462 protein-coding genes, 6 tRNA genes, 7 pseudogenes, 3 riboswitches and 2 other annotated features (2 of these 480 running past the window's edge) are annotated in these 461373 nt (G+C 45.9%); of the genes and pseudogenes, 371 read left to right on the top strand and 104 right to left on the bottom strand.

Annotation, left to right across the window (positions count from 1 at the left end; genetic code table 11):
* Both gltB and BLS69_RS32175 read left to right on the top strand, forming a co-directional pair.
* Positions 1 to 485 carry the 3' end of a glutamate synthase large subunit gene (gltB, locus tag BLS69_RS17425; RefSeq protein ID WP_091033861.1) on the top strand. It extends 4114 nt beyond the left edge of the window, so only the last 485 of its 4599 coding nucleotides appear in the window; the start codon falls outside the window, past its left edge; the stop codon is at positions 483 to 485.
* A 232-nt stretch (positions 486 to 717) separates the two neighbouring features.
* Positions 718 to 873 carry a hypothetical protein gene (locus tag BLS69_RS32175; protein ID WP_017690128.1) on the top strand — a complete coding sequence of 52 codons (156 nt, stop codon included), beginning with the start codon at positions 718 to 720 and terminating at the stop codon, positions 871 to 873.
* Between the two features lie 97 nt (positions 874 to 970).
* Here the strand turns inward: BLS69_RS32175 and BLS69_RS17415 are convergent, their stop codons facing one another.
* Positions 971 to 1339 carry a helix-turn-helix domain-containing protein gene (locus tag BLS69_RS17415; RefSeq protein WP_017690127.1) on the bottom strand — a complete coding sequence of 123 codons (369 nt, stop codon included), beginning with the start codon at positions 1337 to 1339 and terminating at the stop codon, positions 971 to 973.
* Between the two features lie 378 nt (positions 1340 to 1717).
* Between BLS69_RS17415 and BLS69_RS17410 the strand changes: the two genes are divergently transcribed.
* From BLS69_RS17410 to BLS69_RS17275, 28 genes are all read left to right on the top strand, one after another.
* A complete protein-coding gene (locus BLS69_RS17410) occupies positions 1718 to 2122 on the top strand; it encodes a hypothetical protein (RefSeq protein WP_133386711.1) in 405 nt (134 codons plus the stop codon).
* Positions 2123 to 2276: 154 nt separating this feature from the next.
* Positions 2277 to 3035, top strand: coding sequence for a tyrosine-protein phosphatase (locus BLS69_RS17405; protein ID WP_036611338.1), 759 nt, complete (start codon positions 2277 to 2279; stop codon positions 3033 to 3035).
* A gap of 37 nt (positions 3036 to 3072) precedes the next feature.
* On the top strand, positions 3073 to 3822 hold the full coding sequence (locus BLS69_RS17400) for a YveK family protein (protein ID WP_036611336.1): 750 nt from the start codon (positions 3073 to 3075) through the stop codon (positions 3820 to 3822).
* Complete coding sequence (locus tag BLS69_RS17395; RefSeq protein ID WP_091033856.1) at positions 3803 to 4480, top strand: CpsD/CapB family tyrosine-protein kinase; 678 nt, start codon at positions 3803 to 3805, stop codon at positions 4478 to 4480. The genes BLS69_RS17400 and BLS69_RS17395 overlap by 20 nt, the downstream gene beginning before the upstream one ends.
* A 187-nt stretch (positions 4481 to 4667) precedes the next feature.
* A complete protein-coding gene (gene galU, locus BLS69_RS17390) occupies positions 4668 to 5570 on the top strand; it encodes a UTP--glucose-1-phosphate uridylyltransferase GalU (protein WP_091035105.1) in 903 nt (300 codons plus the stop codon).
* On the top strand, positions 5567 to 6265 hold the full coding sequence (locus BLS69_RS17385; protein ID WP_091033853.1) for a sugar transferase: 699 nt from the start codon (positions 5567 to 5569) through the stop codon (positions 6263 to 6265). The genes galU and BLS69_RS17385 overlap by 4 nt, the downstream gene beginning before the upstream one ends.
* A 34-nt stretch (positions 6266 to 6299) precedes the next feature.
* A complete protein-coding gene (locus BLS69_RS17380; RefSeq protein ID WP_091033850.1) occupies positions 6300 to 7676 on the top strand; it encodes an O-antigen ligase family protein in 1377 nt (458 codons plus the stop codon).
* Positions 7673 to 8131 carry a PssD/Cps14F family polysaccharide biosynthesis glycosyltransferase gene (pssD, locus tag BLS69_RS17375; RefSeq protein ID WP_091033847.1) on the top strand — a complete coding sequence of 153 codons (459 nt, stop codon included), beginning with the start codon at positions 7673 to 7675 and terminating at the stop codon, positions 8129 to 8131. Before BLS69_RS17380 ends, pssD begins: the two co-directional genes overlap by 4 nt.
* Positions 8128 to 8607, top strand: coding sequence for a PssE/Cps14G family polysaccharide biosynthesis glycosyltransferase (gene pssE, locus BLS69_RS17370; protein ID WP_091033844.1), 480 nt, complete (start codon positions 8128 to 8130; stop codon positions 8605 to 8607). Before pssD ends, pssE begins: the two co-directional genes overlap by 4 nt.
* A 37-nt stretch (positions 8608 to 8644) precedes the next feature.
* Complete coding sequence (locus tag BLS69_RS17365; protein WP_091033842.1) at positions 8645 to 9712, top strand: glycosyltransferase family 4 protein; 1068 nt, start codon at positions 8645 to 8647, stop codon at positions 9710 to 9712.
* 21 nt (positions 9713 to 9733) lie between these two features.
* On the top strand, positions 9734 to 10678 hold the full coding sequence (locus BLS69_RS17360) for a glycosyltransferase family 2 protein (RefSeq protein ID WP_091033839.1): 945 nt from the start codon (positions 9734 to 9736) through the stop codon (positions 10676 to 10678).
* 11 nt (positions 10679 to 10689) lie between these two features.
* A complete protein-coding gene (locus BLS69_RS17355; protein WP_076209611.1) occupies positions 10690 to 11712 on the top strand; it encodes a glycosyltransferase in 1023 nt (340 codons plus the stop codon).
* A gap of 43 nt (positions 11713 to 11755) precedes the next feature.
* On the top strand, positions 11756 to 12661 hold the full coding sequence (locus tag BLS69_RS17350) for a glycosyltransferase (RefSeq protein WP_249911545.1): 906 nt from the start codon (positions 11756 to 11758) through the stop codon (positions 12659 to 12661).
* 8 nt (positions 12662 to 12669) lie between these two features.
* Positions 12670 to 14046, top strand: coding sequence for a lipopolysaccharide biosynthesis protein (locus BLS69_RS17345; protein ID WP_091033833.1), 1377 nt, complete (start codon positions 12670 to 12672; stop codon positions 14044 to 14046).
* A complete protein-coding gene (locus tag BLS69_RS17340) occupies positions 14033 to 15061 on the top strand; it encodes a polysaccharide pyruvyl transferase family protein (RefSeq protein ID WP_091033831.1) in 1029 nt (342 codons plus the stop codon). Before BLS69_RS17345 ends, BLS69_RS17340 begins: the two co-directional genes overlap by 14 nt.
* Positions 15058 to 16440, top strand: coding sequence for a sugar phosphate nucleotidyltransferase (locus BLS69_RS17335; RefSeq protein ID WP_091033828.1), 1383 nt, complete (start codon positions 15058 to 15060; stop codon positions 16438 to 16440). The genes BLS69_RS17340 and BLS69_RS17335 overlap by 4 nt, the downstream gene beginning before the upstream one ends.
* A gap of 32 nt (positions 16441 to 16472) precedes the next feature.
* Complete coding sequence (locus BLS69_RS17330) at positions 16473 to 17804, top strand: UDP-glucose dehydrogenase family protein (protein WP_091033824.1); 1332 nt, start codon at positions 16473 to 16475, stop codon at positions 17802 to 17804.
* A 13-nt stretch (positions 17805 to 17817) separates the two neighbouring features.
* The gene (locus BLS69_RS17325; protein ID WP_091033821.1) at positions 17818 to 18738 is read left to right on the top strand and encodes an LCP family glycopolymer transferase; all 921 of its coding nucleotides are present in this window, start codon (positions 17818 to 17820) and stop codon (positions 18736 to 18738) included.
* A 21-nt stretch (positions 18739 to 18759) separates the two neighbouring features.
* Entirely contained in the window at positions 18760 to 20919 is a 2160-nt protein-coding gene (locus tag BLS69_RS17320; RefSeq protein WP_091033819.1) for a WD40/YVTN/BNR-like repeat-containing protein, read from the top strand.
* Between the two features lie 31 nt (positions 20920 to 20950).
* Positions 20951 to 21514 (top strand): VanZ family protein, encoded by a 564-nt coding sequence (locus BLS69_RS17315; RefSeq protein WP_176872754.1) that lies wholly within the window; start codon positions 20951 to 20953, stop codon positions 21512 to 21514.
* An 84-nt stretch (positions 21515 to 21598) separates the two neighbouring features.
* The gene (locus BLS69_RS17310) at positions 21599 to 22120 is read left to right on the top strand and encodes a hypothetical protein (protein WP_091033814.1); all 522 of its coding nucleotides are present in this window, start codon (positions 21599 to 21601) and stop codon (positions 22118 to 22120) included.
* Between the two features lie 296 nt (positions 22121 to 22416).
* Positions 22417 to 22668, top strand: coding sequence for a hypothetical protein (locus BLS69_RS17305; protein ID WP_143023589.1), 252 nt, complete (start codon positions 22417 to 22419; stop codon positions 22666 to 22668).
* Between the two features lie 32 nt (positions 22669 to 22700).
* Positions 22701 to 23609, top strand: coding sequence for an ABC transporter ATP-binding protein (locus tag BLS69_RS17300; protein WP_091033811.1), 909 nt, complete (start codon positions 22701 to 22703; stop codon positions 23607 to 23609).
* On the top strand, positions 23602 to 24381 hold the full coding sequence (locus BLS69_RS17295; RefSeq protein WP_091033808.1) for an ABC transporter permease: 780 nt from the start codon (positions 23602 to 23604) through the stop codon (positions 24379 to 24381). Before BLS69_RS17300 ends, BLS69_RS17295 begins: the two co-directional genes overlap by 8 nt.
* A 175-nt stretch (positions 24382 to 24556) precedes the next feature.
* A complete protein-coding gene (locus BLS69_RS17290; RefSeq protein ID WP_091033806.1) occupies positions 24557 to 25630 on the top strand; it encodes an AI-2E family transporter in 1074 nt (357 codons plus the stop codon).
* Positions 25631 to 25851: 221 nt separating this feature from the next.
* Positions 25852 to 26247 carry a GntR family transcriptional regulator gene (locus tag BLS69_RS17285; protein ID WP_036611299.1) on the top strand — a complete coding sequence of 132 codons (396 nt, stop codon included), beginning with the start codon at positions 25852 to 25854 and terminating at the stop codon, positions 26245 to 26247.
* Positions 26248 to 26271: 24 nt separating this feature from the next.
* Positions 26272 to 27372, top strand: a complete 1101-nt coding sequence (locus BLS69_RS17280) for a DUF1648 domain-containing protein (RefSeq protein ID WP_091033803.1) — start codon at positions 26272 to 26274, stop codon at positions 27370 to 27372.
* A gap of 52 nt (positions 27373 to 27424) precedes the next feature.
* The gene (locus BLS69_RS17275) at positions 27425 to 29014 is read left to right on the top strand and encodes an alpha/beta hydrolase family protein (protein WP_091033800.1); all 1590 of its coding nucleotides are present in this window, start codon (positions 27425 to 27427) and stop codon (positions 29012 to 29014) included.
* Positions 29015 to 29134: 120 nt separating this feature from the next.
* Here BLS69_RS17275 and BLS69_RS17270 read toward each other — a convergent pair whose 3' ends face one another.
* Complete coding sequence (locus tag BLS69_RS17270) at positions 29135 to 30493, bottom strand: hemolysin family protein (protein WP_091033797.1); 1359 nt, start codon at positions 30491 to 30493, stop codon at positions 29135 to 29137.
* A gap of 376 nt (positions 30494 to 30869) precedes the next feature.
* On the opposite strand from BLS69_RS17270, the gene cls reads away from it, so the two are divergent.
* Positions 30870 to 32309, top strand: a complete 1440-nt coding sequence (gene cls, locus BLS69_RS17265) for a cardiolipin synthase (protein WP_091033795.1) — start codon at positions 30870 to 30872, stop codon at positions 32307 to 32309.
* Between the two features lie 348 nt (positions 32310 to 32657).
* Positions 32658 to 33569 carry a YitT family protein gene (locus tag BLS69_RS17260; protein WP_091033792.1) on the top strand — a complete coding sequence of 304 codons (912 nt, stop codon included), beginning with the start codon at positions 32658 to 32660 and terminating at the stop codon, positions 33567 to 33569.
* A 55-nt stretch (positions 33570 to 33624) separates the two neighbouring features.
* On the opposite strand, the gene ligD is transcribed toward BLS69_RS17260, so the two are convergent.
* The 5 genes from ligD to BLS69_RS17235 all read right to left on the bottom strand — a co-directional run bounded on the left by ligD (position 33625) and on the right by BLS69_RS17235 (position 38964).
* On the bottom strand, positions 33625 to 34515 hold the full coding sequence (ligD, locus tag BLS69_RS17255; RefSeq protein WP_091033789.1) for a non-homologous end-joining DNA ligase: 891 nt from the start codon (positions 34513 to 34515) through the stop codon (positions 33625 to 33627).
* Positions 34516 to 34586: 71 nt separating this feature from the next.
* Positions 34587 to 35537, bottom strand: a complete 951-nt coding sequence (locus BLS69_RS17250) for an ATP-dependent DNA ligase (protein ID WP_091033787.1) — start codon at positions 35535 to 35537, stop codon at positions 34587 to 34589.
* A 35-nt stretch (positions 35538 to 35572) separates the two neighbouring features.
* A complete protein-coding gene (locus BLS69_RS17245) occupies positions 35573 to 36685 on the bottom strand; it encodes a GerAB/ArcD/ProY family transporter (RefSeq protein ID WP_176872752.1) in 1113 nt (370 codons plus the stop codon).
* A 177-nt stretch (positions 36686 to 36862) separates the two neighbouring features.
* Positions 36863 to 37732 carry a VOC family protein gene (locus tag BLS69_RS17240; protein ID WP_076327296.1) on the bottom strand — a complete coding sequence of 290 codons (870 nt, stop codon included), beginning with the start codon at positions 37730 to 37732 and terminating at the stop codon, positions 36863 to 36865.
* Positions 37733 to 38049: 317 nt separating this feature from the next.
* Positions 38050 to 38964 carry a non-homologous end joining protein Ku gene (locus BLS69_RS17235; RefSeq protein WP_091033781.1) on the bottom strand — a complete coding sequence of 305 codons (915 nt, stop codon included), beginning with the start codon at positions 38962 to 38964 and terminating at the stop codon, positions 38050 to 38052.
* Between the two features lie 264 nt (positions 38965 to 39228).
* Here BLS69_RS17235 and BLS69_RS17230 point away from each other — a divergent pair, with 264 nt between their 5' ends.
* The 7 genes from BLS69_RS17230 (at position 39229) to BLS69_RS17195 (ending at position 45826) form a co-directional block, all read left to right on the top strand.
* Positions 39229 to 39525 (top strand): hypothetical protein, encoded by a 297-nt coding sequence (locus BLS69_RS17230; protein WP_091033779.1) that lies wholly within the window; start codon positions 39229 to 39231, stop codon positions 39523 to 39525.
* A gap of 4 nt (positions 39526 to 39529) precedes the next feature.
* Entirely contained in the window at positions 39530 to 39706 is a 177-nt protein-coding gene (locus BLS69_RS17225; RefSeq protein ID WP_026081228.1) for an H-type small acid-soluble spore protein, read from the top strand.
* Between the two features lie 266 nt (positions 39707 to 39972).
* A complete protein-coding gene (gene tsaE / locus BLS69_RS17220; RefSeq protein WP_091033777.1) occupies positions 39973 to 40455 on the top strand; it encodes a tRNA (adenosine(37)-N6)-threonylcarbamoyltransferase complex ATPase subunit type 1 TsaE in 483 nt (160 codons plus the stop codon).
* 2 nt (positions 40456 to 40457) lie between these two features.
* Positions 40458 to 41306: a tRNA (adenosine(37)-N6)-threonylcarbamoyltransferase complex dimerization subunit type 1 TsaB gene (tsaB, locus tag BLS69_RS17215; RefSeq protein ID WP_091035102.1), complete on the top strand. Its 849-nt coding sequence runs from the start codon at positions 40458 to 40460 to the stop codon at positions 41304 to 41306.
* Positions 41307 to 41504: 198 nt separating this feature from the next.
* Complete coding sequence (gene rimI, locus BLS69_RS17210; protein ID WP_036668955.1) at positions 41505 to 42026, top strand: ribosomal protein S18-alanine N-acetyltransferase; 522 nt, start codon at positions 41505 to 41507, stop codon at positions 42024 to 42026.
* Positions 42023 to 43078, top strand: a complete 1056-nt coding sequence (gene tsaD / locus BLS69_RS17205; protein WP_091033774.1) for a tRNA (adenosine(37)-N6)-threonylcarbamoyltransferase complex transferase subunit TsaD — start codon at positions 42023 to 42025, stop codon at positions 43076 to 43078. The genes rimI and tsaD overlap by 4 nt, the downstream gene beginning before the upstream one ends.
* A 91-nt stretch (positions 43079 to 43169) precedes the next feature.
* Positions 43170 to 43528, top strand: a binding site (T-box leader).
* A gap of 67 nt (positions 43529 to 43595) precedes the next feature.
* Positions 43596 to 43935, top strand: a binding site (T-box leader).
* Between the two features lie 331 nt (positions 43936 to 44266).
* Positions 44267 to 45826, top strand: a complete 1560-nt coding sequence (locus tag BLS69_RS17195) for a 2-isopropylmalate synthase (protein ID WP_091033768.1) — start codon at positions 44267 to 44269, stop codon at positions 45824 to 45826.
* A 651-nt stretch (positions 45827 to 46477) separates the two neighbouring features.
* On the opposite strand, the gene BLS69_RS17190 is transcribed toward BLS69_RS17195, so the two are convergent.
* Positions 46478 to 48436, bottom strand: coding sequence for an ABC-F family ATP-binding cassette domain-containing protein (locus BLS69_RS17190; protein WP_091033765.1), 1959 nt, complete (start codon positions 48434 to 48436; stop codon positions 46478 to 46480).
* A gap of 279 nt (positions 48437 to 48715) precedes the next feature.
* Between BLS69_RS17190 and BLS69_RS17185 the strand changes: the two genes are divergently transcribed.
* The 10 genes from BLS69_RS17185 to BLS69_RS17140 all read left to right on the top strand — a co-directional run bounded on the left by BLS69_RS17185 (position 48716) and on the right by BLS69_RS17140 (position 55521).
* On the top strand, positions 48716 to 49354 hold the full coding sequence (locus BLS69_RS17185; RefSeq protein ID WP_091033763.1) for a 5-formyltetrahydrofolate cyclo-ligase: 639 nt from the start codon (positions 48716 to 48718) through the stop codon (positions 49352 to 49354).
* Positions 49355 to 49369: 15 nt separating this feature from the next.
* The gene (moaC, locus tag BLS69_RS17180) at positions 49370 to 49873 is read left to right on the top strand and encodes a cyclic pyranopterin monophosphate synthase MoaC (RefSeq protein ID WP_223869015.1); all 504 of its coding nucleotides are present in this window, start codon (positions 49370 to 49372) and stop codon (positions 49871 to 49873) included.
* 37 nt (positions 49874 to 49910) lie between these two features.
* On the top strand, positions 49911 to 50396 hold the full coding sequence (locus BLS69_RS17175; protein ID WP_017690080.1) for a MogA/MoaB family molybdenum cofactor biosynthesis protein: 486 nt from the start codon (positions 49911 to 49913) through the stop codon (positions 50394 to 50396).
* 208 nt (positions 50397 to 50604) lie between these two features.
* A complete protein-coding gene (tatA, locus tag BLS69_RS17170; protein ID WP_036668966.1) occupies positions 50605 to 50853 on the top strand; it encodes a twin-arginine translocase TatA/TatE family subunit in 249 nt (82 codons plus the stop codon).
* A 78-nt stretch (positions 50854 to 50931) separates the two neighbouring features.
* On the top strand, positions 50932 to 51714 hold the full coding sequence (tatC, locus tag BLS69_RS17165; protein ID WP_091033760.1) for a twin-arginine translocase subunit TatC: 783 nt from the start codon (positions 50932 to 50934) through the stop codon (positions 51712 to 51714).
* 400 nt (positions 51715 to 52114) lie between these two features.
* On the top strand, positions 52115 to 52396 hold the full coding sequence (gene groES / locus BLS69_RS17160; protein ID WP_017690077.1) for a co-chaperone GroES: 282 nt from the start codon (positions 52115 to 52117) through the stop codon (positions 52394 to 52396).
* A 73-nt stretch (positions 52397 to 52469) separates the two neighbouring features.
* On the top strand, positions 52470 to 54104 hold the full coding sequence (gene groL, locus BLS69_RS17155) for a chaperonin GroEL (protein WP_036611259.1): 1635 nt from the start codon (positions 52470 to 52472) through the stop codon (positions 54102 to 54104).
* Positions 54105 to 54330: 226 nt separating this feature from the next.
* Positions 54331 to 54762 carry a hypothetical protein gene (locus tag BLS69_RS17150; protein WP_091033757.1) on the top strand — a complete coding sequence of 144 codons (432 nt, stop codon included), beginning with the start codon at positions 54331 to 54333 and terminating at the stop codon, positions 54760 to 54762.
* Between the two features lie 47 nt (positions 54763 to 54809).
* Complete coding sequence (locus tag BLS69_RS17145; protein ID WP_091033755.1) at positions 54810 to 55046, top strand: hypothetical protein; 237 nt, start codon at positions 54810 to 54812, stop codon at positions 55044 to 55046.
* Positions 55047 to 55173: 127 nt separating this feature from the next.
* On the top strand, positions 55174 to 55521 hold the full coding sequence (locus tag BLS69_RS17140; protein WP_091033752.1) for a hypothetical protein: 348 nt from the start codon (positions 55174 to 55176) through the stop codon (positions 55519 to 55521).
* A 117-nt stretch (positions 55522 to 55638) separates the two neighbouring features.
* Here the strand turns inward: BLS69_RS17140 and BLS69_RS17135 are convergent, their stop codons facing one another.
* From BLS69_RS17135 to BLS69_RS17125, 3 genes are all read right to left on the bottom strand, one after another.
* On the bottom strand, positions 55639 to 56325 hold the full coding sequence (locus BLS69_RS17135; RefSeq protein ID WP_091033750.1) for a hypothetical protein: 687 nt from the start codon (positions 56323 to 56325) through the stop codon (positions 55639 to 55641).
* A 107-nt stretch (positions 56326 to 56432) separates the two neighbouring features.
* Positions 56433 to 57860 carry a VanZ family protein gene (locus BLS69_RS17130; protein ID WP_176872750.1) on the bottom strand — a complete coding sequence of 476 codons (1428 nt, stop codon included), beginning with the start codon at positions 57858 to 57860 and terminating at the stop codon, positions 56433 to 56435.
* A gap of 177 nt (positions 57861 to 58037) precedes the next feature.
* Positions 58038 to 61157 (bottom strand): beta-galactosidase, LacZ type, encoded by a 3120-nt coding sequence (locus BLS69_RS17125; protein ID WP_091033744.1) that lies wholly within the window; start codon positions 61155 to 61157, stop codon positions 58038 to 58040.
* A gap of 105 nt (positions 61158 to 61262) precedes the next feature.
* Between BLS69_RS17125 and BLS69_RS17120 the strand changes: the two genes are divergently transcribed.
* From BLS69_RS17120 to BLS69_RS17060, 13 genes are all read left to right on the top strand, one after another.
* On the top strand, positions 61263 to 62117 hold the full coding sequence (locus BLS69_RS17120; RefSeq protein WP_235431527.1) for a helix-turn-helix transcriptional regulator: 855 nt from the start codon (positions 61263 to 61265) through the stop codon (positions 62115 to 62117).
* Between the two features lie 240 nt (positions 62118 to 62357).
* Complete coding sequence (locus BLS69_RS17115; RefSeq protein ID WP_091033741.1) at positions 62358 to 63293, top strand: helix-turn-helix domain-containing protein; 936 nt, start codon at positions 62358 to 62360, stop codon at positions 63291 to 63293.
* A 27-nt stretch (positions 63294 to 63320) separates the two neighbouring features.
* Positions 63321 to 63809, top strand: a complete 489-nt coding sequence (locus tag BLS69_RS17110; protein ID WP_091033740.1) for a DinB family protein — start codon at positions 63321 to 63323, stop codon at positions 63807 to 63809.
* A gap of 189 nt (positions 63810 to 63998) precedes the next feature.
* The gene (locus tag BLS69_RS17105) at positions 63999 to 64286 is read left to right on the top strand and encodes a hypothetical protein (protein WP_091033737.1); all 288 of its coding nucleotides are present in this window, start codon (positions 63999 to 64001) and stop codon (positions 64284 to 64286) included.
* Between the two features lie 275 nt (positions 64287 to 64561).
* Entirely contained in the window at positions 64562 to 65086 is a 525-nt protein-coding gene (locus BLS69_RS17100; RefSeq protein WP_091033733.1) for a GNAT family N-acetyltransferase, read from the top strand.
* A 382-nt stretch (positions 65087 to 65468) separates the two neighbouring features.
* A complete protein-coding gene (gene rhaD, locus BLS69_RS17095) occupies positions 65469 to 66314 on the top strand; it encodes a rhamnulose-1-phosphate aldolase (protein ID WP_091033730.1) in 846 nt (281 codons plus the stop codon).
* A gap of 261 nt (positions 66315 to 66575) precedes the next feature.
* A complete protein-coding gene (locus tag BLS69_RS17090; protein ID WP_091033728.1) occupies positions 66576 to 68393 on the top strand; it encodes an APC family permease in 1818 nt (605 codons plus the stop codon).
* Between the two features lie 344 nt (positions 68394 to 68737).
* Complete coding sequence (locus BLS69_RS17085; protein ID WP_091033725.1) at positions 68738 to 69700, top strand: carbohydrate ABC transporter permease; 963 nt, start codon at positions 68738 to 68740, stop codon at positions 69698 to 69700.
* On the top strand, positions 69697 to 70518 hold the full coding sequence (locus tag BLS69_RS17080) for a carbohydrate ABC transporter permease (RefSeq protein WP_091033722.1): 822 nt from the start codon (positions 69697 to 69699) through the stop codon (positions 70516 to 70518). The genes BLS69_RS17085 and BLS69_RS17080 overlap by 4 nt, the downstream gene beginning before the upstream one ends.
* Before the next feature lie 389 nt (positions 70519 to 70907).
* The gene (locus tag BLS69_RS17075) at positions 70908 to 72266 is read left to right on the top strand and encodes an ABC transporter substrate-binding protein (protein WP_091033720.1); all 1359 of its coding nucleotides are present in this window, start codon (positions 70908 to 70910) and stop codon (positions 72264 to 72266) included.
* Positions 72267 to 72453: 187 nt separating this feature from the next.
* Positions 72454 to 73608 (top strand): copper amine oxidase N-terminal domain-containing protein, encoded by a 1155-nt coding sequence (locus BLS69_RS17070; RefSeq protein ID WP_091033717.1) that lies wholly within the window; start codon positions 72454 to 72456, stop codon positions 73606 to 73608.
* A 609-nt stretch (positions 73609 to 74217) separates the two neighbouring features.
* Positions 74218 to 79383 (top strand): S-layer homology domain-containing protein, encoded by a 5166-nt coding sequence (locus BLS69_RS17065; protein WP_176872749.1) that lies wholly within the window; start codon positions 74218 to 74220, stop codon positions 79381 to 79383.
* Between the two features lie 294 nt (positions 79384 to 79677).
* On the top strand, positions 79678 to 79890 hold the full coding sequence (locus BLS69_RS17060) for an immunity 17 family protein (protein ID WP_091033710.1): 213 nt from the start codon (positions 79678 to 79680) through the stop codon (positions 79888 to 79890).
* 255 nt (positions 79891 to 80145) lie between these two features.
* Here BLS69_RS17060 and BLS69_RS17055 read toward each other — a convergent pair whose 3' ends face one another.
* Together BLS69_RS17055 and BLS69_RS17050 are read right to left on the bottom strand one after the other, a co-directional pair.
* The gene (locus tag BLS69_RS17055; protein ID WP_091033707.1) at positions 80146 to 82734 is read right to left on the bottom strand and encodes a glycine betaine ABC transporter substrate-binding protein; all 2589 of its coding nucleotides are present in this window, start codon (positions 82732 to 82734) and stop codon (positions 80146 to 80148) included.
* Complete coding sequence (locus BLS69_RS17050) at positions 82700 to 83929, bottom strand: quaternary amine ABC transporter ATP-binding protein (protein WP_076331983.1); 1230 nt, start codon at positions 83927 to 83929, stop codon at positions 82700 to 82702. The genes BLS69_RS17055 and BLS69_RS17050 overlap by 35 nt, the downstream gene beginning before the upstream one ends.
* Before the next feature lie 501 nt (positions 83930 to 84430).
* Here BLS69_RS17050 and BLS69_RS17045 point away from each other — a divergent pair.
* Positions 84431 to 85006 (top strand): GbsR/MarR family transcriptional regulator, encoded by a 576-nt coding sequence (locus tag BLS69_RS17045; RefSeq protein WP_091033703.1) that lies wholly within the window; start codon positions 84431 to 84433, stop codon positions 85004 to 85006.
* Between the two features lie 128 nt (positions 85007 to 85134).
* On the opposite strand, the gene BLS69_RS17040 is transcribed toward BLS69_RS17045, so the two are convergent.
* Together BLS69_RS17040 and BLS69_RS17035 are read right to left on the bottom strand one after the other, a co-directional pair.
* The gene (locus BLS69_RS17040; RefSeq protein ID WP_176872747.1) at positions 85135 to 86766 is read right to left on the bottom strand and encodes a helix-turn-helix domain-containing protein; all 1632 of its coding nucleotides are present in this window, start codon (positions 86764 to 86766) and stop codon (positions 85135 to 85137) included.
* 186 nt (positions 86767 to 86952) lie between these two features.
* On the bottom strand, positions 86953 to 88239 hold the full coding sequence (locus BLS69_RS17035; RefSeq protein ID WP_091033697.1) for a hypothetical protein: 1287 nt from the start codon (positions 88237 to 88239) through the stop codon (positions 86953 to 86955).
* Positions 88240 to 88482: 243 nt separating this feature from the next.
* On the opposite strand from BLS69_RS17035, the gene BLS69_RS17030 reads away from it, so the two are divergent.
* Positions 88483 to 89529 (top strand): Gfo/Idh/MocA family oxidoreductase, encoded by a 1047-nt coding sequence (locus BLS69_RS17030; protein ID WP_176872745.1) that lies wholly within the window; start codon positions 88483 to 88485, stop codon positions 89527 to 89529.
* Entirely contained in the window at positions 89529 to 90515 is a 987-nt protein-coding gene (locus tag BLS69_RS17025; RefSeq protein ID WP_176872862.1) for a Gfo/Idh/MocA family protein, read from the top strand. The genes BLS69_RS17030 and BLS69_RS17025 overlap by 1 nt, the downstream gene beginning before the upstream one ends.
* Before the next feature lie 3 nt (positions 90516 to 90518).
* On the opposite strand, the gene BLS69_RS17020 is transcribed toward BLS69_RS17025, so the two are convergent.
* The 3 genes from BLS69_RS17020 to BLS69_RS17010 all read right to left on the bottom strand — a co-directional run bounded on the left by BLS69_RS17020 (position 90519) and on the right by BLS69_RS17010 (position 93179).
* Positions 90519 to 91313: a MurR/RpiR family transcriptional regulator gene (locus BLS69_RS17020; RefSeq protein ID WP_091033692.1), complete on the bottom strand. Its 795-nt coding sequence runs from the start codon at positions 91311 to 91313 to the stop codon at positions 90519 to 90521.
* A gap of 134 nt (positions 91314 to 91447) precedes the next feature.
* The gene (locus BLS69_RS17015) at positions 91448 to 92281 is read right to left on the bottom strand and encodes an ABC transporter permease subunit (RefSeq protein ID WP_091033690.1); all 834 of its coding nucleotides are present in this window, start codon (positions 92279 to 92281) and stop codon (positions 91448 to 91450) included.
* Positions 92274 to 93179: an ABC transporter ATP-binding protein gene (locus tag BLS69_RS17010; RefSeq protein ID WP_091033687.1), complete on the bottom strand. Its 906-nt coding sequence runs from the start codon at positions 93177 to 93179 to the stop codon at positions 92274 to 92276. Before BLS69_RS17010 ends, BLS69_RS17015 begins: the two co-directional genes overlap by 8 nt.
* Positions 93180 to 93623: 444 nt before the next feature.
* Between BLS69_RS17010 and BLS69_RS17005 the strand changes: the two genes are divergently transcribed.
* The gene (locus BLS69_RS17005; RefSeq protein ID WP_091033685.1) at positions 93624 to 95459 is read left to right on the top strand and encodes an HSP90 family protein; all 1836 of its coding nucleotides are present in this window, start codon (positions 93624 to 93626) and stop codon (positions 95457 to 95459) included.
* Positions 95459 to 96508 carry a hypothetical protein gene (locus tag BLS69_RS17000; protein WP_091033682.1) on the top strand — a complete coding sequence of 350 codons (1050 nt, stop codon included), beginning with the start codon at positions 95459 to 95461 and terminating at the stop codon, positions 96506 to 96508. Before BLS69_RS17005 ends, BLS69_RS17000 begins: the two co-directional genes overlap by 1 nt.
* Before the next feature lie 152 nt (positions 96509 to 96660).
* On the opposite strand, the gene BLS69_RS16995 is transcribed toward BLS69_RS17000, so the two are convergent.
* The 4 genes from BLS69_RS16995 to BLS69_RS16980 form a co-directional block, all read right to left on the bottom strand.
* On the bottom strand, positions 96661 to 98868 hold the full coding sequence (locus BLS69_RS16995) for a serine hydrolase domain-containing protein (protein WP_091033678.1): 2208 nt from the start codon (positions 98866 to 98868) through the stop codon (positions 96661 to 96663).
* Positions 98869 to 98918: 50 nt separating this feature from the next.
* Complete coding sequence (locus BLS69_RS16990) at positions 98919 to 99689, bottom strand: DUF3169 family protein (RefSeq protein ID WP_091033675.1); 771 nt, start codon at positions 99687 to 99689, stop codon at positions 98919 to 98921.
* A 1-nt stretch (position 99690) separates the two neighbouring features.
* Positions 99691 to 99900: a helix-turn-helix transcriptional regulator gene (locus tag BLS69_RS16985; protein WP_017690042.1), complete on the bottom strand. Its 210-nt coding sequence runs from the start codon at positions 99898 to 99900 to the stop codon at positions 99691 to 99693.
* A gap of 174 nt (positions 99901 to 100074) precedes the next feature.
* Complete coding sequence (locus BLS69_RS16980; RefSeq protein ID WP_176872743.1) at positions 100075 to 101370, bottom strand: MFS transporter; 1296 nt, start codon at positions 101368 to 101370, stop codon at positions 100075 to 100077.
* Positions 101371 to 101493: 123 nt separating this feature from the next.
* Between BLS69_RS16980 and BLS69_RS16975 the strand changes: the two genes are divergently transcribed.
* The gene (locus BLS69_RS16975) at positions 101494 to 103380 is read left to right on the top strand and encodes an ABC transporter substrate-binding protein (RefSeq protein ID WP_091033670.1); all 1887 of its coding nucleotides are present in this window, start codon (positions 101494 to 101496) and stop codon (positions 103378 to 103380) included.
* 241 nt (positions 103381 to 103621) lie between these two features.
* On the opposite strand, the gene BLS69_RS16970 is transcribed toward BLS69_RS16975, so the two are convergent.
* Entirely contained in the window at positions 103622 to 105115 is a 1494-nt protein-coding gene (locus tag BLS69_RS16970) for a serine hydrolase (RefSeq protein ID WP_091033668.1), read from the bottom strand.
* A 249-nt stretch (positions 105116 to 105364) separates the two neighbouring features.
* Between BLS69_RS16970 and BLS69_RS16965 the strand changes: the two genes are divergently transcribed.
* The 6 genes from BLS69_RS16965 to BLS69_RS16940 all read left to right on the top strand — a co-directional run bounded on the left by BLS69_RS16965 (position 105365) and on the right by BLS69_RS16940 (position 114198).
* Positions 105365 to 106564: a DUF4367 domain-containing protein gene (locus tag BLS69_RS16965; protein ID WP_091033664.1), complete on the top strand. Its 1200-nt coding sequence runs from the start codon at positions 105365 to 105367 to the stop codon at positions 106562 to 106564.
* 395 nt (positions 106565 to 106959) lie between these two features.
* Positions 106960 to 108147: an alanine racemase gene (gene alr / locus BLS69_RS16960; protein ID WP_091033662.1), complete on the top strand. Its 1188-nt coding sequence runs from the start codon at positions 106960 to 106962 to the stop codon at positions 108145 to 108147.
* Positions 108148 to 108407: 260 nt separating this feature from the next.
* Positions 108408 to 108689 (top strand): CopG family ribbon-helix-helix protein, encoded by a 282-nt coding sequence (locus tag BLS69_RS16955; protein ID WP_017690037.1) that lies wholly within the window; start codon positions 108408 to 108410, stop codon positions 108687 to 108689.
* 3 nt (positions 108690 to 108692) lie between these two features.
* Complete coding sequence (locus BLS69_RS16950; RefSeq protein WP_024630714.1) at positions 108693 to 109043, top strand: type II toxin-antitoxin system PemK/MazF family toxin; 351 nt, start codon at positions 108693 to 108695, stop codon at positions 109041 to 109043.
* A 237-nt stretch (positions 109044 to 109280) separates the two neighbouring features.
* Positions 109281 to 111470, top strand: a complete 2190-nt coding sequence (locus BLS69_RS16945) for an alpha-galactosidase (protein WP_091033659.1) — start codon at positions 109281 to 109283, stop codon at positions 111468 to 111470.
* 505 nt (positions 111471 to 111975) lie between these two features.
* Entirely contained in the window at positions 111976 to 114198 is a 2223-nt protein-coding gene (locus BLS69_RS16940; protein ID WP_256332319.1) for a Tex family protein, read from the top strand.
* A 180-nt stretch (positions 114199 to 114378) separates the two neighbouring features.
* On the opposite strand, the gene cmpA is transcribed toward BLS69_RS16940, so the two are convergent.
* Positions 114379 to 114522: a cortex morphogenetic protein CmpA gene (gene cmpA / locus BLS69_RS16935; RefSeq protein ID WP_017690033.1), complete on the bottom strand. Its 144-nt coding sequence runs from the start codon at positions 114520 to 114522 to the stop codon at positions 114379 to 114381.
* Positions 114523 to 114708: 186 nt separating this feature from the next.
* Complete coding sequence (locus BLS69_RS16930) at positions 114709 to 115065, bottom strand: hypothetical protein (protein ID WP_017690032.1); 357 nt, start codon at positions 115063 to 115065, stop codon at positions 114709 to 114711.
* Positions 115066 to 115183: 118 nt separating this feature from the next.
* Between BLS69_RS16930 and BLS69_RS16925 the strand changes: the two genes are divergently transcribed.
* The 3 genes from BLS69_RS16925 to BLS69_RS16915 all read left to right on the top strand — a co-directional run bounded on the left by BLS69_RS16925 (position 115184) and on the right by BLS69_RS16915 (position 115909).
* A complete protein-coding gene (locus tag BLS69_RS16925) occupies positions 115184 to 115645 on the top strand; it encodes a SprT family protein (protein ID WP_036669054.1) in 462 nt (153 codons plus the stop codon).
* Positions 115646 to 115738: 93 nt separating this feature from the next.
* Positions 115739 to 115814: transfer RNA gene (locus BLS69_RS16920), tRNA-Asn, on the top strand.
* A 6-nt stretch (positions 115815 to 115820) separates the two neighbouring features.
* Positions 115821 to 115909, top strand: a tRNA-Ser gene (locus BLS69_RS16915).
* 222 nt (positions 115910 to 116131) lie between these two features.
* On the opposite strand, the gene BLS69_RS16910 is transcribed toward BLS69_RS16915, so the two are convergent.
* On the bottom strand, positions 116132 to 116830 hold the full coding sequence (locus BLS69_RS16910; RefSeq protein WP_091033655.1) for an ArsR/SmtB family transcription factor: 699 nt from the start codon (positions 116828 to 116830) through the stop codon (positions 116132 to 116134).
* Positions 116831 to 116937: 107 nt separating this feature from the next.
* On the opposite strand from BLS69_RS16910, the gene BLS69_RS16905 reads away from it, so the two are divergent.
* Positions 116938 to 117597, top strand: a complete 660-nt coding sequence (locus BLS69_RS16905; RefSeq protein ID WP_091033652.1) for a flavin reductase family protein — start codon at positions 116938 to 116940, stop codon at positions 117595 to 117597.
* 93 nt (positions 117598 to 117690) lie between these two features.
* A complete protein-coding gene (locus BLS69_RS16900) occupies positions 117691 to 118362 on the top strand; it encodes an MgtC/SapB family protein (protein WP_091033649.1) in 672 nt (223 codons plus the stop codon).
* Between the two features lie 64 nt (positions 118363 to 118426).
* On the opposite strand, the gene BLS69_RS16895 is transcribed toward BLS69_RS16900, so the two are convergent.
* Together BLS69_RS16895 and BLS69_RS16890 are read right to left on the bottom strand one after the other, a co-directional pair.
* Complete coding sequence (locus BLS69_RS16895; protein WP_091033645.1) at positions 118427 to 119323, bottom strand: Cof-type HAD-IIB family hydrolase; 897 nt, start codon at positions 119321 to 119323, stop codon at positions 118427 to 118429.
* A 4-nt stretch (positions 119324 to 119327) separates the two neighbouring features.
* Positions 119328 to 120104: a DeoR/GlpR family DNA-binding transcription regulator gene (locus BLS69_RS16890; RefSeq protein ID WP_076251528.1), complete on the bottom strand. Its 777-nt coding sequence runs from the start codon at positions 120102 to 120104 to the stop codon at positions 119328 to 119330.
* Between the two features lie 314 nt (positions 120105 to 120418).
* Between BLS69_RS16890 and BLS69_RS16885 the strand changes: the two genes are divergently transcribed.
* The 4 genes from BLS69_RS16885 (at position 120419) to BLS69_RS16870 (ending at position 121367) form a co-directional block, all read left to right on the top strand.
* Positions 120419 to 120490 (top strand) — tRNA-Glu (locus BLS69_RS16885).
* Positions 120491 to 120596: 106 nt separating this feature from the next.
* Positions 120597 to 120672, top strand: a tRNA-Lys gene (locus BLS69_RS16880).
* Between the two features lie 17 nt (positions 120673 to 120689).
* Positions 120690 to 120772: transfer RNA gene (locus BLS69_RS16875), tRNA-Leu, on the top strand.
* 169 nt (positions 120773 to 120941) lie between these two features.
* Positions 120942 to 121367 (top strand): helix-turn-helix domain-containing protein, encoded by a 426-nt coding sequence (locus tag BLS69_RS16870; RefSeq protein ID WP_036610863.1) that lies wholly within the window; start codon positions 120942 to 120944, stop codon positions 121365 to 121367.
* A 112-nt stretch (positions 121368 to 121479) separates the two neighbouring features.
* On the opposite strand, the gene BLS69_RS16865 is transcribed toward BLS69_RS16870, so the two are convergent.
* From BLS69_RS16865 to BLS69_RS16840, 6 genes are read right to left on the bottom strand one after another with little or no spacing between them, the layout of a single operon-like run.
* Positions 121480 to 122451 carry an urease accessory protein UreD gene (locus BLS69_RS16865; protein ID WP_143023588.1) on the bottom strand — a complete coding sequence of 324 codons (972 nt, stop codon included), beginning with the start codon at positions 122449 to 122451 and terminating at the stop codon, positions 121480 to 121482.
* A complete protein-coding gene (gene ureG / locus BLS69_RS16860; protein ID WP_017690021.1) occupies positions 122357 to 123076 on the bottom strand; it encodes an urease accessory protein UreG in 720 nt (239 codons plus the stop codon). Before ureG ends, BLS69_RS16865 begins: the two co-directional genes overlap by 95 nt.
* 33 nt (positions 123077 to 123109) lie before the next feature.
* Positions 123110 to 123805, bottom strand: a complete 696-nt coding sequence (locus tag BLS69_RS16855) for an urease accessory protein UreF (RefSeq protein ID WP_082219012.1) — start codon at positions 123803 to 123805, stop codon at positions 123110 to 123112.
* Between the two features lie 33 nt (positions 123806 to 123838).
* A complete protein-coding gene (ureC, locus tag BLS69_RS16850) occupies positions 123839 to 125557 on the bottom strand; it encodes an urease subunit alpha (RefSeq protein ID WP_091033640.1) in 1719 nt (572 codons plus the stop codon).
* On the bottom strand, positions 125554 to 125943 hold the full coding sequence (locus tag BLS69_RS16845) for an urease subunit beta (RefSeq protein ID WP_091033638.1): 390 nt from the start codon (positions 125941 to 125943) through the stop codon (positions 125554 to 125556). Before BLS69_RS16845 ends, ureC begins: the two co-directional genes overlap by 4 nt.
* Before the next feature lie 17 nt (positions 125944 to 125960).
* Positions 125961 to 126263, bottom strand: a complete 303-nt coding sequence (locus BLS69_RS16840) for an urease subunit gamma (RefSeq protein WP_076209470.1) — start codon at positions 126261 to 126263, stop codon at positions 125961 to 125963.
* A 261-nt stretch (positions 126264 to 126524) separates the two neighbouring features.
* Here BLS69_RS16840 and urtA point away from each other — a divergent pair, with 261 nt between their 5' ends.
* The 5 genes from urtA to urtE all read left to right on the top strand — a co-directional run bounded on the left by urtA (position 126525) and on the right by urtE (position 131421).
* Positions 126525 to 127775, top strand: a complete 1251-nt coding sequence (urtA, locus tag BLS69_RS16835; protein ID WP_091033636.1) for an urea ABC transporter substrate-binding protein — start codon at positions 126525 to 126527, stop codon at positions 127773 to 127775.
* Positions 127776 to 127957: 182 nt separating this feature from the next.
* Positions 127958 to 128863: an urea ABC transporter permease subunit UrtB gene (urtB, locus tag BLS69_RS16830; protein ID WP_036610830.1), complete on the top strand. Its 906-nt coding sequence runs from the start codon at positions 127958 to 127960 to the stop codon at positions 128861 to 128863.
* Between the two features lie 21 nt (positions 128864 to 128884).
* Positions 128885 to 129976, top strand: a complete 1092-nt coding sequence (urtC, locus tag BLS69_RS16825; RefSeq protein ID WP_091033633.1) for an urea ABC transporter permease subunit UrtC — start codon at positions 128885 to 128887, stop codon at positions 129974 to 129976.
* Positions 129939 to 130748, top strand: coding sequence for an urea ABC transporter ATP-binding protein UrtD (urtD, locus tag BLS69_RS16820; protein WP_091033631.1), 810 nt, complete (start codon positions 129939 to 129941; stop codon positions 130746 to 130748). The genes urtC and urtD overlap by 38 nt, the downstream gene beginning before the upstream one ends.
* Positions 130726 to 131421, top strand: coding sequence for an urea ABC transporter ATP-binding subunit UrtE (urtE, locus tag BLS69_RS16815; protein WP_091033628.1), 696 nt, complete (start codon positions 130726 to 130728; stop codon positions 131419 to 131421). The genes urtD and urtE overlap by 23 nt, the downstream gene beginning before the upstream one ends.
* A 30-nt stretch (positions 131422 to 131451) precedes the next feature.
* Here the strand turns inward: urtE and BLS69_RS16810 are convergent, their stop codons facing one another.
* The 3 genes from BLS69_RS16810 to BLS69_RS16800 all read right to left on the bottom strand — a co-directional run bounded on the left by BLS69_RS16810 (position 131452) and on the right by BLS69_RS16800 (position 133286).
* Positions 131452 to 132087, bottom strand: a complete 636-nt coding sequence (locus BLS69_RS16810) for a hypothetical protein (RefSeq protein WP_091033625.1) — start codon at positions 132085 to 132087, stop codon at positions 131452 to 131454.
* A 27-nt stretch (positions 132088 to 132114) separates the two neighbouring features.
* Positions 132115 to 132318, bottom strand: a complete 204-nt coding sequence (locus tag BLS69_RS16805) for a hypothetical protein (protein WP_017690011.1) — start codon at positions 132316 to 132318, stop codon at positions 132115 to 132117.
* A 266-nt stretch (positions 132319 to 132584) separates the two neighbouring features.
* The gene (locus BLS69_RS16800; RefSeq protein ID WP_162158974.1) at positions 132585 to 133286 is read right to left on the bottom strand and encodes an urease accessory protein UreF; all 702 of its coding nucleotides are present in this window, start codon (positions 133284 to 133286) and stop codon (positions 132585 to 132587) included.
* 426 nt (positions 133287 to 133712) lie between these two features.
* Between BLS69_RS16800 and BLS69_RS16795 the strand changes: the two genes are divergently transcribed.
* A tRNA-Leu gene (locus BLS69_RS16795) sits at positions 133713 to 133795 on the top strand.
* Between the two features lie 147 nt (positions 133796 to 133942).
* Here the strand turns inward: BLS69_RS16795 and BLS69_RS16790 are convergent.
* Complete coding sequence (locus BLS69_RS16790; protein ID WP_091033621.1) at positions 133943 to 134422, bottom strand: glutathione peroxidase; 480 nt, start codon at positions 134420 to 134422, stop codon at positions 133943 to 133945.
* A 370-nt stretch (positions 134423 to 134792) separates the two neighbouring features.
* Positions 134793 to 134968, top strand: a riboswitch (cyclic di-AMP (ydaO/yuaA leader).
* A gap of 115 nt (positions 134969 to 135083) precedes the next feature.
* Here BLS69_RS16790 and BLS69_RS16785 point away from each other — a divergent pair.
* Both BLS69_RS16785 and BLS69_RS16780 read left to right on the top strand, forming a co-directional pair.
* A complete protein-coding gene (locus BLS69_RS16785) occupies positions 135084 to 135482 on the top strand; it encodes an HAD family hydrolase (protein ID WP_235193755.1) in 399 nt (132 codons plus the stop codon).
* 193 nt (positions 135483 to 135675) lie between these two features.
* Positions 135676 to 136359: an HAD family hydrolase gene (locus BLS69_RS16780; protein WP_165980370.1), complete on the top strand. Its 684-nt coding sequence runs from the start codon at positions 135676 to 135678 to the stop codon at positions 136357 to 136359.
* A gap of 137 nt (positions 136360 to 136496) precedes the next feature.
* Here BLS69_RS16780 and BLS69_RS16775 read toward each other — a convergent pair whose 3' ends face one another.
* Positions 136497 to 137792, bottom strand: coding sequence for an Nramp family divalent metal transporter (locus tag BLS69_RS16775; RefSeq protein ID WP_036669231.1), 1296 nt, complete (start codon positions 137790 to 137792; stop codon positions 136497 to 136499).
* A gap of 399 nt (positions 137793 to 138191) precedes the next feature.
* Here BLS69_RS16775 and BLS69_RS16770 point away from each other — a divergent pair, with 399 nt between their 5' ends.
* The 16 genes from BLS69_RS16770 to BLS69_RS16695 all read left to right on the top strand — a co-directional run bounded on the left by BLS69_RS16770 (position 138192) and on the right by BLS69_RS16695 (position 152631).
* Complete coding sequence (locus tag BLS69_RS16770; protein ID WP_091033615.1) at positions 138192 to 138611, top strand: organic hydroperoxide resistance protein; 420 nt, start codon at positions 138192 to 138194, stop codon at positions 138609 to 138611.
* A 213-nt stretch (positions 138612 to 138824) separates the two neighbouring features.
* Entirely contained in the window at positions 138825 to 139070 is a 246-nt protein-coding gene (locus tag BLS69_RS16765) for a zinc ribbon domain-containing protein (RefSeq protein WP_036610816.1), read from the top strand.
* A gap of 99 nt (positions 139071 to 139169) precedes the next feature.
* Positions 139170 to 139448: a hypothetical protein gene (locus BLS69_RS16760; RefSeq protein WP_017690003.1), complete on the top strand. Its 279-nt coding sequence runs from the start codon at positions 139170 to 139172 to the stop codon at positions 139446 to 139448.
* Between the two features lie 188 nt (positions 139449 to 139636).
* Entirely contained in the window at positions 139637 to 140059 is a 423-nt protein-coding gene (locus BLS69_RS16755; RefSeq protein WP_091033612.1) for a thiol-disulfide oxidoreductase DCC family protein, read from the top strand.
* A gap of 67 nt (positions 140060 to 140126) precedes the next feature.
* A complete protein-coding gene (locus BLS69_RS16750) occupies positions 140127 to 140990 on the top strand; it encodes a DUF6612 family protein (protein WP_091033609.1) in 864 nt (287 codons plus the stop codon).
* Between the two features lie 144 nt (positions 140991 to 141134).
* Positions 141135 to 141518 (top strand): VOC family protein, encoded by a 384-nt coding sequence (locus tag BLS69_RS16745; RefSeq protein WP_091033607.1) that lies wholly within the window; start codon positions 141135 to 141137, stop codon positions 141516 to 141518.
* Between the two features lie 162 nt (positions 141519 to 141680).
* Positions 141681 to 142898: a nucleotide-binding protein gene (locus BLS69_RS16740; protein ID WP_091033604.1), complete on the top strand. Its 1218-nt coding sequence runs from the start codon at positions 141681 to 141683 to the stop codon at positions 142896 to 142898.
* The gene (locus BLS69_RS16735) at positions 142895 to 144199 is read left to right on the top strand and encodes a TadA family conjugal transfer-associated ATPase (RefSeq protein WP_091033602.1); all 1305 of its coding nucleotides are present in this window, start codon (positions 142895 to 142897) and stop codon (positions 144197 to 144199) included. The genes BLS69_RS16740 and BLS69_RS16735 overlap by 4 nt, the downstream gene beginning before the upstream one ends.
* A 40-nt stretch (positions 144200 to 144239) precedes the next feature.
* The gene (locus BLS69_RS16730) at positions 144240 to 144983 is read left to right on the top strand and encodes a type II secretion system F family protein (protein WP_091035094.1); all 744 of its coding nucleotides are present in this window, start codon (positions 144240 to 144242) and stop codon (positions 144981 to 144983) included.
* A gap of 12 nt (positions 144984 to 144995) precedes the next feature.
* Positions 144996 to 145865, top strand: a complete 870-nt coding sequence (locus BLS69_RS16725) for a type II secretion system F family protein (RefSeq protein WP_091033600.1) — start codon at positions 144996 to 144998, stop codon at positions 145863 to 145865.
* Between the two features lie 11 nt (positions 145866 to 145876).
* Positions 145877 to 146065, top strand: a complete 189-nt coding sequence (locus tag BLS69_RS16720) for a Flp1 family type IVb pilin (RefSeq protein ID WP_091033599.1) — start codon at positions 145877 to 145879, stop codon at positions 146063 to 146065.
* On the top strand, positions 146049 to 146723 hold the full coding sequence (locus BLS69_RS16715; RefSeq protein ID WP_091033596.1) for a TadE/TadG family type IV pilus assembly protein: 675 nt from the start codon (positions 146049 to 146051) through the stop codon (positions 146721 to 146723). The genes BLS69_RS16720 and BLS69_RS16715 overlap by 17 nt, the downstream gene beginning before the upstream one ends.
* 91 nt (positions 146724 to 146814) lie before the next feature.
* Positions 146815 to 148932 carry a hypothetical protein gene (locus BLS69_RS16710; RefSeq protein ID WP_256332318.1) on the top strand — a complete coding sequence of 706 codons (2118 nt, stop codon included), beginning with the start codon at positions 146815 to 146817 and terminating at the stop codon, positions 148930 to 148932.
* A gap of 29 nt (positions 148933 to 148961) precedes the next feature.
* Positions 148962 to 149993, top strand: coding sequence for a hypothetical protein (locus BLS69_RS16705; protein WP_091035091.1), 1032 nt, complete (start codon positions 148962 to 148964; stop codon positions 149991 to 149993).
* Between the two features lie 11 nt (positions 149994 to 150004).
* Positions 150005 to 150520: an A24 family peptidase gene (locus tag BLS69_RS16700; protein ID WP_091033592.1), complete on the top strand. Its 516-nt coding sequence runs from the start codon at positions 150005 to 150007 to the stop codon at positions 150518 to 150520.
* A 338-nt stretch (positions 150521 to 150858) separates the two neighbouring features.
* Entirely contained in the window at positions 150859 to 152631 is a 1773-nt protein-coding gene (locus BLS69_RS16695; protein ID WP_091033589.1) for a DUF6382 domain-containing protein, read from the top strand.
* A 12-nt stretch (positions 152632 to 152643) separates the two neighbouring features.
* On the opposite strand, the gene BLS69_RS16690 is transcribed toward BLS69_RS16695, so the two are convergent.
* Positions 152644 to 153555, bottom strand: coding sequence for a TIGR01777 family oxidoreductase (locus tag BLS69_RS16690; protein ID WP_091033587.1), 912 nt, complete (start codon positions 153553 to 153555; stop codon positions 152644 to 152646).
* A 157-nt stretch (positions 153556 to 153712) separates the two neighbouring features.
* Positions 153713 to 154180 carry a DUF2621 domain-containing protein gene (locus BLS69_RS16685; RefSeq protein WP_176872741.1) on the bottom strand — a complete coding sequence of 156 codons (468 nt, stop codon included), beginning with the start codon at positions 154178 to 154180 and terminating at the stop codon, positions 153713 to 153715.
* A gap of 170 nt (positions 154181 to 154350) precedes the next feature.
* On the opposite strand from BLS69_RS16685, the gene BLS69_RS16680 reads away from it, so the two are divergent.
* Positions 154351 to 155457 carry a deoxyribonuclease IV gene (locus BLS69_RS16680; protein ID WP_091033584.1) on the top strand — a complete coding sequence of 369 codons (1107 nt, stop codon included), beginning with the start codon at positions 154351 to 154353 and terminating at the stop codon, positions 155455 to 155457.
* Between the two features lie 42 nt (positions 155458 to 155499).
* Positions 155500 to 156393 (top strand): formyltetrahydrofolate deformylase, encoded by an 894-nt coding sequence (purU, locus tag BLS69_RS16675; RefSeq protein WP_091033582.1) that lies wholly within the window; start codon positions 155500 to 155502, stop codon positions 156391 to 156393.
* A 74-nt stretch (positions 156394 to 156467) separates the two neighbouring features.
* Here purU and BLS69_RS16670 read toward each other — a convergent pair whose 3' ends face one another.
* A complete protein-coding gene (locus tag BLS69_RS16670; RefSeq protein ID WP_091033579.1) occupies positions 156468 to 156947 on the bottom strand; it encodes a hypothetical protein in 480 nt (159 codons plus the stop codon).
* 433 nt (positions 156948 to 157380) lie between these two features.
* On the opposite strand from BLS69_RS16670, the gene tkt reads away from it, so the two are divergent.
* The 5 genes from tkt to BLS69_RS16645 all read left to right on the top strand — a co-directional run bounded on the left by tkt (position 157381) and on the right by BLS69_RS16645 (position 163120).
* Positions 157381 to 159423 (top strand): transketolase, encoded by a 2043-nt coding sequence (tkt, locus tag BLS69_RS16665; protein ID WP_062833145.1) that lies wholly within the window; start codon positions 157381 to 157383, stop codon positions 159421 to 159423.
* Between the two features lie 370 nt (positions 159424 to 159793).
* Positions 159794 to 160111 (top strand): pyrimidine/purine nucleoside phosphorylase, encoded by a 318-nt coding sequence (locus tag BLS69_RS16660; RefSeq protein WP_017689983.1) that lies wholly within the window; start codon positions 159794 to 159796, stop codon positions 160109 to 160111.
* A 236-nt stretch (positions 160112 to 160347) separates the two neighbouring features.
* On the top strand, positions 160348 to 161703 hold the full coding sequence (locus BLS69_RS16655) for a glucose-6-phosphate isomerase (protein ID WP_017689982.1): 1356 nt from the start codon (positions 160348 to 160350) through the stop codon (positions 161701 to 161703).
* A 176-nt stretch (positions 161704 to 161879) separates the two neighbouring features.
* The gene (locus tag BLS69_RS16650; protein WP_036669098.1) at positions 161880 to 162512 is read left to right on the top strand and encodes a YigZ family protein; all 633 of its coding nucleotides are present in this window, start codon (positions 161880 to 161882) and stop codon (positions 162510 to 162512) included.
* Between the two features lie 5 nt (positions 162513 to 162517).
* Positions 162518 to 163120 carry a TetR/AcrR family transcriptional regulator gene (locus BLS69_RS16645; protein ID WP_017689980.1) on the top strand — a complete coding sequence of 201 codons (603 nt, stop codon included), beginning with the start codon at positions 162518 to 162520 and terminating at the stop codon, positions 163118 to 163120.
* Positions 163121 to 163309: 189 nt separating this feature from the next.
* Here BLS69_RS16645 and BLS69_RS16640 read toward each other — a convergent pair whose 3' ends face one another.
* The gene (locus tag BLS69_RS16640; RefSeq protein WP_091033577.1) at positions 163310 to 163711 is read right to left on the bottom strand and encodes a secondary thiamine-phosphate synthase enzyme YjbQ; all 402 of its coding nucleotides are present in this window, start codon (positions 163709 to 163711) and stop codon (positions 163310 to 163312) included.
* Between the two features lie 346 nt (positions 163712 to 164057).
* Here BLS69_RS16640 and cysT point away from each other — a divergent pair, with 346 nt between their 5' ends.
* The 11 genes from cysT to BLS69_RS16585 all read left to right on the top strand — a co-directional run bounded on the left by cysT (position 164058) and on the right by BLS69_RS16585 (position 173208).
* Complete coding sequence (cysT, locus tag BLS69_RS16635) at positions 164058 to 164873, top strand: sulfate ABC transporter permease subunit CysT (protein WP_017689978.1); 816 nt, start codon at positions 164058 to 164060, stop codon at positions 164871 to 164873.
* Positions 164870 to 165667 (top strand): sulfate ABC transporter permease subunit, encoded by a 798-nt coding sequence (locus BLS69_RS16630; protein WP_047842044.1) that lies wholly within the window; start codon positions 164870 to 164872, stop codon positions 165665 to 165667. The genes cysT and BLS69_RS16630 overlap by 4 nt, the downstream gene beginning before the upstream one ends.
* 1 nt (position 165668) lies before the next feature.
* A complete protein-coding gene (locus BLS69_RS16625; protein WP_091033574.1) occupies positions 165669 to 166733 on the top strand; it encodes a sulfate/molybdate ABC transporter ATP-binding protein in 1065 nt (354 codons plus the stop codon).
* A gap of 25 nt (positions 166734 to 166758) precedes the next feature.
* Complete coding sequence (locus BLS69_RS16620; RefSeq protein ID WP_091033572.1) at positions 166759 to 167823, top strand: sulfate ABC transporter substrate-binding protein; 1065 nt, start codon at positions 166759 to 166761, stop codon at positions 167821 to 167823.
* 162 nt (positions 167824 to 167985) lie between these two features.
* On the top strand, positions 167986 to 168432 hold the full coding sequence (locus BLS69_RS16615; protein ID WP_091033569.1) for a hypothetical protein: 447 nt from the start codon (positions 167986 to 167988) through the stop codon (positions 168430 to 168432).
* A 283-nt stretch (positions 168433 to 168715) separates the two neighbouring features.
* Entirely contained in the window at positions 168716 to 169522 is an 807-nt protein-coding gene (locus BLS69_RS16610) for an MBL fold metallo-hydrolase (protein ID WP_091033566.1), read from the top strand.
* Between the two features lie 117 nt (positions 169523 to 169639).
* On the top strand, positions 169640 to 170512 hold the full coding sequence (locus BLS69_RS16605; RefSeq protein WP_091033563.1) for an RNA polymerase sigma factor: 873 nt from the start codon (positions 169640 to 169642) through the stop codon (positions 170510 to 170512).
* A gap of 18 nt (positions 170513 to 170530) precedes the next feature.
* Positions 170531 to 171112 carry an ATP-dependent Clp endopeptidase proteolytic subunit ClpP gene (clpP, locus tag BLS69_RS16600; RefSeq protein WP_017689971.1) on the top strand — a complete coding sequence of 194 codons (582 nt, stop codon included), beginning with the start codon at positions 170531 to 170533 and terminating at the stop codon, positions 171110 to 171112.
* Between the two features lie 228 nt (positions 171113 to 171340).
* On the top strand, positions 171341 to 171715 hold the full coding sequence (locus BLS69_RS16595; RefSeq protein ID WP_036610760.1) for a GntR family transcriptional regulator: 375 nt from the start codon (positions 171341 to 171343) through the stop codon (positions 171713 to 171715).
* Between the two features lie 5 nt (positions 171716 to 171720).
* Positions 171721 to 172587, top strand: a complete 867-nt coding sequence (locus BLS69_RS16590; protein WP_091033560.1) for an ABC transporter ATP-binding protein — start codon at positions 171721 to 171723, stop codon at positions 172585 to 172587.
* A 63-nt stretch (positions 172588 to 172650) separates the two neighbouring features.
* Positions 172651 to 173208 carry an ABC-2 transporter permease gene (locus BLS69_RS16585; protein WP_371129052.1) on the top strand — a complete coding sequence of 186 codons (558 nt, stop codon included), beginning with the start codon at positions 172651 to 172653 and terminating at the stop codon, positions 173206 to 173208.
* A gap of 140 nt (positions 173209 to 173348) precedes the next feature.
* On the opposite strand, the gene BLS69_RS16580 is transcribed toward BLS69_RS16585, so the two are convergent.
* The gene (locus BLS69_RS16580; protein ID WP_240768264.1) at positions 173349 to 174770 is read right to left on the bottom strand and encodes an aminotransferase-like domain-containing protein; all 1422 of its coding nucleotides are present in this window, start codon (positions 174768 to 174770) and stop codon (positions 173349 to 173351) included.
* A 120-nt stretch (positions 174771 to 174890) separates the two neighbouring features.
* On the opposite strand from BLS69_RS16580, the gene BLS69_RS16575 reads away from it, so the two are divergent.
* Entirely contained in the window at positions 174891 to 175829 is a 939-nt protein-coding gene (locus BLS69_RS16575; protein WP_091033558.1) for a DMT family transporter, read from the top strand.
* Between the two features lie 64 nt (positions 175830 to 175893).
* Here the strand turns inward: BLS69_RS16575 and BLS69_RS16570 are convergent, their stop codons facing one another.
* Positions 175894 to 176463: a TetR/AcrR family transcriptional regulator gene (locus tag BLS69_RS16570; protein WP_091033555.1), complete on the bottom strand. Its 570-nt coding sequence runs from the start codon at positions 176461 to 176463 to the stop codon at positions 175894 to 175896.
* Positions 176464 to 176619: 156 nt separating this feature from the next.
* Here BLS69_RS16570 and BLS69_RS16565 point away from each other — a divergent pair, with 156 nt between their 5' ends.
* Entirely contained in the window at positions 176620 to 178146 is a 1527-nt protein-coding gene (locus tag BLS69_RS16565) for an NAD(P)/FAD-dependent oxidoreductase (protein WP_091033553.1), read from the top strand.
* A gap of 330 nt (positions 178147 to 178476) precedes the next feature.
* Here BLS69_RS16565 and BLS69_RS16560 read toward each other — a convergent pair whose 3' ends face one another.
* A complete protein-coding gene (locus BLS69_RS16560; protein WP_062833159.1) occupies positions 178477 to 179280 on the bottom strand; it encodes a Cof-type HAD-IIB family hydrolase in 804 nt (267 codons plus the stop codon).
* Positions 179281 to 179570: 290 nt separating this feature from the next.
* Positions 179571 to 180575: a lipoate--protein ligase gene (locus BLS69_RS16555; RefSeq protein ID WP_091033548.1), complete on the bottom strand. Its 1005-nt coding sequence runs from the start codon at positions 180573 to 180575 to the stop codon at positions 179571 to 179573.
* A gap of 189 nt (positions 180576 to 180764) precedes the next feature.
* Between BLS69_RS16555 and cobD the strand changes: the two genes are divergently transcribed.
* From cobD to BLS69_RS16500, 11 genes are all read left to right on the top strand, one after another.
* Complete coding sequence (gene cobD / locus BLS69_RS16550; protein WP_091033545.1) at positions 180765 to 181955, top strand: threonine-phosphate decarboxylase CobD; 1191 nt, start codon at positions 180765 to 180767, stop codon at positions 181953 to 181955.
* On the top strand, positions 181952 to 182782 hold the full coding sequence (locus BLS69_RS16545) for an adenosylcobinamide amidohydrolase (protein ID WP_091033541.1): 831 nt from the start codon (positions 181952 to 181954) through the stop codon (positions 182780 to 182782). Before cobD ends, BLS69_RS16545 begins: the two co-directional genes overlap by 4 nt.
* Positions 182783 to 182826: 44 nt before the next feature.
* Positions 182827 to 183807, top strand: coding sequence for an adenosylcobinamide-phosphate synthase CbiB (cbiB, locus tag BLS69_RS16540; RefSeq protein WP_091035083.1), 981 nt, complete (start codon positions 182827 to 182829; stop codon positions 183805 to 183807).
* Positions 183798 to 184478: a histidine phosphatase family protein gene (locus BLS69_RS16535; RefSeq protein WP_143023587.1), complete on the top strand. Its 681-nt coding sequence runs from the start codon at positions 183798 to 183800 to the stop codon at positions 184476 to 184478. The genes cbiB and BLS69_RS16535 overlap by 10 nt, the downstream gene beginning before the upstream one ends.
* A gap of 160 nt (positions 184479 to 184638) precedes the next feature.
* Positions 184639 to 184775: riboswitch (cobalamin riboswitch) on the top strand.
* 409 nt (positions 184776 to 185184) lie between these two features.
* Positions 185185 to 186183 (top strand): ABC transporter substrate-binding protein, encoded by a 999-nt coding sequence (locus tag BLS69_RS16530; RefSeq protein ID WP_091033535.1) that lies wholly within the window; start codon positions 185185 to 185187, stop codon positions 186181 to 186183.
* The gene (locus BLS69_RS16525) at positions 186180 to 187226 is read left to right on the top strand and encodes a FecCD family ABC transporter permease (RefSeq protein ID WP_091033533.1); all 1047 of its coding nucleotides are present in this window, start codon (positions 186180 to 186182) and stop codon (positions 187224 to 187226) included. The genes BLS69_RS16530 and BLS69_RS16525 overlap by 4 nt, the downstream gene beginning before the upstream one ends.
* Positions 187223 to 188035: an ABC transporter ATP-binding protein gene (locus BLS69_RS16520; protein ID WP_091033530.1), complete on the top strand. Its 813-nt coding sequence runs from the start codon at positions 187223 to 187225 to the stop codon at positions 188033 to 188035. Before BLS69_RS16525 ends, BLS69_RS16520 begins: the two co-directional genes overlap by 4 nt.
* A 45-nt stretch (positions 188036 to 188080) precedes the next feature.
* Entirely contained in the window at positions 188081 to 189202 is a 1122-nt protein-coding gene (cobT, locus tag BLS69_RS16515) for a nicotinate-nucleotide--dimethylbenzimidazole phosphoribosyltransferase (protein WP_091033527.1), read from the top strand.
* On the top strand, positions 189199 to 189759 hold the full coding sequence (gene cobU / locus BLS69_RS16510) for a bifunctional adenosylcobinamide kinase/adenosylcobinamide-phosphate guanylyltransferase (protein ID WP_091033520.1): 561 nt from the start codon (positions 189199 to 189201) through the stop codon (positions 189757 to 189759). Before cobT ends, cobU begins: the two co-directional genes overlap by 4 nt.
* On the top strand, positions 189756 to 190646 hold the full coding sequence (gene cobS, locus BLS69_RS16505; RefSeq protein ID WP_091033517.1) for an adenosylcobinamide-GDP ribazoletransferase: 891 nt from the start codon (positions 189756 to 189758) through the stop codon (positions 190644 to 190646). The genes cobU and cobS overlap by 4 nt, the downstream gene beginning before the upstream one ends.
* 125 nt (positions 190647 to 190771) lie before the next feature.
* Positions 190772 to 192316 (top strand): cobyric acid synthase, encoded by a 1545-nt coding sequence (locus tag BLS69_RS16500; protein ID WP_091035081.1) that lies wholly within the window; start codon positions 190772 to 190774, stop codon positions 192314 to 192316.
* Between the two features lie 127 nt (positions 192317 to 192443).
* On the opposite strand, the gene BLS69_RS16495 is transcribed toward BLS69_RS16500, so the two are convergent.
* Positions 192444 to 194144 (bottom strand): methyl-accepting chemotaxis protein, encoded by a 1701-nt coding sequence (locus BLS69_RS16495; protein ID WP_091033515.1) that lies wholly within the window; start codon positions 194142 to 194144, stop codon positions 192444 to 192446.
* A gap of 352 nt (positions 194145 to 194496) precedes the next feature.
* Between BLS69_RS16495 and BLS69_RS16490 the strand changes: the two genes are divergently transcribed.
* The 3 genes from BLS69_RS16490 to BLS69_RS16480 all read left to right on the top strand — a co-directional run bounded on the left by BLS69_RS16490 (position 194497) and on the right by BLS69_RS16480 (position 197515).
* Positions 194497 to 195894: an L-cystine transporter gene (locus tag BLS69_RS16490; RefSeq protein WP_091033512.1), complete on the top strand. Its 1398-nt coding sequence runs from the start codon at positions 194497 to 194499 to the stop codon at positions 195892 to 195894.
* 381 nt (positions 195895 to 196275) lie between these two features.
* A complete protein-coding gene (locus tag BLS69_RS16485) occupies positions 196276 to 196959 on the top strand; it encodes a queuosine precursor transporter (protein ID WP_091033509.1) in 684 nt (227 codons plus the stop codon).
* A gap of 202 nt (positions 196960 to 197161) precedes the next feature.
* On the top strand, positions 197162 to 197515 hold the full coding sequence (locus BLS69_RS16480) for a hypothetical protein (protein WP_091033506.1): 354 nt from the start codon (positions 197162 to 197164) through the stop codon (positions 197513 to 197515).
* A 247-nt stretch (positions 197516 to 197762) separates the two neighbouring features.
* On the opposite strand, the gene BLS69_RS16475 is transcribed toward BLS69_RS16480, so the two are convergent.
* Entirely contained in the window at positions 197763 to 198851 is a 1089-nt protein-coding gene (locus BLS69_RS16475; RefSeq protein WP_091033504.1) for a M24 family metallopeptidase, read from the bottom strand.
* A 261-nt stretch (positions 198852 to 199112) separates the two neighbouring features.
* On the opposite strand from BLS69_RS16475, the gene BLS69_RS16470 reads away from it, so the two are divergent.
* Positions 199113 to 200324: a PQQ-dependent sugar dehydrogenase gene (locus BLS69_RS16470; protein ID WP_091033501.1), complete on the top strand. Its 1212-nt coding sequence runs from the start codon at positions 199113 to 199115 to the stop codon at positions 200322 to 200324.
* A 761-nt stretch (positions 200325 to 201085) separates the two neighbouring features.
* Here the strand turns inward: BLS69_RS16470 and BLS69_RS16465 are convergent.
* Together BLS69_RS16465 and BLS69_RS16460 are read right to left on the bottom strand one after the other, a co-directional pair.
* Entirely contained in the window at positions 201086 to 201844 is a 759-nt protein-coding gene (locus tag BLS69_RS16465; RefSeq protein ID WP_371129051.1) for an MBL fold metallo-hydrolase, read from the bottom strand.
* A gap of 29 nt (positions 201845 to 201873) precedes the next feature.
* Positions 201874 to 202416: a hypothetical protein gene (locus BLS69_RS16460; RefSeq protein WP_091033496.1), complete on the bottom strand. Its 543-nt coding sequence runs from the start codon at positions 202414 to 202416 to the stop codon at positions 201874 to 201876.
* Between the two features lie 104 nt (positions 202417 to 202520).
* On the opposite strand from BLS69_RS16460, the gene BLS69_RS16455 reads away from it, so the two are divergent.
* Positions 202521 to 203384: an SDR family oxidoreductase gene (locus BLS69_RS16455; RefSeq protein ID WP_091033492.1), complete on the top strand. Its 864-nt coding sequence runs from the start codon at positions 202521 to 202523 to the stop codon at positions 203382 to 203384.
* Positions 203385 to 203396: 12 nt separating this feature from the next.
* Here the strand turns inward: BLS69_RS16455 and thrS are convergent, their stop codons facing one another.
* From thrS to BLS69_RS16440, 3 genes are all read right to left on the bottom strand, one after another.
* Positions 203397 to 205397 (bottom strand): threonine--tRNA ligase, encoded by a 2001-nt coding sequence (gene thrS, locus BLS69_RS16450; protein WP_091033489.1) that lies wholly within the window; start codon positions 205395 to 205397, stop codon positions 203397 to 203399.
* 472 nt (positions 205398 to 205869) lie between these two features.
* Positions 205870 to 207630, bottom strand: coding sequence for a sensor histidine kinase (locus tag BLS69_RS16445; RefSeq protein ID WP_091033486.1), 1761 nt, complete (start codon positions 207628 to 207630; stop codon positions 205870 to 205872).
* On the bottom strand, positions 207627 to 208388 hold the full coding sequence (locus BLS69_RS16440) for a response regulator transcription factor (RefSeq protein WP_091033483.1): 762 nt from the start codon (positions 208386 to 208388) through the stop codon (positions 207627 to 207629). The genes BLS69_RS16445 and BLS69_RS16440 overlap by 4 nt, the downstream gene beginning before the upstream one ends.
* 220 nt (positions 208389 to 208608) lie before the next feature.
* On the opposite strand from BLS69_RS16440, the gene BLS69_RS16435 reads away from it, so the two are divergent.
* Both BLS69_RS16435 and BLS69_RS16430 read left to right on the top strand, forming a co-directional pair.
* A complete protein-coding gene (locus BLS69_RS16435; protein WP_176872739.1) occupies positions 208609 to 209709 on the top strand; it encodes a peptidoglycan DD-metalloendopeptidase family protein in 1101 nt (366 codons plus the stop codon).
* A gap of 107 nt (positions 209710 to 209816) precedes the next feature.
* Positions 209817 to 210320 (top strand): GNAT family N-acetyltransferase, encoded by a 504-nt coding sequence (locus BLS69_RS16430; protein ID WP_091033476.1) that lies wholly within the window; start codon positions 209817 to 209819, stop codon positions 210318 to 210320.
* 114 nt (positions 210321 to 210434) lie between these two features.
* Here the strand turns inward: BLS69_RS16430 and BLS69_RS16425 are convergent, their stop codons facing one another.
* Complete coding sequence (locus BLS69_RS16425; protein WP_091033474.1) at positions 210435 to 210926, bottom strand: DinB family protein; 492 nt, start codon at positions 210924 to 210926, stop codon at positions 210435 to 210437.
* Positions 210927 to 211213: 287 nt separating this feature from the next.
* On the opposite strand from BLS69_RS16425, the gene BLS69_RS16420 reads away from it, so the two are divergent.
* The 10 genes from BLS69_RS16420 to BLS69_RS16375 all read left to right on the top strand — a co-directional run bounded on the left by BLS69_RS16420 (position 211214) and on the right by BLS69_RS16375 (position 221233).
* The gene (locus tag BLS69_RS16420; RefSeq protein WP_091033471.1) at positions 211214 to 211633 is read left to right on the top strand and encodes a hypothetical protein; all 420 of its coding nucleotides are present in this window, start codon (positions 211214 to 211216) and stop codon (positions 211631 to 211633) included.
* A complete protein-coding gene (locus tag BLS69_RS16415; protein ID WP_036610695.1) occupies positions 211630 to 212919 on the top strand; it encodes an ammonium transporter in 1290 nt (429 codons plus the stop codon). The genes BLS69_RS16420 and BLS69_RS16415 overlap by 4 nt, the downstream gene beginning before the upstream one ends.
* A gap of 382 nt (positions 212920 to 213301) precedes the next feature.
* Positions 213302 to 214243 (top strand): DUF1963 domain-containing protein, encoded by a 942-nt coding sequence (locus BLS69_RS16410; protein WP_091033469.1) that lies wholly within the window; start codon positions 213302 to 213304, stop codon positions 214241 to 214243.
* 184 nt (positions 214244 to 214427) lie between these two features.
* Positions 214428 to 214886 (top strand): DinB family protein, encoded by a 459-nt coding sequence (locus tag BLS69_RS16405; protein ID WP_091033466.1) that lies wholly within the window; start codon positions 214428 to 214430, stop codon positions 214884 to 214886.
* A 106-nt stretch (positions 214887 to 214992) separates the two neighbouring features.
* Complete coding sequence (locus BLS69_RS16400; protein WP_091033464.1) at positions 214993 to 215946, top strand: aminoglycoside phosphotransferase family protein; 954 nt, start codon at positions 214993 to 214995, stop codon at positions 215944 to 215946.
* 29 nt (positions 215947 to 215975) lie between these two features.
* Positions 215976 to 216680 carry a response regulator transcription factor gene (locus BLS69_RS16395; RefSeq protein WP_026081203.1) on the top strand — a complete coding sequence of 235 codons (705 nt, stop codon included), beginning with the start codon at positions 215976 to 215978 and terminating at the stop codon, positions 216678 to 216680.
* A gap of 55 nt (positions 216681 to 216735) precedes the next feature.
* A complete protein-coding gene (locus tag BLS69_RS16390; RefSeq protein WP_091033461.1) occupies positions 216736 to 217866 on the top strand; it encodes a sensor histidine kinase in 1131 nt (376 codons plus the stop codon).
* A 100-nt stretch (positions 217867 to 217966) separates the two neighbouring features.
* A complete protein-coding gene (locus BLS69_RS16385) occupies positions 217967 to 218707 on the top strand; it encodes a HAMP domain-containing protein (RefSeq protein WP_091033458.1) in 741 nt (246 codons plus the stop codon).
* A 20-nt stretch (positions 218708 to 218727) separates the two neighbouring features.
* Complete coding sequence (locus tag BLS69_RS16380) at positions 218728 to 220569, top strand: transglycosylase domain-containing protein (RefSeq protein WP_256332316.1); 1842 nt, start codon at positions 218728 to 218730, stop codon at positions 220567 to 220569.
* 112 nt (positions 220570 to 220681) lie between these two features.
* Entirely contained in the window at positions 220682 to 221233 is a 552-nt protein-coding gene (locus BLS69_RS16375; protein WP_091033454.1) for a DUF2569 domain-containing protein, read from the top strand.
* Between the two features lie 130 nt (positions 221234 to 221363).
* On the opposite strand, the gene BLS69_RS16370 is transcribed toward BLS69_RS16375, so the two are convergent.
* From BLS69_RS16370 to BLS69_RS16305, 14 genes and pseudogenes are all read right to left on the bottom strand, one after another.
* Positions 221364 to 221822, bottom strand: a complete 459-nt coding sequence (locus BLS69_RS16370; protein WP_036610676.1) for a threonine/serine exporter family protein — start codon at positions 221820 to 221822, stop codon at positions 221364 to 221366.
* A gap of 18 nt (positions 221823 to 221840) precedes the next feature.
* Positions 221841 to 222602: a threonine/serine exporter family protein gene (locus BLS69_RS16365; protein ID WP_091035078.1), complete on the bottom strand. Its 762-nt coding sequence runs from the start codon at positions 222600 to 222602 to the stop codon at positions 221841 to 221843.
* A 235-nt stretch (positions 222603 to 222837) separates the two neighbouring features.
* Positions 222838 to 223143, bottom strand: coding sequence for a hypothetical protein (locus BLS69_RS16360; RefSeq protein WP_091033448.1), 306 nt, complete (start codon positions 223141 to 223143; stop codon positions 222838 to 222840).
* Between the two features lie 64 nt (positions 223144 to 223207).
* Entirely contained in the window at positions 223208 to 224251 is a 1044-nt protein-coding gene (locus tag BLS69_RS16355; protein WP_091033445.1) for a S66 family peptidase, read from the bottom strand.
* 111 nt (positions 224252 to 224362) lie between these two features.
* The gene (locus BLS69_RS16350; RefSeq protein WP_091033442.1) at positions 224363 to 225679 is read right to left on the bottom strand and encodes a DUF4179 domain-containing protein; all 1317 of its coding nucleotides are present in this window, start codon (positions 225677 to 225679) and stop codon (positions 224363 to 224365) included.
* On the bottom strand, positions 225676 to 226191 hold the full coding sequence (locus BLS69_RS16345) for an RNA polymerase sigma factor (protein ID WP_091033440.1): 516 nt from the start codon (positions 226189 to 226191) through the stop codon (positions 225676 to 225678). The genes BLS69_RS16350 and BLS69_RS16345 overlap by 4 nt, the downstream gene beginning before the upstream one ends.
* A gap of 225 nt (positions 226192 to 226416) precedes the next feature.
* Positions 226417 to 226938 carry an ankyrin repeat domain-containing protein gene (locus BLS69_RS16340; RefSeq protein WP_091033437.1) on the bottom strand — a complete coding sequence of 174 codons (522 nt, stop codon included), beginning with the start codon at positions 226936 to 226938 and terminating at the stop codon, positions 226417 to 226419.
* On the bottom strand, positions 226935 to 227870 hold the full coding sequence (locus tag BLS69_RS16335; protein WP_091033434.1) for a helix-turn-helix domain-containing protein: 936 nt from the start codon (positions 227868 to 227870) through the stop codon (positions 226935 to 226937). The genes BLS69_RS16340 and BLS69_RS16335 overlap by 4 nt, the downstream gene beginning before the upstream one ends.
* 18 nt (positions 227871 to 227888) lie before the next feature.
* Positions 227889 to 228290, bottom strand: coding sequence for an NUDIX domain-containing protein (locus tag BLS69_RS16330; RefSeq protein ID WP_256332353.1), 402 nt, complete (start codon positions 228288 to 228290; stop codon positions 227889 to 227891).
* Positions 228291 to 228500: 210 nt separating this feature from the next.
* A pseudogene (locus tag BLS69_RS16325) lies at positions 228501 to 228989 on the bottom strand (GNAT family N-acetyltransferase); the annotation flags it as partial.
* A gap of 149 nt (positions 228990 to 229138) precedes the next feature.
* Positions 229139 to 229549, bottom strand: coding sequence for a flagellar basal body rod protein FlgB (gene flgB, locus BLS69_RS16320; protein WP_091033431.1), 411 nt, complete (start codon positions 229547 to 229549; stop codon positions 229139 to 229141).
* 183 nt (positions 229550 to 229732) lie between these two features.
* Entirely contained in the window at positions 229733 to 230548 is an 816-nt protein-coding gene (speD, locus tag BLS69_RS16315) for an adenosylmethionine decarboxylase (protein WP_036610662.1), read from the bottom strand.
* A 157-nt stretch (positions 230549 to 230705) separates the two neighbouring features.
* Positions 230706 to 231284 (bottom strand): SLOG family protein, encoded by a 579-nt coding sequence (locus tag BLS69_RS16310; RefSeq protein ID WP_091033429.1) that lies wholly within the window; start codon positions 231282 to 231284, stop codon positions 230706 to 230708.
* A gap of 36 nt (positions 231285 to 231320) precedes the next feature.
* Positions 231321 to 232469, bottom strand: a complete 1149-nt coding sequence (locus tag BLS69_RS16305; RefSeq protein ID WP_091033426.1) for an RluA family pseudouridine synthase — start codon at positions 232467 to 232469, stop codon at positions 231321 to 231323.
* 190 nt (positions 232470 to 232659) lie between these two features.
* On the opposite strand from BLS69_RS16305, the gene BLS69_RS16300 reads away from it, so the two are divergent.
* Complete coding sequence (locus BLS69_RS16300) at positions 232660 to 233067, top strand: hypothetical protein (RefSeq protein ID WP_091033422.1); 408 nt, start codon at positions 232660 to 232662, stop codon at positions 233065 to 233067.
* Positions 233068 to 233284: 217 nt separating this feature from the next.
* Here the strand turns inward: BLS69_RS16300 and BLS69_RS16295 are convergent, their stop codons facing one another.
* The gene (locus BLS69_RS16295; protein ID WP_091033419.1) at positions 233285 to 233995 is read right to left on the bottom strand and encodes a GT-D fold domain-containing glycosyltransferase; all 711 of its coding nucleotides are present in this window, start codon (positions 233993 to 233995) and stop codon (positions 233285 to 233287) included.
* Positions 233996 to 234307: 312 nt separating this feature from the next.
* On the opposite strand from BLS69_RS16295, the gene BLS69_RS16290 reads away from it, so the two are divergent.
* From BLS69_RS16290 to BLS69_RS32170, 6 genes are all read left to right on the top strand, one after another.
* Positions 234308 to 234997: a glycosyltransferase gene (locus tag BLS69_RS16290; RefSeq protein WP_091033417.1), complete on the top strand. Its 690-nt coding sequence runs from the start codon at positions 234308 to 234310 to the stop codon at positions 234995 to 234997.
* Positions 234998 to 235015: 18 nt separating this feature from the next.
* The gene (locus BLS69_RS16285; protein WP_091033414.1) at positions 235016 to 236005 is read left to right on the top strand and encodes an SDR family NAD(P)-dependent oxidoreductase; all 990 of its coding nucleotides are present in this window, start codon (positions 235016 to 235018) and stop codon (positions 236003 to 236005) included.
* Between the two features lie 65 nt (positions 236006 to 236070).
* Positions 236071 to 237600, top strand: coding sequence for a nucleotide sugar dehydrogenase (locus BLS69_RS16280; protein WP_256332352.1), 1530 nt, complete (start codon positions 236071 to 236073; stop codon positions 237598 to 237600).
* Complete coding sequence (locus tag BLS69_RS16275; protein WP_091033411.1) at positions 237587 to 238333, top strand: class I SAM-dependent methyltransferase; 747 nt, start codon at positions 237587 to 237589, stop codon at positions 238331 to 238333. Before BLS69_RS16280 ends, BLS69_RS16275 begins: the two co-directional genes overlap by 14 nt.
* Positions 238334 to 238918: 585 nt before the next feature.
* Positions 238919 to 240049, top strand: coding sequence for a glycosyltransferase family 2 protein (locus tag BLS69_RS16270; protein WP_091033408.1), 1131 nt, complete (start codon positions 238919 to 238921; stop codon positions 240047 to 240049).
* 145 nt (positions 240050 to 240194) lie between these two features.
* Positions 240195 to 240392 (top strand): hypothetical protein, encoded by a 198-nt coding sequence (locus BLS69_RS32170; protein WP_091033405.1) that lies wholly within the window; start codon positions 240195 to 240197, stop codon positions 240390 to 240392.
* Positions 240393 to 240706: 314 nt separating this feature from the next.
* Here the strand turns inward: BLS69_RS32170 and BLS69_RS16260 are convergent, their stop codons facing one another.
* A complete protein-coding gene (locus BLS69_RS16260; protein ID WP_091033402.1) occupies positions 240707 to 241231 on the bottom strand; it encodes a DUF5412 family protein in 525 nt (174 codons plus the stop codon).
* Between the two features lie 17 nt (positions 241232 to 241248).
* Positions 241249 to 242142, bottom strand: a complete 894-nt coding sequence (locus BLS69_RS16255) for an AraC family transcriptional regulator (RefSeq protein WP_091033399.1) — start codon at positions 242140 to 242142, stop codon at positions 241249 to 241251.
* Between the two features lie 114 nt (positions 242143 to 242256).
* Here BLS69_RS16255 and BLS69_RS16250 point away from each other — a divergent pair, with 114 nt between their 5' ends.
* From BLS69_RS16250 to BLS69_RS16215, 8 genes and pseudogenes are all read left to right on the top strand, one after another.
* The gene (locus BLS69_RS16250) at positions 242257 to 244077 is read left to right on the top strand and encodes an ABC transporter ATP-binding protein (protein WP_176872737.1); all 1821 of its coding nucleotides are present in this window, start codon (positions 242257 to 242259) and stop codon (positions 244075 to 244077) included.
* Entirely contained in the window at positions 244070 to 246031 is a 1962-nt protein-coding gene (locus BLS69_RS16245) for an ABC transporter ATP-binding protein (protein ID WP_091033394.1), read from the top strand. The genes BLS69_RS16250 and BLS69_RS16245 overlap by 8 nt, the downstream gene beginning before the upstream one ends.
* Positions 246028 to 246296: pseudogene (locus tag BLS69_RS16240) on the top strand (Rpn family recombination-promoting nuclease/putative transposase); the annotation flags it as partial. The gene BLS69_RS16245 and the pseudogene BLS69_RS16240, both read left to right, overlap by 4 nt.
* A gap of 346 nt (positions 246297 to 246642) precedes the next feature.
* Positions 246643 to 248523 carry a DNA helicase RecQ gene (gene recQ / locus BLS69_RS16235; protein ID WP_091033392.1) on the top strand — a complete coding sequence of 627 codons (1881 nt, stop codon included), beginning with the start codon at positions 246643 to 246645 and terminating at the stop codon, positions 248521 to 248523.
* Positions 248524 to 248917: 394 nt separating this feature from the next.
* Positions 248918 to 250960: a B12-binding domain-containing radical SAM protein gene (locus BLS69_RS16230; RefSeq protein ID WP_091033389.1), complete on the top strand. Its 2043-nt coding sequence runs from the start codon at positions 248918 to 248920 to the stop codon at positions 250958 to 250960.
* Positions 250961 to 251360: 400 nt separating this feature from the next.
* Entirely contained in the window at positions 251361 to 252470 is a 1110-nt protein-coding gene (locus tag BLS69_RS16225) for a zinc metalloprotease (protein WP_091033386.1), read from the top strand.
* Positions 252471 to 252527: 57 nt separating this feature from the next.
* Positions 252528 to 252884, top strand: a complete 357-nt coding sequence (locus BLS69_RS16220; protein ID WP_091033383.1) for a hypothetical protein — start codon at positions 252528 to 252530, stop codon at positions 252882 to 252884.
* A gap of 191 nt (positions 252885 to 253075) precedes the next feature.
* Positions 253076 to 253408: pseudogene (locus BLS69_RS16215) on the top strand (DUF4080 domain-containing protein); the annotation flags it as partial.
* A gap of 303 nt (positions 253409 to 253711) precedes the next feature.
* On the opposite strand, the pseudogene BLS69_RS31905 reads toward BLS69_RS16215, so the two are convergent.
* Positions 253712 to 253856, bottom strand: a pseudogene (locus tag BLS69_RS31905) (transposase); the annotation flags it as partial.
* 57 nt (positions 253857 to 253913) lie between these two features.
* On the opposite strand from BLS69_RS31905, the gene BLS69_RS16210 reads away from it, so the two are divergent.
* The 6 genes from BLS69_RS16210 to BLS69_RS16185 all read left to right on the top strand — a co-directional run bounded on the left by BLS69_RS16210 (position 253914) and on the right by BLS69_RS16185 (position 260273).
* Positions 253914 to 255038, top strand: coding sequence for a GntR family transcriptional regulator (locus tag BLS69_RS16210; RefSeq protein WP_091033377.1), 1125 nt, complete (start codon positions 253914 to 253916; stop codon positions 255036 to 255038).
* A gap of 410 nt (positions 255039 to 255448) precedes the next feature.
* Positions 255449 to 256750: an ABC transporter substrate-binding protein gene (locus tag BLS69_RS16205; RefSeq protein ID WP_091033375.1), complete on the top strand. Its 1302-nt coding sequence runs from the start codon at positions 255449 to 255451 to the stop codon at positions 256748 to 256750.
* Between the two features lie 70 nt (positions 256751 to 256820).
* Positions 256821 to 257756 (top strand): carbohydrate ABC transporter permease, encoded by a 936-nt coding sequence (locus BLS69_RS16200; protein WP_091033373.1) that lies wholly within the window; start codon positions 256821 to 256823, stop codon positions 257754 to 257756.
* Positions 257757 to 257773: 17 nt separating this feature from the next.
* Positions 257774 to 258610 carry a carbohydrate ABC transporter permease gene (locus tag BLS69_RS16195; RefSeq protein ID WP_091033370.1) on the top strand — a complete coding sequence of 279 codons (837 nt, stop codon included), beginning with the start codon at positions 257774 to 257776 and terminating at the stop codon, positions 258608 to 258610.
* Between the two features lie 665 nt (positions 258611 to 259275).
* Positions 259276 to 259488, top strand: a complete 213-nt coding sequence (locus tag BLS69_RS16190) for a DUF3024 domain-containing protein (protein WP_091033368.1) — start codon at positions 259276 to 259278, stop codon at positions 259486 to 259488.
* Between the two features lie 137 nt (positions 259489 to 259625).
* Complete coding sequence (locus BLS69_RS16185) at positions 259626 to 260273, top strand: DUF3885 domain-containing protein (RefSeq protein WP_091033365.1); 648 nt, start codon at positions 259626 to 259628, stop codon at positions 260271 to 260273.
* A 262-nt stretch (positions 260274 to 260535) separates the two neighbouring features.
* Here BLS69_RS16185 and BLS69_RS16180 read toward each other — a convergent pair whose 3' ends face one another.
* Positions 260536 to 261066: a hypothetical protein gene (locus BLS69_RS16180; RefSeq protein ID WP_091033362.1), complete on the bottom strand. Its 531-nt coding sequence runs from the start codon at positions 261064 to 261066 to the stop codon at positions 260536 to 260538.
* Positions 261067 to 261298: 232 nt separating this feature from the next.
* Between BLS69_RS16180 and BLS69_RS16175 the strand changes: the two genes are divergently transcribed.
* Entirely contained in the window at positions 261299 to 261778 is a 480-nt protein-coding gene (locus tag BLS69_RS16175; RefSeq protein ID WP_091033360.1) for a hypothetical protein, read from the top strand.
* Between the two features lie 51 nt (positions 261779 to 261829).
* On the opposite strand, the gene BLS69_RS16170 is transcribed toward BLS69_RS16175, so the two are convergent.
* Positions 261830 to 262432, bottom strand: coding sequence for a hypothetical protein (locus BLS69_RS16170; protein WP_091033357.1), 603 nt, complete (start codon positions 262430 to 262432; stop codon positions 261830 to 261832).
* A 238-nt stretch (positions 262433 to 262670) separates the two neighbouring features.
* Between BLS69_RS16170 and BLS69_RS16165 the strand changes: the two genes are divergently transcribed.
* The 3 genes from BLS69_RS16165 to BLS69_RS16155 all read left to right on the top strand — a co-directional run bounded on the left by BLS69_RS16165 (position 262671) and on the right by BLS69_RS16155 (position 264304).
* The gene (locus BLS69_RS16165; RefSeq protein ID WP_091033354.1) at positions 262671 to 263237 is read left to right on the top strand and encodes a histidine phosphatase family protein; all 567 of its coding nucleotides are present in this window, start codon (positions 262671 to 262673) and stop codon (positions 263235 to 263237) included.
* A gap of 89 nt (positions 263238 to 263326) precedes the next feature.
* The gene (locus BLS69_RS16160; protein ID WP_091033351.1) at positions 263327 to 263674 is read left to right on the top strand and encodes a hypothetical protein; all 348 of its coding nucleotides are present in this window, start codon (positions 263327 to 263329) and stop codon (positions 263672 to 263674) included.
* Between the two features lie 45 nt (positions 263675 to 263719).
* Entirely contained in the window at positions 263720 to 264304 is a 585-nt protein-coding gene (locus BLS69_RS16155) for a chloramphenicol phosphotransferase CPT family protein (RefSeq protein ID WP_091033348.1), read from the top strand.
* Positions 264305 to 264346: 42 nt separating this feature from the next.
* Here BLS69_RS16155 and BLS69_RS16150 read toward each other — a convergent pair whose 3' ends face one another.
* Positions 264347 to 264718 carry a hypothetical protein gene (locus BLS69_RS16150; RefSeq protein WP_091033347.1) on the bottom strand — a complete coding sequence of 124 codons (372 nt, stop codon included), beginning with the start codon at positions 264716 to 264718 and terminating at the stop codon, positions 264347 to 264349.
* Positions 264719 to 264878: 160 nt separating this feature from the next.
* On the opposite strand from BLS69_RS16150, the gene BLS69_RS16145 reads away from it, so the two are divergent.
* The 30 genes and pseudogenes from BLS69_RS16145 (at position 264879) to BLS69_RS16015 (ending at position 286384) form a co-directional block, all read left to right on the top strand.
* Positions 264879 to 265172, top strand: coding sequence for a hypothetical protein (locus BLS69_RS16145; RefSeq protein WP_091033345.1), 294 nt, complete (start codon positions 264879 to 264881; stop codon positions 265170 to 265172).
* 135 nt (positions 265173 to 265307) lie between these two features.
* Positions 265308 to 266348 (top strand): ABC transporter substrate-binding protein, encoded by a 1041-nt coding sequence (locus tag BLS69_RS16140; protein ID WP_091033342.1) that lies wholly within the window; start codon positions 265308 to 265310, stop codon positions 266346 to 266348.
* Between the two features lies 1 nt (position 266349).
* Positions 266350 to 267126: an IucA/IucC family C-terminal-domain containing protein gene (locus tag BLS69_RS16135; protein ID WP_091033339.1), complete on the top strand. Its 777-nt coding sequence runs from the start codon at positions 266350 to 266352 to the stop codon at positions 267124 to 267126.
* Between the two features lie 45 nt (positions 267127 to 267171).
* Positions 267172 to 268893, top strand: coding sequence for a helix-turn-helix domain-containing protein (locus BLS69_RS16130; RefSeq protein WP_091033336.1), 1722 nt, complete (start codon positions 267172 to 267174; stop codon positions 268891 to 268893).
* Between the two features lie 393 nt (positions 268894 to 269286).
* The gene (locus BLS69_RS16125; RefSeq protein WP_091033334.1) at positions 269287 to 269892 is read left to right on the top strand and encodes an oxidoreductase; all 606 of its coding nucleotides are present in this window, start codon (positions 269287 to 269289) and stop codon (positions 269890 to 269892) included.
* Positions 269893 to 270113: 221 nt separating this feature from the next.
* Positions 270114 to 270530 (top strand): hypothetical protein, encoded by a 417-nt coding sequence (locus BLS69_RS16120; RefSeq protein ID WP_091033331.1) that lies wholly within the window; start codon positions 270114 to 270116, stop codon positions 270528 to 270530.
* A 37-nt stretch (positions 270531 to 270567) separates the two neighbouring features.
* Entirely contained in the window at positions 270568 to 271254 is a 687-nt protein-coding gene (locus BLS69_RS16115; protein ID WP_091033329.1) for a hypothetical protein, read from the top strand.
* A 112-nt stretch (positions 271255 to 271366) separates the two neighbouring features.
* Positions 271367 to 271675, top strand: coding sequence for a hypothetical protein (locus tag BLS69_RS16110; protein WP_091033326.1), 309 nt, complete (start codon positions 271367 to 271369; stop codon positions 271673 to 271675).
* 26 nt (positions 271676 to 271701) lie between these two features.
* Positions 271702 to 272091 carry a hypothetical protein gene (locus BLS69_RS16105; protein ID WP_091033324.1) on the top strand — a complete coding sequence of 130 codons (390 nt, stop codon included), beginning with the start codon at positions 271702 to 271704 and terminating at the stop codon, positions 272089 to 272091.
* Between the two features lie 844 nt (positions 272092 to 272935).
* Complete coding sequence (locus BLS69_RS16095) at positions 272936 to 273316, top strand: hypothetical protein (RefSeq protein ID WP_176872735.1); 381 nt, start codon at positions 272936 to 272938, stop codon at positions 273314 to 273316.
* Positions 273300 to 273785: a hypothetical protein gene (locus tag BLS69_RS16090; RefSeq protein WP_091033320.1), complete on the top strand. Its 486-nt coding sequence runs from the start codon at positions 273300 to 273302 to the stop codon at positions 273783 to 273785. Before BLS69_RS16095 ends, BLS69_RS16090 begins: the two co-directional genes overlap by 17 nt.
* A 47-nt stretch (positions 273786 to 273832) precedes the next feature.
* Positions 273833 to 274288 carry a hypothetical protein gene (locus BLS69_RS16085; protein ID WP_076209375.1) on the top strand — a complete coding sequence of 152 codons (456 nt, stop codon included), beginning with the start codon at positions 273833 to 273835 and terminating at the stop codon, positions 274286 to 274288.
* Positions 274289 to 274403: 115 nt separating this feature from the next.
* Positions 274404 to 274778: a hypothetical protein gene (locus BLS69_RS16080; RefSeq protein ID WP_091033318.1), complete on the top strand. Its 375-nt coding sequence runs from the start codon at positions 274404 to 274406 to the stop codon at positions 274776 to 274778.
* Positions 274779 to 274889: 111 nt separating this feature from the next.
* On the top strand, positions 274890 to 276467 hold the full coding sequence (locus BLS69_RS16075) for a serine hydrolase domain-containing protein (RefSeq protein ID WP_091033315.1): 1578 nt from the start codon (positions 274890 to 274892) through the stop codon (positions 276465 to 276467).
* 354 nt (positions 276468 to 276821) lie between these two features.
* Positions 276822 to 276986, top strand: a complete 165-nt coding sequence (locus BLS69_RS32165; protein ID WP_165980127.1) for a hypothetical protein — start codon at positions 276822 to 276824, stop codon at positions 276984 to 276986.
* A 336-nt stretch (positions 276987 to 277322) separates the two neighbouring features.
* Entirely contained in the window at positions 277323 to 277454 is a 132-nt protein-coding gene (locus tag BLS69_RS32600) for a hypothetical protein (protein WP_256332359.1), read from the top strand.
* Positions 277405 to 277635, top strand: coding sequence for a tyrosine-type recombinase/integrase (locus BLS69_RS32595; protein ID WP_240767951.1), 231 nt, complete (start codon positions 277405 to 277407; stop codon positions 277633 to 277635). Before BLS69_RS32600 ends, BLS69_RS32595 begins: the two co-directional genes overlap by 50 nt.
* Before the next feature lie 110 nt (positions 277636 to 277745).
* Positions 277746 to 277940: a tyrosine-type recombinase/integrase gene (locus BLS69_RS32590; protein ID WP_091033314.1), complete on the top strand. Its 195-nt coding sequence runs from the start codon at positions 277746 to 277748 to the stop codon at positions 277938 to 277940.
* Between the two features lie 215 nt (positions 277941 to 278155).
* A pseudogene (locus BLS69_RS32585) lies at positions 278156 to 278617 on the top strand (NUDIX hydrolase); the annotation flags it as partial.
* Positions 278603 to 279178, top strand: a complete 576-nt coding sequence (locus BLS69_RS32580; protein ID WP_249911840.1) for a nucleoside-triphosphatase — start codon at positions 278603 to 278605, stop codon at positions 279176 to 279178. The pseudogene BLS69_RS32585 and the gene BLS69_RS32580, both read left to right, overlap by 15 nt.
* 93 nt (positions 279179 to 279271) lie before the next feature.
* A complete protein-coding gene (locus BLS69_RS16055; protein WP_091033309.1) occupies positions 279272 to 279469 on the top strand; it encodes a hypothetical protein in 198 nt (65 codons plus the stop codon).
* Complete coding sequence (locus tag BLS69_RS16050) at positions 279444 to 279950, top strand: HIT family protein (protein WP_091033306.1); 507 nt, start codon at positions 279444 to 279446, stop codon at positions 279948 to 279950. Before BLS69_RS16055 ends, BLS69_RS16050 begins: the two co-directional genes overlap by 26 nt.
* Before the next feature lie 194 nt (positions 279951 to 280144).
* Positions 280145 to 280762, top strand: a complete 618-nt coding sequence (gene yqeK, locus BLS69_RS16045; protein ID WP_091033303.1) for a bis(5'-nucleosyl)-tetraphosphatase (symmetrical) YqeK — start codon at positions 280145 to 280147, stop codon at positions 280760 to 280762.
* Position 280763: 1 nt separating this feature from the next.
* Entirely contained in the window at positions 280764 to 280943 is a 180-nt protein-coding gene (locus tag BLS69_RS31900; protein ID WP_133383990.1) for a hypothetical protein, read from the top strand.
* 40 nt (positions 280944 to 280983) lie between these two features.
* Positions 280984 to 281487, top strand: a complete 504-nt coding sequence (locus BLS69_RS16040) for an NUDIX domain-containing protein (protein WP_091033301.1) — start codon at positions 280984 to 280986, stop codon at positions 281485 to 281487.
* 208 nt (positions 281488 to 281695) lie between these two features.
* Positions 281696 to 282091, top strand: a complete 396-nt coding sequence (locus BLS69_RS16035; RefSeq protein WP_091033298.1) for a contact-dependent growth inhibition system immunity protein — start codon at positions 281696 to 281698, stop codon at positions 282089 to 282091.
* Positions 282092 to 282251: 160 nt separating this feature from the next.
* Positions 282252 to 282653 (top strand): DUF4279 domain-containing protein, encoded by a 402-nt coding sequence (locus BLS69_RS16030; protein WP_091033295.1) that lies wholly within the window; start codon positions 282252 to 282254, stop codon positions 282651 to 282653.
* A gap of 208 nt (positions 282654 to 282861) precedes the next feature.
* On the top strand, positions 282862 to 284667 hold the full coding sequence (locus BLS69_RS16025; protein ID WP_091033293.1) for a serine hydrolase: 1806 nt from the start codon (positions 282862 to 282864) through the stop codon (positions 284665 to 284667).
* A gap of 502 nt (positions 284668 to 285169) precedes the next feature.
* The gene (locus tag BLS69_RS16020; RefSeq protein ID WP_133385904.1) at positions 285170 to 285934 is read left to right on the top strand and encodes a DeoR/GlpR family DNA-binding transcription regulator; all 765 of its coding nucleotides are present in this window, start codon (positions 285170 to 285172) and stop codon (positions 285932 to 285934) included.
* Between the two features lie 63 nt (positions 285935 to 285997).
* Positions 285998 to 286384 (top strand): NIPSNAP family protein, encoded by a 387-nt coding sequence (locus tag BLS69_RS16015; RefSeq protein WP_091033289.1) that lies wholly within the window; start codon positions 285998 to 286000, stop codon positions 286382 to 286384.
* 712 nt (positions 286385 to 287096) lie between these two features.
* On the opposite strand, the gene BLS69_RS16010 is transcribed toward BLS69_RS16015, so the two are convergent.
* Positions 287097 to 287348, bottom strand: coding sequence for a helix-turn-helix domain-containing protein (locus tag BLS69_RS16010; RefSeq protein WP_091033286.1), 252 nt, complete (start codon positions 287346 to 287348; stop codon positions 287097 to 287099).
* Positions 287349 to 287512: 164 nt separating this feature from the next.
* On the opposite strand from BLS69_RS16010, the gene BLS69_RS16005 reads away from it, so the two are divergent.
* Both BLS69_RS16005 and BLS69_RS16000 read left to right on the top strand, forming a co-directional pair.
* A complete protein-coding gene (locus BLS69_RS16005) occupies positions 287513 to 287698 on the top strand; it encodes a hypothetical protein (protein ID WP_091033284.1) in 186 nt (61 codons plus the stop codon).
* Between the two features lie 36 nt (positions 287699 to 287734).
* Complete coding sequence (locus BLS69_RS16000; protein WP_091033280.1) at positions 287735 to 288037, top strand: hypothetical protein; 303 nt, start codon at positions 287735 to 287737, stop codon at positions 288035 to 288037.
* A 125-nt stretch (positions 288038 to 288162) separates the two neighbouring features.
* Here the strand turns inward: BLS69_RS16000 and BLS69_RS15995 are convergent, their stop codons facing one another.
* From BLS69_RS15995 to BLS69_RS15985, 3 genes are all read right to left on the bottom strand, one after another.
* The gene (locus BLS69_RS15995; RefSeq protein WP_091033277.1) at positions 288163 to 289842 is read right to left on the bottom strand and encodes a type 2 periplasmic-binding domain-containing protein; all 1680 of its coding nucleotides are present in this window, start codon (positions 289840 to 289842) and stop codon (positions 288163 to 288165) included.
* Between the two features lie 103 nt (positions 289843 to 289945).
* Positions 289946 to 291556 (bottom strand): response regulator transcription factor, encoded by a 1611-nt coding sequence (locus BLS69_RS15990; RefSeq protein ID WP_091033273.1) that lies wholly within the window; start codon positions 291554 to 291556, stop codon positions 289946 to 289948.
* A gap of 308 nt (positions 291557 to 291864) precedes the next feature.
* Complete coding sequence (locus BLS69_RS15985) at positions 291865 to 293676, bottom strand: sensor histidine kinase (RefSeq protein ID WP_091033270.1); 1812 nt, start codon at positions 293674 to 293676, stop codon at positions 291865 to 291867.
* 170 nt (positions 293677 to 293846) lie between these two features.
* On the opposite strand from BLS69_RS15985, the gene BLS69_RS15980 reads away from it, so the two are divergent.
* From BLS69_RS15980 to BLS69_RS15960, 5 genes and pseudogenes are all read left to right on the top strand, one after another.
* A complete protein-coding gene (locus tag BLS69_RS15980) occupies positions 293847 to 294809 on the top strand; it encodes an ABC transporter permease (RefSeq protein WP_370511435.1) in 963 nt (320 codons plus the stop codon).
* A 16-nt stretch (positions 294810 to 294825) separates the two neighbouring features.
* Positions 294826 to 295698 (top strand): carbohydrate ABC transporter permease, encoded by an 873-nt coding sequence (locus tag BLS69_RS15975; protein WP_091033268.1) that lies wholly within the window; start codon positions 294826 to 294828, stop codon positions 295696 to 295698.
* A 306-nt stretch (positions 295699 to 296004) separates the two neighbouring features.
* Positions 296005 to 296472: a GNAT family N-acetyltransferase gene (locus BLS69_RS15970; RefSeq protein ID WP_091033266.1), complete on the top strand. Its 468-nt coding sequence runs from the start codon at positions 296005 to 296007 to the stop codon at positions 296470 to 296472.
* A 119-nt stretch (positions 296473 to 296591) separates the two neighbouring features.
* Positions 296592 to 298212: pseudogene (locus BLS69_RS15965) on the top strand (xylulokinase).
* Positions 298213 to 298508: 296 nt separating this feature from the next.
* Positions 298509 to 299150, top strand: a complete 642-nt coding sequence (locus BLS69_RS15960; protein WP_091033264.1) for a FusB/FusC family EF-G-binding protein — start codon at positions 298509 to 298511, stop codon at positions 299148 to 299150.
* A gap of 131 nt (positions 299151 to 299281) precedes the next feature.
* Here the strand turns inward: BLS69_RS15960 and BLS69_RS15955 are convergent, their stop codons facing one another.
* Positions 299282 to 299869 (bottom strand): NAD(P)H oxidoreductase, encoded by a 588-nt coding sequence (locus BLS69_RS15955; RefSeq protein ID WP_091033261.1) that lies wholly within the window; start codon positions 299867 to 299869, stop codon positions 299282 to 299284.
* 245 nt (positions 299870 to 300114) lie between these two features.
* Between BLS69_RS15955 and BLS69_RS15950 the strand changes: the two genes are divergently transcribed.
* From BLS69_RS15950 to BLS69_RS15880, 15 genes are all read left to right on the top strand, one after another.
* Positions 300115 to 300513: a winged helix-turn-helix transcriptional regulator gene (locus tag BLS69_RS15950; RefSeq protein ID WP_047842123.1), complete on the top strand. Its 399-nt coding sequence runs from the start codon at positions 300115 to 300117 to the stop codon at positions 300511 to 300513.
* A complete protein-coding gene (locus BLS69_RS15945) occupies positions 300510 to 300698 on the top strand; it encodes an NUDIX hydrolase (RefSeq protein WP_176872732.1) in 189 nt (62 codons plus the stop codon). The genes BLS69_RS15950 and BLS69_RS15945 overlap by 4 nt, the downstream gene beginning before the upstream one ends.
* A gap of 69 nt (positions 300699 to 300767) precedes the next feature.
* On the top strand, positions 300768 to 301157 hold the full coding sequence (locus BLS69_RS15940; RefSeq protein WP_091033259.1) for a hypothetical protein: 390 nt from the start codon (positions 300768 to 300770) through the stop codon (positions 301155 to 301157).
* A 121-nt stretch (positions 301158 to 301278) separates the two neighbouring features.
* Entirely contained in the window at positions 301279 to 302142 is an 864-nt protein-coding gene (locus tag BLS69_RS15935; protein WP_091033256.1) for a DUF4085 family protein, read from the top strand.
* 31 nt (positions 302143 to 302173) lie between these two features.
* Entirely contained in the window at positions 302174 to 302614 is a 441-nt protein-coding gene (locus tag BLS69_RS15930) for an oxidoreductase (protein WP_091033252.1), read from the top strand.
* Between the two features lie 12 nt (positions 302615 to 302626).
* Complete coding sequence (locus BLS69_RS15925; RefSeq protein ID WP_091033249.1) at positions 302627 to 302914, top strand: hypothetical protein; 288 nt, start codon at positions 302627 to 302629, stop codon at positions 302912 to 302914.
* Between the two features lie 22 nt (positions 302915 to 302936).
* Positions 302937 to 303152: a hypothetical protein gene (locus tag BLS69_RS15920; protein WP_143023585.1), complete on the top strand. Its 216-nt coding sequence runs from the start codon at positions 302937 to 302939 to the stop codon at positions 303150 to 303152.
* A gap of 43 nt (positions 303153 to 303195) precedes the next feature.
* A complete protein-coding gene (locus BLS69_RS15915) occupies positions 303196 to 303759 on the top strand; it encodes an HAD-IIIA family hydrolase (protein ID WP_091033243.1) in 564 nt (187 codons plus the stop codon).
* A 6-nt stretch (positions 303760 to 303765) separates the two neighbouring features.
* Complete coding sequence (locus BLS69_RS32955) at positions 303766 to 304026, top strand: NUDIX domain-containing protein (RefSeq protein ID WP_371129050.1); 261 nt, start codon at positions 303766 to 303768, stop codon at positions 304024 to 304026.
* A gap of 292 nt (positions 304027 to 304318) precedes the next feature.
* Positions 304319 to 305182 carry a phosphotransferase gene (locus tag BLS69_RS15905; protein ID WP_091033238.1) on the top strand — a complete coding sequence of 288 codons (864 nt, stop codon included), beginning with the start codon at positions 304319 to 304321 and terminating at the stop codon, positions 305180 to 305182.
* Positions 305183 to 305324: 142 nt separating this feature from the next.
* Complete coding sequence (locus BLS69_RS15900; RefSeq protein WP_256332315.1) at positions 305325 to 305528, top strand: MepB family protein; 204 nt, start codon at positions 305325 to 305327, stop codon at positions 305526 to 305528.
* Between the two features lie 258 nt (positions 305529 to 305786).
* Positions 305787 to 306203, top strand: coding sequence for a MerR family transcriptional regulator (locus tag BLS69_RS15895; protein ID WP_091033235.1), 417 nt, complete (start codon positions 305787 to 305789; stop codon positions 306201 to 306203).
* A 25-nt stretch (positions 306204 to 306228) separates the two neighbouring features.
* Positions 306229 to 307200 carry an aldo/keto reductase gene (locus tag BLS69_RS15890; protein WP_091033232.1) on the top strand — a complete coding sequence of 324 codons (972 nt, stop codon included), beginning with the start codon at positions 306229 to 306231 and terminating at the stop codon, positions 307198 to 307200.
* Positions 307201 to 307517: 317 nt separating this feature from the next.
* Entirely contained in the window at positions 307518 to 307901 is a 384-nt protein-coding gene (locus BLS69_RS15885) for a hypothetical protein (protein ID WP_091033230.1), read from the top strand.
* A gap of 142 nt (positions 307902 to 308043) precedes the next feature.
* On the top strand, positions 308044 to 309069 hold the full coding sequence (locus tag BLS69_RS15880; RefSeq protein ID WP_091033228.1) for a glycine-rich domain-containing protein: 1026 nt from the start codon (positions 308044 to 308046) through the stop codon (positions 309067 to 309069).
* A gap of 137 nt (positions 309070 to 309206) precedes the next feature.
* Here BLS69_RS15880 and BLS69_RS15875 read toward each other — a convergent pair whose 3' ends face one another.
* Positions 309207 to 310190 carry a cation diffusion facilitator family transporter gene (locus BLS69_RS15875; protein ID WP_091033225.1) on the bottom strand — a complete coding sequence of 328 codons (984 nt, stop codon included), beginning with the start codon at positions 310188 to 310190 and terminating at the stop codon, positions 309207 to 309209.
* 290 nt (positions 310191 to 310480) lie between these two features.
* On the opposite strand from BLS69_RS15875, the gene BLS69_RS15870 reads away from it, so the two are divergent.
* From BLS69_RS15870 to BLS69_RS15830, 9 genes are all read left to right on the top strand, one after another.
* Positions 310481 to 311158 (top strand): response regulator transcription factor, encoded by a 678-nt coding sequence (locus BLS69_RS15870; RefSeq protein ID WP_091035073.1) that lies wholly within the window; start codon positions 310481 to 310483, stop codon positions 311156 to 311158.
* Positions 311155 to 312531 carry a sensor histidine kinase gene (locus tag BLS69_RS15865; RefSeq protein WP_091033222.1) on the top strand — a complete coding sequence of 459 codons (1377 nt, stop codon included), beginning with the start codon at positions 311155 to 311157 and terminating at the stop codon, positions 312529 to 312531. The genes BLS69_RS15870 and BLS69_RS15865 overlap by 4 nt, the downstream gene beginning before the upstream one ends.
* A 67-nt stretch (positions 312532 to 312598) precedes the next feature.
* The gene (locus BLS69_RS15860) at positions 312599 to 313729 is read left to right on the top strand and encodes an ABC transporter permease (RefSeq protein WP_091033216.1); all 1131 of its coding nucleotides are present in this window, start codon (positions 312599 to 312601) and stop codon (positions 313727 to 313729) included.
* A complete protein-coding gene (locus tag BLS69_RS15855; RefSeq protein ID WP_091033213.1) occupies positions 313726 to 314403 on the top strand; it encodes an ABC transporter ATP-binding protein in 678 nt (225 codons plus the stop codon). The genes BLS69_RS15860 and BLS69_RS15855 overlap by 4 nt, the downstream gene beginning before the upstream one ends.
* A 164-nt stretch (positions 314404 to 314567) precedes the next feature.
* On the top strand, positions 314568 to 315128 hold the full coding sequence (locus BLS69_RS15850; protein ID WP_091033209.1) for an NUDIX hydrolase: 561 nt from the start codon (positions 314568 to 314570) through the stop codon (positions 315126 to 315128).
* Positions 315129 to 315150: 22 nt separating this feature from the next.
* Positions 315151 to 315663: a DUF4275 family protein gene (locus tag BLS69_RS15845; protein WP_243391489.1), complete on the top strand. Its 513-nt coding sequence runs from the start codon at positions 315151 to 315153 to the stop codon at positions 315661 to 315663.
* 58 nt (positions 315664 to 315721) lie between these two features.
* Positions 315722 to 316315, top strand: a complete 594-nt coding sequence (locus BLS69_RS15840) for a DUF4304 domain-containing protein (RefSeq protein ID WP_036610462.1) — start codon at positions 315722 to 315724, stop codon at positions 316313 to 316315.
* A 42-nt stretch (positions 316316 to 316357) separates the two neighbouring features.
* Positions 316358 to 317365, top strand: coding sequence for a phosphotransferase (locus tag BLS69_RS15835; protein ID WP_091033205.1), 1008 nt, complete (start codon positions 316358 to 316360; stop codon positions 317363 to 317365).
* 19 nt (positions 317366 to 317384) lie between these two features.
* The gene (locus BLS69_RS15830; RefSeq protein WP_091033202.1) at positions 317385 to 317678 is read left to right on the top strand and encodes an RNA polymerase alpha subunit C-terminal domain-containing protein; all 294 of its coding nucleotides are present in this window, start codon (positions 317385 to 317387) and stop codon (positions 317676 to 317678) included.
* Positions 317679 to 317697: 19 nt separating this feature from the next.
* Here BLS69_RS15830 and BLS69_RS15825 read toward each other — a convergent pair whose 3' ends face one another.
* The gene (locus tag BLS69_RS15825; RefSeq protein WP_091033199.1) at positions 317698 to 318642 is read right to left on the bottom strand and encodes a hypothetical protein; all 945 of its coding nucleotides are present in this window, start codon (positions 318640 to 318642) and stop codon (positions 317698 to 317700) included.
* A gap of 354 nt (positions 318643 to 318996) precedes the next feature.
* On the opposite strand from BLS69_RS15825, the gene BLS69_RS15820 reads away from it, so the two are divergent.
* The 7 genes from BLS69_RS15820 to BLS69_RS15790 all read left to right on the top strand — a co-directional run bounded on the left by BLS69_RS15820 (position 318997) and on the right by BLS69_RS15790 (position 325334).
* Complete coding sequence (locus BLS69_RS15820; protein ID WP_165980128.1) at positions 318997 to 319503, top strand: DUF2569 domain-containing protein; 507 nt, start codon at positions 318997 to 318999, stop codon at positions 319501 to 319503.
* Positions 319504 to 319621: 118 nt separating this feature from the next.
* On the top strand, positions 319622 to 320236 hold the full coding sequence (locus BLS69_RS15815) for a histidine phosphatase family protein (RefSeq protein ID WP_091033191.1): 615 nt from the start codon (positions 319622 to 319624) through the stop codon (positions 320234 to 320236).
* 260 nt (positions 320237 to 320496) lie between these two features.
* Positions 320497 to 321153 carry a pyridoxine/pyridoxamine 5'-phosphate oxidase gene (locus BLS69_RS15810; RefSeq protein WP_091033189.1) on the top strand — a complete coding sequence of 219 codons (657 nt, stop codon included), beginning with the start codon at positions 320497 to 320499 and terminating at the stop codon, positions 321151 to 321153.
* A gap of 81 nt (positions 321154 to 321234) precedes the next feature.
* Complete coding sequence (locus BLS69_RS15805) at positions 321235 to 321810, top strand: GNAT family N-acetyltransferase (protein ID WP_091033186.1); 576 nt, start codon at positions 321235 to 321237, stop codon at positions 321808 to 321810.
* Between the two features lie 334 nt (positions 321811 to 322144).
* Positions 322145 to 323101: a radical SAM protein gene (locus tag BLS69_RS15800; RefSeq protein WP_091033184.1), complete on the top strand. Its 957-nt coding sequence runs from the start codon at positions 322145 to 322147 to the stop codon at positions 323099 to 323101.
* Between the two features lie 209 nt (positions 323102 to 323310).
* Complete coding sequence (locus BLS69_RS15795; protein ID WP_091033181.1) at positions 323311 to 324324, top strand: phosphodiester glycosidase family protein; 1014 nt, start codon at positions 323311 to 323313, stop codon at positions 324322 to 324324.
* Entirely contained in the window at positions 324321 to 325334 is a 1014-nt protein-coding gene (locus BLS69_RS15790) for a bifunctional glycosyltransferase family 2/GtrA family protein (protein ID WP_091033179.1), read from the top strand. Before BLS69_RS15795 ends, BLS69_RS15790 begins: the two co-directional genes overlap by 4 nt.
* A gap of 151 nt (positions 325335 to 325485) precedes the next feature.
* Here the strand turns inward: BLS69_RS15790 and BLS69_RS15785 are convergent, their stop codons facing one another.
* Genes BLS69_RS15785 through BLS69_RS15775 form a run of 3 tightly spaced genes read right to left on the bottom strand, consistent with a single transcriptional unit; the run spans position 325486 to position 328357 of the window.
* Positions 325486 to 326940 (bottom strand): PTS transporter subunit EIIC, encoded by a 1455-nt coding sequence (locus tag BLS69_RS15785; protein WP_091033176.1) that lies wholly within the window; start codon positions 326938 to 326940, stop codon positions 325486 to 325488.
* Positions 326941 to 326969: 29 nt separating this feature from the next.
* On the bottom strand, positions 326970 to 327476 hold the full coding sequence (locus BLS69_RS15780; protein ID WP_091033173.1) for a PTS sugar transporter subunit IIA: 507 nt from the start codon (positions 327474 to 327476) through the stop codon (positions 326970 to 326972).
* Positions 327473 to 328357 (bottom strand): PRD domain-containing protein, encoded by an 885-nt coding sequence (locus tag BLS69_RS15775; RefSeq protein ID WP_256332314.1) that lies wholly within the window; start codon positions 328355 to 328357, stop codon positions 327473 to 327475. The genes BLS69_RS15780 and BLS69_RS15775 overlap by 4 nt, the downstream gene beginning before the upstream one ends.
* A 297-nt stretch (positions 328358 to 328654) precedes the next feature.
* Between BLS69_RS15775 and BLS69_RS15770 the strand changes: the two genes are divergently transcribed.
* The 41 genes from BLS69_RS15770 to BLS69_RS15575 all read left to right on the top strand — a co-directional run bounded on the left by BLS69_RS15770 (position 328655) and on the right by BLS69_RS15575 (position 354959).
* Positions 328655 to 329365, top strand: a complete 711-nt coding sequence (locus BLS69_RS15770; protein WP_091033171.1) for an AAA family ATPase — start codon at positions 328655 to 328657, stop codon at positions 329363 to 329365.
* A gap of 50 nt (positions 329366 to 329415) precedes the next feature.
* Complete coding sequence (locus BLS69_RS15765) at positions 329416 to 329910, top strand: cysteine hydrolase family protein (protein ID WP_091033168.1); 495 nt, start codon at positions 329416 to 329418, stop codon at positions 329908 to 329910.
* Between the two features lie 482 nt (positions 329911 to 330392).
* The gene (locus tag BLS69_RS15760; protein WP_256332313.1) at positions 330393 to 330914 is read left to right on the top strand and encodes a GNAT family N-acetyltransferase; all 522 of its coding nucleotides are present in this window, start codon (positions 330393 to 330395) and stop codon (positions 330912 to 330914) included.
* Positions 330915 to 330968: 54 nt separating this feature from the next.
* Positions 330969 to 331349, top strand: coding sequence for a hypothetical protein (locus tag BLS69_RS15755; protein WP_143023584.1), 381 nt, complete (start codon positions 330969 to 330971; stop codon positions 331347 to 331349).
* 149 nt (positions 331350 to 331498) lie between these two features.
* Complete coding sequence (locus tag BLS69_RS15750; RefSeq protein WP_091033162.1) at positions 331499 to 331981, top strand: hypothetical protein; 483 nt, start codon at positions 331499 to 331501, stop codon at positions 331979 to 331981.
* 71 nt (positions 331982 to 332052) lie between these two features.
* Positions 332053 to 332517 (top strand): NUDIX domain-containing protein, encoded by a 465-nt coding sequence (locus BLS69_RS15745; RefSeq protein WP_091033160.1) that lies wholly within the window; start codon positions 332053 to 332055, stop codon positions 332515 to 332517.
* A gap of 42 nt (positions 332518 to 332559) precedes the next feature.
* Positions 332560 to 332937, top strand: coding sequence for a hypothetical protein (locus BLS69_RS15740; protein WP_091033157.1), 378 nt, complete (start codon positions 332560 to 332562; stop codon positions 332935 to 332937).
* Between the two features lie 50 nt (positions 332938 to 332987).
* On the top strand, positions 332988 to 333656 hold the full coding sequence (locus BLS69_RS15735; RefSeq protein ID WP_091033154.1) for a hypothetical protein: 669 nt from the start codon (positions 332988 to 332990) through the stop codon (positions 333654 to 333656).
* A 148-nt stretch (positions 333657 to 333804) separates the two neighbouring features.
* Positions 333805 to 334287 carry a GNAT family N-acetyltransferase gene (locus tag BLS69_RS15730; protein WP_176872728.1) on the top strand — a complete coding sequence of 161 codons (483 nt, stop codon included), beginning with the start codon at positions 333805 to 333807 and terminating at the stop codon, positions 334285 to 334287.
* 135 nt (positions 334288 to 334422) lie between these two features.
* Positions 334423 to 334926, top strand: a complete 504-nt coding sequence (locus tag BLS69_RS15725) for a DUF4188 domain-containing protein (protein ID WP_091033146.1) — start codon at positions 334423 to 334425, stop codon at positions 334924 to 334926.
* Positions 334927 to 334951: 25 nt separating this feature from the next.
* Positions 334952 to 335452: a hypothetical protein gene (locus BLS69_RS15720; RefSeq protein ID WP_091033143.1), complete on the top strand. Its 501-nt coding sequence runs from the start codon at positions 334952 to 334954 to the stop codon at positions 335450 to 335452.
* A 162-nt stretch (positions 335453 to 335614) separates the two neighbouring features.
* The gene (locus tag BLS69_RS32155) at positions 335615 to 336013 is read left to right on the top strand and encodes a hypothetical protein (RefSeq protein WP_176872726.1); all 399 of its coding nucleotides are present in this window, start codon (positions 335615 to 335617) and stop codon (positions 336011 to 336013) included.
* Between the two features lie 29 nt (positions 336014 to 336042).
* The gene (locus tag BLS69_RS15710) at positions 336043 to 336435 is read left to right on the top strand and encodes a hypothetical protein (protein ID WP_091033140.1); all 393 of its coding nucleotides are present in this window, start codon (positions 336043 to 336045) and stop codon (positions 336433 to 336435) included.
* A 5-nt stretch (positions 336436 to 336440) separates the two neighbouring features.
* Positions 336441 to 336788 carry a hypothetical protein gene (locus tag BLS69_RS15705; RefSeq protein WP_091033138.1) on the top strand — a complete coding sequence of 116 codons (348 nt, stop codon included), beginning with the start codon at positions 336441 to 336443 and terminating at the stop codon, positions 336786 to 336788.
* 273 nt (positions 336789 to 337061) lie between these two features.
* The gene (locus tag BLS69_RS15700; protein WP_143023583.1) at positions 337062 to 337574 is read left to right on the top strand and encodes a hypothetical protein; all 513 of its coding nucleotides are present in this window, start codon (positions 337062 to 337064) and stop codon (positions 337572 to 337574) included.
* Between the two features lie 59 nt (positions 337575 to 337633).
* Positions 337634 to 338473: an adenylyl-sulfate kinase gene (locus tag BLS69_RS15695; protein ID WP_256332312.1), complete on the top strand. Its 840-nt coding sequence runs from the start codon at positions 337634 to 337636 to the stop codon at positions 338471 to 338473.
* Positions 338474 to 338514: 41 nt separating this feature from the next.
* Entirely contained in the window at positions 338515 to 338700 is a 186-nt protein-coding gene (locus BLS69_RS15690) for a hypothetical protein (protein WP_091033127.1), read from the top strand.
* On the top strand, positions 338697 to 339188 hold the full coding sequence (locus BLS69_RS15685; protein ID WP_091033124.1) for an NUDIX hydrolase: 492 nt from the start codon (positions 338697 to 338699) through the stop codon (positions 339186 to 339188). Before BLS69_RS15690 ends, BLS69_RS15685 begins: the two co-directional genes overlap by 4 nt.
* Positions 339189 to 339202: 14 nt before the next feature.
* The gene (locus BLS69_RS15680; RefSeq protein WP_091033122.1) at positions 339203 to 339769 is read left to right on the top strand and encodes a phosphoglycerate mutase family protein; all 567 of its coding nucleotides are present in this window, start codon (positions 339203 to 339205) and stop codon (positions 339767 to 339769) included.
* A gap of 92 nt (positions 339770 to 339861) precedes the next feature.
* Entirely contained in the window at positions 339862 to 340377 is a 516-nt protein-coding gene (locus BLS69_RS15675; RefSeq protein ID WP_091033118.1) for a nucleoside deaminase, read from the top strand.
* A 26-nt stretch (positions 340378 to 340403) separates the two neighbouring features.
* Positions 340404 to 340946, top strand: coding sequence for a GNAT family N-acetyltransferase (locus BLS69_RS15670; RefSeq protein ID WP_091033113.1), 543 nt, complete (start codon positions 340404 to 340406; stop codon positions 340944 to 340946).
* Positions 340947 to 340966: 20 nt separating this feature from the next.
* Positions 340967 to 341632: a Type 1 glutamine amidotransferase-like domain-containing protein gene (locus BLS69_RS15665; protein ID WP_091033110.1), complete on the top strand. Its 666-nt coding sequence runs from the start codon at positions 340967 to 340969 to the stop codon at positions 341630 to 341632.
* On the top strand, positions 341625 to 342518 hold the full coding sequence (locus tag BLS69_RS15660) for a PhzF family phenazine biosynthesis protein (RefSeq protein WP_091033107.1): 894 nt from the start codon (positions 341625 to 341627) through the stop codon (positions 342516 to 342518). Before BLS69_RS15665 ends, BLS69_RS15660 begins: the two co-directional genes overlap by 8 nt.
* A 26-nt stretch (positions 342519 to 342544) precedes the next feature.
* Positions 342545 to 343306: an aminoglycoside adenylyltransferase domain-containing protein gene (locus BLS69_RS15655; RefSeq protein ID WP_091033106.1), complete on the top strand. Its 762-nt coding sequence runs from the start codon at positions 342545 to 342547 to the stop codon at positions 343304 to 343306.
* Between the two features lie 224 nt (positions 343307 to 343530).
* Positions 343531 to 344370, top strand: coding sequence for a GNAT family N-acetyltransferase (locus BLS69_RS15650; protein WP_091033104.1), 840 nt, complete (start codon positions 343531 to 343533; stop codon positions 344368 to 344370).
* A 30-nt stretch (positions 344371 to 344400) separates the two neighbouring features.
* The gene (locus BLS69_RS15645) at positions 344401 to 344991 is read left to right on the top strand and encodes an HD domain-containing protein (RefSeq protein WP_091033103.1); all 591 of its coding nucleotides are present in this window, start codon (positions 344401 to 344403) and stop codon (positions 344989 to 344991) included.
* A 45-nt stretch (positions 344992 to 345036) separates the two neighbouring features.
* Complete coding sequence (locus BLS69_RS15640; protein ID WP_091033102.1) at positions 345037 to 345489, top strand: NUDIX hydrolase; 453 nt, start codon at positions 345037 to 345039, stop codon at positions 345487 to 345489.
* A 19-nt stretch (positions 345490 to 345508) separates the two neighbouring features.
* Positions 345509 to 345838, top strand: a complete 330-nt coding sequence (locus BLS69_RS15635) for an HIT domain-containing protein (RefSeq protein ID WP_176872724.1) — start codon at positions 345509 to 345511, stop codon at positions 345836 to 345838.
* A 178-nt stretch (positions 345839 to 346016) separates the two neighbouring features.
* On the top strand, positions 346017 to 346160 hold the full coding sequence (locus BLS69_RS32150) for a hypothetical protein (protein ID WP_165790066.1): 144 nt from the start codon (positions 346017 to 346019) through the stop codon (positions 346158 to 346160).
* A 108-nt stretch (positions 346161 to 346268) separates the two neighbouring features.
* Positions 346269 to 347048 carry a hypothetical protein gene (locus tag BLS69_RS15630; RefSeq protein WP_091033098.1) on the top strand — a complete coding sequence of 260 codons (780 nt, stop codon included), beginning with the start codon at positions 346269 to 346271 and terminating at the stop codon, positions 347046 to 347048.
* A 132-nt stretch (positions 347049 to 347180) separates the two neighbouring features.
* Positions 347181 to 347861 carry a zinc dependent phospholipase C family protein gene (locus BLS69_RS15625; RefSeq protein ID WP_091033096.1) on the top strand — a complete coding sequence of 227 codons (681 nt, stop codon included), beginning with the start codon at positions 347181 to 347183 and terminating at the stop codon, positions 347859 to 347861.
* Positions 347862 to 347959: 98 nt separating this feature from the next.
* Positions 347960 to 348382: a YhfM domain-containing protein gene (locus tag BLS69_RS15620; RefSeq protein WP_091033094.1), complete on the top strand. Its 423-nt coding sequence runs from the start codon at positions 347960 to 347962 to the stop codon at positions 348380 to 348382.
* 27 nt (positions 348383 to 348409) lie between these two features.
* Entirely contained in the window at positions 348410 to 348970 is a 561-nt protein-coding gene (locus BLS69_RS15615; RefSeq protein WP_091033090.1) for a GNAT family N-acetyltransferase, read from the top strand.
* A 132-nt stretch (positions 348971 to 349102) separates the two neighbouring features.
* Entirely contained in the window at positions 349103 to 349600 is a 498-nt protein-coding gene (locus BLS69_RS15610; protein WP_047842183.1) for a PH domain-containing protein, read from the top strand.
* The gene (locus BLS69_RS15605) at positions 349597 to 351159 is read left to right on the top strand and encodes a PH domain-containing protein (RefSeq protein WP_091033085.1); all 1563 of its coding nucleotides are present in this window, start codon (positions 349597 to 349599) and stop codon (positions 351157 to 351159) included. The genes BLS69_RS15610 and BLS69_RS15605 overlap by 4 nt, the downstream gene beginning before the upstream one ends.
* Before the next feature lie 94 nt (positions 351160 to 351253).
* A complete protein-coding gene (locus BLS69_RS15600) occupies positions 351254 to 352030 on the top strand; it encodes a Cof-type HAD-IIB family hydrolase (RefSeq protein ID WP_091033082.1) in 777 nt (258 codons plus the stop codon).
* Positions 352031 to 352139: 109 nt separating this feature from the next.
* Positions 352140 to 352310: a YHYH domain-containing protein gene (locus BLS69_RS15595; RefSeq protein WP_094030640.1), complete on the top strand. Its 171-nt coding sequence runs from the start codon at positions 352140 to 352142 to the stop codon at positions 352308 to 352310.
* A gap of 95 nt (positions 352311 to 352405) precedes the next feature.
* The gene (locus BLS69_RS15590; RefSeq protein ID WP_091033080.1) at positions 352406 to 352867 is read left to right on the top strand and encodes a GNAT family N-acetyltransferase; all 462 of its coding nucleotides are present in this window, start codon (positions 352406 to 352408) and stop codon (positions 352865 to 352867) included.
* Positions 352854 to 353516, top strand: coding sequence for an HAD family hydrolase (locus tag BLS69_RS15585; protein WP_091033077.1), 663 nt, complete (start codon positions 352854 to 352856; stop codon positions 353514 to 353516). Before BLS69_RS15590 ends, BLS69_RS15585 begins: the two co-directional genes overlap by 14 nt.
* A 260-nt stretch (positions 353517 to 353776) precedes the next feature.
* Positions 353777 to 354301, top strand: coding sequence for an NUDIX domain-containing protein (locus tag BLS69_RS15580; protein WP_091033074.1), 525 nt, complete (start codon positions 353777 to 353779; stop codon positions 354299 to 354301).
* Positions 354288 to 354959, top strand: coding sequence for a DUF3298 and DUF4163 domain-containing protein (locus BLS69_RS15575; RefSeq protein ID WP_091033072.1), 672 nt, complete (start codon positions 354288 to 354290; stop codon positions 354957 to 354959). Before BLS69_RS15580 ends, BLS69_RS15575 begins: the two co-directional genes overlap by 14 nt.
* 295 nt (positions 354960 to 355254) lie before the next feature.
* Here BLS69_RS15575 and BLS69_RS15570 read toward each other — a convergent pair whose 3' ends face one another.
* Entirely contained in the window at positions 355255 to 356415 is a 1161-nt protein-coding gene (locus tag BLS69_RS15570) for a glycosyltransferase family 4 protein (RefSeq protein ID WP_256332311.1), read from the bottom strand.
* A 207-nt stretch (positions 356416 to 356622) separates the two neighbouring features.
* Here BLS69_RS15570 and BLS69_RS15565 point away from each other — a divergent pair, with 207 nt between their 5' ends.
* The 7 genes from BLS69_RS15565 to BLS69_RS15535 all read left to right on the top strand — a co-directional run bounded on the left by BLS69_RS15565 (position 356623) and on the right by BLS69_RS15535 (position 364411).
* The gene (locus BLS69_RS15565) at positions 356623 to 357192 is read left to right on the top strand and encodes a DMP19 family protein (RefSeq protein ID WP_091033065.1); all 570 of its coding nucleotides are present in this window, start codon (positions 356623 to 356625) and stop codon (positions 357190 to 357192) included.
* Between the two features lie 63 nt (positions 357193 to 357255).
* A complete protein-coding gene (locus BLS69_RS15560) occupies positions 357256 to 357540 on the top strand; it encodes a hypothetical protein (RefSeq protein WP_091033063.1) in 285 nt (94 codons plus the stop codon).
* Between the two features lie 224 nt (positions 357541 to 357764).
* The gene (locus BLS69_RS15555; RefSeq protein WP_091033061.1) at positions 357765 to 358220 is read left to right on the top strand and encodes a PTS sugar transporter subunit IIA; all 456 of its coding nucleotides are present in this window, start codon (positions 357765 to 357767) and stop codon (positions 358218 to 358220) included.
* A complete protein-coding gene (locus tag BLS69_RS15550) occupies positions 358220 to 358537 on the top strand; it encodes a PTS fructose transporter subunit IIB (protein WP_091033059.1) in 318 nt (105 codons plus the stop codon). The genes BLS69_RS15555 and BLS69_RS15550 overlap by 1 nt, the downstream gene beginning before the upstream one ends.
* Positions 358538 to 358566: 29 nt before the next feature.
* Positions 358567 to 359685, top strand: a complete 1119-nt coding sequence (locus BLS69_RS15545) for a PTS fructose transporter subunit IIC (RefSeq protein ID WP_091033056.1) — start codon at positions 358567 to 358569, stop codon at positions 359683 to 359685.
* A 27-nt stretch (positions 359686 to 359712) separates the two neighbouring features.
* Positions 359713 to 362391: a mannosylglycerate hydrolase gene (gene mngB / locus BLS69_RS15540; RefSeq protein ID WP_256332310.1), complete on the top strand. Its 2679-nt coding sequence runs from the start codon at positions 359713 to 359715 to the stop codon at positions 362389 to 362391.
* A 52-nt stretch (positions 362392 to 362443) separates the two neighbouring features.
* Positions 362444 to 364411 carry a BglG family transcription antiterminator gene (locus BLS69_RS15535; protein ID WP_091033051.1) on the top strand — a complete coding sequence of 656 codons (1968 nt, stop codon included), beginning with the start codon at positions 362444 to 362446 and terminating at the stop codon, positions 364409 to 364411.
* Between the two features lie 167 nt (positions 364412 to 364578).
* On the opposite strand, the gene BLS69_RS15530 is transcribed toward BLS69_RS15535, so the two are convergent.
* Complete coding sequence (locus BLS69_RS15530) at positions 364579 to 365352, bottom strand: sporulation protein (RefSeq protein ID WP_091033048.1); 774 nt, start codon at positions 365350 to 365352, stop codon at positions 364579 to 364581.
* 185 nt (positions 365353 to 365537) lie between these two features.
* Here BLS69_RS15530 and BLS69_RS15525 point away from each other — a divergent pair, with 185 nt between their 5' ends.
* The 20 genes from BLS69_RS15525 (at position 365538) to BLS69_RS15430 (ending at position 383565) form a co-directional block, all read left to right on the top strand.
* Positions 365538 to 365978 carry a cupin domain-containing protein gene (locus BLS69_RS15525; RefSeq protein WP_091033045.1) on the top strand — a complete coding sequence of 147 codons (441 nt, stop codon included), beginning with the start codon at positions 365538 to 365540 and terminating at the stop codon, positions 365976 to 365978.
* Between the two features lie 21 nt (positions 365979 to 365999).
* Complete coding sequence (locus BLS69_RS15520; protein ID WP_091033043.1) at positions 366000 to 366539, top strand: hypothetical protein; 540 nt, start codon at positions 366000 to 366002, stop codon at positions 366537 to 366539.
* 8 nt (positions 366540 to 366547) lie between these two features.
* A complete protein-coding gene (locus tag BLS69_RS15515; RefSeq protein ID WP_091035065.1) occupies positions 366548 to 367087 on the top strand; it encodes a GNAT family N-acetyltransferase in 540 nt (179 codons plus the stop codon).
* A gap of 47 nt (positions 367088 to 367134) precedes the next feature.
* Positions 367135 to 367659, top strand: coding sequence for a YfiT family bacillithiol transferase (locus tag BLS69_RS15510; RefSeq protein WP_091033040.1), 525 nt, complete (start codon positions 367135 to 367137; stop codon positions 367657 to 367659).
* A gap of 34 nt (positions 367660 to 367693) precedes the next feature.
* Positions 367694 to 368209 (top strand): GNAT family N-acetyltransferase, encoded by a 516-nt coding sequence (locus tag BLS69_RS15505; RefSeq protein ID WP_091033036.1) that lies wholly within the window; start codon positions 367694 to 367696, stop codon positions 368207 to 368209.
* A gap of 55 nt (positions 368210 to 368264) precedes the next feature.
* A riboswitch (ZMP/ZTP riboswitch) is annotated at positions 368265 to 368346 on the top strand.
* 51 nt (positions 368347 to 368397) lie between these two features.
* Positions 368398 to 368676 carry a DJ-1/PfpI family protein gene (locus tag BLS69_RS15500; protein WP_240767958.1) on the top strand — a complete coding sequence of 93 codons (279 nt, stop codon included), beginning with the start codon at positions 368398 to 368400 and terminating at the stop codon, positions 368674 to 368676.
* 11 nt (positions 368677 to 368687) lie between these two features.
* Positions 368688 to 369161, top strand: a complete 474-nt coding sequence (locus tag BLS69_RS15495; protein ID WP_091033030.1) for a GNAT family N-acetyltransferase — start codon at positions 368688 to 368690, stop codon at positions 369159 to 369161.
* Between the two features lie 175 nt (positions 369162 to 369336).
* A complete protein-coding gene (locus BLS69_RS15490) occupies positions 369337 to 369720 on the top strand; it encodes a VOC family protein (RefSeq protein ID WP_091033028.1) in 384 nt (127 codons plus the stop codon).
* A 259-nt stretch (positions 369721 to 369979) separates the two neighbouring features.
* Entirely contained in the window at positions 369980 to 370660 is a 681-nt protein-coding gene (locus BLS69_RS15485) for a class I SAM-dependent methyltransferase (protein ID WP_165980260.1), read from the top strand.
* A gap of 50 nt (positions 370661 to 370710) precedes the next feature.
* The gene (locus BLS69_RS15480) at positions 370711 to 371475 is read left to right on the top strand and encodes an SDR family NAD(P)-dependent oxidoreductase (RefSeq protein ID WP_091033023.1); all 765 of its coding nucleotides are present in this window, start codon (positions 370711 to 370713) and stop codon (positions 371473 to 371475) included.
* Positions 371476 to 371659: 184 nt separating this feature from the next.
* Positions 371660 to 372349, top strand: a complete 690-nt coding sequence (locus BLS69_RS15475) for a response regulator transcription factor (RefSeq protein WP_091033021.1) — start codon at positions 371660 to 371662, stop codon at positions 372347 to 372349.
* Complete coding sequence (locus BLS69_RS15470; RefSeq protein ID WP_091033019.1) at positions 372346 to 373350, top strand: sensor histidine kinase; 1005 nt, start codon at positions 372346 to 372348, stop codon at positions 373348 to 373350. Before BLS69_RS15475 ends, BLS69_RS15470 begins: the two co-directional genes overlap by 4 nt.
* Positions 373351 to 373466: 116 nt before the next feature.
* Positions 373467 to 374222, top strand: a complete 756-nt coding sequence (locus BLS69_RS15465) for an ABC transporter ATP-binding protein (protein WP_036610294.1) — start codon at positions 373467 to 373469, stop codon at positions 374220 to 374222.
* Positions 374219 to 376144, top strand: coding sequence for an ABC transporter permease (locus tag BLS69_RS15460; RefSeq protein ID WP_091033016.1), 1926 nt, complete (start codon positions 374219 to 374221; stop codon positions 376142 to 376144). The genes BLS69_RS15465 and BLS69_RS15460 overlap by 4 nt, the downstream gene beginning before the upstream one ends.
* 199 nt (positions 376145 to 376343) lie before the next feature.
* Complete coding sequence (locus tag BLS69_RS15455) at positions 376344 to 376889, top strand: ClbS/DfsB family four-helix bundle protein (protein ID WP_091033013.1); 546 nt, start codon at positions 376344 to 376346, stop codon at positions 376887 to 376889.
* Complete coding sequence (gene pgsA, locus BLS69_RS15450; protein ID WP_091033012.1) at positions 376889 to 377428, top strand: CDP-diacylglycerol--glycerol-3-phosphate 3-phosphatidyltransferase; 540 nt, start codon at positions 376889 to 376891, stop codon at positions 377426 to 377428. The genes BLS69_RS15455 and pgsA overlap by 1 nt, the downstream gene beginning before the upstream one ends.
* 192 nt (positions 377429 to 377620) lie before the next feature.
* Positions 377621 to 380290 (top strand): winged helix-turn-helix domain-containing protein, encoded by a 2670-nt coding sequence (locus BLS69_RS15445; protein WP_176872722.1) that lies wholly within the window; start codon positions 377621 to 377623, stop codon positions 380288 to 380290.
* A gap of 136 nt (positions 380291 to 380426) precedes the next feature.
* Positions 380427 to 382505 carry an S-layer homology domain-containing protein gene (locus BLS69_RS15440; RefSeq protein ID WP_091033007.1) on the top strand — a complete coding sequence of 693 codons (2079 nt, stop codon included), beginning with the start codon at positions 380427 to 380429 and terminating at the stop codon, positions 382503 to 382505.
* 156 nt (positions 382506 to 382661) lie between these two features.
* Positions 382662 to 383087 (top strand): GNAT family N-acetyltransferase, encoded by a 426-nt coding sequence (locus BLS69_RS15435; RefSeq protein WP_091033004.1) that lies wholly within the window; start codon positions 382662 to 382664, stop codon positions 383085 to 383087.
* A gap of 40 nt (positions 383088 to 383127) precedes the next feature.
* A complete protein-coding gene (locus BLS69_RS15430) occupies positions 383128 to 383565 on the top strand; it encodes a GNAT family N-acetyltransferase (protein WP_091033000.1) in 438 nt (145 codons plus the stop codon).
* Between the two features lie 55 nt (positions 383566 to 383620).
* Here BLS69_RS15430 and BLS69_RS15425 read toward each other — a convergent pair whose 3' ends face one another.
* Positions 383621 to 385063: an erythromycin esterase family protein gene (locus BLS69_RS15425; RefSeq protein WP_091032998.1), complete on the bottom strand. Its 1443-nt coding sequence runs from the start codon at positions 385061 to 385063 to the stop codon at positions 383621 to 383623.
* 312 nt (positions 385064 to 385375) lie between these two features.
* On the opposite strand from BLS69_RS15425, the gene BLS69_RS15420 reads away from it, so the two are divergent.
* Together BLS69_RS15420 and BLS69_RS15415 are read left to right on the top strand one after the other, a co-directional pair.
* Positions 385376 to 386596 carry an RtcB family protein gene (locus BLS69_RS15420; protein WP_091032995.1) on the top strand — a complete coding sequence of 407 codons (1221 nt, stop codon included), beginning with the start codon at positions 385376 to 385378 and terminating at the stop codon, positions 386594 to 386596.
* Between the two features lie 249 nt (positions 386597 to 386845).
* Positions 386846 to 388024, top strand: coding sequence for a DUF4272 domain-containing protein (locus tag BLS69_RS15415; RefSeq protein ID WP_091032992.1), 1179 nt, complete (start codon positions 386846 to 386848; stop codon positions 388022 to 388024).
* Between the two features lie 147 nt (positions 388025 to 388171).
* Here the strand turns inward: BLS69_RS15415 and BLS69_RS15410 are convergent, their stop codons facing one another.
* On the bottom strand, positions 388172 to 389212 hold the full coding sequence (locus BLS69_RS15410; RefSeq protein WP_249911317.1) for a LacI family DNA-binding transcriptional regulator: 1041 nt from the start codon (positions 389210 to 389212) through the stop codon (positions 388172 to 388174).
* A 529-nt stretch (positions 389213 to 389741) separates the two neighbouring features.
* On the opposite strand from BLS69_RS15410, the gene BLS69_RS15405 reads away from it, so the two are divergent.
* The 10 genes from BLS69_RS15405 (at position 389742) to BLS69_RS15360 (ending at position 403698) form a co-directional block, all read left to right on the top strand.
* Complete coding sequence (locus BLS69_RS15405) at positions 389742 to 391118, top strand: ABC transporter substrate-binding protein (protein ID WP_091035063.1); 1377 nt, start codon at positions 389742 to 389744, stop codon at positions 391116 to 391118.
* A gap of 127 nt (positions 391119 to 391245) precedes the next feature.
* Positions 391246 to 394173 (top strand): extracellular solute-binding protein, encoded by a 2928-nt coding sequence (locus BLS69_RS15400; protein ID WP_091032987.1) that lies wholly within the window; start codon positions 391246 to 391248, stop codon positions 394171 to 394173.
* 75 nt (positions 394174 to 394248) lie between these two features.
* Complete coding sequence (locus BLS69_RS15395) at positions 394249 to 395160, top strand: carbohydrate ABC transporter permease (protein ID WP_091032984.1); 912 nt, start codon at positions 394249 to 394251, stop codon at positions 395158 to 395160.
* A 2-nt stretch (positions 395161 to 395162) separates the two neighbouring features.
* Positions 395163 to 396026, top strand: a complete 864-nt coding sequence (locus BLS69_RS15390) for a carbohydrate ABC transporter permease (protein ID WP_017689719.1) — start codon at positions 395163 to 395165, stop codon at positions 396024 to 396026.
* Positions 396027 to 396037: 11 nt separating this feature from the next.
* The gene (locus BLS69_RS15385; RefSeq protein ID WP_091032981.1) at positions 396038 to 397504 is read left to right on the top strand and encodes an NHL repeat-containing protein; all 1467 of its coding nucleotides are present in this window, start codon (positions 396038 to 396040) and stop codon (positions 397502 to 397504) included.
* Positions 397485 to 398105 (top strand): YIP1 family protein, encoded by a 621-nt coding sequence (locus BLS69_RS15380; RefSeq protein WP_091032979.1) that lies wholly within the window; start codon positions 397485 to 397487, stop codon positions 398103 to 398105. The genes BLS69_RS15385 and BLS69_RS15380 overlap by 20 nt, the downstream gene beginning before the upstream one ends.
* Before the next feature lie 14 nt (positions 398106 to 398119).
* On the top strand, positions 398120 to 400705 hold the full coding sequence (locus tag BLS69_RS15375) for a DUF5696 domain-containing protein (RefSeq protein ID WP_091032973.1): 2586 nt from the start codon (positions 398120 to 398122) through the stop codon (positions 400703 to 400705).
* Positions 400702 to 401601 (top strand): carbohydrate ABC transporter permease, encoded by a 900-nt coding sequence (locus BLS69_RS15370; protein ID WP_091032970.1) that lies wholly within the window; start codon positions 400702 to 400704, stop codon positions 401599 to 401601. Before BLS69_RS15375 ends, BLS69_RS15370 begins: the two co-directional genes overlap by 4 nt.
* Before the next feature lie 28 nt (positions 401602 to 401629).
* Positions 401630 to 402640 carry a carbohydrate ABC transporter permease gene (locus BLS69_RS15365; RefSeq protein WP_176872719.1) on the top strand — a complete coding sequence of 337 codons (1011 nt, stop codon included), beginning with the start codon at positions 401630 to 401632 and terminating at the stop codon, positions 402638 to 402640.
* A gap of 95 nt (positions 402641 to 402735) precedes the next feature.
* Positions 402736 to 403698 carry a glycosyl hydrolase gene (locus BLS69_RS15360; RefSeq protein WP_091032967.1) on the top strand — a complete coding sequence of 321 codons (963 nt, stop codon included), beginning with the start codon at positions 402736 to 402738 and terminating at the stop codon, positions 403696 to 403698.
* A 126-nt stretch (positions 403699 to 403824) separates the two neighbouring features.
* On the opposite strand, the gene BLS69_RS15355 is transcribed toward BLS69_RS15360, so the two are convergent.
* On the bottom strand, positions 403825 to 404094 hold the full coding sequence (locus tag BLS69_RS15355; protein WP_091032964.1) for a SunI/YnzG family protein: 270 nt from the start codon (positions 404092 to 404094) through the stop codon (positions 403825 to 403827).
* A 232-nt stretch (positions 404095 to 404326) separates the two neighbouring features.
* On the opposite strand from BLS69_RS15355, the gene BLS69_RS15350 reads away from it, so the two are divergent.
* The 9 genes from BLS69_RS15350 (at position 404327) to BLS69_RS15310 (ending at position 416516) form a co-directional block, all read left to right on the top strand.
* Positions 404327 to 404863, top strand: coding sequence for a hypothetical protein (locus tag BLS69_RS15350; protein WP_091032962.1), 537 nt, complete (start codon positions 404327 to 404329; stop codon positions 404861 to 404863).
* Between the two features lie 205 nt (positions 404864 to 405068).
* Positions 405069 to 406646 (top strand): extracellular solute-binding protein, encoded by a 1578-nt coding sequence (locus BLS69_RS15345; RefSeq protein ID WP_256332309.1) that lies wholly within the window; start codon positions 405069 to 405071, stop codon positions 406644 to 406646.
* A 44-nt stretch (positions 406647 to 406690) separates the two neighbouring features.
* Positions 406691 to 407638 (top strand): ABC transporter permease, encoded by a 948-nt coding sequence (locus BLS69_RS15340; protein ID WP_091035058.1) that lies wholly within the window; start codon positions 406691 to 406693, stop codon positions 407636 to 407638.
* 59 nt (positions 407639 to 407697) lie between these two features.
* A complete protein-coding gene (locus BLS69_RS15335; RefSeq protein WP_371129049.1) occupies positions 407698 to 408570 on the top strand; it encodes a carbohydrate ABC transporter permease in 873 nt (290 codons plus the stop codon).
* 43 nt (positions 408571 to 408613) lie between these two features.
* Positions 408614 to 411031 carry an AraC family transcriptional regulator gene (locus tag BLS69_RS15330; RefSeq protein ID WP_091032955.1) on the top strand — a complete coding sequence of 806 codons (2418 nt, stop codon included), beginning with the start codon at positions 408614 to 408616 and terminating at the stop codon, positions 411029 to 411031.
* Positions 411032 to 411073: 42 nt separating this feature from the next.
* Positions 411074 to 412591, top strand: coding sequence for a sulfatase family protein (locus BLS69_RS15325; RefSeq protein WP_091032953.1), 1518 nt, complete (start codon positions 411074 to 411076; stop codon positions 412589 to 412591).
* Between the two features lie 150 nt (positions 412592 to 412741).
* Positions 412742 to 414640 (top strand): rhamnogalacturonan lyase family protein, encoded by a 1899-nt coding sequence (locus BLS69_RS15320; protein WP_091032951.1) that lies wholly within the window; start codon positions 412742 to 412744, stop codon positions 414638 to 414640.
* Between the two features lie 86 nt (positions 414641 to 414726).
* Entirely contained in the window at positions 414727 to 415737 is a 1011-nt protein-coding gene (locus BLS69_RS15315; protein ID WP_091035052.1) for a formylglycine-generating enzyme family protein, read from the top strand.
* 170 nt (positions 415738 to 415907) lie between these two features.
* Positions 415908 to 416516 carry a DUF1349 domain-containing protein gene (locus BLS69_RS15310; protein WP_091032948.1) on the top strand — a complete coding sequence of 203 codons (609 nt, stop codon included), beginning with the start codon at positions 415908 to 415910 and terminating at the stop codon, positions 416514 to 416516.
* Positions 416517 to 416542: 26 nt separating this feature from the next.
* Here the strand turns inward: BLS69_RS15310 and BLS69_RS15305 are convergent, their stop codons facing one another.
* Together BLS69_RS15305 and BLS69_RS15300 are read right to left on the bottom strand one after the other, a co-directional pair.
* Positions 416543 to 417649, bottom strand: a complete 1107-nt coding sequence (locus BLS69_RS15305) for an MFS transporter (protein ID WP_091032945.1) — start codon at positions 417647 to 417649, stop codon at positions 416543 to 416545.
* Positions 417650 to 417737: 88 nt separating this feature from the next.
* Positions 417738 to 418268, bottom strand: a complete 531-nt coding sequence (locus tag BLS69_RS15300; protein ID WP_091032943.1) for a TetR/AcrR family transcriptional regulator — start codon at positions 418266 to 418268, stop codon at positions 417738 to 417740.
* A 235-nt stretch (positions 418269 to 418503) separates the two neighbouring features.
* Here BLS69_RS15300 and BLS69_RS15295 point away from each other — a divergent pair, with 235 nt between their 5' ends.
* The 3 genes from BLS69_RS15295 to BLS69_RS15285 all read left to right on the top strand — a co-directional run bounded on the left by BLS69_RS15295 (position 418504) and on the right by BLS69_RS15285 (position 420900).
* Positions 418504 to 419349: an AraC family transcriptional regulator gene (locus BLS69_RS15295; protein WP_091032940.1), complete on the top strand. Its 846-nt coding sequence runs from the start codon at positions 418504 to 418506 to the stop codon at positions 419347 to 419349.
* Between the two features lie 214 nt (positions 419350 to 419563).
* On the top strand, positions 419564 to 420115 hold the full coding sequence (locus tag BLS69_RS15290) for a nucleotidyltransferase family protein (protein ID WP_091032938.1): 552 nt from the start codon (positions 419564 to 419566) through the stop codon (positions 420113 to 420115).
* Between the two features lie 50 nt (positions 420116 to 420165).
* Positions 420166 to 420900 carry a YdcF family protein gene (locus tag BLS69_RS15285; protein WP_091032937.1) on the top strand — a complete coding sequence of 245 codons (735 nt, stop codon included), beginning with the start codon at positions 420166 to 420168 and terminating at the stop codon, positions 420898 to 420900.
* Positions 420901 to 420999: 99 nt separating this feature from the next.
* Here BLS69_RS15285 and BLS69_RS15280 read toward each other — a convergent pair whose 3' ends face one another.
* A complete protein-coding gene (locus tag BLS69_RS15280) occupies positions 421000 to 422334 on the bottom strand; it encodes a M56 family metallopeptidase (RefSeq protein ID WP_256332308.1) in 1335 nt (444 codons plus the stop codon).
* Between the two features lie 6 nt (positions 422335 to 422340).
* Positions 422341 to 422715, bottom strand: coding sequence for a BlaI/MecI/CopY family transcriptional regulator (locus BLS69_RS15275; protein ID WP_076209251.1), 375 nt, complete (start codon positions 422713 to 422715; stop codon positions 422341 to 422343).
* A 167-nt stretch (positions 422716 to 422882) separates the two neighbouring features.
* Here BLS69_RS15275 and BLS69_RS15270 point away from each other — a divergent pair, with 167 nt between their 5' ends.
* The 17 genes and pseudogenes from BLS69_RS15270 to BLS69_RS15190 all read left to right on the top strand — a co-directional run bounded on the left by BLS69_RS15270 (position 422883) and on the right by BLS69_RS15190 (position 436832).
* Positions 422883 to 423404, top strand: a complete 522-nt coding sequence (locus BLS69_RS15270) for a hypothetical protein (RefSeq protein ID WP_091032932.1) — start codon at positions 422883 to 422885, stop codon at positions 423402 to 423404.
* Positions 423405 to 423521: 117 nt separating this feature from the next.
* Positions 423522 to 424412: a TIGR01777 family oxidoreductase gene (locus BLS69_RS15265; protein ID WP_091032930.1), complete on the top strand. Its 891-nt coding sequence runs from the start codon at positions 423522 to 423524 to the stop codon at positions 424410 to 424412.
* Between the two features lie 152 nt (positions 424413 to 424564).
* Positions 424565 to 425566, top strand: a complete 1002-nt coding sequence (locus BLS69_RS15260) for a beta-ketoacyl-ACP synthase III (protein WP_091035051.1) — start codon at positions 424565 to 424567, stop codon at positions 425564 to 425566.
* Positions 425556 to 426848, top strand: coding sequence for an ATP-grasp domain-containing protein (locus BLS69_RS15255; protein ID WP_091032928.1), 1293 nt, complete (start codon positions 425556 to 425558; stop codon positions 426846 to 426848). The genes BLS69_RS15260 and BLS69_RS15255 overlap by 11 nt, the downstream gene beginning before the upstream one ends.
* A complete protein-coding gene (locus BLS69_RS15250; protein WP_091032925.1) occupies positions 426845 to 427840 on the top strand; it encodes an NAD-dependent epimerase/dehydratase family protein in 996 nt (331 codons plus the stop codon). The genes BLS69_RS15255 and BLS69_RS15250 overlap by 4 nt, the downstream gene beginning before the upstream one ends.
* Entirely contained in the window at positions 427834 to 428694 is an 861-nt protein-coding gene (locus BLS69_RS15245) for an MBL fold metallo-hydrolase (protein ID WP_091032922.1), read from the top strand. The genes BLS69_RS15250 and BLS69_RS15245 overlap by 7 nt, the downstream gene beginning before the upstream one ends.
* Positions 428691 to 430019 (top strand): F390 synthetase-related protein, encoded by a 1329-nt coding sequence (locus BLS69_RS15240; RefSeq protein WP_091032920.1) that lies wholly within the window; start codon positions 428691 to 428693, stop codon positions 430017 to 430019. Before BLS69_RS15245 ends, BLS69_RS15240 begins: the two co-directional genes overlap by 4 nt.
* A gap of 68 nt (positions 430020 to 430087) precedes the next feature.
* A complete protein-coding gene (locus tag BLS69_RS15235) occupies positions 430088 to 431008 on the top strand; it encodes an SDR family oxidoreductase (protein ID WP_091032917.1) in 921 nt (306 codons plus the stop codon).
* Between the two features lie 214 nt (positions 431009 to 431222).
* Positions 431223 to 431803 (top strand): annotated as a pseudogene (locus tag BLS69_RS15230) (DJ-1/PfpI family protein).
* A complete protein-coding gene (locus tag BLS69_RS15225) occupies positions 431800 to 432378 on the top strand; it encodes a GNAT family N-acetyltransferase (RefSeq protein ID WP_091032914.1) in 579 nt (192 codons plus the stop codon). Before BLS69_RS15230 ends, BLS69_RS15225 begins: the two are co-directional and overlap by 4 nt.
* Positions 432375 to 433259, top strand: a complete 885-nt coding sequence (locus tag BLS69_RS15220; RefSeq protein WP_091032912.1) for a serine/threonine-protein kinase — start codon at positions 432375 to 432377, stop codon at positions 433257 to 433259. Before BLS69_RS15225 ends, BLS69_RS15220 begins: the two co-directional genes overlap by 4 nt.
* Before the next feature lie 92 nt (positions 433260 to 433351).
* The gene (locus tag BLS69_RS15215) at positions 433352 to 433714 is read left to right on the top strand and encodes a hypothetical protein (RefSeq protein ID WP_091032909.1); all 363 of its coding nucleotides are present in this window, start codon (positions 433352 to 433354) and stop codon (positions 433712 to 433714) included.
* A gap of 59 nt (positions 433715 to 433773) precedes the next feature.
* A complete protein-coding gene (locus BLS69_RS15210) occupies positions 433774 to 434433 on the top strand; it encodes a GNAT family N-acetyltransferase (protein ID WP_143023582.1) in 660 nt (219 codons plus the stop codon).
* Positions 434433 to 434903 (top strand): GNAT family N-acetyltransferase, encoded by a 471-nt coding sequence (locus BLS69_RS15205; protein ID WP_091032904.1) that lies wholly within the window; start codon positions 434433 to 434435, stop codon positions 434901 to 434903. Before BLS69_RS15210 ends, BLS69_RS15205 begins: the two co-directional genes overlap by 1 nt.
* Positions 434904 to 434970: 67 nt before the next feature.
* The gene (locus BLS69_RS15200) at positions 434971 to 435357 is read left to right on the top strand and encodes a hypothetical protein (RefSeq protein ID WP_091032902.1); all 387 of its coding nucleotides are present in this window, start codon (positions 434971 to 434973) and stop codon (positions 435355 to 435357) included.
* A 116-nt stretch (positions 435358 to 435473) separates the two neighbouring features.
* Positions 435474 to 436256 carry a glutamate racemase gene (gene murI / locus BLS69_RS15195; protein WP_091032899.1) on the top strand — a complete coding sequence of 261 codons (783 nt, stop codon included), beginning with the start codon at positions 435474 to 435476 and terminating at the stop codon, positions 436254 to 436256.
* 24 nt (positions 436257 to 436280) lie between these two features.
* Positions 436281 to 436832 carry a histidine phosphatase family protein gene (locus BLS69_RS15190; protein WP_091032896.1) on the top strand — a complete coding sequence of 184 codons (552 nt, stop codon included), beginning with the start codon at positions 436281 to 436283 and terminating at the stop codon, positions 436830 to 436832.
* A 69-nt stretch (positions 436833 to 436901) separates the two neighbouring features.
* On the opposite strand, the gene BLS69_RS15185 is transcribed toward BLS69_RS15190, so the two are convergent.
* Positions 436902 to 437264, bottom strand: coding sequence for a DUF423 domain-containing protein (locus BLS69_RS15185; RefSeq protein ID WP_017689687.1), 363 nt, complete (start codon positions 437262 to 437264; stop codon positions 436902 to 436904).
* A gap of 64 nt (positions 437265 to 437328) precedes the next feature.
* Positions 437329 to 438258, bottom strand: coding sequence for a type I pantothenate kinase (gene coaA / locus BLS69_RS15180; RefSeq protein WP_062833405.1), 930 nt, complete (start codon positions 438256 to 438258; stop codon positions 437329 to 437331).
* Between the two features lie 195 nt (positions 438259 to 438453).
* On the opposite strand from coaA, the gene BLS69_RS15175 reads away from it, so the two are divergent.
* The 8 genes from BLS69_RS15175 (at position 438454) to odhB (ending at position 446342) form a co-directional block, all read left to right on the top strand.
* Positions 438454 to 439242 (top strand): DUF3891 family protein, encoded by a 789-nt coding sequence (locus tag BLS69_RS15175; protein ID WP_091032893.1) that lies wholly within the window; start codon positions 438454 to 438456, stop codon positions 439240 to 439242.
* Positions 439243 to 439479: 237 nt separating this feature from the next.
* The gene (locus BLS69_RS15170; protein WP_091032890.1) at positions 439480 to 439989 is read left to right on the top strand and encodes an 8-oxo-dGTP diphosphatase; all 510 of its coding nucleotides are present in this window, start codon (positions 439480 to 439482) and stop codon (positions 439987 to 439989) included.
* A 27-nt stretch (positions 439990 to 440016) separates the two neighbouring features.
* Entirely contained in the window at positions 440017 to 440382 is a 366-nt protein-coding gene (locus BLS69_RS15165) for a YybH family protein (protein ID WP_091032887.1), read from the top strand.
* A 243-nt stretch (positions 440383 to 440625) separates the two neighbouring features.
* Positions 440626 to 441123, top strand: coding sequence for a GNAT family N-acetyltransferase (locus BLS69_RS15160; RefSeq protein WP_036610208.1), 498 nt, complete (start codon positions 440626 to 440628; stop codon positions 441121 to 441123).
* Positions 441124 to 441363, top strand: coding sequence for an NUDIX domain-containing protein (locus BLS69_RS32575; protein ID WP_256332307.1), 240 nt, complete (start codon positions 441124 to 441126; stop codon positions 441361 to 441363).
* Positions 441364 to 441411: 48 nt separating this feature from the next.
* Positions 441412 to 441558, top strand: a complete 147-nt coding sequence (locus BLS69_RS32570) for a hypothetical protein (protein WP_256332306.1) — start codon at positions 441412 to 441414, stop codon at positions 441556 to 441558.
* Positions 441559 to 442191: 633 nt separating this feature from the next.
* Positions 442192 to 445065: a 2-oxoglutarate dehydrogenase E1 component gene (locus tag BLS69_RS15150; RefSeq protein WP_091032885.1), complete on the top strand. Its 2874-nt coding sequence runs from the start codon at positions 442192 to 442194 to the stop codon at positions 445063 to 445065.
* Positions 445066 to 445070: 5 nt separating this feature from the next.
* Complete coding sequence (odhB, locus tag BLS69_RS15145) at positions 445071 to 446342, top strand: 2-oxoglutarate dehydrogenase complex dihydrolipoyllysine-residue succinyltransferase (protein ID WP_091032882.1); 1272 nt, start codon at positions 445071 to 445073, stop codon at positions 446340 to 446342.
* Between the two features lie 134 nt (positions 446343 to 446476).
* Here odhB and BLS69_RS15140 read toward each other — a convergent pair whose 3' ends face one another.
* From BLS69_RS15140 to BLS69_RS15125, 4 genes are all read right to left on the bottom strand, one after another.
* The gene (locus BLS69_RS15140) at positions 446477 to 447457 is read right to left on the bottom strand and encodes an alpha/beta fold hydrolase (protein WP_091032880.1); all 981 of its coding nucleotides are present in this window, start codon (positions 447455 to 447457) and stop codon (positions 446477 to 446479) included.
* A gap of 41 nt (positions 447458 to 447498) precedes the next feature.
* The gene (locus BLS69_RS15135) at positions 447499 to 448476 is read right to left on the bottom strand and encodes a type I phosphomannose isomerase catalytic subunit (protein ID WP_091032877.1); all 978 of its coding nucleotides are present in this window, start codon (positions 448474 to 448476) and stop codon (positions 447499 to 447501) included.
* A gap of 189 nt (positions 448477 to 448665) precedes the next feature.
* On the bottom strand, positions 448666 to 449250 hold the full coding sequence (locus BLS69_RS15130; protein WP_091032874.1) for a tRNA 5-(aminomethyl)-2-thiouridylate-methyltransferase MnmM: 585 nt from the start codon (positions 449248 to 449250) through the stop codon (positions 448666 to 448668).
* The gene (locus BLS69_RS15125; protein ID WP_036610193.1) at positions 449251 to 450204 is read right to left on the bottom strand and encodes a tRNA modification radical SAM protein MnmL/YtqA; all 954 of its coding nucleotides are present in this window, start codon (positions 450202 to 450204) and stop codon (positions 449251 to 449253) included.
* A 318-nt stretch (positions 450205 to 450522) separates the two neighbouring features.
* Between BLS69_RS15125 and BLS69_RS15120 the strand changes: the two genes are divergently transcribed.
* Positions 450523 to 450723 (top strand): hypothetical protein, encoded by a 201-nt coding sequence (locus BLS69_RS15120; protein ID WP_036610190.1) that lies wholly within the window; start codon positions 450523 to 450525, stop codon positions 450721 to 450723.
* Positions 450724 to 450875: 152 nt separating this feature from the next.
* Positions 450876 to 451631 carry a tRNA (guanosine(46)-N7)-methyltransferase TrmB gene (gene trmB, locus BLS69_RS15115; protein ID WP_091032872.1) on the top strand — a complete coding sequence of 252 codons (756 nt, stop codon included), beginning with the start codon at positions 450876 to 450878 and terminating at the stop codon, positions 451629 to 451631.
* Positions 451632 to 451762: 131 nt separating this feature from the next.
* On the opposite strand, the gene BLS69_RS15110 is transcribed toward trmB, so the two are convergent.
* The gene (locus tag BLS69_RS15110; protein WP_165980132.1) at positions 451763 to 454015 is read right to left on the bottom strand and encodes an AraC family transcriptional regulator; all 2253 of its coding nucleotides are present in this window, start codon (positions 454013 to 454015) and stop codon (positions 451763 to 451765) included.
* 407 nt (positions 454016 to 454422) lie between these two features.
* Between BLS69_RS15110 and BLS69_RS15105 the strand changes: the two genes are divergently transcribed.
* The 3 genes from BLS69_RS15105 (at position 454423) to BLS69_RS15095 (ending at position 457942) form a co-directional block, all read left to right on the top strand.
* On the top strand, positions 454423 to 455328 hold the full coding sequence (locus tag BLS69_RS15105; protein WP_017689672.1) for an ABC transporter permease: 906 nt from the start codon (positions 454423 to 454425) through the stop codon (positions 455326 to 455328).
* 96 nt (positions 455329 to 455424) lie between these two features.
* Positions 455425 to 456288, top strand: coding sequence for a carbohydrate ABC transporter permease (locus BLS69_RS15100; RefSeq protein ID WP_370511436.1), 864 nt, complete (start codon positions 455425 to 455427; stop codon positions 456286 to 456288).
* Between the two features lie 100 nt (positions 456289 to 456388).
* Positions 456389 to 457942: an ABC transporter substrate-binding protein gene (locus tag BLS69_RS15095; RefSeq protein ID WP_371129048.1), complete on the top strand. Its 1554-nt coding sequence runs from the start codon at positions 456389 to 456391 to the stop codon at positions 457940 to 457942.
* A gap of 139 nt (positions 457943 to 458081) precedes the next feature.
* On the opposite strand, the gene BLS69_RS15090 is transcribed toward BLS69_RS15095, so the two are convergent.
* On the bottom strand, positions 458082 to 459233 hold the full coding sequence (locus tag BLS69_RS15090; RefSeq protein WP_091032863.1) for an MGDG synthase family glycosyltransferase: 1152 nt from the start codon (positions 459231 to 459233) through the stop codon (positions 458082 to 458084).
* 50 nt (positions 459234 to 459283) lie between these two features.
* Positions 459284 to 459811: a phosphatase PAP2 family protein gene (locus tag BLS69_RS15085; protein ID WP_091032860.1), complete on the bottom strand. Its 528-nt coding sequence runs from the start codon at positions 459809 to 459811 to the stop codon at positions 459284 to 459286.
* A 710-nt stretch (positions 459812 to 460521) separates the two neighbouring features.
* On the opposite strand from BLS69_RS15085, the gene BLS69_RS15080 reads away from it, so the two are divergent.
* A protein-coding gene (locus tag BLS69_RS15080) for a glycosyltransferase family 2 protein (RefSeq protein ID WP_036610177.1) crosses the window boundary here: on the top strand, positions 460522 to 461373 show its 5' portion. 387 nt of this gene lie beyond the right edge of the window; only the first 852 of its 1239 coding nucleotides appear in the window; it begins with the start codon at positions 460522 to 460524; its stop codon lies beyond the right edge, outside the window.

Below are 461373 nucleotides of genomic sequence, written 5' to 3'. Positions count from 1 at the left end.
GTGGTATTGCGGGTGAGCGATTTGCTGTACGTAACTCGGGCGCCAAAGTAGTCGTTGAAGGTGTAGGCGACCATGGTTGTGAGTATATGACAGGTGGACGTGTCGTTGTACTGGGCGATACAGGTCGTAACTTTGCAGCAGGGATGTCCGGAGGTATTGCCTATGTATATGATCCAGAAGGCACATTCCTGAAACGTTGTAATCTGGAAATGGTTCTTTTGGAGCGTATCGAAGATGTGGCCGAAAGTGCAGATCTGCGAGGCATGATTCAACGTCATGTTGCTAATACAGGAAGTGCTGTCGGTCAGCGCGTTCTGGATAACTGGCAAGATGCGCTGAATCAGTTCGTTCGGGTTATTCCGAAGGACTTCAAACGTATGACAGAACAGATCGAACGGATTCAAGCAACAGGTTTGACGGGAGAAGCAGCGCTGCTCGCAGCGTTTGAAGCGAATATGCGTGAACTTGCACGTGCTGGAGGTTAATAAAACTTCCTTGTTCAAAGGTGGAAGTGCATGAACAGGTTGTATTAAGAATAATAGGAGCAATATGGTTGCCATTCCGGCACCATATTGCTCCTATTTTGCTTTCGACAAAATTAGAACCCCTTCAAAAAACGTTATCGCCATGAGACGACAACATCGAGGAACATTCTCAAGTATAATAAGGCTAGTTTTGGAGGGCAGGGAAAGTATAAAGATAAGAGAGGTTAGCGGAATGAATATGAAGCATCCAAACAGGGACGATCGTAGGCCGACAGGTAAACAAGTCGAAGCAACCCAGATGGACATCATGAAGGTTTTACTGCAATGCGGAATCGACCCGGAGCGTTGGAACCATTTCGTATCCTCCGTCAACAACAAGCGTCCTTGACACAATAGACAAGCATGGAATGAAAGGGAATTAAGACACAAAAAAAGCCCAGAAGCCAGAGATGTTATCTCTCGGAAACTGGGTCCTCTTTTCGGGTTTAGTCCATACTGCGTTCCATTCGGACAAACGCAATAAAACGACGTGCCTCTTCTTCTGTTAAGGACTTCCCATCAATCATCAGATCGAAGCGTTCTAACACTTCTTTATCCGACAACTCCAAGGTATCCACGAATTCACGTACATCTTCATCCATCACGACATCGCTTTGCTTTGTACGTCCTATAAGATAATCAATAGACACCTCAAAGATGTCAGCAAGTCTCGTTAACACTTCGAAATCCGGTTTACGACGGTTCTTCTCGTAGTGGGAGAGAGCAGCTCTGGTAATATGAATGGAGCTCGCAAGTTCTTCTTGAGTAAGTCCCCGCTGTTCCCGTAATTCAGCAATGCGATTTCCGTAGCTCATAAGCTATTTCCCCCTGAACGACATCAAATATATATTGAAACAATCCTGAGCCAAGTGTTTGATCAGGGCAGCTTTCCTGCAAAAGAGTAACTCCTCATGTGTTTCCTTTAACCCATTTCCATTTGTAAATAGGTCTGTCTAAGGACATCTCAAATTGTCGTAAATCAAAAGAACCATGTCCAAATACCGCTTGACATGATACGTATTGTATCGTAAATTGGACGTATGGAGTTACAAAATGTATCATTTGGAATATTTTAAGTATCTCCTTGTTGCCTGGACCATATACCTGTGAGAAGGAAGTGGAGGCAGTCCATCTAGGCTAATCCATTCTAAAGGAATGAAATCATGTATTCAATAATTCAGGAATGGGCTGATATGAAATTAAATGTCCATATGTACATTCAGGAGTTTCATGGGAAAATGATAGACCGCAAAAGACGCCCTGTTCTGTTACTTGGAATGGACACTCAAGCAATCACCTTCCTGAGCGACCTGAAGTTGCCGGTATCATCAGAAATGCTCATTGGTTTGGATGTTGAAGATCAACATGTATGTGTACGACTTCACGCAAGGTTGCAATGGAAACAGCCCTTCGGAGAGCTCACAATGTATCATTCAAACTTGCATATTCAGCACGAACAGAAACTATATATAACTGGACAGTTAAACACAATGCTTACTGAAGTTCAGTTTCCCGCGGTTTCCCGTTTTCAGTATGAAAAGGCAACAGAACAAAAGGCTCTGCAGGAACCCTATCATTACATTGATTTCACCATATAATTCCAAGCGATTCTTAACATTTTCTGAACAAAACATGTACTTAACGCCATTTTACTATATTTCATAGCGTTATGCATTAGTTCTTTAACACCAAAAGCATTTGCGCAATGAATAAAGGGGCGAGGGGGCTCATACTATTTCAGGAAGTTTGGATATGGTTGAAATGCACTGCCACATATTATCCGGCCTAGATGATGGTCCTGTTCGAATGGAGCAGTCCGTTGCGATGGCTGAGAAGGCGGCAGCCTCAGGAATTACCTCCATTATTGCTACTCCGCATCACCTGAACGGGCAATACAACAATGAACCGATGGTGGTCAATCAGGCCGTGAACCTGCTTCATGCAGAACTTCGCAAACGTAACATTCGCCTGGAGATCCGTCCCGGACAGGAGATCAGGGTGCATGACAACCTGATTGGAGACTTATATGCAGGAAAGTGCTGCACACTCGCCGGAAGTCGTTACATGTTGCTGGAACTGCCCTTTGGTCATATTCCCTCACAGTTCCCCAGGATACTGCATGAATTACGAATAGCGGGAATTACCCCTATTATTGCTCATCCGGAACGCAATCGTGTCATTTTGAAGAAGCCAAAGTTGTTGGCTGATTACTTGAGTCAAGGCGGACTATGTCAGCTCACAGCTCAATCTTTCACTGGGCTTTTCGGACGGAAAGTTCGGCAGTGGTGTTTTCATTTTTGCAAAGAAAACGGGTTTCATTTCATTTCATCAGATGCACATGATACGTGCAAAAGGACATTTGCCATAAGTGAAGGAGAGCGGGCCATCGAGCGTCGATTTGGAGCTGAAGCCGTTAAAAGGCTGGCAGAGAATGCGTCGCACATTCTATCGAATTCGTGTCTGGTCACAGAACGCTGGAAACCTCGCAAATGGCTGCTGTCCATCTGGTAGTTACATAGATAGATCACAACGTATAGGAGGAATGAAAGTGGAACTGAAAGGATATTTTCGACTCTTACAAAAGAAACTGTGGTTGATTGTTGCAATTGCTTTGATAGCCGGTGTGGGTGCAGGGGTCAAAAGCATTTTCTTCACCCAGCCCATCTATGAGGCTAGTTCCAAACTGATCGTGAACCAGACCTCTAACGTTCAAGGCCAGGCGATGATGGACTTCAGCATGATTCAAACCAATATCAAACTCATTAACTCATACAGAGAAATTATTAAATCTTCCGCCATTATGGATAAAGTCGCTACCACGTATCCAGACCTAGGCTTAACCTCTGCTCAGCTCATGAATAGCACCTCCGTCTCTACAGCCAGCGAATCCCAAGTGATGAGCATAACTGTACAAGGGACTACCTACGAAAAAGCCGCAAAAACGGTCAATGCCATCTCCAACGTGTTCCAATCTCAAATCCCCCTAATCATGAAAATCGATAATGTGGCTATCCTCAGTGAAGCAAAAGTGGATAGTAACGCATCTCCAATCAATATGAAAACCACATTAAGCATCATTGTCAGTCTGTTCGCAGGTCTTGTGCTCGCGATTGCACTTGTATTCCTGATGGATTATCTGGATGACACATTCAAATCCGAAACTGAACTTGAAAAAGAGCTGGGCCTGCCTGTGCTTACAGTGATATCCAAAATGAAAAAAGATGATCTGAAAAATACGAAAAATTACGTATCTCAACAGAAAGTGGGGGATGGCAAATATGTCGCGGCTAACCAATGAAAATAACAGTCTGGTGACCTATTTTAACTCCAAATCTCAGATCTCGGAGGGATACCGTAAATTACGGACGAACATTCAGTTCTCCTCAATCGACAGTCATATCAAAAAAATCATGGTCGCTTCCGCTGAATCCGGCGAAGGCAAGACAACAACCATTAGCAACCTGGCGGTAACCTATGCCCAGGAAGGCAAGAAAGTTCTGCTGATCGATGCGGATCTGCGGAATCCTTCCTTGCATCAGGTATTTTCTGTACCGAATCATATCGGTCTTAGTAGTGTGCTGTCTAATCAGTACAGTGTTGAAGACGTGCTTAGAGAGAGCTATATCGATAATCTCCAATTGTTCACTTCTGGCCCAATTCCGCCGAACCCTTCCGAGATGATTGGTTCCAACCGGATGAAAAGGCTGATTGAGAAGTTAGAGGATCAATATGATGTCATCATGTTTGATACACCGCCGGTGCTCGCGGTAACGGATGCACTCATTGTGAGCTCGCTGTGTGATGGTGTGCTGCTGGTCGTGAACTCGGGCAAGGTCAAGAAGGAATTGGTGAAGAAGACCAAGGCTGCTCTGGAGCATGTGAATGCACGAATCCTGGGCGCAATTCTGAACAATATCAAAAACGTTGCAGTTCCGGTGGGCTACGGAGAGAAGTAAACCTTCCATCCAATGCTCCCAAGTAAACAGGTAATGTCTACTGCACCTTTATCACTGTAGGCACTCGGTCATGCTGTGGGTTCAATGAACCTTAGACGTTAATCGTCGAAGGTATGACGTGAGGACGGGTTAGATGCCCTGGTTCAACTTTTATCAAACTAAAAAAAAAGAGGATAGGGTGGTATTTATGAAAAAAGTGAGAAAAGCAATCATTCCTGCAGCTGGACTAGGTACACGATTTTTGCCAGCCACAAAAGCGATGCCCAAAGAAATGCTCCCTATTGTGGACAAACCAACTATACAGTATATCGTTGAGGAAGCCATTGCCTCTGGAATCGAAGACATCATCATCGTAACCGGTAAAGGGAAGCGGGCAATTGAAGATCATTTCGACAACGCTTTTGAACTGGAGCACAACTTGCTGGAAAAAGGGAAACTGGGCTTGCTTGAAGAGGTTCGCAAATCTTCTAACGTGGATATCCACTACATAAGACAAAAAGAGGCCAAAGGACTTGGTCATGCTGTCTGGTGTGCACGTAACTTTATCGGTGACGAACCTTTTGCCGTGTTGCTCGGAGATGATATCGTCGTATCGGAAGTTCCATGCACCAAACAATTGATTGATCAATATGATCAGGTTCAACATTCCATTGTTGGCGTACAGACCGTACTTGCTGAACAAACAGACAGATACGGCATTGTGGACCCGCTTCAATCGGATGGCCGTTTGACAGAGGTTCTCAGGTTCGTAGAGAAACCTGCCCAAGGCACAGCGCCTTCCAACCTGGCGATTATGGGGAGATACGTACTGAGTCCAGAGATTTTCGAACATCTGGAGCAACAAGAGATTGGTCAAGGCGGAGAGATTCAATTAACAGATGCGATTCAGCGTTTAAATGAGACACAAGGAGTGTATGCTTACGATTTCGAGGGAGTGCGTTATGACGTGGGCGAGAAACTGGGATTCATTTTGACAACCATCGACTTCGCTCTGCAAAAACAGGAACTTAGAATTCCAATGCTGCAAGCTCTGCAACAGATTCTGGAAAAAGAGTCGGTAGAACATGCAGCCGGGGGGGAGTTTGAATGAGTCCATCTCCCCAATCGAAGGAAGCGGAGATTGTTATGGACCCAAGTCTGGGGTACAATGCATCAACGATGTCAGGACAAAATGCGGATAAAGTGTATCTATTTATGAAAAGAATGCTCGATTTGCTGGGTTCTTTCATAGGTTTGATCATTTTGTGCCCCTTGTTTGCGGTCATCGGATTACTGATCAAAATCGAGGCCCCGCAGGGGTCTGTTTTTTTTCGTCAGGTACGGGTCGGACAGAATGGAAAAGAGTTTCACATGTACAAATTCAGGTCCATGGTTGCGAATGCAGAAGATCTGCTGGAACAATTGATTGATCAGAATGAAGTGAATGGAAATATGTTCAAAATGAAAAATGATCCCCGCATTACCCGAATTGGCAAGTTCATTCGGAAAACCAGTCTGGATGAGCTGCCTCAGTTGTGGAACGTGTTCAGAGGAGAGATGAGTCTCGTTGGACCCAGACCGGCTCTGCCCAGAGAAGTTAAGAACTACACTTCCTATGACAGACAACGCCTTCAGATGATCCCGGGATGTACGGGATTATGGCAAGTCAGCGGTCGAAATAGTGTTGGTTTTGAGGAAATGGTGGAGCTGGATCTGACGTATGCCCGTGAGCGCAGCATGATGGTGGATATCAAAATTATCTTCAGAACGTTCAAGGTGCTGATAGGTTCGAAGGATGCGTTTTGAAACACGATTCTGGCTTTGAGGTGGCATAGCAGATATGCAAAAGACCGGTATACTTGCTGCATTGAATATGAAGTCGTTTAATATCATTCTTTTTTCGCTGGTAATTGTCTTCGCAGCAATCTATCTTCCGTTAGTTTCGGTTGTTGCACTTATAGCTGTGATTCTGCTGGGCGTTTATATTAAACAGCCCAGCTGGATTTTTATGATTCTCATTGTAAGTTTTTCATTGTCCATTGATAAAATATTTAGCATTCATCTGGCAGGACTGGATTCGCTGTCCTTCTACAAGCTGGCGATTCTGGGTTTTGTGGTCTCTCTTTTTTTACGTTTTGGTATTCGCAAAGATCTGATCTATCCTGCACTGGCGATTGGGTTTTTATTTGTGGAAAGTTATTTTCTATCTGATCTGCCCAGCAAGGTTAGTCCGCTCGATCCATTTAAGGCCTTTCTAGGAGTAATTGTTCCTTTTTTGTTGCTGATGCCCCATTTTTCAAGAGAGATCAGTCAACGTATTATACGTGTACTCGCATGGTTGCCACTATTCAGTCTTGCTGGTGGTTATATTCTGCAACTCGCCGGCATATTGTCCATTACTAACCTGGAGATGTCGGGTGTAACCCGGTTACAGGGAGCTAACATCGCCGCGCATCTGGCCATGTTGTGTTTTATCTCCATCTGTGTCTGTCTGATTCAGATCAAGCAAGGCCATCAGGTTGTTCTGTATTACATGCTTACCTTGACACATCTGGTCATTCTGGTCCAGACGGGAACAAGGGGGCCGCTTATTGCGCTTATTCCGATTATTCTGGTCTATCTATTTGATCAACTGAAAGCCTTCATCAAAGGCAGAGTCAGTGCCATTATTCCTCTCATTCTGTTTGTTGTCGCTGTGGCCTATATGGTGATAGCGCAGTGGGACAATTATGAGATGAGGTCAGAGAGCAAAGGCTTGTCGGGAAGGGATGTAGCCTGGAATTATTTTATTGGCAAAGCAAATGAGTATCCGATATTTGGACGCGGACTCGGCTCAACTCTCGTAGCGAATGATGGAAGTATCTTTTCTGGATTCGTCGTTCCGCATAATGAATACATTCGTTTTTATTACGATGGCGGTTTAGTTGGAGCCATCCTGTTGTTTCTATCGCTGCTGCTGGTGTTCCGGGCCGTGTACTTCCGGTTGAGCGGCATGATCCGGTTGTATTTTGCCGGAATGATTATCGGTTTCCTGACCTATTCCTTTTTTGACAATACCCTGTCCACGGTTCATCTGATTGCTCCATTCTGTATCTTCCTGAACGCGTTATATGCTACGGGAAATGGAGTTCATTCCAAGTCAGGGGCTGAAGCAGAAGTGGATATACAGATACAGCGAGCCAAGGACGTATCCTTTTCAAAGGAGATTAGAACATGAAGGTCTGTTTGATCAGTTCTACAGGCGGTCATTTTGATGAATTAACCAAAATTATTCCTGCGGTTGAAGAACATGATTATTTCCTGATTACCGAGAAGAACAAAAGCAGAAAAGTAGATTCGTCTCAGGGTAAAGTATACTTCTTAATGCAGCAAGAGCGTAAAAATGCGATGTTCTTGCTAATCTTTGTGGCTAATATTATCAAGTCGTTCTTTCTATATCTGCGTGAGCGTCCAAAGGTGATCATTACAACAGGGGCGGGAGCCACATATCCTTTTTGCCTTATCGGTAAAATCTTCGGCGCCAAGCTGATCTACATCGAAAGTTATGCCAAAATCTATTCCTCCAGCGCAACCGGGAGATTGATGTACAAAATCTCGGATGAGTTCTTCATCCAATGGGAAACGTTGCAGGATAGCTATCCCAATGCGAAGTACAGGGGGGCTTTATTTTGATATTTGCTATCGTTGGAACCCAGCGTTTTCCCTTCAATCGGATGTTTGAGCTTATTGATGAGGCGATTGAGGCAGGAATTATTGAAGAAGAGGTTGTTGCCCAATCCGGATATACCGAGTATCAGCCGCGGAATTTCACTGTGATTCCCTTCCTCACGCAGGAAGAGATGAATGAATATGTGGAGCGCAGCAGATGCATTATTTCTCATGCGGGTGTTGGCTCCATTACAAATTGTCTTGAACGTGGCAAGCCGGTTATTGTCATTCCACGCCGGAAAGAATGGGGCGAACATGTGGATGACCATCAGCTTGAGATCTCCAAGGTTTTTCAGGATAACGGCTATGTGGCCGTCGCGGAGAGTCAGGCTGAATTGCAAAACTTGGTTCCTTGCATAGAGGAGCTGACGTTCCAGCCCTATGTAAGAAAACAGTCTGATCTGATCTCATCCATTAAAAATTACGTGAATAGTCTGTAAGTGGTCTGAAGATTAACCATGAAAAAAGGAGTCTATCATGAAACCAAAAGTATTGGTTGTTGGATCATCCTTGAAGGATATGGGTGGAATTGTGAGTGTCATCAAAAACATTGAGGATTCCTCCATCTCGGAAATGTATGCTATGCAGCGGGTCGAGACATATATCACGGGCAGCGTATTCTCACGGCTGCTTATTTTTATACGGGGATTCATTCAATTCTGGATGAAACTGTACACGTTCAAGCCGGATATCGTGCATATTCATATGGCGAACAACGGGAGCTTTTATCGGAAGTCTCTATTTCTGCTAACGGCACGAAAGTTGTTTCGAAAGTCAGTTATTCTGCATATTCATGCGGCCAGCTTTGATGATTTCTACAATCAATTTGCTCTGCAGCGCAAGTATTGTCACTACATTCTGAATCAGGCAGATAAGTTGATTGTCTTGTCCCAGACGTGGAAAGAATACTTTGCTACGATTGTGCCGGAGACAGCGATTGAGGTTCTTTATAACGGGGTCTTTGTCAAAGAACCGTTTGTGAGAGAACAACAGGCAGCCGTTAATGCTCTCTTCATGGGCAGACTGGGTGAGCGAAAAGGAGTCTACGATCTGCTTCAGTCCATTCAGCAATTGAAGGCGCTGGGCGTTACAGCTACCTTTAATCTGGCAGGGGATGGCGAAGTCGAAGAAGTCAAAGCGATCGTGCAGCAGTATGGAATAGAGGATCGTGTCAATGTACTCGGCTGGATTAACGGAGAGCAAAAGGAAAAGCTGATGCGGGAAGCGGATCTACTGGTCCTGCCTTCTTATCATGAGGGATTACCTATGGCCATACTTGAAGCAATGAATTGTGGCTTGCCCATTATATCGACCACCGTCGGAGGCATCCCCGAAGTGATTACATCCGGTCATAATGGGCTGTTAATCGAGCCGGGAGATGTGCACGGGCTGACATCAGCGCTGGAATATCTCATCATGGATGAAGAGGTTAGAGCAAGAATGGGTTCACATAACAGAGAGATTATATCGGATAAGTTCGATATGAATCTTCTCGTAGGCAGATTGTCAGGAATATATGATGCACTTCAAGTGAAGGTATCCTAGTGAACAGGAAAAGGTGATGAAATGAACCCCTTGGTATCTTGCATCATTACGACCCATAACCGGGCCGAGTTATTGAAGAATGCGTTGAGAAGTGTACGGGAGCAAACACATCCGTATCTGGAGATTTTCATTGTGGATGATGGTTCAGAAGATCAGACGCCAGAGATCTGTCAGGCTTGGACCCGGGAAGATTCACGGATTCGGTACATCCGGGTTCCATATCCCAAAGGAGCCAACCATGCACGGAATGTAGGGATATCCCAAGCCAATGGCAAGTACATTGCCTTCCTGGATGATGATGATGAATGGATGCCTGACAAAATAAAAACCCAGGCGGAAGTGCTGGAGCGTACACAGGAATCATTCACCTTTTGTAGCAAGTATCTCGCATACACGAATGAGCAGCATCAGGTGGTCAAACGGAAATTGTCGGTGGAACCTCGCGATGTTATTCGGTATGAGGATCTGCTTACATTCAACTGGATCGGGGAAACGTCCAAAATCATGGTACTTACCTCACTGGCCCGTGAAGTTCGATTCGATGAAAATCTGACATCCGCTCAGGATTATGACTTTTATCTACGCATATTGAAACGAGGCTACATCGCCGTGAATGTGAAAGAACCGCTGGTGGATATCAACATCCACAGTGGTCCACGAATTTCAACCTCTACAACGGCCAAGTACAAGGGCCAACGCAAGATTATTTTGAAATACTACAATGACATGTCCAAGGAACAGAAGCGCCGTCAATTACACCATTATCGAATGCTCGAATGGTCGAGAAATACGCTTCGCAATAACGTTTATTTGAAAAAAGCACTGTCGCTGTATCCCTGGTGGAAAGATTGGGTGCTGCTCAAGCGTAATACCAAAATTATGATGCAAGGATTTCTAATGAGATTTCATGCAAGGCGCGCAGTTGGAACGTATGCAGAGGAACCTGTGCGAATGAAACTAAAGTAAGAGGTGCCTGGATGGAAAATCCGACGGTGTATATGCTGCCCAAGATGATTGAGAACAATAAATTCAATGAGCTGTTATCCGATTCCATTGAGAACAAGGGATGGGAAGTGAAACAGTTTACCAAAAGAGATCTAATCAAACTGAAAAAAAATGATGTGCTGCATTTTCATTGGCCCAGCTTCTATTACAGAGGTTCATCCGTGCTGACAACAGTGATCAAGTCCATTCTGTATGTATTGATGATTTGTTTTGCACGCTTGCGCGGGGCCAAATTGTTTTGGACGGTGCATAACATCTGGCCTCACAACAGCGGCAAGACGCGGTTTGATTATTGGATGAGAAAAATACTGGTCCAAAATTGCTCCAAGCTGATTGTCATGGGTAAACCCTTGATCTCCGAGATCTGTTCGACGTTTGGGATTGATTCCAGCCGGATCGAGGTTATTCCGCATGGACATTACAAGGGAGTGTATCAGGGGAAAGGCGTGAATATCCGCTCCCGGTTTGGCATCCCGGAGGATAGTTATGTGTATGCGTTCTTCGGTCAGGTGTCGCCGTATAAGGGCGTGGATGATTTGCTGGAGGCATTCAAGGATCTGGATTCCGAACAAGCCCATCTGTTGATTGCCGGTAAAAAGGTAAAGGATTATGACCTTGGAGATGAATTTCTCAAGAGTGGACATATTCATACCCATTTTCATTTCATCGAAGATGATGAATATTCGGATTATTTTGATGCAGTCGATTCGATCATTCTTCCATACAAGCAAATTGCTACTTCAGGCAGTGCAATTCTGGCATTGACCTTCTGTAAACCTGTGGTGGCACCACGGATTGGCTTGTTGGAGGAATACCTGCCCGAAGATTGTGCGGTCCTCTACGAACCTTCTGATCCGGATGGATTGCTTAAAGCGATGAATATGATCCGATTAAAACAATCGGAGTTTCAGGAAGGCAGTGGTTTTGTCAAAGCGTTGGAGCGGCTGGATTGGCCAGTGATTGCCCAAAGGACACTTACCCTGTACTCCAGTTAGTGCAGATGAACGGGTGGACCTAATTGAAAAATATGGGGATGAAATGATGAAAGTAACCGTCGCGATCTGTACGTATAACCGTGCACAGGATGCGGTAGAGGCTATACGAAGTGCCGTACAACAGAATTACGCAAGCAGCGACTATGAGATCATACTCATTGATAACAATTCAAAAGACAACACACGGGAAATCGTGCTCCAAACCATCTTGCAGCATGAGAACCATTCGATCCGGTATGTGTTGGAAGAAAAGCAAGGCTTGTCTGTAGCCCGTAACCGGGCCATTCACGAGGCGCGCGGCGAGTATATCCTGTTCCTTGACGATGATGCCTTTGCTTGCAGGGATTGGATTCGCCAGATCGTTAGCGTGTTTGAGATGAATGAAAATATCGGTTGTGTCGGTGGCAAGATTGACCCGATCTGGGAAGTGCCTGAGCCAATGTGGATTCCACCAGAGAACAGGTCGCTGTTCACCATTCTGGATTTTGCAGATGAAGTCACTGAGATGAAAAGTCCTTATATTCCATTTGGTGCAAATGTGGCTTTTCGTTTATCCGTCTTTGATCAACTGGCTCCCTTCCGTGAAGACCTTGGAAGAGTGGGGAACAATCTTCTCTCTAGTGAAGAGAGTGAGTTAATTGCAAGAATACGGACAAAGTTCAAGGTATATTACACGCCGTATGGTGCGGTACAACATAAAGTAGCCAAAGAGCGAACAACGAAGAACTGGTTTCTGCGCCGAATCTATTGGCAAGGTGTGAGTGATGCCATTCGTGATCAGGACCGTGGTGTTGTGCGTACGGCCAAACATGGGATCAAGCTTGCACAGGGGATCACAACCTCACTGATCTACATTTATAATGCAGATCGGTTCACACGTCAGCTTGCCAAAGTATGTTACCGAAACGGCATGATCGTTGGGTCGCTTCGTCAAAACAGTAAGGGATGAGGATCGCTATGGCGCAAGTTGCACTTCGCAAAGTATTCAGAGGAAACGGCTTAATGAGTGCCATATTTCAGACAAGTGGAACCAATCTGCTGGTCATGACACTGACGATGTTGTCTTCCATTTTGACGTCACGCATGTTCGGGGTAGAGGGAAAGGGCGCATTCTCGGCCATTCTATTCTGGCCTGCGCTCTTAACCGGATTGGTCGGATTCGGACTACCAACTTCTATCATTTATAACATCAAACAGAGCGCAACCGAGAAGAGTGCACAGTATGTTCGGTTAAGCTTTCTTTTTCAAGTTCCGGTGTGCATCATCATTGGTATTGTGGCCTGGTTTGGATTACCTTTCTGGCTCTCCAGCTTTCCGCCGGAGGTCGTGCAGATATCCAGATGGTATACGATTGCTACTGTTCCTGTACTTATTGTCATCAATCTCATATCAGCACTCTCGCAGAGTCGGGAGAAATTCGCTGTATATAATGGTATCCGGTTAATGATCCCCCTGTTTAATGTAGGCGGGCTTTTTGTGTTATGGGGCCTGGGCATGCTGAGCATTCAGCTCGCGGCTGCGATCTATTTTGTAACCAGCTTCTCCGTGGTGGCGTGGGCTATCTATGCCAACCGTAATGAATTGAGACTGAGATGGTTCAAGGATCGGGTGGACCAGAGTTCGGCGAAAAAGCTTTTTGGTTATGGCAGCAAGGTGTATGGTGTTGAATTGTTAGGAACGTTGTATACCCAGTTTGATAAAATCATTATTTTGGCTTTGCTCACCCCGCGTGACTTTGGACTGTATTCCGTCGTATTTGCGTTATCCCGAATCTATAACGCAGTTCAGACGGCGATTAGCAATGTTGTTTTCCCAAAAGTGACCGGATTGCCCCAAGAGCAGATTATTCGAACAGTTGGCAGAGCCTTCCGCATCTCGCTCATGGTCATGATGATCATTGTAATACCCACCATGTTTGTGGGGAACTACCTGATGGGTCTTCTGTTTGGCTCCGAATTTTTGGAGGCGAGCGTAGCATTTTATATTTTGGCTGTGGAATGCATTATTGGTGGTGGCTCCTGGATTCTGGCATCCGCGTTTAATGCACTTGGTCGGCCTGGACTTGTGATGATCAGACAGCTCATTGCACTCTCGGTGACGGTGGCTTTGTTCTTTGTATTCACCCCGCTGTGGGGGCTCAACGGAATTGCGATTGCCTTATTGATCGGGTCCATTGTGCGAATGGTGGTTACTGTGGCCGCGATGAAGATTGTATTTAAGGTGAAGTTTGCCGCCATGTTCTATGACAAGGAAGATATACCGTTTCTCTATGAACGGTTAAACAAAAAAAGAAGAAGAGTCACCCAAGGAGGAGATGGAGATGCTGGGCACTAACAATATTCATCCAATGGAAGAGTTGAAGGGACATTTACGTCAGATTTTGAAGGTCATTCCACCGCGTACCGAAATCTATTATTTGGATTACCCGGTGCATAGCAATGGTGGCGACTTGTTGATTATGAAAGGTACTGAGGCTTTCTTCCGGGACAATGATATTCAAGTACGTGCCAGATACAGCATTCTGGATTGCCCTTTGTCCCTCAAGGTTCCGGAAGGTATAACGATCGTGTTGCACGGGGGAGGTAACTTTGGTGATCTGTACCCTGCCCATCAGAAATTGAGAGAACGAATGATTGCACAACATCCGAATCACCGGATTGTCATTCTGCCACAGACGATGTTTTACAAGAGTGATATTGAATTGAAAAAGACAGCCCAAGTATTCAATCGTCATAAGGATGTGCACTTTTTTGTCCGGGACACCTTATCTTATGAGATAGCCAGTAAAGAATTTCAACAAACCAATGTGTACCTTTCTCCGGATATGGCGCATCAGTTGTGGCCTCTTAAGTCCAAGAGCAAGCCTAGTGCAGAGATGTTGTATTTCTTCCGTAAAGACATTGAGAAAACTCAGAATCAGGTGCATTACGAATCCGTCAGTGGACCCAAGGCCACGTTTAAAGACTGGGAGACATTGTACAACCGGGTAGACCGGAAGATCATTCGCATGATTACATCCCGGTTAAAGTCAGGGAAAGGCAGCTCTTTTGCCCGCTGGTTGTGGTACAAATACTCTGATCGGATGGTACATACGGCCATTAAGGAATTCAATCAATACCAGACCATCACGACATCCCGTCTGCATGGACATATTCTGGCCTGTCTCCTGGATCAACCGAACATCCTGCTGGATAATTCATACGGCAAGAACTCGAATTATTATGCAGCTTGGACCAAGAGCAATCCGGCAGGCAGACTGGAATCCAATCAGACCAGCACATATAACAAGCCAACCGAGACCAGCAAGGGAGCGAGTACGGTTGTGCTGTCGGATGGTGCAGCGCTATGAGAAGTATTCTGTTATCCGGCGGTTCTGGCAAGCGTCTCTGGCCGTTATCCAACGATTCCAGATCCAAGCAATTTCTTAAAGTACTCCATGGGCCTGGGGGGAATCCGGAATCCATGGTACAGCGGGTATGGCGACAGCTGAATCATGCCGGACTTGCATCAAAGGCGCTTATCGCAACCAGTTTGCCACAGGTCGAGATTCTGACTTCTCAGTTGGGAGACGATGTCAGACTGGTCGTGGAGCCTGAGCGCAGAGATACGTTTCCAGCCATTGCACTCGCAGCTTCCTATCTGTATTCCGTAGAGAGTGTGAGTTTGAATGAGACAATTGCAGTGTTGCCTGTAGATCCCTTTGTTGAAAAAGAATTCTTCGAAGTGCTGGCAACCTTGCCGGAGATGCTCGATAAGTCAGGTGCCGATCTGGCCTTAATGGGAGTTGTGCCGACCTATCCGTCAGAGAAGTACGGATACATCATTCCGCAATCCCTTTCTTCCAGTGAAAATAACAATGAATACGTGAATGTAGCGAAGTTCCAGGAGAAACCCTGCGAATCCGATGCGGTCCTTATGATGGAGCAGGCCGCATTATGGAATTGCGGGGTTTTTGCTTTTAAGCTGGGTTATTTGATCAATCTGCTGATTGAGATGGAACTGCCGATCCAGTATGACGAAATGCTGAAGCAATACGGAAGATTGAACAAGATCAGTTTTGATTACCAGGTTGTCGAGAAGGCAAATCAGATTATCGCTATTCCGTATAACGGCTTCTGGAAAGATCTAGGCACGTGGAACACACTCACGGAAGAGATGGGAAGCTCGGTTGTAGGAAAAGGGTGGATTACGGGAGATTCCCTGAATACCCACCTGGTCAATGAATTGAACATTCCGGTTGCCATATTGGGGTTGTCGGATGTGGTGGTCGCCGTGAGTCCGGATGGCATTCTGGTCAGTGACAAAGAAGCCAGCCCACGGATCAAGGAAATCTTGAAGAACGAGGATCAACGCCCCATGTATGAGGAGCGTAGGTGGGGTTGCTACCGGGTTCTGGATTACACAAAAAACGAAGCTGGCGGCGAGGTTCTCACCAAACGAATCTGCATCAGTGCCGGGAAAAACCTGAGTTATCAATACCATTTGCTTCGCAATGAGGTATGGACGGTTGTATCGGGAACAGGGGAATTGATTCTGGATGGGCAGAGCCGAATGATCGGGCAAGGAGATACGGTGATCATTGACCGGAGTATGCTTCATTCCGTCAGAGCCGTTACGGAACTGGAGATCATTGAAGTACAGATCGGCAGCCAGCTGATTGAGGAAGATATCGTTAGAGTGTCTACCAAATGGCAGGACATTGTTCAGACATATGTGAAGCACGCGTAACCAACACATTAGAACATGGGGGAGATTATGGAATGAATATTACGGTGATTGGCACAGGGTATGTGGGTTTGGTATCGGGCGTATGTTTTTCGGAACTGGGAAATAACGTGATCTGTGTCGACAACAATGTGGAAAAAGTGAATATGTTAACGGACGGTCATGTTCCGATCTATGAACCGGGTCTGAAGGATATCATGAATGCCAATATGAAAGCAGGAAGGCTGTCCTTCACCACCAACATTCAGGATGCTATTAGTCGTTCGGATATCATCATTATCGCGGTGGGTACGCCATCCCTGCCTAATGGCGAAGCAAATCTGAGTTTTATTGAGCTTGTCGCGCGAGAAATAGGTTCTTATATGGATAATTATAAAATAATAATGACTAAAAGCACTGTTCCTGTCGGAACCAACGATCGTATTCAGGAATGGATCAGCAGTTTGACGAATCATCCATTCGACATGGCATCGGTACCGGAGTTCCTGCGAGAAGGTACCGCTGTACAGGATACGCTCTATCCTGACCGGATAGTCATTGGGACACATAGTGAGCGGGCAGTCGCCACGTTGAAAGAGCTGCATCAGCCATTAACCGATCAGATTATTGTTACGGATATTCGCTCGGCCGAAATGATTAAATATGCATCCAACGCTTTCCTGGCAACCAAGATCTCATTTATCAACGAAATCTCTAACATCTGTGAAAAAGTAGGAGCAGATGTCAGCCGCGTTGCCGAAGGCATGGGCTATGACAGACGAATCGGTGCCTCCTTTCTCAAGGCAGGCATTGGTTACGGAGGTTCCTGTTTCCCTAAGGATACACAGGCTCTGATTCAAATTGCAGGTAATGTGGATTATGACTTCAAACTGCTGAAGTCCGTGGTGGAAGTGAACAAAGATCAACGCTTCAACGTCATTCGTAAACTGGAAGATGCACTAGGCTCACTCGAAGGGAAGGAGATTGCCATCTGGGGGCTCGCTTTCAAACCGGATACCGATGATGTTCGTGATGCTCCGGCGATTGAGATCATTCAACGTTTGCTTGAGCAGGGAGCAGTGATTCGGGCATATGACCCCATCGCTACCGAGAACTTCCGCAAAGAGGTGGATTCCCCATCCATTACATGGGAAGAGCGGGCCATGAAAGCGGCGGAAGGTGCTGATGCACTCTGTGTTCTGACGGAATGGAAAGAGTTCATGGAGGTTAATCTGACTGATTTGGCAGCGCATATGAATCAACCCATCCTGATTGATGGAAGAAACATCTACGGAGAAGATCAGATTAAAGATACGTCCTTCCAATACTACTCCGTTGGTCGTCCAGGTCTAACCAATATTGATGGAAGAAAAACGGCAGTCATCTGACGGAGGCCATAACATGAGACGCGGGATCAAAATAACATTAGGTGCCATTTCCCTTGTTGCAGTTGTCATGATTGGATATTCTGTGTATCTGTATTCGCATGTTAAATCAGCGGCGGATCAAATGTATGAACCCCGGGAACCCATCAAGCAGGTATCTATTGTAGACCAGCGGGGTGGGGGAGATTTCCCTGTGGACATGGAGAATGAAGAACCTTTTAATGCTTTGATTCTGGGTGTGGATGAACGTTCCAATGATCGGGGGCGCTCCGACACCATGATTGTATTAAGTGTTAATCCTGCAAAAAAATCCGTACTTATGTTTAACATCCCCCGAGATACCAGAACGAATATTGTTGGTCACGGCACGGAGGATAAGATCAACCATGCCTATGCTTTTGGGGGCGTTAACATGTCTGTGCAAACGGTGGAACAATTGCTTGACGTTCCCATACATTACTACATGAAAGTGAATATGGAGGGCTTTGCACAAGTCATCGACATGGTGGGTGGAGTAAATGTGAATAACCCGTTTGCATTTGACTATGAGGGTTACCGGTTCGAGCAAGGGAATATTCATCTGGATGGTGAAGCTGCTTTGGGATTTTCGCGGATGCGTTATGATGATCCGAAGGGAGATCTCGGGCGGAATGACCGTCAGCGGGAGATCATCAAACAAGTGCTGAAGAATACGGTCCAGGTATCCAACATGTTGCAACTGGAGACGTTGCTGGACGAAGTCAGTGCTCACGTCAGAACCGACGTTACCTTTGATGAGATGAAGCAGATGTTCTCCAAATATCGTTCGGTACTGGATCATATTGAATCCGTTGAGATTAAAGGCACGGGCAAAAAAATAGACGGAGTGTATTATTATATCGTGGATCAGTCGGAACGAGACAGGATACATCAGATGATTGAAGAACATACAAAATGATCGGATAGGGCGGTGAACCAGATGCGTATCTCCAGGCTAATGAAATTGTCCCTGATTGTGCTCCTAATGTATATGCTCATGATACCGGCAAGTACAAATTATGTTCAATCAGCTCAAAACTATCAATGGAAGAATATACCTATTGGTGGTGGGGGGTACGTTACGGGGGTGGTCATTCATCCGACTGAGCCTGATCTGGTTTACGCTCGAACTGACGTTGGAGGAGCTTACCGTCTGGATGTAACCTCAGGAGATTGGGTTCCACTACTGGATCATTTTGGAGATGAGGACAGCAATCTGTACGGCGTAGATGGAATTGCGCTGGATCAGCAAAACCCCAATGTCGTGTATATCGCTGCTGGGAAGTACGGTAACGTGGGGCCGAGTGATATTCTGAAATCCACAGATCGGGGAGAAACCTGGATTCGAACCGGACTTAATCTTCGGAATGAATCGAATGGAAATATCCATCGAGCCATGGGAGAGAGCATCGCGGTTAATCCCACGAACTCCAATTACCTGCACGTGGGTACACGATATGATGGATTGTACACTTCCAGTGATGGTGCAGCCACGTGGAGTAAGGTATGGGATGTACCTAGTGGGCTGTCCGGTGAGGGAATTCGAAGTGTAGCTTATGGATTGAATCCCGTGACGAAGCAAGGTCAAGTTGTGTATGCGGGGGTTCGCGGCATTGGTGTGTATAGCAAAGCACCAAGAAGCAATGGGCAGACCACTTGGCAACTTACCGGGAGAAGTCCCGAATATCCTGCACGTATGACTGTGGCGAAGAACGGGACGTTGTATGTGACAACGGATAATCAGGGCGTTTACAAGTTCAATGGTGTGCAGTGGACGAATATAACACCCAGCACTAGTTACTCATCTTATTATGGAATCACGATTGATCCCAATAATGATAATCACATCCTGGCAGCCGTTCGAACAGGTGGAGATAATCTGCCACTGTATCGTTCCGTTAATGGCGGACAGAGTTGGACAACAGTGAGCAAAACGTTGGTATCCAAACCGTCATGGTGGACACCCAACATGTTTTTCTCAGCGACATCCAGTATCAAGTTTGATCCGCATAATCCGGGCACCGTATACGCTACAGACTGGTTTGGCGTGTACAAGACGGAAAATATCAATGGTACCAATGGATTGACTGGCAGTACTGCGAGTACTTGGGAAGCTATTACCGATGGTCATGAAGAAGTCGTCGCACTCACGGCATCCACACCACCTCAGGGTGTTTCATTCTTTAGTGGTTTAACGGATCAAGTCGGATTTAGACATGCAAATGTAACCGATGTTCCTCTTAATAAAATCCCGCTCTCAGGTATGCGAGAAATTGTAAGTATTGACTATCACGAGGCAAATCCGAATTATATGATATTTCTGGGAAGCAGTGACTGGTATGGTACGACCACACGCTTATTTGTCTCTTCCAATAACGGAGTTACAGTAACCCCGGTAAACGTTCCGGCAGGCTCTACACTGGGGCGGGTGGCCTATTCAGCCATTAATCCAAATGTAATTGTTTATTACCCCCAGACCGGTAATCCGGTCAGAAGCACGAATCGTGGCGCAACATGGCAAAATATGAATGGTGCCCCATTTCAGGCCATTGGGGGGAATATGGTCTTTGCCTATAATCATCCACTGGCTGCGGATCGCATCAATGGATATAAATTTTATATGTATGCTGCTGGTTATCTGTATCGGTCTACGGATGCAGGAGCCAACTGGTCCAAAGCGAATGCGGTTCGCCTTCCTATTAATACGGATATCAATACAAGCTTCATTAAAGTCGAGGCTGCACCTGGCGTGGCGAATAATGTATGGGTGAGTCTGGGAACCGATGGATTATATGCATCAACGAACTCGGGAAATACATTTTCCAAGATCCAGGGTGTGCAGAATTCCAAATTATTTGCCTTTGGTAAAGCGAAGCCAGGTAATTTAGTTCCAGCTGTCTATGTATATGGCACCGTAAATAACGTGAATGGATTCTTCCGTTCCGATGATATGGGGGCAACCTGGAACAATATAGGTCCTTTAGGTACTGGAATCGGGCTGGGCAATGAACCGCAAATTATGGCAGCAGACCGTCAAATCTATGGTCAGGTATATGTAGGTACAAATGGCAGAGGCATGTATGTTGGATCAATAGAATAACGAGTGAGATATGAAAGTGGTGAAGATTAAAATGATGGAGGAGGGCTCCGGGCGCACGAGACAAAAGCATGTACGAAGAACGTACGGATTTCTCATTGCTCTGCTGTTGATTGTGATTTGGATTCTGGTCATCTGGTCCATGTCCACGCAATCCTCTCAACAGCAAGACATTCAGCCGTGGCTTCATAAATGGTCTCAAAAATTGCACATCGGTTTTACACTTCCTGATGTGCAATTCACTTATGGGGAGTATGAGTATTCGCTGAAGCAGCGGCCGTATGATTTTGCAGAGTTCGTCTTTCGCAAGAGTGCGCACTTATTTGTATACGCTGTGCTCGCCGTGCTTGTGTATGGCGGGCTGCGGTACAGAAGAACATCCCTTATGACCAGTATCGTTTATGCTCTGGCTGTGGTGTTTGTTATAGCCTCCATTGATGAGTATATTCAGCAGTTCAGCCCGGACCGGACAAGCTCGATACGTGATGTGGGAGTAGACTTGCTCGGCGGCGGCTGTGGGATTGCCATATATGCAGGACTTCAGTCCATTATCCGAAGGATTAGAAAGGGAAAGCGTACTTCCATTCACAGTGAGTGATTTCCCAGGAAATTAGATGTATCGTTCAACTTCTACTTGTCTGCCATCCATCATAAGTATGGAGTAGGACAAGGAGGACTGGACATGCTGCGAAGAAGGAACCGGAATGCTTTGCTCAAAAAGATCGGCTTCATCGCGATCATTGTATTATTGCTGTGGTTGATTGCCAGAACCATTCCGTATTTGTTTCAGGCAGATACATCGGATGAAGCTGCTGCTGTTGCCGAAGAGTTTTACAAATATGAGCAGACGGGTGACTTCGGCAGTTCATGGGAACTCTTTCATCCCCTGATGAAAGAGCGGTTTCCCAAGAGTGCTTACGTACAGAACAGAGCACATATATTTATGCAGCACTTTGGCGTGGAAACGTTTGAGTTGGAGATGGAAAAGCCGGAGCGTGAGTTCGATGTAACCGTGATTGATGGCATTAAGCCATTTTCTGAAGCCTACAGAATTCGGGTCACCCAGAAGTACTCAGGTACCTTTGGCCAATTCGATATTGTGCAGACCTGTTATCTGGTAGAGGATGGCGATGAGTGGACCTTACTCTGGTATTATCCAAATCAGAAAAATGAGGATACCTCGCAGGTCGGGAATAGTGATTGATCAGGCATCACATCGTGGGCATCGTTGTGAAAGAGACTGGAACTCCGATATGATGATATTAACCCATACATTGAACCGGATTGTATCATTTACCTAACATCAGGCTCCAAAAATGCGAGACTTTTGTCGCATTTTTGGAGCTTTTTTTGTGTTTTGCTTGTTTTTATGGCTGTAAAGCCTTGACATTAGTCCCGGTGTCAAGTAAATTACGAGATAGATACAAAATGTATCAATTTTCAGCGTCTAACGACAAATAACAAGGACTTCTAAGCTCCTTGTGAGGGGAAGGAATATCATTGATCGAAACGGGCCGCTTTTACTGTGTCAGTTGTGGGATGATTGTGTCGGTCGCTAGAAGCTCTGTCGAAATGAAGGAAGAGGGCAATGGAGGCAATCACGTATTTCGCACCGGATTCTACCGGAGTGAAATGCCGCTTGGATGCTGTGAAGCGTGTGTAGTTGAAGCGAAACGTCAGGGGAAATCCCAGTTTGCGGGACAATATACTAAAGATTATGATACACTATGTGCATATGAGAAACGGGCATGAGGTATGTGCTCGTCCATGAAGGAGGGGATTGAATGCAGCAGGAGCCGGTCGTCCGGATTCAGGGCGTCAGCAAAATCATATCCTCCCGATCATTGGTCAGCGACCTGACTCTGGATATTTCTCCGGGGCAGGTTTTTGGTTTTTTAGGACCTAATGGCGCGGGGAAAACAACAACGATTCGGATGATGGTTGGACTGATGTCCATCAGTAAAGGTGACATTTTGATCTCGGGACACAGTGTGAAGAATGAATTTGAGAAGGCGGTAGCCCAGGTAGGAGCTATTGTAGAAAATCCGGAAATGTACAAGTTTCTGACCGGGTACCAGAATCTCGTTCACTTTGCCCGCATGTCGCCGGGAGTCACGAAAGAACGTATTGCGGAAACGATTGAACGTGTGGGGCTTACGGCCCGTATTCACGATAAGGTCAAAACCTATTCACTGGGCATGCGCCAGCGTCTGGGTGTCGCGCAAGCGATATTACATAAACCGAAGCTGCTTGTACTGGATGAGCCAACCAATGGACTGGACCCGCAGGGCATACGGGAACTGAGAGACTATTTGCGTGAGCTCACTCAAGAGGAAGGCATTACGGTCTTCGTCTCAAGCCATTTGCTGTCGGAGATGGAACTGATGTGTGATACGGTGGCTATTATCCAGAACGGCAAGTTAATCGATGTAAGAAACCTTCGAGCTGAAACGGGTGCGGATGCATTAATTGAAGTTGCTTTTGAAGTGAATGATGCAGAACGCGCTGCGGATCTGATTCAGGGTGCTGTCGTACAGGGCAATGTCCTGGTGGCACGGGTGTCTCGTGAGCAGATTCCAGATATCAATGCCAAGCTGGTTAGCGAAGGGTTTCAAGTATACGGTATTCGTAACGTGACTCACACCCTGGAAGAACAATTCTTGCAAGTCACTGGGGGTGGAGGCATTGGGTAGTTTTGGTAATCTGATATTGAATGAAAATATGAAAATATTCCGTCGTCCCCGTACCTGGATCATGTTAGCCATTCTGGTACTGATCTCGCTGTTAATGCCAGTTTTACTGCGAGAAGGAATGGGGTCGGCTGGTGTTCCATTCTGGGAAGCGGCTGTAACAACTGTGCAAATTGTATTCTTTCTGAATACGATCTTCTGTGTTGTGATTGCAGCGGAAGCGGTAGCTGGAGAATTTACTTGGGGAACAATCAAACTGCTGCTTATTCGTCCATGGTCTCGAAGCAAAATTCTAGCTTCCAAATACCTCACCGTGATCATCTTCAGTATTTTGAGTACTCTGGTTGTCATTGTAATGGCAACAGGTATGTCCTATCTACTGTTCTCGCATGATGGTCCTTCGGGAAGTGGTAATGCTCTGACGTTATGGGGATATTTGTATGTTGATCTGTTCATTACACTTGCGATTGCCTTTATGGTGTCCTCCGTATTTCGTTCAGGTGCACTTGCGATTGGATTATCCCTGTTCATTATGTTCTCACAGAGTATCTTCTCACTCATATTCAATCCGGTCCGTTATGAATGGGCCAAGTATGTTCTGTTCAACAACATGGATCTTAGCAAATACATGACCTCCGGGGCGGATTTTGCGCTAATGGGTGGTCCGAGTGCAGGAATGACACTGGGATTCTCCATTGCAGTTCTGGCGGTGTATTACGTTATTTTCATGGTGATTTCCTGGGTTGTATTCAGCAAAAGAGATGTGGCAGGCTAACGCCTGCTTCTTTTTTTTGCTCCAATGCTGTTTTGGAAAGAAAAAAGGGTATATTCAACATCGCCTGTGGCATGACTGTCATTTAAGGGTACTTAGTATCATAAGTAAATGACTAGATATACATATGAACGCCGCAGTCACTTTGGCAGAGCAGCGCATGGAGGGATCACGTTTCTTGATAAATAACAAGTTCTACCGCATATGCACAGCGATTATTCTGCTGCTGCTCATCGTGTATTTGGGGGATAAAGTGAACTTTATTTTCAGCCCCCTGACCTCACTGATTCACATCATCATCATCCCGCTGCTGATTGCCGGTTTCTTCTATTATCTGCTGCGCCCGCTTGTCGATTATATGGAAAGGCATAAGATCAAACGTGCATTGTCAGTTCTGATTATTTATGTCGTAATTGCATTAATACTTGCAGGTTTTAGTGTGCTTGTATGGCCTTCCCTGCGTGAACAATTAATGAATTTTGTGGAGAATGCTCCAGCGTTGGTTACTTCACTCAGCGATCAGTTGAATGCACTTGAAAAGAGCAATGTTGTATCCAGATACCTGCCTGATGATTCCAATCTATTCTCACGATTATCCGATGTTCTGAGCCAAGGGATCACTCAGGCAACCAATTATGTCTCCGGGTTATTCTCCGTGGTATCCAATCTGGTTATTATTCTGGCAACGTTCCCGATCATGTTGTATTACATGCTCAAGGAAGGCAGCAAGTTTGGAACGAATCTAACCTTATTGTTGCCAAGACATTATCGGAAGGATGGGGAAGAAACCGTCCATGAGATCGATGAAGCACTAAGTAACTATATTGTTGGGCGGGTTATTGTTAATGTAGCCCTAGGGATTCTGATGTACATCGGTTTTCTAATCTTAGGTTTGCCTTACGCTTTGCTGCTGACTGTTGTATCCATTATTCTAAACTTCATCCCTTATGTGGGTGCTTTGCTGGCAGCTATTCCGGTTGTCATTGTTGCGTTTATCGAATCACCTTCGATGGCGATCTGGTCACTGGTCATCATTGTAATCGCACAGCAAATTCAGGATAATCTGATCTCACCTTACGTCTATGGCAAACAGCTCGATATTCATCCACTGACTACCGTTATCCTTTTGCTCGTGGGTGCTGACCTGGGAAATATCTTGGGTATGATCATCGTGATTCCGCTGTATATGATTCTGAAAATTATAGTTCGCAAAATCCATTATCGGATTGTCGAAGATAAGACTGAACTTTAAATGGAATCTGAAATACCACTCTGTCATGTGCCACTACTAATGTTTGTTATTGAATCACATCGATAAGCTCATAGGATAAGCCGCATATCCATGGTGAAGGGTCAGGTAAGTTTGCCCTCGCGATGGATATGCGGCTTTATTTTTATTTTCATTTTTATTGCTCACTCATGTTATAGCTGTTATACTTGATATATAACAGATAACAAAAAGAAGGTGAACCCTTGATTATTCAACTGGATATGCAATCCGAACTTCCCATCTATTCGCAACTTGTTTATCAAATTATTGAAGGCATTGCTAGTGGTGAGTTACAGCTAGGTGAGGCGTTACCTTCGGTTCGGAATTTAGCCGCAGATATTGGTGTTAACCTTCACACCGTCAACAAGGCTTATACACTACTCAAGCAAGATGGATACATTCTGGTTCATAGGCAAAAGGGAGTCGTAGTGAACCCTGATGGAATGCCTGGTTTAACGGATGATTTTTTGAAAAAGCAGCAAAGAGAATTAAGACCGATTATTGCCGAAGCGATCTGTCGCGGAATGACCAAAGAGGAACTATCTGCGGTGTTAGACCAAATGTATGATGATGTGAAGATGGGTCACAACAAAGAATAAAGGAATCGAGGGGGTGTGTTATGTATGCAACTATTTAGTATATTACCTATCATTTTAATCTTTGCTCCATTAGCCGTATTTCTATCTTTTGCACCTTATGTGACAAGGGAAACAATCAGCTTTGGGGTTACGGTAAGTGAGTATAATTACTACACACCCATCTTGCGTAAGCTGCGGAGTACGTTTGCTACCGTAAGTCTGATCGGAAACGGGATGATTATACTTGTCTGTCTGTATGTACTCCCATCTGCTAATGAAAAGTCTACGGCAATGATCACCGGTGTTTGCACAGTGCTGTTTATTGTATACTGGGCAGCACTACACATCTTATTTCATTTCAAGATGAAAAAGATAAAAGGAACACTTACAACTGTAGACGCACCTCAACGGGTTAAAATCGATACCACCTTCCGTCAAAATAAACTCACCTATTCCAACTATTGGTTTCTCATTCACATTGCTATTATTGTAGCCATTGGAATCATTTCAATCCTGAATTATAAGGCACTCCCTAACGTCATTCCAATGAAATATGATCTTCAGGGCCATGTCATTTCCAGTGCGCCTAAAACCTACCTCTCGGTACTGGCTATTAATCTTGTGCAGCTAGGCATCATTGCACTTATGATGTTGGTGAACTGGAGTATCAAAACAAGCAAACAACAGCTTACCGCGTCTAATCCTGCCCAATTTGCTGCTGAAAATATTCAATTCCGCCGTAAATGGTCCCTATTTACGATCATAACGGGGTTGCTTCTTACCATTTTATTTGCCTTCATTCAGATGAATATGTTCGTCCCGAATCTCGTCTTGTTAAAAGGTATTATCTTCATTACCCCTGTGCTGATCTTGTTAGGCGCGGTAGGGCTATCTCTCACAGGCAGACAAGGCGGTGGGAAAATTCGGAACCATCAAGAGGATCGTGAACGATCCAAGGAGCAGCCTGTGAATGACGATGAACATTGGAAGCTTGGTTTTATTTACTTCAATGCCAATGATCCTTCTTTTACCGTAGAAAAGCGTTATGGAATAGGCTGGACGATTAACTTCGCTCGTCCACTATCTTGGGTCCTGTTGGTATTCATCATTGCTATTGTTGTTATAAGCAGAGTTCTGAGCCAATAAATGCTCATAGATCTATGCATAACATAAAAACTGATTAGGAGGAGTTATTACAATGAACAATTGGAAAAAGCTATTACTTTCTCTTACTTTCGTAGGTCTCATTCTTCCGGTGACATCCATCTCAGAAGCTGCTGAAAAATCCGCTGGTAGTGAAAATCTTGTTCCTGTTCGTGAGATTGCAGAAAAGAATGGGGCAGAGGTATCTTGGCAACAAAAGACAGGAGAAATCACAATACGAAAAAGTGAGCTTACTATTGTAGTTAAGGTAGGAGAGAAACAGGCGATGGTGAATGGGCAAGCCATATCCTTAGACAATCCTGTTCAGTTAACGAAAGGAGTTACCTATATGGATGGGACATTTCTTACCGAGACGCTGAAGGCAGAACCTGAGGATATATTCATTTCCCTTATTAGTGAGGGCGATGGCAAGGAGGCAGCCAAGTATGTTCATACCTCTGTGAGTGGAGTGTTGTCACCCACGTTGTTGAGCCAGCTGTGGGGAGCTTTAGAAGGACAAAATGGCAAAATTACAAGTGAAGCCATAGCTAAGCATGTAGAAAATAATACAGTGCATCGCAATGTTACCTATACGTTCAAAACAGAGCTGACTCGTTTAAATATTACGGTCAGAATGAATCATAACGGACTTGTGGATGATTTGCATATTGCCGCCGCTACGCCAGATATGTATCAAAAACCAAGCTACGACGACCCATCTGCCTATACAGAACAAGACATTACGGTTGGTCAGGGTGATTTAGCTTTGCCAGGGACATTAACTTTGCCCAAGGGAGAGGGACCTTTCCCGGTTGTCATTCTGGTACACGGATCCGGGCCTAGCAATCAAGATGCTGCCATTGGTGGTGCAAAGCCGTTTCGCGATCTTGCGGTAGGTTTGGCTTCACAAGGAGTTGCTGTATTAAGATACGATAAGGTTACGTATGAGCATACCTATAAGGTGGCTTCACAGCCTAAATTCACATTAAAACAAGAGAGCGTAGATCAGGTAAACGATGCAGTGGAATTGCTTAAAAAGAATGCACATATTGATTCTACAGCGATTTTTGTAGCTGGACATAGTCAAGGCGGGTTTGCAATGCCGTTAATTATTGCTGAGGATAAACAACATGATATTGCAGGAAGTATTCTGCTTGCTGCACCAAGTAGTAGCTTTGTGGATGTGCTTACCGAGCAGCAGGACGAATTGGTAGAGCGGATGAAGCAGCTTGGTTTAGACACGGATGTCATTCAAGGGCAAGCTGATTTTTATAAAAATGTGGCTGCGATGGTTAAAGATCCAAAATATTCTGTAGATCATCTTCCTGAGGCGTTTCCACTTCAACCTGCTTATTGGTGGTTTGAGCAGAGAGATTATGTACCTGCGGAACTGGCTAAATCACAAAATACACCTATGCTTGTTATACAAGGCGAAAACGATGTGCAAGTGTCTATGAATCAATTCCAAACCTGGAAATCGTCTCTGCAAGGTCATTCCAATGTAACGTACAATAGCTATCCAAAGGTAAATCATCTGTTATCCAGCTATGATGGACTTTCAATCGGTCAAGAGTACGCTGAGCCATCTAATGTCTCCAAAGCCATTATCGATGATATTGCGAAGTGGGTATTAAAATCAAACTAAAACGGGAGTTCCAATCTTGGTTGAGTGATAACAATGGGAAGTGACACATGGGGCGAGATATAAAAAGAGGAACACTTACCAATATAGGCAAGTGTTCCTCTTTTTATTTATAAATTTGCTTTATTTAGACCAATTGGACTCTTTCTCGTCTTCATCGGTATAATCAGACATGGTCAGTGGTTCCTTGGGAACAACGGCCACTTTGTAGAACCGATTCTTGTCTTTTTCCAGCAAAACAAAGATTAGATTCTCGAACTCATATTCTTCCTGTTCGTTCATCTCGGGACGATGGCTGTAGAGCCATCCACCAATGGTGTCCCACTCATCTGCATCCAGGCTGGACATAAACATGTCGTTCACCTTTGATAAGGAAACCTTACCGTCCATAATGACATAGTTCTCATTGATGACTTGAATATCTTCCACTTCGTCTGCGTCGAACTCGTCGCGGATCTCACCAACAATCTGCTCAAGCACATCCTCAATGGTTACAATTCCGGAAGTTCCTCCATATTCGTCGACAAGTACGGCGATATGGACGCCATCCTTCTGCATTTTCTTGAGCAAGTCCTTCACAGGAGTTGTTTCGTGAACAGCCGATACAGGCTGAATCAGGGAGGATAGATCAACAGGTTCATCGTTTCCGTAAAGTTCCAGGAAGAATTGTTTCGTATTAATGATACCGATGATATCGTCTTTACTCTCATTCACTACTGGAAAACGTGTATATTGTTCTTCACGAATGATCTCCAGGTTTTCCTCGTTTGTTCTATTCACATAAAGGCAGACCATATCGGTCCGGGGTACCATAATTTCTTTGGCTAACATCTCATCAAAAGCAAAGATCCGGCTTACATAACCGAATTCAGCTTGGTTGATTTTACCACTTTCAAAGCTTTCATTAATGATGATCTGCAACTCTTCTTCGGAGTGTGCATCTTCATGTTCAGAAGCAGGTTTGATTCCGAACAGTTTCACCAGTTGGTTCGCTGAGCCGTTTAACAGCCAGATAAAAGGATACATAATTCGGTTAAACCAGATGATAGGTGTAGACGTCAGCAGTGCAACAGTCTCGGCTTTCCGGATTGCAATCGTTTTTGGAGCGAGTTCACCAACCACAACATGCAGATACGTGATGGAAGCAAACGCGATTACAAACGATAAGAATGAAGAAACCGCCTCAGGAATTTGCATGCTTTCGAACACAGGGTGGAGAATTTTCTCTACCGTTGGTTCACCCAGCCAGCCCAGTCCCAGAGATGTAATCGTGATTCCAAGCTGGCAGGCGGACAAATAGCCATCCAGATTGGCAACGGCTTGTTTAACAGCCAGCGCACGCTTGTTTCCTTCTGCAATCATTTGGTCGATCCGGCTCGGTCTAACCCGTACCAGAGCGAATTCCACTGCGACAAAAAACGCCGAAAGTCCTATCAAAATCGCAACCAATACTAAATTTAACGCATACCTCTCACTGTCCATTCACTACTGTTCTCCTTTAAGTAATAAGTTTTTAACGATTATTATATCTAATTTTACGTAAGAAGACCACCTCCAGACAAAGAAATGAGGAAGAGTCTGGAAGGTGGAATGAGCAGATTGGCGTCACAATGCGAATCTGTTCCATCATTAAACTGATATGTAGAAGGTAACACAGTCAGAATATACAATGAACAAAGTAGAAATTTGAATTTCCAGAATGAAGTATTCCGTCTGCTTATGTAAAGTTTTATCTAAGCAAACGTTACGAATAGGGGGTACATTGGGTATCTATGATTAGCTGTATACAGAATCGTCAAAGCTGTGTAGGTGAGAGAAGGGCAAGGTCATGAAGCTTGCCACTTGAGGAGGAAGCCGAATGTTCTGGCTGGTCATTATATTACTCGTATTTATTTTCCAGGCAGCCACAATTCTTTTGTTGGAATTTCGTAATCCGGCTAAAGCTGTGGCTTGGCTGTTTATTTTGTTCTGTGTGCCTTTGATCGGTTTTGTAGTGTACTATTTCGTGGCGCAGGATTATAACAAACGAAAAAAACTCCGCAAGGGTGGATCGCGCATCTTCCGTGAAATGAAGGAAACGATCTGGGAACAAGCCCACATCATTGGAGATGTCGAACAGATGCCTGGCGATCGTTTCAGTCACCAGCATCGATTGTTTAACCTGTTATCCCATCTGTCGGAGAGCCCGATTACAGGTTGTAACCACAGTACGGTGCTCACAAATGGTGAAGAGGCGTTTGCGGCAATGCTGAGGGAAATGGAAAAAGCAAAGCACCATCTGCATGTGGAATTTTACATTTTCCGTGATGATGTCATCAGTACGAAGTTTCAGGATGTCATGATTCGCAAGGCACAGGAGGGCGTGAAGGTTCGGTTTATTTGTGACGGTCTCGGCAGTCACAAGATGAGCTGGAGTTTTATCCGCAAACTGCAGGATGCAGGTGTGGAGTTTCATTATTTTCTACCGCCACTGATTGCCACGATTGACCGAAGAGTCAACTACCGGAATCACCGTAAAATTGTTGTTGTGGATGGACAGGTTGGTTTCGTGGGTGGCATCAATGTAGGCGATGATTACCTTGGACAATATCCGGAGGTGGGTTTCTGGCGGGATACACATGTACAGATTGAGGGAGATGCCGTATATTTCCTGCAAAGTACGTTCCTGAACGACTGGAAATTGGCTTCCGGTGAGCGAATTACCGAACCCCAGCTTGCGGAATTATTTCCACCCCACATCTGTAGCGGGGGAGAACGAATTCAGATTCTGGCCAGTGGGCCGGATCAGGACTGGGATGCCATTCAGGAAATGTGTTTTGGGGCCATTTCGGTAGCTTGTGACCGGATTTACATTACCACACCTTATTTTATTCCTGATCCTGCCCTGTATGAGGCACTCAAAACAGCTGCTGTCAGTGGCGTTGATGTGAAAATTATCATTCCGTATCAATCTGATTCAAAGCTTGTTCATTTGGCATCCCTTTCATATGTAGAGGAACTTCTGCGAGCAGGTGTTGAGTTCTTCCAATATCGCAAAGGTTTTGTACATGCCAAAGTGATGATTGTGGATGAGTTGCTTGCAACGGTAGGCACGGCCAATATGGATATGCGCAGTTTTTTTTGCAATTTTGAGTTAACGGCTGTCCTGTTCGAGTCCTCTCCGATTCGTCGTTTGATCACTGACTTTGAACGTGATCTCGGGGAATGCAGTCAGATCGATGGGGAGGTATTTCAGAAGCGTTCACGACGGCAAAAAGGCGCAGAAATGCTTTCTCGGATGCTTTCTCCGCTTCTTTAGCCGATTTAGGGCAGATTTCTGAAGATAAGTTCACTTTTTGTGAATTTATCTTCTTTTTGCTAAGTATTTTGCGCAAATTTGATCTTTTATGATATAATAGATATATAAATCATGTCTTGGCGAAGGAGGGGAGTCTGCGGGAAAACAGGCTCCCTTTTGCTCTCTTTTGAAAGTGCAAACCGGGATGAATAACATTTTGAATCCATTTTATATCGCTTTTAGATGCTTGCGCTGTATAGCCAGGGTACATATAGAACGCAGTTTGCTGTTCTTCATATGTAGATTCACCCTGAGTATTTAAATGATTTATAAAATGGATTCACACACTGATTTAACGGGGGGGATACCATGTCCAATGTAACGGTGAAAGAACTAACAGCCAAGCAAGCTGACCGCGGGGTCAAAAGCTCGGTGTTTACATTAAAGCTGCTGCAACGTATTGTGATGATTCTGATCGGTGCTGCACTAATGGCTGTATCGCTTGAAGTGTTTCTCGTACCGAATGGTGTTATTGATGGTGGGATTACGGGGATTTCAATTATGGTGTCAGAACTTACAAATTTGCCACTCGGAGTATTCCTGACCTTGCTCAACTTGCCTTTCCTGATTCTTGGTTACAAGCAGATTGGTAAAACATTTGCGTTATCCACGCTGCTGGGGATTGTGGTCATGTCCATCGGGACATCATTATTGCACCACGTTCCTGCATTAACACCAGGGGAGCCTTTGCTCGGAGCTGTATTTGGCGGATTGATCCTGGGTGTGGGAGTTGGACTTGTCATTCGGTCTGGCGGTTCACTGGATGGTACGGAGATTGTGGCCATTTTGCTTAGTGAGAAGTCACCTTTGTCTGTAGGACAGATCGTGTTGTTCATTAACGTGTTTATTTTCGCAGGTGCAGGATTTGTATTCGGCTGGCCGAATGCCCTGTATTCCATGATTGCATATTATATTGCGATGAAGATGATTGATATTGTGAATGAAGGACTTGACCAGTCCAAATCGGTATGGATCATTAGTGAGAAATATCGTGATATCGGTTCAGCCCTGACAGACCGTCTTGGTCGTGGTGTAACTTTCCTGGATGGAGAGGGCGGATTCAGCGGGGACGAGAAAAAGATCATTTTTGTGGTGATCACCCGTTTGGAAGAAGCGAAGCTGAAGACCATCGTTGAAGATTGGGACCCGCATGCCTTTGTGGCTATCGGTAACATTCATGACGTGAAGGGCGGACGTTTCAAGAAAAAAGGTATCCATTAGCGATTGATATACGCATGAATGATAATAGCCGACACCCTTATGATGAGGGAGTCGGCTATTTTTTCTTCAAATGTTTGAGAATGTGTTCAACGGGTTGGGGTTCAACAGCTGCGATTAAATCACCGGTTTGGTTCAAGCGTTCAATAATGTTCATCAGATGGTAATCCTGGATGGAGACGTTACTTCTAACCTCATCCCAGGTAAGGGGTGTAGAGACAGTGGCGCCAGATTTGGCACGTGGTGTATAGGGAGCGGCAAGGGTCTTGCCTCCATAATGCTGGAGATAGTCAAAATAAATGCGGTCTCCACGGTCCTTTTTGAGTCGTTCCAGTGTGAACAGATCCGGGTGCTTTTGAGTGACATATTTGCCTACAAAATAACCAACCTCTCTCAATTCATCAAAGGTTACCCCTTGCACAATGGGAACGATGATCTGAACTCCTGTTGCGCCCGAAGTTTTGGGAATGGACCTCAGACCAAGGGAAGTCAGGGTTTCGCCAACGATGAGTGCAGCTTGCATGATCCGCGGCTCATGTTCCTGAGAGGGGTCCAGATCAATCATCCATTCACTGGGCAGATGGCTTCCCACAGTATGCAGAGAAGGATGAAATTCAAGTGCAGCCAGATTGCCAAGCCATAACAATTCGGGAAGTCCATTCATGACCACATAGCGGATGCCGTCGTGAACTTCAGTGTGTACATAATCTGGTACAGGCTCAGGAGCATTCTTTTGATAGAAAAATGTTCCTCCGGCGCCGTGGGGATATCTTATCGTGGTGAGAAGTCGATTGCTCGTATACGTGAGCAGATAAGGAGCCAGAGCGGCCAGCTTTTGCAGATAGATGGCTTTGGTAACACCTGCTTCCGGCCATAAGAGCTTATCCGGGTTTGTGACCGTCAGCTCAGTGCCTTCTATTATGATGGTTCCCTGGATCTTGGGGGCCATATGGAACACCTCCTATATGCTTAATGAATTATTGAAACATGGGCCGAAACACGAGTGCAGCGAACTCTTCATCATTGAAGAAGCTGGTTCGCCAGACAATCCTCACGGGTTACATCCGCGAAGGTCTGAATACTGGGATGGCGTAGAGTGTTATGATGAGTCAGCTCCATATATTGCACTTTGACTCCTATTCGCGGTTCCACCCAGGTGGTCTCTGCACTGCGCTCGGGTACATTATGGAACGGTCTGTCCTGCCTGATCAGAGGCTCGACTTGATGTGTGAGTTCCCGCCACGTATTGGAGTTCAATTTGCCAGTCCCAACATGACCAATATAGACAAAGTTTGGCCCATCATATACACCAACCGCGACGGCATTCACAATACCGCTCCGGTACGTGACTCCCCCGATCATGGCATATACATCATGCATGATTTTGACCTTCTGCCAGCGTTGATCCTTGCCCTGTATGCCATAACTGCTGGTGAGATCCTTGCAGACAATGCCTTCCATCTGATGTTGTCTCATGACCGTAAGCAGGGAAGAGGCATCAAGTGTATTGGTGACCTCCTGAACATGGGGAGCGGTGTTAAGGACCTCGTGCAACAGGCGCTGTCGATCTGCCAAAGGCTGATCCGTCACCCATTTCCCCTCATAAAACAGGATATCAAATACCATATATGTGACTGGAATCTGATGTATGGCTTGGGCGATACCTTCGGGTCTGCTCATCCGATCCCGCCGCAGAACGTGATAAAACGAAGGTTTTCCGGTGTCTGGGTCCAGCGCAATAACTTCTCCATCCAAGATATAAGAGGTTCCTGAACATAAATTGCGTGGTGTTACCAGCTCGGGATACTGTGCGGTTCGATCATGTAATCTGCGATTCACCAGGCGCAGCTCATGCCCGTCCTCATAGGCAAGCATGCGGACTCCATCCCACTTGACCTGGGCAATCCATTGCGGACCTGTGGGCAAAGTATCTCTGGAGATAGGTTCGAACGGAATCAACGGTTTGAACATGGGGAACTCCTCTCTCGTACACCAATTAGCGCAGGTTAATTCGGAATTTTACTATATCTTTTGAAGCGGGACTTCATATGATGCACCAGAATTAGAAGTAACGGAAGTGCTATGCCACAGGTCAGATCCCAATCAATCCAATAGGGAATAACAACCTTGAGATAAAAGTTCTCGTTCGGAGAGATTAGAATAGACATGGCGAGAATAAGCATGGCACCCGGCAGGATCAGAGAACGGTGACTGGACAAGCGAAACAGGTGAGCGACGCCCAGGACAAAACCATAGAAGAACAGAGCGGCTTTGAAGAAAACAGCGATAATCCAGACCGATGCTATGAAGGCTTCGATGCGTTGCATAAAGTTTCCGATATTGATTTTCTGTGAAAGGATGAATGAAGCGAACCAGTGATGCTGGGTCATCCATGGTCCCATAACGAGCAGACACATACTGAGCGTCAGTGTGAGTAACAAACCGCCGATCATCCCTGCTAACAGGATGTCCTTCTCCAGATGGGGTTCTTTTTTTGTGTAGGGAAAAAGCATCATGAAGATGCATAGTTCACAGTAGGGATATGTGAGTACAGCAACAAAACCTTTGAATGGATCAAGAAATCCTTGTGCAAGCACAGGTTGGATGTTGGCCAAATGTACATGGGGGATTAGACATACCGTCAGAATAAGCAGAAACAACACGATCAGAGGAAGAAAGACCTCAGCAGTTTTACCAATGCTCTCCAGACCCGACAGAAGCCCCCAGACAAGCGCACACATAAAAACTAAATGCAGAATCAGTAATGGAGATTCCGGCAAGATTTGGGTAGACATAAAATCGCCAATCTCCCTAATGAACGTTGAGGTACTGATCAGGAAATAAAAGAGATAAAAAGAGCCAAACAAGGTTCCGATCCAGGGTCCCAGTGTTCGAAGGGCATTTTGAATCAGATTCAACCGGGGATGCAGTTTGTAGGCAACAAGCATAATGAAGAGTATGCCAAGGCCCCCTGCGACTCCCAACAAGGCTGATAACCAGGCATCCTGATGAGCGTAGGATGTGATCATGGAAGGGAAGACCAGAATCTGCTCCCCAATTGTGCACAGGAACATGAGTGAAGCGAGCTGTCTAACAGTCAAACGTCCCTTTTCGATCATGAGGTATCTCCTTAACATATCTTGTCTCTGTATTGGTTAGAATGCACCAATTGTGCCAGTTTTATAAAAGCCAACTCAAAAAGCCCGTGCAGCCGATCTCTCTGAGATGTAGAGAAATCAGTTACCCGGGCTTAATAAAATGAGGTTAAGCAAACATATTGTAACGCCTAAACAAAATCAGTTCGCAGTTGTCAGACGGATACGAATATTTTGTGGGTCTACCGTAAACCAGGTACCTTCCACTTGTGTAACGACTGTACCGGATTGACGCAATTGTTCAAGTGCCTGATCCAATTGTTCCTTTGTGGCGTACACAATGGTGAAGTAGTCAATTCCTGTAGCGTTATCTGGATTGACAGGTGCATTCACTCCTGCCCAGATATTAAGTCCCAGATGATGATGATAGCCGCCTGCGGATACAAATAGTGCTGACATGTTCGCAAAGTTACCCACGATATCAAAACCGAGTATGCCGGCGTAATAGTTGCGGGCTTCTTCCAGGCTGCGGACGTGGAAATGTACATGACCAATAACGGTGCCAGCAGGCAGACCCTGCCAAGGTTCATTCTCCGATATGGCAAACAAGCTTTCCACATCAACAGGATCACTTGCCATTACGTAGTTATTGTCGCTATCCCGTTTCCAGGTATCACGTGCACGGTCAGCATAGATCTCAATCCCGTTCTGATCGGGATCGGAGATATAGAAGGCTTCGCTGACCAAGTGATCGCCTTGGCCGATATCGATACCGGATGCAGCCAGATTACGAAGAGCAAGACCCAGGGACTTGCGGTCGGGCAGCAGGATGGCGAAATGATACAAGCCAGCGTGTGAGCGTTCCGGCAGGGTAATTCCATCCGTGAGCTCTTCCAATCGCAGCAGGGACTGTTTTCCGTCTGCTGTCAACGTAGCCACTTTGTCACTACGCTCCAGTAATTTCAATCCAACCACTTCGGTATAGAACTTAATTGAACGATCTAGGTTCATAATTCGCAGACTCACTTCACCCAGATGGGTTGTGGCAGGGATTTGATACGTTGTATTCATGATTGTTTCCTCCTGATCATAGATAATATGGGTTCTCGTTTGATTGTGTATATGCGTTGAAAACGGATTATTTAATTGCATACTGTTAAAGCAGAATTACAGCGTGACTGTATATTTATAAATAAGTTACTTTTCATAAGTTAATATAAAATATAAATCAGCTTTCGTCAATCGTATTTTACGATTATAGCTGGAGTTTTACTGACAAGAACTGTTTCCATAGTTCTGTAAAACAAAAAAATCCGACTGTGAAGCCGGATCGGAGTAAACCTCATTACATGAGTTATATAACGGAATCGGTCTTGCCTTAGCGACATTCAAACTTTTGGTTTGGGTGTCGCCTTTTTTCTTTTGGCTGGTGTCGCAGGTGTATCGGATTCTCCTCCGGCAACCGCTTGAGCAGGCGTTCTTCGCGGTGCATGTTTCTTAGGCTTGGCCGTTGTTGTCCCAGGGTCAGCCGGAATAGGCTTCACGGCCTCGATACTAGCCTGTAAGGCAGCCATCAAATCCATTACATTGGCTTCAGGTTTGGCTGGAGCAATCTTGATTTCTTCGCCTGCCACTTTGTGCTGAATGAGATCCAGCAGTTTGCTGCGGTAGTCATCGGTGTATTTACCGGGTTCAAAAGGCGTGGACAATTGGTCAATCAGCAGCTTTGCCATCGTGAGTTCCTTCTCATTCACGTTCTGTACTTCCGGCAAGTTGGGCACCTGGGAGACAGGGCGAATCTCGTCCGGGTAGAAAATTGTCTCCATGGAGAGGCAATCTTCCAGCACACGTATGGCAGCCAGACTGCTCTTCGAGCGAATGGAGATTTTGGCGATGCCAATTTTGCCGGTATCCCGCATCGCGTTCATCAAGAGCTGGTAGGCATTTCCACCAGCCTGATCGGGCGATAGGTAATATGTTTTCTGAAAATAAATCGGGTCAATCTCAGTCAAGTCGACAAAATCCAGTATGGTAATGGTTTTGCCGGTGGAATCATTTAACGCTTCCAATTCATCTTTCTCGAAGAGTACAAACTTTCCTTTTTCATATTCATAGCCTTTGGTAATCTCTTCCCACTTGACGTCCACTTCACAGGAGGGACATTGACGAACATAAGCGAGCGGGCTGCCGCAGACTTTATGGATATAGCGCATGGAGATGTCTTTGTCTTCGGTAGCCGAGAACATTTTGACAGGGACATGCACAAGGCCAAAACTGATTGCACCTTTCCAGACGGTATGCATAGATCGGCTCCTTTCATTGAGGTACCTTTTAGAGGTTGTTCAAAAATTCCATCTTCTCGGTACTGAAAACTGGACTTTTTGAACACGGATTTATATTTAATAGTATGGGCATCTGGCGCAAGGGATAATCGTCTAATGGACGAACGAATTCGTATGGTTCGGCGAGACTCGGGGATGATAACAGAAACATGCTTGAATTCCGACAGGAAGATGGGCATGGGATAGGTAGTTATTCTCGCAGCACATATGCCGGGAGGTGCAATATTGAAGAACAGACGTGATGAGGAAGAAGCACACAAGCATGCATTTTCGCCATATCCTCTTGCGGAAGCCGAAAGCGCTGAAGAATTCTATACACCTGCTACAGCTGTAAACTGGGAAGCGGTCACTTCTGAAAAATTGCCCCTTGATCGGGAGTCGTTCATGCTCGACATTGACCGGATGGTGAATGAAGGGTTAGGCGGTGGACAGGTTACGGAAGATAACGGTTATATTGGTGAAAGTACAACAGACAGCATGGTTCGAGAATCACATGATGATCCGGAAGGGGAGTATGAATAAGATGATGGATGCAAAGCGCGCCAAAGCGATCTATGATTCCAAGGATACCATTGCCGTTACCTTGGAGGGAGATCCAGTCTGGATCGAAAACGTGGATGAAGCCAATGGCATGGCGACCGTTCAGGTTGGCAGCAGACCGGGAAATACCCAGACGGTACGTGTGGATCGCTTGGAGGAGTAGATACAAGTAGCATATAGTTATTGAGGGATTCGAGAATGAATAAAAGCTGAAATATATGCATAACACGGCCGGTACCGAGAGGTGCCGGTTTTTGGTTTTTCCCAGTAGGTGTTTGAAACTTCGAAGGAAGCGAGTTTTGAGACACGTCTAATAATGCATGTTATACTTCCGCTTGCCTCCTTGGATGTTGCGGGGGAAGAAAGGGACCGATATAATAAGGTTCAAAGTGAACTCAGGCGGCTGGACCGCCAAAGGTGGGGCGAATATTGAATCAGACGCACGAGCAGTGGGTGTATCAATCCCATGGCATTGCAGATACAGAAGCACTCGCTTCCGCACTCGCCAGACAGGCAAACGCCGGCATGGTGATTGCTTTGGATGGTGATCTGGGCGCGGGAAAAACGGCATTTTCACAGAAATTTGCCTGGCATTTGGGTGTACGTGATGTGGTAAGCAGTCCCACATTCACGCTAATCAAGGAGTACGAAGGGCGTCTGCCTTTATATCACATGGATGTATATCGCATATCGCTGGAAGAAGCGGATGAGCTTGGACTTGATGAATATTTCTATGGAGCCGGAGTCAGTCTGGTGGAGTGGTCGAGTATCATTCCCGAATTGCTGCCGCAAGAGCATTTGCATGTGCAGATTGAAACAACGAGCCTGGAGGATCGAACGATTACACTGGATGGGTACGGCGAGACTTATGCAGCCATGTGCCGACAGTTCAGACAGAATGGGGTCAAATGATGATGGAAGATTTACAAAAAGAGCCGCGTCAGCGGTTTTTGGCGTTGGATACATCCACCGCAGTGATGGCAGCTGCGATGATGGAAGATCATGCGCTTCTGCAAGAACGCAATGAACGGGCTGAGCGCAACCATTCGGTACACGTTGTACCGGTGATGGAGCAGCTGCTGGCCGCCAGCAACACACAGCCTGGCCAACTGGACGGCATTGCCGTTGGCGTTGGCCCAGGCTCGTACACGGGCATCCGCATTGCGGTGACCGCGGCGAAGACACTGGCCTGGGCGTGGGACATCCCCGTAGCCGGGGTGTCCAGCCTTCAGGCCATCGCCTGGGGCGGCTGGCACAGCGGCCTCGCCGCCAAGGCGGAAGCTGCGGCAGAGGATGCCGCAGCAGGGGCTGGCGGAACGCCATCCGCGGACCAGGGCAGCACAAGTGCTGCCCCTGTCCACTGGATCGTTCCGCTTGTGGATGCACGGCGCGGTCAAGCGTGCACCGCGCTGTTTGCCTCCGCCGGGAGCGATGCGCCCCGGCGTCTGGCGCCTGATGCCATCCGCAAGATGGACGGATGGCTGGAAGCCCTCGCCGCCCGCATGGCGGAGGCGGCGCCGGAAGAGCGGCCCGCAGCCGTCTGGATCGTCGGCGAGACGGGCCCTCATGCTGCGGCAGCGGCGGAGCTTCGCTGCCCCGCAGGAACGGCGCTCCAGCTCGTACCTTATGAGCTGGAAGGCCGCTGGGTTGGGCGCCTTGGCGCCGCCGCGCTGCTTGCAGGTCAGCGTGATGACGTGCATGCGCTGGTGCCAAACTACACCCAGCTGTCTGAAGCGGAAGCCAATCTTCTGCGCAAAGGCTGAAAGAGGTTGTTCAAAAAGTCCGCTTTTGATTACGAAGGATGCCTGGTGGCATCATCAGCATCGATTATGGAATTCAGCCGAAATGTCCGTTGCTCACGTAGTTTTCCCTACGCTCCGCTACTCCATTTCTAGCTTCATCCCATCTTCTCGGTACTGAAAACCGGTCTTTTTGAACACGCACTAAAGGGGGGAAAGCAGATGGACAACGTGGCGAATAATAAGCAGGAAGCAACGCTTCAGTTCAGGTTCATGACACTCGCGGATATTCCCGATGTGATGGAGATTGAACATGAGGCCTTTACCCTGCCCTGGACGGAAGAAGCATTTCAAAATGAATTGACACACAATCATTTTGCTAAATATATGGTGATGGAATTAGAAGGAAAAGCCATTGGCTATGCAGGTATGTGGACAATCATGGATGAAGCCCATATTACCAATATTGCAGTCAGAGGCGCGTATCGTGGACGCAAGCTTGGCGAAAAGTTACTGGATGAATTAATGAGCACAGCGGCTTATCTCGGGATGGAACGAATGACGCTGGAGGTCAGAGTCTCGAACAGCATTGCACAGCGTTTATATCAGAAAAAAGGGTTTGAATCGGCGGGTCTTCGTAAAGGGTATTACTCCGATAATGGGGAAGATGCGATGATTATGTGGGCGAACTTGCCGTCTGCAGGCCGGAGCGGCGAAGAGGAAGGAAGCGTACTGGATTCATGAACGAACTCAATGAAAAAATAAATTCTGCACCATCCTACATTTTGGCGGTGGAGACAAGCTGTGATGAAACATCGGTAGCAGTAGTCAAAGATGGACGGGAAGTGCTGTCCAATCTGATCTCAAGTCAGATCGAGACGCATAAGGCATTTGGTGGTGTTGTACCTGAAGTGGCTTCACGCAAACACGTTGAAGTCATTACGTTGATGCTGGAACAGGCGATCGAACAGTCCGGCATTCGTCCACGTGATCTAAGTGCAATTGCCGTGACGCAAGGTCCGGGGCTGGTCGGTGCACTGCTGGTGGGTATTGTTGCGGCCAAAACGCTGGCCATGGCACTGGGCAAACCGCTCATCGGCACACATCATATTGCCGGGCATATCTATGCCAACCGACTTACTCATGAACTGCAATATCCAGCGATGGCACTGGTCGTATCTGGTGGACATACAGAACTTGTGCATATGGAATCCGAGGGTAAGTTCAAACTGATTGGTCGTACACGTGATGATGCTGTAGGCGAAGCGTATGACAAAGTAGCACGTGCATTGGGTTGTCCTTATCCGGGTGGCCCGCATGTGGACCGGATGGCATCTGAAGCGGAGGACGTAGTGCCATTACCACGGGTATGGCTGGAAGCAGGTTCGTACGATTTCAGTCTCAGTGGTCTGAAGTCTGCTGTACTGAATGCGCTCAACCAGGCCAAAATGCGCGGAGAAACCTTGGAGCCGTCTGCTGTTGCACGTGGTTTCCAGGAAGCTGTTGTTGAAGTGTTGGTGGAGAAAGCCGTTAGAGCAGTTCGTGAGTATGGTTCACGTCAACTGTTATTATGTGGTGGTGTTGCAGCTAACCGGGGGTTGCGCTCGGCATTACAGGAGCGATGCACGAAGGAAGGGCTTGAACTGTTAATCCCGCCAATGGAATATTGTACGGATAACGCGGCCATGATTGGAGCGGCTGCGTATCTGAAATGGCAGCGGGGAGAAATTGCTGAATTTGATGCGAAGGCAGATCCAGGACTTTCCCTGGAGGAATGGTCCGTTCAATCCGTATAGTCAGGCAGTTTGAGATTAAGAGTTGACAGCAGGGATGTAAAGAATGTATATTTAGTTACAAATTTAAACAGGAATTCAGATTCCTGAACTGATAAACGCGATGAACAGGAATAGTAAGGTCATTCCCGGTCTTAGAGAGCTGCGGTATGGTGCAACGCAGTCGAAGGAAACCTGAAACTCACCTGGAAGCGGAACGATGGAACACGGTGACTCCCCGGGAGAATCCGAAGGCCGATCATGGCCCAAAGTACATGGTTACGGGTTGCCTCCGTGAATGGGCCGTTGTCGGTAGGACCGTTATTACAAGGATCAACTGACGATAACTGAGGGGGCTTTCAGGCTGCTTCAAGGGATCCGGATATGCGAAAGCATTCAGGGGTTGTCTTGAATGAACAGGAAGTAAGTCAACAAGAGTGGTACCGCGAAGGTGAACAGCCTGTCGTCTCTTGCATTATTGCATGAGGTGGCAGGCTTTTTTTGATTTTCAAAATAAGGATAAATGAAGATAGGTCATATTATAAATGTGATGAACGGGAGCAGTAGAACGATAAAGCGCTCAGAGAGCTGCGGGGTGGTGCGACGCAGTGGCTGGAATCATTCGAATCTCGCCCGGGAACGGAGCTGTGGAAGCGTGGGGACGATATCAATCGCCCAGTTGTCCTGATGGACAATAACATGTGTTACATAGCAACGGTTAACCCCCGTTATAGGGTGTTTCTCCGAATTCCAGTGGTGTCGTGTGCACATGCACAATCCATTGGATCTCGGAGACGACGAGGTGGATGGAGTCTGGCGCAAGCCTGGCCCATCAAGCGAGAGTGGTACCGCGGAGGGGATAATAACCCGCCGTCTCTTATATGAGATGGCGGGTTATTTGTGTTTGCTGCCGGCAGCAGGGTGGGCATGGGAAGAACCATATGGAGATTGAAAAGTCAGAAGGTCAGGGTGTAAGTCGACGTACACTCTGTTATGAGGGTAAGCAGGATATGTAACGAGTAATGAACATCGAACATCAAGTATAGGCACTAAAAATTCAACAGGCTTTAATGATTACCAAGGACTAAGCTACAAACAACATACGCGTTTACAAACAAAATATATAACAACAGTGACGGCGATTAGCGGGTGTTCTGTGGCTCATGGATCGTAACGAAAATATTTATAAAAATTTGATGGAGGTTGATGGATATGACAACAACTAATAACAAACGCATGATTGAGATTTTTGATACAACACTGCGCGATGGAGAACAGGCACCAGGAGCAAGTCTGCAACCCGAGCAAAAGATTGAACTGGCACACCAACTGGCTTCTCTGGGTATCGACGTCATTGAGCCTGGATTCCCGATCTCCAGTCCAGGTGAGTTCGCGGCGGTTCAGGCGATTTCGAGACAGTTGCAGAACGTGGAGATCTGTGGATTCGCGCGTGCGGTCAAAGGTGATATCGATGCTGCAGTTCAAGCAACAGCGGATGCAGCACGGCGCCGAATTCACCTGTTTATCTCTTCCTCGGATATTCATATTGAGCATCAACTACGCCGTCCGCGCAGTGAAGTGGTAGCTACCGCTCGTGAGATGGTATCTTATGCACGTCAGTTCACGGACATCGTAGAGTTCACAGCCATGGACGCTGCCCGTACCAAAATGGACGATTTGATTGAAATGGTTGAAGTCGCCATTGAAGCTGGAGCGAGCATTATTAATCTGCCGGATACGGTCGGTTATGCTCTGCCACATGAGTATGGTGAGATGTTCCGCCGGGTGCGTGAGGGTGCAAGAGGCGGCGATCAGGTTCGCTATAGTGCTCATTGTCATAATGATCTGGGCTTGGCCGTAGCCAATAGTTTGGCTGCGATTGCCAATGGAGCTACCCAGATTGAAGTGACCATTAATGGTATCGGAGAACGGACGGGGAACTGTGCACTGGAAGAGCTGATTATGGCGCTGGAGACTCGGGGAGACGCGATTGGTGCAACGACGAACATTAAGCTGAATCAGCTATATGAAACTTCACGTCAGATTAGCCGGGCGATGCACTTCCCGATTGCATACAATAAACCGGTGGTGGGACGTAATGCGTTCCAGCATGAATCAGGCATCCATCAGGATGGTCTGCTGAAGAATCGGAATACCTATGAGATTATGGACCCGGAAGCGCTGGGTATTCCGCGCAGCATGATTATTTTGGGCAAACACTCCGGTCGTCACGCCCTGAAGGATCGGGTTCGCAAATACGGTTTTGAACCGGATGAGCAACAGATGGAGCAATTGTATGAGGTGTTCAAAGAAACCGCAGACCAGCAAAAAGTGGTCAGTGATGACCAGTTATTACAGATGGTTAGCCAGACCATGAATATTCCTGCACAGGACTATGAACTGGTTGAATTGCAGGTGACGGCGGGCAGCATGACGGATCGAATGGCCGCCGTTCGCATTCGCACAAGCGCTGGAGAACAATCTTACTCCGCTGTTGGCGGTGGACCCGTGGATGCGACCATTCGTGCGATTGGTCAGAGCATTTCCGATGATATTGCATTTGTTGATATGGAGATGCATGCCTTGAGTGGGGGAGAAGGTGCAAGTGCAGAAGCTGTAGTTACCGTGGAGCGTGCAGGGCGTGAGTTCCGGGGAACGGCAACACATAATGATATCGTCATGGCTGCCGGTCTTGCGTATGTAGCGGCTTGTAATGCTGCTGGGCTGAAGGCCGAGTCTTCCGAACATCATGAACAAGAAGCGCATGCGTAAAACATCTTTGCCAGATCGCATCTACAGCGGCAATAGTAGCAAGTGCGATTTGATGTAAATATGCATGGCATATAGTAAATAAATGACGGGCAGGCCTTGAACGACAAAGGTCTGCTTTTGTCTTATTATGGAGGAACATTGAGGAGCGGGAGAATGCATTTGTCAAGGTGTGACTATAGTTATCCACATATCCAGTGTAATTTGTGGGTAACTACCGCAAAGTCAAACCAGTATAGTTTTCGAAACGAAAAGGGTTTAGGGGATAGAATGACTCCTTACTATCCACAAAGTTGTGGATAAAGTGGATAACTTAGTGGATAAATATGGTTTTTGTGTGTAAAAGGCTATTCTACCGCTGTATAATTAAGCTTATTAATGTGCTTGCTATCTTGCTTTCTTGTGGATAAGTGTGAGGGGAAGGGGGATAAAAATATTTCTCTTCATTCGAGTAAATTTGACAAAAGCCAAAACAGCTCTCCCAACCTCCGTTTGTTAGAGTTCAATCTCATGGAACATAAAAAACATAAGGTGCATACCTTCAATACTCATCCTTAACAAACAAAAAGCTGATCCCAATAAGGAATCAGCCGATGGTACAACTATACTTGTTCGGACGCGATCAAACCATGTTATGAGTCTGTACTATTGGTACTATTCCATAGCTAGTTCTTCCCAGTCCTCGTATGCCTTGATGAGTTCTGCTTTGTGTTCCTCCGTTTGTTGCTGGAGTTCTTGCAGCTTCATATAATCCTGATAGATTTCAGGCAGAGCCATCTGTGCCTCAAGATCTGTAATCTTCGTTTCCAACTCCGCAATCTGTTGTTCCAGAGCTTCCTGCTTGCGTTGCCGGTTACGTTCTTCACGTTTCGCCTGTTTTTCCGCTTCGAATGAAGCCGCTCCGGATTTTTCGGTTGTGGCTGTGTTCAGATCGGATTTGGACGAGTTCTTGGCTGAAGCCTGACGTGCCTCAGCTGCTTCACGTGCGATGTCCTCAAGCTCCTGTTTCTTCTCCACATAATCATCATAATTACCGAGATAGTGTTCCGTGCCGCCTGGATGAAGCTCGACAATGCGCTCAGCCATTTTGTTGAGGAAGTACCGGTCATGGGAGATGAACAGCAGAGTGCCTTCATAATCCATTAACGCCGCTTCCAGCACTTCTTTGGCAAACAGGTCGAGATGGTTCGTAGGCTCATCCAGAATGAGCATATTCGCTTCCTTCAGCATCAGCTTGGAGAGAGAGACACGTGCTTTCTCACCGCCGCTGAGGGAGGAGATCTTCTTGAGCACATCGTCACCGCTGAACAAAAAGTTCCCCAGTACGGTCCGAATGCGTGCTTCTTCCATCCCGGGATAGGCACTCCACAGTTCTTCCAGAACCGTATTGGACGGATTGAGCCCAGTCTGCTCCTGATCATAATAGCCAATCTGCACTTTTGTTCCCCATTGGATATCCCCGGTTACCGGACGCAAACTTCCGGTGAGGCACTTCAGCATGGTGGATTTACCAATACCGTTTGGACCAATCAGAGCAACCGTTTCCCCGCGCCGCAGATCGAAGGATACATTGCGGAACAATGGAGAAGCCTCATCATAAGCGACAGACAGCTGATCCACTCGAAGCACTTCTTTGCCGGACATAACGGCGGTTTCGAAGGAAAAATGAGCTTTTTTCAGATCACCCATCGGTTTATCGAGGCGCTCCATTTTGTCGAGGGCCTTGCGGCGGCTTTGAGCCCGCTTGGTCGTCGAGGCACGCACGATATTTTTCTGGACAAAATCTTCCATCTTGGAGATTTCACCCTGTTGTTTCTCATATTGCTTCATCTGAGTTTCATATTCGGCAGCTTTGAGTTCCATATAACGGCTGTAATTGCCCGTGTATTTTTTGGAGCGGTGACGTTCGATCTCCACGATGGTTGTTACGAGTCGATCAAGGAAGTACCGGTCATGGGATACCACGAGTAGTGCGCCTGAATAACCTCTCAGATAATCTTCCAACCAAGTAAGGGTGGCGATATCGAGATAGTTGGTAGGCTCGTCGAGCATGAGCAGATCGGGTGCCTGAAGCAAAATACGAGCTAGCGCAAGGCGTGTCTTCTGCCCGCCGCTTAGAGTAGCAATAGGGGTGTCTGGCGAAAATTCGCCGAATCCCATCCCGTGCAGTACGCTGCGAATGCGGGTTTCCATCTCATAACCGCCATGGTCCTTGAACCAATCGGAGCGTTTCGCATAACGTTCCAGCAGGTCCGCGTACTTTTTCTCATCTTCCATCTGGGCAGGGTCGGCAATATCGCGTTCCATCTGACGCAAATCTGCTTCAGCCTGTGTCAGGTGAGCGAAGACGTTCATCATTTCTTCCCAGATGGTACGGTCGGACTGCAGCCCGCTGTTCTGAGCCAGGTAACCGAGCGTTGTTTCTTTGGATTTGAAAATCTGTCCCCCGTCATAGGACATTTCACCCGCCACAATTTTGAGCAAAGTGGATTTTCCTGCACCGTTTACACCAACGAGGCCGATGCGCTCGCGTTCCAATATTTGTAAGTTCACGCCGTCCAGGATTGGATCGACACCAAAACGTTTGATAATTCCGGATACTTGCAGCAGCATAAAATTAAGTTCCTCCATAGGTCCAGTTCTTGATATGACAACTATATCCCAGTTTACATGAAATACAGAGCAATTGCACCGATTGGGAACGCATGGGGCATGTAGTCTTTTTGATCAATCAATGATAAACTGAAAGAAGACATGTTATTACATGAGGATTTTGCAGAAAATGAATCATTTTAACCATTTCAACAAGATGACAACTGGTCATAACATATAAATTGTTTTTAATGAGAGCTTTTTTCTACCTTCCCTATCAACAGGAGGTTATTCAAGGATATGCAGGATCATGCGGAACTGAAAAGTCAGCTTCGATCCAGACTGAGACAGAGCCGTGATCTGATGGATGCAGGCATGCGTCAGCAGGCAATGACTAAGATTAACGCTGGAGTGAAGCGGGAGCTGGAACGCCTTAGACAGGCCAAGAGTAAGGTCGTGAACAGACCACTCGTCATATTCAGTTATTTGTCCTATGGAAGCGAAGCGTCCACAGCTTTTCTGTTTCAAGAGGGCTGGAAACATGGAGATGTGATGCTTGCACCAAAAGTATTGGCGAATCCACCCCGAATGGAGCTACGGCGAGTGACCGGAGAACAGGATCTGGAGCCAGGCATATGGGGGATACCCGAACCTAAGGATTCCTGTGAAGTCCTGACAACTGATGATTGGCCGGATATCGATCTCGTATTGGTACCGGGGCTTGGTTATGATCACCATGGAGGGCGTATTGGTTATGGTGGCGGTTATTATGATCGTTTTGCCGAGACGCTTGCAGCAACATGTGTGATGACGGGCAAGAAACCGTTGATGGCTGCGATGGTATTGCCGGGTCAGCTACAAGAGGAGATCCCAATGGACCTGCTCGATCTGCGGATTGATCTGTTGATAACAACCGAAGGTATATTACATATCGAATAAAGGGTTGTGATGTGATTGAGTTCAGAAGTGAACAACGGCCAGGCTTCGGGTGGCAAACTGACCCATTTTAATGAACAAGGGCGGGCCCGGATGGTTGATATTTCGGGTAAGGAAATTACCGTACGTACGGCTGTGGCCGTAACCAAGGTGACGATGAATCCAGATACACTGGAAGCGATTCGGGAGGGCCGAATCGGTAAAGGTGATGTTCTGGCTGTGGCTCAGATTGCCGGGATTCAAGGCGCGAAGAAAACGTCGGACTGGATTCCGATGTGCCATCCGCTGGCACTGACGGGTGTGGATATTCGTTTTCATGATAACGGAGTGGATGAATTACACATTGAAGTTACTGTCAAAACTGAAGGCAAAACGGGTGTTGAGATGGAGGCGCTCACGGCTGCCTCAGCTGCAGCACTGACGGTCTATGACATGTGCAAGGCCATGCAAAAAGATATGATTATCGGTCCAACCATGCTGAATTCCAAGAGTGGTGGCAAAAACGGCGATTACAGCCGATAGGCAATATTTATTTTCATAGAGGAGAAGGGTGATCTTTATGGTGTGGAGAACAGCAATCCTGACAGCCAGTGACAAAGGAGCCCGCGGGGAACGTGAGGATACGAGTGCACAAGTCATTCGGGAGCTGGTGGAAGAAGAGCTGGGTGGTCAAATCGTGGAGTACCGTATCGTTCCGGATGAACCCGATGAGATTATTGCGGCTTTGATTGAGATGACGGATTATTTTCACGCCGATCTGGTGCTGACTACCGGTGGCACGGAGCTGGCCATTCGTGATATTACTCCGGAAGCGACCCGGCGCGTAATTGAGCGGGAAGTTCCCGGGATGGCAGAGGCCATGCGGTACAGTGTAATGAGCAAAAACCGTTCTGCAATGCTGTTCCGCGGGGTATGTGGCATTCGTGGACGCACGCTGATTGTTAATCTGCCAGGTACACCAAAGGGTGTGCATGAACATCTGGCTGCCATTATGGATCAGCTTCCGGAAGCGCTGCTGATGGTTACGGGTCAGTTCAAGCAATAATCGAGCATGGACTCTGGGGCAAGATATCCGATTAGCCATGACTGTTGTTAGATTGTTCTAGTGACATCTCTTATTTGTGAATTTTGCGGGTTATGTAAGTGGTTACATCTATGGTATGATGGGCTTAAATTAAGAACGCAGCAGAGACATCTATGAACATCTGGCCGAATATGCGCATCTTCGAAGCTTGAGACGAGGAGGAATATCAATGTTTAGTTCCATTGGACCAACGGGGTTTATTTTGCTGGCCGTGATTGCATTGTTGTTGTTTGGACCCAACAAACTTCCGGAACTGGGACGTGCAGTTGGGCGTACCTTCCGTGAATTCAAAGAGGGCGCTCGCGAGATTATCTCTGAGGATGACTCGTCCAATCGCAAAGAGCAGGAGAAGGCGAAACCGCTGGCGGCTGAGAGCACACCTGCAGACAAGCCTGCTGATAAACGCCTGCCGGAATAATCTTGACGGCAATGAAAGAGAAATCCCTTCCTGCCGGAAGGGTTTTGTATTTTAAGCTGGCAATAATGGGGGGCAGGCATGACGCAGCAAATGGAAGAAATGTCGATTACGGAACATCTGAGTGAGCTGCGGAAGCGGCTGATTTATGTACTAAGCATTTTTGTGCTGGGACTGATTGCAGGATTTTTTGTGGCGGACCCGGTATACCAATATCTGACCAAGGCAGAGTCGGCAAAAGGTTTTGTATTACATGCCTTCTCGTTCTGGGACGGGATTGGCATCTATATGAAGATTGCAGGGTTGTTCTCACTTATTATTACATTGCCGTTTACGGTGTATCAGATCTGGAAGTTTGTTAGTCCGGGGCTGAAACCGCGCGAGCGAAAAGCAACGCTGAAGTATGTGCCCTATGTGTTTCTTTTATTTCTGACAGGTATGGCTTTCTCGTATTATGTTATTTTTCCGATGGCACTTGCCTTTACAACAGCGATAACAGAGAAGATGGGGCTTGTGGAGACCTACGGGATGAAACAGTATTTCAGCTTCCTGTTTGGAATCGTGTTGCCTGTGTCCCTGCTATTTGAACTTCCTTTACTTATTATGTTTCTGACAGGACTGCGGATTCTGAATCCAATTCGCCTTCGCAAGATGCGCAGAGTTGCTTATTTTGTTCTGATCTTCATTGCAGTGGTTATTACACCTCCAGACTTTATATCTGATCTGCTGGTGATGATTCCCTTGCTCCTGTTATATGAGATCAGTGTGTTATTATCCGCAATCGTATATCGCAAGCAGCTTGCAGCCGATGAAGAGATCGAATCCCGCTATGTTCGTGCCGAGGATAAGAAACATGCGGGTTGAATGAGGATAAGCTGTAATGTGCCCGGAAAAGACGGTATGTTCTTATCCGGGCTATTTCTGTAGACTGCCGACCAACACGACAGGACAAGCAGGCATATTATGTTCAACAATGGATACAATGGGAAAGGGACTGTCCGCTAACGTTGCAGAAGGGCTAAACAATTTCGTAGAATAAGATTAGTGAATTGCAACATAGAACCAGGCACAGCGGGTGTAATTTGGCTATGTTTGTGTAAATTCAACGTAAATTCTCGCAGGAATTCGTCAAAAGGACTTGAAATCATGCTTCAAGTTGAGTATCATAAAGTTGGTTGTTAGCACTGAACACTGTCGAGTGCTAATACATATGGCTACAACCTACAATGTAACGTTATATAATTTCAAAAGGAGGCTATTTTTCATGATCAGACCTTTAGGTGAACGCGTATTGGTAGAACCACTGGAGCAAGAACAAACAACTTCTTTCGGGATCGTACTCCCGGACTCCGCCAAAGAAAAACCGCAAGAGGGTAGAATCATTGCAGTTGGTGCTGGAGTATTGAAAGACGGCGTACGTGTAGCTCTGGAAGTGAAAGAAGGAGATCGCGTTATTTTCTCCAAATATGCCGGTACAGAAATCAAATTCGAAGGTAAAGAATATTTGATTATGAAAGAAAGCGATATTCACGCGATTCTCGACTAATTCAAATTTAATCGGATAACCGAACCATATAGCACGACCATTTTCCAACAAAAACTAGGGAGGTTTTCTTAACATGGCTAAAGACATTAAATTCAGTGAAGACGCTCGTCGCTCCATGCTTCGTGGTGTGGATGCATTGGCTAATGCAGTAAAAGTAACACTCGGTCCTAAAGGCCGTAACGTGGTTCTGGAGAAAAAATTCGGAAGCCCGCTCATCACAAACGATGGTGTAACCATTGCTAAAGAAATCGAACTGGAAGATGCATTCGAGAACATGGGTGCACAACTGGTTAAAGAAGTAGCAACGAAAACCAACGATGTTGCCGGTGACGGTACTACAACAGCAACTGTATTGGCGCAAGCGCTGATCACAGAAGGTCTGAAAAACGTAACTGCAGGCGCTAGCCCAATCGGTATCCGTAAAGGGATCGACAAAGCGGTTAAAGCTGCGGTTGCAGAATTGCAATCCATCTCTAAACCAATCGATTCCAAACAATCCATCGCACAAGTTGCAGCAATCTCTGCAGCTGACGAAGAAGTAGGCGAACTGATCGCTGAAGCTATGGAAAAAGTAGGTAAAGATGGCGTGATCACAGTAGAAGAATCCAAAGGATTCGCTACAGAGCTTGAAGTGGTTGAAGGTATGCAATTCGACCGTGGATACATCTCTCCTTACATGATCACTGATACGGACAAAATGGAAGCTGTTTTGGACAATCCGTACATCTTGATCACAGACAAAAAAATCTCCAGCACGCAAGATATCTTGCCATTGCTTGAGAAAATCGTTCAACAAGGCAAACCGCTGGTATTGATCGCTGAAGATATCGAAGGCGAAGCACTGGCTATGCTGGTTGTGAACAAATTGCGTGGTACATTCAATGCTGTAGCTGTTAAAGCTCCAGGATTCGGTGACCGTCGTAAAGCAATGCTGCAAGACATCGCTGCCCTCACTGGTGGCCAATTGATCACGGAAGAACTGGGTCTGGACCTGAAATCCGCTGTTGTGGAACAACTGGGTACAGCTCGTCAAATCCGCGTAACAAAAGAAAACACAATCATCGTTGACGGTGCTGGTAACAAATCCGATATCGATGCACGTGTTAGCCAAATCCGTACACAACTGGAAGAAACAACTTCCGAGTTCGACAAAGAGAAACTGCAAGAGCGTCTGGCTAAATTGTCCGGCGGTGTAGCAGTAATCAAAGTTGGTGCGGCTACTGAAACAGAATTGAAAGAACGCAAACTTCGCATCGAAGATGCCCTGAACGCAACTCGCGCAGCGGTTGAAGAAGGTATCGTATCCGGTGGTGGTACAGCGCTCATGAACGTATATAGCGCGGTTGCGGCTGTAGCTCTGTCCGGTGACGAGCAAACAGGCGTAAACATCGTCCTGCGTGCTCTGGAAGCACCAATCCGCACAATCGCAGCTAACGCTGGCGAAGAAGGTTCCGTAATCGTGGAACGTCTGAAAAAAGAACAAACAGGAATCGGCTTCAACGCTGCAACTGGCGAGTGGGTTAACATGATCGAAGCAGGTATCGTTGACCCTGCAAAAGTAACTCGTTATGCATTGCAAAACGCTGCTTCCGTAGCAGCAATGTTCCTGACGACTGAAGCGGTTATCGCTGACAAACCAGAACCAGCAGGTGCTGGTGGCGGAATGCCTGACATGGGCGGTATGGGTGGAATGGGCGGCATGATGTAATAAAGGTGTAAAAACCTTTAAAGCATCATGTGCCTGGCAGAGTGGATTCTCGTTACGATGTGACAAGAATTTGTGAAGCGGCCACTGTTACAAATCATAAATAAAAACCACTCCTTAGTAATTATTAAGGAGTGGTTTTTATTTTATTGAGTATTTTATAATCAAAGTCACAATGTGGGGGATTTCCCCTTTTTCCTTTAGTAATGAGATATGGAGGTCATACATCATGAAACCTGGTAGAAAAATAATAGTGGCAGGTTTGGTGTCTGCTGTTATTATCATCTTAATTTATAATTTCACTTCCAATTCTGAAGAGAGATTAGTAAAAGCAAATGAACCTAGAAGTACTCCAGCAACGACATTAACAGTAATCAATAATGAAGATTTCGTAGGTACTACAAATACACATCGGTTTGATATTCCGGCAGGATTTAGTTATGTTAAAGTGAGTTTTAAAAACACGGGTTCGAAACACTTCACGTTCACGATCAATGAAGGATCTACAAGTGGAACCGCAATAAAGTCTGGCATTGTCTCAGCAGATGGAGAAGAGCATACATATTTTATTGACAAAGCATTGTCCACGGGTTGGTATTATGTGAGTACCTCTTCTGCGCAAGGGATGTCTGGCGCATTAGATGTTTCTCTGGGGAACTGATGCTTATAAATGATTTGGGAATTTATTCTAAAGGAGGAGGAAATGTTTTGAGAAAGGGTACAAAGTGGACATTGTGGATTCTGGGCTTGATGCTCGCTGCAATATTTATCAACTTTTTTATGAATCTATATAGCTTTGCTTATGCACTGATTACCGTGCTTTTACTTGCCTTTATGGGATGGGGATTCTTAGCAAAGTTAAAGAACGACGTCCGTCAGCATGAAGATCATCATAGAAGAGAGCACCAATCTGCGAACGATGACATTAATCGATACACAAGATAGATTATACATGATTATCACACGTAACGTAGCTTAGCTCTGATCTGATAATCTAGCCAATTGATTTATCAGCCGTTTATGGAGATTGATTTTTCAATTTTTGGTTATTTTATTATATTGGAGGGATTTTATGAAATTATTTAAATTGCCATTGATTCTTTGTACTGTATTACTTTTATCTATTTTGTCAGCTTGTGGTGCGGATGATAGGCTACACGGAAAGAGCGATAACTGGGATGTGTCTCTTCAGAGATCAACAGGGATCTATAGTATTACTTATATAGGTGATGAAAAGCGTATAAAGGATTTTGTGTTTGACCTTACCGGCAATAATATAAAACAACAGGGGAAAGCGCTTGAGGAACAAGGGGTACCGTTCAGTATGTCGGGAACGGTTACTGAGGCGGAGAAAACGAAAGACCCGATTACCTTTAAAATGAATTGGAACAATCAGAGTGAGATTGTAACTTTTGAGTAAGTCTCGCGTGGTGGAGGTGTTCATCATTGGTTTGGTGGCAACTACTGAATCATTATATAGTATATTCCACACGTTAGGCCGTTCCTTCATGGAGCGGCCTTTTCACACAATGGGGTCTCATTTCGCAACAGTTATTTCAAAAGTCGAGTGATCATGATCCTGAATGCTGAAGCGATATTCCAATCCATTTCGAACTGTCGCCCCATCAAAATCAGACTGATTCACATCGCGATCCAATAGACCGATATCCTGGATGACATCTTGTGCATCGTTATACGTGTACTCACTATTGGTTGTAAGAATGAGTGTGGCGATAGTAGTCAAAAAAATTCCACCCGTTGGTTTACGCGTATCACCAGTTCCATATAACCTGACTTCCTGTACGCTCTCATCTGCATTCACTACACCAACCAAGCGCAATTCATCATTGAATATATACTCGAAAGCGCTAGTGCCCTGCTCAGAAGAGTTATTCATATCCAAGCGGGTAATACTCAGCCCGTTCAGTCGGTATTTGCCTACGGCACCATTAAACTTGTTTTTAAATTCATCGGTAGTCATATGGAGGCCAGAAAGTTCGATTTGGGATGAAGGGGGCTGATCTATTTCAGACTGATTAGAGTTCGAAGATAAAGTCAGCATGCCATACAACCCAATTGAAGCAATCGCAAAACAGGCCGTTGTTAGAATAATGTATTTGATCGGCAACCTATTACCTTTGCGAATAGATAAGATCATCAGAACAAGAAATCCCAAGAAAGCAATGAAACCAAGAATGAAGAGAGCGGTAAACAGATATTGCAAATTCTCACCTCGTAATCAAAATAATTTCATCGTTCGAGCACCTCATTTATTATAATGTTCTCATGAAAAACTTCAAACTCATACATCAAGGCAGGCAGAAGCTGAAATCAATTCATTACTGCTGGGATCAAGGCATCCCAATTCTCTCCATTGATCTCTCCTTCAAATCGATAAACTGGCTGATAATAACCTTTTGAATCATAGGTGTAAGTCAGTTCATACTTGTTCACACTTAGTTTGTCTCCTTTCTTTAAGTTGTTATAGATCGAAAAGTTTCCCTTGGGAATTTCTTCGTATGCCTCAGCCGGACTGATAATATCAACCACTCGCACATAAATATTTTTATTCATAGAGTATAATAAATTCTGAGGAATCATAGGTTCTGCTGATGGGACAATCATAACTAGTCCGGTATCATAATCGCGGTCACCCTTCGCGATATCTGTAACTGTTTTTTCGATATCCCATCGGACCGTGTCTCCATTTTGCGTGCTGAATATCGCTTTCTTAGGCAATAAGTCATTCTCAATCAACCAACTGCCATACTCTTGTCCTTGTTTGATTAAATCTTCCGGCTCTACTGGAGTGCTTGCTTCAATATTAGATGCCAGCCACCATGTGCCTCGACTGACGTCATAATTAAAGGTATATTCTGTTCCCGTATTGTCAAGAAAACTCCAAATTCGGTTGTATCCATCAATAGATATGCTACCTTTCTGATGTAATTCAAAATAATCCTTCATTAGAGAGGCAACTCGTTTGGCATATTCCAGGTTGTGAATTTCACTACTGCGATAAAGAGATACTTTCTCGGCCTCATCCGGTAACCTTGTGTTAAGCGTTACTTCGACTTGATTCATATTTTGAGAAATAGCTGGACGTATGGAGAGATTACCAAGTTCTTTGTTGTGATAAATGATAAAAGCACTGGAAAAAAGCATCGTAAAAACTAGTGGGATGCAGAGTGCCTTCCATAGTGACCTTAAGGTGATCTTTCTTTGCTCAACACTGTCGAGGATCGCTCTCATCAACAAATATCCTGCCATACTACCTAGTGTATTATGTAGAATATCATCAAGTTCAAATATTCCCCTGCCGGTGCTCATTTGTAAAATTTCGATACCCAATGTTACCAACAGCGATATGAGTAGCACGGGCTTAAAGTGACGCGTTTTCATTCCGATATGCGGAAGTATAAAACCGAATGGTGCGAACATCAACATGTTAAAAATGATGAGCTGGAATTCGCTCAACGACCATTGATTCCATGCATTTATATAGCCACTGAATAGCTCTAAATTGATCCAACCCTCATAATTAGCTCCTCTGCTAAATGTGGTTAAAGTCATAACAATGACAAACCAACCCAAGATCAAAAATGACGCTATAAATTGCCTGTTAGTTATGCTTCTTTTACCCCCTCTTTTCCTATATGCAATATATACTGAATAAGTAATACCGATTACAACAACTCCTGCGGCCAATGCAATAGCTAAGATAGGCAATATTCTGCCTATAACTTGTATTAAATCCATTTGTAACTCCTCCATTTATTTTGTGTTCATTGTCAGCATCTTGTTTGTTTAAAGTATAATCAATGGTGGTTGTAACTCCTATGTATCTATCTTTCACGAATCTTTCAAAAATGTAAGATTAGATTGTATGAATAAAAAAAGCACTGCCGGCATATTGCCAGCAGTGCTTGCTTGATGTTATACAGGTCTTACCGTAAAGGTGAAGTGATACGCGCGGTTGGCTGGCAAGGTGTATTCAGCGTGGGTACGTGCACCCCAGCTGTCATCTCCGCCAACACCCATTTGTTTGTAATTGATGCGAGCGACAGTTTGTGTGCTCTGAGGTAATTTGTACACATGGTCGTTTGCTTCCAGTTCCTCGGGTGTCCAAGGCAACGCATTGATTTCAAATGGTATGGTGGCTTCTACATGCAGGCCACTTTGACCATCCGTTGACGTTATTTCAGCGAAGCGTACATCCGTTTTGTTACCACACTCTTGTGGTTTCAGATATGGAACAAATTGATCTCGAACCGCACCTGTGTAATAGCCGAGACGTGCACTGGTTAGACGGTCTGCATAATTGTCATGCGGGCCTCTGCCGTACCAAGAGATGGTATCCAAGCTGTTATTCAGTTGCAGAAGCATACCGAATTCCGGTAGATCGGGTAGGCCTTCGCCTGGAATAAGGGTTTGACTGATTTCGAGCACGCCATCCGGATCGATTCGGTACGTAATAGACAGCGTACATCCCGGATGTTGATCCCACGTATAATTGCTCGTCACGAGAATGCCTTGTTCGTCTGCATGGTGTTCGAAACGAATTAATCTGTTGGTAGCGTGAGCATCTCTCCAGAAGGCAGAACGCTCATTCAGGCGGTTCCCCATATCATTGTCTGTCATGGCTCTCCAGAAATTCGGCCGGACAGGTGCGAGCAATTGCTCTTGATTGTTGATTTGATAAGACGTTAAAGCGCCAGTAGCTGGATTGAAGCTCAAGGTTACTATATCCGTTGCCACTCTAAGTTCATCTTGCAGATTCTGAACATGTAGCGCATTGCCTTGCCCTTGATGTACCGGTTGAACTGGACGCAATCGTGGAGATACCACGAACTGATCCCAGGCGATTTCATGACCTGTTCCTGCCCATTTTGTTGCTACTTTGGTAACCAGAGATACAGTCAGCACCGCTTCCTTGAACAGATCGGATGATGGCGTGTATGGGATTCGAACTTCAACCGATTCGCCAGGAGGTACCGCGATATCCAACGAGCCGTTCTCTACGGATACACCATCGTGTGTTACTGTCCATACGAGCGAATATTCGCTCAGATCCGTGAACAGGAACTGGTTTTTGAGGCGCAGCAGGCCGTCTTTGACATCAATGGTTTCCATACGAACGTTCTGATAACATTTCTTCACTTCTTCCAGCTTCGGTGTAACCGTCTTATCAGCCAGAATGAGTCCGTTCCCGCAGAAATTGCCATCATGAGGGGATTCACCGAAATCTCCGCCATAAGCGAAATATTCTACACCGTCTGCCGTAGTGGTACGAATGGACTGATCGACCCAGTCCCAGATGAATGCACCCTGCAACACATCATATTTATCGAACAAATCCCAATACAGATGCAGACCTCCACAGGAGTTACCCATGGCATGGCTGTATTCGCAGATAATATAAGGTTTCTTCGGACCTTTCATGCGCGCGTATTGCTCCACATCTTGTGGGCTGATATACATCGTCGATTCAATGTCGCTTGCCGAATCGGAAGGACGATAATGGAAAGTCCCTTCATAATGAACGAGACGGGTTGGATCGACTTGTTTCAGATAATCGTACATGGCGATGAAATTATCGCCGCCGAAGGATTCATTACCCAGAGACCAGATAATAACGGACGGATGGTTTTTGTCCCGTTGGAACATCGAGTTACAGCGATCGATTACATTATTACGCCATTCCGGCTTGCTTGCGGGAATGTTATTTTCATTCATTTCCTTTTGCCCATAATACCATGTGCCGTGAGTTTCCAGATTCGTTTCGTCAATGACATAGAGGCCGTATTCATCACACAGTTCGTACCAGAGTGACTGATTCGGATAATGGGATGTGCGCACCGCGTTAACGTTATAGGACTTCATCAGCTCGATGTCACGGATCATGTCTTCCCGCCCAATGGCTCGACCCTTATCCGGGGAAAATTCATGACGATTCACGCCTTTGAACACAATGCGTTTGCCATTGATTTGCATCAGGCCGTCCTTCAGTTCAAACTTGCGGAATCCAATCCGGCTGCGAACAGCCTCCAGTGTTTCGCCCGATTCATTCTGAATGGACAGCACAAGTGTATATAGATGAGGGAACTCGGCACTCCATAGAAGCGGCTTTATAACCTCTGTTGACAACTGGAATGAAAGTTCATCCTCACCTTGGAACGTAACGGCCGCAGTAAGTGGCTGCTTCAGTACAGTATGTTGCTGTGCATCATAGAGCTGTGCCTGAACGGACAATCCGGCAGTGTTCTGCGCGGCATTATGATTAAATAATTTTAAATCCAGCTGTAGCTCCGCATCCTGATAGGCATCATCCAGTTCAGTGCGAACAAAGAAATCGGCGATCTGAACTGGGGAAGGGGAATGCAGGTATACACCACGGAAGATGCCACTTAACCGCCAGAAATCCTGGTTCTCCAGCCAACTCGCATCACACCAGCGATATACCTCCACAGCCAGCTTGTTCTCACCTTCCGTTAGATACGAAGTAATATCGAATTCTGCGGGTGTGAACGTGTCTTCGCTATAACCGACCAGCTCTCCGTTCACCCATACATAAAAGGCAGATTCAACGCCCTCAAAGTGCAGCAGAACAGGACGGTCTTTCCAGTCAGCAGGAACCGTAAACGTACGGATATACGAACCCACCGGATTATAAGTTGTTGGTGCAAATGGTGGCTTCAATTCAGGCTCACGTTCGACCCACGGATAGGTCATATTCGTATATTGGGGATAATCGTAACTTTGTAGCTGCCAGTTGGAAGGAACGGCGATCTCGTCCCAGTCACTGGCATCATAGTTGTTCTCATAAAAGGATGTAATCCGTTGCTCCGGTGTCTCCGCAAAGGCAAACTTCCACTGACCATTCAGTGATTCGTACCATGGTGATGCGCTGGATTCATTGGATAACGCTTCTGCTACAGATGGAAACGCTACCATAGACGCATGTGCAGGTAGACGTCCTACTTGAAAAGTCTCGGGATTGTTGTTCCATTCCGGGTATCCATTTGCCGGAGGGGTGTGTACCAGTTTCTTTCGCATAACAGCAACTCCTTCTGAAATGTTATAATATTGTCATTATAGAATTGAATGATGACTTAGAGAATAAAGAATATTGCCCATATATATCACAATATGAAACTAACGATGAAGAAAGTGGTGTACTGGATGGATACCCGGATTTTTTTTGGTAAAACAGAAGAAGCTGCTCGCCTGCCGATCTATATGACCACGGTTGGTTACTGGGAACACCAATATGAAACCGAGCGTCCAGAGGGATTCCCGGATTATCAGATCCATCAGATTATTCATGGTCAGGGGAGGCTGATTATACAAGAAGACGAGTATATTGTCGGACCGGGTGACGTTTTCTTTCTGTATCCCGATGTTCCGCATCGATATATGCCCATCAGTGACCGCTGGGAGCTGGCTTGGGTCTCATTTCAGGGGAGAGAAGCCAGCCAGTTATTATCTTATGCGGGGATAACCGGTTCACGCGTATGCAGACTCAGGACAGCAACGCTGCTGCGTGGCCTGGAGCAACTTCTGGTTAGAGGAGAGAATGGCGGTGATACGGATTACGCAGATTACGATGTGGAATGCTCCAAACAATTATATGCCCTGCTGCTGGATCTGAAGCCACTGCTCATCGCATCCGCCAATTATAATGATGAACTGGAGCGCTTGAAGCCTGTGCTGCGTTATATCGCAGAGCATCTGGATCGTTCACTTTCCCTGAAGGAACTTGCCGATGTGGCTGTGGTATCTCCCCAATATTTGTGCAGGCTGTTTCAGAGAGCACTCCATACCAGACCTGTATTTTACGTGAACCAGGAACGGATCAATCGAAGCAAACAACTTATGTTCAGTGAGAGAGAGCTTCGAATATATGAAGTTGCTGATCGGGTGGGTTACGAGAATGCCAGTTATTTCTGTGCGATGTTCAAAAGGCATACAGGCATGAGTCCAGAGCGTTTTCGCAAACTGCACGGACTGAATTGAAAGTCTGAATGCTGTTATTCATTTTGAATTTTGATCTGTTATTCATCCCAATTTCAGTTTCCATTAAGGTTGGGAAGGTAAGATAAGTCTTGTAAACCCCTTCTCGTGTTAAATAGATGTGTGACTGGCCCTATCGGATTGTCCTCCGGTAGGGCACTTTTTTTCTTCATTTCTTCGGTTGGTGGTATGATAGATGAATACATAATGTGTAACCAACTCTAGTGACCGGAGGATGGAATTGTGGATCACAGCCTGCACCCGTTGTTTAAGCCTATTCAGATAAATGGAACGTACCCTAACAGTTATTATGTTGAGAAAATACCTGCTGCCGGCTTGATGGCTTATGTGGCCTGTTATTGGGAATCAGGATCTCTTCCGAACACGCATGCAGATGTTGCTAATAGAGAAGGTCCAGAGCGATCGATGACGACGGCACCTGCCCGGGTATTGCCGGATGGTTGCACGGACATGCTGATTACATACGACCCAGTCTGTTCAGAGCACTCCTATGCTTACTGTGGCAATTATACACAGCCATTCGCTGTACCTGAGCCATCCGATGATGGTCCCCCTGCTGGAGACTACACCTTTGGTGTCCGGTTCTTCCCGGGTGGAGCGCATGTCTTCCATGGCATGCCTCTGGAGTGGTTTACGGATAAGCGAATTGCCCTTCAGGAATGTTGGCCGGAGAAGCTTAACGAGCTTCAGGAACGGATGGCCGAAACGAATAGTTTTGCAGAGCGAGTAGAGGTTATGAATGCGTACTTGAGTCCGTTGCCCGTGCAGGCAAGCACATCTGAGAACAATTTGATGAAAAACGTGCTGCACCGCATCTTTATAGATGGGGGACGTATGACTGTCCAAGAGCTGGCGATGCGTGAAGTGATTAGTGAACGGCAGTTGCATCGCAAGTTCTCGGAATGGGTCGGAATCAGCCCCAAACGATTCAGTGAGGTGGTTCGTTTTCATCGTGTGTTGAGAGATATTCATCAGGGAAACACGGCAGACTGGGCAATGCTTGCCCAGAATCATGGATTTTTTGACCAAGCCCATCTGATTCGGCAATTTCGCAAGTTTTATGGAGAGACTCCATTGACGGCAGCCAGAGAGCATGGCAGGATGTTGTCCGATTTGTACAATAGATCTGTAGAAACGTCGGTTATACTTAAATCGTGAGAATAAAAGGTAAGGGAGACATCATATATGAATGGAACATTGCAGATTCGGGATCACTTGTTAAATGAATTGGAAACAGGCGTACGTACGGGGGCTTCGTTAATTCGCTTGATCCGTTCGGAGGATTGGTCTTATCGTCCACAGGAGAATATGCGTTCATTGGTGGAGCTAGTGCATCATTTTATCCAGATTACCGCATCCGATCTTGCCATTATGCAGGAAAAAGGTGAAGCTGAGGTTGGGCTGGTAGAGAATAGCCTGTCGGGGATTGAGGATATCGAGAAGCTTGAAGCAACATTATGGAGCAATTTCGAATCCTACAAAGCCTATATCACGGGATTGAGCGAAGATGACTTTTTGAATCGTTCAACGAAAGCTTTTTATATGGAACATGGTCATTTGCAGGTTCAATGGCAGATTGAAACGGTAACGCATGTATTCCATCACCGTTCGCAGCTGTATAACTATCTCAAGCAGCAGGGCCATGAACTGAACTTTTTCATGCTGTATGCGTAATTAAACCTGTAATAATAAAGTAAGCTTAGTTAGCCCCACCGGATGGTCCGGTGGGGCTTTTTTTGCGTACAGTCGTCTATCAATCTATGAAGTCTATCAAAATTGGACATTATGACGCTGGTAATTCACCGTTGCTTTAATAGATTTCAAGCATAGAATACCGTATCACAGCAAAAGGAGGTGATTTCGATGGCCATCCTTTTACCGCAACAGTTTTACAATCTTCCAGCCGGTGTAGGCAAGTCTTACTACGAAAACTTGGCTGGAGGCACCAATGCCAGCGCTACAGTGAACAACTTTGGACCATTTCCAGTATCTCTCGTAATAACACGTGTTAATGAACCTGTAGTCACTTACGTTATTCCTGTAAACAGCAGTCTTACCATTTCTGCAGGTGGAGTTCTGGTTTTTGCCTTGTTAGCTAACCTTGGAGGCGCAGCTTCCGGAACAATTCAATTTGCCGTAGCAGATTTGTAATTGGTGTGGACTGAAATGGAATACCTCTGTCGGACATCTTGTCGACGGGGGTCTTCTTTTTTTATGGATATACATAGATTTAAATTAATTAAGTGGCTGGTTTACGATTACATCTGTATTCAATGCTTTTAAAATTTTTCTTGGTAAATAATAAATACGTATTACCCTTAAAATTTAACAGCGCCTTTATACAGGTTTGTTTACTTTGGCGGTCATTCGATTAATTTAAGGTAAAGCGGCACGCAGACTTGTGTTGGCATACAGGAGGTTAGTCGATGATGAACAGAACAATCTTATTTGAAACTGAACGGTTGGAATGTGCGACTTGGAACGAAGGAGATCGTGCGCTGGCGTTTGCATTGTGGGGCGATCATGAGGTTGCCAAATGGATTAGCAGCAAGGGGTTCCTGAGCGAGGATGAAGTAGAAGCGCGATTGACACAGGAGATTCAAAGGCAGAAGGAAGCGGGTGTGCAATATTGGCCCCTTTTTGAGAAAGAGTCGGAGGTGTTTGTCGGTTGCTGTGGCCTGCGTCCGTATTCTCCAGAAGAGGAGATCTATGAATTGGGATTTCATCTAACCCGGGATCACTGGGGCAAAGGGTATGCGCAGGAAGCGGCGCGGGCGGTAATTGGTTATGCCTTTGACAAAATGAATGTGAAGGCACTGTTTGCCGGGCATCATCCGGATAATGAAGTGTCACGTCACATCTTGTTGAAGCTGGGATTTGAGTATACAGGTGATGAACGTTATGAACCGACAGGAAAGATGCACCCATCATATGTGCTGAAAAAACCGTAAATATGCTTCGAATAGGGACAGGCCATAGGCTATCCTAATGAAGTGAATTCATTTATATGAGAAATGTGGTCTACTGTATATCAACCTGGTTTTCATGCTTTTTTTATTTCGCTTTCAGCTTGTATTAAGGTAGCAGAGGTAAGATAACTCTTGTAAACCCCTTCTCGTGTTAAATAGATGTGTGACTGACCCCGCCGGGCGCCGGTGGGGTATTTTTTTGTTTGATTTTCAAATAAACAAAACTAAACAAAAATAAGTAAAAGTATATTTCTGTGTTTTTTATTGACTATCAAAGATAAACAAAGATATAATGAATGTGAAATAAGGAACTTACTATGTACGTAGCAAGCCATTTGATTTTCAATATAAGGAGAGATTGATCATGAACGTGACCCTTACCAATGAAACAACGCAGGCTGCAGGTTTCCATATTCCATTTGTCCGTGAGATGGCTGAGATTACACAACATATGTGGAAAAATGGCTGGGATGAGCGTAATGGCGGTAATGTCAGCTATCTGCTGGAGGAAGAGGAAGTTGCCCAATATATCGATATCCATCATGTGATTCGCAAGATCAAACCGGCATTTTCGGTGCAGGAGCTGGCAGGCAAGTATTTTATCGTGACCGCATCGGGTAAATATTTCAAAAATGTACTCGCTGATCCCGAGAGCAATCTGGGGGTGCTGCGTGTATCGCAAGATGGACAGGAGTTGGAAGTGCTCTGGGGATTGAAGTCGGGGGCCAACCCAACAAGTGAGTTGCCTACACATTTCATGAGCCATATCGAACGTCTGAAATTAGACCCCAACCACCGGGTTGTCATGCACAACCATGCCACTCATGTATTGGCTATGACGTTTATCCACGAATTGGATGAAGCAAAATTCACCAAGACCCTCTGGCAGATGTGCACGGAGTGTGTGGTTGTATTCCCGGATGGGATTGGTATTATTCCATGGATGATTCCTGGATCGAATGAGATTGGCCGCGAAACGGCTGAGAAAATGAAAGAATACCACGCGGTCATCTGGCCGCAACATGGCATCTTTGGAACAGGAACCACGATTGACGAGGCATTTGGTCTGATTGAGACCATTGAGAAGGCAGCCCAAGTATATATGCTGGTTGCTGGTCACGAGATCCGGCAGAGAATTACGGATGAGCAGCTAACCACGCTTGCGCAAGCGTTTGGTGTTACCCCTCGTCCCGGCATTCTGGGCAGTTAAAATAGTCAACGCATAGATCAAGGAAGTGGCTTTTGGTTCATTGAACCAAAGGCTATTTCCTTTTTTTTGACGAACAATCGTCATTTTGGTTCAAAAAAGTTCAAATTGCTGAACAAGAATGGCTTTGTTATCGATTATTGAATCGTAGAATGCATTATCACGCGCTGGCGAATTTCGGGTGAAATGACGTATTGTCAATGGCTCTGCGATTTTGCATAATAACTATGCTTCACAGATGAGAGACGGAAGGAAGTTATGATCATGCTTGGCAAAATGAAGAGAATCTTAATAGGCAAGCCCATGAAATCGGCTGAACTGGATGGAGAAAAATTGGGGAAATGGAAGGCACTCGCCATCCTGTCCTCGGATGCCCTATCGTCCGTTGCCTACGGTACGGAACAGATTTTGCTGGTGCTCGTTGCGGCCGGATTCGCCGCCCTGTGGTATTCTGTTCCGATTTCCATCGCCGTACTGGGATTACTCGTCATTTTAATTTTTTCCTATCGCCAGACGATATTTGCTTATCCAACAGGGGGCGGCGCTTATATCGTAGCCAAGGATAACCTGGGTACAACATCCAGTCTGATTGCCGGAGGATCTCTGCTGGTCGATTATATTCTGACCGTTGCGGTAAGTTCGTCCGCAGGGACGGATGCGATTACGTCGGCTTTTCCAATGCTGCATGACTACAGTGTTGTGATTGCTCTGATTATGATTGTTTTTCTAACCATTATGAATTTGCGGGGAGTGACGGAGTCAGCGTCTGTGCTGGCGATCCCCATCTATCTGTTTATCTTTTCGATTGCGGTTCTGATTATCTCGGGCGGAATCAAATTTCTTGCCGGGGGAATGGAAGCAGCTGCACCTGAATTCGGAACAAGTCTATCCCATGTAAGTATGTTTCTGTTATTGAAAGCATTCAGCTCCGGATGTTCGGCCTTGACTGGTGTGGAAGCGGTAAGTAACGCGATCCCAAACTTCAAGCAGCCTGCCGAGAAAAATGCCGCGGGTACATTACTGCTTATGGGTTGTATATTAGGAGCCATGTTCATTGGCATCACGTTGCTGGCTTTCGGTTATGGAGTGAAGCCTGATCCCAAAGCAACGGTCATTTCCCAGATTGCTGAAGCGACGTTTGGCAGGGGCACGATGTATTTTATCATCCAGGGTGTAACGGCACTGATCCTGTTCCTGGCAGCCAACACAGCATATTCGGCTTTTCCGCTGCTATCCTTCATGATGGCGAAAGACAAATACATGCCGCATGCATTTATGGTCAGAGGAGACCGCCTTGGTTTCTCGAACGGGATCATTTTTCTTAGTGTGATGTCTGCGCTGCTGGTGGTCGGGTTCAAAGGAAATACGGAGAGCCTGATTCCGCTCTATGCGGTAGGGGTGTTCATTCCATTTACCCTGTCACAGCTCGGTATGATGATTCGCTGGATCAAAGTCAAACCGTCTGGCTGGCAGATGAAGTTGCTGGTCAATACCGTCGGTATGCTGACTACGTTATCCATTACCCTGATCTTTATTTTCACCAAGTTCACACAGACATGGGTCATCTTTATCTTTTTGCCGCTCGTTGTTTATGTGTTCATGCGTATTCACCGTCACTATTGCAACATTGCCGATGAGCTGCGGATTGATATTCAGGTCGATAAGCCAGCCAAAAAAGGCAATACGATAGTCATTCCTGTTGCGGGCATTACCCGGGTCGTCATGAATACGATCAGTTACGCCCAGACGATGTCGGATCATGTGGTCGCGCTGTACATTGGATTCGATGATGAGGCCATACGCAAGATGGAGCAGAAGTGGGAGGAGTGGAATCCAGGTGTTCGTCTGGTCGTGATCAAATCGAGATACCGTAGCATTATGGGGCCGCTAAAGAAATTCATTGATACCGTAGAGTGGAAAACGGCCGAGACCGATCACATCACCGTATTGATTCCACAATTCATCACCAAGCACTGGTGGCAAAATGTACTGCACAACCAGACCAGCTTCATGATCCGGGCCTATCTGATCAATTACAAAGACGTGATTGTCACCACGGTGCCATATCATCTTAATCGTTAACTCGAACGGTTAATCGCTTTACCTCGTGTGGGAGATTTACAGATTATTGTAAAATGAGTCAAGTTCTTTAACAGACAAACGTTCATATTCCATTTACACATCAAACCGCAGGGATATCTCCAAAAAGGGGAGTTCTTGCGGTTTTTTTGTCATGAGATCCGGTCTGGATACCGCTTTCGAATGGATGCACATTTGCGTAAAGTCCCTTGTCCATGATTAACGTTACGTTGATTCAGAATGAATTTTGCTGTGACATTCGACTCTTACACTAGATAACGTGGTGCTGAAGTTGATATAACATTCCACACACACTGAATGCGTGAAACAAGGGGGAAGAAAATCCGATGAGTGAGCTTGATAACCGGATCAGCTTGCCCGCCGCCAAACGGCGCGTATCCGGTACGAGTGAGCGCCGGACAGCCTCGCTGCGTGTGCAGCGAATGCGGGAGAATATGCTGGCCTATGGTTTCCTGGCACCATCGCTGCTTTTGTTTGCAGTGTTTCTGTTTTACCCGATGTTTAAGTCCGTGTACCTCAGTCTGCATTCCACAGATCCGACGGGACAGATTGCGGCTTATGTAGGACTGGATAACTTCAAGGCCGTGTTCCAATCAGGACTGTTTATGCAAGGGATGAAAGTGACATTACTATTTGTCCTGTTTACAGTGCCTACGGGCATGCTGGCTGCTCTGATTCTGGCTGCACTGACTCACAACCGATTCAAGGGAATGCGTGTGTTCCAATTTGTGTTCTCTCTGCCCGTGGTGTTATCCGTTGGTTCGTCAGCGGTCATCTGGAAGTTTCTATTCCATCCCACCCTGGGCATGCTGAATTATCTGCTTGGCAAAGTAGGCATCGATCCAATTCCCTGGCTCACCAGCCCGGATTGGGCATTGATCTCGATCTCCATCATGACGATCTGGATGAACCTCGGATTCAACTACATTATTCTATCCAGTGGTTTGGCAGGCATCCCGGATGAGATCTACGAGAGCGCCAAGATTGACGGTGCAGGACCATTGCTGACGTTTCGCAAAATTTCGATGCCGCTACTGTCACCCACGTTATTCTTTGTTACGGTCGTATCGATCATTGGTGCTTTTCAATCGTTTGGTCAGATCAACATTTTAACCCGGGGTGGCCCGATGGACAGTACAAATGTTTTTGTCTATTCCATCTATCAGGAAGCCTTTGTTAATTTCCGCTTTGGTACAGGTAGTGCGCAGGCACTGATCCTGTTTGTGGTGATTATGCTGCTGACCCTGATCCAGTTCAAATGGGTAGAAAGGAAAGTGCATTACCAATGAGGGCGACATGGACCAAAACGCTGTTGTATGGATTACTGACGATCTGTGCAGCACTTGTGCTGTATCCGGTGATGTACACCTTTTTCATGGCCGTCATGACGCCGGAAGATGCGAGCGCTTATCCGCCGCATATCATTCCAAATTCCATCGATCTGTCCAACTTTAGCGAAGTATTTGATATTGTTCCGATCGGCCGATTTATCGGCAATACCTTTCTTGTCGCAGGACTGACAACGCTTGGTCAATTAATTACAGCGAGTATGGCAGCCTATGCTTTTGCGAAAATGCAGTTCAAAGGCAAAAACGTCATCTTCAGCATGTTTGTCGCAACGATGATGATTCCTTGGGAAGTAACCATGATCCCCAACTACCTGACGGTTCGCAGCTGGGGTTGGCTGGATAGTTACCAGGGGCTTATGGTGCCTTTTCTGGCAACGGCGTTTGGAACATTCCTGCTAAGACAGTTCTTCATGCAGTTACCCAAGGAACTGTTCGAGGCGGCGAGGATCGACGGTTGTGGTCATATTCGTTATTTCATATCGCACGTCTTGCCTTTGTCCCGTCCGGCACTGGGTACACTGGCAATCTATTCATTCTTAAGCATGTACAATTCATATCTCTGGCCGCTGCTGGTGACCAATACACCGGAAATGAGAACCGCACAGATCGGGATCTCGATGCTGGAGTTCCAGGAATCCACCGCGTGGAATCTGGTATTTGCCGGGACAGCAATGGTGATTCTACCGTCCTTGCTGCTATTGGTCTTCGGGTTGAAACAGCTTGTCCGCGGAATGGCCGCAGGCGCGCTGAAGGGGTAAGGTGAGAAAGTTTTAAAACTATTTAATTGAAGTGGAAGCTCTGAAGGTTTTGATCTAAAGATTTTGATTTAGAGGTTTTGAATAGAGGTTTTAAATTAAACCTTGTATCTTCGTACAAGGTCTAAGGTTTGGATACCAGGAGCGAATAAAATGAGGCTCGTGCTTCAAATAAAATGTTGAAATGAACGACGGTAGTAGTGGAGGGGACGAAATCGATTCTGAAGAAGCGAAGCGTTCGCCTTTATCCCCGGATTTCCCCCTTTGAAAGGGGATGAAAGAAATCCGGGGGTAACAGCGATCAAAAGAACGATTCGTAACCGTAACGGCCACACCGCGTCATCCCCAAGATTTTATTGTACGCGAGCCATATAAAAGGAGAGCGATTTCGTTTGAAAAAAAGAGGAACATTTGCATTAATGCTGGCTGCACTCATGTTGGTCATTTCCGCTTGCGGAACAAAAACGGAAACAAGCAGCCCGGCAAGTGGAGCACAAGCAGAAGCGGCCGCAGCCGAAACAACACAATTGACGTGGTGGCACTCCATGTCTGGCGCTGGGGAGAAAGCCATTAATCAACTCGCTTCTGACTTTAATGCTAGCCATCCCGACATTCAGGTGAAACCCATCTATCAAGGGAAGTACGATGAGAGCTTGAACAAACTCAAAGCTTCCATGGGCTCAGACAGCGGTCCAGACATTATCCAGGTCTATGAGATCGGCAGCAAGTTCATGATCGATTCGGGCATGATTACGCCAGTACAACAGTTCATCGACAAGGACCAGTTCGACCTTTCCCAACTGGAGCCAAACATCATCCGATATTACACCATCGATGGCAAGTTGAACGCGATGCCGTTTAACACATCGAACCCGATCCTGTACTACAACAAGGATATGTTCAAAGCAGCAGGTCTGGACCCGGAGAACCCGCCGAAGACGTATGAAGAGTTTGAGCAAGCGGCAAAAGCACTGGCAAAAGACGGTAAGCCAGGTGCATCCATGGCGATCTATGGCTGGTTTATGGAACAGTTCTTTGCAAACCAGAATGCAGATTATGTAAACAATGGAAACGGAAGAACTGAGGCAGCTACAGAGTCTCTGCTGAACTCCGAAGCTGGAGTGAAGACATTAACGTGGTGGAAAAAGATGATTGACGAGAAAACCCTCTCCAATCTGGGACGTAGCACAGACGATACAACAGCAGCATTTACAGCTCAGCAAATCGGTATGACCCTTGATTCCACGGCTGGCCTGCGTAAAATCGTAGAAGGTTCAGGTGGCAAGTTTGAACTGGGAACAGGCTTCCTGCCTCGTCCAGCGGATGCCAAAGAAGGCGGCGTTGTGGTGGGTGGAGCGAGTTTGTACATTATGAATAACAAATCGGAAGCACAACAACAAGCGGCATGGGAATTCATCAAGTATTTGGCTACACCAGAGGTACAAGCGAATTGGAGTGTTGCGACAGGATACTTCCCTATTACGACAGCAGCCTACAATGAGCAAGTATTAAAGGATAATATGGCGAAGTACCCGCAATTCCAGACAGCAGTCGATCAATTGCACGCTTCCGCGGATTCGACAGCAACATCCGGGGCATTGATGGGTGTATTCCCAGAAGCCAGACAACTTGTCGAAGGAGCGATTGAAACGGTCCTGAATGGACAAGGTACACCACAGGAAGCATTGGATGCAGCAGCCAAACAAATTACAGACAAGATTGCGCAGTATAACAGCACGGTGAAGAAATAATCTAATTTATATCCATGTTGAATGCAGTGATTAAGCTGCATTCAATTTTTTTGTTTTACTAAAGAAAAAGACTAACATTTTTTGTTAATGCATCCGAAAATAGAATAGGAAGCTGAAAGGGGTATCCCAATACATGGATTCATGAAAAGCAATGGACAATATTAAAAATAAGAAGGAGTACAAGTGAATGAAAAGAGTAACGGTTCTAATGATGGCATTTATGTTGTTGTTTGTTTCAAGTGTTTATGCGGAGGAACTTAAAGTTAAAGATATTGAACTCATCCCTAATACTTCAGTTTCGGTCGGTGGTAAGATTAATCTTAATATAGTTGTTGTGTATGATGACGAAAATTCAATACATAGCGATAACGATCCATACTACAGAAGAAATACAGGTCTTACAAAAACAGATTATACGATCAGTGAACCTCATATACTTCAAGTGCTGAGCACTGGGATGGTAAAGGTAATAGGTGTAGGTTCTTCAACAATTACTGTTAAAGTCGAAAATGTTGAAAGATCAGTTACTATTTCAGGTAGCTTGGATGAAGCAATTGATGGAGGATACATAAAAAATGGTGTGACTCTTGTTCCGATGAAAGAGGTATTCAAGGCACTGGGAGGGAGTGTTAGTTACATTGCTCAACAGGACGCCTTCGAGATTAAAGTTGGTTCTACCCAACTAACTCTCCCGAAAACGGGAACAAAAGCAACGTTAAATGGAGAGCCATTAACTCTCAAGTCCCCGCTGCTTGTTCAAAATGGCGTAACTTTGTTTCCTGCTTCTGTTCTCTCAGATGCTCTGGATGGAACTGTGACTTATAACTCTAAAGCTAAGCAGATGCAAGTATCCATTGGTAAAGGTAAAATGACTATTAATATTGAACAACCTCAAAAACAAAACAGTGTAACAGGAACAACTCAAACAAAAGGGAAACTTTATGCTGTGCCAGCTACTGGAGATATGAAAGGGTGGAGCGTTCTCAAGGGTCATCCTTACGAAAAAAGCATCCGTGTGTACTTCAAAGTCAATGGGTCAACTGTACAAATATATACTAAGGATATAAGGAAGGTAGATCTGAATAAAAAAGTAACATGGACCGATTTAGAGGGGAAAAAACACACGAATACGGTAAAACAGTTATATACTGTTTTTGGGGAATTAAGTAATGAATATACTAGTGACATACTATATAAAATGTTTGGAAAAACATATTCAGACTGGATCGGGTCAACTTCACTGAATGCAGATCGATACGTTGACCAGTACTTGGAGCAACAAGGATTAATTGAACCCTATGGAAGTAATATTACATTGACACCAGACACAGAAGTGTATTGAAGACCGTCTGTAACATTTCGAAAAAGTGAAATTATTATCATTTTTCATATTTTATATTATCCCACAAGAAAGTCTCTGAGAGTAATTGGAGATGTTCTTGTGGTTTTTTTGTTGTGGTTATATGTTTTGTTTATTATCAGGTAATAATTAACATTCTATTAACTCATACTGATTTTGCGCTTAATAGTTCTCTTTTATACTCAGTTAATGTGGTGAACTAAAGTGATCCGTGCATATCGTTTTATCATGTGAAAATGCATGTCTCAAGACTCAGGTTTTAGTGGGTTTAAAGAAATGAGGACTGTCACTAAATGTCGAATTCGTATTTATATTCATTATAAATGTTAAGTTAATTGACGTTAATTAACCGTTTATCTAACGTTTATATAACTTCAATAGGCTTAATAACGTGTTTTTATTTAAAATTTAGTACTATTTATTCATTATTATAGAGATTAGTTTAGAAAATGTGATATAAGTGTTCTATTTTCTTTCATATCGAAGAAATATTGTTTACACCAACCTGTTATTCAGTTATCTTATATTTGAACTAATGTACAAACTGGCTGAACAAATGATTGCCAAGTTGAAAACATGGGGGTAGGACGAATGAACAACAAGCAAGTGAAACGTTGGGCACAAGGGTTTCTGGTTTTCGTTCTTGTCGTTACAGGTGCGGCACCAATAGGTGGATTAAGTAGTATCGCATATGCTGATGAGGAAAGTGTAGTAACGGAACAGCCGCAAACAAGTGATAAGGAGACCTCCACACCGGATGCTGTTTCAACGGAAGAATCGTCAGATCTAGAGGGAACAGAGTCGCCGAGCAACGAAGATGGTGTTCTTGATGGAACTGAAAGTGAGGAACCAGCTGAGACCGATAATTCAGAAGTGCAGGAAGCAGACGGGACTGGAATCATATCCATTGCTGATGCGCGAGTCCTTGCACCAAATACAAATGTAGCCGTTTCAGGTGTCGTAACGTACAGTGAACTCTCCGGAGAATTCACGAATTATTATATTCAAGACGAAGAAGCTGGCATTGTAGTCCGAGCGAAGAATCAAGTTGACGTGGGGGATCGCATTGAAGTGTATGGCCCAATTACCCACTACAGTGGACTCGTCCAGATCGAGAAGGATAAGTCAGGTTTTACCGAAGGATACATGAAGGTCACTGAGCAAAATGTAACACTCCCCGGACCCAAAAATATGGTGTCCACAGACTTTGTCAGACCAGCAGACCAAAGTAACAAAGGTCCGGGCGAAAAGTATGAGGGAATGTTTGTCGAAGTAAGAGATATTCAGGTAACACGGGGCAGTAGTTCGACGTTCTACGCTACGGATAGTCATGGTGCTGAGATGACGATTTATGCCAAAAACTCTCCTACCGCGCTAACTGTCGGCAAAACCTACGAATATGTGCAGGGTGTTCTCACGTTCCATACAAACTATGGTTTAGAACTGATTCCGCGAACAGCAGCGGATGTTGTAGAAAATAGCATGTCTGTGATGGCAAGTGTTCCATCCGGCGGGATTCCCCGAAACAATGAAGTCACATTAACCTCTCCAGCCAAGGGTGCGATTGTACACTTCACAACGGATAATACAGACCCTACTTCTTCTTCCACCGTGTATAGTGGCCCATTAGAGATTGATCAAGACATCGTAATCAAGGCTGTTGCAATTCTTAATGGACAATCCAGTGCAGTGTACACCTTTACGTATCAAGTACTTCCTGATAAAGAAAACTTGCGTATCCATGATATTCAGGGCGCAGGACATACCTCTGTTTTTAACGGATACGATGTTAAGGATATCGAAGGTATTGTTACTTCCGTCAGTACAAGCAGTTTTTACATGCAAGAGCTTCCAGGTGAGATTGACGATGATGTTCGAACCTCCGAAGCCATTCAAGTATATAAACCCAGTCATGGGGTTATCGTTGGCAACCAGGTGAAGGTATCCGGCAAAGTTACGGAGTATGGGGCGGTTAACGAATTAACCACCACGCAAATTACGGCAAATACCATTGTAAAAGTGTTAGATAAAGTTGATCTACCTGTTCCTGTGAAGTTGGGTGTCAATGGGCGTATTATTCCCTCAGTCATTGACTCGGACTCTTTTGCAGAATTTAATCCGGAGACGGATGCTATAGACTTCTATGAAAGTCTGGAAGGCATGCGTGTTGAACTGGAAAAGCCTGAAATTATAGGTCCTTACTCCAGTCAGCCAGGTCTGGCCGTTGTTGTGGATAATGGTGAGAATAATCCACTTCGCACACCTAATGGTGGTGTTATTCTGACTGATAACAAGAAAGATATGAATGAGAGTGATCTCAATCCGCAGCGTCTGTTTATTGGCAAGAAACCTTCCAAAGCAGTAAAAACAGGTGACAAATTGGATGGCAATGTGATCGGAGTAATGACATATTCTTCCGGTAATTTCAAGGTGAGTCCTGAAGGGAATTTACCAGCAGTCATCCCGGGAGAAACGAAACAAGCGGTTACTTCCATTGAGAAAGCAGCAGATAAACTGACCATTGCTACGTTTAATGTGGAGAATTTCAGCAAAAAGGATGCATCACGAGCAACTAAAATCGGCAAAATCATCGTGGATAATCTGAACACGCCAGACATCATTGGTATTATGGAAGTTCAAGATAACGATGGTGATGCCGACACGGGCACAACAGCGGCCAATGAGAGTTTTCAGACTCTAATTGATGCAATCAAAACGAACAACGGACCAACATATCGATATAGTGAGATTTCTCCGGAAAATAACAAGGATGGAGGGGCACCTGGTGCCAATATTCGTGTAGGATTCCTTTATCAACCGAACCGTGTATCGTTGGCTACTGGTATCGGAAAAGGAAATGCTACGACAGCGATCACAGTCAAAGCAGACGGTAGCTTATCCAATAATCCGGGTCGTATTGCACCGGGGGATGAGGCGTTCGCCAGCTCCCGCAAACCACTTGCCGCTGAATTCGAATTCAATGGTGAACGTGTAGTGGTGATTGCCAACCACTTCAATTCCAAAGGTGGAGACCTGAAACCTTTTGGAAATATACAGCCTGCCACTCGGAGCAGTGAAGTTCAACGGGCGAAACAAGCTGCATTGGTGAATGGATTTGTGAAAGAGTTACTGAACAAAGACCCTGACGTAAATGTCGCCGTTCTCGGTGATTTTAATGACTTCCAATTCTCAGAAACATTGAACATTGTCGAAGGTAATGAACTGGACAATCTGGTAAACGAACTACCAGAGAACCAACGCTATTCCTACATCTATGATGGAAACTCTCAGACACTGGATCACATTCTGGTGAGCAAAAACCTGACTAAGACAGCAGCCATCGAAGTCGTACATGTAAATGCCGATTTTGAGACAGCGGATGGACGAGTGAGCGATCATGATCCACTACTCGCACAATTGAGTATTGGAGATCCAGTGCAAGAAGGGGACTTCAACCTTCGCGTGCTGCATACGAATGATACGCATGCGCATCTGGATAACATCCCTCGCCGAGTAACGGCAATTAAGGAAGCACGCAATGATAATACCCTGGTGCTGGATGCTGGGGACGTGTTCTCGGGTACATTGTACTTCAATCTGTTTAACGGTCTGGCTGATCTGGAATTCATGAACATGATCGGATATGATGCCATGACCTTTGGTAATCATGAGTTTGATAAAGGTCCAAGCGTACTGAAAGCATTTATTGAAAAAGCAGAGTTCCCGTTTGTGAGTGCCAATATTGATTATTCAAAGGATGCGAGCTTGAGTGGTTTGTACAACAATCACATCGGGAATCCGGGTGAGAAAGCCGAAATCTATCCGGCGATTATTACGGAGGTGAATGGTGAGCGAGTCGGTATTTTCGGACTGACGACACCGGACACGGTATCTCTTTCCTCACCAGGGGATGACTTGAAGTTTGTGGATTATAAAGCAAGTGCACAGGCAACTGTAGAGATGCTGCAAAATGAAGGCATCAATAAAATCATTGCTTTGACTCACCTGGGCTACTCAGAGGATCTCAAATTGGCTGAAGCCGTAGAAGGAATCGACATTGTGGTAGGTGGTCATTCACACACCATTCTGAACGCACCAGTTTTGGTGGATACCCATGCGGACCCAACTTTGGTTGTGCAGACTGGGGAATATGACGTTTCTCTTGGTCAACTGGATGTTACGTTTGATGAAGCAGGCGTATTGAAAAAGTGGAACGGCAAATTGTTGAGTCTGGATGCCAAAGATGCAAACGGCCAATTCGTCTATGCTGATGATATGGAAGCCGCAAACAAGCTGAAAGAATATGCGCCTCAGCTGGAACAATTCAAGAAAAAAGTTATTGGTAAAACGAATGTCTTCCTGGATGGAGAACGTGGCACTGTGCGGAAACAGGAAACCAATTTAGGAAACCTGATGACAGACGGTATGCTGGAGAAAGTGAAATCCATTGTGCAGGAAAATGACGTCAAAGGATACGTGGCGATCCAGAACGGCGGTGGCATTCGAGCTTCATTCCAGACAGGGGATATTACGCTGGGCAATCTCCTGTCTGTGATGCCATTCGGTAATAATCTGTCTGCTTTGAAAATGACAGGCAAGGAAATCACAGCCGCGCTGGAAAATGGCGTTAGTGGTGTGGAAACGGGAGAAGGGCGCTTCCCGCAAGTGGCAGGCATGCGTTTCTATTACGATTCCACGAAACCAGGCGAGAAAATTGATGCAACGACCAACACCGTAACCCAAGTTGGTCAACGTATGGTCAAAGTTCAGATTAAGAATGCAGATGGTACGTACTCGGATATCGATCCGAACGGGTATTATATCGTCGCTACCAATTCATTCATGGCTAACGGTGGAGACTTCTATCGTGCTATGAGAATGGCGAAAGATGATAATCGATTCTACGAATTAAATCTGGTCGATTATGAAATCTTCCATGAACATCTGGACCGTGTAGGTACAGTCGATCAAAAGACGGAAGGACGCAGTACGGATCTGAAAGGCACGCCACTTCCCGGGGATGGTAATGGAAGCAATCCTGGTAATGGTGGCGGCAATAATGGAAGTAATCCGGGCAGTGGTAACAGTGGTGGAGGGTCTACAACACCTACTCAGCCTGTAACTCCAACAACACCGACGACACCAACCAATCCTACGAACCCAACTACGCCAACCGTTCCTGGTAATGGAGGAGGTACGAATCCAACCCCTCCTGTTGTGGACCTGAAAGATATCGGAAATCACTGGGCGGCTGCTGCCATTGAGCAGGCCATTTCCCGGGGAATTGTGAACGGATATCAGGATGGCAATTTCCGTCCGAATGCACCAGCCACACGTGCTGAATTCATTGTTATGTTGGGAAGAGCATTTGAACTTCCAGCCAGCAATAAGGCATTGACGTTTAGGGATGCGGCTGGGATACCTGCATGGGCACAATCCTTTGTTGCTCAGGCAGTCGATCAAGGCATCATTAGTGGGTATACGGATGATACGTTCCGTTCAACGGGGAAAGTATCACGGGTAGAGATGACGGTTATGCTCGTCAGAGCACTCGGCCTTCCGGTACAGTCCAATTCGTCACTGAGTTTTGCGGACGCAGATAAAGTACCGGCGTGGGCTGTTCCATATATCGCTGCTGCATATGATGCAGGACTGGTAAAGGGAACAGGGAAAAATATGTTTAACCCCCTCGCTGAAGCCACACGTGCTGAAGTAGTGACCTTGTTATTGTCGGCAAGCGAGTTGCAAAAGCAATAAAACGCATGATACAGACGGTGTAGAACAGCTTGCAGACTTACATCTGCAAGCTGTTTTTTTACTAGGGCGTGTCTGAAACTCCGAAGGAAGTAGATTTTGCCGAATTTTCGTTCCAAGCAAGGAAGTTTTCTGCAGGCGTGCCGGGGCACGTCAAGGGAAAGTGACGCAGCAGGGGGCGAAAAGGCGGTGAAAGATGCACTTCAGCGAGTTTTGAGATACGCCCAATTAATGCCTGTTAATTTTCACCAAGTGAAGGTATAGTAGACAGGATTATATTGAAGGAGTGTTGACGAAATGCAAGATCACCCCGTTTTAATCGCACTAATTGCCATAGCGGCAGGAATTTTTAGTTTGCTCGGTGGTATCAACAATTGGGACTGGTTTATGAAGAGCTTCAGAGCAGGGATTTTTGTGAAGACTATTGGACGGCAGGGCGCAAGAGTGGTATATGGTATTCTCGGTGTAGTTATGATTGTCATTGGTGTACTACTGTTACTGATCGGATAGTTATTGGGAAATAAACGAACTCACCAAGTATCATCTACATACGATGTTCATGAGCGAAGGCAAAGTAAGAGGATATGTGAGAAGAGTCAAATGGAAAAAGCGTGTGAATACTTAAAGTAGCAGTATGCAGTATGACCAAGATAGAATATCAAATCAAATAGCATGCCTGAAAAAAATCATAGCCAAAACAAAAAGACCACCGAAAAATTTCGGTGGTCTTTTTACCAAATTCAGGTTTATCCATCTCAATCTGGTTTAATTATCTTTTAAGTCTTCAACAGAGTTGATATCCATGTACGTTGGAACAACCAGACCTTGTTTGACTCCAGTCATACTGACAGCTATGTCTTCAATCTGGTCTCCATAAGTCTCCCAATAATCACCATGTGTAAGCGGGAGCCATACGGCTGGGGAAGCATCAATATCACCTGCTGCCAAACCTGCCCACATGGGTCCAGCTTCGACTTGTAGTGCTTTGACGGTATAACCGAGATCCGTCTCCAGCACATACTTCATCAGGTTGGTACTCGCAATTTCAGAGTCCCATGCAACATAACCGAGACGTAAATTGTCACCTTTAACAGGGGTTAACCCCTTGGTCCACTCTTCAATTTGGTCCGGATGCTTTTCTGCATAAGTCTTGGCAGCTTCTTCAGGCGAAACGCCCTTTTGAATGTCTACCATGATTTCACTCATCTGATCCGCAGTCCAATTAAAGCGAGAGAAGAACTCGTAGGCAACGGGATGATCTTCCTTGATTCCCTTACGTCCAACCGTGTGAACTTCCTCTGCATCGCCGAAAATTAAGTCGGGATCGTCCAAATACTTCAGATCATACTGATTGAACATCCAGTGCGGCGTCCAACCCGTAACGATGATTGGTTCTTCATTTTTATAAGCTTTGTCCAATGATGCAGTCATTGCTGCTCCGGAACCTTCAATCAGATTCCAGTTAGACAAATCATAATGTTTAATGGCGTTTGCCGTAGCTTTCATCAGACCTGCACCTGGATCAATACCAACAATCTGGTGATTAACCTCTTCGCCCACATTAGCACTTGCCGATGGAGTGGAAGAAGCGGCACCTGTCTCCAGATCTGCAATCGAATTGACTTCAGTCATGTAACTAGGAACCACGAGGCCTGTACGTACACCTGTCATGTTGGCACCCAGATCGTCCACCTGGTCTTTGTAACGTTCCCAGTAGTCTGCGTGTGTCAATGGCAGCCAAGCTGCTGGAGAGGCATCTACGTCGCCTGAGGCAACACCCGTCCACATTGGTCCGGCTTCGACTTGCAGAGCGTTAACTTTATAACCCAATTCGTTTTCCATCACATATTTCAGCAAGTTCGTACTTGCGATTTCCGAATCCCAAGCCACATAGCTCAGTTTGAACGCATCACCGTTCACTGGGGTCAGACCTTTGGTCCACTCAGCAATCTGATCGGCATGTTTCTCAGCATAAGCTTTAGCTGCTTCTTCTGCGGATGTCCCATCCTGGATAGCAGTCATCATTTCACCCATTTCATCCGATGTCCATTGGAAACGGGACAGGAATTCAAACGCAACAGGGTGATCTTCTTTCAGACCTTTACGGGCGATGGTATGAATTTCTTCAGCATCACCGAAAGATTTCTCAGGGTCTTCCAGATATTTCAGATCATATTTGTTGAACATCCAGTGCGGAGTCCAACCTGTAATAATGATTGGTTCTTCATTTTTGATCGCTTTGTCCAGCGTGGCCGTCATGGCTGCACCAGAGCCTTCAATCAGAGTCCAGTCAGTCAGTTTATAGTCTTCGATCGCTTTTGCAGCGGACTTCATGATACCAGCCCCTGGATCGATACCAATAATCTGATAGTTCACTTCTTCACCCACAGCATTGGCTCCTGAGTTGTTGCCACCAGCAGAAGTTGTGCCACCAACGAAGTATTGTGAGAAACCAGCTACAAGCACAAGGAATGTTGCCGCAGCAGTGATCCAAGCTTTTTGCTTCGTTGTAATGCGGGAGGTCTTTTTGCGACCTGGCATAAACAGATTTTGTGTAAAACGGTCCAGTACAATCGCGAGTACAACAACAGCGAGACCGGCTTCGAAACCTTTACCGATTTGCAACTGTGTTACTGCACGATATACTTCCGCACCAATACCCTGCGCACCGATCATGGATGCAATAACAACCATGGACAGCGACAGCATGATGGTCTGGTTAATACCGGACATCACAGTAGGCAAAGCGAGTGGAAGTTGTACTTTGAACAACTTTTGCATGGAAGTTGAGCCGAATGCATCGGCTGCTTCAACCAATTCGCCAGATACCTGTTTGATACCCAGGTGAGTCAGTCGAATCGTTGGTGGAATCGCAAATATAACCGATGCGATAACACCTGGAACGACACCGAGGCTAAAGAATGTAACCGCAGGCAGCAAGTAGACAAATGCAGGCATTGTCTGCATGAAGTCAAGCAACGGTGTGACAATACGCGCCGCAGTTTTACTGTATGCGAGCCAGATTCCGACAGGCACACCAAGCAGGATCGAAACCAATCCTGAAGTGATAACCAGACCGAGTGTGTCCATGGATTGGGACCAGTATCCCAAGTTATCTACGAGCAAGAACCCGATAACCGTGAACAGTGTCAGTGGGAGTCGACCTACGAGGAACGCAAGAACACCCAATATCGCAATGAACAGGAGTGGATGGGGCAGCATGAACAGCCCGGAGAAGAATCCGACCACTTCCTGAATAACAACAGAGATAACTTTAAACAATCCGGAGAGCGAGGAGCTCATCCAGTCAACGATGGATTCAATCCACGATGCGAGTGGTATTTTGGGAATCATTCACAAGTTCCTCCTTTACTGCAACTTCACCGCTAAGCGCACCCAGCAGGGCACCGCGGACGATAACACCTTGCAGACGGCCATTCTCACCAACAACAGCGAGCGGCACATGGGCAGAACTTACGATTTCAAACAATTCATGAATCAGGGTCTCAGGCGAAACCGTCGGCCCGTCCGTGATCAGAATATCGTTCAATACTTTGTTTTCGCGCATGGCACGGGTTGCATCTTCAGCTGTAATAACACCAAGCAGTTTTTTCGATCGGTCAATGACAAACAGGTTGGAAATACCACGTTCGCGCATTAATTCGAGGGCAACACGAGGACCACGATCAAGCGTAATTGTTTCAGGGCGACGCATTACGTGAGATGCTGTAAGGACCTTGGACAGATCCACGTCTTCGACGAAGCGGGCCACATATGAGTTGGCCGGTTGAATCATGATTTCTTCCGGTGTACCGATCTGCACAACTGCGCCGTCTTTCATGAGGGCAATACGATCGCCGATGCGCAGCGCTTCGTCCAAGTCATGGGTAATGAAAATAATGGTCTTTTTCATCTTATCCTGAAGCTCGATCAACTCATCTTGCATATCACGGCGAATCAATGGATCAAGTGCACTGAAGGCTTCATCCATCAGTAGTACTTCCGGGTCATTGGCAAGTGCACGCGCCAAGCCGACACGTTGCTGCATCCCACCACTGAGTTCATCTGGCATTTTGTCTTCCCAGCCTTTAAGGCCAACCAGCTCCAGTGAAGTTTTTGCCTTCTCCCGGCGTACTTCCTTATCTACTTTTTGTATTTCCAATCCATACTCCACATTATCAAGAACGGTACGGTGCGGGAACAACGCAAACTTCTGGAAGACCATGCTGATCGTTTTCCGGCGCACTTCGCGCAATTGTTCTTTGTTCATCTTGCGTAGATCCTTACCATGGACCAGAATTTCTCCGGATGTTGGTTCAATCAAACGGTTGAACATCCGAACCAGTGTGGATTTACCACTCCCGGACAGTCCCATAATAACGAAAATCTCGCCTTCTTTAATGTCCATGTTGACCCGGTTGACACCAACCGTTATCTGTTTTTCTTTGGCCAACTTTTCTTTACCCCAACCTTGCTCCAGTAATTGCAGACCTTGCTCGGTTTGGGGGCCAAACAATTTACTTACGTTTTTCACTTCAAGTATGGTCATGTTTTCACCCCTTCTGATGTGTTGTGCACTTCGAACGGCTTTCAGCATCCATAAGCCCATACACTTATGCGCCCAGCCACGAAATCCGGTAGTTGTTGCTTCGCTTCCCGTCTTTCTGGGTAACGTTTTGTATTCTAACAATACTTACCCTGTATAGCAACCGAATAAACAGTACATAATGTTTGTACAGTAAAAACTGTACAAAGTTTTCCTCCCATATGCTCCGTCATTCTCCTTATTCTGCCTAATAAGGTTCCTTTACATTTGATATCGCTTTTTCTACAATAGAAAATGAGCTGAATTGAAGCTGAATTTTTTGGTTAAAAGATAGTCATAGGCAATTGTAGCCTGGTAAAGTTCCCATTTTCATACATTGGGTGAATGAAAGCCCTCTGGCATATATGATGTCCGGCCGAGTGCTTTCCCATGTAAGCAGGACTTTTAAAGTGTTGCAATTATTTCGCCAAAGACTGTGGAATGTTCAGAATGGAGGTTGCAAGCATGGGCTTGGACCATTTACAAGAGGAACAGCAGGCAACCGTGCTGAAGATTCGTAAGCGCGTCATTGAAGCCATTGGACGTAATATGGATCTTTACGGGGTTACGCTGTCTACGGGACACTTATATGGATTGCTATTTTTTGCAGACAAACCAATGACCCTTGACGATATGGGACGGGAAATGGAAATGAGCAAAACGAGTATGAGTACAGGTGTACGAACACTGCTGGATTTGAAAATGGTAAATAAAGTGTGGAGCAAGGGCTCCAGAAAAGACCTATATGAAGTGGAATATGACTGGCATCAGACGTTTACGGATTATTTTGCGATTAAGTGGAGAAAAGCCGTGGAGAGTAACCTTCAGGTGCTACGCAAATCAATTGAAGAACTGAATCGATTAGTCGAAGATCTGGATGAAGAGGCGGATGCTGAACTTATCCACATCCTGATGGAAGACAAACACAAAGTTTTGCAAGCGGAAGCATATTACAAATGGTTGGATCGTTTGATTGATACCATGGAAGATGAAGAGATATACAAGCTGGTTCCGAAGGAAGAGATTAAGGAACATTCATAATTACATGCAAAGGGCCCTTTCCGTTATAGGAGAGGGCCCTTTGGCCTGTGCAGTATCTTACTGAATTATAATGAAGGAACACGATGTAAAAGATAATCTTGCCCATCGTATCGACCTATGTTCACCGTCTAATGTCCGATCAGACCTGCCTGAGGAAAGACTACAGATTGCTGAGCAATCTGTTCCAGTTCGTTCAGAATCTGCAACCGGCCAGCCGGGGCCCAGCATAACCGTTGCCAGTTCGAGATATCGTGAACGTGACCATACAATACAGCAGGGGATCGATTCCACGATGCCGTTTGTTTCATGCGTCGGAACAGCTTTTCACTGGCAGGCTGAAGCGAAGCACGATGGATCAACAGGTAATCCGTGTCCAGCACGGGAATACTATCCGCAACATACTCATTTCTGGAACTTTCGGGAGATACAAGCTGAGCAGGCTGGAGTCCCAATTCAGCATACAACAAGTGATTTAATGGATGCTCGCCAGTCCCTTGTAAGCGGATGAACTGACTCGTAATCTCCATCAGAGCAAACCGTTTTTGTCCGAAATAGGGTTGCAGGTTCAGGCTTGCTTCAAGCTTGCGAAACTCAAGTTCTTTGAAATTCAGCAACGCTTGTTTCTCACGTCCGACCAGTTCAGCGATGCGCATATGGTTCTCTTTCCAGTCATCAGTGGACTCCAAGATGATGGTGGGTGCAATACTTTTCAGGTGATCGTAATAGGGCTTGTGGTAAAAGTCACCGATGATCAAGTCTGGCTTCGCCTGCCGAAGTTGATCTAATTGTCTGGTTAATCGGCGTTCTTGTTCATATTCATCCGATTCTCGGTCAAACACACCTTCACCTTCCAGCACAGCTACCGGGTGCAGTCCAAGCGAGGCCAAGTTCTCATGGAATCCCATAATGGATGCTGTAGCTACGCGAAGTTGATCTCTTTTCATATATACGCTGGGAGCAATCCCCAAGGTTTGTTTGAATTTGCGGCTAAAATAATACTCATTGCCATACCCGACAGATACCGCGACGTCTTTGAGGACACAGGATTCCTCTGTCAGCTGTTTTTTGGCTTCGTCTATACGTAAACGATTGAGGTAATCGGTCGGTGACATGCCTTTGGCCTTCTTGAAACTGCGTGAATAAGAGCTGGGTGTGAGTCCAGCAATCTTGGCAAGCTGATCCATACTGATTCCTTCACTCATGTAACGTCGCATATACATAATACTGCGTTCCAAGGCAGGGTCTACTTTCTCATGATTGGCTTCCAGCCGGTTCTCTGAGAGAAATTGCAACAGTTCATGCAGCTGGCTATGTATGCTGATAAAGTGATCCGGTTGAAGACCGCGATAGGTTTCATACAGTTGTTCCAAACGTGATACAGCCTGCTGCTCATGACGAACCAGCAACCTGCCTGTCTGCCAATCCAGCGGGAAGGCGGGTGAAGAGGTCATTTTCCATTCACCGCGCACTTGCTGCAAACAAACCGTATCCATGCTTAGCAATATACATTCGGTCACATTCGAGCGTGCAGCGGCCTCAATGGTTGTTCCTGGCTTCAGTACAAACAAGCTGCCCGCTTGCGCCGTATAGACTGTATCATTCAGGACCAGAATACCGTCTCCTTGCAAAATAAGACAGAGCATGGGCCGTGACACCGTCTTGCCTTGCACACGGAAATTCTCCCCACGACGCACACGGCACATAGAGGAGAGGAGCGGTAGAGATGAGATTTCAGCAATGAAGGGAAAATGTTCAGTCATACGGACCATCCTTTTGTCTTATTTTCTTAATGATAACAATTATCATTCTCATATGGAAGATGTTTTTGAAAAATAGTTTTCGACAACCAAAAAAGGACTACCAAGAGCCGTTATGGCTACCAGGTAATCCTTTTTATTATGGACAAGTCCGTTGAATGGGCTACATGTTTGAATCAACAGGATATGTTAGTACGGTGTCACCAATAGAATATTGTCGAGAAAAACGTCACTCATTACTTTTTTCCCTGTTCCACCCGTTTGCACGTGATACAAGCGATATTGATCTTTGGCATTGATGTAGAAGAGGCCCGCAACATCATCTCTGATATGGAATGCATCCCACTCGTCCCCGGTAAGTTTCGTTACCTTGAGAGCTGTATTGACCGAATAGAGACCGTTGTTGCCCGAGATGTATGCAGCCGTAGGTGTGCCGTTGGTCAATTGATTCGCAACGTACGTTACATTGTTCAAATTCAGGTTGGCGGATTTGGTCACTTTGTTGCCCGAGACCGTTTTGGCATAAGCCTTTTTGTCTGCATCAATAAGGACAACCTTGTCTGTACCTAAAGCACTTACTTCCCGAACGCTTTTGTTATGAAGTTGAAGTGTTTTGGCTGAAGTTGTTAACGCAAACGCTTTGCCTTTGCCATAATTGTAATCTTTGTTGCTGTCGAGATCGATTCCTTTGTTATACACGTAAAGATTGTTTCCCCAACCACCGGAATATACAGCATTCACATCCAGTTTGGCTTTGGGATTAACAGCGGTCGCTTTACCAGTGTTGTAATTCACCTTATACATGACAACAGCATTGGTGGAATAGAAATCCTCGTACGGGTCTGTATTTACCATCAGTTGCAGTTCGTTTTTGGCTTGGTTCGTAAAATAACGTCCTTCCACTGCGCCTGCGGCAATCCGCTGCACAGCTCCAGAACCGTTGGACGTTTTGGACACGATCCACGTGTTTCCATTAACCAACGCATTATAGTAGGCACGCCCTTTGGTTACCAGGAGGAATGGGAAGTCGGTATCAGCCTTGTCAGCAATTTTGGTGACAGATGAAGCATTACTATTGCCATTCGCGCGATAAATGGTACCTGTAGCATCCAGATAATAGATGAATCCGTTATCCGTATAATAGCTGAGTACATCTGTAGCAAATGTCTCTGCCGCATCGCTGGACCCGTCATTTGGAACCCGAAGCAATGTTGTGGAAGAAGCAGTCTGCGTGTAGTAGAGATAAGAGCCTGCCGCGTGCAAGTCCACCCCTTGGAAATCAATTAATACTTCTGTTGTATTGCTGCCATCAGCGGATACTTTGTACAGGACGCCATCTGACTCATAATACACTGTGGATTGGCTGAGTGAAGCTGCCTGGGCTGCGGTTCCACCTCCCAATGTCACTGCTGCAATGAGTGTAAATAACAGCAATGTACAGATGGTGCGCTGTAAGTATGTATACCCTGTTTTCATTTGTTCATCGTCCCCTTCGTTCTTCTATATGTATGTCGTTAATTCCTTATGTTATATCGGTAAACTATGGAAGATATGTTAGATCTCAAACATGAAAAAAAGAAGAGGATGAAATTCAATTTCATAGTCATTCAAACCTGAAATCAAATTGCGCATGATGCTGCCAATCCCGTCCCAAAGCCTTCTCCGCCTGACTTGATCGTGATAACATTACACTCAACCAGAGCAGAGGAGTGAGCGATCATGTTCATGAATGTGGCGATCATCGGATTTGGGAATGCGGTGGTGAATTATCGTTTGCCTTATCTGGACAAAAAGGAAAATATCAAGGTGAAGACGATATACCGTCGCGAGGAAGATCGGGTTGGCGATACAGAGGGTGAATTACTTTATCCCGAGCTTGCTTTTTCAACCAATTTTGAAGACATATTGCAGGATGATGAGATTGAGTTGATTGTTGTTGCTACCCATGTGGATAGCCATGTAGAATACGCCAAGCAGGCGTTGGAACATGGGAAACATGTGCTGGTCGAGAAACCTTTTGCCTCCACTTCTGCGGAAGCCAAAGCTGTCTTTGAACTAGCGAGCCGTAAAAATCTCAATGCCATGGCAAATCAAAATCGCAGATTTGATGGTGACTTTCTGACATTGAAAAAAGTGATTGAGAGCGGCAAACTGGGGAATATTGTTGAAATCCAGTCCCACTATGATTATTTTCACCCACAGTATACGAGAAGTGGATTTGGATTGTTGCATGGCTTGGCCGTGCATACCATCGATCAGTTAATCTCCATCTATGGCGTAGCTGACCGAATTGATTATGATGTTCGGAGTTTGATCGCGCCGGGTGAATCCGATGATTACATCGATATTGATTTTCGATATGGAAGAATGAAGGCCACGATTAAGTGCAGTCTGCTTGTGAAGATCGAGCATCCAAAATTCATTGTCCACGGTGATCGAGGGAGCTTTGTTAAATATAGCAGTGGGCATCAAACGAAAAATGGAGATGGACGAACCCGGGTATCCATTCAAGCTGAACCGGAGGATAACTGGGGTACGATTAGTTATGTGGACGATGAGGGAACATCACATACGGAGAAAGTTCCTTCGGAAGCGACGGACTATGGCATTTTATATGATCAACTGCTTCATGCCATTCGACATAGCGGTGATAAACCGGTCAAGGATGAAGAGGTTTTATATGTATTGGATATTTTACATGACGGAATCGAAGCAGCGAAGAGAGCAAACCGACAAACAACCAACGACAGGAGCGAAACGATATGATGAATATAGCAACGATTGGTACAGGGTTCATTGTGGATGCCATTTTATCTGCGATCAATGAACTGGATGATGTTACGTGTACAGCGATGTACTCCCGAAAGAGAGAGACAGCACAGGAGCTTGCGGGTAAGTATGGGGTCGATACCATCTATACGGACCTGGAATCCCTATTTTCAGATACAAATGTAGATCTCGTATATATTGCTTCACCAAACAGCATGCACTACGAACAGGCCTATCAGGCACTTCAACATGGCAAACATGTCGTCTGCGAAAAACCGTTCACGTCCACGCTTCAGGAAGCAGAAACGCTGATTGCACTTGCAAAAGAAAAGAATCTGTTGCTGTTTGAAGCTATCTCCAACATTCATCTGCCCAATATTAAAGTCATACAGGAGCAGCTACCAAAGCTTGGTCCGATCAAACTCATCCAGTGTAACTACAGTCAATACTCGCGCAAATACAATGATCTGCTTGCAGGGGAAACGCCGAACGTATTTAATCCACAATTCTCTGGCGGAGCGCTGATGGATATCAATATTTATAATCTTCATCTGGTCATGAATCTGTTTGGGAGTCCAAATACCGTATCGTATACCGCGAATCAGCATGCAAATGGCATTGATACGTCAGGTGTAGTGGTTCTCCAATATCCGGAGTTTATTGCAGAATGTGTAGGTGCCAAAGACACAAACGGCATGAACTTTGTGCTCATTCAGGGCGAGAAAGGTTATCTTCAGGTTGTGGGAGGAGCAAACGGTTGCCGGGAGATCAAGCTTCAAATCGGGAATGAGCCTGCTGAGGGGTATAATGAGCAGACCAAATCCAATTGGCTGTACTATGAGTGGGAAGCGTTCAGGGACATCCATGCAAATGGGGATTACAAACGGTGTTACGAACTACTCGAACACAGCCAGTCTGTGATGAGTGTACTCATGAGTGCGCGCAAGAATGCCGGGATTGTATTTGCAGCGGACCAGCTTTAATCGTTAATACGTATCGCTAATGCTCCCCATGTATAACATGTCGAAAATGTAGAGTACCGAGACCATCGAAGACATTTTGGATAGCCTTAATTGTTCATTGTATCCATAAGCCAGCAGCGTTTCATCACAATGTCTGGACAGGGTTGAATGGTTGTTGCCCGTGACCGCGATGACTTTCATCTGTTTGCTATTGAGCACTTTGGCGGCTTCAATCATGGATTGGTTCTCCCCTGTGTGTGAGATAACAAAAGACAGCGTCAGGCTATTGGGATTCATCGTGTTCAAATAATGCATGTTGGGACTATTATGAGCAATGGCAGATATGCCGAGTTCATTCCACTTGGCACAAGCCTGTTGAGCCAGATAATAATTCATATCACTGCCATAGATATCAATGCGTACGGATTCTTTAACCCAGCTAGCGATTCGTAGCAAAACAGGAGCGTTTAACATCCGGCGGGTATCCTCCAGCGCCTGCTGGTACAGGTAAGGAACCGAGTCGATGGCAGCCAGCACATTGCCTTGTTCTGCAATTGCATGATCCTGCGTTTGCATCGCGGAAGGCATCTGTTGATATTCAAGAGCAAGCTTTAACTGAAAGTCTGGGTACCCCTTGGTACCCAGCTTTTTGCATAAGCGAACAATGGTGGATGAGCTTGTATAGGTCTGCTGTGCCAGTTCATGGGCTGTAGAATCAAATACAACTTCGGGATTGTTCAGGATATAGTCCACAATATGTTTCTCCTGTGCCGTTAATTGTGAAGCATATTTTAATTTTTGAAGTAGTTTGGATTCCATACAGTTGTTCCATCCTCTCTAGAATCATCCCATAGCATATATCTCGACATCATAACCCGCGTATATTTATTTCTCAATCTGTATAGCGGAGCGACAGTGTGATCTGTCGAATTTCCTCGTTACACGCACATCATTCAGATCTGACTTTCCGCCAGTTGCTGACGACCATTCCACGCCGTGACCAGACGAAGAAGAATCAAACTTATGAGCAGGAGCACTGCTCCAATCATGAGTAACATCCAAGGACCAATGAGCAGCATGCCACTGGCTTGACCAGCGACTAAGGCGATGAGGGGAAGGACAATTAATCCGCCGAGCTGATAGGCTTCCTGGAACCCACGGACCTTGGCCGAGATCAGGACGTTCAATAAAATGACCATAAGACTGCAAGCGGGAACAACCCACACCACAAGTATTATCCAGTTCAGATTGGGAAACATCAACGTTCCAAACATGGGGTACATCAGAATATTGGCAATGATTCCGTAGATCAGGAAAGTAACCCAGGATAATAGAAGGGAAGGGATCAGGGCCGCTAGCACTTTGCCTTTAAAAAGAGTGTTCATACTGATCGGTGTGAACAACAATCCTTCCAGCGTCTTACGTTCCTTCTCACCAGCGAAACTATTGGCCGTCAGAATACTGGAGGCCATCACCGGAATGATGAGAAACAAGGGAGCGAACATATACATGGCCAAGTAATAGACAATACGATGATTATCTGTAGGCATGGAAGCAAGCTGAGGAATCTGTCCACCATGGGTTAACGCATCCAATGATTCGAGTAGAAAGCTGATGTTGCCCAGAGAACGAAGTTCCATTCTGGAGGCCGCCCACAGGAGGGCAGAGGGCATAATGATTCCGATAATCAGTGGGACGATCAACATGGGCAACCAGAGCTGAACGCTGGCTGTGACGGACCGGATATCTTTACGTACCAGTGCACGTATGGCTTGGCGGTTATTCATGGTGGTGTGCCTCCCTTATGGCAAAATAGATACTTTCCAGATCACTGCCCGTGATGCGGGCCTGATAGACTTGACCATGCTCCGTTAATTGCCTTAGGAGTAATGGAATGTCTTCACGCGATGTAAGCTGAAATACTGCTTGATGTGCGGAGATTATTTCAGGCGTGAAGTCGGTTGCCGTGTGCCATCCATTGGGCATGTCGGCTTCTACTTCGAGCTTCGGCGTGGACAGGTACCGGCTAACAATCTCCTGCTCTGTGCCTTCCTCCACGATGTGCCCCTTTTCCATGAAAATATAATGATCACAGACGGCTGACAGCTGGGACAGCACATGGGATGAGACCAGAATCGTCATCTTTTCTTCCTTATTTAACTGACGGATAATGCGCAGCACCATCTGAATTCCATCCGGATCAAGGCCATTGGTGGGCTCATCCAGAAACAGGATGGAAGGACGGTGCAAGAGTACTCGTGCAAGGCCCAAGCGTTTCTTCATGCCTGTGCTATAGGTGCCGACTTTTCGATGCTGATAATCCTGCAACTCGAACAGAGTTACAAGCTCGTCGATTCGTTTCTTGGCATGCTTCAGGCCAAAAACCTCTGCGAAGAAAGTCAGATTGTCACGCCCGCTCATATTTTCATATAATCCACTTTGCTCGGTAAGGGTGCCACACATGGCCAGTACTTTCTCCGCCTCACGAGCGGCGTCCAATCCGTTAATGGTCACCTGTCCACCGGAAGCGCCCAAGACCCCATTCATGATACGGATCAGTGTGGTTTTGCCCGAACCGTTGGGTCCAATCAACCCGGTGACACTGCCTTGTTTAACTGTGAAACTGACATCATGCAGTGCTTGATGCTCCTTGAATTGCTTGGATATGTTGCGTACTTCGATCATGTATATTCACCGTCCGATCTGAGTTTGGAGATTATACGTGTGGTAGGCTGATATCGTTCAAATGGACGATAAAAAAGATATTTTCCTCCTTCAATAGTCCCGAATGTAGGATGCATATTTACCCTGAAGTCTGTCTGAAATCGGGTCTCAGGTTTGTTTTTTCTCTGCCGTGTAACATGTATCCTTATTTTAGGGTAGAACATCCGTTTCATTGCCATTCATAATGTGGTAATGAAAGATAAGGCCATACGTCTCATGAATGCCTGTAATATTCATCTAACGCCGGTCTTGGTTATCCAGGAGCGGCTTGACGTGATGTTTAGGCGTGCCTGTCACGGGAACGTCTGTTTTTAACGATTACATAATGAATTCGTCTAACACATCCATATGATTACATCGTATGGGTACATATTGTGTTTGGACTTAGAGGAAGGTGAGTGAGTCATGACAGCATCCAATGAATATCGTTTTCAAGTGAACCTGAGCGGGATGATCCAGATTTTATCCAACCATCTATATAGCAGTCCGAAAGTGTTCTTGCGAGAACTGATGCAGAATGCGACGGATGCGATTACTGCACGAACGGAGGCCGAGCCAGGGTATCAGGGCAAAGTTCGTGTGGAACTGACAGGGACAGGTGAACAATTGACCATGATGGTGGAGGACAACGGCATCGGCTTGACTGAAGCTGATATCCATGAATTCCTGGCGATGATTGGACAATCCTCGAAGAGGGGGCAGCAAGCGCTGCTGGATGGAGAGACTTCGTTTATCGGACGTTTCGGGATTGGGTTGTTATCCTGTTTCATGGTGAGTCACGAAATCGTCATGTTGACGCAATCGGCCAAGGGTGGCCCTTCGATGGAGTGGCGGGGCAAGCCGGATGGTACCTATACGATTCGACAGTTGGACACACAGCTGTCCCCGGGGACCAAAGTATATCTGCGTTGCATACCGGACGCGGCGCACTATTTTGAACCAGAGTATGTGAAAGAAGCTCTGTTCTATTACGGAGCGTTATTGCCGTATCCAGTCACGCTGGATCATGACGGCGCCCAACATGTAGTGAATAGCGAGACACCGATCTGGCTGATGGACCCTGCACTCGCACGTTCACGCAGATCAGAGGTATTGGCATTTGGTGAACGTCTGCTTGGCGAGCAGTTCCAGGACTTCATTCCGTTGACAACGGCTTCAGGCCGTACCGGGGGTATTGCTTTTGTACTGCCACACGCGGTTAATCTGAATGCCAAGCGTTCTCACCGGGTTTACCTGAAGCGAATGCTGATTTCGGAGAAGGCTGAGAACATTTTGCCAGAGTGGGCTTTCTTCGTGAAATGCCTGATCTGGACAGATGAGCTTCAACCGACGGCATCACGTGAACATTTTTATGAAAATGAAAAGCTGGAGGAAGTTCGCTCCGAACTTGGAGACGCACTTCGCCAGGGACTGGCCGACATGGCTGAGAGCCAGACGGAACGGCTGCAGAAGCTGATTCGCCTGCATGCTCTGTCCATGAAGGCACTGGCTGTGCAGGATCAGGCATTCTACGCGATGATTCATCGCTGGCTGCCTTTTGAGAGTACGAGGGGGCACCGTGAACTGGGTGAGCTAATCGATGAAGGAGAGACGTTGTATTTCACGTCTTCTGTGGATGAGTACCGTCAGATCCATCATGTGGCATCCGCACAATCGATGCTGGTGATTAACGGTGGGTACATCTATGACAGCGAGTTGATGACGACATTGCCGATGGCTGTACACAATGTACAGACGGAGCGTCTACAACCGGACCAGGTCTCGATGAGTTTCACCGATGTACCTCCCGCTGAACGTAATCAATATTATGATGCATTGCGACTAGCCGATTCTGCCTTACAGCGCTTCCGTTGCCGGGCTGAGGTGAAAGGTTTCAAGCCAGCGGATCTGCCGGTGTTGTTCACGCTGTCTCAAGAATCTTCAACACTTCGTGCACTTGAAAAAGCAAGCGAGGAGAGCACGGAATTGTTCTCGTCTGTTCTGGGTTCATTGTCTTCTGGCATGAGTTCAGCAGGGTACTCAACTTTGTATCTGAACGTGAGTAATCCGATCATTCAGCGGGTACTGACATCACCGGATGATCAGATGACGCCGATTGCCATCGAAATGTTATACGTCAATGCACTGATGATGGGGCATTATGCCATGAGCAAACAGGAGCTTGAAGTGTTAAATCAGGGCATTGTTCGTTTTATAGATTGGGGTTTGCGTGCAAATACAGATCGTAAGGGGGATGCGTGATGAAGACAGAGATGGATTTTGAAGAATTGATGGACGAGGCCTATGGCTTACCCAATGGTCCGGCGAAGCTTGGTATGCTGGAGGAAGCAGCGCGGGTGGCCGATGTCAATGGTATGGTTATGGAAGCGTACGAAGCACGCTCAGAGATTGTGGATGTAGCCACCTTCTGTGGATATCCGATGAAAGCTTTGATTGCTTTTTCCTGGCAGCTGGGCAAGTTCGACCAACAGCCCGAAGAATATGATGAAGAAACATTAATGTGGTCGTACAAATGGATATTGGGCAAGATGCCCGACTTCCCGGAAATATCACGTGAGAAGATCATGGAGTTGTTGGAGGATTTCGGACGGCGTTTCAAGTCGTACGGTTACAGCGAACGCTCCTACTGGTATTATCGATTCCGGATCTTTATGGATTTTGGGGAGCTGGAGGAAGCGGGACGCAGTTATGATCGATTCAGAACGATGGATCGTGACTTTATGAGTGACTGCGAAGCCTGTGAGCAGGATGAGATTATGCGATATTTCCTGTTAAAAGGAGACGATGAGAAGGTGTTGGAGGCGGCACAGCCTATCCTGAAAGGGCGTATGAGCTGTGCGGAGATTCCACATCTGACTTTGTCTGAAATTTTGATGCCGTTATATCGGTTGGGACGGACTGCCGAAGCAGATAAACATCAGACCAAGGGATATCGCCTGATCAAAGGCCAGAACGATTTTGTGCAGAGTTTTGCGGAACAGATGGATTATCTCACACGTACGAACCCTGCAAAAGGCATTGATGTGCTGGAGGAAACACTGGTGTTCGCTGCTGATCATGAAGATCCTTACGCCAAAATGTTGTTTTATGCCAGAGCAGCATCGTTGCTTCGCCGCTGGGCGGAAGAATCTCCAGAATACCGATTGCGCCTGCCAGCGTCCTTCCCGTATGAAGGCGACCCGGGCGACCTGCTCAAGCTGGCCGATTACTTTGCGGAGCATGCTCAGACCGCTGCAGCCAAGTTTGATCAGCGCAACGGGAATCGTCATGTATCTTCGTTGATCGAATAGAGACGGATATAACTCAATAACAGATCGCTATAATAAGTTATGAAAAGTAACGAAACAGGCTTGTTCGAGAAGGATCTTACCCTTCTGAACAAGCCTGTTTTTTCTTGCCTCATAAGCATGATGAATCTAAACGGTATGAAGATATTTTATTTTTATTGTGCTGAAGTCGCAGAAGGGACCGGCGCTGGTGATGGAATCGGTGCAGTTTCAGATGTCTCCTCTGCAGCTTCGGCTTCTTCAGCAGGTTCTGCTTGCGGCTGCTGAGCAGCCATCAGTTCAGCGACGATTTGATCTGTTGGTTGGGTAAGCAGCGCATACATGATCGCAGCCTCTTCCTGACGAATCAGAGGTTTGCGGGAAAGTAAATCAATGGATCCATCTTCCAGCACTTTTACCTCAGGTCCATGGATACCAAGCTTCGCCATCATCTGAACGGCTGGTACAGCCCATGGGTCCGTGTGTCCCGCAAGTTTGACATCCGTGAACAGTTCACTAGGATATTGCAGTTGCAGAATTCTCCACATCATGACCATGGCTTCCTGTCGGATAATTACTTGATCCGGCTTAAACTGCTGTTCGTCCTTGCCAGTAATCATACCCATTTCATATCCAAGTTGAATATATCCGGCTGCTTCATGGTCTGCCCAGTCGGTGCCTGCAGGAGGTGTTGTTTTGCTGGGCTTCAATCCACTCAGTTTAAGCGTGTTCTCAATAAATTCAGCTCGTGTCACAGCTGATTTCGGTTGGAAAGACTTGTTAGCATCATTCTCATAATATCCAAGAGATTGTATGGCATAGATTGCTTCAGCATAAGGACTGTTCTCACGAACATCCCGGAAGCCCATAGGCTTTTGTCCTTTTTTCTCATAACCCATAGGGTTGAGGTAAGGTTCCTTCATGTATGTGGTGCCATCTGTATATTCTTTGAATGCTGTGAATTGACCGGTCAATTCATCTTTGAAGAGATTATCTTCCACTTGAATCAGGTTGCGTTGACCGAGAAAAACGTCCGAAATGCTCAGTTGTCCAGGCTCTGTACCAGCATTTTTCAAAGAGCTGACGATCGTGCTAATTCGTAGATCCGCGTACAATCCGGTGAAGCGTTGCAGCCCAGCTGCAGATTGCGGCGTGTATTCCTTGAACTGTACAGGCTCTGCATATTGCGGGAAGAAACTTTGAATGAATGCCGGGTAGAACAGATTACGAAGTGCTCCATTTTGATTATACGTCAGGAAAACGCCTGTATTTTGCTCGGGAATAAGGAAGAGATAAGAGCTGAATCCGGTCAGGTCGCCTCCTTTTGTAATGATACTTGGATTACTTCCTGCTCCGGGAAGCTGAAATGCAGCTTCGAATCCATACGTGGTGTTTGGTAACAGTGGATGAATGGAAGACCGGTACTGTTCCATGCTTTTCACCGTGGATTCCTTGAAAATTCGCTTATTGTCCTTCACACCATCATTCAGGAACGCAATCATGAACTTCCCGATGTCCTCAGCGGTAGACAACATGCCACCTTGAGGCATTGGTGTTGGAGAGATGGTGTACAGATCAAGCGGATTGTGTGCCGCATCATAGCCTGTAGCTAGCTGCTTTTGGAACTTTTTGTCCAGCATGAAACTGCTGTTACCCATTCCTAGCGGTTTGAAGATATGTTGTTGCATGTAGGATTCAAAAGGCTCGCCGCTTACATTTTCAACAATCATGCCAAGAAGCAAAAACGAGAAGTTATCGTACATGTAGGCGCTACCAGGCTCCCGAACGACAGGAGGCATATGTTGCTGTGCGTAATCCTCCATCGCTATGTACTTGTCAAAATCAGTATGGATGTCTTCCTGCTGCGGATCACGGATCTCGAATCCGGTCGTATGGGTGAGCAGGTTCTCCACAGTTACAGGTTTGTCAAAAGGATTATCGAATTCGAGCCCTTTCACATAGGTCTGAAAATCAGCTTGCAGATCAACCTTGCCTTGCTCGACCAGCTGCATAACAGCTGCTGACGTGAACGTTTTGGAGACAGAGGCTACACGGAAGGCCGTATTTTTCGGATCGATCGCTGTTTTACTCTCCACATCGGAGAAGCCATATCCTTTTTCCGCCAGTACTTTGCCATCTTTCACAACAACCACGGAGGCTCCCACATAATGGGGCTTTGCCTCAGGTGAATCGAAGAAAGAATCCAGAAATGCTGTAGCCGATTCAGTTGTCAGCGCTTTCGTCTTTCCTTGTTCAGCAGCTACTGGAGTCGCTGTCTCCGCCTGGACTGCGGGTACCCATAGACTGAGAGACAGAACCACAGCCATGAAAGCTCCTGTTAGGGAGGTGAACCTGAAACGGGTCTTTCGTTTGGATAAATGCATGCAAACACTCCTTTATGAAAATATTTACAAAATAGTTACTTACCCATGTATTACTGATTACTCGCACGATAGGTTTCACGATAATAGATTCCAATGTTGGCAATCCAGATCACAGAGAGCATTACAATTGGGAATGGAGCAAAGGTAAAGAGCATCGAATATAGAACCATAGAGACCATTCCGACACCAAGAAGTACATTCATCATCTGAAAAGAACGATAGGCTGCGCGATACACAAGCCATTTCTCGCCTTCATCCAGCTTCTCAAAATGATCCTTCTTCATATTGCGCGAGTTCAGATCCAGAGTGCGTTCAGGATAATAACGGTTGTATCGCTTCACAGTCAGAGTTTGCACGACCACAACGATGATAATGGAGATACACGAAGCAACGAGATTCAAGAGGTTAAACAGTTCTGGAGAATTCGGCATGGTTCGGTTGGATGCATATAAGGACAAGGCGAGTGCTGCCCAGGTAAACGTAAGAATAACGCTGAATCCGCTGAGGATCATCGCTTTCCCAAGGGAGCGCTCTGCGGGAGAGATGAGTGAATCGGAATCTCCATAAGCATCATCTTCCATGGGAGGGACAGATGGCGTGCGGGAGAGACTGAAGATGTTCCACACCGTCATAACTACCACAAGAGCCGCCAGTATTGCGAATAAAAGATCATAGTCATAATACACGGACAGCGTCCAGTTCAAGTCAGAAGGGAGTTTACTGACTCCGCTAGCTCCCAGAAAACCAACTACAGCGCCACCTGCTGCATACAAGGGAAGACGCAACCGCTTTTTGATGGACGAGGATGATGAATTTTTCATTTTAATCTCCACCTTTCAGTTCAAAGATTTTTTCGACAGGTTCACGGAATACATGTGCTATTTTTAGTGCCAGAACGACCGACGGAGAGTAATCTCCACGCTCAATCAGGGCAATGGTTTGACGGGATGCACCAATGAGTTTGGCCAGTTCCGCTTGGGATAGCCGGTCTCTGGCTCGTAACTCCCGAACGTGATTGTGTAATTCTTCCACTTGCTCACCTCCATGAACCTAATGTACATGATATTTTACTAAATGTAAACTATAATATACAAAATGTTAATAATAATTTACCTGTATGCGATGAGGTTGGTCATGAAAAAGAGAGCCTGCTGGGCTCCCTAGGATGATTATTTTGTTGTCCGAAAAGTTTCCAAAAAAGTGAAATCAAGATGCATCTGCACACGGCAGATGTTGATTCTGTTCCTCTGCCTTCCGAAGTAACATTCGGAAAAAGATGAGCGCTCCAAGCCCCATCAGGATATACAGACCAGCCATCGCATAGGAGGGCAGAAAGGCTCCAATAGTTAACCCAATACTGCCGAGGAGGGCAGCAACGTTATAACTCAACCCGTCAGCAGCCATATAGGCAGCACGGTCCGAATCTGGAATCATGCCCGCGAGCATGACCAGACGAACAGGGGCGTACATCAATTCTCCAATGGTCAGCAATATAGCGGAGAAGATAAGTAACCAGGCCCAGTTGCTGAAAGCAAGTACGGTGAAACCTGCGGTATAGAGGAGCATACCGACAGTCATGATAGACCGGGACTGGAAGCGACCTATCCATTTGGAGAATGGAATGGCAACCAAGGCGACCAGTACGGTGTTGATGACCATGATTAGGCTGAACATATGCAGACCTGAGATATCTGAGCCGAACAGTTGAGCGGTGAATTCTTTTTTTAGACGAACAGCGATGTATTTATCCAACTGAAATTCCAGGGAGACTGCAAGTACCGTAGCCGTGAAAAATATCATGAAACGTTTGTCCTGAAAGACGGCCCAGTACGTTTTCAGTATGTTCCTCTGGATGGGAGCATCGGCCTCCAATGCTCTGGTGGATGGGCCGGAATTATTGGATTGATCTTCACAATCGTACACGCGTTTATACATTGTTTCACGAATCATAAAGACCAAAATAAACAGGGTAGCTATACTTTCTAGGCATACCAGACTGAACAATAGGAAACGAAATGATTCGAATAATAGCCCGCCCATCAGTGCGCCAAAGGTTACAGCAACGTTTGTTGTCCAATATTGCAACCCATATACATAATGACGTTCATGTTCACTGCTCACGTCAACAATCATGGCATTAGCTATCGGCACTGTGATCCCTGAACTGAGACTGCTGAGCAGAAACATGAGGCAGGTGACGATGATTGAATCCATCCACGGCGAATTGGCGATGGCCAAGCCGAGTAGAGCCATGACTTGGAGACTTTGTGCGATCACCATCAATTTCTTCCGTCCAATTCGATCAGACCAATATCCTGCCCACAATCCAACAATCATGGAAGCCACAATATTGACCGTCAGTAATAACCCTGCTAAACCTGCGCCAATCTGAATACTCAGATAGATCGCCATGAATGGAATGATGGACTTCTGGGTCAGATCGGTGAAAAAATCAGTGATGATACGTATCCTGATGTTAGGGTGCAAATCGGCGTATTTCATAAATCGTTTTTCTTCCTTCCCACTGGTCATGTTGATGTTACTGAGTATAATGGAGGAAAACCTGAAGAAAAACTGTAGAAGCATCCGGATGGATTTCGTATTTTAGCAGAAGGTGGGGCATATATGGACGTATCAGAACATTACATTCAACTGCGATTAAACTTTCCACATGTGCATGATGAACAAGAAGTACATACAACGGTAGGTGAACTTGCCGATCTTTTATGTTGTACCATGCGCAACATGAACCTCATTATGAACAAATTCAAGGAGAACGGATGGGTCAGGTGGAACCCTCAGCGTGGCAGAGGCAAAAAATCGATGCTGGTATTTTACGTCCCGTTGCTTGAAGTGGCGCATGAACGGTTCGACTATCTACTGAATGGCAACAGGATGGAGGATGCCTATGAACTGGCCGCTACCTTGCCAATACCGATGCGAGAACATCTGATGCAACAAATGCAGCATCAATTCGGTCTGCGTTCGAATGAAGGGGACAGAGGCCGAGTGGATACATTGCGAATTCCGCAGAATACACCTTTTAAGACTCTCGACCCAACGCAGACGGGGATGTGGGGAGAAGTATTCATTATTGCAGAGGTCTTTGATCGTTTGGTTCGTTATAATGCTGAACGCGAAGTCTGTGAGCCGGGCCTGGCTATGGCATGGGAGAGTCAAGCGGGTGGAAGGGAATGGACCTTTTATCTGCACAAAGGCATACCTTTTCATCATGGAAGGATACTGGATGCCGAGGACGTCAAGTTTACCTTTGATCGTATTATCTCTGACAAGAGTAATCCGTGCAGGCCTCTGTTTGGTTCCATTGAGAGCATAGAAGCGTATGACCAGTTGACTGTACGTTTTGTGTTGAATAAACCCAACTTCATGTTCCCGGATCTGATGAGTAGTATGTCTGCATCGATCTTGCCGAGAGATGTGGAGATGAACCCGCTTCATCCGATTGGCACTGGACCTTATCGATTGACTCGTCATGATTCGAAGCTGCTTGTGCTTGAGGTGTTCCTTGCTTATTTCAAAGGGCGGGCTTATGTGGATCGTGTTGAAGTGTGGCAGCTCCCCCACTCGGGCAAAGCGGAGTCCATCATCAAGCATGATTTATTTCCGGATGCACAACCTCGTGCTGTACAGCATGAGATGCAGGGCGGTGTGTATATGACGTTTAATATGCAAAAGGAAGGGCCGCAGCATGATGTGAATTTTCGCCGGGCTGTTCAACAGCTATTGAATGTGCAGGAGTTGTGGGAAGCACTCGGAAGCACGAACACACAGCCTGCTTATAGTTTAATTCGAGGAAGAGCACAGCAACGGCATCTAACGGAGCATGTGGATCAAGGGGAGCCATGGAAACAACATTCGGAACAACCGGATGGTTCGGTCACACCTGAAACAGTACTTTCTGTCGAGACCTCACTGGCGCGGGCCTCAGCATTATTACGTCGTAGCTCTTACCAAGGGCAAAGTTTAAGTCTGTGGGTGGAAGAAGGAGAAAAGATGGAGGCAGACATGGTCTGGTTTGCAGAGAGATGTAACCAGATTGGCCTACATATTAACATTATGCCGGGAGACCCGGTCCATGCAGTCTATCAAGATGGATTCAGGGATTGTGATCTGATCTATACGGGAGAAGTGTTCGATGATCATATCGTGCTGAGTCTGGTGACGATGTATACCTTTCAGAACACATTATTCCTGATTGCGATGAATAATTACTGGAGATATGAACTGGAACAGGAATGTGGACGAGTGGTCATGATCCAGGAACCTGCGGAGCGGTTGAATAGATTGATTCGGCTAGAAGATCGACTGATTCAGGAGGCATTGCTTCTGCCCACGTACAGCTTCAAGGAAGAACACACCCATCATGATTCGCTGAGAGATTATCGTGTTGCGGGTTATGGTCTGCCTGATCTGCGCCGATTGTGGGTGAAGAGAAGACCAGGTGCCGAGGAAGAGGATGCGAGTTATCCGGTGTATATTCCGTTGTGGTAGGACTAGCTACCACAACGGAAATGAAGCAAGTGTTCTCTATACAAATTGAATTAAACATTTATACAAAACGGAGAGGACAGAAATAACCTGAAGAAGCAGAGCGTTCGCCTTTATCCCCGGATTTTCCCTTTATGAAAAGAAATCAAAGAAATCTGGGGATAACAGCGATCAGAAGGTTGTTCTGTCATCGGAGTGACCAGTGTAAACATTCATTAGTTTAATTTATATAGGTTCTGATCATTTACGAAACCCTAATGAATTCAATAGGCTTTGTACCCGGTTCAAGCAACAAAGGAATGGAGATGGATTGAGCAACTTCTGAAGATTCATTGAGGGTAAACGTATACGTGATCTTCAGACCGAATAACACAAATTCGACGGAGAACGTATCTTTCCCGGTGTATTCCATGGGCATTTCAATGGCGTTAAAGGTTGCTTGTAACCCTTCCGATGTTTCCTTAATAGACATCTCGCCATAACCAGGATGCGTGTAAATACCCGCATAAGTGGTGAGAGGACGATCACAAGGAGCGACAGGAGGTTCTTCAACTTTTTCCTCGACGGCAGTGTCTGGCTGAATAGGTATTTCCAGAGGATTCTCCGGATTTGCCTCCGTTTCTGCTGATTCTTTCCCCATTAATTTGCTCAATTTGGAACTCCAATTGACAGGCTCCAATCCAAGCAGTTGATCCATGATATGAAAAGCAACCGTATACGGAATTATACTTCCGTGGGTGTTGCTCAGAACCACGATTCCAATCTGTTCCTCTGGCAAAAAGGCAACTTGCGATGCAAAGCCATCAATAGCCCCACCATGATGAATCATGGCATGTCCACGATAAGGCTCAATCATCCAACCCAGACCATAGGTACTCACAGGCAGTTCTTGGCTTATGAACGGCGAATCACTGGGCATCTGAGGACTATGCATAATCTTCATCTGTTCCTTAGATATCAATGACGTTCCTTCCCATTGACCTTGATGCAATTGGAATTGAAGCCATGCAATCATATCGACTAGATTGCTGTTAATGGAACCAGCAGGTCCTATGGCATCAATGGCTCGAAAAGGTATTCTCGTATTCTGACCATCCTTCTCCATATAAGGGTAAGCATAGTCAGGCTGAAGTTGCATTTTTTCAACAGAGAACAGACTTGAGTTCATACCCAGCGGATTAAATAGGGTCTTCTGAACCATCTGCTCCCACGAAGTTTCATTGAGCTGTCCAACCAGATAACCTGCCGTCATGTACATTAGGTTCTGATACTGCCATTTGTTTCGGAAATCCTGATTTGGCTCCAGATACTGTAATGTACGAACAAGTTCTTCTCTTGTACGTGGGGAGTTGTACCATACCAACTCATGCCTTGGAAGACCCGAACGATGACACAGCATGTCGCGAATAGTTATACGTTCTGTTGCGATCGGATCGAACATCTGAAAATCTTTCATATACGACTTCACAGGGGTATCCCAGTCGAGTATCCCCTGATCCACAAGCAGAGCAGCGGTTGCTGCGGTAAAGGCTTTGGTACTTGAACCGATGGCAAACAACGTATTAGGGGTAACTTCAAGTTTGGACTCCAGGTCACGATAACCGTAGCCTTTTTGCCAGACGACTTCATCCTTATGGATCACAGCCACCGCTGTGCCGACACCATTCCATAATTGAAGCTGCTCGTTGATGAATTCATCCAGTCCTTCCAGTGATGTGCGAAGCTTTGTTTTCGTCATACCTTTTCCCTCCCAATATTCAACAAAACGAATAATATCCTACAATTCACTATGCCTTTTCTGGATAAAGTTAACATCCTCCCCGAGACTGATTTTGCGTAGCAATGCCGTATTAACGGACTTCACCGATTGCTTGTCAAACTAGTCCGCATATATCGAACAAGTCCCTCATAACATGTACTAATCAAGTAGGGGTTCTGCTGCAAGCACAATCCTGAAGTGAAAACATGTGCTAAAGGGGATGATGTCATGCGCCGAATATCATGGATGCTTGCCATGGTATTGGTCTTATCGGCCTTACTTGCCGCCTGCGGGAAGAAGGATGCGGCAGCTGTGGTCAAAGATCTGAACGAAGTCGTAGGAGAGATGGAAAGTTACCAGGGGGCAGGCGTGATGACGCTGCATACCGGAGATACGCCGCAGCAGTACAAGGTCGAGGTATGGCATCAGAAGCCTTCCTATTATCGTATTGCGTTAACGAATGCCAAAAAGGATGTAACACAGATTGTACTGCGTAACGATGAAGGTGTATTTGTTTTGACGCCGAGCCAGAACAAAAGCTTCCGTTTTCAGAGCAATTGGCCAGATAACCAAGGACAGGTATATCTCTATGAAACATTGATTCGGAGCATTACGGGAGATACAACCCGTCAGTTTGCGGATGAGAAGGAGAGCTATGTTTTTGATGTAGCTGCCAATTATAATACACATGCACTCGTCAGACAGAAGATCTGGCTGAACAAAAGCGATTATGCACCTAAACAGGTGGAAGTATCCGACTCCAATGCCAATGTTGTGGTCGATGTGAAATTTGACTCCTTCAAATTTGGGACTGAATTTGAGAAAGATGCCTTTGACATGCAGCGTAACATGTCAGCAGCTACAGAAGAAGGTGGCAAAACAGGAACGGACTCCGGTGTGACTCCCGTGGAGCAAACCGGTAATGAGGGTGGTAAAGAACCTGCCAATCCTCAGACTGCGCCTGAACCTGACGGGGCTGCCACTGATGGACAGACAGGTGTAGGTGGTGACACAGAGCAGCAAGGTACAGAAGGTGCTGCAACAGGTCAGGAAGGCGAAGAGCCAACCCTTGCAGAACCGGAAGGCTCAGACAGTTTCGGCGTAATTCAGCCGACCTATGCGCCGGAAGGCGTGCAGCTCAAGGATGATCAGATTCTGGAAGAGGCGGGAGACTATTCGGTTATGCTTCGTTATGAAGGAATATATAATTACACCATATTCGAAGCCAGACCGCAGGATCGAGCTGTGTCGCTTGCTCCATCCAGTGTAGTGGATCTTGGATTCACACTGGGGATGATCAGCGGAGATGCATTGAAGACACTGACATGGATGACAGATGGTATAGAATATCGGATCACCAGTGCAGACCTGCCTCAGAACGAAATGGTACGCATTGCAACTTCGATGCAGGAAGAGTCAGGCAAATGATTTTTGAACAAATGAACGAATAGTAGCATAAACATAAGGAATGCTAAGAAGCATCGGAGACCCGTTCTCCGGTGCTTTGCTTTGATGTAAGACAGGTATTCATCTGGCGCCGTTTTTCTTACTCGATACACCCAATAATGCAAAATGCGCTTCTACGCAGAGGGAACCGGGTAAATAATCGATATAAGCAGATTTTGCTGGGGTGGAAAAGTGGAATTTAGCCCTGCCAATCTCGCTTATTGGTCTTCTTCTGTGATCGCATTTGTTCCTCAAACGGCGCACCTTACATCTGTTTTTGAATGCGAAACTTCGGTTCATTTGACAGTCACATGCTGGAGCATTACGATGGAGTCTGACGTGAGCCGGATTAAGATGATTAGAGAAGGTGACTTAACGTGCAAGGACAATATCGGCCGACCCAAGCGGACATCAATTTGGATCATTTGTGTACTAACGTAGAAGCTTTCCGCGAGGCATTGCCTCAGGGCATGAAATTCCTCGCCTGTGTGAAGGCCAATGCCTATGGACATGGAGCGGTGGAGACGGCTAGAGAACTGGAACGAGTGGGTGTGGATTACTTAAGTGTGGCTTTTCTTGACGAAGCTCTGGAACTGCGACAACATGGGATTACGATTCCAATCCTGGTACTGGGTTATACGCCGCCTGAAGGGATCGCTGTTGCATGGCAACATGATGTGACCGTCACACTGTTCAGCAGGGAAGTGCTTGACGCCATTCGACATCTGGATGCGAGCACATTCGCTAACCAACTGAAGGTTCATATTAAAATCGACAGCGGCATGGGCCGATTAGGTCTGTTGCCTGGCGATGAGGCATTGGCTTTCATTCAGGAAGTAGCTTCGCTCAATCAGGTGATGCTGGAAGGCATGTTTACCCATTTTGCCAGAGCAGATGAAGAAGACAAAACCTATACACTGGAGCAGTATAGACGGTTCCAAAGCGTGGTTCATGCGCTCAGGGATCAGGGATGTTCCATCCCGATTATACATACGGCGAACAGCGCCGCTGCCATTGATACACCGGAATTGTCCTATGACATGGTACGTGTGGGAATAAGCCTGTACGGACTGTATCCTTCGGCTGAGGTGAATCATCAGGTGGTGAAGCTGTCCCCGGTATTGACGCTGAAGACAAAAGCGGTTCTGGTCAAAACACTGCCACCCCATTGGGGGATCAGTTACGGAACCCGTTATTTTACGCAAGGGTACGAACGAATAGCGACCCTGCCGCTCGGATATGCAGACGGATTCTCCAGAATGCTGACAGGTAAAGCACAAGTGCTTGTACGCGGCCGCCGCGTCCCTGTCGTCGGTACGATCTGCATGGATCAGTGTATGGTGTCGTTACAATCTTTCGCGGAAGAGGCGGAAGAAATTCAAGTCGGCGAAGAGGTTGTCCTCATCGGTCATCAGTCTGGTGGCGTAATAACCGCAGACGAGGTGGCATCCCAGCTCGGTACGATTGCTTATGAAGTGATCTGCATGATGGCGCACCGCATTCCGCGGGTATATACCCGCGGGGGAGCAGTAGTCGCCAAAATTAATCCACTTTTGACATCCTGACAGGTAAACTGGACGTCATTCCCAATAAACTTTTTTTCAGAACAGAAGGAAAACTGTCGGAGCATCTCGAATTATGTATGACGGTAAGGATTTAATTCCTGAATTGAGATGTTTGGTCTGTACGAATATTGTTCCCCGTGTTTATAATGGAGTACAGCATACTTGATATACTCGGGGCATATATATTCCTTTGTATAAAAGTTCTGGAAAAACGTAATACTGGTTCACAATGGCGAAAGGTTTGTGGGGGTGGAAGAAAGGTGGCCAACTTGCAGAACACCAAGCGGATCATGATCAGTTTACCTGATTATCTTTTGCAGGAAGTGGATGGCATCGTAGCGCTGGAGAATTCCAACCGCAGCGAATTGATTAGGCAGGCTATGAAGCTGTATTTAACGGAGCGTAAGAAACGTTACATCCGTGAAACGATGCAGCGAGGGTACATGGAGATGGCAAAAATTAATCTGACCATGGCATCCGAAGCCTTTCATGCGGAGGAAGATGCGGACAGCACTCTGGACCGCTTAGTTAGCGGGGTGTAGACATTGATCGTAAAACGTGGTGACGTTTTTTTTGCGGATCTTTCTCCCGTTGTCGGTTCCGAGCAAGGTGGAGTCAGGCCGGTTCTGGTGATCCAGAATGATATCGGCAACCGGTTCAGTCCAACTTGTATTGTGGCGGCTATCACCGCCCAAATCCAGAAGGCAAAGCTGCCAACGCATGTTGAAATTGATGCGGCGGCACACGGCTTTGACCGGGACTCGGTTATTTTGCTCGAACAAATACGGACGATTGATAAACAGAGGCTGACTGACAAGATTACCCATCTGGACGAGGAGACCATGAAACTGGTCAACGAAGCCTTACAGATCAGCCTTGGTTTAATCGATTTTTAAGGCAGCAACCAGTGTCTTGTACGCTGCCCTGCCGTCCGTTGGCAATGGATGTTCCTGTAAGGGAACACACTGAATTCAGACTGTAACCAAAAGAGCGTATGACAACCTTCGGGCTGTTATGCGCTCTTTTGATTAAAGCTTGATGAAAGCGTAGAACATTGGCGATCTTTTCGCTATAATGAAACCTGAGAAACCGTTTACCCGAAAGACCTATATATATAGAGGTGGAGGAGACATATGAGCATTTACATCAATCAGGAGAAACTTCAATTTCATTTACAGACCCGCGAGGCCAGTTACGTATTTCAGGTACTGCCTTCAGGATATTTGGTGCATTTGTATTATGGCAAAAAATTACGTGACACCGATCTGAGCTGGTTGCATGTTCGTACAGAACGAGCATCTTTCAGTCCGAACCCGGTACCAGAGGATCGTACAATCTCGTTCGATACGTTGCCAGTAGAATTACCAGTGTATGGCACGAGTGATTTCCGTAATCCTGCAATCCAATTGGAACTTGAGAATGGCTCAACGGTTTCGGAGTTTACGTATACAGGCCATCGATTGGTCAAAGGAAAGATAGCGCTTACTGGATTGCCAGCAACGTATGTTGAATCCGATGACGAAGCAGAGACACTGGTTATTGAGTTGGAAGACCGCGTCGCTGGTATCAAAATCGAGCTTTCTTATACAGCCTTTACGGCATTTAATGCGATTACACGCTCCATGCGTATCGTTAATGAGAGCGCTACCTCAGTGAATGTGGTGCGTGCGCTCAGTTCTTCTGTTGATTTCCCGCATGCTGATTATGAACTGCTGCAATTGTCAGGGGCTTGGACACGTGAACGTGATATCGTTCGCAGACCGCTTGCGTCAGGCCTGCAAGGGATTGAGAGCCGTCGCGGTTCAAGCAGTCACCAACAGAATCCATTCATTGCGCTGATGACACCAGGCACGGATGAAGACCAAGGTGAAGTTTACGGATTCAGTCTCGTTTATAGTGGCAGCTTCACTGCACAGGCTGAAGTGGATCAGTTCCACACCACCCGTGTATCGCTCGGGATCAACCCGTTTGAGTTCAGCTGGAAATTGGAGCCACAGGAAGCGTTCCAGACACCTGAAACGGTTATGGTATACTCGGATGCAGGTCTGGATGGTATGTCTCAGTCTTACCACGAATTGTATCGGGAGCGTCTTGCGCGTGGTAAGTTCCGTAATGCGGAACGTCCGGTTCTGGTCAATAACTGGGAAGCAACCTACTTTGGATTCAATGCAGATAAGATTGAACAGATCGCTCGTGCTGGACAGAAGCTGGGTATTGAGCTGTTTGTCTTGGATGATGGTTGGTTTGGACACCGGGACAGTGACAACTCCTCGCTGGGTGACTGGATTGTAGATAAAAACAAATTGCCACAGGGACTGGATGATCTGGCTAACCGCGTAACAGGTCTGGACATGCAGTTCGGACTGTGGTTTGAGCCTGAGATGATCTCGCCAGACAGTGAGTTATATCGTGCGCATCCGGACTGGTGTCTGCATGTGCCTGATCGTCGCCGGACAGAAGGACGTCAACAATTGGTACTCGATTTCTCTCGTCAGGATGTACGTGATGAGATCGTGCGCATGTTAACAGACGTACTTGGTTCTGCACCAATTACTTATGTGAAATGGGATATGAACCGGAATATGACGGAAGTGGGTTCCGCGTTGCTTCCGGCAGATAGACAGCGTGAGACCGCGCATCGTTACATGTTGGGATTGTATGACGTCATGGAACGAATCACTTCGGCGTTCCCCAATATTCTGTTCGAGAGTTGTTCAGGTGGTGGTGGCCGCTTCGATCCAGGTATGCTGTATTACATGCCACAGACGTGGACAAGTGATAACACGGATGCTATATCCCGTCTGCGGATTCAGTACGGTACCAGTCTTGTGTACCCGGTGAGTTCCATGGGATCGCATATCTCAGCTGTACCAAATCATCAGGTGAACCGGATCACTTCGCTTGAGATTCGGGGACATGTTGCGATGTCGGGCAACTTCGGTTACGAGCTGGACCTGACGAAATTCACTGAGAAAGAGAACGAGATCGTGAAAGCACAGGTAGAGCTGTACAAGGAGATCCGTGGAACAGTTCAATATGGAACATTCCGTCGCTTGCTCAGTCCGTTTGAAGGCAATGAGACAGCGTGGATGTTTATTGCACCGGACGGAAGCGAAGCCGTTGTATTCTACTTCCGCGTGCTCTCTGAGCCTAATGCGCCACTTCAGCGCCTGAAGCTGAAAGGATTGGACCCGAATGCGGATTACCGTCTGAAAGGCGGATCGGAGACCTTTACCGGCGATGCCTTGATGTATGGCGGTATTTCGGTAGGCAGTGCATCAGGAGACTATCTGAGCGAAATGTTCCGGTTTGAACGCATCTAGATAAGTGAACTACATTTTATTTACACGGATACTACGATGGATGACAGAACAACCTTCCAATCGCTGTTATCCCCAGATTTTTCGATTCCCTTTTCTCAAAGGGAAAATCCGGAGATAGCGTATGCTTCCGATGTAGCTTTCTTTCAGAAAGCTTTTAGGCGAACACTTCGCTTTTTCAGGTTTTTTCTGTCCTCTCCGTTATCGTGTAAATGAGCAGTTTCACTTATTAGATTGCTATTGTATTTAAAGTTTTGAATAAGGAAAGACCGAGGAGCGTCGTATTGACGTTTTTCGGTCTTTTTTTGACGTATTGGGGAAGGCTGGAGGATGACATCGTTCTGTCAGAACTTGTATGCTTGCGGATTGATGGAAATCTGGACGTGATTCTGTGATAATATAGGGTAGAGTGGAAGAAACAAATGGTTCAACTATACTGTAATTACAGCAGCAAAGCTGCCCTGAAATGATTGTAACGAACGATTCAGGAAGGAAAGAGGGATTTATTTTGTCTGAACAGGAAACGGTTCTGGAACCCAATGAAGAAACAATAAAGGCAGAACGCCATGAACGAATCATCAAACAGGTAGCCAAGGAACTGTCACTGTCCTTGAAGCAGGTCCGCACAACGTCGGAGCTTCTGGACGAAGGCAATACGATTCCATTTATCGCCCGCTACCGTAAAGAAATGACTGGAGAGCTGGATGAGAACCAGCTGCGATCGATTGAAGAACGCATTGTTTATCTGCGCAATCTTGAGGATCGCAAATTGGAAGTCATCCGTATTATAGAGGAACAGGGCAAACTGACCGGAGAACTGAAGCAATCCATTACCCAGGCTGTGAAGCTGCAGGAAGTGGAAGACTTGTATCGTCCGTTCCGTCAGAAGCGGAAAACACGTGCCAGTGTGGCCAAGGAAAAAGGTCTTGAGCCCCTTGCTGTATGGATCTGGGGTCAACCGAAACAAGGAGATGCACTCCAGGAAGCTGCGAAATATATCAATGCTGAACTGGGTGTAGAAGATGCGGAGGCTGCGCTTCAGGGAGCCAAAGACATTCTCGCGGAGAACATCGCAGACGATGCTGCCATTCGTGCCTGGATTCGTCGGTACACCTTGGATCACGGCATGCTGACTTCGGAAGCGAAGGATGCTCAAGAGGAGTCCGTGTACGAGAATTATTATGATTACCGCGAATTAGCCAAAAAGATGCCTCCACACCGTATTCTCGCGATTAATCGCGGTGAACGTGAGAGTATTCTGAAAGTCGGCCTGGACGTACAGGCAGAACCGGCCCATCGCCATATGGAAGGACAGATCATTCGTGGTGCTTCTGCCGTGCAGGATATCCTGCGTGATGTGATTGAAGATGCATACAAGCGGCTGATTGCGCCTTCCATCGAGCGCGAAGTTCGTGGAGAGCTCACGGAAAAAGGTGAAAATCAAGCCATTTCAGTATTCTCGGCCAATCTGCGTAATCTGTTGCTTCAACCGCCGATTCATGGCAAACGTGTGCTGGGTGTCGATCCTGCCTATCGTACGGGTTGTAAACTGGCTGTAGTAGATGACACGGGCAAGCTGCTGGAAGTGGCTGTGACCTACCCAACGCCACCACACAATAAGAAACGTGAAGCTGCGGAAGTATTCCACCGGATGATCAAGCAATATGATATCGGACTGATCGTCATTGGTAATGGTACCGGATCACGTGAAACGGAGCAATTTGTTGCCGAGATCATTCAGGAGAACGGTGATGAAAGTCTTGTATATCTGATCGTTAACGAAGCAGGCGCGAGTGTATATTCTGCATCCAAGCTGGCCCAGGAAGAGTTCCCTGATCTGGATGTTGCGGAGCGCAGTGCAGCTTCCATTGCACGTCGTGTACAAGACCCGCTGGCGGAGTTGGTTAAGATTGATCCAAAAGCCATTGGCGTGGGTCAATATCAGCATGACGTATCCCAGAAGATTCTGGAAGAAAGCCTGAAGGCTGTCGTGGAATCCGCAGTTAACCATGTGGGTGTGGACGTGAATACGGCATCACCTTCGTTGCTGTCATATGTTGCCGGAGTTAACGCTACGATTGCCAAAAACATTGTGAAGTACCGCGAAGAGAATGGCCGGTTTACGAACCGTCGTCAGCTTCAGAAGGTGCCCCGTCTGGGTGCCAAAACCTATGAGCAGTGCGTAGGATTTATGCGTATTGGTGAGGGTGAGAATCCATTGGATCGTACACCGATTCACCCAGAGTCCTATAAGGTTGTGGATCAGCTGTTCAAGGAGCTTCAGGTTGCACTGGACAAGCTGGGAAGCAAGGAACTGTCGGTATTACTGTCAGAGCAACAGCCAGAGCAATTGGCTGTGAAACTGGACGTAGGTGTGCCTACATTGCGGGACATTCTGGACAGCTTACAGCGTCCGGGTCGTGACCCGCGTGAAGAAATGCCGTTGCCAATCTTCCGTACAGATGTATTGAAAATTGAGGATCTGGTAGAAGGCATGGAGTTGCAAGGTACGGTTCGGAACGTAATTGATTTTGGTGCCTTTGTTGATATTGGAATTAAGAGTGATGGGCTTGTCCATATCTCACAGCTCAGCAACGGGTATGTTAAACATCCGATGGATGTTGTATCTGTCGGGGATAATGTAACGGTCTGGGTTATGAATGTGGATACCAAAAAAGGCCGTGTCGGCCTTACGATGAAGAAGCCTGCTTCTGCGCAACAGTCTTCTTAAGTAATAGGATTGGAGAACAGCCTTCCCTGACCAGGAAGGCTGTTTGTTGTCGACAGGAATAGTCCCGTTGTCCGTTCTAATTCCTCTAGTAAGTACGGTGGGCAATATGTGCATTTTCTTAAAGTACGTGTTCAAAAGGCCATCCTTCGTAATCCAATGCAGACTTTTATGAACAACCTCTTAAAGTTCGTTCTCCGCGCTGCGTGGTGTGCCATTTGCTGGTTTGTTACGATAAAAGAACCAGCATTCGTTCAGCAACTTGATTTGCCGGCTGTCCTTTTTGTGAAATGCACGCATCAGTTGATTGCAAAGCCATTGAGGCAAGGGTATCTCCTCCTCTTGCATAATTCATCTGTACGTTAGCATATGTGGCAATAGCCTGGACTGTGCGGGATAAGTGGAGGCCACGGGCAAATCAATCTTGTTCACTCAAAACAAAAAAAGCACAAATCCCAATTCAGGGAGATGTGCTTTTCGTTCTCATCATTATAAAATGATACCTGCGGTGAATTAGAGAGCTTCCATCTCTTCTTCATACCATTGTTCCAATTGGGCCTGAAGAGCCCGGATTTCGGTAAGCAGAGAAATCAAAGGATAATGGCTTTCACGTAGGGCTGCAAAAGATTCTTCAAGCGCATTGATATAATCAAGGCCGCCGATGATAGTAAGATTTTCGTTAAGGAGATCGAGGCTGTCACATTCGGCGATCGCCCAAGGCAGGACAGGGACATCTGCTGCAGTGAGTTTATCAATTTCCTTGTGCAGGCGCAGATTGAGCGCACTGAGTTGATAGGCGTAATCTGCCGGCATTTCCACGAACTGCAATTGTTGTTCCTGCTGCAGGATGACATAGCGCATTGTAGGCATAACGAGTAATAATCTCCCCTCATACATTCTACTTGACAGTGTAGCCTACGAAACGGTTAAAATTCAAGTATTATGCCGGAAAAACAAATGCTCCGAGGGGGTGCAAGGAGAGATACCGATGGAAAATGAGGAATTGCAACAATGGATTGAACAGGTATCACTGGATCATTTCGGAGTACCGTTCACCCATGAAGCGTTGTTTAACAGTCGCCTGACCACGACGGGTGGGCGTTATATGCTCAAAAGTCACCGGATTGAGATCAATCCGCATCAACTCGAAGCCTATGGGCGAGATGAGGTTGAGAAAATCATCAAACATGAGCTGTGTCACTATCATCTGCATATTCGTGGGCGCGGCTATCAGCATCGTGACCCGGAATTCAAGGCTTTATTGCAGAAGGTAGGCGGCTCGCGTTACTGCCAATCACTTCCTGACGGTAAAGGCAGAAAGCCGCTGCCATATCGTTATAAGCTGGTGTGCAAGAGCTGTGGTACGGAATATTTGCGGAAGCGGAAAATAGATCCGAAGCGTTACCGTTGTGGTCGTTGCGCGGGAAAACTGGGCCTTCAGAATATCTGATGTGTGTATCATTCAATGTATTAAAGAAAGTGATGGTAGGGATGTTGACTTGGATTATTAATCATGATAAATTAATCTTATTCAAGTTAATTTTCCCTGATAGCTCAGTTGGTAGAGCACTCGACTGTTAATCGAGTTGTCACAGGTTCGAGCCCTGTTCGGGGAGCCATTTCTTGGAGAGATACCCAAGTGGCTATAAGGGGACCCTCTGCTAAGGGGTTAGACTGCGTAAGCGGTGCGAGGGTTCGAATCCCTCTCTCTCCGTTCTGAATTAAACTTCTCTGCAAAGGGATGAGAACCCTAAAGGTTCGTCGGAGCATAAGCTTCGTTAGCAATACTTCGCAGTCTCGAACGAAGTGAGAGTATCCCTCTCTCTCCGTTCTGATTCACCAAAAAATCCTCTTCACATTAGACCGGTTAACGGTCAGTGTGAAGGGGATTTTTTACGTTTATTCATCTTTGCTTATCCCTTGTATACGCTTCTGCTTAAAGTGAAATGCTCAACACCTCGTATAAACCTTTCTTGCCTGCTTCCGTCACTTCGACAGAGCGACTTCCTGTTTTTTGACGAATCCAGTCCAGTTCTGATAATCGATGTCTGAGTTGTTCCCCAAGCATACCTGAGAGATGATGACGGCGTTCGCTCCAATCCAGACATTTGCGAGCGATGGCCCGGCGTGATCCTGGCTGCATCTGAAGTTTAATTCCAAACGTAGTGAACCACTGTATTCCTTTCTCTGTAACTTGATAATCCTTGCTATGTGCCTCTTCGGGCTCTGAAAGATAACCCTTCTGTACTAAGGCTTCACAGAGCGAGATTCCCAATTTTCCGGCCAGATGACCATAACAGGTCCGTGCATAACTCAGTTGTTGAAGCTGGTCGGATTGTTTGAGAGAGCGGATCTGAACAGGCGGGGCAATACTGGCCATCGTTTCAATCAGATTAGCAATTTCTTTGTTTGCAAGACGGTAGTATCGATGGCGTCCTTGTTGTTCAACTTCAAGTAATCCTCCCTCTACGAGTTTAGCTAGATGGCTGCTTGCCGTCTGGGGAGTGACACTTGCCATATGAGCAAGCTCACCTGCGGGCAACGCCCGGCCATCCAGTAAGGATGACAGAAAAATAGCGCGGCTTGGATCAGCGATTAACGACGCAATAACAGTAATATTCGGATATACATTCATACTTCGATCATATCTGAACTATTACTGTATTACAATCCAGTTGTATCGTCCCATATGGGTCAGATTGAGCTTATAAATCATTGGAATGGGAACAGGAGAGGTACAGGATGAAAAAGATAACGAAACAGGACTTTTCTACAGGGCAGTTGTCCGAGAGTCCAGCAGTGATTCAACATGAAACGATTAATCCCAGTATTTTATATTATGGTACGCCTGTATTGCTGCTAAGCACATTAAATGAGGATGGGTCAACCAACCTGTCACCATTATCTTCGTCTTGGGCGCTTGGAGACTGTCTGGTTCTCGGTCTAGGTACTCAAGGCAAAGCCTATGAAAATCTGAGTCGACATCCGGAGTGTGTGATTAATTTACCAGATGCGACCATGTGGAGACAGGTTGAGGCATTGGGTCGTTATACGGGAGTTAACCCGGTTCCTGAGGAGAAAAGGCAGATGGGCTATGAATATTGTCATGATAAATTCACTGTAGCTGGACTGACATCCGAATGCTCGGTTCAGGTGGCACCAGATAAAATAGTTGAATGTCCACTCCAGATTGAAGCGGCTGTACAACACATACGTGTTTCCGAACATACACCGTTCATGGCGATTGTCGAAGTGAAAGCGTTGAAGGTGCACGCGCACACAAGGCTAATATCTGGACCGAACAAGATTAATCCAGAGGAATGGCATCCGCTGATATATAATTTCAGACATTATTACGGATTGGGAGAGAGACAAGGGGAAAATTTCCGGGCAGAGAATTGACCTGGACGGAAGTTCTTTATTAGTCATGTAAAGATTGGGTAATAGTAAAGATAGACTAATGTAAGCATATACATAATGAAAGAGGTGATGTGCATGGAAGTGGAATATTTGATGCGTGTACTCATAGCTGGAATATGTGGTGTGCTAATCGGATATGAGCGCAAGAATCGAATGAAAGAGGCGGGAATTCGTACTCATTTTGTGGTCGCTGTCGGTGCTGCCCTGATGATGATTGTGTCCAAATATGGATTCCAGGATCAGGCAGGCTGGGCCAATCTGTCTCTTGATCCCTCAAGGATCGCTGCACAGGTTGTTAGCGGTGTGGGGTTCATTGGAGCGGGCATGATCTTCACACAGCGTCACACGGTCAGGGGATTGACCACAGCGGCTGGCATATGGGCTACGGCAGGCATGGGACTTGCTGTGGGTTCAGGTCTGTATTGGACGGGTGCAGGCGTGACACTTCTTATTGTCGTGGCACAGATGTTACTGCATAGACCCACACGCTGGCTGGTATCCGCCCGAACAGAGACGTTAACCATCCATCTGCAAAATGAGGGAGAGGCCCTGAAGACTGTTTTGGCACTGCTGGGGCAGGAGAAGATCTCGGTCATCGGATTTAAGACAGAACAGCAAACAAGCACAGACTCCGTGGAAGAGACTGTGCTTGAGTTCACGTTGCAACTGCCGGGTTCATACCGGGGCGAGCAACTGATTATTTTGTTACAGGACGTGCCTCACGTTCGATCTGCGGAGTTAAAATGAAGCGAACCTGCATGGCTCAACAGGCGACCATGCAGGTTCAGTGCTTAATTCAGTATGGGTTCAATTACTGACCCTCTCCGACAATCGTTTCTGGACGGGACACCGGTTTACCTTCAAGCAGGCACTCGATGGCATGGGCAACACCGTGCTCCACATTGGTTAGCGTTATCGCTTTGGCTAATGCCTGGATTTCGGGTTCCCCATTACCCATGGCGATGCCGAGTCCTGCCATTTTTAACATGGAGACATCGTTGAAGTTATCACCGATCGCTACTGTATCTTCCATGGAGATGTTCAGGTGAGCCGCCAGTTTGGTGAGGGCATTACCTTTGGATACGTCCGGGTGCTGCATTTCGAAGTTATGCTCAAAGGATACAACCATGGCGACATCGGATCGGGATGCGAAGTATTCTCGTCCTGTCTTTACTTTGTCCGGATTCATGGAGAAGGCCATAATATTATAGACGTAGGCTTCTGCCGGAATTTCCAGATGGCTGTTTACGCGGTGGTAGTCTTTTTTGTCATAGTGTTTCTTGATGGAGCGAATCATGCGTGCAATGTCCTCACCAGGGTTCGAACCAAGAACACGTTCCATCTCGGCGAGCAAGGTCTCATGACTGCTACGCGGGGCATAGATGCCTTGTTGCGTTGAAGCCTCATAATAGACATCATGATCTTCCAGCCACTGCATGACGGAAGCTGCTGTATCACGCTCAAGCGGAAGATGGAATAAACGTTCACCGTCTGCATCATGAATTGTCGCTCCGTTAGAGCCGATAATTGGGGTTTTGATTCCGCCTTCGCGGCTGATGGTCACAACATCGGAATAGACACGTCCTGTAGCAATGGTAACCTTCATACCGGATTGCTGGGCCTTTTGGATGGCTGCGGCGTTCTCCGGGCTAATCTGGCTATCTATGTTCAACAAAGTTCCATCTAAATCTGTGGCAAATAATTTCATATATTTACAACTCCTTATCATCTGTTGGTTCAGGAATGAGAATCTCAACCTGTTGTTCGGCTAGAAAAACAAGCCATTCTTTGGTTGGCCATTGATCCGTAATCAATACATCCACCAATGACCAGTCGGCAAAACGATAACCATAACGTCTATCAAACTTGGATTGATCTGCAAGAACAACAACCTTCTTGGCAGCTTTCATCATTTGGTGTTTAATTTTCCCTTCCTCTTCGGAAGCGCTGAAGCCATCCATGGTGATACCGCCAATACCGATAAAGGCTTTATCTACATAATAGTGGGAGAGGGTCTCAATAACAGAGGTACCGTAGACATAACGTTGTTCCTTATCTACTTTGCCTCCGAGCAAACGAATCTGGACAGCAGTGTGATTGGAGAGAAGATCAGCGGAATGAATCGAATTAGTAATGACGGTACAGGATTTGCCGTCTAAGTTCTCGGCACAGGCCTGCACAGTCGTGGAAGAGTCCAGAATAATGATCTCGCCTTGCCTTACAATGGCCGCAGCGAGTTTGCCGATGGCCCTCTTTTCCTCAGATACATCGAGTAAACGGTCTTTGTAGGATCTGAATTCTTGCGGAGGAGGGGGGAGAATCGCGCCGCCACGTGTTCGGATAATGGCATCCTGTTCCTCGAGCTTAATCAGATCCCTGCGTGCAGTATCCCGTGATACATCAAACAAGGCGACAATATCATCGGCTGAGATGCGATTGTGTTTGCGTAGATGTTCAACAATGAGCTGCATTCGTTCTTCTTGAAACAAACATGTCACCTCCGAGTGTATGGATGACCGTACTTATACTTATACTGATACTTTAATTATAAGTATTCTTAATGTGATTTGCAATATTATAAGTGAACGTAAGTTTTTATAAGTGTTTTAATGAATAGTTAACATTGTTCCTGCACGGGGATGACACTGGCATGAATGGGGAAATGGCTAATATTAGGGATCTGAAGAGCCGTGTACCAAAGACAAAAAACGCTTGAAAAATAAATTTTTAAAAAAGTATTGCAAGTTCAAATTGCCCTGTGGTATACTCATTCTTGTCGCCAAGAAAGACAACTTGTTATTAAGGCCCGTTGGTCAAGGGGTTAAGACACCTCCCTTTCACGGAGGTAACAGGGGTTCGAATCCCCTACGGGTCATATCTTCACCACCTCATGAGATCTACATTTTCGATGAGTAATCCTCAAAGTCATTGCTCTTATAGACAAGAATGAAGCATGGCACATCCGGTGAAGTTTACAGCAAGAGCCATTAGCTCAGTTGGTAGAGCACCTGACTTTTAATCAGGGTGTCGAAGGTTCGAGCCCTTCATGGCTCACCATTTTTACAATTGAATATGCGGTCGTGGTGGAATGGCAGACACGCTATCTTGAGGGGGTAGTGGGTGTATACCCGTGGAGGTTCGAGTCCTCTCGACCGCATCACAGCAACAATATAAGATAGACTTCTATGATCATTCATGGGAGTCTATCTTTGTGTTATACGATATACCTCATCCTGTTCCAGGCATATAAAGGCTGAGCATTCAGGAATAATGTGGTATAATTCAAGCAGATGAGTTGATTATTACGGTTGGAAGGCGGTTCTTGTATGCAGTCGATCTATGAGCGAATTGAACACCTGATTGCCGAACGAGGAATGACCAAGAAGGCTTTCTGCCAACAGCTGAAGATTAGCACAGGCAATCTGGGTGATTGGAAACGTGGCAAGTCTATTCCGAGTACGAATAAATTAATTGAGATTGCTTCGTTTTTTGATGTGAGCCTCGACTGGCTCATGATTGGACGTCCATCGAAGGAAGCGATGGTTCGGGAAAAACGGGAGGATTATTTTTTTGACGTTTTGCGGCAATTGAATTGCCAAGAAAGTGAATTATCGACTGTGGAACAGTCTTTTATCAGCGAATATATTGAGTTCACCCGTTACCGCAAATCCAAGGAAAGCAAGGATGCAGGCGACTATCGCTATAAACCTGAGAACAAATCAGAGAACGATTCTGAGGAAAACGAAGCTTAAGTGATATGAGCAGCATCCATAGACTGAATGTTCAAAAACCTCTGGACTAATCCGAACACACTCGGAGACAGTTCAGAGGTTTTTTTGTATTAACCATGCATGCTTCAAGCCCTTATTTTCGGAAGACAAGAGTTTCTTTGCCCAGCAGATGGGGGCGGAGTGTGTTCCAGATCTGAAGACACTGCTCCTGAAGCTCCCAAGCTGCCATGCCAAGGAGTCGAACGCCGATGCCTCCGGTTGCCAGCAAACTTGCACCTGCGAGCATCCGTCCATCTGGTGGCAGCGCGGATCTGACTTGCTCCAACTCCGCAGTACCAAGCCCCGGTGCGATCATCCACAACGCAGCGGTATGGGTATAGTGAAGGAGAGACGCGGAGTGTTTGGGATCATCGGTATCCGGTTCGAGTCCGAATCGATCCCAGACAGCCAGTTGTTCACCTTGCCATATCTCCGTCAAGCTGCGGTAACGCTCGAATTGGAAAGCTTCTCCCCGATGAATCCGTCCGGCAGACCAGATATCTGCATAGGCCAGGATTGCCCTTTCTTCCAGCTCAAAGGTTACAGCGAGCGAAGAAGAACTTCCTTTGAAGGGAATGACGCATTCAGGGAAGTATTCCAGCGTGGCCCCCTTTCCCAACCGAAAGTGATGATTAACGGATGAGGGAATGGAAGGTGTAGGATGAAGTCTGGTAGCAGATGTGCTGCTCAGCATGACATGGGTGCCTTCACCTAATTCCCACTCGGAATGATAGTGATCCCCGTTAAGGACTCCGGGCGAGACGTCGGACGTGTACACACATAATTCGGTTCCGCCTCCGGGAGGTCGAAAGGATCGGCTAAACCGGAGTGGTGCGCTGTAATAACGATCAGTCATGACAGTTCGGTCGCCTTGAAAGGCAAAGGTGGCCCGAAGCTCGCTGCGGCGTGTGACGGGCGCACCTGCACTTTCTTTCCCATTTAGCTCTGTCCCCGTGGGGACAGAAGATGAATTAATGCGAGTGAGTGCCATGTTCATGGCTGTGTGAATGCAGATGTGCAGCGGAAGCATCGTCATCCATATATTGATGTTCGAGCCAGTGGACAATCTCGGATACACCTTCACCGCTCATTAGATTAGACATGACATAAGGGCGGCCTTCGCGTACCCGCTCGGTATCATTTTTCATAACTTCCAGGCTTGCTCCAACGTAAGGGGCAAGGTCGGTTTTGTTGATTAACAACAGATCTGAACGCGTGATGCCAGGACCGCCTTTGCGAGGGAGTTTCTCCCCTTGGGCAACGTCGATAATGTAGATGAACACATCAGCGAGTTCCGGACTGAATGCAGCAGAGAGATTGTCACCACCGCTCTCGATAAAGATCAGTTGCAGATCCGGGAAACGTTCAATTAACTCGTCAACTGCTTCGAAATTCATTGAGGCATCCTCACGAATAGCGGTGTGCGGGCATCCGCCTGTCTCTACGCCGATAATGCGCTCTGGTGCCAGTGCATTCTGACGCAGCAAGATTTCGGCATCTTCCTTGGTATAAATGTCATTCGTGATGACAGCAAGGCTATAACGTGTACGCAGTGCCTTGGACAGCTTCTCCACCAGGGCTGTTTTACCTGAGCCTACCGGTCCACCAATTCCAATTCGCATCGGACGACTCCGATCAAATGCCTTACGTTCCCACTCCGGATGATGCGTATGATTAGCTCCTCCACACATAACAATTCCTCCTAAGTTAGATAAAAGTTGTAGTTAAGACATAAACAGCCGCGCGGGTAAGGTCTCATGCCGCATGGCGTAGATTTCCTGGGCGATTCCGAAGCTGTGCATATCTTCCGGGTCGTTTTCCCGAATGAGAGCCCATTCCGCTTCGATATCGTCAAGCAGTTTTTGAATCAACATCTGCGCTTCGGTTTGTCCGATGGGCAGCAGGCGAAGTGCGCTGTTCACATAAGCGTTCACCGAGGTATACAGATGCCCGGTAACGGCTTCATCCAATTCAATCTCCAACTGATAGTTGATATAACCGTGAATGGTCGTGATGCCGCAATACGCGCCATGTTCCCGGATGGCCTTATCAATTAGGGAAAAGTCCATCCATGGATAGAGTGAACGGGCCAGCTTGAGCAGTCGTTTTCCCATTTTGTGGCCGCTTTCCCTGAGTTCCCGAGGGGAGCGCTGGGCGTGGACACGTTTATCATACAGGGCAAGTAGAGCGGCATCTTGCTGTTTTATCGCCTGATAGACGCCTTTGATGGCAAGACCATCTAGTCGTACAAGACTGGAATGAAGTTGGCTGCGAATAAACTGTTCAAGCTGCGCGGTATTTTGCACGGTGCCATCATGCGTGTAAGCTTCCAGACCGAAGGAATGGGAGAAACCACCGATGGGCAGGGCCGAATCCAGCAGCTGAACATAACGGAGTAGCTTCGTGCCACTGTTCATCATGAGTGCCCCCTTATCAGCTAATCCGTATTTCTATCAAAACATAAAGTACCGCTGTGCCATAGGCAACTCGTCTGCGGGTTCACAGGTGAGAAGCTCGCCGTCGGCGCGTACCTCATAGGTTTCGGGATCGACTTCAATGACAGGGGTGACGTCGTTATGAATCATGTCTTTTTTACTGACCGAGCGACAGCCCTTGACGGGTTCAACCCGCTTTTTCAGGCCCAATGACTCTTTGATCCCCGTATCTGCTGCGGCTTGGGAGACAAAGGTGATCGATCCGCTGGCAATGGCGCTACCATAAGCTCCGAACATGGGTCTGCCAAATACGGGCTGAGGTGTCGGGATGGACGCATTGGGATCGCCCATCTGGGCAAATGTAATCATGCCACCCTTGATGACAATCTCGGGTTTAACTCCGAAGTAAGCTGGTTTCCATATGATTAGATCGGCCAGCTTTCCAACTTCCACCGAACCGACGAGATGACCGATTCCGTGTGCGATAGCTGGATTGATGGTGTACTTGGCGACATATCGCTTGATCCGATCGTTATCGGAGGGGGAATTCGGGTTGAGCTCAAGTTTACCACGCTGTTTTTTCATTTTGTCGGCTGTCTGCCAGGTGCGGATAATGACTTCGCCCACTCGGCCCATGGCTTGAGAATCGGAACTAATGATGCTGAACACGCCAAGATCATGCAAAATGTCTTCGGCTGCGATGGTTTCGGGACGAATCCGCGAATCGGCGAAAGCCACATCTTCCGGGATGGAAGGGTCCAGGTGATGACACACCATCAACATATCGAGATGCTCTTCTACAGTGTTGCGTGTGTACGGTCGTGTTGGGTTGGTTGATGAGGGGATAACGTAGGACTCCCCAGCGGCCCGGATGATATCCGGTGCGTGTCCGCCACCAGCGCCTTCCGTATGGTACGTGTGGATCGTCCGGCCGTTGATCGCAGCCAGGGTATTTTCAAGAAATCCGGTTTCGTTCAATGTATCGGTATGGATAGCGACTTGAACATCATGTTCCCCGGCGGCAGTCAGGCAGGCATCGATAGCGCTCGGGGTAGTGCCCCAATCTTCATGCAGCTTCAGGCCGATTACACCCGCTTCAATCTGTTCGATTAAAGGTGCGGTACTGGAACTGTTGCCTTTGCCAAGGTAACCGATGTTCATGGGAAAAGCCTCTGCCGATTCTAACATCCGGTGGATGTGCCAGGCTCCTGGTGTGCAGGTGGTGGCTTTGGTTCCTGTTGCTGGTCCTGTTCCGCCGCCGATCATGGTCGTGACCCCGGAGGATAATGCAGTCTGAATCTGCTGTGGGCAGATGAAATGAATATGGGTATCAATGCCGCCAGCAGTTACAATCATGCCTTCACCGGCGATAATTTCGGTGGAAGCACCGATGACCAGAGCGGGATGAACACCATCCATTGTATCCGGGTTACCGGATTTGCCAATGGCGCAGATGTGACCATCCCGAATGCCGATATCCGCTTTTACAATGCCCCAATGATCGATAATAATAGCGTTGGTGATAACAGTATCAGGAGTGCCGTCACTTCGCAAAGCAGTCGTAGACTGGCCCATGCCGTCGCGGATAACCTTGCCGCCCCCGAATTTGCTCTCATCTCCGTATACGGCATAATCATGTTCAATCTCTGCCCATAGTTCGGTATCCGCAAGTCTTACGGCATCACCGGTTGTCGGTCCAAACATGGACGCGTACTGTTCACGGCTCATTCGTTTCATGAAGGTTCACCTCCATCTTGTATTGGAGGGGAGAACGTCTTCAGGAATGTCTCCAGTTTCTGTGGATCAGGAGCTTGATCCGCAGAGCCTTCGGTTAATCCGTTGAACCCGTGAATCTGACGTTTGCCGCCAAAGGTTGTGAGTTCAACAGGTTTCTCTTCACCAGGTTCGAAGCGGACTGCGGTACCTGCCGGAATATGCAGGCGATGTCCAAAAGCTGAGGTGCGATCAAAGTCCAGTGCTGCATTAACTTCATAGAAGTGAACGTGAGAGCCGACCTGGACGGGGCGGTCGCCGCGGTTAAGGACAATGAGTCGTAGGGTTAAACGATCCGGATGACAGATGATATCGTCATCTGGCTTCAAACGGTATTCACCAGGAATCATGGTTTCTCCTGCCTTTCTCAGCGTATAGGTTCATGTACGGTAACCAGTTTTGTACCGTCAGGAAATGTGGCTTCTACCTGTACTTCAGGAATCATATCGGGAACACCATCCATACAGTCTTCACGTGTCAGGATGGTGCCTCCGTATCTCATTAATTCGGCAACACTCATTCCATCCCGTGCTCGTTCCATCAGTTCGGAGGTCAACAAGGCGATGGCTTCGGGAACATTCAACTTAAGTCCGCGTGCTCTTCGTTCACGGGCGAGGTTAGCGGCCACGGTAATCAGGAGTTTTTCCTTTTCCTGCTCAGTCCAGTGCAAGGCAATCCGACCTTTCGCTTATAATGTCTGATATGTTCATGGATCATGTTATATGTTAAATATACTCACACAGGGTGAATCCTTTGTCAATAAGCTTCAAAGCTTATTAGCAGTATGCATGAAACGAGTAGGCATGAAATAAAATTATGTAAGCTATATTGACATGAAGAGTGTAACCCTCCATAATTTGGATCAACGAACATTTCGGACGCAAATGACCTTAATGTTCGTCAATAGACTAAAAAAAGGGAGTGTAGGCTATTGAAGAAGAGGTCGGTCAAGTTATGGAGTATTTTGCTCGGTGTGGTCATTGTGATGACAGGGTGTGTGGAGGGCACTGCGCCGCCTGAAGCTTCGGGTTCAGGTGGTACAGGAGAGCCGGCTGCCTCCGGTGATACGATTAAAGTTGGCATTCTTCACTCTCTCAGCGGAACGATGGCGATTAGTGAGGTATCTGTTAAAGATGCCGAGATGCTTGCTATTGAAGAGATCAACGCCGCGGGCGGAGTTTTGGGTAAACAGATCGAGCCTGTAATTGAGGATGGCGCTTCGGATTGGCCTACTTTTGCGGAGAAGGCTGGGAAGCTACTACAACAGGATAAGGTCGCTGCAGTATTTGGCGGATGGACCTCTGCGAGTCGGAAGGCTATGCTCCCGGTGTTCGAACAGAACAAAGGTCTATTGTTTTATCCGGTGCAATATGAAGGATTGGAATCATCGCCAAATATTTTTTATACAGGAGCAACAACGAATCAGCAGATCGTTCCATCTGTAACCTGGTTACTGGAGAACAGGGGCAAGACGTTTTATCTGCTCGGTTCAGATTATGTATTCCCAAAAACGGCCAATCAGGTCATTAAGGCACAACTCGCAGCAGAAGGCGGCGAAGTAGTGGGTGAGGAGTACACACCGCTGGGCCATACCGATTATAGTACCATCATTAGCAAAATCAAAGCTGCGAAGCCGGATATTGTATATAATACGCTGAACGGAGATAGCAATGTGGCCTTCTTCAAACAATTGAAGGATGCCGGAATCTCCTCGGATCAGATGACAACCCTCTCGGTGAGTGTGGCGGAGGAAGAAATCCGTGGTATTGGCGCAGACGTATTGAAGGGGCATCTGGCTTCATGGAATTATTATCAGACAACCGATACACCTGAAAATGCTACATTTGTTGCCAAGTACAAAGAAAAATACGGTGCTGATCGAGTGACAGCTGATCCGATTGAAGCGGGATATGTGGCGGTTTATCTCTGGAAGGCGGCGGTGGAAAAAGCAGGATCAACCGACGTAGAGAAGGTGAAGGCAGCTGCCAAGGGTCTGGAGTTTGATGCCCCGGAAGGTAAGGTAACCGTGGATGGAGAGAATCAGCATATCTACAAAACCGTACGGATCGGTGAGGTGCAGGAAGATGGGCAGTTCAAGGAATTGTGGAATTCTGGTGAGCCTGTCAAGCCGGACCCTTATCTGAAAACGTATGAATGGGGAGCTTCCCTCAGCGCTAAATAACATAGAAACCTCGCAATAAAACAGGTAACTCGCTTCAAAGCAGCCGAAACATAAACGAGGGTGTGACAACACATCCTCTCACCGTATCGCGGTAAAGCGTTACTGCGGTGTGGGAAATGTTGTTGCCGCTAATTGAAGTCATGTGAAATATCGAGAGTCACGGTATGGAGGAGGGGATAGCGATGGATATGTTTATCCTGCAGATGTTCAACGGTCTGAGTATCAGTTCAATTCTGTTGTTGATTGCATTGGGGCTTGCAGTAACGTTTGGGCTGATGAATGTCATCAATATGGCTCACGGTGAACTGATCATGATCGGTGCATATGCAACGTATGTAACACAAAATCTGTTCATGTCCTATGCTCCAGCGGCGTGGTTTGGTGCCTACTTTGTTGTGGCTCTACCGATTGCGTTCATTGTAGCTGCTCTGATTGGCTGGTTGCTTGAAGTGGTGTTGATCAGGCATCTATATGGCAGGCCGCTGGACAGTCTGCTTGCGACATGGGGTGTAGGCATGATGCTGCAACAACTGGCCCGTACAATATTCGGAGCACCAAATGTGGGAGTATCCAGTCCGGCTTGGCTCAATGGGGGATTGGCGATCTCGGATGGTATTGTATTTCCGTATAAACGAATTTTCATTATCGCACTGGTTGCGGTTGTGCTGTTGTGTATGTATCTCTATATCTATCGAACATCTTCCGGAAGACGAATGAGGGCTGTAATGCAAAATCGGAGCATGGCGGGGTGTCTTGGGATTTCGACCAGGCGGGTAGATGGCATGACCTTTGCGATTGGTTCGGGCATTGCCGGAATTGCTGGCTGTGCATTAACGCTCATTGGTCCGATTGGTCCTTCACTTGGTACGTATTATATTGTGGATGCGTTCATGGTCGTTGTTCTGGGTGGGGTAGGGAAATTGGTTGGAACCGTGTGCGGTGCACTGGGGATTGGTATGTTCAACACGCTGTTCGAAACCTATACCTCGGCCTCCATTGGCAAGGTGCTTGTGTTTGTATGTATCGTTGCTTTCCTGCAATGGAAACCACGCGGTTTGGTCGCGATGCGCACACGGAGTCTCGATTAACGTGAAGAAGGGGGTTAGTTCATGTCGGCATTACTCAAGACTGGCAGTCTGAAAATGAGGATTATCTGGGCGGTTGTACTCATCATGATGTGTCTTGCTCCACTAATCTCCACGGAGTTTCGTCTGAGTCTGTTAGCCAAGTTTTTGGCGCTGGCGATCCTGGCCATTGGTCTCGATCTGATCTGGGGTTATGGCGGTGTGTTGAGTCTTGGGCATGGTGTGTTCTTTGGGCTAGGTGGATACGCGATGGCGATGTATCTGAAGCTTCAGGCCAGTGGAGCAACACTTCCTGACTTCATGGGATGGAGTGGTCTCAGTGGTCTGCCATGGTTCTGGGAGCCGTTTCGTTCTTTCCCGGTGGCGCTGTTATTGGGGATAGCCCTTCCGGCATTGCTCGCCTTTGCCCTGGGGTGGTTTACGTTCCGTAACCGGATCACCGGTGTATATTTTACCATCCTGACTCAAGCCTTGGTTCTTATTACGGTAACACTCTTTGTTGGTAAACAGGAATGGACGGGTGGGACAAATGGCATTACCGGATATAATTCGATCTTTGGTTTCACACTTCATTCCGCAGGAACAACAATTGTTCTCTACTATATAACGCTTGCTGTTCTGGTGATCGCGTATGTGCTCTGTCGTCGAATGGTGAACAGTCGGTTTGGTCAAGTGCTAGAAGCTGCGCGTGATGGAGAGAATCGGGTGCGATTCCTCGGATATGATCCGGCAGGATATAAAACGCTGGCTTTTGCTTTTTCCGGTGCGCTTGCAGGCATCGCGGGCATGTTGTTTGTTCTTCAGGTGGGTATTATCTCGCCATCGATGATGGGGATTGTGCCTTCCATTGAGATGGTCCTGTGGGTTGCATTGGGTGGTCGCGGTACGCTTATTGGAGCGGTCATCGGAGCGGTGGTGCTGAATGCAGCCAAAACAGGCATAAGTGAGGCTTATCCCGAAGGGTGGCTGTTCGTCATTGGTGGGCTCTTTGTAACGGTAGTTTTGTTCATGCCAAACGGTATTGTAGGTGTATATCGTCATGTCGTTCGCTTGCTGAAGCGGAGAGGAGAGAGTGCGCATGTCCAAGTCACTCGGGAAAAACCTAAAGTCTACTGAGGAATCAGCGGTGTTAGTAGCCGAGGACATTACGGTGGCCTTTGGTGGGTTCGTTGCTGTCAAAGGCATGAATCTGAAGCTGCATGAACATGACCTGCATTTTCTGATTGGACCGAATGGTGCGGGGAAAACCACGATGCTGGATGTGATATGTGGCAAAACCAAACCGATGTCCGGCTCGGTAAAGATGGCGGATGGTACGGAATTAACAAGACTGAAGGAGCACCAGATTGTTCGCAAAGGGGTGGGACGCAAATTCCAGGCGCCATCGATCTTCGCGGGTCTGACGGTACAGGAGAATCTGACGCTGGCGGCGGAGACTCGCCGTTCTCCTCTACAGGCCATCGGTATTCGTCGATATGGAAAAATGAGTGCTGCCATGGAGCATGTTACTCTCCAGATTGCTCTGCAAGACCGCATTAACGCCCGTGCAGGAGCATTATCCCACGGGGAGAAGCAGTGGCTGGAGATCGGTATGTTGCTCTTGCAGGAGCCTCGTGTGTTGTTGCTGGACGAACCAGCGGCGGGCATGACGGATGAAGAGACACACAAGACCGGACGACTTCTGCAAGAAATTGCGCGTGAGCGCTCGGTTGTGGTGGTGGAGCATGATATGGAGTTTGTGCGAGAGTTTGCAGCCAAGGTGACCGTGATGCATGAAGGCAAATTGTTGAAGGAAGGTACGATGGCGGAAGTGCAGGCGGATCCGAAAGTGGCAGAAGTGTATCTGGGCAAAAGGAGGGATGACCATGCTGTCGCTGCAACGAATTGAATCCGGCTACGGGGAAAGCAATGTGCTTCGTGGTGTGAACCTGGATGTACAGCCTGGACAGGTGGTGTGTCTGATGGGCCGTAACGGTGTAGGGAAAACAACGTTGATGAAAACATTAATGGGGCTTCTCAAAACACGTAAGGGCAGTGTTCAGTGGCAAAATCAGGAGTTATCCACCTTGGACACAGCCAAGCGGGCAAGGGCAGGGATTGGTTATGTACCGCAGGGGCGGGAAATTTTCCCGCAGCTTACGGTGAAAGAAAACTTATTGCTTGGTCTGGAGACAAGTGCGCCGGGAGTAAAAACGTTCCCGGAGGATGTGCTGGCGATGTTTCCAGTGCTTGCGACGATGTATGGACGGCAGGGCGGGGATCTGAGTGGTGGACAGCAGCAACAGTTGGCATTCGCCCGGGCATTGGCTTCGCGTCCGGGGTTGTTGCTCCTTGATGAGCCGACAGAAGGCATCCAGCCTTCTATCGTGGAGGACATTCGGCAGGTTATTTTGCAGCTCAAGGCAAAGGGGAACCTCTCGGTTCTGCTGGTAGAGCAGAGTATCGATTTTGTACGAAGTGCCGCAGATTACATCTATATCATGGACAAAGGAACCATAACCCTGCATGGGACACCGCAAGAACTGGATATGTCGCAGTTTGAACATCATCTCTCCGTATAGTTGTAGTTAGTCGGCGAGTGGAGGAAGGTTTCAGGAACGCTTGTCCAGGATATTCGAGTATTTGGGATATAACCGCCGGATGCATTCCGGACAGATGTCATGGGTAAATTCGGCGTGGGTATGCTTCTCTAGATAACTCTCAACGGAGTTCCAGTGTTCCTCTTCGTCCTTGATTTGTTTGCAGACGGCGCAAATAGGCAGCAGTCCGCGCAATGTGCGCACTTCAGACAATGCCTTCTTCAATTGGTGTTCTGTCTTTCTCTGTTCGGTAATATCCATGTGTGCAATCAAAGCGAGATCGGTATCCTGAATTGAATTTGCATAAGATAGAGGGGTGAGTTCTACACGAAACCACCTCTTTTCGTTGTATACAGTATACACGCAGATGTCATATGTATGATTTCGATTAAAGGGTATTCCGCGTTCTTTCAAATTCTGTGCGACAAGTGCCATGTTAGCGTTCTTGCCTCGTTTTGCCCAGGTTTCCGTCAGATGCAGGTAATGTCTATGATTACTGTGTGTATCCGGGGATGGTGAGCATTGACCGAGTCCCTGTTGCCAGGCACGGTTACAACTTTGGATAATCCAATTGTGATCAACGATGATGAGCTGGTGACGTATGGACTGGAACGACAGCCTCTCCAGATCGGATGTAACATGTCTCATGGATGGGACCCTCCTTTGGCAGAAATCTTATCTCAGTTCATCTGGAATATCCAAAATATCAGCGACCAGGTGCCTGAATCGGGTTGCTTTGCGTGTGCCGTGAATAAGATTGGATAAACGATAGGGTGGGATGCCATGCTGTTCACAAAAGGTCTTCTGGTCCACTTGAAGTTCGGTTAGCCGTCGTTTGATGGCCCATCCGAACGGTGTAACTGGTTTTTTCTTGTTCAAAAGGGTTCACCCCTGGTTAGAATGTAGTATTCAGCCGCCCTTTCTTCATGTAAAATATATAGAAATGCGAGCTGTATGTTTCATTATATACGTAAATTCGTCATCTAACAATTAAAAAAGACGGAAAAAAGTGTATTTTGTGATGATAAATGGCGTAAATACGTAAATAAAACAAATAAAATGACAAAAAACACGTCGGCAAGGAGGTTGCCGCGTGTTTTTTAGTTTGTCTGAATAAAGGGGAGCAGGTATGAGGAGGAAGAGGATTAGGCCCTGTAGGCATGAAGTCCAGCTCCAAGCATATGGAAACTGGGGAAAAATGATTTCATGGACATCGAGGTTGGCTGTGCCAGTCCATCCGCAGCCGAGGCGCTGACGGTCTTCCATTCATTCTCCAGATCTGTGGCCAGGCGGACCATCAGATCCTTGGTTGTATCGTTGTTCAGGGGAATGACTTTGGAGGCTTCGGTTATGCAGGCATTCATGGCTGAATGCAGGTAACCAAGGACCGCCTCCTCGACCGGGATGTCGAGGTGGTGGTTAATCCAGGCGTGAACAGTGGAGAGGCAGCCAACCGAATCGTATTTGGCAAAGATCTGTTCGAGCTGGCTGAATTCAATCCAGGGGTGCAGAGCGCGTGCAAGTCTGATCAATCGTTTACCCATGGCGGCAGCTTGTTCTCTGAGATCTCCAGGGGTTCGCTGAACATGGACGAGCTTGTCGATTAGAGCTATCCGCCATGTATCCTTGTGATCTGCTGCGGTATAGATGCCTTTGATGGCCATACCTTCTAGACGAACGATGCTCGGATGCAACTGACAACGCATGAATGATTCGAGATCTTCAGCATTACGAATGGTACCCTCCCTGATATGGATATCCATGCCGAAGGAATGGGTGAACCCTCCAACCTGAATAGAGGAATCAAGCAGTTTGACATAATCGAGCAGCTTATTCCCACGGTTCACAATCATTCGCCTCCTGTGTTCGTTAAATGTCACTTAAAGTAACATTTATATTCCTTTTTGTTTACTTTGTGTTTAAAAATCCGAATTATATGATAGTTATCATCCCATAAATGTCCGCTTTTTGTCAATAGTATCAGTTGAATTTAATGTATTTAAATCTGAAATTCAATATATGTGTTATTTTATATAACATATAAGGTTAAATATCTGCGAAGTGCAGGGAGGACTAGATATAAATGAATCAATAAGATCAGCTCAATCCGGAAAGGAGGGGATCAAATCTAATGTATGCAGTTCATGGGTAAAGATGACGAGATTATGCGATTTTTGATGAAAATGCCTAGCTGAAAAAGAAGTATTAAAAAATACTTTACTTTTGGTTCTGAACCCGGTATAATCAATTCTGTTGCCGATTATTTACGACATGCGGTCGTGGTGGAATGGCAGACACGCTATCTTGAGGGGGTAGTGGGCGTATGCCCGTGGAGGTTCGAGTCCTCTCGACCGCATCATATGAACGATTAAAAAGAAGCTTTCCATTAATGGAAGGCTTCTTTTTTTGTCTTTTTGAACAGTTTGACATCAAAGTTGATAAAAAAGGCCATCCATTACCGGGGCAATGCTGCTCTACCTTCCGGCTACGGGTGGCCAATGTATTATTTTTGCAGCAAGTTCTTGATATCTTCTTCAATCTTGTCCGGTGTTGTTTTGGGAGCATAACGTTTAATTACCTGTCCGTTCTGATCCACAAGAAATTTGGTGAAATTCCATTTGATTGCTTTGGAGCCGAGCAGGCCAGGAGCTTCTGTGCTAAGGTGCTGGAAGAGAGGGTGAGCGCTTGAGCCGTTCACATCAATTTTCTCAAACATAGGGAAGCTCACGCCATAATTCATCTGACAGAACTCGGCGATATCGTCGGAAGATCCTTTTTCCTGGGCAAACTGGTTGCTTGGAAAACCAAGGACTTCAAATGGCGCATCCTTGAACTTGTCTTGCAATTCTTGCAGACCTTTGAATTGAGGTGTAAGGCCGCATGAGCTTGCCGTATTCACAATCAGTAACACTTTGTCACGGTAGTCGGACATTTCAACTTCTTGACCGCGAAGGGTATTCACTTTGTAATCGTAGACTGTCATCTAAATCGCCTCCATGATATCATCTGATACCTCTTATTATATTGGTTACAATTAAATAATGCAAAACTAATATGGTGTTAAATGAATCAAAAGAGGCAAGTTGTGCAGAATGCGTGAATGAAATGCGTAGTGATTTTCGTCAGAGTGAGAATTAGATAGATTTAAAGAGATGGATAGAGTATGACCTTGTTGTAAGCGCTATTATATGTGAGTATTGCCGAAAATCTGTCGATTCGGTGATCTGTGCGGACTTTACACCGACATGGCGCGGGTGTATGATTCATAACGTAATTTCAATTTAAACTAAATTGTACCTGAAAAACGAAACAAACGATAATATCGCTCGATCTTATTTTAAGATATACGAACGATGTTTTAATCGCTGAGTTTCCATTCATTGATGAGTGGGAAACGGGGGAACCAACAGAATGCGCTGTCCAGGACAGTAGGCATTCATGGGGTGAATTTTCCGGTGACAGCCGGAAATAGGGCGACTCTCGCGCCCGAATCCGTCAGCTAACCTCGTAAGCGTTAAAGGGAGAGGCAACAAGCCGTACGCTGGTTCATGGCGTTTTCGCCATGGGTTCTTTAAGAAGCGTTCGGGAGGCCTTGGTCCCCCACGCTTCTTTTTTGTTGTCTTTTCACGCCAAGGGAGGAACGAATGATGGATACTGAGATGATCTTAGTGACTGCTCCAAATGAAGCAGGACGCAAATTTATCAAATTGCTGATGTACAAAAAAATGCCGTTTGCCGTTCTAACCAACAGTGCAGGGGAAGAGCGCAGACTCCGTAGAATCGGAGTAGAACATGTCATTCGCATGAATACGGCTGCAGCTCAAAAATGGTTTTTGCCGCAGGGCAGCGTAGGCAACGTGTTTATTTTCGAGAACAGCCTGAATCTGACCTGTCGTTATTTACAGATCTGCCGTTCATGGACATCGAAATCCCTGTGCGTCATTACAGAGCAGAGTCATCCTAAGGGCATCTATCGGGGCATGGGCGCAGACCGGATTGTATATTCGCTCAATGGGGAAGTTGGCTTTCTCCTCAATGGGTAATGCCATAGCTTGTGATTGCTCAGGTGTAAGGTGCCTGTTATAATTGAATGTATCGATAAACGGAAATTTGAGGAGACTCATGCATGATGGTGAGTCTTCTTTTTTATGGTTTTAAAGGTAGTTCAAGACTTTTTGAACACGAACTTTTAGATTTGGATCAGGAATCACCTGTGGCTTACAAGGAGGAATTGGCGTGCCGGATGTAGGTGGATTGAAATGGTTGTTTTTTGATGTTGGAGATACGCTGGTGGATGAATGGGAGCCGGTTGATGATATTATCGGACAGTTCGTCCGTGAAGCCTGTGCTTTGGGATATCCGGTAAAGATTGAGGCGGTACGCGAACTGTTCGCGAACTGTTACCGAAAATATGAGCAATGGCCTATGAGAGTGGCGATTCGCACATTCGTTGAAGACGAGGGACACCAGAAACAGATTCAGGACAAGCTGAAGTTTCAAAAAGATCTTGAACGTCCTTTTCCTTCAGCGGATTCCGTTCTTCAGCAGTTGTCACGGTATTATCGTATTGGCATTATTGCCAATCAGAGTCCTGGAACGGAAGAAAGACTGGAGAGCTACGGCTTGCGGAAGTATGTTGATGTTCTGGCGTGTTCGGCTGAAGAAGGAGTGTCCAAGCCAGACCCTGAGTTATACGCTGTGGCCTTGAAGCAGGCCGGTTGTGAACCGGAGGAAGCCGTCATGATCGGCGATCGGATCGATAACGACATTATACCTGCTCGGAAGCTGGGCATGCGTACAATTCGGATTATGCAGGGTTACGGAAGATTCCAGCCAGACCGATCGGATGACGAACGTGCGGATTGGACTGTTAATTCATTGGATGAACTCCTGCCATTACTGGTGCCCAATCAGGATTAGATAATTGTTTATTAGAGTTTAGCGTTTTATTATAAAAGGAAACATGTTGCTGTATTGCAACAATAAAGGCTGATCAACTTGGGTATAGAATACCGCAGTTGATCAGCCTTTTTAGTATTTAGTCGATAAGAACGAGATTAGAATAACCGAATCGTCTGAATGATCAGATATACATTCAGCACAACGATAATCGCGGCAATGACCCATGAGATGATTTTGAGCCACAATTTGTTGGCGAATGCACCCATGCTTTTTTTATCACTCGTGAACATCACCAGGGGAATTACAGCAAAGGGTAATTGAAGAGACAGCACGACCTGGCTCAAAATGAGCAGTTCTTCTGTGCCATGTTCTCCTGCAATGGCTGTGACAATTACCGCCGGGATGATGGCGATCAGACGTGTGACCAGTCTGCGCAGCCAAGCCGGAATTCGAATGTTCAGGAAACCTTCCATAACGATCTGCCCAGCGAGTGTACCTGTAAGGGTGGAGTTCTGACCTGATGCTAACAGCGCCACACCGAACAGAATACTTGCAACCGTAGTACCCAATAGAGGTGTCAGCAGATGGTACGCATCTGCGATCTCGGCAACCTGTGTCATACCAGCACTGTGGAATACAGCAGCAGATACAATCAGGATGGCTGCATTGATGAACAGGGCCAGTGTCAGCGCGATTGTAGAATCCATGGTCGAGTACCGAATGGCTTCTTTTTTGCCCTGTGGTGTCTGTTCGATCTGACGGGTCTGCACAATGGAAGAATGCAGATACAGATTATGCGGCATCACGGTTGCTCCGATAATACCAATGGCAATATAGAGCATGGCCGGGTTTTGCAGAATCTCGACATTTGGCACAAAACCGTGGAGCACACCGCCCATATCCGGTTTCGCCAGAAACAGGTCAATACCGAAGCAGAGGGCAATGGTTGCCATGAGCACAATGACGAGAGTTTCCAAAGCGCGGAAGCCTTTGTTTTGCAGCACAAGAATCAGGAGTACATCAACTGCGGTGATGATAACGCCGTATAACATGGGGATGTTAAATAACAGCTTTAATGCGATGGCAGAACCTATGACCTCAGCCAGATCGGTAGCTGCAATGGCAAGCTCACACAGAATCCATAACATCATGACAACAGGCATGCTGAATCGTTCACGACAGGCTTGAGCCAGATCCCGTCCAGTGACGATGCCGAGCTTGCCAGCCAGCGACTGAAGGACAACGGCCATCAGGTTCGATAACAGGATAACGGATAACAAGGTATACCCGAACTGCGAGCCGCCTGCGATATCTGTTGCCCAGTTCCCGGGGTCCATGTAACCTACGGCAACAAGGTATCCTGGGCCTACAAAGGCGAGGAATTTCTTCCACCATGCAGCATTCTGCGGAACTTTCATTGAACTATGTGCTTCTCCAAGTGAAGGGGCCATGCCCGCAGTAGACAATGATTCTCTTGAAGGAGCGTTGAACGGATTTTTTTTACTCATACGATAATCACCTGACTTTGAATTATTGATTTTGAGATATTGATGCGGGATAACCCGCTCATGATATATCTAAATTTTTATGTTTATTGTTACATTGTACTCCTTCAATTGTTTTTGTCTAGTGCAACTTTTATGTATCAGCACAAAATTTCGGTTGCAGCTTTCAGATGCCCCTTCGTATATTACCCAAACATAGGGAAAATACAGCCATCGCATTGAAATGCATGAAAATAATAAAGTTGTAAAAGCTGATAAAGATACAAAATTGCGTTTCAAAATGAGCCAGAAGTTTAAATTGAAAGGAAGGCAGTAAAAACTATATGGATAAGGGAGAGATTCTTAATGGAAGCTTTATATACAGCAGTAGCGACAGTTAAAGGTGGACGTACAGGTTCCGTGTCTTCTTCGGATGGCGTACTCAAGCATGATCTGAAAATGCCAAAAGAGCTTGGTGGCTCCGGTGGTGAAGGTACTAACCCTGAGCAGCTTTTTGCCGCTGGATATGGAGCATGTTATGAAAGTGCCCTTGCCAATGTAGCACGCAAAGCAGGTGTGAAATTGGAGGATGTGGTCGTTACAAGTAACGTATCCATTGGTAAAGACCCTTCGGATGATGGTTTCCAGCTGTCTGTTCGTCTGGACGTTAGCATGCCTGGTGTAGATCATAGTCAAGCAGAGGAATTGGCCCGCAAGGCGCATGATTTCTGTCCATATTCGAAAGCAACACGTGGCAACATTGATGTTGTTTTAAACGTAGTCTAAGATTTGACTCCCGGCAAGTAAAGGGAACATATAGAGCAGGGTATCGTCCCAGATACCTGATGTTCGACTACAAAGCCCTGCTGGCAATCGGCAGGGTTTTGTGTTGATTATAATATATGGACATGATGCAGGAGATTAGATGCCAGATCGCGTACTATTTTACATAATTGCACTCCCACTTCATGCTACACATTCCATAAAGGGGGAACGAAGATGAGTATTGAAGAGATGATCGAGCGGCGATTTGTGTGTACGAAATGCAGGGGCACGGATTGTAACATTAAGGAAGTCTCCATGTCAGGAGCAGGCCTGAGCAAGATGTTTGATATACAGCATAATCACTACCTGTTCGTGGCTTGTGCTTCCTGCGGGTATGTTGAAGTATTTGATCCGGATGTCTTGAAAGGGAAAAAACAGGGGCAGGTAGGGACTATTCTGGATATTCTGTTTGGCGGGTAGACATGCGCGAGTTGACATTGAACTGAATTTTCTTTAATATAACTTAGTACTGAGTAGTGTCATTGCATGAACCAAATTTGAATTAAACAGGTGATATCCATGTCTTATAGACCGCGTATTGCAGATTTAGAATTAGCTTATGGTAACAAGGAAGACGGATTGTACGAATTTAAAATGAATTTGGTAGACGGTACAAAATGCCGTGTATTCTACTCCCGTTCCCCGGAATGGAAGATGACCAATATCAGTCGTTTGCAGAAAACGCCTTGTCCAGTATGTCGCAAAGATTTTATTTGCAAATGTATGGACCAGTGGGCAAGTGACCTGCATCAACAGATGATCGATGACCAATGGATGGAAAAGGCAGTTACGGAGTAATTGTCGGACAGATACGAGCGCGGGCACAATGCCTGCGCTCTTTTTCTTTATATTTCCAATAAATGCGTGTTCAAAAAGAGCGGTTTTCAGTCTTTTTGAACTACCTCTAGAAATAAATTTAGAATTAGTCAACAAGAAGGCCCAGATTGGGTAAGTTACTCTAACCGCAACAATAGGAGGCAGCCAATATGACAGCAAATCAAACAGATGTGCATCAGGGACATCCGATCGTACTGGTGGATGGTGTCTGTCACTTCTGCCAGGGCTTAACCAAATGGATTATCAAGCGTGACCCGGAAGGGAAATATCATTTTGCTTCGCTCCAATCAGATGTAGCCAAGGAACTGCTGGAGAAGGGCAATCTGTCGACAGACAGTATGGACACCTTTGTTCTGATCGAAAATGGAAAATACTATACACGTTCAACCGCCGCGCTGCGATTGGCGAAAGGTCTGAAGTTTCCTTATCCGTTGTTATATGTGTTCATTATTGTACCGAAATTTATTCGTAATGCAGTCTATAACTTGGTTGCTCGCAACCGTTATCGCTGGTTTGGCAAGGATGAAGCGTGCATGTTGCCTACCCCAGAGATCAAAGATCGATTTTTGTGAGTGTGATTAATAACGGAAATAATTGGGTAATGACTACAGATCATATCTATTTTGGGAGGACAACAACTTGAAGAAGTGGACTACATTATTTATCGGGGCATTATTAGCAGTGAGCTTGGCAGCATGCGGTAACGATACAGATAATACCGCAACGCCGCCAGCGACTAACAACGAAACATCTAACGAGGGTAATACACCTGCGGAGCAGGAAACAAAGATCCCTACCTTGGACGAATTGATTACCAAAACCAATGCAGCAACCAAAGAAATGAAAAGCTTCACAACTGAAGCAAACATTGATCAGAATCTGAAACTGGATGCTGGTGAACAGTCGCAGGATCAACAGGTTAAAACATCGCTCAAGATGGATATTATCAAAGATCCAATGATGATCTATCAAGAGATGAAAATGGAAATGTCGGGACAGGAAGCTCAGAACGTGAAGCAGTATATCACTTCGGATAAAATCTACTCTCAAGTTGGGGATCAATGGGTTGCGATTCCTGAAGCTCAAACCAAGGAACTGATAGAGCAGATGAAAGCAAGCATGAATCCCGAAGGTGAATTGGAGCAATTCAAAAAGATTGAAGAAGATACTAAAGTGACCGAAGAAGGCGACAATTATGTGATTAACGCTGACGTATCCGGTGATAATGTAAAGGAACTGGCCAAAGCCGTAATGGAGCAGAACGGATCGGATGCCCAGATGCAAGCCATGCTTGATCAGATGAATATCACCAGCATGAAGATGAAATATATGATCAACAAAGAAACCTATTTGCCTGCAAGTACGGACGTAACCATGGTCATGGAGATGGAACAGAATGGACAGAAAATGACGATGGACATGAAGATGACCAGTACGTTCTCCAACCAGGATCAAGTGGAAGAGATCAAGATTCCACAAGAAGCATTGGATAGCGCAAAATAAAACAGGCACCTCTGAACTAGATTTGTGTGAGCCGAGAGGTTTACCAGATTAGAATCAGGGGTGTTTTTCTGTTTAGCGGAGATTATGGTCAGGGTTGAAGGTGTTATAGTATAGTCATATTGAAGTAGAGAGGGGATATAAAAGATGATCGAATATGCACACATCCACCATGTTAGTCTGGCTGTACGTGATCTGGAAATCGCGAAGAAATTCTATTCGGGGTTACTGGGAATGCAGGAGATTGAACGCCCGCCTTTCCGCTCCACAGGTACATGGTATGCCATCGGTAGCCAGCAACTTCATTTGTTACAGCACCCTGACGGTCACACGTTACGCGAGGCTGGAATTGATACAACAGACGGCCACTTTGCGATCTGGGTGACCAGTTATTCAGGGACTATAGCCTGGTTGGAACAGCAGGGAATTGAGTACGAAGCGAGACCTGATAGTGTGGCTGGATTCGCACAGATTTTTGTACTTGATCCGGACCGTAACATTATTGAGTTCGATTCACCGTACAACTCTTAAGGAGAAATGGGTTAGAATAAATCCCTTGCTCCCCCAGAAATTGTATGCTATATTATCCATACATTCATAGCACGTGACGGAAGCACCGTCCATATACTGCATATTCATGCGGTTATTGGACGGTGCTTTTTTTGTGCTTTTTGACAGGGAGGGAAGGAAAATTTGATTGTACTGAAGGTAGTTCTGGTTTCAAAAGATAGAGATTACATTAGCGCCTGGCTTGATTATGTACAGGGAAATTCGTCGGGTCTCCATGTGCGTTTCACGGCATTCTCCCAAGGGGATTCGTTCAGGGATCATATGAATGAGAAAGAAGGTCGGGAATTACCAGATCTGGTTATTGCGGAACCGGAATTTCTGAATGACTGGCTGAATAACGGGGGAGAAGGATCAGGTGTACCTTGGCTAATGCTTAGTGAAGGGATGGAAGAGGTGGATGAGGCCAAGCGGCTGATGAAATATCAACCCTTGCCTGCTTTGCTGGATGCTGTGATGCATGCTTGCCGACAGCCACGCCGTAAGAAGGTTCACCATTCGGGGCAAGAGACTCTCTCCATCGGTGTAGTATCCGCTTCGGGTGGAAGTGGCAAAACGGCAGTAGCCCTGCATATGGCGAAGCAATTGGGACTTGCGGGATATGCTGTTCTCTATCTGAATCTGGAGACGCTGGACAGCACGCTCCCGTTTCTGGAAAAGGGACTAATTAGAAGTGGGCAGCGTCACCCGGATGCGGAGACGGGATTGTCACGCCTGTTATACGATCTGAAGGTGGGCAGAAAGGAATCCGGCAAGCAGTTACAGGCGCAATCGAAGGGCGTAGATGGATATGTGGTCCGGCATGAAGCGCTGAGATCCGATGTGTTCTGGCCATTATCGAATCGGAAAGAACTGTTGCAAATGACTCGTGAGGATACGTCGAATCTGCTTCGTTATTTAACGGATTGTGGACAATATGACGTGTTGATTCTGGATGGGGATTCCGGTTGGGATGGGCGCAGTGAAGGGGTACTGGATGCAGCAGATGCTTTTGTCTGGCTGGTTGAGGATGATATATCTGCCATGCATCGTTGGGGACAATGGTTACAGCATGCTGAGCGTACGAAGCCAGACTTGTACGAAAGTATGCTCGAGCGTTCACGCTTTGTGGTTAACAAATATCGGGACAATGTCGTCAATGCACTCCCACGCCCTGATCTGCATCTGGATGCAGTGTTGCCCTATATCCCTTCTTGGAAGCAACTCAGTCAGGAGGAAGTCATGCTTAGTTCTCCGATCTTCCAACGTGAAGTGAAGAGATTATGTGCCATGCTGGTACAAGATGGCGAAGAAGAATTGAAGCAGACGGGACGAATTCAGAAGCAGGATCGGTGGGCACTATGACGGATCCATCCAATAGAATACTGGATCGTGAAGAACAGTTTCAGATGATGCGCAGGGAGGTCAGGGCCGGACTCGATTTAACCTCTTCAGCAGGAGATGATGAACTGTGGCAGGGGATAGAACGCAAAGTTCTGTCTGACCCGAAGCTGGATGATCTGACCTCAGGAGAGCGTCACACGCTGGTACAGCGATTGTTTGATTCCTTTCGTGGATTGGATATTTTGCAGCCACTTGTGGATCATCCCGATATTACGGAAATCATGATCAATAGTCACAAGGAGATTTTTGTGGAGCAAGAAGGTGAAGTCAGCCAGATCACCCTTGAATTCGAGTCCAGGGAACGGCTCGAGGATATCATCCAGATGATTGTGTCCGGGGTAAACCGGATTGTGAATGAGTCTTCTCCAATCGTAGATGCCCGTTTAAAGGATGGTTCGCGGGTCAATATCGTGTTGCCTCCTATTGCCTTGAAAGGACCCACGATGACGATTCGTAAATTCCCCAGTGAACCGATGAAGATGTCCGATCTGATTGAAAAGGGAGCCCTACATGAAGAAGCGGCAGAATTATTGCAGCAGTTGGTGCGGAGCAAATACAACATCTTCATTGGAGGTGGGACCGGATCGGGAAAAACGACCTTTCTGAACGCCTTATCGCAGTTTATCCCTGCCGATGAGCGAATTATAACGATTGAGGATTCGGCTGAACTACAGATTGTTACGGTACCAAATCTGGTATCACTGGAGACGCGGAATGCAAACACCGAAGGCAAGGGACAGATATCTATTCGGGATCTGATCAAATCTTCCTTACGGATGCGTCCCAACCGGATTGTGATTGGGGAAGTCAGGGGCGCAGAAGCGCTGGATATGTTACAGGCCATGAACACTGGCCATGATGGATCTTTGTCTACAGGGCATGCGAATACCATCTCTGACATGATTAGCAGACTCGAAACGATGGTACTTAGCGGTGCAGATCTTCCTATTGCGGTTGTAAGGCAGCAGATTAGTTCAGCAATCGATATTTTTGTACATCTATCCCGGCTGCGAGATCGTTCACGGCGGGTGACAGAGATTAGTGAAGTGATTGGCATGCAGGACGGTGAGGTTATGCTGAATCCACTGTTTCGTTTCCAGGAACAAGAAGAGCGTGAAGGCAAAATTATTGGCGGGTTAGTACAGGTTGGAAAGTTGAATCAGGTGGATAAAATTCAGATGGCGGGGCTTGGGGAATGGCTGGATGGATACATAGAACAATATAGTATTGAAACAAATTCATCAGATAACAACGTGAATTAAAGTCATTGGAAGGTGATTACTGTTGGGTGAAGCCAGACAGATGTTGACGGATTACACCGTATATACGCTTTCCCGGAGACAACGAATGGTCTGTATGCTGATTAGTGGTCTGCTGTTTTTTGGCATTGGAATTCTGTTCTACCATCACTGGTTGGCTGGAGCGATCCTGGCTGCGGGTTGCATATGGGTACCAAAACATTGGACTAAAGTGCTGTTGGAACGAAAAAGAATGACACTCAGTTTACATTTTAAGCAAGCATTATATGCATTATCTTCGGCACTGGCCGCAGGAAAATCGGTGGAAAATGGATTCAAGGAATCCGTGGAGGATCTGCGGATGTTGAACCCGGAAGCGGATACCGATCTGATTCGTGAGTTCACGATATTGCGGACACGGATGGAGTATGGACAACCAATCGAAGAGGCACTACAGGATTTCTCGGATCGGGCACAGGTTGAAGATATTACGAATTTTGCAGATGTGTTCATTACGTGCAAACGAACTGGCGGGGATCTGGTTGAAGTTGTGCGTCGTACCTCTGCGGTGATTGGTGAGAAGCTGGACATTCAGCAGGATATTATGGTCGCGGTATCGCAGAAAAAGTTCGGATCAAAGGTGATGTTTGCCGCTCCATTTATTTTTCTGATATTCCTCAATCTGACTGCTAAGGACTTTATGGAGCCATTATATAGCGGGATGGGGTACATCATCTCAAGTGGTGCATTGGCAGTACTCGCCTGCTGTTATCTGTGGATTAATCGCATTATGGATATCAAAGTATAAGGAGCTGAAACGATGCTGCTTCCCGTTATAGTCGCAGGGATGCTCGGAGCGGGATGGCTGGTGCTGGATCGAACCCGGGGGCAGACCTACCGGCATCTGCGCAAGCTGGATATGGAAGGATTACGACTGAAAAAATTGCATGGTCCCTTCCTGTTTATATTGGACAAGTTTGAGATTGGACGCAGATTGCCAGTGCTCATGTTTCGAATGCAACATGCCATTCAGAAAATGTATGGCATACAGCACAGTGGAGAGAAAACGATGCTGTATTGCGCCGAAATGTTGACCTACACATGGCTCATGCTGCTGGTGGGCTGCCTGTTATCACTCGTTGGAGATATGGGCATCGGAGGTATGGCGGGTGGGCTCGTGCTCGGTGCAGCGTTGCCTTTTGCGCTCTACAAAGACCTCAATACAAAGGTGCAGCGAAGAGACCAGGATATTCTTATGGAACTGCCTGAGCTGCTGAACCGAATTGTACTGCTGGTTGGCGCAGGGGAGACCGTGCAACGTGCCATCGTTCACTGTGTGACAAGCCAGGGGGAACGGAATCATCCGTTGTACAACGAACTCAGAAAGACGGTGGGAGATTGGAATAATGGTTACTCGTTTCAACAATCATTTGAACAGTTCAGTCGTCGCTGCGGTGTACAGGAAGTGACGATTTTTACGACAACAGTGCTGCTGAATTTCCGGCGTGGGGGAGGTGACTTTGTATTGGCGCTGCGGGATCTGTCACATGTGTTGTGGGAGAAACGCAAGGCTGTCAGTCGGGCGAAGGGAGAACAGGCTTCTTCCAAACTGGTGTTTCCGATGGTACTGATCTTTTTTACGATTGTGGTCATGATCGGGGCACCTGCTTTTATGATGATGAATATGTAGGAGGAATTGGGATGATGGAAGTATTGAAAAACAAGGTAAACGCGTTTTGGGAGGAAGAGGACGGACTCGGCACGTTGGAGCTGATTCTGATTATCGGGGTTATTATCATTATTGCTTTGATTTTTAAAGACCAAATTAAAAAATTGGTAGAAAGACTGTTAACTAATGTGAGTAATAAAAGTAATGAATTCTTCGAATAACAGGTTCAAAAAGGAAGAAGGGAGCTTCACCGTTGAAGCCTCCCTGATCTTCCCTGTCGTGCTGTTTATTCTTGTGTTATTGCTCTTTTTTACCATGTATATGTATCAAAAAACATTCCTGAATCAACATGCCTATGCAGCTTCCGAACGTGCAGCTTATAGCTGGGACAACAGCCACAAGCAGGCGATGACAGGTGAATTTGTCGCTGGAGAACATGACAATCTGTACTGGAGACTGACGGATGACCGTATGCTTGGAGCGTTGTTTGGCTGGGCGGGAGCGGACAATCAGGTTAGCGTTTCTGTACCTGCTGGTGAAGGCGGAAGTCTCTCGGAACAGAAATTAGCACAAGCGGTGCAGCATATGCCTTCAGCCATGAAAGGAACGATTGAGTATCAGAACTCTCTAATTCAGCGGAAAATAACGACCAAGCTGGATCAGGTAATTTCTTTGCCTCTTCCTTCTTTTTTATTCGATTCAGGTAACCGTGTCCTCACTCAAGGATCATCCGCAGTTGTTGAACCGGTTGAATTCATTCGAACGGTAGATCTGGTCCGTTATTATGCAGCCAAGTTTAAAGGCAAGGGCGGCGCGGCGACCAGTACAGCGGCAGAAGCCGGACAGGTTGTGCAGCATTTTGGCAAAAGCAAAAAGTGAGAAAAGGAGGAGGGCGGAGCTGTTTAGAAAAAAAGACGGTGAGTCGGGGGCAGTAAGCCTTTTTTTGATATTAATATTGGCTGGAGTTTATATGTTTGTCGCAATATTTATTGATTACGCTCGTATAGCGGCATTCAAGGTGCAGACCGAACGCATGACTCATGCTGCGATGAGATCCGTCATGTCAGCCTATGACACCTCACTGCGGGAGTATGGTTTATTCGGGTATGGCGACAGTAGTGGGGATGCAATTATGGCTAAAGTGCTGAATGATAGCGTGAAGCCTTCCTCTGTAAAAGATGGATTCCCCATTCTGGATATCCAGTGGGATACCACTAAACTGAGCATGGAGCGTGAACTGGGCAGATACGATATATTTAATCGTCAGATTCAGGAGGATATGAAGTATCGGGCTCCGGTTGATTTTACCCTTGAAGTGATCAATCGGTTCAAACCGATGTCAGACGAGATGAAGGAAGCTGCACACACGGTAGACTTGCTGAAAAAATTACAGAAGTTATATGACAAACGTGAAGAATTGCTGGATGAAGCCATTGCCAATCAGACGGAATCCGCGGAGAAGCTGAAGAATCTTCCGAAGTTAATCATGGACCCGCCCTCACAGGCCATCTATGAAGAAATGTTGGAAGAAACACCAGAGACAGCTGCCGAGGCAGCAGCACGTTATGCAGATTATCTTAACAAGAAACAGGCGGATGAGGGATTGCCATTCAGAGAGCAACAATACATATTGGAACTGGCTCGTTATCGGACGGGTGTTGGTAATGTGGTGACAGGCATCAGCATGATCATACAACCGGCGTTACAGGCCCATCAAACAAAGCTGGAGGAAGCACAGTCCAAGATCGAAGAAGCACGCAAGATCAATGAGGAAATGAAACGTGTAATCGCGGAGGGGGAGAACCGTTCGCAGAATGCCAGCTACGACAATGTGGGCAACTCGAATCTTCCTGGGACGAGTCCTGCATCTACTGGATCAGGCACTGAAGCCAAAAGTACACGTTCTCTTGCTTCGGAGCTTGTGAGGGCAGATAGCCTATTTGATCAGTTGAAGGCACGGGTTGTTTCCCAGAATACGGACTTCTCTAACGTCAGAAGAGACAACATGGAGTTGAATACACAGCTTCGCAGCGTCACGGCCATGAGCGGTGTTCCGATTAAACCAGCGGTCAGACAGGCAAGTCAGGTTACGGAACGATATATGGACACCTATGTACGTAGCGGTCCTGCCAATCTCATCCTCCAAAGTAAGCAGCAGCTGGAAAGTGGTCGTGGGTCGGATGCCCAACGCAAAGCGAATGATAAAGAATCCAAAGGGAAATTGAAGGAAGTCAAACGAATCTTGTCGCAGATTCAGAATGGAAGTTCGGGTTCCATGGACGCTTTCAAACAGTTGGAGGAATATTACAACGCTAATATTGCTTTTAACGAGGCTAGTCGTGAGGAAGCCAAAAAGGCAGAGATTGCTGGAGATCCTTATGACTCTGGTGGCGATGCCATGAAGAGAATGGACAGTTTGTTTGGCGGGATGTCCGGTCTGCTGGACAGTCTTGGTGACGAATTATTTCAGAATGAATATGCTTTAGCCTATTTCAACTCCATGGATTTTGGTCAGTTATTTACCTGGACTGAAGGTGGTGGAGATGCTGGTGATGTCTTCAAACTGGAGAATCAGGAACTGGAGTATATCGTTTACGGGTTTCATAATCCTTCGGGTAACATCGCTGCGGCATATGCGGAGATATTTGGTTTGCGGCTGGCTATTCGGACGGCCGAAGGGTTAATTGAGCATAGCAAGCTTGGGAACCCACTTCTGGTTTTATCGGCGGCAATCTTATACGGGATTACAAACGCCATCGCGGATATGGTGAAACTAGCAAAAGAGGGCAGTGTGGAATTGTCCAAGTATATCAAAGTCAAACTGACGTACAGGGACCATCTCCGATTGTTCCTATTGATGCATAGTAACAATGAACGCAAAATGTCCAGAATGCTGGCGCTAATTCGATTGAATACTGGTGTGAATCCAGATGAGAAACAGACGTATGCTTCGGGTAACATGCGCAGCAGCATCAAGCTGTGGTTTTTACCAGGGGTGGTTAGAAGCATAGGTACAGTTATGGGTAGTGCGGATCAGGTTGAAGATGGGCGATTTTTCATTGAGCGGAAGGCGGATTATTCCTATTGAATGATCAGGATCGTTTCGGTGGAGGGATTATGGATAAGCAGCAACATTACGAAAAAGAAAGCGCACAATTGCAGATTCGTTTAACAAGAATAATCAGATTGCAACGATTGAAGTCTCTGAATAAGCAGATATGTTCTCCGAAAAAGGAACAGGGAAGCATGGTTCTGGAAGCTTCACTGGTGTTACCTGTTTTTCTGTTCTTTATCATGTTTCTCATCTTCATTGTGCAAATGACTCTAATCTCCACAGCGTTACAGAGCACAGCAGGGGAAGCGGTGAAGCAGTTATCAACGAAAATATATCCGGTTTCCCTTGCCTTCACACCTTCTGATTCTGCAGGTGGTGAGGGCTCTGGAGGGGGTTGGAAGATACCGGAGTTGTCTCTGACGGAATGGGCAGAAGGTTATGCTTCTTCTCTACCCGAGCCATTAAGTGATTGGGTACGTTCAGCGGCGGCCAGTGGTGAACAACCACTACAGGAGATCAAGACATCCGTCTTGGAAACGGTGCTTGATCCGATGGTCAAACCGCTGCTGCAACCATTTATCGAGCCAACTCTACTGGATATGGAACGTGTGCATGTGAACGGTGTTTCCATACCTGATCTTAAAAACAAAACAAATCCTTATTTCCGACTTGAACTGAGTTATGAATTGCCGATAAAAGTCCCCTTTCTCAGTAAACCGCTTCGGATTCAGGCTGCTGCGGCAGAACGGATATGGATTGGAGATACCGGAGAAGGGTCAGATGGCAGCGCAGGAGACGGGGATACTGCGGGTTCAGCAACGGTACTGTCGAAGCCTGACCCGGCTTACATAGGCAATAATGCAACGATTAAGGTGAAGGTAGAACCAGGAGCGACAGCCAACTTAACGATATTTTACAAGTCAGGTGAAAGTTCTGCGAAGCACATTGGCTGGGCCACCGCAGATGAGAATGGAATTATTGAATGGAACTGGTTTGTTGGTACTCGGACAACAGAAGGAACATGGAGTTTTGTTGTCGAGACAGGGGACGGTGCCAAGACGGAGACTACGTTTACGGTAGCCTCCAGAAAATAAGGAAGGGGATGATGGAGGTGGAGTGGTTTTACATTGCCTGTGGCATATACGTCATTGCAGCTTTTATTACAGATATTCGTTCCATGAAAATTCCAAATCGATTGACTTTACCTGTGACTGTTGCAGGCGTATTGGCCCATATCATATGGGGCGGTTGGGATGGTTTCTTGTTTTCAGCCGCTGGATTTGCAGCAGGTTTTGGTATTTTGTTTCTGATGTATGCGATTGGAGCCGTAGGGGCAGGAGATGTGAAATTGTTTGGTGGGATTGGCGCATGGACGGGGCTTGCTTTTGGCATTCATGTCATTATTTACTCCGTTTTGTACGCGGGCGCAATTGGTCTAGTAATACTTCTATTCCGTAAAGATTCAGCGAAACGGATTCGAGGCATGGCAAGTAGTCTTGCAGGTTTTTTCATGCTCGGTTCGCTCAAGCTGGTAAATAAAGAGAAGACATTGAAGTTTCCATTTATGCTGGCGGTGTTACCTGGATTTATCACGGTCCTTGTCTCGGGACTTTTCCCTTGATATCAGGAGTCTGGAAAACGTTAGGATAACAGTGATCGAAGATAGCACTGCGATTGGAGTGGAAGAGTGTGGTGTATTGTAACTCAACTTATATCAACTAAACTTTTTACACGAGAACGGAGAGGACGGAAAAAAACCTGAAGAAGCGGAGCTAAAAGCTTTCTGAAAGAAAGCTGCATCGGAAGCATATGCTTCGCCTTTATCCCCGGATTTTCCCCTTTACAAAGGGAATCGAGAAATCTGGGGATAACAGCGATCGGAAGGTTGTTCCGTCATCGAAGTACCCAGTGTAACTTTCTTTAGTTGATCCTATATAGCAATGGAAAGAGAGGATTGGCATGTATGGATTAACGAGAGATTTTATTCGTAACGGCGGAGCGTTCATGGTTTTGGAAAAAGAAGACGGGTTACGAATGGAGGAATTGAGCCGGGTACAAATGGGGATGTTGTCCTCCAATCAGATTCCTCGACTTCTCCCTGTTCATATTCGGGAAGTCGATCGAAATGTAACTTTGCAGTACGACATTTCAGGGTACAAGATGTTATCCCAGATGTTAAAGTCAAGCAAAATCAAGTTGCGTGTTCTGTATGGTCTGTTGTTTCAACTAGCCGATGCCTTCATGGAATGCCGACAGTATATGTTGGAGCCTCGTAAATTATTGATCCAAGAAGAGTACTTGTTCATCAACGGTTCATTTGAACAGGGTGAGCTTGGAATGGTCTATGTGCCAATCATGGATACGGTTGAAGTTGATCCAACGCCGCAGCAATTCCGTGAGCTTGTGATCAGGCTGATGGCCCAGGTGCAGGAACTCCAAGGGGAAGGCATTCAGCGTGTTCTGCAGTTATGTGACAATGAACGCTGGGATATCAGACAGTTGCGAGAGCTTCTGCTGGAATTATATGCTGACGAGCAAGAGAATGGAGGAAGCGCAGCATTTCTCTCGTCCAGAACTTCGGAAACCTTCGATAATTCAAAAGGTAATTTTCATTCGTCGATATCTGAGCGGGAGAGCAGGCAAGCCGCTGGTAATGCTCGACCATATCAACCCAGTGCTCCTGTTCAAAATGCTGCTGTGGAGCCGCAACTAAATTTCCGTCAGCCGCAAAAAACGAGTGAATCCGAGGTGGAAGACATTCCGGTGAGATCTCGAACCTTTCCAGGCAGGCGCTCGCCTGAGCTATCTTCATTTGAGAGCTCAAACAGCATGGATAAGGGACGAAGTAACCCGTATGATTCGCTAGAGCGTGTTGATATGGACGCGGAGGAGAAGTCCGGATCTTCCAAAGTGACCTATATCATACTGGGCTGCATGGTTGCCATGGCATTGGTATGGAGATTTATATACATGGAGCAACCGGGACAGACGCAGATGATCCTGTGCATGGTACTAAGCCTTGGCTTGCTTGGTGTAGCAGGATGGACGTGGAAGCGCAAGGGAAGTCATCATAATGACTCAGAGAATAAGCGGAATTTTTCATTCAATTTAGGTAAGAACAAAGGCAAGCAAATGGAAGATGAAGAGGAACAATTTCAGGAGAGTTGGCGCTGGAATACAGCTGAAAGGTCAGCGGAACGCATAAACCAAACGGTTGCATCCACCTCAGAAGGTGGTAGCGAGCATTCCCGTTATCAAAGTCTGCATATGACACCTGAACACTCTGATCCACCGTTCGTTCAGCGCCATGTGGAAACGGTAGCTTCAACTTCAGAGCTAATTCGACAGGATGCAGTTGCGGAAGCAACCGTGAATTTGCAGAATCTGAGTGGAGGTAATGTTACAGGGGCAGGGCCGGTGATGGCGTCTTATTATCTTGAACGAAGATCTGGCACCGGTGACCAACATGAACGGATGGATGTGCAAGGAGCATCTTTTGTCATCGGAAGATCAGCAGACATGGTTCAGTGGGTGGACACAGCGACCGGCGTGTCCCGTGCTCATGTGGAATTGAGCCGGAACAAATCGGGCTATGTGATTAAGGATCTGGGTTCCGTCAATGGCACCATTCTTCAGGGCAATATTCTTGCTCCGTATAAGGAATATCCATTGGCGGATGGAGACACATTTACACTTGCGGAATCAGTCTACACTTATCGTTCGGTTGGATAAGACATAGTTCAATCAGTCAGATAAGCCGCGGTGCTTCAGATCTTCCAGTGCCTGGGTTAAGGTAGGGAAAGTGAATTGGAATCCGTGGTCGAGTGCTTTTTGCGGAATGACTCTCTGCCCCTGAAGCAGAACAACGGATAGTTCACCAACTAAGGTTTTAATTAAGAAGCTGGGTACGGGGAACCAGTGAGGGCGATGATACACTTTACCGACCGTACGACCGAATTCATCATTGGTGACAGGGTTCGGTGAGGAAGCATTGACCGGACCTGACACTTGTTTATTTTGAATGCTAAAATCAATGAGTCTTACGATATCCATAATGTGAATCCAGCTAGTCCATTGCTTGCCACTGCCGATCTTGCCACCAACACCCAGCATATAAGGGAGTTTCATCAATGGAAAAGCACCTCTTTTATGTCCAAGCACCAAACTCACCCGGATTTTGACGAGTCTTACATCTTTGATTGCATCTGCAGCAACTTCCCATTGTTCCGAGACCCGGGACGGGAAGTTCATGGATTTTTGCGGACTACTCTCGTCAAAGGTTTCATTAGTGGAGGTTCCATAGATGGCCATGGCAGAAGCTTGAACGACCACTTCCGGCTTTTGTTCCAGAGATTCCACCAATCGGGCTACCCGTGCTACGGTTGTTACTCTGGATTCAACAATCTCCAGCTTCGCCTTGGTTGTCCAACGTTGATTCAGCGTTTCTCCGGCAAGGTTAACGAGAGCATCCATACCTTCCAGCAAGTGAGGTTGTTCTTCGACTTGTTCCCACGATATATATGTAAGATTTTTACTTGGATTATGCAAGTCAGGCAGTTTTCGTGTAATAACTTTCACATGGTGCCCGGCTTGCAGCCAGTAATCTACAAGTGCTCCTCCCACAAATCCGGTACCTCCACAAATGGCAATTTTCATATCAAACATCCTCTCTGTATTTTCACTGCGCTGATATACCGTTGGATCGACAAACAGCCCCGTAAGGTAAGCAATGCCTGTTGGGAACAACTTACCTGACGGAGCATATCTGTATCTAATTAACCCAATTTATATGCCACTTAACTCATCTTTTATTTTATTTAATCAAATGTTGATAAGGGGAATAATCGATTTTGTTTTTCTCCAAAAACTTTACCAAAAACTTATTATCCCGCTTCGGTGTGGCAATGATGTATCCTTTGATACAATGATCTCTCGATACTTCCGTGGCGTTGTCTTCAACTGCAATCTTACCGATCTCTGCAGCAATGGAATGTTTGGCTATGTCACGAAATGGCCCGGGCACAGGCTCCACAAGTTGATCCAAAAAAGCTTTGGCTTCATCTGTCCACAAGTGACGGCTGGCTTCAACCCAATAATTCTGCCAATCCAGCTTGGACTTTCCGTCCGCTTTTGGTAGCACTTTCAAAAACTTGCGCATCATGAAGAATCCACCGATACACATGCTGCCAAGCAATAAAAAAGTCCAGAATGCGATTGTATTCATAAACCAATTGCTGGGGGAACTACTGGTCAGTATCATCGCGTAGGAGTCGAAAATCATTGCGGAGTCACCTCGGTTCATTGATTTTCACGGAAAGACGGATTCCGCCTACCCATGTTCCACATATTAGCTGTAAAAAATAGCCTCTATCCCGAATTATAGCGCATTTCTAGATTTATTTCGATAATCGCGTTAGAATAAGGGATAATTCAGATTAAGGGGGATCAATAATGCTGAAAATCGGCTCCCACGTGTCCTTTTCGGACAAGGGATTATTGAGTGCAACGAAAGAAGCGTCTTCGTACGGTTCCAGTTCGTTTATGATATATACGGGTGCACCACAGAATACACGTCGCAAGCCAATTGAATCCATGTATATTGAAGAAGGCAAACTTGCCATGCAAGAGGGTGGAATGGAAGATATCGTTGTCCATGCACCGTACATTATTAATCTTGGCTCATACAAAGACAACACGTATAGACTCGCTGTAGATTTCCTTCAGGAAGAGATTCGTCGTACACATGCCATTGGTGTGAAAAACATCGTATTACATCCTGGCGCTTTTACAGATAAAGATGCCCACTATGGGATCGGACGGATCGCAGAAGGTTTGAATGAAGTGCTGGAGGGTGTGAAAGAGACAGATGTGAACATCGCTCTGGAGACCATGGCTGGCAAAGGTACGGAGATGGGGCGTAGTTTCGAAGAGATCGCCCAGATCATCGAGAAAGTAACGTATAACGAGCGCCTCACTGTGTGTATGGATACATGTCACATTCATGATGCCGGATATGATATCGTTAATGATTTTGACGGTGTACTGGAACAATTCGATCGCACGGTAGGACTTGACCGCATTGCCGTAATGCATATTAATGATAGTAAGAATGCTGTGGGTGCGCACAAGGACCGTCATACGCCAATTGGCTCTGGCTGGATCGGGTTTGAGGCGATTAACCGCATCGTCAACCATGAGAAGCTTCAAGGACGTCCATTTATTCTTGAGACACCTTGGATTGGTAAAGAGGCCAAGACACAGCGTCCAATGTATGAGGTGGAGATTGCCCTGCTTCGTGGGGATGTTGCCGGTCGATTCGGCCAGGATTTCCTGACAGAAGTAGAACAGTTGCAACACTTTTTCAAAGGTAAAGAGATTGAGTCTCGTTCGTATATTCTGGATGTGTGGACGTTGCTCAAAAATGATGCCAAAGCCAAAAAGGCAGATCCGCGCGAACCGCTGGAACGCCTCTATGACATGGTGACTGAAGCTGCATTGTTCCCGCATTTGAATGAAGAACAACTGAATCATCGCTTGATTGCATGGCTTGCGGGTTAATCCCGCAGGTCATGGCTTAATTGAAGGAGGAAGAATAACCCGATGGAGATCCACGCTAAACAAGTACGCCCTGATTCTAAAAACCGCGCCGATCGTGCGCGCATGCTTATTTCCTGTCCGGATGGTCCAGGAATTGTAGCTGCCGTCTCTCACTTCCTGCACCAGCATGGTGCAAACATTGTTCAGTCGGACCAGTATACAATGGACCCTGCTGGCGGCATGTTCTTTATGCGGATTGAGTTTGATCTTCCGCAATTGTTGATCAATTTGCCGAAACTGGAAGCTGATTTTGCAGAAGTAGCAAGCCGTTTCCAAATGGAATGGACGCTATCTGCGGTTAGCCGCAAGAAGAAATTGGCTATCTTTGTATCCAAAGAAGATCATTGTCTGGTTGAATTGTTGTGGCAATGGCAGGCTGGCGACCTGGATGCTGATATTGCCCTTGTGGTCAGCAACCATCTGGACATGAAGGACTATGTAGAATCATTTGGCATTCCATATCATCATATCCCAGTTACAGCAGATACGAAGAAAGAAGCGGAACAGCGCCAACTGGACATCATCGGCAACGATGTGGATGTGATCATTCTGGCTCGTTACATGCAGATTATCTCTCCGATGTTCATTGAGCATTACCGCAATCGAATCATTAATATTCACCATTCGTTCCTGCCAGCCTTCGTGGGTGGTAAACCGTATGCGCAGGCGTACAACCGCGGTGTCAAAATTATCGGTGCGACAGCGCACTATGTTACGGAAGAACTGGATGGCGGACCAATTATCGAACAGGACGTGCAGCGTGTAAGCCACGGGGACGATGTAACCGAGCTGAAGCGTATTGGACGTACCATTGAGCGTGTTGTGCTTGCACGTGCCGTGAAATGGCATGTCGAAGACCGTGTTCTTGTTCACGAAAATAAAACCGTTGTATTTTAAGCTCACGCTTTAATACTGTGCAAGGTTGATTCGGAACCACGTAATAGATTATCCAAAAAGCGACCCCAATTCGTTTACGAAACGGGAGTCGCTTTTTTTGTTGTGTTGATATACTTTCCGCACAAGCCAAGCACAATACCAAATAGCAGATGTCCTGCAATCCAATAGAGGATGGCGGACACATCGTACAGGTCTGGCACACGTGATGACAATTGAGAGAGTGGGAAATAGAGCAGGGACGAGACTGTGCCAAGTATAATTCCTTTGATCATAGGGCGGCCTGAATGTCGTATCCACCACACATAGAAGATGCCGATGATAACGGAAACGATGAGATGCAAAGTAAATTCAATAAATTCGGGTAAGGTTGGTGGAAGACCAGGCACAAAATCAATATTCAGCAGCAGGGTATATACTTGTTCGCCTGTGTTGGCCTGAATCATTTTGAGGAAAAATCCCAGGACAACTCCGGATAGAATCCCCGTTAAAATACCGGATAACCAGGGTAATGAGTGTTTTACCGATGTTGATGGGTGAGCAGCAGGATCTGGCATGATCGCGACCTCCTATGATTGACGCATGTACACTGAAAAGTAAACCATAGCCCGATTTTCGAATCCATATTAAGGAACATTATATGTGAATTGAGGATGAATATCTAAAAAATGCATGGTTTTCAGGTTAAAGGTTATACTTCATGCGATGGATTTGCGAGGCTCCTTAAGTCTGTTTTTGGAATTTAGTACCTTGTACAGTACGATTTTTGCTTGATAGGCCAAGGAATATTCATCACAAACAACCGATTTTTCATGAACTTCTAAAAGAAGGTTATGGAAAAGCTTCACGCCAAGTGATACAATACAAAAGTGAATAAGTCAAAATGAAACACTCAAGCGGATTCACTTATTGTGAAATTCGGTTTGCTTGTATGATGAGAGGGATTCGCTTGCGCACCCGACTTATCTAAAGACATGAGGAGGACAAACCATGACTGACAAGAACGAAGCGATTCAAAAGGATGAGAACACTACAATTGACAACCTGTCGATTACTACCGTACGTACTTTGGCGATTGATGCAATTGAGAAGGCAAATTCCGGACATCCGGGTATGCCTATGGGCTCCGCTCCAATGGGGTACCAACTTTTTGCAAAAACGATGACTCATAACCCGGACCACCCAACTTGGGTTAACCGGGACCGTTTTGTCCTGTCTGCAGGACATGGCTCCATGTTGCTGTACAGCTTGCTGCACCTGAGCGGATATGATCTTCCAATGGAAGAACTGAAACAGTTCCGTCAATGGGGAAGCAAAACTCCGGGTCACCCGGAATTCGGACATACTGCAGGTGTTGATGCAACAACCGGCCCACTGGGTCAAGGTATTGCAATGGCTGTAGGTATGGCGATGGCTGAAGCTCAACTGGGCGCAACATACAATAAAGACAAATTCAACGTAGTTGACCACTACACTTACGCAATCTGTGGTGATGGTGACTTGATGGAAGGCGTATCGCATGAATCAGCTTCCCTGGCTGGACGTTTGCACCTGGGCAAACTGATCATGTTGTTTGACTCCAATGACATCACGTTGGATGGTAAATTGGATCTGTCTTCTTCCGAAAGCATCGCGAAGCGTTTTGAAGCTTATGGCTGGCAAGTGCTGCGCGTTGAAGATGGAAACGATCTGCCTGCAATCGAAAAAGCAATTCAGGAAGGTCAAGCAGATACACTGCGTCCTACACTGATCGAAGTTAAAACGGTTATCGGTTACGGTAGCCCGAACAAACAAGGTAAAGGCGGCCACGGCGGTACTCACGGATCTCCACTGGGTGCAGACGAAGCCAAATTGACTAAAGAGTATTACAAATGGGTTTATGAAGAAAACTTCCACGTACCAGCTGAAGTTCGCGATCACTTTGCACAAGTGAAAGATCGTGGTATCTCTGCTAACAAAGCTTGGGACGAGAAATTTGCCGAGTACAAAAAAGCCTTCCCTGAGCTGGCAGCTCAATTTGAAACAGCGATTAACGGCGACCTTCCAGAAGGTTGGGACCGTGATCTTCCTAAATATGCAGCAACAGACAAAGCTCTTTCCACTCGTGTAGCATCCGGTAACGCTCTGAACGGTCTGGCGCACAACGTGCCACAACTGACAGGTGGATCTGCTGACTTGGAAAGCTCCACAATGACTCACTTGAACAACCTGGAGAACTTCACACCTGAAGATTACTCCGGCCGTAACATCTACTTCGGTATCCGTGAATTTGGTATGGCTGGAGCAATGAACGGTATGGCACTGCACAGCGGTGTGAAAGTATTCGGAGGTACGTTCTTCGTATTTACCGATTACCTGCGTCCGGCTGTTCGTCTGGCTGCCCTGATGGGATTGCCTGTAACGTATGTTCTGACTCACGACAGTATCGCTGTTGGTGAAGATGGTCCTACGCACGAACCGATCGAGCAATTGGCATCCCTGCGTATCATTCCTAACCTGACGGTTATTCGTCCGGCTGATGGTAATGAAACTTCGGCTGCTTGGGCTTACGCGCTTGAGAACAAGAGCAACCCGGTTGCACTCGTACTCACTCGTCAAAACCTGCCAATCCTGGAAGGTACCGTTGAAGGTTCACGTGAGAACGTGAAACGTGGTGCTTATGTTGTCTCTGATGCAAAAGATGGCAAAGCGGTAGCACAAATCATCGCTACAGGTTCTGAAGTGCAATTGGCTGTTAAAGCTCAAGCAGCACTTGCAGAGCAAGGCATCCAAGTTCGCGTAATCAGCATGCCAAGCTGGGATCTGTTCGAGAAACAAGACAAAGCTTACAGAGAGTCCGTTCTTCTTCCGGATGTTAAAGCTCGTCTTGCCATTGAAATGGCTTATCCAATGGGCTGGGAGAAATATGTTGGAGATCAAGGTGACATTCTCGGAATCAGCACATTTGGTGCTTCCGCGCCTGGCGACCGTGTTATCCAAGAGTATGGCTTTACAGTGGACAACGTGGTTAGCCGCGTAAAAGCATTGCTGTAATAGAGGTTGTTCAAAAAGTCTGCTTTTGATTACGAAGGATGCCTCACGGCATCATCAGCGTCGAAGATGGGATTCAGCCGAATAAGAAAATGCTTACGGAGTATGTTTCTTTCGGAAACATTGTAGTTGCTCACGTAGTTTTCTCCTACGCTCCGCTAATCCATTTCTAGCTTCATCCCATCTTCTTGGTACTAAAAACCTGACTTTTTGAACACGCAATTAGTTTCATAAACGCTGCTATGGTTGGGAGGGCATCATGCTGTCCTGATCCATGGCAGCAAGTTATTTCCGCAGAACATGGGCGGTGATTCGTTATCGCCCTGATCTGTTTTGCCTTTTGTTTTCATTAACTTCAGGGGAGCGGGTACGCATGTCACAATTCGATCAAGTCAGTGTAGTGAAAGAGGCCAACATTTATTATGATGGTCAAGTAACCAGCAGAACGGTTATTTTGGGGGATGGCAGCAAAGTGACTCTGGGCATCATGCTTCCAGGCAGTTATGAGTTCGGTACGGATTCTCGTGAAATTATGGAGATTCTGTCCGGAGATCTGAAAGTATTGCTTCCCGGAGAAGAAGAGTGGCAAGAGATTCAAGGTCAAGCTACGTTCCACGTGCCTGCCGAATCCAAATTTAAACTGGAGATACGCAGCGTTACTGACTACGTCTGCTCGTACCCGGCGGAATAACATAAGAAGGGTAAGCAGAACCGCAACCTGCGGATTCGGTTTACCCTTTTTACTTCTTGAATTCTAACGACAAAGTTCGAGCTGCAAGCTTGTCAGCCCCGTGGATTTGAAGTATCCTTAAGGCAAGTTGTTTAGAATGGAATACGGACATAATATAAGAGGTTGTTCAAAAAGTCCGCTTTTGATTACAAAGTTTGAACACGCAATATAATCGAAATCAGGAGGTTTTTGAGATCATGGCAAAAAAAGTGACATTTGACTATAGCACGGCATTGCAATTTGTAAATCAGCACGAAGTGGATTATTTCGCAGAACCGATTCGTCTGGCTCACGAGCAGCTTCACAACGGAACAGGAACAGGCTCCGATTATCTGGGCTGGATTGACCTGCCAACGGCTTATGACAAAGAAGAGTTCGCTCGCATTCAAAAAGCGGCTGCCAAAATCCAAAGCGACTCCGAAGTACTGATCGTTATCGGTATCGGTGGATCATACCTGGGTGCACGTGCAGCGATTGAAATGCTGACTCACTCTTTCTATAACAATCTGCCAAAAGACAAACGCAAAACGCCTGAAATCTATTTTGCAGGAAACAATATCAGCTCCACATATGTAACTCATTTGCTGGACCTGGTTGAAGGCAAAGATTTCTCCGTCAACGTTATCTCCAAATCCGGTACAACAACTGAGCCGGCTATTGCATTCCGTATCTTCCGTGCAGCACTGGAAGAGAAATATGGTAAAGAAGAAGCTCGCAAACGCATCTATGCTACAACAGACAAAGCGCGCGGTGCACTGAAAGAACTCGCAAATGCAGAAGGATACGAATCTTTCATTATCCCTGATGATGTAGGTGGACGTTACTCCGTTCTGACAGCTGTAGGTTTGCTGCCAATTGCAGCAGCTGGTATCAGCATCGAAGAAATGATGCAAGGTGCGGCTGACGCATCCAAAGAATACAGCAACCCGAACGTAGCTGAGAATGAAGCATATCAATATGCTGCAGTTCGTAACGCATTGTATCGCAAAGGCAAAGGCACTGAGATCCTTGTAAACTATGAGCCTTCCCTGCACTTCGTGTCCGAGTGGTGGAAACAACTGTTTGGAGAGAGTGAAGGTAAAGACTACAAAGGGATCTATCCTGCATCTGTTGATTTCTCTACAGACTTGCACTCCATGGGTCAATTCATCCAGGAAGGTAGCCGGAATATCTTCGAAACTGTTATCCAGGTTACTGAAGTTGCTGAGCATATCTCAATCAAATCCGATCCGGACGATCTGGATGGTTTGAACTTCCTTGAAGGAAAAACCATGGACTTTGTTAACAAAAAAGCGTTCCAAGGAACACTGCTTGCACATACAGATGGTCAAGTACCAAACCTGATTGTGAACATTCCAGATATGACTCCATATTCTTTCGGATATCTGGTATACTTCTTTGAAAAAGCATGCGGTATCAGTGGCTACCTGCTGGGTGTCAATCCATTTGACCAACCAGGCGTGGAAGCTTACAAGAAAAATATGTTCGCATTGCTGGGCAAACCAGGCTTTGAAGAAGAGAAAGCAGCGCTCGAAGCGAGACTTTCCGAATAATTCATCGGTCTGCTCATATAGTTGAATAAGGTAATGTAAATCTAACCGGGAATCACTGTTTGTGTAAGATGCAGGGTTCCCGGATGTAGATAACCAGGGCAGTTCGTCCGCGTTCGCGCGGTGAACTGCTTTCTTGTAAAATGGACTCAGGAAAAGATCAGAAAGTTGGATTTAGGATGATTGAACGTTATCGCACGGTTCGAGGACCGGGCAATCTGGAAATTGTAATCAAGAAGTCGCGATTTATCGGTCATATTATGCCGGTCACGACAGAGGAAGAGGCTGTTGCCTTCATCGATGAGATCAAGAAAAAACATTGGAATGCAACTCATAACTGCTCTGCATACATGATTGGGGAGCGGGATGAGATCCAGAAGCAATCCGATGACGGGGAACCCAGCGGAACAGCAGGGAAACCCATTCTTGAAGTGATCAAAAATCAGAAATTAAAAAATGTGGCAATTGTAGTTACGCGATACTTCGGGGGAATTATGCTTGGAGCCGGTGGGTTAATTCGTGCTTATACGGATGGAGCTGTAGCAGCCATCGAAGCCGGAGAAGCCATTACCAACGTGCTGCATCGTGAAGTGTTTGTTGAACTGGATTATACGTGGCTGGGTAAAGTGGAAAATGAGTTAAGAAGCCGGGAAGTCCGTACAGGTGAAACTGGATTCACCGATAAGGTTACGTTGACTTGTCTTCCGCCGGATAGTGAAACCGAGGCATTTATAGCCTGGATCACGGATTTGACGCAAGGGCAATCCCGGATCACGGAGGGACAGCGGCTTTATTTTATTGAAGGGGAATAAAATATATGGCTAGAAGAGCAGTCGAACAGGAGTTGTCGAGGGAGCGGATACTGGAGGCGGCGAGGCACCTTTTTATTACCAAAGGATACCGCGCCATTTCGATGCGAAGCATCGGCCAGCATCTGGGCTATAGTCATGGGTCGCTGTATTATCACTTTAAGGAAAAGGCAGAGCTGTTCTATGCCATCGTGGTTGAAGATTTTAATCATCTGGGGCATTTGCTGCTGCAAGCTATGGTCAGGCCGGTTCGTGATGATGTGAGCAAGGTAGAGCACATTATGATGGAGTTTATTCGCTTTGGTCTGGAGAACCCATATCAATACGAAATTATGTTTATGATCAGGGACGAAGAACTGTTGTCTTATTGTCGTACCGAACAGGGACGTTGCTTCGAATTGTTTGCATCGATTATAAGGCAGTATATGAATGAAGAGAACTGTACGGAAGAGGATATTCAAAGAGTACCGCGTACGCTATTTTTGGCTATGCACGGATTCATTTCTTATTACATTCAGGACCGTTTAACGTTTGTGGAGATTGAATCGTCTGCGCTGTCTCATGTCAAAGTGCTGTGCCGCAATCTGGGTCAGCAGCCTGGCGTCCAATAATGGCGCTATTGTTGCACCCCTACACTTCAGGGCGGTGATTTGTCATAACTTTAATTCTTTATAACGTTATCTCGCGAAAGTTAATATGCGCAGCAGACCAAGTCAGGCGGCTCCGACCCGAAATGAGGGTGGACCGCCTGTTTGTGTTTGCAAAAATGAATGAGTAGGTGGCAGGTCTAATGGACCCAACTAGCCTTCCATAATTTTGAGAAAATATTCCCGCTCACGTGGTCCATCGAATTCGCAAAAGTAAATGCCTTGCCAGCGGCCAAGCAGCAGCCTGCCTTCGTGAATAATCACTGTCTGTGATGGCCCTGTTGTAATGGATTTGAGGTGAGAGGCTGTATTACCTTCGGCATGTCGATACTCGGGATGCTCCCAAGGGTAGACTTCGTCCAGGCGCAACAAGACATCGTGTTTTACATCCGGGTCTGCATTTTCATTGATGGCAATACCTGCTGTCGTATGTGGACAGTAGATGAGTACCGTCCCGTTCTGGACCCCGCTACGCTGGACAACCTGCTTCACGTCCCATGTGATATCCTTCATTTCATCTCGTGTGGAAGTGGATATATTCTTCGTATATAACATGTTAAATCACTCCTTAGGATCTCATTTCTTACCCTCGATTGTACCTTAACCACTACATACCAAACAAACCACATATGCAAGGTGAAAGAGCAAATCGCATGATAACGGAGAGGACAGAAATAACCTGAAGTGATTTTATTAATTGATCTCAGATGTGCCCCAATTATATTCAATAAAAGCATTGACGATTAGCACTGCAAACTGGTAAAGTATCAGAAAAGCAAAACCAAGTAGACTAATGGGAATAATATTAAAGCAATATCATCCAACTTAGGAAAAATGTCGTATTGAAGCCAGGAAGACTGCCGACCGGAGTTAAAGCCGGAGGCTGGGAGGGAACGCAGCAATGAATACCGTTCTTCGTCATAAGGGATGGACTTGGGGATTTCGCAGTACCGTATTGTTATATTTTATCGTACTTATTGTACTTCCAATCATCGGTGTGTACGTCAATTCCTTCTCTGAAGGATGGAGCAACTTTGTTCAGAGCATTATGGACCCCATCGCGTGGAAAGCCGTACTGCTGACCATTCGGCTGGCCGTCATTGCCACGCTGATTAATGTGGTTTTGGGCACGATGATCGCCTGGGTTTTGACAAGGTATCGCTTTGTGGGCCGATCGTTTCTAAACAGTCTGGTTGATCTCCCGTTTGCACTGCCAACAGCGGTGGGTGGCTTGATGATTATGCTGCTTTTGGGTCCGGTCAGTGCCATCGGGAAACTGGCAGAATCCATGGGATTTGAGATTGTGTTTCATCAGCCCGCCATTGTTATAGCGATGACCTTTGTCACGTTTCCGTTTGTTATCCGTGCAGTGCAGCCTTTGCTGGAAGAAATTGATCCTTCCGAGGAAGAGGCCTCTTACACAATGGGGGCATCCAAGGCTCGCACGTTCATGCAGGTTATTCTGCCGTCCATGGCACCTGGCATGATCAGTGGGGGGATGCTCGCTTTCTCCAGAGGACTGGCTGAATTCGGGGCTGTTGTGCTGGTGGCTGGTAACATTCCAGGAAGAACACTGACCGCTTCCGTATTTATCTACGGGGAGATTGAAAGTGATAATCCAACGGGAGCCGCCGCTGTATCCGTGTTGCTCCTGACGCTCTCCTTCCTGATCCTCTGGCTGATCAATCTGGTGCAGATGCGGGGGAGAAGACGATGAGACGACTCTTAATCGGACTGACGTTTGCGGTATTTATTGTACTGTTGATCATCCCGCTTGGACGAATTTTTATTGGCGCATTTGAAGACGGGGCAGGTGGATTCCTGAAAGGGTTAATGCGCCCTGAGGCGTTACATGCCTTGATGATGACCGGACTGGTTGTCCTGGTGGTCACCCTGTTAAATACATTGTTTGGCATCATGATGGCTCTGTATCTGGTTCGTGCTGGATGGATGAGTGAACGGATAAAAGGGCTGCTGAACAGCATTGTAGACCTGCCTTATGCCGTATCTCCTGTCATTGGCGGTTTGATGATTGTGTTGATGTTGGGACCTAACAGCATTATGGGTGCTTTTTTTGAAGGGATTGGATTCAATGTGGTCTATGCCTTCCCAGGTATGGTGATTGCAACGTTATTTGTTACCTTTCCACTGATGGTCAGAGAGGTTATGCCTGTCCTGCAGGAACTCGGTTCTCAGCAAGAGGAGGCCGCATCCACACTTGGCGCCTACGGCTGGAGAACGTTCTGGAGTGTGACTTGGCCTTCGATCCGCTGGGCGGTAGTGTACGGTCTTGTCTTGACGGTTGCGCGCTCGCTTGGGGAATTCGGTGCAGTGCTGGTTGTATCCGGTAATATTATGAACAAAACGCAGACCGCAACAACCCTGGTGTATCAGGATGTTGAGAATTTTAATGTAGCTGCCGCAAATGGTGTGGCATTGGTGCTGGTCACCTTCTCCGTCGGGCTGCTGCTTATGATGGAATGGGCCAAGAAGCGAAAGGAAGTGCATTGATATGCATGTAGAAGTCCGTGATTTGAACAAACATTTCGGTGATTTTCATGCGGTAAAAGATGTCTCATTCGATATTGCCAAAGGCCATCTGATCGGTCTGCTTGGACCCAGCGGAGGTGGAAAAACGTCCATTCTGCGGATGCTGGCTGGTCTGGAGAATCCGGGTTCCGGAGAGATTCGATTTCATGGAAAAGTCGTGAACCATCTTCCTCCACAGGAGCGGGGCATCGGATTTGTATTCCAGAACTATGCCTTGTTCAAACATATGACGGTATTTGAGAATATCGCCTTTGGACTCAAGGTCAAGAAGACGCCAAAAGCCCAGATTCGTGATCGGGTGATGGAACTTGTTGAACTGACCGGGTTAAAAGGTTTTGAACAGCGCTATCCGCATCAGCTGTCTGGTGGGCAGCGTCAGCGTGTGGCTTTTGCCAGAGCACTCGCCCCGGAGCCACAGCTGTTATTGCTGGATGAACCGTTCGCGGCTATTGATGCGAAGATCCGTCAGGAACTGCGTTCATGGTTACGGGAGCTAATCGAGCGAGTGGGAATCACTTCGATCTTTGTAACGCATGACCAGGATGAAGCAATTGAAGTCGCGGACGAAATTATGATTATCAGCCAGGGTCGTCTGGAACAGAAGGGCACACCTTGGGATATCTACAAAAAGCCGCAGACACCGTTTGTCGCTACATTTATCGGGGAGTCTACAGTTGTGGAGGATGCTTCCCAGCTGAAAGGATTCGAACATGCCGTTGAGGGTGAACATACCAAAGCGCTTATTCGACCGGAGTATATTGAGATCGGCTTGAAAAATGAGTTCACCATGTTGTCTGCAACGGAAAAAGGTACAGTCAAACATCTTCATTTCCGCGGCAGTGAATGGATGGTAGAGGTTGACGTACAGGGTCACAAGTTAATCACCTATCGTTCCCTGGAGAAAACAACACTGGAGATTGGTCAACAAATTCGCGTCCTTGTACACCGTGCATACCTGTTCAATGACTCCAACAGTTGGGTGGTTGAGAACCGACTGAAGGAAGATCCGATGCCGGTGATGATTTAGATCAAGTGGAAGAAGGGGGCTGCCCATGCAGACGAGGAAGAAGAAATTCATACTTTTATATGTTGCCCTCATGCTTCTGCTCGTCTGCATGACCGCTGGATGCAGCAAGCAGGAGGAGTCAAGCGAACAGAAAGAGCCATCTGGTACCGATTCATCCAATACGCTGGTGATTGGTGCCTATAGTGTGGCAAAAGACGCTGTAGGCGAGTTGCTGCCCAAGTTCCAGGAGGAGTGGAAGGCAAAGACCGGACAGACGATTAACTTCCAGGAATCCTATGAAGCTTCGGGTACACAGGCCAGAGCCATCGTTGGTGGATTCGAGGCTGATGTGGCCTTGCTCGCGATGGAGAGTGATATCGAGAAGCTGGTCAAAGCCGATCTGGTTAGCTCCGATTGGAAACAGACCCCTAATGAGGGCATGATCACCCGTTCGATTGTTGTTCTGGGTACAAGAGCAGGCAACCCGCTCGGAATTCATGATTTTCAGGATTTAACCAAGCCGGGAGTGAAGGTGCTCTACCCTAATCCAAAGACATCCGGGGGCGCACAATGGGACATTAATGCCATCTACGGTGCTGGATTGAAACTGTCGGAGGAGCAAGAGGGGAAGAAAGATCCTGCCGCAGCCAAGGCTTTTCTCGAACAGGTACATCGTAACGTTGAATCATTGGACAAGAGTGGGCGTTCTTCGATGGCGGCATTCGAATATGGTGTGGGTGATGTAATCGTCACGTATGAAAATGAATTGCTTGCCCGGATTGCCAAAGGTGTAGATTATGACATCGTCATTCCGAAAAATACGATCCTGATTGAGAACCCGGCAGTTGTGGTGAATAAATATGCCGATAAACATGGGAATCGTGAACTGGCAGAAGCCTTTATCGCATATCTGCGTACACCGGAAGCACAGCGCATTTTTGCCAAGCATGGTTTTCGTTCAGTAGATCCGGATGTATTTGCACAGACCGAGTCCACATTCCCAACGCCTGAAGGATTATTTGATATCAACTATCTGGGTGGATGGGACGAGGTACGCAGTACGTTGTACTCCAAACGCGGTGTGTGGTATCAGGTGCTCGCAGGAATATGATATGAGTATTGCTGGAGTAATCGAATAGGTAACCGAGCATATGGATACTAAACCTTCATTTCAATGGAAGTAGAGATGGAGGTTTTTTACTGCCAAAAGGTTATAATAGAGGTATACTGAATCATGATTGTTACATAGTACTAGCAGGAAGGTGTGAGTTGGATGAATGCAGAGATCAAATTATCCCAAAGTACAGCAATTCGACTGGAGCAGGCCCGCGGTAAGGGGATGCCTGAGGAAGAAATATTAAAAGCCATTCAAGCCAAAGACGTTTCCGCTTTTGACGCCGTGTCTGAAGAGGAATACCGATATAACGAATTTTTCTCGTATGCGGACGAGCATGGTGAAAATCTGGAGGCAGCAGTGAAAGACGGCTACCGGATTACATTTAACACGCGTGGTGGACTCGGAATCTGGTTGGAGAAGGCCTTTAAGGTGCAGCCAGAGAAAGACTTCACGGTGGGTGAAGGTATAGTAACCGGATTACAGTTGAAACCGGAGCAGGCAGAGGTGCTGGCGAAGCGGCTTGCATCGAACTGGGTCATTACAGAATCGAAGGATGTACCTGCGGGTCAGGAACTGACTTTGAAGCTGCGGGCACTGGTTTAATTCTAGCGTTGGGTTAATGTGACTCGAATCAGTCGGTCATGGCCTGTGAAAAAGGTAAGGCCTGCTCTTCATATGGGCGACCCGCATATAAGGTTGCCTCACATGCTGACGAAGCGTAAGCTCCCAAATGGAGCAAAGCATGGAATTAAAATCTGACGGTAAACAGTCAGACCACGGACTGTCCCGAATTGCAGTGTAGAACTGCAGCGGGATGGTCTTTTTTTTGCAAAAACAGGGGTGGACGATTACAATTTACATATCATTAATTCAGGGGGAATGCGGATTGAATCAGCTAACATTTCTGGGCACTGGCGATGCGATGGGCGTTCCACGTGTGTATTGTGATTGCGACGTATGTACAGAGGCAAGGCTTACGGGAGAAAATAAACGGAAACGCTCTTCTGTTCTGATTGACGGTGGTAGGGATGGTGCGAGTGAACAGTTCATGATTGACTGCGGACCAGACTGGAGATCACAGATGGAGGATCAGAGATTGCGTATGGTGCATACGCTGCTCATTACGCATGCCCATTTTGACCATATTGGAGGATTGCCGGAATGGGCAGATGCGTGCCGCTGGTTGGGTGTAAAGGGGCGTTTGTATGCACCACGTGAAGTAATTGCCACCATTCAGGGACAGTTTCCCTGGTTGGGTCGTCATATGGACTTTCTGGAAACGGATGATGATATTGAACTCGGCGGCTGGAAGGTGCATTCCTGGAAAGTCTGCCATGGACATAACGGATATTCGTACGCATATCGGCTGGATCGAGGTGGGTATAGCTGGGTGTACTGTTCAGATGCCATTGACCTGAAGCCATCCGAAAAAGAGCCGTTGCACGGACTGGATCTGCTGGTGATTGGAACGAGCTTTGTGCATGAACTTGCGGAATTCTCAACACGTTCCGTGTACGATATGCGTGAGGCGCAGGATCTGCTGCGGGAACTGAAGCCAGGTCATACCTATTTTACACATATGTCTCATGACGTAGATGTACGGCAGAATTATAATCTGGATCAAGGCATTACGATTGCCCTTACCGGGATGAAGGTGCCGCTTGGAACATTAAAGCTGGAAACGAATGCGTAACCCAACTTAACTAGCGTAATAAAATAAATTCAGAAGAGCGTATCCTTTACAAGGGGTTCTTCGTTTACATAGTGTAAGTCAAAATCAATCAGGAACCAGCAAAGGGGGGCCCCCAAGATGGCCTTTGTGAAGTCCGTGGATTGCAGAATCAACAGACCACATGATGATGGTAAACAAGATAAATTCGATATTGAATTCAATGGCAACGACAGAAAAAATCAATTGAACCAAAGCATTCATGCCGTATTACCCGATCTGATGGGTTCGTTGTATGCGTATTGTTTATCTCTGACGAAATCAGTTCCAGAGACGGAGGATTTGGTTCAGGAGACCTGTCTCAAAGTATTGTCGTCGAGAGTGGTTGGAACTTCCGGGATGAATAAAGATATAAACTGGGAAGCTTATCTGATCCGTATTGCACGCAACAGCTGGATTGATATCTTACGCCAGCGGGAGAGATTAGCCTATAAACTGGATAGCTTGAAGCCGTTCCTGCACGAGATGGAGGAGGAAAGGCGATTCGAGGAATTGGAGTCTGCCGTTCAACTCTTAATAAATGAGCTACCACCGTGGCAGCGAGTGATATATGTATTACGTGAATTAATGGGTTACAAGGCGGCAGAGACTGCGGAAATGTTGGATACGACAGAAGGCGCTGTGAAAGCGGCATTAAGTCGAGCCCGCTCTGCCATAGCTGAAGTGAGGCACAGGTTGAAACAATCAGACGGTGAATTGCAGTATGAGGAGGGCACAGTGGTGGACAATCGGGAGGAACTGCGCAGTTATCTGCTGGCATTTCGTAATGGAGATACAGCTCAAATCATTGATCTGTGCCTGAATCGTTCGGATGATCCGATGGCTGTGGCGGGGACGATTTTGCAGCAGACTTTGCCGTCTCCATCCTTGCAGCCAATGATGTACGGGTACTCCACTTCTGGTATGAACTCGATGTTGTATGGAGGCGGGTACACGGTCAACATGGTTGCCTAAACCGAGGAGGCGACATATATGAATGTAGTGCCGTATGTAGTGGAACAAACCGCTCGCGGAGAGCGGAGTTATGATATTTATTCACGTTTGCTCAAAGACCGGATCATTATGGTGTCCGGAGAGATTGAGGATCAGATGGCAAATGCCATCGTGGCCCAGTTATTGTTTTTGACTGCAGAGGACCCGGAGAAGGACATCCAGATGTACATCAACAGCCCTGGTGGGTCGGTGACCGCGGGATTTTCGATCTATGACACGATGCAATTTGTTAAGCCGGATATCTCCACGATCTGTACAGGTATGGCGGCAAGCTTTGGTACGATATTACTGGTGGGTGGAACCAAAGGCAAACGTATGGCGCTGCCCAACAGTGAGATCATGATCCATCAGCCACATGGCGGTACGCGGGGGCAGGCGTCGGATATGTTGATTCATGCTAACCGCATCATTCAGCATCGTCAGCGCCTTAACAAGCTGTTAGCCGACCATACAGGGCAGTCGATTGAGCGGATTGAGAAGGACTCGGATCGAGATTATTTCCTGACCGCTGCTGAAGCAGTCGAATATGGATTGGTGGATAAGGTCATATCCAGCTCATAACAGTATCCCGGAAGGTCATGTGACCTTCCGGGCTTGATTAATCAAGAGGACGAACAGGAAACTGACGTCCTCTTTTTTGTCGTCCAGATTAGCCAGTCCACGTCTATGGAATGATTCAGAATGAGAACAATCTGAAATAAGGATTGACCATCGGTAGGTATAGTGTGTATATTATATATACACACTATACCTACTGAAAACTATTTAACATCAATGAGGTGAGGAAAGATTAACATTTTAATATCGAACGCTTCGAGCGATCCGATCTATATGCAGATTTTAACTCAGATCAGACAGAGCATCTTGAGCGGAGAATTGGTTGCTGGAGATAGTCTCCCCTCCATTCGGCAGCTCGCCAAGGATCTGCAAGTCAGTGTTATTACAACTAAACGTGTCTATGAAGAGCTGGAGAAGGAGAAACTGATCGATTCAGTTGTAGGAAAAGGGAGCTTTGTATCCGGAGCCAATCAGGACTTTATTCGAGAACGGCGGATGAAACAATTGGAAGAGAAGATGCTCGAAGTGATTCGTGAGAGCAGAGAACTGGGCATGAGTTCACAGGATGTAATCCATCATCTTACATTGTTGGTTGAGGAGGAATAAGCATAATGAACGCTATTGAATTACGTAATGTAACCAAAACGTATCCCTTATTTAAAGTAGATAATGTATCTCTTGATGTGAAAAAAGGATATATCACGGGACTTATTGGTCCGAATGGGGCGGGAAAGAGTACTTTGATCAAAATGATCACGGGTCTGATCCATCCCGATAAGGGGAGCCTCAAGACATTGGGCAGTGAGATGCCCAATCAGGAAGTTGACATCAAGCAGCGCCTTGGCATTGTGTCCGATGAATGCTTTTATTATGAGCATCTAACGATCCGGGAGATGACACAAATGATTGCTCCTTTTTACACCAAATGGGATAATAAAGCGTTCAATGACTACTTGGATCAGTTCGAACTGTCTCCCAAAAAGAAAATCCAGGATCTGTCCAAAGGTATGAAGATCAAGTATTCTCTCGCCGTAGCTTTGTCGCATGAAGCAGATTTGCTGATTATGGATGAACCAACATCCGGGCTTGACCCTGTATTTAGGAGGGAACTGCTCGATCTTCTTGCGGATATGATACAGGACGAAACAAGGTCCATTATTTTCTCGACACATATTACGACCGATCTGGAACGTATTGCAGACTACATTACGTTTATTCATCAAGGAAAACTGGTGTTTAATGAAGCCAAAGATGATGTGCTGGAAAGGTATACGATTGTAAAAGGGGATACGAGTCTGCTTGATTCCGACATTCGGAAACATTTCATCGGAATACGAGAGACAGCCATTGGTTTTGAAGCATTGTCGGATCATAAAGCAGAGGCCGAACAGTTATTTGGCAGGTTTGCTCTTTTACAAAGACCCACGTTGGAAGACCTCATTTATTTTACGGCGAAGGGAGGACGCAAATATGCTTAACCTACTTCGTAAAGACTTCTCATTGTACTGAAAAGTTCACTATGGACGATTGGGTTATACCTGGTGGTGTTTAGTCTTGCATTTATACCAAAGAGTGAAATGTCAATGTATTTTGTAGGCATCTACACAGCCTTTGGTTCGGTCATGCTGGCAACTATGATTGATATCAAGAACCATAATCATAATTTCCTGGTCACGCTCCCGGTTAGCCGCAAACAGATTGTGAAAGCCAAGTACCTCTCTGCTATAGTCTATACATTTTTCGGGGTGCTCGCGTCGTACGGAATTCACGAGCTTGTGAACCTGAATTATCCTGAACTGAACAAACCGAATTATTCACTTATGGATATTGCCATTTCCGTAGGCATGGTGCTTGTGCTAGTCTCCATATACATGCCTCTATTCTACGGACTTAGCAAAAAAGGGGCAGGCATCATCAATGCGATATTCATGGTCTGTATGATTATACTGGCGCAACCCGTTGCGTACCTCATGAGTATGGCCAACGAGAACGGCATGATTACCACAACGACAATGGCATTGGTTTCTGTAGGCATAATAGGTTTGTTTGTAGTGTCTTATCTTATTACGATCCGCCTGTTTGCAAGAAAAGACCTTTAAGCACAGAGCGGGTGCAGGTAGAGAATATAGAACACCAAAAGTAAAGTCGCCACAAGGCGACTTTTTTTGATGTAGCGGGGCCAGCGGCAAATTGCACTTGAAAGTTTTCGGAGTGGCTTCTGTTCTAGGAAATCCAAACCTTATATTTCTTTGGCCAGCGTAATAAGCCTGCTCATCCCTTCCCGAATCTGCTGCTCATGTGCATAAGAGAAGGACAGGCGCAGTTTGCGACAGGCTGAATTATCCGAAGAATCAAATACGGTTCCGGGTACAAAGGCAACGGATTGTTCCATGCATCGGTGAAGCAGTCTTCCGGTATCCACACCCTCAGGAAGCTCTACCCAAAAGTTGAGTCCGCCCTCCGGCCGGGTCCACGTCCAGTCCGTTTCCAGCAGACACTGTTCCATTACTTCCATCCGTAGCTGGATGGCGGTCCGCAGCTTGGATAGATGCTGATGCATACGTTCTGACTGAAAATAACGGAGAAAAAGCTTCTGGTTCAGAAGGGGCGATCCGTTATCTGTCAGTGATTTTACAGCCTGTAGTCCTGGCATGAAACGCTGACGGCATATGATGGCTGCAATCCGTAGCCCGGGTGCAACATACTTGCTGTAACTGCGGATGTACAGGGTGTGTCCTGTGGTGTCGTAGGTGAAAATGGGTGCAGGAGGTTTCTCCTTAAAATAGATATCATAGGTGCTGTCGTCTTCGAGCAGAAAACATCCATACTGTTCTGCAAGTTCGGGTAACTGCTTACGCTGTTCTACTGGAACATTAAGGCCGGTTGGATTCTGAAAGGTCGGTGTCATATAAAAGAGGCGTGGCTTCTCACTCTTCATCAGATGTTCGATCTGCTCCAGATCATACCCGTCCGAGTGAATATCCGTAAAGATCAGACGAGCACCTTGTTTGCGGAAAATCTCCATTGCTGGTCCATACGTAGGCCGTTCCATCAACACCCGATCCCCGGGTTTGACCAGCGTCCGCGAGATGACGTCAATCGCTTGTTGGGCCCCCGAAGTAATGAGCACCTCGTCTGCAGAGAGATAGAAGCGTTCTTTTTTCGTTAGATGGCTTGCCAGCGCACTACGCAATTCCAGATCTCCCTGAATCGTGGAGTACGTTCCGAGCAGACGTGGATATTGGTCCAGCAGATCACGCATCAGTTCTCCCCAATACCGATTGGGAAGCAGGGCGGGATCAATCAGTGATTTGGAGAACTGGAGTTCAGCTTCAAGCGACTGTACACGTGCGAGGGAGTCCCAATGCAGCCAGGCAGACACGGCGGGATCATCCGCCTGATCCGTTACTGAGAATGGAGTTGCTGGACTGACATAATAGCCGGACTTGTCCTTCACATAAACATTCCCACGTTCTTTTAACTCCTGATAGGCTTTGAAAACAGTCAGACGATGTACGCCGAGTAGCTCGGACAGGCTTCGTACAGATGGCAGCTTTTCATGTTCTGCCCACTCTCCCGCTTCTATACGTACAACGAGATAATGGATTACTTGCTCATATAGTTTCAGGCTGTTATCTGTCATCATCATGGTTCTGCCCACCCGGCTCACACTCCTTTTGAACTCTATTGTAACAGCTAATAGGCGACAACTGTTCTGTTTTGTTCATTCTGTTCTGTAGACCATGAGATATGATGAAGAACAGACAAAGGAGTGGTTATCATGGTGGGGATTGCATTTACGGTCATGTGTCTTATTTTCGGTACAACATTTCTGGCTATTAAAATTGGAGTAGAGGCAGGCATGCCGCCTTTTCTGTCAGCCGGATTGCGATTTGTAATCGCGGGAGCGCTGATGTTTGCATGGATGTGGATGAAGGGCAAAGTGAGCTGGTCACTCCTGTTCCGCAAGGAGATGTTGTTAACGGGAGCGGGGCTGACCTTCGGCACCTTTGCCACATTATATTGGGCTGAACAGCATGTGAGCTCAGGTGTGGGTGCCATTCTGTCAGCGACAGGGCCGCTGATGATTATGTTGATGCAGACGGCGCTGTTACGGCAAAAAACATCTGCCCGTATGATTACAGGCTGCCTGATCGGGTTCACCGGTGTGGTTCTGGTTGTGCTGCCAGGTGTATCGCTTGGTGCAGGTTCTCTATTCATGTGGGGTTGTATCGCGGTACTGGTGGGGGAAGTTTGTTATTCAGCAGGTGCATTGTACTCCAAAAAGGTCATTCATCAGTTCAAGGAGGCTAGTCCTGTAGCAATTAATGCGGTGCAGATGATGTATGGGGGATTGCTGTTATCCCTGCTCTCAGCCGGAACGGAATCGTGGAATATGTCTGCTCTGGACTGGGTGCCTGCCGTCTCGTCGGTGATCTATCTGACTGTCATCGGCTCCATGGTGGGGCATAGTCTGTTCTATTGGATTATGTCGCGTACCAACCCATTGTTTCCAGCAACATGGTTATACATTTCACCACCCATTGCGGTAGGGCTTGGTGCTGTTGTCTATGGTGAGCATGTCAGCTGGGTTACATGGATCGGTGTAGTGCTTGTCGTTTCAGGTCTGCTGGCGATGAATGAGAAGGTGAGCGGCTGGTTGAAGAAAAGAAGTCGTTCGAGGATGACAGTGCAGGCTTCCGAATCTGTTTTAAAATAGGTAAAGTTTGAAGGTATGCAGCTCAAGCTCAAAATCAGCCCTTGATTTTAGGTTGAGCTGTTTGTTATTCCATCATGATGTTCTCGTTAACCAGTAGGTAGTAATATTCATCCATCTGTTCTGCCGTAACATTTTCTTCGAAATGTTGTATCCACCACGTCACAAGTAAACGAATCACCCCCGAGTGAAACTCGGCTACAAGTTCTATGGGAAGTGAAAATTGTTTACCTCTTCTCTTCAATTCCAGAAAATCTCGTCTGAATATCTCTCCGATATAATGTATGAAAAAGTTGTTAAACCCCTCATCCTTCTGCTGGTTCTGCACGATAGTCTCCAGTACATTTCCGAACAGAATTTTAGATACGCTTTGCAAAGGCTGCTGTAGCCGATCTTCTACATTGATGTGTAAATAATCCCGAAGGACCCAAGTTAGGGTGGAGGACAGTAGAGCAAATTTATCCTTGAAATGTTTGTAAAACGTTGTTCGGTGAACCATAGCTTTGTCACATATTTCATTAATTGTGATGTTGCTGAATAGCTGGCCTTTCTCACATAACAGATCGAGAAGCGCCATCGTTAACAATTTATGAGTTCGGGTAACTCTCAAATCCACCTTTTTATCAATCATTTTCATCTACATCATTTCCTTATTGTAGTTTAGCTATATAGTATCCTGATATTGATTCTTACTTGATGCGAGATTCCAAGTGTATATTGGTATTATAAGTAATTTTTTGATAGGGCTACAAGTGTAGATAAAATATGATGGATTAGAGAGGATGAAGTGGCAATGTCCGATATGAAAAAAGCTGTGGTAATTGGGGCAGGTATTGCAGGGTTAATCACTGCAAGGATGTTATCTGATTATTATGATGAGGTATGTATCATTGAGCGAGATGAATTACCTTCTGAGCCGGCGAATCGGCAGGGTGTGCCTCAATCCTTTCATCCACATCGTGTATTACCGCGCGGCGGACTCATTCTGGAACATTACTTTCCCGGATACAATGATGAATTGGTCGCGCTTGGTGCCATTCCTTCACATGAAGAGAAAATTGTGATTGCCAATCGCTACGGTACTTTAGTCAATAAAGCGAATGCTGCTTCCTCATTCAAAATTGCATCGAGCAGCAGAGCCCTGCTGGAATGGGTATTGCGTCAGCGAGTCCAGAGCATAGATCATATAAGCTTCTTAACGAGTACGGAAGTTACCGGGTTAATGGCATCAGAAGATCAGCGTTCGATTACAGGCGTGTATACCAAAGAAAGAGGTCGGGATAATCGGGAAGCAATGCTTGCAGCAGATATGGTTATTGATGCCGCGGGACGTTCTTCCAAATTGATCAGATGGCTTGAACAGATAGGGTTGTCCGTGCCTGAGCCGGAAGTGCTGAAGGTGTCTCTTGGTTACAGCACCCGCTATTATAAGATACCATCCTCTATTCAAAATGACTGGGGAACGGTGATAACAGAGTCCGATCCTGTGCAAGGAACTCGTGCAGGCATGTTGTGGCGCATTGAGAATGATATCGCTGGACTATTACTGTTCAACGCAGGAGGAGATGAATATCCTCCAACTCATCCGGATGAGTTTCAAGAGCAAATCAAACATCTGTTTGCTTCGGATGAAATCGTAGCATTGGCAGACCAGTTGGAGCCTTTTCAAGGGCCGCGGGGATACCGTATTTCCGAGTCTGTCCGTCAACATTTTGAACTGATGGAGAATTGGCCCTCCGGATTACTCGTCCTTGGCGATGCATTTTGCAGCTTCGATCCGATCCATGGCCAAGGCATGACGGTTGCTGCAATTGAAGCCGAGACCATAGCGAAATGTTTGGATGAGCAGCGAATGTATCCTGAGCCGCAGTTTGAGCGCCAAGTGCTGCTTCGTATGCAGCAGGCGATTGAACCGGCCTGGTGGCTTAGTTCTGTGGCCGATCTGCGCTGGAAAGGGGTCGAACATGTAGGGCCTTCCCGAATGAAAGGGGTTGCGTTTGCTCAGAAATATATAAACTTGTTTACTAAGCAGGCGATGAAAAAGGCAAGTCAGGAACATAATAAACATCTCTTTTTTACTCAGTTCCTGATGAATGCTCTAATCCTTCCTCCAAGTGAATACTTTAAAGGTGAAATCCTGAACATGATCCTGAACGACAATGGTTCCGAAGAAGAAATGGAGTTAAGGGCAGAGCTTGGTGTCCAAGATCCCGAGCTGTTCCAGCAAAGAATAGATGAGATCATTCCGTCATTTCAACTGGAATCTGATGGGCAAATCAAGAAACTGTTGGAGTCTTTCCAGCATGCCATGAGCAAGTAAGAGACAATGAATCGTGGTGCGTGAAAGTAGGCAAAACATGAAACGAATAATTTTAAATTTCATAGCTAGCATTTTAATCTCATTTATTGTATTTTTTATTGTTTTGTTTTTTGCTGATGTCCCAGATACAAATCGTGTCATCTTATCTATGGCGATTACGATTTCACTACAATTATCCTTGATTACCGCATTGTTGCTCTCAAAACATAAAAAATAAGAGAGAAATATACCTAATATAATCGTTTAAATAGGATAATGAACATATTTTTAAAATCAAAAAAACAGCCCTGCACGGCGAAATTCGCCGACTGGGCTGTTCGTTGATCTTAATTACTCTGCGTTCAGTACAAACTTCTCAATAACCTCTTTTACGCCGTCTTCGTTATTACTTGCCGTAATGTAGTCCGCCAGCTCTTTCAGCGCAGGAATGGCATTCCCCATCGCTACACCAAGACCAGCAACTTCGAGCATCTCATGGTCGTTCCAGGAGTCGCCGATGGCAATACACTCGCTGAGCTGGTGACCGAAATGGTCAGCCAGGAAGGTCAGGGCATGGCCTTTAGTTCCTTCATTGTGCATGATCTCCAGGAAGTAAGGTTTGGACTTCGTGATATGCACTTGAGGTCCGAGCAATTCACGCAGGTCAACGGCAACCTTATCCAAGTAGTCAGGCTCATCAATAATAAGCAGCTTTGGTGTTTTTTGTTCGATCACTTTGATGAAATCAGATTCGATGTAATATTGGGTGCCGTTTAATTTGGCATAATCACGCAGCTTGTCGTTTTCCTCACGCGCATACAGCTTGTCGTCAATATATGTTTGAAGGTGGAGATTGTTCTCCAGGCAGTAATCATACAATTTGCGGGAAGCTTCCTGTGGAACATAACGCTCATAGAGGACTTTTTCGTCCAGCAGGTTTTTCACCAATGCGCCTTGATACGTAATAATCGGCACGTTAAGTCCGGTTTGACGAGCAAGCGCTTGTGCGGAAGCATAAGCACGTCCAGTCGCCAGCGTTACAGTTACACCATGGGCAACCGCTTGTTCCAGTGCAGTCTGTGTAGCAGGGGTTACTTCCTTGTTGTCGTTGATCAGTGTGTCATCAATGTCGATTGCGATTAATTTGTAGGTCATCTGTGTTTCTCTCCTTTTTTTATCTGTATCTATCTGGTATCTATACCCGACTTAATCTATATCAGTTCAACTAAACGTTTTACACGAGAACGGAGAGGACAGAAAAAAACTGAAGAAGCGGAGCGTTCGCCTGAAAGCTTTCTGAAAGAAAGCTACATCGGAAGCATAAGCTATCACCGGATTTTCCCTTTGAAGAAGGGAATCAAAAAAATCTGGGGATAACAGCGATCGGAAGGTTATTCTGTCATCGGAGTGGCAGGTGTAAACATTCTTGGGTTGAACTTATATACCTACTCTTCTAGGAAAACAAGGCCGATAAACTCTTCCAGCTCAAGGTTGCCGAAGTAATGTTTTACATCCAGGCCCTCAAGTGCAGTACGCACCTCGGATTCCTCATACCGCTTGCCGCGCAGCATATCTTCGATATCCGCCACATCGCCTACACCGAAGAAGTCGCCAAAGATTTTGATATCTTCGATGCGTCCATCCTTGATGTTCATGCGCAGATCGATGATGCCAACAGGGAATTTGCGAGTGTGCTTCACATTGCTTTCCGGAGACAAGCCATAGTTCCAGTCCCAGTTGTTATATCGCTCAGCGGAGATTTCTTTGATTTTGTCCCAGTCTTTGTCAGTGAGCGTGTACTGTGGAACGTCCTTAGGCTCCATCCGGAAAATGTGACGTAACAGCTCATCGCGGAACTGCTCAATCGTCAGGTTGGTGTCAATCAGATCCCGTATGTTGGCGACCCGGCTGCGCACGGACTTGGTGCTCTTGGATTTGAATTTCTCGGGATTGACGTTCAGGGAAGCCTGAACATGCTCCAAATTCAGATCAAACATCAATGTGCCATGACTGAACATGCGCCCACGTGTGGAAAACTGGGCGTTGCCCGAAATTTTCTTTTCGCCGACTTGCAGATCATTACGCCCGGTCAACTCGGCATTTACACCAAGCTCATGCAAAGCTTCAACCACAGGCTGGGTGAACTTGCGGAAATTGTGGAAGGATTGACCGTCATCCGCTGTAATAAAACTGAAATTCAGGTTGCCCAGATCGTGATATACCGCTCCGCCTCCCGAAAGACGACGAACCACCTGGACACCGTTATCCTGAACGTACTCGATATTAATTTCTTCAATCGTATTTTGATGTTTTCCGATGATAATCGACGGACGGTTGATGTAGAACAGCAGATAGCTGTCATCCTCCATCGGCAGATGTTTCAGAATGTACTCCTCAATGGCAAGGTTTACAGAAGGATCTGTAATGCCCTGGTTGTCTACAAACAGCATGGTCATTCCTCCATTAATGTATGTGAGGGATTGCTAGTCCCTTATGTAGTGAACCTTGTATATCAAAAGGAACCGAAATTCCTCTTCTATTGTAAACGAATTATGGTTGGGACACAAAGAAAACAGGATTGACCCACACCTCCCGTGCCATCCATAATAAAAAGGACATACAGAAAGGATGACGGAAGAATGACCGGTTATATCGAAGTGTTCGGACATGGCGGGGACGTGGAGACGGCTGCGTCACGATTTGGGAGAGAAGCCGCTGATTTTCTGGATTTCAGTGCCAACATTAATCCGCTCGGTCCGCCCAGAGGGGTGCTGAAGGCTATACAGCAAGGATTACAGTCGGTGATTCGGTATCCCGATCCGGGGCATCGGGGATTCAAAGCACTGCTGAGCGAGCGTCTTGGTGTGATGCAGGAGCAGATTTCTGTGGGCAACGGTGCAGCCGAAAGTATGGCGCTCATTCTGCTGGGGCTTGCCCCGCGCAAGGTGGGTACGGTGGAACCTGGATTCTCGGAGTACCGCGCGTTGGCACGACAATTCGGTGCCGAGGTTGTGCATACGGAGGGCAGAGAAGAGCTGGCGTGGCGAGCGGAACCCGAGGAGATCGAGCAGCTCATGGAAAAGGTAGACTTGCTCTTCCTTGGCCAGCCCAACAATCCAAACGGTGTACAATATCCGCTTGAGGTATTGCAAAGGCTTGCCAGCAAAGCGGAAGAAACGGGAACTGTAATCGTTATTGATGAGGCATTTATGGATTTTATTCCGGTAGCCCGGCGCCAGTCCCTGGCAGCACATCTGAATGACTATCCAAATGTGATCATCATTCGCTCGATGACGAAGTTTTATGCCATTCCGGGCTTGCGTCTCGGATATGCTTTGGGCCGTGCCGAATACATTCAGGCGATGACGAAGAAACAGGTGACCTGGAGTGTCAACGGTCTGGCGCTCATGGCAGGGGAAGCCTGTCTGCGCAGCGGAGAACGGTACGAACAGGAGACCATAGCACAGATCACGCGGGAACGGGAGCGTCTCATCGAAGGACTGAAGGCGTACGGATGTGCGGTGACACCGGGAGAGGCGAATTTTATTTTGGTACGTGTGCCGGCCCCTTGGACAGCAGCATCAATGCAGGAGGCGCTGGGCCGAAGGGGCATCCTGATTCGCAGCTGTGCCATGTATCCGGGGCTTGACGAAGGTCATGTACGTTTTGCGGTCAAGGATGCAGACGCCAATGCTACATTACTCAAAGTGCTGGGCGGCGTGCTGGAAACCAAGGGATATCCAAATGTCGATCAGTCCTCCATTCATGAATCAAGTCAGCAGGAGCAGGCGAAAGATTCGGAACAGGCACAGGGAGGGAGGCGGTCGTGACACTCCCGTTTTATAACTACTTTGCGAATGGAGAAACAGGCGAGAATGAATATGCCTCCTCTTCCTGGCCGGGACTGATCATATCTGCACATGAACGACATATCAAAGCACAGAACCCAAGGGCTGCCCAAGCGCTGTCGAGTGCAGTGTATGGCGGAGGGATGCTTGAACTGGATCGCATATTTAACATCTATGTGGACAGGCATTACCGCTGTGATGATCCGCCGCGTGATATCGAACAGGCGCTGAATGAATGGCATGAGCCGCGGGATCAATGCGCCGGATTATTGACGGCCGTAAGGCTGGAGCATACCTCCATTCAGGAATATACAAGTGATGAATTTGGTCTTCTGTGCTGTACCACTGCGGGTGTATCGAATGCAGCACGCGCGGGATCGGAGAGAACGGTATTTGATACGGTGGGAAATAAGAAGATGTCTTCCGGTAGGGAGCCCTCTGCTCCTTCAGCACGGAATCTAACGATTCACCCCTATGTCCCAGGTACAATTAACATCATGCTCTGGTTGAATGGACGAATGACCACCGGGGCGATGGTGAATGCGGTACAGACGGCGGTGGAAGCCAAAGCGGCCGCGTTGGCGGATGCGGGTGTTCTGGATTCGGAGAACGGGTTGCCCGCCACCGGCACCACAACCGATGCCATTGTGTTTGCGGTACGTCAGCGAGTGGAAGAACCTCAGCCGATGATTACTTATGCCGGGACAGCAACTACGGCAGGGGCGGCGATTGGCAGATTGGTATACGACACGGTGACGGAGAGCCTTCACGCCGGACTGTTATGGAAAGAGAGGATCAGGCACAAATGACTTTTGACGTGGAGCATCTATGGACTTGGCCGTTCTGGACAGGCATGGCGGGAGCCTGGATTATTATACTGGCGTACCTGTTGGACCGATGTATCGGAGATCCGCGCTGGATTCCCCACCCGGTGATTGGCATGGGAAAAGGCATCTCGGCGTTGGAGTGTGTCATTCGCTCGCGTGTGAGCACAGATTCGGGGCTGAAGAGAGCCGGGCTGTTGTTCCCGATTTTGATTGCGGGGGGTTCTTTTGCCATCACCTGGGGACTCGTATATGTGCTTGGGCTAATCCACCCTGTCATTGCAGCGGCAGCTGAAGTGGTGCTCATTGCAACGACTATTGCTTCAAAAGGGCTGAAGGATGCAGGTATGGAAGTGTATCGTCATCTGAAGCAGCAGGATTGGCCGGCGGCCAGACGTTCACTGGGCATGATTGTTGGACGTGATACGGGGCATCTGGATGAACCGGAGGTTGTACGGGGTACGGTAGAGACGGTTGCCGAAAATATCGTGGATGCCATTGTATCACCGTTATTCTATGCACTTATTGGAGGCGCTCCACTAGCCATGGCTTATCGCGCCGTCAACACGTTGGATTCCATGGTCGGATATAAAAATGACAAGTATCTGCATCTTGGCTGGGCCTCGGCCCGTCTGGATGATGTGGCGAACTGGATACCTGCGCGGCTGACCGCGATTCTGTTAATCGTTGGTGCCTGGGTCATGAAGCTGGACGCGAAAGGAGCAGCACGCATGGTCGCACGGGATGCAAGACTGCATCCAAGTCCGAATAGTGGTTTTCCCGAATCTGCGGTGGCCGGAGCACTGGGCATCCGGCTTGGGGGACATAACGTGTATCACGGCGTTGCTTCATTTCGTGCCTACATGGGTGAAGCCACACGGCCGATGGAAGCCGAGGATATTGTGCAAACGTCACGCCTGATGTTCTGGTCGGCAGGGGCTTTTGTGGTACTATGCGTGTTCATAACGTTGGGGGTGTGGCTAGCAGGAGGGACGCTGTTATGGTCATAAATGCAGGAAATGAAGTACATACGAATCAGCAGCCTGAGCCGCTGAAACGAAACATTCTGTGGGTCCGTCATGGGACAACGCTGTGGAATGTGGAAAAAAGATACTTGGGGCATACCGACATCGGTCTGCTGCCAAATGCCAAAGAAGAGCTGGCTCCGCTTCATGAACAATTGAGCATTGTTTCGTGGCACGAGGTATACTGCAGTGATCTGCTTCGCTGTCGGCAGACGCTGGAACAGATTCTTCCTGATGCTAGCGGACAGGTGAAGTTCGACTCACGCCTGCGTGAGAATGATTTTGGACAGTGGGAAGGGCTGACCTATGATCAGCTCAAGGATAACCTTGTGTACCGAAACTGGATAGATGCCCCGCAGGAGGTCACTCCGCCTGAGGGGGAATCGTGGCAGGATTTTACTGGACGGTTGAACTCCTTTCTCCAAGAGATGTTGTTGGAGGGCCGTCCTTCGACGCACGTTAATGAGGGGCGAGTGCCAACCATAGTTGTGGTTACGCATGGTGGTGTCATCCGGTATGCCTTGTCCCGTCTGATTGCCGGGCTTGGGTTCTGGGATACACATGTCGTACCGGGACAGGCGATTCAGGTTCAGCTTGAACAACAGGGGAATCAATGGTTTGGCAGCAGAGTGACTTTTCCGCCAATCGGGTTGTAAGGATGTACAATATACCCTATAATCACAACAGAAGTGTGACTTCAGCATGGTACAGATACGTTGCAGGTTGTGAAGCCTGAATGAGTATGCAACATGCAGAAATTACACGGCAATGGTTTACCATATCAGCGACCAAGGGTCCCGCGTGTGAAGGCTGTTTTCATGGCAGATTAGTATGAGTCACGAAACACACAAGGGTGAAATGGGGAAGCCGGTGCAAATCCGGCACGGTCCCGCCACTGTAAAACAGGATGATTCCTGTAAGTCAGGTTACCTGCCCTGGACGTACAAACCGGTGTTCCTTCGAGGAAAGGACAGCGTTTCGGGCTATTCTATGCGCATGGACAACTTTTGGTTGAACATGTACAGATCGCCATATGCGAGACGTCATCCCTGATCCTTGTCCATGGATTGGGGATTTTTTATTGTTCATGTAAGATGAACCGAGACCAATTTTACACGAGGTCACTCCGATTGCAGTACCATCTTCCGATCGCTGTTATCCCCAGATTTTTTGATTCCCTTTTTGAAATGGAAAATCTGGTGATAAAGGCGAACACTTCGTTTCTTCAGATTGGTTCTGCACTCTCCGTTAGAGTGTAAATGTTGCAGTTCAAACCTTACACAGGAACACCAAGACATGGGGAATAAGAGTTCGAGCACGATGCAAGAAAATAGTACAAATAGAGAAGGGGAGAATAACAGAATGAATTTCAAAAATTGGAAAAGCGTAGCGTCCCTGCTAAGTGCAGCGGCACTCGCACTGGCTTTGGCCGGATGTGGCAATGCAACAACAAACGAGGGCACAGGTACTTCACAGCAACCGGCACAGGAGCAGTCCCAAGGCCAGGCTCAGACGGACCTCAAAACACAATATCCACTTACCGTTACGGATGCAACGGGTGAATCATTCACCTTTGAAAAGGCACCGGCCAAAATTGTATCCGTGTCTCCGGCTGAGACGGAATCCCTGTTTGCCCTTGGATTGGACGATCAGATCGTTGGTGTATCCGACTATGACGATTATCCGGAAGCAGCAACAACCAAAGCTAAAATGGGTGGTATCACCAAGCCCAATGAAGAGTCCATCATTGCCGCTGAAGCCGACATTGTCTTCACAGGTATCTCGATGAGCGAAGATGCGGTGAAGAAGCTGCGCGAACTGGGTATTACCATTTTCAAAACGGACCCTAAATCCATTGACGATGTAATGAACAATATCGAAACCTTCGGTAAAATCACGGATCATCAGGAAAAAGCACAAGAAATCATCACCCAGATGAAACAGGACGTGACGGATGTAACCGAAGCGGTGAAGGCAGTTAAACCGGAAGAGAAGAAAAAAGTATACGTTGAATTCTCCCCAGGCTGGACTGTGGGTAAAGGCGAATTTATGGATGAACTCATCACTGTAGCCGGTGGTAGCAATATTGCTTCGGACAAAGAGGGCTGGTATGAAATTAATGAAGAGAACGTGATTGCCTCCAACCCGGATGTGATCCTGTATGCCAACGATGTAATTGATGAAAACTCCAAAACACTGGATCAGATCATCAAGGCGCGCAGCGGCTGGGATCAAATTACGGCTGTGAAAAATGACGCGGTTATTGGCCTGGATGCCAATCTGCTGAGCCGTCCGGGTCCACGGGTAACTCAAGGGTTGAAAGAAGTAGCCAAAGCGATCTACCCTGACTTGTTCCAATGAGTAAAAAGCTGATCCTGTTCGGAATGACGGGCATGGTGCTGCTGGTGCTCACCGTGCTCATCTGCACGGGCATTGGTTCAGTAGCGTTGCCGATCCGGGATATTGCAGGTATCCTGATTCACAAAATTCCCTGGGTGGGCGATTGGATTACACCGGATTGGAATAAGGCAGCCGAACAGATTATCTGGAAAGTCAGATTCCCACGTGTACTGCTTGCCGTGCTCGTGGGCGCATCGTTGGCGATTGCCGGTGCGGGATTCCAGGGGGTTCTTCGGAACCCGCTGGCAGACCCGTTCACCCTGGGCGTATCATCCGGTGCTTCGGTGGGTGCAGCCTTTCTGATTTTCTTCGGATTGCAGTATGCACTGATCGGAATCTGGACGTTGCCACTGGTGGCGTTTTTGACGGGTGTAATCACGTTATGGTTTGTTATGGCACTGGCTCGTGAAGGGCGTAAAATACCTACACACAGCCTCATTCTGGCTGGTGTGGTCATGCAAAGTTTCCTGGGCGCAGTTGTTTCCTTCCTGTCGACCATGTCGAAACAGACGATTAATGAAATTATATACTGGACGATGGGAAGTCTGGCTCTGCGTGGGTGGTCGTATACGGCCATCCTTTTCCCGTATTTTCTGTTAGGGCTGGTCTTTCTCTGGAGCCGCGCACGCTCGTTGAATGTGCTTGCACTGGGAGAACGTCAAGCAGCACATATCGGGATCGGAGTAGACCGGCTTAAGCTGTCCGTGCTGGCAGTTGGCACTCTGCTGACCGCAGGGGCTGTCTCAGTATCAGGTGTCATCGGATTCGTTGGATTGGTGATCCCGCATATGTTGCGGCTGGTGGTGGGACCGGATTACCGACTGCTGGTACCTTTGTCTGCCATTGGTGGAGCGATCTTCATGGTGTGGGCAGATACCATAGCAAGGTCGTTGCTGGCGCCAACTGAAATTCCGCTCGGTGTTGTCACCGCCTTTGTTGGTGCGCCGTTCTTTGCTTACCTGCTGCACCGGAACAAAAAGTTGCAGAAGGGGATGATGCCATGAATTCCAGTACCAGTTCCAACTCGACTTCACTTATCTCCATTAAGGGAGCAGGGAAGTCATATGGCAATCATCAGGCCCTGCGCAATGTAGACTGGCATGTTGGCGAAGGTGACTGGTGGGGAGTTGTCGGACCAAACGGCAGCGGCAAGTCCACCCTGATCCAGCTTATTGCCGGAACGGAACAGTTAGGCGAAGGTCAGATCCGTATCGATGGTCGAGACATCGGCTCTTACAGCCGTAAGGACCTGTCGCGCATGATCGCTGTATTGCAACAGGATGGCTTGCCAGCCATCTCCTATCCTGTACGAGACGTGGTGGAGATGGGGCGATATCCATACCAGAACTGGCTGGGGCGGGAAACGGGTGATGGGGCACTTGTGGTGGACAGAGTGCTTGAAGATCTGGGATTGACAGAGCTGGCGGACAGACCGCTGGATGCACTCAGCGGCGGACAACGGCAGCGGGTCGCACTAGCCAAAGTTATGGCTCAGGAGCCGAGGTTACTTCTGCTGGACGAGCCGACCACGTTTCTGGATATTAAATATCAATTGCAATTCATGGAATTGTTATCGGCATGGCGACAGAGGACTAACATTACGATTGTGGCTGTGCTGCATGATCTGAATCTGGCCGCGTTATTTTGCGATCACATTCTGGCGCTGCGTGAGGGTATGGTGGTTGGAAAGGGCACGCCTCATACGTTGATCAACGATGAGAATATCCAGGACATATTTCGCGTCAAACCCGCAATTGTCTCCCATCCCGATCATGCCATACCTCAACTGCTGCTGCGGCGTGACATCGATTAAATGAAGCGGGGCGACCCATATTTTGATGAAGGAAGTGCTGGTTGTATGAATAATGAACAGGTGTTGGAGCATTTAACGAGTAAGATTACTGCTCCTGACCAGGAAGTGGCGGCAGAAACCTCTGCGCATGTGGATTCGTTGACGAAGCCGCCGGGAAGTCTGGGCAAATTGGAAGAGCTGGTGATCCGCCTGGCAGGCATGACGGGCAATGCACGTCCGCGTTTTGATCACAGGGCGGTCATTGTCATGGCCGCAGATCACGGCGTAGTGGAAGAAGGCATCAGTGCTTTTCCTGCCGAAGTGACCCCGCAGATGGTCCAGAATTTCCTCGCTGGAGGCGCAGCGGTGAATGTGCTTGCCCGTCACGCCGGAGCTGATGTGATCTGTGTGGATATCGGGGTGAATGCCGATCTTGAACATCCGGACCTGTTCTCCCGAAAAATTCGCAAAGGGACGGCCAACATGGCCCGAGGTGCAGCAATGACCCGGGATGAGGCAGTTCAGGCTATCCTTGCAGGAGCCGAAGTTGTCTCGGCAGAAGTGGCGAAGGGAACACAGCTGTTTGTCACCGGGGAGATGGGAATCGGCAACACCACCGCAAGTGCTGCGGTAATGAGCGCGTTAATCGGAGTTGCACCAGCTGCCGCCGTGGGGCGAGGCACCGGCATTGATGATGCAGGCTTGCAGCGCAAGGCTGCTGTAGTCAGCCGGGCGCTTAGCGTAAACGCACCGAACCCGGAAGATGCACTGGATGTTCTGTGCAAGGTGGGTGGACTGGAGATTGCCGGACTCACAGGGGTTATTCTCGCAGCAGCTGCTCATCGTTGCCCGGTCGTTGTAGACGGGTTTATCTCTACCGCGGCAGCGCTGGTTGCGAGACAACTTGCACCTCTGAGTACAGCTTATATGATCGCTTCTCATACGTCACATGAAAATGGGCATGGGGCGCTGCTGCGTGAATTGGATCTGAAAGCGATGTTGGATCTGGACATGCGTCTGGGTGAAGGCACAGGCGGCGTGCTTAGTCTTCATCTGATTGACGCAGCATGTCTCATTCTGAACGAGATGGCAACCTTTGCAAGCGCGGGTGTCTCGGATGGGACAAGCCCTGCTTCGGACTCTACTGTGACGGGTGATTCATCCCTGCAAGGAGAGAGTTCCCGATGAGCGTACTGGTGACAGGCGGCGCACGCAGTGGCAAAAGCTCCTTTGCCGAGCGTCTCTGCATGCAACGTTCCTCGGAGGCCTGGTATGTCGCGACAGCTCAGGCGTACGATGATGAAATGCGTGAGCGTATCGCCATGCATCAGCATCAGCGCGAGGCATCGGGGTATCTGTGGCATACAACGGAAGAGCCGATACATCTGCCTGCTTTGATAAGCCGCATGGGTGAAGGGCATACAGGGACTTCTGCACCCACCATTCTGGTGGATTGCCTGACGCTGTGGCTGACAAATGTTTTGTTAGCGCATGAGCATGACGAGAAGCAGGTGTTACAGGGACATTTGGACGCGCTGGTTGAAGCGATTCGAACCTATCCAGGTTTACTTGTTCTGGTTACGAATGAAGTGGGGGACGGGATCGTACCGGAATATGCCCTTGGCAGGAGATATCGGGATTTGGCCGGTGTACTGAATCAGCGCATTGCGGCGATATGTGGTGAAGTGTTTCTGGTGACCGTAGGCATTGCGATTGAACTAAAAAGCAAGGAGTACCGCTTATGAAGGATGGCACGCCTGCTTCTCAGCGTAAACATGCAGCGGCAGCAGCTTTTCAATTTCTGTCCCGTTTCCCTGTCAAAATGCAAATCGATTTTGTCCCGCCGCTGCTGCGGGAAAGTGTAGTCTTTTATCCGCTGGTCGGTGCTGCAATCGGTCTGTGTGTCTGGCTCTTGGGAGCCTTAAGCGGTGCAGTGCTCCCCGCCTTTCCGGCTGCCGTCCTGACCTTGACGTTATGGGTATGGCTCACCGGAGGACTCCATCTTGACGGATGGATGGATACGGCGGATGGCTTGCTCAGTTATCGTACCCGTGAGCGGATGCTGGAGATTATGAAGGACAGCCGTGTCGGGGCCATGGGGGTAATTGCCTGTGTGCTGCTGCTCATGATGAAGGCTGCGCTGATCGCCGATTTTATTGCCCGGGGTCACTGGGTGTACGGTGCGCTGCTGATCCTGCCGATGATCTGGAGCCGCTGGTTCATGGTGTATGCGATGTCGGCCTGGCCGAATGCACGGGGAGATGATGGACTTGCTGTATTGTTTAAAGGTCTGGGTGAGCGGAAGGAAGTCCAGCGTGCACGCAGCTCAGCTGTGGGCCTGACCTTGATCGCAGGGGCAATTACGTTTGCCGCGGTGTGGCTTTTCAAGCCGGATATGGGGATTGCAGATGCGATGGTGAGTGGTCTGGGAACACTGCCATGGTGGCTATACCCGGTGGCGGCAGTTATTATACTGCCTGTGGCGTGTTATTATATCGGCCGATTCGTGGCTGCCCGGATCAGTGAACGGCTCGGCGGTTTAACCGGGGATACGTATGGTGCCATGAATGAGCTGTTGGAGGCGGCTTTGTTGACCGTGCTGAGCGTGCTTCAAGGACTGTTCTGGCTGTAACTTTTGAAGTAAGAAGCAGTATGGAAAGTGTTATGCATGAGGTTGGGAGCAAGGTGATCTGGTATAACACGGAGACAGGGGGAGAGAGCGTGGAAGATAGGCCATCACAACCAGCGGCGGTACTGATGCTGCAAGGAACGGCTTCCGATGTGGGCAAAAGTGTTATCACAACGGCATTGTGCCGGATTTTTAAGCAGGATGGCTTCAAGCCTGCTCCGTTCAAGTCACAGAATATGGCACTGAATTCCTATGTGACGGAAGATGGCAAGGAGATTGGTCGGGCTCAGGGAGCACAGGCCGAGGCCTGCGGTATTGAGGCGACAACCGATATGAATCCAATCCTGATCAAGCCGGTGCGGGACATGCATTCGCAGATCGTGGTACATGGTGTACCTTTTGCCCAGATGAGTGCATCAGATTATCGGCAGAAGTTCCTGCCTGAAGCGAAGCAGACGGTGATGGATGCGCTGAATCGGCTACGGGATACCTATGATATTGTGCTGATGGAAGGAGCGGGCAGTCCGGCCGAGATCAATCTGAAGGACCGGGATATCGTCAACATGAATCTGGCAGGCTGGGCCGATGCGCCGGTGATTCTGATCTCCGATATTGATCGGGGCGGAGTGTTTGCTTCCATTGTAGGTACGCTGGAGCTGCTGGAACCCCATGAGGTGGCGCGTGTCAAAGGGTTCATTATCAACAAGTTCCGCGGTGATCTGTCCCTGTTGCAGCCAGGACTCGACTGGCTCGAAGAACGGACAGGCATTCCAGTATTAGGTGTGTTGCCTTACATAAGAGATATTCAGATTGAAGCAGAGGATTCAGTGGTGCTGGACTCCATGCGTCATGGGAAATCCGGCAAAACCGAGCTGGATCTGGTGGTGATCCGATATCCGCGAATTTCCAACTTTACAGACTTTGACGCACTTTCCCGTGAACCGGATGTGAATGTGCGTTACGTGACCTCGCCAGAGGAATTGGGCAGTCCGGATGCCATTCTTCTACCGGGTACGAAGGATACCATAGGTGACTTGGCATATCTGCGTGAGTCTGGACTGGAGCAGGCGATTGCGAGCCAGACCGAGCGTGAGCATGTTCAGCTTGTAGGGATATGTGGCGGATACCAGATGCTGGGACGTCATCTGAAGGACCCCTTTGCTGTGGAGGCGGATCAGATTCAGGAAGCAAAAGGGCTTGGCTGGCTCCCGCTATCGACAACGTTTCTTCAGGAAAAGCAGACCGTCAGAGCTTCCGGACGGGTGCAGCCTAATAACCCGATTCGTCTGTATGGTGAGCATGATGTAACAGATGCTTCATTACCTGTGAATGGATATGAGATTCATATGGGCGTTACGGAGTGCCACGAGCCTGAACGTGTAACCGCGTTGTTTGAAATCTCACATCCAGGTGGTCAACCTTTCCAAGAAGGCTGGGGCTCTGTAGATGGCGGTGTGTGGGGAACCTACCTGCATGGATTGTTTGAAAGTGATCAATTCCGACGTTCGTGGCTAAATGCCTTGCGTGCAGGAAAAGGACTGGCTCCACTTAAGGAGACATATAGTGCACATGAGCGTAAGGAGATGGAGTTTGATCGGGTAGCCGAATCGTTGCGTTCGGCATTGGATATGAAGCGTGTGTACGAGATTATGGGTGTTCAGGCACCCGAGTGAAACAACAATACCCCCATGTCCGACAAACCGTTCTCTAGAAACGGCATGTTAGCGGCATGGGGGTATTTGTATATCCTATGATTAAGTGAGGTTTAAAACAGGCGATGATAGGTTAATGGTTAACCTGTTAGTTTATTTTGAAATTTTTCATAGCGGATTGCAGCTCTACAGCTTGTTCATGCAGATGACGAACTGTATTCGAATGTGAATCCATCTCGCTGAGCTGAAGATCTGCTGTTGAAGCAATCTGTAGCATACTTTCACGGGATTTGGTCGTAATCTGTGCCGTTTCTTCAACGGATGCACTCACTTCTTCAGCACCAGCGGATACTTGTTGTGTAGAAGCAGAGACGGTCTGAATGGTCAGATTCACGTTCTGAATCAATTCATTCAGTTGCTGGAAGGCTGAGCCTGCTTGTTGAACAACAGTTGTGCCTGAACCAATCTCCTGGGTTACACGGTTCATTGCATCAACCGAGCGCTCAGCATCTTCACGAATGGTACCCAGATAATCCGAAATTTCTTCGGTGGCTGTCTTGGATTGCTCGGCAAGTTTGCGAACTTCTCCAGCAACAACAGCGAATCCGCGGCCATGCTCTCCGGCACGTGCTGCTTCAATGGAGGCGTTGAGTGACAGCATGTTAATCTGTTTGGTGATTTCAAAAATGGAAGCAACAATGGTGCCGATGGCTACCGAACGTTCATTCATAGTTTCGACATAACGCAACGATTCGCTTGCTGTCTGGCCTACACGCTCCATCTGCTCAATGGCATTCTGAGCCAGTCGGTTACCGTTAACTGCCTCGTTGGCTGCTTCACCAATCTGGTCAGACACTTCAGCGGAAGAAGAAGCAATATGCATAATACCTTGCGTAATTTCTTCCATAGCTCTGGCGTTCTCGGATGCGCTTGACGCAATGCTGATGCTGCCTTTTTCTGCATCTTCTGCGAAGCGGCTGGAGTTTCGAACCATGCCGGACATCGATTCAACCCGCTGAAGCAGGTCATTGGAGCCTGATACAACTTCATTGGATGTGGACAAGGCACGGCTAATCATCTCTTTCAGGTTATGCGTCATCGTCTGGAAGCTTGCGGCAAGCTGGGCAATTTCATCTTTACCTTTGATCTCTAGTTCAGCGGTCAGATCACCCTGGGATATTTGTTTGCTATGTTGGACGAGCTTGATGATTGGTTTGGTAACTCTTTTGATCATACTAGTGGAGATAAGCCACCCGAGCACAAACACTAATGCTGTAATCCCAAGACATAACCAGAAAATCTGGGTAATCTTGTCTTGAATGAACTGGGCATCCATGCTCACAGCCATAATCATGTTACTTCCTGCAATAGGGATAAAGGCTGCTTTATGTACACCAAAGGAATCGGAGTAGACCTCACTGATTACCATCTCTTTGTTCTCAATAGCTGCATTCATTGCGGGTTCTACACTGATCTCATCCTGCGCTTTCATGTTTGAAGAAGGGTTGGCCACAACGACTTTGGCTGAGCCATCTTGAATAGCAACAACGTAAGCAGCATCCAGATTATGTTCTTTTGCTTTATCTGCCAGATACGATTCCACGGTCATGGCAGCACCTTCAGAACCGGCTCCGCCACTCTGTACCTGTAGGATTTTGGATGCTGAAGTATTCTTGTATATATCCTGAATGGACGTGTTTAGGACTTTGTCAAACTGCGGCAGCACGTAGCTTTGAATAATATTCATCGATACGGCGTAAAAACTAATACTGAACAACAGGGAAGCAACCAGCAGAACGAGGAATAAGGTGCCTCTGATTTTACCGGCGACGGTGCGATTACGAAACATATGATCATCCTTTCACGTCAAGTTCATTAACATTGTCGCTTTTCCGTAATCATAAGACCTATCTACCAATGAAGAAAGACCTAAATTAAACGTTGAGAAAACTTGGGAATAAGCGGATATACCTATATTACAAAATTAACCGGAGGTTGAATAGAACAATTTTCACGATTTGGTGTATTTTTTTCAGAAATACATGAATCTGTTACATGCATATTACATAATATCAATTAATACCTACCAGAATAGTTTGTTATATGGTATATTGTAAAATGTCTTTGTTGGAAGTACAAAAGATAGAAGAGAAAACCGGATATGTTCCGGTTACACACATGCCTGAGGAGGATTTAAAGAAATGGATACTTTTCTAGTCATATTGAATGTAGTGGTTATGCTTGCCTTACTTGGCATCCTCTACTGGATGCAGAAAAAGCATATCTCCTTTACGAAACGCGTATTTGCGGGTCTGGGACTGGGGGTTGTTTACGGGGTTATTCTCCAATTGGTGTACACATCAGGTTCTGATGTAGTTACGAAATCAGTCGATTGGTTCAATCTGGTCGGTTCAGGATATGTTCGTTTGTTGCAAATGGTCGTGATCCCATTGATCATGGTGTCGATCATCTCGGCCATTATGAATCTGAAGGGCAAGCAAAATCTCGGCAAGATGAGTGTTTCCATTATTGCCATTCTGTTGATCACCACAGCCATTGCTGCCGGGGTCAGCATTGTGACCAGTCTGGGCTTCAACCTGACTTCCATTGAGATTCAAGGAGGAGACCGGGAGAATGCGCAGATTCAGAAGGTGGAGGAACGGCTTGTTGATGTGAAGGATCAGACCATCCCGCAGCAAGTGCTGGAATTCATTCCTTCGAATCCATTTGCAGATATGACAGGAGAACGTCGTACATCCACACTGGCGGTGGTTATCTTCTCCGCGTTTATCGGTGTAGCCGTACTTGGACTGGATCGCAAAAAACCACAGCAGGCGGAGACGTTCCGCGGTATGGTTAATGCGGTATATGCGGTGGTTATGCGAATTGTTACACTGGTGCTGAGGCTTACGCCTTACGGGATTTTAGCACTGATTACAAAGGTAACGGCGACAACCAATGCGGAAGAGATATTAAAGCTCATCAAATTCGTGATTGCGTCTTATATCGCGCTGGCGATCATGTTTATTATTCATCTGATCATTATCTCTCTGTCCGGCTTCAACCCGGTTACGTATTTGAAGAAGGTGTTGCCAACACTGGTATTTGCCTTTACGTCCCGTTCAAGTGCAGCGGCGATCCCGCTGAATGTGGAGACACAGACGAAGAAACTCGGTGTATCGGACGGCATTGCGAACCTGTCTGCAAGCTTTGGGGCTACGATTGGGCAAAACGGCTGCGCCGGGATCTATCCGGCCATGCTGGCGGTGATGATTGCTCCGACGGTCGGCATCGACCCGCTGAGCTGGGACTTCATTGTGACTTTGATCCTCGTAGTCATGATCAGTTCGTTTGGTGTGGCTGGCGTTGGCGGCGGGGCAACCTTCGCTTCCCTGATCGTATTGTCCACCATGAATCTGCCTGTGGCTCTGGTTGGACTGCTCATTTCCGTGGAGCCGCTGATCGACATGGGTCGTACAGCGCTTAACGTGAACGGGTCAATGACATCAGGACTCGTGACGAGCAGAATTTTGAAGGAAAACGATCGGGACACGTTTAACGATCAGAGCCGTGAGCTGGATTCTGCGGCTCAGGCTTAATACAGAATGGATTAGATAGAAGCTCACATTAAGATAGCTAGAGCCGTCTACAAATCAAGTGAGAAAAGCCGTCCTTCGGAGGAATCTGGAGGGCGTTTTTTTTTTTTTTTGCGGAAATCAAACTATGCTGTGCACGGTGTGTGAAGACGTCTTCTTTTTCGATACACGGTGTAAGGCAAGGAAGTACAAAAACAGTCGTATGGTCGAGAGTGACAGAGGAGAAATATAGCAGGGATCATATTCACTCAGGCAGACTTGGAGTTATTTAGTTCTGTTCATGGGACGAGAAATGTGATAGAGTATTCATGTTTTGGCCCTGAGCCAAACCGCGGTTCGTAACCATCCCGCGTAATCAAAACTAGGAAGGCAGTGTATGTATTTATGTTTAACTTAGGGTGGGGAGCAGTTTTTGTTCTCATAACTTATGGATTTTTCCTGCTGTGTTACCGCTTGTTCGGTAAAAAAGGTCTCTATGCCTGGATTGGTGTCGCTACGGTTATAGCCAACATTCAGGTGACCAAAACGATAGATATCATGGGTATCGTACTGACGTTAGGTAACACGATGTATGTCAGCATGTATCTGACCAGTGATCTGCTCAATGAGAAATATGGACCAGGTGAGGCACGCAAAGCCGTATGGTTCGGATTTTTCACGCTCATCATGACGACGGTTCTGATGCAGATGGTGTTGTTCTTTGACCCGGCACCAACGGACTTTGCACAGGAATCCATGGCGAAGCTGTTCGGTCTGCTGCCACGTCTGGCACTCGGAAGTCTGACGGCGTACTTCATCAGTCAGTTCCTGGATGTTCGATTATACTCCTGGCTGCGCAAGGTGGCCCCAGGGCGCAATCAGTTGTGGATACGCACCAACGGTAGTTCGATCATCAGTTCATTCGTGGATACACTGGTGTTCTGCACGATCGCATTTGCGTTCATCTATCCTTGGGATGTTTGGCTGGAAATCTTCCTGACTACGTATATTATCAAATTTGTATTAACTGCAGTCGGAACGCCGTTTCTGTATGCTGCACGCAGCTTTAAGTTTAAGGATGAAGCTTAGAGAATATTCAAAGAGTATCACTTAAAATTACCCTCTGCGCAGTCCATTGTAATTCGGACTCTGCAAGGGTTTTTTCATAGAAAAGACCCGAAACAAGAAAAATCCTTTTTACATTTTTATGAAAAAGTTATAATATAAACGACCTGTCGTTATGAGCGTGTATCATTAGCCAACGATGATTTCAACCAAAGGGGAATCGCACATGTACTCTACACTGCGTTATACACTGGAAAGCAATGGCACAACCTACGAGAATGATAACATTAATGCCTCATTATTGGTGGAGTTGATCTCCAATCTGGAATTGCATGAATACGTAGTACTTAAACCTTCGGAGCTGGTGGAGGGAAGTATGTATATGCAGGCTGCTGCGCTTGAGGAACCAGGGCAAATGGTGGCGGAGATTCGTTTGCAGGAAGGCGAGGACGGTTTCCGGCATTACAGCTGCAGCACAACAGATACAACTGGGATTATTCAATGGTTTCTGGATTACTGGGGGAAGCAACAGTTGCCACAGCTAGAGTCTTGGCAGGATATCACGCATGAGTTTGACTAATGGTAAATGAGTGAGCAGGAATAAGATTACGTAGAATGCAGACGGAGTAATTTAGGATATGCTTTGTATTAATTAAAATCCCGCAACCCATGATATTCATGGATTCGCGGGATTTTTGCGTTCGCGTGTGTATTTTATATTATTGAAGATACAGTTCAGCACAGTTGCGTGCAGTTTAGTTCATGATACATAATATCGGCTGAGCATTGGATGTATATGGGCTGTTTTTGACATAGATCCAATTGAATTAGTCGGTAAGGATTTGCAGTTCTTTTGGATATGTCGTCAGAACTTCCACACCAGTCTCGGTCACAATTACATCATCCTCGATGCGGACGCCGCCTGCTGCGGTATAGATGCCTGGTTCAATCGTGAATACGGTACCTTCATTCAGGATGTCCATATTCTCTCCATGGAGAGAAGGATACTCATGCACGTCAATACCCAATCCATGGCCTACTCTATGCATAAAACGTTCGCCGTATCCCGCTTCTTCCGTGACTTGGCGTGCTGCACGATCCACTTCGGCGCAGGTGATGCCTGGTTTCACGATTTGGATAGCAGCTTCGTTCGCTGCGAGCACAGTGTTATAGATGGTTTTGAGTTCAGGTGAGATGTCACCAAAGGCGAATGTACGTGTGATATCCGAGGAATATCCTCCAGCATACACACCCATGTCAAACATCAACAGGTCACCATGTTGCAGTTTCCGTTCACCCGGTGTACCGTGTGGCAGACCTGTTTTGGGTCCCGTGAGCACCATGGTATCAAAGGAAGGGCCATCAGCACCCAGCTTTTTCATCTGATACTCCACCTCGGCGACAAGTTCAATCTCGGTTACGCCTGTGCGAACATGAGAGAGGCCTTGACGCAGTGTTTCTTCGATCAGATAAATAGCATGGCGAATGCGGGCTACCTCATCAGGTGTTTTTTTCACACGTAATGTGCGAAGCAAAGGGCCGACATCTTCAAAGCTGGCAGCACCGAGAGCGGCGGTCAGTTGCTCATAACGTGAGACAGTCACATATTCTTTTTCGAGACCAATCCGGCCCAAGCGCCCCTGATAACGATCAAACAAAGCGTATGGATTATCTGTATCCGTGTGAGTGGCAATGTTGGATACCGAGGAAGCGGCTGCGGCAGCTTCAGCGTCCAGTGCGGGTACAATCAATAAGGGTTCTTCGCCACGTGCAAGAACCAGACCGAGGAAACGTTCATGCGGATTGCTTGCAAATCCAGTTAAATAGTAGATATGTTTTGGATCTGTGATCAGCATGGCGTCCAATCCTTGCCCGGACAGATCGGCTTCAAGACGAGATAAAGGGTTTTGATTCATAAGTGTAGTTGTCCACCTTTCCATTCATACTATCCTTCTATTATAAAAGATTATGATGGAATTCCAAACTGGGGTGATTTCATATCCTCGGAATCCCTTGAATTCTCGGTTTAAGCGGCTGTTATGAAGGGTAATACAGGGCGAAACCGCTTTACACATGAATAATAACACCACAACTATAGATAGCAATACGTTAACAATACGTTGAATCTTGGCTTAGTTATTTATACAAAAGAACAATATACGAAGGGAGATGTAATCATGAATAATCGAGTAAACGTTCCGCTGTATGCTTCATTATTAAGTGTGGCACTGTTAACAGCGTCATGTTCTTCAGGCGAACCCTTTACGGGAGGAACAGAGCAGTCGTCTCAGGGACAGGGAACCGGTCAGGGACAGACAGCCAACGGAGGCAATACCAGTGCAAGTGGAAATGAGAGTGGAGCGCAGGGAGAGACGGTTATTCCGTATCAGGCTTCCGTTCTGGTTGAAGGACTGAATGCACCATGGGAGATTGTGAGTGTGCCTGATGGTCGGATGTTTGTAACGGAGCGCCCTGGTGCAATTCGGGTCATTGAGGATGGAAAACTGGCCTCTGAACCACTGATTGAATTCTCAGCTCCGTTTAATGAAGAAGGTGAAGGAGGTCTGTTGGGTCTTGCAGCTGATCCGGACTTTGAGGAGAACGGTTACTTGTATGCATACCACTCCTATGTCGAAGGCGACAACATTGCCAATCGGGTGTTACGCCTCAAGGTGAATGATGGCAAAGCGGTCATAGACAAAGAACTACTTGGTAACATTCCAGGCGGGACAAATCATAATGGTGGGCGGATCAAGATTGGCCCGGACAAGTTGCTCTATATCACGACAGGTGAACGTTATGAACCGGAACTGTCACAGAACGAAGATAGTCTTGGAGGTAAAATATTGCGGATAGGTCTCGACGGATCGATCCCGGTAGACAACCCATGGCCGAATTCACCTGTATACAGTATGGGACACCGCAACGCACAGGGACTGGCATGGAACCCGGACAACGGTTATCTCTACTCCACTGAGCATGGTCAGAGTAATCATGATGAGATCAACCGGATTGTAGCTGGTGAGAATTATGGCTGGCCTGAGGTGGAGGGAGACAACGATGACAATGGCACATATCAGGCTCCGCTCGCACATAGTGGGAATGATACATGGGCGCCGTCCGGTGTAGCTTTTGTTGAAGAAGGACCATGGGCCGGATCGCTGATTGCTGCAAATCTGCGTGGAGAGCAGTTGCTGAAGGTTACTCTTTCGGAAGATGGCACACAGGTGGAAAAGGTGGAGCCCATCTTCGAAGATGAATGGGGTCGAATTCGCAATGTGAGTGCTGGCGAGGACGGAAAGTTGTATGTGCTTACGAACAATCGGGATGGACGAGGATCGCCACGAGATGGAGATGACAAGCTGATTGTACTTACTCCGGAAAGTTGAGTCGGGGTCAGGGGAGAGAAAATCAGTGTTGCAGGACAGAGTCGCACCGATTGGTCTCACCGTAAGGTAGCGAATGGAGTGAGTTTAAAACGAACGGTTGCCGCTTAACTTGAGCGAAAGCCCTGAAGTGTCCTGAATCTGAATCGCTCTAAATAAAATTTTCAAAAACGAACCTGACGCACCTTAAATAGAGGTTTGGTGACGATCGTAGAATTTCAAAGAACCTCAGCCGCACTATATCGCCAAAATTCACTAGAAACCTGCCGAAAAACCAATGAAATGAGTAACTAAGGTGTCTGGAGTTCGTTAGAAAAACTTGATACTCAAAATACTGCGTATAGGGTGTCTGAGATTCGTTACAAAACAACTATAGTGTTTAGACTGTGCCCAATTCATTATAGGTGGAACTCTTTGAAGAAAGTAGACACTTACGCTACGGATTTTCCGGTGAATTGTTTTGCCAAACGAGCAGGGGAAAGATACTGTGCACATGCCGTGGTGCAATATAAGATACTGCGTGCAAACTGTATGCATAGCATGCGCAATAGGAGCTACCATACGGTCAACACCAGTGCCACATGGTTAATTAATCAAAGGAGCTGTCCCCGTCAAATTCATGACTTATGGGACAGCTCCTTGATTGTAATATATGTGTCGCCCTAATCTTGAATGAGCTACTCCGCACAATGCCGCACGAAGAGAAACAGCGTTAATAGGATGCTTGTGTCATTCCCAAAATACTCACAGCTCCGCGTTCTTTACTACTCTGCGCTCTCCGCAAGTGTGGCAATGCGCTGAGCGGGATCATTCGTGTACTCTCCACCGTGATAACAGAGAGCCTTATTGAGCTTAAGGTTGGTCAGTTTCTTCAGGCTTCGCAGCGCTTCCGGCATGTCCGGTGTCGCGGGTGGCGCAGGGCCAACCAGTTCATCATCGACCACACGAAGTTCATCGGCAGCGAGCAGGAATTGCTGCTCTCCGAAATACAGGCAGATGTGGCCTGGCGTATGTCCCGGTGTATGAATGACCTGTGTACCTCCTTGAAGGGGTAATAAGTCTCCGTCCGACAGAGTTCTGCTGATGTTCACTTCAGGCAGCTGCAAGAGCAGTTGATCTGCCAGTGCCAAAACGGGCGCGGGCAACAGCGCACGACGTTCAGGCGTGAATTTGATCAAAGGTTTCTCACCTGTTAGATATGGAATCTCATCGGCATGTGCCCAGATTTCCAGATCGGGGATGGCATCCAGCAGAGCGCCCAGGTTACCGATATGATCAATGTCCTGATGGGTAATAATCACCCGTTTGACGTCCGAGAGCTGTACACCCTCATGTTCCAATGCGGATTGAAGTTCTGCAAATTGTCCAATCATGCCGGTATCCACCAAGGTAACGCCATCTAAATCACGAAGCATGACGGGGAATATGGGGCTGTTCCCGGAAGGTGTAGGAATCTGAAGATTTAGCACAGTAATTGAAGTTGTTGGATGGCTCATGGTGATCCGGACCGTAGTCCGGTACACCTCCTTTTCTTTTTTAGCGATGATTGTTGTTATTCAGGTCGATTGTATTTTAAATGTTTTCTATATTTTTTTACCGTATGGAGTAATGCTTCGAACGTTTCTTCTTCATTACTGCCGTCCTTAACGATGGAGACAAACGAGAAATTATCATGAACAAGTTTGTTCCTCGTCTGAAACACCAGGCTAAGGGCTTCAGCGAAGTGTTCCTTTTCGGATTCCAGAGCAATGAACTCTTTACTGAGTTCGGACTGAATAATCTCCATATTGGAGCGTGCACGGTAGGCAGGAGTTTTCATCAGCTGGGTCGAATTAAACTTTTTCTGATATACGTCTTTGTACAGTTGATGTAACATTTGTTCAATAATGGCGCATAGTTCGATGACCAGTGAAGCATATCTTCGGTTTTTGCGTTTTCGGGTGAGCTCACGTGTTTCTTCTTTGTCCAAAATACCGTATTTTTCATACAGCGTAGAATCAACGTTCTGCAAGATTTCCTGATATTCCTGTTCGAGTAGTGCGATTTCAAGTTTGGCTTGTTTTTTAACTTTTTTAAAATCTTCTTTGGTCAGCATACTTGTCCTCCCATGGAAACCGAGATGTGATCCTATCATTATCTCATATTGTCCGTCGTTGCGCCTCTAATTTCGGAACCTCAGGTTCAGAAGGGAAGTACCTCATGTCCAATCAGACAGCAATTGTAACAGGAGCTAACTCAGGTATGGGGTTGGCAACCACCATTGAACTTGCAAGACAAGGATATCACGTAATCATGGCGTGCCGCAGTGAGAAGCGCGGACAGGAGGCTCTTCAGGAAGCTGTGCGTCAGTCCGGCTCTTCTGCGATTGAATTGATGCTGTGTGACCTGGGTTCACTCGAAAGTATACGCCAGTTTGCCCGCACATTCCGCGAGCGTCATGATCGCCTTGACGTTCTGGTTAATAATGCGGGGGTGGTGATGGTCAAGCGGAAGGAAACCTCAGACGGGTTCGAACAAAGTATCGGTATTAACCATCTGGGGCATTTCCTGTTGACCTTACTTTTGATAGAACCTCTGAAAGCTGCGAAGCAGGGACGGGTTGTGAACGTTTCGTCAGGTGCTTACAAGGCCGGCAAAATCCACTTCGAAGATCCACATCTGCACAAAGGTTATAATCCGATCAAAAGCTACGCCCAATCCAAATTGGCTAACGTGTTGTTCACTCGTGCGCTGGCCCGCAAACTGTCAGGTACATCTGTCACGGTGAACTGTCTACACCCTGGTGCGGTGGGAACGAGCATTGGCGTAGATCGCAATACTGGATTTGGCACACGCATTATGGCGTTTGTGGGCAAGCTTCCATTCTTTTTGTCCCCTGAAGAAGGAGCGCGAACGGCTGTTTATCTGGCCACAAGCCCTGAAGTTGTCGGCATCACCGGGCGTTACTTCTATCAACAGAAAGAGCAGCAGCTGAAGAAACATGCCGTTGATGATGCTTCAGCTGAGCGTTTCTGGATATGGAGCGAAGAACAGGTGGGGCTAAAGCCTGACGAGAAGTTGTGATGCGGATGTGGTTCAGACTTTTGCCTTCACAGCTTGTTGGATCATTTCAATAACAGCTTCAATACGTTGGATGCCTTGATCTCCCTGACCGTATGCACGGACAGAGGCGGATGAGGCATTTTTCTCATTCTCTCCAAGTACGAGCGAATAAGGCACTTTTTCCATCTGGGCTTCACGGATTTTGTACCCGAGCTTTTCGCTACGTAGATCTGTTTCTACCCGAATGCCCGCAGCTCGGAGCTGGCTATGTACTTGGAGTGCGTAGTCTGCGTAATGATCTGATACAGGCAGCAGCTTCACTTGCACAGGTGCGAGCCAGAGTGGGAACGCTCCCGCATAGTGCTCAGTCAGGATGCCGATGAAACGATCAATGGAACCGTAGATGGCACGGTGAATCACGACCGGACGGTGTTTCAGGCTATCCTCGCCAATGTAAGTGAGGTCGAACTTCTCCGGCATTTGAAAATCAAGCTGGATTGTTCCGCACTGCCAGCTGCGCTTCAACGCATCGAGGATATGAAAGTCAATTTTCGGTCCATAAAAGGCACCGTCTCCTTCGTTAATGCGATACTCCACGCCCCGGCGATCTAGTACATTTTGCAATGCACGTTCCGCCTGATCCCACAGTTCTTCCGATCCCATGGAGTCTTCTGGACGAGTGGACAATTCAATCTTATATTCGAATCCAAAGATATCGTACATACGTCCAATCAGTGAGATTGCCTGATTGATCTCGTCCTCGATCTGCTCTGGCATGACGTAGAGATGGGCATCATCCTGGCAGAATGTCCGCACACGCATCATGCCGTTCAGGGCACCTGAGAATTCATGACGGTGAACCTGACCAAATTCCATCATGCGAATCGGTAATTCGCGATAGGAATGAAGTGTATTTTTGAAGATCAGCATATGCCCAGGACAGTTCATCGGTTTCAGTGCAAAAGTGGCATCGTCCACTTCCGAGAAATACATGTTGTCCTTGTAATGCTTCCAATGGCCGGATTGCTCCCACAGCCGGTTGTTCATCATGAGAGGAGTCCGAACTTCCTGATAACCTTCCTGTAATTGCAACTCACGCGAGAATTGCTCCAGTTCAGTGCGAACAGTCATGCCTTTAGGCAGATAGAAGGGCATGCCAGGAGCTTCTTCGGAGAACATGAACAGTTCGAGCTCTTTGCCAAGTTTACGATGATCCCGTTTCTTCGCTTCTTCGAGCAAGTGCAGATGTTCATCCAGCTGTGCTTTGTTCGGGAAAGCAGTGCCGTAGATGCGTTGCAGCATCTTATTATCCGAGTTCCCCCGCCAGTACGCGCCAGCTACATTCAACAGCTTGAACGCTTTGATTCGACCAGTGGATGGAAGATGGGGACCGCGACACAGATCGAAGAACTCTCCTTGATCATAGATTGAAAGTTCGGCGTCCTCTGGCAAATCCTGAATGAGTTCAAGCTTGTAGGGGTCCTGGATCTCTCCGAAGATACGGAGGGCTTCTTCCCGGCTAACGACCCGGCGACTGATCTTATGATTCTCCTGAATGATTCTGTTCATTTCCCGCTCGATGGCAGCCAGATCACTGATGGACAAGGCATGCTCCAGATCAACATCGTAATAGAATCCATCTTCAATGACTGGGCCGATACCCAGTTTCACTTGTTCTGCACCGTAGATGCGTTTGAGCGCCTGTGCCAGCACATGTGCTGCGCTGTGACGATAACGATACAGACCTTCCGCGCTGTCCAAAGTAACAATAACGAGTTCGCAATCTTGCTTGAGCACCCAATCGAGATCGACATTTTGACCATCTACAATACCGCCAATGGCCTGTTTTCCCAGGCTTGTGCTGATAGATGAGGCAACCGCACCTACAGTGATGCCTGCTTCGTAAGAACGTACCATGCCACCTTGCAGACGGACCTCAATGGATTGACTGGATGGTTGTAGATCATTTGCTTGGCTGTTTATTTCGTTACCTGAATTGTTGCTTGCTGAGTTACTTTTTTCTTGTTTGCTCATGTGAACCACTCTCCATTTCTTAAAATGAAAGCGCAAAAAACACCCGTCCCGGAAAAGGGACGAGTGCGCTTGGCTCGTGGTTCCACCCTAATTTTGGTTATGGTGCACCCTGCTCTCGGCCAGCCGCCGGAACAGAAAACATCATAACCCTCATTGGAATCCGTTATCGGGGATCAGGCGGTGAACTCTACTGGCAACAAGCCGAACATCCTAGAGAGGTTCGAAATGATGAGGTTCGAGGTCACGGCTGCAGAGGGGTAATTCCGGTCCGTTCGCTGAAGAAGGTTTCACCAATCCCCTCTCTCTCTGGGCAGCACGCAAACGAAATCATGTCTCTGGTCATCGCCAAATATGTTAGATCAACTCATTGAAGTTATCCTGAAATGTGTTGCATTCAATATCAATATATTGGAACAGGTGTTATTGAGTGTCGATTATATAGACTGAAAATGGAAAGGTCAAGCGGAACATTTTAATTGGTTTTGGACGGCCCATCCCATATTAAGCAAATGATCGTTCCTTCACCAGGGGTGGACTGTACCTCAATACGACCATTCATGGCTTCGATCAAACCTTTGGTTACCGCCATGCCCAGCCCTGATCCAACATCCGATGTACCTGTATCTGTACCGCGATAGTATCGTTCAAATAACTTCCATACCGTCTCGGGGTCCATACCTCTTCCATTATCGGCAAACTGAATGCTGAATTCATCTGCCTGCGTACCAGAATGCACACTGACAACCAGGATGGACTCGGGCGGATTATGCAGAAGGGCATTGGCGGTCAGATTATCCACAATTCGTTCAAACGACGGAATATGGACAAGGCCATACACTGGCACTTCAGAAGGTTGGAATAGGATGCGACCTTCCCCGTATGCCGGATTCCGTTCAGCGCGCTGGATCAGATCACGGAGCAACGTATTTACGTCAGTCTCTTCCACCACAGGTTGATATCCTCCACTGCGTAATCGATAGGTCATGGCAAGGTCGTTGACAAGCCTGTCCATATACATGGACTTATCAAGCATTATGCCTGCGAATTCCCTGACTTCTTCCGCCGTCCAGCTATACTTATCTGCCTCAAGCATATGAGCATATCCCTGAATGGAGGAGAGGGGGGTCTTCAGGTCATGTGTTATGCCAGCAATCCACTCCTCCCGCAGAGAATCGGTCTGTTTCCGAAGTTCTTCATCTTGCTTCAAAGTGTGAGACAAGGCCTGCATGGAGCGAAGCACTTCAGCATACACGTTGTATTTTCGCTTCCACTTTCCGTTACGACGCTGACTGCGAGGCACTCCAAAGGCTCCGGTAGGTTCCTCGTAATGTCCTCGTTCCAGACGCTGTAACCATTGGAGCATATGCAGCATGGGTGAGCCAAATCGGTTGGCATACCAGAAGGCAAGCAAAATGAGCAAAATGATGATGGACACAATCAATACAACCAATGCCGGTTCCAGAATAAAACTGTAGGGGTTTTGGTTTCCGGTCGCCAATGGATCACCAGGTATGCTAATCAGCCAGGTAGTTTCATTCTGTTCGTCGTACCACGTGGCAACAGACATACCTGATCGACTCGGATAGCGAACTTGCAGAACGAGTTCCTGAATGGTGTATTCGCTAGGTACGCCCATGGCCGGTTTGTTATAGGAGGAGAGTTCGCTTCCTGACGCGTCCAATACTTGAAGATAAGCATTGGCGGCACGGAGGGCCTCCTGTTGGTCGGGCTGAAGATCAAGCTTCCCGTTGGTGAAAGCAAGGTCTGAACGAATCTTATTCATTAAGGACTTGGCCGGGTTACTCTCACCATATAACAAGGTGAATTCCTTCCCGTTTTTCTCCCGGATCAGCATGACAATCTGATAAGGGAACGGCTTCTGGCTTTCCCAGTATGCAATCAATTCCCCCGGTTTATAGTGAGTAGGAACATCGGCAGGTGTGTGATATTCATCAATGGCGTAACCTTGTTCATCCAGAACCTGGAGCCAGCCTTGATTTTTATCCACTTGCTTCAGCAATTCGGGGTCATATTGGATCGTATTATCTGGCAGAATCTCTGCTGTATTAATCAATTGGTCCAGACCATTAACAGCAAAATCATCCACCAGATTCACTTCATTTACCTTTTGCACAACCCAGTAGGTGGCTACAGACCCAAGCAGGATGATCAGAACGACTGCACCGGCAAGCATCCCGATAAACCGGGTCATTAACCTGCGACGAATACTCATGGGCGTGACACATGTTCCGGCTGAATCAGTTTGTAACCCAGACCCCGGACGTTGACGAGAAACACCGGATTGGAAGGATCGGCTTCAATGCGCTCCCGAATGCGGTGAATATGAACCATCACGGTATTGTCATCACTAATGGATTCAGAGCCCCAGACCCGTTCATATAGATCTGATTTGGTGAAGATTCGATTGGGATGCTTGCAGAAAAAGAGCAGTAGTTGAAACACAAGTGCCGGACAGGATACGGATTCTCCTTCAACCCGAAGCTCACCAGCCCATTCCAGCACCTGGAATCGTCCAAAGTCGTACACGCCTTCCGGCATGCTGGGAGATGACGTATTTACGTTGGATGGGATGGGTTCCGAGATCGCTGCGGTTTTAGAAGGTAAATAACGCTTAAGCAATGATTTAATTCGAGCAACGACTTCCAGAGGATTAAAGGGTTTGACCACATAATCGTCGCCACCAACGGCGAATCCGGTTAATTTGTCATAATCGGTTGTTTTGGCCGTCAGAAACAGGATAGGCGCATCGGTAACCTGCCGTAGAAAAGGACAGATTTCCAGTCCGCTTTTGCCAGGAAGCATGATGTCGAGCACGATGCAATGATAGGTCTTGTTGTTGCATGCCTCAATGGCAGCTTCGCCTGTTGTAACGGTATCAATATCGAGAAACTGCTCTTTGAGCAGAACGGTTTTGAGCATATGCAGAATGGCCTGTTCATCATCCACAAGCAGTAATGAGACGTTATCCATAGTTTAAAAATGACCTCCTGATCCTTCCGGTGTGTGTATTGCTAATCATACCATCCAAGAAGGCTGTATAGCGTATGAGCTATCTTAACGGAATCTTAATTATACAGCCTCAAAAGGTGTTGCAAGTTTAACTACATGTAAGATGGGGTTAGACGAAGGATAAGACTCATTCTGTACACTTAACTGGAAAGTATAACGATTAACAGAAGGGATGTTGAGAATGAACAGAGAAGGTCATCTGAAATCAGAACATCATACACATTCAAAATTACAGCATAGAAAGGGCTGGAAGGTGCTTGCGATTACCCTTGGAGCTTGCGTGATATTGTCTGCTTGCGGCAACAGCAATTCCATTACTTCCGACCAGGCAGAGCAGCAGTCAGCCGAACAGGCATCCAATAATGAAACGAGCGGGAACTCGAATCAGGAGCAGAACTCAAGTTCAGAGGTGAGCGCGATGGTTACACCGGACAATTTCATAGATACGTTGATGAACGGTTCAAAGGATGCAATCTATAATCAGTTCTCTCCCGAGTTTAAGGGGACGTTAACGCTTGAACAGTTCAAAACGACCGCTGATCCTTTTCTGGAGGGTGTTGAATCGTGGGAGCAAGTGGTAGACGCCAAAATGAATCAATTAACCGAGGTTGCCTGGAAGGATCAGACTGGGACCAAAGGGATTCGAGCCTATTTTTCCGAAGAAAATCAAATTGAAGGCCTCTTGATCCAACCGCTGCAAGCTTATGAGGACACGGATGCCAAATTCACCAAAACGGAATTTCAATTGCCGATGAAGGGGGAATGGTACGTATTCTGGGGAGGCAATGATGCCTTGTCAAACTATCATTATGAGCACGAAACGCAGCGTTATGCACTGGATATCGTACGGACCAAAGAACAATCCAGTTATCAAGGTGATGCAACGGCAAACGAAAACTATTATGCTTTTGGTGAACCACTCTATGCAGCTGCCGATGGAACCGTTGTCGATATCAAGAACGATATACCGGACAATGTACCGGGTGTGATGAATCCAGAAGAGCCGGCGGGTAACTATGTGGTGATCGACCATGGCAACAGTGAATACAGCATCACGGGACACATCAAGGAAGGCAGTGTTTCGGTCAAAAAAGGAGATAAGCTCAAGCAGGGAGACCCTATCGGTGAGCTTGGTAATTCGGGTAACTCCAGTGAAGCTCATCTGCATTTCCAGGTATCGGATGGCCCGGATCTGTTCACATCTCGCTCAATTAACATTCGTTGGGCAGACCAGAGTCAGCAGTTAACTCGTGGGAACACAATACAGGGACTGGCGGAGTAATGATGGAGTAATTCTCTGTCAGAATGTTAGGGATGACGAAGGCTTCTATTTTCCATTATAATATCCTCTATGATAATAGAACGATCTGGAATGATGGAGGAATAGCGATGAAACTGGAAGATGTGCAGATTGAATATGCGCGCCTGGAGGACTTGCCGAGGATTGTAGAAATTTATAATTCTACCATTGAGGGCCGTATGGCAACAGCGGATTTGGAGCCGGTGACGGTGGGGCAACGTTTGCCTTGGTTTGAGGAACATACACCGGAACATCGTCCGCTTTGGGTGATGAAGCAGGCAGGACAGGTGGTCGCTTGGGCGAGTCTCAGTTCATTCTATGGACGTCCTGCGTATAATGGAACGGTGGAAGTCAGTGTATACGTGGATCAGCAATGCCGTGGAATTGGGGCTGGTGGATGTTTGCTCGAAACGGTATTTGCAGCATGTCCTGCACTTGGGATTACGACCATTCTCGGATTTGTTTTCGGACATAACGAACCGAGTCTGGGGTTATTGCGCAAGCATGGTTTTGAACAGTGGGGTTATTATCCCGAAGTGGCCGTGTTGGATGGTGTGAATAGAGATCTGGCGATTTTGGGCAAAAAAATATAAGTGTCGTTCTTGTTCGTGAGATAAGAACATTGAAAACCTCCAACCTAAATGATAGGATTGGAGGTTTTTTGTCGTTCAACTATATTCGTCGCTATGTGAAAGTGTAGGTTGTGCTTACACGCCAAGCTGATGTTTAATCTCTTGAATCTGTCCCAGATGACGTTCCTCATGATAACTTGTAAAGTCAATCCATTGGGTAAGATCCATCTCACCAAATACGGGATGAGGAAAGGACTTGCTGCGCAGCAGGTCAGGATCATGATCCAATGCAAAGTTGTTTAACGCTTGGTGAGATTCGTCCAGATCACCGCGTACATCTGCAAGTGCTTCAGGCGCTGCTGGAGGCTGAAGATGGGGTGGTGCCTCGACGGAGCGGCTGCGGTCCAACGATAATTCATATGGTTTTTTGTCCACAGACACCGTCTGTTCCTTTTCGAGAGCCAGGCGGGCTTGTTTTCCAATTACATTTTCCATCAGGTTCAGATGACGTAGTACTTGCATAATACTCCATTGCGCGGGTGAAGGTTTTTGGTTCAATTGTTCTTCTTCGAGTCCCGAGACGGCTTCCCAGATTTGGTTGCGTATATCGTCATTACGAGTAAACATCGTATAATCCTCTCCTTATATATGGGTTCTGTGATGCGGGCAGTCTGTGTATGTTCATTACCCCAAATGTGGATGCTTATCCTATAAGCATAAAGAATGGAAAGAATGAATGCGAATCATAGGCAAGATTAGCCTTGTTAGATGTAATTTGTGCCCAATAAAAAAAGCCGTTCTCTAATGAACGGTTCGTTTCAATCCATCTCAAGTCCAAAAAAAGATTGACGGGCAGACCCCGGCAAACTATAATCGGTACAAGTAACTTGATATGTAAGGAGTCCTGACATGATATGTTAGTAATCGACGAGGTGTATCACCATACAGCATTGCAAATATCATCGTCCGATTTATTGTACCTTATCGAACGGCTGAAGGTCAAAAAAGAAAATGAGATCCAAACGCTCAAGCAGAAGATCGAACAGTTCGAACAAAAGCGTCGAGCGGAAGAGATCGCTTATCAATCGTTGTCGCCCGTACGCAAATGGTTTGCGGGACGTCCAGCATCCCATCATCAGGCGGTGGAGTATATGGTGCAGGTGAAGGAACGTTTTCGCAAGATGGAACAGATTCGCAGACGCATACGTGAATTGGATCAGATCGCAGAACGAATTAAGCATCCGGACAGCATTGAGCGGGACGAGATTGAGCTTGCGCCCGATACAATCCGTGAGCTCAGACAGCTTAGTGAAACGGAGGATGTACAAGCATGACTTTGGAGACGTTAAGCACCGGGATTGATACGGTCTGGGTCGTACTGAGTGCAGCGATGATTTTATTGATGGAGGGTGGATTCGCCCTGCTCGAGGCTGGCTTTGTGCGTTATAAAAATAGTGTGAACATTATTATGAAGGTATTTGCTGACATTACAATTGGAACGTTACTGTTCTATGCCATCGGTTTTGGACTGATGTATGGTTCGGACGTTGGCGGTTTTGCGGGAGTAACGGGATTTTTCCTGAATGGGGATTTGTCTCATCTGGACGTACCGGTATCTCTGGAGACATTCTGGTTGTTCCAGGCTGCCTTTACCATTGCCGTTATTTCCATCGTTTCAGGAGCGGTAGCAGAGCGGATCAACTTCCGTGCCTACCTGTTGTATATCATATTGATGACGGCGATCATCTATCCAATTGGTGGACACTGGGCATGGGGCGGCGGCTGGCTTAGTCAGCTGGGGATGCAGGACTTTGCCGGTTCGGCTGTCATCCATGCACTCGGCGGATTCTCTGCACTCGCTGCTGCGATTATCATTGGTCCGCGTAAAGGAAAATACACGCCGCTTGGCGTAAGTGCCATCGCACTTCCGAGCAATCTGCCACTGGCCTCTGTAGGTGCATTTCTGTTATGGTTCGGCTGGTTTGGCTTCAATGCTGGGAGTACACTCAGCGCGACGGATGTAAGAATTGGTCACATTGCGATTGTCACGATGTTATCTGCGGCTTCGGGTGGTGCGGTTACGTTACTGTATACGTTATTCCGCTTCAATCGTTCAGATGCACCATCGGTCATTAACGGTTCGCTTGCAGGACTGGTCGGTATTACGGCAGGCTGTGCTTTTGTTGGCGATGTAGCAGCGATATTCATTGGGGCAGTATCCGGTTTATTGATGATGGCTGCCACTAACTGGCTGGACCGTCGGCAGATTGATGATCCAGTTGGTGCTTTCCCGGTGCATGCCGCATCAGGGATGTGGGGCACGATTGCTGTAGGTCTGTTTGCCACGGATGGTGGATTATTCATGGGTGGCGGCTGGAGGTTGCTGGGTGTTCAAGCACTTGGCCTTACAGCCTTGGTCATCTGGGGATTCGCCATGACCTGGATCGGGTTAAAGTTGATTGGCAAAATTGTGCCTGTACGTTCGACAGAAGAAGAGGAAGATCTGGGTCTGGATATCAGCTATCATGGTGTGATGGCAGCCCATCAGGCCCATGAATTCCTGGACGGTGAGGAGCATATGCGTGCTTACCAGGAAAAGTCCTCTGATCCAAATCGTTAAATGGAATATAGGATAAAGAAGTAGACTGACAGGGGATGTCAGTCTCTTTTTTCTATATAAATTGAACTACACATATTTACACGAGAACGTAGAGGACAGAAAGAACCTGAAGAAGCGAAGCTAAAAGCTTTCTGCAAGAAAGCTACTTCGGAAGCATACACTTCGCCTTTATCCCCGGATTTTTACCTTTCCAAAGGTGAATCTAAAAAATTCTGGGGATAACAGCGATCGGAAGGTTGTTCTGTCATCGGAGTTGTAAGTGTAAAATATTCTTAAGTTCAATTTATATAGAAGCAGGGAAAGACGTCCGGGCGGAAGAATATACAGGTGTGAACCTGAATATGTCTCAGCATAGGTGTATTGTCAAAAGGGGAGGATCTATATGATTAAGCCAGAACAATGTGAACGTCTGACCAGAAAAGCCCGTAAAACACTTGAGGAGTATGGTTTGGGAGTTGCTGCAGATCTGCTGTTGTCTTCAAGCCGCTGGGGAATTCGCCTCGATGTATCCACACTGGACGAATATCGCAGAACAGGAAACTCACGTGTGGGTGGACATCCGGATTTGCCGAGTCGCATGGAATGGCCCGTAACACAAGAAGGAATTCCAATGACTTTCCTGGCCCAACTGAACCTGGTGGATTTGTCGCCGTATACGCCGAATGATGGGCGCGGGACATTGCCTGAACGTGGCATGTTATACTTTTTCGTTGGCACGGATGAATCTGCTTGTCCCATTGAACATCGTGTGATTTTTGAGCCGAGTTCTCATAACCTGATAAGGCGAGAGCCTGAGGGAGATACCGCGCTGGATGGAGCCCCGTTTGTTGCACATTCGGTGACTGTGCTGCCTAATCTTGAGTTTCCTACATATGCATATATTGACGTCAACGCGCTGAATGAGCTCTCGCCGTCTCAGCTTGAGAGCGATGAGGCCGAAGCGGAAGTGAGTCTGTATGACCGATACCTTGAATTCGAGTCGAGCTGGAATCATCCGAGTATGCTGAATTGGGGTGGTATGTTTGGATATCCTGACGGGCAGCATCCAGATGCCGAGCATCGTGCCTTATTACAGATCGCACTGGGAGAAGAGTATGATTATAATGAGCAGGAGTGTGAGAAGAAGCTGACCAAGCATTACGGCGGTGATGAGGATCGGACATGGCAGGAACTATCCGATACGCTGCTGCTGTTAAAGATAGATACACATGATGCTATTGGTTTCCAATGGTGGGATTGCGGGGAATTACAATTTTTCATTCGCAAGTCTGACTTGGAGGCTGGACGATTCGAGCATACGTATTGTTCGTTATACTCAAGTTGAGCAAAGATTTGAACTCATATAGGCAACAAAATGTCCTGAATCCCGTCTATAAGAAGGAGGAAGGACTTTTTTGTTCGTAAATTGTTAGATTTGGTATATAACTTGTTTATATATTAAGGAGGGATATCTTGGTTGATAATCGATCATATGTTCTGTATAATGGGATAAAAAGGAAGTGTATCTGTTGATTCAATCTGCGTTCAAACATATTGACGTGGCTGTAACATCGTTGATTGATATATGTGATCAGTTGTCGGAAGAAGATTTGGCTTTGACTCCAATTGAAGGTAAACGGCCTGTTGGAGAATTACTAGCCCATCTGTCTGTGATCTGCCGAGCGGATGTTTATATTTCCGAAGGTGCAACGGAAGAAGAGATGGCTCAATTCTATGCAGAGAACCAGGTGCATTCGCTCGATGAGATCAAGCAGGCTTTAATTGATAACCAGATGTATCTATACCAACGGTACAGGCAGTTTAACACGGAAGAGTTATTACATGTGACGGATTCGTACTGGGGAGCTTCCTATAGTCGGCTGGAGTGGTTACTTGAGATTATGGGGCATGTATATCATCACAGAGGACAATTGTATACGATGCTGACCCTGACGGGCAAAGAACCCGAATCAGTACTTTTTAAATAGAAACAGATAGAATACATATAAGCATGTTATAGTAAACATCATGGGATAAAGTGGTAGTAGACCGACGATACTACACGTTATACGTGAAATAACGGAGGATTCTGGTATGGAACGACATAATACATGGAATGCATCGATGGACAATACGTTGATTGACAGGTTAAAACAGATTCCTGAACTTGATAAGGCTACACGGATTGAACCCGTTATGAAGGGTTATTCAGCGGATGCTAAATTCAAAATGTTTGTCCCTGACCAAGGCCATGTGTTGGTGAGGGTATATGATGTTGCTGAGGAATGGATGAAGCAAAGGGAATATCAATGTTTGAAGAGCATGCAACAATTAGGTGTACTGTGTCCTTCAACGTTGGGCACAGGTAGATTGGATGAGAAGAACGAATATATGATTCTTAGCTACATTGAAGGCGAAGATGCTTCCGAGAGACTGCCTCAACTGAGTGAACAGCAACAGTGGGCGGTTGGCTTTGAAGCAGGAGCGCAGCTACAGCTGATTCACCAGTTGCCGATGGAGGAACAGACCGAATCATGGTACATACGCAAGAGCACGAAGCATCAACGTTACGTGGAGCGCTATAAACAGTGCCCGATCGTGATGAAAGAGGATCAGCCTATTCTAACGTTCATTGCAGACCATCTCGGTTGGATGAAAAATCGTCCAGATGGATTTCAGCATGATGACTTCCACCCGAGCAATCTTGTCGTTAAGCAGGATAAGCTCGCAGGAGTGATTGATTTTAATCGTTATGATCAAGGGGATCCCATTCATGAATTTTTGAAGCTGGGTTTGTTTGCTTCGGAGATCAGTATTCCATATTCCATTGGTCAGATTCAGGGCTATTTCGATGGCAATGAACCGAATGAGTTATTCTGGAGATTGTATTCACTGTATACGGCTATGGCACTCGTGTCTTCTGTGGTGTGGATTCAGCAGGTGAAGCCGGAAGAGACACATGAGATGATGACCAAGATCGAACGTGTCCGTGAAGATCACGATGATTTTCGCAGTTTCGTCCCTCGGTGGTATACTTTGAACAGGTAAGGAATTGGGGAAGGGAAAGGAATAATGCCGTGGCACAGCCAGCAACCATTCTGCTTGTGGATGATGAGCAGGAGATTATTAAACTGATGGAAATTTATTTTGGCAACGAGGGTTATCGGATTCTCACCGCGAATGATGGGCTTGAAGCACTGGAACAATTGAAAAAAGAGTCGATCGATCTCATTATTCTAGATGTTATGATGCCAAATATGGACGGAATCGAAGCTTGTATGAAAATTCGGGAAGAGCAGAAAATGCCGATTATCATGCTGTCCGCCAAAAGTATGGATATGGATAAAATCACAGGGCTAAGCATCGGTGCTGATGATTATGTGACCAAACCATTTAACCCGCTTGAACTTGTCGCACGGGCCAAATCCCAGCTGCGCAGGTATCATACCTTCAATGAAGGTCGGGAGAACAAAGAGCACGAGTGGGTTATTGATGATCTAGTCATTAATACAGATACACATGAAGTTTGGGTTGATGAGCAGCCGGTTCGTCTGACTCCGCGTGAATTTGCTGTTCTTGAATTACTGGCTCGCCACCAAGGTTCAGTACTCAGTATGGAACAGATCTATCGTCAGGTCTGGAAGGAAGAATTCATGGAGTCGAATAATACCGTCATGGTACATATTCGCAAGATTCGTGAGAAGATTGAACTCGATAGCAAACATCCCAAGTTCATTCAGACCGTATGGGGTGTTGGTTACAAGATGATCAAACCGCAATAAACATGTACATCCACAGGATGTCATGTGACATGAACACATTCAGGGAGTTCCTACTATGAATTCAAAGTTGATTAATACAGTCCGTTGGAAATTTATCTATGCATTTCTGCTGAGCGGCATATTAACTGCAGTTATTTTGTACGGGGGCAGCCAGGTGGGGCAGACCATCCTGGAAGCTCAGGCGTATCCGGATTATTCCATTCCGGCCCAAGGGATCAGGTGGTTGGTGAATAATATCGGTTCGGTGCCTTTGATGATTGTGGTGGGCGTGCTTGGTTTTGTGCTGTTTTTTTTCCTGTTCTCTCGTAAGGTGATGCGGGTTCTGGATGAAATTACGGCGGGAATTCAGGAAGTTGCCAAAGGAGAGTTATCCCATCGCATCGAAGTGAAGACCTCGGATGAATTCGGAGTGGTTGCTGCAAGCATTAATCAGATGGCTGAACAATTGCAGTTATCGCTTCAGGAAGAGCGTAATGCAGTTGCTGCCAAAAACGATCTGATTACGGGGATATCACATGATCTGAGAACACCACTCACTTCTATTCTGGGATTTCTGGAGTACATTGAGAAGGATCGCTACCAGGATGAGATTGAGATGCGCTATTATGTTAGCATCGCCTATGAGAAATCCCTGACTCTTCGTAAGCTGATTGATGACTTGTTCGAATATACGCGTGTGAGTGGCGGGAGTCTTCCGTTGTCTTTGCAAGCATTGAACCTGAATTCGTTTCTGATGCAGCTGGCTGAAGAGTTTACTCCCATGCTGGAGGATGCTGGCATGACCTACAAGATCATCGGCGGGCAAGAGCCACTATGGATACAAGCTGCTCCAGGAGAGCTTGTAAGAGCGTATGAGAATCTGTTCAGCAATGCCATTCGGTATGGTTCGCAAGGTAAACTAATGGAGATTGGGCTGGCCCTTGAAGGTGATGAGGCTGTAGTCCGCATCAGTAATTATGGTGAACCGATTCCGGCGCAAGATCTGCCACATCTGTTTGATCGATTCTATCGTGTGGATAAATCGCGTTCCCGTGAAACGGGAGGTACGGGTCTAGGCCTGGCGATTGCCAAATCGATGATTGAATTACATCGAGGAAGTATCGTTGCCTACAGTGAAAAGGGCAGAACGGATTTTGTTACCCGATTTCCTGTAACTGCTGCTCCGCCAAGTAATTACGAAGAGTAGTAATAATTAAGAATTTGGTAAGAAGTTAACTACTTCCTCATTAAGAAATATTCGGTATGCTACCTCTATTACTTATTGTTGTATAGAGGAGGATACGAATATGAAGACCCGATTCAGTACTGTAAGACTAAGATACATATACATTGGAGGAGCAAGCGCGTTACTGAGCGCAGCGCTCCTTTTTGTCGTTTATCACGTGCTGCGATTTGCGCATCACCACGTCCTTCCTGATACAGCATGGATAACGCGTATGATGAACTGGGGAATCAACCATATTGGAACAAAGCCGTTCTTCATCTTCATTGGTGGAGCCGTGTTTGCGATCTTTTTCTGGATTCGATCCCAGAAGATTGCGGAAGATCTCAGTCAACTTGCGCGTGGAACAGCCGAACTTGCATTGGGCCACAATCCTGGAAGAATTGATGTTCTAAGTGGTGGTGAACTACGACAAATTGCTGCCAATCTGAATAGGATTGCTATTCTCCTGCATGAGGAAGGGCGGAGCAGATCAGAACCGAAACAGGAGAAAAGAGAGATACAGGGAGCTTCTATTAAGCATGAGCAACCCGGACTTCAGCAACATGTGGAAGAAGACAAGGAGAACGCTCAAACTACTTCTACACAGGTTGACTTGCCGATAAAACTTACTCTCTACGGTATTGAATCTTCTCTGGATGAGATCATCCAAGGGCGCTGTCAGAATGAGGTGGAAGTTCAGCATTGGGCCAAGTTGGCATATGAACAGACATTGCTGCTTCAACATGCTCTAGAGATTACACAACGGAATGGACAGGAACGCGGAGTTTCAATGGAACAGGTACACAAGGAGCCTGAATGTTGAAGCACAGGGGCAAGCGATGGATGTATCACGTATTTGATGGAGCAGTGGTTGTCGTTTTGATCTTGGCCTTTTTCTATCTCTATCTGATTACTTATGGCGAAGGATTGCTTCGCAATCGTCCTGAGGCCATGCAGGTGGCCTCCTCAACCATTATTACGAATGCAGAGGGGACCGAAATTTCGAGGTTGCATACGCAGACCAAAGGGTATTCCGAATATGCTGATCTGAACGCCATGCCGGATTTATTAAAGATGGCTTTTTTGGCTACAGAAGATCGACGTTTCTACAACCATGATGGACTGGATTTCATCGGACTCGGCAGGGCCATTGTGCAAGACATTATACATATGAATTTGAGTCAGGGAGGAAGCTCCATTACACAGCAACTGGCAAGAAATCTGTATTTGAATGGGGATAAAACGTTGAGTCGAAAGGTGAATGAGATATCGATTGCGATGGCCCTGGAGAAGAAGTACAGCAAGGATGAAATTCTGGAAATGTATCTGAATCAGATCTACATGGGACGCCAGCAGTATGGTGTAAAAGCGGCAGCCAGGCGGTATTTTGGAATTAAGGATATGCATCAGTTAGAACTATGGCAGATTGCTACATTGGCGGGAATGCCTAAAGGTCCATCCATATACAATCCAGTAGATCATCCTGAACTTTCCAAACAAAGACGTGCCGTTATCCTTAGACTAATGCATGAACAGGGACTAATTACACGAAAGCAGATGCTCCAAGCCCGTGACGTCGATTACACGCCGCCTGATACTGTGTTGAGCGTAACAGCTACACCGGGCTTGAGCGAACCCTCGTATGTGTCTGCGGTGGATGCTGTGATTCAGGAGGCTTCTCGGCTCACAGGCAAGAGTGAAGTAGAGATTCAAGCGGCAGGCTGGGTTATTCAAACCGGGCTAGACCAGCAGGCACAACTGGCGATGGAAGAAACATTTGCAGATACTACCCGATTCCCCGATGATCACCAAGACGAGCTGGTCCAGGCAAGTATGGTTATTATCGACCAGCACAACGGTGAAGTGAAAGCGATGATGGGTGGACGTAATCCCTTAAAAGGGGGCATCAACCGGGCGATTATGGATGCAAGGCAGCCAGGCTCTTCTTTTAAACCGATTATTGCATATGGCCCTGCGTTGGAGTCGGGGAAGTTCAAGCCAGAGAGCATACTACCGGATAAACGCATGCAATATGGCAGCTATCAACCTTCCAATCTCGGTGGGCGTTACAGTGGTTCAATTGCCATGTCCCAAGCCCTGCAAAAGTCCATCAATGCCCCAGCCGTATGGTTGCTTCATGAGACAGGACTGAACTATGCACATCAATTTGCGGCAAGACTTGGTATTGAACTGGGGAAAGAGGATATGAATCTCTCGGTTGCTCTGGGCGGTGTGTATCAGGGGGTGTCTCCAATGAAGATGGCTCAGGCCTACACGGTGTTTGCGAATAATGGCAAGTTGAATACAGCCCATCTGATACGCGAGATTACAGATTCGCAAGGACGGACAATATTTGCTCATAAGTTGGAAAATAAGCAGGTAATCTCCTACAGTACGGCGAATGCCATGACCAGAATGCTGCAAAATGTAGTCAGTCAGGGGACGGGAAGCCGTGCACAACTCGGTCAGCACAAGGTAGCAGGGAAAACGGGAACAACACAGGCTGCATTACCTGGTGTGGGAAGAGAGGGCAATCGGGATCTGTGGTTTGTGGGCTATACGAGTAACTGGACTGCGGCGGTTTGGATGGGATTTGATCATACAGATACAGAACATTATATGAGGTCAGGAAGTGGTGTTGCAGCGGAGTTGTTCGCAACAGTGATGAGACGTGCTACCCAATAGAATGCAAGAGAGAGAGAACGGAGTCCAGAAGGTTCTTTCCTTCTTTTGGATAACACAGCATATAGCTTCTAATATATAATATGTATCTTATCTATCGTAAAAGGAGGATGAAATGAACTATAAATACAGTAACTCGGATACAGATACGGATATGAACTCGCTGCAACCCAAAACCGGTATCAGACCGGAACGGCCTGGTATCTCCGGATTGGGCGGATGGCTTATTTTAATCCAGATCAGTCTTTGGCTTGCGCTGGTGTTTCTCATCTCGGATGTATCGCAGGTGAATGTTATCATGGACCCTGCCAGATGGGAAGCAGGCCGTGGTGTCGATCCTCAGATTTACAGAGAGATGATCCGTCCACTCCTGTGGTTTGGTTTCATAAGCAGTACCATTCTATTGATGATCGTTATCGTGAATCTCATTCTTTTATATAAACGGAAGAGACAGTTTCCACGTATGATGATGGTGATGTACCTGATGAATGTGATCATAAGCATCGTGACGTGGATTCTGATTGCGCGCAATGAAATCCCAAGAGAACAGCATGTGCTTGATGCAACTCCGGCTTTTCAGTTGATTGTACGATCCATTCTGACGTGCTGTATCTTCATTCCATATTTCCTGAAGTCGGTACGTGTGAAGAATACGTTTGTGAAATAAACAGAATATTGATTGATCTGCTGCTCTATAATGCTCTATGAAAAGCGATAAGGAAGGCCCGTTAGTATACAAGATTTCATCCTGTATGCCTAACGGGCCTTCCACGTGTTGAATATATTGAGAACTACGATCATTTCGATGATGATTTTGCCCGAAGTGAGGCGGGAATTCGGCGTATCATCTGGTTTAATACCTCGGATAACACCAGGCCTACGGCAATGGCGCCGGATAACATGAGTGCCTTGGCGGCCATCTCCATAGCGGCACTGTAGTCATTTTGCACAAAACTTCGCATCGCATTATACGCCAGTCCACCAGGAACGAGAGGGATGATGCCTGCGACGCTAAAGATGATGACGGGTGCGCGAAACATGCGAGAGAATACCTGGCTGATGACACCTACGGCTATGGTCGCTGCAAGTGTAGCAGGAACCGCATCCGCTGCATATTCAAGCACGATATAGATAATCCAGCCAATCATGCCGACAAATCCACCGTGGAGCAGCATGCGCCTTGGTGCATTGAAGATGATCCCAAACGCGGCTGAAGCGACAAAACTGGTTAAGGCTTGTTCAATAAAATGGAGCATATCCTGCATTCCTCCGTCTTACATAAAAAGTGAAAATACAACTGCAATGCCGGTACCTATGGCAAAAGCAGTCAGAAATGCCTCGGCTCCCTTGGATAATCCGGATACGAGATGTCCGGCCATCAGGTCGCGTACAGCATTGGTAATCAGCAGCCCCGGAACCAGCGGCATAACCGAACCAATAATTATTTTGTCCCGTTCATGACCCACTCCCATATAGATCAGGAGAAAAGCAAGTAAGCCAATAACAAAGGATGCCGTAAGCTCGGCAAAGAATTTAACCCGCACCAACCGGTGAAAGGCAATAACGGCTGCATAACCTATGCCCCCACAGATCAGCGCCGGAAGAAAGTCGCTCCAACCTCCGCCAAACATAATGGTAAAACAACCACTGGATAACGCCGCGGCCGTAAGCTGCACAGCCGTTGAATAGGAGGAGGGCTTGCCTTCGATCTGTACCAACAGATCATGGGCTTCCTGAGCGGATAGATCACCTTGTCCGATGCGGCGGGAGACCGCATTCACCTCGGACACCTTGTCCAAATCCGTCGTACGCTCGGAGATACGAATCAGCTTGGCAGGTTCTGTTGCATCAACAGAGAAAAAGATGCCTGTCGGAACAACGTAACTGTGTGAATGGGGTAAACCCAGCGCAGCCGCCATACGTTTCATCGTATCTTCCACACGGTAGGTTTCACCACCGCTTTGCAGCATGATTTTGCCTGCGAGCAGACAGATTGCAATCACGCGGGATTGTTCAGTAGGGTTGCTGCCAATCATACCCGTCTCGGCTTGTGATACGGGTGATGAATCATGACGTATGTATTCCAACCGGATCAAGCTCCGTTTCATATGAGATATGGGGTGGTGCGACACCATTGTATCATATTTCACACGCTCGCAAGGAATCATACCGCACCATCGCCGAGACCATAAAAAAGCTTCGTTCCCAAGACTTTGAAGATCTCAGGAGCGAAGCTTCTTGGAACAGGTTCGGATATAGCAGTACAATGCCCTACATCAACAGTGTGATAACCAACAATTCATACAGCACAAGCGGCAAAATTGTTGGTCCAAATAAGGCGCGCGGTTCAGGATATCCATGCATCGGGGTAACCTGGAGATACAAAATCCCCCGGTCTGCACTGATGATGACACCTTCCCACACTTGCCCATCGATATTCTGGACTTGTACCTTCTTGCCTATATGCTGCCGAGCTGTATGATGAAGCATATTCCGCACACTTTGCACGGATTGAAGCATCGGTCGATTGGCTTGATACACGACACGCGTGGATGGCGTGGATGTGGATTCAGACATGATGCACAACCCTTCCTCAAAATAAGTTCTTACTTCAAGGTATGCATCTGCCTATAAAAGGTGATTACACAAACGCCATCTCAAGGCTCCCGCGTCCATTTTCATAAGCGACTTTGCCCAATGCTCCATTCACAAAGGTGAGCTGGGGCGGAACATGGCCGAGATCCACATCGTACAGTACAGGGACATCCAGATCCCCAAGTGCAGAGGATAGGGCATCAGTAAAATTGAAATCGGCTGTATCGGAATAACCCGCAGGTCGGCCGAACATGAAGCCTTTCACACCTGCAAACCAGCCGGCCTGTCTCATCTGCCACAGATGACGGTAGATATCCCCCGCATTCATCTCACAGCTCTCCAGATACCAGATCGTTCCTTCGTCTGCACAGTACTGATCCAGATACGATTGGACGGGTGCGTATGGCGTACCAATCAGACTAGTGATCGTATCCATACAGCCACCGATCAGCCGACCGGAGAACGCCACAGCGGTATCTGCATCTTCCGAGTGGTCTAGCTGTTTCCAGCGCGAAGGTGTATCCAGGTTAAAACCAGGAGATTCCGGTTTCCATGCCGATTGATAATGTGTGGAAGACGATTGTGTGATCTGTCCGCCATCTTTGGTCTGTAACACATCAATCCAGCGCGCAGTCACGGGATCAATGGCGTTTGATCTTAGATCAATATAATTGGTGCCATGTGCAGATGCTGTTCCGGTGATCAAGGTGTATGCGAACAGGAAGGTACTGATATCCGAGTATCCCATGACCCATTTGGGCGGTAACGATTTCAAAGCTTCCCAATCCAGCAGAGGGAGGATATCCATCAGAAATTCCCCTCCCCATGGAGGGATAATGGCTTGAATATCTGGATTGCGGAAAAACTCATTCATCTCTTCGGCGCGTTCCTCTTTGGAGGCACTCACACATTTGGTGTTGTGGCGGAGCGATGGGCTTTCCAGCACGCCAAAACCAAGGCGCTCCATATTGCGTTTGCTTTCCTCAAGATAATGGTACAGGGATTCGCCTACACCGCTGGAGGGGGCTGCCACACCGATCATGTCCCCTTGCGCGAGTGGTTGCGGATAACGGATAGAGCGATTATTCATTGTGGAAACACCCTTTCCTATAAGCATATCGATTTAATGTAGCTGTTTAATATTATCATTATAGTGCATGACAACGTCGTTTGGCTTGCAATTATGGCTGTTACATTTTCTTTAGGGAGTCACAGGAATTTCAATAGAGAACGGTGCACGAATTTGATCAGGGTAAGAGAATATTTCCATTGTCAGATTTCCTTTGGCTGCGGCTCCATTTTTAATGACAACTCTTGCTTCAGAGACGGAAGGGCTCCAGCTTACTTCATTAATGTCGAAAGGGTTTCCTTTGCTGTCCTCAATATTGGTAAATGATAGCCCTGAAGTAGCATTTTGAGCATCTGCAATTGAAAACTCGAGGATCAGATTTTTGCCTTGGACCGTGCTTTGCAGCAATTTCAAACTCGATGGACCGCCTTGTATTTCACCTGAAGAGGGATCGAAGCTGATAACCAGTTCATCCTGATCCACTGCTGAAAGGCCAGACCCTTGCAAAGTCAATTTTTTCGGAGTGGAGAAGTACATGCTTTCGAAAAAGACGGAACTTCCAGAGCCTCCGATGGAAGATGAATCGGTTCTCCATGCTCGGCCTTGCTCATCTACCAAGTGCAGATCACGAATGCCGAAGATTTTTTTGGTGTTGTTCCGATCATATTCGATATCAAGTACAAGACGAGTGGGATACAGAACGGCCTGTTTCACATGGATACGCTGTCCGTCCACGTTCATAGTTTGGTTTACGGGAATGATTTTTTTCATGCCTTTTGTTAAGTTGTGATCCACGGGGAAGGTGACTTTCCACTTATTATTCGGTTCCTTACCTCGTTCCTTAAATACAACGGTCAGCTCTTGTGGCGGTAAAGATTCTGTGAATGAGACATCGATTTTGTCCTCGTAAACGCCACTTTCTGAAGCCGGCTTAGGAGAGGAATAACTAAATCCAACCGGAAGATCTTTACCGTTCTCATCCAACAAATCGATATCATATCCACCCTTCTCCGGATCTTTCATGCCTTTCATTGTGTAAAAAATGACCATACGTGACTCGTCTGTAATAATGCCTTCAACGGTCAAGGAAGCACCATCATGCTCGTCGGTGACACCGACCTGCTGTAAGAGGGACTTATCGATGGCCATCATTAATCCTTTGTCCTGGCGAATCATACTCACAATGCCTTCCATGCCGGGCAATTGCTCCACGAAGGACGCAAAAGCGGGAGAGACACGGATACATCCGGTAAATAGCAGGATGAGGGCAGCTGCCGAGATGGAACTCATATACCAGCGCATCCGGGACTTGCGTTTGCGGGCAGCTTGGCGGATTCCGGACTGAACAGCCTGATAGGCAGCATCCGGTACAGGCATGGTTTCGTATTCCGTCTTGCGAGCATTCAGCCGTTCTTCCAATGCGTCAAATGATTTTTGTTCATCCGTCATGAGGGTGCATCTCCTTTCGTTTCAAGTTGATCACGGAGCTGTCCGAGTGCCCGATGTAATCGGGATTTTACAGTTCCGGTCGGGATTTCGAGAATATCGGCAACTTCAGTTAAGGAGAAACCTTCGAAATAACTCAGGATAATAATCTGTTTGCAATCCCGGTCAAGGGTGGAGACGGCTGCAGCAAGATCGGGGTCCGCAGGATGATCCCAACTGCTGGATTCATGAATCTCGGTGACGGGACTGAACCGACTTTTGCGTTTGCGTTCGTCCGCACAGTAGTTGAGCAGAATGCGGATGAGCCAAGTGCCAAAGTAGGAGGGCTCTTTTAATTTTTTGAGTTTATGGAATGCCCTGAACGTTGATTCCTGAATCGCTTCGAGCGCATCACCTTCGTCATGCAGGTAGGCATAGGCGATACGGTACAGTTGGCTCTGATGTAATTCCATTAAGGCTGCAAAAGCCTCGGCATCCCCTTTTTGTGCGGCGATGGTGAGCTGAGTAGGGGTCACATGGCTCCTCCTTTCATGGATATGTTGAGTATTAGACCGCGTAAGGCTCCAAACGGTTCTTATTTTCTAAAAAAATATGATGTATTGCGATTTCTATAGAAGTTGAACTACCTATGTATACGAGAACGTAGAGGACAACAAATAACCGTCAGGCCTTCTCTTTGTACTCCAAAAAGAGTCCTGACGGTTATTCACGGTATTGCTCACGTTATCTAATCATTGTTGCTACTGTGCTGCCAAGGCTGCTCGCAGACATGAAGCTGTAGACGTGTTGCCACGTTCAAGTGAAATCTCCAGTGCGGTCTGGCCCGCTGAGTTCAGCGCGTTTGGATCAGCTCCATGCTGAAGTAACATCTCGATAAGTTCAATCTGATCCGTATGAAATGCTGCGGAGTGCAGCACATTTTGTCCATCGCTGTCCAGAATACTCGTTGATGCCCCATGTTCGAGCAAAAGGCGGATAACTTCTGGCGAGCGTTCTCCGGCAAGCGCGGCATGCAGTGCAGTATTGGACGGAATAAAGGAAATCTTAGAATGAGAAAGGGCGTTAACATCGGCTCCATAATCCAGAAGAAGACGAACTACTCCAGCTTGTCCATAATGAGAGGCATACCCCAGCGGAGTTAACCCATCCTGATTTTCAGTATTGGTGAGTTCCGGGTGAGAAGCGAGCAATAATTGCAGGTTGGCCACATCTCCAGCCTGTGCAGCCTGAAATAGTTGATTAATCTGTTCTGCATGATTCATAAAGGAATACCTCCATCTGATGAGATAATGTAATTATAGATGTTCCTCTTCAGAGGTTCTTCTTCATAATCACCTTTTGCCCGCAGCTGGGAAGGAGAGCTATGGAAGCGTCTAGTGAATAATGAACTGAACGAACCGAGGCTTTCGAAGCCCACATCATAACAAATATTGGTGACCGACCTGTCCGAATCTAGCATAAGCCGCTTTGCAGCCAATAGCCTGCATTCAGTCAGATAACGATGGGGTGAAGTACCAAACAACTTTTTATAACTGCGTAGAAAATGATTCACGGATAGTTGTGCAGCCGATGCTGTCTGTTCTACCGTTAACGGCTGATCATAGTAGGCGGAGATATACTCATGCCCGATATACACTCTTCGATACAATTCTTCTCTGGTTGAACGTCTGATCATATCCAATTCGTTGATCTCTTGCTGAACGTTACGGTGTAGATCCAGCATGTGAACAGCAAGATGATGAAGCTGCTCCGCTATTGCCCAGGAATCCAGCGTGTCTTGACTGTAGAAATTACGCAAATGATTCAGGGCTGCGCCAAGCCGATTATCCATCGCGTATGTACGTTCTACCCACTCCATCTTGTTTGAGGATGAATAACTATACGGCTCATCAAGTAGCTGAAGATCACTGGTAATTAGATTCCGGCCGATCTCTTCCACATAACCAGGAGGGAAGAAGATACAGAAGGATTCAACTGGAGTAGATGAATCAATGTGAAGACTATATTCCTGGCCCTCATTCAGAAGCAGATAGTTCTCATTATTGACTGCGAAGTGACCGCGCCCCGCTTCATAGAGCGTTTTTCCGTTACGGAATGTTTTCAGTGATAGCGAGCCGCTGCCTTTCCAATCGAATTGGGAACTCGATTCATGCAGAATGAAGGGGACGAGTTGAGGAAGAGGAATCTCCAACACTTGCAAGCACCTCCAAGCTTAATTCTGGTTATACAGCTTCTTCACAGCTTCCAGTCCAGGCACGGCAAAGCAGGCGAGTGGAGAGGGCAGATCATGGAGTGGGAACCAGCCGATCTCACCAATGGCTCCGCCTTCTTCCAGATTACGAGCATGGCCGCCAATCACCTTGGTGGAATAGAGCACGGATATCCAATGTTCCCTCTGTTGTGGCTGGATCGTCTCCGCCGTACAGAGCAGACTGTCAATGGTGATATCCAGATTCACTTCCTCCTTGATTTCACGGATGACGGCAGTTTCCAGTGATTCATAGGGATCTACTTTCCCACCGGGAATACTCCAGGTGTGCTGTTCGGGCTGACGATTCCGCCAGGCGAGAAGCACTTCGCCCCGTTCATTCAGGATGACCGCACCTACGCCGATGCGAGGTGAAATTTCAGATTCACCTTTTGGAACAGAACTTAATTCCGACAGGGACAGCGCAGCTTGTTCGTTCCCATTACGTTGTGAAAAACCACCCGCTACCATATCCCCGGATTCAGGAGTACGATTAGACCGGAATGATAAAGGAAGCCCAGACTGTGCCGACCATTCTTCCGCAAGGATACTCATCGAGATCAGGTCATAATGCATGCCATCCCGCAAAACTGCAGAACGCTGGCGACCCTCTTCCCGGAATCCGGCTTTTAGGTACGCACGTCTCGCGGCTTCATTGTATTCGATGACTTCCAGCGCAATCCGGTTCAGGTTCAATTCGTGGAATCCATATCGAAGAATTAGAGCAAGGGCATCACTGCCGTAACCTTTACCCCGATCATTTTCTTCGCCGATACCAATGGCCAAACGAGCAGACCGATTGTTCCATTCAATTCGGTATAGGGCTGTGAATCCAATGAATCGGTTACCCTCCAGTGTACGTAATGCAAATTCAAATCCGTTATCGCGGCGGACGGAGGAGGACCCTGTCTCATCCGGCGTTAACGGGATCGCGATATCGGTATCCATGTTGCGCAAATATTCATAATCGTCTGTGAAGCGGGAGAGACGCATGCAATCTTCAGGGCATGGGGCCGCTAATCTGACTTTGGAACCTTGAAAACCATTTAAATGACGTGGAGACATGTTGCACCTCTTTTATACGATATGAAATCATTCGTTTCTTCCCATTATACTACGAACAGGAGAGGATACCGAAAAATGGCACCAAACGAGCTGCACTCAGGGAAAAAGATCATAAAAAAAGCAGCCATTTCGGGCTGCTTGTACATTCATTATTTCAGATCATTCAATAAATTCTTCATTTTTTTGTAATGTCCACTGACCCGATCAACCATGTAGTTATACATGAGCTGGTTCTCTGAAAGGTCCGCCATTTCCTTGTCAATGTCAACGTTATTGTTGTTATTGTTCATCGTTGTTTCGTTGTTCTCGACAATTCGGTACTGTACGATGGAAGAATTGGGATCACTGACAGGGAAGTGTTTGGTATGAGTCCGCTTCATGGCGAGCTGATCGGTTTTGCCATTTTCAACGATACGTCTAAGCTCTTCCTGAAACTCTACCGTTTTCTTTTTGTAGTTGGGTGTGTCTGCATTGGCAATGTTATTGGTAATGGCATTGTGCTGTGCAGTCAGTGCTTGTAACAGTGATTCGTTACGTCTTGTTGTATTCGTTTCGATCACGGGCTCAGTCTCCTTCACTGTAGATTGTACAGTTACTTCTATAATAAGAAATAAAGTTGCACACTGTCAACAAAACAAAGAAAAAGACAAGCACATGCCGGAGGTCCCCCGAAAAGAAGAACCCTGCCTTCATGAAGTCTTGTCTTAGACCTTGCCCTTATGGATCAGCGTTGAACAACCTCTTTAAGAGGGACGATTAATATTTTTGCCGTAATAGATCTCGTCCATCTCCAGCTTCAGCCACTCCGTAATCTCCTGTTGTTCCTTCTTGCTGAGCTTATCCTTGGTGTACCCAAACAGATAATTGTCGAGATCAAATTCCCTCAGTTTACACTTGGTGTGAAAAATATTCTCCTGATAGACGTTCACGTCAATCATGTCAAAGCTGCTCTTGATCTCGTCCGGAATATAATTCTGAATTGAGCCGATCTCATGGTCAATGAACAGCTTGCGTCCGCTTGTATCCCGCGTAAAACCACGCACCCGGTAATCCATCGTCATAATGTCCGTATCAAATGAGTGGATCAGATAATTCAGCGCCTTAAGCGGTGAGATCTCACCGCAGGTGGAGACATCAATGTCCGCACGGAAGGTACTGATACCTTCACTAGGATGAAATTCAGGGTAGGTGTGCACAGTGATATGGCTTTTATCCAGCTGCATGACAACGTTATCGGGCAGAGGGCCGGGAGATTCATCAAGTGATTCTTCGGGGATCTCCACGATTGGACCTTCGGAGACAAGCATCGTAACACTCGCACCTTGAGGCACGTAATCCTGCTGCGCAACATTAAGAACGTGGGCTCCGATGATATCGGAGACGTTGTTTAGAATTTTACTCAGCCGGGCGGCGTTATACTGTTCATCAATATATTCAATGTAAGCTTCGCGTTCGTCTTTGGTTTTGGTATAACAAATATCGTACATATTAAAGCTCAATGACTTGGTCAGGTTGTTAAATCCATGCAGTTGAATGCGCTGCTCTGGCGTAATTGTCATGGTTGCAGTTCCCCTTATCCCATACGACATATCATCGCAGTTATAATACTACTTATACCCAACCTGCCTCGAAAAAAAACATATGTACGTCATTCAAAATACGATTCCCTTCTGATGAAAGCTATGTATGAATGGACTTCAGATGATCTACATTTTTTCAGAATGAAGAATCGTCAAAGTCTATAACATCGTTCATGCGCTCATCCTCAGCTACAGATTGAATATCCTCTGAAGTGACACTGATGATTGTATAATCCTCGTTCTGCTGTTTCTTCACGGCTTTTTCCTTCACAAAACGGGGACTGCCTTCTCCGGCATCTTCGTCATAGACGAGCAGAAGACCGTCGCTTTTACGCAGCAACAGGTCATCCCGTGCAGTGAACTGCCACGGCCCGATATAAGGTTGATTGCTAATCGCACCGTAATAGTCCACACCAGAGAGGATGGAACGGTAATACTCCTGCTTGTCTTCTTTCCATTGCTCTTCCGGGTTTTGAAAGGCAGTAATGATCGACAGCTTCAGATGCGGATACGTCTTCTTTAGATCAATCACTACTTCGCAGGCCCACAGGTCCACACCGTATTGTCCCGGCGTCAGCACCCATTCCAGACCGTCCTCGACAAGGGGAGTGAGGCGGGAGGAGATGGCTTTTTTGATATAAGGAATACCTTCATGCTTCTGTCCAAAAATTTGCAATTCATGTGCCCGGTAACCGGTGATCAACAGGTTTTTCAGTGTCCGTTCCTCCTTTCAGGCATGATCAAGGTGCAGTTATTTCGCAGGTGGAGCATCTGCACGGAACGGATACAGGAATGGCTTCGGAATATCCGTTTCAAATGACATCAACTCATCCGTTGTAGGATGAATAAACGAGAGTATGCGTGCATGAAGTCCGAGACGGCCAAGGTCTCTTGTGCGTGCACCATATTTTCTGTCACCGGCAATCGGATGTCCGAGATCTTCCATATGCACACGAATCTGATTTTTACGCCCTGTCTCCAGACGCACTTCCAGCAAGGAGAACTCACGGTTCGACTTCAGACGTTTGTAATGTGTAATGGCGTGTTGTCCATCATTCGGACGAGAGCTGGAGTACATTTTCAGCGTTTTGGTTTCCTTCAGCCAGGAAGAGATGGTACCTTCTTCTTTGGCTACTGCACCTTCAACAAGGGCAACGTAGACGCGGTCCTGCACATTTTCCTTCCAGTTGTTTTGCAGCTTCTGCTGTACCTCTTCACTTTTGGCAAACATCATGACACCCGACGTATCCCGATCCAGACGATGGACAACAAAGATCCGGTTCAGCGGATTGGTGCGACGCACATGCTCTGTCAGTTGGCGGTATGCCGTCAGGTCATCCGTCTTGTCAGCGGCAATGGACAACAGTCCAGCTTCCTTACGGATCACAATGATATCATCGTCTTCATGCAAAATGTTAATACCCGTCAAGGACGGAGCAGCGACTGCACCTTCTTTTCGAATATAGACAATCTGACCTGGCGTCAGCGCTTCATTAAACTTGGTTACGACCTTCTGATCCACGGATACCTGTCCACGACCCAGAATGGACTTCACTGCGTTCCGTCCTGATTTCAAATGCTGCAACAGGAAGTTCAACAATTCATCCGGTTCGGTCACTTTGTACTGGCGTGGTGGTTCCTGCTTGCGATAGTAGGAATTGCCTGGTCGTTTGGATGCGCTGGCATTTTTGGGTTTGTTGCCTCCAGCTTTCTTGGGTGCACCCGATGATTTCGCGGCTATTGGCTTCTTATTCTCCTCCGTATTGCGTGATGCGGAAGCACCTGATGTTTTGGCAGATGAGAAGTTGGACTTGCCGGACCGTGCTGAAGATGAACCTGCATAAGATTTCCCCTTGGCCGAGGCCGATGTCTTGCCTGTTGGACGTTTGCGTTTATTCATGAATAGTAATCTCCTTCTGAACAGCCTGTACCGCTTGTGTGCATACGATCCGTTCATTTTCGTTATGCAGTTCAATATACCATTAACAGTCGACAAATAAAAATAGGTTCATGCAATCTGCTATACATCCAATCATAAGAGTAGTGAGATTCATAGGATAGGGTATCCCATAGCATTGGAGGTGTTACTCATGGGCGTGTTTCTCGATATGAGAACTTCGATGAACTCGGCAACCGTAGGACAGCCCGGTTTGTCACTGTCAGAATCCCCGGCAGCCTTCGGCACCATTGGTCTACAGACGCAGGGTGTGGTGAATCCCATTATTACGTTGAACGGGACAGTAGGTGTTACGGGAGAACTGGGAGATACCTTTGTTGTGGAGCTTGTGCGGGGTTTTTTATATGATCCTTTCTATATCATCTACCGTGCTGAAGGTACGATTGGACAGAACGGAGGTGCCGAATTCCATTCGTTCACCGCTCAGGATCTGTCTGCACCACCAGCATTGGAAAGTGTGTATACTTCGTTCATCTCGGGGGTGTCCACAGCAGTAAGAACCGGGCCGGAGATGTTATACGGTATTGCAGCCACCGGTTAGTAGTGAAAGGCGAAATATAACAAGCAGAGTGCTTCGTCATCACTTCTGTTGACGGCAGAGTTCGCTTCATACCCCAGAAACGCAAGACAATACAGCGATAGGTTTCGACTAGCGCTCAGCAAGAAACCCCCGGCTCAAGAAGTCGGGGGTTTTTGCCGTACAACCATATGCAAGTTTCGCTGCAACTCACTGATTCGAGGTTGGAGATGCCTGAAAATCAGTTGGCACGGCCTTTCAGAATGATGTTGTTGGCTTTGCCAAAGTCGATGGCGACTTTACCTGCGAGTGCGGCTGTTCGCTCAGCAAGAACAACCGCGTTGACGCCGCAGGAGAAGAGAGCAACATCGAAGGTATGTTGATTGGTCTGAATCCAGTGCAGCGTTTCATCCATTTGATCATAGCTGTCGAAGGGCAGGGCAGTCACAATGTTCAGATTATACGGCTCACGTTCGAGCATGACACGCAGTGCCTCAATCTCACGGGTAACGAGTAACACACGCTTGCCTGCAAGCATCTGCCAGAAACGCGGGTTCTGCGCCAGTTCCCGATTAACACAGGCGTGACAAGTCAGTGGAGGAGAGATGCCAAAGTGTGCAAATACCATGTCGGTCAGGGGTCTTTTGAGATAATCGGGAGCATTAATGGTGCTGTCACCGCGAGGAAGAATGCCGACGATATCGGCACGTTGCAAGGAAGAGGCGACTTCATCCCGGAGTTTCGGGTTGGGAAGGCGAAGTCCCTTTTGACCTAAGTTGGCCTTCTTGGCCCAACGCTCCTGAAGGACCTGTTCCGTGGTCCACACGGTTTCCTGGGACATGACGATATTCTCTCCATCACCGACTCGTACAAGAGACAGCGGTCGGTGTTCCAGAAGTGCCGCTTCGAGCTGATCAAGCACATCTTCCATTTCAAGATAGATCGAATTCATTTGATGGGTTGCCTCCTTTGAAAATTGAACTGTTCTATTCTATGTTGCGAATACCGTAACGATATGTACGTTCGACCCGAAGGGCGCCATCTTCGGTTGTATATCAATCTATTTATATGAAAGTTAGTACATCTGTCGGTACCGCTTCTATCAACGTTTCATACGATATAGAGTGCTGGATTCACAAGTGAGATGTGGCTTGTAAACGATCAGATAGATAGAAGATGGTCTTCGTAGGAAGACGGCATCAAAACTATGAAAACAGTCTGTATCCGACAAACGGAACATGCAGCGTATATGAGGAGGAGTGTTATGTCCAGGAAAGTTGTGATTGAGATTAACTTTAACAATTACGGAATGGACCCGCAGCGATTGACGCGGGAGTGGCTGGAGCGTCGGATGAGCATCTTCCGCACGTTCACATTGCATTGCCTGAAGGCACAGACGAATCAGGATTTCCTCACAGTGGTGAAGCTATCCAAGGAATCGGGGGACTTAATGCGGGAGATTCTTGCGGATCAGGAGCCGCTTCCTTCGAATATTCGTTTTGGAACCAATATTGAGAGTGTGCGTGCTATTTTGGCGTTTGCCAAAGGTACGGAGCAGCTATATATTGCCCGTCTGGATTCGGATGATCTATACCATAAAACCTTTGTTCAACAACTCTACGATATTCAACCACAGCCGCAGACGATGGCACTGATCAACCAGAATGGTTATCTGTGGGACAGTGTAAATAACGAGATGGCCCCGGCGTTTCACCGTTCTCCGCAATTCTATGTCTACTTATATCAGACAGCCGAATACGCAGCAGGATACCGGGTCAAGCTTCCGGGCAGAGGTACACATGGCAATGTCATTGATCTGCCGCATGAGCTGCTGACGCCGCGTAACTATGTCAACATCGTGCATTCGAGCAATACGTCAGTCAAAAAGGTACCACCCAAAGACCGATTAAGCCGCGAAGAGATGGCACAGGTACTTCGCGAATTCATGATCTGATCAGGGAGGGATTCATCCATGATTCAAGGACAAACAATTCTGATCACCGGAGGAACTGGATCCTGGGGTCAAAAGCTGACTGAGGTACTGCTGGAGCAGGACCCGGCTGAGATTCGCCTTCTGTCACGTAATGAATACGCCCAGATTGCGATGCAGCGAGAGTTCAACCATGATCCACGTCTGCGATTCATCATTGGGGATATCCGCGATTATCGGGCAGTGGAAGATGCATGCAGAGGTGTGGATGTGCTCTTCCATCTGGCTGCGCTGAAGCATGTTCCGGTGTGCGAGGACCAACCTGATGAAGCGTTCAAGACCAATGTGATCGGTACTCAGAATATTATTCGGGCAGCGATACGTATGCAGGTTCCCAAAGTCATCGATGTGTCCACCGATAAGGCGGTAGATCCGATTAACGTATACGGCATGACGAAGGCATTGGGTGAAAAAATGATGATCCGTGCCAACTGGCTAAGTGAAGGTACTCGATTTGTCTGCATCCGTGGGGGCAATGTGCTTGGAACCAGCGGTAGTGTCGTGCCTCTGTTCCGTCGTCAGATCGATGAAGGCAAAAGCCCGACCATTACGGATATAGGCATGACCCGTTTTTTCCTGACGCGTACCGAAGCTATACATTTACTGCTTAAAGCGGCTGAGGCGGCTGTAGGCGGAGAGACTTTTGTGATGAAAATGAAAGCTTGCAAGATGACGGAACTTGCATCCGTCATGTTGGAACAGGCAGGCCGTCCATCCTGCGATTATAAGGTGACGGGAATACGTCCAGGCGAGAAACTACATGAAGTGCTGATCTCGCCCTTTGAAGCGCCGCGTACGTACCAATACGATGCGCAGTATTATGTGATCCTGCCGGAGCACAAGGACAAGAGCCTGACGGATCAGTACAGCAGTCTGCCTCGTGTGAACTTCTCCGAGTATCGCTCGGACAGTGACATGATGAACAAACCAGCGATTGCCCGGTTTTTACGTGCAGGCGGCTATATCGACTAGGGTGTGTCTGAAAACTCGTTCGGAGTTCTCAACACGCCCACCGAAGGGAGGCGGAGCGTTTGGAGGTGGAAGGAATGGAAGAGAGTCATCAGCCTGAGCAGAACGAAGGAAATGAAGAGTTACAGCAACGTAGCCTCATACAACATATTAATGACCGCTCCCTGAAAGCTGTTGTCATCGGTCTCGGTTATGTTGGTTTACCCATGGCCGTAGAGATGGCACAGGCTGGTTATCAAGTCCACGGGATTGACATCGATACTTCGAAGGTAGCTAAGCTGCGTGCCGGGCATTCGTATGTCATAGGCATAGAAGATAATGTTGTGCAGTCGCTTATGCAGGCTGGGTTATTCAAGGCAAGTGCTGATTATGCAGCGGTGGCACAGGCAAATGTCATTGTAATCTGTGTGCCTACCCCACTGACCGCTGAGCATCAACCGGATATCTCGTATATCTCGGCGGCGGTGGATGGCATGACTCCGTATTTGCAGGAAGGCAGCCTGGTTATATTGGAAAGCACGACCTATCCGGGCACAACGGAGGAACGCGTGAAACAACCGATTGAAGCGGTAAACGGCTGGCGAGCTGGAGAACAGTTCTACGTCTGTTATTCTCCAGAGCGGGTAGATCCGGGCAGTGTGCATTATGGTGTGAAAAATACCCCAAAGATTATTGGCGGTTCCACACCTGCTTGTCTGAATTATGGTAAACAGTTCTATGGCTCGTTCCTCAACGAAGTTGTTCCGGTTAGTTCAACAACGGTAGCGGAGACGGCAAAGTTGTTCGAAAATACATTCCGCAGTGTCAATATTGCCCTTGTGAATGAGCTGACCCCAGCCTGTGAACAGATGGGGGTAAACATCTGGGAAGTACTGAATGCGGCGGCAACCAAGCCATTTGGTTACATGCCATTCTATCCCGGTCCCGGAATCGGCGGACACTGTATTCCAATCGATCCGATCTATCTGTCCTGGGCTGCAAATCGTCAGGGATCGGAGTTGCAATTCATTCAGCTGGCGGATGCAACCAATCGGCAAATGCCAGAGAGAGTGGTGAAACGTGCTACGGAGCTGCTGGAGCAGAAGGGTGTATCTGTGCGGGGAGCACGTGTTGTACTCGCGGGTATGGCTTACAAAAAAGACATTGATGACTTGCGCGAATCGCCTGCGCTGGACGTCTTCCGGCTGCTGAGCGCAGCGGGCGCAGATGTGGTTTTTACCGATCCAATGGTGCCTGTCTTCCGCAAGGATGACGGTACAGTGCTTCACGCTAGTCCGGCGGTGCCGGAATTGTGGACAGGAGCTGATCTGGTGATCATCACCACGGATCATTCGGGATTTGATTATCAGGAGATGGCAGATCATGCAAAGCTGATTTTTGATACACGCAATGCAACGGCCGGATGCCACGGGGGAAATATTGTGGTGCTGGGTCAGCCTGTACGGCATGAGGCGAAGAGAGTTTACGAGCAACAGGAACGAGTAGAAGGGTCCGGGCAAAAAGAGGAATTCAAGGTGGCAGTCGAGGGCGCCGTAACTCGCCGTGAAGCTGCGATCGATCCCGACGAGGATCAGGGAGATGCCCATGGCAAATCATGATCGTGTAAGCGAACGCTATTACGGCGAGATTAATTCGGAAGATTCTCATGAAGCGACGAGAACGCGTATCCACTGGATGTGCCGTGAGGCAACAGGCAAACGCATCCTGGATGTCGGGTGCAGTCAGGGGATTACGTCCATTCTGCTGGCACGTGAAGGGTTTCGTGTAACAGGGATCGATCTGGAAGAAGAAAGTGTCCGGTATGCGCAAGCTGAGCTTGCGAAAGAGTCTAGGCCAGTTCGGAACAATGTCGATTTTCGAATGCTGGATATTACGCAATGGAAAGTAAGGGCTACCTTTGATACTGTGCTGCTTGGAGAAGTGCTGGAACATTTTGCTCATCCGGAGACGTTGTTGATCCAGATTCATCGGCTGTTGCAAGAAGATGGGACGCTGGTGGTAACCGTGCCGTATGGGTATCACCCGTTCTATGACCACAAGCAGACCTTCTATGCGGGAAGTCTGGCGATGACCCTGATGCCGTATTTTGAAGTCTTGAAACTCGAAATTCATCATAAATATCTATGTTGCGTGGCCCGCAAACGGCGGAGTACACAGCTGCATATGTCGCCGACTTTGGATCAACTGATGAAGTGGATGGAGCTGGATCATGTCCATTTTGCCGAAGTGGAACAAAATCATCTTCGCGTAATGAAGCAGCGCAAGAAGGCATTGGACAGTGCGGTGGAGCAGGTGAAACGGCTTCGTCGTCAGGAGAGTGGGGAAGGGTAGCGGTGTTGTTTAGTATGACGACAGAGCTATCCTATGTTCTAACGAATCTCACACGCCTTATTTAGATGATTTTGCAGAGATAGGAAATGTAACGAATCTCAGCGACGTTATTTCATCTGAAAGCTGCAATAAACGACGAATGGATGCCTATAATGCGAGAATAGCGGGTCTCAGATTCGTTACATTTTCCAAGTGGCTGAAATACACCATATAGCGTCACCTCAGTTCGTTAGCCAAGGTGGAAATGAAATGAATTCCGTGACCAATACTAAATACCAAATAAATTGGAATAAACATTTACACGAAACGGAGAAGCCCGAAAGAATTAAGAAGCTGAGCTAAAAGCGTTCTGAATGAAAGCTGCATCGGAAGCATATGCTTGGCCTTTATCCACGGATTTACCCTTTATAGAAGGATCAAAAAAATGGGGATAACACGATCGGAAGGTTGTTCTGTCATCGGAGTGTCCAGTGTAAAAATCTTTTAGTTCAACTTACGATAGTACTTTGTTCGAAGTATTTAACCAACGCAAGCAAATCGTTATGACATTTCGCAATACGCGTACGACAGGAAGGGGCTCAAAACGTGATCACCATCAGTCTGTGCATGATTGTGAAGAACGAGGAACGCACGCTGGCGCGCTGTCTGGACTCGGTTGCCGGCATCGCGGACGAGATCGTCATTGTGGATACCGGTTCATCGGATCGCACGATGGACATCGCTGCGCAGTATACCGACCAGGTCTACACGTATGAATGGAAGGAAGACTTTGCCGCAGCGCGGAATGAGTCATTCGCCAAGGCCACGCAGGAATATATCCTGTGGCTGGATGCAGATGATGTGTTGCTGCCCGCGGAACGGGCGAAGCTGGAGGTGTTGAAGCAGCAGCTTCCGTCTGAGGGGGAGACGGAAGCTGTGATCTTAAACTACACGCTGGCCGAGGGGGCGGAGGGAAGTCCGCTTGTGACGGACCGACGCCTTCGCCTGGTCAAGCGGGATGCCGGGTGCCGCTGGCATGGCCGGCTGCACGAGCAGCTCAGCTTCCCGCGAGGCGAAGTCATTACGGCAGACATTGCCGTCACGCACCGCCGCGAAGCGGGACATCATTCGGCGCGGAACGTGCGCATTCTGCGCAAATGGATCGCCGAAGAGGGCGTAGCCCAAGGTCGCCTGCTATTTTATTATGCAGGCGAATGTTATGACCGCCAGCGTTATGCGGCGGCGGCACGCGGGTACGCAAAGCTGCTGGAGCAGCCAAGTGGTTACCGCGAGGATCGCTTGATTGCCTGCGCGCGGCTAGCGGAATGTTATGAACGACTTGGCAAGCCGGGCCGTAAGCTCGGCGCATTGCTACAGTCGTTCCAGTATGATCTGCCACATGCCGACTTCTGCTGTGCCATTGCGGCCTGTTTTCATGAGCGGCAGGAACCAGTCTCGGCAATCTACTGGTATATGCAGGCGGTGGACGTGAGCAGCCGCGATCCTGGACTGCGCCCAGTACCAGAGGCCTGCCGCACTTGGCTGCCACATGCCCGTTTATCCCTTTGTTATGCTCATCTAGGCAACTGGGAGCACGCATTGATGCATAATACCAAAGCCCGTGAGTACTTGCCGAACGATCCTGGTCTGCTTGCCAATCGCCAGAAGCTCGAAGTGGTAGTGCGCAAAGAGATGAAGGAGCGGGAAGAACGTGGTGAAGTGTCACCTCGTAAGTAGGAGACGAGCTGGGACAGATGAGGACAAAGGAGTTTGAAGCGGGAGTAGAGATAGAGAAAATAGATTGAAATAGAAGTGAAAGGACAACAAAAACTAATCGTTGCTGTAGGATGCGATAAGACGGATCAGTGAAAATAAGGGTTGAGTGGAAATAGAGTTTAAGGCACAATTGCGAGCAGAAGCAGAAGCAGAAGCAGAAGCAGAAGCAGAAGCAGAAGCAGAAGCAGAAGCAGAAGCAGAAGCAGAAGCAGAAGCAGAAGCAGAAGCAGAAGCAGAAGCAGAAGCAGAAGCAGAAAGCAGAAGCAGATTAAGAGATATCATAGATATGATAGATAAATTATAATGCTGCCATTTGTTTAGTCCGATAGCTACGAAGTTGTTAGTGAACGAGCATATCAGACGAATAAAGTATAAGTAGTAAACGATAAAAAGTAGAACAAGATCAGCCCCGCTTAACCGAAAGAGTCGGTGAGTGGGGCTTTTTAGGCTTCTCGTGCCGCGTGTATCTCCTGTCATGATCTAATGAAGATTGGCATTTGGCGTAATTTTCACAAGGCATACAGAACGTTGGAACTTCTGACATGCGGTGCAGTGAGGATTACGCATTAAGATGAGACCTTGAGTGTTCAGAGCCATCATATTAGCTGCTAATTTTTTTTATTTTTCAGGTGACAGGCATCGCACAGACTGGTCCTTCGTTCGTAAGCTTTTGCACGCCCAGCCCCATCCATCATATATTTCGTCATCGATATTGAGGGTAATGGTCTCATCCGTGTACTCATTCCAGTTTTCAATCCGGAGTGTGTTTTCACTTTCCCATTCGAGATGGTTATTTCCGTGGTGCTCGGCACGATAGATCGTTTTTACCGCGGCGTCCTCAGAGGCATTTGTCTTTTTTACATCGACCCAGATTGTAACGCCGCCTGCCGCACCACCGTAAGGTACGCCGTAAATCTCGGCAGTATAGTCACCATTCCGTGAAGGCATGGAATAACTCAATTCCCCCAGCTCGGAACGGTCAAATGTAGAGAAGTATGGACGGAGCCAGAAATTTAGGAATATGGCAACAAACAGTACAAGAATCAATAATGTAAATGCGGTGAAAAACGGGTGTCTGCGTATCCAAGGTTTGCGAGAATCGGTATGAGATGAACTTGAATTAGCTTGAGTATTTGAGTCCATAAGCATCTAACCTCCACCTACAGTGAAATTTGCTTTGCAGGAATATATATGTCCATCTCTCCGTAGTGGTCCTGAGCCAGACTGCCATCAATTCTTTCAAAATAGTATGGATCACTCTTCTCGTACCCCGAATGGCTCTGCCAATATTCATCGATAAATGTCCAGACACTGTCCAGATGATCAATGTTGATCAGACTTGGATGGAAATCACAGACGAATTTGAATACGGCATACTGGTTGGCCGGGACCTCAATTCCATTCAGGTCTTCAGGGATATGATCCAGAGAGGTCACTTCTACAGACGGCTGATATGTACTGTAATCCTCGTTAATTTCATTGGTAAATCCAATATACACGTTAGGCTGCAACACATTAGGAATCGAATGAAAGTGTTTTTCAAAAAAGTCGTTGCCTGCTGAATTGGCTTCATAGTGCTCTTCATTGTCTGCATACCGAATGTGGGATCGTTGCCCAATGAGTTTCATAGCCGGTTTTCGTACATAAGTTGGTTTGAAAATATATCCATATGGAAGCATCGTGATCATGGACGAAGTCATGCGGGCTGTGAATTCAAGGTCTCCAGCTCCCTGTTTGCGATACTGCAGGGGTGTAATGCCGAAGGCATGTTTGAAAGCACGTATGTAGGATTGTTCATGTTCGAACCCGTAATGTCCGCTGATATCGATGACTTTCCAATTCAGGTTCACCAATTGCTCCAGGCTGCGTGCCAATTTGCGTGAGCGAATGTATTCTCCAGGCAATTGTCCGCTTACATGTTTGAACATGCGATGCAGGTGGAACTTCGATATATGAGTCACAGATGCCAGATGATCCAGCGTTAACTTGTCTTGGATATGGTCTTCTATGTAATCGAACAGCTTATCCAATGTGCCTAGCAAATCGTGTTGCATATCAATCTCCCTACTTCTAATTGTACTTACAGCAATAAATGTTCATTTTTTCCTTATCACCGATGATATCATAACCAAGTACATAATTTAATGACAAGATTGGAGAAACCATCCATGTTTGCTGACAAAAGAACTTATACAACGTTAGGCATGTTAACTCGATTATGGACATTAACGGGCAAGTACCGTATGTTCATCATTCTGTTACTTTTCGCCGCATGTATGGTCTCCCTGATTGAGGTCGGTTATTTGGAATCGATCCGAAGACTGGTCAAAGGCGCGACTGAAGCACAGTTTTCATTACTTTACTCAGGTTTGATCATAGGCGTTAGCATTGTCGTATTACGATTGATTGTAACCGCATTCATGACGAGGGTCGAGACGTTATTCCAGCAAAAGACATTATTGTCTGTGCAGTCTCTACTACTCTCCTCCCTTGGTAACACAGAGACACGGGATCTGGCACAATATCATACAGGTGACCTAACCTCCAGGATCTGGACTTCAGCCAAGGAAGCACAGAAGGGGATCAACCAACATGGCATTGAACTCGCAAAAAATATCATTCAGCTGATTCTTGCCTTTGCTTACTTCAGCTGGGTGAACTTGCCGCTGTCGTTGGCTATCATTGCATTTACATTGATCTATCCTCTTGTAACGGTAGGACTTGGTAAACGTCTACAAAGACAGCATGATCAGTTGAATGCCAGCGCAGCGTCAAGAGATGAGATACTAACTGAGATCATCCAAGCCCCAGTTGAGATCCGCAGTTACGGACTCGCGGGTTATGTACACCATCATTTTAAAGATCGAATGGATCAAGTGTTCAGACATACGATGTCTGTATCTGTGTTACAACGACTTTCGGAAGCAGCCGGACGGGTCTCGACGTATGGTGGCATGATTCTGATTCTCTATCTAGGCGGCATGCAGGTCCTGAATGGACATATGGATGTAGGCGGACTGGCAGCTTTTCTGGTAGCAAGCAGTCAGTTAACACGTCCCATTGAGTCGTTATCTGGGCTGTGGAATAATTTTATTGGTTCGGCTTCTCATGCGTCCAGGATCTTTGAGGTGTTGGATTTGGAGAAAAAGAACACGGTTGCGAATACCAGTACAAATACATATGTACAGTCCGATACGCATTTGGGGCAGCTTGAAAAGCAATCTAAACCAGCTAGCATCAACGTGCAGCATGTATCTTACAGGTATGCGGAGCAAGAAGAAGTGTTAACAGATATTTCTTTTGAGGCCAAGAAAGGAAAACTTACTGTTATCACGGGGCCGAGTGGGTGCGGGAAAACCACGTTATTGAAATTAATAGCCGGATTAGATACACCGGTTACTGGTTCGATTAAGGTCAAAGATCAGAAGAATTCACTGAAGGATATGTACGAAGTTCAGACAGCGCATGTCAATCAGGTGTATGTTCCGCAACAAGCCTTTATTTTCACAGGTACAGTGGAAGAGAATATTGTTTTTGGACAAGAGGGGATATCTGCCGATCAAGTAGAGGTTGCGGCCCACATGACGCTTGCACATGACGCGATTATGCGTCAATCGCTCGGCTATGGGACAGAGCTTCAGCCGCAAGGCGGGACGATGTCGGGTGGTGAGCTTCAGCGTATCAGTCTAGCCAGAGCGATGCTGAGAAACCCGGATATTCTCTTGTTGGATGAACCGACGTCATCTCAAGACCCGTGGCATGAGCAACGATTGAATGATCTTTTTGCCCGAATCACTGCTGACAAAGGCACAACGGTTATTGCCGTTACTCATCGATTATCGCTGATAGAACGGGCGGATCAGGTCATCTATATTCAGAAGGGACGCGTCGAAGATACGGGGACTCATCGTGAATTGTTGGATCGGCCAAACGGATATCGAAGTTATATTGCGGAGCAGGATACGGAAGTGGAGGAACAGCATGAGTAACAAGATCGAAGATACAGCATATACCGATGACGTTGAAATGAAGAGCAGTCATGAGAAAAGTGGAGCATATGAGATAAATGAAAATAATGAAAATGAAAAGTCTGAAATAGAAGCTCATCATCAGATGAACAAAAGTGATGTTCCAGATGATCCAAAGCAAGTTGTATCACTGAGAACAGTGTGGCCCGTTATTTTTCGCTGGATGAAGCCTTATGGATTAGCTGTAGTGATCTTGCTCATTTTTATCGCAGCAGATGCGATCTTCGATTGGGGACTTGCCTTTGTACAGGGATTCTTCGTAGACGCTATTCATAATGGGGGACAGGAGCAGCTTAATGCTACGGCGTTGATCTTTATCGCCATTCTGGCAGGATTTATCGTGTTGCTCGCGATGCATCGTTATGTGCTGGTATGGCTCAAGGAATCAATGCAACGGGACATGTCCATGGATCTGTTGAAACTGTTAAACCGGATGCCTTATTCTTGGGTGCGCAGACAGAAGTCCGGGGATGTGATGCTTCGCATCAAAGAAGACACCAAGCATGGTGCAGAAGTTGTGGAGGCTATTGCAGAGGGTGTTACGGTTGTATTCATCATTGCTCTATCGCTGGGGTACTTGTACAGAGCAGATGCATGGGTTGCGGTTATTGCCTTGGTAAGTGCAGGGGCAATCTGGTTCACGGCGAGGTTGTATGATCAGCGAATTGTACATCTGTCCGATGAGGTCGAATCCCGGGAAGGCGAGTCCCAAGAACAGATCCAGCAGTATGTTGAAGGGATACCGGTGATTCAGATGTATGATGCTTCACCGTGGTTTCTCGCTCGTTTTCGGACACAACAGCATTCACTGAATCGTGTTCAGGCCAAGTTACAGATGACTTTGAGCATGTCTGATAACGTAGCGATGGCAGTGTTTGGTCTGGCTCAATTGGCAGCGTTATTCCTTATTGCTTTGTCAGCGGCTAGAGGAACCTTGTCTCCGGGTATGGTTGTTGCAAGTAGTCTGCTGTTTGAATTGGTGGTGTGGCCAGTACTTGGCTTGTCCAGCCAGTGGAGTCAGATGCAAGCCAGCGTGGGTGCATTTGGACGTATCTCTGCATGGTTGAAATTGGCGGAGAACAAGAAGACAGACGCATCCAATACTAAGCACGAGGAGCTTGCACAGGGAATGTGTGGCCAAGATCAAGGGAATACACAAAAAGGGGCACATAAAGAGTACGAAGTTGCTATGCTACGTCTTCAACAGGTTACGGTAATAGATGAAAACAGTGATCGGACGATTTTGGATCAGATTACTTTTAATCTGGTTCCTGGTGAACTGGTTGCGGTAGTTGGCGCCAGCGGTGCTGGCAAATCTACTCTGTGCCAAGTGTGTGCAGGGCTGATCGAGCCAACAAACGGAAACGTATTGCTGGGTGATAAACATATTGCAGAGTATATAGAAATGGATAACCAATTCAGACTGACGTATATGCCGCAGACACCTACTTTTTTTACAGGAAGTATTGAAGAAAATATTCGTCTGAGTTCAGACGTTACATTGGACAGCGTGAAGCTTGCGGCAGAGCAGGCAGGTTTGCATCAATATATTGAGGCACAAGAAGGACAATACGCAGCAATGTTGCATGAGAAAGGGGCCAATCTATCTGGAGGCCAACAACAGCGACTGTCGCTTGCTAGACTCTTTATGAGGTCATCTGATCTGTATATTCTGGACGAACCAACGTCATCCCTGGATATTCAGACAGAACAGAACGTGATGAATCACTTGCTGAATTTTATGAAAGGCAGAATAGGGTTACTCGTCACACATCGCATGGAGGTTGCTCGCCAGTGCTCCCGCATCCTTGTGATGGAACATGGCCGAATTGCCGAGGATGGGACGCATGAACAACTGATGCAGAGGAAAGGATTGTATTATCGCATGAATGCAAGAGGCGGTGATACAACATGAATGAATCTGGGGTTAAGAAAATAAGGGATACGCTGGAGTTCTTGAGTCAGGATCGGGAAGCACGTCGTTTGTATGAAGAACGGCAGAAGTATTTGCATGACGAAGCTTCCATGATTGAATGGGCTACGGAAAAGGGCATAGCAAAAGGCGAACAAAAGAAGGCTATAGAAATGCGAAGAACATGCTCTCACTAGGGATCGAAGTTTCTGTTATTGCAAAGGCAAGCGGCTTGCCGGAGTCTGAGGTAGAGTCGTTAAAAGATTAAAGTGAAGTTATAAGGTGTGGTAGGTTCACCAGATGAATGGGTACGGGTACACTAGCATGATATGAGTGTGATTTGTGAATAAAAGTTTAATGCAATCGTTTTGCCTACCTATGGCAGGACGGTTGTTTTTATTTTGATGAAGAAGCTTCAAACGTTTTACAGTAAAACGCGGTTGCTCATTCGGGGCTGGGCCGTTAAACTAAAGGGAGCGGCGTTTGCTTGACGGACAAGTCATGAGAACGCCATTTTGTTGTCAAGGATGCGGTATATGAGCCGCTTTCGGATGTCAGAATCGGATCGGACCAAGCTGGTGGAGAAACACCGGTGATAAGTAAGGAGTCTTTACATGAGTGTGCAAACACCTACATTAGAAGAAGCGCAGGGTCTCCTGCAAAAATATTATGGCTACCCCGACTTCCGTGAGGGACAGAAAAAGATTGTAGCCAGCCTGCTCGAACGTGAAGATACGTTGGGTATTATGCCAACCGGGGGCGGTAAGTCGATCTGTTATCAGATCCCAGCCCTGTTATATTCGGGTCTGACACTTGTTGTCTCCCCGTTGATCTCATTGATGAAGGACCAGGTCGATGCGTTGACGACCGCCGGAATTGCTGCCGCGTATATTAATAGTACACTTAGCGGCAAAGAAGTGAATGATCGCATCCGCGCGGCGCAGCGCGGTGAGCTGAAGTTGCTCTATGTCGCGCCTGAGCGACTGGAGCTGGATTGGTTCCGCGAGGAGATGGGCCATTTGCCGATCTCTTGCGTTGCCGTGGATGAGGCCCACTGTGTATCACAGTGGGGACATGATTTTCGGACAAGCTACCTTGCGGTAGCGCCGTTTGTGGACAGTTTGCCGGAGCGGCCGGTGGTTGCGGCCTTTACGGCTACAGCGACGCCCGAGGTCATGGGCGATATTCTGCGGCTGCTGCGTTTGCAGGACCCGCAGACGTATGTGACCGGACTTGGGCGGGATAATCTGGCGTTTAGCGTGCTGCGCGGCGAGAGCAAGAAGGACTTTGTCCTGAATTATGCGCGCGAGCATGCCAGTGAGCCAGGGATTGTATACGCCGCGACCCGTAAGGACGTGGACGATCTGCATCAGCGTTTGTTGCAGGCGGGATTGCCCGCAGGACGCTACCATGCCGGGATGACGGACGATGAACGGGCCCAGAGCCAGGAAGCTTTTTTGTACGATGATATCCGTGTGATGGTGGCGACCAATGCGTTTGGGATGGGGATTGATAAATCGAACGTGCGTTACGTTATTCATAACAGCATGCCGAAAAATATGGAGGCATATGTGCAGGAAGCCGGACGTGCAGGCCGGGATGGAGAGCCAAGCCAGTGTATTCTGTTATTCGGGGCACAGGACATTATCACCCAGAAGTTCCTGATTGAGCAGAATCCGATGGAGGGCGACCGCAAACAGAACGATTACCGGAAGCTGCAACAGATGGTGGATTACTGTTACACAACGCGTTGTCTGCGCAGTGCGCAGCTGGATTATTTTGGTGAGGTGCATGACGATACGCCTTGCGGTATTTGCAGTTCCTGTACGGACGACCGCGAGCTGGTAGACATGACGATTGATGCCCAGAAAATATTCAGCTGTATTCACCGCATGCGTGAACGGTATGGTGTATCGCTGGTCGCTTCGGTGCTCAAAGGCTCCCGTGCCAAAAAGGTGCTTGATTACGGCTTCAACTCTCTGCCAACCTACGGCGTGATGGGCAATCGGACAGAGCGCGAGATATCGGAGATCATCAACGTGATGGTATCCGAAGGATATCTGATGTTGTCCGAGGGACAGTATCCGGTTGTACGTTTGCAACCACTTGCGGTGGAGGTGCTCAAAGGCCAGCGTGAAGTGATGCAACGTGTCGTCCGCAAGACAGCGGCGACGGCTTCGGGTACGAATTACGGCGGACGTCGTGGACGCGATGCAATGCCATCTGCGGTTAATGAGACGGTATTTGAACAACTTCGTCTGATCCGTCGTGATCTGGCGGCGAAAGAGCATGTGCCATCGTATATTATCTTCAATGACGCGACCCTGCGCGAGATGAGTGTGGTATGTCCACAGACAGAACGTGACATGCTGGATATCAAAGGGGTCGGCGAGGTCAAGTACCGCAAGTACGGACTGCCGTTCCTGGAGTTTTTCCAGAAGCAATCAGGAGAAGAAGTGGATACGGATGACGATGCGTTTTACGAGTATGAGTGAGTATGAGTAAGTGTGAATTGAGTATGAATTGTTATTTTTCACTTTCCAATCTTTGAAGTTGGTTGTCTTGTCTCTGTATTGTGGACAAATGGTGGCGAATTGTCTTTCAAAGGGTGGACATTGGTGTTAGAAATGGCTAACCGTATCGTATACTGCATGTAGTTTTAATATATGTGGTCCATACTGTATGTTGTGGTTTGAGTTTGGCGGAGTGTATATGTCTTTTTGAAAAGAGTGTCCACTCTTTGAAAGACAAAAGTTGGATATGTCCATGAGACATGGAATGGCTACTTCAAAAGAGGTTTAGATGAACAGCATCCGGGGCAGGATGGCTGTGCAGCTTTCTTTTTACCAAAAAAATATGGTCTGGGTGTCCAGGCAAAGGTTGTGAACCATGAAGGTTATTCTTTCTACATTAAATGCAAAGTACATCCATACCTCCTTGGCCTTGCGTTGTCTGAAGGCGTACAGTGAGAAGGATTTTGATATTGACCTGGCGGAGTATACGATCAAGGACCCGGTGATGAACATTGTGTCTGATCTGTATCAGCGTGGGGCGGACGTGATTGGTTTCTCATGTTACATCTGGAACATCGAAGAGACAATCAAGGTCATTGATAACCTAAAGAAGGTTATGCCGAACGTGAAAATTTTGCTGGGCGGGCCGGAAGTATCCTACGACACGGAATATTGGATGAATCGGATTCCCAATGTGGATTTCATCGTGATGGGTGAAGGGGAAGAGACGCTGCATCAGCTGTTGACGGAGCTGGAAGGAAGCAAGAAGTTCCACTTCGTGTATGGACTGGCGTATCGCAAAGGGGAAGAAGTCATTCTCATGCCAGGACGGCCAAAGGCGGATCTGAACGATCTGCCTTCACCGCACCGATTTGAAGAGGACATCCCGGAGCTTGGGAAGCGGGTTGTTTATTTTGAGACCAGTCGGGGCTGTCCGTTCAGTTGTCAGTTCTGTCTGTCCAGTATTGAAGTGGGTGTGCGGTATTACGATATTGAGCGGACAAAGTCGGATATTCTGTACCTGATCGAGAAGGGCGCGAAGCTGATCAAGTTTGTAGACCGGACGTTCAACATCAAACGGGATTATGCGCTCGAAATGTTCAAATTTCTGATCGAGAATCATCAGGGAACGGTGTTTCAGTTTGAAATTACGGCGGATATTATGCGTCCCGAAGTACTGGACTATCTGGCAGAGAATGCGCCGCCGGGCACATTCCGGTTTGAGATCGGGGTTCAGTCTACGAATGATCCAACGAATGAACTGGTGAAACGTCGTCAGAACTTTACCAAGCTGAGCCGGACCGTGAACAAGGTAAAAGCCAGTGGCAAAATCGATCAGCATCTGGATCTCATCGCCGGACTGCCGGAGGAAGATTACAATACGTTCCGCAAAACGTTTAACGATGTGTTTGCACTGGGGCCGGAAGAGCTTCAGCTCGGATTCCTCAAAATGCTGCGTGGTACGGGTCTGCGTCTGGATGCGGAGAAGTATAACTATACGTATATGGATCACGCGCCGTATGAGATTCTGGGCAGTGACGTGTTGCCGTTCAGTGACATCGTACGCCTGAAGCGGCTGGAGGATGTGTTGGAGAAATACTGGAACGCACACCGGATGGACCATACGCTGAAGTATCTGATGGAGCAGGAGTTCAACTCACCGTTTGATTTCTTCCAGGCGTTTGGGGATTATTGGGAAGGTCAGGGTTGGCAGAAGATTGGGCACCAACTGGAGGATCTGTTTACTCGTCTGCACAGCTTCCTGGAGTCGCGGAATACGCCGCATATGGATATCGTGCTCGGCCTGATGAAGCTCGACTATTTCCTCGGACACAAATACAAACCACGCAAAATCTGGTGGGAAGATCCGCTCCAGAAAGACCAGTGGGCGGGTTATATGAAAACGTTGGCTGAACGTCCGGAAGACGTTCGATTGCCACGTGTTGCCGGTGCCGCAGGCACGGCATGGCTGGAAAGCAGCGGCACGGGTCCGAGTGCCGCTGCGGGAAGTTCGGCTGCTGCCGGGGAAGACTCTGCCGCGGATGCGGCGGGTGTGATCGGCAGCGAAGCCGGGGGTGCAGCGTCGCTTGCTTCGGGCGACGCAACAGGGTCCGCCGCGGATGGAGCGGCGGACGGGGAAGACGGCAACGCTTCGCGTGCGTTGCCGATGACCTCGGCCATGACCGCACAGACGGTCATGGGTGCCCGTGCTTTCGCCGACCTTGGTCTCGGCGAAAAGGAACTGCAGAAGCACACCGTATTGGATGTGCTTCCGTTCCGGCTTGAGCGTGTGCTAGCTGGCGCCAGCCCGCTTGCCGCGAAAGGTCGGACGCTGCTGGTCGTTGTGTACCAGCAGCATGAAGGGCAGCAGGCGCAGTATTACACGCTGCCGCTGGGAGAAGAAGCCGCTGCTATGTAGGTGCAGCGGCCTGAGATAAGCTGCATGGGCTAATTATTGCCATACAGCAAGAGGAAGCGCCACGACTATGAGGTCGTGGCGCTTTTTTTGCGTGCATCACGGCGTCGCACCCGTGATGCTGCTGCAATGATGAGCACCGCGGTTATTCAAACGCGGTGCAACCCAATGGAACTTAAAAAGGATGACCCCTGTAGAGTACGAGGGCACTGAAAAAGTCCCTAGTACAATTAAGGGAGCCCTACCTCGATAAATCGAGATAGGGCTCGCTGTTTTTATTTTATAATAATTGTGGGTATTTATAGCAGAAAACACTTTTTTTACATAGAGCATTGACATTTTGATATGACTATCATTACAGTTAACTTATGGTAATAAAATCCATTATTTAAGAGGTGTTTACATGAAACATATTAAGAAAGCATTATTACTGTGCGGTCTAGCAGGAATGTTGTTTAGTAACTTACAAGCTTATGCGACTCCAGTAACTGGTTACTCTTGGGGAAGCAGAAATATAACTTATCAAAACAATGGGACCAATAATGTCTACACCAATATATGGACACATGCTAGAGATGAGTGGAATCTTTCTACTGATGTCTTTATAAAAGCTGGGACCAATTCTAAGTTTACTACAGGCAATAAATCTGACAGTGGTGTTACTTGGGACGGATTTGCACAGTGGACCACTAGTATTATAACCGGAAATTATTCCACCATGAAGACATGGGTTAATACATACTATACAGCTCAAAGTCATTACACTACAGATCATGTAAAGGGCATCGCAACTCATGAATTTGGTCATGCTCTTGGGTTGGATCACGCTCCATTTGGTAACCCTACCGTTATGACTCCCAATACATTTGAACGTAATTCTTCTGGAACTCTAATTGACGGACGTCCAAACAAGTCGCCAACTTCATGGGACATTAATACCATTAATGTTATCTATAACAATAACTTTGCTAGCGTGCAGAATGATGAACCTGTGTTAGATGTTCCTGATAATGTTTTGGAAAAGGTTCAAACCACACAAAAAGACTTAAAAATAAATCATTATTCCTGGGCTATCGGCTATAGCACCCTTGAAGCTCGTGCACATGATGCCGATGTTATTGTGAGTGGAATGGTTAAAAACAAACTTAGTCCTCTCATCAAAAATGATGGTGAAACAGAGGAAGCATTTTACCAATCGGAGGTAGCTATAGATAATGTCATCAAAGGAGAAGTTTCAGAGGGAGATCTAATTAATCTACGACAAATTGGCGGAGAGACGGATACGTCCATTATTTATCATGAGCATTCTACCGAACTCCAAGAAGGTACAGAAGTATTATTGTATCTAAAAAAGATTGATGATAATGTATTCATTCCTATTAACGAGGATGAAAGTATCTTTATTAAACAGGATGAAAAATCGTTTAAAGTGGCTGATAGCTCGTATAAAAATCTTTACGATAATCGTTTAGTTACTCTTGACGAAGTTTCAACTTCCGCTTTCGGTAAATAAAAGTTCAAGGTCAAGGCCCCGTTGAAATAGGGGCCTTCGTCTATCTATGGAGGAAATATGAAAAGAAAATTGCTATTTATACCTGTCATTTCTTTGATTTTACTTTTGTTCGGGTGTTCATCGTCCTCTGGAAGTTTTGCTTCAGATAAAATGATAAAATTAAAGGAAGAAGTCTATATTACAAGCAATGACACCATTACAGAGGATGAACTAGATGAACAAATAGGTGAGATAGAGATATCCTCAACGAATGAGAGTGATCATGATGATGAGAACATTATAAGTTCCAACACATACAAAGTAGGTACAAAACTATTTAAAATTAAACACGAAAACAGTACAGATATGATTGCTGTAGAAGATTCTAAAACGAGATATCTCATCGCCTATAATAACAAGTATACAAAAAAATAGTATATTTGATGAACTGAAGGGCCCTACAGTCTGAGATAAATAGTAACACCTCCGAGAGAGTGCAATCCGATCGTAAGATACGGAGCCCAATTTTGGAGGTGTTTTTACGTGTTAGATGGTGAAGTAGGGAGAGTTTATCACAGGGGGACTATGGTTAATTTACGGATGATTTGTGCGGTTAGACTTGATCTATAGACCATACGCTGAAGTATCTGATGGAGCAGGAATTTAACTCGCCGTTTGACTTCTTCCAGGCGTTCGGGGATTACTGGGAGGGTCAGGGCTGGCAGAAGATCGGTCACCAGCTGGAGGATCTGTTCACCCGTCTGCACAGCTTCCTGAAGTCGCGCAGAACGCCGCATATGGATGTCGTGCTCGGCTTGATGAAGCTGGACTATTTCCTCGGCCACAAGTACAAACCACGCAAAATCTGGTGGGAAGATCCACTCCAGAAAGATCAGTGGGCGGGTTATATGAAGACCCTGGCTGAACGTCCGGAAGACGTTCGCCTGCCGCGCATTGCCGGTGCCTCAGGCACGGCATGGCTGGAAAGCAGCGGTACGAGTGCGACTGCCGCTGCGGGAAGTTAGCAGAAGATGGAAACATGTTAAATATATTTTGGATAGAGATTTGAAAGCTATTCAAAAGAAGAGGGTACTGCGCCTAACAAGATAATCAAGCTGCGGATCCTTACGGAGCCTTTAGAAGAGGGTATTTTATCAAAGATCAAATACATAAAATTTTGTTTGGAGATATTAGTAATGATGGAGAACATTGTGATTGCGTGTTTGTTCCTTCAAGTAACACAAGTAATAAATATAGAACTCTAAGATAAACGGGAATCGGCTGTCGACTAAGGGCCTGTTATTCCATGCCCCTACCATGGGGTCTAATTGTAAGCAGAGGTCTGACACAGTAGACTTGGAAAACTCCATGCCACAGAAGTTCGTCGGTAATCTCAGTAACTTTGCGAATTACTTCTTGTGTAATATACTTAGTATATTAATAATATGATGTCAGGGTGGTTTTGTGGAATTGCATTTATACGAGCAGATATATATCTATATTGTACAAGAGATTAAAGAAGGTCGTTTAAAAGAAGGAGACCGAGTCTCTTCTGAAAAAGAGTTGGCTGAACAATTTGGCGTCAGTCGTATTACATCTAAAAAGGCTCTGGAGAAATTGGCGGATTCTGGGGTTATCAAACGAATACAAGGAAAAGGTTCATATGTGGCTGATGGTATAATTGGAGGACAAGAACCGAAGCATTATTCAGAGGTAAGAACGACTTTGGTTCCTGAGGATGATAAGCGGTTGATCGGGTTTATTATACCGAATTTTTCTGACGAGTTTGGCCTACAACTTCTTAGATCGATGGAAAAGCGGAGTGCTGAGCATAATTATCAACTCATTATCAAGCGAACTTGCGGGGATCGGGATGAGGAAAAACGCGCGATCGACTTATTTATTGGTTTGGGCATCAAAGGATTAATCGTGACCCCCATTCATGGTCAACACTATAATTCGGAGCTGCTTCGACTTGTATTGGATCGGTTTCCAATTGTTTTGGTCGATAGATACCTAAAAGGAATTCCGGTTTGTTCGGTGTACACAGACAATCAGAAAGCAGCCATGGATCTTACACGTCATCTGATCAGCAAAGGTCATAAAAAAATTGCCTTTTTATCTCCGCCGGAAGAGAACACTTCAACATTGGAGGAAAGGCTGCTCGGGTATACGTTTGCCTTCACCCAAGAAGGAATGAACTTGAACAAAGATTATGTATTGACGAACTTGAAGGGTACCCTTCCCATAAACATAAACGGAACAGCGATTGAACGTGATAAAGAAACAGTAGAGCATTTTTTGAAACAACACCCTGATGTAAAGGCGTTTGTCGCGTCGGAATTTCTAATAGCTACCATGCTGGCTCAGGTCATCAACTCGATGGGGAAATCTTTGGAGGAATTCGAGATTGTTTGTTTCGACTCCCTGAACGATTACCTAGGTCAACCCATCTTCACTCATATTAAGCAGGATGAGAAGCAGATGGGTGAATTGGCAGTGGATATGCTCATCTCTCAGTTGCATGGAACAGCAGTTCCCGAGCTAAACATTATTGATCATCGTATGGTCGTTAAAAATAACAGGTAGGGTTAATACAAGCACAGCTCAACAAAAGCTAGGATATTGTTCAATGTGTCGAGAAGTCTCCAGGGGCTTTTCGGCCTTTTTTTGATATCAGAAAGTATAAACTTCGAAGCATGGACCTTCCTGATCTCGCTAGAAAAACGTCTTCTAAACGCGGTCTGTCTTCTGTGAAGTAGCCATACATCAATGTCGTAATATTGCAATTGACACGCTGCATGACGTCATATTAACATACTTAGTATAACTAGTGGATTCCTTATAACAAATTCACTTTGTTCATCATTTTCTGTTTTGCATAGTTTATGTCACCAATGTTGTTAGCGCTTACATAAAATGTGGATTTATCGGAAAATGAAGTGGATCTTATAGGAATCCAAGTTAAACTAATGAATTTAACTTAAGGGGGACTTTGAATGAGGAGATCCAAAAAATTCGCATTTCCAATTCTTGTTTACTTTCTGGTTATGTTACTACTTGTAACCGCTTGCTCAACGAAGGGAGGCTCAAACGATCAGGCCGGAGAGGGGATTACAACGGTTACGATGTGGCATGGTCTTACCTCAATTGATTTAGATAATATGAATAAAGTCGTGAAGGCATTTGAGGAGAAAAACCCTACCATCAAAATGAAATTGGTTTATACAGAATCCAACGAGGGATCCGATCAGAAGCTGCTGACTGCAGTCGCAGGCGGCAATCCTCCTGACGTTGCACTTTTCGATCGGTTTAAGGTCGGTACTTGGGCTGCGCAAGGTTCTCTGACTGACTTATCCTCGATGGCAGCAGAATCCGGAATTCGTAAGGAAATGTATTATCCATTTGCATGGGAGGAGTCCAGTTATCAAGGAAAGCTTTATGCAATGCCGATGGATACGGACTCTCGCCTGCTATTTTACAATAAGGATCATTTCAAAGAAGTAGGGCTGGATCCCAACAAACCACCACAAACGATCGCCGAGCTTGAAGCGGCCGCCGATAAGTTAACCATCAAGGAAGGTAAACGTTTCAAACGGATCGGGTTCATCCCATGGTATTCGCAAGGCTGGCTGTATACTTGGGGATGGGCATTTGGAGGAGAATTCCAGGACGCTGCCACCGGCAAAATTACCGCAAATGATCCTAAAGTCGTTGAAGCATTACAATGGATGACCGACTTTGGCAAAAAATACAATGTCGAGGATATTGCCGGATTCACAAGCGCAGCTGGCTCGGAGGAAATGGATCCGTTCATTTCCGGTCAAGTCAGCATGAAGATAAGTGGAAACTTCACGGTGAAGGGTATCGAAAAATTTAAGCCGGATTTAAACTACGGTGTTGCACCAATACCGACCCCAACAGGTACTAATTTTACGACATGGTCGGGAGGCGGGTCCGCTATTATCCCTAAAGGCGCCAAGAACGTCGCTTCTGCTTGGGAGTTCCTCGAATTCTTAGGGAAAGAAGAGGGGCAAACGTTATTAAACGCTGACTCTCAAATTTCCGTTATCGATTCGGTTAACGACCAATACGGTTACAAGGACGATCCGATTATGAAGGAATTTATTAATATTTTGCCCAATTCACATAACCGCCCGGTTATTCCTGAAGGACAACTGCTGTGGAATGAGTTAGCTTCCGCTACGGAAAAGGCTACCCGCGGTAACGGTACTCCGAAAGAGAACCTGGATAGAGTAACAGAGACTGTTAATAAGGCTTTGGAAAAATACGACAAATAGGGTGCTCGGTAGGCAGGGAGCGAACTCTCTCCTTGCCTATTCATGAATGACAATTGGAAGGAGAATGTACATGGCGAAACTGGCCGATCCAGTTCAAGTAAAAGCAATTCCATCGGCAAGGAAACGAGCACTTCACAGAACTAACGTGATTGGGTGGCTGTTTGCTTCACCTTGGGCTATAGGGCTGCTATGCTTTTATGCAATTCCCATGCTAATGTCCATCTACTTCAGCTTCACTACTTACAGCATTCTGCAGCCTGGTGAATTTGTCGGAATGAATAATTATAGAGATCTTTTCCATGATCCTCTGTTTTGGAAATCCATATACAACACGCTTTATTTTACCGTATTTTTTGTTCCCTTAAGTATATTTATTGGTGTGGCACTCGCTATGATGTTGAATATGAAGGTCAAGGGTATGGCTGTATTCAGAACGATCTTTTTCTTACCTACTCTCGTGCCACAAGTGGCTCTGGCTGTTCTGTGGATGTGGCTGTTACATCCAAACTTCGGATTGGTGAACGGGATGTTAGCGAATATCGGTATCGAAGGGCCTCCTTGGCTTGGTGGTGAGTCATGGTCCAAGCCCTCTCTCATTCTGATGTCGCTTTGGGGTATTGGGCAAGCTGTCGTTATCTACCTTGCTGGATTAGGAGACATCCCTGAGGAGTACTATGAAGCGGCGCAAATCGATGGAGCTAACTGGTTTCAGAAAACGAGAAAGGTAACCCTGCCTTTGCTCACTCCCGTTATTTTCTACAACCTTGTCATGGGAATGATTGGTGCATTCCAACAGTTTACCCTTCCCTATACGTTGACCAAAGGGCAAGGAACTCCTGCAAATTCCATGACTTTTTACGTCATGTATTTATATGAGAACGGATTCAGATATTTCAAAATGGGTTATGCCTCCGCAATGGCCTGGATCTTATTTATTATCGTTATGGCATTAACCGGAATTATTTTTATTACGTCTAAACGCTGGGTTCATTATCAAGGGAAATAAGGAGGAGGAAGTAAGGGATGAATCCTACCGCTATCAAAAGAATCAATCGTGCGTTAGCCTATTTATGTCTAATTGTTGCTTCTGCATTTTTCATGATTCCGTTCATTTGGCTGCTTTCGACTTCTCTTAAACCACTCACACAAGTCTTTACATTTCCACCCGAGTGGATTCCGCATCCAATTCTGTGGAGTAATTATTCCCGTGCTGTTGAGTATATCCCTTTCTGGACATATCTGAAAAACACGGCGATTATAACTATCGTTAGTACGCTTGGTGTGATCATATCCTGTCCCTTGGTTGCATATAGTTTTGCCAAGTTAGAGTACCGTGGGAGAGGTATACTTTTCTTTGTTACCCTTGCTGTTATGATGATCCCCGGACAGGTGACGATGATTCCTCTATTCCTGTTGTTTACTAAATTAGGTTGGGTAGGAACACCTCTTCCACTGATTGTACCCCAATTTTTTGGAGTGCCCATTTACATTTTTCTATTGCGGCAGTTTTTCATGGGACTGCCTGATGCCCTGCGTGAAGCGGCCCGCTTAGACGGCGCTAGTGAGTTCCGTATATATTTACAGATCATGTTTCCACTAGCCAAATCCGCCGTTTTAGCCGTGGCATTGTTTCAATTTATGGGGAGCTGGACTGATTTCATGGGCCCCTTGCTCTATTTAACCAATGAACCATCTTACACGGTTTCGCTCGGATTGCAGCAATTTCAGAGTCAAAAGGGATCCGAATGGGGTCTATTAATGGCCGTATCCACCTTGATGACATTACCTATTATCGTTTTGTTCTTTTTTCTTCAAAAGACGTTTATTAGCGGCATTACATTTAGCGGTATAAAAGGTTGAACATCATTTATATGAATTAAGCTCCAGCGATGCGGAACCCCAGGGATGTTAGGACGGACCATTCCGCGACATGGATCGGCTGTTATGGACCCACAGGCATCAATGGCATTATCGATCAGATCGCTCAGGCTCTGTTGGCTTGAGAGGCAGCTTTTAGATGAGGAGAAACATCCAGCTCGTGGCCTGTCCCCTAAGTCGTAAATGATTAGCATAGCCCCATTATTAAAATTGTAAAATCAAAAGAAACCGTTATGCTGCGCCAATGGGACGCAGTAGCGTAACAAAAGCTGCATGGCCGATTGGCTTATGCAGGAGGAAGCGCCACGACGATGAAGTCGCGGCGCTTTTTTGCGTGCATCACGGCGCAGCTATCGTGATGCACCAAGTGTTGCCATCATGAAAGTGTGCTCGTGATGGCAGCATGAGCACCGCACTAATGCACGCGGTGCAACCCCATGAGGTACTGCCCCATTGGGCGCAGCACCTCATCCTGACGCGGCTTGCCATTGCATAAGCCGCGCTCCGTTTCACCTTTTACAACACTAAAAGCATCATTTAAATCGGAGAGAACAACATGATATAATCAAGACCATTACACCGAAAATGCTGTACCCGAGCACGTGAAAAGTCAGATGAAGATTAGTAATAAAATAAGAGGAAATCATGTGACGTTGATTGAAGAAAGACAAGCCTTTCGAAGCGAGCAATGGGTACAGATGCCGGTAGCACAGTTCAGATTAGATGAGCAGGCATGGAAAATCTATTGGCAGGACAGTAAGGGCAGATGGCATTTCATTGATGATATTAAACCGAATGAAGATTTTGAAACACAGCTAAAGATCGTGGACGAAGGTCATAACGGAATGTTCTGGGGTTAATTTTTCAAAAAAAGTGTTGGAGAGTTGAGTAAGCTAATTAACATTAAAAGATCTGAATGTCAAACGGGAAACCATTGAAGAGACGGACTCATTTTTTAGCAGGCATTCATCTTTAAAGAGAATTTGGAGGCCACAGAATGGACCTGAAGACATACCTGGCAGAGCATTTTCCAAACCTGACATTAGAAAAACCGCCTCTTTTTTATAATTGGGATGTTGCAATACGATTCGAACTTGGCAATCCTCTGATGTTTGGGATAAATACGGAGCATTACATGGAACAAGTTTATCATCGATCGCTTGACTTATTTAAGGCTCTTCATGATCAAGAAGATGAAGTCCTATTAATAACTCAAGCTTATTTTTCAGATAAGCCTAAACACAAAGTGAAGAAATTGAACCTGTACAGGAAATATATCAAGAAGAAAGGGCCAATTAGAGCCTTGAGACTTGAGATACTTTCAGGTTTGGATTGTGAACCGGATGAAGTCCCAGACCCAAGGAACAACATGTATAGGTACTGGACTAAATGTAGAGTTGAGGACTTGAAATATAATCAGTTAATCAAAGCTATATGTAATCATGATGTTGGAGTTCAGCCAAAGATTTATCATAGGGTGTATTTCATTAATATAAGTAAGAAAACGATATTTCATATCTATGATGATAGAGGTTGCGATGTTATTTCAGCATCAAAGGAAGAGCTGAGGGGTGTTTATATAGAATTTAATGATTGGATTTTAGATTATGATCAAGACAGAATTAACAATGTATTTCTAGGATAATACAGGAAAACCTAAAATTTAATTAATCATAATCCCTAATAATTGTGGAAGTATCAATAAAATATTCTAGGTAGCTGAGAGAAGCTAGATACAAGTTATGCTGTAATATTCATACGTTAGGCGATTCATACTTAGTTTGATTGAGAAAAGCAAAGAAGCCGAGACCTTATCCACCCGGCTTCTTATAGTTAATTTTTTTCAAAAAAAGTTGCAATAAGAAGATTCTCTCCGCACCAAAAGGTGTTGTATATTGTTAAGCTTATCACTGTTTTATTTTATCTAACGGTACGTTAATGCTTGCTGACTCAATTGGAGTAATGATCGTTCCGTCTTGTTCAATCAGGGAAATCGTTATTTCTATAGAGTCTTGATTATTCAAATCTATCGAGAGTGATCTACGTTGAAACTCATCAAACAGGCCTTCTGTTTTAACAACGGTATCTTCTTCAAACAATTCACCATTTTTATCATGAATCGTAACTTGGAAAATTCGATCTGGAATTTTTTTCGATTGATTCGGTTGATAGTCTCTTTTACTGTACCATAACCCAAATTGTAGTTTTTTTGAAGTTGGTAGGTAGTAGAGTTCTGTAAGATGTATATTTGGATTCTTTAAATCTTGATTCTGTTCTGTAAGCTGAATTGGTTGTTCATCGTTATTATATGGAGTATCCCATTGTAATGGCAATGTCGAACCCGTTTTGAGAGCAATTAGTTCCCTGTCAGCATACCAATAAATCCCTATTAGAATTATAATGACTGAAAAAAGTGAAATAATTAGTTTTCTTTTCACATAACATCCCTACCATCTTTAGTTAATAACCTAACTGTCCTACTCCGTGTATCCAAAGATTTAAATTGATTTAAAACTCCATTGTAGTTATTAATTTCCTTACTAGCAACTAGAGTGTTGGACATATCTAAAACAGAAATTTTCTGATGTTGATCGCGCAGGGATAATGTATTATTTGAAACAAAGGTTTGGAAAGAACTTCAAGAGTGTTCCGATGTAAGGAGTAAGGATTATGGATAAAAAAGAAAAGAAGTTTATCATTGTTATGATTGTACTTGCTGTAGTTGTATTAGGAGCTATATGGTACCTAAAAGTAGGCTATCTATTAAAGAAACCAGAAATGCCCGAAGCAAATGTTGCAATTCAGACCCAAATGGTCGATGGTGGTGCGATTAGTTTACGAAATGCTGATTACACCGAAAATCAAATCAAGATTGGGTATGAAGTGAAAGGGTTCAGTTTGGAGGAATATACTATTGCTTGTGAGCTTTATCATGACGGACATTTGATTTCAACTTCTGGCTCAACAGGTGGCGGTTTGATAGAACTGGACGAAAATCATTATTACTTCATTGGTTATGAGAATATAACTCAAATGAATCTGCCTGAATCTATACATCTAAACGTGGAGATTAAAGTGATACCCAATGATTACAGACAAAAATCGATAACTTCATCCTTTGACGTTAGTCTTGATAAAGAAGTGCAATAGATTAAAGAGGGCAGCTATGTCCGCAAAGATCACCGTTGTATGATGAAAATCTTATTTCAAATGGTATCTCTCCATAACGGAGTCATGGAAAGTTTCGTATTCGGATAACTCTTCTACAGTGGAGGCTTGAGGTAAACTATATTGAGTTATCCCTTCAAGGCTGAATTTGCCTAAGTTATCATTGATTAATCCATAATCACCAAAGGAGTTTTTCATTAAGAAAAGCACACTTTTATCACCCTTCTGTAGTTCCACATAGTCATCAACTGTATATTTGATGTTTCCTTCCAAGCTGACGGGTTCAATGATCTTCAATTCGTTCTGATCCGAAGAGAAATCTTCAGGTTTCTTCAATATCTTTTCAATCTTGATGTTTGTATTGGTGTGAAAGGATTGCATGGTCCCATCATCAAATGCAGTAATAACATGCTCTCGATCTCTAAAATCTTCTGTTGCATAACCAATAACGATAAGTTCAGCGAACGCATCCAGCTTATCTATTTCATGAAATACTAAAGAGTTGGCTGAAAGGTTGACGACTTTATGAATGGGCACGTCCGGTTTCGATTGACCATTTGCGTAAGCGATTGCAGCAGCAGAGATAGCCAATACGAATAAAGAGATTAATACAACCTTCCTTTTGAAAGAAGACATGATCTCATCCTCTCCGTTAGATTTAACTTCTTTTAAAAGCATCTTGCTTCATTTCTACTATACACATATCTGAAAATTATTGTAAATTAAATGTCCAGCAAAATATCAATCCTGAATTAATTCAGAATCTAAAATATGGTGGCACCATTTCATTGATTTTTGGAACGGAAAGACAGAATATGTTGAAGGACCTAAAGCGTGACCATAAATTTTATAGAAGAAACTCAAGGAGGGTCCTATGAAGACCATCGTTTATATGGTAAGGCATGCGGAGTCACCGTATACGGAAGGAACGGAAAGAACGAGGGGGCTTACTCTGGAGGGCAAGATGAATGCAGAACGAATAACGGAAATATTAACGAATGAAGGAATACATTCCATTGTCTCAAGTCCTTATGCCAGGGCTATTCTGACCTTAGAGGGTGTGGCAGCAGCGTTAGAATTAGATATTCAGATCATGGAGGATCTTCGGGAAAGACATTTTTCAGATGATATGATTGCGGATGAAGAGTTCGAGCCTGCTTCGAAGAAGATGTTTGATGACCCGGATTATGCATTGCCAGGAGGCGAATCGAACACGGTTTGCCAGAATAGAGCAGTGGGCGTGTTGAAACAGATTTTAGAAGAATACAAGGGTAAAAAAGTGGCGATCGGCACACACGGACATGTAATGACGTTGATGATGAACTACTTTGATTCGGATTACGGATTGGATTTTATGAATCAAACCAAGAAACCGGACATTTATCGATTACAATTTGACGAGATGGAATTAGAGAACGTGACAAGGCTATGGAGTGAATAGGGTGAAAGTGAATAGGCGTGAACGCTTGTTCATAATTTGGGTTACAGGTAAAATATAGATATGATTAAATATGGAAGGGGTTGATTCCATTGACATTACAAAACTTGTTTCATGAAAAACCAACGAAACTATGGAACGAGAGAATGGTTAAACACGGAGATGAGATTTTTACAGAAGAGAGATTACTCATGTCTGATCAAGCCCTGGATACATATTTGCACCAATTAATAGCATTACAAGAAACGCAAGATTCTGAGCGCATGATGAAGGCTGTAGAAGAAGTTGTGCTTAGGTTTAATGAAATGAATGAGGTCAATGGTTACTTCATTGAAACGGTGGAACGTGAAGAATTGGCAGATTTTTTAGACAAGGTGGCTAGGCTGGCTGGGTTAGACATTCAGGATGAAGATATTACGGAAGAATGGAGAGAGTGGTAATTCGGCAGAACAGTGTTTTCCAATTTAATGATAAGGGTGATCAATATGGAACGAGGACTCATTATATTTTTGAACGGAACGTCAAGTTCGGGGAAGACGAGCATTGCGATGGAAATGAAAAATCAGGGAGACATTCCGTTTCATCATCTATCTGTAGATCAATTTCTGCATAATTATGATCAGTTTATCGACAATACATATCCAGATATAAAACCAACAAGAGAAGTGGAACACCATGTGATGACCGATATCCTGTTCGACCCGATCAATTCGATGTACTGTGCAACCATTAAACTGTTTTCGGAAATGGGTTTGAATGTCATCGTGGATACGGTCATCAGCAATGACAAGTGGTTTAATGATTTTTATGATTTACTATCGGATTATCCGATATTGTTTGTAGGCGTACAGTGCTCGAAAGAAGAACTTACCAGAAGGGAGCAGAGCAGGGGAGATCGTGAGATTGGACTTGCCCATTCCCAGTTCGACTACATCTACTCCTATGATGAATATGATCTGGAAGTGAATACGGAAGAGCTTGGTGCAGCTGAATGTGCGGAAAAGATATTAAGTTATATGAAGTCTGATCAGGAATACTCGGCATTTATGAAGTTAAGCAGAAGAGACTGAAGCTGATTGCGTTAGATCATATGATATCCATTCCGATGAAAGTTAGGGATTCGGCCAAATCTTTTTCTTAGAGTTGCCAGGACCTAATAAGTAGATTTCATCAACACTCCCATAAGTATTAGAAAATGAAATTGTGAAGTCTTTACTACCACCGATAGGAAGTTTACTGCCTTTAATCTGAATGAAAAGTGAATTGTTATGATGTGAGAGGTAGTAGCCGTGATATCTGCTAATACTGTCTGCAAATCCACCTTTTACCGTAATAAGCTCAGGAGAAACTTCAGTTCTTGTAACCATTGTCTCGTCAGGATCGACAACCTTGTTCAACATGTACAATCCAATGATAATAGGAACAACGACAATAATAACTGCGCTAACAATAAAGCTATACTTCATGTTTGGTCGCATACTCATGATTCACCTCATAATTAGATGATATGAATCGATATCTCAATACTCATTGGGCATCGATTTATTGTATTTAACTAGAACAGAATTCTACGTCTAGAAATATTTGGATCATTTAAATAATATACTAATTCACTTTTTTTGTAGAGATAGGGGGAGGTCATTGATGGGAATTAACGCTATGAGTCCGGAAGAACATATCCAACACATGTTACAGGCAATCATTGAAAAAACACAATCCATCATCAAGGATACTGGTAAACAATCTTTTGGATCACTGGAATATTTCCTGGGACATATTTTGGAGTATCGGGATGAACAGCAATACCTGACAGATGAGTGGCATATCCGCACACCGCGCTGGCTAGGGGAGTATGGGAATACGCCGGAGGAAGAGGAGCTTCTTTCGGACATCTACCGACTGCAAGGGTATATCGCTGAGAAATTAAAGGGCGGATAAGCGCTTGCCATGTCGCATTAGTCCGGCTCAAATGTCGCAAAAGTACATGGTAACACGATACGGAGATCGTATATACTCTCTTTATATTTCGATAATGAAAATCATTATCAGTATATACATAAGGGGGATTTACAAATGAAACAAGGAACAAAGGGGCAAACGGCTGGTAACAAAGCCTACACTGCTCACAAATCACGATTACTCATGGGCTTGATGATGGCCCTTATTCTAGTCCTGACGGCTTGCGGTGCCGCAACAGGTACAGATAGCGGTATGCAATCTGCGGCAACGCCAGCGGAGACACCTGCGAATGCGGAAACGCAGACGGACGGAGCTTTTCCCGTAACGATCAAGGGTATGAAGGGTGACATCACTCTAAACGAAAAACCACAGAAAATTGCAGTGCTGGATGTTAAATTTCTGGATCAGATGTTAGCGGTTGGCGAGAAGCCAGCAGGTAGTGTTATCGCTGGAGGTAACACCGATTTTCCAGAATACTTAGGCGATCAACCGAGTGATGTACAGGTTCTGGGTACACGGGACGAGCCTAATCTGGAAGCGATTGTTGCACTCGACCCGGATCTGATTATCATGACGGACTTCCAAGAGAAGCAGTATGAGAGTGTAAGCAAAATTGCACCTACCCTGGTACTCGACTTCTACGAAGACTGGCGTGATACGTTAGGTACGGTTGCTAAAATTACAGACAAGCAGGACGAGGCAGAGAAAGTGCGTACAGCCTATGAGGAAAAAGTTGCTGGTCTGAAGGCACAGCTGACAGAGAAAATGGGGGATGAGACAGTCGCGCTGATTCGTCCGCGTAAAGAAGGCATTCGTGTTCATGGTATCGAGCATCGTACAGGCGGCATTTTGTATAATGATTTGGGCTTAAACATGCCTGAACTCGTTAAAGAGATCAAGGATGATACTTCTGTTGAAATTTCCATGGAGAAAGTCCCTGATATTAAGGCAGATCGTTATTTTGTGCTGTCGGATGAGCTGTTCGCAGCAGAGGCAGAGGCTATGTTGACTAATCCCGTGTGGAAGTCCCTTGATGCTGTGAAAAATAACCGCACGTATGACGTAAACTCAACACTGTGGATTGCATACTACGGACCGCTTGCGATTAATCTGATTGTAGATCAGGCATCGGAAGCCCTGCTCGGATCGAACTAATATGAACCCATATCTCTCGACAGACTTATGGAAAGAGACGGTAGAGGATCATTCGATTTTGCTTGGTGAGCCGCCTGAACATAGTGTCCGTACCATTGCTTTGAGTGAGTTGCATGACGAAGAGGCTTGTCGAGAGTATATCAGCTGGTTTCAGAACTATATCGATGCGCCTGACATGAAAGTCGCAGCCTCCATGTTAGCCAAGCGGCTTGGCTATCTATGGACGACTCCGCTCGTGACCGCGATGACGTTTCATCATCAGCATGTAACCTTTCAGCTGGAGAACAGCTTTCTCTATCATCCGGCACTCTCAGATCAAGAGGGCGGCACACGATTTCCTTTTCTAGCGGTGAATGGACTTCAGGCTGAAGGACTAACGGGAGACAGGGGAGTATGGCGGGAAAAGGTGCTCGAGGAGATGTTTGCGGTACAGCTGACACCTCTGTTAAAGACACTTGCTGCGATTGCACCTCTTTCGATGAGTATTCTCTGGGAGAATATCATGGTACGTATCGGCCGACTATTCGCTCCTGATGAAGCCGAGACTGAGCAGGAAAGTAAGATCATTCAAGAGGACTTTTCATATCTGACGCAGGTGGCATCCGGGGAGGTATTTGGTGAGAGGAAGAATCCTTTAACCCGCTTCACGGATTGTAAGGACAATGTGCATGTTGCCAAAAGCGAGCGAATTACCTGCTGTTTCTATTACCAGATGTCAGGGGAATATTGTCTCAAATGTCCGAAAATTGACAATGAGAAAGAATCTCAACTAAAATGACAACAGCAAGAATTTTACCTTTGCTATTGTCAGGAGATGAGAGAAATGCCGCTGCAAGAACAGACAAGTCTATGGAGTGATACAACGATCAAGATGCTTGACGGGTATAGCGGTACTTTGCAGACAGGCAGCGTTTTACACGAAACGGATTTAACTTCAAATGTGCTACTGCTGGCATACGGAGGGGAGGGGGAGCTTGCAATGGATGGCGAGGGTTGCCACATTGGAGCTTCTTTTGCCTGTCATGTGGTGAAGGGATCATCCTTTACGCTGACGGCCAGATCAGACGAACTTTATTATATCGTAATCATGTACGAGGCTTCTTCCATGGAAGGAGCCTCACATACCATGCCCTCGTATCGCAAACATCCGCTGCAAAATTCGTTTATTCAGAACCCTGTGACTCAGGCAGAATGGATCCAGAATGCGGAAAAAATCGTTGCCAAATGGCGTCGTGGCGAAGGACTGGAACGGTTTCATGCCCATGCTTTGCTCCAGGGGATGATCTATGAACTGATCATGGAGTATGAACGTGGTCAAGGCGGAGCAGAGTCCGACATGGTGGATGTAGTCGTGTCATATATATCATCGCATTATCGCCAGAATCTGGAGCTTAAAGAGTTGGCGGCCCTTGCCGGTTGCAGCGTAAGGCAGTTACAGCGACGATTCAAACAAGAGAAGCAGCTTGGACCGATGGAGTACGTCATCCAGCTACGGATGGAAAATGCATCGCGGATGCTGCATCATACGGATGCGTCCATTGGAGAAATTGCTGACAAGATGGGCTATCGCGATATGTATTATTTCAGTAGGGCATTTAAGAAATATTATGGCGTCCCTCCGCTGCGTTATCGACTTGATGCTGCTAAGGAAACAGATGCAAATTATGCTCAATCCTTGCTGCGGAATCGCATGGCTTCTTCGTACGAGTCGGACCAAGGTCCAGTGATATGCCATATGCGAGGTGAATATCCTGTCACCCGTTCTCCACAGCGAATTGCCGTACTTGATGTGCAATATGCAGATCATTTGCTTGCGCTTGGATTATCTCCAGCAGGAAGTGTGGGATTGGGAAGTGGAACGTTCCATTTTCCGCAATATATCAGAGCAGGACTGCAGGGTACCGAATTACTAGGAACATATGAGTACCCTGATCTGCTTGCTGTCGAACGACTGTCCCCGGATCTGATTATTTGCACCGAGGTGCATGATCAGTACTATGAACGGTTAAGCCGGATCGCTCCAGTTCTTATGTTTAAGCGCAATGAGAGTTGGCAGACCATTCTTAGCCTGTTCGGTGAATTAACTGGTAAACGAGCAGAGGCAAAACGTATACTTGCGGATTATCACCGACGAACCACATTGCTTTCTGAAGAACTTGCTCCAGTACTGGCAGGTAAGAGCGTGGCATTGATTCGTCCACTGGATTCTCTGGTTCGCGTACACTCTGCCTCTCATCGCACAGGTGCTGTACTGTACCGTGACCTGGGTCTGCCTGTTCCGTTATTTGTAGCAGATACCACCGACACGGCCTATCATATCTCTGTTGAGAGACTACCGGCTGTGCAGGCGAGCCACTACTTCCTGCTTAGCAATGAGATCATGCAGGAGGGCATATCCGCAACAGAGCAACGTGTCTGGGGGATACTTGATACAGATGAGCGACAGCAAATACACTCCGTAGATGCCGCGACATGGATCGGTTGTTATGGACCAACAGGCATCAATGGCATTGTGGATCAGATTGCACAGGCTTTGTTGACTTGAGCAGGTGGTTGCCGGCGCTAGCCCCGCTTGCAGCGAAAGACGGTACGTTCTACCTTTTAAAAAGTTGATATGTTCCAAAAGCACTGGAAGGTCGTCGGATTCCCTATGGGATGAAGAAGGACCTTTTTGTTTTATTATTACTATAATGTAGGGCTCACTGCATATTCGCACTCTGTACAACTCTGCTTATATTCAGCGTATTCAAAGCCTATTGGATCGATTAGATAAGGGGTTGAGAAAACTAATAAATCTCCCTTATTCGCCAATTTCCTTTCGCAATTGTAACAATATGGGTTATCATATACTTAGTTCAGGTACTAGTAGATGGAATTTGTTGTATGTGAGAAATACAAAAAAATTAATCATTGTATGGAAAGATTACGAGGTGATTTAATGAGAAAAAATATTGCAATAATCATACTAATGGTTGGATTGATAATAAGTATGTGCTTCAACTATCAATTCAAAGCGTACAAAGACAATCAAGAAGTTGATTACACCGTAAAAATGAATCATGGAACTGAAATTGGTATAAAAGAATCCATCTACAATTTAGATAATGTGATAAAAAGTTTAGAGGACGGCTCTTCCAAGGAAACAGTCATACATGCCTTAGGAAATGTGGCGGTATCTTTGAAAGTTGGTGAAGAATCATTCGTCTTTCTGAATTCCGACTTCAAGGAAGATCAATTATCATCAACTAATTTAATCTACAATGTGTTTAGAGATATGTATACGTATATAAGTGTAGAAATCACAGACGACATTTTATCGAATAAGATATCGCTAGAAAAAGAATCCAGAAATCAACTAATTAAGGATATAGGAGTGCTTAAACAAGATTTGGAGTATATCGATAGTCAATTTAACGAGGATATTCTGAAAGAACAAAGTCCTAAGTGGATTGAAAATAAATGGAAAGAGTTAATTGGAGAGATTGTAAATCGAAATACGGAATATAAGTTATATGAAAGAATGAAAACGAAATACAATCTATAAGTGTTTTGTGGAAGACAATTGACATCTAAATAACAACATATCTACGCTACGTTGCCTCCACTTCTTTGTATACCGAGGGTTTCGAAGAAGTGGAGGTAGCAGGTAACCCTGAACTACCTTATTGAATTGCGACAAGTCGCTGCACTCTTTAAGGTAGTGAGGGTTAGTAGATATAAGAACACTTTATGAAATTCTCGATAAAACTTTTTTGGGGAGAACTGATGAAACCATTACAAATTATCAAAATGCCTCCATACTTTAAGATTCTAAATTGTAATATCACCGAGGTTCTAGATGGATTACTAATAGAAGATAATTCTATTTTATTTTTAGACATTTACCATGAAGAAGATCTCGATACCTACTTATCTAAAAATAAAGTATTAAAGTTAGATAATGTGATACAAATAATCGATAACTCAAATAAGATGAGTTTTATACCATATATCAAATCCAAGAAAGATTTATTAGATCAATATAGGTATCAAGACTGGGACTTTTCTTGTATTGTCTTTGATAAAAATTTAAAGTGTCTTTTCTACATAAGAGGGATAGAGGACGCAGGAGAGAATGGAATTAGAATAAAAGAAATGGAGCCAAATTTATATAATAAATATTTTTTTAATTATCAAGAATAGAAAGTAACTCTTAAGTAGATGAGTAAGGAGGGACATTATGAAGCTTTTTCGTGGAAAAGAAGCCTTAATTCAAGGTACTGATCATATAAAACCTTCAATATATACGCCTCTAGGAACAATTGAACTTTCTCTTGCTGTCTCCAGCGAATGTTATCTTCCTACTCACTGTGCTCAGCTCAAACATGGCGGCACACTATACCAGTATTACTACGACTCGTTTGATTGCGAGTTATTGCTCTGTAATCTGAACCATAATCTTTCTTCACCTCAGGAAGTAGACGAATGCTGGGGGGCCGTATTTAGAATCAAACCCAATGCATATCATCAGATAAGCACGTGTAGCTTTTCTGCTTCGTGGAAAGAGGGATACAGCTGGGAAGATCACGGAGCTGACACGGGAGAAAATCTTGAAGCTGTAGAATATGAGAATGAACAATACCGTCTACACATAGGAACTCAAGAAAAACCACTGATAATGCGAAAAAGAAACCAAGGTGATATGATTCCTGAATTTCTTGTTTTAAACTCTGATTTTGAGAAGTATAGTTCTGTCTTACATTCTGATCAAGGTGTTGAAGTACCTATGATACAGATGGATTCCCGCGAGATATGCCAAGTACATTTTTTGATAGCGTGGAAGAGAAAAATAGAAGGGGATATTTCTACTTGGTTAGCTGTAGACCAGCCCACCAAAGAAATCTTAAAGGAAGAAGATATTTGGTAAACGATAAACGAAAATAGTATATAAAGAACAAGAGACACATCCTTGATCAAGTAGTGGGAGAAGTATATATAGGATCTTTTTGGTACGTCTAAGGTAGAAGGAGAGAATGTAAATGAACAACATAAACTCTCATAATTGCAACCTAAATATAAGGTATGACCTGCCTGATGAGGTATGGGATAAAGTTTCTAAAGTATATGAGCGTATGCCAGGGTGGATTGGTTATAAAAGTGGAATTCCATATTGGTTTGGAACTGAAGAGGATGATGTTTTCATTGAAGCATCCGTTGAGCCTAGTGGGTTATCATTTTATGCACAGATGAATAGCGATGTATGGATGTCTTGGATAGAGACATTTAAGTTGGAAGCGACAAAAGTGTTGGGTTTTGATGTTGGTGAACCTGAAGATGGATATGTGTGATGAAAGAAGGAGGATAAAAAGAAAAAGTGATAAATTCTATTAGCATTGATGAACGGAATGGGACCACATTTAATGAAGAGATCATTATGAACCCTACATGGGCAGAGAGTTTACGTTTTTTGAGAAAACTCGATGGAGATAAATTTACATTAGTTTTTTTTGAGGTAGCAGACACATGTTCAGCATTAGTTGGAGGCGGACCGGAATATTTTGTAGTGTCTATTACAATGGATGAACATATATATACGCTTATGAACGATAAGCAGGGGAATAGTGAAATTTCTCTAGTTATTGGTGGTCAGTTGGGAAATTATTGCGATAACATTTGTATAGAATTACTACCCATGCTTGAAGTGCTAAAGTATTTTTATGAAACTGGTAAACTACACGAATCACATCAATGGAAGCAAGAATAATAATTACTGGTCAGTTAGGGTTCTCGGGCTCGTAAACACTAAATGTTATGTGCAATTGTATTAAAAGAGTTGGAGTAGGAGAGTTCAGTGGTGGAGAGGAAATTCAAAAGTCATTTTTTGTACATTGTTCTACTGTCAGTTCCATGTGTAGTATTAGAGATTTTACTTTTATTAAAATATCCTAACACCGGGTTAGGCAGGATTATAAGCTTGCCCATGACCTTTTTGGTGAATGGTATGATTATTCTTATCTTATCCAGTTTAGTTTATTATTTGCTTAAATACACCAGATTTAGAATTGTTGAGCGAGTTATTCTAGGATTAACGATATGTTTAACTCTTATCGTAACAGTATGGTTGTATCCGCAGGATTCATCCAATCATATTTCAAAAACTATAGTAGAAGATATCAAGAGTTTATGGAGTAAATGAGGAATTTAATTGTGGAACAGACAAAATCAATTTACTAAGATATTGGATGTGACTGTATGAATCATGAACTATTCAATAAAATTAATGGATATTTAGAAGGGGTAAGTAGTTTAATTACTCACTTCGGAGGATGCTATGGGCACGAATATCAGTTTATAAAAATTGATTCGCCATTAGAACGAGCAATAGAACTTCATAATACTAATAGTAATTTAAATGGAAAGATAAGTTTGATTGGGAACAGATTTATTTTTCGTTAGGTGATGAAGTATTTATCTTAGATCTATATCAGTGGGGTTAACGGACAACCTTACAAATCTCAGTCTGTCGAATCATTCCCGTTGGTATTTAGTGAACGTTACAGGAAATTAACAAGTCAAAAAATTAAAATAAGGATAACTTGCGAGGCATTATGAAATTAATAAAATTAAAGGGCAGTAAAACTGAAGAAGTTATAAGAAGAGAATTAGTAGGATCGCATGAGTCATTATTTAATGATGAAATAAGATCAGGATTGCTTTCAGTTATTAAGAGGTTTTTCCCAAAAATGAAGACTGCCTATATCTTATTTTGGACACCTGAACAAGGGGAAGACATTTTTTCGTTGCTGATTAATAACGATACAATTGCAAAGGTAGAAATCGATCGTTACGACTCCAATGTTGAACCTATAATTGAAAGCAAACAACTAGACAATAACTATTTAAAAGGACTTAGGAAATATTCACGGATTAGATTAGCGATTGCACTTGAACTTGCAAATAGGGATCTTAAAAATGAAGAAAAAAATTAAAGGAGTTTCCGAATTGAAGAATCAAAAGCGTTTAATGATTTTACTATTTCTTTTAACAATACTCGCCCTAAGTGGATGTATTTCATACAGTGTGAAGACAGATAAAATTGTTGAGGACGGGTTGATAATAAACTCAAGTTCATTTGGACTGGGAGAGAGCGAAGAAGATGCAGGTATTACAGTTGTAACATACAATTTCACTCTTCGAAATAGAACCAATAAATCAATAATGTTAGAAACAGTTGAACCGATCTTGAGTAAGGATATTCAGGAGCGATTAATTGATAGGAATATTAAATTGGACATAAATATGAAAATTGATGGTAATAGCTCGGAAGAACTGACAGGTACTTTTAAATTAGATACTAAAGGGCTTGATAAAGAAGGGATAATCAAGTTAAACATTAATGTTAAAGAATTTAATATAGCATTTGAACAAGTCATAGGAATGAATGAAGTAAATAACTAATTTGAGATGACTTTAAGAAAATATATCTAACAACGAGGTGTATTCTTATGGAAAGAAAAAAAGATGATAACAATCAGATGGGTGTAATTCCAGAGCACCATAGCCCTGTTCGACATATGCTTAATGAAGCAAATGGACTACCGAGCAATCAATTTATAGACAGTTTTAAGAAAGCTCAGGATACTCCAGATGCATATGTAATTATGGAAGGTGATGATGGAGGACAAATCTACTTGTCTTGCCCTATGAAACTAGTAAATTGCAGTGAGGAGACATTACATACTCTATTAAAAGATTTAGATACCATTGCATGGGACTGTAATGAGGGAGAAGGCCAAGGACTATTTTACGAAAAACTCTTTCCTGGTGATGGGATTAGTGGAGGTATGGGGGGAGGAGATGTTGAGGAAGGACTATGGATTCATGAAGAATTTATAGATTTACAATTATATGATGAAATTCATGAAGTCATATTAGGCAATAAAGAAAGAATAACAAAGTAATAGAATTAATGAATCTTAAGGGCCTTCAACATCGGATAACAAAGTGTTAATGTTGTGGATTGGCAAACTGTTGAAATACTTCATACGGTGTTAAGCAAAATATGTGAGGTGAGTTATGGGCGTAAGAAAAAAATATAAACGTAAAATCGTTCGATCCAATCGATTATTTTATTGGTATGTTGAACCGGATATTGACGATGAAGGGATAATCAAATTACATATCGTTTCTGAGGATAAGAAGTTAATCGTCACTTATGAAGTGGGACAACACAGTATTAAGAACAAGCCCCCATATATAGTCATCATCGGAGAAGAATTCGAAGGCTGGACAACAGAATATATAGGATACAGAAGAGTAGTAACACCGCAATGGAGCGATGAGATCATCACGCCAAAATGGATAGGTGAAATTATTGATTGGTGCCTCTTGAAAGATAAAGAAATAAACATCGTTAATTGGAAAGGCGAAATTCTCCGACATCTCTCCTAAATGGAGTGTAATTGCATTGGAGAAATAACTTAGATTCGTGTGGACTCTTTTGAAAACGCATACTCGAAAACAAGAGATGTAATTAACATTTAATATAAAAGGAGAGAAGCTATGCAGATGAATTGTAGACATCACACGGTAAACAAAGTAATCGCTTGTGTTCTGTCATTCATAATTATCATTATGGCAATAGCGGTACCTGCCCACGCTGAAGAGAAACAGGTTGAGACTACACCATCCAGGATTCCTTTATCCAAGTTAGAGGAAACGATTGATGCTTATGTTGCCTCGTATGAGAAGTATACCGCTGCCGTTTCGGTTGTAGCTATCAAAGACGGTGAAGCCATTGTGAATAAGGCATATGGTTACGCAGATATTGAGAATCAGCGAAATGCGGATACCTCTACGGTTTTTGAATGGGCTTCCATCTCTAAACTGTTGGTCTATACGAGTGTGATGCAGCTTGTCGAACAAGGAAAGCTTGATTTGGATACGGATATCCAAGAATATCTGCCAGAGGGATTTTTCAAAAAGCTGAAATACGATGATCCAATTACCCTAATGAACCTGATGCATCACAATGCGGGTTGGGAAGATCAAACAGTGACGGAAGTGTATTATTACGCCGAGAATGAAAATGTTGATTTAGGAGAAACGCTGCGTAAAAATGAGCCGAAACAGATATATAAACCGAATAGCATAGTGGGTTATTCGAACTATGGCGTTGGTCTAGCCGGTTACATCGTGGAAAAGATAAGTGGCCAACCTTTTTATGAGTATGTCAATCAACATATATTTAAACCGCTTCATATGAACGACACTACGATTCATCCAACGGGGCAAGATCGTCCAGACGTAGTACATAGAAGGAATGAGATTGAAGGGTATACAAAAGAGTTGAAACTGATCCCTGAGAACAGAGTATACGTTACGTTTTATCCGACAGGGGCAGCCATCGGGACAGCAGAAGATTTAGGCAAATTTCTTGCAGCGCTGATGCCAGTAGATGATAGTAATATATTATTTAAGAACAGGGATACGTTAGACGAAATGTTGTCGACAAGTCTATATTATGACGGGACTTCTACTCCGCGATTTGCTCATGGATTCGTTGAGATAGAATATTGGGTGCCTACACTGATGCACGAGGGGAATCTGAAAGGGTTCTCAAGTAAAGTTGTCTTTGATCCCGCATCTAAATTTGGGATGGTCGTCATGACAAACCAGTCTTTTGAGGAAATTTATTATTATGGACTTATTAAAGAAATTTTCGGTGATAACGTCAATTCTAATATAATTACTTCGGAGGGAGGAGGATATTTTCAATCCGCACGGCGGCCAGCCGCTAGATTTACCGATTTATTCAGGCAGCTTGATATAACCAAATTTTCAAAAGCTGAGTTAAGTAGTCTTTATAATGTGGTCGAGCATAATGGCGTTGTTGAGAAAATTTCCTTCACTCCTTACATGGATTACTTGCCTGTATCGAAATGGAAGGTGAACTTGATTGTAATATCTTTTATTCCTGTCATACTAGCCATCCTTTTCAGTTTGACTGCTTTGCTCGTATATTTTATCCGGATGCTATTTTACAAACTAAATAAACGAGGAAATCCTCGGATAGATTTTAATAAATATCATCTTGCAATTAATGTTGTCCAGGTGCGGTACTTCCTCTTAACCTTTTAATCATACACACGAGACTTCCAAGTTATCCCGCTTATTCTTCGTTACGCATCAATTTAGGGTTTAACTTACTTTATGTAGTTCTGGCAGTGACGTATCTTGGCTTCCTTATTTACAAACTGCGGAAGAACAGTTACAGCAAAAAGCAAAAGGTCATGTACATCATGTCTGGCATCTCGGCTTTCATCTTAGCTGCTTTTATTGTGGGATGGAATTTGTATGTTTAGAACGTTACAAGCTAAATGGGTAACTTAAACATTGTTGATAAATGCCATGGTTAGACTTCGTAATGCCGATCTCAGGGTAAGAGATGTCAAAGGCGAGCTATTCATAGATCAGAGATAAGGTGGGCACAGAATGGAAGCTAAAATGCTGTTTGGCGTTGGCTTAGTCTTCGATACACCCGAATTCGGAACCATCGTTATGGGGGCCAATGAAGAGTTGGATGAACTACTTCCTTCAACAATCAAAGAGATGATCGGTGACCAGATTAAAAACGGATGGGGAAGAGCAAGTATTTGAAGTTGTTTCTACTCAAATTAACCATTCTATAGCTGGCAAGAAGAATATCAGTATATGTTTAGGAAAAGGGATCTCCCCAAACAAAATACCAGCTGGTTCAATCGTCTACTGTTATCCATCAGGACAAATTGATCAGTAGTGTATGCTTTGGTGAAGTTACATGGAGTAGAGGTTTGCTATTGAACTTGCTATGCTCATCTCTACTTTTACAACATCATAAATGTTCCGAAAGATTGGAAGGTCATCTGATTCCCTATTTGGGATGTAGAGATCCTTCCTTTTTTATTTTTCAAAATTGCGGAGAAAGACGTAGACTCGAACAAAGGAGAGTTTCCTATGAACGATGATACTACAACCGAAGAGACGATCACCATAACAGTATATTCTTCCCAAGAAGCAGACCAAGCTTCCACAAGTATTGTCCGAAAAGGAAGTTACTCGATTACTCAAATCCGTAACCAACCCTAAACATAAGGCTGTATTGTCTCTGACCTATTCTTCCGGGCTTCGTGTAGTTGAAGTTGTGCGTCTGCGTTGCAGCGATCTGGATATTGAAAGGAAAACACTCGTCGTGAGAGAGGGGAGGGGCAAAAGGATCGGAGGACGCTTCTTTCAAGCCTCGCCTGGGATATGGTGCAGAAATACATAGCTGAATATAGACTCAATCGTTGCCTCTTTCCGGGGCAATCTTCTGATCGACATCTTACCGAGCGGAGCGTGTAGAAGGTTTTTGAAGAAGCCAGACAACGCGCAGGAATTATGAAAAAGGTAAGTATTCATGCGCTGAGGCATTCCTTTGCCACTCATTTGCTGGAAAACGGGACAGACCTGCGCTACATTCAGGAGTTACTTGGTCATACGAGTGCACGTACAACTCAGCGATATACGCATGTTAGTACGAAAAATATCCAGCGTATTCAAAGCCAGTTGGATCGGATGGATTTGGGAGATTGAGTACTATGCTACCCGTCCCTTTTTTTAAGGAATTTTTCTTCGCAAATGTAACAATATGGGTTATCATATACGTAGTTCAGCTAATGGACAGGATGTGTGGTATTCACGAAGTACATAAATTAGATGTTATGTGAAATCAGCGCAAACCCTAAATGTTAAACTTCTTTTTTTGATATCGAACAGAATACAAAATACTTGATCGGTGGTGTTTGACAATGCAAGAACAGTCAAAACATTTAGTTGCTGTATCTGCATTTGTTCAGAATAAGATGGGGCATGTATTGATGGTTCGAACACATTTACGAGCTGATACTTGGGAATTGCCGGGAGGATTTGTTGATGCTGGGGAGTCATTAGAACTAGCGGTGTGTCGTGAATTCCTTGAAGAAACCGGAGTTGTCATCCGCCCCATCGGAGTGTCCGGCGTCTACTATAATGAAAGACTTCACGTATTGTCTGTGGTTTTTAATGCGGACTATGTGAGCGGTGAAATAACAATTCAACCCGAAGAGATACTAGATGCGAAGTTTTTACACTTGGATGAAACTACAATGGATGAATACATTAAACGGCCTCATTTAAAATCTCGCATTTTAGATACCCTACGTGTGCCACGCTCTGTCCCCTATGAGACGTGGAATTTGAATCCACCTGACTATAAGTTGTTGTCAAGAATAGACGGGGAACAGCAGAGCTCTAAAAGAGTATTTTTGCTCACGGGAAAGCCAAGAGCAGGGAAATCAACTTTGATAAAAAAACTTATAAATGAGATTGGATCAGAAACTTGGGGTGGATTTTACACTGAGGAAATAACTAATTCAATTAATGAGCGAATTGGTTTCAGATGCGTATCCGTTGATGGAGAGAGTGTGGAAATTGCGCATGTAGAGAGTCCCAGTCAAACTCGAATTGGAAGATACGGAATCGATATAGAAAAATTCGAAGAATTTGCTTTAAGAGTATTACAAGAGGCCATGACATTTAAAAAGATTGTTGTAATTGATGAAATTGGATTCATGCAGAATTTATCCTTATCTTTCCAAAGAAAAGTACAAGAAATCATTTATGATAATCGAATTGTTTTAGGGACAGTTCCGCTAGATAGTCATCCGGGAATTGACAAAATCAAATATAACAAGGAAGTACAGCTAGTAAGTATTAATGAATCTACACGTGATATGATAACAGAATTATTAGTGAAGGATATTTTGAAAGCTTTAGATTCAAATACATTGTAAGGATCTCGAAGAAGGTGCTGACATCCTATAACAACATATTCACGCATCTGGCATTCGCCCTTGGTCCGGCACGAAGTTAGATGAGGATTCGGAGTGGCATTTCAGTTTTCGAGGAAGCAGATTCAGCCGGACACATCCGCACCGACTAACCGCATCGCGGCCGCTCCCGTTGGTCGCTTAAGTCGGTGGGACGTCGTGAATACAATAACGTTAGATGAAATTACGATGCAAGTTCTTATCAAAATCAAAAACTATGAGGTGCATAATGCCAAGACTAATTACATTAGCTGATGGAAGATCAGTAGAAGTTGAATGTGTAAGCTGCGCATTGACAAGTGGTTTGATTTCTTCAACAGGTGGAGTAATTTTTGAATCAAGCAACTTTCATGTCCATCAAGATATTGCTTACCCAATTAAAGGGTTAGTTATATTAGCTTCAAAGAGGCATTTTTACTGCATGGATGAATTAACAGATGAAGAGCGATTAGAATTTATTTCGTTAATCCATAAGCTCAGAAGTGAACAAAGAAAACGATTGGGAATTGATAAGGTCTATTATTTTTATAATGAAGATACAACACATCACTTTCATTTATGGATGGTTCCTAGATATGAATGGATGTACCAATTTGGAAATTCAGTAGAATCATTAAGACCGGCATTATTACATGCAAGGAATAATATGAATGACGATGAGAATATGAAGAGTGTAGAAGAAGGGGTTAGCATGCTAAGAGAGGGCATGAGGGATTTTGTGAGTAGCTCAAGGTAACCTCATCTAACACTGTTTTCACGCATCGGGCTGACGCCCTCGGTCTGGCAGAGGAGTAATCGGGGAAGTGGATGAAACCAGACAACCCTGCGAGGCTAAGTCTTCGATCCGGCTCCCGTTGGTCGCCTTAAGCCTCTCGGGTTCGTGAACACAAGAACGTTAGCCGAAATTAATGCAAAGGGGAACCCAAAAACATGAACACCATACTTGAACAGTGTGTGCCAAACTTTAAATTAACGAATGATCTAAAGTATGATATCCAGAAGTTTTTCACAATACATAATGATAAAGAAACATTGGAACATACATTGAAAGTCGCAGCTGAAGCAAGACGAGTTGCTCAATTATATAATGCAGATCCATTGAAAGCGGAGCAAGTAGGACTTCTTCATGACATAAGTAATGTCATTCCAGTCAAAGAAATGTTACATGTTGCAGAAGTGCTTTCAATAGAAATCTTGCCGGAAGAGAGAACTTATGCCCGAATCGTACATCAAAAGCTATCAAAAGCAATGGCTATTGAAATATTTAAAATTGATGATCAAGAAATGTTAAGTGCAATAGAGTGTCATACAACTATGAAGCCACATTCCTCTTTATTGGATAAAGTCTTATTTATTTCTGATAAGATCTCATGGGAACTTCCAGGAGGCCATCAATATTTGAAGGACATACGAACAAAAGTGGATGAACACAAATTAACAGAAGGAATACTAATCTATTTAAATAACATATGGGAACAAAGAGACAAATTGAAATTAGTCCATCCGTGGTTAATCAAAGCAAGAGAAGAACTTTTGAAGCAATTCTAAGATGGCATTAACATCTGCTAACATCATATCCACGCTTCGGACCTGGTGGCTCCTCGGTCCGCGAGAAGCAATTGGCAGAGGGGGAGATTCAGCGGACACATCCGCACCGACTAACCGCATCGCGGCCGCTCCCGTTGGTCGCTTAAGTCGGTGGGACGTCGTGGATACAGTAACGTTATGAGAAAGTGATGTAGACATTGTATGGAGGGAGATTATTCTAGATGATTCGAAATACAGTAAGAGCATTGATTATCAAGAATGACAATCTTCTATTAATAAAGAAAAGGAGAGCAAATATAGGTATTTATTATGTACTGCCTGGAGGAGCTCAAGAAGAGAACGAAACATTGGAACAGGCTTTAAGTCGCGAGTGTATGGAAGAACTGGGTATTGAAATATTGAGTAGTAGGTTAGTTTGTGTAAGAGAATACATGTCGCGCAATCATGAATACTCCTTCATAATGAAGGAAGTTCATTCTATTGATTTTATTTATGAGTGCAGTACTCAATTCCTAAATAATGAATTAAGAAGCCTACAAGCTGATGTTGGACAGGTTGGGATTGAATGGTTACCCATTAATGAAATTAAGAGGACAGTGTATAGGCTAGAAGAATCTTTAGAACATTATAAATTTCCTGGAACAACCAATGAATTCTTTAAAGAATATTTTTCGGATCAAGTAATAAAACCATATTCTAGCGTAATATTTGAAAGTAGTCTATAGAAGACATCACCATCTCATAACACCATATTCACGCATCGGACATTTTCCCTCGGTCGCCAGGAGGGATTTCGGGGAAGCTGAATCAGGCGGACAACTCTGTACTGGCTAAGTCCGTCTGATCCGCGCTTACGCGCTTAAGCCAGTGAGGGTTCGTGAATACACAACGTATGTGAAATGCCGGAAATCACTTATTTAAGAGGGGGAAGCTATGCAGCAAGTGGATGTAACCAAAACCCTTGAAGACCTAGAAGACGAAAAGTGGGATAAACCGAATTTTGCTTCTCGATTAGTTCTCCGAGCAAATGAATTAAGAAAGAAACCTCTCTGTGAATTGAATAATGAGGATTTAAGGCTTTTGATCGGGCAACAAATGAGTCTAGATCTTCTTTTACCTCTAGTCTTGGAGAAATTAGTGGAGATCCCATTAAGATCAGGAGATTTGTACATGGGGGATTTATTTTGTTCGGTGCTCAAGGTAGGGAAAAAATATTGGGAAGAACATAGAGAACTGAAGAACGAATTAGATGAAGTAATTAGAACATATGAAGAGGCGAGAAAGACATTAGAAGAGTACATAAATAAATACAGAAGTGATCCTATTTAAGGGTATTCAAGGAGGCTAAGTACTTTAGTTAACATTATATTCATGCATCGGTCATACGCCCTTGGTCCGACAGTTGCCGGCCACCCAGCATAAGCTGGGTAGTGAATACAGAATCGTTAGGTGAAAACCTGCTAGACATATAAATTGAGGAGATTCCAAGATGGAAAGAACGAATGTAAAAGTAGAATTCAGTTTATTTGGAGATCAATTTGACCTCAATATAATTACAAATACATTGTTAATTCCTCCCACAAGAGCTTGGCTCAAAGGTGATCCTATACAGAGAGATCTATTTCGTAAGGAAACGTGTTGGGAGCTAGCTACAGAGTACGAAGAATCTTTGGATATCAATGATCAGATCGATAAGGTTAAAATTCTAATTCAGGATCGAAAAGATCAAGTTGTAAAATTAATTAGGCAGTACAATCTCGAATGTAAGTTTGAAGTCGTAATTAATATAGAGAATAATGAAAAGCCAGCAATGTATTTAAACAAAGATACCATAAAGTTCATTTATGATTTAGGGGCGGAAATTGATATTGACTTATACATTTATAGCTAAGAATTGATGATAGAAGACTGAAGAAGAGCAGGACAGCGCCTAACATAATATTCACGCTGCGGGCAGTCGCCTGACACCTAGCAAACGCTGGGTTGTGAATATAGTAAACGAGAAAGTTGAATGATTTAGATTCATGTGGACTCTTTTGAAAACGCATACGTGAAAAAAGAGTATGTAATTAACATTTAAAATAAAAGGAGAGAAGCTAATGCAGATGAATCGTGGATATCACACTGTAAACAAATTAATCGCTTGTGTTTTGTCATTCATATTTATCATTATGGCAATAGCGGTATCTGCCCACGCTGAAGAGAAACAGGTTGAGACTACACCATCTAGGATTCCTTTATCCAAGTTAGAGGAAACGATTGATGCTTATGTTGCATCGTATGAGAAGTATACCGCTGCCGTTTCGGTTGTAGCTATCAAAGATGGTGAAACCATTGTGAATAAGGCATATGGTTACGCAGATATTGAGAATCAGCGAAAGGCGGATACCTCTACGGTTTTTGAATGGGCTTCCATCTCTAAACTGTTGGTTTATACGAGTGTGATGCAGCTTGTCGAACAAGGCAAGCTTGATTTGGAGACGGATATCCAAGAATATCTGCCAGAGGGATTTTTCAAAAAGTTGAAATATGATGATCCAATTACCCTAATGAACCTGATGCATCACAATGCCGGTTGGGAAGATCAAACAGCGGCTGAGGTGTTATATTACTCTGAGAATGAAACGTTAGAATTAGGAGAAACGCTGCGTAAAAATGAGCCGAAACAGATATATAAACCCAATAATATAGTAGGTTATTCAAACTATGGCGTTGGTTTAGCCGCGTACATCGTGGAATTACAAAGTGGCCAACCTTTTTATGAGTATGTCAATCAACATATATTTAAACCGCTTCATATGAATGACACCTCGATTCATCCAACGGGGCAAGACCATCCAGACCTAGTACAAAGAAGGAATGAGATTGAAGGGTATACGAAAGATTTGAAACTGATCCCTGAGAACAGAGGATACGTAACCTTTTATCCTGCCGGGGCAGCGATTGGGACAGCAGAAGATTTAGGGAAATTCCTTGCAGCGTTGATGCCAGTAGATGATAGCAATGTATTATTTAAGAACAGGGATACGTTAAACGAAATGTTGTCAACAAGTCTATATTATGAAGGTACTTCTACTCCGCGATTTGCGCATGGGTTCGTTGAGATGGAATACTGGGTGCCTACACTGATGCACGAAGGGAATTTGAAAGCATTCTCCAGCAAAGTTGTCTTTGATCCCGAATCTAATTTTGGGGTGGTGGTCATGACAAATCAGTCTTTTGAAGAAGTTTATGGTTATGGACTTATTAAAGAAATTTTCGGTGATAACGTCAATTCTAATATAGTTACTGCGGAGGGGGGAGGATATTTTCAATCCGCACGACGGGCAGCATCTAGATTTACTAATTTATTTACGGCCCTTGATATCAGGAAATTCACAAAAGCTGAATTAAGTAGTTCTTATCATGTTGTCGAGCATAATGGGGTTGTTGATAAAATTTCCTTTACTCCTTACATTGATTACTTGCCTGTATCAAATGTAAAGGTAAACTTGATTAAGATATCTCTTATTCCTGCTGTGCTTGCCGCCATTTTCAGTTTATGTGCTTTGATCGGCTATTTAATCCGGGTGCTTCTTAACAAACTAAATAAACGAGTGAATCCTCAGACCGATTTTGATAAATATCATCTTGCAATTAACTTTGCAGGTGTGGCACTCCTTCTTAATCTTTTCATCATACAGACGAAGTTGAGGTTTCCAAATTATCCTGCTTATTCTTCGATACGCATCAATTTAATGTTTAACCTACTATATGTGGTTCTAGCAGTGGCGTATCTTTGCTTGCTTATCTACAAACTGCGGAAGAACAGTTACAGCAAAAAACAAAAGGTGATGTACATCATGTCTGGCATCTCGGCTTTCATCTTGGCTTCTTTTATTGTGGGATGGAATTTGTATGTTTAGAGAGGTAAACGAGAATATAGATGTTTCAAGTACTACAAAGGCTCGCGGATGACTCCTATATATCACTGATATTAAGTGGGGTTAATTTAAAAGGAGTAAAGGCAGCAGTTCCTTATGTGGGACTGCTGCCTTTGTGTTAGTATGCCCTTTGGCAACTTGTGCCTCGGCATATTGAAGGGGGATATGAAAGAAATGGAATCATTTAATGAGATTAAACTTGATCAAGATTTAGTGCCTCTTATATTGCGTTATATGCAGTCCACTAAATCTATACTAGTAGAACAATTGAGTCATTTAGAAATAATATGTATACAATAGCCGTTTTTAGTTCTTTCCGAACTCGATTTAATCGTAATAAGAAAAACGCGAGAAACGGCAAAAAAGAGGTTTATAATTAGTGTAAAACTTTACAAAACGGCATATTAATGAATATAATTGAATAAATACAGGAATGAATATGAATATTCAGGAGGTGCGATACGTGATCAAGGAAGACACGGGAATGTTCGCTGAAGAGCGACGGGAAAGAATCCTTTCATTATTAAATGAGGAAAAACGTGTAATGGTCAAAGACTTGGCGGAAAAGTTCCAGGTTTCCATTGATTCAATCAGGCGAGATCTCTCCATTATGGAGGATCACGGATTACTCAAAAAAACCCACGGTGGCGCAATTCCATCCATAAAGGTTCGACAAGCTCCAACTCGACCAGAAATACGATATGGAGAAGGGACCTTACAAGGCAATGCAATTGCTAAACTTGCTGTATCGTATATTCGAGAAAATGATACTGTCTTTATTGGTAGCGGATCTTTATCATATGTATTATTACAGTATCTACCTGATCAACTACCTCTTACAATCGTCACGAACAGCATGCGGGTAGCTGATACTTTAAGGGAACGACAGTGGATAGAAACCTACCTGATCGGTGGTCGGGTAAAACCATCTGGAAATATTACAGATGTACTAGCGACAGAGTTTATCCGCCTATTTAAGTTTGATATCAGCTTCATCACAGGAGGCGGGATTTCGGATGAAGGGATTTTTGTGGCCTCCCCTGAAGTAGGAGCGTTCGGTCGGGCAGTATCTGCCGCTTCTCGACGCCGTATTGGAATTGTCACACATCGTACTCTTGGCAGCGATGGGTTTGCGAAGGCTGGCAGAATTGAAGATCTAGACCTTTTAATCACAGATGAGAATGCAGACCCAGAAGCAATTGAAAAAATTAAAGAACTTGGGATTAAGGTTATCGTGGTCCCGGCATAGGGATAATTACTGCTTAAGTTAAAGCAGATTGATTTTTAGACTCTAGAAGGGGATGTGGGAATATTGTTTTATAGAAGAAAATTTTACATTGTAAGAAATGAATTTGTTGATATTTTCAATGCACATTTTGAAGAAACTAATTTGCCAAATCAAATTAAGCATGGGGCTAGACTAGTAGGAAGGTGGATGGTTCCAGGTAATGAATCGACTACTGAAATATTCGCTATCTGGGAGTACGACAGTTATGAAGAGTACAAAAAAGTAGAAAAAATTGTTAGAAGTGACAGTGAGCACAAAAAGCGAATAAATAAGTGGTATGAAGAAAATGGTGGTAGAGAAAACGTTTATAAACAGTTTATTCTTGAAGTTAGAAATGAGCAGATACTTTCTACTTTAATAAAGAATGAAATAACTACTAATAATGAAGTACAATTTTGGTTAAAGAACTGAGTTTTTCTTTTGCTTGCTAATAACCGAGCATCTATGCTGTTAAAGTACCCGCTGTTCTCCTGCGCCGTGGACACCTCATCTTTCGTAGATCAATTATTCGTTCCTTAATTGATGTGTCCACTTCTTTTCTAGCTTACAACCATTTTTTAAACATATTCAGTATCATAATAAGTACACCTTACCGAAAAAGTTGCAAAGTCTGCATGGATTACTTCGCACCGGTAAATATACCTTCAGAAAGTCATGCAGGAAAGCGACAAGCGATAGGAGCAGGTTGTTGAGCGTTGAATCAATGTGCGAGAATTCGCTTTCCGGGTTAGCGCGGAAGATGCCAAGCTGTATTTTGGCCCGTGCTTAAGGCACACCATGCTACGTAAGCGTCGCGATATTACTTCCCGGCATCCTTATGACGGGACTCAAAATATTACTCAACAAGTGTCATGAAAAGGGACTTCTGTTGCTCATCTTGGGGTTCATTCTGGGCGTGTATCGGTTCAGAGGACAGAATCTAATCTTCACCCTCGTGCTGGTTGTAACCTTAAAAGAAAACATTAGTTCATAAACTAAGAAGGCATAAACGTAGACAACGTAGACTAGCGAAGTAGAAAATATAAGGTTATGAGCAATGAGTGAAGAAGAATTAGAAGAGAGTTTTCATTAATCAAACAATGGGACATTATGATATTGAAAATATTCAAAGAATTAATGTTCTTTACTCCTCAACTTCCCCAAGCAAATGCCCAACAGATACCTCCAAAACCCTCGCAATCATCACCACTTCATAGTCTTGAACAAGACGATATTGACCCTCCAGACGCGAAAGACTGGTCTGACTGATATCCAAGCCCAATGTTTGCAATCTGGCGAGGAATTCCCGTTGTTTGATACCTTTACTTTTACGAATAGCTACGACCCGGGAGCCGATGATGTTTTTATCGCCAGGTGGTTCTTGTCTATGCTTCATTATGTACACACCTCATTTCAACCAAATTGTATGAGAAATAATGGTTGTTTTAATGCGGATATCGAATTAAAATAAAATAAACCGATAATCGCATTAAAAGTGACTGCTCACGTCTAGCATTAACAAGATATGGTGCAGTTTAGACCCATCAGAGAGGTGGATGTATGAGCCTGTTGCTTGACTTATTGGAAGAGGAACGGCGCAAGCTTAATCAGCTTGGAGAGGCATCCTTGAAGCAAGCGATTCCGTTGTGGGACAACCCCGAAGTGCAAGAACAGAGCCGAAGGGTGGACGAACTGGTGGCCCGAGTGGGTGAAATGAAGGCGAGACAGAGCCGAGTTGTTCGATGATGAGTGAGGTACATAACGTGTAGGGGAGGAGAAGATATGAAACTTCCACCGTGGTTGCAACAAGCGATTCAGGCGAGGCTAGATGAAGTATCTGCCCGAATCGAACATGACCTTGAATTGAGTCGTATACGTGGGGGAACAGACGAAGCATTTGAAGTTTTGTTCGCAGGTAAAGATGTCGAGCAAACACCTGAATATACCGAGTGGGAGAATCGTTATATTGTCAGCAAAGGCATAGAAAATGAGAGGTTGTATATGCAGGGACTACGAGATGGCATTCAGCTCACAGTATCCTTGCTGGGTCAGTCGATGCCAGAGGAGACCGATACTGAGGCTTGATCCACTAAGGCGAACCCATAAGTCAGGGGAAGCTGCCTAGATCTTTAACTTAAAAACCCGAGCCGAAGCGTGAATAACTCGCTTCGGCTCGGGTTTTAATGCTTTACTTTTCCAAAATCCAATTCTTACTTCGCGCTTACCGACTTAAACCAATCATTCACTTCTTGCGTGATCTGATCTCCGCCATTGGATTTCCAGTTGGCGACGAATTGGTCAAAGGCATCAATTGGCAGATTGCCGTAGATGATTTTGTTGAAGGTTTCCATCTCGGACTGGCGGAGCAGGTTCCATTTGGACACCATGGTTGGTGTGGCTGCGCCAGTAAAGTAGTTTTGTTTACGGACGTCGATCTGGGACATAACGACTTTACCAGCATACCAGTTTTCCGGTTTACGGAATTCGGCCATTTGTTTCTCGTAAGGTGTTTCAGGCTTCTCGCCGTTGGCCAGCTTCACGAGTGTTTTCATGTACAGATCCGGGATACGTGCTGGGCCGGTCAGGAACGGGAATTCGTTGGAGAAGTCTTTAATCTTCTCTTTGTCACTGGTCGGTTGTCCGTCAATGATATCCCAGTCGTACCCTTTGGCGAAGCCGTATTCATACTCACTGCCCGCAGCCGGGTTCGCAAGGTTATCGAGCAAGTAGTTGTAGTACAGGAAGATGGCTTCTGGATGCTTCGCATCCTTGTTGATCATGATACTTGCGTTGACACCAGAGTTCTGCCACTTCGTACCGATCTTGCCGTCTGGGCCAGCTGGAACAGGGTAAGCTTTATACTTAGAGCCAGGTACGTTCTTCAGCAGGTCAGGTGCAGGCCAGTCCGGTACCCAGTTTGCGCCAGGCAGAATGCCCGCTTTGCCAGCTGTCCAGCTTTCAGCGGATTTGCCTTCGTCCCACAGAGCGGAGTCAGCGTGGATATAACCTTTATCCATCCATTCAGCCAGCTTGGCAAGCGCTTGTTTGGCACCCGGGTTAACGGAGCCGTACTCGAGGTTGCCGTTCGCGTCTTTGTTCCATTGCTCCTCGATTGTGCCGTATGCACCGAACAACCAGTCGAGCTGACCCATCCAGGTGTTGGTGTTATTTTTCAGTGAGATCGCCAGAGGGAATACTTTGTCTGGAGACAGGCCGTCCGGGTTCTCGTTTTTGAATTTGTCCATGATGTTCTCAAGGTCTGCGATGGTTTTCGGAGCTTCCAGGTTCAGCTTCTCCATCCAGTCCTCGCGGAGCCAGAGCAGTGTATCGTCGTTATCGGTGTACTCCATGATCGGCATGTTGTATTTCTTGCCGTCTTTGGTGAACGGATACCACAGTTCAGGATGTGCTGCTGCGTGATCTTTCAGGGTCTGACTCGCGTACTTGTCGAACAACTCATCGATAGCGATGAATTGACCGGAGTCGATCAGCTGATTAGTCAGTACCGCATTGGTGGGTACGGTAACGAAATCAGGCAGTTTCTCGCCAGAGGCGATAGCCAGTTGCAGCTTTTGTCTGTATTGATCGTCATTGGCCGGATACCAAGTATCTTTGTGCTTCATACCCAGCGTTTCGAGCATCCAGCGATCGTGCACGTTATTTTCTTTGGTATCTCCTTGCACGTATTTCTTCGGCATTAATACCGAACTGAACTCGATGGGTGGGTCATATTTTCCTTTGGCAAAAGCAGCTTCTGCTTCCGCTGAGCCGACTGTTCCCGGCGTATTATCGCTACCATTGTCACTGGCTGTCTCGCCACTGCCGCACGCAGTGATCGTGATGAGCGCGATAACCATGAGCAGTGACCACCATGTTTTGAATTTGATCATTGTTCAATCCCCCTACGGTGTATGATCTTTACAATGTAACTGTACCAATTTGGGCGGGAGGGCATCTATATGAGTTTGTTAGTTTCGATAGGACTCTATTATGTTATTTATGCTGGTCGCGATACTCCTGCGGCGTAACGCCGAATTGACGCTTGAATACTTTGATAAAATAAGCCGGGTCCATATAACCAATCTCCATGCTGATTTCGTACACTTTTTTGGTGGTCGTGACCAGCTTGTGGCAGGCCCGATCCATACGCAGGCGCGAGATATAATCACTGATGCCTTCGCCGGTTTCAATCTTATAGATCTTGGACAAATGGGTCGGATGCAGATTGACATGGTCAGCGAGCACACGCAAAGACACATCCAGATGCAGGTTTTTATCTGTAAAATCCTGAATCTTCTTCACATACTCGGAACGGATGTCCTTGATCTCGTTGGACGTGCCTTCCTTGAGTTTGCCAAGCACACTGAGCGACCATTTCCGAAGTTTGCTGATGGTAGCGAAAACTTCCCCACTTTGCAAATCCTCGACATCATTTCCCATCAGAGTGGTCAGAGTCAGCTTGTTCCGGTGGGCGATATTGGTGAATGAAGCCGTAATAAGAAAACCTGCCTCCATGCAATGCTCCCAGGATTCCGACCATTTTTCATCCAGCTCAGCGCAGACCGCGAGGATTTTCTCTTCCGCGGCATCCCACTGTCCGCTCTCTAGCAGACTAATAAACGTTGGCGGGGTGTACAGTACATCCAAGGGACCTTGTGCCGCAGGTGTCTCAACATCGCTGACACGCATGACGAATTCGCGTTCGTCTCCAACAATCTGTCGGAAATAGGCGGAAGCCTGACGGAAGCGATCGTAGAGCTGATCCGGAAAGGTGAACCACTCGGTGATAACGATGGAGAGGGAGCCTTTCAGAAATTGTTTTACTTTGGATTGAAGCTGAATGGACAGCTTCTCCAGAATGGTTTCTTTCCCAATATCGCCTTTCCGTTCTTTCAACTGAAGTAAAAACACCAGATATCCGTGCTCCTCCTTCACGCCCCACACTTCCATAAACTCACCCATAATCTCTTCCGCCATATTGATGATGGCATATTCGATCAGGGTCTGATCGTTGCTGTCATAGTGTCCGAATTCTTCTTCTAAACGAACTAACATCAACGCGGCATCCCCGGTATGAAAGGGAAGATTGTAATTAGCGAGTTTCCGATCCCATTCGGCAGCAGCGATTCGTTGTCCCTGTAAAGCTCCCAGGAGCAGTCGTCCCCGCAAATGGGGGAGATTCTCCCGCAACGTAAACTGCGTTCGTGTCAGTGAACTGACAAGTTCCCATTCGTTGTTCAATTGATCGATGGCCTTCTGAACAGCCCCCATTAATTCATCGTCAGTCGGGGGCTTGAGCAGATAGTCTACGGCTTCGAACTGGATGGCTTTTTTGGCGTAATCAAATTCGGAATACCCGGATAACAGAATACATTTTATTTTTTTGTCCCGGATGCGGATGCGTTCAATTAGTTCAATACCTGTCATTTCGGGCATCTGGATGTCCGAGATCACGATATCGATGGGATGGGTGTCGATCATTTGTAGTGCTTCGTGTGCCGAGTATGCTTTATGCACATGTTCAATCCCCAGCGTATGCCAGGGCTTGGTCATGGACAGGTTATCGACCCAGTGTGCTTCGTCGTCTACGATCATCATGTGCATTTTAATGTCTCCCTTGGTGGTTGGTATATAAGGCCAATAATCAAAATCAAAGGATACGTGAAGTGAACAAAATCGCTACGGATTTGAAGGGTTCTTTCGATCGCTGTTCAAGCCCCATTTTCTGAATTAGATGATTATAAGGTTAAAATGGTGCTTGAAAGGCGAACACTTCGTTTCTACAGAATCCCTTCAATCCTTCGCTTGAGTTCACGTAAATTCTAATCATTTATTTTAAACAAGGCCTTATATAAATGTTCGTGTAAATGGTTCGTTCAAAATCAAATATCAACTTATCGTTCGTATCGAAATTAATTCGTATCGGTATTACCTTTATCGGAATCCGTATCCTCTTTTGGTATCTCCCAGATGATTTCGGTTCGGAATCCGCCTAGTGGGGATGGGCCGAATAGGAGGTAGGAATGACTGCCGAACAGGTGCGTGATTCGTTGGTGCGTATTCCAAAGGCCGCAGCCCATTTCTTCTTGTAAAGGTTCCTGCATTTTCAAGTTCAGCGCTTCGTACTGTTCCGGGCTTAGGCCTGGACCATCGTCGTCGATGTATATTCTGCCAAAACCATTCAAGCGCTCCCCGGTAATTCGAATTTCCCCGGAAGAATAGGACTTCGCCACACCATGTATGACGGAATTCTCCACCATCGGCTGAAGCATTAATCGTGGTACCGACTGGGCAAGCATATCCTCAGGGATATCGATGTGATACTCAATGCGACCATTGCGCAGCTTCTGGATATCCAGATAGTTAATCAGCAGTTTGATCTCTTCCTGAAGCGACGACGTCTCCCGTTCCATGCGGGTGGTGTAGCGATAATATGCACTTAGGTTATGCGCCATGGAGACGACGGCTTGCTCGTCCTTCATCTGGGCCATGTTGATGATATACCCAAGACAATTATATAGGAAATGCGGATTGATCTGCGCTTGTAATTGCTTCAGCGTAGCTTCCCTGGCTCTAATTTTCTCATGGAACACATTCTCGATCAGATCCTGAATCTGATGAGACATATCGTTGAATCGGCGGAACAGGAATGAGAACTCATTCTGGTTTTTGCTATGCAGTCGGACAGAATAATCCCCTTGCTCGACGCGGCGTAAGCCTTTGATCAGCTTTTTGATCGGGTACTGAACATTCCGGTACAGCAGGATCGACGCAGAGATGCCCACCACCAGCAGCAATATCATACAGGTGTAGAACAGATTCTGACTAAGCGAGATGGGTTTCAAAATCTGATACAACGGGATCACGTCCACCAGGTGCCAATCCAGATAAGTGGACTTCACGGAGCTAACCAGATAGTTCTTACCGTTCAGCTCTACGACATCCTGTGTAGTATCTTCCGGAGAATGCGTGTCCAGATACTGAATGAGTTCTGCGGATAATTGCTTGTCCGCGCTGCGATTGAGAATGGGTGAATTTCCTTTGTGATACAAGAAAGGATCGCCTTGTCCACCCGCTTTATACGTATCCAGCATATTTTGAATATTTTCGTAGCTGAAGCTAGCTTCAATCACCAGATTACTTCCCGTGAGCATCCCCGGCTGTGCCAAGGAATCGGTATAGAACCAATAGAAGGATTGCAGTTTGTCTTTTGATTCCGTACCCTGGTCCCCATAGGTCCATTGTCCACTCATATTTTTTTTCAAATACGCTTCATCATATCCTGTGGTTCGATTGTAGTTGGCGATGACATCCTTATTCTGCTGTGAATGCACTGCATATCGGGTGGGCCATATATCGGTAACACCGGTTTGCAGCGTCATCTTCTCTTGTATCACATAACGGGTCTGCATCCGGTCATATCGATCATCCCACATGTTAAGGCCGTTGAATGCTCTGACATTGGGATCTCGGGAGAGAATCAGGCTGAAATCCATCATCTGATTGATGCGGGAGTCGATCTGACTGGACAGAAATGTGAGCTGTTTGGTGTTGGAGATCTGCAGTTCTTTGCTGACGACATCATAGGTGACGTTATTCGAGTAGGTGTACATGATCAGAATGGGGATGAACAAGACCACAATTAACAAGTTTATTTTGGCAAAAAGACTGAATCGGGATCTGGTTTTACCTTGAAAAGGCATTAAGCGCTTCCATATATGCATGAAAAGTCTCCTTCTAATTCGTGTGTAAACAACCTCTTCCGATGATACCCTAACAAAACACTATCAAGCCTAACAATCTTATATAGTCAGACCTCAGAACGGCTTGATACTATTTATATCAGAGAACCCGATCACACACAAAAACTTTTTTTGGGAACAGGAGAAGCGCTATGGAGGCTAAATTGGAGGGTAAGCGGATCCCGCAGGCAAACGTTGGGAACAAGCTGGATAAAAAGAGAAAAAAACGCTACAAACAGCCATGGATTCTGCACTTCATGGTGTTGCCTGCGGCTATTATGGTCTTTATATTTTCATACATTCCGATGTCCGGGATTTTGATGGCATTTCAAGATTATAAACCTGCACTGGGATTTTTCAATTCCGAATGGGTAGGACTGAAGCACTTCAGGTATATGTGGGAAAATGATTATTTCCTGCAAATTACGTGGAACACGCTATTTTTTGCCTGTACGAAGATCGTCATGAATCTGATCATTCCGTTTATCTTTGCCTTATTGCTTAACGAGGTACGGAAGATGGCGCTGAAAAGAACGATTCAAACGCTCGTGTATCTTCCACACTTTCTGTCCTGGGTTACGTTGTCAGGTATTCTGATCGACATTCTGGCCCAGACGGGTATTGTCAATCAGTTCCTGGTTTCGGTATTCGGTATCAAGCCGATCTTCTTCCTGGGGGATGGCAGCTGGTTCCGGTTCACGATTATAGCGAGTGATGTCTGGAAAGAGTTTGGTTTCAACACAATTATCTTCCTAGCGGCACTGTCCGGTATTAACCCTGCGCTCTATGAAGCAGCTGAAGTAGATGGGGCAGGACGCTGGAAGCAAACGATGTATATTACCATCCCGGCACTGATTCCCATTGGGATCGTAATCGCAACACTGGCACTGGGTAATGTGCTTAACGCCAACTTTGACCAGATCTTTAACTTATATAGTCCGTTAATTTACCAACAAGGAGATATTATCGATACGTTTGTGTATAGAGAAGGTCTGCTTAGTGGGCAGTTCAGTTTCGCTACCGCTGTGAATCTGTTCAAATCGGTCATCAGCCTGATCCTGATTGTGATCTCGTACCGACTGGCTTACCGATTCGCCGGATATCGAATTTTCTAGAAAGGATGACAAACGAATGTACCATAAAACGATGCCTTACCGCATATTCAGCATATTCAACAATGTGTTCCTGACCATCCTTTCACTGCTCTGCTTGCTGCCTTTGTATCACTTACTCATGGTATCACTTAGCGCATCCGCACCTGCAAATGCTGGTCTCGTCACGTTCTGGCCGATTGGATTTACACTGGAGGCGTATGCGAAGACATTTGCCAATACCAACTTCCTCTCCTCCTTATGGGTATCTGTGGAGCGGACGGTACTCGGTACTGGACTTGCGTTAATTGTTAATACGCTTGCAGCCTATGCGCTTTCCAAAGAGACGCGGGTGTTCCGCGCACGTAACATCTATCTGTGGTATTTTGTCATCACGATGCTGTTCAGCGGTGGCCTCATTCCGGGATATATCCTGATTCTGAAGCTAGGACTGATGAACACATTGCTGGCCTTGATTCTGCCAGGATTGGTTGCGGTGTTTAACATTATTCTGTTACTGAATTTCTTCCGTACCGTTCCGAAGGATCTGGAGGAAGCCGCATTTATCGATGGCGCAGGACATTTCCAGACGTTTGTCAAAATCTATCTGCCGGTCTCCGTACCTGTTATTGCAACCGTTTCGCTCTTCATGATGGTGGGGCATTGGAACGCATATTTTGACGGGATCATCTACATCCGTGATGCGGAAAAACTTCCACTCGCCACATTCATGCAGACGATCATCGTGCAGGCCGATATGTCGAAGCTTGATCCAGAAGCGGTGAAGAACCTGTCCCAACGGACCATTCGGGCTTCGCAGATCTTTATCAGCGCACTGCCAATCCTGCTTGTGTACCCGTTCCTGCAACGTTATTTTGTAACGGGGATCGTGGTTGGTGCTGTTAAGGAGTAGTTGAATGTAGGGAATGAATAGGATTGTAAAATGGAGTCACTGAACTGGGGAAGGCCAGGGAGGTGGCTTCTTTTTGTGGAAAAGAACGTTGCGCATATGTAGTGTATTACCTTTATTTGAATAAAATGGTACGATGAGTTGATAAAAGAGTGATCCTCAATATTTGTCTCTTAAAGTGTGTACATCCCACAGAACGAATCAAATACCAGTTTCAATGGGGCGATTTTTACTCCTGCTTTTATTTAACTAGTGCAGTGAGATAGAGAAGAAAATAGTAATGATGATAAGTGCAGGAGGGAATTCAAAATGGATTTTAGAAGAATAACTTGGGATAATTTTATCGAATGTATTGAACTTAAAGTTACTCCAGACCAACAAAGATTCATATCCTCGAACCAACATGCACTTGCTGAAGCGTACGTTGCCTCAGATGAGGGGCAGATTATTATTACTTTTGCAGTCTATAAGGAAGACAATATGGTAGGTTTTATTTCGATGTACTATGATGACGGGGATGGCAATTTTGATTATAGCAGTTATGGCATCTTCAAGATGATGATTGATCAGCGTTACCAAGGTAAGGGATATGGTAAAGAAATGGTAGTAAAAGCAATCGAGTATGCGAGGACTTTTCCACGTGGAAAAGCCAAAGTTGCAGAACTCACCTACAAACCTGAAAATGTAGTTGCGAAGAAAATTTATGACTCTCTTGGTTTTATTCAAACTGGTGAAATATTGGCATGTGGTGAAGTACAGGCGGTATTAACCTTGTGATTGTCCGTTACAGCTCCAATCCTGCTCTTGCTTCATGAAATTTACACCTCGATTTGGGCTATTCAAATCAACTATTCCCGAATCGAGCTATTTCAAATTCAGAGAGGATGAATACGATGATGGATCAAAACTTGAAACAAGCAATAGTCAGGGGAGAAACTTCGCTGGGCATTGAATTTGGATCCACACGAATCAAAGCTGTACTTATTGATCACCATTTTAATACCGTCTGTTCCAGCAGTTATGAGTGGGAAAATCAATTGATTGGCGGTTACTGGACTTACTTACCCTATGGATGAAATGATTCATGGGTTGCAACAAACCTATCATCAATTAAAGCAAGAGATTGAAACAAATTATGGTGTAACGATACAAAAAATTGGCTCAATCGGATGCTCTGCTATGATGCAGGGTTACATTGCACTTGATCAAACAGGGGAGTTATTGGTTCCGTTTCGTACATGGCGAAATGCCACAACGGGTAAGGCTGCATCAGAGCTAACCGAGAAATTCCAGTTTAAAATTCCAGAGCGCTGGAGCATCGCACATTTGTATCAAGCGATTTTGAACGGAGAAGAGCATGTCGCTAACATCAATTATATTACGACACTATCAGGTTACATACATCGGCTGTTAACTGGCAGTAAAGCTATGGGTATAGGGGATGCCTCAGGTATGTTCCCAATTGATGAATCCACACTGGGATATCATGAAGAAATGTTGAAAAAGTTTGACGATTTAATTGCCGACAAAGGCTACCCGTGGCATCTTAAAGATATTTTACCTAAAGTGTATACTGCCGGTGAACATGCCGGATATCTTAGTGAAGCTGGTGCACGACTGTTAGATCCATCGGGTAACTTGGAATCCACTATTCCACTGTGCCCTCCGGAAGGCGATGCTGGAACAGGGATGGTCGCTACGAATAGTGTCCAAAAACGTACGGGTAACATTTCCGTAGGTACATCGATTTTTGCCATGATTGTATTAGATAAAAACCTATCTACGGTATACCCTGAGATTGACATCGTGACTACACCTGATGGCAATCCTGTGGCTATGGTTCTTGCGAATAACTGCTCCAGCGATATTAATGCCTGGGTCGACTTGTTCCGTGAGTTTTATGAGGCGATGGGACAGAAGCCCGATATGAACCAGTTATTCAGTGTGTTGTTCAATGAAGCACTGAAAGCTGACGCTGATGGCGGTGGCTTACTGAGCTATGGCTACTATTCAGGCGAGAACATTACAGGAATTGCAAAAGGTCGTCCGTTGTTCGTACGTTCTCCAGAGAGCCGCTTCAATCTGGCAAACTTTATGAGAGTCCATCTGTTTGCTGCGTTCGCTGCACTAAGGCTCGGGCTGGATATTCTTACACAGAAGGAGCACGTAACGATTGAGCACATTTGGGCGCATGGCGGATTGTTTAAAACCCCACTAGTCGCTCAAAAAATGTGCGCATCCGCACTGAATATTCCCGTGTCGGTTATGTCTACCGCTGGTGAAGGTGGCGCATGGGGAATGGCTATTTTGGCTTCCTACATGGTTAATAAGCAGCAGCACGAGGGTTTGGCAGAGTACCTTACTACTAAGGTGTTTATTGATGCAGAAGGACAAGAGGTTTCTCCCAATAGCGCAGACGTGAATGGATTTGCCTTGTTCATGGAGCGTTACACGGAAGGGCTGGCCATTGAGCAGTCAGCAGTAGATCATTTCGTGGAAAATGGGAAGAAAGCTTAAGATGTAATTATATTTCTTGAACAGAGGAGATTGGAACGAAGCCCGTTGCCTACACTATGCTGCCCTGCTATAATTTCGATATATCTATCGTATTGGGGGTTATGACGTGGCAATATGGATAATGCCGGATTGCTCGTTCGCTAGAAAGCCTTACGCAAAGCCTGAATAGGGGCGGACTTTGTGTAGGGCGCGACAAAAATGAGATTGTTGCCCTGGAATCTACATTAACATAACGTTTCATCCCGCAGGCTTTGCACCTTATTTGTTCTTCCAATAAAAATAAGGGGCTGAACGCCATGCAAACACCATTTATTCAGAATCACCAATTCAATTATATTCAAAAACAAGCTGATTTCCTGCTGAAAACGCTACGCTCGGTTGTAGATCCCAAAGTATTGGAAACCGTCCGTTATACGGCCGGCACCAATGCGGTGAGCATCTTCGATGAACTGACTCCGGAACAAAAGCAACTGATAGAGCAGTTATCCACGTATGAGACGACACATGAATTGCAGACGTATCTGAACGGGCTGGAATCATATCTGATTCCATATCCGCAAGTATCAGCGAAGCAGATTCAGAAGCTGTTTCCGAAAGCCAAGAAGCTCAAAGTGCCCGATCTCGAATCCATCGATTATGCACATACAACCTATCTGAGATGGACTGACATTGCGACGAGCCGTTTGTTCATCGTGTATCCGTACGAAGGCAGATTCCTGGGTATCGAGGGACGGATTACACCCACAAACAAAAAAGGGTACTGCATGTTCTGTCATCGTCATCAGGAGCTTGGATTCTTCAACGTGAAGACCAAGGCTCATTCGCCAGACAACTTTTCTTCCATTGCCCAGTACGTATGCATGGATAACACAGCTTGCAACCATAGCATCACTGATATCACTATGTTGGAGAAGTTTCTTCTCTCGACAGTAAAATAATGCAAGACACACACGCAAAAAGGTCGCTCTTCGGAGCGACCTTTTTGCGTGTTCAAGCGTTGTGATTCGATATTGAACGTACCACAAAACTTCAGAATAGATATTCGGGTCATACCTTTTTTCTCATACGATCATGGAGTCGAAATATCGTTGGCATAGTTCAGTCCCAAGTGATGTGCATGGTTCAGCAGTGCCTCATAATGCTCAGGCTTGGATTCCAACGTTTCATATATAAACTCAACTTTTGATTGGGACACGCCGCAGTAATCGGCAATACCTACATTGAGCAGATTGGCAATCGATTCACCATAGTTGCGCTTCTGCATCTGCTCTTCCGTCACACCCGAAAGAGCGATCCACAATATCTGCTGATGAGGAAGTTTATTCGCTCCATAGGCAAATCCGTTATTCATGACACGATCCACATAACCTTTCAACATGGCTGGCAGATGCCACCACCAGAGAGGAAACACAAAAGCGACAGCATCGTGTTTCTTCAATCGCTTCATCTCGGTTTCAACCTCAGGTGAGAACACTTGATTCTCTTGGGTATAGTCTGGTTCATCCATCTCACGAAGAATCGGGTCAAATCCAATTCCATGTAAATCCAATATCTCATAACCGTGACCAGCTTCGGTAAGCCCCTGTGCAAAACGTTGAGCTACCTGAAAGGTCAAGGAGTCTTTTCTGGGGTGGGATACTACAACGAGTACGTTCATCTTATCTTTCACTACCTTTCTGGATTGCAGTATTGTAGCCATAAATCAGTGGCTGATGCTATTATAAACAGGTATGAAAACATCTGGAAGTACGCACTTTGATGTTCTATAGGAAGAATGAAGTGCTATAGGAACATTAAAGTACCCTAAATGGATGCCTCGAAATAGGCTCAAATAATAGAAAGAAGAGCACCAAAAAGATTAAGATTCACCTTGATATAGCCTGATTATGGAGGGGTTCAAAAATGACGGAACATGAAGACACAAACGCTACAAAGAAATATAAAGTTGGCGTGGAAGCGGCCTTGGAAGTGATGGGCGGAAAGTGGAAGCCTTTGATTATTTATCATTTGATGACGGGACGTAAACGCACGTCGGAGCTTCGAAGATTGATACCAGACATTACGCAGAAGATGCTGACAACACAGCTCAGAGGTCTGGAAAAGGACGAGATTGTGCAGCGCAAGGTATATTCGGAGGTTCCTCCCAAAGTTGAATATGAGTTAACGGACTACGGCTGGGGACTCAAGCCTGCCCTGGACCATTTATGTTATTGGGGAGAAGAGCATCTGGATAAAATCCACGGAGATAAGTTTAAAGTTTTGGAGGACTTCGATTCTGAAGAGAAGGGGGCCAGAAATTGATTGTAGGATACGTGGATGAAAGCCAGGTTGTCCGGTTAAATCATGAACATATCGAGTACCAATGGATGACGTTTGACGAAGCTAAAGAAAATGCGGCATTGCCCGGAATTGATGACATTTTGGATTTTGTTGAAAAGCATTTTGTCAGAAAAGGCCCTTCCGAGTGGCTTCGGATTAATGGTTAGAATAATTAGGAGGTGGAACTCATCACATACAAGACGATTTATCCAAGAGCATGGTTGAGCCTATTATGTATGTTGGTCATTGAAGCTATACTTTTCAGGGAGGGTATTTACGGTAAAAATGGTTTTTTTAAGTACTCGCTGATCGTTATATTGACCTTTATTCTCGGTTATATCGTTTTCCTGATCTGGCGTTTATTTTTCACTAAACCCAGTATTACGCTGGAAAGCGATCATGTGATTTCTACGAAAAACCAGAGATATGATGCATCTCAGATTGAGTGTATTTATGTGAATTACAGACGGATTGGCATCAAACTCTATGGTAAACGGTTAGTACCGATGGATCTATGTTTTTATTTTCAACGAGGTCAGGAATCCGCAGGCGTAAAAGCTGTTCATGAATGGGCCGCGCGAAACGACAAAGAAATAAAACACAAATTGTTTCAAACCTTGGGGTAGACCAGTACGTCTGTTGAGTATAAGGGATCGTTGAGGAGGTGCAGCTTAATTCTTGTCACAAATTAAAAAGGTCTATGCTTAATAGCAAAGTTGATTCTATAAATCAACAGGAGAGATGCCCATGAGATATCTAACGAAAGAATGGTATGAGCTTTGTCAGCAGACACATCTTCATTTTGGTTTAAGAGTACATAACGGAGCTTACGAGTCAGATGAGAATCTATTTTTAAGGCTGTATAAAAGAAAGGAAAAAGCACATGTGAAGCAGGAGCGAGAGCTATATAACTTGGACCCACGTTTCATGCTGGAGCATGATGGTCAGGTCATGACTCGTGTAGAGAAAGCCTTTAGCGGAGAAGAAGTGACAGAAGAGGATCAAATGGTTACTCACATGCCTCCGGAACAAAGAGCGCATATCGAGAAACTCATTGCAGAATATGATGTACGCCCTCCTTTTGATGAGAAGAAATGTAAGGAAGAGTACAAAGAATCGATGGAGTGGAATTTTCAATACAAGGCGGAGAATTTGCCACAGGAAATCGTTGAACAAATTGCGGATATCCGTGTCTTTACGTTGGGTTATTGCACGAGAGAAGTTATGCTCCAGCTGAATAAACAGAGTGCAGAGAATAGAAGAGAAATGGAACGCATATCGAAAGAATTTAGAGAAGTGATGATGTCACAGGATATTTCCGATGAAATACATGGGCGGATTCAATACCATGATTGTACAGTGACGGAACTGCTGACTTGTGATGAAGTGGTCATTCGTTTTGACACCCGTGGGGGCTTCACCAACATAAATAAACTTACGCTGGTTGCACCCGAAATCATCAAGCAAGACGGTGGGATTGTAGGCAGTTACTGGCTGTATCAAGAGCTGTATCGGATCGATAACGGATATGAGCTTCATGTTCTATTTGGTGGAGAAAATATGCCTGAGCTGATTGTTCGCTGTGCTGACATTCTTGTAGAGGTAGAATGAGAGAGGCCAAGAGGATGATTACGGAGGAAATATAGTGAAAATTAGCACGATAGAAACCAAGTTAGCTTCAAGATACGGTGAGTTTGATCCTGAACAGGATGGGAATAAAAATACGAGATTTGCTGACATCATTATTGATGGTACATCGCTCTATCAAGGATTGAGAAAACATGAATTGGTACCATGTCTGGGATGGGGAAGCGATGAATATCAAAGACTTCTCATTGATTATTTTTTACTTAAGAAACCACATGAATTCATGTATTATAGATATCCCATTTTAGTATGTCCCTGGTGTGGGGATGAGGAGTGTGGATTTATTTCTGTAAAGATTGATAGGGAAGATGATGTTGTGATCTGGAGAGATTTCATATTGAACGACAAGAACCTACAGGTAGGCCCGTTTTATTTTGGTTGGAAAAATTATAAACAGGCCATCGAAAATACGTTTGGTACGGCAGGAATTCAGTAAGGAAAAAGGAGGATGAAGGAAATAGAGATGGAATGGACCACCAGTACGTTTGGTTATTTATCTACTCCCGTATTTGTCGTGGGGATTGCATGTTACTTCTTTCCTGATTTTCTATACCAAATATTTGTTCTGATGAGATATCGAAAAATTAAACCGAATTACGAGTTTGAAGATAACCCACCTAATAGTGATATCCCTAAACATATCGAAATAATATTAAAAGTACTAGGCACCATTATGGTTATCCTGGGGATTATATGGTTTTGGTTTTCAGAAGAGTTTTATGACTTATTATTTTGACAGCAAGGAGTTGGACACCATTTTGGAATTTATCTGGACTTTAGTGATCTCAATTATAAGTTTAATTGTCGTTCTTATCTTTGCTGCAATTGTACGTTATGCGATAGATTCATCCAAAACATCAAAAAAGCTGGATGTATTAATCAAAGAAGTGCACTATCTGAAAACTGAAATTAAAAAACAACAACACAATAAACAGCAAGATGGCAGCAAGCATATTATCGATGAGAAAGTATAGATGAACGACACGACTTGAAATTTTTCTGAGAAGGGAACAGACCATGATGAAACCACAGGGGAACGTACAAGCTGTTTTTATAGACAGAGATGGAACAATTGGTGGTACAGGTCATTTTATTCATCCAAGAGATTTCAGATTATACCCCAATGCTCAAGAAGCAATTATGCTTTTGAAACGAGAAGGAATTATGGTGCTGGCTTTTACGAATCAATATCGAATCTCACGTGGAGAAGCAAGTGTTGAGGATTTTGAAGAGCAATTTAGCGAGTACGGATTCGATCACTCCTATATATGTCCGCATGAGCAAGAATGCAGTTGCAGAAAGCCACAACCCGGAATGTTACTACAGGCCTCAGAGGAACACGGTCTGGATTTATCCAAATGCATCGTTATTGGAGATGTAGGAGATACAGACATGCTTGCTGCCCATGCCGTAGGTGCGACCAAGATCATGGTGCGAACAGGCTGGGGGGAATCTTCATTAACCAAATTCAGAGACAAATGGACGGAGACTGAACCTGATTATATCGCAGAAGATATTTGGGATGCCGTACAATGGATCATTCATGGAAGGGGAATTCAGAAAATAGAAGACAGGAGGTAACTGTGCATGGGCATGTCAGACTATTACAAAAACCTCAGGGAAAAGATCGGCAATGAGCTTATTTTTATGCCGGGTGTAGCTGGGATTATCCGAAATGAACAAGGGGAGATCCTGTTCGGTCGTAAACATAACGAATCAACCTGGGGGCTGATTGCTGGAGCAATTGAGCTTGGTGAGACACCGGCGCAAGCGATGGTAAGAGAGGCACTGGAAGAGACAGGTCTAGTTGTTGAACCGGAGAAGATTATCGGAATATACGGGGGGTGAAGCCAGACGGTTTACATACAGCAATGGTCATCAGGTCGAATATTTGACTATCGTATTTGAATGCAGGATCAGATCTGGACAACTTACGCCCGATAATGAAGAGATGAAGGATTTGCAGTTTTTCCCCGAGGATCAGCTTCCACCCATGGCAAACAAGTACCCAGACTATATGTTTAGTTCCAATCAAGAGGAACGGGCGCATTTTGAAAGATAACCCACTGTGCAATTGGAATCTAAACTCACCTTATGTCTACCAAATGAATTCAGATCCTAGTTATATGAGGAGAACCATATGTTAATTAATCCAACGATTAATGAGGTCAATAACTTATTCAAGATGCATCATATCAACGAAGAAATATCTAAAATTCAAAGTTTGTCAGGTACCACAGCTGGACGTGTTTATCGGTTGAGTACAAGTCTGAATAAACACTATATTTTGAAATCGGATGAACCCGAACAGATTCACATCGCCCAGCAGTTTTTGGATACGTATAAGAATTCTTCGTTATTGCCTGAAGTTTTGTACACTGATCCGGCTAACACTTATTTTATTTATACGTATAATGACGGTACGACCCATTTCAACCGGGGCCTAAAGAGAGAATGGTTAACTCGTCTGGTGAAAGAGTTATTCAATACATATGTGCGTTCTACAGATACGAAATCATGGGGCAGAATAGAGTTCCCGCAGAGGACATGGAAAGAATTCAATCAGATTAGTATTCAAGAAGCAAAGATGAATATCGGAAATATTTTAACAACAGATGATTATAATCTGGTTCAATCCAAAGTGGATCGTCTCTTTGATGAGGAAGAAGAGAAGTTTCTTTTGCATGGCGATACGGGGGTTCATAATTTTGTATATGATCAAAATGAACTCATCGGCGTTATTGACCCATCTCCAATGGTTGGACCTATCGTCTATGATTTCTTGTATGCTTTTAGCTCCTCGCCAGATAATATCAACACTGAAACATTGTTTACTACATTCGAACTTCTGGAACAGGTGGAAATGGATAAATCCAGATTGATCGAGGAAGCTCTGGTCCATCTATATTGCCGAATTGGGCTGAGTAACAAGCATCATCCTGATGATCTGCCTGAATATTTGGAGGCATGGAATGAATGGAAAAGACTATGTCAGGGATGTTAAAATAGTAAAGTTTTCACCTTGAATTCTTTCTCCATTCGATTCCGTCGACACAGCCATATGACGTTTCAGATCCAGCAGATATGTATGTCATTAGTACGCGCTCAGGTAGCCATTTGGTCAATTTGTATTTCCAAAGCATGTATTGTTACAGCGAGATATCGTATCGGATCAAGGCAAAGGTGGCAAGCGCGCCATACGTGTATATCCGCCCTGGGACAAGCCAACAAGTAAACAGGCTCTAAAAACGCAGCAATGGCAGCTGGAATACTTCTTGGAAGTACCTTTTACCGAACCATTGAACTGTGATCAAGCCAGGGTACTTTATGGCACTCAACAATTAAAGTAAGTGAAACAATTGCTCAGATTCCCCAAGTTTTTTTCTCCGAATCTCAGCTTTCACCCGATCTTTTCGACAATCTCCTCTATTCGTTATTTCCCAGTATCGAAGCGTGCGTGATGTCCTCCATTTGTTAAAAATAGTGAATGTCAGTGAATTTAATTTTTTTTGAAATTAGTGCTTGCCTTAATGTGAACATTAAGCCTTAGGATGTAAAAGAACCGGCCAATACATTCCACAAATGAACATAAAGGAGGAGTCAGCATTATGGCTTTCTCGATAAAAGAAGCTTCGGAGCGGCTGGGTTGTCCTGCACATAAAATTCGTTACTACGAGAAGGAGGGACTGCTCCCTTACATTCAACGGGATCAACATGGAAATCGGATGTTCGAGGAAGAACATCTGGATTGGATGCGACTGATGTCTTGTTTCCGGGCAACGGGGATGAAAGTATCTACACTGAAACATATGGTTAGTCTGGCGCTGGATGGTGACTCAACGATTCCACAACGGAAAGCGATCCTTCACGAATATAAAGAAGAATTACATCGCCGCCAACTTGAAATTGCCGAAGCACTTGCAGCGGTGAATAACAAATTGACCATCTATGAAGACATAGAAACAGGAAAGCTTCCATCAGAGAGCAAGTTGCTAGACCAAATGGAAAGCATCGGTAAAGACTAATATTAACGGATGGAGAGATGGAGAAATGAAGCAAAGAGTGCTGGGAAATAGCGATATCGTCGTATCTTCGATTGGATTGGGAGTTATGGGTATGTCTCCGGGGATGTACGGGGAAACCAATGATGAGGAGTCAATGAAGACCATACATCACGCGCTGGAGATTGGCGTTACACTGCTAGATACAGCAGATGTGTATGGGAACGGTCATAATGAGGAACTACTGGGGAAAGCGCTGAAGGGACGTCGGGATCAGGCCATTATTGCTACCAAATTTGGATACACTCCGAACTATGAAACGTTGAATGGCCATCCGGATTACGTGAAAAAGGCTGTAGAAGCAAGTCTTCGCCGGCTGAATACAGACTATATTGATCTATACTACCAACACAGGGTAGATCCTCAGATTCCGATTGAGGAAACCGTTGGTGCGATGGCTGACTTGGTTAAAGAGGGAAAAGTCCGCTGTCTTGGCTTGTCGGAAGCATCGGCTTCCACTTTACGTCGGGCACACGCCATTCATCCGATCTCTGCGTTGCAGAGTGAATATTCCCTGTGGAGCAGGGATATTGAGGACGAGATTCTACCAACTGCGAGAGAATTGAATATTACTCATATTGCATACAGTCCATTGAGCAGAGGGTTTATCTCAGGTGAGATACGGACATTCGAGGATTTGGATGTTAATGATCTGCGCAGATATATGCCGAGGTTCCAAGGAGACAATTTCGCCAAAAATGTAGAAGTTGTGGATAAAATCAAAGAGATCGCGATGGAGAAGAGTTGTACGCCTGCGCAATTGGCTTTAGCTTGGACCATGGCTAACAACGCATTGCCGATTCCGGGAACGAAACGAATCAAATATTTGGAGGAAAACGCGAACGCTGCAACGATTGAACTGACACCTGATGACTTAGCTCGTATTGAAAAGGTAAGCCCCAAAAATGAAGTCCATGGAACACGTTATATGAAAGAAATGATGACTCAGCTTAATGGGTAAATAATGTTTTTATAAGTTATTATCCGTAGCAACGTAGTTGCTCAGTAAAATACAATATAGAATACAAATAGAGACTCTCCTTTAGTGAAAGTCTCTATTTGTATTGATTTCCAATCGAGAGACATGAATGTTGAAAGCGGACAGGCAGGGGAGTCTAAAAGGCAAAAAAGAAAGTATGATTTAGTGGAATATCCTGTATAATTTAGAGAACAGTCATGTTTACCTTTCTGTAGAGAAAGAAGGATCTGCGATTGGAAAATAAGGTATCTTTATTATGGTAGTGATTTTACTGCCACTTTGAATACTGGAGTGTGGTCATGATCGTATTAGCGTCAGCAATAGCATTTACCATCCTGATCCTAATCGTGATTCTCTTTCAGGTTGCTTTAGCGGTAGGTGTGCCCTGGGGAGAGTACGCCATGGGTGGAAAGTTTCCCGGGAAATACCCCATTTCCATGCGTTTTGCCTGTATAGTTCAGATTGCAATTTTAGCATTCATGGGTATCATTGTTCTAAGTAAAGCAGGATTGCTTTGGCCTCAGTTGTCTGTTTTTGCAGAGACAGCGATCTGGTTTATCGTCGCGTATTTAGTACTTGGGACGATTTTGAATCTGATTACGAGAAGTGTATGGGAACGAAGAATCTGGGAGCCCGTAACGTTGTTGATGCTGGTAGCGAGTATAATGGTTGCCATTTCATAACAATGAGCAACAAAGAAATATATAAAACTAGAGCCCTGGCATGTATGCCAAAGGGCTCTATTAATCACTGCCGCTCCTCATTTATACTAATGACAGTTTAACCCTTACATAGAGAAGATCAACGGAGAGGAGCGGTTTTATTATGCCGATCTACTACTACTTTGTAGCAGTTTTATTAGTTGTAACAGTCTATTTGGTTCGACGTAAGCTCAAGATTTTCCGTCCAGCAGGAAGACGCAGGAAACAGACGAAAGTTACGTACAGACGAAAAAAAGCACCATTGAATCTAGGACTTCGAGAAGAAGTCTCCTATCAACAAACCATTCTTCAATTGGAGAAGAGTTACAATAAGCATTTTGCCAACAAACTCAAGATCCGAATTCAACAGGAATATCCTCAGATGAAAACGATGGAGTATCGGTGGAAATTGATAGAGCTTAAGCGATATTTCATTATGGCTTCATTACTTAAGCAGGTGCCCATGTTCAGTGATGAAGTTGATGATTTGTGGCATGAGATGCTGATGTTTACGAAATCTTACGCTGATTTTTGTGCAGAATTCATGGGTTCCACGGTGCACCATGAGCCGGCAATCACCCGCCGCGAAACGCCAGGAGCACGTGCATGGTTTGACTGGGTGTACTGTCAATTATTCGAGTTCACTCCCTACAGTGCTGCAATCTGGGGTGATTTTTTCACTTACCCATTATCCAGTGATGTACAGAAGCTGATCGCACAGGGAGATCAATCCGAACTGGTGAATGAACTGTTTCATGCCAGACGCATGCAGGAGGAGCCTGAAGCTGCTCAGGTGATTGCCTACTTGATTGATCAACTACATAGATGCGCAACTCTAAGTGAAGAAGAGCTATCTCCAGCATCTTCCGGAAGTAGCGATGTAGCTCTCGTCATGGCTAGCGCCATGGTGTATTACTCCATGCATAACGAGGCAACATATGGGCTACACATGGGCCGGCTAGAGCAGGAAATTCTTCCGCAGGAAAAGGCAGCCTATGGTTCCTCGTCAAGTAGTGGTTGCTCGAGCAGTTCCAGCTGTTATGCGGATCAATGTACTGACAGTAGTAGTTCCTCTGGAGGATCCGGATCATCCTCCGACTCTTCTTGCAGCTCTTCTAGCTGTTCATCTTGTGGTGGTGGCGGAGATTAATGAAGTCTGCAAGCCAGGAATGTGTCCATCCAGCAATAGGACAGGCCATAAAATTATAAAATTAAAAACAGGGCGTTCCCTTCACCGGGGAATCTGCCCTGTTTTCGTTTAGAAGCAACTAATATTTATTACCCATCTCAATGGTGATGATGTGCGTGAGCATCTGGTGCGTCGCCTTTGACGGTACATAATACCGAGGTGTCATGCAGATGTTTCTCCGACTCCACTTGGAGCGTCACATGTTTGATTTCTTTATGTTCCAGCATATGTTCAATCTTCTGAACCAGGATCTCGGATGCATAAACATCCATCGTTCCATCCACCACAATATGTGCGGTCAGTGCGTTCAGGTTACTGGTGATGGACCAGACATGCACATCATGAACGCCTTTGACACCTTCGACTTGTTTGATAGTCTGCACTAGGTCATTCACATCCACATTGGCCGGAGTTCCTTCCATTAAGATGTGCAGGGATGATTTGGTGACAAAGAAACCACTTCGCAATACCAGTGCTGCGACAATCACACTCGCCAGTGGATCGGCCCAACCCCAGCCGAAGAACATCATGAGCAGGGCTGCCGCAATGGCCCCGACCGATCCCAGCATGTCGCTGATAACATGGAGATAAGCACCACGCATATTCAGGTTATTCTCTGTATCGCTACCACGCATCATGATCCAGGCCACCAGAATATTGATGAGCAATCCAATGACGCTGATGATTAACATGCCTACGGTTGCGACTTCTGGCGGGTTGATAAAACGCCCAATCGCTTCGTAGAAAATGTAGAGTGCAATGGCGATTAACGTAATTCCGTTTAAAGTAGCGGCCAAAATTTCAAATCTTCTGTAGCCGTAGGTTTTGCCGGTATTTACTGCTTTTTCACCAAAGGTGAATGCCAGCAAAGCGATCCCGAGCGCAATGGAGTCGGACAACATATGGCCTGCATCCGAGATGAGCGCGAGACTGTTGGTGATGAATCCACCAACGGCTTCAACGATCATATAGATGGTAATAATAATGAAGGAAAATAACAGGACTTTCTTATTATTGGTTGTGTGAGCGTGGTTGTGTCCATGATCGTGCCCTTGGTTCTGATCGTGATGATGTCCGGACATATAAAATCCTCTCCTTTGGAGCCTTGCTCCGTTATGTAATATGATCTTGTGTGACTATAAATGTTCTTTAGCGATGGTTAATCATTAATAAATGAATATATGAGCGTTTGTTCATATGTTATGGTTTTATTATAGTTGGGCCTCATAATAGTGTCAACCAGATTCATGGAAATATAAACATGGCCGCGGTGTTTCCGGGAATGTGGCTGGCGAATGAAGTTGCTTTTATGCTACCATCTGTGCAGGATCAAAGTGAGATGTACTCGCTACATAGAAGGGCGGACAACGATATGAAACATCTGCTGCTGGCAGACGATGATGCCAATATTCGAGCACTCCTGCGGCATGTCATGACCAAGGAAGGGTATCGGGTTCATGAAGCGCAGGACGGACTGGAAGCGGTCAAACTGATGCAAGAAACACCGATCGATCTGGCAATCTTAGATGTGATGATGCCAGGCATGGACGGACTGGAGTTATGTGATTACATTCGACAGCACTACGACATTCCCATTATGCTACTGACGGCACGCGATCAGCTATCTGACAAGAGAGTTGGTTATCTGAAAGGAACAGATGAATATGTGACAAAGCCATTTGAACCGGAAGAACTGGTCTATCGGGTAAAGGCGTTGTTTCGTCGGTACCATCGCACATCCAGCGATATCATCCGTATGAACCGGATTGTCATTGACCGTAACAATGTTGAGGTTACGGACGGGCAATCCATTCTCTTTTTGCCGATGAAAGAATTTGAATTACTCTCACAGCTTGCCCAGTTTCCGGGCCGTTTGTTCTCGCGGGATGAACTCATTCGGCTCGTCTGGGGAGCAGATTACGAAGGAGATGACCGTACCGTTGATGTGCACATCAAGCGGCTGCGTGATCGTTTTGCCGATTATACGGACGATTTTGTCATTCAGACTGTGCGGGGCATTGGTTACAAGATGGAGGTGAAAGCACCTTGAGGACCTTGTACGTCCGGGTATTCCTCATTACGATTGCGGTGATTATAGTCAGCGGCATGCTCGGTTTTCTTTTATCCAACATCTACTATCATACGAAGCTCAAGGATTTCAATGATGAGAAGCTGGTGGGCATCGCGACGCAAATGAAGCAATTTGTGGAGCAGCAACCCGGCACGATGGAGCAGTATTTGAACAATGCCGCCGCACTTGGGTACGAAATCTATGTGACGGATGGAAGAGGCAACGACCAATTCTACGGCCGCGAATTCCGTGAAAAAGATCTGGACAAGCAAGCTGTGGAACTGGTGCTGAATGGTGAGGTATACCATGGCGTCGCCCAGTTTCCAAGCAAACCGTTCATTACCGGTTTCTTCGATAATCAATTAAGCAATACCGTGGGTGTTCATCTACAACTGGGCAATGCGAATTACGCTCTCTTTATGCGTCCGGATGTAATTCTGCAATTCGGTGAGCTGCGAATCTTTTTTGCGCTGATTGGAGCATTGACGGTGGGCATTAGTATCCTGATCTTTCTGATCAGTACCCGCTATCTGGTCAATCCTATTGAACGTCTGTCCGAGGCGACCAAGCGCATTGCGCAAGGAAAATATAATCTGAAATTGCCTACCGGAAGGCGTGACGAGATTGGACAGCTGGCCCAGCATTTCATGACCATGAGTCGTGAATTGGAAAGGGTAGATCAGGCACGGCAGCAGTTTGTATCGAATGTATCGCATGAGATTCAATCACCGCTGACCTCGATTCAGGGTTTTGCCCAATTGGTGGCGGACCGGGATCTGCCTGAACAGGAGCGGGAGCACTATGCATCGATCATTGAGGAAGAGAGTCGTCATCTCTCCTTGCTCAGTAAACAACTGCTTCTCCTGTCCTCCCTTGAACAAGGCAACGAAGATCTATCCAAAGTAAAGTTCTCTTTGCGAGATCAATTCCGGCAAACGGTTCAGGTGCTGCAATGGCAACTCGAAGAAAAAGAACTGCTGCTTCGGATTTCGGTGCCCGAATCCATCCAGCTGGTCGGCAATGAAGTGTTGCTCATGCAGGTGTGGATGAATCTGCTGGGAAATGCAGTGAATCATCTGCCACAGGGAAGAAGCATCGAGATTCATGCCGAGCAGACAGATAACCAGTGTGTGATTCAGATTCGGGATACAGGAGACGGGATTGCTGCGGAGCATCTGCCTTTCCTGTTCGATCGATTCTATCGGGTGGATCGTGCGCGGGAACGTTCTTCTGGACGAACCGGGCTTGGACTTGCCATTGTGCAGAAAATTATACGAATTCATGACGGTACAATCGAGGTTTCCAGTTCGCCGGAGGGTACGGTCTTCACCGTGACACTTCCGCAGATGTAATCTGTTATTCATTTGCCGTTCATTTTCGCCTCCTATACTTGGGATATCAAGAGGGAGGTCACAGAACATGTACTTGGCTATTCGGGAAATGAGGTATGCCAAAGGGCGGTATGCCTTAATTGCTACAATCATGGTACTGGTTTCATTTCTGGTACTGTTTGTTACAGGTCTTGCACAGGGGCTGGCGTATGATAACGCAGCTTCGGTCAAAAATATGGCAGCAACCCATTTTGTGCTGGAGCAGGATTCGAATCATCGGTTTACCCGGTCACAAGTGGATCAGGATCAACTTAATCAAGCTCGCTCCGTGGTAGGGGAAGAGAACGCTGAGCCACTGGGTGTGAAAATGACAACTGTCAGTCCAACCGGCGACACAAAAAAGATCGATGTCACGCTGTTCATGGTTAATCCGGAAGGTTGGCTTGCTCCAACCGTTACCGAAGGAACTCCGATTACAGATCAGACAAATGGGCAGGTTGTGGTGGACCATAAGTTGTCTGAATCTGGAGTCCAGATTGGCACTGTTATCGTCGATCAAGCTACAGGAACGGAATGGACCGTTGGTGGATTTGTACAAAATGAGTCCTTCAGTCACTCCCCGGTGGTATTCCTGAATGAACAGGAATGGCTCGCACTCCAGGGAAGTTTACGAACTTCGCAAGGTTCAGCAGACACCAATGCCAATGCTCCGATTTACAATGCTATTGCTATCAAGGATGGGGGCGAGCAGGTAGACCGCTTGAGTACTGCAATGCCTAATACTGAAGTCATCACAAAGTCGGATGCCGTATCGGCCATCCCTGGATATAAGGAAGAGCAGGGATCGTTGCTCATGATGATCGCTTTTCTATATGTCATCTCGGCGTTTGTGCTTGCGGTATTCTTCTATGTCATCACGATTCAGAAAACGAGTCAGTTCGGGATATTAAAAGCCATCGGAACGCGGAATGCTTATCTGGCGGGGAGTGTTTCGTTACAAGTTTTGGTTCTGTCGGTTGGCAGTCTGGTGATTAGCGTACTATTGGTTCGACTGTTCGAGTCCATTCTTCCTGCATCGATGCCGTTTCAATTAGGCTTGTCCACCCTTGCTCTGACCTGTGTGTTATTCATACTCATGTCTGTGGCGGGTTCGTTATTCTCGGTGTGGAAGGTTACCAAAATTGATGCACTTGATGCGATTGGGAGGACAGCAGCATGAGAAACCGATTGGTGTTGCAGGGAATTACACAGACCTTTGAAGATGGCGGCAGCAAACGCACGATTCTGGACAAACTGGACCTTGAGGTTGCCGAAGGGGAACTTGTGGCCGTAATGGGGCCTTCCGGCTCGGGTAAAAGTACATTCCTGTCCATTGCTGGCGCACTTCTTGAACCTACGGATGGGCAGGTTCTACTGGATGGGGCCTCTATTATGGGTAAAAGCAAACAGGATATATCCGATATGCGGCTACAGCAGCTTGGTTTTATATTTCAAAGTGCCAACCTCATTCCGTATCTGAAAGTAGAAGAACAACTTATGGTGGTCGCGAAGCTCGCTGGAACGGATAAAAACAAGGCGGAGAAACGAGTGGATGAGTTGTTGGATACGGTAGGGTTGACCCATCGGCGGAAGGCGTATGCGGAGAAGCTGTCTGGCGGGGAACGTCAGCGGGTCGCCATTGCACGGGCCTTGATGAACGATCCGGCTGTTCTGCTCGCGGATGAACCAACAGCAAGCCTGGATGCGGAGCGAGGGCTGGATATTGTCGGCATGATTGCACGGCTCGTGAAAGAGCAGGGCAAGAGTGCAGTGATGGTTACGCATGATGAGCGGATTTTGCCGCTCTGTAGCCGGGTTCTTTTTTTGGAAAATGGGAAACTGGTGCAGCATTAGAAGGAGAATGGTCTGAGAGTCTGGAGAGAACACTGATTCAAGGCTTAAGGGCAGAGAGCGTAAGAAGAGGGTCACGTATTCCCCGGTGGGAAGGTGGCCTTCTTTCTGTGTTTTCGACTATAATTGGAAGAATAGTGGAATTAGATAGAGAGGATCGGGTGCGGATGAGTAGCTTGAGTGCGGAACTATTTCCGGCGCTGAGTACGTCAATTCATTGGGGAATTATTGAGGCGGAGTTCAGATTGAACGACATCGTGGATGAAAAGCTGGTGAGTAATATTAGCATCATTCCGTTTGTCGGGGATCAATGTGTTGTCTTCCAACTGGATAATGGAGCCTGGGAGCTGCCTGGGGGTACGCTTGAAGCAGGTGAGCATTACATGGATGGACTGAAGCGTGAACTGATGGAGGAGCTTGGGGCAAAAATGCGGTCCTATCAGATCTTTGGTCAATTCTATTGCACATCCAGTGCTTTGGAACCGTATCGGCCGCATATTCCGCATCCCCATTTTGTACGAATCATCGGATATGGAGATGTTGAACTTGTCGGTGATCCACTGAATCCGGAAGATGGCGAGCAGGTGGTTGCGGTGGAAGTGGTAGAGATTGATAAGGCAATACGAAGATTCCAGGAACAGAACAGGCATGACATTGCAGAAATGTACAAACTGGCTCATATGCTACGAGAAGAAGCTAAACAGTCAGGCAAGGGCCAGGTATTATAATTCCAGATAACTTACGGAGGTAATGATGATTCGAGATAAAATTAACGAGCTGCTGGATGCGTTACCCGAAATGGAACTGAACCGAGCATATTGGGGGATTGAGCGTATCCATCAGGAATATATGTTCAAGAAGAAATTGCAGGATAAAGGGGTTGTCGTATCCGAACTGTATGAGGAATCCGAAGGGATTGTACAGCAATGGGACAGCGTATTTGCCCATAATATCGATGATGTGGTCAAAGAGTCTATCCATTATAGCCAGTACAAGTGGCATATGTTCAGTTATGAACAACAGAAATGTCTGACACATGATGAAGCACGAGATGCTTTCGATGCCGAGCCGAAAGATGAAGTATATGTGATGTATGAAAGTGGTGGTTGGGTGCTTTTATACGAAAACGCGAATCGGGTCATTGCAGCGGATTTTGATTCGGAGCAGGATATCTATATCTTCGACCGAGCGTTTACATGGACGTACGTGTATACGCACGAATCCATGTGTGGCCCTTATTTTTATAAAATAGAACAAGCATGATTCTGAACAAAAAAGGGTAACAACGAATTAAATAAACTTTGCCTTAGGAGTGATATCAATGCAGGAACTTTTTAAGAAGATCATCAAAACAGACGTCAAACCCGTATTTGCCAAACACGGCTATTCGAAGAAAAATCTGAATTTCTACAAAGCGGATGGAAACCTCGCATATAAGTTCAACATTCAAAGAGCAAAGTATAACACCAGTAGACAAGTCCAGTTTTATGTTAATTGTGGTGTTCATTCCACCGAACTTGCGGAGTTGCATTCCGTTGGATTGAATGGAGACATATTGGAGTTCACATCTCATTTTACCTGCCGAATCAGAGAAATAGCCCCTTCCGCTCCGGCCCACTATACCTTAACGCCTGATATCGATCCAGACGCTTTATCGAAAGAACTGGTGTCACATTTGGAAGAGGGTATGTCATTCTTACACTCGCTAACAGGGGCCAGAGATATAGTCCATTATTATATGGATAAGACAGCGCTACATTTAAGCGAAGTAACCTTCCGTTTCCTGCTAAAAGCCGGCGATACGGAAGAAGCCAAGCATTATTTACAGCAACTGCACGCCAAATACGGAGCCGAAAAGCGCTGGACGATATTAGAAAAGAAATATGCAGCCGTTTTTGCCGAGTACGGAATGTAAGCTTTGCTCCAGACAAATAGCCAAAATGAGAGGGGATAACATATGAACGATACTCAATATAATTTAAATTTTGAGAAACTGTGTAATGAATTACAGCTTGGTGAATTGATCAGTTCGCCCAAACCGATTTCAGGTGGACTTCTTCATCGAATGTACGCCATTGAAACGACGCAAGCTAATTATGCAGTTAAGGCATTGAATCCCCAGATCATGATACGACCTGCTGCTGTGCAAAATTATATTAATTCAGAAAAAATAGCAGACGTGGCAGCTGAACATATCCATGCTCAACCTGCAAAAAGGTTAAAGGGTGCTTCTATACATAACATTGATAATCAATTCTATCTAATATTTGATTGGATTGAGGGTCAATGTTTGAAACAAGATGAAGTTACTATCAATAACAGTTCTCTGATGGGAACGATCCTTGCAGATATCCATAAAACGGATTTTAGACAACTAGAATTGGATAGTCCACAGGCGACTAATTCTAAAAAAATAGATTGGATGTTTTATCTGAACAAAGGAAAAAATGAGAATTCGGAATGGATTGAGATTTTGGATTCTAATATCAATAAGCTGTATGAGTGGAGCATGAAGGCTAAGAATTCATCTTCAATGCTAGCATTCAATAAAGTGATTAGTCACAGAGATCTGGAGCCTAAGAATGTGATGTGGAGACAGGGCATACCTATTATTATAGATTGGGAATCGGCAGGTTATATTAATCCGATGCATGATCTGGTAGAAACAGCTGTGTATTGGTCAGTAGATAGCGCTGGAAGTATAAACAAGGAGAGGTTCTTGGCTTTCATAGCTGGATATGAGAAGAGAGTGGGTAGTCTAACAGCGAATTGGGAAGTGGTTCTGGATAATGGTTTTGCTGGAAAGTTGGACTGGCTCGAGTATAGTCTTAAACGGTCACTGTGGATTGAATGTACGGACGTAGAGGAACAGTTAGTAGGAACATCACAAGTCATTTGGACTTTAGAGGCTTTAAAACAATACGAAAATATGATTTCAGATATTAAGATCTGGTTGAATACTTAAATTAGGGGGAGACACCCAAATGACAAACGATAAAGGAACACTCAGAACATGCGAACAAGGACATTCGTATTATAAAAAAAGTGACTGCCCAACCTGTCCAACGTGCGAAGCTGAACGTAAACCGACAGAGGGATTTCTAGCCTTGTTGTCAGCTCCCGCCAGACGTGCCTTGGAGAATGAAGGGATTACAACACTAATGCAACTTACGGAGTACACGGAGAAAGAAATCCTGATGCTGCATGGAATCGGGCCATCTGCCATGCCTAAACTGCGGAACGCATTGGAAAAAGAGGGATTGTCTTTTAAGAAATAACCCTCTTCAATCCTGTCATTTAATCCAAACCAGAAGCGGATGTAATCTCCTCCATCGTTACCCGATACAACAAGTTACCTTCACTAAGTAGCAGACGATGTTGGCGAAAATCTTGCCGTGCCTGCTTGAAGGGCTGATCATCTTCATTTAGGAAATCAATCTTCTGCCCCTTGCTCAATCTACCGGGTTTCTCCATTTTTTTTAGCACAAACGTCCCATGTTTACCGTACCCCGCATCAAACAAGAAATGATAACCATCCGTACTGAAGCCCGAGGAACCGGAGATGTTTGGATTCATGAATGTAACGTCGGGTTCACTGGTTCCCCCTGAGATACAACCGAGTTCAAAATCGGTATAGAAGTAGAACCAGACCTGCTTCTCATTCACCACATTGAGTGCGTAACAATCTGCAATGTCAGCTGCGCGGTTTTCGTACACTTTATTACCGTGCTCATCCCAGGCCAACAGACCGTTTGATCCAATTGGATCGCTCCATCCGTAGTTACCAAATACCCCTTCATCGAAGTAACTGGTCCAGATCGTTCCCTTCTCTGTGACCTGTACACTTTGGATACCGTCTCCCAACAGAAACTCGCGAAATGTATTTCCGTCCAGATCACACACTTTGGCATTCAGATCAAACTTTTCATTTCCGTAATTCGCACATCGTGCTCCGACGAGCAGCAGATGATCATGTAATGGTTGTACGTAATGATAATTAAACGTCTGCCCCCAGATGACAACTTCCTCGATAGTTTGATCTGTCACAATAAGCACTTTGTACGTATAGCTTTGCTTCAATTTACTTTGGACGAACATACCTCGCTCTCTTTCCGGGATCTGATTCATCAACAACACATAGACAAGGCCATCACCGCCCCACTGGGTGGAAACGATATCGAAGCCCTCGACATAATTTGAAATATCGGCAAAAGGCAGAAGTTTTACTTTAGGATTGGGCATATCCATATCCTCCTTTGTAGTCCAATGCAGAGTCACCACCTGTATCTGTATAGGATTATGACGTACGTGTACTTTGCTGAACATGGCGGAAGTATAGCGAAGGCCTTGTTTGCTTTCACAGTGTATGAGTACGATGTTTTGAAATGGATGTTGCGTCCTTGACACGCGTAGTACAATAAGGAAGTTGTGTAAAATTCTATATAGGAGGAGGGCGGAGAGGTCGCTATAAGAAGAGTGTGAAAATACATACAGCGCACGTGAAGTAACGGAGTGAAGCACCCGTAGATTCAATTGGCAATATTACGAGGAAGACTCATCTCAGAAAAATAAAACTACATAAGGAAGTGTTACAAGGTGGAACCACATATTCATGAGCAAAAAACAGACTACCGTCCACTAGGTGTATCGGGATTGGGTGGTTGGCTGATTCTCATCCAGATTGGATTATTTCTTACCATTATCCTGCTCGCAGTACAGTTGATGCAAAACACGTTACCAGCTTTAACACCCGAAATGTGGGACTTATTTGTTTCCAAGGACTCCGAATACTATCACGTTCTGTGGGGGCCATTAATTATTTTTGAAGCTATATATAATGTGGTCTTTTTATTGTTCACGATATATATAGTTGTGACTTTTTATAGAAAAAAAGCAATCTTGCCCCGGTTAATGATCATCTATTACAGTGTGAGTTTAGTGCTCTATATGGTTGATTATATACTCGTGCTACAGATTCCTATGATGCGAGAATTGGAAGATGGAAGTGGAATACAGGAGATTGTGAAATCTGTTATTAGTTGTGCCATCTGGATTCCTTATTTTATCAAATCCGAGCGAGTTCATAACACATTTGTAAGATAAATGGTAAGCAGGAAATACCCGATCTTGGATAGAAGCTATCTGAGGTCGGGTTTATTTTATATATACCGGGCTAGTCATACAGTGTAAAGGATATTGTTCATGAAAAGGAGGAGAGATCTTGAAAATTTATCTGGTAAGGCATGGGATGGATGAGGAAGGGTATCGAGGCGGATGGAGCGATCGTGGACTTACGGAACAGGGAATCAATCAATCCAGAAGACTGGGAGAGTATTTACATCATCATGCTGAGGAGTACAACATACATACGATCATTAGCAGTGATCTTCCTCGTGCAGTGCAGACAACACGGGAAATTGAGAAGAAATTACATATGCAGGCTAGCTTAATGAAAGATTGGCGGGAGATGAATAACGGAGATATGGCAGGCATGCTCCATAAGGATGCAGAAGAACATTACCCGGGAGTTTATTTCAACACCCTTGAGATGGATTCACCTTTTCCGGGAGGAGAAAGTCCAAGGGATTTTTATAACCGGATAAGCACATCTTTCGAGAGTCTTCTTAGAGATATGGAGGAACAAGCAGTCAAGTCTAATGTTCTGTTAATTACTCACGGCGGAGTGATTAATATTCTGTATTATCTGCTTGGAAATAGGGAGTGGAGTAATAAATCCAGCTTTTATCCCATGGACAACACCAGTGTACATACCGTTGAAAAGGGAAGGCATGGTTGGAAACTTAGCAACGCAAATGTGTTAATTCATCTTGATTAGTTGTTTACTATATAAATTGAACTGAACATTTACACAAAACGGAGAGGACAGAAAGGACCTGAAGAAGCGGAGCGTTCGCCTTTATCCCCGGATTTCCCCTTTATAAAAGGAATCAAAAAAATCTGGGGATAACAGCGATCGGAAGGTTGTTCTGTCATCGGAGTGTGCAGTGTAAATATTCTTTAGTTCAATTTATATAGATGCTAGATCATGAGCGGATAAGTCACCTTGATTAGAAAATAGAAGACGGAGGCGATGACATGAGTGATCAATCCATTTCACTGTTACAACATTTGAAGTCTTTATCCGGACCATTTCCAACATGGGATATGGGGCAGTTGCCGGAGCGGCCAGGTAAGCTATTTTTGGATTGGTTGAGAGTGGCGGTTGAGAACGAAGTGAAAGAACCTCATGCCATGACGATCTCGACCGTGGATCAAGATGGTTATCCTGATGCGCGGGTGTTGATTTTGAAAAACGTAATTGACGAAACGTTTTATTTTGCCTCCAGTTCGGAGAGCCGAAAAGGTCAGCAGTTGAAGGAGAACCCTCATGTGGCTCTCACCTTCTACTGGCCTTCCCTTGGAAGACAGATTCGGATAAGGGGAATTGCCGAAGATTGTGGAGATGAAGCGGGCGCTGATGATTTCCGCAAACGTTCAGCTGGAGCGAGAGCAGTTGCCATGACAGGACATCAGAGTGAGGTTTTGGATAGCGAGGAAGTACTTGATCGTTCCATCGAAGCTCAGAAGGAAAAGATAAGACGTGACCCCAGTGTTGTTACACCTCATTGGCGTTTATATGCCGTGAATGCACAAGAGGTAGAATTTTGGCAGGGAGATTCGGAGCGCAAGCATGTACGAGTCCAATATGTAAAGCAAGATGGGCAGTGGAAGACACTCAGATTGTGGCCTTAATTTTAGAAAAGATGAGTTAGGCAATAGTGACCGAACTGCTGTGTGTTTCTTTTTCCTAACAATCTGAGGGAGGATAAATCTATGAAAACGATTGAAAGTTTCTTCGAACCATTTCCGGTGTTGGAAACCGAACGGACGTTACTCCGGCCTCTTACCTATGATGATCTGGATGATATGTATAGTTATTGCGTTGTACCTGCTGTATCGGAGTTCACCACTTGGGACGCGCATCAGAGCATAGAAGATACAAAAGCTTTTTTAAATTTTGTCATGAGTCGCTATGAGACGGATCTAATAGGCCCATGGGGGATTGAAGATAAACACACCAAGAGGCTGATCGGTAGTTGTAACTATCTAGGGTGTGATAGCGATAACAGGAGAGTTGAGCTGGGATATGTGTTATCTGATCAATTTTGGAATCAAGGCTACATGACTGAAGTAGTGAAACGAATCATCCAATTTGGATTTGATGAAGTGGGGCTCGAGCGAATTCAGGCCAGATGTTTGGTGAAAAACACAGGTTCCGCCAAGGTTATGGAGAAGTCAGGCATGCAATTTGAGGGTATTTTACGGAAGTACATGCGGGTGAAAAATGAACTTCAGGATTTGAAGATGTATGCTATCGTAAAAGATGATTTCTATACTCGTGTTAAATAAAGAACGTGTTATTGAAAGTCGTATGTCATTTATCATGCTGGAGAGCCATGGATTTTCCTATAATCCTGAATTTATCAGTGGTACACAATAAAAGCAGAAGTAAGAAAGAGTTTGAATTGCTGCATCAAAAGGTCAAGGTATCCTATTTTATATTGTCTAATTTAATAATCATATGCCAAGCTCTGACCCATTCCCGATCATTGAGGAAATGGGTTTTATTTTTGTTTTCAGCAAGCAACGTACATAATGTCATATCGTGAACGGGGTGCCTTCCGCTATAATCTTCAAGTTATCCAAACATGAATTGAATGAAGGAACCAGGAGGTACAACGAATTGATATCCAAAAACAAATATAAATCACTCGAACTGGAGACCCCCGGCGTATATGAGCTGGAAGGGCTTGAGGTGGGAGTGACATCGAACTGCAATTATAAATGTGACTATTGCTGCGCCTACAATCGGGATGATGGAGCGTGCATCGATAGTCAGGAAGTCATCCGTATTATTAGTGAACTTCCTCGTCTCAAGCGAGTGCGATTATCCGGAGGAGAAGTAACACTGAAATACCAGGATTGCCTGGAGATTGTGATGTACTGTGCAGCACATGGCATTGATACACAATTGAACAGTAATGCCAGTCTGCTGACCGAAGAACGGATTCTTGCGTTGCGTGATGCAGGCTTGTCCAACATTCATATCTCGTTCAATTATACGGATGCGGATGCCTATGCTGCGTACTACCGTGTGCATCCTCGCATGTATGAGAGACTGGAGCAGAATATCCGTTTGTGTACGGAAGCTGGTCTGGAGACGGTGTTGGAAACGTTGCTGTTTAAAGGTAATCAAGCGAACATGCAGGCCATTAGCGATAAGGTGTATGATCTGGGTGTGCGCATCCATGAGATCCAGAACAGCATTAAGATGCCGCATACCGACTGGAGCCAGATTGTATCCAGGGAGTCTCTCGTTCGATCTGTAACGGAATTAATTGAACATAAGAAGCCAGATACAACGCTCTATTTTACCTGTATGGATCGGTTCGCTGAACAGTTGAATTTGCGTGAACAACCTGGTGTGTATTTCTCTAATTGTGTGGATGGCACGAAACAGCTGCACTTGCACGGCAACGGGGATATTCTCATCTGTGAGTTATGCCATCCTGTCGTGATTGGTAATATCTATAATGGAACGTCGTTGAAGGATATCTATGCCCAGCAGCCGCTGGCGTTAACTGAATTTTTGGAAAAGCGGCCTTGTCCCGCATACGATGCTCTTTTTGCAGACGCATAAAAGGAAGATCTGTTGAAGATATGTGATATGTATGTTGAACGAGATATATAAACGATAACAGTGACATTTAGGGTTATATAAACTGAAATTAAGGTGATCTGATTTCCTTACTAGGAAAACGGATGGCCTTTTTTGATATGGTTTCAGATTCATTTAAGCTACCCGGCCTAATATGGCCTTAAGAACTTAGATGAAGAGGTGAGCTTTACATGATGAAGATCTATGAGAAACCAACCCGGAAAGACCCAAATAAACGACCGATCTCCCCAAGAAAGCGCAGATGGCTCATCATCACACTTGTCATCGTGCTTGCGATAGGTGGAATCCTGTACAGCCTGGCTGACCGTTACCTGATCCGGCATGTGCAGGTGGTTGTGGCGGATGAGAACACGGCAACGGCAGCAACGAACAACGCGAATGATTCCACCAACACTTCAATCACAGCGACTGAGGTGAATGCAACGTCAGATGATTGGAATTATTCGAGTGATGATATGAAAGTCAGTATTGAAAAGGTACAGACTGGTTCAGGCTCGGATCAGATTACGTATTATGTCGCCGATGTTCAGCTAACAGATGCAAGCAGCCTGCGAACCGCGCTGGCGGACAACAGCTTTGGAACAAACATTACCGAGAATACGTCAGAGATTGCCGCAGCCAACAATGCGATTTTTGCCATTAATGGTGACTATTATGGATTTCGTGATGATGGTGTCATTATCCGAAATGGAACATTGTACCGGGACAGCCCCACGCGGGATGCACTTGCTCTGTTCAATGACGGAACGATGAAAACCTACAACGAGAACGAGATTTCTTCATCGGAACTGCTAGCCGAAGGTGCAACCAATACGCTATCCTTTGGACCGATTCTGATTCAAGATGGCGAGATCGTCAGTGATTTTAGCAGTGTGAAAATCGATAACAACTTTGGCAACCGCTCCATCCAGGATGCGAATCCAAGAACTGCGATCGGCATGATTGCTCCGAATCATTATGTCTTCGTGGTGGTGGACGGACGGCAGGACGACAGCCGTGGCATGACCTTGGCAGAACTGGCTGATGTCATGAAAGGCCTTGGAGCAACCGAAGCCTACAATCTGGACGGCGGCGGTTCATCCACGATGTATTTTATGGGCAGAGTCGTCAATAATCCGCTGGGGCGTAACCAGGAACGTGGCGTAAGTGACATTTTATATCTGACGGAGGGACAAGGATCATGACGATATTAATTCCATCATATGAACCCGATGTGCGTTTACTAAATCTTGTTCTGCAGTTACAGACATTTAAACTTGGACCCATTGTGATTGTGGATGATGGCAGTGGACCCGGTTACCGTGGCATTTTTGAAACGGCAGAAGCCTATGGCTGTACGGTCCTGACACATCCCGTCAATCTGGGTAAGGGGAGGGCTTTAAAGACGGGCTTTCAGTATATTAAGGAGTTTGGACCACAGGGCGGTGTGGTGTGCGCAGATAGTGACGGACAGCATCTGCCACATGATATTAAGCGTATCTTCGAAGTACTTCTTGCACAAACGACACCAGGAATTGTACTCGGCAGCCGTCGCTTCAGTGGTAAAATTCCAGCACGTAGCCGTTTTGGCAACACCGTCACACGGGCGGTCTTTTCGCTCACGACAGGTACCAAAGTATATGACACGCAGACGGGTCTACGCGGTTTTCCTTACTCCATGCTGGACTGGTTGAACCAGATTCCCGGGGATCGGTTTGAATACGAGATGAACATGCTGTTAACGGCACACAAGGAAGGGTATGAGATTACGGAGGAGTTTATTGATACGGTGTATCTGGATCACAATGAGTCCTCCCATTTCCGCCCGCTGGTTGATTCATTCCGGATCTATATGCCAATCCTGATGTTCAGCACATCTTCGGTGCTGTCTGCTCTGATTGATTTTGGACTATTATTTGTTATTCAGTATTTCACACACAATCTGTTTCTGTCGGTTGTTGCAGCAAGACTATGCAGCTCCATCTTCAACTATACGATTAATCGGAAGTACGTATTTTCCGCTGGACGAACCTCGAAGGTTCGGCAGTCTTTGCCCAAATATTTCTCACTTGTCTTGCTGGTGCTGTTATTAAACTATGGTTTACTGTACTTTTATAATGAAAAACTGATTATTCCACTGCTCGCAGCCAAATTATTGACCGAGGTATCGATCTTTGTATTCAGCTATTGGGCGCAGCGCAGATTTGTCTATTAACACAGAGAGAGTGGGCATATAGCTTGCTCTCTTTTTTTCAATCAAAACCGTTTCAAAAGAATATCCTGTGCTTCTTGGTTAACAAAAAAGGTCGAGAACAGGGGGAAACATACCCTTGTTCTCGCCTTTTAAACTCACAGGAGGACGAGTATTACATCAGCTTCTTAATCTCATCCTTCAGGATTTCGGACTGAGTGCCGAAGATGACCTGCAGAGCTCCACCACCGAGCCTCATGACGCCGGAAGCGCCAAGCTGTTTGAGCGCCTGATCGTTGACGGCTTTGTCGTCCCTGACAACTAACCGGAGGCGAGTGATGCAGGCGTCAATGCTCTCGATATTATCTGTTCCCCCGATCTCGGCGAGCACTTTGCCAGCCTTGCTGTCGGCAGACGTTGCCACGGCGGAAGTATCAGAGGGGGGATCGGCATCATAAGCGTCATCCTCGCGCCCCGGCGTTTTCAGGTTGAACTTGACAATCATGAACCGGAACAGGAAATAATAGACGACTGCAAATGCGAGTCCGACCGGGATCATGAGCAGCGGATTGGTCGACAGCTTCATGTTCACGAGGTAATCGATCAGACCTGCAGAGAAGGCGAAGCCCAGCTTAACATTCAGCAGGTACATGATCAGGGCCGCTGCACCGGTAAGAATAGCGTGCACCACATACAGCAGAGGAGCCGCGAACATGAAGGAGAACTCGAGCGGCTCGGTAATACCCGTTAAGAAAGAAGCCACCGCTGCGCCGATAAAGATCGAAGCGACCATTTTGCGCTTTTCAGGCCGGGCTGTATGAATCAAGGCTAGCGCCGCCGCCGGAAGAGCGAACATCATAATCGGGAAGAAGCCAGACATGAACATGCCTGCCGTAGGGTCTCCGTTGAAGAAGCGGGTCAGGTCGCCGTGCACGACTTCCCCGGCTGCATTGGTATAATCTCCGATCTGGAACCAGGCGATGGAGTTGAGGACATGATGCAGACCAAGCGGGATGAGTAGGCGGTTGGCGATCATAAACACCATGGAGCCAACGCCGCCAAAGCCTACAATCCAGGCGCCGAAAGCGCCGATGGCATCCTGAATCGGGCTCCAGACCATGCCGAACAGGATGGCCAACACCAGCATGGAGCCGGCGGTGACCATCGGCACAAAGCGTTTGCCGGAGAAGAAGCCGAGCCAGTCAGGAAGCTTGATATTATGGTATTTTTTATACATATAGGCTGCAAGCAGTCCGGCAAATATCCCGCCCAATACGCCCATATCCAGCTTGACATCGTCAGGAATATAGCCGAATACACCTGGAACAGCTCCCAGAATCCGCGTCAGCACCATATAAGCGATCAGGGCGGAAAGCGCGGCGACCGCATCACCCGCCAGTCCGATTGCCACCCCAATGGCGAAGATGAGCGCAAGGTTGCCGAAGATCGCCCCCGCTCCCTCATTCAGGAATGGAACTACATACTGATTAAGAAATCCCCCGATCACGGGACCGAGCGGAATGTCCTTTTCATAATTAAGAAGACCGAGGCCTTGAAGAATACCTGCCGCAGGCAGGGTTGCTACAGGAAGCATCAGGGATTTTCCCAGCTTTTGCAGTGATTTCAGCATATTATTCTTCCTTTCTTTTTTGATTTAGGTTATTTGGACAAGCTGACTTTCATGATAGTTCCCATGCCTGCTTCTACGCTGCCATACTCCGGGTGCGACTCCCATGGCTGTTCAGCCGCATTCGCAACGATGACAGGCGTGATGACCGGATAACCGGCGGAAGCGATCGCATTCAGGTCAAATTCAATCAGAGTCTGACCGATAGTGACCTGATCCCCGGTCTGCACTTGGGGTGTGAAGCCGTGTCCTTGCAGGCTGACAGTATTGATACCGATATGCAGCAGCAGCTGCAGCCCGGAAGCATGCTCAATCATTAAGGCATGGTGCGATTTGATCAGGTGCACCACAGTGCCGTCGATAGGGGCGACCAGCCTGCCTTCCTGGGGAATCATTGCGACTCCCGGTCCCATAAGTCCTTGCGCGAACGCTTCGTCAGGCACTTTTTCCAAACTGACGCAGGTTCCGGTGAGCGGGGAGGCGACGGATATTGTTTCAGATGTTTTGGCAGATTTGTTGTTTTTCCATTTCCAGATCATTGTGTGTTGTCCTTTCTGTTGTTGGTTTTGGCATGGGTTTGAAAAAGCCGGTATAAATGCATTGCGAGAAAAGCCGTTTCTTCCTCGGGCACTTCTGTACCCAAATCCTCGGCCATTACAGCGCTCAGTTTTCTGGCCAGCTGATATTCGGACGTATATTCATTTTTCACATATTGTGCGAAGGTGGGGGCCGTCATCGGCTGCTGATACAGGCGTTCCATGGAGAAGCGCAGGTGTATCATGAGTCTTGCCTGGCTAAGGCTGCCCTGATCAAAGCGAACGCCACCCTCCTCTTCAATAATCGACAGAAGCTTGCTGATCACATTGGATACCTTAACCAACTGTCCGACAGGGACGTGATTTACGGAGGAGTACACATGGTATGTCAGGAACCCGGCCTCATCCTCCGGTATCTCTACGCCAAAGGCCTCTCCGATCATGGCCGCCGCTTCCGAGGCGATTTCGAATTCTTTCGGAAAACTGAGCTTTGTCTCCGTAAGAAAAGGATTCAGAATCTCCATCCCGTTGCGGATACGATATAAGGTGAACTGAATATGACTAGGAAGAGCAAGGTAGATCTTGTCATTCAGCTTGCCGGGAAACTGATCAGCGATGAGACGGATAATTTGGTCAGAGATGTCGATGACATTGGGATCCAAGTCTTTCATCAGCTCCTGAGCCTGCCCCCATTCCTCCCGGTCTTCCAGCCGGAACCTTTTCTCAATCCGCGGATCATCGGACTGAACGGTGCTTTCCACCTTGAACGCAAATCCCAAACCTTTGCCAATCAGTACGTACTCCTTGGTATTCTGCTGCGACCGGGCCAGAACAATATTGCTGCCGACGACCCGCTCCACCTGCAGAACCATTCCTTTACTCACGGTTCACCGCCTCCTCGTTTCTAAAGTTAACGCTTTCATTCCTCCGGAACGCAAAAAGAGCCAAGAAGCGAGTATAGTCTCATGTTCGCTTCTTGGCTCATGCCCTCTGGGGTGGTAACACGCCAATTCATTTTATGTTTTCATCAGAACGTTCTTCCTACATAATATAAAAGCTGATCTGCCCCCGTCAACCATAATTTTGTCATCCGACTGTTCGTCGTTTAATATAGGGAATGTGTAAACGAAAAGGTACCTGCCGTAGTTGGAGCTAAATCTAACATGAATAGGAGTATGCCTATGTATCTTCGAAGTGTGGAACTCCTGTCGGCCAAGATCGAGAATCGGGACCAATATCCTTTTGACATCCCCGCGATCCGGTCCTTGGAACGATTGGAGCTCACGAATAACGTTACTTTTTTTGTAGGTGAAAATGGTTCAGGGAAATCTACGCTGCTGGAAGGCATCGCACATCAATGTGGCTTCAATACCGCAGGGGGTGGCAGGAATAATACCTATGAGACACATGCTTCGGAATCCTCGCTCGGGAGTTATCTCAGGCTGGCCTGGTTGCCCAAAATAACGAATGGTTTCTTCATGCGCTCTGAATCGTTCTATCAATTCGCATCACATGTCGATGAGATGCCGGCATCGCTTCAATATTATGGCGGGCGTTCATTACATGAACAATCACATGGGGAGTCTTTTCTCAGTCTGTTCGTCAATCGCTTCAGTTCCAAAGGCATCTATCTGCTCGATGAGCCCGAAGCCGCTTTATCTCCAGCAAGGCAGCTCTCTTTATTGCGTATCCTTCATGATCTTTCGGGCACTTCACAATTCATTATTGCGACGCACTCACCTATTCTGCTCGGGTATCCGGGGGCGGAGATTTTAAGCTTTGACGATAACCATATTCAAGAGGTAACCTATGAGGATACCGATCACTACCAGATTACCCGCAGCTTTCTGGAGAACCGTGACCGGATGCTGAATGAATTATTCAAAGACTAACTTGAGATGTGATACCAAGATTAATACTACATTTTATGAGGAGAGATTGGATGAAAGTAGGATTCATAATCATTGATATGCAAGAGAGTATTGTGCGGAAAAAGATGGACCAGAGATCGATAGACCATGCTTGCGAGTACATTAACCATGTAGCTAACGTGCTGCGCTCGAATGATCATGTGGTCGTTCACGTGCAGGATGTGGAGGGCATGGAGGAGACACCACCGGAAGAATATCGTATTATTCCCGAGGTAGATGTGAATGAGAAGGATATCACAGTTACCAAAGAAGCTTCCAATGCTTTCTGGCAAACTAATCTGGAGCAGGTTTTGAAGAGTCATGGAATTGAATTGGTGATTATCTCCGGGTTTGCCGCAGAGGAATGTGTTCTATTCACATACAACGGTGCGATGGAGCGAGGTTTCAGGCCGGTGATGTTGCAAAATGGAATTCTTAGCACACATCCCGAAGCGGTGACTTCAACGTATAGAGATCGAAATGTGATCTCATATCCTGTGGTTGATTATCTATATAAGTTCAACTAAAGAGGTTTACACTGAGCACTCCAATGACAGAACAACCTTCCGATCGCTGTTATCCCCAGATTTTTTTGATTCCCTTTTTAAAGGGGAAATCCGGTGATAGCGTATGCTTCCGATGCAGCTTTCTTTCAGAAAGCTTTCAGGCGAACTTCCCGCTTCTTCAGGTTATTTCTGTCCTCTCCGTTTTTGTGTAAAAAGTTTAGTTGAACCTATATAATTCAATAATTATTAGCTAAGTGCTAATGGATACTTGGTGAAAAATAAAGATAAGACCAATAATCGGACTCTGTAGAGAGTCTTTTTTTTGTACAAATGTTCATGTCCACTGTGAAAGATAAGGTTACTCTATGGTTTAAACCAAACTTTGCCTATATCTGCTCGGGTTGAAACGATATATTGAGAACAGGGCACAGCAAGCTCGCTGTGGAGATCGGTAAAGTCATGTATGGATCACTAACCAACTCATTAACTAAGGGAGATGTGCAATGAAGATGAATGTACAAATTACGAGTATTTTGGCAGAGCAAAAGGAATTGTTTCTCAACCTGTACAACTTGTACTTATATGATCTGTCTGAATTTTCTGGCGAGGATCTACTTGAACAGGGGAAATATGACCCAACGAACACCTATCTATATCTGGAACGTGATGAATTACATCCGTTTTTGATTCAGTATGAAGGGAAGGTTATTGGATTCGTACTGGTGTGCTCACCTCCATATGTGCCGGAAGACGTGGATTATACCGTGCAGGAGCTGTTCCTGGTCAAAAAGTATCGCGGACAGGGACTGGCAGCACAAGCGGTCGACTTGGTTTTTGCTCAATTTGAGGGTACATTCCAAGTGGAACAGCTTGCTAACAATGCAGTGGCAGTTTCGTTCTGGAAAAGATATTATGAGCAACATCAGATTGAATATACCGAGTCTGAATATAACATTGAGATTGACAACATCGCTGGTAGCCACCGGATTTTGTCCCAGACTTTTGTGCGTGAAAGAGAGAAATAATATTTGAATTAGAAGGTGATTGCTCTGTTCATTATCGCAGCAACCAAGGGGGATTTGAAGTGGATTTCGGGTGTATTTCAGGCAGAAGATGTAGCTAGACAGTACATGGATCTTATACCAGATGAGCTTAAGGGATACCAGAAATTCTTTCAGATAGAGAACCTCACATATCCTTTTTATATTATAGAGCGTCAGGAATCTCCGTTTAGGTTTCTCGGTAAAGATGAAGTAATTTATCTTTTCGATCATACGGATGTATCAGAGGACGAAGATGAGGTGCACTTTAATATCTACACGGTGGATTCAGATTATAGACCAAAGAAACCTGGAACGGATTATATGGGAATACTGAGGCATGATCATGTGACCAATGAATTTATAGAGATGTACCGAGAAGAAGGAACAGAATTTCTGAATAGACGAAGGGTTTTATGAATGTAAGGAAGTTTTATCAAGGTCCTATTTACTTCTCCTAATTTGGGATTTAGATAGGATCTTTTTCAATTTCCATTTACCAATACATGGGTTATGATGAATTAAGAGGAGTCCATGGGAGTGACGTGTAAGGGGGGAAGTACGTAGGTATGCCGAATCATCATTTTGTTATCGAAAACAAATCGCAAGTAGACGGGAATATTCATACCTCCTACTCATGGGATTCACAAGGGAGAATACATGGAAGTGGATTAACCACAGAGAATCATGCGACCTTGGAAGACGAATTCATTGCGTACATCTATGATTCCCTTTGTTGGTTGGATACATGGAATCCATCTACCTGTATGCAATTAAGTGGACTAAACAACTATGGAATAACCGTTATTGAAGAACAGGATGTTTTGTTGAAGTTTCATCAAATCATTCGGGCCTGGATCGATCTATTCAGCCATGCGGCGGATCCGATTGTTCTAACAGGGAGTTACTGTTTTGATGGAGAAGAACAGAAGGGCTGTTACGAGAAACTCGTGTACAACAAAGTTGAATTAATCAACGAATTAAACAAGCTTGCGAACATGACAAAGTATGCTGAGGTAAATGGGAAATGCATTGTGCATTTTGGGATATGAATCAATAGAAAAGTTTCCTGATAAAAATCTTAAGCTGCTGAGAAGCAACCCATTAGAGAGGAGCAAGAGTAATGACTAGTCGTATTGTAGTTACGGGTGGAGCTATTATTCGAGATTATATGGGGAGGGTTCTGCTGCAAAAGAGATCAGATTATGGAAATTGGGGATTACCTGGTGGTGGTATGGAGCCAGGTGAACGAATCGAAGAAACCATGATTAGAGAAGTGAAAGAGGAAACAGGGCTCGAGGTGAGTTCTTATGAATTGGCCTCCATTTACACGGGCGAGAGGATGCACTATACGTATCCGGATGGAAATGAAGTAGTATTTGTAATGTTTTTATTTGACGTTATTGCGGAGTTGGAAGGAAAACTCTGTGATGATCAGGTAACTCTTTTATTTGAAGATGAACAAAAGGAGTCATTACAGCTTGTTTTTAAAGGTTTAGATGAGATTGATATTTCCACAATTAACAAGGTGCAGAAGCCTATATTTGTAGACTTGAAGCAAGGAGAGTCTAAATTACTACGCAAGTGACAGCGTTAATAGAATAACTCAAAATGAATAGAGGTTAGATTGATGAAAAACATGGAATTAATTCAACCTTTTATTCCAGCATTTTCTGTTCAAAATTTGGAGTGGGTTGCTGGGTTGAATCTGTATATAAAACAAGACAAATATTATGAAAATATTTTGATAGCAGATATTACATTTTTAATGAAATTCTCAAATGTTACATATGAATTACTTTTTAGATTTACTAATATTGAAAGTTTTCGTTATGATCCTGATGGTGTTTTAGTTAAGATAATTGGGTTTAATATTAAAGATTTAAAAGATCACGGATATCATCCGATGAAATATTTCGTTGAGGACTACGAGGACGGAATATTAGGATTCTATTGTGAGGATATTGAATTGATACATGTACAAGAGAGTGAGCACTTAGCTTTGTAAGTCATAGAACATCAAAGTTGAGCCTTTTAATAAAGAAAGGAGTATTTACATTGCCTTGGCCTATGGTTCATTTTGCAATTGCATCCGAGTTGATATCAGATCCATCCCCTGAATTATTATTGGGAAGTCTCGCTCCAGATTCCATTCACGTAAGAACTAATCTTCGTACTGAGAAGGCAAAAACCCACCTCATGCCAGAGGCAGGAAAGTTCGCAACAGACGAAGAACTTAAAGAATTTTTTGAGTCCAACAAGAAGATAGCTTACAGTGATCCCAAATTCATGCAATATCTGTGCAGTTATATCGCCCATATCTATACAGACCGCGTGTGGACATTCGATATTTATCCTGCATATGAAGTCCAGCCCAACGGAAGAAGCGTGTATACACAGGATGTCACGAAGCTGGAGTTTATGATTTTACGGAATTGGAACAAGGCCAACGATTGGTTAAGTGAGCTAAAATTAGGGAGAGCATTTGATTTAGGTGGATTGCTGGAATCTGAGGTGTATCAGTATAGGGGAGAGAAACTGGCGTTTTTAGCTAACCCTGACAACGAACCCTTGGGTGACTTAAATATTTTATCCATGGAAGCTATGGAAGAGTTCATACATACAACAGGATTGGCGCTAAAACAATTGTTTACGAAATGGAATGTTTATAAGGATTTACGTGAAGGGAGATCCTATCATGCAAAAAACAATAATAGAACTATCTGATCTAATGAAGAAGTATCCCAAGAGTGCAGCATTTTTATTATCTATCGTTGTGCTAAATTTGGTATATACCTTTGGTAGGGATATCGGGGTGTGGCTTTACCACCTGACTCATTAGAAGATGATTGTAATGAAAGGAGAGGGTCTGGAAATGGAAAACTCAATTCGGTTGGCTCTTTATCACGAGCAATATGACCAAGATTTGGATGATTTTGCTCTAAGTGGAGGTCAGCTTCAGTTTACTGCAATGCCTGCGGATGTGATTGATGAAGCGATTCAAAATCCGGACAAAGACCCGATGGTTATCCTTCATGAAGAGAAACCTGTTGGATTCTTTATATTACATAAAAACTCTGAATACGTTGAAGAGAAGGATGCATCTCATACCATACTGATACGGGCTCTATCCATTTCGATGGAACACCAAGGAAATGGGTATGCGAAGGAAGCAATGAAGGCACTGCCTAAATTCGTTCGCCAGCTCCATCCGGAGATCAATGAGATTATTTTAGCAGTAAATGAAGGAAATATTGCGGCACAACAGTTATATCTGAAAGTGGATTTTCTCGACAGGGGCGTTCGAAAGATGGGCATCCATGGTCTCCAGTTAATCTTGCATCATAGAATCACATAAAGGAGGATGGCTGTGGAACCGGAGGAGTATCACAAACGGTGGAGTTTTGATTTCCCACTGGATGCCTATGAGCGGATAGGAAGGGTCGTCCAGATCCGATGAAATCGAATGTTTTTGACGAGAAGGAGGAGTGACATGGCGAACATACATAAGGGAAGATATTCAGCTCAGATTGAGGGAGAATTTGTTGTTTTTATCATCGGAATGAGGATCAATCGTTTGTGGGCTATACACAAATGGTTGCCTGTCTTAAAGTCCATGGGCCCGATGATTAAAGAACTCTATATGAATCCGGAGACCGGATTCCTGAGTACAGAATATTTTATAAGCTGGCGTGGGGTGACGCTACTCCAATACTGGCGTTCTTACGATGAATTGGAGAAATACGCACGGGGCGGACTACACTTGGAAGCTTGGAAAAAATTCAACCGATCCATTGGTACTGACGGAACAGTAGGAATTTATCATGAAACATACAAGGCTCAGTCAGGTTCCTTCGAGACCATATACGCCAACATGCCCACATTCGGATTAGCTAAAGCGTCTGAACATGTGCCTTCGACAGGGAAGATGGAGACAGCCAGACGCAGAATGGGCGGAGAGAATGACCCGGCAGTGAAAGCACCAGAGAATCCTTGAAGCGCTGAATAGAGAGGAGAATGTTATGAAGGCTAGAGTGCGAGCAGAAGATGTACATTCAAAGCAGCTTAGCTGGTTGTGTATTAAACCGATGCTTGTTTCTGTACGGGGCAGAGATATGGCAGCCAAAACAGAGATATACCGAAAGTTACACGAAGGGCAACAAGCTTTATTTCTGTTCTATTCCTATCATAATCATACGAAGAGTCTGGCAGAATTTTATTGGTTTTCGGCATATAACATCATTGAGATCAAGAGTTGGAATGGAATTAAAAATGGGATGCGCTTTTTCCGTTTAGATGAGATGGTAACTGTACTGGACCAGATTGAATACCTAATTACGGACAAAAACAGAGTGGGTGAAGAGTGGCGTGAGGTGTTGGCAACGGATCTGGAGAAGGACCCAATCTTGCTCCAGAGAACAGAGGCATTATATGCTGCATATCAGACTGTGGCACAAGCAGCTATTGCACACATGAATGAGATAATCCTGCAAAATCAGGAGATGTATCTGGAGATTGAGTAAGGTTATATGAATGCATAGGGGCTACTCATGAGTGAGTAGTCTTTTTATCATGTATGAGAACATTGGCTGCACATCATCGCTTTTTATTTTTATGCTAGAATGGATAGCAGGAAAAAAGCGGAAGAGTTAAATAACATTCTCAAGTAGGTAAGGAGAACAAGTATGAACGAGGAAGAACTGCTGGAGTTATACGGATTGGAGCCTGATGACATCCATCGAGAGCCGATCCGAGAACTATTGAAGCAAGAGATTGAGAACCGAAAGTCAGAAGATAACGAGGTTCTAAAACTGTTGTGCATCATGTTATTCTGTATTGGAAATGTAGAGGACACCCAGCTAATATGGCGGGCCAAACGAAAGAATCAGGATACGGGCAGTTATATTGATGTGCAGTTATTATGTGGTGCGGGATATGAGCGGACCTTATTTTATCTAGAAAATATGGACGGGGGGCAGGCACATGAGGAGTTGCTTTACCTTAAACAGTGCGAGCCGTATGATTTTGTTGATTTTTCCAAAGCGGAATGGGTCTCAGACTATGAACAATATTACGATGTTTGATAAGTGTGCACACTGGAAGGAGAGGTACTATGCCAAGTTTTCATGACAACATCATATTAAGTTACGAAGTTGATTTAGAGAACGAAAGGATAAGGATGTGTACTCGTTCGAGTCATGATGTGCCGAAAAATATGGATGTCTTATTCTCTGGTGTAATGGCCCATGCGTTTGATACACCGCTGCATGGCAGTATTATTTTGGATCTCGATGAGTGGGACGTAGAGCATTTTATCCCTCATAATCGAGAGTTGTTAGAGTCGGGGAAGGGCTACGGTTGGCCTGTCAGTTATGTTTCCTATGAGGAATTACAAACTCGGCTAATAGAAGAGAAATACAAGTACATGGTGATCTCATCCTCCTATGGATTGAGTGGTTGGGTTTTGGCGAAGAACGTAGAGATTTCTGTTCAAGAAACGGGGTGAACGGGTTGAGGCGTGAGTACACACAGCATGGTAGCAAGAGGGGAGCAGGACTAAGAACGGGCATTGTTGTGCTTTTTGTTCTGTTCGTTATTCTAGTAATGACCAATCCAAACGAAGAAGAATTTGTTGCATGGCTCGCAAGTGAACATGATATCCATTCTTCGTATGATATGAATGAAGGCAGGACGTTAACGCAGACGATCAACGGTGAGGAAAAGACGCTTCATTATACAGGTGGACATATACAGCATATGGGGATTTTTTCAACATATAGTTACCTTTTTTCGGATAATGAAGAAAAAGAGATCCAGATTAAAGCGGTCGGCATAATGAATATGCTATTTAATAGATAGGTAGAATGATTGTGGACAGTTACAAAATTTGGGAGGAATTTCTGCTGATATCCGCGCTCTTTGCATGATGTAACTTGTGCAGAGAAGCGTGTTTTTTTGCGTGAAATGCCATATAAGCAAAGATGGCTAATTTCGTTCGTTCGCAAATCCCACATTATGGGTTATGATGTACCTTGAGAGAAAATTTTACATACATAGGAAGTCTTCGTTCTAAATAAAAGGCATTTAAGATCTTTACCAGGGGAGTGTTATCCATGATTAAATGGAGGGTTGATGATGAAAAAGTTAACCGTAGTTTCATTATTATTTCTACTTCTGGTGGCCTGTCAGAATCAGGAAAAAACTGAAGATGCACAACAATCAATAGATTCCTCGGCTCAAAGTGTCACAGAAAAAGAGGCACAACAGGATGAAGAAATATCGACATCCCAACAGAAGGAAGACATCCCACCAGAGTATCTAGATGAAAAAAACTATACAGGGGACAAATTGGAAATCGTCAAACTTATGAATGCCCGTATGCGTTATTTATACGAAGAGGATGAAAAGCGATATATGAATCTTTTTGATCCGAAATCTCCTATATCAGGTATGGGAAGATACAAAGTTCTCAAGGTTACTTCGATGAGCGATATAACTATACAGGAGCAAAGGAAGCTCTATCAGGCAGCGGTGACGGTTAATGAGTTAAAAGAGAACAACGAAGAGTATAGCAATACGATGGTGTTTTGGAAAAAGAAAGAAGATGGCGATTCTGCGCAATGGGTTATTGCAGATATTGATTGATAACATAGTGGCTGATAGATGGAAGATCCATATCATCACACAAAATAAAGGATGATGTAATGATGACAAGGCAATTAATACTGATTGAAGGATTACCGGGTTCAGGCAAGTCAACGGTTGCCCAAATGGTATCCGAAATTTTGATAGAACAAGGCAAGAAGGTACAACTATTTCAGGAAGGAAACCTGGATCACCCTGCTGATTACGAGGGCGTATCTTTTTATTATGCAGGAGACTTCGAGACTTTATTGAAAACGCATGAAAAATACAGAGAGGTTCTGGAAAGTAATGCGATTGCCCATGATCAAGGTTTCTTGATTCCTTATCGTAAGATGAAAGAACAATGGGGAACAGAGCTTCCCGATCACATTGTACAGGATATTTTCAGCCGAGATATTTACGAAATTCCTTTTGAGCAAAATGTTAAGCTGATCACCGAGAAGTGGCAAGATTTCGCCCAAAATGTGTTAAGCACGAATGATGACTGCATCACGATATTTGAATGTTGTTTTATCCAGAATCCACTAACCATGGGTCTTGTAAAATGCAATCAATCCAAAGAGCAGAACGTGCAGTATGTATTGGAACTGGGGCGTATCATTCATGCTCTGAATCCGCTTCTCATCTATATCGACCAGAAAGATATATCCTATACCTTTGATAAGGCAGTTAGTGAAAGACCAAAAGAATGGTCAGAGGGATTCATTAATTATTATACGAACCAGGGTTTGGGGCAGGCACAGGGTTATCAGGGTGTTGAGGGTACGGTACAGGTTTTGCAGGAAAGAAAGAAGCTGGAGTCCGAAATCTATGGGTTACTTCAAATGGATAAGGTTTGGCTGGATAATTCGGATTATGACCGCGAGGCTTGTAGGCACAAGCTAGAAAAGATTCTGTAATAACCTTAATGAAATACGAATACATACCGGAGGTCAGTTTTATGACATTTTATGAAGTAGCCTTAATTGCAACAACCGCAATCTTAATTATTATAGGTGTTCGAAGCAAACGGAAACCATTGGTTAGATGGGGCATGGTCAGTTTGGTTCTATTGCTCGTACTTATTATTCCTTCGTTCATTAGCGGGTTCATGGACGGATTTGCTGATGGATGGTCAGCGAGATGACCACTGCAGATAACAATAATATATCGTATGAACAAAATCACAACAAATTCAACTTCCGTGTGGCAGGTATTGTGATGGATGCGGGAAGAGTTCTTTTGCATACGACTGAACAGGATGATTTCTGGAATCTGCCCGGAGGTCGGGTAGAATTGAACGAGACAACAGAAGCGGCTATTGTGCGAGAGATGATGGAGGAACTGGGTGTTCATGTAGAAGCGGGCAGGCTCGCATATGTTAGTGAAGATTTCTTTGAATATGATGGCCTGAAGTATCATGAAGTTGGTTTTTATTATGTCATCACATTGCCGGAAGCCCATAAGCTTTATAGTGAAATAGAATTCAAAGGTCTAGAGGATAACGGTAAATTAATCTTCCGATGGTTTTCCTTGGACGAACTGGAGCAGATGGAAGTTTATCCTGTGTTTTTGAAAAAGGAACTGACTAATCTCCTTGATGCAAAAGGCATCAAACACTTCATTCAGAAATAGAGGGACAGGTGCCTATGGACATTACATTTATTCGTCATGGTCATGGCGAACACTTGAAAGACTACCCAAACCAATTAAATTGTCTGCATCCTGGCCTCACTGAATTGGGAAAAAGTCAGGTCATAGCGTTGCGAGAACAAGTGGTTTTTGCACCTGAAGACGTCATTTTGGTCAGTCCAACGAAACGTACGATCGAAACAGCACAACTTCTCATCCCTAACAAAAATCTTGTGTTCTTAAGCCCGCTGGTTGGCCCAAGAATGTTTCCTCAGAGTCCAGTTGTACCTTTCGTCTGCGATCAGACCTACTCCAAGGAAGAACTCAGCCATCAGTATACTGACTTAAGAATGGTTGAGTTGGGATTGGATTGTTGGGAAGAGAGTATTAATCAGATGGATGCACGTCGATTCAAAATATTAGCTGAGCAGCTTCTTGAATGGTGCAGGCAACAGAGCGGCAATACGTTTATCATTTCCCATGATGGTACGATATCGAACTACAGGATGGTACTCGGAGAAGAAGGGGTAACCAAAAGTGATTTTCTTGGTGAAGCAGGGCAGTACACGATCAAGAACTTTTAACTTTTAAAGGAGATCCCGACAATCTCTTTTACTACACATTAGACAAGGATCTGCTTTATAAGCGACTATAACTGCACTTAGGGGGATTTTCAATGAAGTTATCGGATTATGAGTATCTAACTTTGGCTCTGGAAGAAGCAGAACAATCATTTACTGAAGGAACGTATCCGATTGGTGCGATAATCGTGGATGTGGATGGGATTGTCGTGAGTAAAGGCCGGAACCGAGTCTTCTCGGATTGCGACCCCACCGCACATGCTGAGGTGGATGCCATTCGTCGGGCAGGAAAACATTTGCTGGATGTAGAGAAGAAGAAATTCTCGAAGAAGAAAGACTTGACGCTTTATACTACCTGTGAGCCTTGTCCCATGTGTTCGTGCACCATATTAATGTCGGGGATTAAGAAGATTGTATGGGCAGCAGATGATGAAGAATATGGCGGGCTTCGACGTTTCAAGGAAGGGCCTCATTTTATCCATATGTTTGACACGTTATCCTGTGTTGCAGCACCATACCTTGATCTGGAAAATAAACAGAGAGCATTGCTCGCCAAATGGAATATTGGTAGAGGATTGCTTAATACAGAATGGGAGATTCCCAAACAATGATCCTAATCCAAAGGGGATGAATCCACATGGAATTCGTGGGAGAGAAGGTCAAAATAACAACAGTCACAGAGCAGGACCTCGACTTCATAGGTCAACTTGAATGTGATACAAACATATGGAGCTTTGAGGAAACTGTTGAAACGGATGAGGAAAAGGTCCGTGAGAAATATCGCAGTCATTTTGCTGTCGCAGATGAGAAACCGTATGCCTATGATTTCGTTATACGCCGCATGGATGATCCGGAAGATACACCCATTGGTATCGTTCAGATGTGGAGTTATGTAGATTACCGAAAAAGCTGGGAACTTGGATACGCTGTACTTTCGGATTATGCAGGTAGAGGATACGGGAGTGAAGCTACCCGACTTTTGTTACAATTTGCATTTCAAGAGTTACAAGCTCATAAGGTCGTCGGCATGTGCAATTCACAAAACGTTCGCTCAGCAGCACTGATGCAGCATGTGGGAATGACACGCGAGGCCATCTTCCAGGAAGAACTATGGTGGAACAATCAGTGGACAGACCAGTACTTTTTCTCGATTTTGGATAGAGAGTTTAAGCTAGTCTAATAGGTACGGGAGGAAATCAGATGAGTACGTTGGTTCTGCTAAGTGATTTGGTATTCGAATCTAACGATAAATTGGATCAGAAAATATTACGCTTATTCAACAGTGAACAGCCTTCCATCGGATATATTCCTTCGTGTTCCGATCCGGAGCGGAAATATTTTGAACACACCAGACGTTATTATAATCAAGTAGGAATCGATAACATTCAATATTATGATCTTGATCTGGAGTATGAGGAGAGCACATTTGGCTCTATTTTTGAATGTGATGCGATTCATCTATCCGGAGGAAATACGTTTTATTTTCTAAGTTTATTACAGAAGAGAAATGTGCTTGGTTTGCTGCGTTCCTATGTGAAGAGTGGTGGCATTCTGATTGGGGTCAGCGCAGGCAGTATTCTGACTACACCTACGATAGAGATAGCTGGGTATGGGGAAGATGCAGATGAAAACAATGTAGATCTGAAAGATATGAAAGCACTGGGGCTCGTTGATTTTGAGTTTGCACCGCACTGGGATGGTTCGGAAGACGCCCTGAATTCATTAAGAGAGTATACCCGTGTTAATCGTACGGCGGTTTATGTGTGCCAAGATGGTGGCGGGCTTGTAATTGATGGTGAAAGCGTAGAGTTATATGGAAATGTGAGTCTCGTAGATTACAGAGAGAGTGGGTCTGTTGATGAGTAATATTACGGTCTATCATTATGACGCTTTCTCCACAGTTCCCGGCCAAGGGAACCCTGCAGGAGTGGTTTTTGATGCTGATCATTTGAGTGAGATCGCGATGCAGCAGATCGCTTATCAAGTTGGTTTTAATGAGACGGTATTTGTGTTGAACTCTGAAGTAGCTGATGTCAGATTACGTTATTTTACCCCGGGCCATGAGATTAATCTGTGTGGTCATGCCACAATGGCATCACTCTATGGTTTGAAGACGCGTGGTATGTTGAGTGACAGTGAGTTAATCACGATTGAAACCAATGTAGGTACATTACCCATACGATTTGAGCGCATTGCCAACACCATTTACATGGAAATGAAACAGGATCAGCCGCAGTTTATACCGTTCCAGGGGGATATCGAGAAGCTGGTAAGCGCCATAAACCTAACTCTGGATGATGTTGACCTTTCTACTCCAATCGTTTATGGAAGTACAGGAACCTGGACGTTATTAATCCCGATTCGTGAACTAAACTCTTTTATGAAAATGAAACCGGATTCTTCCCTGTTCCCTGGTATTTTACTTGAAAATCCGAAAGCTTCCCTACATCCCTTTTGTTTCGAAACCCGTGATTCCGATGCGATGATGCATGCCAGACATTTCTCTTCACCTTACTCAGGTACGACGGAAGATCCAGTGACTGGAACAGCCTCCGGTGTGATGGGTGCTTATTATTTAACCTATTTGAAACCGGAGATTGATGAGGTGAAGTTTTTGGTAGAGCAAGGACATGAGATTGGAAGAGATGGAAAGGTTCAAGTGAGTGTGATTCGGGATGGTGAGGATATGGATGTCAGAATGAAGGGGACAGCTGTTTTTGTGCGTGAACTGAATGTTGAATTGGACACCTGATCCTATACATAAAGGAGTTGCTCTTGTTGAATGAAAAAACTGTTTTAGATAGCGTTACTCATGTTTTGAAAGAAGAATTAACGGATGCCTTGGTGGGGATATATCTACACGGTTCTATGGCCATGGGATGCTTTCATCCAAATCAGAGTGATATCGATATTTTGGTCGTTAGCCGGGAAAAGCGATCTGCCGACACCTATCAAAGGATTGCACAAAAGCTAATGCATATTGAAGATGAGATGCACATTACGAAAGGTTTTGAACTCAGTGTTGTACTGGAAACTGCGATTGTTGCCATGGCATACCCTACTCCTTTCGAATTTCATTACTCTGCTTATCACCGGGAGAAATATCGAACGGATGAGCAATATCTCTGTGGCGGATATGAAGATCCGGATCTGGTAGCACATATGGCGGTCATCTATGATCGAGGTATTGTGCTGGAAGGTAAACCTATTAGGGATCTGTTTCAACCGGAAAATCGTGAACATATGATTGCCTCAATCACATCGGACGCGAGTTCAGCAATTGAAGAAATTGTGGAAAACCCGGTCTACTATGTATTGAGTCTGTCTCGGGTTCTTTTGTATGTGAAAGATTCAGTCATTCACTCCAAGCGAGAAGCAGGAGAATGGGCACTTACAAACCTTCCCTCTAAATACAAGGAGGTCATCTCACAATGCCTTGCAAAGTACAATGGTGATCTGGAGAATGTGAATTTGAGTGAAGCCTTACTTCTGGAGTATGCGGAATATATGTTGGATCAGATCCACGTGAAGGGAAATTAACATGTTGCAAATTTTTGATATTCGGCAGAAGCCGGACGTGCTGCAAGAGGCAGTACAGTATTTCTGGAAACAATGGGGCTCGGAATCAAGCTTCCACATAACTGGGCCTATATCGGCAAAGGATATCTGCTTGATGATGAAGAGACGAGAATCTATGAATATACGATTTAATAGAGGTTACACACGCTTTAGGGCTTTGTTTTGAATTCGGGAGGAATGAACCTATGATTACCGAGATTAATAAATATGAATTCCATAAAGTAAAACATCTCACGGACTCATGTGAGAATATTGAAGTCAAAGCGGTGGCGTATGGCTTGAACCCGGGACGGATCTATGTAGATGATGCAGAGAATATCACAGCAGCTCTAATTTGGATACATGGACAATCTGGTTTTCAGTTGATCGGAGATTCTCGAAGTGAACCCTTTCTGAATGAATTGAAAGAGTACATGCGGGAACGTATTGAACCTGAATTATTAAACTTACATATTCATGCTGTTGAAATTGGTGTGATGGACGAAGCCTGGGAAGATGTTCTTCGGCACATCTCCGGGAAAAGAGATATCCCCAGTGATATTCAGCATGTATTCAAGTTGAATCCAAATCTGATAAGTCAGCAAGCACCTCTCGACATATGTGATTCACAGGACGAGAAAGTCAGAATTCTCAGGATAGATGAAGTACTATTAGGAGAGAAAAGATATAACAATTCTCCTTTTCTGATGGATAAAATCTCTCACTTCTGGACGACAATAGATGATTTTTTGCAACATGGCTTTGGCTATATTGCAGTGCATAATGATGATATCGCGAGTGTTTGCCTTTCTGCATTTATCGCAGATCAGACACATGCGGTTGATATTGAAACGGTTGAAGTCTACAGAAGAAGAAATTATGGTGCGATGGTGGCAAAAGCTTTTGTAGAAGAATGCGGTCGTGTAGGCATACATCCGTATTGGGATTGTTCACCGGATAATGCTGGCTCAATTCGTCTGGCACAGGGTGTGGGCATGTCACTGGATTTTAACTATAGAGTTTACTGGTATGATCTATCCACGTAGACGGGTATCGGATATGAAGGAGGATGTGCTGTGAGCGAATCATTACAGGATCAGATTCAATTTCTCATTGAGATTGATAAACTGAAGACAATTGAACGAAAGACGAGAATAATGCATGGGGAGAGACTTGAAAATGATGCGGAGCATTCCTGGCATCTGGCGATGATGGCCTTGGTTTTACAGAGTCACGCCAACAAGGATGTGGATATTCTTAAAGTCATTAAGATGCTTCTCGTTCATGATCTGGTTGAGATCGATGCGGGAGATACTTTTGCCTACGATACGGTGGGGAATACGGATAAATATGATCGTGAACTTCAAGCGGCTCATCGGCTATTTGGTATGTTGCCTAAGGAACAGGCTGAAGAACTACTCCAGTTATGGTTAGAGTTTGAAGCAAAGCAGACGCCTGAAGCACAATTTGCCTCATCTCTCGATCGGTTGCAGCCTCTTATCCACAATCATCAGAATGAGGGAGATACTTGGCAGAAATATAACATTACAAGTGAACAGGTGTTAAACAGAAACCGTGAAATTGCAAACGGTTCCGAAACATTGTGGGAGTATGCGCAGCAGCTTATTCAGAAATCCGTGGATCAGGGAATCTTGACCAAATCATAAGGGTACGTTTCACGTATGCACTTTGAAGATGGGGGAGAAGCATGGATGGGATATATCATGGAGCTAAGAAAACTGGTGGGCCCGCGTCCTCTAATTATGGCGGGCTCATGTGTACTCGTTTTCAACGAGGAAGGTCACCTGTTGCTACAAAAACGTACAGATAGCTTGGATTGGGGGACACTTGGGGGATCAATGGAACCCGGGGAGTCTTTGGAGGAAACAGCTGCGCGGGAATTGTATGAAGAGGCCGGACTGAGAGCGGAATCGTATAAACTCATTAGCATTTTTTCAGGTGAGGACATGTACTATCAGTATCCACATGGTGATGAAGTTTACAACGTCATGGCTGTTTATGAAGCTGCAGGTATCCAGGGCAGCCCAACCATTATGGATGATGAAGGGCTGGAACTCCGATATTTCGATCTGAATCAGCCGATCCCTGAGATCAATCCGTTTACGGAATATGTGTTGAAGAAGGCAGGATATATCAGAACTTAATAGTAAGAGGGGGGATATTATGACACAGGACTTCTATTGTGATGAGGTGCTGAGTGGTAAAACGCAAGTCAAAGTTGTCATGGAAACAAATAACGTTATGGCTTATCATCACACTCGGCCATACTACAAGCATCACATTGTTGTAATTCCCAAGATTCATATTCAGTCCTTCATTTCAGAAGAGGAAGAGAATAATGATGAGCTACTCTTAGAAATGATGCAGGTCATTAAAAAAGTAGCTGCTGACTTGTTAGCTCAGACAGGCTCATCGAAGATTGTAACTAACTTGGGCAGTTATCAAGACTCGAAGCATCAGCATTGGCATATAGTCAGTGGTGAACGAACTTAGAAAACTGTATACCGGATTAACAAACTTCCACCGTTCACTTACGGATGTGGAAGTTTTTTTCGTTTTGAATCAATAAGTACACCGAATGACTTTTACATCCACCATAAAAGTTAACTGAGGAAAAATATGCTAGAATAGGGAGTGGTAGTTTAATAGATTCATAGGAGGAATAACAATTATGATTACTATATTTCTAATGTTGATTAATGTGTTGTTATACGGACTGGGTGTGTATGCACTGATCCTGTTTATTAAGCTTGCCCGGCGTGGGATTCAGGCACTGGATATCTACCTGTATGAGAAACGCGGAGAGCGGTTCTAACATTCACCACCTCACACTCGAACAGAATTATCATTTTTCTCTCAGTGTTTTATCTTTCCTATTCTAGTATGATTAACGCATCAATCCAGTAAAGAGAGGGTTAATGACATGGATGCTTTTTTAGAGCAAATTAACGAGTTAAACGAGCTTCAGAAGGACTTGGTTAGCCTACATCCTTTGTTTGCAGAACATTATCCAGTGGTTGTAGCCTATGAAGCTTTATTATATATCTATGATTATTCGTCCAAAACGCAGCAATATGAGTGGGTGAAGACGGTACCGGACGATTTATATATTCCAGATGAATGCCTTGCTGCTATGCCGGTGCATCATATGAACGGACGAATGTGTGCGATCGTAACGGATACAGCGTTCAAAGATCTGGAACAGAAAGTTTATCTGTTCCACGAATATGTTCATTGTTATGTATATGAGAAATATGATGAACGGATCGTCAACCGTCTCAAGATTAAGCATAAAATGGACGAACTGAAGCGCGTGACATGGGAACTGGATTATGATTTTCCGTATGAAGATGAAATTGTTGTGGAGCGGATTAACTCATTGTTGACTGCTTTGAAGAGTAAAGACCTGACACTAGTACACACGGCTAGAAAGGCGTTGTTCACTTCATTAAATGAAGAACAAGCCGAGTATTGGAGCTGGTTGGAGTGGAACGAGGGTTACGCGCGTTATATTGAGAATCTGATTCGGGCAAAATTTGGACAGGAAAGCAATCATTTTGGAGACACAGCTCCGTTTAACCGCTTGATGTTCTATGAATGTGGGTCGGAATACATTAGTCTGCTTGTGAAGGAGCACCCGGAGTACCATACGGATCTGGAGCAGCTGTTTGACCGGATGCAATTGGAGAGAACACAAGGTTAATTACGTAATTACGATGAAAAAAGGTGGAACATAGCGGAGGTCACTATTCACGTGATCTGTACGTTGCACCAGTAGCCTATATCATTTTTCTAAGTATAGTAGAATACTTCCCGATAAAAGGAGATTAACTCTATGCCGTTACCTATGGTTCATCTCAATATTGCTAATCTGATTGCAAACTCGCTGCAAATGCAGGCTGATCGAGGTCCATTCTATCTGGGGAATATCGCCCCGGATTCCATACATATGCGCGAAGGTACAACCAGAGATGATAAGGAATACACCCATTTTAACCCGAAAGATCATGGAGATTACGTTGGTGAACTGAAGGATCTCTACTCAAGCTATATGCAACAACTTACCGATGAAGGATGGAAGTGGTTTGTGCGAGGATACTTTATGCATGTGCTGACAGACTATTACTGGTTTCGTAGTGTGCATCCTGAATTCGTCGAACGGGTCAACGAGGTAGATCAATATACAGGCAGTAGCAGATCGAAGGATGAACTAGCGCGTTTATATTACCAGGAGACGGACCAGATCGATTTTAATCTCTATCAAGGTTCAAGTTGGAGCGAAGAGGTATGGCAGGTGCTCAACAGTTCACCGGGTTATGACATGACGGATCGTTTAACTGCTGATGAGATTGTACGCTGGCGGGACCACACGTTTTCTTTTCTTAATGGGGAAGAACCGGGAATTACTCCTGAGTTCATCACGGGTGAGAGAGTTCAGGTATTTGTGGAAGAGACCGTAGATCGACTGACCGCTTTGTTGTCTTCATGGGACCCGGAGTTACGTAACTGGATATGACTATAGATGGTTAGTGAAGTTGAGTCACTAGATGCTGTATTTATTACTTCTCTACTAATTACTTGTCTATTTAATAATAAGTTAGGGAGGCATGCAGTATGGTGAAATATGTAGGAGTGTTGCTCGTATTTGTCATTGCCACGTTCATTGCAGGGTGCAACAAACCGAATGAATCGAACGCGGAAGAAGGGCTTCCTGTACTGATCACTTTAACGTGTAATCCCAACCTCGGCTTGGAACCATGCCAAGATGTTGAGTTTGATCGACCTGACGAGATTCGAATTATGATGGAGGCCATACATAAGACAGAGCGTATGCAGGGCATTCTTGATTATGGTACAGAGTACGTCATGAGCATAACAAATGCGGACAGCTCGATAACACGGTATGATTTTTCATTAGGAATGGATCCCGAGATGCAAGGCCTGTTAGTCAACCATGAAGACACGAACATTGGATATAGCATATCCCTTGAGGATTCGAATCAACTAAGAAGACTGATCCAGCGACGTACAGATTAAGAAGGTATATGGAACGGAGAAGAACCTGTGGATGACAAAATTACCATTGAACCTTTAACGCAATCAGATGCAGATGGAGCGTATCAGGTGTTCGAGACAACCATTCCTGCAGCATTTGATCAGGAGGGAATAGGCTCGCTTCTGGATGATATTCAGGGCGAAATAGCACAGAAAAAAGCGATGATTCACGAGGAATTGCATGCAAAGGACAACATAGAAGCAAATGTATTTTTCCTCGTCGCCAAAATGGGAGATGTTATTGTAGGCACTATCTCGTATGGACCGTGTGGTAAGGAGATTCGAGAATGTACAGAGGGCCGGCTGAATGATATCGGAGAACTGGGTAGCCTGTATGTGTTGCCCGAGGTTCAAGGACAGGGGGTTGGTTCGGCGCTCATTCTTGCACTGGTTACTGAACTGCAACGGTTGGGAATCCAGCAATTCTGCCTGGATAGCGGTTACCAGATCGCACAGAAGAAGTGGCAACGCAAATTCGGTGAACCCTATGTCGTGGCAAAGAACTACTGTGGCGAAGGAACAGATCATATGGTTTGGCTGTGTGAAGTACAGGATTTTATACTAAAATGAAACGTACAAAAGAGATGACGACCTGTATTGTATAGGGGTCATCTCTTTATCTTTTTGCATCGATCGTGAACGATTGTTCGTACAGTGTACCATGTGTGTTTTTATGTACCCGAGGAAAAAAGGAGTGAACATATGTCAATCCAGTGGAATACACCCGAGCAACGGCTGTCCCCTCATGCGGTAAACTTGTGGAGAATTAGCGCCATCATATGGAATGTGATAGGCTTTCTAATTCTTGCCGTACTGTTAATACTCGACTCCATCTATGGATGGAAGACGTGGATTGGTTGGATTTTGTGGGGCGTCACGGCCATATCTGTACTATATGCGGTGTGGGATATTTTCATCCAGCCGTCATGGTTATACAAGCATTGGTACTATGATGTGAATGAGGAGTTCCTGCAATTGAAGCGTGGGGCGCTAACCAAGGTACACCAGATCATCCCCATGGCGAAAGTGCAATCGGTTACAACAAATCAGGGACCTTTGATGCGAAAATATGGACTCTATTCCGTATCGGTTGGCACGATGGGTTCATCACATGAAATCCCCGCCTTGCCAGAGGAAGTTGCGCTTGCACTTCGTCATCAGATTGCGTCCTATGCGCGGATTAATGAGGTGGATGAATGATCGATATGAAGCGACATCATCCATTAACCATGCTGTGGAGTCTGTGGAAACTGGTGAAGAATTCGTTCGCCATCATCCTGTTTTTGTTTGTCTTCCGTCAGGGCTCAGAGTCCCAATGGCTCTTCTATGGAAGAATCGCCTTTTATGCAGGGATTTCCATCGGCATCGTGTCGATCATCTGGAAGTGGTTCACTTCTCGTTACACAGCAGACGATAAGGCCTTTCACATCTACAGTGGTGTGTTCAACCGTACTCGAAGAACGATACCGTATACCAAGGTCCAGAACGTGAACCGACATACGACGCTGTTTCATCGGTTGTTCCGCGTGACGTCGATTCGATTCGAGACCGGAATCAAGGGAGAAGATGCTACCTTCCAGTTACACGTTGTTTCACTTTCCGAAGCGGAGCAGTTGGAGAAGATTGTAGCGGGTTATCTGGCAGAAGATGCAGAAACAGTAGGAGCAACAGAGGAACGTGATACGTTGGATGCAGTTCAGGATATGGAAGAGGGAGAGACGCAATCCGCCCCTGTTATAACTGATGAAGCCATGCCTCTACCTGCAAAAGAAAAACAGGAACGGATTGTTCATTATCATTCCACCCGCAAGGACATATTCAAAGCATCCTTTACCTCGCTCAGCTTTCTCGTACTGATTCCGGTCCTGGCTACGCTCTATTCCTGGGTGAAGGACTTCTTCCCTGATGAAGAAGTAACGGAAAGTTTGTTATTAACCTGGCTTGATTCCTGGTGGATTGCCAGTTTGATGATTTTGGTTTTATTGATCATATCTATTGCTCTGGGCATAGTCAGAACCTTCGTGAAGTATGGAAACTTCCAGATCACCTCGGATGCCAAGCGGATCTATATCTCGAAGGGCATGATGGAGCAAACGTCATTTTCAATCCTGAAAGAACGCGTTCAGGCCGTGAAAATCACTCAGTCACCGATGAAAAGGCTGCTTGGACTGGCGGAAGTAGAACTGACCACTGCAGGTAGTCTGGGAGAATCCGAGCAGGAGGTGAACTCGCTCTATCCCTTCTTGCCTGTGAAGCAAGCCTATACCCTGATTGAGGAGATCCTGCCATCCTATCGGGTTACGCAAGAGATGGAAAAACTTCCACGAATATCACTATGGCTGCGCCTGCTCAAACCAAGCTGGGGATGGATTATGATCACGGGTTTATTGTGGTATTTCAAACCAGTGGTGTTTGGGCAGAAACATGCCTGGTTGATGATTTCCGCGATTCTGCTTGTGTGGATTGCAACATGCAGAGTGATGGACTTTTTCCATACCCGATACATTCTGCATCAGAATTTCATTCAACTTCGAACCGGTGCACTTACTTCAACACTCTTCATCTCCAAACGTGAGAAAGTCATTGAAGTGCAGATCACCCGTAATGTGTTACAGCGTTGGTTCGGTGTGGCTTCCATTCATACGGTAAACCGCGCCAAACCTGTTCTGCATCATCGGGCACATGACATTCCCCTGAATACGGCGGAATCATTTCAATCATGGTACATGGGACGTACCCAAGATGTTCAGACCCGTTAACGCAAGAGCAAGGCAGGAAGACCACATTAGGTTATTCTGTACTTGCTCTTTTTACTTGAAGTCCCAGGAAGCAGATTAGAGGAGGAAGGTCATTTTGATGAAAGCTGTGTTCTTTGATGTAGACGGTACATTGCTGAGCGAGATAGATCGGAGTTTATCACCGCGTACAGCAGAGTCGATCCGGGAATTGATTCGTAAAGGCGTTCAAGTCGTACTTGTCACAGGCAGGCCCTATAATTTATGCGAAGAATTCAGAAATCTCGGAATCGATACGATCATTTCGGCTAATGGGGCATTGATCAAAGCAGGTGATGAAGTGATACATAAGTCTGTACTTTCAGCACAGATGGTTAGAGCATTCAGTGAGTTTGCCGAGTTGCAAGGGCATAGTATTTCATATTTTACAGAGTCATTTGAGACGAACGGGTTGTGTACAGCAGATGGTCGTGTTTCTGAGGCCTTAAGAGATACGCTTGGACTCATGGATTTTCCGCAGAAAATCAGCACGTTGGAACAGGACGTATATTGTATTTGCTTATATGCGGATGAGGCGGAGACGGATAAATTCCAGTCCAGATTTCCTTTCTTACGATTCGTGAGATTCCATCCGTATGTAGTGAATGTGCTGGAAGCGAGCGAAGTCAGCAAATCTATAGCCGCAGAGAAAGTTCTCGACTACCTGAAGATATCCAGAGAGGATACAATGGCCTTTGGCGATGGGGAGAATGATGTGGATCTGCTAGATTATGCGGGAATCGGAATTGGGATGGGAAATGGCGGAGAACGAATTAAACAAAGCGCCGATTATGTCACCCTGCGGGCAAGTGAAGATGGGGTCACCTATGCATTGAAGCAATATAAGATTTTATGAGAATGGATCGGCTAAAAAGATGAAGGATATCCAAAATGTGGATTTTCATGTAGAATGATATAGCATGTATTAAGCCCTAAAGCATAGGGTGTTGATCGAAGGGTGACTTATGAAAAAGGTTGTTATCGTAATTCTGTCTCTTGTTGTACTTGTTGGTGTATCCTCTTCCGCTTATGCTCATCCAGGCAGACTGGACAAGAACGGTGGACATAACTGTTCAGCCAAATCCAAGCAAAAGGGTCTGTGCACGGGTTATCACTATCACAAAAAGAAAAAATGAGAATGAGCTGTACAAGATAAACCCGGCCATCATTCAATGTATGGTTGGGTTTTGCATGTGTACCATTGATTTAACATGTTGGAGGCGGTTACACCATGCGGATTCAGGAGATATCGGTATGGAATCATGACGAATTAGTGCCGGTGCTGGCCGAAAGCTCCAGTGAGGGGTTCAGACATATCGAGCGATTAATCCATGAATATGAGACAGGAATCAATACATTTGAGCAAGAAGATGAAGCGCTTTTTGAATGCAGAATGCACAATAAGGTGGTTGGGATCTGCGGTTTGAACAGAGATCCTTATTCTGAAATGATTGATACCGGAAGAATTCGCAGACTTTATGTGATGAGAGAATTTCGAAGACATGGGGTTGGGCGCAGGCTGATGGATGCGGTTATTCAAAAAGCGGAAAAACATTACGCTCGACTGGTTCTGTACACGGATCAACCGGTTGCCGGCTCTTTTTATCGCGACTTGGGATTTAGAGAAGTGACGAGTATGGAGAAGATAACACATGTACTGGAATTGGGGGAGAAGGAAGATGGATCATATTAAAGCCGTTATTTTTGATTTGGACAATACAATTCTGAACAGAACGATGACCTTTGACGGCTTCGCTCGGAGTTTGATTAAAACCTATTTTGCCCATCTTGAGTCCACGGAGGATATCCTCAAAAGAATCATTGAACTCGATGAAGATGGTTATAAGGACAAACCCTTTCTGTTCAACGAGTTGTTGCATGAACTGCCCTGGGCAGAGCATCCGCCACATGCAGAACTGATGGAGTTCTATGGCAGAGAGTATGTGCGAAGTTCAGTTCTGATGGAACAGGCGCGAGAAGTCGTTCAGCATCTGCGGGGGAAATACCAAACCGGGTTAATCACCAATGGGCAGACCGATATTCAGTATGGAAAAATCGATCAACTCGGTATCCGGGAGGATTACGACCATATTATTGTTTCAGAAGAGGCTGGAGTCAAAAAGCCCGATCCACGGATATTTCAGCTTGCGCTCGATCATTTCGGTCTAAGACCAGAGCAATGCATTTACATTGGCGATCATCCCGTGAACGATATTGAAGGAGCAGCAAGCGTAGGCATGAGCACCATCTGGATCAAGGTCAACCAGCCGTGGCAGGACAGCATTACGTCGGGTCCTTTACATACGATTGCACATCTAAGTGAGTTGAAGAAACTGCTTTAGAAGACGGTTATATAAATTGAATATAACATTTACACAAAACGGAGAAGACAGAAATAACCTAAGGAAGCGAAGCGTTCGCCTTTATCCCCGGATTTTTCCCCTTAGGAAAGGAATCAAAAAATCTGGGGATAACAGCGATCGGAAGGTTGTTCTGTCATCGGAGTGACTAGTGTAAATATTCTTTAGTTCAGTTTATATAGATAAAGACTACTATAATCACAGTCCGGAAAGCGAGGAACATACATATGGAGATTAGACAGATGGCTACAGCGTTTTTGAGCAATGGCTCAGACATGCTGATGATGAAGAAGGCGGGTAGCAGACTATTTGATTTTGAATTTTGGGGTAGCATTGGCGGGCATCTGGAACAAGGGGAACTGAACATACCCATGAGCGCCAGCTATCGGGAGATTGAAGAAGAGACCGGGTTCACGCAAGAGGATGTCGAACACTTTCGGCTTCGATATATTCTGTTGGAGGTTAACGGTGGTGAGATATGGCAGCAGTTTGTATATTTCGGAGAGACCACGCATCGACATTTTGTGCCCTCGGATGAAGGCGAGTTATTCTGGATACCATTGGATGAGGTGTTGGACTTACATTCGTCTATTCTGATCAAAGCAACGCTTAGGCACTATTTACAACATCCGGGAGCAGAAGATATATGGATTGGCAACGTTCAGAGCGGAACAGACCTAAAGGGTACTCCACAGGTAATATGGAACAGAATGCAAGAAACGATATCATTTGAGCCAAAGGGGGTTATCAATAATGTTGAATTATAGAATGGAAAGAAAAAAATGGAGATGGATAAATTACCTGCTGATCACTGTACTGATTGCTATCATTCTTCCGAGTAGTCATGTAGAGGCAGGCATCACGATTACAGTGAAAACGAAGGTCCAATATTACAAAGGACAGCCATACATACATCTAACAGGTGGAAATAAATCTGTGACGGATAAGCTGAACAAGACATTTAAACTTCACGCAGTGAAAGCAGCTCGCCTGGACAAAGAAGAAAAGAAATTAAACAAAAATTATTTCTACATTACCATGGCCAGTGTAAAATACAATGCAAAAGAAAAGTTATCTGTGGTATATGAAGATCATGTGTACACTGGCGGAGCACATGGAATGGATGCGACAAAATCATATAACTATGATTTAAGAACGGGGAAAGAACTGAAGCTAAGTGAGTATGTTAAAGATGATACTCAGATGGAGAAGGTAGAGAAATCAATTTCAAACAGTCTATTAGCCATGTATAATGCAGGAGATTCTATTTTTGAAGAAAATATATATGATTTTGAGCTTGATCAAACATCTGAATTCTTTTTATATGATAAAGGGATCGTCATCCGATTCTATCCTTATGAGGTTGCACCCTACGCTAAAGGGTTTGTTGATATCAAAGTCCCGTACAGTAAATTCAACCAATAGATCGTATGCAATAAAAGACATGATCCAGTTCGATGAGGTCATGTCTTTTTCTATATACAATCATTAAAATATTTTAAATAATTCTAATAACTGCGGCTCTATGTGTCTACATACCGTGTAATAGCTCAACCCATTCCAAGATGCAGGTTTTGTTATGAAACGTATTGCAAACATGTTTCAGGCCGACCGTAGCAGCGTGCACATGCTGCGGCAGCCTGAACGGACGCACCGGTATAACTTTGCATAGGGCAGAGGCGGTAGTTATGGGTTATTGGAAGAAGATGATTTCATCAGACTATGCTGTAATAATTCGATCTTTTGTTTTTCTGTTCCGATGTTCTATAGCTTCCTCATAATCCCCGATCAGTGTGTCAAAAATGTGCTCCCACGACCGTTGCTCAGCCAGCTTTCTGCCTTCCAGTCCCATCATCCGCAATTGGTTCCCGTGATTTCCCCAGAGACATATCTCCCGAATCAGTGCATCAGCCTGACCTGGCTCGAATAATACACCATTACGGTGGTGGGATACCAGATCCTTTACACCTCCGGCATTGGCCGCCACCACAGGAAGTCCGGAAGCCATCGCTTCCAGCACTACATTGCCAAATGTCTCCGTAGAGGAAGGAAACACAAACAGATCTGCCGAAGCATACATAACAGCAAGTTCTTCGCCATGCATATATCCTGTAAAGGTGACATTGGGTGGGGATTGCAGACGCATTTTGGGAAGAGATGGGCCGTCGCCAACGATAATCCAGTGTACACGGGACTGCATTTCCTGGGGCAACAGCTGCATGGTAGTTGTGAGCGTAGCGATGTCTTTTTCCGGGGCAATGCGACCAACGTAGAGTAGAATAAGGGGAGCGGTGATGTGGTATCGTTCACGGATATCCGAGCTGCGTTTATCAGGGGAGTACAGGTTACAATCAATCCCGCGAGACCAAAGTTTCAGACGCTGAATGCCTTGGGTTTGCAGGGTGTTTAACGTTTCCTGCGATGGAGTTAGGGTTGCATCACAGGCGCGGTGGAACCATTGGATATATTTCCAGTAGAGAGGAATCATACTTTTCAACCGGTAATATTCGAGATAACGATCGAAGTGGGTATGGTAGGAGACAACATGCGGAAGATGATGTTTAAGCGCATACCTCAGACCAAGCAGCCCCATATTAAAAGGTGTGGCGATATGCAGCAGATCGGGTTGAAAGGTTTGTAGCTGCTTGTGCGTGTCTGCTCTGTTGGGTAGAGCAATGCGGCATTCGGGATACAGAAAAAAAGGGATATTGGCAACCGATCTGACTTGAGTCTCATGGCTTCCTTCAATGACGGAGTTCGGAGTAAACAGCAGATGTTCAATTCTTCTGCGGTTCAGATGGTTACTTAAGCGGTGGAGCGTGCCAGCAACACCATTGGTTTCCGGAAGATAGGTGTCTGTGAACAAGACTAGGCGCATCATTACCCCTCCCAAGACTCGTGATGCCAAGATCATAACAGCGGAACATTTTCCAGAGGTCAAGTGCACGTTAACTTGACGATATTCCCTGTAAAATGACTTCGGTACGAACATGTAAACTTCCATAAGTTCAACTTGTATAGCGTATTCTGCTATGATGTAATAACGTGTCGGCGTATATATAGATAGAGATACAGGAGGCAGAGAAAGATGAACAAGTTACAAGAAGAATTGCAGGAGTTGTTACCACTCGATCAGCTTGAAGAGATGTCAGGTGAAGAAGTGGTGGGGAGTGTTGCCATGGACCTTTACCGGGCTGAATTTGCGACAATTCGAGAAAGTGGGCAGGAACTTCCGCAAGTATTGCGAGATATCATTCTGATCACCGATCTCGATACCGAGCTGTCCATGAACGGGATGACCGGTTTCCTTGAGAATGCCAGCGGGCAGTACCTGGGTGAGACGATAACAGCTATGGAGCGGATCGGCAATGATGCAGATGCCGTGATCTTGAAGAAGATAGAGCAGATGTTGTCCGAAAGCGGCGTAACGCACGGGCAATTACGAGATAATGTGAATGGGCTGTCCGAGAACGACATCACGACAAGCCTGCAAACACACGGGGAACAGATTCATGAGGTATTACAGCAGATTGAACTGGAAGCCGCGAATTTGAGCATGCAATCGGATAACGAAGAAAGCTTCGACTTGCTGTATCAGTATGTGGATGAAAATAAAGATCGTCTAAAACAGGAGATGCAGCACATCTTGTCCAATTAAATGGAAAGAGACTTCGTATAAAGCAATCCTTCACAACCATAATTGAGGAGGTAAATGACAAGCATGAACAAACGATTAGCAATGGAATCCGTTCTGGTTACCCTGTTATTCATCATCGGTTTTGCAGCTTGGAATGTCGTCCAAGGTATGATCATGACTATGAATTACGTACCTGATCTGACAAACACCGCTACCTACGGTAACCCATTACAATCCAAAGTTGCTTTTGGAACTATTGTTCGGTGGGATACAACATCCATGATCATGGCTGTTGCCGGATTCGTTTTGCTCGCCGCAGCATATTACGGGCTTCGATCAGGAATGCAGCGTTGGACACAGCGTTCTTGAAGTATTGTCCATATAGGACCTGTTCCTTACGCTGCTTTCGCAGCACATGAATTAAAACTCAATGACACGGCCCTGAGTCTATTAGACTCAGGGTTTTTGCTATGGCTAATGTTTTTCCGCTTCGAAGGGGAAATTTTCTAGATCCAAGGTCCAGGCAGAATCCGTTACAATGATCTTGTAAGCGCTTATTGTTTTGGATAGAGAGAGGAGGAGAGACAGAGATCATGATTACAACCAATCAGATTTATCTCGATCAGACATGGCATAGCAAAGAGGACGTATTTAATTTTATATCTGCGGAGGCAGAGCGTTACGGCATCACTACAAACCGTGCGCAACTTGCGGCTGATCTGTGGGAACGCGAACGTGTCTACTCCACCGGACTTCAGGATCACTTTGCGATTCCCCATACCCAGAGTGAAGTTGTAACACGTCCGGCAGTGATGGTCATTCGATTACGGGAGCCCATAGATTGGGAATCTCATGACGGCAAGCCGGTAAAATATATTTTTGCCATCCTTGTGCCTAAAGGTCATGTAGACGTATCCCATCTGCAAATCATCTCTTCACTTGCGACCTTATTGCTGGAAGATTCATTCAAAGAGGCCATCGCAGAAGCGGTGCAGCCGGAAGATGTATATACGTTGCTTCATCAATATACGGAAGGACTGGTGTCATAATGAAAATCGTAGGTGTAACGTCATGTATTGCAGGTCTCGCTCATACTCCGATGGCGGCCAAAGCATTGGAGAAAGCAGCTCAGCAACTGGGATATGAGATTAAAGTGGAACAGCAGGGAGCCATGGGGCAAGTCAACAAGCTGACGGAAGAAGATATTGCTGCAGCGAATTTTGTCCTGATTGCAGCGGATCAAACGGTGAAGGACATGGATCGGTTTGGCGATAAAAAAGTCGTACGTGTCAAAATTGGTCATGCCGTAAGTCAGGCAGAAGCGGTATTAAGCAAAGCCGTCGAGGCTGTGAACGCACAAGCTTAACCCCACCTTCCACATGAGGAGAGAGTACGATGAGAAAATGGTTTGGTGAAGCAAAAACACATCTAATGACAGGTATCTCCTATCTGCTGCCGGTCATTATCGCGGGTTCCCTGGTCGTTGCCATCTGTAAAATTATCGCACTAACGATGGGCATTACTGATCTTGATCCGTACAAAGATGGAAGCGGATTCTTGCATATTTTATATCTCGTGCAAAATGTAGGGTGGAGCGGCATCGGACTATTAACGATTGTCCTGTCCGGTTACATCGCGTACTCCATTGCCGACAAACCTGCGCTGGCCGCAGGTCTGATCGGTGGGGTGCTGGCACAGCAGACTAACGCCGGTTTCCTCGGCGCGTTGATCTCCGGTTTTTTTGCCGGATACATCACCTTGTGGGTTAAAAACAAAGTTAAGATTACAGGTCCGGCCGCTGGCTCGGTACCGTTAATCATTTTGCCGCTGATTACCGTAGGTTTAACCGGATTTTTGATGGCAGTCATTCTGGGTGGCCCACTGGGCGCACTGAATGAATATCTCATTGCTTGGGTTCAAAATATGAGCCAGAGCGGAACAAATACCGTTCTACTTGCGATTATTCTGGGAGCGATGATCGGATTTGATCTCGGCGGACCCGTCAACAAAGCGGCATGGATGGCAGGCAATGCCCTGTTCCTGTCTGGTGTCTATCTGCCGAATATTTTCATTAACATTGCCATCTGCATTCCACCACTTGGTTATGGCTTAGCAACATTGCTGATGAAGAAACGTTTTTCCAAAACCTATCAGGAAGCGGGCAAAGGTGCAGTGATTATGGGTGTGATCGGTATCACGGAAGGTGCAATTCCGTTCACACTGCGTAATCCTGCAAAGATGATTCTCGTCAACATGTTTGCCTGTGCAACGGGTGCTGCTCTGACTGCATTGTTGGGAGCACATATCATCATGCCACCAATCGGCGGCTTATATGGAGCTGTGTCAGTAGGTACCCCAATCGCGTACCTTGCCGGAGGAATAGTCGGCGCATTGATCGTGGCGGGGGGCACCATGCTGGTGAACTTCCGTGATGAAGAAGAGAAACAGCCTGCGAAGACTCAGGAAGCTTCGGTGAAGAAAAACGGGGAAGAAATCGAACTCGTTTTTGACTAAAAAAAGCATCTGGAGGGATATAGAGATATGAGTGAGAGCAATCGTACCAAAGTACATGTGATTCCACATACACACTGGGACCGGGAATGGTATTTTACGACCTCCCGTTCCAAAGTGTATCTCGTCAAACACGTCAAGGAAGTATTGAATGCACTGGAGAATATCGAAGGATTTCATTATTACCTGCTGGATGCACAGGGCTCGCTGCTGGATGATTACATCCGCTGGTGTCCAGAAGATGAGGAACGGATCCGCCAACTGGTTTCAGCCAAACGACTGATGACGGGACCCTGGTATACCCAGACGGATCAATTGGTGATTTCCAGTGAATCCATGGTCCGAAACCTGTATTATGGTATGAAAACAGCACAAAAGTACGGACATGCGATGAAGGTCGGTTATGTCCCGGATGCGTTTGGACAATCGGCACAGATGCCGCAGATCTATCGCGAGTTCGGCATTGAACGTTTCCTGTTCTGGAGAGGCGTATCAGATAATACGAATCCACATACCGAGTTTACGTGGGAAGGATCGGATGGCAGTCGTGTATTTGCTGTACAGATGCCATTTGGGTATTACTACGGCGGTAACATTCCGGAAAATGAAGAAGATCTGATCCCTTATCTGGAGAAACAGATTGGTTCGCTTGAACGGAAAGCCTCCACCAGGCATATCTATTTCCCCAATGGGTTTGATCAAGCTCCTGTCCGGTTAAACCTGCCGGAATTGATTGAACGCTTCAATGCGCTGGATACAGAACGCGAATATGTGATGAATGAACCGGAACGTTTTCTGGCGGAGATCGAAGCGGATAGTCAGGATCTGCCTGTACTTCGGGGTGAATTGATGGAAGCCAAGCACATGCGGATTCACAAGTCCATTTTTTCCACCCGTGCGGATCTCAAGCAACAGAATAACCGGATTGAGAATCTGATTGCTAACACGCTAGAACCGGTACTTGCGATTAGCCATTCTCTCGGACATGATTACCCGCATCGCATTGTGGAGGACATCTGGAAGCTGTTGTTTGAGAATGCGGCACATGACAGCATCGGTGGCTGTAACAGCGATACAACGAATCAGGACGTTGCGTTCCGTTACAAACAGGCCTACGATATCGCACTTAATTTGCTTGACCTGCATATGCGGATGATTGCTTCAACGATTCAGCAGGAGGAGACATTTGCGTTCACCCTGTTCAACACGCTACCGTATGTGCGAGGCGGGGTTACCGAGATCGAAGCTTATATTCCTGAAGAATCCTTTGTGATTCGGGATACGAAGGGACGCGAGCTGGCCTACACCATTGTAGAAAAAGCAGATCAGACCGATTATGTGCTTGGACAACACATTGACCTGAATCCAAGTCGCAAAGTGCATCTGCCGGAACGCGTATATCGCGCGAAGCTGCTGGTTGAATTGCAAGAAGTCCCGGCAATGGGTTACACCCAGATTGTGTTTGATTTCAGTCAGGGAACTGCACCTGTCATGGAGCGGCGTAACGGGGAAACGATTGAAAATGAACATTTCACCATTGCACTACAAGCGAATGGCACCTTGCAAATTACAGACAAGCGATCAGGCCGAGTGTATGCAGATCAAATGGTCTTTGAAGATAATGGGGATGACGGAGATTCCTACAATTATTCTCCACCCGAGCGGGACCTGATTGTTTCTTCGGCAGGTAGCCAGATGAGTGCGACTACTACCCAAACGTCCGTATCTCAGACACTATCCCTGCGTTTCACGTTAGATGTGCCCTACGATCTGGAAGAGCGCGCCGCAGGCATCACGTCGGGAGCATTGCCAATGCAAGTGGAGATATCTCTTCGCAAAGGAGAGAATCTGATCCGTTTCCACGTTCAGGTGCAGAATGAAGTGTTCAGCCACCGTCTGCGTGTCCTTTTTGATACAGGAATTGCTTCCGCCCTATCCATTGCAGATCAGCCTTTCGGTGTGATTGCTCGTCCAACCTCATTGCCAGAAGTGGAGGTATGGGAGCGCGAACAATGGCAGGAGAAACCAATCACCATTGAAGCGATGCAGAGTTATGCCGGGTTGAACAACGGTTCGCATGGTATGGCTGTGATGACGGAAGGTGTACGTGAGTATGAGATTGTTGGTGAGCAAATGGATACCATTGCCCTGACCTTGTTCCGTACCTTCGGTTTCATGGGTAAGGAGAATCTGTTGTATCGTCCTGGCCGGGCTTCCGGTGAGAAAATTGTAGCAACACCGGACGCGCAATTGCTTGGCGAGCTCTCCTTTACCTTTGGCCTGCATATCCAGACTTCTGGATTCGACGAAGCAAATGTAGCTCGTGCTGCGCGTGAATATTTGACACCGATCAGCAGTTATCAGCTGTGCGACTTCTTGAACGGACGACTGATCTTTGCTTTCCGAGATGAGGAACGTGTGCTGGAACCCGACTACAGCTTGATGTCGTTCAGCGACGATTCCAACGTGGTGTTAAGCAGCTTCAAGAAAGCAGAGCAGAGTGAGGGTTACATTGTACGTGTCTTCAATCCATATTTGGCACAGTCTGCAAACGTGAACATACACTTTAATCAGCCTGTACATGCAGAGCGTGTATCTCTTGCTGAACAACCACTGGAACCTCAGCAGAGGTTAACCGATGGAGAAGAGTTTGTTCGTTTGCCGGAGCTTGCACATTGCAAATTGATGACTGTACTTGTATCGATATAAAGTGAGCTTTAGTTTGACACAATCCTGATCAGAAGGGAGGTCGGATATCGGTATGATTTTTCCAACAAAACGGTTGAAAAAGCTGTTCCAACTCATTCATGGTGAAGGACAGGAACAGGCTTGGACGAGCCAAGCACTTGCAGACAAGCTGGAGGTAACCGTGCGTACCATTCGGGATGATCTGAAAAAGTTGGATCATATCCTAGAGGGGCATGGCGGGAGCCTGGAGTCCAAGCGTGGACGGGGATATTCCATTCGTGTGCATGATGCAAAGCGGTATGATGAGCTGTTGGAGGAACGACAGGATGATCGGCAAACAGGTGCGCCCGTACCTGGGTCACCGGATGAGCGTATCCGTTATGAATTGTTCAAGCTGCTTGGTGAACCGGGTCATATCAAGATGGAAGACCTCGCTGATCAGCTGTTTATAAGCCGTGCGACGATGAACAATGACCTGAAGATTATTCGTCAGATTCTGGAGAACTATCAGCTTCAGCTTCAGATCAAGCCAGGACATGGTGTGAAGGTCGTCGGAGACGAGCAAAGGTTCCGTTATTGCCTTGCCGAGTACGCCGATGCGCGAGATGAAGAACTGGGTCTCGAAGGAATGACTGCTGCACAGGAACGTTTGTTGTATCCAATTGAACCCGCGCATATCCGCGAGATCGTTATTCGCCATGTAGGCCAACAGGATGTTCGTATTGCAGATGTGGCACTGAAAGATCTGATTACGCATCTGGCGGTTATGGTATTGCGTATTAAGCAGGGACATGAACTGAAGCAATTCGAGAAAGTGGAGGCGAATGCTCAGGATCAGCAACTTGCGCAGCAGATTATTCAGGATCTGGAGTCGTTATATTCCATTCATTGTCCAGTCGGAGAGCGAGATTATCTGTTGCTTCATATTATTAGCAAAAAAATGACCGCTACCGATTGGAATGGACTTCAAAGTGACCCGTTATATGTTGCTGTACAGCAGATGCTAGGACATATCTATGATCGCTACACCTATGATCTGCGGGATGATGACCGCTTGCCGAATGATCTGTATGCCCATCTGAAACCCATGATTACTCGCTTGGAACATGGCATGAACATGCGGAATCCGCTGCTGGGACATATACGTAAATATTATCCACTCGCCTATGAGATTACGATCAGTGCAGTGAAACAGCTACAGACATATGTACCTCATGAAATCAATGACAGCGAGATTGGTTACCTGGCTCTCCACATTGGGGCAGCATTGGAACGTAAATATCAGATTCCTCATCGCAAACGGAAATCCGTATTGCTGGTCTGTGGATCAGGATATGGCACAGCCCGTATTCTTGAATCCAGATTGCGTTCTTTATTTGCCGAGTTGGAGGTCTCTCGTGTAGTTTCACTACGGGAGTACGAGGAGATGGGGAGTGTGCCCGAAGACTTGGTCATTTCCACGATTCGCTTACGGGAGTCCAAAGGCAAACCTTCGGCTGTCATTGCTGCGATTCCATCGGAACGCGATATGGCAACGATTACTCATCTGGTGCGAACTAGTGATGAGCAGGAGGAAATGACGCTGCTGCGTTACTTTGATCCGGACTTGTTCATGTTTCGGTCTGATCAGCCTGACAAAATGACACTTATGGCTGAGATGAGCGGAGCACTGTTGGAGAAGGGAATCGTGACGGAGCAGTTCTGGCCCGGTGTGCAGGAACGGGAAAAGATGGCTTCAACGGCGCTTGGAAGAGGCATGGCGATTCCGCACCCCATGGAGCTGAGTTCAACCCGTACGACCGTATCGGTATGTCTGCTCGAGAAGCCGATTCCGTGGGATGAGGAGAATGAAGTACATGCTATATTTATGTTGTCCATCTGCAAAGAGGATTACGAACAGGCGATGGGTATCTATGACCTGTTTGTAGAGTTGATTCGGCAGGAGGAACAGCTGGAAAGCCTGCGATCCTGCGGCAGCTTCGATGCCTTTGCCCAACTTGTATGCGAAACGTTGAGTCTGAAAAGTACCGAAGTGTATTAATATATATTCACTTATGGATTATTACACGGACACTCCGAGTACAGAACAACTTTCCGATCGCTGTTATCCCTAGATTTTTTGATTGCTCATATTAAAAAGGGAAAAACCGTCCTTCATCAGATTTGTCTGATAGAGGACGGTTTTTATTCGTTAACACAAACTATAGATTAGATATGTTTGGAAATGATTTCTTCCAGTCCTTGAGCGACAGAATGCGCCCCTCGCGCCAGATGTCTTTCATACAGATGCAGGCGGACAAAGCTCTCATCCGTACCCATGGCTTCGGAGAATATTCCACTGAGCCCACGAGACCGGCGATCGATCTGTAATAGCAGCTCCAGCGAATCGCCCATCGGATAGAACAGCACTTCCAACTCATCCAGATGCCCACGGAATTTGTTTGTTGGTACAAATTCAAATTCCTGTACAAATGGCAGATTGCCGCCCAGCTTTGGTGCGTAGTCATTGGTTACTTCACGCAGTTTGAAACCAAGGATATCAATTGCATCGAGCACGGTGTTCATGTCTTTACTAGGAACAACATGCAGTCTGTCCCGGTCTGAGGGGTCTACAGCACTTGAAATATCGAGGCCCGTCTCTACCCACACCTCTGCACGATGCAGTGTTATCGGCAGATTTTCTGGCAGGTCAAATGAGAAGTCTTTCTCCAATTTGGCTCCGGGCTGTAATGTGAAACCTTCGGTGAGCAAATATTTGGCTATAACGGCTGTTTCTTTTACTTTGCGATCATCGCGCTCCCGTATGTAATGGGTTTTAATTGAAAGATAGATTCGATCTACATTCTGTTCCACATCTCCACCTTCAATGTACACAACCCCCGAGATGATTCCTCCAGGAGTGACCTCTGGTGTATGCAATTCCGTATTTACTTTGGCTGCTCCAACACCTACACTGGCTAACATTTTCTTGAAAAATGACATGCGCTCAACCTCCAGATCAGATGGTTTACTATTTGGGGATAAATACGACTTCGACCTTAATACGGAAACTGGAAGAGAAGCGTTTCAAATTTTAGCAAAGATATATCGCATATCCAAACAGGAGAATCGACTTACCTATGTCGAATGTTTAAATAAAGGAATTTTTTGTCAGGAGGCGTAGCCGAGTGAACATAGAATTTTCAGAACAGAAATATGGTGAAACGGGTGTCAAAACCAGCTTCGAGCAGATGGCGAACGGGGAACAGAAATATAAAATGATAGCAGAAGATGGCAGTTATTATTGTAGAACCGTTGCCTCTTCCCACGGAGCATGGCAAAACAGTCATGTACATATCAATCTAACGGAGTTTTATGTGGTGCAAACCGGATGGATTGCGTATGCCAGTTATGGAGACGATCAGATGTTTTCGATTCGAGTGATGCGTGCAGGAGAGCACATCATTGTCCAACCTGGAGTCCACCATAATATATACATGTCTGCACATAGCGCGATACATACCATTAAGCATGGATTGAACACCTCCAGTGATTGGATGGCATCACCTGAGTTGGATAGGTTAACTCAATCTTTAACAGAGAAGAAGCTACTCCAGAAGTATGATTAACCAGAGGGGAGGATCAGACAGATGCGTAAAAGTACAATATTTTGGATTACGGGAATAGCGATAATTCTCTTGGTGACTCTGCTCATATACAGCTATGTAATTCCAAGTGTGAGTGCACAGGATGTTGTGATGGCAGGCACAATCAGGCAGATTGATACGGATGCAGTTGAGATAGAGTTAGAAATAACGCGAAAAAGAGAAGATAAGGATCAACATATGGTGTATCCCGTTGTCCCAGGATGGGAAGGGGTCACATTTACTGAAGAACAAGATGATGCGTGGTACATGCCTTCGTCTGTCGGCAGCTCCTATTTTGATCAAGTCATTCTGGAAAAGTATCTGAAGGCGCAGGGGAAAACCATGAAATCAGCTGATAATCTGATAGGATTTGCGATACCTGATGAGATAGGGAGTTACAAGTTGCGGTTAACGCTCAGATCTTTGGATGGAACGACTCAGCCGCTTGAGAATCCCATGGTGTATTATGTTCACAACGAACATTTGTTAGGGAAGGATCTAAGTTGGGTTACGGGTGAGAATCTGGAGATCAATAAGGAGTAATCAGAATGATGAATGTATATGAATCGAATGAAATCACCGTACGTTTCTTGGACACAGAAGATGAACGACATCTGGTGAAGTGGCTGTCAGACCCGGAAGTTCTTCAATACTATGAAGGGCGTGATCGGCCGCATGATTTGGAGCAAGTGAGAGAACATTTTTACAATCAGAAAGATGATGCTACTCGTTGTATCGTTGAGTATGGAGGACATCCGATTGGATACATTCAGTTCTATGAGCTTGAGGAAGAAGAACGAACGGAGTATGGTTATGGAGATACGGATGAAATCATCTATGGAACGGATCAGTTTATTGGTGAGGTAGACTACTGGAATAAAGGCATTGGTACACAGTTGATGCAATCCATGCTGGCTTATCTGATTAATGAAAAACAAGCCCGTAAAGTGGTTATGGACCCTCAATCCTGGAACTTGCGAGCGATATCCTGTTACGAGAAATGTGGTTTCCAAAAGATTAAACTGTTGGAGAAACATGAGCAGCATGAAGGACAGATGAGAGACTGTTGGCTTATGGAATATGCTCCTTAGATAATGTTAAAAGTTATTTGAATCATAGAAACAAGGAGGAATAATGGATGGATGAAAGATTTCCGATAGGACCATTTGTACACACGGGTGAAGTTACTTTGGCACAACGGGAGAAGTGGATTCATGACATTGCTGAGTTGCCTGAACGTGCACGAGAAGCGGTAAAGGGATTGAGTGAAGATCAATTAAGTCTGCCTTATCGAGAAGGTGGATGGATGCTCAAACAGGTCATTCACCACATGGCAGACAGCCATATGAACAGTATGATTCGTTTCAAGTTGGCCCTGACAGAGGATACACCAACGATTCGGCCTTATTATGAAGAACGCTGGGCTGAATTGAGTGATTCAAGAGACTTGGATGTTGAATTCTCGCTTCAGATTCTGGATGCCCTCCATCGTCGTTGGGTGTTTCTGTTAAACGCGCTGACAGATGCAGATTATGCCAAACAATTTTATCATCCCTCATCGGAAGAAACGACAAGACTGGATTATAATCTGGGCATGTATGCTTGGCATGGCAAACACCATGTTGCTCACATCACATCGCTTCGGGAGAGACTGGGAATATAGCAAGGAGAAATATCTTTTTAAGGAGGATTCATCATTGAGTGTACATATCAGACTATTAAATGAGAGCGATCCTGTAATCATATCAAAGGCGTTTCAGGAGCAGGGTTGGGGGAGATTCGCTGAGCAGTATCTTCGTTACTTGGCTGAACAACAGAATGGGGAGCGCGTAACCTTGGTAGCCGAGTTAAATGGAGAATTTGCCGGATACGTGAATGTATTGTGGTATTCCAGCTACCCGTCTTTCAGGGAACAAGGCATTCCCGAAATTAACGATTTTAATGTGCTGATGAAGTTCCAGCGCCAAGGTATTGGTTCACGGTTGATGGACCGAGCAGAGGAAGTTATTCTGGAACGAACGGATGTAGCAGGCATTGGTGTAGGTGTGTTTTCCGATTATGGCAAAGCGCAAGTTCTATATGCCCATCGCGGGTACATACCAGACGGTCACGGTGTACACAAACATGATCATTACATTCAGCCGGGTGAAGAAACGATTATGGACGACGATGTTGTACTTTATCTTACGAAGAAGTTAAAAGACGCGCAATAATTTTCATCATATATATACAGTGATGAAAGATGTCATGTATACTAGTTGTTAAATATCTGTTGTGTGTGACTGGCGTAAACGTGGAGTGAACCACGAGGAAGCACATATATTATATGCCGTACGCCTGGGCAAAGTGTTTGATCTTTTGATCAAACACTTTATTTATTATTCAGGGAACGAAAGGACAGGTGGCGGCAGCAGGTTTCCTAAAAGGAAAAAGGGCTACTACCAACTCATCTGCTTATGATTTATTGAATCCTTATTGTGCAGAAGTAATTTCAGCGCGTGTAGTGCGTGATGGTAATACGGTAACTGGTGCGGGGGTTACGGCTTCTATTGACCTGGGACTATACTTGGTCGAAATGTTAACGTCTACGGAGATCGTCCTTCAAGTTCAGCAAAAACTAGAGTATCCATATTATGAAGCCGGTAACTTAAAAGATGTCTACATGCACACTAAGAGGTAGGGGATAAAAAGATGACTATTCGCCTTTTTCAAGCGATTGATCAGCCAGCAGTGCTGAAAATGATGACGGATCATGATTTTCAATTTCCTTCGTTTATACGCGATCAGTATCCTACGCGCTGGGATTCATTTTTAAAAATGACGGATGAACGTATCAGTGCTTATTATGTCATGGTTGACGAAGCAGATGTTGTCATAGGTCATGCTGGTTATATCTTTCAGCCTACTGTTAACCGGTATGAAATCGTTGGCGTTGTTACAAGCAAATCACACCTTCGACAGGGAGTAGCACGTACACTAATTACAAAAATATGTATAAATATAGCTGAATTTGGCTGTAGTGATGTCATGCTTTACACACTTGATCATGAAGAAAATGAAGCAGCGCTTGTATTTTATGAACGAATGAATTTTCAAAAGGAAAGTATCGATATGAATTATTATACCTCGGGGTTTCATAGACTTTCACTTGTTAAAACACTATAAGTAACTTCAAAAAACTAATTGTAGTGGAAGCATAAAAATTGTACTTCAGTTTAAGTTGCATGTACTTGCAAAGAAAGATGATAAAAAAGCTGTCCTGCATGTTATACTCTATTGGAATTTGAGGAATGATAAGCAGGATGTTGAGAGATTAGATGATCAGAGGAGTGATTGATCCATGTTTAGCAAAGTCGGCCAAATTATGTTGTATGTCAATAATCAAGATGAATCACTGGCTTTTTGGACCGAAGTCGCAGGATTCCACATTGTGGATGAAGTAAACCTTGACGAGGGCATGAGATGGATTGAGATCGCGCCTACTCCAGATTCGCAGACGAGTATTATTCTCCATGACAAAGAGTTCGTCGAACGGATGTCGGCGGGTGTAAACCTGGGAACACCTTCGTTAATGTTCTTCACTGAAAATCTGGATAAATTATATGCCGACTTGGCTGGTAAACATGTAACGGTTGGAGAGATTGTTGAGATGCCAACGGGGCGTGTTTTCAACTTTGCTGATAATGAAGGAAATTACTTTGCAGTCTTGGAACGGGCGAAGTAAGTTACAACTCAAAACCTCTACGATTGTAAGCGATCGACATTCATGTCGGTCGTTTTTTTGTTGGGAAAAAGCTTCTGTTTTTAAGTAGAAAAGCACAAGAAAAATAGAGAACTACTGGGTAAAAATGTTATAATAGAGTGTGGATAATTCATTGAAAATGACGAGGAATGGATAGTCGGAAATGAAGGTTTGGATGGAGCATTGAAGGAGGAATGTGGTTGTGGAAAAGACGATTAAAAGTGTACAGGATCTATATGATATGCTCGATGCGGACTTCAGATCTGCCAAGCAATTTTGGGAACCTTTCTATGAGGATCGGAACAGACCAATCCCCTTTTTCCCAAACAAACCGGATGAGAATCTGGTAGCACATGTGAACGAAGGTGAGCTAAGCGGTGGCAAGGCACTGGAACTGGGGTGTGGCCCGGGCAGAAATGCGCTGTATCTAACCCGCCAAGGATATCAGGTAGATGCTTATGATCTTTCCGAGACAGCGATTGCCTGGGCTAAAGAGAGGGCGGCAGAAGAGCAACTGGATGTGCACTTTGAATGTCGCTCTGTGTTCGAATTGTCCCCAGAGCAAGAATATGATCTTGTCTACGACTCGGGTTGTCTGCATCATCTGTTACCACATCAGCGCATTCCCTACATAGAGATGGTCCACAATGCACTCCGGCCTGGAGGATACTTTGGAATGACTTGTTTTGCTCCTGGTTTTGGCGATATTGGTGGACCTGAGATCGTTATGAATGATTGGCAGGTGTATCAAGAGAAATCGATGCGAGGTGGTCTTGCATTCACGGAGGAGAAGCTTCGCTACATGCTGGAAGATGGCTTTGAATGTGTGGAGTTCCGTGCAATGAAGGCGATGGAGCAGCATGAACCGTGTTTTGGTGTACCTTTTCTGTGGGCCACGTTGTGGAGAAAGAAAGATTCATAAGCTTATATGGGGATATGATCGATTGAAAATAGAGGAGGAGTGGTATCGAAATGGGAACAGAAACAGGAAGAAGACACTTTATCATTACAGGCACATCCAAAGGGATCGGTTTACAACTTGCAGAGTTATTATTGGCTAAGGGAGACTACGTTTACGGTATTTCACGCGGGGGTTCGGATCTGTTGGAATCAGGCGAGGAATGGAGCGGGCGTTACCGCCATGTTCAGTATGACCTTGCCGACCTGAATGGGATCGATGATTTGATTACACGTATATTGGACCAAATACCTTCTCAGGAAGCTGAATTGATTGGACTTATTAATAACGCAGCGATGTTGGAACCTCTAAGACCTATCGATCAGTGCAGTGCGGCAGAGATAAGTCAAAGTCTCAACATCAGCCTCGCAGCGCCAATGATATTAAGTTCATCTTTTATTCAACAAACGAATCACCTGTCCGCTAGGCGTAAAATTGTCAATCTCTCATCGGGTTCGGGAAGTTATCCCGCGCCTTCAATGGCAGTGTACTGTACATCCAAGGCAGGCTTGAACATGTTTACCCAATGCGTATCTTTGGAACAAACGGGCCAACAGAGCCCTGTTGAGATTATTGCTTTTGATCCGGGGATGGTTGATACGGAATTACAGGCTGTTGCACGAGGCAAAAGTACAGAGGAGTTCGCCCTTGCAGGTATGTTCAATCAAGTATATGAAGCAGGACAATTAAGATCGCCACGAGACGTAGCGATGCAGTTGATCGAGCGGATGGACGAAAACAGTGATGCAAGCCATGTTATACACACCATTGAGAGCTAATGTGATATATGTATTTCGGATCGTTTTCTTTACGAAGTAAGGATACCTTTTGATATAAGCCCAACTTCCCTGTACACTGATAACAGCGATCGGAGCAATGATTCGTAGTCGTAACGGTGACCCTGTAACAACGGAGTCTAATTACTTATTCAACCTTAGAAGATCAGAAACGTGGTGAAGTCTCTTGTTTAAAATTATGCTCATTGAAGACGACGAATCATTATTCAATGAAATCAAGGAACGTTTGTCCCAATGGTCGTATGATGTGTATGGTGTGCAGGATTTTGGAAAGGTATTGCAGGAATACAGCGTAATTCAGCCGCAACTGGTCATTATTGATATTCAGTTACCCCAATATGACGGGTTCCACTGGTGCCGGATAATTCGTTCGCACTCAAATGTGCCGATTATCTTTTTGTCCTCACGGGATCATCCTGCGGATATGGTTATGTCCATGCATTTGGGTGCAGATGATTTTATCCAGAAGCCTTTTCACTTCGATGTATTGATTGCCAAGATTCAAGCGACTTTGCGGAGGGTGTACAACTATAATACAGAGCATATTGAACTTCGAACCTGGCGTGGTGCTGCTATTGAATATGTGAAAAATACGTTGACCTGCGGGGATGAATCTGTTCTGTTAACCAAAAATGAGATGTTCATCCTTAAAGTGCTGGTCGAGCACAAAAATCAGATTGTTACCCGTGAGGACCTCATCCGGAGCTTGTGGGATCACGAGCATTTCGTGAGTGACAACACGCTAACGGTTAACGTTAATCGGTTACGGAAGAAGCTTGAACCCATCGGCTTGGAGCGGTACATTGAAACCAAAGTAGGGCAGGGGTACATGGCAACGGAAGAGGCAGAAGCATGATCGGAAAGTACATACGAGAAAGGGCTAGTTGGTTATGGCTACTGGTAAGCATGCAACTTATTATTTTACTGGTGGCCTACCTGGACTCGTCCATTCCATTCCAATCTGTGGTGTATATCGTAGGACTGAATGTGGTGGTATGTCTTGTTTTTATCTGGGCGAGATACCTGAAAGAGACCCGTTTCTATAAAAAATTGAGCACCTGGGATCATACCTATGATCTGAGAGAACTCGAGATCGCCGAAAGTCCATATGAGCAGATTGTACATGAGGCCGTCAGTTCCCAGACACAGCGGTATCGTAAGGAGTCGTCACATCATTTTATCGCTCTGGAACAGGAGAAGGACGAGATGTTGTCCTGGATTCATGAGGTGAAGACCCCGCTGACTGCGTTGCAACTGATGATCGAGCGCTTGCCAGATGACAAGCTACAGAGCCAAATGACATATGAATGGTTACGAATTCATCAGTTGCTGGATCAGCAGCTTCATCAGAAGCGTATTCCGTTCATGCATAATGATCTGTTCATCGAAGAGACGGAACTTGAACCGGTATTGAATAGCGAGATACGAGCACTGAAATCGTGGTGCATTTCCAAAGGCATTGGCTTTGATATGTCTTTAATGGTATCGCGCGTGCTCACAGACAGCAAATGGTTAGGCTTCATCCTCCGGCAGTTGTTGAGCAATGCGGTGAAATATAGCGATTCATCGGATATCCTCATTGAAAGTCGGGAACAGGATGGACACATCATACTCATGATTCAGGATCACGGGCGAGGGATTGAGACTCAAGATCTGCCGCGTATATTTGATAAAGGATTTACGTCCACCCGAGGCAGAATGGATGGGGCGGCTACCGGGATGGGACTATATTTGGTTCGTCAGGTTGTCCAGACGCTTCATATGAGCATTCATGTAGAGTCTTCTCTTGGTGAGGGCACAACCGTCACACTTACTTTTCCGCGAAAAAACGACATGGTGCATCTTGCAGGCGTGTGACAACAATGTCACATGCTTTTTGGTTTTGTTCGGTGAATCACACGATAACACTGCACATTCCGCCTATGATATAGACATGAGCATTTTGCAGAAGATCTAAGAGGAGTGAGTGGGATATGTGGATACTGGAAGCCAAAAAAATTCATAAAGTCTATGGGAATAAACTGAATAAACAGGAAGTGCTGAAGGGGATTGATCTTGGGGTAAGTAAGGGAGAGTTTGTTGGTATTATGGGGCCTTCGGGTTCGGGTAAAACAACGCTGCTTAATGTACTTTCCTCCATTGATCGGGTGAGTCAGGGCACGATTGATATTGAAGGCAAGGAATTCACCGGAATGAAGGAGAAACAGCTGGCTGAGTTCCGCAAACATCATCTGGGCTTTATTTTTCAGGAATACAATCTGCTGGATACCCTTACGGTGAAGGAAAATGTATTATTACCGCTCTCGATTACGAGCATTCCAAAGCAGGAGGCACACCGGAAGTTTGAACAGATCGCACGTGAACTGGGAATCTACGAATTGAAAGACAAGTATCCATCTGAGATTTCAGGGGGTCAGAAGCAGCGGACTTCGGCAGCACGAGCATTTGTCCACGAGCCGAGTATCATTTTTGCGGATGAGCCGACAGGGGCGCTGGATTCCAAGTCCGCTTCGGATCTGCTCGGCAAGTTAAGTGATATGAACAGCGCACGAAAGGCGACCATTATTATGGTTACCCATGATCCGGTTGCCGCAAGTTATTGCAGCAGAGTGATTTTTATTCGAGACGGTCAGATCTACACCCAGTTGAATAAAGGAGACGAGTCACGGCAATCGTTCTTCAACGATATTATCAAAACCCAGGGCGTATTGGGTGGTGTACAGCAATGAGCTTGAATTATATTATCTTCCGCAATCTCAGGAAAAATCTAAAGAATTATTATCTCTATGTATTTGCGCTTGTGTTCAGTGTGGCCTTGTATTTTTCCTTTGTGACGTTACAGTATGATCCTTCCATGGATGAGGTGGCTGCTTCAACGAAAGGTGCGGCGGCTATAGGCGCATCTTCGGTACTGTTAATCGTCATTGTCGGCATCTTTTTGCTCTATGCCAATACGATCTTTATCAAGCGGCGTAGCAAAGAAATTGGATTATTTCAATTGATCGGACTGACGAAAGGCAGAATTTTTGGTATTTTGAGTGCGGAGAACAGTATTCTTTATTTTGGCTCCATGGCCATTGGTGTGTTAATTGGGTTTCTTGCGTCCAAGCTTGTATTGATGATATTGTTCAAAATTCTCGGTGTGGACGCGATTACGAGATTGTATTTCTCTCCGATGGCACTGATGCAAACGGTGATTGTCTTTACGATTATGTATTTGCTCATCATGCTGATGAACTACACCTTTATCAAGAGACAGAGCATTCTCTCGCTCTTTCGGGTGTCTGCCACTTCGGAGCAGCAGGTGCAGAAGATGTCGTTTGGACAGATGATTATTGGCGTCTTGGGTATTGCCCTGATTGTGTATGGATACTTCATGTCTGCACGGTTGTTCAGCGGTGAGGCAATGGATATGCAGCAGTTGATGTATACAATGATCCTGATTCTGTTCTCGGTCATACTGGGGACATACCTGTTCTATAAGGGTTCGGTAAGTTTTATTTTTAATCTGATTCGCAAAAGTAAAAATGGCTACCTATCCATTCATGAGGTGTTGTCTTTATCTTCAATCATGTTTCGCATGAAATCTAATGCATTGCTGCTCACGATTATTACAACCGTGTCGGCGCTTGCTATTGGCATGTTGTCACTCAGTTACATTTCGTATTACTCGGCAGAGGCGCAGGCCAAGGAAAGTTTGCCGGAGGATTTTTCTTTTGCTCAGGTGGATGTAAAAAATCGCTTTGTAGCGGAGTTGGATAACAAACAGATTCCATATGAAGAGAATCACAGAGAGCCGATTTATATTGAAATTGATGCTCAAGAAGTGATGGATGAGTCGATGACGGAAAAATACCTGTTCAGTAGTGTGGTGAGTGACAACATGGTAGATAACATTGATTTGCAAGCGGGTGAAGTGGTCTTCATGGGATATGGAAATGCCATTCAGCAGTTAATTTCCATTCAGGAGAAAGGTCCAATCGTCTTGCACGGGTTGAAACATACGCTGGCACAACAACTGATCGGAACAACCAAACGTGGAGTCCTTCCCGCGTATTATACTGGGGGCACACCTGTAGCGGTGGTAGATGAGACGGTATATCAGCAACTGAGGCAGGATATCGATCCCAAGCTGCAAAAATCCGAGTGGGCTGACTACTATGGTGTACGTATTGTGAACGAGGGGCAGGCTGAAGAGGCATATGCCATATATAAGGAGCAGGAGTTGGAAGCCCCAAGCTTCTCCCAGATTGAGTTCAGAAATAACCAGCGTACAACGATGGGACTGATTATGTTTATTGTTGGTTTCCTGGGGCTGACGTTCTTAATCACATCGGGATGTATCCTGTACTTTAAACAAATGAATGAGAGTGAAGAGGAGAAGGGCAATTATACCATTCTGCGAAAACTCGGATTTACGCAAGGCAATCTGTTGCGTGGAATTCAGATCAAGCAGTTGTTTAACTTTGGTATTCCACTCATCGTGGGATTGAGCCATAGTTACTTTGCCGTGAAATCAGGTTGGTTCTTCTTTGGTTCGGAACTGGCGACACCTACGGTCATTGTCATGATAGTCTATACATTGTTATATTCGATTTTTGGTCTGTTGTCTGTGTGGTACTATAAACGGGTGATTAAGGAAGCTTTGTAGAATTGGGATCTGGAGTATGCTGATATAGCAAAATAGCTTGAGTAAAGGGCGGCTGTAATGATTACAGACTGCTCTTTTTTCTTTTTCTAAGTATAATGCCTCATGAAAAAAAAGGATGATAATGGAATTGGGTCGAAATGATGATAGAGTCCATGCTTTTGATTCATGTAAAACGGTGAAACGAGGGGAGCGGAGTAGCGTGCCTGGAGTTCTATATGCATCGAAGAAAGAGTTAAGTGAGACGATTCGACGCACCTATGAATTGTTTGAGGGTGAATTCAATGACATCCATAACAGCGACAAAGATAAGTGGGTTGAAGGTGTGGATAAGACGCCTGCCCAGATGATCGCCTATCAGCTGGGATGGATGAACCTGGTGATGGATTGGGAGAGAAATGAACAGTTGGGACATGAAAGTCATATGCCGGCACCAGGATATAAATGGAACCAATTGGGGGCGTTAAATGAATCATTTTACGAAAAATATTCAAGTTATACGCTGGAGGAGCTGCGCTCTTTGTTTCGGGAGACAGAACAAAAGTGGCAGAACTGGATTGACTCCCTTAGTGAAGAGGAGTTATTTGTACAGGGGATAAGACAGTGGACGGGTACCAAGCCTGGGTGGGCTATGGTGAAGTGGATCCAGATTAATTCGGTAGCTCCTTTTAAATCCTTTCGGACCCGGATACGTAAATGGAAAAAAGGTCAGTTAGCCAACATGGATGAGAGGAGTGGAGATATCTAATGAATCTGGCAAATAAAATCACGTTGGCTAGAATCGCGTTGATTCCATTGTTTATGATCTGTTTTCTCAATCAGCAAAGCGTGATGATTGCACTAATTATTTTTGCAGTAGCGGCAGGCACGGATAAACTGGATGGATACGTGGCAAGAAAATATAATCAAATTACGAATCTGGGCAAGTTGCTTGATCCACTAGCGGACAAACTGTTGATTGCAGCGGCGCTGATCATGATGGTTCAGGAGAATATGATCAGTTCATGGATTGCTGTAATCATTATAGGACGTGAAATTGTGATTACAGCTTTACGAATGGTAGCCACAGAGCAGGGCATTGCTCTTGCAGCGGATCGATATGGCAAGATCAAAATGGTACTTCAGGTGGCAGCCATCATTGCCATTTTGTTGAACAATGTTCCGTTTAGTTTGCTGACTGAGGTGCGGGTTGATGTAATTTTATTGTGGCTGGCGGCAGGAGTTACGCTGTTATCGGGATTGAATTATATTGTAGTAAACTATAAGTTGCTACAGACAGGAAGATAGAAAGCTTCGATTGGATCATGGCTTCACAACGCAAATGGTACCCTGCATTCAACGTGCAGGGTCTATTTGTCGTTTGTTTCTGTTCAAAAATATGTGGGGCATAGCCGAGGTTCCTTGTATACTTAGAGTATCTGAATGTACATATAATGAATCGGAAAAAAGTGCACCATGGTGCTGATTCGGGAGGATCTCATGCAACAGGAACAGACCGCTGGTCTCCACGGGGACTGGCTTCAATTTATGATTTTAACAACCAAACTGGAACTTCCACCCTTGCCAGCAGATACAATGGACCGTCCACGGCTAAGTTTGCAACGCAAAGAATTGTTCCAATCCAAAGTCACTTTGTTGACTGCCCCGGCGGGTTCAGGGAAATCAACACTGTTAGGCAGCTGGGTGAGAAGTGAAGCTGTTCATGCAGCCTGTGTTTGCCTGGATGATAAAGATCAGGACCCGCTTCAGTTTTGGCTCTACATTATTCATGCACTGGATCGAGTGAGCAAGGAACTCTGCGGTGATGTACTGCCACATTTTTTGCAACGGTACCCGATAGACCCCAGATCAGCTTTGATTTTATTGTTGAACCGTGTTGCCCTGACCAATCAACATACGCTGCTCATTCTGGATGACTATCATGCAGTGACCCAGCCGGAGATTCATGAACAGATGCAATACTTTATTGAAAACCTTCCCCTAACCATTCATCTAGTCCTTTCTAGTCGAACATACCCTCCATTCAAGCTTGAAAAGCTGCGCCTGAGAGGTGAATTGAAGCAATTTACGCTTCAGGAACTGGCATTTACGCCAGAAGAGGGTATTGAGTTTTGCCAAGAGATCATGCAATTGGATATTGCCGGGGGAGATGCGCGTGGTTGGGTACAGCAGACGGAGGGGTGGGCTGCCGGATTGAAGCTGCTCGCTTTATCTCATGCATGGGGTGGAAACGCGATGCTCAGCCCCATGCATTCGATATCGTCACCTCTGTCTCGTGAAGATCATGGACCAACTAACGAGAGGACGATTTCGGATTACCTGCTTGAAGAGGTGTTCCAGCGTCAGTCACCGGAAATGCAGCAATTTCTGCTCCGAACAGCAATTACAAGAAGAATGAACAGCAGTTTATGTCAGGTATTAAGTGATATGCAGGAAGCCCCACAATTGTTAAGGCAATTGGAGAAGGAACATCTTTTTCTTGTTCCACTTGATCGGGAAGCACACTGGTATCGTTATCATCATTTGTTCTCTGCATTTCTAAAGCGTGAGCTGGATCGTTGTGGTACAGAAAAAGTAAATGAATTACATGCTCTTGCTGCACTGTGGTATGAGCAACAAGGATACCCGGCTGAAGCGCTGGATCATTATATTCTCGGACAACATATGCAGGATGCAGCGAGACTGCTGGAAGAGCTTTTTGCCCATTTTATTATGGGAGAGTGGTGGACGCTCCGGCGTTATTTTGATGTTTTGCCACTGGAGATCGTGAAATCACGTCCAAAATTATATATGTCGTACCTGTTCCTTGTTGCACGTGAAATGCCTTATGGACAGATGGTAAAGCAGCTGGATAAACTGGAACAAGTGATCCGGGTGCATCTTCAAGGGCAGCTGGAACCTGAGATCATCGGTTATTTGTTGCAAGTTATATGTGTGATGCGAGCATACATGGCCTATTTGAATAGAGATTTGGATGGGCTGGCTCATTATTTGGTGTCCTACATTGATCAGGGCTATCCTGATGATATTGCCTTTCAGTATATGGACTATGATCGGAGAGAGAGCATGCGCCTGCGCAGCTTTCATGGTGTTAATGGCTACCTGAGGCGTGGGGAAGCTTGCTTCGGAGCGATTACGGAACGTTGGTATGCTGAACATGCTTACGTAACGTCCTACTATGGTGTTGGATATGGTGAGATATTAATGGAACAGGATCAAATTGCAGAAGCGATCAGTTATGCGGACCGAGCGCTTGAAGTGGCTTTGCAGATCAAGGTGGCTGCGTTGCTCGTTCCAGCTTATGTACTCAAAGCCAGACTTGAACTTACACTGAGTCGACCTGAAGAAGGCTTGAAACTGCTTCAGCAGGTCTCAGGTTTATTATCTGGGAAGGATATGGAGTACTGGCAGCCAGCACTGGAAACACATCAATACCGAATTTTAATTGAAATGAGTCCGGTGGCCTCGGCCCAAACCATTCTGGCTAAGTCTGCAAACGAAGGAGATGTGGCTGCTGAGATCAGCTGTGATCAGTTCTTCCGTTCCATGGTTCGCATACGTGCGATGATCATCCTTGAGCAGTATGATTATGCACGAGAAGAACTGAGACGACTCCGTAAACAGGCTGAAGAACGGGACTTGCTTGCTGAACAGGTAGAGTGTGCTCTGTTAGAGTCAATCATGCTGCAAAAGCAGGGATTCACAGATGCCAGTGTTGTGGCGTTATCCCGTGCTCTGGTGCTGGGAGGACCCGAAGGATATATCCGTTCATTTGTTGCTGAAGGTGAACAGATGAAACAGTTGCTGCAGCACTATCTCTATCTGCGTCGTACAAAGGCGATACACGATGATGGTGTGAAAATGGCTTATGTGAAGCAGTTATTATCTGCTTTTGCAAGAGACAAACGATTGAGAGGCCCCTCATCTGCAGGGGAGGCAAAGCTGGTTACAAAGGAAGTGGGACTCAGCCCGATGGAGCAAAAAATATTCGGTCACATCGTTGAGGGCCTGACCAGCAAACAGATTGCTGCCGAGTTTGGCATCTCTCCCGGAACTGTTAATACACACATTCGCCGAGTGTTCGCGAAGCTGGGTGCGAGTAGTCGTACTCATGCTGTTCAAATTGCGGAGCAACGGGGATTATTATAATTTTGTGAAACAGTGTCTACTCTTTTGTAGACTGTTTGCAAGCTAAGGTCTCTCCTACAATGAAGATAATTAAATAACTCTGACGAGTCTTTGCTGATACCAGGGTTTATGTTCATGTGGGAGGTAGCGTTAAAAGATGTCAACACGAATATCCAAACGAAAAGTTTATACGAAAAATAAGATCCGTAAGGTCTCGCCTTATCTTGCAGCCCTTCTGTCTTTATCCGTCATTTCTGTTCCCGGGACAGTGCATGCAGCGATCGATGCAGTAAACATTCGTGACTTGCAGCAGGCAGCACCGTGGGCCAAGCAAGCCATTGAAAGGGCTGCCGAGCAACAGATGATTCTGGCGGACGAAGCAGGGAATTTCAACCCGAGCGCAACGTTAACAAGAGGGGACCTTGCGTACACGCTGGCTCAACTATTGGAGATGAACGTGCCGTCGTCCGTCCAGCTTCCAGATCAGTTATTCAGGGATCTGGATCGTAACGCTGAGCATGGTTCCTATATTCGTGCACTTCAATTAGCTGGAATTATGAATGGTTATCCGGATGGTACGTTTCGTCCTGCCGGTCTGGTAACAAGGGAAGAGCTGGCAACAACGATTATCCGGGCTCTGAAGGCTAAAGGGTATGATGAAACATTAAATTTGACCAAAGAGTTGTCATTTAAGGATACTTCCGACATCAGTGCCTGGGCTTTGCCAAGTGTACAACAGGCTGTTAAGTTGGGAATCTTGAAAGGGGACAATGGAAACTTTGCACCGAAGCGTTCTACTTCCAGACAGGAAATGGCCGTGATCGCATTACGCGCAACTGAAGTCATTCAAGCGCTTGATGAAGCTGCGAGTCAAGGGGGCACCAATCCGGAATCCAATCCTGATGAGCCAGGAAAGGTAACTGAGGTACAGGGTACAACTTCAGGCGGCAATAACGCAGGGAACGGTACAGGAAACGCAAACGGTAATTCCGGTGTGACACCAGGGAATGGAAATGGAAATGGAAGCACGGGTGGAGGAGGTGGATCTACGCCAACTACTCCGACGAATCCTTCCACTCCGTCCAATCCAGGTACGGGGAACAGGGCGCCACTGGTTATTAGTGGTGGTTTGCCTGATCAGGAACTTACACTAGATCATGCCGCATTGGACTTGAACGTCTCGACGTATTTTAGTGATCCAGATGGTGATGAATTGCAATTCAGTGTCATAGCCGGAGATGAAACCATTGTTTCCTCCACTGTGGTAGAAAAAGTGATTCGACTCGTTCCACAGGCTGCTGGAGAAACAACGCTGACGATCAAAGCAGTTGACGTCCAGGGCGCCAGTGTCACGGCACAACTCAAGGTTAAGGTACAGGCCAATACGATAAGTCGCCAATTTCCTGATCCACATTTGGCTGGAGCGATTGCTTATTGGTTGCAAAAGGATGTGGATGATCCACTGACCAAAGATGAATTGGTGGAAGCTCTCATTCAGACCAATGGAGGATTGTATGCGAGAAATGCTGGCATTTCCGATCTGACAGGAGTCGAGATATTCAAAGGATTAAATGTAACCGAAATTGATCTGTCCGGAAACGATATAAGCAAAGCGGATGCCTCTGGATTCGATCGTTTGAATTGGCTTGATTTATCCCGTAATGAACTGACGCAAATTAATGTGACAGGACTGGACCAGCTGGAGTATCTGAATCTCGCGAATAATCGACTTCCTTTATTGGATGTGAGTGGAATAGACTCCTTGCAAGAACTACATCTGAACAGTAATGAGCTTGTTCATCTACCGATTGGAGTTGTTGGGCTGTCTGATCTGCAATACTTGGATGTGAGTAACAATGCCATACCCCTGAGAGAAGAGCCTGATTTCGCTCTACACCAGACGTTGCTGCAACGTTTGGACATGTACGATTTTGATGATGCTCCCCCTGTACTGGTGGAGGCACCTGCGGGTAATACCGCTTATGTTCATGGAGATGAGATTGAGATCGACCTGTCCTTTATGTTTGAGGATGAAGATGACGCCAGGTCGACCCTAATCCTACTGGCTGACTCTCCTGATCCACAATTGGCAGATGTCAGAATGGTTGGACAGAAACTATACGTTACTGCACTGGGGACGAGTAGTGAGCCTCTTCGGATTGAGGTGAAGGCTACGGACCCTCTGGGCAGAGTTGGTGTAGGTCACGTGTACGTGGATCTGAGAGAAATAGAGTAGCGTATTTTAAAACAGCATATGTGAACAAATGCAAGTTCCATCAACGTGCCTTCCGCTATGGAAGGTGCGTTTTTTTATTTTTGTAAGGGATGACTTTATGTTAAAATATGCAAGAAATGAATGAGGCTGTGAGTAATGACGACAGGGGGGAAGAGGATGTCTCAAATAAATATTAATCCAAGTACTTCAGAGGATTCAGAGTATGTTCGCGAGCAACTTATCGCATTTAATGCTGCGCATGTGAGCGAGGAATTAAGGCATCGTTACGAAGAACTGAATTTTAATATCAAAAATGAGACGGGCGAGATTGTTGCAGGTGTGCTTAGTACACTTTGCTGGAACTGGCTGGAGGTTGATATTCTTTGGGTGGATTCTGAACAACGGCATCGGGGATATGGTTCACAGTTGTTGCTTGAAGTTGAGCGAATTGCGCGAGAGAAATCTTGTGATTTTGTTATGTTGAACACTTTCTCCTATCAAGCACCGGAATTTTACAAGAAACATGGCTACCAATTGATCACAACGATCGAGAATGCACCGACTGGACACAGTCATTATTATTTTAAAAAGGACCTCACTTAAGACAAAACATGCGAAATAGGACAAAATCAGGAGGGTTATAATGGTTACCATTAAAGGGATCGAACTTGAAGATTTACCGGCACTAAGCCAGCTATACAATGAGTTGATGGGAATGCCTACCAATGAACAGCAGATGAAAAAGATGTTTCATTACATACAGCAGAATGGCCATTATCATGTGCTTGGGGCATTCTACAATGGCAAACTGGTTGGGTCCGTTATGGGGATTGAGTGTATGGATCTGGTAGGGCCATGCAAACCGTTCATGGTTGTAGAGAATGTGATTGTATCGGATCAGGTACGCAGGCAGGGCATTGGGCAGAGGTTAATGCTCCAGATTGAGCGGATTGCGAAGGATCTGGGTTGTGGTTACATGATTCTGGTGTCTGGCGATCAGCGTAAGGAAGCACATATATTTTATGAGAAATTAGGTTTCAAGGATGAGAAGGTGCAGGGTTACCGAAAACACTTTAACTAAAGACGCATAAAAGAGAGAGGCAGTGGCTCTCTCTCTTTGTGATCTTACTTTACAATTACTCTTTCGAGTTAGACGAGTTGAATCTCATATATTGAGGTGGATGGACATTGTCGATCATGAGAATACCATCAAACTGCTCTTTTGGAACAAAGCTCTCTGGATATATGCCCCAGCTATAAGCAAATCGAGGTTCGAACATCCAGGCGTTCCCTGCCTCTCTTTTTTGATAACGAAGATCAAGGAAACTGTAGGGTGTATTTGTCGCAGACATGATAGCTTCAATTGAACCAGGCAACGCTGGTTCGACATTGTGAACTTCGCCTGCATTATCCGCTGTTTGTCCACTTGAAGCATATAACCCCAGAACATAGCTGATTTCTCTCAATTCCTCGGGGAAGATCTCTCCCATTAGTGGAACTGGATATGAAGAATCCATCACTTTGCTGTTTGCTTTACGTATATGATCGTTATGACCCCACACAATGAACTTTTCGTTCGGATATACTTCCGTAGCTAACCAGATCAGATTGTCATTCATGGCTTTATCCCGCCAAACAAGGGAGTCCAGAAATGCATCCATCTTCCCTTCCTCCAATTCAATCATGGAACGGATAGAAATTTCAATATACTCCTGAGCCAAACGAATTCGATCTTCGAGGCTTCGTTCCAGCAACTTGGATAGTTCCGGATGATTGGGATATTCTTGTTGCAGATAGGTTTGGTTCTCTTTGGATTGCAGTGATTTTAAAATATTTTTGTACGTTTGAATCATTTCCTGTTTCTTTGCACGGTAGGATTGAAGGTCAGCCCCGATATAAAACTCGGACAATTGTTTTTCTGTTTGTGCTAGTTGTTTGGCGAGTTTCTGATCTTTCAGCCAGTGACCATCAAGTAGGGGGGATTGCAGTTGCATGTCAAAACCCGTCAGAATTAATGGCTGTTCAGTTTGAGCACTCGTTTTGAGATAATCAAACAAGGGTAAAATTTCTTTGGACCACCAGACGCCGAAAATGGAGCTTTGCATTGTTTGCTCTGCGCTTTTTTGATTTATTATGGCGTTAGCTAGTGATGTATTAGAGAGACCGCTCTCAAAGGCGAGCACATTGTAGCCCATCTCTTTATGTAGAAACTGAATTAATCGGGTTTTAGCTAAGTTGAATTCTGCTACTCCGTGGGAACTTTCACCCAGAAATACGATTCGTTTATCCTGGAGCAGTGGTTTTAACATATCCAAGTCTGTAAAGCTATTACTCTCAATATCTTCATGAACAGGTGTAATACTCTTGATCCGGTAAGCATGTTCTCTGGCCCATTGTTTCCACAGTTTAATTTTTTCATCTGATGTTCTTGCTGTCTGTATTTCAGTCACATGACCCTGTATGGTCTCGATGGAAGATTGGGCATGGACTTGCCCTGTGGGGAACAACGTTGCAGTAGCCAAAATAACTGTGGTTAATGTAAGAGCGGCAACTCTTTTCCTTTTTCTGAAATGATACAAATAAATACCTCCTTTAATAGCGAATAAAATGAAAATGATTGAGATAAAGGCTATATATGGATTTAATTACACTATATTTAATATTAGTACTAATGTTGTATTTTTGCAAATGTTGGGACTTATCTAGTGAATTTAGGATGATAGGAGCAGGCCATATACACATATATATATATATATATGTGTGTGTGGAATTGGCTCTCTGTAGCTGGCCTATACTCCCCATATACGGGTTTCGTGTCTCAGAGTCAGAGTTCTGATAGAATGGATTAAATTAAACGAGTTAAAAAAAGTACATAGGAGGTTAACACAATCATGCGTATCGTAGATAACATTAAAGTCTGGGGGGAGCCGCTGGAGAACGCCGTAAGTCAGGCAGTGACTTGCTCGCAATATGGAGATGTATTGGGTGTGGCTCTGATGGCCGACCATCACAAAGGTTACTCACAGCCTATCGGTGGTGTTGTTGCTTATCGGAATATGATCAGTCCATCAGGGGTCGGATATGATATTGCCTGCGGCAACAAGGCTGTGCGCACAAATCTGATGTGGGAAGATATGCGGGATCAGATTGTAACAATTATGGATGACATCAATTCGACCATTTCTTTCGGCGTGGGTCGTAACAATCCAACACCCGTGGATCATGAACTGTTCGACGACACGAGCTGGAAGCTGTTTGATACCATTGAACCGGGATTAAACCATAAGCTGAAGACACTTGCACGCAACCAACTTGGAACCGTAGGCAGTGGTAATCATTTCGTGGATATTTTTGTAGAAGAGGTAACGGGAAAGGTGTGGATCGCAAATCATTTTGGCAGCCGCGGGTTTGGTCACAAAGTGGCGAGTGGGTTCCTTAACCTTGCCGCAGGGCGTCAGTTCAGTGGCAAAGCGCCGGGCGAATCGATGGATCAACCGCCTACGTTGTTTGACCTGAACAGCGAAATGGGTGATATGTATTGGGATGGAATGACTTTGGCGGGCAGATACGCCTATGCAGGACGTGATTATGTCATTGAACAGGTACTCGGAATTCTCGGGGCAAGTGCTGAATATGCCGTTCATAATCATCACAACTTTGCCTGGAAAGAACAACACATGGGTGAAGAGGTAGTTGTGGTCCGCAAAGGTGCAACGCCACTGGCACCCGGGCAACTCGGTTTTGTTGGAGGCAGTATGGGCGATATCTCGGTAATTGTGGAGGGAATCCACAGCGAGGAGAATACCGAGTCATTCCGCAGCACCGTACATGGGGCAGGGCGCACGATGAGCCGAACCCAGGCGGCTGGCAAAATGAATTACAAGCTGCGCACACGTATGGGCGGCGAGATTAGCGAAGCACAGATGCATGAGGCGATTCGTGCCTATGGTGTCGAGCTGCGGGGAGCGGGCACAGACGAAAGTCCGTTTGTTTATAAGAAACTGCAAGACGTGCTGAACGCACATGCGAATACGTTGAAAATCAACCATGTGCTGCGCCCAGTAGGCGTGGCCATGGCCGGAGGTAATGAATTCGATCCGTATAAAGATTAGTCATATATGTTCAACTGAACATTTACACGATAACGGAGAGGGCAGAAATAACTTGAAGAAGCGGAGCGTTCGCCTAAAAGCTTTCTAAAAGAAAGCTACATCGGAAGCATACGCTATCACCGGATTTCCCCTTTCAAAAAAAGGAATAAAAAAATCTGGGGATAACAGCGATCGGAAAGTTATTCTGCCATCGGAGTGCCAGTGTAAATATTCATTAGTTGAACTATATATAGAGAGAGGGTGAACTTCATGAGAAATTGTGCGATATATAGCTCTCAGTTTGACCTGGATCAGCTGTTTGAAGTGATTCAATCCATTTATCCTGAGGGGACGATTAAACGCCGGGAAGACAAGACTCATATTCAAGTGACTCAGAAGAAATGGTTCAGTAAAAAAACCAAAGGCTTTAATATCATGACCAGCCAGACGCATCCTGAGGAATTTACGACAATGATTCAGGGGATGCTTGGATTTTTGAGTCAGATTGAGGGACGCAATGCTTCGCTCCAGGAAAAGGTACTGATCAAATGTTCCACATTGAACATGGTGGTTGGTATTGAGACGGAAGAGGACATATCGGAAGAATTCTTCGGCGAGTTATTGCGATTGGCTGATGCTCTGGATGCTGTTATCTTCTGGGGAGGTGGATCTCTGCTGAACGCACAAGGCCAGTTGTTGCTGGATGTGAATGGAGAATCTGAGGTAGAGGATTACACGGTGACAGCGCACACCAGTTTCCTTGACGGTGACAGCCCCCAGTCGGAGTCTGGCATTCAACGTAAAGCGCGTTCAGAGCAACGGTTGACTGAACAAGGCATTCCGTATAATGCGAACTTGCCCGCAAGGGCCGGAGACGAGCACATCACGATTCGGAGTAAAGAGGAAGTTGCGCGCCGTGCGGTTGCCCTATGTCTTGCCGCGCTTAAGGGTGAGTGTCTGGGAGCAGGCGAAAGTGCGGATGATACCGCAGCACTGGTTCAGGAAGTGATCGACAAGTATGAGGCTGAATCCTTTTTCTCACCCGTAGAGAAGAGGTTTATCGACCAGCACGGAGCAGAGCAGCAGGAGATCATCTCCTTTTCCTGGGGATATGAAGCTTACCACGTAATGTTGTGGGCGCTTGGTTATGTGAAGGAATTGGGTGCACCAGCGGAGTTATGTAACGTAGGGAAGGATGTCGGTTATTTGCAACAGAAGGATAGTTTTACCGACTTTCTCTCCGATGCATCTCTGCGTAACAAGAGCGAGATTCTGGATGAAGCAGATCTGATCTACCGTTATAACTGGGTCTGTGTCGATAGTCGTGTGAATGACAAAACACCTCCCGCTGGACTGAATGGTGGAGTGGCTTATGAACGTCACCGTGCATTGAACTGGCTGATCTGTTATCTGGATCAGGCGTGGGATGATGTGCGTACAGATACGTAGAACGGGATGATGTGACGGCCTATTGTAATAGACAATAAATTACACAACATACAACAGTGCAAATACCCCTATAGCCGCACGAATACGGTTAAAGGGGTGTTTGGCGTGCTGTTCTGTGTGGACATAAGCTTTATTCCATATATGCTTTTATCCACTATGCCTGCCAAACTGTTCACGAATAATGACGTCAGCAAGAATTAATTTTTTCTCGACGTTGCTCTCTGGATTCGCAATGCGCCATAACATCTGATCCACTGCACGCGCACCGAGCAACTCCTTGTTCACGTTAACTGTGGCAAGTAATGGGATATTGTCGTATAGATTATCAAATCCCGTGACAACACACTGATCGGGTACACGAATACCCATACTCTCAAGGGCTTCTATGGTGTATAGCCCATAGAAATCATTCGCACATACAAACACTTCAGGCAGGTTAACCTCATTGATCACTGAAGTGAACGTCTGGCGGAACTCATCCAATGCCTGATTACTCAGCTCGGGAATCTGGTGTATCTCCATTCCATGGCCCATGAGCACAGAAGTATAAGCAATCCAGCGTTCATAGAAGCTATGAGCATCCCCGATATTGCCAACGAACTGGAATGTTTTGAAGCCCTTGCGGAGCAAATAGAGCATGATCTCGCGCATGGATGCAAAGTTATCGGTGAATATGCTGTCACTGTGAAAAACAGGGTCCAGATGATCCACCATCACAACCGGAATACTGAGACGTTTGATTTCAAGCAGAATCGGGGTCGAGATAGAGCCAACGGTAATGATTCCTCGAATGGCATCCGGGTTGAGCAGGGTAAATAGCTGGTCTGCTGAGGGTTCCGTTAAGGTCAGAATATTAATCCCTTTTTGGTTCAGCTTGGAAGAAATCCCGTTAAAGACGGGTCCCCAGTATACGGAATCTTGATTTTGGTACCGAACATTGGGAAACAAAATCAAGATGGTACCGCTTGAACGTGTGTTCTTCGGTTCTTGAAGTTCATGGTTGTTATACAGTTCACCAGACAACATGCTGTTATCTTTGAAATATCCAAGTTTGCCAGCGGCCTTGAGAATGACATCCCTCGTTTGATCGCTAACTCCTGATTTTCCAGACAAAGCTCTTGACACCGCGAATTTCGACAAACCCGTAAAATGTGCAATCTCCTGAATTGTTACCTTTGTCTTCATCATACCATCCTTACACTCGTAGTTCTGCCGTATTCCTTATTTGGAGCGATATCCAACTGATCCTAGTATAACATGATGTATTTCTCTTAATCTAATAACGGACAGAAGATTCAAAATGTTAGCGATGCACAGTATTTTAGGATGAACGTTCAACGTGACGGTAAGCATATTTTCAGATAGAATGACGAATTTTGTCTACTGAATTATTATTTTGTTATTTTATAAAAATAACAAAATAAACAAAGTTTGAATCATGGTTTTAATAAGTGTGTACTTAGATTTCAGGATGTTGAATAAGCTGTAATACGGGTGTATTACAGTTTTATCAGCATTTTATCAGAATAATTAGAAAATGTTAACAACAAAAATGTTGACGCTTACATTTTGCTGTGTTAAATTTTGTTTGTCAAAAACAAACAAGAAAATAACAAATGGTGGTGGTCGTTCATTTTCGATTGGTTGATGAATGGGGTTAACGATTTAGGGTGAACCATGATTGGTATACACATTCGGGGAGGTTGTTAAAATCATGATGAGAAGATGGAATGTTCTACCTCTGATGTTATTGGCCGTGATGCTTTTTGTATCCGCTTGCAGTGGTGGGGGGACAGCGCAGACGGGGACCGAAGCAGAGGGAACAACGAACTCAGGTAACAGCACCGAGGTCGCTGAGACAGAGAAAGAGGGCGGAGCGGAAGAAGCTGTGGTTAATGTGCCTGATCTGGGTGGGCGTGTCATCAAGGTCGCGGCCTGGTGGGACTTGAAACCGGCGGGAGAGACGGCCTCCGATAAGGCCAGGCTTGATAAAATTGCAGAGGTCGAGAAGAAATACAACGTAAAATTGGAGTTTGTTAACGTACCTTTTGAAGAATACATGAACAAATTCACAACGTCTGCACTGGCTGGCGAACCGTTCGCCGACATCGTTCAGATGGAGTACAAATCCGCACTACCTGCCATCCTCAAAGGGCAACTATTGCCCATCTCCGAATTCACTACACCTGAGAATAACATCAACCAAGAGGCTAATCTGATTGCAAAATATCCTGCCATTGCAGGCAACGAATACGCCTTCGAATCTCCAACCAGCATTGGTCTGGGACTTCACTATAACCGTGACTTGTTCAAAAAATTATCTTTGCCTGATCCGCAGGAACTGTATAACCAAGGCAAATGGGATTGGGACAAATTCATGGAACTTGCCAAACAGGCAACCAAAGATACCAATAACGACGGCAAAACTGACGTATACGGATTTTCTGGCTGGGCGCTTGATGTCGTTCGTCATTTTACCGCAGCCAATGGTGGAACGATCGTGGATGATACCAATAGCAAAGAAAGATTGTCCGATCCGAAAACGATTGAAGCTGCCGAATTCGTCAAACGCCTGTATAACGTGGAAAATGTCGTGAAGGTCAAAACCGGCGACAAAACCAATTGGGAGGAAAGCAATACGTTCAAAGATGGAGATGTAGCTCTGTTCACCGCTGCTGAATGGCAGTTGGGCGATCTCACCTTTGCTGTTGGTGTTGTACCGATTCCGAACGGGCCACAGGGTAGCAAAGAGGTAACGTATGCAAACAACGCGGCATCGGCGAAGTTCATTCCGAAAGGTGTGGAAGATCCAAAGATCGTCTACCAAATCTATGAAGAGACCTTCGACATCCCGCAGATTGAAGAGTATCCAGGTCAAGATTATCTGGAGAGTCGTTATACCGACGAGAAGGATATCGCCATCATTCGCGAGCACATCGCCGGAACGGGCCGTATCTTGCTGGATGATGCTTACACGGGTTACCCATTTGGAGATTACGTGAACGATATCATCAAAAACAACGCTTCCGTAACAGCGACAGCCGAGAAATACAAAGCACAGGCACAAGCTGCCATTGATAAACTCGGCAAATAATAACAACACTTATCACCAGCAAACGATTCAGGCAGGGGCTCGTGTCGGCAAGGTTGCACGGAGCCCCTTTTCCTGAACCACCAAATCGGCATTGCTGGCATCAGCCTTGATGAGGAGGACTCGTAGGATGGCTGGAATTCTACAACGTAAGACATGGATATTGTCCACAGTAATCATTGTGGCGGCAGCCTGCATCATTCTATATGTAACTTCCGGCGCTGATGGAAAGAGTGCAAACATTCCACCTGGCAGTCTGCCTGCCATTGAAGTGGATGCAGTCTTGCAGCAGACCCGGCAGAAAAAGGGATACGAACAGTATCGATCCGGTACGGATCAGGCTACACAGCCGAATGTGGATATCACCATTGAAGCAGGAGATTACATAAAAGCCGAAGGTGAAGACGTCCGCAAACTGACTAATTATGAGGGAATGGAAGGGGTATCTCTCCATACCGGAGAGACCGGACAAGTCAATTGGAACATTAACGTGCCGGAGACCGGGCTGTATAACCTGTCCGCCATCTATTATCCCGTTGAAGGCAAGAGTTCGGCCATTGAGCGTGCATTGTACATCGACGGTGAACTTCCTTTTGCGGAAGCCGCCTATTTGCAATTTGACCGGGTATGGGCGAATGAGAAAGATGTCGTGGAGCAGGACAATCAAGGTAACGACCTTCGCCCGAGACAAGTGGAGGAACCTCGCTGGATGGAAGAAACGTTTCAGGACTCAGACGGGTATGAACAGGCTCCATTCAAGTTTTATTTGGAAAAAGGGGAACACACGCTAACGCTAAAATCATCGCGTGAACCCATGGTGATTCGATCCATTCGTCTTTTCAATGAGAAGACAGCCGTTCCTTACGCAGAGACTGCGGGGGCACAACAGTCGGATACTTCCGGGCAGCCGAAGGATGTACTTATTCGCATTGAAGGAGAAGCCGCAATTGCCAAATCTTCACCTACGTTATACCCGACCAGCGAAAGGTCAAGTTCTGCTGTATCTCCTTATAGCGCTTCCCAGGTACGCATCAATACGATTGGTGGCTTTAACTGGCGTCTGCCAGGGCAGTGGATTGAATGGGAAGTGGATGTGCCGGAGAGCGGACTTTATCATATCGGTTTTACCGCACAGCAGAATTTCGTCAAAGGCATCTATTCTACACGCAAACTGACCATTGATGGTGAAGTTCCGTTTGCAGAGATGGCGAAAGCACCTTTCCATTACCAAAGCGACTATCGCATTGACGTCATGGGCGGCAAGGAAGCATACAAGTTTCACTTGGAAAAAGGAAAACATGTGCTACGGCTGGAGAACAGCCTCGGTGACTTTGCACCCCTTATCCGCAATGTGGAGGACAGTCTGTACAACTTGAACTCTATGTACCGACGCATTCTGATGATTACAGGTACCAAGCCTGATGAATTCCGGGATTACCGGGTGGAGAAACAGATTCCGAACCTGCTGGAAGTGTTCAGTGGGGAAAGTAAACGACTCAAAGACGTGGCCGCACAGCTTCGTCTCCTGTCAGGCCAGTCCAGCGATCAGGAAGCCTTGATTAAGACGATGGCGCTGCAACTGGACGAGATGATTGACAAGCCAGATACCATTCCAAGACGGCTTGCGGCATACAAAACCAACACAGGTGGTCTCGGCACATGGGTGCAGCAGGCACGAGAGCAGCCTCTGGAGATTGACGCACTGTACGTCACTTCGATCGACCGTGATATTCCCGGAACAGGCATGGGACCACTCGCGAAGCTTGGTCATGAAGCCAAGATATTCTATCATTCGTTCTTCATTGATTATAACCAGATCGGCAATGTAGCCACTTCAGAAGATCAGCGCACGGTAACTGTCTGGATTGGTAGCGGACGTGACCAGGCGAATACGATGAAAGCGATGATTGACAAGACCTTCACACCAGACAGTGGCATTAACGTGAATCTGAAGCTGGTGAATATGGGAACCTTGCTGCCAGCGACCTTGTCCGGTGAAGGTCCGGATGTAGCGATGCAGATCGGCAATGATCTACCGGTGAACTTTGCGATGCGGAACTCGGCTGTAGATCTGACGCAATTCAGTGATTATAGCACCGTGGAACAGGAGTTCAGGGAAAGCGCGATCGTGCCATATGCCTATGATTCAGGCGTATATGCTCTGCCGGAAACACAAACCTTTAACATGCTGTTTTATCGTAAAGACGTGCTCGAAGAACTTGGGCTTGAAGTGCCTCAGAACTGGGAGGATGTCGAGGCTCTACTCGCGATTCTGAGCAAAAATCATATGGAATTCGGTATGCCGGTTGTGACCCAGGCGAATATGCAGGGGGTCAATATTCCGCCGAACTCGCAGTATGCAACGATGCTGCTCCAGAACGGCGGCGCCTTCTATCGTAACGATGACAAGGAATCGGATCTGGATTCCCGGATCGGAATTGAGACGTTCAAGCAGTGGACCGAATTCTATACCGATTACAAGCTGGAGCGGGAATATGATTTTGCCAACCGTTTCCGGACAGGACAGATGCCTATTGGACTAACGGATTACACCATGTACAACCAGTTGTCTGTATTTGCACCGGAGATTCGCGGACTATGGGGATTCGTTCCAGTGCCGGGAACCGTTCAGGCAGATGGTACCTTAAATCGGGACGTACCGGGTGGAGGCAGCGCAGTCATGATGCTGGAGGGTGCCAAGGATAAGGACGCGGCGTGGGAGTTCATGAAGTGGTGGACCAGTACACCGATTCAGGCTGAATTCGGACGGGAGATGGAAGGACTGATGGGTGCCGCTGCCCGTTATCCAACGGCCAACATCAAGGCGCTGGATTCCCTGCCGTGGCCTGCGGAGGATTATGCGAATCTCAAGGCACAATTCGAAACGGTGAAGGGCATTCCTGAAGTACCCGGTGGTTATTTTACAGGCCGCCATCTGTTCAATGCATTTTACAAAACTGTTGTTGGCCAAGTGGAAGCCAGGGAATCCATCATGGATTATACCCAATATATTCAGGACGAGATTCGAGTCAAGCGTAATGAATTTGGTCTTCCGTAAGCAGAGGGAGGGTTAATCGTGCCACAAATATCACTCCGAGACGGACAAAACAGTCCTCCTGAGAAAGCGTCAAGGATGGGCATGAAATCGTGGTGGAGCTGGAAACTCCAGGAAATGAAGGCCAGCAAACATTCCTATGTCCTGCTTGCACCTTACATGCTGCTGTTCGTCATGTTTACCGTGATTCCGGTTGTCATCTCGATCATACTCAGCTTCACCTACTTTAACATGCTGGAATTTCCACGTTTTATTGGCTGGCAGAACTACACTCGCCTGTTTCTGGAGGATGATGTATTCCTGATTGCAATCAAGAATACGCTGCTGTTTGCCATTATTACCGGACCAATCAGTTATATTGCTTGCTTTGTCTTCGCGTGGATCATTAATGAGTTAACACCGAAATGGAGAGCGTTCATGACGCTGATCTTCTACGCGCCCTCCATTTCGGGCAATGTGTATTTTATCTGGCTGATGATCTTCTCGGGAGATCGTTATGGTATTGCCAATGGGCTATTGATCAAATGGGGTTTTCTGCTGGAGCCAATCCAGTGGCTGAAGACGGAAGCCTACATTATGCCTATCCTCATTCTCGTGCAGCTATGGCTGAGTCTCGGAACCGGATTTCTGGCGTTTATCGCCGGTTTGCAGACGGTGGACCGGACATTGTACGAAGCAGGAGCGGTGGATGGGATTAAAAATCGCTGGCAGGAGCTATGGTACATTACCTTGCCTTCGATGCGTCCGCAGCTCATGTTCGGCGCAGTCATTCAGCTCACAACCTCGTTTGCCGTGGCCGATGTGTCGATCGCACTGGCCGGGTTCCCAAGCGTGAACTATGCGGCAGAGACGGTGGTAACCCATTTGATCGACTTTGGTACTACGCGGTTTGAGATGGGATATGCATCAGCAATTGCCACCGTACTGTTCATGATTATGGTGGGCACCAACTTGCTGGTACAGAAACTGCTTCGAAGGGTGGGAGAATAGCTATGGCTGCAATTGCGACAGGCAAAAAGCGGGTGAATCGCTCGCTATCGGGAAGCCTCTCCCTGTTTGCCCTTCTGCTCGTATTTGGTGCCTTCATGGTGCTGCCGTTGATCTATGCAATCAACAATGCATTCAAACCATTGGATGAGATTTTTACCTTTCCACCAACTTTGTTTGTCAAAAATCCCACGTTCAGCAACTTTACAGATCTGCTGAATCTGCTGAGTGACTCGTGGGTGCCGTTCTCACGTTATATATTCAACACGGTATTTATAACAGGCATCGGTATCGTAGGCCATGTGCTGCTAGCTTCCGCAGCGGCGTACCCGCTTGCCAAGCATAAGTTTCCGGGCAAAGTATTCATGTTCCAGGTGGTCGTACTGTCACTGATGTTCACACCTGCGGTGACGGCCATTCCGAACTATATGATCATGTCTTGGCTCGGATGGATTGACACGTACTGGGCTGTTATCATTCCGGCATTTGCCTATTCACTCGGGTTGTATCTGATGAAACAGTTCATGGAGCAGATCCCGGATGCACTGCTGGAAGCAGCCAAGATTGATGGTGCCAGTGAATACCGGATCTTTTGGTCCATTGTTATGCCTAATGTGAAGCCCGCGTGGCTCACATTAATCATCCTGCTGTTCCAGATGTTATGGGGCAGTGATGGCAATGGATACATCTACAGCGAGCAGCTCAAGACTCTGCATTATGCAGCAGGTCAGATTATTCAGGGCGGAATATCCCGGGCAGGAGCGGGTGCTGCGGTAGCACTGATTTTGATGAGTGTGCCGATCACGCTATTTATTTTCTCTCAGAGCCGAATCATTGAGACGATGGCGAGTTCGGGCATGAAGGATTAAGGGGGAACGATATGGCACGCACAGTGAAAAGATGGCTTGTTCTCCTGGCGGCAGTATCTCTGCTGCTGGTGAATGCCGTGCCTGCGGCGGCCTCCCCGGCGCCGTATGAGAGTTATAACTACAACTACTGGAAAGAGGCTGTACCTTCACCAGATGCCTATCTGCCCGAGCGTACGATATCAGGCCGTGACCTCGGCATTAGTGAGTTCAAAGACCCCGGTGATGTGAACGTTTCTCCCTCCGGGTTGATCTACATTTTGGATAGCGGCAACAGCCGAATTGTTGTATTGGACCCAGGCTTTAAGCTGCTGCGCGTCATCGATGGATTCATGATGGATGGTAGCAAGGAGACCTTTAACCTTCCAGGTGGATTGTTTGTAGATGAAGAAGAACGCATATATGTCGCCGATACAGGAAACAGTCGTGTGGTTGTCCTTGATGGAGAGGGGACGCTGATACAAACCATCACGAAGCCTGAGTCGGATATCCTATCGACCCAATTCCAGTTCCAGCCCTTGAAACTGACGGTTGATCATGTAGGCCGAGTGTATGTTGTGGCACAGGGAGTCTACGAAGGTATTATGCAGTTTGACGAGAGTGGGAAATTTATCGGATATGTCGGTACGAACAAAGTGGAGCGGGACTACGGCGAATATATCTGGCGCATGTTATCCACCAAAGCCCAGCGCGCACAGATGGTCCTCTTTGTTCCAACGGAGTTCTCCAATGCGGATATCGACCATAAAGGATTCGTGTATGCGACGAATATTGATCCCGGCTCGAATGAACCGATCAAGCGGCTTAACCCGTCCGGCGAAGATGTACTGAAGCGGTTTGGTTATTATGACGTCAAAGGCGATATCCGGTTCCGCAACAATCCGGGTCCCTCCAAACTGATTGATGTGAAAGTGCTGGGTAACGGCATGTACAGTGTATTGGATGCGACACAAAACCGGGTGTTCACGTACGACGATGAAGGTCATCTGCTCTACATATATGGTGGCAAAGGAAATCAGGTGGGCACGCTCAAAACACCTGTCGCGATTGAACAATCGGGTGAGCACCACTTGGTTCTGGATCGGGGCAAGAACAACCTTGTTGTCTATGAGCCAACCCGTTTTGGTGCCCGTGTGAATGAAGCGGTGGCACTCCACTATCGGGGCGAGGACACGGAGGCCGTAAATATATGGAGAGAAGTGCTGAAGCTGAATGCCAACTATGACATCGCTTATATCGGTATCGGCAAGTCCTTATTAATGGAGAAGAAAAACGAGGAAGCGCTAGGTTACTTTGAACTTGGGATGGATCGCAAGAGTTATTCTGTGGCGTTCAAGAGGCATCGGCGGGAGATGATGAAGGAACATTTTGGTACATTCCTGACCTCTGCGATCGCGCTGATTGTCATTCTGATCCTGACCCGGGTGGCGGTTAAATGGAGACGGAGGAGGCAGGTTGATCGTGAAGCAGGATTTCATTAAGTTTCCACTGCATCTCATTTTTCACCCCATTGATGCATTCTGGGACCTCAAGTCAGATAACCGGGGACGGCTGCTTGTTGCTTTTGCAGCATTGGCGCTTACCATTGTTATGATGATTTTGCAAAAGCAGTACGCAGGATTCCTCGTTAATTACATCGATCCTCGTACGATTAACAGCATCATCGAGATCGCCACGGTTGCGGTGCCATTCTTTCTATGGTGCACAGCCAATTGGGCTGTAACGACTTTGATGGAAGGGGAAGGCAAGTTCAGGGAAATCGTTCTGGCGACAGGATACTCGCTTATTCCGGTTATTCTGATCTATGCCCCAATGATCGTGATCAGCCGCTTCATGGTACAGGAGGAGACTGCTTTTTATTATCTTTTTAATAGCATCGCGTTTTTCTGGTTTGTACTGCTTCTGTTCATTGGCATGATGACGGTGCACCAGTACACGGTGATTAGAACGATCATTACGATGGTGCTGACACTCATTGTGATGGGCATTATTGTATTCCTTGGCGCACTGGTCTTCAGCATGCTGCAACAGCTGTACGAATTCGGTTATAACATATACCGCGAGTTGATTTTTCGGACCTAAAGGAGGCGGCATCCGTGAACAAAAGGCAACGATTATATACGGTGCTGGCTGGTGGTGCAGCTGTAATTATGATTGCAGCCGGGCTGCTGTATATAAACAACAGGGGAATTCCTGCCGTAGAAGCCGCGGCTTATCTGGATACGACAACCACAGCCATGCCCGTCACGGAGGACCCTTTGCAGTTCCTTAGCGACTCTTCGCAGGGTGTGCCTGGTATGCAGCTGGTCGCCGAGGATCAGGGATTGGCCCTGTACTATAACGAGGAGACAACGGAAATTGCAGTACGGGACGGGAAAAGTGGAGAGATCTGGTACAGCAATCCGAAAGAACGGGCTGAGGACAGTCTCGCTTCCGCATATGAAAAAGAAGTGCTGTCCTCCCAGTTGAACGTGTCTTTCCGGGATTCGATGGGCACACTGGAGAACTTTCCAAACTTCAGTTCGAGTATAAGCAACAAACAATTCACAGTGGGTCAGATCGATCAAGGAATTCGGGTTAACTATACACTTGGTGATACGTCACTTGGCATTGACGCGCTGCCTAAACTGATTAGCAAACAGCGTCTGGATGAGAAAGTGCTTTCCAAGCTAGATGTTACTGTCGCAAGGTACACATCTGCCCGATATTATCCAACCAAGAACAATCCGGATATTCTGGAACGGCTGGATGGACAGATTTCGAAGCAACTTGTGCTGAACAAGATGCTGGGTGCCTTTGAGACGGCGGGTTACACGGCGGACGATCTGGCTTTTGACAATCAGGAGAATGGAGTTGAAGGCGGGGGCGTATCCGATAAGCCCAGCTTTGTCATTTCAGTGGAATACCGACTGGAGCAGGGAGCACTTGTTGTGACCGTGCCTCTGAGCCAGATAGAGGAAAGTGGGCAATACCGCATTCGGAATATTGATTTGCTCGCTTATTTTGGTGCGGCGGATACAAAGGGCGAGGGTTATATGCTCGTACCTGACGGTTCCGGCAGTCTGATCCATCTGAACAACGGAAAAACCCAGGAAGAGCAGTATGTACAGCGTGTATATGGCGCAGACCCAAACGATAATTCGCTCAGTCGTCCTCAGGTGAGTGAATCCGCGTATATGCCTGTGTTTGGTCTGAAGAACGGGGAGAATGCCTGGTTTGCAGTCATTGAAAAAGGGGATGGCATTGCCAGTATCTCCGCGGATATTGGAGGCAGACAGAATAGCTACAACCATGTACACGCGACCTTCTCCCTGCGGGGGGAGGATGAGCTGGAGATGTACACCTCGCAGAAAATGCAGGAGATCCAGCTGCTTAGCGATGAGCCTTTCCGTGGAGACATTCAGGTTCGCTATCATTTCCTTCATGGAGAAGATGCCAGTTACTCGGGTATGGCCCGCCTATATCAGCAACAGTTGATAGAGCAGGATGTCTTGAAGCCGCTCGGAGAACAGATGGAGTTGCCGTTCTATGTGGATGTACTTGGTGCAGTGGACAAAAAGGCTTCGTTCCTAAGCGTGCCTTATCGGACCACTTTAGCCATGACGACGTACGAACAGGCCACCGAAATGGCGGCGAAGTTACAGCAAGAAGGTGTGAACCGCGTACAAATGCGTTATCAGGGATGGTTCGGCGGTGGCATCAGCCATCATACGCCAACCCAGGTGAAGTTGGACGGTGAAGTAGGCAGTCGTTCCGAACTTCAGGCGTTGTCCGCCAAGCTGGAGCAGTCGGGGGGAGCTTTGTTCCCGGATGTGGCTTTCCAGCACATTTATCACGATGATATGCGTTTTGCTCCTTCCTCGGATGCGGCGCGGTTTGTAACGAAGGAGACAGCAGAACTGTATCCATACAATCCTGCGCTTAATCGCATGGATCAGAGTAGGGACAGCTATTATTTGCTCTCAGCGGCCAAGCTTCCTTATGTAGTGAGTGAGTTTGCTGACAAATTCAATCAACTGGACCTCGGCGGATTATCCCTTCGTGATCTCGGGCAGGCCCTGACTTCAGATTACCGGGATAGTCGGGTGATTCATCGGGAGACGGCGAAAAACATTGTGAAGGAGCAGCTGGGAAAATTGGCACAGTCTTATCCGAACCTGATGATATCTGCCGCAAATAGCTACGCTTGGGGTAGTGCACAACATGTTGTGAATGTTCCCGCAGGGTCGAGTCGGTTCAATATTACCGATGAAGAAGTTCCGTTTTATGCGATGGTCATTCATGGATACATGAACTATGCGGCATCTCCGATGAACACATCGGGGGACCAGGATCTCCACAAACAATTGCTGCGTAGCCTGGAGCTGGGGGCAGCTCCGTATTTTCAATGGACATATGAACCATCTTCCCGGCTGAAACTTACGAATTATGATTCGGCCTACGCAACGGAGTACAGCTATTGGGTGGATGAAGCCGTTGCCTTGTATAAGCAGGCCAATGAAGTGCTGGGAAATCTGGCGAACGAGCAGATTCTCAAGCATGAACGCATTCAGGATGGCGTGGTCCGGATCATCTATACTGGCGGTACATCTATCCTTGTGAATTACAATGCGGATGCAGTTACCGTGGATGGAACAACAGTTGGCGGGACGGATTATGTGGTGGAAGGAGTGAGCCGATGAGAACCATTCGATTATCGCTGAAGTCACGGAGAGCTTTGCTTGGACTTGCATTTATATCGCCGTGGTTGGTCGGCTTCATCTTCCTCTTTGCCACACCGCTCCTGCAATCGATTCGGTTCAGTCTGAGTAATCTGTCCGTTGCTCCAGGCGGGTACGTTCTGGACTATGTCGGATTTAAAAATTTCAAGGATGCGCTTCTGGTTGATGCTACATTTAACCGAATTCTGGTCGATTCGGTTGGAGCGATGGTACTTAACGTGCCGATGATTCTGTTCTTCAGTCTGTTCACGGCGACACTGCTTAACCAGAAGTTCAGGGGCAGAACGATGGCGCGTGCGATCTTTTTCCTGCCGGTTATTCTGGCTTCCAGTGCAGTCGCAGCAGCTGAGTCTGCTGGATTAATCAATCTGATGGGGGATGCGAGTGCTGTCGATGCTTCAGCTGATGGCGGTGCTTCGTTCAATGTGGTGTCCATTGTACGGATGCTGGCGGATGTGGGATTGCCGATGGCTTATGTGGATTACATCGTTGAAGCCATCATGCGGATCTATGAGATTATCAGCAGCTCAGGCGTTCAGATTCTGATCTTCCTCGCCGCGCTGCAATCGGTACCGGGATCGATGTATGAGGTTGCGAAGATCGAAGGGGCGACAGCCTATGAATCGTTCTGGAAAATTACATTTCCCATGGTCAGTCCGTTGATTCTGACAAATGTCATCTATACGATCATTGATTCCTTTGCCGGGAGTCCGGTCACACAGGCTATCTACCAAACTGCATTCAAAACTCAGAACTTTGGTTTAAGCTCAGCCATGTCCTGGCTGTACACACTGGTGATTGGTCTTGTACTGATCGTAGTGGGCTGGGTGTTGTCACGACGGGTTCACTACAACTGACGGTTAACATTAAGGGAGGCTTCAGATTATGGCTGCATCAGGGACAGATCGCATGGTAGTAGTTCCTAAGCAGAATTATCACATGCAGCGGGTGCGAAACAAGACATCGGACCTTCTCTATTCCATATTCAGATATGCTTTGGTCATCGGCATTTCATTTATTATTTTGTACCCTTTATTTCTCAAAGTGTCAGTTGCGTTCAAGGATAAGCAGGATATCTATAATCCAACGATCTATATGATTCCTCAGCACGTTACATTGGATAATATCCGGCTTGCGGCGCAAGTGATGGATTACCTGCCTTTGCTCGCGAACACCTTATTGTTCGTTACGATTACAACGCTTCTGACAGCCATGTCCTGTGCGCTTGCCGGCTACGGCTTCGCCCGGTTTTCATTTCCGGGTAGCAATGTGCTCTTTGTGCTGGTGATTCTCACGATTCTGGTACCGACAAGCACACTTATGGTGCCGATGTATCTGCATTTCCGCAGCTTTGACTTTATGGGCATCATCCAGTTGTTCACGGGAAAGAATGGCATCAATCTGCTGAATACGTATTGGCCTTCCATGATTACGGCCGCTACAGCGGGAGGGCTGAAGGCGGGATTGTTCATCTATATTTTCCGTCAGTTCTTCAAGGGAATGCCGAAGGAAATCGAGGAGGCTGCTCTGATTGACGGCGCAGGCGGATTCAAAACGTTTGCCCGAATCATGTTGCCCAATGCAATCTCACCGTTGATTACGGTTATTCTGTTTTCATTTGTCTGGCAGTACAATGATACATTCTATTCGGCATTATTCATGAGTGAAAGTCCACTGATCTCGCTGAAGGTGGCTTCCTTGCCTGCTCAGGCGAACCAATTAATTCCGCAACTGATGGGCTTTGGCTCGAACTCGGGTATCAAGGCTGATCCGAATTACGTGGCCATGATCGTGGACACAGGCATTTTACTGGCGATTGCACCGCTGATTATTTTGTACTTATTCGTGCAGCGTTATTTTGTGGAGAGTATTGAACGTTCTGGTGTTGTGGGTTAAGCCAGTTGCTATATGGATCGCGGCATATTTGTGATCTCATGTTTTTTGTTTAGAGAGAGGGCTAGGGACAGGTAAACCCAATTGGAGGTGTAGAGATGACAGTGCGTGAGATCAGCAGTGTTCCGGTGAATGAAGCAGCGACACCTGAAGCGAGAGAACTAATGACGTTTCTGGTTGAGCGTTATGGAAAAGGGATGTTGTCAGGTCAGCAGGACTACAGCAATCTGAACTGGATTAATGAAAATACAGGCCAGAAGCCAGCTGTGATTGGCTTTGATCTCATGGAATATTCGCCATCAAGAACAGAGCGTGGTGCGGTCTCCCAGGAGATTCGGGATGCGATAGACTGGCACAAACAAGGCGGGATCGTGACGCTATGCTGGCACTGGAACGCACCAACGGATCTGATCGATGAACCAGGTAAAGAGTGGTGGCGGGGGTTCTATACGGATGCGACAACCTATGATATTGCCTCCGCGCTAGCTGATACTGAATCGGAAGCATATCGGTTATTGATTCGGGATATCGATGCGATTGCAGCCCACTTGCAAGAGTTGAAGGATGCGGGTGTACCTGTATTATTCCGACCACTTCATGAAGCGGAGGGTGGCTGGTTCTGGTGGGGAGCGAAAGGTCCTGAACCTGCCAAACAGTTATTTCGTTTGTTGTATGATCGATTGGTTCAAGAACATCAGCTGCACAATCTTATCTGGGTTTGGAACTCGGAAAAACCGGAATGGTATCCCGGTGATGATGTCGTGGATATTGTCAGTGTGGATGTATACCCTGAAGCAGGAGATCACAGCCCGTTGGCTGCGCGTTACACCAACCTGAGTGAGCTTGTGAAGGATAGCAAAATCATTGCTCTGGCCGAGAACGGCTCCATCCCGGACCCTAAGTTGATGAAGGAGCAGGATGTACACTGGAGTTGGTTCTGTACCTGGACAGGTGGATTCCTGAGAGATGGGACGCATAATGATGTGGCATTTTTGAAGGAAGTGTACCATAGCGCAGAGGTTATTACGCTCGATCAGTTACCGAAGTGGAGTTGGACATAGGGCTGTCATCTGATAGGATACTCAACTTACAAAAAGCGTCAGCAAGGCATGAGAGAATTATGCCAATGCTGACGCTTTTTATATGAAACGATCTCTTGCGAATGGATGCAAGTCTCGATGAATGAGCTAACTTGCTGTGCTGGATACCAAATCACTAATTTTCGGAAACAATGCTTCGTTAGAAGTGAACAGAATGTAGGATTGATTGGTAGTACGGATCAGGATGGTTTCGGAGGCACCATACGCTGCTCCTATTCGAACGGCTGATAGTTCGCTGCCACCATATGTATCGTCAAGGGTAACTGACGTAATGTTGGAGATGGAAATTTCAATTTTGGAAAACTGCCACCGGATGACCAGTTGATCTTCTATTTTTTTCACGTTAACACCTAACATAATACGACCTCCTTTTAAGCCTGCTGAAGATAAATACTTTTTATTAGTCTACCACTTATTGGGTAATATTTCCTTAATAATAGTGAATTTCCCCCGTTGCAATTGAAGTGCCCAAGGGTAACTTTATCCACGGGTAATATTTTGCTACAGATATTTCCATAAATGTTGACATGATGTACACTATGACTAACGAATATGGATACGGAGCGATTTGTTGGAGGTGGAGATTCGTATGACAGATTTGAACGCGTATCATTATTTTGAAAAAAGTCTTGGTCCTTTCCGAAATCTCTCCAGCCTGTCTAATGAAGAAGCCGAAACAGTTACCCAACAAATCCGTCATCAAGGCCGGAATTTTGCCAGTCAGCGATCAGCGGATTATATGACCATCCGAAGAGCGCTTGAACATAAAGCGTACGAGCAGTTTAAAGGCAAAGGCGGAACCCCCACTAATCCATATCCCCACTATATGACCCTTGGTGCATGTGAATGGCTGTCATCCTGGTATACCGAACCGGATCAAGTGATCATTGCGTGGGAAGATCTGTCTGCCGAAGTTGTAAGTTTCACCTATGGAGACCTCTTTCCAACAATGCGATATATGGATGATAAACCTTACCGTAAGCAGATATACACCAAGGGCGAAATCCTAGAAATTATTCAGGCTTATGGTTGGCCTCAAGAATGGAACCGTCAAGGCGATCAAGGTCCGGAACGATATATTGAAGTACAAGTATGGGATGAGCGCATTGTCAGACCCTATTGTTGAGATGAGCGGGTTTAGGGCGCATTTTCTAACGTTTCTAACAGGTGCAAAAAAGTGCAATTGCAGGAAATACGGGTGTTCGTTATAGTGAGTGAAAGCTTTGACCGGTCAGGAAGAATCTTCTTCAAGAGCCTGTCAAAGCCCCTTTTTTAATCGTTAATCCGATTAAGACTATAGGTTTAAGATACTAAGGAGGATGGGAAAGCCTATGCAAAAAGTGGGGAAACGCAACACCCGTAATCTAGCCTGGATCATATCGGTTGTCATGGTCATGTCCGTGGTGCTTAGTGCATGCGGAAATAAAGAAGAAGGACAGGTAAGTGGCAACAGCGGCAATGCCGACGATCCGTTGGAAGTCAGCATTATGACCATCACGCCGAGTGCCGTCCCCGCTGCTGATGATAATGTAATCAAACGCGCCATTGAAGAAGCGACTAACTCCAAAATGAATATCCAATGGGTCTCCAACAATATCTACGGTGACAAGCTCAATCTGACCCTGGCTTCCGGGGATATACCTGATCTCATCATGATTAATGATCCATTTGGAAGTACCTTCACCAAGATGGTCAAACAAGGTGCTTTTTGGGATATCACCCCTTATATCAAGGACTATTCGAACCTCAGCGGAGGCATTCCCGATATAGCTTGGGATACAACCAAGGCAGCAGACGGCAACAATTATGGTATCCCGCGGCCTCGTCCAGTCACTGGAGATTCTTTTTTCATCATCCGCAAGGATTGGCTCGACCGATTGAATTTGCAGGTGCCGGAGACCACGGATGAGTTGTTCAACGTGATGGAGGCTTTTGTAGAGCAGGACCCTGATGGTAACGGAACCAAAGATACCACAGCACTTGCCGCGTATATTAGTCCCGATGATCTCGGCTGGGGAGGTAATCTGGGCCCCGTTCTGGGTGCCATTGAGAGTTCTTTTATCGGAACCAATAGCAGTTGGAAATGGGATGAGTCTCAGGGGAAGCTGGTCTACAGGGAGCTGTTGCCTGAGGTGAAAGAATCCCTTCAATATCTAACCAAAGCCTATAACAGCGGCATGATGCCGGAAGATCTGCTTTCGCTCAAGCTGACGCAGGCCAGAGAACTGTTCAAGCGCAATCAGGCGGGTATTATCGTAGACAAGACAGGCACGATGCGCAAAATCTATGCCGATGACCTGAAGAAGGTCGATCCTTCTTTTAAATATACGGATTTCTATCCTTTGACCAATCTGAATGGATATAATCCGAAGGGTTCGGGATACAACGGTATTCTGGCGATCCCTGCCAGTGTGCCGGAAGAGAAGATGAAACGAATTCTCCAACTCGTCGATACCTGGATGAATCCGGAAGTATTTGAAATCCAGCAGTTCGGGATTGAAGGTACACATTATGAAGTGGTCGATGGCAAAAAGGTAGCAAGTAGTGAAAAGTTGACGGCGGATAACGCGTCGGATTTCAATCATATCGTTAACGTCATCGACCTGCCTTGGGATACCACGGGTGAAACGGATGAAGAGACACAGGCCAATGAACTGTTCAAAAAAGTGGAGGCAGAGCGAGACAAAACGAGCGTGGCGGATCTCGCCGCTGGCCTTCAATCCGAGACCGGGCAGAAGGTGCTGCCTGAACTCAACAAAAAGATCCAGGATCTAAAAGCAAAAATTATTTTGGGCCGGGAGCCGATTGAAGCTTGGGATGCGTTTGTAGAGACCCTGCGGAATGATCCGAATTTCCAGGCGATGAATGATGAGATGACCGAAGCCTACAAGAAAAGAAATGGACAGTGATCTGAGGGAAGGGGCTGCAAACCATGAGCACCCATGAGCAACGAATGAGTACGGTTAAGGGGAAGCAGACTTCAACCAAAAAGAAAGGGTTAAACCTGCTGTCCGCACTTCGGCGTGACCGTTCGTTATATTTGCTGGCACTGCCGGGCGTATTGTTCTTCCTCATTTTCAAATACATCCCGATGTGGGGCATCATTATTGCGTTTCAGGATTACTCGCCCTTTCGGGGGATTCAGGGCAGTGAGTGGGTGGGCTTGCAACACTTTACAGCACTCTTTGGTAATCCGGACTTCGCCTTGTTGTTCCGAAATACGCTGGCGATTAGCCTGCTCAATCTGATTTTATTCTTTCCTTTTCCGATCCTGATCTCCCTGGGACTTAATGAACTGCGAAGTGTGGCGTATAAGAGACTGATTCAAACGATTATTTACATGCCGCATTTCCTCTCTTGGGTGATCATTGCCGGCCTAACGCTGCTGCTGTTCGCCAAAGGAACGGGACTGATTAACGAGTTATTTGCTTTATGGGGATGGCCCCGCGTGGATATATTGACGAATCCGGACAGCTTCTGGATCATGGTCACCTTGCAAGCGATGTGGAAGGAAGCTGGTTGGGGCACGATTGTGTTCCTGGCTGCCATGGCGAGTGTGGATACTCAGCTGTATGAGGCGGCACGCATGGATGGAGCGGGACGATTGCGCCAGATCTGGCACATTACGCTGCCTGCCATCCGCAGTGTCATCCTCGTGCTCCTGATTTTAAGACTGGGAGACATCATGGAGGTAGGGTTTGAGCAAATCTTCCTCATGTACAACGGTGCTGTATCTGAAGTGGCCGAAGTGTTCGACACCTATGTGTACCGCACAGGGATCGAGCAGGGCGATTTCAGCTACAGTACAGCGGTTGGACTGTTCAAATCCGTGATTGGCCTGGTGCTGGTCGTTGTCGCAAATCGTGTGGTTAAGCGCATGGGTCAGGAAGGCGTCTACTAGTTCATTACGGTACCTACCCATACCCGGCCAGCCATTAATCAATGGAGAGGAGGTTTCGAATGCATCGCATGAAATGGAGTGAGCGGATTGGACAGTCCCTGAATGTGGTTACGCTTGGACTATTGGCTGTGGTTATGTTTTTCCCGCTATATTATGTTTTCGTCGTTTCATTCACGGACCCCGGAGAGTATTTGCAAAAGAAAATCGTACTCTTCCCGGAACGCTGGTCTGTTGAAGCCTATACGTATTTGTTATCTACGCCTGCCTTTGCACGCTCACTGGGAAACAGTGCATTTCTGGCAACCGTCGGCACGGTGTGCAGCCTGGCTGTATCATCCTCTCTGGCTTATGCGCTGTCCCAGAAGCGATTCCAATTCAGAAAAATACTGATGTTCCTGATTGTACTAACCATCTTGTTTAGCCCGGGCATCATTCCAAATTACCTGCTGGTACGGGAACTGGGGCTGATCAATAATATCTGGGCACTGATCCTGCCTGCGCTTGCCAATGGCTGGACGGTGTTGCTGATGAAAAATTTCTTCGACAGCCTGCCCGCAGAGATCAGCGAAGCGGCATCCATTGATGGCTGTAGTGCCATCCGAACCTGGTACATGATTGTGTTACCCTTATCGATGCCTGCGCTTGCTGCCTTTGGATTGTTTTTCGCTGTAGGGTACTGGAATCAATTCTTCGCGGCACTGTTATATCTGAACGATTCTGCGAAATGGCCCATTCAAGTATTACTGCAAAATATGCTGCTGAATGCATCCAACATTGATCTGGTTGCGCCTGGACAGCAGGTGGAGACACCGCCGACAGAAATGTTGAAGATGGCCGCGATCATTGTAGCCATTTTGCCAGTGCTGGTAGTGTATCCGTTTATACAAAAGCATTTTGCCAAAGGAGCCCTGATCGGCTCGGTCAAAGGGTAAATCTGCATTCAGGCTGGTATTCCCGGAAAGGAGGGCCATACAGATGATATTCAAGCGCACAGCAGACCCATTACCCAAAGGGCGTTATTTCAGGCGTAGCCTGATGATGATGCTGTTTATCGCCTGCATTCCGGGAGTCATTACAGGGGTGTTGCTGTATGGCTGGGTTACCGTCAAAATGGAAAAGATTTTGCAGCAAACCCATCTGCATCAGTTTGAACAACGTACCGTGTGGGTTGGCGATCAATTGGATGCGCTTGAATTGACCTTCTCGCAGTGGGCCTTCGATCCGGTTTTCGATAACCGTCTGAAAGAGCTCGATTTTGTATTCAAGTATAAACAGGTGCATGAACTGTACCGATTGCTGCTGATGATTCAGAATTCCAATACATTGATCGGCAAAGTTCAATTGTATCTGGGGGAACCCCGGGCCGTGAAGATGGATTCTGAACGATATGATTTTATCAAAGACGCTGGGGAGATCGAGAAGTATGAACGGTTGACTCATCAGCCCCAGACAACATATTGGTCACGCTCCATGGAGGGCACATCCATGATGATGGTGAATCGACTTCCGGGTGGAAGCGACGATGGTCTGGGGGCACTAACAGTCACGCTGGATAACAAACAATTGAGCAACATGCTTCAGACCTTGTCTCCGTATAATGGAGGGACGACTTTTTTGCTGGATGAGCAGGGCAAGCCCATGCTTCCACAAGCGCAAGAACTTGGTGGATTACAGCATGCTGTCCGTGAACATATGTTGAACCTGAAAGGGAATCTGTCTTCATTCCTGATGGAATATGAGGGATTGACCTACTCGGTTCAATCGGGCACCTTCCGCAGATTGGGTACCGATTGGACTTATGTGTCTGCGGTTCCCCTCAATGAAATTGTAGCTCCGATTGTGTCTGTACCCCGAATCGTCCTTCTCGTCAACGGATCAGGATTAATACTAGCTCTGATCCTGTCGTGGGTCGGTTCGCTCCAGCTCTATAAACCGTTTACGAGATTACTGCAAATGTTTACCCTGGCTGGAGCATCGGTCGACGCTATAGCGCCAGAAGTGTCATCCACTCCTAAAGTGTTGTCTGCGGCTTCTGTCCGCTCGAATGGGTCTGTACAACTGGATGAAATCAAACATATTGAACAGCGCTGGATTGGCGTTAATCAGGAGAGAGAATCGTTGCAGCAACGGTTGGAAGAGCAACTTCCACTCGCTCGGGAAAGCTTGCTGGTTCAGCTTACTCTAGGTCATCTGTTACTGTCATCCGACCATGAATGGAAGGAACGCCTTGCACAGCTAGGATGGGTTCTTCGGGATGAACAGTTCATCATCCTTTTTGCTCATATTCGTCCGAGTGCAGTTCTTCTATATGGGGCTAAGGAGCGAAATCGGAGCGAGTCTCAGGAGTGGATCAGTTTTGCCGCAACCGATATTCTGAACAGGCAGTTGGAGGAACTTCCTTACCGTGCCGAAACAATCAATTACCATGACATGTCCATTGCGCTGTTGCTCGCTGTCCCTCCAGAGGTCCAGCCAGAAACGCCTGAGTTCAGAGAAGAATTATCTCGGATGGCCCACCATTGGCTTGAAACTGTACAGTCGGAATGGAACGTTCGCATGACAGTTTCGATCAGCAAACTTACATCAGATGCCTCCCATATCCCACAGCTGGTTAGAGAATCAAGGTCTTTGTTGAGGAAAAGACAGTTCTCTCCCAATATGGCCATCATTGATATGAATGAGGAGGCAGAGCAGGATGTGAATGAACATGGAGCTTATCCGCTTGAGCTGGAGCAGGCCATCATCTCGGCATTACGGAGTGGTGAACAGGACACTGCTCTGGAACAGTTCAGCATATTTATAGGCACGTATGCCCGATCTGAAGCGCCGGAGAAGCATGTTCGTCAGGCTTTATTCCAACTGCTGGCACGCATACAACATACCCTTTTGCAATTAGGGGAAGATCCCGTTGAACTGTTTGGTGTAGGGATGTATGAAGAGGTGCTGCAACTGCATGATCTGGATGAACTGTTCCTGTGGTTCAGAGAACGTATTGTGCACGTATGCGTAGAGGAATTCACAGGCAAGGAAGAGAAGCAGATACAGATGGCTGTTCATCAGATGAAGGAGCATGCGGAGCAGCAGTATGCAGAAGCGTTATCGCTGGATGAATTGGCAGATCTTCACGGAATTCATTCCTACACATTAAGCCGGGCATTCAAGCAGGCATTTGGGCAGAACTTTGTGGACTATCTGACTGAGGTAAGGCTCCACCGGGCCAAAGAGCTGCTTGGATCGACAGACGTCAAGATCAGTGAAATTGCGGAACAGGTAGGCTATCAACCCAGTTACTTTAATCGATTGTTCAAGAAAAGTGAGGGAACGACGCCAAGTCGTTACCGGGAAGACATTCACAAGCATACCGGGCACAATCGGGGTAACCGCTCCGTTTAAGACACACCTTAGTTTTCAGCCCAAAGGAGAGTGGAATGTGACGTGTCAAAGGACAAGCCAAATATTATTTTTCTCATGACGGATCAGCAGCGATGGGACTGTATTGGAACGTTCAATGAACATATTCATACACCGAATCTCGATAAACTTGCAGCCGAGGGAATCACTTTCCGAGATGCGGTCTGCCAATCGCCAATGTGTGCGCCAAGCCGAAGCTCCATGATGATGGGATATTATCCGTCACAGCTTGGGGTTCGAACGAATTATGGCGGATTGTTCGAGGAAGACAAGCTGCCCTCTGAACCTTTGCCGGAGTTGATGCATCGGGCAGGGTATCAGACAGCCGGATTCGGAAAAACGCATTGGAACCATAGCGAGGGCGTAGATGAGCCTTCCACGCGAGGGTTCGAAGTAAGATCCATCGGACTTTCTCGTCAAAGTGGTCATTATGAACAGGGAGCGACAATGATGGGTGACTCCCATCCCGAAGCGTTGGAAGCCTATCATCAGGAGACGAAGGATTTTGGCGGCGGTGAGGAAAATGTCAATGGTTATACAGGGCTTACGAGTCAGATTCCGATGAATCAGCATCGGGATGGCTGGGTAGCCGAACAGGCGCTGCAATTTTTGGATGAAGGGGTAGACCCGGAGCGGCCGTTATTTTTTTATCTGTCTTTCCTGAAGCCACATGCCGGGTTCAATGTGCCCAAAGCATTCGAAGACCTGTACAGGCTGGAAGATATTCCGGATATCCCGCAACCTCCGTGGGAGGATGAAGTGCAGACTCACCTGGCAGCTTCCGATGAACTGAATTCGAGTAGTCGCCAGTCGTACCTCGATAAGAAGAAGGTATGGGACCAGCGCAGTTCGGAGGAGCGGAGGAGGACCACGTTAAGATACTGGGCGAATTGCTCCTGGCTCGATCATTACTTTGGACTCGCTTTGGAGAAGTTGGAGAACCATGGGAGGCTGGAGAACGCGCTGATTGTATTTGTCTCGGATCATGGAGAGATGCTGGGGGAACGACAGTTTCGCTTCACCAAATATAATCTGTATGACAGCAGTGTGAGGGTGCCGCTCATATTGTCCGGTACCCACATTCAGGAGCAGAAGCGCGGAACGATTGATCAGGAGCCTGCGGAATTGGTGGATCTGGTGCCCACATTGACGCGTGCAGCCGGACTCGAAGCGAATCCGATGCTTCCTGGTGTCGATCTGCTGGGCGATCTCCGGCATCGCGGAACGTTCTGTGAATTCCATGGGAAGGGGGTAACCGCACCTCATTCGGCTCCAGCCTATATGTGGCGGACTGCGGAGTGGAAGCTCATTCTGTACATGGAAGGCTCTGTCGCGGAATCCGCATCCAGAGTGCATGAAACGAAGGGGGAATTGTATCACCTGACGGTTGACCCTCATGAGTGGAAGAACCTGTATGATGAGGAGCAGCATGCTGTAATTCGGGAGCAATTAAAGACCGAACTGCTGATGCATCTGGCTGTCAGTTGGGCGAAAGGCCCCTTTTTCTATGATCGTGGAGGAACCAAGCCGTTAGAGCGGTAGATAGACCATGTTGACCGGGCAACCGGAGGCAAAGCAGTTATTGCTGAACCAGATCAGTCGATCTCATTAGACTGGCTCGTAGGGACAGAGATAACAGGCTTTGCTTTTTTTGTACGCATATACTAACCAATCGATGGAGGGGAATTGTAAATGAAAACCAAAACGACTGTGGCCAGAGGAACAAAAGTACTATTCACATTGCTGTTAAGTGGAGTTATTGGATGGACAGGCATTGTTTCACCGGGAGGGGGAGTACTTCAGGCAGATGCCGCAGAAGGGTCTGCACCACGTCTGGTTGAAAATCTGGGACGAGGTCTTACTGCCGTATATCTGGGAGAAAACAAGGTATATTTGAGCTGGCGTCTGCTTGGGACCGAATCGCAGCAGGTTACATTTGATATCTATCGTAGGACGGGTACAGAAGAGGTGAAGCTGAATGACCAGCCTTTGACGCAGGGAACCAATTATACGGACACGAATGTAGATGTAACCCAGAGTCATACGTATATCGTGAAGTCTTATGTAGACGGTAGATTACAGGATGAGAGTGCCGAGGTTGTATTGGCAGCCAATCCCGAGATCCGCAATTACTTCAGTATTCCATTGCAAAATATAACATCCAATCCGTCGGATTATTTTGTGCAGCATGGCTGGCCTGGGGATCTGGACGGTGATGGGGAATATGAATACGTGGTCACCCGCATTCCGGTGAACGGAGGCAATAAATATGTGGAAGCCTACAGTCTGACCGAAGGTTTCCTGTGGCGGATTGATCTGGGTCCATACAGTGTCACAACGATAGATACATATAATGCGCCGCCTGCTTCTGTCAGTGAATTTGGAGTGGCTGGACTTGGGGGCTGGCGGGACAACGACAATATAACGGTATTTGATCTAGATAGTGACGGGAAGGCTGAAGTACTGCTGCGTACCTTTGAAGGGGTAACGTTTGCAGATGGTCAGGTCGTTCCTGCGACAACGGAGCGTGCTCAATATGTGTCCGTCGTGGATGGATGGACCGGAACAGAAGCGGCACGCACAACGATAATCAATGATTATGCAGTCGATGGTCCCCTCAGTGGGCACTTTGGCATTGCTTATCTGGATGGTGAACATCCAAGCCTGATTACGGCGCTCAAGAATCGTGCGCTTAGCCGCAACTTTCAATATGTGACGTCAGCCTATGATTATGCAGACGGTGCCCTGACCGAGCGTTGGAGACATGCTGGAGCGGATGGCGAGTTTTTCCACCAGATTCGTATACTTGATCTTGACAGGGATGGGAAGGATGAGGTGTCATTCGGAGGTTGGGCACTGGATGATAACGGAGAGACCTTATACAGTCTGCCGGGTGTAGTCCATGGGGATCGTTTCCACATTACAGACATTGATCCGGATCGACCGGGGTTGGAGCAATTCGGGATTCAGCAGGCGGAAAACGGAAACGTCAATCAATTCCCTTGGTTTTATGCCGATGCGGCGACAGGCGAGATTATTCGTACAGGGGAAATTCCGCAGGACGTCGCACGGGGAACACTGGCGGATATTGATCCAACGCACAATGGGCTTGAGATGTGGTCCAGTTCAGGCAATATCTACAATGTGGATGGCGAAGTGATTAGTTCAGTTCAGCCCTCAACCAATTTCAGAATTTGGTGGGATGGTGATGTGCTCGGCGAGCTGCTGGATAAGAACTTTGTGGAAAAGTGGGACTGGCAGCAGAACACGACGGCACGTCTGTTTACAGCCGATGATGTTCGCGTGAATTCCAGAAATGCTCCTGTGCTCTATGGCGATCTGCTGGGGGATTGGAGAGAGGAAATTCTCTATGAAACGAGTGATTTCACAGCATTGCGTCTGTATACAACAACGATACCATCCGATGTCCGCATCTACACGTTGCCGCATAACCCGGCCTACCGCAATGGGCTAGCGGTAAAAGGATATATGCAATCCTTGTTGACGGATTATTATCTGGGTGAAGGAATGACAACACCAACCGTTCCGGACATTCTTCCTGTCGTGTACAATGGGGATCAGGAATCTTAAACCAAGGGAAGGGGATGCTTCAGATGCATGGTCAGATACCTGAAAAGGAAACTTCCTGCTGTTGTTCTGCAAGTCGGAGCGGCACGATGGAAGTGAAAATTCAATCAGAGGATACGCTTGAATCGACGGCTTCCCGTGAGAGGAGTGCAGCGTCCGACCATGCACTTTCACTTTCCGTTGAACGTCTACCACCTAGTGCGCTGGCGGGGGACGATAGATACATCTCCGGGCGAAACGACAGGAACAGCATATTAATTGACGGTGGAAGGTTCCTTATGGGTACCAATGATCCTGAAGCTTTTGCAGGAGATGGGGAAGGTCCTGTCAGGGAAACACAGGTAGACTCCTTTTATCTGGATGAATGCACGGTGACCAATGCACAGTTTGGACAGTTTGTAAGGGAGACAGGATACCGAACAGAGGCCGAGCGATTCGGCTGGTCCTTCGTTTTTCATCTGTTCGTTTCTCCGCAAACGTCTGCACATGTTCGTACCGTGGTGCAGTCAACGCCATGGTGGTGGGTTGTCGAAGGTGCGGACTGGGCTCATCCTGAAGGGCCTGACTCCGATGTGAACGAGAGGGCTGACCATCCCGCTATTCATATCTCCTGGAACGATGCCAACGCGTATTGTGGCTGGGCAGGTACGCGCCTGCCCACAGAAGCAGAGTGGGAATATGCGGCACGAGGTGGATTAATCCAGAAGAAATATCCCTGGGGCGACGTTCTTCGGCCGGATGGACAACACCAGTGCAACATCTGGCAAGGTATCTTTCCGACTCAAAATAATGCTGCTGATGGTTATGCGGGCACGGCTCCCTCCCGATCCTTTCCTGCCAACGGATATGGATTGTACAACATGTCAGGTAATGTATGGGAATGGTGCGCTGACAACTACGTTACGGATCACGAGAAGTCTATACTTGCTAAGACTGTTATTTCTTTCAATGAAGTTCGCAAGGTGTTAAAAGGCGGTTCATACCTGTGCCACCGTTCCTATTGCAACCGGTACAGAGTGGCAGCGCGGATCCCCAATACACCGGATACATCCACCGGACATATCGGTTTCAGATGTGCATTTGATGTATTGCCGGTATAGCGTGCTATTGATATGACATACCGAATACGATTATGTATATGTGAAAGGATTACAAGCGACTCATGTGAGTCGCTTTTTTCCTTTTACTGATCCGAAAGGATAATTCCATTATTTCACGAATACAACAGAGAACTCAGCGAATTCAAAATCACAGACAAAGGGTGTGCCATATGACGAATCTATTCGAACATTGTTCAGGTCAAACATTATCTGCCAACCTGGGATGGCTGAACGAGCCAGCAGATTGGTACATTGAAGACGGCAAAGTAACGATAACCGTTTCGCCAATCAGTGACTTTTTCATTGATCCGGGAGGTGAGCCGGTGAAAGCTTCAGCTCCATTTTTACATACGATAGTCAAGGGAGATTTCAGCATCGTCACTCGAGTACAGGTGGACATGAAAGAACAGTACGATTCGGGCTGCCTGATGGTGAGGGTGGACGATACGAATTGGGCTAAAGTTTGCTTTGAGTATTTTGAAGAACAGCCGTCTATTCTTAGTGTTGTTACTCGAGGTAACTCGGATGATTGTGTATCAGCACCTGTAGACGTTAACAAGCCTTATTTACGTGTAGCCCGGGCAGGCAACAGCTTTGCTTTCCATTATTCTCAGGATGGAGAGAAGTGGAAGCTGGTTCGTTATTTCGGCCTCGACTGCCCGGAAGAGATCAAAGTTGGCATTGTGGCCCAATCCCCCATTGGGCAAGGGACCACGGTTATTTTTACAGATGTACAGCTTCAACATGGGGTGACCGGAAGTGTTCGCCGGGTAGAATAACAGTGACCGTAAGGTTGTTCTGTCATTTATTTCACCCGAATTAGCAATCCGAACAGGCCGAGTACAGCAAAGGCCAGAAATGCTGTTGTATTGGAGAACATTTCAATCGTGTAACCTGCCATGGATGAGCCAAGGAATTGTCCAACACCCAGAGCAAGAAAGGCAAGACTAATTCCGATGGACACATTTGGCCTGAATAGTCTCGTTGCCCAAACGATAAATACACTGGTCAGGAAAATATATGTGCTGCCAAATATGATCGCAGAAATGAGACTGGCAGTCATGGATGGAAGAAGGATTACCCCCAGCGAGATCGCCAATAACAGTATGCCTATTCGGTAGGACCACCCAATCTCAATACGTTCAATAATGCGACCAGCACATCCACCGAGTATCCCCATAACCCCCATCACAATCCAGAACAACACGGCTTCCGAATCGGAGGCCCCTTTCTCGTCTGTGAGGAAGTTTCGGGCAAAGGTCCAGTAGATCGCTGAACTAACACCAGTTAACAGACAAGCCATCAGCAAAGCAGAACCCGCTCTGGTTGGTTTCATACATGTCCAGATGGATTTGGTACAAGGCAGTGTCTTTGTAGGTGGAATAACACGTCTGTTCCACACCAGAACCACAACACCGATTACAGCAAACAGGATGTAGGTTAGACGCCAGTAATCCGTGAACAGCCAGTAGAGTGGACCGGATATAACGATTCCGAAACTGGTTCCAGTGTTAATCCAGCTGTTGCCTCTTGCTTGCAGATCGGGTGCAAGCTCGGCGTTAACCGTGTTACCGAGTGCTGGAGAGGCCCATCCTGTACTCAAACCGGCGAGAAATACGCTGAATGCAAGGACCCATGCATTCTGAGCAAGAGCAATCCCGATTAATCCGAGCACAGCGCTGATCCCAGCCAATTGGATGACATAATGATGCCCTTTGCGATTAATTAACAGCGGTGCACTTAGAAGGGACAAGCAATAAGCAATGTAGGTTCCGGAGTTAATCGCACCTGACGCTGCATCGTTCAGTTGTAAAGCTTCTGAAATTTCCGGCATAAACAATCCATAACTGAATCGCCCGAATGCATAACAGACAGCGATTAGTGCAATGCCTGGAAAGATAATTTTTTTCATTAAATCCACCGCCTTTTAGATAGAACGATCATTATATTTCTCATTAAATAAAAAAGTGAGTTGAACTACTAACTCACCCTTAATGGCATTACTTGAAACTATTCTTCGTCATATGGATCAGTTCGCGGCAGACGTTATTTACATTTTCTGTCTCGGCGAGTGCAGTGGAACCCTCCAGCAGCAGGGAGAATTGCAATAGATCTCGATCACTTGCAGCAGGCGCCAATGTTTGGATTAACGTTCTCATATGTCTTTTATGCGCATTCACTGTCTGCACGATGATATGGTCTGCATGACCACCGAATTCTTCTTTGGCGCGCAAAAATAAGCACCCTCTTGATTCGTGTTCTTTCAGCCAGGTTGCATGTCCTTCAGCCAGATTGAGGAACATGGGTTGAGTTGTATTGTTTGCATATTGCCTGAGCTGTTCTAAATAACGCTGTTCGCGCCGCAGAAGCACCTGGACGATGAGATCATCCTTGGACTCAAAATGGTTATATAACGTCATGATGGCGATCCCGGCATCTGATATAATCCGCTTCAAGCCGATGGAATGGAAGCCGTGAAGGTAGAATAATTCTTCAGCCACGTTCAAAAGCATTTCTTTTTTGCTGCTCATATTCAATGATACTCTCCCTTCAAAATAAGATAGAACGATCATTATACTCGTAGGCTATAATAAGTCGTTTACATTGTCAAATTTTGTGCCTTCCCTTGTCTTTGGTTAGTTCAAAGCCTGGGCAGGGCGTTATATGAACAACGTCTTTGCACATTAACCGGACATATGAGAGCACAACATGACAGGTTTTTGGGTGGTTTATCCGTTATATTAGACATCAAGGAGTGATTATTACATGAACTGGATCAACGCATTACAGGTCGCTATTCAATATATGGAAGACCACTTGCTCGAAAATATGACGATGGAGCAGATTGCAGCGCAGGCTCATATCTCTCCTTTTCATTTTCAACGTACCTTTGCTCTGTTAACAGATGTTACTGTAGCTGAGTACATAAAACGCAGACGATTGACACTGGCGGCACATGAACTTCTGCAAAGTGATCACAAAATCATTGATCTGGCGCACAAGTATGGTTACGACACACCCGAATCTTTCTCCAAAGCATTCCGGAGACAACACGGCATCGCACCAAGCGAGGCACGCAAAAATAGTAGCTCTGTCCAATCGTATAATCGTCTGGTTATTCAAGTAAGTCTAAAAGGAGCAGAACCGATGAAATATAAAATTGTTGAACATCCCGAATTTACATTAGTGGGGGTGAAGCAGGCTTTTTCATATGTAGATGGAGAACATTTGCAAGGGATCGGGAAGATGTGGCAGGAAGCGTGGAAGAGCGGTACAGAGGAGCGTTTATTTGAACTGAACAACGGGGATATTCCAGGGTTACTTGGCGTCGTTGTGGATCAGAGCGAAATCAAGGAAAAGCAGATGGAATACTGGATTGCTACGGCTTACGACGGTGAAGTGCCGGAAGGATTATCAAGCTTCACCATGCCTGCTTCCAAATGGAGTATATTTGAGGTAGAAGGCCCGATGCCGGAGAGCATGCAGCTTCTGTGGAAACAGATTATTTCGGAATGGTTTCCATCCAATCCTTATGAGCACGCGTATATGCCAGAGCTGGAAGTATACCCTGGGCCGAACCAACCACCGCAAATCTGGATACCGATTAAATAAATTTTAACCGTTTCAAACTCGATCATTGTAGCCCGTAAACACTCGGATAACCGAAGCTGTTTATGGGTTATTTGGTTGTGATTAATCAGAGATTCGAAGTTGTACAGAGGATGTTCAAGCGTTGTTCATTTTATAGCAGCCAGGTAAACATGATATATTGGAATGAAGGTTAACAGCTATAAGAGGACGATGAGGTAAACCGCAGGAGGCAGATATGTTATATGAGTACCCATTCATTCAGACGATCATCAAACACGAGCAATTAATGCATGACCTGCGGAGAGTTCGTAGTCTCCATTTGCCACAATGTTACATAGGTGCAGGATATATTCGTAATTACATCTGGGATGTTCTGCATGGATATGCTCTTCGTGAACTTCATAGCGATATTGATGTTGTTTATTATGATGCGTCAGACCTGCGTGAGGAACGAGACATCCAGTTGGAGCGTCAGCTTCGTGAGTTGACAGGTAATGCCAAGTGGTCGGTCAAAAATCAGGCGAGAATGCATCTGCGCAATGGCACAGTTCCTTATCATTCTACTGAAGATGCTCTTCGCTATTGGCCAGAAGTTGTGACTGCCATAGGAGTACAGTTGGATGAAGAGGATCAGGTGAACATCTGTGCTCCGCATGGTTTGCATGATCTGTATCAACTCGTAGTCCGCAAAAGTCCGTTCTTCACGGATGCTGACTATTATAATCAGAGAGTACAGAAGAAGCGCTGGCAGGAACAATGGCCGAAACTAACGATAATAACAGCTTGAATAATAAGTGATTTGCGGAATAGTGGGTACAAGAAGGAGTGTCTACGGATTTGATAAAAAAGTTCTTACAAAAAAATGGACTGATCATTGATCTTGTCCTGTTGGCATGTTTTGTGGCATTTCTGGCCTTCTGGGGCCAAAGGTTTGCAGTCATGTTTTTTGGAATGATCACGGTGGCTTTTATCGTACTAAGACGGATTGACTATCAGAAGCATGTTATTTTGAAACGGATTATCCTTACCGGATTTGGCGTGGTTGCCGTCTCTTTTGTCATTATTGAAGCACTTGTATTCACACAGCTTGGTGCGAATGATCCGGAAGAAGCGGACTATGTCATTATTCTGGGTTCAGGCATCCGTGGAACGGAATTGTCATTGACCCTAAAACAAAGGTTAGATGCAAGTCTGGACTACATTCGCAGTCACCCTCAGACACCGGTCATTGTATCGGGTGGACAGGGACCCGGGGAATCGATTCCCGAAGCGCTCGCCATGAAAAACTATCTAATTGAACAGGGGATTCCCCCCGCCCAAGTCATTATGGAAGATCGCTCCACAAGTACACAGGAGAATTTGGCCTTTTCCAAAAAAATCATTCTTGAATCCGGGTTAGAGCACCCTGAGATCATGATTGTCACCAGTGACTATCATATGTTCCGTTCCAAATACATCGCTGCCAAGAACGGTTATGCGGCAGAATACGGCATATCGGCCCCGTCACCAGGATATTTGAAACCCGTCAACATGATCCGTGAATATTTTGCTACGATCAAAACGTTTATCTAATGCACATGACAGAAAAACGGAAACAGGACGAAGCGGAGATCTATGATCTATGCTTCGTCCTGTTTGCATATAAGGTGGCTATTGCTTCATAAAGATAGGTTATTTTTCTGAAGGAACAGGTACAGCTTTGGTGACCTGGGCCTCGGAAGGGACGGATACGATTTCAGGAGATCCACCCGTAGAAGGAACAGTTGCTGCTTCTACAACTTTAGCCTCAGAAGGTTTAGTAGTAGAAGGTTTAGTAGTAAAAGGTACAGTAGCAGACGGAACTGGCACAGCTTCGGAAACTTCATCCTCAGGGAGAGCCACGATTTCAGGAGTTTCGGAAGTAGAAGGAGCAGTTACAGCTTCGGAAATTCCGACCTTGTTGGGAGAAGCTACGATTTCAGAAGATCCATCAGTAGAAGGAACAGGCACAGTTTCAGAAGCTTCAGCCTCTACTTTAACCGTATGGTTTGATGCCCATACGGCGGTGGACGTACTTACACCTGTAATAAGCAGGAGGGCTCCCATTCCTATCATCCAATGTTTCTTTTTCAGTTTCTTTACATTAAACATAATCATCAATCTCCTTTTTAATTGTTTGCCTTCACCCGATAGGGACGAACAAAATTGAGCAGGTATTTTCTTGGTTCCCGCCATCACATTTAAAATTGTCTCACCATATCGTCTTCGCTCTTCATGGGACATCTCTTTCACCACATCTTCATCACAGGCCAACTCGCTCCAGGTATGAATGTCCCGGCGAATCATATGAATCAGGGGATTGAACCAGTGCAGTGCATTAACGCCCAATGTCAAAGCCTTGACCCACAGATCTTTATGTTTTAGATGTACCAACTCATGATGAATTACCATGCTGATGTCCATTTTCACCGTATTTTCGGGTGGCAGATATATCGTTGGTTTAAACAAGCCAACCAGTATAGGGCTTCGTACTATGGTGCTGTGAGCAAGCGTGATATTGCGTTTGAGACCCAAAGCCTCTTTGATTAATGGTAGCTGTATAGCTGCCTCACTATGACGGAGGACTGGCGTACGTGTATGAGATAATTCTTTCAGAAATCTCCGATAACAGTACACCTGCCATGCAGAAAAACCAATGACGCCAATGCCCCATACACATAACAAGAACCAGGCTGTGGTTACCGAAATGGTTTGTTCCGGGATAAACGTTCCTGCAAGTCCGCCCGAAGATGCTGCATTCTCCGTACCCGGTATAGTTGATGTCGTTTGGAATGCCATATCCAAAAGCCATGAAAGGCCAAGAGATACCGGGAACAGATAAAACAAGATAGCCAGTTTACCGAGTCTGTAGAGCCACTTGGTCGGAAAAACAGATACGGGTATAGGTCGTAGTGCCAAAATACAAACAGAAACGATACTTCCCGCCACGGTCAGGCTGCACAGAATTTCAAAAAAGATGTTCATCATCTGCACCTACTTTTCCGAAAGCCATTTTTTCAGTTCTGAAATGTCATCGTCTGAAAGCTTGTCGCCATCATACATGGCCGAAACCAAATTCTTGACTGAACCTTGATAGAGTCCATCAAGAACATGCTGCGTTTCCTGTAGTTTGTAATCTTCGGGCTGTAGAAGAGGTACATAATCATTGGTTCGTCCACGTCTCGTGACGGTAAGTGCGCCTTTATCCACCAACCGTGACAAAAAAGTAGACATAGTCTGCGCTTTCCACGCTTTCCCCTTCTCAGCGAATATGTCTAATAGTTCTGTTGAAGTGACGGGTGGATCGCATGACCATATAACGACCATTAACTCCATTTCTGTTTCGGATAATTTTTGAATCTGGTTCACCGTGAACACTCCTTAACATCGTTATGCGTCCATAACGATCGTATTACTACACTACGTAGTACGTATAAACTACTACAACTTGTAGTGGATAGTCAAGTTATCCTGATAGATGATTGCCAAACCATGTTATAATATAGGTCATTAATAGAAGAACGATGTAGGAGTGAATGATCATTACAGCATATCAATTACCTGCTCTCTATGAGCAGAAGCGAGTTTCAATGCACGAGATGGAAGAGATTGTACGCCTGTTGTCCCAGACACCGCTATTATACGATGATGGACAGAGCATTCAGGTTCAGGATTACATGGGAGGCTTGGAGGTCGAACTTGAGCATGAGGTACGCCGTGCAGTGACCGAGTTGTATGAACTGGCTGTTCAGGCTTGCCGCGCCTTCGTCGATCCATTGGCGTACGAGCAACTTCAGGATGCGCTTGGGTTACAGGCTGAATTATGGCAGGAGGAAGTGCTTACTCTTGCAAAGTGGATGGATTGGCTGAAGCAGATCAGTGAAGGGAAGAGAACACTGCCCGAGTACAACTTTACAGCCATGCTTGGCAATCTGCCAGACGGATTCATGATCCATGATTTTTATGATGAACTCCGATATCAGCTGGAACAAAACCCTGCACACGCATGGGCTATCGACGAGCGGGATCGCTTGTACGCCTCCCTGGGTGCGAAATAAATCAAACTAACGGGTCACCGGCGGTGTTTAAGCTAATATCTGCATTTTGCATGCATAGAAACATTCCAATCTATATCTTACGAATTCTTTACCCAGTATGGGAAATGAGGGGATACCGTGAAGAAGGTTGTATTGGCTGGTGGAACGGGATTTGTCGGACAGGATTTTGCCCAAAGATTCAAGAAGCAGGGTTATGAGGTGTTGATCATCTCGCGTCAGCCCGGTCATATTGCCTGGGAGGATCGTGCAGGAATCGTAGAGGCACTGGAAGAAGCAGAGATGTTAATTAACCTGGCAGGTAAATCGGTGAACTGCCGTTATACGGAGGAGAATCGCAAAGTCATTCTGGAATCCAGAACCCTTACAACGCGCATTCTGGGCGAAGCCGTCCTGGCTTGTAATCATCCTCCCGAACTATGGATTAATTCGAGTACAGCAACCATATACAGACATGCTGAAGATCGTCCCATGACGGAAAAAGAGGGCGAGATTGGCTCCGGATTCTCGGTCGACGTTGCCAAGGCATGGGAACAGGCTTTCTTTGAATTCAGTCTGCCGTCTACGCGTCAGATTGCACTGCGGATTGCGATTGTGCTGGGCGAGGGTGGTGTGATGGTGCCCATGACGAACCTCGTCCGTTTTGGACTGGGAGGATCGCAAGGCGCAGGAACACAGCAGTTCAGCTGGATTCATATCGAGGATCTCTTCCGCATGGTAATTTATATGCAAGAGCATCCACGCTTGAATGGTGTGTTCAATGCGTCCTCTCCGCATCCGGTGACGAATCGGGAGCTAATGGCGCGTCTGAGAGAAAAGATGGGTGTTCGGATCGGACTACCTTCTCCTCGCTGGATGCTTGAACTGGGCGCACGTTTCATTCAGACCGAGACGGAACTTGTTCTCAAGAGTCGTTGGGTGATTCCCGAACGAATGGAGAGGGAAGGATTCACTTTCACATACGGTACACTAGATACCGCTCTTGCCGAGATTCTGAATAAGAAGAAATGACAACACAGTATAAATAATAAAACACAACAGGGAGGGCAGAGGCATCTGCCCTTCTATTATATATTTCAAAGCTTCTGCTTCATGGCGTTTCGCCATTGGAGCTGGAGGATTCATTTTATTATCAGTCAGATGAACAGAAAGAGGTTGGGGAAATGCAACTTAGAAGAGTAAGGATCGTGGGAACAGGGAAGTACCTGCCTGAACAGGAAGTCACCGATGAGGAACTGGATCGCCGCTTGGACGTGCCTGCGGGCTGGGTTAGCAAAGCCACAGGTGTAGGTGTGCGCCATTATGCTTCGGGTGAAGAAACCTCCTCTTTCATGGGGGCGCGGGCTGCGGAAGCTGCACTGGCGGATGCAGGATTACAATTCAGTGATATCGACTGTCTGGTGTGTACCAGTGGCACGAAGGAACAACCGTTGCCAAGTACGGCGGTATTTATCCAGCAGGCCATGGGGCAGCAAGATTCAGGCGTACCTGCTTTTGATATGGATGCAACCTGCCTAAGTTTCCTGAACGGACTGGATGTGATCTCCTATATGGTAGATGCCGGACGTTACCAGCGAGTACTGCTCGTAGCCACCGAGATTGCCTCAGCGGGACTAAATTGGTCGGATAAAGAAAGTGCGGCCCTGTTCGGAGATGGAGCGGCCGCTGTTATTATTGAGCGTTCGCCTGAAGGGTCATCCTCACAGATTGTACATGCTTCCCTTCGAACCTACAGCCGAGGTGCTCGCTTCTCGGAGATTGCAGGTGGAGGTACACGGCTGCATGCTTCGAATTATAAGGCAGATCAGCCGGAGCCCTACTTATTTCATATGGATGGACAGGCGATCTTCCGCATGGCTTCCAGACTTTTGCCTGGATTCATCGGCGATATGCTGCAAGCGACCGGGAATCGAATGGAGGATTTCCAATTGGTCATTCCTCATCAGGGAAGTGCCATGGCGATGAGACTGATTCGCAAGAAGCTTGGCATTCCTGAAGATCGGTTTATGGACATCACACGAAATCACGGCAATACAATTGCGGCATCGATCCCAATGGGTCTGCATGAAGCGATTAGACAACAGCGTATTCAGCGTGGAGATCGGGTGTTGATGATTGGCACGGCTGCCGGATTATCATTGGGAGGACTCATTTTTGACTACTAGATCTGGGGAAACCAGACATCGTACAGCTGCTTCTCTCCGTGTGCTGCTTACAGGCGGAAGGGCTCCCGTAACGCTTGATCTGGCACGCATGCTTCATCGGGCAGGCCATCGGGTTTATGTTGCGGAGAGTGCTGCACGGCATCTGACCAGATTATCCAGTGCAGTGGAACAGTGCGCTGTGGTCCCGTCGCCACGTCATGACACACGTGCGTATCTGGCGGAGCTGGAACGGTTGGTTCAGGATTGGCAGATCGACCTGTTGATTCCGATGTGTGAAGAAGTATTCTATGTTGCTCAAGGGGCAGACAGACTGCGTGCATTTTGCCGTGTTCTGGTTACGACTCTGGAGCAGCTGCATGTGCTGCACCATAAATATGATTTTATCCAGCTTGCAGGGTCACTCGGTCTTTCGGTTCCGGATACACGTCTGATCCACAGTCGGCAGGAATGGATGGAAGCCCAGTCTGTTCTAGAAAAAGTAGGAGATTGGGTGTGGAAACCGGTGTATTCCCGCTTCGCAGCCAAAGTTCGCATGCCAACACTCATGACCGATGACGCTGGGGCAGGGACGGATCAGGAAGGAAACGTAAGCGAAAAGAAACGTCGACATTTCCGTAACGACCCTCCAGACGAAGTAGCATTATCATCTATTTCACCTTGGGTTGCACAGGCCTACATTCCTGGTCAGATGTTATGTACATACAGCATAGCGCATGAAGGGCAACTGGTTGCACATGCCACTTACGACAGTCGCTATCGTACAGGAAGCGTGGGAGCCAGTGTTTTTTTTGAACAGGTGGAACATGAGGGTGCCCTTGCGTGGGTGAGACAATTTGTTGAGGCAACGGGTTTTAGTGGACAGATTGGGTTTGATTTTATAGAAGGTCAGGATGGGCAAGTATACGCAATTGAGTGTAATCCGAGGGCAACGAGTGGGATTCATCTGTTTCACCCCGGAGATGACTTGGTGCGTGCACTGACTGAACCGGAGACGTTGGTCAAAGAAAGAAAAATGATCACGCCCGCACGGGGCAGCAAAGCCATGCTCATGCTTCCCATGCTGGGAAGCGGGGTTCAGCAGATCTTCGGCAAAGGAAAGTTCCGGGCATGGATAGCTGCGTGGCGTGGAGCCAGGGATGTGGTCTATGGAGGGCAGGATATCCAGCCTGTATTTGAACAATTTGCAGTGGTGCTAGCCGCATGGCGTCTGTCAAGATCACAGAAGTTCTCGCTGACTGAAGCTTTGACTCACGACATAGAATGGAACGGTGAACAACAATGAATAGAGCACTGGTTACAGGAGCTACGGGATGTCTGGGCAGGCATCTCGCGATACGGCTTGCACAAGAGGGATGGGAAGTAACTGGCATGGGCCGACAGCCCAAAGTTGGGGCAGAACTTGAGTTGGCAGGAATCCGATTCCGGAATGGAGATATACGGGATGAGGCTTCAGTAAACGAAGCATGTGCGGGGCAAGATGTGGTGTTTCACTGTGCGGCACTATCATCGCCATGGGGAAAATATCGTGACTTTTACAGCAGCAATGTAGAAGGGACACAAAACCTCATTGATGGCTGCCTGCATAATGAGGTGCAGCGATTCATACATGTATCGACTCCAAGTATATATTTTAACTACATACCGCGATATAACGTACATGAGAATGACCCGTTGCCATCCAAACCAGCCAATCATTATGCAGCCACAAAGCTTCTCGCTGAGCAGGTTGTAATGGAGGGGCATGCGAAGGGACTTCCGTCGATCATGATTCGACCGCGAGCGATCTTTGGTCCGTATGATCAGACGTTATTTCCCAGAATTGTCGCAGCAAACGCAAAATCGGGCGTGCCCATGATCGGTGGTGGACAGGCTTTAATCGATCTGACCTGTGTGGATAATGTGGTGGATGCCCTATTATTGTGTCGCGATGCCTCTGACGAAGCGCTCGGAAGAGCTTACAATATCTCCAATGGTGATCCAAGGGCGTTCAGTGAGTTGGTGAGCAGCCTGTTTGGCATGCTGGATATGCCCTTGCGTCGTCGAAACATTCCTTATCGGATGGCATATGGTGTGGCAGCGTTGCTGGAGCAAGTTCATGGCTATATTCCTGCGTTGGGTGAACCTGCGTTGACACGGTATACAGTCGGATCCTTATCCATCCCACAGACGTTGGATATTACGGATGCACGGGAGCAATTGGGATACATTCCTCGGGTGTCCATTGAAGAGGGATTGCAAAAATTTGCAGACTGGTGGAGGGCTGAATCATGCTGACAACAACTCCGGTGAAACTATATTTAAGTGCGGCGGGTTACTGTACACATCCAGAGTTTCTGACGTTGCGCGGTGGTCGGTTGAGCCCGGTGCCTTTCCCGGCAGGATTTGCCTGCATCATTCATCCCGTACATGGACCAATCCTGCTGGATACGGGATATAGCTCCCGCTTTTTCGAGGAAACGGCTCATCTGCCCAATGCACTGTATCGTCATATTACACCGGTGGTTTATCGTGAAGAGGATAGTGCCGTTCATTTTTTGGCTCATATTGGGCTGAAAGCTTCGGATATCCGGTATATCATCCTCTCGCATTTTCACGGCGATCACATCGCGGGTGTGCGAGATTTCCCGGAGGCACAATTCATCTATCTGCCAAGAGCTTATGATGCTGTGCGCTCACTCGGTCCGATTGCGGCTGTGAAGGCAGGTTATCTGTCCGGGTTGTTGCCTGAGGATTTTATGGCCAGATCATTGCCTGTTACGCGTCAGCCTGAGCGATGGACGAGAGCGGGAGAAGCTTTCCCTTTTGATGAGGTCTACGATATCTTTGGCGATGGCAGTCTGCTGGGGGTAGATGTATCCGGTCATGCGGAAGGCATGATGGGACTCCTGCTGCGTACGGAAGAACATGACTATTTCCTGTGCGCGGACGCGGTATGGTCAAGTCGGGCTTTTCGTGAACAGCGCAGACCTCATGCGCTCGCGGGTATTATTATGTCTGATCGACAGGAATACCACCGTAACTTTGACAAGTTGGTTCAGCTGCATCAGCAGTTTCCCCACATTCGGATTGTGCCGAGTCATTGTCGAGATGTACTGGACGCTTGGGGTACAGGAGGGCAGGGACGATGAGCAATACCCTTCGTATTGTGGTTCATTATGCGCTTGCACGTGGGCTGCGAACATGGAAAACGCGAGAACAACTGGAGCGCTGGCAAGAGCGCCGGATTATTCGGCATGTCCATCAGATTCGTGCCCGATCTTCATTTTACCGGAAGTGGTGGGGTAGCTTGAACGCATCCGACTGGAGAAGATTTCCGTTGATCGACAAATCAATCATGATGCAGCATTTCGATACACTGAACACGGTGGGCATTACCAAGGACGAAGCGCTGGCTCTTGCAGGTGAAAGTGAAGAAACGCGTGACTTCAAACCTTCCATTCAAGGTGTGACGGTTGGATTGTCTTCTGGCACGTCAGGAAACCGGGGGATATTTCTGGTGAGTGATCGGGAGCAGGATGCGTGGACGGGCACGGTGCTGGCCAAGTTGCTGCCTGGTGGACTGTGGAAACCTGCCAAGATTGCGTTTTTCCTGCGGGCCAACAGTAATCTGTATGAATCGGTGCAACGTGGTAAGTTACAGTTCCAGTACTTTGATCTGCTGGAGCGTGTGGAGAACTTGGTGAAGCGGTTGGAAGAATACCAACCTACCGTGTGGGTGGCTCCCCCATCCATGCTGCGTCTGTTGGCGGACGCCTATGTGGCGGGCCACCTGACCGCTGTACCGGATAAAATCATCTCTGTTGCCGAGGTGCTGGACCCCCTGGATCGCAAGGTGCTGGAGCAGGTCTTCGGACAGACCGTTCATCAAGTCTATCAGTGTACAGAAGGATTTCTGGGTGCGACCTGTCGCTACGGCACACTGCATTTGAATGAAGACATCGTGCATATTGAAAAAGAGTTCATTGATCCCGCCACCCGGCGGTTCGTGCCCATTATTACGGACTTCTCCAGAACATCACAGCCGATCATCCGGTATCGGTTGAATGATATTCTGACCGAGGCGGCGCTGCCATGTGCCTGTGGTTCCCCGTTTACCGCCATTGAGCGGATTGAAGGCCGCTGTGATGACACGCTTTATTTTACACAACTACATACGGGTGAGGCTGTACCGATCTTTCCGGATTTCGTTACCCGTTCGGTCATTGCGGCTTCGCCGGATATTGAACATTATCGTGTGGTGCAGCAAGGAGACGGAACAATGGAAGTATCCCTTCGGCTTGGCGGGAGCGCAGTGATGGCTCAGGTTGAGACAGATGTACGGGGTGAACTGATGAAGCTGGGAGAGCGGCTTGAATGCACCTTGCCTGAAATTAGATTTGTTCCATATACGTTCGAACCGGGAATTACGAAGCTGCGCAGGGTGGAGAGACGAGATAACGTAGTGGCGGATTAAGCAGCAGGGGCCATGCGGTATAGGTAGGAACGGAAGTAAGTAATTTACCGAGGAAAGAAGGACACACCGTGACAGCTGATGAACACTTAACAGAGGACGAGCAAGGACGAATTAACACGGGTCGTGGTGCAGTGAAGAAGACAAAGGAGAGAGCGAACGCTCCGGTGGCCTTAATTACGGGTACCTCCAGTGGTTTTGGTATGCTTACGGCAATCACCCTTGCCAAGCAGGGATATCTTGTTGTTGCTACAATGCGTGATCTGAGTCGAAGAGAAGAATTGGTGAGGTTGGCTGAACAGGCAGGGATATCCGAACGTTTGCAATATGTGCAACTGGACGTAACCGATGCTGAATCGGTGCAGAAAGCTGTGAGGTCCGTACTTCTTAATAATAGCCGAATCGACATGCTGGTGAACAATGCAGGATTTGCGGTGGGCGGGTTCATTGAGGAAGTATCGATGGAGGATTGGCGGCGCCAGATGGAAACGAATCTATTTGGATTAATCGCCGTGACACGTACGGTCCTGCCTGTGATGCGTGAACAGAAGCAGGGGCTGATTATTAACTTGTCCAGTGTAAGTGGGTTGTCCGGTTTTCCAGGGTATGCGCCCTATGCTGCCTCCAAATTCGCTGTGGAGGGATTCACGGAAAGTCTGCGGCATGAGATGTCTTCGTTTGGCGTTCGGGTGGTATTGGTTGAACCAGGTGCTTATCGCACGCCGATCTGGAATAAAGGTTTGGGTGAGATTCACCGGAGCGAGAACTCCCCATATAAGCATAAGCTGGATGCGGTTCTTCGTTATTCCAAACATGCGAGCGAGACGGCACCTGATCCACAGGAAGTGGCAGATCTGATTGGCCGAATTGCGCGGATGCGTGCACCAAGACTTCGATATGCGCTCGGAAAAGGTTCGCGTGTGCTCATCATAGGTAAAGCACTGCTACCGTGGAAGTGGCTGGAGCGGATTATCGCCCGTGGTTTAAAATAGAGATTAGGTACGATTCACGATTGCAGAATTTCCGAAAGGGAGGGATTAACCATCTTCGAATTCATCGTCATTATTTTACTTCTTGCGATTGTGGGTCTGCTCTTTCATATCAATAGCAAGCTGCCAGCGCGTGACCGGGTGAAGGAAGCAATGGAACGTGATCGGAATCAGAAACATAATCAGGATGCTCCAAATTAAAACGCGGAGGTTACCAATGAAAATTGCATTCGTTTTGTTTGATGGACTGACTTTCCTTGATTTTGCAGGGTTTTATGATGTGATCAATCGGTTGAATTTCTTTGAACCTACCAAAGGAACGACGTGGGAAACCTGTGCAATGACAGATCAGGTCACGGATGAGTCTGGTCTAACGTTGAAAGTGGATCGAGTGAAGCCAGACCTGTCGGAATATGATCTCGTGTTTATCCCCGGGGGCATGGGAACGCGCAAGCTTCGATATGACGAGGCATTTGTAGGTTGGCTGAGCAGGCTGCGTCTGTACCTTTGAAGGTTTCGGTGTGCACAGGATCTCTGCTGCTGGGTGCAGCTGGTTTTTTATCCGGTAAAAAAGCAACAACACATCCCTATGCATATGATTTGCTTCAGCCGTATGTCGATGAGGTGATTCAGAAGCGGATTGTAAAAGATGGAAATGTAATTACGGCTGGTGGAGTAGCCACGTCCATTGATCTGGGGATTTATGTTGTTGGGTTGCTTGCAGGACAGGAAGCGGCAGCGAATGTAAAACTTCAGATCGATTATCCTTATGAAATGCAGGGAGTGGTCGAAGAATGAACGAAGATCGAAAGCAAGAGACATATATCATTCGCAATATTCAGCGGGATGAAGCAGACATCTACTGGACTTTGCGACTGGAAGCACTGAAAACACATCCTGAAGCCTTTGGGGCTTCGTTCGAGTTGTCCATTCAACTCCCCATGAGTGAAGTGCAGGAGCGCATACATAATGAACCGGATGATTATATTCTGGGCGCATATACAGAAGAAGGAACTTTGGCGGGAATGATGGGTTTCAAAAGGGAACACGGCCTGAAACTCAGGCACAAAGGCATGATCTGGGGCGTCTATGTTGCTCCGCCATATCGGGGAAGTGGGCTGGCTTCGCGCTTGCTCCGCGAGGTGCTGGATCGGGGAAGACATCTGGAAGGTATCAAGCAGATTAATCTGAGTGTAGTGACAACAAATGAATCAGCCCGAAGTTTATATGAGCGATATGGATTTGAAGTTTATGGAATCGAGCGTAACGCATTGGAAGTCTACGGTCAGGGATATGATGAGGCGCATATGAATTACTTTTATACGGAGCATTCAACATTGAATGAAGATATCACCACAGGAGGGGTCCTATGACAGATCATGTTGAACTTGAGATTGATGGTGTTTCCTTTGTCTTAAAAGAGTCTCATTCTTTCGATTGGTTACGGCCCTTGGGTACGGTCTTTCGCGTATTCGATCAGCAAGATTCAGGGAATCTCTCCTTTGGTATTGTGCAAAAGGATGGAAAGAGATTGTTTGTAAAGTATGCGGGAGCACATACAATTCATGCGAATCATACGGGAAGTCCCCCGGAAGCCATTCGTAATCTGAAATCATCTGTTTCCGTTTACGAAGATTTGGCGCATGACACGTTGATTCGACTAACGGATCATTTTGCAACGGATGAGGGTTATACCTGTGTATTCGATTGGGTGGATGGGGAGTGTCTGCACTCCCACTGGTATTTTCCACCTCCTGCCAAGTATGAAGATCCGCGTTCGCCCTATTATCGGTTCAGACAGCTTCCAGTGGAGACACGCATTCGGGCGATGGAACAGATTCTGGATTTTCATATCGAGGTGGAACGAAGAGGTTATGTGGCTGTAGATCTGTATGATGGCAGTCTGATCTATGATTTTGACAGAAACTTTATGAAAATTTGTGATATCGATTTGTATCGGAAGGGCTCTTTTACCAATACCATGGGGCGTATGTGGGGATCTTCCCGTTTTATGTCTCCCGAAGAGTTTGAGCTAGGCGCGCCGATAGATGTGGTTACCAATGTATTCAACATGGGGGCAACGGCTTTTGCGTTGCTTGGCGGGGAGAAAGATCGTTCCTATGCCAGATGGGATGCCGGAGAAGCGTTGTATCAGGTTATGATGCGTGCTGTGAGCGATGATCGGTCCGAGCGGTACGCAACGATTGTGGAACTTGGTGAGGCTTGGAAACAAGCTGCCATGCAAGGTAAATGAGTGGATCGGTGTAATTTTCGCAAATATGCAAAATCCATTCGTATGTGTGTGTGAAATCCCGTATAATGGAAATTATTAAGGGGGTGCAGACGATGTGCAGATATGCCATGTCAGGACCATATAAAGACATCTATTCATGTTTCAATTGTCGCAAATCATTTAAACAAGTTTCCAGACATGACCTAAGCCCTGAGGTGGTGGCACAACTTGAATATAAATGCCCGCAATGTGCCACGTCCATGGTTAGCATGGGACAGGATTTCCAGGCACCCAAGCATACCAAACAATGGACCAAAGTGATGATGTTGTATCGTCATGGTTATACCTATCATAATTGCGGGTGCGGGGCTGGATATCGCCCAGCTGATTTACGTGAATTATCCGATTTTCTGGAGCAGCAGGAAGCTGGTAAAGGCAGTGTAGGCGAACGATTATTGCAAAGGTTAACTTCATAGTTATGGTTCCAAAATCCAACCTGTCGTCTATGGAAATGTTGAAAATACAGGTGAGCACGTTGTATACAATCAATGAGCAGCAGCGTTTATTAAGCATTAACGAGCCAGGTGGTGGGCAAGCTCCATCCATTTTTATCGGCATGACTTCTGCTGGTTCACTGATCTATTACCATGAGCAGTTACCGCCTAATCTAATGGATGAGTTGGGTAAGGATTGCGAGTTTCCATTGGATATTCCAAAACTGATTCGAAAGGTGGAAACCTTTGAGCCAGTTAACCGTGTGTGGATGGGACCAGCTTATGCTTTTCCTGAGACATCTGACGAGTGGAATCAGAAGGTTCAGTTGATTGGTCAGGAGCAGCGTTATTTGCTGGCAGAGCATTTCCTTGAATTAACAGATCACTTGCATGAAAAATGGCCTGTTGCCGCTTATGTTATTGGTGAATCTGCTGTGGCAGTGTGCTGCTCCGCAAGGCTCTCCGATTATGGGGCGGAAGCGAGTCTATATACGGCACTCGGTTATAGAGGACATGGATATGCAGCAGAGACGGTAAAATGCTGGCAGTATTATGTCAAGGAGCGTGGACGCATGCCAATCTATAGTACATCTTGGGATAATCTCGCTTCACAGCAAGTTGCCCATAAACTGGGATTAATTCAGTTTGGTGTGGATTTCAGTATCACAACTGTGGATTTGAGGAAGGGCTGTGATGTCTGATGATCCGCACTTTCGTACAAAAGGATCTGCAGTATGTCATTGAAGCGCATATCCGAATCTATCGAAATGAGTATAATTATGATCATAGCTTTGCTGAATTTATCACGAATGCGGTGAATTCGTTTGGACTGACGGGTAATCACTTGAGGGAGATGTTGTGGATCGTTGAGTTGAATCAGTCAGCTTCCGGCTCCATAGGTCTTACTCAGGTGAATGAAAATACGGCTCAACTGCGCTGGTTTCTGATCGAACCGGAAGCACGTGGTGCAGGATGGGGCGGGAAGCTTATCGAACAGGCAGTTCTTTTTGCAAAAGAAAAAGGCTACACATCCGTGATCCTGTGGACCAATGAATCTTTGATCGGCGCGCGTAGATTATATCAATCTGTGGGTTTTGAAGTGAAGGAAGTCAGCAAGCAGTTTCTGTCAGGTCAGGAGCTTAACGAAGAAAAATGGGAACTTGTTCTGTAGTGGGCCGGGTGCTTGAGCATGAAATCCGAATCTGTAGTGTTAACTCGTTGTTGAAAGGAGTGGTACAGTGAATGGCAGAAGACTGATTCTGGGTTTGTTATCCGTATGCACTGCACTGACGGTAGCCGCGTGTTCGACTCGGACAGAAGACCAAGCATTATCAGCAACCATTGAAAGCAAGTTGCAGCAGATGGTTAGCGACCCTGTCCTCCTGACCAGCAGTAATCCCAATGATTATATTGCTGGTAACCGGGAGGCTTACGAGGACATCCTGAGTACGGGTGAGGCGGGACTGTTTCTCCTGTTACAGCAGCTCGAATCCAGTCCGGATAACGGTCTCAAGGAATGGATCATGGCTCAGGCCAGTACTGAACTGCTTGGAGAGCATAACCCCGTAGAGGGGTGGCATAGTGGCAAGGACTGGCTCAGGCAGTATAAAATGAACATAGAATAATGGTTCATCATCCATAGTGTGTGATGAGCCGGAAGTACAAACCTCACCTCCAGTCAGCATGAGCAGCATTGAGAGGTTCTTGGAACCCGAAAGAATACATTATAGAGGTGAAATCCTTGACTAAAAAAATTGCTTTTTTTGATTCAGGCATCGGTGGTTTGACCGTTTTGCATCAGGCATTACAACAGTTTCCGGAAGAAAAATTTCTGTATTATGCGGATACTTTACATGTCCCGTATGGAACCAAGTCTGCGGATGAGGTTAGAGGACATATTTTTGATTGTGTGGAAGCCATCGTTCAGGAGGATGTCCAGGCAATCGTGATTGCTTGTAATACAGCAACAAGTCTGGCTGTGAAGGATCTGCGCGCCAAGTACGATATCCCGATCATTGGCATGGAGCCTGCGGTGAAACCAGCCGTGGAGATGAATCGTGATAGTGGTAAGAGAGTGCTTGTATTTGCCACGGCCCTCACCTTGAGCCAAACCAAGTATAACGAACTGGTATCGCGTGTTGATGATCACCACAGTGTGGATTCCATTGCGCTGCCGGAACTAGTGGAGTGGTGTGAACAGCTGGATTTTGATCCGGGCAAAATCGCTGATTATTTCCGGTTCAAGCTGGCAGATCTCGATCTTCATATGTATGGCACAGTGGTGCTTGGTTGCACGCATTATCCTTACTATACGTCCATTCTGCGCACGGTTCTGCCCGATCATATACAGATTATTGATGGCAGTATAGGTACGGTGAACCATCTGAAGCAGCGGCTTGGACTGGTGGCTCAACATGGAGACAGAACAGGGGAACAGGTCACTTTCCTCAGTTCATCAGGCCGACCGGAAGAGCAGGAGAAGATGTACAGTGCACTTCAATATCTTGAGATGAACTCCAAGTAGGTTACACCATAGGAGGTGATAGCTATGCAGTCCATTTATCTTATCCGTCACGCCAAGGCCACAGGGCAGGAACCCCATGCAGAGCTTACAGATGAAGGGATCAGGCAGGCTGAAAAACTTGCAGATATCTTGGCTCATCATTCCATAACGTATATTGTCTCCAGTCCATGGAAAAGGGCCGTTCAGACGGCTATGCCACTGGGCATAGCAATGCTGCAACATATACATACGGATGAACGTCTCCAGGAGAGGATACTTAGCTCTCTTGATCTGCCAAACTGGATGGATGTACTGAAACGTACATACGATGATGTGGATTGGGTGGAAGAAGGCGGGGAATCTTCGAGAAACGCGGCTGCAAGGGGGCTGGCACTACTGGAAGAGTTGTGGAGCAGACCGGAACAGCACGGGGCCGTGGTTACACATGGGAACTTGTTATCACTGCTTATTCGTGAGTATGAACCATCCTTTGGTTATGAAGAGTGGACCAAACTGTCTAACCCGGATGTGTATGTGCTGGAGCGACAACGGCCAGATGCAGGGCTATCCACCATTCGCAGAATCTGGACAGATTAAACAGCAAAAGAGTGCTCCAGCGATATTACATCAGCCAGAACACTCTTTTCGTTTATCCTCGGGGCATGTTTACAATGCGGCAATCATGATCATAACCCATCCAGCCAAAAATGCGACTCCGCCAAGTGGGGTAATGGCTCCCAATTTGCGAACACCCGTTACACTTAAAGTGTACAGGCTGCCGGAGAACAGGATGATTCCGGCGAACATCAGCCACCCGGCAAGCATGACGAGTGAAGAGGATTCAAGACGGTCTGCCAGCAGTCCGATCAGGATGATGCCAAGTCCATGGATGAGGTGATATTGAACACCGGTTTCATAGATTTTGATCATGTCAGCGGATAGTTTGCGCTTGAGCGCGTGTGCACCAAAAGCACCCAAAGCAACAGCCAGGAACATCATAATACTGCCGAGTATAATCAGGGTTTGCAATGTGTTTTTCTCTCCTTTTAAGGGTAATTAGATATAACATAAGAGTGTACTGCACGAGTGTTGTCTACAGTTTGCGCAATTGAATCTGTCCAATGGAGTGATCGGCTTCCTTTTTCAGAATCAGTCTGGCACGCCCTTTGGTTGGCAAAATGTTTTCATGCAGGTTTTTGGCATTGATATCCTGCCAGATCTGGTTGGCCGTACGAACGGTTTCCTCTTCATCGATATTGGCGAATCGTTGATGGAAAAAGGAATCCGTGTTCTGGAACGCTGTATTGCGGAGCAGCTTGAAACGCTCAACGTACCAGTGTCGTATATGCTCTTCTTCTGCATCTATGTAGATGGAAAAATCGAAGAAATCACTAACCAGCAAAGGCGTTTCCTTTTTGATCTGAAGTACATTGATGCCTTCAATAATGAGAATATCCGGTTGACAGATCTGCTTCTCTTCCCCTTGAATGACATCGTAGGCGAGGTGAGAGTATACGGGTGCTTTCACTTCGGGTTTGCCTGATTTTACATCACCCATGAACTGAATCAGGGATTTGATATCATAGCTTTCCGGGAATCCCTTGCGGTTCATGATGCCCTTCTCTTGCAGCACCGCATTGGGATATAAGAAACCGTCGGTTGTGACAAGGTCAACCTTCGGGCTGTTCTTGCCTCTGGCGAGCAGTGCCTGGAGCAAGCGGGCCGCTGTACTTTTGCCCACGGCAACACTTCCCCCGATTCCAATGATGTAGGGGGTGGGGAGAGCTTCTTTTTTCATAAAGGAGGCCGTCAGTCGATTCAGCTCTCGTGAAACTCTTGCATATAGGTCAATAAAGTGGGTAAGAGGCAAATATATATCTTCGACTTCTTGAATCGATACCTCTTCATTCAATCCCTTTAACTGTTCTAATTCGGCTTCCGTCAGTGGAAGAGTGGTCTGATGTTCTTTAAGTTCAGCCCATTCCTTGCGGTTAAACTCGATGTAAGGAGAGTATAAATTCATGAGATCCCGCTTTCTGTATGTAATATAATTGTGGACACAACCTTTAGTGTATCAAATTTCAGGAAACTGACAACACCTTTACATTGTGCCTTTCATAATGCCTTTCGTCAAAATGGAGCGAAAAACAACTTACTAGGAAAGTTTAACCCAATTTATGTTAAAGTCAACGTATACCATGCGGAAGGGTGACAGCACATGATCGTATATGAGAGAGAGCATGATTTTGTTTTGACCGCACAGCATGAGCATGGATTAGTAGCCGGAGAAATGGCTTCCCACTGGAAAAATGAATTACTAGCCGATGCTGGGCATCGGGATGAATTGATTCTAGCGGCCAAGGAACATGACCGTGGCTGGATTGAACTGGATTCATCTCCATTCTGGAATGATTACAGTCAATCGCCGTATTCGTTTCGTGATTTTCCATTGCGTCCGCGTTTTGTATTCTACCATAAAGGGATTGAAGAAGTTCGTCAGAAAAACCTCTACGCCGGATTATTGTGTAGCTTGATGTATACGGAACTGTTTCAGAAAAATCTGGGGGCCAATGCTCAGGATGATGATGACATCCGAGATTATCTGCAACAAGAACACGAACGTCAGCTGGATTGGGAGAAACAGCTTGGTGGTGATGCTGAAGCACTGAAACAGAGGTTGCAAAGTGATGTGGAGATCATGCTTTTCTGTGATCAGCTGAGTCTGTTTCTCTGTATGGAGGAACCTGGAACACCTGCTGCGCGTTATGATTTTTTTGCAGAAGGGCTCAGTTGTACGTTTGATGCCTGTTCCAGACAACCAATTCAGGCAGAGTGGTTATCCAATGAAAAAGTAGGCCTGTCTTTTTTCCCGTTTGATGAGGACTTTACGGTCGTTTTGCCTTATAAATCGGTGCCAAAGGCAAGTATCCGCAAATTTGGTATGCAACAGGCTTATCGCCGGGCTGAATGGAAGGAACGCCGGGTGTTGATTACGGAATTGAACTGAGAACTGGAAACTCCAAGCTTGAGTACAGAGCAGCATAGAATATCACAAAACAGGCGGGCTTCTATGTACAGGTGTACAGGGCGTCCGCCTTTCGTATGTATATATATCATCATAGACTATACTGTGAGACCGGTGAAAATACCAATGAAACAGAGTGGGAATAAAGAAGGAAAACACAGGTTATTCCCAGAAATGTTAGTGTACAGCAGAGAAGCGCATGTTAGCAGGAGGACGAATATGGATACTAGAATAGAGATATTAACGATGTGTATGGTATGGGACAAAATGAATGATCAAGTGTTGCTAATGAATCGGCCGGATCGCAAAGGATTTCCGGGATACATCGCTCCTGGGGGGAAGGTAGACTTTCCGGAGAGTATCCTGGATGGCGCCGTGCGGGAGGTTCTGGAGGAGACGGGGCTAGTAGTTAATGAAATTACGTATAAAGGGCTTGATGAGTTCTGTGATCCCGAACAAGGATTGCGGTACATGGTATTTAACTATTTGGCGACTTCATTCGAGGGTCAGTTATTGCAAGATCCGCCCGAAGGCGAACTGTTATGGGTGCCTATGAAGCGGGTTTTTGAGCTGCCTATGCAGGATTGGTTTGCTGAACGTTTCCCGCGTTTTTTCCAAAAAGGCACTTTTGAGCGGAGCGTGATCTGGGAGAAGTCATCCGGACGTACGTTGCAAGAGACATTTATGGTGTATAGCGATTCGGTACTTGAACAGAGTGGGACCCGATAAGTTAAAACGTCAGAAGGAGGAAAAATCATGGGATACCAGCATGCCCTGCAAGGATACATTGCGGCGACAAATACACATCAGTTTGATGAAGTCAGTAAATGGTTATCGCCACAAGCCGTATATTGGTTTACGGGAACGTCCTGTACTACCCCTAACGAAATTCGGGCTTATTTTGAGAACGCTTGGGAGACAGTCAAGGAAGAAGTGTACAGTGCTGAAGATGTTAAGTGGATTACGACTAGCAAAGAGCAGGCCGTTTGTATTTATACCTACCACTGGAAGGGAATTTATCAGGGAGAGCCTGCTTATGGAAAGGGTCGGGCCACGAATGTATTTGTTGCTGGGTTTGATGGGGAATGGAAATTAATCCATGAGCATTTAAGCTTGGGTTAGGATACAAAATAATGCCTCATAATGTATCATCCATATCTATATATTTATATCCAAATATTATGATATAATGAAGTTTACTATTTTTATAGGAGATGACTAGTCTGTGGGTAATAGTGTGTGATTAATAGATTGAGTAAACTAGTTTGGCGAAATGAAGAATGATATATTTGTGGATTTGCCATACATAGGCTTCTGCAAACAGGACGTAGATGAATATTGTACGATGAAAAGGTGGAGATTGGCATGAAATTGTCGTTCCGGATTTTGGACTGGGAAGAAGAGAGACCCTACGAACTTTTATTGATGGCTGATCCTTCAAAAGCAATTGTAGATGAGTACCTGAGTCGGGGTGTTTGTTTTATTGCCGAGTATGAAGGAGAGATGGTTGGGGAGTTCGTATTGTTGAAGACTCGTCCGGAGACTGCGGAGATTGTTAATATTGCCGTACAGGAAGAACTGCAGGGTCAAGGTGTAGGCAAACACATGATTAAGGAAGCGATGGAAGCTGCACGTAGACTGGGATGTCGAATTCTAGAGATTGGGACAGGCAACTCCAGCTTTCATCAATTGAAGTTATACCAACGTTGCGGTTTTCGCATTATCGGGGTTGATCGTGACTTCTTTGTGAGGCATTATGAGGAAGAGATTATAGAGGATGGTATCCGCTGTGTGGATATGATCCGTATGGCCATAGATCTGGATGCTGTTACAGAGGATGAAAACGAAAGGAAGAGCCCTTAAGTGAATCGGCATACACATATTGGGGTATATGGCTTGGTCGTTTGGGAGGACCAATTCCTGTTGATTCATAAGGTTCGCGGAGCATATCAGGGGCAATGGGATTTACCAGGCGGAAGGCTGGAATTTGGCGAGCAGCCAGAGACTGCTCTTCATCGTGAGATTGAAGAAGAGACGGGCCTGACCCATCTACAAGTGATGATTCGTTCTGCGGAGTCTACGGTACTGGAATGGGGGTATTAAGGTGAGCCGGAAGAGCTGCACCATATCGGGATGTTGTATGATGTTGTTTTGACCACAGCCAGTCAGCCGGATCATATCAAAAAAGAACCCGATGGTGAAGATTCGCTGGGCGCGGACTGGTTTACACTGGAGCAGGTTAGAGATCTTTCCTTAACGCCGTTTGCAGAGTATATGATTAACCAAAGTACATCTTGATGCGCATCCTCAACTTTATTGTTAACTTAAATTTGCTGAATCCAAAGAAGCTGCTCGGATAATTTATGTCTGGGCCAGCTTTTTCAGTTGGTCTCCTGAAGAAAACCCCAATTATTTGTTGAATGTGACGTCAAATGGTTAATGTTTAACTTGACGGTTTGTTTTTGAACATAATGGACCACAATTCAATTAAGGAGGTAAAATGGGAGATCGTATGCCTATTTTGTTGTAATTAAGCGTTCGTTGTTCTGCTCAAATTGATCGATTTATTCGATTCATCTAATTTATGCATCAATTGAACTAAAAATAGGAAATGCTCCTGAGCGTAAAAGTTTATAGAATAGATATTAGAACATGGACTTCACTTGAAGAAGAGGAGAAAGTGTAACCTTCGAACGGATCAGGACAGTATTCGACATCTGTGCGACGGTATATACAATCATTGTTTTACTTTGATTTTGAAAACGCAGACAAACCTTGACGGGAGCGTCGGACTAACGTTACTACCACCAACAGCACGATTATTGGACTTCATGAAAAATTTCGCTTAAAATGTTGAACGAACGCAAATTACGGCTTAGTCAATGATTTCCGTCAAAAACTTATGACTAAATCAAGACGGAGGGAACGTCGATGACGATCGTGGAAGGCAACAAGAAGCCCTGGGAAAGTTACTATGGCCCCAATATGGGATACGTACAGGAACAATATGAATTATTCACTCAAGACCCTGGTTCGGTTACACCAGCTTATCGTGAACTATTTGAACAATGGGGTGCACCGCCAATGTCTGGCACGGATGCACGCACAACCCTGAATTCCGGCAACGCCCAATCTGCTTCCGGAAGCGTAGACATTCAACTATTACAGAAAGCGGTTACAGCGGGTAAACTGGTATGGAACATCCGTACCTATGGTCATCTTGCTGCAGATATAGATCCGCTTGGAATCAGTGAAGATACAGACACATCTTTGCTGGAACCTCAGCATTTTGAATTAAACGAAGAAGATCTGAAAGCTTTGCCTGCTTCCCTGATCTGGGAAGGTGCAGATGGGCAGACAGCAACCGGATGGGATGCAATCCAACGTTTGCGTCAGATATACACTGGACCCATGGCCTACGAATTCAGTCATGTGCACGAAGTTCAAGAGCGTGAGTGGCTGAATCGTCGTGCGGAATCCCGGACATCACCGGCTCCGCTTACGCCGAAAGAACGTAAGGCTTTGCTGGAACGTTTGGTTGAAGTTGAGCAATTTGAAGATTATCTTCACAAAACATTTGTTGGGCAGAAACGTTTCTCCATCGAAGGTAACGATGTGCTTGTGCCGATGCTGGATGAAGCTGTTCGCATCATGGCAGAAGCCGGATCAAGCCACATTCTGATGGGTATGGCCCACCGTGGACGGTTAAATGTACTGGCTCATGTTTTGGGCAAACCGTACAGCAAAATTTTCTCTGAATTTCATCATGCTCCGAACAAAGATTTGGTTCCATCGGAAGGTTCGACTGGAATCAACTACGGTTGGACGGGGGATGTCAAATATCATATGGGTGCCAACCGTTTTGTGAAAGACGGGGAAACTGTACAGGCACGCCTTACTCTGGCGAATAACCCGAGCCATCTGGAATACGTCAATCCGGTTGTACAAGGGTTTGCACGTGCGGCTCAGGATGACCGTCGTGACCCAGGATATCCGAAGCAGGACGTGACGAAGGCAGCTACCATTTTGATGCACGGTGATGCAGCATTCCCTGGAGAAGGGATCGTTGCAGAGACACTTAACTTCAAGGCTCTGCCAGGATATCAGAATGGCGGAACCATCCATATTATCGTCAACAATCGTCTGGGCTTCACTACAGATAGCGGTGATTCCCGTTCAACGTACTACGCAAGTGATCTTGCTAAAGGGTACGAAATTCCGATTGTACACGTGAATGCGGACAATCCGGAGGCTTGTATTGCAGCCATTCGTATGGCAGCAGAGTATCGCAATCGTTTCAAAAAGGATTTCCTGATCGACTTGATTGGTTACCGTCGTTACGGCCATAATGAAACCGATGATCCCGAAACAACTCAACCTATCGTGTATGACAAGGTGAAAAACCATCCAACGGTAAGTCACTTGTATCAGGATCAGTTGAAACAGGAATCGGTTATCGATGATGCGTCCATTACGAGCATTCGCGATGGAGTAACGAACAAATTAAAAGAAGCTTATGACCAGATGAAGAAAAATGAAGTACATGAATATTACCAACGGAAAATCAGTGAGCCGGAGGCTGTTACGATTACTCCGACTGCGGTACCACTGGAGAATCTGCGCAGCATTAATGCTGATCTGCTGAAATGGCCTGAGAACTTCAACGTGTATCCGAAGTTACAGCGGATTTTGCAACGCCGGAGCACTTCCCTGAACGAAGGGGAAAAAGTGGATTGGAGCCTTGCGGAGACACTCGCATTTGCAACCATTCTGGCAGATGGTAAGCCAATTCGGATTAGTGGACAGGATGCCGAGCGCGCTACATTCGCTCATCGGAATCTGGTGTTGCACGATTCGGAGAATGGAGCAAAGTTCTGCCCATTACATCACTTGCCACAGGCAAGAGCATCCTTTGCAATCTATAACAGTCCGTTGTCGGAAGAATCCGTTGTTGGATTCGAATACGGATATAACGTATATTCACCAGATACACTGGTCATCTGGGAGGCTCAATTCGGTGACTTTGCCAACTGTGCACAGGTTATATTTGACCAGTTTGTATCAGCGGGTCGCGCCAAATGGTCTCAGAAATCCAGTCTGGTTATGTTGCTTCCACATGCGAATGAGGGTCAGGGACCTGAGCATACAAGTGCTCGTCTTGAACGCTTCCTGCAGCTTTGTGCAGAAGACAACATGACGGTTGCCAACTTGTCGAGTGCATCTCAGTACTTCCACTTGTTGCGTCGTCAAGCTTCGTTGACTGAAACGGAAGATGCTCGTCCACTTGTGATGATGTCACCGAAAAGTCTCATTCGGAATCCGCGTGTTGCTTCACCGGCAGTCGAATTCAGTGAAGGCAAGTTTGAGCTTGTGCTGGAGCAAGCTGGACTGGGTACACAGCCGGATCGCGTAGAGCGCATTATTTTGTGCAGTGGCAAGATTGCCATTGACCTGGAAGATGCTTTTGAAAAAGATAAAGCAGATTGGTCATGGCTTCACATCATTCGCGTAGAACAGCTATATCCGTTCCCGGCAGAAGAGATCAAACGTATACTCGCACGTTTCAGCAATGTAAAAGAACTGGTATGGGTACAGGAAGAAAACAAAAACATGGGTGCCTGGACATACATGGAGCCTCGTCTTCGTGAAGTTGCTCCGGAAGGCACAACCGTTAGATACGAAGGTCGCCCGGAACACGCAAGTCCTTCCAGCGGTTATCAGCTTGTGCATAGTATGGAACAGCAACAGATTATTACATCTGCGTTGAAACAAACGACGAAGAATAATATTCCACTGGGGAGGTAACAGCTGTGAGTGAAATTAAAGTACCTGCAATGGGTGAGTCAATAACTGAGGGAACTGTATCCAGATGGATGGTTAAAGAAGGGGATACCGTTAATCAGGGTGATGTGCTTCTTGAACTGGAAACGGATAAAGTAAATATTGAAATCAGCGCAGAAGAAAGTGGCGTGCTGGAGAAGATCATTCGTCAGGAAGGAGAGACGGTCGAGATCGGTGAAACGATCGGTACACTCTCAGCTGGTTCTGGAGGAGGAAGCGGTGCACCCGCTTCCGAACCAGCAGCTGAAGAGAAAAAGGCCGTTACTCCTGCACCTGAAGCTCCAACACCACCACCAGCACCTGTTGCGGCAGCACCGGAGTCATCCGATAGTGCCAAGACGGCTTCACCGTCTGCCCGTAAGCTTGCACGTGAACGTGGTATCGAGTTGGATCAGGTTCAGAGCAAAGATCCGATTGGACGGGTATACCAGGATGATGTGAAGAGCCATAACAATCAGGCGCCTGCTCCTGCTGCTCCACCTGCGAGTAAAGCTCCAGCAGCACCAAGTGCTCCGGCAGCTGGAAGTTCTACCTATACCAAACCGGTAGAGCGTCAACGCATGTCTCGTCGCCGTGCGACCATTGCCAAACGTTTGGTAGAGGCGCAGCAGACAGCAGCGATGTTGACCACGTTTAATGAAGTTGATATGACTGCGATCATGGATGTACGTAAACGTCGTAAGGACAAGTTCAAAGAGAAACATGAGATTAACCTGGGATTCATGTCGTTCTTCACTAAAGCGGTTGTGGGAGCTCTGAAAAAATTCCCTACAATTAACGCAGAGATTGATGGCGAAGATGTTGTTCTCAAAAAGTATTATGATATCGGCATTGCCGTATCAGCGAAGGAAGGACTGGTTGTACCGGTTGTACGTGATGCCGATCGTCTGGGCTTTGCCGAGATCGAGAAGAGTATTGCGGACCTGGCATCCAAAGCTCGTTCCAACACGCTGGCGTTATCTGATCTGCAAGGTGGAACGTTCACCATCACCAATGGTGGAACATTTGGTTCCTTGTTGTCTACGCCAATTCTGAATACACCTCAAGTGGGTATTCTGGGGATGCATAAGATCCAGCTTCGTCCAGTGGCGATTGATGCAGAGCGGATGGAGAACCGTCCAATGATGTACATCGCGTTGTCCTACGATCACCGGATTATCGACGGTAGTGAAGCTGTACGTTTCCTTGTGACCGTGAAAGAACTGCTTGAAGACCCGGAATCCCTGTTAATTGAAGGTTAATCCATAAAGCTTGTTTATAGCTATTATTCATATCGCTTAACAAGAAAACCCCTGAACTGGAGCGCAGCGTGAGCTGCACATCCGATTCAGGGGTTTCTTTTGCTGTTTCTCTTGGTATGTTGCCTCCGACTCTATTATATAGAGTCAGCCGTCTCAGTAGGGTTCAACGGACTAGGGTGTGTATTCGAGCCGGGGGTATTCCGCTCTAGCCAGTCTACAACGTGCTGAGCCACTTCTGTTCGGTTGATCTCATGCAGCATTTCATGGCGTCCATCCGGATACAGGCGATACTCAATATTCTCCAGTTGAAGCTTCTTATACTGGGAGACCAGATTAAGAACGCCTTTGCCATGAAGTCCGACAGGGTCCTTCTCACCTGAGAACAGGTATACGGGTTTGTGTTTGGGTATGCGCTCCATATTGTGTGGAAGATGGACTTCAAGCAGCAATTTGAAGAAGTCGCGGAAAAAGCCTGCTGTACAGACTGCTCCGCACAGGGGATCATCAATGAATCGCTGAACCTCTTGTGAGTCCCGGGACAACCAATCAAACGGTGTCGCCGCAGGGCGGAAAGAGCGGTTGAATCCACCAAATACAATCGCGTTGAGCAACATGCTGGGATGAGTAGCCCCCTGAATGCCGCATTGCAAAAAGGCGAGCTTCTCTCCAAACCGGAGCAGACCACGTCTGCCGTTTGTCCCGGATAAAATAAAGGCATGGTACTGCTCATGACCAGCGTACATGAGATGTTGTACCAAGAATGAGCCCATGCTATGTCCCATTAGAAACAGAGGCACCCCAGGATTCTCCTTGGCGGCTACTTCGCCCAGATTGATCATATCACTCGCCATCCAGCGGAAGGCATCGATACCAGCATTACCAAGCAACTTGGCATTCTCCACAGTTTTGCCATGACCCCGATGGTCATTGGCATAAACCGCATAGCCATTTTGGGTAAGAATGCCGGCAAATTCGGCATATCGGGCTGCCGTCTCGCCCATGCCATGTGCAATTTGCACTACACCTTTAACGTTGCATTCCAGATCGGGAAGCCAGCGGTACACATGAATACGGGTACCTTCACTAGCGACCAAGGCAAAGGTAGATTCCTGCATCTCGTGTAATTCCTCCTTCACAGGTTACATATAAGCTTGATTTAGGGCAGATAAGAGCGAAGAACAGTGGTATTCCCGTTCAATGTATAAGAACCCAGATTGGCTGGCAAGAGATAACATTGTCCAGCTTTCAATTCAATACTGTCTGATTCAGCATGTGCCCACTCCAAAGTTCCTTCTCCTTCACAGACAACGAGAATCGTGAAGCTGTCAGGATTGGTGGAGAGTTCCCACCGTTCAGTCACAATCCCTTTTTCCACCACAAAATAAGGGCATTCCGCAAGCTTGAGCCATTCACCAGGAGTAGCGTTATTTGTTTTCATCGTTGAGGCACCTGCGCCCTCATAGGCGGTGACATTTAAGGAGTCTTCAACATGCAACTCGCGTGGTTTTCCATCCAGCCCTGGACGATTGTAATCGTATATCCGGTACGTCGTATCCGAGTTTTGCTGAATCTCAGCAACAACGACACCTGCACAGAGCGCATGTACTGTTCCGGCAGGGATAAAGAACGTATCACCAGCTTCAACAGGTACCTGACGAAGGGTATCCATCACCGTGCCGTTTTCCAATGCTTCTTTTAATGTTGCCCGATCAACGCCTTCATTCAAGCCATAGATGATATGTGCGCCCGGTTTTGCGTCGAGTACATACCACATTTCTGTTTTGCCAAGCTCGCCAGGAGGAAGTGCCTCATACTCGTCTGTTGGATGAACCTGAACGGACAGGTCATCGTTGCAGTCAAGCAGCTTAATCAGAAGGGGGAAACGACCGCCTTTTTCGGAAACGCCTTTGGTTCCAAGCCATTCGGTGCCCAGTTGTTCACGAACTTCATCCAGACCCTTGCCAACAAGTGCTCCATTTAATACCTTGGTTGTACCGTTTGGATGATCCGCAATCATCCATCCTTCTCCGATATGTCCTTCAGGGGGCGTAAGGCCGAATTGCTCCAGCGCACGACCGCCCCACACACGTTCTTTGAATTCAGGTTGGAATTGTAATGGATATGGCGTAGACATCAGTAATCTCTCCTCTAGTATATGAAATGGTGGATCGCTTTAATCAGTCATGGGCGTGTAATCGCCATGAACAAACAAGTGAATACGTTTGCATATGTAGATTTAGAACACAGATCGCAGGAAGAAGAAGCCGTTAATAGCTCGCTTTGCGATTGTGTCTAGTTTATTGTATTTGGTGAACAAAGGAAATTATTTTTTCTCGATTCCGATCAGAAAAGGAGAAGTTTCTCGCTGCAATTGGCGATACATCACAACCTGTGCCTGTTCCACCGGCAGGGCAGAGGACCATTCCAATACGGCTGCTGCTTCCTGTTCCCCTCCGTCATGACCGGGGTAGAGCACAACCGTAATGATGCCGCGAGGGCGTAATAAAGCGAGTGCAGCCTCAAGTGCAGCGATCGTGCTGTCTGTCTCGGTGATGATGGAGGAATCTGCACTTTCTGAAGGCAGGTACCCCAGATTGAACATTACTGCACCAACCGCACCAAGCCATGACTCAGGCACCGCTTCTGCCATTCGATCATGGCTGAGTTGAAGCATGGAGATGGAGCCAAGCTTGGCTTCGTCGTTTTGTTTTCGAATCCGGGCCTGTGCCAGCGTGAGGGCTTCACTTTGAATATCGAATCCAATGACTTGACCACGCCTGCCTACTTGTTGTGCCAAAAATAGTGTGTCTGCTCCTGTACCAACCGTTGCATCTATGGCTAAATCACCTGGCTGCAGACGGGAAGCAATCCATTGATGTGCACAGCTGAGAACCGAAAGAAAGCCCATCTATGCTCGCCTCCAATACTTACCTTGCCATGAATCCCGCTCTCGCAGCTCACGATCAATGGAGTTCAAAACTTCCCATTTGTTCATGGACCACATCGGTCCAATCAGCAGATCACGCGGTGCGTCGCCTGTAAGGCGGTGTACGATCATTTCCGGTGGAAGCATCTCCAGTGTATCTACGATCAGCTTGATATACTCGTCCTGATCCAGAAAACGTAAAAGACCAGCTTCGTATTGCTTCACCATCGGCGTTTTGCGCATCAGATGCAGCAGGTGAATCTTGATTCCCTGTACATCCATATTGGCAACTGCCCGTCCAGTGTCCAGCATCATCTCATGTGTCTCTTGAGGCAGACCATATATGATATGTGTACACACACGTATATTCCGTTTGCGCAGTTTCTCAACGGCTTCTTCGTAACACTTCGTGTCGTGCGCGCGATTGATCAATGTTGACGTGGAATCATGGATGGTTTGAAGCCCCATCTCAACCCACAGGTAGGTGCGCTCGTTCAGTTCAGCCAAATAATCAACAACGTCATCTGGCAAACAGTCCGGGCGAGTGGCGATGGACAAACCAACAACACCGGGTTGCTCAAGAATTTCTTCAAAATATTCGCGCAGCTCCTCAACCGGAGCATACGTGTTCGTATAGGCTTGGAAGTAGCCAATATAATGGGCTGTAGGCCACTTGAGGTGCTGTTTATCTCGAATTGTATTGAATTGGGTGACCAGATCTTCACGTCTGCTGCCAGCAAAATCGCCTGATCCACGCGCACTGCAGAAGGTGCAACCACCTTTGGCAATGGAACCGTCACGGTTGGGACAGGTGAATCCAGCATCCAGCATCACTTTGAAAACCTTATTGTTAAATTGGTCTCGCATCTCATAATTCCAGGTATGGAATCGTTTATCTCCCCACAACAGAGGGGACTGTAATGCAGGTGCATTCATCTTCAGGGTACTCCTTTGGCTGTCGAATTACAGTAATCATACGTGAACAAAAGAAGAAGCGCTATGCGATTTCCGTCATAGACGATTGATAGCGATTATAGATGTCTTCATGAACTTTTATCATTGTATCAAAAAACTAAAAAAAAAGGGAATCGAAACGCAAAAATAGGCCGTAAAATCAAGGTTTTCTCCTTGCTATAGTTTACACCTTATGTTATATTTAAATCAGCGTCAGACACCATCTAGTGGGTATTATTCATCATAGCATTTGAATCAAGATTGACGTCATGGACCATACTATACCGTGAGGTGATATGAATGAATTCCCAAGTTAAAAACAATGAATTGAATCATGTGTCTGTTGAATTGACGGCAGAAGAAGCACTGGCTTTAACAGGTGTTCGTTTTAATGGAAATCCGAAAGTGAAAGCGGCTGCAAGACAAAAAGTTCGCGATGCTTTCGAAAAGACATTTGATTTTTCACACCAAGATAAGGTAGACTATGAACTACTAAAGTAGTTGGACCCCAATTCCAAATAAATCGAAGAGGGAATCTTTGAGATTTGCCCAAAGTGGCAGATCCGAAGATTCCCTTTTCATTGCTCTTTACAATTTGCCAGTTCTTCGGCAAAATAAGTCTGAGACAAGTATGGGACAAACGGAGGAATAAAATGCGTTTACGTGGCAGAAAAGGGATAAGAGAAAATCTGGAGCAACAAGTTGATCTTGTTGTACTGGACCCCAAGCAACATAAAGGAAAATGGTCTGAACTGTTTGGCAATGATCACCCGATCTTCGTGGAATTTGGTATGGGTAAAGGTCAATTTATCAGCCAAATGAGTTTTAAATATCCGGAATTTAATTTCATCGGTATTGATATGTATGATGAATTGGTGCGTCGTGCCAGTGAGAAAGCTCGTAATGCGTGGAGTCAGGCTGATGTGGAGACACCCCCTAACCTGAAGCTTGCGCTGGCAAATATCGAACAGATCGAAGAAGTTTTTGAACCGGAAGAACTGGAGCGCATTTATTTGAACTTCAGTGACCCTTGGCCAAAAGCAAAGCATGCACGTCGTCGGTTGACGCACCCGCGCTTCCTGAAGAAATACACGGAATTGCTTAATCCCAAAGGTCAGATTCATTTCAAAACCGATTCGGAGACGCTGTTTGATTTCTCGCTCAATGCTATTGCCGACTTCGGCCTGCAAATGACCAATATTTCTTTGAATCTGCATCGTGATGGTTTGAATGAAGAACATGTGATGACGGAGTACGAGCAGAAATTCATGGGTAAAGGTATGAACATTCACCGGGTTGAAGTGATTGTGGGCGAAGAGGCCCTGCGTGAGTATCAGCAGACACGACTGGACAAGTATAAAGTTCGTGAAGCTTCTGATGAGTCCGGTGAAGATCAGGAACAGGAATAAAATCGAAATCTAACTTAAACTCATTAAAGAAGAGCGACACATGAGGTGAATGATTCATTCTCATAGGTCGCTCTTTTTTTTGCATTAACAATCGATGTGCAATACTCCATAAACTCAAGTCTGGGATGATTTCAAAAGTTCTCTGAATGAAACTCTTTGCGGCGATAATCGTTTGGTGTAACACCGTTGAACTTTTTGAACATGCGATAGAAGTATGAACTGTTGGTGAATCCGGTTCTCTCGGCAATATCGGCAACGGAGTTTTCTGTCTCCACCAGCAGATGCTGGGCCTTGGCTATGCGGGTTTCGTTAATCACGTCCGTGAGCCCTTTCAGGGTGAGCTGTTTGTAGAGCCTGCTTACATAAATGGGCGACATGCCCAACTCATCTGCGATAGAAGTTAGACATAGATTGGGGTCCGCATAGTCCCGCTCAATAATGCCATTGATTTTACGAATCAACTCTTCGTGCTTAAGTGTACGTTTCTCCTCAACTTTGGAACCAAGCTCATCAAACATTCGATAGAAGTGTTCATGTACTTCACTGATGTCTTCGGCGTCTTTGACAGGCAGCATTAGACCATCCGAGACTGAATCAAGCGTGAGTTGATTATTCTTCTTGAGGGTATTTCGTACATGGTTCAGTGTCATCGTCAGATGGGATAAGGCTAGCTGGAAGACGGTAAACGGATATGCAGCTGTTTCGCCGACGATATCTGCATAGACTTGTTTTGCTTCTCGTGTCTTACCTGTCATTAAGTGATCGACAAGTTGTCTTTCCTTACCTGCTGGAAATGCGTACTCCTTGGCGTGATAAGCCATGATGTCAGCGGTATAGATCAGACAACTTGGTCCCATGAACAAGCGATGCAGTGAGGCTTCGGCTGATCTGGTATAGGATGCAATACTGTCTTCCAATGAATCTTCTTCCGTGCCGATCGTACAGGAGATGGAGCATTTCAAATGGGTCATTACAGCTGCCTGCATCATACGTAGCAGCTCTTCGATCCGGTTATGACCAGGTTGCCCAAGTTCATGGCTTTCCGCTTTTTCATTGAAGATGAGTGTGATCAGATCACCGCCCATGTCCACAGCTTCTGCGTTGTAGTGGAGATCGGCTGTCTCAGTGCATATGTTCATCATGGCGTATTTTACAAGCTGGGTCTCATCACGGTACGTTTCGCAGAATTCGGTAAAATGGTCAATACGCAGCAATACCAGCCTGGATGTACGCTGAACGTCAATAGAGGAACCATAGAACTTCATTCGTTCTTCCAGCATACCTCCAGTTACTGTTTCACGGCCCTGCAGCGCCCCCCGCAGAAAATCCTGCCGTAACAAATGAAGACTGCCACGTCGCTCTGCTTCCATCACACGTAAACGAACAAGCACCTTATCAATAGGGTGATATAGTTTTCGGGACACAAGGTAAGAGAGCAGTAACCCTGCCAGGAGAAGTCCAACACAAAACAGAACGGTATGTGTGCGCATACTCCGTATATCTGAGGTAATCAGATCATAAGGTGTTATTCTCACATAACGCCAACCCAAGTCATCGGGAGCGGTATAGGTGATGAGAGATTTTTCTCCGTCGACCTTCTCGGTAAAGTAAGCTGACTGCTCCGTATCCTGCATAATTGGCTTCATAAAAGCTTCACTGGAGAGATTTTTCATCAATGCACGGTCGCCAAAGTCAGATAAAAGGTCTCCATTCTCATTCACGATAAAGGTTTTGCCTGGTTGATCCACAGCATTCATATTCGGACTGAGCCAATCATCCTTGATATTAACGATGACAGCATAGTTTAGCTTCGCGTTATCATTAATCGTGTCATAACAGAGATAGGTGTAGCTGTTAACCTCTGTTGCTTCGGTAGACCCGACCTGATATGTACGCGGGATGGGCACAAAAGGTTTATAGTCATGGAAGCGTTGGAGGATGCTTGTAATCCCCTGATCATCGATCTCCGAGATGGACTGCTGCCCATTGCGCACGTTGGAACTGATGAAGAATTCATTACTTTTGGAGTTATATACATAGATGGATTCGATAAAGGGAAGGGACATACGGTAGTTGTCTAGCTGCTCCATCGCCGATGTGATCTCATAGATATTTGGTTTGGAATAAAGCAGTAATGAAGAGATGGTGTAGTCCTGATAGATCTGATATGACAATGATTTCGCAGTCTCGGTCATTTTCGCCACTTCACGGCTGGTTTGTGTAAGACTGTTCATATCTGTACGATACACCTGGCGAAGAGCAATCCGATTATAGTTGACGTACAAAATAGTAGAAGCCACAAGTAAGGTAGCGACGGTACTGATAATAATGCCGATCAGAATCCGTGTGAAGACCTTCTGACTGTCCTCTGAACGTTTACGCATTCTTCTTCCCCCTCGAACCTCCTGTTTTGGGTGAGCAGCATAGAATTTCATATACATAAGTGAGGCTTCATATATGGATGAGCAGAAGAGCAAGAGTAACTTGAATTATATATTATGTATGCGTTTACATCAATGCTGGACAGGCCATTTTGCCTGTTTCTCTACATAAAGTTCAACTTTCGCTGGATTGTTCACTAGGTGTAGCCTATGCACGATATCAACATTTGTGAACGGATGTGTGTGGATGTCTGTTCATTTCATGGTTCGTTCATTTTGTTCATAGTTCATTTCGCAGAATCGTTCATTTTCTGATGGGAAGCTTCAGTATTCGTGAGTGAAGAGAGCATCTACAATAAAAAGAGAGCTCCACCACGCAGCACCGCAAGAAATTCGGGAGGGATCGAGCCATGCTCAAAGAATTGAACAAAAACAAAATCATGTTTCTGATGCTGTTGCCCACGCTGATCTTTTTTCTCATTAACTCGTATTTTCCGATGGTCGGCATCTATTATGCGTTCACCCGGTATGATTTTGAAGGCGGATTATTTGGTAGTCCATTTGTCGGTCTGGAGAACTTTAAGTTCCTATGGCAATCCGGAATGCTGTTGAAGCTCACAACCAATACCGTGGGTTACAATCTCGCCTTCATTATATTAGGAAACGGTCTGGCGATCTTCTGTGCGATCATGCTTAGCGAAATCCGGGGCAGGTTATTCAAAAAAATCACGCAATCCGTCATGTTCTTGCCGTATTTCATCTCATTTGTACTATTAAGTGTAATCGCTTACAACATGTTTAACTACGAGTCGGGTTTTGTGAACACGGTGCTCAAACGTTTTGAGGCAGGCCCGGTCGACATTTATAACACACCCTGGATCTGGGTGTTCCTGATCATCATCTTTTATCTGTGGAAAAATCTTGGATACAGCATGGTCATTTATCTGGCCGCCATAACGGGTATCAGTGACGAGTATTATGAAGCTGCCCGAATCGACGGGGCCAATATATTTCAGCGGATCTGGTACATTACGGTACCGATGCTGAAGCCAACCTTTGTCATATTGTTGTTGTTCTCGCTCGGCAGCATTATGAAGGGGCAGTTTGATCTGTTCTATCAACTGATAGGTAACAACGGGGTGCTGTACAACGCTACAGATATTATTGATACGTATGTGTATCGTTCACTGAAAGTAACGTTTGATATCGGGATGGCAACGGCAGCTGGTTTGTATCAGTCGTTATTCGGATTCATTTTGATCATGACTGTCAACTATATTATTCGCAAAGTAAATGAGGACTACGCCTTGTTCTAGAACGCCCGCAGGGCAGGAGGGAGAACGATCATGAACACGCCAATGAATACTCACACGCGTACGAATACTCGTCTCAGAGATTCGGAATTCACTTTTATGTTTCAACTGATTTCCTACAGCTTCATCATCATTTTATCAATCATGTGCTTGCTACCGTTTCTGCTGATTCTATCCGGTTCATTCAGCAGCAACGAGTCCATTGTGAGGGATGGTTATCACCTCTTTCCAACGGACTTTTCCCTGGAAGGTTACAAAATGGTGTTCAAATTCCCGACTCAGGTACTCAAGGCTTATGGAGTAACGGTCTTTACAACGGTGGTGGGGACTACGTTAGGGCTATTCCTCATCACGATGGCCGGATTTGTGCTCCAGCGTAAGGACTTTAAATATCGGAACACGTTCTCGTTTTTTATCTACTTCACAACCCTGTTTGGTGGGGGACTTGTGCCTTGGTACATTATGCTGGCGAACTACTTCAATCTCACAGATACGTACACCGTACTTATTTTCCCGGGGTTGATGACGCCATTCCTCATTATCCTGATGAAAAACTTCATTCGCTCGGCAGTGCCGGATGAATTGATTGAGTCCGCCAAAATTGATGGAGCGAATGACTTCCGCATCTATTTCAGCATTGTGTTGAAACTGGCGATGCCTGGTATCGCCACCGTAGGTCTGTTCCTGGCACTCGGTTACTGGAATGACTGGTTTACCTCATCCCTCTTCATTAACAACCCGGATATGTACCAACTGCAATTTTATCTCTACAACACGATGAACACGATTACATTCATTGACCAGATGGCGATTGGCACAGGGATCACGCTCAGTCAGGATGTGCCTACCGAATCAACCAAGATGGCAATGGCGATCGTTGTAACGGGACCGATTTTGTTCCTGTATCCGTTTGTACAACGTTATTTTGTCAAAGGACTCACCATTGGTGCAGTGAAAGGTTAGAACGTGAACACGTTGTGGGTGTCAGGCCATTGACATCATTTCCGGTCTGAAACATGGCGAGTCTGCGCTAACATATAAAGGTTCATCACAAAAAGGGAGGATGCGTATGCGTAACAAAACAATTCGGCACCTGTCTCTGGTACTTGCCCTGATGTTGTTCGCCGGGGTGCTTGCCGCATGTAATAACGGTTCGGGGGGATCGACGCAAGGAAGCGGGCAGGGAGGAACATCCGGGAACAAAGGCGAGAAAGTCACGCTTCAATTTTACATGCTTGGGGATGCTCCAAAAGATCTGCCTGTTATTGAATCCGAGATCAATAAGTTGGCTGAGGCTGATCTGAACGTCAATGTGAAATTCAACTACACCTCATGGACCGACTGGGATCAAAAATATAAACTGCTGCTGTCTTCCGGACAGCCGATCGATCTGATCTTCACAGCGGATTGGACATTCTACCAGTCCTATGCCAAGAAGGGCGCGTTCCTGCCACTGGATGAAATGCTGCCTACAGCAGCGCCAGCCCTGAAAGCTCATGTACCTGATGACATGTGGAATGCGGTCAAAATCAATGACAAAATCTATACTGTTCCATCAACTTGGATTGAGTATGTAACCGAGGGAATTGCGTACCGCGAGGACTTGCGCGAGAAGTACAATCTTCCAAAACCGGAATCCTTGGAGACGCTCGAAGCGTATCTGGAGGGCATCAAAGCCAACGAACCCAATATGATTCCGATTGCGGATAGCAATGCCAACCATACCCATGGTATTCGTCAATTGACATCCAAGCTGGTTAATACAGCAGGTCAACTTCCATATGGACTGGATATTATGTATGACACACCATCAAGCGTGACGTCCTACTGGGGATCCGCGCAACACCTGGAAGACCTGAAAACATACAAACGTTGGATGGACAAAGGATTTTTCCCGAAAAACGTACTGAATGTAAAAGATACATCCAACTCGTTGTTGCAAAATGGAAAAGCAGCTGTTGTTCTGTCCGGGGAAAACCCTAACAAATTTAATGCAGATGTAATCAAGGTGCAGTCTACGCATCCAGATTGGAAACTGGCTTATTTCCCTTACCCAAATGCAAAAGGGTTTGCACAACCGGTTCACCCGATCCACAACGGATTTGCGATTCCGCGTAGCAGTAAAAACCCGGAAAAAGCCTTGGCATTTTATGAGAAACTGGTTACAGACAAACGATATAACTGGTTGACTGAATACGGCGTTGAAGGCAAAAACTTCGAGGTAGATAATGGATACTACAAAATGGTGGGAGATGCACAAACAAATGGCTTCCCACGTGAGGGCATGAATGGCTGGGCTTGGCGTAATCCGGAATTCATGCTCTATGATAAAACCTTTGATGATGTCCTGACCATGTTTGAAGATCTCGACAAAATCAAAAAGCCGGATATCTTTACAGGATTTGCTGAAGATTGGACTCCGTACCAAGCCGAGAAGGCTGCATTGGAGCAAGTGGAAAAGCAATATTTGTATCCGCTTAATGTAGGTTTGGTGGCAGACGTAGAAGCTGGATTGAACACATTTATGGAGAAGGCTAAACAAGCAGGATTGGAAAAAATTCAGGCAGAATACACCAAGCAGTGGCAGGAGTACTTGAAGTCAACAGGCATTCAATAGTTTGTACTTTCCTTCATAAAGAAAAGGTGCCTTCAAATCCGAAGGCACCTTTTCAATGTGGTTGCAGGCTTGTTTGAAGCCGTTGGTTAGAGGCATGATTGACGAAGAATGCGGGAAGCAGCACCTTATTTGGATAAATTCATAAACGGGCCTCTTCTGCGGATGAAGGACGAACGTCCTCCAGCAGATCGATAATGCTTTGAGCGCTCTGCATCGGATGAACCTTGGCGATTTCCGCCAGATGACGTTTGCGTTTACGTACAACATCCGGGTAGTGATGCAACAGCTTGTTCATCCATTTGACCACTACGTCGAGCGAAGTTATGGGTTCTCCCAACCCTCTTGCCGTAAAATAATGGACGTTTTCTTCTTCCTGACCAGGTATAGGGTTGTGGAACAACATTGGAATTCCTTTGGCCAAACCTTCGCTGCATGTCATTCCCCCAGGTTTGGTGATCAGCAGGTCGGATACTTCCATCAATTTGTCTACTTCGTTGGTGTACCCCATAATATGAATGTTTTCTTTGCGATACATGGGGTTCTGTTCCATGCTGATCCGTGCTTTATCATTGCGACCCAGACAAAAAATGATCTGAATATCTTCATGCCAGCGTGTCAGCAGCGGATGGACCAGCTTGTCGCTGAGCATTCCCCAGCCGCCACCCATCACCAGTACAGTAGGCATGTTCTTGAGGTTAAATCTGCTTCGGATCTCTTCTCGCCCGGGATGCTCCCAGAAATTTGGATGTACCGGAATGCCCGTGACTCGAATGTTGTCTGTAGGTACGCCGCGTAGCATTAGTTTGGACTTAACCTCATCTGAAGAAACCAGATAAAGGTCTACTTCACGGTTAATCCACGTCCCATGTGCATCATAGTCGGTGATGACTGTGCATAGGGGAACCTGTACACCCAGACGTTTCAGTCTGGATATGACAGCACTTGGAATCGGATGTGTACAGACGATCGCATCGGGACGTAACTGGCGCACAACGCTGCGTGTATGTGTATAGAACAGTTTATGCAGCGCCAGTGTTGTCAGCCTGTTCAATGATTTTTTATATTGGTGTCTGTATACGTATCCGACAAGTTTGGGTTGGTTGGTAACCGTTTTTTTGTATGCTGTTATAATCAGAGGTGCAACCTTGGGATTTAAGAAACTTCCCAGTTCAAGCACTTTTGTCTGCACGTCTGGCGAGAGCTTTCGCAAATTGCTGGACAGTGCATAAGCGGCTTGAGTATGACCCGTACCAAAGCCTTCAGATAATAGTAATACTCTTTTTTTCTCCACGCTTGCTTCACCTGTTCCTGCTAGGTTTTTCTGAGTCTAACATATCGGCTTTAAGACCAGAATGCAACTGTTGCAAGTGCGACTAAAGTACCTATTGTGGCACCCGCCAGAACATCGGAAGGATAGTGTAATCCCAGATAAATTCGAGAGAATCCGACAATAAGGGCCACAGGCAACAATATTAGCAATAAGATCGGATCAGTGGTCATAAAGGGAACCGTGACCGAAAAAATGGCAGTTGTGTGCCCTGAAGGAAACGAGTGATCCGTCAGGGGATTACGGAACGTAATTGTATCCGGCAATGCCAGATAAGGTCGAATGCGGGGATACAATTTTTTCGCGATGGCTACAGGGATGTGGCTGATCGCAAGAGCGATACATGCCTGGAGTCCTGTTGTGCTCCAAGGAGCTGGAGCAAGCAGCCAGATTAACAGTGATATTGCAATAGAAGAAGTTGCTCCACCCAGATGGGTGAAATAATACAGCCAAAAATTCATAAAACGATTATGAAGTCGGCCGTTGATCCACATAAAAACATTTCGATCATAATCTTGAAACTTTGAGAATAAACGGCTCATATTGGCCTCCTGCCAGTCAGGCCGCCCGTAATGGCGGCATTATTTCCGGTGATTTTCTGCATCCGGTTTCGTCCTGATTAGTATATAACCGTTTTTCATGAACTTGAGGTTATTTCAGGTATATGTTTATCATATTTTTAAATGTTGTCCTTTTCAAGAAGAACCCATGTAAAGAACGTTAAATTCATGTTAAAGAGTGGATATATACCCATCTTAACTTTTTGACTTGGGTCAGCCAAAAAAGATACAATGATTCAACATGGCTGAAATGAGGTAAAAAAATGTGAGTTCTGTTTCAAACTTTTTGAGGTCTGTTTGCGTTATTTGTTATAGAGCCTCTGACGAAGAATAACATGCTGATGAAAAAAGCAGGGACTTTAGAAATAAAAATCAAGTAAACGGCTGAAAATAAGATATAACAGGCATGAATGCGAGGTTGTGGTATCACGAAGTGTCTATTCAGCGTTTAAAGATCACATTTCTGCTTCAGAAAGTGGAATTGGGGTTTTGACAAATGACTGAAAAGGATACAGAATCGATAAAGCAGCCAACTGATAGCAACCAAGCTTTGAAACATTGCCTGATATATTCACGTAGTACACAAAAGAACAGGGTCATATTCTGCAGATCAAAAAAAAATAAATTGCAGAATCAGGAAGAGAGATGCTTGAGTAAACTGGGTTTTGAAAAAAAGGGGGTAACAGAGAACGATGTTGGACGCTATATTCGTCACGATGCAGGTCATTCTGGCACTGCTAGCCGTGTACCAATTCACGTTTTCGCTGTTCGGTCTGATTAAGAAAAAGAAAAAGAAACATTATCCGGCGACAAAATCATTCGCTGTACTCGTCGCAGCACACAATGAGGAACAAGTCATTGGTGCCTTGATGGAGAACTTGAAACAACTTGATTATCCGGAAGATCTGTACGATGTGTTTGTCATCTGTGACAACTGTACGGATGGAACGGCTCAAATTGTCAGAGAGCATGGATTAAACGCATGTGTACGTACCAATGCCGATTTAAGAGGTAAAGGGTATGCCATCGAATGGATGCTTAAGTACCTGTGGAAATTGCCGCGTCAGTATGACGCAGTTGTTATGTTTGACGCGGATAACCTGGTTGACCGTAACTTCTTGCTTGAGATGAATGATGACTTGAACAATGGTTCGCGTGTTATCCAAGGATACATTGATACGAAAAATCCGGAGGATTCCTGGATTACTGCAGCTTACGGTGTATCTTACTGGTACATCAACCGTCTGTGGCAGTTGTCTCGTCATAACTTGAATATGGCGAATTTCCTCGGAGGAACCGGAATGTGCTTCGAGACCAACCTGTTGAAGGAAATTGGTTGGGGTGCAACAAGTCTGGTTGAAGATCTGGAGTTTACGATGCGCAGTGTGCAACGTAATGTGTATCCTGTTTTCAACTATGACGCCAAAGTATTTGATGAGAAGCCATTGACATTTAAAGCTTCAGCGAGACAACGTCTGCGCTGGATGCAAGGTCACTTTACAGTTGCACGTAGATACTTCTTCCCGCTGCTCTGGCAGTCCATT

Origin of the sequence: Paenibacillus sp. CF095 (assembly GCF_900101225.1) — a bacterium.
Lineage (GTDB): Bacteria > Bacillota > Bacilli > Paenibacillales > Paenibacillaceae > Paenibacillus.
This window is presented reverse-complemented; position numbering and strand designations above follow the sequence as displayed.

Excerpts from the sequence above, each read along its gene's own strand:
- BLS69_RS32175 (WP_017690128.1), top strand. The coding sequence starts at position 718 with ATGAATATGAAGCATCCAAACAGGGACGATCGTAGGCCGACAGGTAAA.
- BLS69_RS17415 (WP_017690127.1), bottom strand. The coding sequence starts at position 1,339 with ATGAGCTACGGAAATCGCATTGCTGAATTACGGGAACAGCGGGGACTT.
- BLS69_RS17410 (WP_133386711.1), top strand. The coding sequence starts at position 1,718 with ATGAAATTAAATGTCCATATGTACATTCAGGAGTTTCATGGGAAAATG.
- BLS69_RS17405 (WP_036611338.1), top strand. The coding sequence starts at position 2,277 with ATGGTTGAAATGCACTGCCACATATTATCCGGCCTAGATGATGGTCCT.
- BLS69_RS17395 (WP_091033856.1), top strand. The coding sequence starts at position 3,803 with ATGTCGCGGCTAACCAATGAAAATAACAGTCTGGTGACCTATTTTAAC.
- galU (WP_091035105.1), top strand. The coding sequence starts at position 4,668 with ATGAAAAAAGTGAGAAAAGCAATCATTCCTGCAGCTGGACTAGGTACA.
- BLS69_RS17385 (WP_091033853.1), top strand. The coding sequence starts at position 5,567 with ATGAGTCCATCTCCCCAATCGAAGGAAGCGGAGATTGTTATGGACCCA.
- BLS69_RS17380 (WP_091033850.1), top strand. The coding sequence starts at position 6,300 with ATGCAAAAGACCGGTATACTTGCTGCATTGAATATGAAGTCGTTTAAT.
- pssD (WP_091033847.1), top strand. The coding sequence starts at position 7,673 with ATGAAGGTCTGTTTGATCAGTTCTACAGGCGGTCATTTTGATGAATTA.
- BLS69_RS17365 (WP_091033842.1), top strand. The coding sequence starts at position 8,645 with ATGAAACCAAAAGTATTGGTTGTTGGATCATCCTTGAAGGATATGGGT.
- BLS69_RS17360 (WP_091033839.1), top strand. The coding sequence starts at position 9,734 with ATGAACCCCTTGGTATCTTGCATCATTACGACCCATAACCGGGCCGAG.
- BLS69_RS17355 (WP_076209611.1), top strand. The coding sequence starts at position 10,690 with ATGGAAAATCCGACGGTGTATATGCTGCCCAAGATGATTGAGAACAAT.
- BLS69_RS17350 (WP_249911545.1), top strand. The coding sequence starts at position 11,756 with ATGATGAAAGTAACCGTCGCGATCTGTACGTATAACCGTGCACAGGAT.
- BLS69_RS17345 (WP_091033833.1), top strand. The coding sequence starts at position 12,670 with ATGGCGCAAGTTGCACTTCGCAAAGTATTCAGAGGAAACGGCTTAATG.
- BLS69_RS17340 (WP_091033831.1), top strand. The coding sequence starts at position 14,033 with ATGCTGGGCACTAACAATATTCATCCAATGGAAGAGTTGAAGGGACAT.
- BLS69_RS17335 (WP_091033828.1), top strand. The coding sequence starts at position 15,058 with ATGAGAAGTATTCTGTTATCCGGCGGTTCTGGCAAGCGTCTCTGGCCG.
- BLS69_RS17330 (WP_091033824.1), top strand. The coding sequence starts at position 16,473 with ATGAATATTACGGTGATTGGCACAGGGTATGTGGGTTTGGTATCGGGC.
- BLS69_RS17325 (WP_091033821.1), top strand. The coding sequence starts at position 17,818 with ATGAGACGCGGGATCAAAATAACATTAGGTGCCATTTCCCTTGTTGCA.
- BLS69_RS17320 (WP_091033819.1), top strand. The coding sequence starts at position 18,760 with ATGCGTATCTCCAGGCTAATGAAATTGTCCCTGATTGTGCTCCTAATG.
- BLS69_RS17315 (WP_176872754.1), top strand. The coding sequence starts at position 20,951 with ATGATGGAGGAGGGCTCCGGGCGCACGAGACAAAAGCATGTACGAAGA.
- BLS69_RS17310 (WP_091033814.1), top strand. The coding sequence starts at position 21,599 with ATGCTGCGAAGAAGGAACCGGAATGCTTTGCTCAAAAAGATCGGCTTC.
- BLS69_RS17300 (WP_091033811.1), top strand. The coding sequence starts at position 22,701 with ATGCAGCAGGAGCCGGTCGTCCGGATTCAGGGCGTCAGCAAAATCATA.
- BLS69_RS17280 (WP_091033803.1), top strand. The coding sequence starts at position 26,272 with ATGCAACTATTTAGTATATTACCTATCATTTTAATCTTTGCTCCATTA.
- BLS69_RS17275 (WP_091033800.1), top strand. The coding sequence starts at position 27,425 with ATGAACAATTGGAAAAAGCTATTACTTTCTCTTACTTTCGTAGGTCTC.
- BLS69_RS17270 (WP_091033797.1), bottom strand. The coding sequence starts at position 30,493 with ATGGACAGTGAGAGGTATGCGTTAAATTTAGTATTGGTTGCGATTTTG.
- cls (WP_091033795.1), top strand. The coding sequence starts at position 30,870 with ATGTTCTGGCTGGTCATTATATTACTCGTATTTATTTTCCAGGCAGCC.
- BLS69_RS17260 (WP_091033792.1), top strand. The coding sequence starts at position 32,658 with ATGTCCAATGTAACGGTGAAAGAACTAACAGCCAAGCAAGCTGACCGC.
- ligD (WP_091033789.1), bottom strand. The coding sequence starts at position 34,515 with ATGGCCCCCAAGATCCAGGGAACCATCATAATAGAAGGCACTGAGCTG.
- BLS69_RS17250 (WP_091033787.1), bottom strand. The coding sequence starts at position 35,537 with ATGTTCAAACCGTTGATTCCGTTCGAACCTATCTCCAGAGATACTTTG.
- BLS69_RS17245 (WP_176872752.1), bottom strand. The coding sequence starts at position 36,685 with ATGATCGAAAAGGGACGTTTGACTGTTAGACAGCTCGCTTCACTCATG.
- BLS69_RS17240 (WP_076327296.1), bottom strand. The coding sequence starts at position 37,732 with ATGAATACAACGTATCAAATCCCTGCCACAACCCATCTGGGTGAAGTG.
- BLS69_RS17235 (WP_091033781.1), bottom strand. The coding sequence starts at position 38,964 with ATGCATACCGTCTGGAAAGGTGCAATCAGTTTTGGCCTTGTGCATGTC.
- BLS69_RS17225 (WP_026081228.1), top strand. The coding sequence starts at position 39,530 with ATGGATGCAAAGCGCGCCAAAGCGATCTATGATTCCAAGGATACCATT.
- tsaB (WP_091035102.1), top strand. The coding sequence starts at position 40,458 with ATGGAAGATTTACAAAAAGAGCCGCGTCAGCGGTTTTTGGCGTTGGAT.
- rimI (WP_036668955.1), top strand. The coding sequence starts at position 41,505 with ATGGACAACGTGGCGAATAATAAGCAGGAAGCAACGCTTCAGTTCAGG.
- tsaD (WP_091033774.1), top strand. The coding sequence starts at position 42,023 with ATGAACGAACTCAATGAAAAAATAAATTCTGCACCATCCTACATTTTG.
- BLS69_RS17195 (WP_091033768.1), top strand. The coding sequence starts at position 44,267 with ATGACAACAACTAATAACAAACGCATGATTGAGATTTTTGATACAACA.
- BLS69_RS17190 (WP_091033765.1), bottom strand. The coding sequence starts at position 48,436 with ATGCTGCTGCAAGTATCCGGAATTATCAAACGTTTTGGTGTCGATCCA.
- BLS69_RS17185 (WP_091033763.1), top strand. The coding sequence starts at position 48,716 with ATGCAGGATCATGCGGAACTGAAAAGTCAGCTTCGATCCAGACTGAGA.
- BLS69_RS17175 (WP_017690080.1), top strand. The coding sequence starts at position 49,911 with ATGGTGTGGAGAACAGCAATCCTGACAGCCAGTGACAAAGGAGCCCGC.
- tatA (WP_036668966.1), top strand. The coding sequence starts at position 50,605 with ATGTTTAGTTCCATTGGACCAACGGGGTTTATTTTGCTGGCCGTGATT.
- tatC (WP_091033760.1), top strand. The coding sequence starts at position 50,932 with ATGACGCAGCAAATGGAAGAAATGTCGATTACGGAACATCTGAGTGAG.
- groES (WP_017690077.1), top strand. The coding sequence starts at position 52,115 with ATGATCAGACCTTTAGGTGAACGCGTATTGGTAGAACCACTGGAGCAA.
- groL (WP_036611259.1), top strand. The coding sequence starts at position 52,470 with ATGGCTAAAGACATTAAATTCAGTGAAGACGCTCGTCGCTCCATGCTT.
- BLS69_RS17150 (WP_091033757.1), top strand. The coding sequence starts at position 54,331 with ATGAAACCTGGTAGAAAAATAATAGTGGCAGGTTTGGTGTCTGCTGTT.
- BLS69_RS17140 (WP_091033752.1), top strand. The coding sequence starts at position 55,174 with ATGAAATTATTTAAATTGCCATTGATTCTTTGTACTGTATTACTTTTA.
- BLS69_RS17130 (WP_176872750.1), bottom strand. The coding sequence starts at position 57,860 with ATGGATTTAATACAAGTTATAGGCAGAATATTGCCTATCTTAGCTATT.
- BLS69_RS17125 (WP_091033744.1), bottom strand. The coding sequence starts at position 61,157 with ATGCGAAAGAAACTGGTACACACCCCTCCGGCAAATGGATACCCGGAA.
- BLS69_RS17120 (WP_235431527.1), top strand. The coding sequence starts at position 61,263 with ATGAAGAAAGTGGTGTACTGGATGGATACCCGGATTTTTTTTGGTAAA.
- BLS69_RS17110 (WP_091033740.1), top strand. The coding sequence starts at position 63,321 with ATGAATGGAACATTGCAGATTCGGGATCACTTGTTAAATGAATTGGAA.
- BLS69_RS17105 (WP_091033737.1), top strand. The coding sequence starts at position 63,999 with ATGGCCATCCTTTTACCGCAACAGTTTTACAATCTTCCAGCCGGTGTA.
- BLS69_RS17100 (WP_091033733.1), top strand. The coding sequence starts at position 64,562 with ATGATGAACAGAACAATCTTATTTGAAACTGAACGGTTGGAATGTGCG.
- rhaD (WP_091033730.1), top strand. The coding sequence starts at position 65,469 with ATGAACGTGACCCTTACCAATGAAACAACGCAGGCTGCAGGTTTCCAT.
- BLS69_RS17090 (WP_091033728.1), top strand. The coding sequence starts at position 66,576 with ATGCTTGGCAAAATGAAGAGAATCTTAATAGGCAAGCCCATGAAATCG.
- BLS69_RS17085 (WP_091033725.1), top strand. The coding sequence starts at position 68,738 with ATGAGTGAGCTTGATAACCGGATCAGCTTGCCCGCCGCCAAACGGCGC.
- BLS69_RS17080 (WP_091033722.1), top strand. The coding sequence starts at position 69,697 with ATGAGGGCGACATGGACCAAAACGCTGTTGTATGGATTACTGACGATC.
- BLS69_RS17070 (WP_091033717.1), top strand. The coding sequence starts at position 72,454 with ATGAAAAGAGTAACGGTTCTAATGATGGCATTTATGTTGTTGTTTGTT.
- BLS69_RS17065 (WP_176872749.1), top strand. The coding sequence starts at position 74,218 with ATGAACAACAAGCAAGTGAAACGTTGGGCACAAGGGTTTCTGGTTTTC.
- BLS69_RS17060 (WP_091033710.1), top strand. The coding sequence starts at position 79,678 with ATGCAAGATCACCCCGTTTTAATCGCACTAATTGCCATAGCGGCAGGA.
- BLS69_RS17055 (WP_091033707.1), bottom strand. The coding sequence starts at position 82,734 with ATGATTCCCAAAATACCACTCGCATCGTGGATTGAATCCATCGTTGAC.
- BLS69_RS17050 (WP_076331983.1), bottom strand. The coding sequence starts at position 83,929 with ATGACCATACTTGAAGTGAAAAACGTAAGTAAATTGTTTGGCCCCCAA.
- BLS69_RS17045 (WP_091033703.1), top strand. The coding sequence starts at position 84,431 with ATGGGCTTGGACCATTTACAAGAGGAACAGCAGGCAACCGTGCTGAAG.
- BLS69_RS17040 (WP_176872747.1), bottom strand. The coding sequence starts at position 86,766 with ATGACTGAACATTTTCCCTTCATTGCTGAAATCTCATCTCTACCGCTC.
- BLS69_RS17035 (WP_091033697.1), bottom strand. The coding sequence starts at position 88,239 with ATGAAAACAGGGTATACATACTTACAGCGCACCATCTGTACATTGCTG.
- BLS69_RS17030 (WP_176872745.1), top strand. The coding sequence starts at position 88,483 with ATGTTCATGAATGTGGCGATCATCGGATTTGGGAATGCGGTGGTGAAT.
- BLS69_RS17025 (WP_176872862.1), top strand. The coding sequence starts at position 89,529 with ATGAATATAGCAACGATTGGTACAGGGTTCATTGTGGATGCCATTTTA.
- BLS69_RS17020 (WP_091033692.1), bottom strand. The coding sequence starts at position 91,313 with ATGGAATCCAAACTACTTCAAAAATTAAAATATGCTTCACAATTAACG.
- BLS69_RS17015 (WP_091033690.1), bottom strand. The coding sequence starts at position 92,281 with ATGAATAACCGCCAAGCCATACGTGCACTGGTACGTAAAGATATCCGG.
- BLS69_RS17010 (WP_091033687.1), bottom strand. The coding sequence starts at position 93,179 with ATGATCGAAGTACGCAACATATCCAAGCAATTCAAGGAGCATCAAGCA.
- BLS69_RS17005 (WP_091033685.1), top strand. The coding sequence starts at position 93,624 with ATGACAGCATCCAATGAATATCGTTTTCAAGTGAACCTGAGCGGGATG.
- BLS69_RS17000 (WP_091033682.1), top strand. The coding sequence starts at position 95,459 with ATGAAGACAGAGATGGATTTTGAAGAATTGATGGACGAGGCCTATGGC.
- BLS69_RS16995 (WP_091033678.1), bottom strand. The coding sequence starts at position 98,868 with ATGCATTTATCCAAACGAAAGACCCGTTTCAGGTTCACCTCCCTAACA.
- BLS69_RS16990 (WP_091033675.1), bottom strand. The coding sequence starts at position 99,689 with ATGAAAAATTCATCATCCTCGTCCATCAAAAAGCGGTTGCGTCTTCCC.
- BLS69_RS16980 (WP_176872743.1), bottom strand. The coding sequence starts at position 101,370 with ATGAAATACGCCGATTTGCACCCTAACATCAGGATACGTATCATCACT.
- BLS69_RS16975 (WP_091033670.1), top strand. The coding sequence starts at position 101,494 with ATGGACGTATCAGAACATTACATTCAACTGCGATTAAACTTTCCACAT.
- BLS69_RS16970 (WP_091033668.1), bottom strand. The coding sequence starts at position 105,115 with ATGACGAAAACAAAGCTTCGCACATCACTGGAAGGACTGGATGAATTC.
- BLS69_RS16965 (WP_091033664.1), top strand. The coding sequence starts at position 105,365 with ATGCGCCGAATATCATGGATGCTTGCCATGGTATTGGTCTTATCGGCC.
- BLS69_RS16945 (WP_091033659.1), top strand. The coding sequence starts at position 109,281 with ATGAGCATTTACATCAATCAGGAGAAACTTCAATTTCATTTACAGACC.
- BLS69_RS16930 (WP_017690032.1), bottom strand. The coding sequence starts at position 115,065 with ATGCCTACAATGCGCTATGTCATCCTGCAGCAGGAACAACAATTGCAG.
- BLS69_RS16925 (WP_036669054.1), top strand. The coding sequence starts at position 115,184 with ATGGAAAATGAGGAATTGCAACAATGGATTGAACAGGTATCACTGGAT.
- BLS69_RS16910 (WP_091033655.1), bottom strand. The coding sequence starts at position 116,830 with ATGAATGTATATCCGAATATTACTGTTATTGCGTCGTTAATCGCTGAT.
- BLS69_RS16905 (WP_091033652.1), top strand. The coding sequence starts at position 116,938 with ATGAAAAAGATAACGAAACAGGACTTTTCTACAGGGCAGTTGTCCGAG.
- BLS69_RS16900 (WP_091033649.1), top strand. The coding sequence starts at position 117,691 with ATGGAAGTGGAATATTTGATGCGTGTACTCATAGCTGGAATATGTGGT.
- BLS69_RS16895 (WP_091033645.1), bottom strand. The coding sequence starts at position 119,323 with ATGAAATTATTTGCCACAGATTTAGATGGAACTTTGTTGAACATAGAT.
- BLS69_RS16870 (WP_036610863.1), top strand. The coding sequence starts at position 120,942 with ATGCAGTCGATCTATGAGCGAATTGAACACCTGATTGCCGAACGAGGA.
- ureG (WP_017690021.1), bottom strand. The coding sequence starts at position 123,076 with ATGTGTGGAGGAGCTAATCATACGCATCATCCGGAGTGGGAACGTAAG.
- BLS69_RS16855 (WP_082219012.1), bottom strand. The coding sequence starts at position 123,805 with ATGATGAACAGTGGCACGAAGCTACTCCGTTATGTTCAGCTGCTGGAT.
- ureC (WP_091033640.1), bottom strand. The coding sequence starts at position 125,557 with ATGAAACGAATGAGCCGTGAACAGTACGCGTCCATGTTTGGACCGACA.
- BLS69_RS16845 (WP_091033638.1), bottom strand. The coding sequence starts at position 125,943 with ATGATTCCTGGTGAATACCGTTTGAAGCCAGATGACGATATCATCTGT.
- urtB (WP_036610830.1), top strand. The coding sequence starts at position 127,958 with ATGGATATGTTTATCCTGCAGATGTTCAACGGTCTGAGTATCAGTTCA.
- urtC (WP_091033633.1), top strand. The coding sequence starts at position 128,885 with ATGTCGGCATTACTCAAGACTGGCAGTCTGAAAATGAGGATTATCTGG.
- urtD (WP_091033631.1), top strand. The coding sequence starts at position 129,939 with ATGTCCAAGTCACTCGGGAAAAACCTAAAGTCTACTGAGGAATCAGCG.
- urtE (WP_091033628.1), top strand. The coding sequence starts at position 130,726 with ATGCTGTCGCTGCAACGAATTGAATCCGGCTACGGGGAAAGCAATGTG.
- BLS69_RS16810 (WP_091033625.1), bottom strand. The coding sequence starts at position 132,087 with ATGAGACATGTTACATCCGATCTGGAGAGGCTGTCGTTCCAGTCCATA.
- BLS69_RS16790 (WP_091033621.1), bottom strand. The coding sequence starts at position 134,422 with ATGACAGTCTACGATTACAAAGTGAATACCCTTCGCGGTCAAGAAGTT.
- BLS69_RS16785 (WP_235193755.1), top strand. The coding sequence starts at position 135,084 with ATGATGGATACTGAGATGATCTTAGTGACTGCTCCAAATGAAGCAGGA.
- BLS69_RS16775 (WP_036669231.1), bottom strand. The coding sequence starts at position 137,792 with ATGGCCCCTTCACTTGGAGAAGCACATAGTTCAATGAAAGTTCCGCAG.
- BLS69_RS16770 (WP_091033615.1), top strand. The coding sequence starts at position 138,192 with ATGGAAGCTTTATATACAGCAGTAGCGACAGTTAAAGGTGGACGTACA.
- BLS69_RS16765 (WP_036610816.1), top strand. The coding sequence starts at position 138,825 with ATGAGTATTGAAGAGATGATCGAGCGGCGATTTGTGTGTACGAAATGC.
- BLS69_RS16760 (WP_017690003.1), top strand. The coding sequence starts at position 139,170 with ATGTCTTATAGACCGCGTATTGCAGATTTAGAATTAGCTTATGGTAAC.
- BLS69_RS16755 (WP_091033612.1), top strand. The coding sequence starts at position 139,637 with ATGACAGCAAATCAAACAGATGTGCATCAGGGACATCCGATCGTACTG.
- BLS69_RS16745 (WP_091033607.1), top strand. The coding sequence starts at position 141,135 with ATGATCGAATATGCACACATCCACCATGTTAGTCTGGCTGTACGTGAT.
- BLS69_RS16735 (WP_091033602.1), top strand. The coding sequence starts at position 142,895 with ATGACGGATCCATCCAATAGAATACTGGATCGTGAAGAACAGTTTCAG.
- BLS69_RS16730 (WP_091035094.1), top strand. The coding sequence starts at position 144,240 with ATGTTGACGGATTACACCGTATATACGCTTTCCCGGAGACAACGAATG.
- BLS69_RS16725 (WP_091033600.1), top strand. The coding sequence starts at position 144,996 with ATGCTGCTTCCCGTTATAGTCGCAGGGATGCTCGGAGCGGGATGGCTG.
- BLS69_RS16720 (WP_091033599.1), top strand. The coding sequence starts at position 145,877 with ATGATGGAAGTATTGAAAAACAAGGTAAACGCGTTTTGGGAGGAAGAG.
- BLS69_RS16715 (WP_091033596.1), top strand. The coding sequence starts at position 146,049 with ATGAATTCTTCGAATAACAGGTTCAAAAAGGAAGAAGGGAGCTTCACC.
- BLS69_RS16710 (WP_256332318.1), top strand. The coding sequence starts at position 146,815 with ATGTTTGTCGCAATATTTATTGATTACGCTCGTATAGCGGCATTCAAG.
- BLS69_RS16705 (WP_091035091.1), top strand. The coding sequence starts at position 148,962 with ATGGATAAGCAGCAACATTACGAAAAAGAAAGCGCACAATTGCAGATT.
- BLS69_RS16700 (WP_091033592.1), top strand. The coding sequence starts at position 150,005 with ATGGAGGTGGAGTGGTTTTACATTGCCTGTGGCATATACGTCATTGCA.
- BLS69_RS16695 (WP_091033589.1), top strand. The coding sequence starts at position 150,859 with ATGTATGGATTAACGAGAGATTTTATTCGTAACGGCGGAGCGTTCATG.
- BLS69_RS16690 (WP_091033587.1), bottom strand. The coding sequence starts at position 153,555 with ATGAAAATTGCCATTTGTGGAGGTACCGGATTTGTGGGAGGAGCACTT.
- BLS69_RS16685 (WP_176872741.1), bottom strand. The coding sequence starts at position 154,180 with ATGATTTTCGACTCCTACGCGATGATACTGACCAGTAGTTCCCCCAGC.
- BLS69_RS16680 (WP_091033584.1), top strand. The coding sequence starts at position 154,351 with ATGCTGAAAATCGGCTCCCACGTGTCCTTTTCGGACAAGGGATTATTG.
- purU (WP_091033582.1), top strand. The coding sequence starts at position 155,500 with ATGGAGATCCACGCTAAACAAGTACGCCCTGATTCTAAAAACCGCGCC.
- BLS69_RS16670 (WP_091033579.1), bottom strand. The coding sequence starts at position 156,947 with ATGCCAGATCCTGCTGCTCACCCATCAACATCGGTAAAACACTCATTA.
- tkt (WP_062833145.1), top strand. The coding sequence starts at position 157,381 with ATGACTGACAAGAACGAAGCGATTCAAAAGGATGAGAACACTACAATT.
- BLS69_RS16660 (WP_017689983.1), top strand. The coding sequence starts at position 159,794 with ATGTCACAATTCGATCAAGTCAGTGTAGTGAAAGAGGCCAACATTTAT.
- BLS69_RS16655 (WP_017689982.1), top strand. The coding sequence starts at position 160,348 with ATGGCAAAAAAAGTGACATTTGACTATAGCACGGCATTGCAATTTGTA.
- BLS69_RS16650 (WP_036669098.1), top strand. The coding sequence starts at position 161,880 with ATGATTGAACGTTATCGCACGGTTCGAGGACCGGGCAATCTGGAAATT.
- BLS69_RS16645 (WP_017689980.1), top strand. The coding sequence starts at position 162,518 with ATGGCTAGAAGAGCAGTCGAACAGGAGTTGTCGAGGGAGCGGATACTG.
- BLS69_RS16640 (WP_091033577.1), bottom strand. The coding sequence starts at position 163,711 with ATGTTATATACGAAGAATATATCCACTTCCACACGAGATGAAATGAAG.
- cysT (WP_017689978.1), top strand. The coding sequence starts at position 164,058 with ATGAATACCGTTCTTCGTCATAAGGGATGGACTTGGGGATTTCGCAGT.
- BLS69_RS16630 (WP_047842044.1), top strand. The coding sequence starts at position 164,870 with ATGAGACGACTCTTAATCGGACTGACGTTTGCGGTATTTATTGTACTG.
- BLS69_RS16625 (WP_091033574.1), top strand. The coding sequence starts at position 165,669 with ATGCATGTAGAAGTCCGTGATTTGAACAAACATTTCGGTGATTTTCAT.
- BLS69_RS16620 (WP_091033572.1), top strand. The coding sequence starts at position 166,759 with ATGCAGACGAGGAAGAAGAAATTCATACTTTTATATGTTGCCCTCATG.
- BLS69_RS16615 (WP_091033569.1), top strand. The coding sequence starts at position 167,986 with ATGAATGCAGAGATCAAATTATCCCAAAGTACAGCAATTCGACTGGAG.
- BLS69_RS16605 (WP_091033563.1), top strand. The coding sequence starts at position 169,640 with ATGGCCTTTGTGAAGTCCGTGGATTGCAGAATCAACAGACCACATGAT.
- clpP (WP_017689971.1), top strand. The coding sequence starts at position 170,531 with ATGAATGTAGTGCCGTATGTAGTGGAACAAACCGCTCGCGGAGAGCGG.
- BLS69_RS16590 (WP_091033560.1), top strand. The coding sequence starts at position 171,721 with ATGAACGCTATTGAATTACGTAATGTAACCAAAACGTATCCCTTATTT.
- BLS69_RS16575 (WP_091033558.1), top strand. The coding sequence starts at position 174,891 with ATGGTGGGGATTGCATTTACGGTCATGTGTCTTATTTTCGGTACAACA.
- BLS69_RS16570 (WP_091033555.1), bottom strand. The coding sequence starts at position 176,463 with ATGAAAATGATTGATAAAAAGGTGGATTTGAGAGTTACCCGAACTCAT.
- BLS69_RS16565 (WP_091033553.1), top strand. The coding sequence starts at position 176,620 with ATGTCCGATATGAAAAAAGCTGTGGTAATTGGGGCAGGTATTGCAGGG.
- BLS69_RS16560 (WP_062833159.1), bottom strand. The coding sequence starts at position 179,280 with ATGACCTACAAATTAATCGCAATCGACATTGATGACACACTGATCAAC.
- BLS69_RS16555 (WP_091033548.1), bottom strand. The coding sequence starts at position 180,575 with ATGCTGTTTGTAGACAACCAGGGCATTACAGATCCTTCTGTAAACCTT.
- cobD (WP_091033545.1), top strand. The coding sequence starts at position 180,765 with ATGACCGGTTATATCGAAGTGTTCGGACATGGCGGGGACGTGGAGACG.
- cbiB (WP_091035083.1), top strand. The coding sequence starts at position 182,827 with ATGGCGGGAGCCTGGATTATTATACTGGCGTACCTGTTGGACCGATGT.
- BLS69_RS16535 (WP_143023587.1), top strand. The coding sequence starts at position 183,798 with ATGGTCATAAATGCAGGAAATGAAGTACATACGAATCAGCAGCCTGAG.
- BLS69_RS16530 (WP_091033535.1), top strand. The coding sequence starts at position 185,185 with ATGAATTTCAAAAATTGGAAAAGCGTAGCGTCCCTGCTAAGTGCAGCG.
- BLS69_RS16525 (WP_091033533.1), top strand. The coding sequence starts at position 186,180 with ATGAGTAAAAAGCTGATCCTGTTCGGAATGACGGGCATGGTGCTGCTG.
- BLS69_RS16520 (WP_091033530.1), top strand. The coding sequence starts at position 187,223 with ATGAATTCCAGTACCAGTTCCAACTCGACTTCACTTATCTCCATTAAG.
- cobT (WP_091033527.1), top strand. The coding sequence starts at position 188,081 with ATGAATAATGAACAGGTGTTGGAGCATTTAACGAGTAAGATTACTGCT.
- cobU (WP_091033520.1), top strand. The coding sequence starts at position 189,199 with ATGAGCGTACTGGTGACAGGCGGCGCACGCAGTGGCAAAAGCTCCTTT.
- cobS (WP_091033517.1), top strand. The coding sequence starts at position 189,756 with ATGAAGGATGGCACGCCTGCTTCTCAGCGTAAACATGCAGCGGCAGCA.
- BLS69_RS16500 (WP_091035081.1), top strand. The coding sequence starts at position 190,772 with ATGCTGCAAGGAACGGCTTCCGATGTGGGCAAAAGTGTTATCACAACG.
- BLS69_RS16495 (WP_091033515.1), bottom strand. The coding sequence starts at position 194,144 with ATGTTTCGTAATCGCACCGTCGCCGGTAAAATCAGAGGCACCTTATTC.
- BLS69_RS16490 (WP_091033512.1), top strand. The coding sequence starts at position 194,497 with ATGGATACTTTTCTAGTCATATTGAATGTAGTGGTTATGCTTGCCTTA.
- BLS69_RS16485 (WP_091033509.1), top strand. The coding sequence starts at position 196,276 with ATGTTTAACTTAGGGTGGGGAGCAGTTTTTGTTCTCATAACTTATGGA.
- BLS69_RS16480 (WP_091033506.1), top strand. The coding sequence starts at position 197,162 with ATGTACTCTACACTGCGTTATACACTGGAAAGCAATGGCACAACCTAC.
- BLS69_RS16475 (WP_091033504.1), bottom strand. The coding sequence starts at position 198,851 with ATGAATCAAAACCCTTTATCTCGTCTTGAAGCCGATCTGTCCGGGCAA.
- BLS69_RS16470 (WP_091033501.1), top strand. The coding sequence starts at position 199,113 with ATGAATAATCGAGTAAACGTTCCGCTGTATGCTTCATTATTAAGTGTG.
- BLS69_RS16460 (WP_091033496.1), bottom strand. The coding sequence starts at position 202,416 with ATGCTGACCAAAGAAGATTTTAAAAAAGTTAAAAAACAAGCCAAACTT.
- BLS69_RS16455 (WP_091033492.1), top strand. The coding sequence starts at position 202,521 with ATGTCCAATCAGACAGCAATTGTAACAGGAGCTAACTCAGGTATGGGG.
- thrS (WP_091033489.1), bottom strand. The coding sequence starts at position 205,397 with ATGAGCAAACAAGAAAAAAGTAACTCAGCAAGCAACAATTCAGGTAAC.
- BLS69_RS16445 (WP_091033486.1), bottom strand. The coding sequence starts at position 207,630 with ATGAGTATTCGTCGCAGGTTAATGACCCGGTTTATCGGGATGCTTGCC.
- BLS69_RS16440 (WP_091033483.1), bottom strand. The coding sequence starts at position 208,388 with ATGGATAACGTCTCATTACTGCTTGTGGATGATGAACAGGCCATTCTG.
- BLS69_RS16435 (WP_176872739.1), top strand. The coding sequence starts at position 208,609 with ATGAACAGAGAAGGTCATCTGAAATCAGAACATCATACACATTCAAAA.
- BLS69_RS16430 (WP_091033476.1), top strand. The coding sequence starts at position 209,817 with ATGAAACTGGAAGATGTGCAGATTGAATATGCGCGCCTGGAGGACTTG.
- BLS69_RS16425 (WP_091033474.1), bottom strand. The coding sequence starts at position 210,926 with ATGTTTACTCGTAATGACGATATACGCAACCAAATCTGGGAAGCCGTC.
- BLS69_RS16420 (WP_091033471.1), top strand. The coding sequence starts at position 211,214 with ATGTTAGTAATCGACGAGGTGTATCACCATACAGCATTGCAAATATCA.
- BLS69_RS16415 (WP_036610695.1), top strand. The coding sequence starts at position 211,630 with ATGACTTTGGAGACGTTAAGCACCGGGATTGATACGGTCTGGGTCGTA.
- BLS69_RS16410 (WP_091033469.1), top strand. The coding sequence starts at position 213,302 with ATGATTAAGCCAGAACAATGTGAACGTCTGACCAGAAAAGCCCGTAAA.
- BLS69_RS16400 (WP_091033464.1), top strand. The coding sequence starts at position 214,993 with ATGGAACGACATAATACATGGAATGCATCGATGGACAATACGTTGATT.
- BLS69_RS16390 (WP_091033461.1), top strand. The coding sequence starts at position 216,736 with ATGAATTCAAAGTTGATTAATACAGTCCGTTGGAAATTTATCTATGCA.
- BLS69_RS16385 (WP_091033458.1), top strand. The coding sequence starts at position 217,967 with ATGAAGACCCGATTCAGTACTGTAAGACTAAGATACATATACATTGGA.
- BLS69_RS16380 (WP_256332316.1), top strand. The coding sequence starts at position 218,728 with ATGTATCACGTATTTGATGGAGCAGTGGTTGTCGTTTTGATCTTGGCC.
- BLS69_RS16375 (WP_091033454.1), top strand. The coding sequence starts at position 220,682 with ATGAACTATAAATACAGTAACTCGGATACAGATACGGATATGAACTCG.
- BLS69_RS16370 (WP_036610676.1), bottom strand. The coding sequence starts at position 221,822 with ATGCTCCATTTTATTGAACAAGCCTTAACCAGTTTTGTCGCTTCAGCC.
- BLS69_RS16365 (WP_091035078.1), bottom strand. The coding sequence starts at position 222,602 with ATGATTGGCAGCAACCCTACTGAACAATCCCGCGTGATTGCAATCTGT.
- BLS69_RS16360 (WP_091033448.1), bottom strand. The coding sequence starts at position 223,143 with ATGTCTGAATCCACATCCACGCCATCCACGCGTGTCGTGTATCAAGCC.
- BLS69_RS16355 (WP_091033445.1), bottom strand. The coding sequence starts at position 224,251 with ATGAATAATCGCTCTATCCGTTATCCGCAACCACTCGCGCAAGGGGAC.
- BLS69_RS16350 (WP_091033442.1), bottom strand. The coding sequence starts at position 225,679 with ATGACGGATGAACAAAAATCATTTGACGCATTGGAAGAACGGCTGAAT.
- BLS69_RS16340 (WP_091033437.1), bottom strand. The coding sequence starts at position 226,938 with ATGAATCATGCAGAACAGATTAATCAACTATTTCAGGCTGCACAGGCT.
- speD (WP_036610662.1), bottom strand. The coding sequence starts at position 230,548 with ATGACAATTACGCCAGAGCAGCGCATTCAACTGCATGGATTTAACAAC.
- BLS69_RS16305 (WP_091033426.1), bottom strand. The coding sequence starts at position 232,469 with ATGAATAAACGCAAACGTCCAACAGGCAAGACATCGGCCTCGGCCAAG.
- BLS69_RS16300 (WP_091033422.1), top strand. The coding sequence starts at position 232,660 with ATGGGCGTGTTTCTCGATATGAGAACTTCGATGAACTCGGCAACCGTA.
- BLS69_RS16295 (WP_091033419.1), bottom strand. The coding sequence starts at position 233,995 with ATGAATTCGATCTATCTTGAAATGGAAGATGTGCTTGATCAGCTCGAA.
- BLS69_RS16290 (WP_091033417.1), top strand. The coding sequence starts at position 234,308 with ATGTCCAGGAAAGTTGTGATTGAGATTAACTTTAACAATTACGGAATG.
- BLS69_RS16285 (WP_091033414.1), top strand. The coding sequence starts at position 235,016 with ATGATTCAAGGACAAACAATTCTGATCACCGGAGGAACTGGATCCTGG.
- BLS69_RS16275 (WP_091033411.1), top strand. The coding sequence starts at position 237,587 with ATGGCAAATCATGATCGTGTAAGCGAACGCTATTACGGCGAGATTAAT.
- BLS69_RS16260 (WP_091033402.1), bottom strand. The coding sequence starts at position 241,231 with ATGGACTCAAATACTCAAGCTAATTCAAGTTCATCTCATACCGATTCT.
- BLS69_RS16255 (WP_091033399.1), bottom strand. The coding sequence starts at position 242,142 with ATGCAACACGATTTGCTAGGCACATTGGATAAGCTGTTCGATTACATA.
- BLS69_RS16250 (WP_176872737.1), top strand. The coding sequence starts at position 242,257 with ATGTTTGCTGACAAAAGAACTTATACAACGTTAGGCATGTTAACTCGA.
- BLS69_RS16245 (WP_091033394.1), top strand. The coding sequence starts at position 244,070 with ATGAGTAACAAGATCGAAGATACAGCATATACCGATGACGTTGAAATG.
- recQ (WP_091033392.1), top strand. The coding sequence starts at position 246,643 with ATGAGTGTGCAAACACCTACATTAGAAGAAGCGCAGGGTCTCCTGCAA.
- BLS69_RS16230 (WP_091033389.1), top strand. The coding sequence starts at position 248,918 with ATGAAGGTTATTCTTTCTACATTAAATGCAAAGTACATCCATACCTCC.
- BLS69_RS16225 (WP_091033386.1), top strand. The coding sequence starts at position 251,361 with ATGAAACATATTAAGAAAGCATTATTACTGTGCGGTCTAGCAGGAATG.
- BLS69_RS16220 (WP_091033383.1), top strand. The coding sequence starts at position 252,528 with ATGAAAAGAAAATTGCTATTTATACCTGTCATTTCTTTGATTTTACTT.
- BLS69_RS16205 (WP_091033375.1), top strand. The coding sequence starts at position 255,449 with ATGAGGAGATCCAAAAAATTCGCATTTCCAATTCTTGTTTACTTTCTG.
- BLS69_RS16200 (WP_091033373.1), top strand. The coding sequence starts at position 256,821 with ATGGCGAAACTGGCCGATCCAGTTCAAGTAAAAGCAATTCCATCGGCA.
- BLS69_RS16195 (WP_091033370.1), top strand. The coding sequence starts at position 257,774 with ATGAATCCTACCGCTATCAAAAGAATCAATCGTGCGTTAGCCTATTTA.
- BLS69_RS16185 (WP_091033365.1), top strand. The coding sequence starts at position 259,626 with ATGGACCTGAAGACATACCTGGCAGAGCATTTTCCAAACCTGACATTA.
- BLS69_RS16175 (WP_091033360.1), top strand. The coding sequence starts at position 261,299 with ATGGATAAAAAAGAAAAGAAGTTTATCATTGTTATGATTGTACTTGCT.
- BLS69_RS16170 (WP_091033357.1), bottom strand. The coding sequence starts at position 262,432 with ATGTCTTCTTTCAAAAGGAAGGTTGTATTAATCTCTTTATTCGTATTG.
- BLS69_RS16165 (WP_091033354.1), top strand. The coding sequence starts at position 262,671 with ATGAAGACCATCGTTTATATGGTAAGGCATGCGGAGTCACCGTATACG.
- BLS69_RS16155 (WP_091033348.1), top strand. The coding sequence starts at position 263,720 with ATGGAACGAGGACTCATTATATTTTTGAACGGAACGTCAAGTTCGGGG.
- BLS69_RS16150 (WP_091033347.1), bottom strand. The coding sequence starts at position 264,718 with ATGAGTATGCGACCAAACATGAAGTATAGCTTTATTGTTAGCGCAGTT.
- BLS69_RS16145 (WP_091033345.1), top strand. The coding sequence starts at position 264,879 with ATGGGAATTAACGCTATGAGTCCGGAAGAACATATCCAACACATGTTA.
- BLS69_RS16140 (WP_091033342.1), top strand. The coding sequence starts at position 265,308 with ATGAAACAAGGAACAAAGGGGCAAACGGCTGGTAACAAAGCCTACACT.
- BLS69_RS16135 (WP_091033339.1), top strand. The coding sequence starts at position 266,350 with ATGAACCCATATCTCTCGACAGACTTATGGAAAGAGACGGTAGAGGAT.
- BLS69_RS16130 (WP_091033336.1), top strand. The coding sequence starts at position 267,172 with ATGCCGCTGCAAGAACAGACAAGTCTATGGAGTGATACAACGATCAAG.
- BLS69_RS16125 (WP_091033334.1), top strand. The coding sequence starts at position 269,287 with ATGAGAAAAAATATTGCAATAATCATACTAATGGTTGGATTGATAATA.
- BLS69_RS16120 (WP_091033331.1), top strand. The coding sequence starts at position 270,114 with ATGAAACCATTACAAATTATCAAAATGCCTCCATACTTTAAGATTCTA.
- BLS69_RS16115 (WP_091033329.1), top strand. The coding sequence starts at position 270,568 with ATGAAGCTTTTTCGTGGAAAAGAAGCCTTAATTCAAGGTACTGATCAT.
- BLS69_RS16110 (WP_091033326.1), top strand. The coding sequence starts at position 271,367 with ATGAACAACATAAACTCTCATAATTGCAACCTAAATATAAGGTATGAC.
- BLS69_RS16095 (WP_176872735.1), top strand. The coding sequence starts at position 272,936 with ATGAAATTAATAAAATTAAAGGGCAGTAAAACTGAAGAAGTTATAAGA.
- BLS69_RS16090 (WP_091033320.1), top strand. The coding sequence starts at position 273,300 with ATGAAGAAAAAAATTAAAGGAGTTTCCGAATTGAAGAATCAAAAGCGT.
- BLS69_RS16085 (WP_076209375.1), top strand. The coding sequence starts at position 273,833 with ATGGAAAGAAAAAAAGATGATAACAATCAGATGGGTGTAATTCCAGAG.
- BLS69_RS16080 (WP_091033318.1), top strand. The coding sequence starts at position 274,404 with ATGGGCGTAAGAAAAAAATATAAACGTAAAATCGTTCGATCCAATCGA.
- BLS69_RS16075 (WP_091033315.1), top strand. The coding sequence starts at position 274,890 with ATGCAGATGAATTGTAGACATCACACGGTAAACAAAGTAATCGCTTGT.
- BLS69_RS32165 (WP_165980127.1), top strand. The coding sequence starts at position 276,822 with ATGGAAGCTAAAATGCTGTTTGGCGTTGGCTTAGTCTTCGATACACCC.
- BLS69_RS32600 (WP_256332359.1), top strand. The coding sequence starts at position 277,323 with ATGAACGATGATACTACAACCGAAGAGACGATCACCATAACAGTATAT.
- BLS69_RS32590 (WP_091033314.1), top strand. The coding sequence starts at position 277,746 with ATGAAAAAGGTAAGTATTCATGCGCTGAGGCATTCCTTTGCCACTCAT.
- BLS69_RS16050 (WP_091033306.1), top strand. The coding sequence starts at position 279,444 with ATGCCAAGACTAATTACATTAGCTGATGGAAGATCAGTAGAAGTTGAA.
- yqeK (WP_091033303.1), top strand. The coding sequence starts at position 280,145 with ATGAACACCATACTTGAACAGTGTGTGCCAAACTTTAAATTAACGAAT.
- BLS69_RS31900 (WP_133383990.1), top strand. The coding sequence starts at position 280,764 with ATGGCATTAACATCTGCTAACATCATATCCACGCTTCGGACCTGGTGG.
- BLS69_RS16040 (WP_091033301.1), top strand. The coding sequence starts at position 280,984 with ATGATTCGAAATACAGTAAGAGCATTGATTATCAAGAATGACAATCTT.
- BLS69_RS16035 (WP_091033298.1), top strand. The coding sequence starts at position 281,696 with ATGCAGCAAGTGGATGTAACCAAAACCCTTGAAGACCTAGAAGACGAA.
- BLS69_RS16030 (WP_091033295.1), top strand. The coding sequence starts at position 282,252 with ATGGAAAGAACGAATGTAAAAGTAGAATTCAGTTTATTTGGAGATCAA.
- BLS69_RS16025 (WP_091033293.1), top strand. The coding sequence starts at position 282,862 with ATGCAGATGAATCGTGGATATCACACTGTAAACAAATTAATCGCTTGT.
- BLS69_RS16020 (WP_133385904.1), top strand. The coding sequence starts at position 285,170 with ATGTTCGCTGAAGAGCGACGGGAAAGAATCCTTTCATTATTAAATGAG.
- BLS69_RS16010 (WP_091033286.1), bottom strand. The coding sequence starts at position 287,348 with ATGAAGCATAGACAAGAACCACCTGGCGATAAAAACATCATCGGCTCC.
- BLS69_RS16005 (WP_091033284.1), top strand. The coding sequence starts at position 287,513 with ATGAGCCTGTTGCTTGACTTATTGGAAGAGGAACGGCGCAAGCTTAAT.
- BLS69_RS16000 (WP_091033280.1), top strand. The coding sequence starts at position 287,735 with ATGAAACTTCCACCGTGGTTGCAACAAGCGATTCAGGCGAGGCTAGAT.
- BLS69_RS15995 (WP_091033277.1), bottom strand. The coding sequence starts at position 289,842 with ATGATCAAATTCAAAACATGGTGGTCACTGCTCATGGTTATCGCGCTC.
- BLS69_RS15990 (WP_091033273.1), bottom strand. The coding sequence starts at position 291,556 with ATGCACATGATGATCGTAGACGACGAAGCACACTGGGTCGATAACCTG.
- BLS69_RS15985 (WP_091033270.1), bottom strand. The coding sequence starts at position 293,676 with ATGCATATATGGAAGCGCTTAATGCCTTTTCAAGGTAAAACCAGATCC.
- BLS69_RS15980 (WP_370511435.1), top strand. The coding sequence starts at position 293,847 with ATGGAGGCTAAATTGGAGGGTAAGCGGATCCCGCAGGCAAACGTTGGG.
- BLS69_RS15975 (WP_091033268.1), top strand. The coding sequence starts at position 294,826 with ATGTACCATAAAACGATGCCTTACCGCATATTCAGCATATTCAACAAT.
- BLS69_RS15970 (WP_091033266.1), top strand. The coding sequence starts at position 296,005 with ATGGATTTTAGAAGAATAACTTGGGATAATTTTATCGAATGTATTGAA.
- BLS69_RS15960 (WP_091033264.1), top strand. The coding sequence starts at position 298,509 with ATGCAAACACCATTTATTCAGAATCACCAATTCAATTATATTCAAAAA.
- BLS69_RS15955 (WP_091033261.1), bottom strand. The coding sequence starts at position 299,869 with ATGAACGTACTCGTTGTAGTATCCCACCCCAGAAAAGACTCCTTGACC.
- BLS69_RS15950 (WP_047842123.1), top strand. The coding sequence starts at position 300,115 with ATGACGGAACATGAAGACACAAACGCTACAAAGAAATATAAAGTTGGC.
- BLS69_RS15940 (WP_091033259.1), top strand. The coding sequence starts at position 300,768 with ATGTTGGTCATTGAAGCTATACTTTTCAGGGAGGGTATTTACGGTAAA.
- BLS69_RS15935 (WP_091033256.1), top strand. The coding sequence starts at position 301,279 with ATGAGATATCTAACGAAAGAATGGTATGAGCTTTGTCAGCAGACACAT.
- BLS69_RS15925 (WP_091033249.1), top strand. The coding sequence starts at position 302,627 with ATGAAGGAAATAGAGATGGAATGGACCACCAGTACGTTTGGTTATTTA.
- BLS69_RS15915 (WP_091033243.1), top strand. The coding sequence starts at position 303,196 with ATGATGAAACCACAGGGGAACGTACAAGCTGTTTTTATAGACAGAGAT.
- BLS69_RS32955 (WP_371129050.1), top strand. The coding sequence starts at position 303,766 with ATGGGCATGTCAGACTATTACAAAAACCTCAGGGAAAAGATCGGCAAT.
- BLS69_RS15905 (WP_091033238.1), top strand. The coding sequence starts at position 304,319 with ATGTTAATTAATCCAACGATTAATGAGGTCAATAACTTATTCAAGATG.
- BLS69_RS15895 (WP_091033235.1), top strand. The coding sequence starts at position 305,787 with ATGGCTTTCTCGATAAAAGAAGCTTCGGAGCGGCTGGGTTGTCCTGCA.
- BLS69_RS15890 (WP_091033232.1), top strand. The coding sequence starts at position 306,229 with ATGAAGCAAAGAGTGCTGGGAAATAGCGATATCGTCGTATCTTCGATT.
- BLS69_RS15885 (WP_091033230.1), top strand. The coding sequence starts at position 307,518 with ATGATCGTATTAGCGTCAGCAATAGCATTTACCATCCTGATCCTAATC.
- BLS69_RS15880 (WP_091033228.1), top strand. The coding sequence starts at position 308,044 with ATGCCGATCTACTACTACTTTGTAGCAGTTTTATTAGTTGTAACAGTC.
- BLS69_RS15875 (WP_091033225.1), bottom strand. The coding sequence starts at position 310,190 with ATGTCCGGACATCATCACGATCAGAACCAAGGGCACGATCATGGACAC.
- BLS69_RS15870 (WP_091035073.1), top strand. The coding sequence starts at position 310,481 with ATGAAACATCTGCTGCTGGCAGACGATGATGCCAATATTCGAGCACTC.
- BLS69_RS15860 (WP_091033216.1), top strand. The coding sequence starts at position 312,599 with ATGTACTTGGCTATTCGGGAAATGAGGTATGCCAAAGGGCGGTATGCC.
- BLS69_RS15855 (WP_091033213.1), top strand. The coding sequence starts at position 313,726 with ATGAGAAACCGATTGGTGTTGCAGGGAATTACACAGACCTTTGAAGAT.
- BLS69_RS15850 (WP_091033209.1), top strand. The coding sequence starts at position 314,568 with ATGAGTAGCTTGAGTGCGGAACTATTTCCGGCGCTGAGTACGTCAATT.
- BLS69_RS15845 (WP_243391489.1), top strand. The coding sequence starts at position 315,151 with ATGATGATTCGAGATAAAATTAACGAGCTGCTGGATGCGTTACCCGAA.
- BLS69_RS15840 (WP_036610462.1), top strand. The coding sequence starts at position 315,722 with ATGCAGGAACTTTTTAAGAAGATCATCAAAACAGACGTCAAACCCGTA.
- BLS69_RS15835 (WP_091033205.1), top strand. The coding sequence starts at position 316,358 with ATGAACGATACTCAATATAATTTAAATTTTGAGAAACTGTGTAATGAA.
- BLS69_RS15830 (WP_091033202.1), top strand. The coding sequence starts at position 317,385 with ATGACAAACGATAAAGGAACACTCAGAACATGCGAACAAGGACATTCG.
- BLS69_RS15825 (WP_091033199.1), bottom strand. The coding sequence starts at position 318,642 with ATGCCCAATCCTAAAGTAAAACTTCTGCCTTTTGCCGATATTTCAAAT.
- BLS69_RS15810 (WP_091033189.1), top strand. The coding sequence starts at position 320,497 with ATGAGTGATCAATCCATTTCACTGTTACAACATTTGAAGTCTTTATCC.
- BLS69_RS15805 (WP_091033186.1), top strand. The coding sequence starts at position 321,235 with ATGAAAACGATTGAAAGTTTCTTCGAACCATTTCCGGTGTTGGAAACC.
- BLS69_RS15795 (WP_091033181.1), top strand. The coding sequence starts at position 323,311 with ATGATGAAGATCTATGAGAAACCAACCCGGAAAGACCCAAATAAACGA.
- BLS69_RS15790 (WP_091033179.1), top strand. The coding sequence starts at position 324,321 with ATGACGATATTAATTCCATCATATGAACCCGATGTGCGTTTACTAAAT.
- BLS69_RS15785 (WP_091033176.1), bottom strand. The coding sequence starts at position 326,940 with ATGCTGAAATCACTGCAAAAGCTGGGAAAATCCCTGATGCTTCCTGTA.
- BLS69_RS15780 (WP_091033173.1), bottom strand. The coding sequence starts at position 327,476 with ATGATCTGGAAATGGAAAAACAACAAATCTGCCAAAACATCTGAAACA.
- BLS69_RS15770 (WP_091033171.1), top strand. The coding sequence starts at position 328,655 with ATGTATCTTCGAAGTGTGGAACTCCTGTCGGCCAAGATCGAGAATCGG.
- BLS69_RS15765 (WP_091033168.1), top strand. The coding sequence starts at position 329,416 with ATGAAAGTAGGATTCATAATCATTGATATGCAAGAGAGTATTGTGCGG.
- BLS69_RS15760 (WP_256332313.1), top strand. The coding sequence starts at position 330,393 with ATGAAGATGAATGTACAAATTACGAGTATTTTGGCAGAGCAAAAGGAA.
- BLS69_RS15750 (WP_091033162.1), top strand. The coding sequence starts at position 331,499 with ATGCCGAATCATCATTTTGTTATCGAAAACAAATCGCAAGTAGACGGG.
- BLS69_RS15745 (WP_091033160.1), top strand. The coding sequence starts at position 332,053 with ATGACTAGTCGTATTGTAGTTACGGGTGGAGCTATTATTCGAGATTAT.
- BLS69_RS15740 (WP_091033157.1), top strand. The coding sequence starts at position 332,560 with ATGAAAAACATGGAATTAATTCAACCTTTTATTCCAGCATTTTCTGTT.
- BLS69_RS15730 (WP_176872728.1), top strand. The coding sequence starts at position 333,805 with ATGGAAAACTCAATTCGGTTGGCTCTTTATCACGAGCAATATGACCAA.
- BLS69_RS15725 (WP_091033146.1), top strand. The coding sequence starts at position 334,423 with ATGGCGAACATACATAAGGGAAGATATTCAGCTCAGATTGAGGGAGAA.
- BLS69_RS15720 (WP_091033143.1), top strand. The coding sequence starts at position 334,952 with ATGAAGGCTAGAGTGCGAGCAGAAGATGTACATTCAAAGCAGCTTAGC.
- BLS69_RS32155 (WP_176872726.1), top strand. The coding sequence starts at position 335,615 with ATGAACGAGGAAGAACTGCTGGAGTTATACGGATTGGAGCCTGATGAC.
- BLS69_RS15710 (WP_091033140.1), top strand. The coding sequence starts at position 336,043 with ATGCCAAGTTTTCATGACAACATCATATTAAGTTACGAAGTTGATTTA.
- BLS69_RS15700 (WP_143023583.1), top strand. The coding sequence starts at position 337,062 with ATGATGAAAAAGTTAACCGTAGTTTCATTATTATTTCTACTTCTGGTG.
- BLS69_RS15695 (WP_256332312.1), top strand. The coding sequence starts at position 337,634 with ATGATGACAAGGCAATTAATACTGATTGAAGGATTACCGGGTTCAGGC.
- BLS69_RS15690 (WP_091033127.1), top strand. The coding sequence starts at position 338,515 with ATGACATTTTATGAAGTAGCCTTAATTGCAACAACCGCAATCTTAATT.
- BLS69_RS15685 (WP_091033124.1), top strand. The coding sequence starts at position 338,697 with ATGACCACTGCAGATAACAATAATATATCGTATGAACAAAATCACAAC.
- BLS69_RS15680 (WP_091033122.1), top strand. The coding sequence starts at position 339,203 with ATGGACATTACATTTATTCGTCATGGTCATGGCGAACACTTGAAAGAC.
- BLS69_RS15675 (WP_091033118.1), top strand. The coding sequence starts at position 339,862 with ATGAAGTTATCGGATTATGAGTATCTAACTTTGGCTCTGGAAGAAGCA.
- BLS69_RS15670 (WP_091033113.1), top strand. The coding sequence starts at position 340,404 with ATGGAATTCGTGGGAGAGAAGGTCAAAATAACAACAGTCACAGAGCAG.
- BLS69_RS15665 (WP_091033110.1), top strand. The coding sequence starts at position 340,967 with ATGAGTACGTTGGTTCTGCTAAGTGATTTGGTATTCGAATCTAACGAT.
- BLS69_RS15660 (WP_091033107.1), top strand. The coding sequence starts at position 341,625 with ATGAGTAATATTACGGTCTATCATTATGACGCTTTCTCCACAGTTCCC.
- BLS69_RS15650 (WP_091033104.1), top strand. The coding sequence starts at position 343,531 with ATGATTACCGAGATTAATAAATATGAATTCCATAAAGTAAAACATCTC.
- BLS69_RS15640 (WP_091033102.1), top strand. The coding sequence starts at position 345,037 with ATGGGATATATCATGGAGCTAAGAAAACTGGTGGGCCCGCGTCCTCTA.
- BLS69_RS15635 (WP_176872724.1), top strand. The coding sequence starts at position 345,509 with ATGACACAGGACTTCTATTGTGATGAGGTGCTGAGTGGTAAAACGCAA.
- BLS69_RS32150 (WP_165790066.1), top strand. The coding sequence starts at position 346,017 with ATGATTACTATATTTCTAATGTTGATTAATGTGTTGTTATACGGACTG.
- BLS69_RS15630 (WP_091033098.1), top strand. The coding sequence starts at position 346,269 with ATGGATGCTTTTTTAGAGCAAATTAACGAGTTAAACGAGCTTCAGAAG.
- BLS69_RS15625 (WP_091033096.1), top strand. The coding sequence starts at position 347,181 with ATGCCGTTACCTATGGTTCATCTCAATATTGCTAATCTGATTGCAAAC.
- BLS69_RS15620 (WP_091033094.1), top strand. The coding sequence starts at position 347,960 with ATGGTGAAATATGTAGGAGTGTTGCTCGTATTTGTCATTGCCACGTTC.
- BLS69_RS15610 (WP_047842183.1), top strand. The coding sequence starts at position 349,103 with ATGTCAATCCAGTGGAATACACCCGAGCAACGGCTGTCCCCTCATGCG.
- BLS69_RS15605 (WP_091033085.1), top strand. The coding sequence starts at position 349,597 with ATGATCGATATGAAGCGACATCATCCATTAACCATGCTGTGGAGTCTG.
- BLS69_RS15595 (WP_094030640.1), top strand. The coding sequence starts at position 352,140 with ATGAAAAAGGTTGTTATCGTAATTCTGTCTCTTGTTGTACTTGTTGGT.
- BLS69_RS15590 (WP_091033080.1), top strand. The coding sequence starts at position 352,406 with ATGCGGATTCAGGAGATATCGGTATGGAATCATGACGAATTAGTGCCG.
- BLS69_RS15585 (WP_091033077.1), top strand. The coding sequence starts at position 352,854 with ATGGATCATATTAAAGCCGTTATTTTTGATTTGGACAATACAATTCTG.
- BLS69_RS15580 (WP_091033074.1), top strand. The coding sequence starts at position 353,777 with ATGGCTACAGCGTTTTTGAGCAATGGCTCAGACATGCTGATGATGAAG.
- BLS69_RS15575 (WP_091033072.1), top strand. The coding sequence starts at position 354,288 with ATGTTGAATTATAGAATGGAAAGAAAAAAATGGAGATGGATAAATTAC.
- BLS69_RS15570 (WP_256332311.1), bottom strand. The coding sequence starts at position 356,415 with ATGATGCGCCTAGTCTTGTTCACAGACACCTATCTTCCGGAAACCAAT.
- BLS69_RS15565 (WP_091033065.1), top strand. The coding sequence starts at position 356,623 with ATGAACAAGTTACAAGAAGAATTGCAGGAGTTGTTACCACTCGATCAG.
- BLS69_RS15560 (WP_091033063.1), top strand. The coding sequence starts at position 357,256 with ATGAACAAACGATTAGCAATGGAATCCGTTCTGGTTACCCTGTTATTC.
- BLS69_RS15555 (WP_091033061.1), top strand. The coding sequence starts at position 357,765 with ATGATTACAACCAATCAGATTTATCTCGATCAGACATGGCATAGCAAA.
- BLS69_RS15550 (WP_091033059.1), top strand. The coding sequence starts at position 358,220 with ATGAAAATCGTAGGTGTAACGTCATGTATTGCAGGTCTCGCTCATACT.
- BLS69_RS15545 (WP_091033056.1), top strand. The coding sequence starts at position 358,567 with ATGAGAAAATGGTTTGGTGAAGCAAAAACACATCTAATGACAGGTATC.
- mngB (WP_256332310.1), top strand. The coding sequence starts at position 359,713 with ATGAGTGAGAGCAATCGTACCAAAGTACATGTGATTCCACATACACAC.
- BLS69_RS15535 (WP_091033051.1), top strand. The coding sequence starts at position 362,444 with ATGATTTTTCCAACAAAACGGTTGAAAAAGCTGTTCCAACTCATTCAT.
- BLS69_RS15530 (WP_091033048.1), bottom strand. The coding sequence starts at position 365,352 with ATGTCATTTTTCAAGAAAATGTTAGCCAGTGTAGGTGTTGGAGCAGCC.
- BLS69_RS15520 (WP_091033043.1), top strand. The coding sequence starts at position 366,000 with ATGCGTAAAAGTACAATATTTTGGATTACGGGAATAGCGATAATTCTC.
- BLS69_RS15515 (WP_091035065.1), top strand. The coding sequence starts at position 366,548 with ATGAATGTATATGAATCGAATGAAATCACCGTACGTTTCTTGGACACA.
- BLS69_RS15510 (WP_091033040.1), top strand. The coding sequence starts at position 367,135 with ATGGATGAAAGATTTCCGATAGGACCATTTGTACACACGGGTGAAGTT.
- BLS69_RS15495 (WP_091033030.1), top strand. The coding sequence starts at position 368,688 with ATGACTATTCGCCTTTTTCAAGCGATTGATCAGCCAGCAGTGCTGAAA.
- BLS69_RS15490 (WP_091033028.1), top strand. The coding sequence starts at position 369,337 with ATGTTTAGCAAAGTCGGCCAAATTATGTTGTATGTCAATAATCAAGAT.
- BLS69_RS15485 (WP_165980260.1), top strand. The coding sequence starts at position 369,980 with ATGCTCGATGCGGACTTCAGATCTGCCAAGCAATTTTGGGAACCTTTC.
- BLS69_RS15480 (WP_091033023.1), top strand. The coding sequence starts at position 370,711 with ATGGGAACAGAAACAGGAAGAAGACACTTTATCATTACAGGCACATCC.
- BLS69_RS15470 (WP_091033019.1), top strand. The coding sequence starts at position 372,346 with ATGATCGGAAAGTACATACGAGAAAGGGCTAGTTGGTTATGGCTACTG.
- BLS69_RS15465 (WP_036610294.1), top strand. The coding sequence starts at position 373,467 with ATGTGGATACTGGAAGCCAAAAAAATTCATAAAGTCTATGGGAATAAA.
- BLS69_RS15460 (WP_091033016.1), top strand. The coding sequence starts at position 374,219 with ATGAGCTTGAATTATATTATCTTCCGCAATCTCAGGAAAAATCTAAAG.
- pgsA (WP_091033012.1), top strand. The coding sequence starts at position 376,889 with ATGAATCTGGCAAATAAAATCACGTTGGCTAGAATCGCGTTGATTCCA.
- BLS69_RS15445 (WP_176872722.1), top strand. The coding sequence starts at position 377,621 with ATGCAACAGGAACAGACCGCTGGTCTCCACGGGGACTGGCTTCAATTT.
- BLS69_RS15440 (WP_091033007.1), top strand. The coding sequence starts at position 380,427 with ATGTCAACACGAATATCCAAACGAAAAGTTTATACGAAAAATAAGATC.
- BLS69_RS15435 (WP_091033004.1), top strand. The coding sequence starts at position 382,662 with ATGTCTCAAATAAATATTAATCCAAGTACTTCAGAGGATTCAGAGTAT.
- BLS69_RS15430 (WP_091033000.1), top strand. The coding sequence starts at position 383,128 with ATGGTTACCATTAAAGGGATCGAACTTGAAGATTTACCGGCACTAAGC.
- BLS69_RS15420 (WP_091032995.1), top strand. The coding sequence starts at position 385,376 with ATGCGTATCGTAGATAACATTAAAGTCTGGGGGGAGCCGCTGGAGAAC.
- BLS69_RS15415 (WP_091032992.1), top strand. The coding sequence starts at position 386,846 with ATGAGAAATTGTGCGATATATAGCTCTCAGTTTGACCTGGATCAGCTG.
- BLS69_RS15410 (WP_249911317.1), bottom strand. The coding sequence starts at position 389,212 with ATGATGAAGACAAAGGTAACAATTCAGGAGATTGCACATTTTACGGGT.
- BLS69_RS15405 (WP_091035063.1), top strand. The coding sequence starts at position 389,742 with ATGAGAAGATGGAATGTTCTACCTCTGATGTTATTGGCCGTGATGCTT.
- BLS69_RS15400 (WP_091032987.1), top strand. The coding sequence starts at position 391,246 with ATGGCTGGAATTCTACAACGTAAGACATGGATATTGTCCACAGTAATC.
- BLS69_RS15395 (WP_091032984.1), top strand. The coding sequence starts at position 394,249 with ATGGGCATGAAATCGTGGTGGAGCTGGAAACTCCAGGAAATGAAGGCC.
- BLS69_RS15390 (WP_017689719.1), top strand. The coding sequence starts at position 395,163 with ATGGCTGCAATTGCGACAGGCAAAAAGCGGGTGAATCGCTCGCTATCG.
- BLS69_RS15385 (WP_091032981.1), top strand. The coding sequence starts at position 396,038 with ATGGCACGCACAGTGAAAAGATGGCTTGTTCTCCTGGCGGCAGTATCT.
- BLS69_RS15370 (WP_091032970.1), top strand. The coding sequence starts at position 400,702 with ATGAGAACCATTCGATTATCGCTGAAGTCACGGAGAGCTTTGCTTGGA.
- BLS69_RS15365 (WP_176872719.1), top strand. The coding sequence starts at position 401,630 with ATGGCTGCATCAGGGACAGATCGCATGGTAGTAGTTCCTAAGCAGAAT.
- BLS69_RS15360 (WP_091032967.1), top strand. The coding sequence starts at position 402,736 with ATGACAGTGCGTGAGATCAGCAGTGTTCCGGTGAATGAAGCAGCGACA.
- BLS69_RS15355 (WP_091032964.1), bottom strand. The coding sequence starts at position 404,094 with ATGTTAGGTGTTAACGTGAAAAAAATAGAAGATCAACTGGTCATCCGG.
- BLS69_RS15350 (WP_091032962.1), top strand. The coding sequence starts at position 404,327 with ATGACAGATTTGAACGCGTATCATTATTTTGAAAAAAGTCTTGGTCCT.
- BLS69_RS15345 (WP_256332309.1), top strand. The coding sequence starts at position 405,069 with ATGCAAAAAGTGGGGAAACGCAACACCCGTAATCTAGCCTGGATCATA.
- BLS69_RS15340 (WP_091035058.1), top strand. The coding sequence starts at position 406,691 with ATGAGTACGGTTAAGGGGAAGCAGACTTCAACCAAAAAGAAAGGGTTA.
- BLS69_RS15335 (WP_371129049.1), top strand. The coding sequence starts at position 407,698 with ATGCATCGCATGAAATGGAGTGAGCGGATTGGACAGTCCCTGAATGTG.
- BLS69_RS15330 (WP_091032955.1), top strand. The coding sequence starts at position 408,614 with ATGATATTCAAGCGCACAGCAGACCCATTACCCAAAGGGCGTTATTTC.
- BLS69_RS15320 (WP_091032951.1), top strand. The coding sequence starts at position 412,742 with ATGAAAACCAAAACGACTGTGGCCAGAGGAACAAAAGTACTATTCACA.
- BLS69_RS15315 (WP_091035052.1), top strand. The coding sequence starts at position 414,727 with ATGGAAGTGAAAATTCAATCAGAGGATACGCTTGAATCGACGGCTTCC.
- BLS69_RS15310 (WP_091032948.1), top strand. The coding sequence starts at position 415,908 with ATGACGAATCTATTCGAACATTGTTCAGGTCAAACATTATCTGCCAAC.
- BLS69_RS15305 (WP_091032945.1), bottom strand. The coding sequence starts at position 417,649 with ATGAAAAAAATTATCTTTCCAGGCATTGCACTAATCGCTGTCTGTTAT.
- BLS69_RS15300 (WP_091032943.1), bottom strand. The coding sequence starts at position 418,268 with ATGAGCAGCAAAAAAGAAATGCTTTTGAACGTGGCTGAAGAATTATTC.
- BLS69_RS15295 (WP_091032940.1), top strand. The coding sequence starts at position 418,504 with ATGAACTGGATCAACGCATTACAGGTCGCTATTCAATATATGGAAGAC.
- BLS69_RS15290 (WP_091032938.1), top strand. The coding sequence starts at position 419,564 with ATGTTATATGAGTACCCATTCATTCAGACGATCATCAAACACGAGCAA.
- BLS69_RS15280 (WP_256332308.1), bottom strand. The coding sequence starts at position 422,334 with ATGATGAACATCTTTTTTGAAATTCTGTGCAGCCTGACCGTGGCGGGA.
- BLS69_RS15270 (WP_091032932.1), top strand. The coding sequence starts at position 422,883 with ATGATCATTACAGCATATCAATTACCTGCTCTCTATGAGCAGAAGCGA.
- BLS69_RS15260 (WP_091035051.1), top strand. The coding sequence starts at position 424,565 with ATGCAACTTAGAAGAGTAAGGATCGTGGGAACAGGGAAGTACCTGCCT.
- BLS69_RS15250 (WP_091032925.1), top strand. The coding sequence starts at position 426,845 with ATGAATAGAGCACTGGTTACAGGAGCTACGGGATGTCTGGGCAGGCAT.
- BLS69_RS15245 (WP_091032922.1), top strand. The coding sequence starts at position 427,834 with ATGCTGACAACAACTCCGGTGAAACTATATTTAAGTGCGGCGGGTTAC.
- BLS69_RS15240 (WP_091032920.1), top strand. The coding sequence starts at position 428,691 with ATGAGCAATACCCTTCGTATTGTGGTTCATTATGCGCTTGCACGTGGG.
- BLS69_RS15225 (WP_091032914.1), top strand. The coding sequence starts at position 431,800 with ATGAACGAAGATCGAAAGCAAGAGACATATATCATTCGCAATATTCAG.
- BLS69_RS15220 (WP_091032912.1), top strand. The coding sequence starts at position 432,375 with ATGACAGATCATGTTGAACTTGAGATTGATGGTGTTTCCTTTGTCTTA.
- BLS69_RS15215 (WP_091032909.1), top strand. The coding sequence starts at position 433,352 with ATGTGCAGATATGCCATGTCAGGACCATATAAAGACATCTATTCATGT.
- BLS69_RS15205 (WP_091032904.1), top strand. The coding sequence starts at position 434,433 with ATGATCCGCACTTTCGTACAAAAGGATCTGCAGTATGTCATTGAAGCG.
- BLS69_RS15190 (WP_091032896.1), top strand. The coding sequence starts at position 436,281 with ATGCAGTCCATTTATCTTATCCGTCACGCCAAGGCCACAGGGCAGGAA.
- coaA (WP_062833405.1), bottom strand. The coding sequence starts at position 438,258 with ATGAATTTATACTCTCCTTACATCGAGTTTAACCGCAAGGAATGGGCT.
- BLS69_RS15175 (WP_091032893.1), top strand. The coding sequence starts at position 438,454 with ATGATCGTATATGAGAGAGAGCATGATTTTGTTTTGACCGCACAGCAT.
- BLS69_RS15170 (WP_091032890.1), top strand. The coding sequence starts at position 439,480 with ATGGATACTAGAATAGAGATATTAACGATGTGTATGGTATGGGACAAA.
- BLS69_RS15165 (WP_091032887.1), top strand. The coding sequence starts at position 440,017 with ATGGGATACCAGCATGCCCTGCAAGGATACATTGCGGCGACAAATACA.
- BLS69_RS15160 (WP_036610208.1), top strand. The coding sequence starts at position 440,626 with ATGAAATTGTCGTTCCGGATTTTGGACTGGGAAGAAGAGAGACCCTAC.
- BLS69_RS15150 (WP_091032885.1), top strand. The coding sequence starts at position 442,192 with ATGACGATCGTGGAAGGCAACAAGAAGCCCTGGGAAAGTTACTATGGC.
- BLS69_RS15140 (WP_091032880.1), bottom strand. The coding sequence starts at position 447,457 with ATGCAGGAATCTACCTTTGCCTTGGTCGCTAGTGAAGGTACCCGTATT.
- BLS69_RS15135 (WP_091032877.1), bottom strand. The coding sequence starts at position 448,476 with ATGTCTACGCCATATCCATTACAATTCCAACCTGAATTCAAAGAACGT.
- BLS69_RS15130 (WP_091032874.1), bottom strand. The coding sequence starts at position 449,250 with ATGGGCTTTCTTTCGGTTCTCAGCTGTGCACATCAATGGATTGCTTCC.
- BLS69_RS15125 (WP_036610193.1), bottom strand. The coding sequence starts at position 450,204 with ATGAATGCACCTGCATTACAGTCCCCTCTGTTGTGGGGAGATAAACGA.
- BLS69_RS15120 (WP_036610190.1), top strand. The coding sequence starts at position 450,523 with ATGAATTCCCAAGTTAAAAACAATGAATTGAATCATGTGTCTGTTGAA.
- trmB (WP_091032872.1), top strand. The coding sequence starts at position 450,876 with ATGCGTTTACGTGGCAGAAAAGGGATAAGAGAAAATCTGGAGCAACAA.
- BLS69_RS15110 (WP_165980132.1), bottom strand. The coding sequence starts at position 454,015 with ATGCGTAAACGTTCAGAGGACAGTCAGAAGGTCTTCACACGGATTCTG.
- BLS69_RS15105 (WP_017689672.1), top strand. The coding sequence starts at position 454,423 with ATGCTCAAAGAATTGAACAAAAACAAAATCATGTTTCTGATGCTGTTG.
- BLS69_RS15100 (WP_370511436.1), top strand. The coding sequence starts at position 455,425 with ATGTTTCAACTGATTTCCTACAGCTTCATCATCATTTTATCAATCATG.
- BLS69_RS15095 (WP_371129048.1), top strand. The coding sequence starts at position 456,389 with ATGCGTATGCGTAACAAAACAATTCGGCACCTGTCTCTGGTACTTGCC.
- BLS69_RS15085 (WP_091032860.1), bottom strand. The coding sequence starts at position 459,811 with ATGAGCCGTTTATTCTCAAAGTTTCAAGATTATGATCGAAATGTTTTT.